Raw genomic sequence first — 360894 nt, forward strand, 5'->3', positions numbered from 1 at the left:
TGCGCAGGCAGAAACTCTTTCCTTCTCCAACTCCGCATTCGCCTTTTCAGGGGAACGCGTTCCCAGCACGACTTGGTGCCCCAAGCGAATAAAATCCTTAGCGAGGGTCCTTCCCACGGACCCTGAACCAATGATGCCTACCTTCATACTCATCACCCTCCTTCTGGTGATAGATTAGGACAGGTACACTGGGGCCAATTAAAGATATGCCAATATGTTTTTCTCAAAAAGAATTAGGTTGGATGGGATTTTTTGATCCTCTTTTCTCGTTTCCAATCACCCATTTGATAAAAAGGCCACTCATAACGGCCTGTTTTTGCATTGGATCGAACTAAGGGTCGTTGCGAAATTGGATCCAGAGGGATCTCGTTGAAAGTGGCGACATACGTGTTGGCTAATTCATTAAACTCTCTGAGCATCCGCGCCTTTTCCCTGCGGTTGAAAAAAGTGGTGTCACTAACGGATGGCCAAAGATTTTTCCATAAAATGCTTAATCTTATTTCTAAAATTTCTCTATTTTTATTCAATATTCCCCCTTCCATTTTTGGGGATGTGGACGGCCGCCTATTCAAAGCCCGGATGTGTGGCGATTCGCGTCGCTCCCGTCGTCGATGCGGATGGGTCATACGGAGTGAAGGAGTTTTGCCAATAAATATGCTCGGTTGGCGTTGGGTCCATCTCCTTGTCCGTGATTTTCAATTCCGCTGTTACCATGTCTACCATATCAGAGGCTTCAGATGATGGACGCAGCCATATACAACCCTAATGCAATGAGGAATAGACCAATGCCCAACCGCATGAGTCCGCGGTTCTCTTTCCGCCAGGCCTCCATCTTCTTGGAGGTGGTGCCAAAATACATCAGGCCGATGATGACGAACAAGGGAAGGACGAAGACGAGGTTATACAAAAGGAGTAAGGGAATTCCCTCCGCTAAATTGCCTGCCGATAACAATCCCAACACCGCCAGATAGGGCGCTCCCGTGCAGGGCAATTCGATGAAAACCACGAATATCCCTAACACGAATGCGAAGGCAATCGCGAGGAAGGGGTGTTTCATCTCCAAGTTTTTGAAAATGGAGGTATAGTGTTTGACCCGTTCCGCCCCCCCGGGAAGGATTTGGAGGGAAAACCCTTTTCCGTACCAAAAGTAATCCTTGATCTCCAACAACCCGGCTAAAATAGCGATGATGGCCGCTAACCAATAGAAACTGATGGATAGGCCGGTGTTCAGGGCCAGGTGAAGGATGCCTAATCCCAAAACGAGGTAGGTGAGGTAGACGGCCACCACATAAATCAGGCCGGCGATGAGCATCCGACGCTTGTCTTTCTTGAAAACGGCCTTCATGTAAGCCAGGAGGAAGATGAGCACCCCGAAGACGCAGGGATTAATGCTGTCCGCAAGCGCCGCCCCAATGACTAATGGGAGGGTGAGTTCTGTGACCATTTGTCCCTAACTCCCTGTCACGCGCCCGTCCCCGGATAGGGACACCCGGTCAATTCTTCCAACTCCTGATAGGTGGCCAACCCTTCAATGCGCCCTAATTCCTGTCCATCCACTTCCCTCACCCACGTGGGGGTTTTGGCGATATTCTTTTCCAGGCATAATTCCACTTGGGGATTTTCCCCATTGGGATGGCATTCTATTTCGATGATTTTTTCGAACGCGGGACCAAACTCCTCCCGCTGCTTCTTGCAGGAGAGGCAGGTGAACGACCCATACATGAGAGTGTCGCTGTCGGTAATACATTGGGCGAAGGCCGTGAACGCCGGGGTTTGCGGATGCGCCGTGCTTCCCCCGACACAGCCTGCTAATACGATGAGGGCAATCATTCCGATGGCTAACATAGTTTTCATGCGCGTTTTCCTCCCGTTCTTCGCCAATGGACAAAGGCCCAAAGGACGATTAAAAGTAATACCGTATGTGAGAATATACACCAGGTGCAGATGGCGTCCAAAACATAGAGCATGAGATAGACGAAATACATCGCTCCCAGGAACATCAGACCGCCCGCGATGGCAATAATCTTTAACGCGGTTTCCTGGGCTAATCGCTTATGCCATCCCCCCCAGGCGATGAGGAAAAAGAAGGCGAATCCTAATATTCCGAATACCGAAACAGGAATGCCAAACATCTCGGAGTACACACTGTTATTCACAAAATCACAATTACCCCCAATAGGGCAGGCCGTGGAGGTGTCCGAGAGTTTGTTATAGAGGAGGATGGAATCAATGCCAATTCCAATGAGCGCCAGAACCAGGATGACCATCCATTTGGTATTATGGGCTTTCTGGGAAGCGTTTTTGGAAGAAGGAGATGACAGGCCGGGTGAGGAAACCTTGGGTTTCCTCTTATTACGAGCGGGAGGCATGCCTGCAACACCCATTTCCCATTTTTAAATGATATAGTTTCACCCCCGTTATCCGTTACGCGCAGGTTTAAGATGCGGAAAACCATTGTGGAGAGGATGCCGGGGGCCCACCTCACCAAAATCATCTCCTGCCTGGACGAAAACCAAAAGGGCTTGCTCAAAGAAAGCCCCCACTCGGTGATTGTTGCCGATATGGAAGGGCATGTGGTGGCCTGCAATGCGGGGGCCGGGGACTTATTTGGGTATACGAAAACAGAGATGATTGGCACCCATGTCAAAGTTTTCCATCCCCCCCAAAATTATGCCCGGATCCTCCCTGAATTGTTTCGCACGGCCCTGCAGAAAGGAATTTATGATCAGATTATTACCCTCCAGAAGAAAGACCACCAACCCTTTCTCGCCCGCATCATCGTTACGCGCATCCTCGGAACGGATGGAAAGCCCATTGCCCTCATGGGGGTTACCTCGCCCGCCCAAAAAGCCCCCTCTATTGGTTTTATCGCCACTTGGATTAGGGCCCTCCGCGCGCCTTTCTTCACGGCAACCCTCATCCCTATTTTTTTAGGAACCGCCATTGCCTTCTCCGCTACGGGAACATTTTCATTCTGGCCATTCTTCTGGACGGTATGGGGCATGCTCTTCATCCACGCGGGAGTAAACTTAGCCAATGATTATTTCGACCATCAAACAGGGAATGATGAATTGAATCCGCACCCCACGCCCTTCAGTGGGGGCAGCCGGGTGATTCAGGAAGGATTGGTGGCTCCGAATACGATAAGGAATGTCGCCCTCCTCTGCCTCGCCGTTGGATCCCTCATCGGATTATATCTCAATTCCCTTGTCCCGGGGAACCTCATCCTGGTTTTAGGGGTTTTGGGAGTGGGTATCGGATTCTTCTATAGCAGCCCACCCCTCGCGGCGAGCTACAAACGATTGGGGGAATTATGTGTCGCTTTAGGATTCGGGCCCCTCATTGTATTAGGCAGCTATGTCGTCCAAACACAATCCTTTTCCATTATCCCCTTGGTGGCCTCCATCCCCATCGCTTTGCTCATCGTTGGGGTCCTATTCCTCAACCAGTTCCCCGATTTTGAGGCTGATGTGAAATCACAGAAGCGAAACCTGTTGAACACTTGGGGCAAACCCACGGGGGTCAAACTCCTCACCTATGGAGTGGCGGCTGTTTTCATATTCACGGGAGCAGGGGTCATATCTGGATTATTTCCCCCGCTCGCGGGACTTACATTACTGGCGCTCCCCTTCGCCTACGCCATGCTCACCACGCTCCGCACCCACTATGATCAGGTGCTCGAATTGCTCCCCGCCAACGCCAATATGATCAAATTGCATTTTACCTATGGATTGCTTTTTACTATTGCTTTCCTGGTGGGATGATATCGCATGCCTGTTCATTTTTCTATGCCATTTGAAAAGAATATAACTCTTGAAATGGATTCAAATTACACCCAAAAAGTGCAGGAAGCCGTGCGCCATGGGAAACACGTCCGACCTTGGCTCATGCGCCGTGTCTGCGAAAAAATGGATCTGGATTACAAACCCCTCGAAGCGGCCGCGATGGGCATCGAAATGATCCATCAAGCCTCCCTTCTGCATGACGATGTCATTGATGGGGACCTGGAACGCCGGGGAACAGAAAATGATGCCGCCCAGAATGGGGTTTCCCATTCTATTCTTTTTGGAGATTTCCTTTTCCTCCAAGGGATGAAACACTTCCATGAATCTCAATACCCCCCTGCCATCCCCCGCGCCGTCGTGGAAACGGTCAGCGGAATGGCCGAGCACCAATTGAAAGAGAGCGAGGGACGGATAACGGATTTGGATGCCTACCTCGCCTACGCGGAAGCCAAAACCGGAGGATTGTTCGCCCTCTGCGCCCGCATTCCTTTGCTGTATTATGAAATGAATCATCCCCCTGCGGAAACATTTTCCCACCACTATGGATTGGCCTATCAGATTGCCGACGACCTGAGTGAAAAACACCCCGAAAAGGACGGAGTGAACATCCTCCACTTCCTCCCCCGCGAAAAAGCTGTTTCCCGATTCCACACCCTGCGCACCCAACTGGGAAAAATGGATTTTATTCCTGTTGAGGAATTGACATTCATTCCGTTCATTGAATGAGTCCCTTTTCCGAATGAGCTGTGGAAAAAAGCCTCATATAATTTCAGTTTTTAATGTCATGGATATCCACCATCCACTATAATCGTTGTTCCATTTACATACCTTGCGTCATCCGATGCGAGAAAAACTACTACACTTGCAATTTCCTTAGGGTCTGCAAATCTCTTGAGAAGAATCTTTTCCATTTCATCTTGGATGTATTTTTTAGGTAAATCTTTGTTAATATCAGTATCCACCCACCCAGGTGCAACGGCGTTAACATTGACATACGGAGCTAGCTCCTGTGCGAGGGAGCGCGTAAAGCTTATGACTCCAACCTTGGCTGCATTATAGTCAACCGAAGTCGGAGGAACGTCTTTTGTACCGCATGTAGAAGAAATATTTACAATTCGGCCACTTTTTTGTTTTAACATGAATTTTGCAACATACTTTGACATCAAGAAAACCCCAATTAGATCAACTTCCAATGTTCTCTTCCATTGTTCAACTGTTCGTTCAAAAAAAGGAACATCAAACACGATTCCAGCATTATTAACTAAGATGTCAATTTTTCCAAATTCATTTATTGCTTGTTCAACCATCTTTTCGACCTGCTTTTCATTAGAAACATCGCACTGAACTGAAATAGCCTCTGCCCCAAGAGTCTTGATTTCATTCAAAACATCCTGCGCTTCGCCTGAAGACTTACTAAAATTGATAACCACTTTGGCTCCTTCTTTGGCAAAAGCCACTGCAATAGCTCTGCCAATCCCACGGCTTGACCCCGTTACAATAGCTACCTTGCCTTTCAAACGCATATGACAAGGATGCCAAAAACACTATTTAAAGGGTCTAGACTGTCACCAATATGAAACTGGAATGGATAAATCATTCCAAAATAGGATATTTTTTCACGAGCTTGGTCTTGCTCCACCATGTGCCCAGGCCGAAAATGCGTCCGGTTTTGTATTCCGCCAGCAGGATGAGAAGGGCGGCGTAAACGATATGCTCATCCAAGAAAGGGTTGTGTTCCTTTGGGAGAACGGCCAAGTACATGAGCAGCATCATGATTGCACCCCCATAGCCTGCGAGACGCATCCCTATGCCTAGGATGAGCGCGACTCCCAACAAGAGAAGGCCGCCCATGAAAAGAATGTCGATGAAAACGTTTCCCGCCATCGACTTGAATAGTTCCGCAAACGGCCCGGTCGTGGCAAAAGACAAGAAACCCATAGTAGGGGAGCCCCCTACAATCCAGGCTTTATCCGGGGCAGTATTGAATCCTAATCCCCATAACTTATCAAAAAACGCCCACAGGAAAATCCAGCCCAAGGATAATCGGGCAACCACCCACATCCATTTGGAAATCCATTCGGTTTTCATCCAAAACCCTCAAACCACGATACCGGATGCCATGTCCCACAATTCGGGGGATTATAAGCATGCCGTTTACCACTATCCAAAAAGAAATCCCTCTCCTTTCCCCATACTCCTCCCTAACCAATTCCCCCCCTTTAATAAACGGCCCATCCTAAAATAGGTCCATATGACCAAACGATATTCAACCATTGCCCACATCGGGGGATTTCTCCTTATTCCCATGCTTTTGCTGGGGGGGATCACTTCATCTGTATGGGCCCAAGACGAAAGCACGATTGACATATCCAAAAATGAATTCACCCGGGAGGAATGGAAGGCGCAAGCCATTCGCATGTTTGAAGAACCTGAAAAATTCAATCCCATTCCTGGGCAATTGCTCGTCTACTTCCAAGAAGGCACCACTCAAGAAGAGGCTTTAGAAGTCCTCAATCGATATGACCTTTCTTTCCTCCAATCCTGCCCGGTTGACCAAGGTGGGGGCAGCGGATCCTCGGATGAGGGGGCTGTCCAAGGAGGGGGTAGTGGCAGCGGCGACCCCGGGGCCCAGACAGGGGCACCCGGTGGATCAGGAAACGGGTCATCCGGTTTCCCTTGCCAAGCCCAAGACGTATGGTATGCAGATTCGTATTCGGGAATTGTCCTCGTGACGCCCGGGGCCGAAGTGGAATGGATAACCACCCTCTTCGATGAAGAAGCGGCCGTGCACCACATCCTCGGAGTGGGAGGGGCCATTAACCGCTCCCCCCAGGGAACGGAGACACGCATCGCTGAAGCCTTCGACCAAGGGAATTTCGTCCAGGGACGGATCATCGTGAGCTTCTTGGAAGAAACTTCTCTCGAACAGGCCCAAGCGATCCTGGGAAAATACGGGCTGTTCATCGAGACGGATGAAATCTGCATCCCCGCGGAGACCACCGAAGGGGGAACGGCGCCAGCATACTGCTACAACGACAAGTGGAATGCCAATCTGAGCATTGCATTTGTCGATGTGCCCGTTGGCCAGGAGAAAGAAATTGCCCTCCACCTCATCGCCAATGAAAACGCCATCGCGTATGTGGAACCCGACTACATTGTGACCATCGCTGGCAATGGGGCGAATACTAATTTGCCAACACCCCAACCAACCCCCCAGGAAGGCAACATCCTGAGCGGCTTTGTTGAAGCCGTGAGCCAATTCTTTGGAGGCATCTTAGGGTTCTTCGGTCTGCGATAACGCCTTTGGGAAGGATAGCCTTCCCCCCTTATTTTTTTCCACCATCTACCCATTCTTTTTTATCAAATTTTTTTTCCCTTTTTTTCTGCTCAGAAGTAGGCTCTGTCGTATCCTTGTCAGCCCTAAGAAGGGTGTCGTAAGCGTCAGTTTTACTTTATTTCAATAAATTTCTTCATTCCAAAAACGAGTAGAACACTTCCATAAACCCATGCACCAAACCATCCTGCAAATGGAAAAGTTTGTTAGAAAAATCAATTTAATCTTTTTTGTTGGTTTTATTAAAATCCATAAATTCAGAATACGAAGTTGAGAACCACCCACTCTTTTTATTATTGAATTCTACATTGATTCCAATATTTTTCAAAGTAGAACCAAATGTCGGAGAACCGTTCAATGAAAAATAAATTTTTTCAAATAAAGTATCTTTGGTATCATGAGTTTGGGGATTTGGTTTAATTCCAAAAATGGATATTTCTATTCCAATTATTTCTTTTCCGTCTGAGCTAAGGATTCTATTTCCATATAAATTTTCATAAAATTTTGGAACTGAATTAATAGCATCCATTATTTTTAACCGATATTTTTTATACGATACATTTTCTTTAAAGTCGAAAACTATTTTATAATTATAATATTTTCTGTGTGGGAACATACTATCCAAATTGCCCAGATAGAAATTTCCGATGGTAAAAAATGAAAAAAATAGGGCGATGAATGCAATCAAGAAATTTTGCGTTAGGAAATAGACAACTCCAAAGAAAATTATTTCTCCAACTACAAGAATTTTGAATTTCTTGTCTTGGTCGCTTCCCATGCTACTCCAGAATACTTTCTCCAATATAACTGAATACTTGGCATTTTTTTGTTTATTCCTGATGCGTCGATAAAACTGACGAATACGACAGCTAACGGCCAACAGACGCTATTGCGACAGAGTCAAGAGGTACACGGTTTATATTCTTCCAATCGTTTTCTTCTCCCATGAAAACACACAAAACCCGGGCTAAAACCCGAAAGAAAGTGAAAATCACCCGCAATACCACGACCACTAAGCGGAGGGGAGTGTCTAAAGGGAAAAAGTTCGAAGACATATTCGCGCTCGCGGAAGAAGACTATTCCCCCACTCTCTGGGGGGAATTGGAAGAGGCTATCCGCCGGTCGATGAAAACGGCGCCAGCGAGGCGACCTAAAAAAATGGTGTCTCGTAAGGTTGTCCGCAAACGAAAAACCACCACGCGGCGAACCGCTCCCAAGCGACGTTAGGACGACGGAAGTGGCGATCGTAAAACGGCTTAGAACTCCCATTCTCGGGTTTTCTCTTCGGCGGCCGGGTGGGGGTTTCCTTGGGTTGAATTAAATGAAAACCCTTTTAGGGTATGCGCCGACAAATCCCTTGTGCCTACCAGCACCCCCTCCAGCCCCTCATCGCCTCCTCAATGGAAAAAAATACGCCCGTTATCTGGATTGATGGCCGCAACCGCATCTCCCATTATGGATTTTCCCAGGAAGAAATAGCCTGGATGAAAACCCATGTCTTCTTCGCCCGCATCGACCGGGCGTATGATATGTTGGATTTAGGACAGCGGCTCTGTTATCATTCTCTCCTTCACCAGCGCCCCATCCTATTGGTCACGGGCATCCCCGCCCTGCTCGCGGGCTTTTCTCCTGACGAAAAAAAACATTGGGAGAGGCAATGGGAGCGATGCCTCGCCCGGCTTCGTGAACGGACGAGTGATATAATCTTGGAGGGGTAAAATCAGTAAGGGGCGAAGCGCCAAATCGCCGGATCTCCTGTCGCGGCGGTCTCCCCCCTCTTTACAAATGATCAAATCATCCGCTTATCTAATCTAAGTATGGGCCACACCCTCATTCCCAAGCGCCAAGTCCTGTATGCGCGCCTTGAGGGCATGGAAACATTCGCGCGGACCCTCCGGAAACCCTACCGGGAGCGTTTCCTATCCCTCCTCACCGGGGCGCGGCACCAGGTTTCCGCGGCCGTGTATGCCAACCTGTTGAATGACGAGGAAGCCGCTCTGTATGCCATGCTCGCCAATTTGATGGGGGTAAACGATACATCCACATCCAAAAAGGTACGCCAGTGCCTGGCCATAATGCTCGCCGGGGACGATTAGATTAACGCGCTGTTCTGATACCAATTCTCATACTGCTTATGATTGCCCACGAATACAATGGTGCGAATATTCCCTTCTTGTTCGAAGCTCTCAGTAAACTCGTTCGATTTATTAAATAGATTTTTCTTTCAGTAATTTTATAATATCAATTATCTGAATTGTTTCATCACATGTTTTATTCAAGTGGAATGACTTTGTTTTTGGAAATGCAACGTTGATAACTTTCTTTCCAAGGGTTTGAACTTCCTCGATAGCTGGAACAAAATCAGCATCGTTGGATACGAGGATGGCCTTATCAAACTTGTTTTCGAATGCGTTTTTCAGTAAATCGACTACCAGCTTGACGTCCACTCCTTTTTCAACTTTGTGATTGTTTTCTCGTTTTTCGAGACGACCGAAGAATATCTTCATTCTTTTTACTTTGGCCAGATTTGCAAGAAATTTTTGCTGGGATTGGTACGCCACAGGATCATCATTTTGATGCACGGGAGCAGTATAGTAGAAGATAGTAATCAAGTCATCCTTTCCAATCAGATGCATGCCAAATTTTTCAAAATCAATTTTAGCCGTGTTAAAGTTCCTTTTGAGGGAATGATAGAGATTGCTTCCATCAATGAAAATCATCACCCTTTCGACCATAAAAAGTATGAAGCCTGCCGTTGCCGCAGCAAAGGCAGGGAGTTAATACTAACCAATCGGTTAATCTTCATTAAAAAACTATGTTTCTTTTTTGAATTTCAGGGACTTGGACTGACTGCCTATTCCACCCATTAGGGGCATTGGGCCATTCGACTCGAACGGCGGCCCCGCCTCCCTTTCCAAAAGGGTAAGTGGAGAGAAACCCCTTTGATTGGTTGATGCATCTCCTCGACGTGTTCATCCATGAACGCACGCTGTATATTTGGACGCAGGACGCGGAAGGAAAAAACACGTTTTACCCGCATGCCTTCCAACCCATCATTTTCTTCCACCCTTATAATGAAACGAAAGCGCGCTGGGTGTTCAACGCGTGCCGCGTGGAAAAGACCACGCGCAATGACTTCGTGAGGAAAACCATTCCAGTACTCAAGATCACCTTCCCTTCCATTGCGCATTTCATGGAAAACATGCCCGCCCTGGAGCATCGTCTTCGGGGACAAGGGATTTTCTACCACGTCGATCTCCCCCTCCCCGAAATGTTCCTCTTCGAACATGGGTTGATGCCCCTGGGAAAAGTGGAGCTGAGCACGGATGAAAAAGGAAGATTGAAAACCATCCGGTGTGCCGAAGACGAGGAAGCGTTGGATTACGCATTACCATGTTGGAAAATACTCGAGCTGGAGGTGGAAATGGAAAATGGTTGCCCCATTGCGGTGCGGGCCAATGGGCAGACTTTTCAAAAGGAAGAAGCCGGGGCATTCGCCTCCTTTTTCGAGGAGGAAAACCCGGATCTGATCCTCCTCCATAGCCCTCCTGGTACGCTCATCCCCCTCCTGGAATGGGTGAGGCATAATCGGCCTTCCTTCACGTTCTCCCGCGTGGGGAAGGATCAGTTTACCCTGCGTGAAAAGAGCTACTTCTCCTATGGTAAAACCTATTTCCGACCCGGCATCCTCTCTTTGAAAGGCCGCCACCTCATCGCAGACTACCCCCATGAAGGGGAGGGGGATGAATTCACCCTCCTATCCTACATCGAGGGGGCACGGGTGTGCCGGCGGACTCTGCAAGCGTTGGTCGCCCATTCGGTGGGGAATGCCAGCAACAACCGGCTCCTCTACGAGGCCTACCGGAGGGGGTATCTCATCCCCTACAAAGTAGGGATATACGAGCGCATCAAGCCCTTCTCCTTCCTCCTCGAGAACGACCGGGGGCCGTTTACGTATGAGCCTCTCATTGGGTTCCATTCGCAAGTGTACGAATTGGATTTCGCGTCGATGTACCCTTCCATTATGGCCGCCTATAATCTTTCCCCCGAAAAATTCCGCTGTGCCTGCTGTCCCCTGGAACCCATTCTCGCCACCGGGTATTCGTTTTGCCGAAAGAAGAAAGGGATTGTTCCCCGGGTGTGCGCCTATCTCATCCGGAGGCGCCAGGCCTACAAGCAGCGCGACGACAGTATTAGCCGGGCCAAAGTAGCCTACCTCAAATGGCTGCTCGTGGTCATCTTCGGGTACCAGGCGTGCACGCACAAGAAGATCGGCACGATTGAAATTCATGAAACCATTAACGCCATCGCCCGCGAGACGATGGTGGACACCATTCATTTGGCGGAAGCCCATGGGTTCCGCGTGCTCCACGCCATTGTGGATGCGCTGTATGTAACCAAGAAGAATGCTCCCATCCAGGATGTGCATGCGCTCATCGTGGACGTGAATGCGAAAACCGGCCTGACCCTGGAGTACAAGCACACCTTTCAACGCATGGCATTCCTTCCCTCCCTGGTGAATACATCGTTTCCCGTGCCGGGACGCTTTTACGGACTCACCACTAGTGGAAAAATCAAGGCGCGCGGGATCGAGGCCCGGCAGAAAAGCCAACCCGCGGTGATCAAGAGCATGCAGCGGGACGTGTTGGCGGCCATGGGCCGGCACCCCCGTTCAACTCCTTATGAGCTATTTCGGGACTTGATACCCATTCTCCGCCGGCATCTGGATATGCTCCCCTACGCGTTGCCCGAACACTTAGCCTTTACTCTTCGCTTGGGCCGGGAAGAGTATCACACCAACCTCCCCCAGAAACAGGTCCTAACCCAGCTCCGCGCACAAGGTATTCATCTCAAACCCGGCCAATCCATCCATTATCTCATCCGGGATGCCGGGAAAAAAATCTATATTCCTCTCTCCTTAGTGAAAGACGGGGTATTCGACCAGGACGCCTACCGCCACCGCCTCAAAAAAGCCTATCTCACCCTCTTTTTACCCATCCACCCCACGATGAAAGACATTGATAACCTGCTCGAAGGAAAACGGCAAACGCGGCTGGGGGAATACGTTGAAGTTGAACTAGGGTTGGCGCAAGCATAGCACGCGGGCGGTGCCGTCTCTCAAACATTCAATCCCTAAGGGCTGAGAGGGGTCGGACAAATTTTTGATGGCTGATTCGATTGGCGCATTCATATCGGGCGTAAAAAAACGAACATCATCAAAATGGCCATTAGTGCCACTTATATGATAATACAATAGGAAGGCCCCCGTGAAATCCCCATAGGAGACATCTACTACGGAAGGCCCAATTGGAGACCCGTTTAAAAGTATCTTCCAATTTCCAGCATCGTCACGATTGGCACCAATGGTATATTCAATCCCCGTTGATAAATTCAAAAAACCAGTTGATAAAATCTGTTGGCTATTTCCATTCGTTACACGATGAAAATCCAAATATGATTGCGACCCATTCTGATATAACCGCAACAAATACCCATCATAAACGGTCGCGGAAGTGTTTGAAATAGCAAGAACTAATTGATCGGTAAAATTACTTGAGATTACCTTCGATTCCATGGATAATGGAATAGAATTTATGTTTATTGGCGTGGACAACTGGTTATTACCTACACTATTTGCTCTAAGTTTTGCTGACCCTCCATTTTGAACAACAGACCAAGAGCCATTCAAAACCGTCCAAGGAGGATTCGATGTATAATCTAAATCTTCAAAATCGTCGTAAACTGAAAAAACAGTGGTTGGTGGGGTTCCTAAAAAGCTGCCTTCACAGTATCCAAAGAATAAGATATCATTTTCATCTTCGCAAAATGCAGTATTTTCATTAGGATTTGAGTTAATTATTTCATACAAATTACTGCGAGAGATCCCAATTGGAATGGTGTTTATTCGTTCATCTAAATCCGACACATTTTCGTCTAATACTTGCAGATGGGCTTGCGTGTCGCCCTTGAAGCCTAAGAAATCCGCGCCCAAGGATGCCAGGTCATTCACCACTTCGTCCAGTCGATCCGAGAGGGTGTCGACGGCGGTGCAAAGAAACTGCAATGCGGGTGAACAGAAGGCCTCTGTTTCGGCGATGGAAACCGCTTGGGCCCCCGCGAATGGGGCCAATAGCACCAGGAGGATTAGGAGAAAGCGCCGCATATCGTCCATTCGCTGCTCTTCATATTTAATGCTTGGGATCTTAGCCCCCCTTACCCATAAAGGGGTATAGGCGCCGATAAGAAAGCCCAAATACCAAGGATCCAAAGAATGATGAATCCCAATAGCCGTATCTTCCCGGAGGGATGGATGTTCCACTTCTTATCCACGAATTCGGTGACGGAAGGCAATCCCACCAATCCGGCGGCGCCGATAGCGAGGGCGGAAAGGATCACGAATGGGTGTGACACGTATGGATTAGTGAATTGCAGAATAGCCACGAAGGACCAGAGGGATATCACTAACGAGATGCCCCCCGCGCATTCCTGAACAACACGAGAGAGGAAAGTTTTCCGGGATAGGGGATCCGTTTTCTTTACAACCATGGGTGGGGGAACCTTTTAGCATTAATAAAAGGTCTGGTTTGGGAGCGAAATGAAAAGTCACTCCGAGGGGGGAATGACATTCAGTTTGATAGTCTTCCCGGGATTGTTCATGAAGCCAATGGGCATTTCGGCAACGAGTTTCCAGGTATATTGATGGTGCTCCCGGTTGCCGGTGAGGGCCCCAATCATCTGCCCGGCTTGGATGACTTTATCAAATCCCCCTCCCGGAAGGGGCAGAGGTTGTTTCCTGGGAAACACATCCTTGGGGATGGTGATCTGAAATGGATAGACGTAGGGGTGGGGGGCGGGAGTGAAGGCCTTTTCCTTTTCAAGCGGCAGGATGAAATGGAACAAAGGAATACGCTGGTACGTGTTGCGCCCAAATGAATAACCCGATACCAAATCTGATCCATCAAGAGTGATGGAAAGGTTTTTGGGGGTCACCGCATCGTTAATCGTCACGAGAACCATTCCTTTTACTGTATCCCCCGGGGAAAATTGATAGGTGTCAATCTGGATATCGACCGAGGCTTTGGGTTTTCCGAGCAAACCCATCTCAATCCCCCGCCTGGCGCAGAGCCACATTTATTACCACGAGCGGCCACCCGCCCTGGGAGAGAAACGTTCGAATGTCGGCATCCGAATACCCTTGCCGGCGATACCTTTGGACATGGGGAATTAATTGCATCACCCGCTCAGCTTGTTCTTCAGGGGATAAGGCCACTGGGGTGGGTTGAGCCACTTTCATGGGAGGGGATTTTGCTGAAGAAAGGGTTGTGGGGTTGGATGTATTACCTTTAGGAAAAGGAGTGGTTTTCCCTGAAACAAAACTCATTCCTCCTGTCTTGGCCGCGCCCCCTTGGAAGGCGAGGTAGTTCATGACGTCCCCGCGGTATTCGTTAGAAATATCCATGGGACGCATGATGGTGATATAGAAGAGGGTGAAATACACATTCTTCACCAGCTCAATGAGACGCGACAAGATGAAACTGACGATGATCATCAATAGCAACATGATAAGGAAAGGCAGAGGATTCCAGGTCATGATTGAGATAATAATGGATACAAATAGACCGAGGAAGAACACCAACGTGAAAGATCCCCGCACCAGATCGCCCACAAAATCAATTCCAAATACGCCCACCAATGCCCCGGGGACATTCTCTTTGATGTGCTTGATGTCCGGGAGCACCTGGCCCAAAGTCTTGTCTTCGATAATGGCCGCGGGTAAAATGTAATGCCCGATGAGATCCCACCCTTCTTCAACAATCCGTCCGATGAGGTGAAGGACGATGTTGATGAGTATGACAAAGATTCCCTGACCCCCCGTCCCGCGTTTCAACTGCTTGGCCATCATGTCCGCCAGAATTTCTAAAATCCCAATGCTCAGGATATCCGACCAATTCTGGCGCGCCCGATTGATACCATCATGGAATGTTGACTTCTGACCGGCGAAGGTTTTGTACACGATCCACGATTGGGCGGCTCTATAGTAGGTGCGGAGAAACACGATGAGAAATCTATTCAACATGATGATGAGGAGGATGCCTAACCAGAAGAAGGTGAGAATAGTTCCCTTCCATTCCCCGCCTACACTCGCGGGATCGCCAAAGAATGCGAGGTACACCCATCCCACCAGGAGAACGATAAAGAGGATATTGATGAGCGCCGCCCACAGGGAAAACATAAGGGTGGGTGCCAGAATCGCCTTGTTCTTCCCCATGAGGAGGAAGGTGTGCTTCAGCAAACCCCACGTGTCGCGGAAATTATCAAAGAAACCCATGCGGGAAGGGATTCACCCCGGGTATATAAAGGAATATATTTGGATTGGGAGGAGAACCCCCATTAGTATAGGGTGGGGAACTCACTTTTTGTTTAGGAAAGGAAAACTCATTCCCCAAACCCTTTCTGCCAGGGGAAAAGTAATTTCCCATCGGGACCCCGTTTGACGAGAGTTTTTCCCGTTTTGGGATCAACTGGAAATTCATTGAATTCGTAGATATATTCCAATGCTTTCCGCATGAAAAGAATCCGATTAAGTTTCAATTCATTTTTGGAAGTTTTAGGATCAGCCTTAGCCCAATCGGCATAAATCACTAGTTGGCGTTGCAATTTAATCTTGTTAGCGCCCCGCTCGTCCGATGCATCGGGCCTTCGAAGATACCGTTTCCGCAATGTCCCAGAAGCTAAACGGGCATCCTTGCGACCTATCGATTTTGGAAAAGGATGGGTTTTGTCAGTTGCAGGCTTTCGCCTCGAGGGGGGCTCAGATGCATTACGGGGCTTCCGCACATTTCCCATAAGGGGAAAGAATGCACGGCAGTATAAAACCCCTCTCTTCAATAATCCATTTCAGGAGTGATTCACCAGCGCAGGATATCCGTAATACCCAGGTCTTTCATGCGGGTGTGCATGGCTTGGGTAATCTCAAGGTCCTTGCGCAAATACTCCTGGATTTTGGCATGCTCTCCTGCCCAATAGCGTTCCGCGACGCGGGAGCCATCGATGTCATCTATGATAGATAAACCCATGAGGGCCCCGTATTCCTTCAGCTTCCCCCGGGTGTGGCCATATTTGAACGCAGATAAGGATTCCCTCACATCCACGACTTCCTTGACCACGAAGGGAAGGATCTTCACCTCCTGGATGAAGCTCCGGGTCACGAGGAATGGAAGATCGAAATCCTTGATGTTGAAACCCACCAATTGGTATGACCCATTCGTTTTTCGGCTTTCCGCGAGGGCCGACCAGAATTGGGTCAAGATACTTTTTTCGTCCTCCCCATAAAAAATCTGGGCCTCATTCTCCTTTCTCTTCATTCCAATTGCCACGATGCGCGAATCAATGGGATTCAATAGCTTCTTCCGCCCCTCCTCGGGCAGGGAAAGATACAGCTCCTTGTCGTTGGGAACGGTCTCGATGTCGAGGTAAAAGAAATCCATGAGGAAGAACTGGCGGCGAGTAATAAAAGGGTTTGGACGGCGGGGCGCCGACTTATCTCATTGAGAAAAAAACAATTGTTTTTCCCAAAACGACATTGAACGCGATCGGATCCTGGCGAGCAAGCGAGACCCACTATTTAATAATCCCAAACGGGATCGCACCTATATGCGTCCCGCCCTCCTCGTTTCCATTGGGATCCTTTTGCTCCTGGTATCCGGGTGCCTGGGTCAACCCGCACTCCCAGCGGAGGACCCGGAGGCCGCGAACAAGGCGATCACAGCCTTCCAAAAGGCCAACTCCAATTTCGACACGCACGCCTACACCGTGACCTATATCGTGAACGAACGCGGAAACGTGAAAGAGGTCACCGAGACCAAACAAGGTGACACCACGATGCACATCATCCAGGCCATGAATAACATCCAGGCAGTCCAGACCCAAGACCAATACCGTTATTCCGGCTACATCGCCAGCTTGTCCTTTGTGCGCGAGGCATCTGCGGACCAACAGGTCGGTAAACTTCAATTCAGGGTCGAAGCCAACACCACACAAAAAACCGTCGCCGGACGCACGTGTGACGAGATATCCTTAATCGTGGAAATAACGCCCGCGGGCGGTTGGCCCATCACGGCATGCATGGACCGCGTCCTCGGCATCCCATTGGAACTCACCGCGGGCTCAGGGGCGGACACATTAACGTTCAGCGCAAAAAGCGTGCGCGAAGAGGCCACCCAACCCGATACCAGCGGGGAAGCCCCCCAGGTCGGCCAATGCACGCGATTGGGAAATTTTACGATAATCGAGGAAGAACATGATGAGTATAATACACAACTCGTGCTCCGCAACGACACCGGTATGAACACTATTTTCAAGAGCGTGCGCGTAAGCGGGAGCCACGCGGGCGGACAAATCTACCCGGAACAGGAGGGGATACTCGATGGCGACCAAACGATTCCCTTCCCGGGAATGGGAACCCTCCGCATATCCTATCCCAATCCGCTTGACAGCGGGGCCTACACCCTCACGTTCATCTTCACGTACGACAGCATGAACGCGTATAACCATTTCAATGATATCATCGCCCAGACCACGTGCGCGGGAAGCGTGTGAGATTCGATAGAGCGCATCGGCATTGGCTCATACGGAAAAAGGATGATGATTCCATCAAATTTGTAGAAAAAGTAAAGGTTGGAAGCATTCGAATGTCGGGATCTGTTTTTCCTCTGTGGAAGGATTTTGGGATTCTTTGGAGTTTTTTCCTGAGGGTTTGCCGAAGACTTAGAATTCACCAAAAAATTATGCCGAATAGGAAAGACGGTCCAGCTTTATCCTCAAATCAAAACTCGGCCCCGTTTGTTTGAGAAAATAGGATTTTGGAACGGGTTGTATTACTATGTAAAAATGCGATTTTTGAGAATGATTGGAGAAATATAGTATGAAATACTATAAATGTGGGATGAGAAAGAGGATCCATCTCCCACATTCTACCTTCGCTATGCTTATTTGATTCCACTCCTCTTGTAAGCGATGCCCAAAAGCGAGATGTATGCACGCTTCAAAAAGGATTGACCGGCTTGGGTACGGCGGTCGTAAATAGGTTTAGAAAAACTATATTTTCTCCAATAAACGGATAAGGGCTTTGTTTTCTCTCATTACTTTATCAATAATGTGCTCCGCTTCTTCGACCGACATGATTCTACCCTTGAATCTCGATTTTGGTCGGGAAATACTTGCCGCACGAGCCATTTTTGATGTCTCCATAGTCATATTCCCTCTTTTTCTTTTTTAACACTGTTGTTTGCATGGATAATTCCTTTAAGAACTGGATATAATTCTAGCGGTGAATCAAAATTTTTCAAACCCACGGTCCCGCTTAACCCAAAAATAATGGCAACCAATTTGTAAGCGGCGGATTGGGTATCTTGACCAAAGGCCAATTTGATGGCAATCAGTGTGTCCTTTCCACTTTCAATGGCCTCATCCAAAATTTTTATTTTTCGTATTTCAGCTTCTTCATTATAATCAAATCGAAAGCCATTCTTGTATAAAAATACTGCCACCGCAATGAAGGCAGTCCGCTTATTTCCATCATTGAAACAATGGCCTTTGGTAAAATGAAAAAGATAATAAGTAGCTACCCAAAATATTTTTTCGGTTCGACTCTTCGGAAATATCCCTGCAAGTTCAGGAAAATCTTCAACGGTGTTAAAAATGAATTCAAAATTCCCTTTCGAGTTGAATCCCTCTGCTTTCAATTTGATGTCGGAACGAAATCTTCCCACAACTTCACGGGACAAATATATACAATCAAAAGACACGACAGCAATGCAAACATTCGAGTTAAAAATCTAGGGAAAGAAAACCGCCGAAGGAATTCTGGCATTAAATAAAAATTTTAGGTTGGAAGCATATACGGGTATTCTTTGCCTTGTGAATAGGCTTGAATAGGCACACGTCATGTTAACTTAGGTTTTTTGTTCACGTCTTAATGGGTTGTGAAAAAGAGGAGAGGATTGCTCCTGCTCCTGCTTTCTCACACACCTGTGCCCGACATTTGCCGGGCATTTTAGGAGGTGATCCGTCCGCAGGTTCCCCTACGGACACCTTGTTACAACTTAGCCCGCCTCGCGATATCCAGAATCGAACCCGGAATGATTTCCGAGGCCTCATCTAGACATTACTCAGCTGGCTTGATGGGCGGTGTGTGCAAAGCTCAGGGACGAATTCACCGCGCGTTAGTGACACGCGATTACTGGGGATTCCAGGCGTTCACGAGGGTGAGTTTCAACCCTCGATCTGAACTGCGGTAGTGGTTAGGGGATTACCTTACCCTTTCGGGCTCGGAACTCATTGTCACTACCATTGTAGGCCGCGTGTGGCCCCGGAGATTCGGACTATACAGACCTACTGTGGCCCTCTCCTTCCTCGGTTTTACAACCGCAGTCGGATTAGAGTGCGCCTCCTCCGTAGAGAAAACTAGCAACTAATCCTGAGGGTCTCGCCCGTTGCCTGAGTTAACAGGACGCTTCACAGTACGAGCTGCAAGTGGCCATACAGTACCTCTCAGCGTGTCAGGTAAGCCCTTCAGACTGACCATCATCCTGCTGTCACCCCGGGTGAGTTGTCCGGCGTTGTATCCAATTAAACCGCAGCCTCCACCCCTTGTAGTGAGCTCCCGCCAATTCCTTTAAGTTTCACCCTTGCGAGTGTACTTCCCAGGCGGTGGACTTAATGCCTTCGCGACGGCACGCGGAGTCCTCGTGGGAAACCGCACACCTAGTCCACATCGTTGAGGGCGGGGACTAACCGGGTATCTAATCCGGGTCGCTCCCCCCGCTTTCGTTCCTCACCGTCAGGATCATCCTGGTCAAGCGCCTTCGCTACTGGTGGTCCTACGGGCATCACAACATTTCACCGTTACCCCCGTAATTCCCTTGACCTCTTATGACCTCGAAGCCCCGCAGTATCCTTAGCCATTGGACGCGTTGGGCGCGCCCTTTTCACCAAGGACTTAGGGAGCCGGCTACGAACGCTTTAGGCCCAATATACGTGGGTACCACTTAGGGAGTACGTATTACCGCGGCGGCTGGCACGTATCTTACCCCCCCTTTATTCGCCAAACTGTTTACATTTGGCAAAAGCCGACAGTGTCGGCACTCGGATGACCCCTATCGCGCTTGCGCGCAGTGTAGAGGTTTCCTAACTGCTGCACCCCTTAGGGCTGGGGACCTTATCTCAGTTCCCCTCTCCGGGCTACCTCTCTCAAGGCCCGTACCGATCGTCGCCTTGGTGGGCCGTTACCCCGCCAACAAGCTAATCGGCCGCCGTCCCATCGACGCGCGATTACACCCAGCATGCGGGTGCATCCTATCATCCCTCCCTCGTTCCAGATGGAAGGGACTGCGGCGTATTACCCCCAGTTTCCCAGGTTTAACGCCTCGCGACGGCAGGTTGACGACGTGTTACTGAGCCGTACGCCAACCGTGGACATAGCTCCACGGATGGACTTGCATGTCTAAGTGGCAATCCGAATGCAGTACCCGCCAGCAGGATCAGCTGGAATGGCACCTTTTTGCAAAAAAGCTGCACCCAAAAGCGTTAGGGGCCCTTTCTTTGGGAAAGGGACCCAGACTCCATTGGTTACAACGGCAAAAAGATTTTCCCAGAGACAAGCTTTCGAAAAATTTGCCGCGAAAACCCGTTTCTGTATCCTCTAGCGTACACCTAATCAACAAGACCTAAAACTCAAAAAAAATTGGTCGTTCCCTTTTTGGAAAAGAAATTTTAATTTGTTTTTTTCCAAAAAAGTTTTGCTTCCAACCTACCTCATCCCAAAGGCTTTCGCTGATTTTGGGACTCATGTTCCCTCCATGACCCAAAACGGGCCACGTGGAAAGGCATTTGAAGAACCCTTTTGGAAAAAAGGTTCGGAGGCGGAAAACGCGTGCGACCGACTCAGCGGCCGTGCGTTGAGGAATCCTACCCAAAAAACAGGCTAGGAACCCATAACACTCCTCCCATGATAAGGCTTTTAAACGTAGTCCAAAGGTCGAAGCAATTTCACTACCCCCCAGAAGGTCATTGGTGTTCATGAAATACCCTGGAAAAAATCCATAGGGGTTACTCTTGCTTATCTATTCTCTTCTTCAGGATTCCCCGGTGGATTTGGGGGGATGGCGTTTGGACGCCCAATCCATGAAGCGTTTGTGGTATTGGTCTTGTTTCTGCAAGTGAAGTGTTTCCCAAAAAATATCCTTGGATTTCCCATCGATATACTTGAACGCGGCGGGGGTTTCTACCAAAACAAGGGCATAGCGGAAAGCCTCGATCCGCACCTTTCTCTCTCGGATCAGGGTGAGGATCTCCGGGGAAGGGGATTCCTTCCCCGTCCGTTGGACCCCTCGATCCTTGTCCACCTCCCCATCCAGCCAGTTCTTCAAGTCATCCCGTAGACTCTTGCGTGTGATCGGGGGGATGATTCGATAGGTGTTCACCCGCCCCCTCCGGGTGGGGTCGTTCATCGTATTGATGAGAAATTTTTCCTGCAGGTGCAGGCGCATTTCCTGCATCACATCGAGGATCAATGACATCGTCACTTGGAATCGTATCTGGGGCGTAAGTTTCGCTAGATGAGGTTGGGAATTGATCTCCAATGCCTTCAATCTCGCCTCCCCGGCCTTGGTAATAGCGATTTTGGGTTTTTTCAAACGAACCCCTCTTGTTCTTTGTGGAGCGGGCTGGATCATCCATATTTCCCGGAGAGACTGGATAATTCGATTTGGTGGCTTGGAGGAAGGTGGTACATGGGGATGAAACAATCGATGAAGTACCCTCGCCTCGGTGGGGGTGATGGCGTATATCACCCGCTTATTGGGCCGGCGCATGCTCCCCAGAAACCATTGATCATTTTAAATCGTGGAGTCAACGCGAAAAGCCCATCACTGCCGGGCGCGCTGGCGCAGATAGCGCTTCTTCCGCTTCTCGCGGCGCATCTTCTTCTTTTTCCATTTCCATCGCTGGCGCGCGCGGGTCTTCTTGAAACGGCTTGTGTCTTTGGCTCGGCTCCCCAATCAAATCACCTAACGGATACCCAAGAACCCAGGAATCGGTTTAAAAAAGAAGGCCTCATGGGCTCAAATCGCTGGCACGGGCACGCGCATAACCGGATAATAACTCTTTATCTCTGGGATATAAAACGGAGTTATTGGAAATATCTTTGAAAAGGCCCTCAAGGGCATTTGGATGGAGGGCGCGCTCGATTCGGTTTGAATAGTAGGTAAACCAGACCTTGCGCGTGCTCTCTTCTCTACTTCGAGGTTTCAGACCCTTTGGAGGTTTCATTAATGGCCGCTGGGCCTTCTTTGATACCGATTGGGTGGGCCATTTGGCATCTGGATTTAGGGCCTGAAAACGAGCTCTTGCCTGCCGAAGTAATCTCGTTTTTGCATTTTTACCCAGGGTATGATTTGATTTAATTTGATGATAAATCGTGAGGAGAGCTTGGGGGGAAATGGCTCGCCCAATAAGGTTGAGTAATCGGCTCTTTACCTGGGCACTTTTATTCCTCGAGACCGGGGGTTTTTTGGATGAGAGGGAGGGGGCATTTTACGATTAAAGTTCCTTCATTTTTAAACATTCTGGGGTTGCATTAGAATCGGCAGACGCCCCGTTCGTCTAGCCCGGTTAAGGATAGTGGCCTTTCAAGCCATTGACGCGGGTTCGAATCCCGCACGGGGCATCCAGGTTTTCGTTAAAAAAAAAAGGTGCGCGCCACTTTGGGTTTTAACAACCCCATCCATGCGAAAAGCGCGCATCACGCCTTGACCGGAATCTTGTACGCGTCATACATGCCATAAATCCAGACAATGGGATAGAGGATGAATCCAATGAGGAGTAGCATGAGGAAGGCAGACAGGATGCCGGCGATGAGGATGAGAATGCCTTTAGTGAACTGCCCCTTCGTGAAATGCCCCAATCCAGGCAGGATGAAGCTGGCGATTACCGCCACGATGTTTCGGGTCTGCTTGTCCATGGAATCACTCCTCTCCGGTTTTGATTGAACTCGGGTATGGATGAGAGGTGAATCTCCGACTATAAAATAGAATGGGCCAGGTGGTTTTTTCAATCCTTTTTCCTTTTTGAGGGTTTTGGATTTTGCTAAAGTCGCAGCCGTCACTCCTTCTCTTTTCCCTTCAACTCTTCCTCTTTTCGCTGGAGCGCCTCTTCCTTTTCTTTTAATGCCCGCTCGCGGGACTCCAACTCCTGCTCTTCGGCTTGCTTCTTCTCTTTCTCGCGTTGTTTTTCCCTATCCTTCAATTCCTTCTCGTGACGCGCCTTCGCTTCCTTCATTTCTTCCAGGCGCTGGGCCACTTCCACCTGCATATCGTCCTCCGGGAGATCCATTTCTTCGTGGACCACCTTCGAGGTCATCTCCACGGGAACATTGCCATATTCCATTTCCATCCGCTTGTAGGCTATCTTGCCTTCTTCCGAGGTGGGGGCGTCCCTCTTATTTCCGTATGAATACGCTGAGTCCGTTTTGTCCCGATCTCCCTTTTTTTTAGGTTTTTTCTCGGAGGCCATGACTAGGATAGGGGGCCCGATAGAATATAGCTATTCTTATCCACCCTCGAAGAAGGCCCTCCGCGTCGGCTTATAAATATTCGCGTCCCTTTCCCTATATAGGAGCAATCACGATGGCCAAATTCCCTGAAGCGATGAATCGAATGTTTCTCAACATGTACATCTGCATGAAATGCAACGCCCGAAACCGGGGGAGCACCAATAAGAAGCCTACCCTCTGCCGCAAATGCGGGAGCACCTCCCTGCGTCTCAAGAAAAAGGGAAAAGTAACGAAGGCCTAATCATGGATGTTTCCGCGTACGTGGAAATCATTCGCCCGATTAATGCGGTCATGGCCATCATTGGAACCTTTTTGGGGCATGCCATTGCCACGCATTCATTTTCTTTACCCTTTCCCCTTTTCCTGGCCATGCTCGCCGTGTTGTGCATCATTTCCGCGGGACAAAGCATCAATGATTTTTTCGATTTGGATGTTGACACCAAAACGGGAAAGAAAAAGCCCCTCGTGCAAGGCAAAATAAAACGCGGGCATGTTTTCTGGTTCGCCATCGCGTTGTTTCTCATAGGAGTATTTATCGCCAGCATGATCAACTTTCTCGCCTTCGCCATCGCCGCGTTCTTCGCGGCCATGCTCTTTTTGTACTCGGCAGTCATGGGTAAAATAAAATTCTTCGGAAACATCATCGTGGCATTGGGAGTGGGATTTACTTTTCTCTTTGGAGCGAGTGTGGCGACGATCACTCCGCTCGTACTCATGATGGCCCTCGTGGCTTTCTTATCCAATTGGGCCAGGGAGATAGTGAAGGATGTCGAGGATGCGGAAGCGGATAAGGGACTCAAACTCACCCTCCCCCATATCCTATCCCCAACCCAAACAAACATCATCATATTTGGCCTGCTCACTTTGGCTATCCTCGCGGCCTATCTCCCTATTCTAACAGGTTTGGGAAACCTCTATTATGGGATTCTCGCTACGATTACAAATCTCATTTTTATTCTCGCGGCCCGACAATTGGTATACCGTGATCCCGCCAAGGCCTCCGCGTTACTCAAGCGCGGGATGCTCATCGGCTTGATTGCCCCTTTGACCCTCGTATAATGCGCCAGACCCTCTTCCAGGAAAGCGTGCACACGCTCTATGACAACGGTTTTAGTCTGGAAACCTTTTTCGATTCCAATGGGAGCTTTGATATTATTGCCCGGAAGGAAGGACTTATTCTCCTCATCAAAGTATTGCACAACATTGATGCCCTTAGACCCGAGCACGCCGAAGATCTGAAGAAATTGGCGCGCGCCTTCACCGCGCACCCGGTGATAATAGGGGAGAGAAGCAAGATATTCCAATTACAGAAAGAAATTTTATATGAACGGTACGCATTACCCGTGTTGTCCATTGACGGTTTCAAATTGTTGCTCGACACCCACCTCCCCGTGGCGCGGGCATTCAAAGGCCAACACGTTGTGGAATTAGACGGAAATAGATTGCGAGCGGAAAGAGAGGCGCGCGCGTTCACATTGAAGACGCTTTCCGAGAAAGCCGCCATCAGTTTAGAAAGTCTGCACCGCTATGAAAAAGGTCACCCCGCCGACTTGGATACGGCCAAGCGATTGGAATCCATTCTTTCAACGAGTCTCATTCGGGGCATTAATGTGTTCGAGGAAACGGATTACACCTCCTCACCTCCTGAAGAGGAGACCCCTGAAAATGAGGCCCTGGCCCAGCTGAGGGAATTAGGTTTGAAGCTCAGCGTTTTCAAACGAGCCCCCCTCACCGCGGCGGGAATAGAAGAGCACCACCTCCTCATCTCCCATGCGGAAACCAAACCAGCGGCCAAGAAAAAAGCATTCTTATTAACGAAGACCCAGCGCATCGTGGATCACCCCGGATTCCTGTTGAGCCCGTTATCCCAGGATGAGGTGGAGGACGTGCCCGTGGTGAATGTGGATGAACTCTCCACCTTCTCAGGGGCGCGGGACATTTTGCACACCATCAACGAACGCCACCATGATCTCCGACGAAAGAAGAATGAATAACCCCTACTCGGAGGCCCGCGCCACTCTTGTAAAAAAGCTCGAGGGAGAGGGAGTATTACTCACTCCCTCCATCCTCCAGGCCTTTCGTCAGGTGCCCCGGGAGCTTTTTATTTCCCCCCCACACCGCCGCCAGGCCTATGAGGACATGGCCCTCCCCCTGGCTCCTCGGCAGACCATCTCCCAACCGTATACGATTGCCGTGATGCTTGAATTCCTCTCCCCCCAACCCGGGGAATCGATATTAGAGATAGGGAGCGGCTCCGGGTACGTGCTCGCCCTCCTGTCCCAGATTGTGGGTTTACAGGGAAAGGTATTTGGGGTGGAATTGAACCCTGAAACCGTGGAAGGGAGTGAGGGGGTTCTAAAAGCACTCAAAATAAATAATGTAGAAGTCAAGGCCGGGGATGGCAAAGAGGGATGGCCTGAAAAGGCCCCTTTCGACCGTATCCTGGTGTCCGCGGCCTGCACGCACCTCTATCCCGCCTGGGAAACGCAATTGGTCCCTCGCGGAACCATCGTCGCCCCCATTGGGGGGGCGGCGGCCCAACACCTTGTGAAGGCGCGAAAGACGAATGGAACGATTCAAGAGGAAGTATGTCCTAAGGGTCTATTTGTCTTTGTCCCCCTGCGCTCCTGACCCTCCTTTTGTCCCCTTTTTTCAACCGCCTAACCCTTAAAACGAGAAACCTCCTAAATGAGTCATGCGCGCTGACATCACCCACAAGATTCCTCAGGGAAAGATGGTGCGCCTCACCTTGGAATACGATACCACCATCCTCCATTCGGCTCAAATATGTGGGGACTTCTTCGTGCACCCAGAAGAGACCATTGCGGCGATGGAGCAGGCCTTGGTGAAGATCCCCGTGGAAAGCACCCGCGAGCGCGTGCAACACATCCTTGATGGCGTTGTAGAACGGCATCACGCCCAACTGATCGGGGTTGACACCCCTACTTTATCCCAATTGATCTGCGAGGCGATCAATCAATGACCCAAGATGACGGGTGGAAAAAATTGGAATGGCGATTCATTCCCATGGAAACCCACACGGCCGCGCAGAACATGGCCCTGGATGAGGCGTGCGCCCATGCGCTGGCGGAAGGAAAGGTAAATCCCACCATACGTTTTTACCGGTGGCAACCCAGCGCGGTGAGCATTGGGTATTTCCAATCGCTCCGACAGGAAGTGGATGTGGAGGCATGCACTGAGCAAGGCATAGACATGGTGAGGCGTCGCACGGGAGGGGGGGCGGTTTACCATGATTACGATGGGGAAATAACCTATTCCGTTATTGCCCCCGAAAAAGCCTTTTCACCTAACATCATTGATTCCTATCGCCAGGTGGGAGAATGGATCATCCATGGATTGGAACAATTGGGAGTGGAAGCCACTTTTGTACCCATCAATGATTTGGTGGTGAAGGGGAAAAAAATTTCGGGCAACGCCCAGACGCGGCGCAATAGCATTTTTCAGATGCATGGCACCATCCTCGTGGACGTAGATGTGGACAAGATGTTTTCCCTGTTGAAGGTGCCCGATGAAAAGGTGCGGGACAAGATCATCTCCACCGTGAAGGAACGCGTGACTTCCCTCCGGGCGAGCGGAGTCAACTCTTACGACAGCGCGTACGAGGCATTGAAGGATAGTTTCCTCGCTGGAAAGAAATGGACGGAAGGGGAATGGTCGGACGAGGAGAAAGAGAAGACCGCGATCCTCGCGGAAACCAAATATGGCCATCCCTCCTGGAATGAGATGCGGTAAAACTTTCTTTCACCCGGTCGGCCATTTCCGGCGCACGTTCTTTTGGGGTATGGCTTTTTTCAGGTTATAGGTTATTTCCACCCGGTAAATGGGCGACCCCGATAAATTCTGCGTTATTGCGGTCTTGCGACGTTTATGCTCAAAAGGCATCTGTTTTTTCTCCCGGATAGAATAACCGAATTCCTGCGCCAGACGGTATATTGTGGCCATGAATTCCTCCGATTCCGTGGTGAAAAAAAGTTTGCCATTGGGGATCAAAACCAAAGGGAAATTTTGGAAAAGATTCCTTATTTCTCTTTCAAAATGATTTCGCCCCACTCTTTTTCCATTCCTAAAATAGGCATTTGGCATATCCAGATTAAGGTGGCGGGTTTTCCATCCGTGGCGTATCATGGTTCGTAAGAAATGGCGTATCGAAACGGGAAAAAAACGAATCGAGCCGGGATGTGTTTGCGTGGGAATATGGGATAGATTCCTGTCCCTCCTGTACCGCATGTCCACCGCCGCATATTTCCGGGATGGAAATCGGGCGGCCTGTTCTAAGGCATAACGAGCGCCCCCGGCACCCAAATCGATAGTCTGAAAATGAGGCGTTGGATCGTGGAAGGGTCGGCGGGAGGGTCGAATGTTTCTTTTGGAAGGATGGGCTGGCATACTCAGGATTTTCCCTTCTTCTGGAGGGGTAGGTGGACGCATTTCCCTAAGGCATCCTCGACCGCCTCCAGAATGGCCTCATTATAAGTAGGGTGCGGGTGGATGGTGCCCGCCAGGTCTTCGAGGCGCGCGCCCATCTCCAGAGCCAAACCTATTTCAGCAATCATGTCGCTGGCATGCGCCCCCACGATGATTCCACCTAATAGTACATGGGAGGAAGGGTCTCCTAACACTTGCACAAAGCCCTCGGGGCGGTTGGCCCCCAGGGAGCGGCCTGAAAAGGCATATGGAAACATTCCTGAAATGAATGCGCGGCCCTGCTGAATCGCCTCGTTCTCCTGCAACCCCACCCACGCAATCTCGGGATCTGAATAGATGACGGCCGGGCATACCTGCGCGTCGAATGCGGAGGGCAATCCCGCACACACTTCTGCGGCGACCTTTCCCATGTACATAGCGCGGTGGGCGAGCTGGGGGTTTCCCGTAATGTCGCCAATGGCCAAGATGGAGGGGTCGGAGGTGTAACATCTTTCATCCACGCCCACGAAACCTTTTTCATCCATTTTCACTTGGGTGTGTTCCAATCCTAAACTTTCTACACTTGGAGAGCGACCAATGGCCACCAGAATTTTTTCGAATGGCACATTTTCTTTTACCCCTTCCTTGGTCTCCAAACCTAACACTACACCCCCCGATTCACGTTCATGAGAATGCACCTCAGTGTTCTTCCAGAAAGTAACTCCAAATGTTTCCAAACGCTTCTGGATAATATTCCCCACGCGAGGATGAATATTATTGAGAATGGTGGGCGAGCGATGGATTAAGGTTACTTTGCTTCCTAATTTCTGGAACGTGTGCGCCATCTCCATGGCAATATAGCCTGATCCCACGATAGCCAATGAGGAAGGGATTTTTTCCAAATCGAGCAACTCGCGCGAGGAGAGAATAGTTTCCCCATCGAATGGGAGAGAGGGAAGGGCATTCTCTTTAGCTCCCGTGGCGATGATAATGCGGTCGGCGGTTAAGGATACCGTGTCGTGGGCCTGCTCAATATGAAGGGAATGCGAATCCAGAAAAGACGCTTTTCCTTCCACGATTTCCACTCCCGCTTTGGCGCAGAGTGTTTCTATTCCCTTCGTCAGATTGGCAATTACTTTTCTCTTGAATGTTTGGGCTTTCGCCATGTCCAAGGTTGCCAGGGAAACATCGATGCCCAATTCTTTGGAATGCGTGCAGTCCCAGAATACATTCGCGGTGTGGATGAGGGACTTTGAAGGAATGCACCCATGATGAAGACACAACCCCCCCACTCCCTGGGGTTCCATCTCGATGAGCGCCACGTTCTTTCCCAACTGCCCTGCCCGGATGGCCGCCACATACCCTCCGGGGCCTGAACCAATGACCGCCACCTCCACGTGCTCGGACATTTCCCCAACGACCATAGCCCTGGAAACGGGAATTGGATTAATAAGGGTTGGCGGATTTGGATTTTTTTGTTCTTCTAAAGGAAAGAAAATCTTATGCGAAATCGAAAACCAACCTCCAAAGTAAAAAAGAAAAAATCCGCGTACTATTCCGGAATGGGTTGGTATCGGGGAGATTATTACCGAAAGGGACAACCTTTCCAAACCTTATTGGCTGACCCATTGACCTGGTCACCATTGGCAACCAAAAGCATGGTCAAACAGGTTATGGATTATTTTCAAATTCACCTTCCCAACCCTAAAAATGCTACCGCATTGGAAATAGGCCCAGGAACCATTCCTATTGCTTCCCTTTTTCCTTTCAAACGAATCGTGTATTTGGATCAAAGCCTGGCCATATTGAAAAAGTTGCCCAAGCGGGTATTACCTCATTTCGAAAGGAAAAAACACGTTTCATTTACCGAATTGGATCAGGGTAGATCACGCCGCGTGGTGGGGGATGTCCGACACCTGCCCATCCAGGGGCATTTCGATTTCGTTATCATGAATGAAGTATTGACCCACGTTCAACCCGCACGAAGACTCAAAACCATCCAAGATCTGGCATCCAAAACCCATTCCTTCCTCATTATTGATCGCTTGCAAAAACCATTGGGTATCATCCGAAATTTTTTCACCACTTCGGATCAATTAACCCACGCCCAACGCCGGCAAGCAAGAAAAATCCAAGCGACTTTTGTTCGGTTCAAACCCATTATGGATTATTTGACCAAAAACGGATGGATTATTCACACGCAAAAAGTGAAACGAGGAACCACCACCTATATTATCATTTCCGCCACGCGCCAAAAATAATTTTATAATAATCGTATGGAAATCACGTGCTGTGGGGCCAATCCCTATGTTTGGATTTATTCGGAACGCGCCATCTCATACTCTGTCACCTTTTTCTGTTTAATAAAGAGGATGGAACCTTATCCAAAAGCTTTTAAAGAATGTAATACATTGTAATACTATGGCTTCAGATGCGGATATTGTTACCATTCGATTCGAAGAGGATGCCCGCCGGCAGATCGAGACATTCGCCCGGGACAAACGGAAAACCAAATCGGACGTCATCCGGAAGGCGACCATGGATCTCATCCGACGCGAAAATGAGCGTGATGAGATCAGGGAAATCATCTCCCAAAAATTCGGCGAGGGAAAAATATCATTTGATGAGATGGTGCGGGTCCTCGGGTATGAGGATGCCAAGGAGGTCGCCTTCTATATTGATATTCTAGAGAAATCGCTCCGGGACGGATTATGAATGACACGATTGGTAGTGGATACATCGGCCCTCATCTCCTTGTCCTATAGCGGGCGTTTGAAGGGGGTCTGCGCCCATTTCGAAATCAATATCCCCTCATCCGTTAAAGACGAATTGAAAGAGATGGCCGTTTACTCCGATCACCTTTCAAAAATGGCTAAAGAAAGCTTGGCATTGATTACCCAGAAGAAAATACGATTGCACGATAAAAAAATCACCACCTATTCCGATAGACACATTACCCCAAAAATTGATCATGGCGAGGCCGCGTGCTTTGAACTGGCATTGGTCCAAAAGATTCCCCACCTGATATTAGATGACATCTCGGCGGCCCATGGATTATCGGTTTCCCCATTCTCCAAGAAAATTGACCTAAAACTCTCCGTTGCCTTGTTAGTAAGTCTCCACACCCAAAAAAAGATTACCAAGTCAGAATTGCAAAAAAGCCTGCGCGCCATGATCCAGAATAGGAAATGGGGAAAATCCGCCATGGAACGGGCGATACAAAAATATTTCGATTAAGATTAAAGGAAAACTGATTGCATCGAATCTCCTTATTTAAGAGGGGATTTCACACCACATCCACCAAGAACAACCCCGGGTCTTCCAGATGCTGGATGATTTCATTGGTGAAGCGTACGGCCTGCGCCCCGTCCACGAGGCGGTGGTCGAAGGTGAGGGAGAGGGACACCAGATGACGGGGGACTATTTTTCCATCTTTCATAACGGGTTTCTCCTGGATCTTCCCTATTCCCAGGATGGCGGCCTCCGGCCAATTGATGACGGGAGTGGAATAGGTGCCCCCGAGCGTGCCGATATTGGTTAGCGTGAAGGTGCTTCCTTTCAAATCTTCGGGGGCGGTTTTGCGTTCCCGGGTGCGGGCGGCCATGTCCTGCATTTCCTTCGCCAATTGGGCAATGGACTTTTTGTCCACGTCCCGGATCACGGGGACAATGAGACCTTCCTCCGTGTCCACGGCGATGCCGATATGGTAATATTTCTTGTACACCACTTCCTGCCGCGCATCATCAATGCTCGCATTCAAAATGGGATGGTTTTGGAGCGCGGCCGCCACGGCCTTGGCGATGAAGGGGAGAAAGGTGAGTTTAATTCCTTTCTTTTCAAGTATTTTTTTCTCCTTATTGCGCAAGGCCACGAGCGCGGTGACATCACATTCATCCATATGGGTTACTTGGACCGCGGTGAACATGCTCTTCACCATCCGATCGGAAATGACTTTTCGCAATCCTTTGATGGGCACCCGCTCTTCCTCCCCTTCTGTTTTCCACGCCGGAATAGTAGCATCCGGGTGGGCGAGGGGGGATATTGCATGCGTACCCTGTTGAGTTTCGATCGTATTTTTCGGATGCACCTGGGATAAACCCTGAGCAGGAGTATCCTCCCCGGGTTGGGGTCGCCGGGACACGGGAATGGCAGCCGTTCCGGTTGCACTTTGTAAGGAGGCGGCATCCTGGACATCGGTGTCCGTTATTCGTCCTTGGGGGCCGGTGCCTTTTACTTTTTGGATATCCACATTCAACGAACGTGCGAGTTGGCGCGTGGCGGGGGTGGCAAGCACCGGGGCATTCGCGGGCGAGGAAAGGGGAGGGGTTTGGGATTTTTCAGGAAGAGGAGGCGGCGTTTTGGGAGGAAGCGGAACGGATGTTTTTTTTCCGGTGGCGGGTGCGGGGGAAACAGGAGAAGAGGGAGCGGTAGACGCGGGGGCAGGGGTTGCGGGGGTAGCAGCAGGGGAGGGAGAACCTGCTTGCTCCCCGGCCTCGCCGATGGTTGCCAACACGCTCCCCACTTTGATGAGCTCGCCGGGTTTCCCGTACAGCTTGAGAATAACTCCTGCTTTGGGCGCGGGTATTTCCACCACGGCCTTGTCGGTTTCTATCTCCGCAATGGCCTGGTCGACCTTAATGGTTTCGCCCTCCTTCACCAGCCACTTGATGAGGGTTCCTTCGGTTGTACCCTCCCCCACATCCGGAAACTTGAAATCGTACGGCATAGGTATCCTCATCCGGACGGCGAATAAAAAGGGTGATGGAACGGCCCGGTGTTTTTATCCGGTCGTTTCGGTCTGGTAGCGTAAATAGGAATAGGCGATTAGGTAGAGGACGATGGCCAGGAGAGGAAGGAAGAAGGTCTGGAATGGATTGTCGGGGAAAAAGGACGTGATCAAGGCGAGGAACCCCAAGAGCATAAACAATTTTCCCCCGCGGGCATGCACGTCCCGCCACACCTTGGTGTTTGCCAAAGTCCAGGGCGTGCGGATCCCGAACAACCAATTGGGAGTAACTCGCTCCAGCATTTTACCCAGGATGAGGAACAGCATTCCAATTCCAACGAATACCCATTGGGAGACCGAGAAGACGTGTCCCAGGTTCCAGGCGATGGTTCCCAATTGAACCAAAATGAGGAAAACGAGAAAAACGAGGATGAACCCATGCAACTCCGGAGGATACAGGGGGAGTGTCCCCACTTTGGACGTTGATTTACGGGTGACCAACCAATAATATCCGGCGGTGAAAATACCCATGATGAAGGGAAGAAGGAAAAGACCCACATCCTTGGGCATGCTCCCGTCCGGTTGCCCCGCGGCATTCCAATGCGTCACCATGGTGTCGGGAACACTGGGATAAAAATAAAGGCTCACCAGAAAAGCCGCGAGAACGAGCGCAGCCCCCGCATACAAGGAAAAGCGCACGGCGGAATGGGCAAGCATTCCCCAAATGGGATGTTCCGGAGAATAAAAGAGGACCTATTCCTTTTTTGGATGGGGGATTAAACCTCCCCCAGATGAACCCATCAAAACCGCATGACATCCTGGATAGCGGCATAGATGCGGTCGGCGTGGGGGATGAAGTGCTCTTCATTCTTGAGCAGGGGCATGATGGTGTCAAATCCGGTGACGCGGCGCACGGGAGCTTCTAATGACAGGAGATCATTCTCAAGAATGCGGGCCATGACCTCGGAGGCCAACCCCAATGTCTGGGGGGCTTCCTGGGCGATGACACAGCGACCGGTTTTCCGTACACTTTTATGGATGATATCCCAGTCAATGGGAGAAAGGGTGCGGAGATCAATGAGTTCAATGGACCATTTCTCATTCTGGGAAATGGTTTCCAATGCTTCCTTACACGCTAGGGTCATGGTGCCCCAGGTGATGAGGGTAATATCTTCCCCAGGTTGACGGATGAATGCTTCCCCGAGGGGAGTGGCATACTGTTCCTCGGGCACCTCTTCCTTGAAAGCTCGGTAGAGACGCAGGGGCTCTAGAAATATCACGGGATCCTTCTCCCGCATGGATGAGGTCAACAAACCTTTAGCATCCGTGGGAGTGGAGGGCATCACCACTTTCAACCCAGGAGTATGGATGTAGTAGGCTTCCGAACTCTCAGAATGGTGCTCGGGCGCTTTCACCCCACCCGAACAGGGGGTGCGCACCACTAATGGGCAGGAAAATCGTCCCCGGGAACGGTTGCGGATGCGAGATGCGTGGGAAATGAGCTGATTCAAACCCGGATACATGAAACCAGAGAACTGCACCTCCGCCACGGGGTGCAAACCATACGCAGCCATCCCAATGCCTAACCCAATGATTCCCGCTTCCGCGAGGGGGGTATCAAATACGCGGTGGGAACCATGCTTGGCCTGCAACCCATCGGTTACCCTAAAAACGCCCCCATCCTTTCCCACGTCCTCCCCATACACCACTAAATCAGGATTAGATTGGAGCTCGAGGTCCATCGCCTGATTGAGGGCTTGGATCATGTTGACCTTCATGGGAATCCCGGTCCTATCGTGTCGGGTTGATTTTCCTTTCCATGAGTTTGTCGGAAACCCACATAGGCGCGTTTCTGTTCCGCCAAATCCTTAGGAGTAATAGCATACATGTGGTCGAAAAGATCCTCTATTTTTTGTGGGGGCATGGTTTCATACGCTTGCACCGCCTTTTCCACTTTCGCAACGGCTTCCTGCTTGATCTGGTCGATGAGGGATGGGGAAAGAATGCCTTTGGCGAGAAGAAATGTTTCAAAACGAGCAATAGGATCCTTGGCCCGCCAAGCCGCTATTTCTTCTTTTGTTCGATACCGCGTGGAATCATCCGCGGTGGTATGGTCACCTATACGGTAAGTTTCAAATTCAAGGAAAGTAGGTCCTTTTCCCGAAATGGCTTTTTCGCGCGCGATCGAGGTGGCCAAATAGCAGGCCAACACATCATTCCCATCCACTTGCAATCCTTCGATGCCATACGCAATCGCTTTCTGCGCGAGGGTCTGCGCGGCCGTCTGGTTTTTTCGCGCCACGGAGATGGCATATTGATTGTTCTGACATATGAGAATGACAGGAGCATTGAACACCCCTGCCGCGTTCATGGCCTCATGAAATTCTCCCTCGCTCGTGCCCCCATCCCCCATATAACCCACGGCGACCGCATCCCTTTTTTTGTATTTCATCCCTAGCGCGCACCCCACCGCGTGCAAGGGCTGGGACCCCACCGGAATGGAAACGGGAAAACAGTTCTGCCCCTCTCCCGGGTCCGAACCCCGTTCGTCGCCTCCCCAATACTGTAATGTCTTCACCATTTCCACGCCCCGGGTGAAAAATACCCCATGTTCTCTAAATGCGGGGAATGTCCAATCCTGGTTTTTTAGGGCGAAGGCACTTCCCACGGTACAGGCCTCTTGACCTAAGCTTGAGGCGTACGTCCCAATACGTCCCTGGCGCTGGAGCTTGAGGGCCTTGTCATCAAAAATGCGGAGCTGGAGCATGTGAATATACAAGGCTATCAGCTGGGGCGGGGTCAAGGGAGGCAACAATTTCTCGTCAGCCTTCCCATTCTCATCCAGGATGGACAATCTGTTCACCCCGAATTGGGCGATTTGGGTCAGGGGCATGGGCAGGAAATGAAACTGGATTATTTAAACCACTCCCAATCGCTTGGCTCTATAGGAAAAGGCTGGGTTTTTCCCCCAACTCACTCTACCTCCCGACGTGGCGTTCGAACGGTTTTATTAAGGGATTTTCCTTCCTGGGGAAAGAATGCACCGACACCTCTTCGAGGGAATGAATGGAATGTCCTGCCATTTTCAGGTAGGGGGGGAGGATTCCCGCTTCCTGGCGCCGGATGCCAAACCCCAGTATGCGGAGGACCGGGGGTTTATTCCCACGCATATCGACCTCTCCCTGAGTGTGGACATAAAGAAGCAGCACGTGCGGGGAGAGGTGAAAACGAAGGTGGAATTATTCCCCCATTCCAAGGAAATGATTTTTCACGCGGTGGAGATGACCATCCATTCCGTAAAAGTAAATGGGAAAAAATCCCCGTACGACTATGATAAGGAAAAAATCACCATCCCCCGGGGAAAACTGGCGGGAAAGGGAGTGGTGGCGATCGCCTTCGAATACACTCATCCTCCCATGGGGATGCACTTCATCCACCCCACCAAAGACCGGCCGGACAAACCCTATCAGGTGTGGACCCATTCCGAAGCCCAGGAGGCGCGGTACTGGTATCCGTGCCAGGATTTGCCTGAAACCAAATGCCCCATCACCCAACGCATCACGGTGGAATCCCCATTTCAGGTGGTGGGAAATGGGAATCTCATCTCAACCAAAAAAGAAAATGGATGGATCACCTACACCTGGGATTTCCCCCACCCCAATCCCTCCTACCTCAATGCCATCATGATTGGGGAATTCGACGTCATTCGGGAAAAATGGAAACACGTGGACATCGCCTACTATTTCAGGAAAGGGAAGGAAAAGGAAGCCCGTAATGGCTTCAAGAACACCCCCCAGTGCCTCGCGTTCTTCTCGGAATACACGGGGTTCGAATACCCTCACAACAAATATGCACAAGTGGGAGTGGCGGATTTTATCTATGGCGGGATGGAGCACACCACCTGCACCACGATGACGGACAACATCCTTCAGGATGATATTATTCATGCGGAATTCGATGCCCGCCCCCAACAACTGATTGCCCACGAGCTCGCGCACCAGTGGTTCGGCGATCTCCTCACGTGCAAGGATTGGTCGCACGGCTGGCTGAACGAGGGATTCGCCACCTTCTTCGAGATGCTGTGGCAGGAACATAGAAACAAGGACGAAGGGCGGTATGCCTTCTACCAGGACATCCAAATCTATCTCCAGGAGGATAAAGACCTTTACCGCCGCCCCATCGTGAGCAAGTTATACCAGAATCCCTCCGACCTGTTCGACGAACATCTGTATGCGAAAGGGGGTATTATTCTCCATTACCTCCGCTACTACCTGGGGGAAAAAGCGTTCCGAGAGGGAATATCGCATTACCTCCATAAGCACGCGCACACCACGGTGCAGACGGAAGACCTGCTCAACGCGTTCCGCGAGAAGACGGGGAAAAACCTAACTTTGTTCTTTGACCAATGGATTTACGCCGCTGGATTTCCCGAGCTGCGCATCTCCATGCATGCCCAAGGTAAAAAAGCGATGGTGCGGGTGGTGCAGGTGCAGAAAGGAAATGATAATCCCTTGTACGATTTCGATGTGGATATCGGAGTATACTACGGAAACCACCAGGTGAAAGTGGAACGCCACCGCATCCACCGGAAGGAACACCGCTTCACCATCCCAGTGGGAGGAAAAATCCATAATATCGTTTGGGACAACGCCTACGCGGTGTTGGAAAACGCTCCCCAGCGGAAATCTCGGGAAATGTGGCGCTACCAAGCTCTCCACGATCTGCATGTCCTTCACCGCATCGACGCGGCGAAAGAATTGGCAATCATGGGGGGACCGGAAGAACTGGGGGTTTTGAAGGAAGTGCTGCATCACGACCCCTTCTGGGGAGTCCGCGCAGAGGCCGCGTTGGCATTAGGCAACATCCCCAATACCCGGGCAGCGGAGATCCTCATCCATGCTTATGACACGGAGAAAAACCACCGCGTCCTCAAGAACATCCTGGGGGGATTGGGAACCCATTCCCTTCCCGAAGCCCGCGAAGTACTTCTGCGAGGAATCCAGAGGGAAGACTCCTACCTCATTCCCATGCAGGCGTATGCTTCCCTGGGAAAACACAAGCACCCGGCCAATTGGGCGGTGCTCATGGAAGGGCTTAAACGGGAATCCTGGATGGACATCGTGCGAACAGGATGTGCGATTGGCATTTCAAATTTCCAGGACGGGCGCGCCCTCAAGATATTGGATGGGCTCATGCACCCCCGTTATTCCAATGAATTGAGGCAGAATGTCATCCGCAGTCTCGAGATAGGAGGAAAAGGGTATGAGAAAACCTATGCAATGGTGGAAAAAGCGCTGAAGGACCCCTACATCAACCTCCAACTGGATGGGCTAACCATTCTCGGCAAGATCGGGGACGAGCGCCATCTCCCCATCCTCCGGGAATTCCAGAAGGGTCACCGGGATTCACGGCTGAAACGGAAAGCCATGGAAAGCATCCGGATGATCGATGGGGGATTGGACCTGCCCACATTCAAACCTGAAAAAGTTCCTTTGGTCAGGGCAGGAAAAGAGACCAAATGATGACTCGTCAGATTCTGGAATAAATTTATTTGTATGAGTCGATTCACTTGAATTAAAATTGAAATGGATCAAAGAGGAACAAATGGTTAAAAAAATAAATGATTTGTACCAGTGCGTGGCATGTGAATTGCTTTACAAAGAAAAAGGAATCGCGGAATCATGTCAATCATGGTGCCAGACCCACCACTCCTGCAATCTCCAAATAATCCAGTTGGCTGTAAAGAAAGAATAACCGACGCGGCTTAAACGCGAGTATGTTCTATTCAGAAATGTAAATCACCCTTATAATGGAAATATGAACCTTTTTCGTCGGCCTTTTTTATGAAAAATGGGGGGCTAAAGCCCCCAAGGCATTAGAGAATGAGGGAAGGGGCCAGTTAGAAATAATTAAATAGGATAGTTTGATTCATCCAAGATGAAAGTAAAATTGTATAATATTACCCCAAAAGGCCTGTCGCTGAGACAGCACCACATTTTTATTGGAATCAGCCTTGGAACGGCCAAGAAGTTGACAAAGGATCAGATTACCAATTGGATTAATTGGGGTAAATTGTATACTAAGGGGCAAATCGTCTTTTTGATTGCTGATGAGATAGCGCGTTTCAATTACCGCGTTTTTAGCGGTTATGGAGAAACTAAATCGATTAATCGTGCCTTTAATGAAGGTTTAAAATATGAGAAACTAATTCGAGACATAACCATGGAAAAAGGCATTATGAGAGTAGGTGTGATTCATTGGAGGGATATTTGGAATAATGAAAAAGAAAAGATTAGATTAGTATTAACAGAGGAATATTGCACAAATGAAAAATTTAGGACTAATATTCTTTTTTTCGTTCGCAAATATGTGAAAAATAGGGGAGTTGACCCGGATGAATCGCAACTAGATTATTTGTCACAGTATATTTTGTATGAACTGCCTACACTAATGGATGGAATTTCCTATAACCGGACGAAATATTCATTACTACTTTATCCAATCTTCGGGCGCAGCAGCGGAATGAGTGAATTTGTTGTTGGTCTCAAAAAGAGTTTTCCAAATCTCAATAAAAAGTTAACCCCTTACATTCAGATTCCTTTAGTCGAAACCAACATCGAATGAACCCTTTTTTACAAGTAAATACGATGCTGTATTATTCCTTACAAAAGAGGATTTACTGCTATCAACTATACGCCTGGAGGACATTATTTTACTCTTGGATTAGTTTCTATATTGAATAAATAGTTCGCCCGCCTTATAGGAACTCCTCACCAGGGGTCCCGCCGCTACGAAAGTGAAACCCATGGCGCGAGCCTCTTTTTCAAGGGTAGCAAATCTTTCTGCGGAAGCATACTCAACGACCGGAAGGTGCCAAAGGGAGGGTTGCAGGTACTGGCCCAGGGTGAGCATGTTCACGCCGTGTGAACGCAAGTCGCGCAGGGTGGAAATCACCTGATCATCGGTTTCCCCATGACCCAATTGGATGGATGTTTTAGTGTAAGCCATTCCTTTCTTCCTTGCATAGGCGAGCACGCGCAAGCTCTGGGCATACGAGGCCCTGGCATCTCTTACTTTTCCCTGAAGGGATTCAACCGTCTCGATGTTGTGCGCGAATACCGTGGGTTTGGATGCGAGAACAATGTCGATCAAGTCTTCCCGACCCTGGAAATCCCCTACTAAAGCTTCGACGGGAAAACCATTCTGTTTCAAAGCCGAGATGCACGCCGCGACGTGATGCGCGCCCTGATCGGGAAGATCATCCCGGTTGACCATGGTGAGAACCACATACTTCAGGCCCATCTGCTTGGCAGCCCGCACCAAATTCCCAGGCTCATTCGCATCCACCCCATCCCCGATCGCCGCCGCCCTTATCTGACAGAATTTACACCCCCGCGTGCAGGTCTTTCCTAAAACCATGAACGTGGCCGTTCCCGCGGACCAGCATTCGCTCTGATTGGGGCAATGGGCTTCCTGGCAAACCGTCGGTAACATCAAATCGGAAGTAATACTTTTCAAACGCTGAAATTGCTCCGAGGAGGGGGGGCGAATGCGGGGCTTTTGAGGTGGGAAAGTCATAGCCAAAAAATCATTTTCCCCAATTTAAACGAATTGGGAAACATTATTGTTTTCAGGAATGGATAGGGTTCATCCGGATCTCAATCCCATCAAAACACGTATATGGAAACACTTTTCGATTGGATTTGCGGACATCGATCATACGCATGCTCCGCAATACCTGCAAATCCCTACTGATCGCCTCCTGTTTTCGGTCTAATTTTCTGGCGATCTCTCCTACCGATTGCTCCTGGCCCTGGTTGTGGGAATCAATTAAAAATTTCAATAAGTCCAATCGGCTCGCGGAAAGTGCTTTGAACAATTGGGAGTAAGATTGGACGTAAAGGATATTATCGGGTTGCCGCATCCCTTTTTTAGGATTATCCAGAAAGGAGTCCAAATCCCCTTTCATGTCGCCTCCTATGAAAATAGTCAATTTTTCATCCTTTTTCCGTTTGCTGAAAGCCATACTTCTATCATCCCCATTAACCGCAAGCACCACTCCACTAATAACACGCTTGTTATATATCCCTTACCCCCATTTCCCCAGGGTGCTCTGTTTCTCATCCTCGGGTTTGCGGGCGATCTTGTTCAAGGCATTCGTGACCCGTGTCGAGTCAAAACCGTGGCGGTCGCAGTAGAAGGAAAGAACTTTTTCCGAATTCATTTCAGCAGAGGGAATAGATTCCAATGGCTGGATATGAGGATGGGTGAAGAGACGCTCCACTTTTTCCCAGGGGTAATCCACCTCCGTTTTGAGGCCTTTCACTACCTCCGGAAACGAATCCTTTCCTTTCACGGCATTCAATGCGGTTTTAGGCCCCACCTTAGGGATTTTTTCATTGAAATCGGTGCCAATGAGCATCCCCACCCAAATGAGTTGTTCCCGGGTGATGGCTAATGAGGATAGGATTTCCTCCAATTCATAGCGTTTTGGTTCGATGGTGACGAAGGCATTACGGTAGGGAAGCTTGCGCTTCCCCGTCACGGCAAGATTGCGCACCACGCGGGTTGAACCAAAGAGAAGCGCGTCATAATCCTGGGTTACCGTGGCATATGCGAGATGATGTTCCACCATCCACGCGGCCTGCGCCTCGCCCTCCTGAGGGGCGACCACGACGGGCAATCCCAGGTATTCCATGGCCAACTTGGCCTCCGCGATCATATCCTGGTCTAAGGAGATGGCGCGCGCGCCCATCATACGCGCCTTTTCCAAATCCCCAGCCTCGATGGCTACTTCCATATCCACTTTAGCCTGTGTCCGGATTTCCCGGCGTTTGGCCAATGTCTCTTTCTTTAGCGGGTGGGGTTGGCCGTCAAAAACAAAAATGGGTCGGATGCCCGCTTCGATGAGATTGGAGGTGCGATACAGTAAACCCGCGAGATGCGAGGTCACATGCCCCTCCGCGTCCATCAAGGGACGTCCTTCCGGGCCGCGGATGGAGGTGAGGAATTGATAAAGAATATTGTGGGCATCCACAGCGACGGAACGGTTTTTCAATTCCGCTAAATCGATGGGATGGCCGAATGCTTTGATGATATCCCCGATCGCAGTGCCCATGCCATATCCCCTTTCATCCCACTTTAGGAGCGGCGTAATAGATTTTTTTGGGAGCATTACTGGCCAACCATTCCCCCACCTGGTCGCGCAATGGTCGAGAGCGGGAAAAGAAGCCCTTGAAAAGATTGGTGTAGGCCTCGATGATGAAAGGGGAATCCATCTTGAGGACGAGGATCTGGTCCTTCACGTAGATAGTGGAGATAACCGTTTGATTGGTTATCACCATATGATTGGCGGCCACATCAGGGATGATGTTGATCTGAATGCGATGCTGTTCCATGTGAGTAAAAATCTTTTCCAATTGCTTTTCGAGGTAAGGGCGGCCATACCGTTCCTGGAGGGCGGATAAGTAATTGTGCAGGGTGTATTCGGATAGTACATGTTGCTCGTCGGGGCACTTGCCTAAGTGTTTCCACATGAGCGCCCGGTTGGAGGTCTTCTCGGGAGTGGGAACATAATTAGGAGTAACGGCCTGGAGAATGCGGAGGGATTCTTCCTCATCCTGATCCAGGAAAATAAGAGGGTACGCGGTGCCCACATCAATATGGTAACAGTAATCCGCCCCTGAAATCCAGGAGACGTATTGGGATTTGTATTGGGCCATGTTGGTGATGATATGCACATACGGCCGTGCTTCGGTTGACAATGCTTCGAGGATGGATTGCTTCCTGTACACCAAGCGCTGATTCTCACGATCTAAAAATTCGGACACGCGCTCGTCCCAGGGCTTACTGGTATACGTGCGGGGGTTGCCGCGATGGACCACCAGGCCTTTCTCCTCCAACTCCTGCAATACCGAATAGATTCGACCCATGGGGACCTTGGAGGCACGGCTCAACCGCTTCACTGAAAAAGAGCCTTCTTTTAGGAGGGCAAGGAGTTTGACCTCATTGTCGGAGAGGCCGAATTGCTTCTGGAGCTCCATCACCACATGCATTACACATATTCATGATAAAGTAGAGTTAAAAAAGGAGATGTTTAAATAGAAGTTTTAGCCCATATAGCCTTCGTGCAACGCGTGTTGCAAATAATGGTGAGCCTATCCCAAATTCTATTCCGACCATGGGGGGAGGTGTTCCCGGGAGCTGTTCCGGAGGGCATCCTCTCTTCACTATTTTTTCCCAGCCCTACGAATGAAAGGCCCTTCCTTTTTCAGCCTATTATTCACTACTCTTTTTTTTGATTATTAACAAATATTGGAAGAAAAAAATCAAAAAAAATTATCGAAAAACTTTTCATTCATTCCAAAGGACGTTTATTGCATTTGGTAGAGCCCCTCCCCGAGGAAATGGTTTCACACCAGCATTTTCTCTCGATTGGGTTTGGCTTCATCCCAATCTGAGCTCTGGCGGGCCAGGAGGATCTTGTTCAAGGCGGATTCAAAATGGGTTTGCTTAATTTTATTCGCATCCTCCCGCAAGGCGACCATCCCCGCTTCCATGCACATCGCCTTGAGGTCCGCGCCCGTAAACCCATCCGTCTGATCCACGATTTTATCGAGAACCACATCCTTGTGAACATTCATCCCTTGGGTGTGGATGGCGACGATGGATTGACGGGCTTTGGCATCCGGTAACGGAATTTCAACAATTCGATCGAAACGCCCGGGGCGCAGGAGCGCGGGGTCGATGACGTCGATGCGGTTAGTGGCCGCAATAATCTTGACATTCTTCTTGTTACGGAACCCATCAATTTCGGCCAATAATTGGATGAGGGTGCGCTGGACCTCCCTATCGCCCCCGGAAGAGTCGCCATCGGTGCGAACGGTGCCGATGGCATCCAGCTCGTCGATAAAAATAATCGCATTCTCTTTCTCTTTGGCTAGGTTGAACACGTCCCGTACCAGTTTGGCGCCCTCCCCAATATACTTGTGAACCAATTCGCTCCCCACGAGGCTGATGAACGCCGCATTACTTTCGCGCGCCACCGCTTTAGCCATGAGGGTCTTTCCCGTGCCGGGGAGACCGTGCAACAACACCCCTGACGGGCTTGGGATACCTAATCGCTCGAATTTTTCGGGATGCGTCATGGGTAAAATGACGGCTTCCTGGAGCATCTGGATCTCATGGTCCAGGCCCCCGACCATGGCGAATGTTTCCTTGGGACGCTCAACGAGTTCCATCGCACGGGCCCGGGCATCCTTGGAATCGGGAAGCACCTCCAATACCGCCAAATTCTTCTGGGACATCGCCACCCGCTTTCCCGCATCATCAGGGGCCAAGGGGAGGTTGAATTCGGTGACCACGAGGAATTCCACGCCATTGGAATTCCGCACCACGCATTTCCCATTGGGGAGAATGTCCTGGATGGTACCCACCATTAATGGCGGGGTTTTGAAACGGTTAAGCTCGTCGCGGAGACGCTGAAGCTCGGTTTGCATCTGGGAGTTCTTCTCTTCGGAATGGACATTTTGCATCTGGAGATGCCTGACCTGCTCCTCGAGGTTGAAGACATAGTCATAGAAATTGGTGACGTTTCGCCGCGGCATGGCGGCACTCCCATTCGGAGAAGACGTTCCGTAGGATTCCATTGGTGAGCCCTATTCCTTTTGAATAGCCACGAGTTTATATATGTTAACGCGTTGCTCCTTTTGTATGCTCGACTTCTGGGGCTGGCTCATCCTCATAGGAATCGTCCTCGTCGCAAGCACCGCAGTGATTAAGAAATATGTGAAGGGCGCCAAATCCTGGGCCATCATTACCATGTTGCGGTTCGAGAAACCCCGGCGGATTTTCGATGCATTCCGGCAGCACCCAAAATGGGTGGATCGTCTCACGGATTTGGGATTGGTCATTGGATTTGGAGCCATTGCGGTGGATTATCTGTGGATGCAGAAAAAACCCATGTGGCATCGCCTCCTGGTTTTTTTGGTGGTCACGGCCGCGCTGGGAATGCTCATCCCCCTCCTTTTTCCTTTGGACAATCCCATTGTCCCTATCCCCCCGCCCGTGATCCAGGTGGGGTTTGGCATATTTGGTCTGTCGGGATTGATATTAGTCAGCCTGTTCTATTCGGGAGTGGATATCCTCAACAAGATGCTCCTGGGAAAGAATGCCTGCGCAGGAGTAGCGCCCGTGATACCCGGGGTTGATCTGCCCAATTCCCCCATTTCAGTCCCCCTGCACGCGTGGTTGAGTTTCGTGATCATCCTTATCGTGCATGAGGCCTCCCATGGATTCGTCATCCGCAAATTAGGGATGAAAATCAAATCCTATGGCCTGCTCCTCCTTGGATTTTTACCTATTGGGGCGTTCGTGGAACCCGACGAGAACGAATTAAAAAAACTTGAAAAAAACCACCCGCGGGAAGCCCTCCGCATGTACGCGGCGGGGCCGGCGAGCAACTTCTATTTCTTTGTCATCGGAACCTTATTAGTATTCCTATTCACCTTTGGAATTGCCGGCCCTATATTGGGCCCCACGCTCACCCAAATACATGGTAACGCGGTTTCGGGAGTCATAGTTCAAGAGGTGCAGGATAGCATTGTTATCTGCGGCACCGAGTTCGAGGCGCCGGCGCATAATGTCCTCTTGCCCGGGGACAAAATAATAGCCGTGGACGGGCAGCCCATCCAAGTGTTGCGGGATTACGTGCTCGCGGTGCAGGGAAAAACCGCTTACACGCTGACGATCGACCGCGATGGGGCCATAATGGATCATTCCTTCAACGCCAATGAATTAGGAAGGATTGGCATCACGGTGCGCGAGGTCGCCAATCCCGATTATACTCCTCCCTCGTGGTATGAACCCTTCCTCCAGGTCGCGGGATTTGTTGCTTCATTCGTGGGATGGTTGCTGCTCTTGAACTTCCTCGTGGCCACCGCCAACTTCATCCCCATTTTACCCTTCGACGGGGGAAAAATGGCCGTGCTCTTATTGGCCCCCTACCTGGGTTTCCTCAAGATGGATGACGCGAGCACCAAGAAAGCCATCCAAAAAGTATTCCTCTGGATCATGCTTGCCCTCATCATTGTGAACGCCGCGCCCTTGGTGATTGTGAATCCGGTGTAACACATTCCTATGTGGTGGGAGGTTGATAACTTGCACACGCCTAAATGGCCATAAAAATAGAAAAAAATGAGAATATAGAGTACTCTATTAAACCAAAAAGGAATTTTCTAACCATGAAATTGACAAAAGAGGACAAAAAATTGATTGCTCGGGCGAAAATTCTTGTCCGGCCAAAAAAAGTGAGTGGAGGCATTATCAAGGAAGTTGGTGCCGCACTCCTTTCTATGAAAGGAAAAATTTTTACGGGAACAAGTTTAGACCTTGGCTGTGGAATTGGATTTTGCGCAGAACATTCCGCCATCGCCAATATGATTTCTCATACTGATGAAACCCAAATTAAGACCATCGTGGCTGTGGGAGGGGAGAAAGTGATATACCCTTGTGGCCGTTGCAGAGAAATAATGAGATTGATAGATAAGAGAAATTATAGGAAAACGAATGTGATAATTTCTGAAAAAAAGAAAGTTAAACTAATTGATCTGTTGCCTGGAGAATGGATGTGAATTTAATTCGCCAATAAATAAATGACCATCAACACAAACGCCGTGCCCCAAAAAAGAGTCCAAAATGTTTGGTACTTCTTTCCCGACCAATTGGGCCAATAATTGATTTTCCGAACCAAAAATATATTTTCCTTCCCGAAAAAATAAACCAGATGGATCGACCAATCGTATAAAATCATGAGTGTTACGAATACTGGGATCCAATAAACCATGAGACTGAAATCAAACATGATATCACCCTTGGTATTAGAATTTTTTAAAACTTCCACTCCTCATTCCTAAACAATCCGACTATATCCACGGCCTCGATCCCGAATTTTTGACAAATAAAGGGGATCCGTACGCGGTCGCCACGCAACCGCTCCTCTGTGACAACTATTTGCTTAATTGAAATCAGTCGGGATTGATCTTTAAGTTCAATAGCCAATGCGACAATCCAAGGATCGGCACAGTAGTCACTCGATTCATCCAGAAGGGAGGGATACTTGTGCAATATTTTTTTCACTATTTCAATCTGTTTTTCTGTTTGTTTTTTGAACATTGATTTACACTTCTTGGCCCAATCCAATAGTTGATCATCTCCTTGATTAATCTCTTCAAGCACCTCCATCGGAGCCACTAATCTTTCTTTATGAGCCAATTTTGCCATTTTCTCCCAAATGCTTGGAAATACATCCATCGGGTTCCGCCGATTCAAGGTTATTAAAGAAGAACTATCAACTATATAGCAGTCTGATTTCATAATTTTGCCTTAGAAAGAACCCTTTCAAAAGATTTCGATTTGATTGACAAATAGTTCAGAGCATCGGAGTAAGTTATATAATCACGATCGAAATTGTTGGCAACCAGTGATACGAACTTGCCGCCCACCTCGGCTAGGCACTTTTTGTCTGATGGCATGCCAGCCATTTTCCTTCCTTTTTTATTCTTGATAAGTGACATTTTTATTTTGAATCTCCCAAAAATTTCATCAAATTGCGTTTTACTAATAAATTTTCCTTTCAGCATCGTTACTAATAGAAGTGCTTTACTCACTTTGAAATGAGATGACAATTTGTTGAGGTATTTCGTTTCGGTCAATGAATCACGATTTTTTTCAAATAGTCCTTTCGAAATAAGATTTGGCAGCAAAAATGAGGCGGCAAATCGATTACACCAGGATTCTATAGAATTGTGATCATTTTGGGTAACATCTGGAAGGTCTATCGCTGATTCCCCTAACAAGATATGTCCAAATTCATGCATGAGTGAAAATAATCGGGCTTCAATTGTATCTTTTGTACTAACCGTAATTACTATAGGGTTTTCATCTAATAGGACAAAACCCCGTGCGTCTTCAACAGGCATTGGAAGCTGCAGGATAAGAATGTTCAAACCTTCCAGGTTTTCGCGCAAATAGCCAAAAAACGCATATGGTGTTTTGAATTTAGTCTGCTTTTCCTCGGATAATGAAAACCTTTCACGATAGTATAGTGCTAGATTTTCTGGACTTAAGGATAAATCGATTCGCTCAATTTTCGATTTGGTCGACCTATCAATATTGGTCAAGAGAATTCGGCCGATCGTTTGAATTTTTCGTGCTTTTCTGATTGCGAAGATAGTTTTTGTGTCAAATACCCCTGCCTTTTCAGGCAACATGCGATAATCTTTAGGCAATGGTTTTTCGATCTTCGGTGACGATAACAAAAAGGATGCCACGGGGCGCTTGTAAGCGACCGCAAGTATTTTTATTTGCCTGAAACTGATTTCCTTTTTTCCGCCTTCAAACTCTTCAACTATTTCAATTGGCAGGCCCAGTTTTTCCGCTATCATCTCCTTTGACCAGCCCGCACTCTCGCGCAACCATTTGAAAACCGATGGTTTTACCGTCGTGGTCAGGGTTCTCATAGGCATGTTAAAACCTTTATATCGCAGTGATTACTTGATTCTAGTCGATAGCAATCCAACTTTAAAAAGGAAAGTAGACGCCAAACCGCCATTAAAAAAAAGGATTACCCAGGGAGCGACCCTGGGAACATATTTTAGGAAAAGTAATCGATATTATTCATAAGTAATCTATTCCAAACTCCCCCGAGCGCGAGCGGGCCTGCTTGTAGTCGTTCCGGTCGTGCCCGCTTCGGATGAAGGGACTCTTCACGCCTGTGAAGATGGTGATGACCTCAATTTTGTTCTCGAAGGTCGGGTCGACCCGGGCCCCCCAGATGACTACTGATTTTTGGTCCAATTGCTCGGTGAGCATAGTGCCAATGGCGTTGGCTTCACCCAATGTGAGCTCGGCGCCCCCGGTGATGTGAATTAAAGCGCCCTTCGCGTCGGCGATATCCACATCGAGGAGTGAATTCTTGAGCGTGTCTTCCACCACTTCATTCACTTTCTCCACGCCCTTGCTCTCTCCCACGGCAATCATGGATAATCCAGTGCCCACCATCACCGAGCGCACGTCGGCATAATCCAAGTTGATCAACGAGGGCTGGGTAATAGTTTCCGTGATTCCGCGCACGGTGCGTGCCACGAGTTCATCGGCCACTTTGAACGCATCCTGGATGGGCAGATTGGGAACTAATTCCACGAGGCGGTTGTTGTCAATAACCACTACCGTGTCGCAGACCTTGCGCAGGGACTCGATACCTTCTTCGGCCTTCAACACGCGTGCCTTCTCGAGGGCAAACGGGTAGGTAACCATGGCGATGACAATGGCCCCTTGCGACTTGGCAATCTCGGCAACGATGGGGGCGCTTCCCGTACCTGTTCCCCCTCCCATACCGGCGGAGATGAAGAGCATGTCCACGCCCGCGAGCACTTCCTCGAGGGCTTGGCGGGAGACTTCCGCGGCCTTGGCGCCTATTTCAGGATAACCCCCAGCTCCCAAACCTCGGGTAACTGACTTTCCAATGAGAATTTTGGTTATTTCATCATTGATGATGGATAAATGTTGCTTATCCGTATTCACGGCCACTAATTGAGCGCCCGCGATCCCCATATTGGCTAAGCGGTTGACCGCATTACACCCGGCACCCCCGGCGCCAATGACCATAATTTTAGGTTGACCGAAATCATCCAACCGCTCCTCTTGCTTGGGTGCGTTGGTGACGGCGTTAGAAACAATCGATTGCATTGAAATCCCCCTTTTTTGCTCCTCCGAATGGAGTGCATCCCCTAAACAACTGGACTTAAAATACCTTTTCCTGATCGAACGGAGTATGATTAACGCTTTCCTGGAAACATAACCCATTCTTTCGGGAATGGACGTTGAATTTATGACGATTTTATTTTTTTGGGGTAAAAAGGGTTAATGCTGGTCCGATTCAGTATGTAGGGAAAAAAAAACGTTATTTGGTGGAGTAGGTGGAGTTGATTTTAAGGATATTGGGCCGTATTTTGCTCGGGCTAGGTGGAGGGGTAGCCGTCCTCCCGTGCGCGAAACCGGCTATAGCGCGGCCGAATCCCGGTCATGAAGGACTGCAACCGTAGACGCCGCCAAGACGGATCGACGACCTTCTGTCCGGGAAGACTGCCCTAATTGTTGAACCCCGCCAGGCCCGGAAGGGAGCAACGGCAGGCCATTAGGATGGTGCTTCTCGGGTCGCGGAAGCGAGAGACGGATTGGCATCCGCGCCTGCGCGACCGGTATCGGTGATCGGGGCCCGCTATTTCCATTTTCTTTGGAGAAGATCGAATCGAATAAAACCTCTTGAGGAATGAAAAAACCATGGACGAAACACACATGAAATTCGACCAAGCCAAACGCATCATCCAGGAATGGGTGGATCAGCAAGGGCATGAGCGATGCTGGTATTACCCTGAATTGTTCAACCAACTCATGGAGGTGTTCGACATACGCTCAACTAAGGAAAAGAAACTCCCGCCATTGGAAGAATTCAAGGAGGGGTGTCGCCGCTACCAGAAAGAGGAATATCATTTGGATGACGATGACTAATTCCCATTCTGCCTTTCTCATACATTCCCGCTCTTCCCGCCAAACAAAATACCCATTTAAAACCCTTATCCGGCGTGGTTCGTCTGTTTCCGGAAGGAAAACAGGTCAGATGCCCCGTTAGCTCAGTGGTAGAGCGCCCGGCTGTTAACCGGTAGGTCGGTGGTTCAAGTCCACCACGGGGCGTGTTTTATTGAGTGTATGAATCGCATTTTTTCAGTGGTAGAAAAATGATTGTAATTGGACGCATATTAGATAGAATTAAAATGGCCCCTTTTTTTAATCGAATAGAAGGGATCCAGTAATGGGACGTCGAAAGCGATACCGATCAAAATCCTTTGATTTTCTTTCTCGCAAATATGATATTATTCTTATTTTAATATTCATGGCAATCGCATCAATTTATTTGTTCGCAGCAGGAATGTATTTACCGGCTTTAATTATTGGGGCCATTCCCGTAATGTATTTGCATATAAAAACTAATTATTTAAATTTATTATTTGCATTTTTATCTGAAATGATAGATGAATTAAAAATTACTTTTGGGATTGATAAAAACCATGATGAAAAAACTATTGAGATAGTAAGGTATTTGAAATCTTTTCGTACCAATAGGATAATTCATAATGAATTCGAAATACAATTGGCACTGGAAGTTTATTTGAAAAACAAATATCAAATTTTTTCAGAATTTAGGACAAAACGCGGGGAATCAATAGATTTTATTATAAATAAAAAATATGCAATTGAAGTTAAAATAGCTAAATCAAACAACACGTTAAGAAATTTAATTTCTCAAATAGAAGAGTACATGATGGAATATCCAAGATTGATTGTTTTCATTTATGATTATGGTGCCCCAGTGGATTTGAATTATTATGCCTCTAGGATAAAAGAAAAAGGGGCCAATGTCATTATTTGCAAGGGTAGATTTACCTCAAACGATTTAGATAGGAGAGAGGATAAATATGGAGTATTATATTCTCGATAGCAAAATGAAGACGGATCAGGGATATTATATTGTTAATTCTTATTTGAGAGGTAATGATTTCATATTTTCTTCCCATTTGCCCCATCCATATATTTTTTGCTCACGAAGAAGCCCACAGCCATGAGGATGAGGAATAGGGCCAGGCCGACGTAGGAGTAGAAGCCGGTTTCAGTGATGCCCGCGCCGATGAGGACGAAAGAGAGGGTGGCGGGCATCATCCCGAAGAAGGTGGCGGTGACGAAGGGAAAATATCTCAGTTTGGTCAATCCCGCGGCATAGGAAACCAGATCAAAAGAAACAGTAGGGATGAGGCGCAGGACAAACACGAACCACGCAGCGTTCTTTTCGAAAAATTGGTAGAAGGAATGCGTCTGCGGGAGAAAGCGGCGGACCACGTCCCGACCGAAGGTGCGTGCAACAATGAACGCGGTGCTCGCCGCGAGCACCCCTCCCACTAATGCCAGGGCGAACCCCGCCACGGGACCATAGATGGCACCGATGGTAATGATAATGAGGGACTGGGGGATGGGGGTTATCACGGTGGCGACGACCAACATTATGATGAGGATGAGTGGGGTGAACACCCCGAAGCTAGTCGCTTCCATCCGGATGAATTCTACGATGGGATTGAAGAACCCCGGGAAGAGGGTGGGGGATATGGTGATTCCCATCACGAAAAGGACGAAGAGGGTAAAGAGGATATTTTCCTTGGTCAGCTTCACCATAAGAGCCATCCCTCGTCAAATAGGAGAGCCGGGACGCATTAATAAAGCCTTGCGGGAAGGAAAAAGCGAATCCAAAAGAGAAAAAGCAGATAAATTTGGGGCGCAGTTCCTAGCTTCCGCGCACCCAAGAGTTTTCAGGCCGGCCCGGTGGTACGACGCAGGCCGGTAATTGTTGTGAGCCAATCACTGATCCCTATGAGTCCTCCTCTCAGGAACACACTCTTGGTGCCCATGAGCCTATCCCATGTATTCAACTATCCATCCGGGAACCTATTTATAGTTTTGGCCAGAAAAAGAGGAAAATTTGCCAAAAAAGACAAGGTTATAAGGAATTCGTTGGAAAATTTCCAATATGGCATTGGATAATCATGACAAGGACATCCTGAACGCGGTTAGGTGGAAGGCCAAAGCCCCCCTTCAGCAGATCGCCAAGAAACTCCACCTCCCCCTCTCCACGGTGCACCATCGCATCAAGCGGTTTGAAGACCAAGCCATTATTACCCGTTATGAGGCGCGGGTGGACTATTCCAAACTGGACCGCCCCATCCAGGCCTTTGTCCTTATTGAAGCCCAAAACACCCTTCCCAGCGGGGAAAAGGTGCTTCAGCAGGATATATTGAAACACGTCAAGGAATTCGCGGCCGTGGAAGAAGCCTTCGTTATTACTGGGGGAGCCGACCTCATGCTGCGGGTGCGCGTGAAGGACCTGGAAGAACTGAACGATCTCATCACTGTCAAACTCCGCAAGCTGGATGGGGTGGGGAGCACGCAAACGATGATGGTGCTCAAGGAAAGCGGCCACCACCCCGGACTCTAACACGGTTATAAACTTCCAAAATGCCGGAATAGCATGGCTATGGGGCGCAAAGTAATGAGAACGGATCCAAAAATTTTTCACTGGAAAAAATCATCCAAGAAAAGATGGACCCTACGTGCCGGATTACTTGCGGCCAATGTTGCTGCGGCGGTCGGGTTATATAAAATGGTGGAAACGCCACGCCCGACAGCCGTTAAACCGAATGTAGTGGCAGAGAAGATGATCGAATCACCCCGCCAAGTGATTCAACGTATTCCATCGTCACCATTGCATTTTTCAGAAATACCGCATGGAAACTGGTGCGCCATGTACGCCCGGTTGGCCGCGGAGCATCTATTCGGATTACGATACGTCCGTGGAGACGCTTGGAAAATAGCGGAGTTAAATCGAACGGTCTGGAAATCATCCCGGGATGGGGATCAAGGGTTCCGATCCCACCTGCGTCCCGGTCAGGTTCTTGGAATTTTTAATCCAGTCTCGAAGTATAATAAGGAAGGTATCCCCTACACACACGTAGCACTATACGTGGGAACAAAAAACGGAGCGCATTATATCATGCATCGAGTCGGGTCCAAAGACATCTTGGAAACACTGGAGTCTTTCTATAACAATCGACGCGGATGGGTCATCCGTGAAGTTATCGAACCTAAAGAGGGGTCATGAAGAATGAGCATCCGGAAGTATGTGGGTAGTAAGGTCCGTCATGCCCGGGTGGTGGGGGGGTTTATCCGGAATTCCCTGGTGTTCAAGCTCAAGCGGCAGGCATTGAGACCCCGGTACTGGTTCCGGAAGGTGAACCTCATTGTCGTGGATATGGATGGGACATTGTTCGAGGACGACGCCGGACGATGGGGATTGAAAGTGGCGTACCCGGACAGAATAGACCATTCGTCGATGGGGGATATATTGCACGATGCCATCCTGCAAAACCTATCCAAGGGCGAATTGAGTGTGGAAGAGGCCATCATCGATGGGAATAGGTTGCTACAATACCGCGGATTCACAAGAGATGATTTTCAAATCGTATTGAAGAAGATGTGGCCATCCCTGAGGAAAGAATTGGTGTATGCCCTCAAGGAATTGCAGAATGAAGGAAAACACATCGTGCTCGCCACCCTCTCCTCCAAGGAATTCGCGGACATGGTGAATGATGAATTGATTGGACGCTATGGGTTCGGCTTCGATGGTATTATCGGAACACAAGTATCGTTCGATGCCAAAGGGAAGATGGATGGGGTGAAGGATATACTGGGATTGCGCAATGGCACCACGCGAGGCGTGAAGGTGCGGACCAAGCTCTCCGCCACTCGGGAGTTGGCCCGGACCAAACGATGGAAATTCGCCCTCAATCACACGGTGCTCATCACCGATTCCTATGGGGATATTGATATGGCCAAGCACGTGAAGACCATTCTCCTTGTTCCACGGAAACCCACCCGCATCCAAGCGGTGAGCGCCGATTTTCGGCTAGCGGACAGGATCATCCCTACTGATCGGTATATGAAAGAGGAAATACTGTTTTCGTTTGGAATAGGAAAAAGGAAATAGAGGGCATTTCATCCAAATAGGTATCTCATGGATTTTATTTCATCGATTTATTTCATGAATATTTTTAATAGGGAAATTATTTCATAGGAAAATAGCCAAAGCGGGAAAGATCGATGTGACCGCGCGCATCCACTTGGATATTTTCACGGCGCAATAATTGTTTCTTCTTCCGCACACCCAAATCATACCCACCCAACCCCCCATCCGCGGCCACGACCCGGTGGCAGGGGACATGGGGAGCGAAGGGATTGCGATTACACGCATTCCCCACCGCCCGAGGGGCAAGGGGGTTTCCCGCCATCCGGGCGAGCGTCTGGTAAGTGACCACTTTGCCTTTGGGGATGCGCAAGAGGGCTATCCACACCCGCTTATGGAAAGGCGGCGCGGGATAGGATTGGATGCGTTGGAGCCAGGAGACCATTACCTAGAAAGGAAAGTCCCCCCTATATTTTTATTGGCGAGAATGGATGGAAAGGAATGCCTGCCACCATTGGTCCTACTGGAATCAAGCGACGCCGGTCCATTGGATTGGTCAGTCTGGTCATCGCAGGAGTGTTGAGCGGGTACCTGGTGGCGTTCTCATTCGATGCCCTGGCCCGCGTGATCGTATTTCCATTTTTCCTGGTTGGATTCATCTCGCTCCTCGAGGCCCAAAAAGGGGTGTGCGTGGTGCAACCCTTTCAAAAGAAGACGGAGATGGATTGAATGGCTTTCAAACGAAGGAAATTTAACTCCTCCTCCAAAAAAATATCGATGGCTCCCAAACCCCGCCATGACCAGGAAGTGGAAAGGATTTCTCATCAAATAATTTGGGTGGGAATCCTCGCTGCAAGTGTGTGTACGCTCATCGTGATGGCAATCTGAAAAAAAAAGATGTGACATCATGAAAAAAATCCAAACACCCATCCTCATCTCCGGCTTAATCGGAAGCGGGAAAAGCACGCTCGCACGAAGATTGGGAAAAAAATATGGGTTGCGTTTCATCTCGGGCTCGCAGGTGCATCGTGACGTGCTCGCGGAACGATTAGGCATTTCAGTGAAGCGGATGAACACCCCCGGATTCTGGGAAACGGAATTAGGAAAGAAAGGAACTCACATGCGGGCTGGCGATTTGAATATGGATAAGGAAGTGGACGCGCGGCTCGTGAAACGATTGAAACAATTCCCTTCATCCATCACGGATTCGAGATTGATGCCCTGGCAGTATAAGGGAAAAGCCATCCGCATCTGGCTCACGGCCCCTGAGAAGGAGCGGGCGGCGCGCGTGGCCCAGAGGGATGGAAGCACGCATCACGCGGCTCTGACAGCCATTCGGGAGAGGGGGAACACTGACCAGAGAATTTACAAAAAGCTCTATGGCATCGCCTTCGGAATGGATCTATCCCCATTCGATTTGGTGCTCACCAACACAGGATTCACCCCGACTGAAACATTCGGGTGTGTAGATAAATACATCCGGGTATGCATGGGTGTTGAAAAATCCCAGGGGAAAAAGAAGCGTTAATAAGCCTGTCGGGCTCTGGATGCGTGATGCGCCCGCTCGTATTGTTGGGATTAGGAATGCTTTTTCTCCTCTTTGCCGGGTGCACGGAAATCGCCTCGCGGAACAATGCCGGGGAGAGCAATCTGTTGGATCGACTATCAACCGAAGAGGGCATCCAACCCGGGGACACGGTGATTCTTTATTATTGGGGACGATTTGAAGACGGCACCCAATTCGATGGAACGATGGCGGGGAGCCCGGCGACATTCGAAGTGGGAAAAGGCATGCTCATCCCGGGGTTCGAGCAGGGATTATACGGATTGAAAGTGGATGACCGCACCTTCATCGACGTGGAGCCCGCCATGGGATACGGGGAATATAACCCCGCCTTGGTTCAGGAATTCGACTCCCAATTACTCATCGATGCCAACATCCCCCTGGAAGTGGGACGGAAGGTGGACACCAGCATCGGCGGAGGGGAAATTGTGGATGTGAACATGGAAACGAATAAGGTGACGGTAAACTTCAACCACCCCCTCGCCGGGAAGAAACTCATATTTGAAGTTGTTATTGTGGAAATACGGCGAAATTTAGGGTGAACCGTTAGAAATAATCAAAAAACCACCGTGAATAAATTTGATGGGGAGAAAAAAAAATTGATCCCAATTCTATTTTGGAAATAATTCTATTTTTGAAAATTTGAACGAGGAAAAAAAGCAAAAAAAATAAATGGATTACCGTGTAGAAACACTCACTTCTTTATCGCCAATCGGATATCCGCGCCGGTGATGGTTTTTCTCCCCGCGTGCTTGGCGAACACTGCGGCCTCGCGGGAGAGGTGCATGCCAGAATCTTCCATGTGCTCGGCCAGGACTTTGGCGGCCTCTTCGGAGACACGGATACCCGTGGCTTTACGGATGATGCGGTCCACGGCAGCCAAGGGGAGTTCGGTCATAGGGGGTCCTAACCCATTATCTCGTGCACCAAAATATAAAGCCATTGCCTTTATTTCGCCGAAGAAACCCGCAAATGCCTTAGAATGACGAAAAAGAGGCATTCCAAGCCATTTTCTCGGCGGCGCGGTGTTAGCGGCTTTAAAATACGCGCCAGCAAAAGATAAACATGACCTCCTATATTTCGCACCCCCTCATCCAAGAGCATACGCTCGAGCGGCGGCTCTATCAGGAAGTGATTGCCGCCCAGGTGATGGAGAAAGGGAATACCCTCGTTGTAGCTCCCACGGCCCTGGGGAAAACGGTGATAGCGGTCCTCGTGGCGGCGCATCTCCTTCAAAAAAACCCTCAAAGAAAGATATTATTTCTCGCCCCCACCAAACCATTAGCGGTCCAGCACGCGGCCCGGATGAAAGCATTCCTCACCCTCGAGGAGGGAAAAATCAATGTGCTCACGGGCGCATTATCCCCTGATAAACGGAAAGCCCTGTGGGATACCTCCATAATTATCACCGCCACTCCCCAAACCATTGAAAACGATGTCCTCACGGGGAGACAGGAACTGGAAGATGTGCAACTACTCATATTTGATGAGGCGCACCGGGGGGTGAAGGATTATGCCTATGTCTATTTGGCCCAGCGCTACATGAAAATCCGCGCCCCAGAAGGAAAAAGGATCATCCTCGCTCTGACAGCGTCCCCGGGATCGGAAGAGGAAACGATACAGGATGTGTGCAAGAACCTCTTCATCCAACACATTGTCGTGAAGACGATGCAGGACCCGGATGTCAAACCGTATGTGAATCCCATCAATGTGGAATGGCGTCGAGTGAAACTGCCGGAGGAATACCGCGAGATAAAAAACCATTTGGAAGAATTCATAAAAGAACAAATCCACTTCTTCAAACGAATGGGGTATGCGCAGAAATTGCATTTCCCCCACTACATCAAGCGGAAGGACATCATGGAATTACAGATACAGCTGCGGGAGGACATGCTGCAATACGGGAACACCAAACCATCGTTATACCATGCGGTGAGTAAAGTGGCGGCCCTCTTGAAGGTGACGCATGCTATTACCTTGTTGGAGAGCCAGGGCGTGCATACCTTACTCATTTATTTTGAAAAACTCTATGCCGAATCCACACGCAGTGGGTCATCCAAAGCCGCCAAATTGGTTTTCGAAAACCCGCATATCCGACAGGCGTATGTGCGGACCAAAGTCCATGCTGAAACTAAAGAATTAGAACACCCCAAGATAGGATTGCTCACGCGCCTGCTCACCTCCCAATTTGAGAAAAACCCAGATTCACGAGTATTGGTATTCAACCACTATAGGGACTCGGTGGCCTATGTGACGGAGGCCCTGAATGATCATCCCCCCATCCGAGCGGCGCGATTCATCGGGCAGGCCACCAAATCAGCCAAAGACAAAGGGTTGAGTCAGAAACAACAGATCAACCTGCTTGAATTATTCAGGGAGGGGACGTATAATACTCTCGTAGCTAGTTCGGTCGCGGAGGAAGGATTGGACCTTCCCTCCGTGGATTTGGTAATATTCTATGAACCGGTGCCCAGTGAAATCCGCTTAATTCAGAGACGAGGAAGGACGGGGCGAAAGGAGGCGGGAAAGGTCATCATCCTCATGGCGGAAAAGACGATGGATGAGGCCATGTATTGGGCGTCCATGCGGAAAGAGAAAAATATGCACGCCACGCTTGATAAACTCTCATCCACCGCCACCCATATCACCGCCCCGTTCAGGGACCAAACAACCCTCGCCCAGCACGCGGAAGAGAAGATCATTGTATTCGCGGACACGCGGGAGCAAGCCTCTTCGGTCATGCGCGAACTCTCATTCTACACGGATGTCAAAGTGCACGTGAAACAGTTGGAAGTAGGGGATTTTATCGTTGGACCGGATGTGGTGGTGGAACGGAAAACCGTGAATGATTTCCTGAGCAGCGTGCTGGATGGACGATTATTAAATCAGCTCATGGACATGAGCCAGGCGTATGCGCGACCGGTGATCCTACTAGAGGGAAAGCCGGAGGAATTATTCACGCTCCGCAACATCCATGAGCACGCCATCATCGGGATGCTATCTACCATTGCCCTGACGTATCGGATTCCCATTCTTTTCACTCGAGATGCCAAAGAGAGCGCCAAATTCCTCCACCAGATGGCCAAGCGGGAACAGGTGGCCAAGGATAGGGAAATACGTTTACGTCTGGGAAGGAAAGGGTTTACCCTGGAGGAACAACAGCAATTCCTCGTGGAAAGCCTCCCCCTTGTGGGGCCTAACCTGGCCCAATCCCTCCTAGGACATTTTGGAAACATCCAGAAATTGACCAATGCCACATTGGAAGAGTTGGAGGAGGTGGAGAAAATAGGCCCAAAAAAAGCCGCGGCCATCCTCAAGGTGCTGCAGGCCCCCTATACCTCCGAGAAGAAAGAGAAGACGACGCGTGTCCTCCCTCCCGAATGGGAAAAGGAAATGGCCGAAATGAAAACGGTTACGGATGTTCCGGATGGGGAGGAGTTGCCATTTGATTGACATCATTCAAGCTATTTTGGGATGAAATTGTTTTGGATTGAAATTGAACGATGAAAAAATAAATCACCCATTCACCGCATACACCCGTGCGTGCTCAGAGGAATGTACCAGGCTCAGCTGCTCGCAGGGGGAAAGATCGAGCAAACCCAATTCCACGGAACGGGAATATAATTCGTCTTGAGGAAGATACAGGTGCGTGGCTCTGAAGGATTGTAGGGCATGGGAAACCGTTTGGCAATTAGAGGAATAGAAAGCCTCCCCCATGATGGCATTGCGCCTATCCAGATCGGGGGCGAATTCAAAATAGCCATCGATCACCACGGGACGTTTAGTATAGTAGGTCATCACGTGGCCCTGGTCCCAAATGGTCAGAATGACGGCATCGGAGGGCGTATTGGTTTGGATGAACGTGAGCGCCGCGTGCTCGGCGGGGTGCACATACGGGTTTTCCGCACTCATGATTTGACCCACGACAACTATTCCTAAGAGTAACATCATCCCCCCCAGAATGGGGAGACCGCGTTTGAGGGAATGAATATGGGAAATGACCCACATCATTCCATACCCCCCCAGGATGGCCAGGAAGGGGGTCAAATAGTTCACTAACCGCATACCGAATGCGGCCGCGATAAAGGCGAGGAAAAACCAGACCAGCACGTATTCGTGGGGTTTTCCTTTGACCAAACCGGCGAGACCCAAAGCCCAAACAAAAGGGAAGAATAGAACGATTCCCAGCACCCAAAAAGGGGTTAATTCGGAGGCGTCCAAGGAGACGGGGGAAATGTAATCCGAAAAGGGCAATCCTATCGAATGAATCCAGAGGAAGAAAGTGAGGAGCATGCCGACTAAAGCAAGGGGAAGAAAAAGAGAAACGTGGTGGCGCCTGAACATAGCGACACCCAACATTCCCATGAGGAGAAACGCGTACACCACCGCGGAGAGGGGGTGGAGGAGAACCAGAGCGACGCTTCCCACCAACGCAGGAATCTCCCGGCGGGACACCCACAAATACAGGAGAAAAGGAATCATGAGTGTGGCCAGGGAATCCGGGCGCAAAAAAGCGGCCGTGCGCCAAGCATAAATAGTGGTCATTCCCGCGAAAAGAGCGGACCACACTGCCATTCCCTGGGATTGTGAGAGATGGTGCGCCAATCGGTATACGGCGAAAACGAATAATCCGCCCACTAGTACGCCGAGGATTTTTAGTACGAGCAAGGAAGAAAGTCCGGTGAGCAAAGCCAGTGTGCCCACGAGCACATGTAACAAGGGGGGATACGAATACACGCGCCCCTGCATGGAAAGGAAATCCCATTCGAGAAGGGACTGGGAGGAAGCGATGTTGTCTGACAGGCGGGCATGGAAATGGGCATCCGGATCCACCAAACCTTCAAACTGGAAAGGGACGCTGCGCACCATCATGGCGAGAAGGGCAATGAGGAGGAGCACCAGCCATGGATGGCGGAGCGCGGACCTAATCATATATCACTCCCTCAACCCGGATAGGGCAGCGCGCTCGATGAAATAATCTTCAGGGGACAAGGGGAAGGAAGGAAGTGAGAGGCCAGCCCCAAAAGAAACCAGGCCTGGAGTGAAATGAATGTCTTTGGAAAAAGATGAGAGGATACTATTCATTCGGGCAGAAGAAGGGAGAAGAAATCCTACAACGCATTCTTTTTCTTTGGACGACCATCCCACGCGGGATTGGGCCTTCTCCAGATGCCTCTCGCCCGCCACCCGGCCCAACCATTCTAATTCAGGCCGGCGGAAGGCCATGGAGTTGGCATTCAGCGCCAAGGCCATCCCGGCCCCGGCAAATCCCACATGCGCCAGCCCTCCTATTTTGGAAGCGGGAAACACCTGAACCACGCATGGGGAAAAAGGACGCGTTTGGGTCCACGTCGATATCTTTTTAAGCGTGTCAATGGCACTCGTGCTATCCAACACGCCCGGCATGATCCCTATTTTCCATGGCTTCCCCAGGAGTGGACGCAAGTCCATTGAAAGGGGGGCGATAGAAGAGGGAGACATGCTAATCCCCCAAACGGGACAGGGCTATAAAACAAGGGGTTTCACGATGACGCAATGGCATGAGAAGAGCAAACGGAAGAGCACCGGGGGCATCCGTACGAGCGTCAACCGCGCCACCAAGCGATTGCACCAGAAAGGAGGGGATTTCTCTGGGACGACATTGGATGCCCAGCGGAATACTGTGAAAGTACTCTCCGGACGCGGAAACACCCACAAATCCAAAGCGATGCATGCCCATACTGTCTCGGTGACGGATCCCAAAACCGGGAAAACGGAAAAGATGACCATTATCTGGGTGCATGAAAATGCCGCCAACCGCCTCTGGGTCCGCCGGAATATCCTGAGCAAAGGAACCCTTATTGAGGTCCAGGATGCCCAAGGAAACAAACACTTCGCTTCCGTAACCAGCCGACCCGGGCAATCCGGGATCGTTAATGCAGTCATGGCCGCGGCCCCTGAAGAAAAGAAAAAGGCCGGCCGAGGCGCCCGTGCGCGCACCGCGCGAAAAGCCCGCGCACCCAAAAGCCCGGTGAAGACCAGCGACGAAACCGCTAAATAATGTAGAAGCCTTTCGCCCGTCGATGACCTATCCGTCTGGGGAATGTTTAATAATCTGGGAATGCTTTTCCAGGTCACCATGACAAGACCCGGACAAAAACCACCCGCTCGAAAAACGCCCATACGGAATGCGGCACGTGCCACCAGAGACGCACTCACAAAATTCGCATTGGCAGGCACCCTGAAATCAAGAATTGGACGGGCGGAGGAGCGAAAGAAATTGATTGAACAAGATATACGCTTTTTTCCTCCGTGGGATCCTGCTAGAACTTTTTACGAAGAACTATACCAACGCCAACAAGAACGGCTAGAAGAACTTCGCAGCAAAGCTGGAAGAAAAGCCGGACGAATAGAAGAGAAAGCGAAAACCAAAGATGAGAGAGCACGTAGATATTCTATCGGAGCCGAAAAATTATGGCAAGATAAAGAAAGGGCGAAGTTGGCTTGGCTTCAAGCCCCCAGAAGTACCGCTAGAGAAAGTTATGAAAGAAATAAACTACACGCGATTTACAAATTTCTTTTAGCTGAATCAAGAAAAACTAATCTTTGGATTCGAGAGTCGGAAATAGCTACTGATAAAGCAGAAAATCTCAGAAGAAAAGCCCGCCGATTCCGAACGTTAGCCGCTGGAAAACCCCCTCGGGAAAGAAAATAGCCCAAATTTTTTCCATTTCGCATGAAACACATGGGCCGCTATTATAAGCGGAAAGTCATTTTATTTATAAAGAAAACTATCTCTTTTATATAGTTCAAGCGCAGCAATGGATTATCGGGTTCTCTTTAGCACAGGCTCTTTTTATGTAGGAGTCTTTGGCGTCAGGGTCCTGGAGAGGAAAGGTGGTACGATCATGGCCGGCTTGGTTTGTCCAGAATGCGGGAGCGATAAGCTCCGCAAAGATACGGAAAAAGGGGAAATAGTCTGCCAGAAATGCGGACTCATCGTTTCCGAAGACGAGATGGACTTTGGAAAAGAATGGCGGAGCTTCGACGGCGACTCTTTCGAGGATAGCGCCCGGACCGGGAGCCCCATGAAATATGTGAAGCTCAACAAGGGACTTGTTACGGTTATCGACCGCCGGGGTGCCGACGCCCGGGGAAATAAATTGTCCAGCAAGAGCAAAGCGCAAATGTACCGACTCATCAAATGGCACAAGCGCGCCAGCATCTCCAGCAGCATGCAGCGAAATCTTTCCATTGCACTGACCGAGTTGCGACGCGTGGCCAGCTACTTGAACATCCCCGAACAACTGGTGGAAGCCGCTGCCCTCCTCTACCGGAAAACTGTCAAGAAAGGACTCATTCGGGGACGGCTCATCGAAGCCGTCGTGGCGGCCGTACTTTACACGGTGTGCCGCACCTACCAGGTGCCCCGCACCCTCAATGAGATGGCCGAAGCCTCTGGATTAACCAAAAAGGAGATCGGGCGGACGTATCGTTTTCTCGTGCGCGAGCTGAAACTGGAAGTGCCCCTCACGAACCCTATCCACTATATCCCCCGCTTCGCGTCGGAATTGAATTTGAGCGGCGAGGTGCAGGAAGAAGGGCGGAAAATTTTGGAAGATGCCATAGGAAAAGGATTAATCTCCGGACGCGGACCCACGGGTGTCGCGGCCGCTGCGGTGTACATCGCCGGTCTCCTCAAAGGTGAACGGCGCACCCAGAAAGAAGTGGCCAACGTCGCGGGGGTTACGGAAGTCACCATCCGCAACCGCTACCGCGAACTCAAGAAACGATTGGATATTGAAGTGTCGGCGTAACGCCGGCATTTCAAACTATTTTTTTTATTAATATTATTTTAAAAAATAAATTATTTTTAATAAAATTTTTTCCTTAGAAAATAATTTGTAGTTTTTATTCCTCCAATGGGGAAAAGAACCCATTTTCTCACAAGTCATTCCGCACATGATGCAATTCCCGCTCGCGGTAGATTTGCTCTTTCAGCTTGACCATGTTGGGGATCGTCATGGGGCGGCCTTTACGGAGGAAGAAATTCACATTCTCCATGAATGATTTGCCCCCGATGATTTCGGTGAGGACCACGTAATCCGCTCCCAGCTTATAGAGCTTCATGGCCTCCTCGTAATAATTGGCTTTCACGAAAATCTTGAGGCGGGGAAAATAGTGTTTCACGTAATCCGTGATGTACATGGCTTCCGGGATGTCGGGAATAACTATAATGAGTAATTTGGCCTTATCCGCATGCACATTCTCCAATATCTCGGTGGAATGGGCATTCCCATAGATCGCGGGCACCTTCTTGGCTCTAAGGTAGGCCACTTCCTGGGGATCGTGGTCGATGACCAACACGTGATTTTTTCGGTGGAGGCCGAACGCCAGGTATTTCCCTACTCGTCCTCCCCCGAGGATAATAATATGGTCATCCAGCCTTTTCTCATCTACATGCTGCATGGCCTCCACTCGGCGAGCGAATATAGGGAAATGGGAAAACACCTTCACGGGAAGAACTTTTTTCAGCCAACCCTGGAAACGGGGACCGAAATCCATGTAGTAGGGCGTCACGGCCATGGAGAAGGCCGCGAGGAAGAGGAGCATCTCAAAGAGATCCCGAGGCACGGCCCCTGAAATAAACCCTTGAGTGAGGAGGATGAGGGAGAACTCTGACATCTGACCCATGCCAAAGGCGACCTTCCCGGCTGTTTGAGAACCATATCCCGCGAGCTGGGTGAGGATATAGAGAATCAGGGGTTTGAGGACGAAGACGAAGAGCACGAGAATGCCAACCAAACCAAGGGTAATCGTGGAAGGGATACCGGTTAATTGAGAACCCAGAGATACAAAGAAAATCATCACGAAGAAATCCCGTAATCCCCGGATGGAGGAGATAGCCTCCAGGTTGTAGGGGAGCTGGGCAATGGCCAATCCCGCGAGGAACGCCCCGATGGCAAGGGAAATATTCAGCAGGTAAGCGATGCCAATGAACCCGAAGCACGTGGCGAGGGCTGTGAGATAGAGCAACTCAGAGGAATTGGCCGCGATGCGATAGAGGCGGGGAAAAATAGCATGCGAGAGCACCCCCACGAGGGCGATGAGGAAAACTCCTTTTAGGAAAAGGAATTGGATTAAATCGAATGTAATGGCCTGGTTGGCAGCGAGAATGGGCAACGCCACGATGACCGCGACATCCTGAACCAGGAGAAAACCTAACATGAGTTGACCATGCAGGGATTGCAACACCTTCCTGTTTTGGAGCACCCGAATCACCACCATGGTGGAGGAGAGTGCCAGGGCTAATCCCACGTATAGAGTGCCGGTGATTCCCAGTTGGGGAAAGATGAAAAAAGCAAGAAGGATAGTGAGGGAAACCTGGGCGATGCCCCCTAGCAGAATAGTTGAACCATTCCGGAGAAATTTCAAGAAATCCGTTTCCGCTCCAATAGTGAAAAGAAGGAAGATAATTCCCAACTCGGAAAGCAAGGCAATCTCTTCCGGGTCCGAGAGCACCCCTAATCCGATGGGACCAATGATGACCCCGGCTAGAAGATAACCCATGAGGGCTGGCTGCTTGAATATCTTGGCAATATAGAGGGAAAAGGCGGCCGCGATGACCATGAAGCCCATGTTGAGCAGCAGGGAGAAATCGGCCATGCCTAACCATCGAGAAGGAGCTTAAAAAGCTCACGAATCGCCCGGAAAAACCATCTGCTCGATATCCGCTTTCCGATGGACATTAAGGGAAACGTGCAACCCGTACCCCGTGGGCTTGGTCAGGATAAGACCTTCTTTTATCAGCCCGTCGAGGGCCATACGGATATCCTTCCACAAGTCTTTGGGAAATCCCCGCGGGATATTATCATACGCCGTGTGTTTCCCTCCCCACCAGGCGTGGCGCACCATTTTGATCAGAATCCTTTTCCGAATCTCAAGGGGTGAAAGTTTCATCATTTGAAACGTTAAGAGATTATTATTTAAACTTAAGGAGAGTAAAGTTCCGTATGCAAACGGGTAAATCAACACCAGGCGCATCCAACGACCCATCCCTTTTCGTGGAATTCTTTGGCGACTACCCCTTCATCCGCGTCCTCGATTTCCTGCTGGAAAACGATGCGTTCGACTACTCCAAGAAGGACATCTGCCGCTATTCGAATGTTTCCTGGAACACCTTGGATACGTTCTGGAACCAATTGGAAAGGGAGCAGATCGTTGCTCCCACGCGGAAGGTGGGCAAAGCCATGCTGTACAAATTGAATTCCCGCAACCCCATTGTGGAACAGCTCCGCGCACTCGATCAGCGGCTCATGCGGGCCAGCTTGCAAAAAGTGGACCCTAAAAAAATAAAGCCTATTGCTGCGGATTCGGATTAATCGAAGGAACTAATTCAAATCCATCCTTCGTATCCGAAACGACATACCCTTCCTTTTCAATCTCTTTTCGCAAGGAATCGGCGCGCTTCCAATCCTTCGTTTCCCGAGCCTCTTGGCGTTTTTTGGCGAGGGCGAGGACATAACCTGGGATAGGAATTTCTTCCTGCTTGAAATCGAATATCCCCAACATCTGATCCGCCTTCTTTAGGAAATCTAGAATTAGGCGCGCGTCGGATTTGCTTATTTCCATTTTTTCCATCCATGTATTGGCCAATCGCTGGAAATCCGACAGGGAAGCCACCGCTTGCGGTGTGTTCAAGTCGTCCGAGAGGAAGGCATCGAAGGTTTCCCAGGTTTCGGAAATGATTTTTTTGATAGGATGAACTGAGATTTTGTTTGCGTATTTCCGTAACCGACGAATGAACCCATTCCATTTTGAGCGCGCGGTTTTTGCGGCCTCCAGCGAATCCCACGTGAAATTGAGCTCGCTTCGATAATGGGTGGTGAGGAGGAGGTAACGGTAGTCCAATGCATCAAACCCTTTCTTCTCAAGATCGGAGATAGTAAAGAAATTCTTTTTGGATTTAGCCATCTTGGATTTGTCAATCTGGATGAAGGCATTATGGAGCCAATAGTGCACGTACTTCTTTCCCGTCGCCGCCTCGCTCTGGGCGATCTCATTGGTATGGTGGATGGGGATATGGTCCATTCCCCCAGTGTGAATATCAAAGGTTTCCCCCAAATACTTCATGCTCATCGCGGAGCATTCAATATGCCAACCCGGATATCCTTTTCCCCAGGGGGAATCCCATTGCATGGCGTGCGAGGGTTGATTCAGCTGCCACAACCTAAAATCAGCCGGATGCTTCTTGTCCGGATCGCGCGTGACGTCCGCTCTTACAGCCTGCAATTCAGATAGGGATTGCCGAGAAAGTTTCCCGTATCCGGGGAATTTCTGGACATTGAAATAGACCGCTTGAGGGGTTGTGTAGGTATAGCCTTTTTTCTCCAGCCTCGTGATGAGGGTTATCATCTCGGGAATATGATCTGTGGCTTTCGGCAGGAAATGAGGGGGAAGGAGACGCAGTTTTTCCATATCCGAGAGAAAAATCTGGGTGTAGAATGCCGCTATGGCGGGGGGGGACTTCTTCTCCCCTCGCGCGGCCTTTTCCATCTTATCCTCCCCCATATCATCATCGCTCACCAAGTGCCCTACATCCGTGATGTTCATCACATGCGTCACCTTGTATTTCTGCCGCTCGAGGACCCGGCGCAATAGGTCCCATGCGATATACGCCCGGAAATTACCAATGTGCATGAAGTGGTATACGGTGGGCCCGCAGGCATACAGCCCCACTTTTCCCACGTGGAGGGGAACAAATTCCTGCTTGGAGCGGGAGAGGGTGTTATACAGCGTGAGAGGGAAATGGGGGGGTGGCATACCTTCCCCACACCCCATGAGCATTTAAAGATGGATTCGATACGTGGGAATATGGCCGGCTCCCATGGAAAACCCGGAAATCGGGGGGGAAAACCCAATCGATCCGAAAAATTTTCCCCGCGCGAGCAACTGCCATTGCCTTTCGCGAATAGGAATCTATTGCGCAGTCAACTGCACTTCCGGGCCGATCCCAACGTGCTAGGGTTAAAACATCGGGGTATTGTGGTGGAATTGGGGAGAAAACCCGTTGCCCGCATCCTCTATTCTATTGAAAGGAAAAAGAATGGTGAACGATTCTGGAAAATAAATGTAGATGTGATGGACTATCGTCGCCATGGGATCGCCACCAAACTGGTGCGACAATTAGTAAACATGGCCCGTATCCACAATCACCTTCTTCCAGAAAAGAAAGTGGCATTTCTGCAGGCCGCTATCGAGGCCGATAATGCCGCTTCGATCTCATTTTTCACTCAAATGGGTTTTATCCAAACCGGAAATATTCGATCGGGGGATTATAGCGAACCCCCTATTCTACTTTTCGAATACCGAATTCCAGAGAAATGACTTCCTCCCCACCCTAAAGGGTGGGGTATCCGACAAATAGAAAACGTCACTTGCTCGCGTGTTCGCTCGCCAAACAATGGGCGACGAATGTCGCCCTGAAGGGCGAGGTATCCACCTTTTTCCCCGAACTTTTTTCTAAAAAGCCCGAATGAATCTGATCACAATCCGCCGTTCAGGATGAAGACAATCACGCTTTGCACCCCAATGAGCACGATCATGGCGAGCACGGATTTGAACACCGTCGTATTCAAATATTTCTGAACCGAGAGGAAGAGGACATATATCATATACAAGAATAGAATCCCGGCCAATAGGAGGAAGGGGATGACTAACCATGGGATTTCAGGGGACGAAAGGGCGTCGAATATGGCCGCATTGAACTCCTGTTCCCCGATGAGGCCCTGGCTGAATTGCTGCGTAGCTGATAGAAGACCGGGCACCGCAATGAGGGGAAGGATGATGCCCAGGATGAGAAAGAGGAAGAAGCCATAGTAGTTGAGCTGGGCGAACATCGTCAAGGCGCGGAGCACCCCATCTTTGGTAACAGGAACCTTCCAGAGCAACCCCAGGAGCACCAAGAGCAGACCGCCGATTATCCATTTCAATAAATCTCCAATTAATGACATCAAAATGAGATCGGGGAACAAGGATCCCGTGAAGAGGAGCGAAGCCAGTATTCCAGCGAGGGTGCCCAGGAGGATGAATCCTATGGAGCGAAGGAGGGAAGGGTGATCATAGGCGAATGAAACGGCCTCCTTGGGACGAAGGAAAAGGTTGGTGTAGTAGGACATAAGCAGGGAAGGAGAATTGGACTATAAAAAGGGCGCCATTGGCTCAACGTGTTACCTTGAGCTGGAGGAACTCTTCCTTGAGCTTAAGGGAATGGGAACTCGTGAGATGGCGACGGGCGGGGGCCAGAATAGCAATAAGGGCCTCGGCCACGCCGTTCTTGAGGTCCATGGGGTGCAGTTTTCCCGAGGCAAAATCCGCTTCCAGGGACGCATAAGCAGGATAGGTGATGTTGCCCCCGAACTTGGCGGGACGCTCGATGGCTAATGCGTCCGTGAAAGGGAAGACGAGATGTTTGGCCCAATCCAGAACGGGGTTATAGCTAATTTCCTTCTCCATGCAGAATGCCTGCGCGAGCTTTTTTCTGATTTCTTCTTCGGAATCATCCAGGAAGATGGCGCTTCCCTGTACGGATTTTGACATCTTAGCTTCGGACTGGACCTCGCGTTTCTTACCTGGAGGAATGGGCCAGACGGGGGGTTTCTGCAATCCCAATACGAGGTGCTGATGCAGGGCAATGGGGGAAAATGTTTCTCCTTGATGGGAAATAGAATGGTATTGGAGCTTGTGCGCTACCTCGCGGGCAATCACATGGGCTTTGCGCTGGTCCATTCCCGCGTGCATGAGGGTTAGCTTCTGAAAATAAATATCCGCCACCTGCATGGCGGGATAGATGAGTTTGGCAAAATCCATCTGCTCGCCCTCCCGGCGGCCCATAATAGTCGTGGAACGCTGCATGCGGGATAGGGTTGTATGTTTGGCCACATCCAGAACCGTCTCCCAATACTCATCCTGGTGATGGTATATTTCGCTCCCCAGGACAAATTTTATTTTGGAAACATCCGTCCGCGTGGCTTTCGCAGCGGCCACAAAGCACTGAGTGAAATAGCCTTTCCCCACTTTGGAAATAGCTTCCTTATCCCCTCCCAATTTGTCATTGATCCAGGCATGCCAATCCGCGAGGAAGATGCGGGTGTTTACCTTGGCCTGGTGGAAATGATTCAGGTGATGCATCGTCGAGAGCGCGGCCCCGATATGGGGTTGGCCGGAGATCTCGAAGCCAATGTAGTGTTCGAGGGGCATTCCATTTTCGACCGCGTGCACGAGATCATCGCGGGTCAACACCTCTTCAAAGTCCCGCGCGATGAGATCGACGCGAGTACGGGTATCCATAGGTGGATGAAGGGGAAAGCGGATTATAAATGATTGGGGAAAAGAGCGGGTATAAAAAAAAGTTACTAAGGATGGGGTAATTAAAACAAGTTATATTTCAAAAAAGAAAAGACGGGTGAAAGAGGCTATTCCTCCCCTTCCCCCTCATCCTCAAACTCAGTGTCCTCATCGTCCTCTTCCCACTCTTCTTCATTTTCCGTCTCCTCGCTCTCGACCTCTTCGTCGTCGGCTCGAACCATTGGGTTTTCGTCGTAAAGCATCTGCATGGTGTTCACGCTCCTCCGCGTAAAAGTACACCACACTCCACCCCAAGTATTTATAAACAAACTGGTGGGCCAGGCGAATGGCGCCAAATTATGAGATATGAGATGGGAGGGGGACCAAAGAAGAGAAGCACCCCCTTGGAAGGAAAACCATTCACCTATGGGAAAAAAGATTTGTTCCAAAGACCAAAGGACTATTCCATGACCATGAGATTCCCGAACTTCCCGGTGGACAACTGGAGCTGACCCTTGTATTCGGAGACCCATCCATTCTCGATGCGGATTTTGTTGCCCTCATTAACCTGGTCGATTTGTTCATTCCAGAGGGACACCTGCACTTCCCCCGTATCATCCTTGGCGGCCACATTGCAGACCTTTCCGGATCCTTTGGCGGAAGCGAATTCTCTGGATTCCCCCTTGGAAACCACTTCCAGCTCGATAAATATATTCCCCATGCGCGGGCGCAATTGGCTCACCTTCATCAACTCAGGCATCTCAAACTCCCTCTTGGTACGGTTGATAATTCCACAGCACCTAATATCCCATTCCCTTAAAAAAGAATGGAGGGGAACGTTCCAAAAAGGGTTTAAATGGAGAAAGGACCCCTCTATGGTATATTCCATTTTTGGATGAGGTGATGCAACATGAGTATAGTGGGACAAAAAGCCCCCGAATTCAAGAGCGAGGCCTATGTGGATGGGCATTTCAAGCCCATCAGCCTATCCGACTACAAGGGAAAATGGGTGGTGCTCTTTTTCTATCCCGAGGACTTCACATTCGTTTGTCCCACCGAAATACGGGGTTTCGCCAAAAAAGAAGAGGAATTCAAGAAATTGAACGCCGTGGTGATCGGGGCGAGCACCGATTCCAAGCACTCCCATAAAGCCTGGGTGGAAAGGGACATGCCAGAAGTCAAATTTCCCCTCCTCGCGGACACCCGACACTCCATCTCACGGGATTTTCGAGTATTGAAAGAGGACCAGGGAATCGCCTACCGGGGATTGTTTCTCATCGACCCGGAGGGGTATGTCCGGTATGAAGTGGTGTCTGATCTGGACGTAGGGAGAAGCGTGAAAGAAACATTACGCGTGCTCCAAGCCTTCCAAACCGGGGGTTTGTGTGAAATAGATTGGGAACCCGGGAAGGAAACACTGGACAAAAAAGCCAAGGCAACTGTCCCCGGGAAGTGAGGGGGTTTTTCCCCTTATTCCTTCCTCATTCTTTTTTATTCTCGAAAAAATTGTCTAGCACCATGCGCTGGTACAAGCCCCTCCTTTTTCCTTTCGCTTCCCGGTTCATCGCGGGGGAAACCCTGCATGAGGCATTGGTATATGGTCAGCGTCGCCGAAAAGAAGGAATTACTCCTTTATTCGATGTCCTGGGGGAAGCCGCCACCCGGAAATCGGAGATCGTTCGGGCGACCAACGATTATATGAATGTCATCGAAGGCATGCACGACGCCAAAATTCAGGGGGGATTGTCTCTCAAACTAACCAGCTTCGGATTGGATGAGGATAAGGAATTATGCTTCCGCGCCGTCCATCGGATTGTGCGCCATGCGCATGCCCACCGCATCCTCGTGTGGGTTGATATGGAGTCGTCCGCCCACACGAAGGCCACGCTCTCCATCTACCGCCGCCTCCTCGAGCATCATGACAATGTGGGGATATGCATCCAGGCGTATCTCAAGCGTTCCAAGCGGGATATCCTCTCCCTCCTCCCCGACAACCCTAAAATCAGGCTGGTGAAAGGAGCGTATACTGAGTCTGCCAGCGTGGCCTATACCCGCCACCCGGAGGTGGTGAATCATTTCAAGGCACTCATCACCTTATGCATCGAGAAAAAGGTCTGGTTGGCCGTGGCCACGCATGATATGACCATCATCAACCACACCCTCTCCCTCGCGGGGAAGACTAAAAACCATTTGGAATTCCAGATGCTCAAAGGCATCAAGGACCGCGAGAAAAAAGTCCTTTCCGAGGCCGGATACAGGGTGGCGGAATACATCCCTTTCGGAAAAGAATGGGATCGCTATTTTTTCCGTCGCCTCCGGGAGGGATGGTACAGTTTATTGTGGATGCTCGTGAGCAGCCTGACTGGTTGACACAAAAAAAAGAAACCCATCACGGGTTCATTGCTTGGAATTCAGTGAGAGAATCCCTCAAGCAACCGGGGGTGGTCCAGGAGAATAATACAATTATTCTCGTGTCCTTGGAGTGCACACCCGAAAGCGTGCGGCCGATCGAACACCCGAAAACATACACACGTCAATGAGCCGTTTCGGCCGCCAAGAGGGTGTAACCCTCCCTCGTCCATCGGGACGCACGATCGAAAGCGCTTCGGAACAAATTCAATCGTTTTTGGCCGCCGGGGGATTGAAGAATCCCCCTCGTCCCTCGGAGCGCACGTTCGGTTTTTTCGCTGTTTCTTCAGGGGTATCAGAGATACCCCGGGTTCGGGGCGGCCGATCGAAAGCGGCCATCGAAATCGTGCCGAGGAAGCGTGCGGTTAGAGATAATCTATCCCCATTCCATCCCGCGCGGGCCCGGCGTAGCGGGGAGTGACGCCGCGGACATGGGTGGGCTGCTTGCTCGCCGAAATGAAAGGGCTCCTCACCCCCGTGAACACCGTGATAACCTCAATCTTGTTCTCGAAGGAAGGATTGATCCGCGCGCCCCAGATAACCGTGGCGTTGTTGTCCAACTGCTCGGTGAGCATCTCCCCTATTTTGTTAGCTTCTCCCAGGGTGAGCTCATACCCCCCCGTAATATGGATGAGTGCGCCTTTGGCACCGGCGATGTCCACATCCAGGAGTGTGTTATTCAGGGTGTCGGCGACCGCCTCTTCCACACGGTTGACGGATTTGCTCTCCCCCACCGCGATCATGGACAACCCGTGTCCCGTCATGATGCTCCGCACATCCGCAAAATCCAGATTGATCAAGGATGGTTGAGTAATGGTTTCGGTGATCCCGGACACGACCCGGGCGATAAGCTCATCCGCCACCCGGAAGGCGTCCTGGATGGGCAGATTGGGCACCAACTCGGCGAGGCGATTGTTATCGATAACGATTACGGTATCGCAAATTCCTGCGAGACGCTGAATCCCTTCTTCCGCCTTAATGGTGCGCGCCCGCTCGAGGGCAAACGGATATGTAACCATGGCAATAACGATGGCCCCCTGCTCCTTGGCAATCTGGGCGATGACAGGGGCGCTCCCCGTTCCCGTGCCCCCACCCATGCCCGCGGAGATAAACAGCATGTCCACCCCCCGCATGACGGATTCCAGATCGGCTTTGCTTACCTCGGCCGCCTTCTCCCCCACTTCAGGATAGCCGCCGGCCCCTAAACCCCGGGTGACGGATTTTCCTATGAGAATCTTGGTTATGTTGTCGTTGATAATGGATAAATGTTGCTTATCCGTATTCACGGCCACCAATTGGGCGCCCGCGATATTCATGCTCGCCAGGCGGTTGACCGCATTACACCCCGCGCCCCCGGCGCCAATAACCATAATTTTGGGTACGGAAAATTCCTCGATCCGGCCCCCATCCGACTCTTGCTGCTTCTGCTTGACGGCTTCATCAATCATTGAACGCATGTTTTTTCACCCCTCGTCCCCATACTTCCCCTTGGTAAATGGAAAGATCTGTGCTCACTATACGGGGACCCGAATTAATAAACATGTGCGGCAATCGTCGCAAGGGGAGCAGACGATCCTCAAAACACATTATGTGGAAATGGGGAAGTGGTGTCAAAAAACGGGCGCTTCCGCTACTCAACCTCCACGCGTGCCATCTTCCCTTTCTGGATGTCGGAAGAGGGCCAATACACGGCAAAAGAAAACGACTCGTCCGCGATGAAGGAAACCTCCCCCACCTGTCCAGGGGAAAGGTTGCCCGTGGTAAAAATGAACGCATCGATGTCCCTCGCTTTCCCGGCGGGCGCCCGAATAACGGCGCCTCCGAAGGAGACGTTGGAGGTGGCCACCGAAATGGTGAATGTCACCGCATCCCCTTTCTGGACCACGAATACTTGTTCTCCAAGGACGCCGGAATCATTCACCGTGAAGAAAAAAGCCTTTACTTCCGGGGAAGGAAGTGGGGGTGGCTCAGCCGCCGCATTGGAGGAATCGCGCTGGATACTCGCCACGAATTCCCCTGTGCAGGTTTCGGTGGTCAAGTCATAGGCATCGAATAACCCTTCGTCGTCCCGCACCAGCACGCACGTGGCGGTTTGCCCGGCATACCGGGAGGTGGAATTATTATCGATGTACAGGCGAACCCGGCAGGTATCCTCCTCCGTTAAATTTAGCACTTCAAAGTTTAGGGGTTCGCCATCCGAAGTATACCAAAATGTGGCCGTGGCTTTCCCGCACGAAGCAAGAACGTTCTCAAAGCATTCTTCATTGGCTTCCAAGTCCTCGGAGATGCAAAACGTAATGGAGGGACCCGGGCCGGGAGAAAACCCTTCATTCAATGGAGGAGGAGGAATAGCTTGAGTCGAATCGGTGGCCGGTGGTGGGGAAGTACACCCCACCAAAAGAATCACGAGACCCAAACCTATTGCCCAGTGAGAGAAATCCATAGGCCAAAGCGGGTATCCAAAGATATAAACCTAATGCCTATTTCCCCATGGTATTAAATTCCCCCCGACCGTGCCATCCATATGGTACTCAGCTGGATCAGAAAATGGATCACTAAAAAGGATTCTAATAAACCTGTTGGGGAAAATGACCTTCCACCCAGTGGTTTGGAAACACCTGAAAAAGAATTTCTGGATGACGAAATAAAAGAAGGGTCATCCGAAATCATGGACTCGCCTGAAATCCCCCCGCTCTCTTTACCCCGGAAGAGTAATGCCTCAAAACTCATCGAGGCCGCGCTGTTCATGTCCGCGAAGGGATTGAATGTGGAGGAGTTAAGCAAGGTCACCGGCCGACCCATCCTCGAGACGCGGGGGCTCATCCCTGGAATCATTGAGGGATTCAATGCGCAGGATACAGCATTGGAGATTGTGGAAGATACCGGGGGTTATCGAATGAAGGTCCGCGCACCCTTTGATGAGAAAGTCACGCATTTAGCGGGGGGAAGTGAATTGAATCCGGGAGAAATGAAAACGCTGGCCTTCATCGCCTACAAACAACCCTTGCTCCAGAGTAAATTAGTTCAGGTTCGGAGCAACACCGCGTATGAACATCTGCAAGTACTGGTTGAAAAAGGATTCGTGTCGCGCGAACCTAAGGGAAGATCCTATGTCTTGCGCACCACCAAAAAATTCTCCGAATACTTCGGCACGCACGCCCTGAAAGTCACGCCCATGAAATCCTTACAGACAGAAGGAAAAATAGACCACTCCCAAGCCGAAGAATTATCGTGATCCCCCCTGAAATTTTTCCCTACCTTTTTCAACTGATCGCATTCCTACCAGCGCATGGTGTCCTACCGAATATTCGAGTTTTCGTGGTTTCAACGCCAATTTTCTTTTCTTCCATTATGGGAGAAGATGCGGGTCGAACGGTTTATTCTCCAAATTGCTAAAAATGGGCCATTCATTGGAAAATCTATCCGGTATCCTTTTTTCCGTGAAAAAAAATTCAATGGAAAACGATTATATTTTTTGGTCTATGAGGAATGGCACGCCATCCTATTAGCAGATATCAGTGACAAGAAAGGACAGCCCGAGACTATCCATCGAATTGTTTTCCAACTTGAAGCGCTGAAGAATTTCGTCGGTAAAAAAATTAACGAGTATCAGGAATAGTGCGGGGTTTCCAAGGATAAATACGCCCTTTTCGGATATCCTCAAATACATGTTGAAAATCGTCTAATAAGGAATCGTCCTTTTCAACGGATTTGGATTTTTCCAACTCGCCTGTTTTCGTATGGGCCATACTTCAAATAGGCCCCTGGAAGATTATAAACCTATCAATAATTTTGAGTATCAAAATAGCTTCTTCTGGAACAACGCATCCACCAGCCGGACATTGGTTCCCCACTTCTGCCGGGCACACGCGGGAAGGGATTGGTGGCGAGCGAGATATTCTTGAAGAAATTTAATCGTGCGGGCATCGTGGGGGTAGCCTGAGCCAATGTCCCCGAAGGAATGGAATTCTTCCTGCAATACTTTGATGGCCGCATCTCGTTCTACCTTCGCTAAAATGGAAGCGGCCGAGACGATGGGATAATTCACATCCGCCTTGTGCTCGGCAATGATTTTAGTGGGATAAGAAAGATAGCTGCGGATGCGCCGAGCAAAATGGGACGCTAAAGGATCGGGTGAATCCACATACACCAAATCGGGTTTGTCAGGGAGGTTATTGAGCAGGTGCCCGGCCTTCATGGCCTCAATCTCATTCAATGAGAGACGATCCATGAGGATATCCATCTCACCCGGGAAAAGGGAAATAGTGGCATGGTGGTGCAATTGTTTTTGGAGCAAGGGGTACAGGCGCTCCCGTTCACTTACGGGAACTTCCTTGGAGTCCTTCGCCCCCATCTCGCGCAATGACTCCTCGTAATCCGCATCGATAAGAGCAATGGCCAAAACCATGGGGCCAATGGCCGGTCCCCGGCCCGCTTCGTCAATGCCGGCAATGAGCATAAAGAGGTGAAGGGCGGATGGGCCTATAAAGATTGCTTTAAAAGACTGTTTCCGAGGTTTTTGGGTATGGATGGCATCATCAAGAACTACCGGCGCGGCCGGGACACCCAACACCCCACCCAATATATCATTGTGGTAGAAGGCCTGGATAAACGGGCGGAAGCGGCCAAGCTGGCGGGAAAGAAAGTGACCTGGAAGAGCGTGGGGAATACCATCATTTCAGGAAAGGTCATGGCCCCCCATGGCACCATCGGAGCGGTGCGGGTGAAGTTTGAGAGAGGACTCCCCGGACAAGCGATTGGGGGAAAGGTCAGTATTGCCCAGTAAAGGGACGCCAACCTATTTCCCTAAACACATTTTATTTTCTCGTCCGATCCATGTATCAGCCCATAATCCTGATCAGATGCCCCACGCGTGGGGGTTCTCATTATACATCGACACGAGCGTCCTGTGCCAACACTTATTCAGTGATGCGTTCAAGCAAGCAAGATATTAATTGATTTAATTTATTGTTATTTCAATCTACATTCATCTCGAACAGCACAATAGGAAAAGGAATACTGAGGCGTTCGAGGATGCGCGGGTGGAGTTCGCCCATGAAACCGGAACGATGGCCCATTGTTACAGTGGCGCTCCGGCCAGGGATGAATGTCGGGTTACCCATGGGAGCGAAAACAGGCTTCTCGCCCAAAACTTGTGCAAGGGCTTCGACCATGCCCTTCATCTCCTCGAATGACGCCGAGGCATGCCCCGAGAGGGTACAGAGCTTGTACACCGTCCGCGTCCCCGTTTCAGTATGGGAATCCGGAACCACCACCTGATCCAATTCGAACAACCGGAATGGTAATCGTTTGGAACGGTTGGCCAATAATGCTCTCATGGTTTCGGGGTAAAGCATATTGCGTACCATCGAGAGACCTTTCTCTTTCACCACGCCCAACGTGATGTGTGGGGACTCCTCCCTATCAAAGGAGGTGAAATGATGCGCATGCGCGGTGAGGATTCCCGTCATAACTTCCTGGAAACCCATTCCAACGAGGGCCAACCGGATATCGGCATTCAATTGGGTTTGGGGAAGAATGCCCCCGCGGGTGGACAATGCCACTTCCATGGGGGAAAGGTTATCGAAACCATAGGCGCGGGCCACATCATCTACTAAATCCAAGGGGTGCAACACATCCACGCGGAAGGAAGGAACTTCCACTACCACCTGCTTAGGATTCATTTTAGGCACGCCATACAACATGCGCCCCAACAATTGGGACACTTGCTCAGAAGTGAAAGACGTTCCTAATGTCCTATTGACCACATCGATTTCCAATGGAACGAGGCGCGTGGCCAGCTCCGGGGTCACGCGAGGCTGTTGTTCATTGAAAAAATGAATCTGAACCTCATGGATGTCGCCTTTCATGTCCGTGAATAGGTGCGCCAAAATATCGAGTATAACGCTTACGGTGGGCCAATAGTGGCCAGACACTTCCACGAACAAATCGCGATCTTCCGGAGTAACCTGCCCCGCGTGCTGGGAATTGATAATGGGGGGCATGGAAAGGATTTTTCCCTTGGCATCCCTGAACACTGGATATACGGGAAAATCCTTCAAGAGGTGCGCATATTTTTTCCCGGTAGGATGATTGACAAGGATGTCAGATCCGCGTTGCGATTTCTCTTCCCCCAAGGGAGCGAAAAGAATATCGTGAGGGGGCAATCCCACGAAAGAAATGGGCCAGGCTATCTTTCTTAATGGATAAATTCCAATAGCCGCCTTCTTGCGCTCGCGGGCAAAGGTGGCATGAATCTTCTCCTGCACCCAAATCAATTCTTCCAACCGTTCGGGGGTCAAAGGGAGGTTCCGCACGACCATGGCAGCGGTAAATGGACGCACGGGGTGCACCGATTTTTCTACTAATACGCGGTAATCAGATGGTTTCTTTTCGATTGGTGGAAGCCCTTTTGTGTACCCCAAATAAGCATTCAGCACGCGCGCGATGCCAGCCGTGGATATCATGTCGGGGCGGTCCGCCGTGATGTCCATCTTCATCCATTTTGGATTGTTTTCAGTGAGTTCGAATCCCAAACGGGACAAGGCTTCCTCTAATTGGTCAAGGGTAATGGGCTTCCGCATGTACGCGTTGATTTGATCCAGGGAAGAATCAACATTAACCATCCATTTTACCTCCCGGGATGGTGTGACGAGTGATAGGATAGTGGCGGATGTAATCCAGATCCACCTCCGGGCCCAATATTTCCTTGAGAGTAGCCTTTTCATGGATGAATAACGCGGCGCGTTCCAGACCAAACCCCCACGAGATAACAGGAACATGGATCCCCAAAGGCGCCAATGTCTCGGGACGGAATATTCCCGAATTGATTAACTCCACCCATATCTTGAGACGGGGGTGAAAGGCTAAGGCCTCCATGCTGGGTTCAGTATAGGGATTGTAGGTGGGGCGAAATTTTATTCGGGTGAGGCCCAACTTGGCATAGAATTCCTTGATAACCCCCATGAGATGACGCAAGGTCAAATTCTCCCCCATGACGAGACCATCAACCTGATAGAATTCCGCCAAATGAGTGGGGTCAATGGCCTCGTTCCTGAAAACGCGTCCGATGGAAAACGTTTTGGAAGGAATGGGAAGGTTTGTTGCCAGCGTACGAAAGGTGGTCGCGCTCCCATGCGTGCGCAGGAGCAGCTGCATGGCGATGCGGGGGTCCCATTCATAGCCGAAGCCGGTGGAACCCGTTTTCCCTCCGTGTTCATGCATAGCCTTCACCCGCTTCACGAGTTGAGCGTCGGGCAACACCGCTCTCCCGGAGGGAAGGTAGAATGTATCCTGTATCTCCCGCGCGGGATGATCCTGGGGGATGAACATGACATCCATATTCCAGAAAGCGCTCTCCACAAGCGGGCTTTCTTGTTCCTGGAAACCCAATTCCACCATGATTTTTTGCACGTCATAAATGACTGAGCGGAGGGGGTGAATGCGGCCTACTTGTTTTTCATCCACCCCGGCCTTGACATCATATGGTTTGAATGACCCTTTTTTCCAATCGCCACTCATTAGGATGGAGGGGGTGAGGGGACCTATTTGTTTGGATGACGAAATTCTTTTTTGGGCCAGCGCCTTTTTCCCATCGGGGGTAAGCCGCGCCAACTCATTGGTGGTGGTTTTAGGGAGGATGAGACCGCGGGCCTGAAGCTCTGCAACAATGGGAGAATCACGCGGAGGAAATTCGTCCCGCGCGAGGGCTTGGAGCATCATCCACACGGGTGAATTGGCGATGGATTTCTTTCCCAAATGGGTTAATGCCACCATGGTCTGTTCCCCATCCCCTTTCACCTCAATCCACTGAGAACGTTTGGCCAGGCCGAAGGCCGCGGTAAACTCTTGAGTGGTCCCATCGAATGTATTTCGCAGGTCATCCAAGGAAAGGGGTTTGGGATCAAGAATAGTGCCTAATCGCTGTTCCGGAAGGCTATTTTTTTCCAAAGCCGCTAAACCAGTGGGAGAAAGTATCCAATGGATGACCTTTTCCCTCGTCACACGCGCTAATCCTTGGGATTCGAGCTCTCCGAGCACACGGCGAATGGCATCCGCGGACATCCCCGTACTCTCAACGAGATGATGGATGTGTACATCCCGATCCAACTCCAACGCGCTGAGCACCCGGTGCAGGGAAAGGTCCATAGGAATGGAAATAGCCCCAAGGCGTTTAAAACTCCCCTCCTCCACCCCGTTTGAGGGAGACTCGTGCGCCCCAAAGTTAACTATAATCAGGACCTTTATTCATGCGGGGAACGATTATTTTTAGCCGCATAAAATCTCCTCCAATGGTACTATTTGGGAAGGGGACCAGATGAATAATCCTATCACCCCAACGCGAGCAACACTACCATGATCCCCACTCCCAGAAGGAAAAATCCCAATTGGACCAGGGAAACATTCCATTTCACTTCTTTATGCAATTCAGGAATCAAATCGCTCCCCGCGATATAGAGAAAGTTTCCTGCGGCAAAGGGCACCAGCCAAACGGATAATCCTTCCGCGATTGCTCCTAATCCAAAAACCAGAAAGACCCCAAACAAGGACGTGAGAGCGGTGAAGAGATTTATCTTCAATGCCTCATTAACCTTGAATCCCCCGTGGAGAAGAATGCCGAAATCCCCGATCTCCTGGGGAATCTCATGCAGGGCCACCGCGATGGTCGTGGCGATGCCAGCGGGAATACTAATCAAATACGCCGCGGCAATGATTATGCCATCAAGGAAATTGTGGAAAGCATCCCCCACTAAATTGACCCACACAAACGGATGCTTATGATCTTCATGGGGGTAGTGGCAATGGCGCCAATGAATCACTTTTTCGATGATGAACATGACCACGATCCCCGCAAGGACGGTCAATGACACCTCAATCCCAAACCCTAATTCTTCCACACTCTCCGGGAGCAGGTGAATAAATACATCCCCAAATAAGGCGCCGGCCGCAAATGCCACGAGAAAAACCAGATGGCTCCGCAGCCGCTTTTGATTCAGGGACAACGTAAAAATTCCAATGAGGGAAATCAAACTCACCGCAATAACAGAAAGAAAAGCATATTCCAATGCCGCCATAAATGCGCCTCCAACCCAGCGATAATCCGTAATACACCTTTATAATAGGAATGAGCCCCCGATGATATAGCAGGCTGCATTGGCGTTTTCTTCCAGGACACCCCTAAGCGGCTTGCTAGGGAAGAATGGTGTTGGCCAGATTTTTTGATCAACCTTTTTTCCCAAAAAAAAGGACGGAAGAGGTTTTTGATCAACCTTTTTCCCAAAAAGGTTGCGGGGTTGGCAGAGTGGTCGGCCAGTTTCGACTGGCCACTGCGAAAAAGGGCACCCATTTTAACAAACGGGTGCCCAGTCCATCCAAAGAAAATAAAGGAAGCGGGGTTGGCAGAGTGGTCTATAGCGGCAGCCTGCTAAGCTGTTCCGGGAAACCGGGCGAGGGTTCGAATCCCTCACCCCGCGTCACTATTTTATTTGAGTCGAGTTCTTTAGTGAATGAGTTTTCCTCACTCCTCCACCATCGAGTTTCTTCGTTACCCTTTTTTTGAAAGAATAATTGGCTAATCGACAACCAGAGGAAAGAGCTCCCTTTCTTTTTGAGAAATTCGTTGAGCAAGATCCTCAAACAATTCTTCCACCAAGGGATGCTGATTAATCTTTCCTCTTTTGGATTCTTTAACCATTTCAAATGTTATCCCGCGCTTCTTCCAGGTGCGGCCATCATCAAGGAAATTGTTAATCGTTGGGAGAATTTTATCCAAAGCATGGACGAAACGGGATTCCTTATCCAGTTTGGATTCATAGGCCGCGATCGTCGCATGCAAATCCCCAAACTCGGGGAATTCCGATTGTAATCGAATCGCGGCCAGGCGCTCATTCTCTTTCTTCATTGATTTATCTTTGGCGAACGTGTCGATGTCACCCGCATACACTTCGACGAGATCATGGACTAAGGCATACCGAATAACCTTATCGAGATCTAAATCCAAATGGTGGGATTGAACTAAGTACCATGCCACGAGAGTCAATTGGTACTGGTGCTCACAATCGTTCTCCAATTGGTCCTCACCTTTAACATATATGGCCCGCTTCACTTGCCGGAGCTGATGGGTCATGCTCACAAAGCGCAGGAGGGGATCCAAATGGGGCATCACCCGGATAGGATAACGGGAATAATAACCATTTGCCCACTTCTTACACTACTATGAGGGCTTCTCCATCCCGGAGGGCTTTGAACAGGATCTTTTTCTCAATCAGGTAGGAGATGGCCTTGTCCGCCAATTCCGTCTCTGGATGGGGAGATTTGTAATGAGGGACGATAGTATAGTCCAGTAGTCCCAATCCCTTCCAGATTATTTTGGATGGCTTGCCATACGGCTTTTGGGATAGGTCGTCCATGATATGAATGCCTTTCAATGAAGGGCCTAAAACACAGATGCCAGCGCTGAATCCGCTGTAAACCACATCCGCTTTTTCCCGGTGCATTTTTTTTACTAATACATCAAACCCGCTTTTGTGCATGGCTTGGCGAAGCACGAAAGCGTTGCCTCCTCGCACCCAAAAAACGCCAAATTCCGAACATTTTTTTTCGAGTTTTTTGGGTTTAGAAAAATAATCACGCAAATCCAGAATTTCCACTTTTAACCCTAATTCAGTGAGTGGAAGGATATCTGATTGAATGCTTTTCTTCCGGCGCGCGAGGTCGGATGAAAAATCCAAGGCGTTTGGAATATAGGCCGTTTTCCTGTTTTTGGGAAATAATCGTTTGAATGCGGCGGTTTCCTTCCCAATCTTGTAGGAGGATAGGTAGAAGCGCATGCATTTAGGGTTGGGTGGGAGAATTTATAGGTTCCTCCCGGATTCAGGAAGGGATGGCAATCAGGGTAACACGAAGGATTGGAAGGCTTCCCCCAATCGCTGAGCAATTTCTTCGGGGGATTTCCCTTCGATTTCGGACCGGGGCATGGTGAACACGCATTTTTTTCTATCCATGAGGAAGATGCTGGGAGAAGACGGAGGGGATGGTGTCACATACTCCCGGAAGCGTTGGGTCGCCTCATTGTCCACCCCGGCGAAAACGGTGGCTCGAACGGAGGGAAATTTTTGGTTTTGAGTGGCTAAAACGATTCCCGGGCGCGCGCTCCCCGCGGCACACCCGCATACCGAATTAACGACAACTAACTTGGTGCCGGGAGTTGCGAGGAAGGAATCCACTTCCTCCTTGGAATGCAACAGGGTGAAACCCGCATCGGCGAGCTCCTGCTGCATGGGCGCGGTCATCTCGGCGGGGTAACGGCTCTGGGCGAGGGGGATCATAAGAAGAATGGGTGACAAAACCTATATTAAATGCCCTGGAAAAAAAAAGTCACCGAGAAAGGGAACTTTTGAGGGCAGAAATGGATTCGCGCACCTCCTTTAGGTTGGAGGCCTTTTTCATGTATTTCTTGGCATATCGCATGATTGGCATGATAGATTCTATTTTCCGTCCAAACTTCTTTTCCATCCACACATACCGGGGAAACAACCACACGTGAAAATGGCTGCTACTCGTATCTTCCTCAAGGATCATGTGGACGAATTCCACCCCCAATGTTTTTCGCATTGCCTTGCGTGTACGGGAAACGAACTCGATAAAATCCATACGCTCGTTTTTCGTCATGTCATCAATCCCATAAAAGTGACGTTTGGATACAATGATCACAAATCCAGGAATGGGATATTCGAAATCCTGCTCCGCCCGGAAATGAACAGAGGAGACTATGGTTCCCCCGATAGGAGTTGCGGAACCTTTTTGGATGGCACATGCGATGCAAGAGATGGAGTGGGTTTTCCCTTGTAAATCTACAATTCTTGCCACCCCAAATCACTCCCGCAAAAGACTTGGGCAGCACCGGCTCAACACTTTCTTCTTTTCCTCGGAGTTGAAATGGGGCCAATTCAATATTTCCTCGAGCGTGCGGCCGCACCCCGTGCAATTGGATTCCTCATCCAGGGTACACACATTGGTGCATGGGGAAGGTATGTCCTGTTCCATAAAATTCGCCCCTACAGACTCCACTTTATTTCAGTGTCATGGTGCAGGAGGAGGTAGACGAAGAATATCCACGTGAGGAGTAATGGAACTAATAGAATAGAGAAAGTCGGCCCAACCAAGGTTAGTTGATTGTCTAACATGATATCTCCGGGAACGAAAAGAGTGGTGGCAGTAGCCGCGTGCGCGGGGGTGGGAATGTTGGCCCAATTCAGGAATTGGACAATGGGAAAAACGGGAGAAAACGTGGTCACGATGACGATTAATGATAACACGAGAATAGACCATGAAAAAGGACTCCGCTTCACATACACGTTTCCCAAGCCCGGGATGACAATGTTGGAGAAGAGAGCGACGAGGAAAGAGATGCGGGGTTTCTTGTTTATGTCTTTTTCTTTTGAAATTGGACGGGGATGAACTACTTTTTCTCCCCGCTGGAGGGGCATGATCTTGGAGCGAATCCCTTTATCCATGGCGTGGATATCGAAACTTTCCGGATCAAATGTTTGGATGGGGGTCTTGCGCCTGGAGACGGAGTTCTTGGGAGGGGGCATGGTACAGAAGGGAATTCCGGGCTATTTAAAACTGGGCATGAAGGGAAAATAAAGCTAGAAAAAAATAGAGTATTGTGACGGTTCGAAAAATGTGAAACGCATAACGCGTCGGGAAAACAACTCCTCGTCCCGCAAAGCGTCGCTCAAACTCCTAAAATTAGGTTACGAGTTCTACTGCATGTTTGCTTTCTGCTCCATATAGCAATCGCGGCAGAACACCGGTCTTCCCTGCCGAGGCTGGAAAGGCACTTGCGTCTCTTTTCCGCATTTGCTACAGGTGGCATCAAACATCTGGCGGGGACCTCGATCGAAGCCACCGCGTTCTTGGAACGCCATCCGTTGTTTTCTCCTTTTTCTCTATATACCGGAATCCCTCATTAATGGGAACCCGATACATCAAATGCCCTCCAAGGCATTATAAACCCGAGTATGGGAGGCCGCCATAAAGCCCAAGCCCATTTTAATGGCCCTGCAGCCTTAAATAGAGCCCTTGATGTATATTTGCCATGAAACCCGCCCTTTTCCTATTGGGAGTCCTGGCCCTCATTCTGCTACTTCCATCAACGTCGGCGAGTGACATCCAATACCCCATTGTTGGGGAATGTGCCGAAGACCAATATCCCATTGTGGGAGAATGCCCGGATGAAACACCACCCAAATTGGGACCCTCGTATTACCTCCAGCCCGAGTTTTATCTCCCATCAAAATTGAGAGAAACATGACATTCTATGTTTTAGGGAATTGAACCCCATTTTGCAGGGTGGACAAAAATCAAGAAAGCCTGGGGGATTCAGAACCAACCTTTTAGGAAAAGGTTGGCGAAAAGGCGTCTGGGGTACTGCAGTGGCAGTACCCCTAAGAGCGGGATCGAGGAACAAGACCTCGATGCACGGGAGAGGATTCGAACCTCTGAAGGCACTAAGCCACCAGATCTTGAGTCTGGCCCCTTTGACCGCTTGGGTACCCGTGCAACTGTATTTTCATGATGGGTCCATGGGGGTTACATACCCTTGGTACCCTTCACCATTCAAGATCGGGGAAGGGTTAAAAAGAATGGTCAGGGGAGGCCCAGGGCATTCCGAGCCAGGAGGAGGGCAAGGGCAAATACGAGGATGGTTCCTAGGGCGAGGTGGATGGTTTGTTGGGGGGTTATCCAGGGACGCATCCAGGGCATGCGAATGGGAAACGAAAGGGGATTATAATCCTCACGGGGAATGGGCATCCAACCAATCCAGGAGATCATCCGCTAACGAGGGGTGGCGGATCAGCATATCCGTGCCATGACCAGATTCCTGGAGCAGGAGGAGTTGTTTGTCGTCGAGGGGGAGAGATGGGAAAATAGTCTGCGCGGATTGGGAGGAATAGGGGTCGTCCTTGCTGGCGACAATTAAAACGGGGACTTGTATTCGGGATATGTTTTCCTGAACATCAATGCCCTTGTAGCTCATTCCGGGAGAGAGGAGGATGATTCCCTGGAACGAGGCATCCCTGGAGGCCGCATTCAACGCGGCGTTGGCCCCAATGCTGGCGCCTATGAGAAAAGCGTTTTCAGTTGGAATTAATTGTTTGGATTCCAAAATGTCCTTTTCAATTTTCTGGAACTCCGAATCAGGAAATTGGATATAGGAAAGAGCTTCCTTGTTTCCGTCCTGGATGCGCGAATCGCCGTGGCCGCGCACGTCGAGTGAAATAATGGAATAACCCCGCGCAAAGGCTTTCTCAGCAAACCCATCAAAGGAGTGGTGGTCTTTCCCGAATTGATGGATGAGTATGAGGGTGGGCTTTTCGAGTGCGGGATGACGCCAGCGCGTCCCCACGATCTCGACCCCATCCTGGGTTTTGTATGAAATACGTTCGCCTGACATTAAAATTCCTCCCGGCACGGGAGAAGGGGCCGTGCACCCACTTAGAATGAATAGTATAATCATCAATCCAATGAAATGGAAACGCATAACAAGCCTTAGTGCAGTAGGGGGATGGGTTGAGGCATGCGGGCATTATATGCCAGCAACCCCCCGCGGAAATTGTAAACCTGTTGATAGCCCCGCTCGCGCAGGAATAGGGTGGCCCGCAGGCTTCGTGCCCCCGAGCGACAGATGAGAATCATCTTCTGAGACTTTGGAAACGCGTCGAACGTGGAGGGAGTAATAGTGGACATGGATATGAGTTGGGCCTGGGGAAGGTGGCCAGAGTCCCATTCCTCTTTTTCGCGCACGTCAATCCAAACCCATTCCTTGTCAGGGACGTAGGAGAGGGCTTCGGCCGCGTCCATCTCAAAGGGGAGTGCCATAGGAAGTATTCCGTATAACATGGTTTTAATGGTTGACCTGGGTGGAGAAGTATATGGCTCCTCTTACGACCGATGCCGTGCTGGGAATGAATGTCCAAAGGAAGGCGCAATGGAAAACAATTTTTCGTATCCTGAGGAAAAATTATCCTAATCTCAAAATAGGATTGACCCAATGGAAGAATCCATTCGAGCTTACCATATCCACCATCCTCTCCGCGCAATGCACGGATGCTCGAGTCAATTTGGTTACTAAATCGCTGTTTAAAAAATACAGGAAGCCCACTGATTATCTCAAGGTGGCCCCCGAAGAATTAGAGTTGGATATCCGATCCACGGGATTCTACAAAAACAAGACTAAAAACATCCGGGGGTTATGCACGCGTCTCATTTCCCATTATGGAGGGAATATACCCGAGCGCATGGAGGAATTGATCACCCTTCCCGGAGTGGGAAGGAAAACGGCCAACATCGTGCTATTTGCGGGGTTCAATAAGAAAGAGGGGATTGCCGTGGACACGCATGTGTTCAGGGTATCCAAACGATTGGGTCTCGCGGAAGGAAAAACCCCGGAGAAAGTGGAGCGTCAGCTCATGGAGATTGTTGATAAAAAGGATTGGGGAAATCTCACCAACTATCTAATTGGACATGGGAGAAAAATCTGCGTGGCGCAGAAACCGCGGTGTAGTATTTGCCCATTGACAAAAATATGCCCCCGGGTGGGAGTAACCAAATGGGCCTAGCATAAAAGAGGTTTGGGACGCAAGAATAATGTATGGAAGGATGGACCCTCATCCCGGATGCGGGGGCAATGGAAGAGAGGCTCGAGGGGTTGGGAGCCACCATTGTCCAAGAATATGCGCGGGAGGACCGGTATCATTTTCTTCCGGGGCACACGAGCCTCGAAAAGGGATATATTCGAATCCGGGGACCTGAAAATGAAGGAGGTTTATTCCTCATCCAGAAAATGGTTCGCATGAAAGGAAAATGGGTGGAAGCCTACCGGAGCCACCACCCCCATTTTGGGGCCGCCAAACGAAAAACCATGGGTCACTGGCAAGCATGCCTATTGGTACGGAGGGGAAAGGCGTTTCTCCTGGGAGAAGCGCATATTCGGGTGGAACACATTGAGGGGTATGGGGATGTGGTCGCCATTAAAGCAGATAATGACCCCGCCTTCCAGGACATCATTTCCCGCCTCGCCCTCCTTGAAATGGCCGATACACGAGACAAGGACATCGCCCTGGATTTCCTGATCCAAAAAAACGCCAAGCCTCTTTAACTCCTAAATCAGACCATCCTCCATGAGTAACAAGGAGATCGCCAACCTTCTCAATGAGATGGCCGACCTCATGGAAATTTTGGGGATTGAATGGAAACCCCAAGCCTACCGAAAGGCCGCGCGCGTTATCGAGGCGGATCCTGAGCCGGTTGAATTCTTGTTCAAGGAAAAGGGGGAGAAAGCCCTCCTTGAATTAGAAGGCGTGGGGAAAGGGATCGCCCACAAGATTGGCCAATTTCTCTCTAAAGGAAAAGTGGACGAATACGAGGACCTCAAGCATCGCATCCCACGGGGGCTGGTGGAACTATTGAATGTCCCCGGGTTGGGTCCCAAGAAAGCGGCGCGATTGTATCACGAACTGAAAATTACCTCTCTCGCCCAACTGGAACAGGCCGCGCGCTCTGGGAAGATACGGAAACTCCCCGGGTTCAAGGAGAAGAGTGAGGAAGATATCCTCATGGGATTGGAATTGATAAAAAAGGGGACTGAACGAAAATTGCTGGGGATTATTCTTCCCCACGCACGCGCCCTTGAGGAAACCATTTCCAAAATGGATGGAGTTGTGGCGGTCGTTATCGCGGGAAGCCTGCGGCGACGCCGGGAAACCGTGAAGGACATCGACTTACTTGTTTTCACCAAAAAGGAGCAAGAGGTAGCCAAAGCATTGGAAGGATTAGAGGCGTTGGACACCATTGAACGCCAAGGAACCAGCTTGGTGAGCGGACGGCTCAAGATAGGATTGAACGTGGACATGCGGATCCTCCCCCCGCACCTGATGGGATCGGGAATGGTGCACTTCACGGGAAGCAAGGCGCATGGGATCGCCCTCCGAAATCGTGCCATCAAGATGGGAATGAAGTTTTCAGAATACGGATTGATGAAGGGGAAAAAAATAGTAGCAAGCCAAAAAGAAGAAGAGGTGTATCGCGCGCTCCAATTGGAGTATATCCCCCCCGAGATGAGAGAGAACGAGGGAGAAATAGACATGGCGGCGCAAGGAAAATTGCCCACTCTCATAGGATATGGGGATCTCAAGGGGGATTTGCATACGCACACAAACTGGAGTGATGGGGTCCATTCCACGGAACAGATGGTGCAACGGGCGATCGCCATAGGCCACGAATACTATGCCATCACCGACCACTCCTACTCGGATACGGTGGCCAATGGGCTGGACGAAAAAAGATTGAAACACCACATCAAAGAAATCCATGCTCTGCAAACAAAATACCCCCAAATCCACCTCCTCACGGGAAGCGAAGTGCATATCGATAATGCCGGAAAACTGGACTACTCCCAAAAAATGCTCAAGGAATTGGACATCGTTATAGCTTCCGTGCACTCGAGCTTCAAGATGGACCCCAAACAGATGACGAAACGATTAATGAATGCCCTAACGAATGAATATGTCACCTTCATCGCCCATCCCACAGGAAGGCTGATCAACCAGCGCAACCCCTATTCCTTCGACCTTGATAGAGTGCTGGAGGCGGCCAAGGAAAATGGAAAGGCGATGGAGATTAATTCCTTCCCCTCGCGATTGGATTTCGACTACACCCATATCAGGGAATGCGTTAAGCGCGGGGTGAAATTGGTGATCAATTCGGACGCGCACTCCGTCCTCCACCTGGATAATCTTGAATATGGAATCGCTCAAGCCCGAAGAGGCTGGGCGGAGAAGAAAGACGTGCTGAATGCGCTGACTTGTAAGAAGTTTGAGAAGGCGATTGGGAGATGAATTTTCTGGAAAAAAAATATTTTTAGCTCGTAAGACAAATTCGCTCGCAAACACCTGAGGTTGAGTAGTTAATAGGACATTGCTCAGAGGAGGTATAAGGAAAGGCCACAGGTGAACAGCCGTTAACCCCAACGTAGAAATCGTTGACACCATCATCTCCAAATTGTCCACCATGATTTGTCGGAATGACCATAAGTGCGTTTATTCCTGTGATGTAGCACTGTACCCCCAAACCAACTGCAGGCCCTGTTGGACAGGGAGGAGGGACATCATTCGGAGGCAATTTATCTCGCCCTTGTTCATCTTGGCATTTTGTATTGTACCAATCTGGTGTTGGGGCTGGATTTTGAGTCCAAGCTGTCTGATATCCAGTCACCCAAGTACACTTTGTCGAATACGTACCCGCTCCACCCCCGCCTTGTCCCGAAAAATCCGTCGAGTCCAAGCCGTCCAACGTGTCGGCATTGATCCCCGAATATTGGTTCGGAAGCGATTCGCTCGCGGCATTCATGGCTTCGACGAAATGCGTGCCGTCCCCTTTGGGATCGAAAGATAAGGCGAACTGTTCCCACATGATCTGTAGAACTTCGTGGGATACGAGGGGGGTTCCGGTATGACTGGCATAAGTAACTCCTACTCCCAGTCCAATGGCAAAAATAAGCGCTACCATGAGAAACGGCTTCTTGGACATGAAACCCTTTACACCCGAATCGGGTTTTCTGTTGGATTTCAATCCCCATTTACCCATCATCATCGCCCAGGGAATTCATTCCACCCTTAAATATCTTTCTCCTTTCCCGCCTGCGCCTTGGGAAACACCCTTCCTTTTGCCCAAGAGAGGGGGATAATCCCGTATTCCTTTGAATCTCTGCTCTCGTTGGGATTGTCCCCTCGGACTAAAATATACCCAGGAGGAATGTTATATCCTTGGTATTTGAGCTGGACCTGCAATGCATGAAATTGGTTCCTTTCCTTTCGATAGATCCGATCGCCTATTCGGAGAGTGTCATCCGAGAATTCCACCATCTCTCCAGGGACCCCCATTACCCTTTTTACCAACTGGATGCGATTCCCAAAAGCGTTCACATACACTAATCCAACCACCTGATCAGGGAGGATGAGATGATTCTCATAGTATCCATCCCAGAGCCATGCTTTATCCCCATCTTGAAAAGCGGGAAACATGGAATCTCCGACAATATTGATTTCGATACAATCCGGATTCGTCTCTTGACATGCGTTTTCCGCGCTGGCGACATAGGAGAATAGGGTGATTAGCACCAGGATAAGGATGAGGATTGAGATGAGGAATGCGGCGTAGAAGATGGGCTTGGCCCAGCGGCGGAGATGATGCATTTTCTTCCCGTGAACATCCACGTCGAAGAACTCCCGCTCGTGCTTAGGACGGATGGGCATGCTGGGTAAAAGACGGGAGAAAATATATGCTTTGCGAGAGGTATTTGGGAGGGCGTCTGGTATAAAAACTGGATTTCTCCCAATAGGTTATTACATCAGATGGGAGGAAGGGACGATGGTGAAAGAGTTGGACACAAATCATTTCGAGACGGAGGTCGTTCAGAGCCCGATCCCGGTATTAGTGGATTTTTGGGCCGCGTGGTGCGGTCCCTGCAAGATGCTTTCCCCTATGCTCGAGGAAATGGAAAAGGATTTCAAGGGACGATTGATTTTTGCCAAACTTAACGTGGACGAAAACCAAGCCCTGGCGCAGGAATATGGAATCATGTCCATCCCCTGCCTCGTGATGATCCAAAAGGGAAAAGAAGTGGGACGCATTGTTGGATTAATGCCCAAGGCCGAAATGAAACGGTTAATCGAAGACGAATTGAAGAAAGCTAAGTGATTTACGCCTCGAGATAGAAACCCTTTTTGGTCCGGCGGAGCTTCACAACCAATTTTTTCTTGGAAATAACCCTGGGGGATATGACCCACACCTTATGGGGGCCTTGCCGCGCTTCGTAGGCACGCCATGCTCCTACCACATACCGTTCGTTCAATGCGTCGGGGGAGAAAAAAAAAGTTTGGTCGGCCGAGAATAGATGTACCGCTTCCCGCAAGTCAAATTTTTTCTTTCCTCGAGCGATTTTCACCCTGGATTCTTGAGCGTGTTTGGCAGCCCACGCACGAATACGGGAGGAAATTCCTTTTTTGGATCGGGAGAATGTGGCATGAATACGCGCGGCCACACGGCGTTTCTTTTTCTTGAGCGAGTGGCGGGCTCGCGATGGGGCGTGGCGGAGGCGGTGGGCGAATAGGGAGGGGAAAGAGAGGATGCCCTCGCACATGGCCTTTAATACGCGTCCCACGGAAGGGATGCGGCGCTCCTGCTGGTAGATGGAGAACAAGGTGGACCCGAAATAAAGAGCAAGGAGCGCGAGAAAAAACCGCACGAGAAAACCTACATCCCCGAAAGGGGACCAGACACCCAGAAAACCGAATGGCATGGGAAAGGAAACGAGGGGGAGAATTAAAGGCTGCCCTCGAAATGCGTCTAGTATGCTATTTCTATGGTTCAAGGAAATTTATATGGTTCTACTTACAGAGGTTTAAGATTGGTTAAGCGGAAGGTGGAATATATGAGCCCAAAAAAGACTACCATCCAAAAAACTGAAAATATCCAATTGAAACGGTTGGAGAAACTCGATTTCGATCTAATCCACCAATTCAAGGATTCACTCAATGATTTGAAGGAAGGGCGATTTAGGCGCCTCGCATGAGGATTATTTTGAGCCAAGCGGTTCAATAGAAATGATAATTACCCATGTGCGCCGAACCAGGCGCCGATGAGATATCCCACGAGGGCGGCGAGGCCGCCGATGAGGGCCAATTCTAATCCCGACCGCCACCAGGGGACTTTGGTGAATTTTCCTTTCCACGCCCCCGCGAGGAATAGAACTAGCAGGGAGAAAAGCAATGATATTGGAACCGCCATTGACACCGGGAAAAAGAAAAAAGGGAATAGGGGGAAGATGGCCCCCACGTGCGCGGCGATCCCCACCAGGATGCCCGAACGCAAGGGGGATTGGCGCTCAGGAAAAATCTTCAATTCCTCCTGCATCATCGTATCGAGCCAGCGGGCGCGGTTGGCGGTGATTTTTGTCACGATGTATTCCAGGTGTTTTCCAGTGAATCCTTTGGCGCGGTAGATGCTGCGGACTTCTGCTTTCTCCTCATCGGGAAAATGGTCTATTTCTTGCATCTCGCGACGGCGTTCCTTGTCATAGTATTCCTGCGCGGCCTTGGAGGAGGTGTAGGCCACGGCCCCCATGGAGATGCCTTCAGCGAACATGGCGGCCAGCCCCGCAATGATGACGAGGCGCGCATCCTGCGTGGCGGTGGCGACACCGAGGATTAAACCTAATGTATTCACTAACCCATCCTGACCCCCCAGGATGGCATCGCGCAACCATTCCCCTTTCACGGAATCGTTATTCTCGATGGGGTGATGCGGTCGGCGACGAGGGAAACGTGAATGGCTCTTTTTCTTCCGGGAAACCCGCATAGATTTTCCAATGCGCGCGACTATTTAATGAATGCCTCCCCGACCTAAAGGAGGGGCATCCTTCATCGAAAAACGCCAAATGCCCTAAGGGCGTTGTATCGGCTTTTTGATCAACTTTTTTTCCAAAAAAAAAGGCCCGTTTTTTGATCGAACTTATTATTAAAAAGTTCGTTTGATGAAACTTTTTTTCTCAAGAGTAGGGTTTTTGATCAAACTTTTTCTCAAAAAGTTTGATGATGAAGCTTTTTCTAAAAAAGTTTGAGGGGAAGAATCACGCGGGCGCGTCTTGGGTTTCGAAGGAAGGGGTTCCATTCTCCCCATCTCCCGGAGTGGCCACCGCCACCATGATTTCTCCGAATAGATCATCCTGCCACGCGTTCACACGCTTTTCATGAAGGAGAAAGAGGAGCGAGAGGAAGAAATCGATTACCTCATGGGAAGAGCGCCCGTGCACGATGGAGTGGAAACGCGCGAACCCTGATTCGTCCGCGTGGCGGGGGATGAGGTCCATGAATTCCTCCATCTTGCCCTCAAGATTCATTTTGGGGATGGGGAGTGAAAATGCCTGATGGGATTTGCCCTCGCGTTCCTTCTGCGCTTTGGCCTTCGTCTTTTCGAGAATGGATTCAATGCTCTCCACGAGCATATCTAACGTGACTTTTCCTTCACGAGAAAAGCGTGGGGGAAGGAGTTCGGGCATCATGCCCCCCAATAATTCTTCCTCGGTGAGGAGTGCGCGAAGCTCAATTCCTTCTTCCTCCAGGGATGAAAGACGCAAGGCGCGTGCCTTGAACTTGAGGAGGATGGCGGATGCCAGGATGGCATTGGCGGGGAGACGCAAGTCTGTGGATTGGAGGGAACGGATTTTCTCCAAATATTTGTGGGCCAACTCCTTCACGTCGATATTCCATGGATCCATCCGCTCGCGTTTCACTAGTGAAATTAGAATGGTCTTCCACGCGGGCTGGTCGATGAGATCCACCATGTCTTCCGTTTTATTTATTTGGGCGGAAGGATTTTCCATCAACTCGACGCCCTCGAAATCGGCATCTGGATCGTCAACCTTCTTTTTTTCAGTCACCCGTTTTCGATGGGACCGCGCAGTCATCCTTCGGGGGAGGGGGATTATCCATATAATCCTGTCTTTTGGGGGAGGGAAATTTTCTTCAATGGTCATTATATGGGGAAAAAAAATGCTATGGAAAACAATGGTTCTTGGGGGAAATCGTTTCAGGAAGGCCTAAACGGGCCCCACGGCTTTTTATTCCCCGAGAGAATGGCTCGGAGTATGAAGCGCATGGCCTCCGGGGTGCCGGGATTTGACGAGCTGGTGGAAGGGGGTTTTCCGGAAGGGGCATCGGTGCTCATCAGCGGTGGACCAGGGGCGGGAAAAACCATTTTCGCGATGCAATACATCTATGAGGGGGCCCGCTCGTACAACGAACCCGGGTTGTATGTCACCCTCGAAACGGGTTTGAAGGACATCACCTGGAACATGCAGAGCTTCCGGTGGGATATCAAATCCCTTCAAGACAAAAACATGATGAAGATTTACCGGCTTAATTTTTCCCCTACTAATTCCACGGAGGAGGTGGAGGACCAAATCTCAAAAGAATTGTCGATTATCACCAAGATGGTTGACTCCATCGACGCCAAACGCCTGGTGATTGATTCCACCACCGCCTTCGGGGTTTGGGTCAAAGACCATGGGGCTCTGCGCCACCTCCTCTTCGAATTCGTGAATGGCCTAAAGGATATTGGATGCACCACCCTCCTCACGAGCGAAGTAGCAGGAGAAGATCGGAACAAGTTTTCCGCTTTTGGGGTGGAAGAGTTTGTGGTTGATGGAGTGGTGGCCCTGTATTTCATCCCTCCTAACCGGAGCATTTTCGTGCGTAAACTCAGGGGAACGGACCATTCTAAAGCCGTTCATGCCTTCGACATTGAAGAAAACGGCATCGTCGTCAGGCCTAAGGATGAAATTCCCTGGGGCGGGTTGCGTTAACACCCATCCAAAAGAAAGAATTTTATTCTCAAGAGGAGTTGGATGGGGCAGGGTTGTACTGGAGGAGTTGGATGAATCGGGTTAAGGTTTGTGGGATTATAGGGTTGGGAATCGTCATCGGTTTGATTTTTATGGGAAGTCTTGTGGTCGCGCGCCAACCGGAAGGCGCCCCCCAACGGGTGTGGGTGACGAACAAACACGACGGCCAGAGTTTTGCTATGTTTTTGCTGGCCACGGGAAGGGTATCCAGGTGCCACGATACGGATGGGGGGATCAACCCTATGATATTCGGCACACTCTATGCCACTAATTGGGAAGGAAGCGGGACGCGGCACCTCACGGAATACTGGACGTCCTCTCGAAGAATAAGGGAGTTCGCGTGCGGGAAAGATATATTTATCAATGGCATTCGGGGAGACCCCCACCTGGCCTATGCCTTCGATTTCTACCGTTTTCCCCACTAAACCAGGGCCAGAACCCATAAAAACTCCAACATCCATCGAGGGACATTACCTCAGGAGGTTTCAGGATGAAACGAAATATGATGATAGGAATAATTCTCCTTGCCCTGCTCGCATTTGGCGGGTTGGCCCTGGCGCGGGATCCCCAGACCATCCCACCCGGGTCGTGGGTGGAGAACCTGGACGATGGTTCAGGGTATTTTGCCGATGTGTTGATGGCAGCCAATGTTGATAATTGTGTCGATTCGGATGAGGGGATGAAGCCCCTTGAGATGGGAAGCATTGATGTCACCATGCCTGGGGCGAACCGAGCGCGACACTTAGGGGAATATAATACTCCCACCGGGAAAATTCGCGAATTCGCCTGCGGAAGTGATATCCTGATTGATGGCCAACCGGGAGATCCCGGGAAAGCGTATGCATTTGATTACACGCCCAGCCCCCCCATCCAGAAAGGGAATCAGACCGCATTCAATATCCAGACAATATAGTGAAGAATGGGGGGCGCGGCCCCTCTCTTTATTTTCTTTTTTAACTTTGCCCTATGAGAAGAAACATTTCAGCATGGTCATTTTTATCATAATGACCCCTCGATCCAAACGCTGGTAATTCCACGATATTATAATTCACTTCACCATGTTCTCGATAAAGGGTTTCACCTGCGCCACCACATCCCGGTGAACGGATTCAATGGTTTGGTTGGCATTGATGAAGACAATATTTTCCTTGGGAAGCTTTTGGGGGAGCTGGGCGAATTCGTTCTTGACCCGTTCCAAGAAAGCGCGCTTCTCGAATTTGGCCAACGGCTTCCCGGCCTTCTCCATGCGGGAAACGCTCTCCTCCACGGGAATGTTGAATATCAGCACCAGATCGGGGATGGGAAAACCCTCATTCTCCTTGATGGCATGGGAAGAGAGAACCCCCTGCGCGGTTTGGTAGGCGATGGTGGCGTATTTGTACCGGTCGCAAATGATGAGAGCTCCTTGCTCCAGCATGGGGGCGATGATATGGTCGACATGATCCTCCCTATCTAAGACAAATAGTTCGAGCATGCGCTCCTTTTGGGTCGACGAGTCATCCGCTGTCTTGAACAGGCGCTCGTGGATCTCTTTCCCAAATTTGGAACCAGTGTATTCCTTGGTTAATACAATGGTGAATACGGGCTTGTAATGGTTGAACACCCATTCAGCCAGCTTTCCCGCCTGCACCGTTTTTCCACTCCCATCAATTCCATCCAGGACGATAAACAATCCCTTTCCCATGCCAACTACCTTCCTTTTTTCTTTTTTGGGCGAGTTCTCCAATTATCCAAGAGCCGCACAACCCGTTTAAATACGGTGGTAGGAGACCCTTTCCCATTGACTTCAAACACGGGATACCGCTCCGCGGCCCAATCGAGTAAGGGAAGGGTTTGCGTCCTATAAACGCGAAAGCGCTCACGGATGACAGCAGGTTTATCATCGTCGCGCCGAATAAGCTTCCCGCCATCCGCATCGCACACTCCTACTTTTTTAGATGGATTCTGTTTTCCATACACGCGACCGCACATGGCGCATTGACGTCTGTTCGCCAGGCGTGCTACTACTTCATTCGTGGAAACTTCAAGAAAAATAAAGGCATCGAAATCCATTCCCAGAGGATTTAAACGGGTTCGGGCTCCCTTTCCCTGGGCGAGGTTCCGGGGAAACCCGTCGAAAAGGACGTTTTTTCCTTCCAATCGGGATAGGTTTTCCTGGAGAACATGATACGTGATGGCATCGGAGGCGAGATGACCTTTCGATAACAAGGTATCGATGCGCGCCGCGAATTTTCCTTTTCGCGCGGCATGATCACGCAAAGCTTGACCCGTGGAAAAGTGAACCCATCCTTTCTTGGTGAGCAACTGCGCAATCGTTCCTTTTCCCGAGCCGGGGGGGCCCATTAAGACGAGGTTCATGCCACTGCCCTCACCCGGTTTTTTTTAGGGGGTTGACGAATGGGCTTATTGGTTTTGGTGATACGTTTTCGAATGAATGACACCGAATGAATTTTTCGACGAGCGGATTTTGTTTGACCCACCTTGATTCCCACGCACACCTGTTGCACACTGGGAGAGAAATCGCTGACCTTCCGGAAGAAGGATATGCGCCAGGAACGAGTGGAATTGGAAAGAGATTCTGTAATGGCCGTGCGCAAAGAAATCTCTCCTCCATCCTTGGGCATGAACGCATACAAATGAATTAACCCCCCCTTGGGGGAAACCCATTCCACGGCCCGCGCGAGATAGGTGATGGCCGTCTCAGGGGCGGGCATGATCACGTGATCAAATTCAGGGATTGGGGAAATCTTGGAAATATCGCCCTGAAGAGGAACGATAATATTTTCCACTTTATTGCGCCTGATATTTTCATTCAGGAAAGGAATTGCTTGAGGATTCCATTCGATGGCCATAACACGAATGGGATGGGCATGTTTGGCAATGGTTATAGCAAAAGGCCCTACGCCCGCGAAGAACACGCATACCTGTTGGCCTTTTTTTATGTCAGCGGCCACCCGTTGGCGCTCGGTGCCCAAGCGGGGATTGAAAAAGGCTTCCCCCACTTCCACTGCGAACACGCACCCCCATTCCTTATGAAGCGTGCGCGTCCCTTTTTGGCCGGCGAGCCAACGCACGTTTTCCAAACGGAATTTCCCCCCATGCTGACCCACTTTTTCATAGACGCGCGTCAGTCTTGGGTTGGCATCTAGCAGGGCATGGGCGATTTTTTTCTTTTTCTTCTGGAGGGGTTGGGGAATCTCGATCAGGGCTAAATCCCCGACCATATCAAAGGCATAGACGGCGTGACGCTTCTCGGCCGGGGTAAGGAGGGCATCCAAACGCTTCCGGAAGGGGGTTACTGGTTCCATCCCCAAAAATTGGGAATAGAACTTAAAAGAACCAAGGGTGAAAGGATGCGTGATGGCCTTCCCAAATGACTTCATCCAGGAATTCTTTATCCGGCCCATCGTGGACTCAAGTGTGCCGGGATATAACCCGGTGAACACCCTCGTGTACGGGTTGATCCTCCTGGGGGTCGCCTTCTATGTCATCTATCCCTATCTCACCAAGCGAGGAGTGGTGTTTAATTGGGATTTCATGCGGATGCTGATTCCCTATATCCTTTTTGGGATTTCTTTGCGCGTGCTGGAGGACCAGGATATTATCCAGCGGTCGGTGAATCCCCTTGACGCGGGGTTCTATGTATTTACTCCCGGCATTTGGATACTTACCTTTGTATTGGTTGTACTGGGAATGGGTTTGGGGAAATTACTGTCTACCCCCCTCCACCGGAACGCCACAACCATTACTTTCGCCTTTGGCTTACTGGTGGCATTGCCGGTGTTCCTATTCAATCTGATGCGGGGAATGGAATGGGGAGCTTTCTTAGGCATCCTCGCGCTCGTCGCCATCGTGAGCGGGATCCTATTCTACATGGCCAAACGGCTAAAATGGGAATTTTTGGATGATAACCTCGCCAAGCTCGCCGTGAGCGGGCAGATTTTGGACGCCGGAGCCACATTCGTGGCATTAGAATTCTTCCAGTGCGCGGAACAGCACGTGCTCCCCCGCCTCCTGTTTGGGGCATTCGGAAATATTTCCTTCTTCTTCATCAAGATACCCCTCATCCTTTTCATCGTGTACTTCCTCCATAAAGAATTCACCAAGGACAACGACCCCAACATGCGGGGATACGTCCTCATCTTCCTCGCCATCTTAGGTTTAGCCACGGGGGGAAGGAATCTCCTGACCATCCTCGCAGGGACGTGTAGCTGACACCCCATTTTTTAGCCCATAGGCCTTAAATGCCCCTCCCGACTTTCCTGGTTCATGTTCTCCCTCATTGGATTGGGATTAAATCCACGGCAACTGACGCTGGAAGCCCTGCATGCCATCCAAGCGAGCGATTCGGCGTGGGTGGAGGGATATACATCCATGTATGCGGAAGGGAACCTGGAGGGGTTGGAAGGAATCGTGCATCGTAAATTATCCCCCATTGGGAGGAGTGACATAGAGGAAGGGATGAAAGGGTTTCTCTCGCGCGCCCAGCAAAACCACATCGCCCTCCTGGTTTATGGGAATCCCCTCACGGCCACGACGCACATAAGTCTTATCCAGGAATGCGTCAGACAGCGCATTCCCTATCAAGTCATTCCGGGGGTGTCGGTGTTCGATTATCGCGGGGTATGTGGATTGGACGAATACAAATTCGGGCGCACAACAACTTTCGTTTTCCCCGAGGAGGGGCATGAGCCTTTATCCCCATTTGACATCATCGTGAAAAACAAGTCCATGGGATTGCACACCCATTGCTTATTCGATCTGCACCCTGAGAAACAGCGAATGATGCGCGTGGACGAAGCCATTTCTTTCATCCTGAAAGCGGGAGAGGCCCGCCGGGTCGTTGTGCACGAATGGGTGGGGGTAGGGTTAGGGGGGATGGGTTCACCAAATCCTGAGATTCGTGCCGCTAGGTTGGGGGAACTGCAGAAACAGAATTGGGAGAAATTCCCCCAATCCCTCATCGTGTGCGGGGACATGAATGCGCATGAAAGAGACGCGCTGCGCGCCCTCGGGGGGTGGGGAGGATGAATGAAAATGAGCAGGAAAAATGGCGGCTCGAGAATGAGAAACTGAGGGGGGATTTGGAGATACGAGTGGAGAAATATAAGAACACCACTCAATCGGCATTGCAAAAAGTGAGCCTCATCCCCAAAAAGGATACGAAAGAATATACCATTGCCATGGATTTTCTGACCATGGCCAACCACTACTTCAACGACGGCCTCCATTTCCAGACGCAGGGGGATCTGCTCCTGGCCCTGGCCTCTTTCTCATACGCTCACGCCTGGCTGGACGCGGGGGTGCGGGCGGGCATCATGGATGGGAAGGACGACGACAAGCTGTTCACCCTCCCCTAAGCAAGCCTAAAAAAGGAGAACGGGGGGAATGGAAGGATGAAGCTCTACCAGAAACAACTCCCGGGATGGGAAATCGTATCGGCTTTGAAGGATGGGAAATGGATTCCTTTGGCGTTGGGAATTGTGCTTTTGGTGCTGATCGGGGCGCTCCTTCTGGATGGGGCCACCCAACCCATCGCGCTATCATTCTCCAAGAATCCAGTATCGTTATCCCAAAACGAATCAACGGTGTTGGAGGTGACCATTTCTAATCCCACGGGCCAACCGACGTATGGGTTGGTTATCCGTCCCACGGTCATCGACCAGGAGCAGGTGAGCATCTCCCCCGAACAACAAACCATTTCCTCATTAGGAGCGCAGGAAAAAAGAAAATTGCAGTTCCTCGTGCTCCCCCTCAACCCCACGTCCCATCCCTTCCTGCCCGGGAGCTACCGCATTGAGGTAAGTGTGGGAATGAATGAGCAATCTTATTCGCAGGCCATATTCTTGAATGTGGAGAAATGACACATCTGATACTCAAATAGGATGCATCTCCACCCAACTTTTTTGTTAGGTCTGAGCGGCCGACGCGGCATGGGCGCGGAGGAAGGCTTTCACTCGCTCCATGAAGATCGCCTCATCCTCAGCCCGAATGATGCCTCCGGCCGCGGGAACATGACCCCCGCCATTGGCCTCAGGCAAACCCCGGGTCGCGGTTTCCAAGAGCACATTGATGGGAACCTTGAAGTCCTGCCGCCGACCAGAGATAAGAATCTTATCCTTAAATTCCTCGAGGAGAAGGATGGTTTGGTTGGGCATCTTCTGAGACAATTTATTGATGAGGATGCTCTTGATGTTGTGCCTGGGTTTGACCTTGCCAATATGGAGCTCGAGCTCGGGGAAATATTCCATCTCATTGGGAAGGCGCTCCAACCAGAAGTTCATCTCTTCCTCCATGATGGCCACCAAAGACATGAAACCGGAATCCAGCATGACCTTGGGAGAATTGGCTTCGATAAGGAGATCAAGCACCTCGGGTAATTGTCGGGAAGACAGGGCGCCCGTGGCATAAATCATCCCCGAAAGTCGGCCAAAGGCATTCTCAAAAGGAACATCCATGACTGGGTAATTTCCTCTCATCAAAGAGGCGTCAACGAAATCTTTCCAGCGAGGATACGCAGCATCGGAAACAATGCCAATGCACGCGATCCAATCCGAATCCGTCACATCCATGAAGTGGGAAAACAACGTGTACGCGAACATCGCGGTGGGAAAAGAACTACTTTCGGTCTCCCAGATGATGTCGGGTTTGGCGATGATCACTCCCTGCATTTGGAGAGGGGTTACGACGCGGTGGTGGTCGATGATCAATGTCTCGCAAGCCTCCCCCAAGCGGAGAAGGAATGGGACCCCCATCTGGTCTACGCTCTTGTCGAGGGTAATGAGCTTAGTCACTCCCAGTTTTTTCAATTGCTCAGGCAGATCATCCGCCACATACCCGCGAGAAAAAGGAAAAGGATGAATGTACTCGGGGCGTTTGCCCCGCCACTTCTTAAGCGCCCGCACCGTCACCGCGGCGGCGGAAATGCCATCCCCATCGGGGTCATAAATAATCGCTACCCGGTCTTCGACTGAAATCTCTTGAAGGAATGAAAGGGCCGCGTCCAGGTTGGATTGATCCTTGATAGGTAGTTTTGCAATCCATTCAGGTGAAGAAAGAGGCATCAAAACCATTCAAACATAAAATCCTTTTAAGGACACTTATTTTAGTTGAGGAATGCGCCCCCTCCCTCCCGAATGGTTTACCCAAAATCGGGTGGACACTGTACTTATCCGCACCAGCGAGGCGATCCAAGACCCCCTGCTCACCGGGTTTACAAATCTCTATCCCACAGATTTCACTTTCTTTTTCATCCAATCCCCCCAACGAAAACATTTTATCTGCGGCCACATGGAGAAAGGGGCCGTCAAAAAGAATTACCGGGGACCCCTCACGGTGATACAGAAAAAGTCTGATTGGGTCCGCGCGCTTAAACCATTCATGAGAGGGAAGAGAGTAGGAATCAACCTGCCCTATTTAACGGCGGCCCAGCTGGCCAATCTCAAAAAGGAATTTCCGCGCACGCGATTCACGGATGTGAGTGGGGCGCTGGAGGAGACGCGGAAAATAAAGGAAAAGGATGAACAGAAAAAGCTGATGGAGGGCGCGCGCATCACTCAAGAGGTGTTGCATGGCATGCATCATGTGGTAAAAACCGGGATGAAAGAAATAGAACTCGCTGCCGAAATTGACCACCAATTCCACAAGAATGGGTGCACCAATTCCTTTTCCACCATCGTGGCGTTCGGGAAGAATTCAAGGAACATCCACCATTATAATTCGAGCGCCAAATTGAGAAAAGGAGATGTAATCCTGATGGACGCGGGAGCGCGATATCAGGGGTATTGCGCGGACCTCTCGCGCACATTCGTTTTTGGGAACGCCACTTCCGAGCAAGAAAAATGGTATGCATTATGCCATCGCGCGCTCCAGGAAGGAATGCGAGCCATTTTCCCTGGCGAAAAAGGGAAAAAAGCGTTCGCGATCGCGGAAAAAACATTGGGGAAAAAAATCCCGCATGCCTTGGGCCATGGTATCGGATTGGAGACCCATGATGTGCCCAGTGGGATTGGTCCCTCTGCAGAATGGGCATTCGAAAAGGATATGTGCTTGGCGGTGGAACCAGGATATTATGGAAAAACATTCGGGATCCGCATCGAGGAGAATGGGATGGTCACGCGCGAGGGATTCAAACCCTGGAGCAAGGCCCCTAAGCGGCTGGTGGTATGGTGAAAAGGGGATATTTGAAAAAAAAAGAATCTTCTTGAGCGTATTGCCCCTCCTGGCTTGAGTGGAATATACGCTTAAAACACAGGGCGCCGTAATGAGAAGGATGAACCTGGAAGCGGCCAAGAGACGGTTGGATAATGCACTCGCGCGGAAAGACCTCGTCATGCTCGTGGGAGAATGCAAGGTAAAATACCAGGGGCGGGCGGCCAGCAACCTGGCTTATGGGAGTAGGTTGTTGCTCATCAAGGGGGATGGGAGTTTTGCCATTCACCAAAACAGGTTGTTGCGTCCCACCAACTATTTGATGTCCTCTCATTGGTCAACTTCCCTGGAAGAAGGAAGATTAATCGTATCGGCCACGAAACGGAATCCCAAGGAGACCCTCATCGTCTCCCTGAAAGATGTGGAGATGCTCCAAGTGCACACCATGGAGGACCGGGATGACGATTTCAAGCTTGTGGGGACAGAGAAAGAGCTGAATGACCAGCTCATGGGGAGCTTGGATGTCCTGGAAAAAGGATTGCGCCCGCTCAAGCAGGAGAGCGTACTAAGGAAGGGGTTGGTGGATATCATGGCGGAGGATACGAATGGAAATCTCTGCGTCATTGAACTGAAACGACGGCAGGCGGACTACAATTCCGTGATGCAATTACAACGATATGTGCACGAGGTGCGCAAGCAGAAGAATGCCAAGGTCCGTGGTCTCCTCGTGGCCCCCACCATCGGACGGCAAGCCCTGGAACTCCTGAAAGGGTATGGATTGGAATACTTCTCATACACATTTGATGTTACTCAACCCCGGGTAACCATTGATGGTATCGACACCAAACAACGCACCATATTCCAGGCGCTCGGGAATAATGGGGCTACTAAAAAAATATAATCGACCGACGAGGAGAAAAATAGGATAACAAGGGAAATATTGATTTGGTTTAACACTTCCATTAAATTATTCGGCCGCCGGGGATTCAAAGAATCCCCTCGTCCATCGGGGCGGCCGATCGAAAGCGGCCCTGGTTGAAAAGTGGACATAGGAATGAAACAAATTGTTACGGCCGCTGGGAGGTCAACGACCTCCCACGTCCCTCGGTGCGGCCGGACGAAAACGGCCCTCAAAATCGTGCAGCCGGAGGAAAGCGGAAATTGTCGTCGTTCGGATTAAGTGTCGTTCCGGCCGCCGGGAGGGTGTAACCCTCCCTCGTCCATCGGGGCGGCCGGACGAAAACGGCCTAGTGCTGCTGCAAAATCCCCCCCATGTAGATTAGGGGGAGGCCGCTCACCAGGGCAAGGGCTATGGATCCATTGTTCGCCAAGGTGGCAGGGGAGAATGTCAAGACGAGGAAGAGGAGCAGGTGCAATCCCCCCACGCCATACCAGAAATGCTTAGTCGTCCATACCAATCCGGTGGCCAGGAATCCGATGGCCGTGACCAATGCCCAGTAGGCCCATGGATCAGGGATGAGCGCGGGAACCAATTGGGAGGCAAACAGCCAATGATACACCATCCCGAGGATGACCACGACCAGCCAGACATGCACCACTTTGTTCTTGGACCAATGGGGAACCCATTTGATCATTCCTCCAATGCCAATGAGGGAGAGCAATGTCCACAATGGCAAGGGGGTTGGGAAGGATGGATTATTCAAATAGAATTGATAAATCCCATATCCGAAGAGGGTGATGAGACCCCACAATAGGATGGATTTGGAAAACCCGCTCATGGCCATACGCTTTCTCCTCCAGTGTTGGATGTTAAAAGAGAAGGCTCAAAGGTTTAAAAGCCTGAAGCGGGTGGGAAGTAATGGTTGATATGGCAAGGAAAATGGGAATCATTGGCCTACTCCTTTTACTGGCTACCAGTGGGTTCGCCCTGGCCGCCGATCCCCCGAGTGGGTTGGATGCCACGCTCGCGTCGATGGTGACGAATGGATATGATGCCATTTATTCCAATCGGGGATGGTCCTCCTTGTATGACTTGCCCCAGACACGATTTTCGTTAGACGAAGCGGATTTTTATGATAATGCCGCCGACTTTGGAGAAACCGGGATGTATGGCCTTGCGCTGCGTCAATTGGCCAACCCGGAGTATGACCCATTCGGTATTTCGGAGGATGTAGAAACGCAAACTAAGAAATTGGGAGCCAATATCCTACCGTGGATTTGGGTTCCCGATACGGAAGATTTTGGGACGGCGGATGGGGCGTTAATGCCCAATGGGGGATTGGCCTATGTTCGGCCGGAGGTGCATGGCATTGTTGTCACGGACAACCAGTGCCGGGATGCCACGCTTCCCTATAATGAATATAGCATTCCTATTGACACGGTTAACAAGATCCCATTCTCCAACCTGCAAGGGATTGCGGGAACAGGGATCGCCTTACTTAATGCCGCCCAGAAGGATGAGACGAATCGAGATTCCTATTTGCGCATTGCCGAGCGCATGGGAACCCTCATTCTGGACAGCATGATTACTCCCGAAGGGGAAACATTTGGATTTCACCCCAATGAGATAATGGACAAATATGATAAAAGTATTCCCATCGGGATGGTGCCGTACCAATTCGCCCTAAAAACCACGGGGGAAGACACCCTTTCCTGTGGGGATGGGGGGACCATCAAACTCAATGAGAACCGGAAGACCTATCTGGCTTTGGCGGGGGTGTTCCTACAACACTTGCATGCCCAAACCGGGGAAGAAAAATTCGAGCGCGGCGCGAACTATATCTCGGAAGCCATCCTCTCCCAATTACAGTGCGACGGGAGCTTTGTGGATTACACCCGTTGGGAGGGGCCGGGGATCTATTCATACGTATGCAAACCCACTGATGGGAGCGCGGAATACGAAGCCTATCCTTCCAATGTGGCCGTGAGCCAGACGCAGGGATGGATAATTGATTCGGCGCTCATCCTCAACCTCTTGCGTCTGAAAGATGACACCATTTATGTGTCGGATAAAGAATACAAGCGGTCGGTGCACTATTTCTTGGAGCTTGAGGAAACCGAAACGGGATCGGGATTCACTCGAAATGGAGACCCCATCAAGTACGCGAGCTATTCATTGGACATCCAAAACAGAGCGTATGGCCAGGTGCTCTTGGCCAATGTTTTCCTCCGCGCCTCCTGCCAGGAAAACGATTCTGGTATTGAATCCCGGCTCCAGACGAAAGCCTATCAATTAATCAACGGGGCCAACACCGTTGTTCCCGCGGAATTGGATTACAAGATCGGCAGTGCCTTCATAGGAGACCCGGGGTTGCATGCGTATGCGCTCTCGGCCGCTGCGGACTCATGGAAAATAATCACGCGGGGATGTGAGGATTGCCGTGATAACGATGGCGACGGATACATTGATGGGGGGTGCGCCGGGGATATTGTGAAATACGATTGCAACGACAACGATGCCTCCATCCACCCAGGGGCAGAGGAGGTATGCGATATGGTGGACAACGATTGCGATGGCGTGGTTGATAATGGATTCGATTTTGATGGGGATGGTTATAGTGTGTGCAGCGAACCGGCGGACTGCAATGATGACGAATCGGATATTTATCCCGGGGCACCCGAAATAATCGACCAGAAGGATAATGATTGTAATCTCATCCCAGATGATACGGGGGTGCAGATCCATGTCACTAATGATTTGAACGCGGGAATAGGGAACGTGGATATTCTCCTCGTGGATTATGGGAACGCCTGCATCAATGCGTTCAGCGATTTGGTGGGGAGTTTCGACCTGATTCGAAATAAGTGCACCATCGTCAAAACCTGCACCACGGATGAAAATGGGAGCTGCCTCATGTCCCTTACTAATAGTGGAAAATTCCAAGCATTGGGGGTGGTGGGGGATAAGGGATTGGAATCCGGACCCATCGAGTTCTCCCCGGGAGGACGGAATGAGGTTTCTCTCCAGGCCAAAGGGTTTGACGATAGCGCCGTGGATCAGAATGATAGTCGGTTGGCCAACAACCCCTCTCTGCTGGAATCAAACCCCTATTTGGGATTGGGACTTCTCGTGGTGGTATTGATCATCCTCGGGCTGGGAGGACTCTATATGCACAAGACCGGGAGACTGGGTGCAAAAGGAAAAGGGAATAGTAGCCCATCGGCCTTGGCCACCCCAAAGAAAGGGTTTTCATTTCCCAAGATTACATTGCCAAAAATCCCCAAAGTAAAAATTTCAGTTGAGCCGGAAAAGAAAGGAAAAGTGTTGGGAAAATCGGATGGGAAGAAGTGAGGAAATATTTTTTATTCGTTAAGGGACAATTTTTTTCTTTTGCAGGAAATAATTTATTTCTTTCCGCCGAATTCGGCCTTTTTACCTAATTCTTCCTCGATGCGGAGGAGGCGGTTGTATTTGCTGGTGCGCTCGCCCCGCATGAGGCCGCCGCACTTGATGTAATTGGATTCCCATCCCACCGCGAGGTCAGCGATGAACGTATCTTCAGTATCTCCCGCGCGATCCGAGATGATGGTGGTCCACTTCGCGGTTTGGGCGAGCATAAATGATTCCAGGGACTCGGAAAGCGTACCCACTTGATTGGGTTTCAAATCTAACCCATTGCAGGCCTTGAGATCCAGAACGCGTTTGATTCGGGTGGGGTTGGAAACTAACAAGTCGTCCCCAACTATGGCATGCTTGTGGCCGAAACGCGTCATGGCCCCCTGGAAACCGGGAATGTCATCCTCGGCAAAAGGGTCAATGAGCAAGGAAATGGGATAGGATTCAAGAAGGTTAGAATAGAAATTGACGAGCTGACGGTGCGTCATGGTCTTCCCAGTCAGGTGATACATCCCTTTTTTCCTGAAATGAGACGCAGCCACATTGATGCCTAAACGGATTTGCTTATCGTATCCCAACTCTTTCACGGACGCGAGGATGAGGTTGAAGGCAACCTCAATATCGGCGGTTGCGAGCGCCATGCCCCCCGAATCCCCTGCATTGAGGGAATGGGAATCGAATTGTTTGGAAGCGGAATCGCGCACGGTATGATAGATCTCTGACCCCATCTGGATGGCATGGGCCATGCTCCGGGCCTTCAGGGGTTCGAGGAGAATCTCCTGAAAGGGCAAAACATTTCCCTTGGCATGGCTCCCTCCCGTGAATAGGGTGAATAATGGCATGGGCAAGGAAAAGGGTTTGGTACTCCCATCCTTTAGGGTGCGCAGATGCTCATAGAGTGGTTTTTCCTGGAGCAAAGCCCCCAACCGGGCGACGGCGAGGGAGGCGGCGATGGTGGCATTCCCCCCCAATTTGGTCTTTTGAGGGGTTCCATCGGCGTCAAGAATGAGCTTATCTACCTCATTTTGAGCGCAGGCATTCGCATCCTTGAGCTCGCGGGCTAATACGGTGTGGATTGATTTCAAGGGGGACTGGACCCCCATTCCGAGAAAGGGTTTTTCGCCATCCCTCAAATCGTGGGCCTCAAACCGACCTTTACTGACTCCAGATGGGGCCATGGCCGTGCCGATCATCCCATTGGAATGGGCCTCAACCTCCACTGTGGGAAACCCCCGGGCATCCAATACCCAGCGCCCCTTCAGTTTTTCGACAGCAAACGGACTTTTCATGCTTGATTCACACGGGGAAAAATACTGCTGTTGTTATGCGTGTAACCCTTTAAGAGCTCATGGGTGGGAGTGAATCGGCCTATGTTTGAGGAATAATTGGAATTTTCATGCATTGATTTGTTTTTTAAAGAGGGGGAAAATTGATTAGAAATCTATTAATTATGTAGCAGTAAGGTGGGCTTATTTATGAAAACAGGATCAGGACACCCCAGATCGTTCACGCTGGCGTTCCAAAACCACCTTCTTGATGAGGGGAAAACCCTTCCCGCCCAACAATTCCTCGGCGATGGTGGTGGTGACGAAGGTATCGAGAAAATTGTAATTGGGAGGAGATTCTTTCCCCTCGAGGAGACGCTGAATGCTATTCCAATCCCGCGACACATACCATAACCCTTCAATTTTTTCAGCGATGGGTTTGTCTCGGGAGGAAAGGGCATCGGTCATGAATGCCATGTCCACTTTTGAGAAGCGCCGGGTGTAAAACCCATCAAACCAATAATCATGCCCGATCAGGAGGGCTTTTTCAGGGGTGGCTCCCTTTTTCTCCAGAATGGCTTGCATCTGGACCTGACGAAAATACTCATCTTTGCAGTATGGGTCTTCCCCGCAGCGTTGATCATAAAGGATTTTATCCTCAGGGGACTTGGACGCGATATAAGCCTCATCCACGGCAAACACCATGGAGGGGTCAAAATAGGAAAAGAGGCTGAAATCTTTCATTTTAGTGTCGAAAACCTCTTTCTGGAGGGTCGAAATGAGAAAAATCCTCAATTCTGGATGGGATTTTCCGAATGTTTTCATGCCATCTAATAATGCCTTCGTCCCCTCTATCTTTAGGTTTGGATTGATCTTCCCGGGGATGAGGATATCCTCCAGGCAGAAAATAAGTATATCCTTAACCAAGGTGGCCATTCCCATAAGGGGGGATGAACCCTTAAAAGGACTCCCGCATGACCCCTTTAAAACATTTTTTCACGTAAAATAGTTAAATATTATGAGGGCACTATCTATGGCAACCCGGGCGATCCAAAAAATGAGTGCGTGCGTGGTATGCGGAAAAAAGGCCACAGTCGAGAATACCTTCAAACTAGCCAGTTGCGGGACGCACGCGGAGCTGGGCACGCAAGCGCCTCCGTGTCCGGACTGCGAAACCAAAATGGTGGTGAAGATGGGCACCTCCCGCGCGTTCTGGAGCTGTCCCAAATATCCTCTTTGCTTCGGCACCCGAAACCTGCTCAATCCATTCGAGGAAGTGGATCAGCTGTAGCTCGCCCTTAAAAAAGTAAAAATGGTCACACGGGAAAACTTATCTAATTGGATTTGACCTATTTTTTCCTGCTAATCGCTCCCATTTTTTATTACCAATTAAAAATATCATTCCTCTATTTTCTCTTTCGACTCCACTTCTTCTTCCACTCGAACATCTCGGGAACGCAAGGGGTTGGGAATTTTCCCCAAAGCTTGGCGCAACCGCTCACGGTTGCTGACGCGACTGGGAACCTCTCCCTTCCAACGGGGAATATCCCCTATATGCGCCAAACGGTGTTCCAAGAGGGTATGCCAATGGTAAAATTTAGTAATATTGGACACATCCACGAAGAATGAACTCGTCTCCATCGCCTGCCCCGGAAACTTTTCCCTGAACAGCTTGATGAAGACCTGGTATTCCCCATAATCAGGGTGCAGGGATTCTAGAAGGAAATGATGATTATTCAATCCCTCTCCTTCCGCGGCGAAGACCACATTCCCCTGCTCATTCCCCCATTGAATAATTTTTTTAAGAATGGCCGGGTGGGCGGCCTTGACGAATGTGAACGCATGAAAATCCAGGCCGAACCTTTCCAGATTAGGGAGGATGAGAAACCGATCCACGAACTTCTCCTCCCACAACCTAGTGCGGATGCGGGTGATCGTGGGTTGGGAGGTCTTCAACCGCGACGCGAGCTCCCTATCCGACAAACGGGCATTACGCGAAAGCTCGAGCAAAACCCTCTTTTCCTTGGATGAAAGGCCATTCTTCATATAAGAAACATGGTTTCTCTCCTTTTAACGCTTCTCGCCCTCATGACAGAAAAACAAGGAATGGCCTCCATTCTCCAAATAATGGGATAGTACATCCTTCAATATGACCATTTTCATACCAAATATGAATTTTTGATACAGAATAACGGAATTATGGTTTTGGCAGGATTAAATATCAGGAGAGATGTAGAATGACACGAGGTGGTTGATGAAAAACGTCGGAAAAAAGATTTCCTAAACCTTGGTTTGGGAGGATAGGCTCACTCGGCTTGAACGAGAACCGACTCCCAACCACCTTTTTTCCTTTTTTCCCCAATGCCCCTCCAATCCTCTCCATAAATTCTCCTCCGGGGCCGGGCTCGCGCCCGGCTCCACCCAAACTTTTTTTGGAAAAAAATTGCCCAATATGCAACTCCTTTTTAGAGAATGGTTTTCCATTACTGACCTCTTTTTTGTAAAAATGGCCAAAATATACATTGTTTTGTTTTGGATAAAAAATGAGTTAGATGAAATACCAAACAGGTAGAGGGTGTCACGGCCCAAATCCCTTCCCCCACTCCGAAAGCGGCGCCGCCCCGCCACCGGCATTTTAACCCTATCCACGCCATTTCTATATCATCCATCCTTTCCCCCTTTATTCCATCGCATGATCACCACCCTCACCCAAAAAGCGTCCGAGAAGGAGGTCTATGCCTCGCTCCATCCCCTATTGGGGGGATATTTCCGTCACCACTTCAAGGGATTCACCGAGCCCCAATTGTATGCCATCGTGAATATCCACCAGCGCCAAAACATTCTCGTCTCGGCCCCCACCGGAACCGGAAAAACCCTTTCAGCATTCGCCGCGGTGCTGAGCGAACTCATGCAGTACGCGGATGCGGGAAACCTGGAGGACAAAGTATACTGCGTCTATGTCTCCCCCCTCCGAGCGCTTTCCAATGACATCGAAAAAAACCTGAATCAACCCCTCGAAGAACTCCAGAAAGCCGCCCAAAAAATGGGAAAAACATACGACATCCGGGTGGGGGTACGCACAGGGGATACGCCGGCCAGCGAGCGCAGCAAGATGCTCCGGAAGCCCCCCCATATCCTCATAACAACTCCCGAAAGCCTGGCCATCATGCTCGTGGCCCCCAAATTCTCCCAATCCTTCACCTCCACCCAATGGATTATTGTGGATGAGATTCATGCCCTGGCCTCCGGAAAAAGAGGGACTCAATTGGCCCTCAACCTTGAGATATTGCAACGGTTCTCCCCCTCCGTGACGCGAGTGGGGTTATCGGCCACGGTGGCGCCCATCGATGAGATGGCCCAATTCCTTGTGGGGAATTGGCACGCCGGCACCCCCCGGGATTGCAAAGTGGTTGATATTGCGCACTTCAAAAAGATGGACATGAAAGTCCTATCCCCATTGCCTGACCTGATCAACACTTCCCAGAAAAAAATGGATGCGGCCGTTTACAAAACCCTGGATGATCTCATCTCGGCGCATCGCACCACCCTTATCTTCACCAACACCCGCGCGGCCACGGAAAGGGTCGTGCACCATCTCAAGGACCGCTTCCCCCACAAATACGAAGGGTTGATCGGGGCGCACCATTCGTCATTATCACGCGAACACCGATTGCAGGTGGAAGACCGACTGAAAAAAGGGGAATTGAAGGTGTGCGTGAGCTCCACTTCCCTTGAATTGGGAATCGACATCGGATATATTGATTTAGTCATCCTCCTGGGCAGCCCCAAAGGGGTGGCGCGTGCCTTACAACGCATTGGACGCGCCGGACACAAGCTCCACGACCAAGTGAAGGGACGCATTGTGGTGTTGGATAGGGATGATTTGGTGGAATGCGGGGTGCTCCTCAAGAACGCCCTCGAGAAAAAGATTGACCGAATCCACATCCCCCAACGCCCATTGGATGTTTTGGCGCAACACCTTATTGGATTAGTTGTCAATGAACCCCGGGGCATCGATGAAGTGTATGAGGAGGTGCGACGGGCCTACCCCTATACTAATCTTTCCCGGACGGAATTCCAGAGCATCCTGGACTACCTCTCCGGGGTGTATGCGGGGTTAGAGGTGCGGCATGTCTACGCCAAGATTTGGATGGACGAGAAAACAGGATTGATGGGCAAGCGGGGAAAGATGGCCCGTATTCTCTATATGACGAATGTGGGGACGATTCCGGATGAAGCCAAGATAACCGTGAAGGTAGGCGAAACCCGTATTGGGACATTCGACGAGGCCTTTCTGGAACGCTTGCAAAAGGGAGATCGATTTGTATTGGGGGGAAATACGTTCGAGTTCCAATTCGCTCGAGGAATGACTGTTCAAGCCAAGGGGGCCATTGGAAAGCTCCCCACCGTCCCCGCATGGATATCCGAGATGCTTCCCCTCTCCTATGATTTGGCCACCGACATCCAGGCCTTCCGCCGGCTCATGGAAGAGAAACTGGCCGCCAAGCGGTCAAAAAAAGAGGTAATGGCATTCATCGATTCGTATTTGTACGTGGATAAGAATGCGGCGGCCGCCATTTATGAATACATGCGCGAGCAGTACCGATTCTCCCACATTCCTCACTCGGGAAAAATAGTGGTGGAACAAGTGAAGGAAGAAGGGATGACCAACCTCGTATTCCATACTCTCTACGGCCGCCGCGTGAACGATGCCCTATCCCGAAGCTATGCGTATGCGCTTGGAAAGCTGATCCACCAGGATGTGGATATTTTATTGGGAGATAATGGGTTTGTGTTACGCCACAACGGGCGGGCGAGCGTGGAGAAGCTCATTGATGTCGTCCATTCATGGGAATTGGAAAAGATCATGCACGTGGCCCTGCGCAACTCCGAAGTATTGCGGCGACGATTCCGCCATTGCGCGACACGCGCCTTCATGATACTGCGTACTTATATGGGGCGAACCAAATCCGTTGGAAGGCAACAGATGAGCTCCCGCCTATTGCTATCCGCCATCCAGCGCATGGACGAGAACTTCCCCATTCTCCAAGAGGCCCGGCGGGAAGTCCTTGAGGATCTTATGGATGTCCATCACGCCCAAAAGGTGTTGCAGGACATCGAACAACACATGATCAAGGTCCAGATTGTTCATCTTCCTACTTTCTCCCCATTCGCCTTCAACCTGGTGGCCCAAGGACACTATGACATCGTCAAGATGGAGGACCGGCTCAGCTTTATCAAGCGCATGCACGAGAAGGTATTGGCTCATGTCGCCCAAACTGCCTGAGAAAAAGCATTTCCTCCCCGTGGAGATCATTCCCGGATTCCATGCTTTAGATTTAGGGTTGTATATTCCTTCCGAGGATTGCCTAATCATTTCGGATTTACAATTAGGTCTCGAAGAACAATACAACCAACAAGGAATATTCATCCCCCGCTTCAATTACAAGGAAGTGAAACAGCACTTGTTGGGCATATTCGAGAAGAAGGAAAACTTCTCCAGAATCATCCTGAATGGGGACATCAAGCACGGATTCGGAAAGGCATCCAACCAGGAGTGGCGGGAAGTCATCGACCTACTTGAAACCATTTCCCCCCACGCGGGAAAAATAACTCTTATCAAGGGCAACCATGACATCGCCCTTGACCCTATTGCCCGATTTGCCAAGCTCCACATCCTGAAAGAAGGATTGTTTCTCCCGCATGCCAACGCTTATGTGTGCCACGGCCACGAAATCCCTAAAGAAGCGGCCTTTCAGAAAGCCCAAACCATCATCATCGGACATGATCACCCTGCCATCCAATTGCAGGATGGGGCCACCCGGCAAAAATACAAATGCTTTCTCTCCGGAACCTGGGAAGGGAAACAGTTGATCGTCCTCCCGGGATTCAACTTCGCCCACATGGGGAGCGACCCCCGAGAAGGCGCCCTATCCCCCTTCCTACAACAGCGATTGGACCACTTCCGTGCGTGGCTGGTGGAAGACCACGTGTACGAATTCGGGATGCTGGGGGATATTTGAGCCAATTGGCCCTATTTTTTCCGCGAGCCTCCCACCTATTTTGAAAATTTATTATTCTATTTTGGTTTCATTTCCATAATAAAATTCCTATCTAACACTGAAAAAAATCAACGTCCTGGTCTCTTACGGGAACCGGGACCCTGATGGGGCTTAGGACCCTGAAGGGGCTTGCGACCTTGGGAGGGCTTGGGTGGCTTTCTATTAATGGAATAATAACGCATGAGTCTTGAGTCGCTTATAACTCTCTTTCTTCGTAAAATCGCTAAATCTCGGGACGTTAAATTCATTTCTATTTCTCTAATAGTAGGAACTTTTCTATCCACTGTATATTTATCGACAATCTTATACGCATCAAAAATCAGAATCCTTAAACCTGTTGTAAGTTTCAAAGCCAATTTTAATTTTCTCCCCTCTAATGTACCAGAAAACCACTCTTCACTGAACATTTTATCAGGCCCTTTATCCGCCATGCACCATCACCTGGTTCCTTCACCAGGTAGACCTATAATAAGCTTTCGGATGGGTGGAAAAGGATCAAGAATCCACGAGCATGTTAGGAATCCCATTATGGATAGGGTATACGGTGGCGCAGGTTTGGCACGTGAGGGTGTGCTTGGTTTCATCGTAATCCAATTTGGAATGATCCTTGGGACAGACAAGAACTTCGCGGAGAAGGGGGGATAGGGATTTGTTTTCGGGGCTGGGAGGAAGGGGTTCCATGCACCCATTGCCCCATTAGGGGTTTTTAATGGCGTTTGGACACGATTCCCGGATGCCCCCTCACTACCTTCGCATAGGCGAAAAAGACATCATCCTCTTGGGGACGGCGCACATCTCCCGGGCGAGCGTGGACCAGGTGCAGCAGCTCATCCTGGATGAAACTCCGGATGTCGTGGGGGTGGAATTGGATGATCTCCGGTTGCGCCAATTGGTTTCCGGACAGAAATGGGAGAATACCAATATTCTTCACCTGGTGCAACGGGGGGAATCCGGGTTAGTACTTCTCAATTTGTTCCTCGCCAACCTCCAGAAACAATTAGGGGAACAGGTGGGGGTGAAGCCCGGGGAAGAGATGCTCGTGGCGGTGCGGATTGCGCAAGAGAAGAAAATTCCCATTTTGCTCATGGATAGAAGCGTGCAGATCACCATGAAACGCGCCCTCAAAGTATTGTCCCTCTGGGAAAAGATGAAACTGGGCGGCAGTCTGGCCATGGGGTTGTTCATGGGCGGGGAAGGATTGGATGCCCAGAAGATTGAGGAACTGAAAGAGGATGATCTGCTGAACAAACTCATGCACCAATTGAGTAAGGAATATCCCAAACTGAAACGCACGCTCGTGGACGAAAGGGATATGCATATCGCCCATGCCCTCATCCATGCTCCCGGAAAGAAAATCGTTGGAATTGTAGGGGCCGGACACGTGGAAGGAATACTCCTCCACCTTCGGGCGCATCAAGAGAAGAAAGAATGGCCCATTCCCATTGAGGAGTTGAACCGGGTTCCCGAGGACCGGCCCAACCTATTACTCACGTGGGGCATCCCTATCCTTTTTTTGGGCATCCTCATGTATCTCCTCCTTCAGGAAGGATTCACATCATCCTTCCAATTCATCGCCTTCTGGGTCATCGGCCATGGAATATTAGCTGGATTAGGGGCGCTCATCGCCGGGGGGCACTGGCAAACCGTTTTGGGAGTAGTGGCCACCGCGTGGTTGGCGGCCCTGCATCCCTTAATCGCCGCGGGCTGGATTGCCGCCGCCCTGGAGACCAAACGCCACAGTCCCACCGTAAAGGACTTCACCCAACTGAATACCCTCAACTCGATCGGGGATTTCCAGAAGAACCGGGTAACCAAAATCCTGCTAATCACCGTCCTCACCAACATCGGCAGCATGCTCGCCACGTTCGCGGTTATTCCGTATTTGATCGGGGTCCTTGGGTAAGGAAAAACAAAAGATATATATTCTATTATTGGTTCCCGTCGGGATGAAGGTATGGGATTTTGTCCGCCCCACTTTTTTGAAGGTAATTTTAGCGATTGTATTGTTTTTCGTTTTTTCCCTCCTGTGGGGGGAGATCAACGTCATGTTCGATGCTACAACATTCGGGTTTCCATTCACTGTCTCTGCCGCGAATGGTTTTTGTGGACCGATTGAATTCGATCCCACCTGCGGACAACCCGTTTACAATTTTAGTGGTATCATTTTGAATGCCGTTTTTTGGTATCTGGTAAGTGCGGGGATCCTTTCATTATGGAATAAAGAGAAATAGGGTAAGTGCGCATTGGTGACGGGGTTCTGTTGCAATTACCTGAGTGGAGCTAACCATGATCCCATCATTGATCAGGAGTGTTCGGGTAAAAGCGGTATTGCGAATGCTTCATATATTCAAAGGACGCCGATCGAAACCGGCCCCATTATATACTATTTCATACCTATTAGATACGAATTCATATCATTTCCTGATGAGAGAATCCTATGCAAACTACCTCCCAAAATCAGTATACTCCTTCCCCTACGCTGGACACCATCCGCATGGTGGAAGAGACGATCCGCCAAGCCCCCACCAGTGTCATCAAATTAGCCGATTTGAAACGGTTGCTCCCTCGCCAGGTTAATCATAATACGCTTAAGGTGATTCTGGAATATCTCGAGGAAAGCGGAAAAATATACGTAGGGATAAAAGGCATTGCCTGGATCGAAAACAACAACCCGAGATTCAGGGAAATGCTGGAAAAGAGTTGGGTATATGAAGGTCCAGGTCATCTTGAGCCCTACCGCAAAAGAGACCTATGATTTTCTGGTGCGTAAAGCTCCCTTCGATAAAAAATCCAAAACCATCCTTCGGGGACTTGAAGCCAAACTCGAATTGATCCGAAATAATCCTAATTATGGAAGGCCAATCGCCAAAAAACGCATTCCTAAACGCTACCTCGATGCCTATGGCATCACCAATTTATTCTGGATTCCTTTGCCAGTCTATTGGCGAATGCTTTATTCGACGGCGAGAGACCCTGATGTGATAATCCTTATCGTCACGGTGATCGAAATCATTGATCATCCTACTTATGATAGGCATTTTGATTACGGGAAAAAATAATCCCCGTTAAACACCCATCACCTAATTTCCGTTCCCGACTTTACCGGACGCTCACTCACGAGCAGGGAAAAATGCCCCTCATCATCTAACGCACCCAATAGCATCCCCTGGCTCAAAACCCCTCCCAATTTCTTGGGCTCGAGATTGGCGACGATGGCAATTATCTTCCCCCGCAAATCATCTTTAGTATACCATTTCTTGATTCCCGCCACCAGGGTACGCGTCTCTTCTCCCAGGAGAATGGTTAATTGATATAGGTTATCTTTTCCCGGAATATCATCTACTTCCACGATTTGGGCGGTGCGCAATTGCACGGTAGACTTGAATTGATCCACAGACAAGGGAGGGAATTTTTGGGGTAAGTTATCGGGGGAATTAGTGGGGGGCATCATGAAATAATGGAGGGTCAAATGGGATTTTAAATCTTCCAAAAGGATGGCGGGTTTTTTCCCTGATGAAACCAATTGGTGCCATGTCTGAACAAAAAAAATGGCACCATGTCTTCAGGGAAAGATACATTGTTTTATCCGGGCCATCGGTTACCTTTCCTTCCCGGATTTCAAATAAGGCAACACGTTCCCTTCTTTTTCGGCCGAGGCGATAAGCCGTTTGGCATAGGTCATACGTTGGAGTGTGCCAATGAATGAGATGATGGCAATAACCCAGAGAGTAATTTCAAGGATATCCATTCCCTGGAAGGACGGATAGAAAATCGTGAGGAGGGTACCCAAAAACAACAGAACGAATTTATCAGCATGTTCACCAACCGCTGGCCAGTCGCGATTATCCGTAACGATAACCAATCCCACGCGGGGTTTGGCATAGCTGCTCCATAAACCGAAACCCAGTGCGGCGATGGCCGCGATAGGATATACAAAAGCCAAGCCAAGGAAGAGGATGATTTCAATGAGCTTATCCACCATGGTCTCGAAATAATTCCCCCAGAGACTCTGCTTTCCCTGCGCCCGCGCCACGGCACCATCGATTCCATCCCAGATGGTGGCAAGAATGAGGAGGATGAGGGCGAGAGAAAAGTTTTGGTTGGCGTAACCCCAAGCGGCAGCCAGGGCAAAAGGGATGCCTAACCAGGTAATCCAAAATGGATTAATTCGTAGGACGATGAAGGGCTGGGCGAGCGCCCTGAAAAAGGGTTTGGTTATTCCACGGAGGAGCGCACCCAGCATACGAAGGAATGGAAGGTGATGTATTTGAACGAGGGGGGTGTGAGGATGAAAAAATATATATTATGTAGTAATATGGCTATATCTTTCACCCTTTTTTGAAACCTATTTACAAAAAAAGTAAAGGGCCAATTGACGAAAAATTAATTCACTTCTAACCGTGAAAGCATTACTTTTTCTCTCCATTTGGTGAAATAAGGGTATTCCAGGCACCCTTTTTCATTCAAGAACCAGAAAGCCGGCCGTAAGGCATATAAAGGAGAAAGTATAGAAAGCGAAACCAGAGGGCACGGGAGGGTTCGGTTTTGCCCACCAGAACCTTAATGAATGCCCGAAACCAGAAAAGAGCGCCCGAAAAGGGCGGAATGGGGTGATAGAAACATGAGTCTCGTAAGCCTAACGTTCGGCGATGGCCGAAATAAAATGAGCGTGGCCTCGCCCATTCGGGTGATCCACCGCCCGGAGGACCGCATCCAGGTCAAGGAGGGAGCAGAACCCAGGCTCCACGTTCAGAAAGTATCGACCTTTTTGGGATTCGATGGGGTATATATCATCGGCAAGGTTACCTCGGGTTGCATCTCCACGGATATGATTGGCATGGCCAATGGCCGCCCCTTTACCATTAGTGAGATTGAGAGCAAATACCCCAATTGCCAGGTCGCTAAGGAAGGAATGACGGTCGGAATTTCCGCGCACGGGGTAAACAAGCACGACATCATGGAAGGGGCGGAACTTCAATTCGATTCGGCTTAACCCCCTCTTCGTCGCCCGCCACCCTTAAATCATCCCATCTCCCAACCTTGACTTATCATGCGTCGGGTCCATTCGACTATCCCCGCTTTCGTCCGGGAAACCCTTCCCGTCCTCTTTTTCGCCGCCACCATCGAGATCTTAGCTGGGATGTGGCTGCAGGCCAATATTACCCTCATTGCCTCCTTCCTGGGAGCATTCATTTTGTTGCCGGCGCTCAACAACATCCGGGGAAGCATCGCCGCGTCGACGGCCTCCCAATTAGCCAGCCACACGCACTTGGGGCTTATTGACTTGCGGCGGAAGAACATTGATTCCAATCCCGATGTGAAAACCATATTCGAGAGCCGACGCATCCTCACATTAGTCTTATGCATCGCCACAGGGGTGGGGGCCTTCCTCCTAATCCCGCAGGCCACTTTTCCCCATCTTCTCCAATTAGTGGGAATATCCGTGGTAACTGGATTAGTGACGGGGGAAATCCTCCACGTGCTGCTCATCCAATTGCTGCTTCTCTCCCATCGACGGGGGTGGGATCCTGACAACACCCTCATCCCTCCGATTATGGCTTTGGGGGATTTGTTCACCATCATTTTCATCATTTTCTTCCTCCAAATTTTAGGGGGCTTGGCTTGATGAATTCCATTCGCCGAGGGTTTCTCGCATGAACCACGCGACGCTATCCATATTGCGGCAGAGCGGCACCGTCCTGTTAATCTTACTTTTCTTCTCCCTCATGGCCGGGGAGGCTATCGAATCCAGCGTCCTCCTTTTCCAGGCATTCCCGGTGCTCCTCATCATCCTCCCCGCGTTCATCAATGCGTGCGGAAGCATCTCCGACAATGTATCCAATCATGTGACTACTGCATTGGGATTGGGCGGATGGAAATCCTCCCGCGTGACCCGGGTTTGGTTCACGAGCGGGGTGGGGGGGTTGCTGACCACCTTCCTCCTTTTCGGCGTATTAGTGGGGGTGCTCCACACCCTCTCCCCTTTCGTGGGATGGAGATCCCCTTCTTTGCCGGCATTCATGCTCGTCGTCATCCTTCCGGGAATACTCACCGTCCTCATTGGAAGCCTCGCGGCCCTGGCCATCGCCTATGCCGCCACCAAGTATGGGTGGGACCCCGATAATGTGGAAACCCCCATCCTGAACACCCTTTCCGATTGGGTCGGGGTCTACCTTTTTATTTGGACAAGCGGGTTATTACTGCAAGGATAAAAAAAGGAATGTTAATGCGTATGGTCGAGAACGAATTCAAATCGGTCCTGGATTACATCCATGAGATGTACAACCGTTCCTCCGTCGCCATCAACCTGGCTTTTTCAGCGATCATCCTGAATGATAAGGAATTGGCGGAGGATGTCATTGCCATTGAACACCAGATGAATGAATTGAAAGTGGAACTGGAAAAACGGGTTATTTCCTCCCGCGTCCCCGCGGAGGAAGTGGAAAGTATGGCCGGCGTCCTCGAAGTGGCCCACGCGACGGAACAGATTACCAATAATGCCCGCACCATCGCGGCCTTTACGGCCTCGGATAGAAAACATCATCCCATTCTCACCAAAGCCCTTTCGCACCCCAACAAACAGGTGTATAAGGTGGCCATCAAGAAAGGAAGCACGGTGGACGGGAAACTGCTGGGGGAAGCGCACATCGAGGATTTGAGCGGGGTGAGCCTCGTAGCGGTCAAGCAGAAAAAACAATGGCTCCGCTCCCACCTGGTGGAAGGAACGTTGAGTGCGGGGGATTTACTCTTGGTCAGCGGCACGGAGGAGCAGTTCAAAAAGCTCGAAAAAATGGTGCACTGACCGCACACAGGGGGAAAAGCATATGTTGGAACAAGGACCCATGTCCGTGGAAAAATGGAAAGAAACCATGCATGCGGGTATACGTCGGTGGAAAGGGGTCACGCAGGAACGGAAGGGGTTGGGGGACATCTTCCATGTGAATGGGAAGGTATTCGCCGAGACGCATGACACCATGCGCCTCATCCAGATGCGCGTGCGCTTACCTAAGACGCATCAAGGACGGGCAATCCAATTAGGGATGGCCGAACCCTCTCGAAATCCCATAGCTGCCAAGGAGGGATGGGTGGAGATCGAAGTGGATTCCGATACCGCCCTCCAGAACGCCCTCACCCTGGCCCGGCAAGGGTACATGGGGGTGGCGCGATAAGCTAACGGTGAAATAAATAATTAGGTTTCAAAACCAAAAATAATATTTCCGAGAAAGAAGAAAACAGTTCCAATGGCTGTCCAACTTTCATTGGCCTCAATCCGGTAGCTCGTATTCCACATAGGGTTGTTCGGACGAATAGATGGATTCCAGCCACGTCGAGGTGAGGGGCCCGATGCCCCGGAAGGTTTGGAAGCATTCCCTCAGGTCGGGAGCTAATACGGGTGATTTTTTGATTTCCTCCTTCGCGTGAGCGATCCAGTTCAAGACCGTTTCATGGTTGTCCCTCAGTTCCGCGCATTTCCTGGCATTGATGAGGACAGAATGAATCTTCCATGGGTTTTTTATCATTCCGGGAGCGCGGAGGAAGGGTTCGAGGTCATTCTCATCCATTTTGGATAATCTATCGATATTGAAATGAAAGAATGCCTTCTCAATCTGCGGCCATTTCGCCTCCACCACTTTGTAGTTGAACCGCACCACGAACACGATGAATGACACCTGATTCAGGAAGTTATCATCGGTCTTCGCTTTGTAGGCGCGCTTTTTCATACGATCATTCCGCCAAAGACCCCTTTTAACTCGAACGAGGGCGCGCCGCCGCGATCCCAAAGGATTTTATATCCGCCCCCCCTTTCCCCAGAATGGCATCTAATCCACCCCCCCGACGCCCAGATTTGGAAAGGTTGAAAGAAGGGTGGAATGCGTTTGTGAAAGCAAACGGTGGAAAAGAGACGAGGAAATTGTTGATCAAATGGTACCAACATTGTGGGTTTTCCAAAGCTGAAGCTGAGGTGGCAGTCAGACTTCATAAAATCGAAATCGCCCGGGCCGAGATGGCTGAACGCATGAGGAAAGAACATGAACGCATCAATCCCCCAAAACCCTCTAAGCCCCCCAAACCCCCCAGGCGTCGCCCGGGTTCCCGTTGAACCTTTTTTCAGGGAAGGCTTTTAATCGGCTTCCCGCCCCATGCAGGACATGACCACACCCTTCTTGGATCCCTGGGGGGATAATCTCATCGCGGATTATTCCAGGGTGGCCACGCATTTCGGTTTGGAACCATTCGACGCCAAACTATTCCCCCAGCCCAACCGACTCATGCGCCGGGGCATCGTTTTCGCCGGGCGGGATCTGAAACGCATCGCCGATGCCATCAAGGGAAAAAAACCCTTCTATGTGCTAACGGGCATCATGCCCACGGCGGAACGCCTGCATTTTGGGAACAAGAGCGTGGTGGAGAATGTGGCCTACTTCCAAAAACAGGGAGGACAAACTTACGTCCTCGTGGCGGATCTGGAGAGCGCGGCCGCCCGCGGGGTAAAAATAAGCGAGGCAAGGGAACGCGCCTTAGAATTCCACATCCCCGCCTACCTGGCATTGGGATTGGACATCAAAAAAACCCATTTTTATTTCCAGAGCGAAAACCGAACCGTTTCTAAATTAGCCTTTGAGGCCGGGCAGCGCATCACCCTCAATGAATTCAAAGGAGTATATGGGAACGCCGAACCCGGACGCATCATGTCGGCCGTAACCCAGATCGGGGACATGATTTATCCTCAGGAAAGAGAAGGCCACCCCCTCCCCGGTATTATTCCGGTGGGGATTGACCAGGAACCCCATATCCGGTTGTGTCGGGATTATTTGCACAAGATAGAATCCCAAAAAAGGTTTACTCCCATCTCCTCCATCTACCACCAATTCCTCCCCTCTCTCGATGGAAAAATAAAGATGTCCAAGTCCAACCCCAAAGGAAACATATCCATCCCGGAAGATCCTTCCATCGCTGAAAAAGCCATCCGCTCCGCGGTCACGGGTGGAAGAAAAACCATTCTGGAACACCGCCAACTGGGGGCCGAAATAGAGAAAGATATGGTTTATGAATTATTGAAACACCACCTGGTGGAGAACGATAACGAGCTGAAGAAAATCCATGATGATTATGCAAGTGGAAAAATGCTATCCGGGGAATTGAAACAGATAGCCGTAGAGAAGATGACTGCGTTCCTCCAAACATTCGAGGCAAATATAAACAAATGCAGAAAAAAGATGGATCGGGTCAATTTCGTGTCGGAATAATTTCTTTACCTTCAACAATACGGATGGGGATGCGAGTGGATTGACTCATATCTTTTACCAGCTGATGGATGGATAATTCCCCTTCCGGGTTATGCACCACTATTTCCCCCACCTGCTTCATCTCTGCTATTTGAGCTATTTTTTCAATGGTGGGACCCCATTCCAGAATATCGTGGCATAACTTCTTCTTCCCTTTCACCTGCTCTTTGATAGAATCCACGACCACGCGCCCTTTCATGATGTCACTGGTCTTGAATCCAAACCCCCCGCGGGAGGAAGAGGAATCGAGAACCAATAACACATACACCACACTCCCCTTCGCCACCGCCTTATCCACGAAATGGGGGGAATGATCCTTCACTGATAGCACGGGCATAAGAATCTTCATGTCAACCCACCCACTGATATAAATCTTTTTTTGGCTCGATGACCAACCCATCCTCTTTGGCGAATTCCATGGCGATCCGCACCAAGACACGTGGACCCTTTACCCCATCCGCCAGGGAGGATAAATCCATTTTTTTATTGGCCCGCATAACGGCCATCACGTTTCTCAGATGCTTCTCCAGGAGAGAGGACTCGATGATATAATAGAAACCGTCGAACGAACGAATACCTTTGATTTCCCCTGATTTGATGCGGGATGCCAAATCATAGGAAGCCATTTTGGCCGCGCCCTCGGAACGCAACACTACAAACCCATCGGTGGGAAGGGAATACTCCTCCGCCTCCCGCTCAGGAATAGGGGGCTGAACCTTAATGGAAGGGGATGCCACTTCTTCTCCTGGCCGGGGTTCGGCATACAGGGCTTTGGAAAATTTCTCAGATGACTTGCGGGTTATGATCTTCCCTTCCCGCCGCAACTCATCAAAAGCTACCTTCTCCTCCTCCGTGAGGAATTTTTGGAAACGCCCCTCGATGAGATCGGGGGCTTTATGCGTGCGCAGGAGCTTCAACACCTTGTGGTGAATGGGCTTCATCTCCCATCCGGGGGGTGGGGGGATGAAGGTTAGGGTGAGTTGGTCTCCATTACGGGATATTTCCCATTCCCCTTCTCGGGGGAGGGATAGAATGTCGCTCTGGGATTCATCCAGGGCACGCCGCAAAGAGGAGGCTTGGATACGGAGGGGGGGCATACCCATCACGTACTGGGAATGAGATAAAAGGGTAGCGCTCAATTACCCATTCCCCATTCAAAAGAAACCCGCCCTCTATTGAGGCACTTTGATAGTCAATCCCTGCTTGGTGAAAAGCATCTCCGCGACCCCATTATAGTGGTCGGTTCCCCGCATCTTCAAAATCTCGATCGTGTGCCTCCGTTTGAAGGATCCTAAATCATCCTCGCTCCGAGAATACGAGAAGGAAACGATTCCATCCGTCAGGAAACCTATTTCCCCCGCCCGCGCATCCACGACTCCCGTGAGCTGCTCCGCGATGATGAGGGAGGTGCACCCCCACTTCACGAGCATCTCGAAAAACAGGAGCAGGGCTTCTCTCTGCTTGTAATCATCCCGGAACAACAACCCATACGCGGTAATGGAATCGATGACCAGACGTTTCGCCCCAATCTCCGCGATGGTATCACGTACCGTCCCCCCGCCTTCCTCCAAGAGTTTGTTTACTTGGTGGGCCTTGTAGTAGAGGTGACGCACCATGTTCTGTTTTTCAAGCGCATAAAAGTCCCATCCGAAACTATTGCAATGGCGGTAGATGGATTCCTTGCTCTCGGCGAAACTCAAATAGACCCCGGGTTCATCCCAGAGAGTGATGCCATTGTAAAGAAACTGCATTGAAAAAGTGGTTTTCCCAGTACCCGCATACCCCGCGAGCAACGTATTGGTGCGCTCCTCAAAACCCCCTTCGATCAATTCATCAAAGCCAGGTATGCCGGTTGGAACCCGATTGGGACGAGTGCTCTTATCGCCCGACTTGGATACGGGAGCCACCTCCCTTACCCCTTGAGGACGGGAAGCGATGAATGCGGGCTCCCTCAATTCGAACGAGGGCGCGGCATCGGGGGGGGCACGCACATCTACCATCCCGAGGGCACGGAATTCTCCTATTTAAACCGCACGAATTCATCGGCGATGGGGTGGGAACAGCGTTATAATCCTGTTTCCCGTGGTTCCTCCCACCATGCTCTCCTCCACCCTTCCTTTCCGGTTTGACACCCCCCGCGAAGGGCAGGAACAACTCATCCGCGACGCCCACACGGCCTTCCGAGAAAGGAAAATATTCCTGGCGCACGCCGAAACCGGGTTGGGAAAAACGGATGCCAGCCTTAGCGCCGCGCTGGAAGTCGCCTTAACCAGCGACCCCCGAAAAACCATTCTCTTCCTCACGCCTAAAAATTCCCAGCATGCCATTGCCGTGGAGGCCTTACGGGGGATCAAGGAAAAATATTCCCTCGATTTACGCGTCATTGACCTCGTGGGAAAGAAACACGTGTGTGTGGAAGAGAGTGTGATGCACAAAGAAGGGAGGGCGTTCTACGAGGCCTGCGCTAAAAAGAAGGAGATGGAGGGTTGCGGGTTCTTTGCGAATGCCCGAGGGTACAACCCCCTACAGCGGGAGAAAGCAGGGCTGTACCGGAAGGCCTTCCAGGAACAAGTCCAAGGGGTGCACGCGGCCATGGCTATCAAGGAAGCGGCCGCCACCTTTTCGGTGAATGGAAACGCGTGCGGATTATGCCCGTATGAGATGTCCATGGACCTGGCCAAACGCGCGGATGTGATCATCGCGGACTATTACCATGTGTTCTCCCCCGGAGTCGCCGAGTTAGTTCTCCCCAAGCTGGGGAAGAAACCTGACAACTGCATCCTCATCGTGGATGAAGCGCACAACCTTCCCGAGCGGGTGAGGAATTTACTCTCCGCCACCCTCACCACGCGCCAGGTGCAAAAAGCCAAGGAGGAAGCCCTCTTCCTGGGGAAGGATGATCTCGCGTCCCGGCTGCAAGCCATCGACGACGCGCTTATGGCCCGCGGGAATGGTATTGAGGCCCCTGAAGCATTAGTGAACGACCAATTTTTTTCATCTATTTTTCCTGGGGAAGACCTGAATATGTTTTCTCTGGAATGCGAAGCGGGAGGCGCGGATTATTTGGAAAAATCGGGACGCGAAAACGCCGCCCTCATCCAAGTGGGGGAATTCATGGAACGCTGGGCCGCCCCATCTGAAGGAAACGCGCGCATCCTCAAGCGGCGGGGAAGCACTGATGTGTCGCTCGCGGTGAAAGCCCTGGATCCCAAACCCCTCACCCAACCGGTGCTCGAGAAGATGCACGCCTGCATGCTCATGTCAGGCACCCTGCACCCACTGGACATGTATGCGGATCTTTTGGGCATTTCACCACAACGATTAGCCACCGGATTCTACCCCTCCCCCTTTCCCAAGGAAAATCGCCTTTCCCTGATCGCCCCCATCGGCACCACCAAATACACGGCCCGCTCCGAGGAGGCGTTCGAGCACATGGCCGCGCGCCTTGGAAGCATCGTGAATGCCATCCCGGGGAACACAGTAGTATTTTTCCCATCATTCAAACTGCTCGAGAACATGGGAAACAAGCTCCGCGATTATACCCCACGCGTATTATTATTCCAGCATGAAAACATGAAGGTGCACCAGACGAATGAATTGGTGAAAAAATTCCGCCAGTATGCCCATGGGTTTGGCGGGGTGCTCCTCGCGTGTGCCAATGGAAGTTTAGCCGAAGGAATGGATTTTCCTGGAAATGAATTATTGGGCGTCGTTATCGTAGGAATCCCCCTCGCGGAGATGAATATGGAGACACGGGCGCTCGTGGACTACTATGAAAAAAAGTTCCACCGGGGTTGGCACTATGGTTACATCTTCCCCGCCATGGGAAAAGCGGTGCAGGCCGCCGGAAGGGTCATCCGCTCCCCCACGGACAAAGGGGTTATCGTCTACCTCGACACGCGCTACCTCCAGGAAAACTACAAAACCTGCCTGCCCCCCACCCAAACCTATGAGGTGACAAAATACCCGGAAGAACGGGTGAAGGGATTCTGGAAGGATTAAATATCTCCTCTCCCTCTCGCGGATATGCCACGCGCCACTAGGAAACCCTATGCCGGAACGAAAATAGGTTTTGATCGAGGCCCTGGTCGATCTGTCACTAAACCCAAGGCCCCCACCCTTGTCCCTGCACTCGGCCGCACACGTCTCTGGATCCGCCGCTGGATGCACCCTTTCAAATCCCAACGTCAAAGGGCGCGTGCCATTTTGGCCACGCAGAAGAATGACCGCCTGAAAGCTAATCCCTATGGAAAAACCGCCATCGCCCGGGCCGAAGGGAAGGTAACTCGTATCAAAGAAAAGAGAGATACGCGAGCGAGTCAATGGTCCATCGCCCACGCACGGAAAAAAACATCCATCTTACTCAAACCCTTCTGGGTCGCGCGGGTGGCCTTTCTGACCCGCCGCCACCGGCGCTTAAGCAAGCTGGCGGAGGCCATGACGGGGTATGCTCGTAATGTGAAGAAACGCTATGATTTGAAAACCAAAATAGCCATGCGCCGGAATACGACGCGCCGGGATAAGGCATTCCACTATTTGGAAACGTTCAAAGAGAAGATCCGATTGGACCTGCTCGGAAAAACAAGAACAGTGATAGCCAACATGGGAACCACTACCAAACAGAAAAAACGAATAACCCAAAATACTCGCGCCGGCACCCAATTGCTCCTGACCTTCAATCAAACGGCCTCCTTGATCGAATACGAGACCATCCTCCTTGCCATGGAACACGCCATTCAAAAAGACGATTTGACGCTCGCTGAAGGACTTTCTACCCTGCTCCTGGATATCCAGGATTGATCCAGGCCCAAAGTATATAAACCCAAAAATGCCTCCTGGGAGGATGCAACCCACCCATTGGGTCATCATCGGAATATTTCTCCTCGCGGGAGCGCTGGTGGCTATTCTCCCGGGAACAGAAGCTCAGGTCCAAACCACTTCCTCCTATTTCGCCCCTATCCCGCCGGAGGTGGAGGGAAAATTCCTTGTCACCCGCCCGGGAACGCCAATTTATGATGTCCTATTGGCTATGACCCAACCCACCTACAAGGGAGCGGGATTCTTAGGCTACACCTCTTCCGGAAAACTGTTTGCGGTTGTGCATAATGGCGAAAAGTTGATTGGCTTGGACGTGTTAACCCCCATTATTCGGCCCACTGCCTATGTTTACGAATATGCTCCCGAATCCAATACGTTCTGGGAACTCGATTGTTCACTTGGAGGAACACATGGACGAATCATACTCGTCACGGAACAAACGAAGCATGCATTTACAGGCCCAGCCACCATCACCCCCGGCATGACATTAGACACCCTCATCCAACAGAAATGCACCGATTCGGCTGGCGCCCTGGACCGGGAAGCCGAATATTCTTTCAATGAGGACCTGTATTATATCGGTGAACAATATTTCAAGGATGCCCTACCCATCGGGAATCGTATTTTCTCAGATCTTATCGCGCAAGGAAAACTTTCCACTACTCATCTCACGTCCGAATCCCTGATCGTAACCAATGCGATCATCACGGATGTCATCAAAGATGTCCCCAAAACCCTCAATTGCCCGACCCCGAAGATAATGGCGGGTGGTCAGGGCGGAATTTGGACCATTACGGCTACTTCCAATGCAGAACATACGCCAGCCAATGCTTTTTGTATTCAAGCCGATGGAAATCCCGCGTATTTGTTGGAAGTGTGGCGGTATGCCCCTTTTGAAACCAACCAGCCGCAAGTTGATTATTTCAAAGTGGGTATGCGATTGTACACCCGCACCGGAGGCCAATGGAGCAATATTTGGAGTGATGCTATTTTCACAGAACGTTATTCAATTATCGGGGGAAACCCTGTACTCGCATCCCTAGACCCCAATGTCATTCAAACGGTGCCGGTAAACCAGCCAGTCCTGGTCCAGCCTGGAAATCGTTTCGTCCGATTCGTAAATCAAGAGAGGGGGGACGTGAATATTTCATATTCCATTAATCCGACGACCGGTATTTCCATTACAAAAATAGACGCATCCGAACGATTGTCGCAAACTACGTCCAATACGGTTTTCCGTTTCAAATTCGAATCTCAAAGTGAAGCCCTAATCAGGGAAATATTGGACCTTCCGACCTATGATATCTATGGGGACCCGGAAAATAAGATGGCGGTGTACCTCCAAAAAACCAGCACCACCCGCGAATCCGAAAAAGACAAGATGATTTCTGCGACGGTTGATGGCGTTCCTCATTTCGTGACCAATAAAGACATTACTATAGGAAAATACACGCTCATCATTCAAGTAACCGGAGCGAAAGAAACCAAGATCACTGAAATAGGGATTGGGGAAAATGATTTATCCCCATTGACAGGGGCCCTAACCAGCGATATCCATATCCTCTCCCTGCTTGAGCCACTGACCCCAGACCCTTGTGGGAAGTGTGACAGTCTATTAGCCTGCTTTGCGTGCGTGAATGCCAAAGTGGTGGAAGAATACGAGTGACCCTAAAATATCCTGAATAGGCGAGGGCCCTAAAAAAAAATTATTTGGATACCCTAACACGATTTTTTTCAAATTTTATTTGTGGACGTAAATTTACCGCTTTCTCTTCTTCCGAACAATCTTTGGCCCTTTTTCTTCCTCTTCTGTGGGCAGTAGGGTTGTGCTGTCGTCGGCTTCCTTTTTTTCTTCAATCTCTTTCATGTCCGGTCCGCCTTCTTCCAGGGGACGGATGTGGTGCTGCTGGATGGTTTTGTCCACTTTCTCGTCGCGCACCCGGATACCAGAAGAAGGGGATCGGTATAGCTTTGCCCTAACAAAATCCCGCACGCGAGAGGAGAAGATGAGCACGAGGAGGATAAGCAGCAATATACCCAAGAATATGGGACCCGGGGTCAAAACGAAAAGTCCTGAAAAGGGATCCCGCTCTTCCCCTTGGAATTCAATGGGAACCCGGTCCACTTCCACGCCATCGTTAAACACCTGAAGGTCGAACGACCCGGATTCCCCTTCGGGGCGGATGACGTCAATGGTGACATTCACTCCGGATTGGAAGGGAATAGAGGTCCGGGTTGGAGATATGCGAACGTCCCATCCTTGCGGAATAGAGGTGGGAATAATGAACACATTCCCCCAGGGTGAATCCGTGGCATTGGATATGAGTATCGTTTGGGTCACGCGTTCTGTTTCTCCCGGAATGATTTTGGTTGGAATAGTTTGCACCGTGAAATGCACTTGCGCATCGAAATCCGGGGACACGATGAATAAGGATTCACTTCTCAGGCCTGGGGAATCGGATCCAAAAATAGTGATAGGAATGCTCAAACTGGATTTGGGAGGAACCCGGATGGAGGGAGACGAGACTTTAATGCGGGGAGAGGAAGTGGTAATCAGCACATCCAATTCATTCCATTCGGTGTTCTCAATGGTGATATAGGATGCCACGGTTCCCTGTTCTTCCACTTCATACAGGAGAGTGGGTAAGGCCACCAAGGCATGGGACACTTTATCCACGCGCACCAAAACAGTGCCCAGGAAAGTCGTATCTTGCGTTACCAGGTTCCGCGCGCGAAGGGAAAGGGAGTAGGTGTCGAAAGGGGTTCGGGTATCCGTGGAAACCTCAATCACGGACTGCACCCTTTCCCCGGGTTGCACGAAGCGATGCACTCCCCCCTGAATGCGGGCTTTAAAATGGACAGGTTGCTCGGTGAATTCAATACGATAATCCGTGGCCGACCCCTGGTTCACGAATGAAACACTAAACAGCTCGGTATCGTTCCGATTTAACTCGATGTCCTGTTCCGAAAACACGATTTGGGTGATGAAAGGGGCTAATGTGGAGTCAGGGGTGGTGCGGAATTCAGTAAAACCGGAAGGCATTACCTTAACCGCATACGTTTGGGGAAACGCATACCGTGCGCCCCCGATAAACGCCTCCACGAATAAGGTAATGGTGTGGTCCCCCGGAGGGGCGTTGGGGGCTGCTTTGATAGTCAGATGCCGGGTGAATGAAAAAGGACTCGTGATGGGGTGCAACTGACCATCCAATTGGAGAAAGGGGTGGGCTTGCGGGGTGAAAGAAAGAGTTACGGCTTCATCCCCCTGAATAACTATGCTCACGTCAATGGGTAACGAGGTGCCGGGCTTCAACTGGAAAGCATGGGAAGACGAGGACACATCCACGAATGCAGTGGCCTGGACTTGGGGGGCCATCATGAGGAGGAGGATTCCCACTCCCACTAATGCCACGCGGAGGGGGTGATATTTTATCCATTTGAAAAAAGATTTCATTCTTTCTCCAACCCAGAAGGAAGAAACTATTTTAGTCCGAAATGAGGAATGCATCCGGTTCCCCCCGCCCCTTCCGCACCCACACGGGTTGCGGCCCTTGGGTACGTTTCCCTAGCCAATAGATTCCCAATAATATCAGGATGAGCCCGCCCAACCAAATCCCCCGCTCTCCTACGAAGGCCACGAGGCCACTCAGGAAGCCCGTAAATCCAGCATCGGTATGGATGCGCAATGGCACCCGTTGGGTCCCGGCCTGGGAATGGAGGGCTAACTGACGCTCAACCACTCCGGTAACTGGGGAATCGGCCTCGCGGAACAAGGTTACCTCCATGGTTTTAGTTTCCAGGGGCTGAATGATGGTGGCGGCACCACGGGGAACCAAGAAGATTCCTTCACGCGCATCCCCGGGAAGGGTGAAGCGCACCTCGGAAACGGCCGTGGAATTAGGGTTATGGACGGAAATGCTGATGGTGCGGGTTTCCCCCTGTTGAAGGGAAACATCAATGGGATAACTCACGACCTGCAAGGGTTCCAACGGGGGTCCTCGGGCGGGTTCCACCATGAAGCTCAGGGGGATGGTGGCCGTCACGGATCCTTGGGCCTGAATAAAAGTGGTAACTTGACGCACGGGGGTGTCGATTTGGGCTTCTACTCCCACCAAAACGAGGAGGCTATTTCCTTTAGTGAGGATGAACTGTTGCGGGACAAACGTAACAGTGATACCAGGAATGGCATCGGCGACCATCATGGAGACGGACTGGTCTATATCCCCATCATTAACCACGAGAAGTTGGAGGAAGGCCTGTTCCCCTTTCCGAATATGGGTAAAGCCTTCTATTTGTTCCATTGTCAATCGCGAGAGGGGCAATACATCCACTTCCAATACCACCGTCTGGGAATACGTGGAAGTCATTCCCGTGATTTCCACGCGCTGGCGACCGGGTTCCACGTGTTTACCCGGGGTTAGGGCCAACTGGAGCGTCGCTTTCTGCCTCGGTCCTATTTGGACTTTCACGTTATCTGCGGCCACCACCGAAATAGGGATGAGCGTGACATCCTGGGGAACATCGGTGAGATTCTCCACCGTAATAGGTACGAAGGTGGTCTCCAATTTTGGAAGCTGTGGAACTCTAGTTGGAAGGGAAATGGAAATGGTTTTGATGACGGGCGCGGGGCAATCGCTCACGTTCACCATGAAGGGACGCTGGACCCAGATGTCATTCGTTTGAACGAATAAACGCCCCTCATAATCTCCTTCCTGGGAGGGCGCCACGTTCAATACAATGGATACGAATTCCCTTTCTCCTCCCGTGAGACGGATCTCCGGAGGGTTCACTTGAGGCATGAGCAAAGGGTGCGAGGCGGAGATATTGGCATCGACGATGCGCCCGGTGCGGTTCTGGATCTCCGCGGAAATCGTTCCCACATAGTCATTGGCGCACACGCTTTTCTCGAACGGATTCACGATCAGGAAAGGATTGCTTCCCACGTAAACGGTAAAAGGGATGCGGGTGATCTGACCTTCCGCGTCCAGGATTATTTCGGCATCATACGTGCCAGAGCGGGCATCCTCGGTGGCAATAAGCTCAACCCCAAAACGGAATTGCTCGTAGGGAGATACATTCACTCGGGTGAAGGCGGGTTTCAACTGGATGAATGGCGAAGACGTGTCCACCCGGATACGCACGTCATGAGAACGAAAATCCACATTGTCGATAACCAAAGGAACGCTCATACGGTCTCCGGAGAGCAAAGAGAAATTAGAGGGACTCTCGATGAATCCACGGAAAGGAAAGGCGTGGGCGGTTCCCGCTATTAGAATGAAGGCGAAAAGCCCAAGGATGATCCATCTAAAAAAATTGTTTGTCATGGGTTCACATCCGGTTCCGCAAGCGGAATATCAATGAAATGCCTAATACGATGACGATGAGTATGAGGAGGGCATCCACTATTTGCGCCCCGTCACCTAACGAAAGAGCAGCCAAACCGGCAAAGGGGGAAATAGGGGTATCCTCTTTGGACGCCTGAATGATGATTTCGCGTGAATCGTCCCCGGCTATTACCCGAATACGGCCGAAGTACGTATCGCCTTCCCGCAAGCCCTCATTGGGGAATAAGGAGAACTGGATGACCTTCAATTCCCTCGGGGCCACGTGGATGGAGGTAGGGTCACCTGCGAAGGCGAGTGAAAAAGGGCCATCGGCGATGAAACTAGGTTGGATGGATTCCGTCCCGGTATTGGTTACGGCAATGGGATAAGGAAAAGGCTCATTTCCCGTGAAAACAACCGTCGAGGGGGCATTGACCTCGAATCCCCGCACAAAAGTAAGGGCGAGAAAGAAGGCTAAGACGATGAGGACCAATTTCAGCTCATTAGGGATGAGGGCTTTTCTCTTGGGCATGGGAGTATTCACTTATTCATGTGAATAACTTAAATAGGTATTCTGTTCCTTATAAATGGGGTAGATTCCTTAAAAAAGCCTATTTTTCCCCTTTTGCCTATGCTCGACCTCTTTATTGCCTCCAATGACATCCTTGCCCAAATCATTCATTTCGATGAAGACGTCTCGCATTCCCACCAAGCGGCCGGGCTGGAAAAAACCTATCCTATCGTGAAGACGATTGTCTGTTATACGGGGGGAAAAGACCCTTTGATCTTGGCTATCCTCGAAGCCACCCAAAAGGTTGATTTCCAAAAAATAAAAGCCCTTCTCGGGGTCTCCGAGGTTCGGCTCGCGACCCCGGAAGAGGTGCTTAACGCGACAGGGTATGAAGTAGGTGGGGTGCCGCCCATCAGCATCTATGGCAGCCCCACTCTAATAGACCCGGGAGTATTGACGCATCCCTGGGTCGCCTGCGGGGGAGGGGACACCCACTCCCTGCTCAAGATCCAGAGCGCGGACATCCTGAAATGGGCATTCGAACCCCGCGTCGAACCTATTGCGAAATGACTTGTCTTCCGCAGAAAAATGTAGAATATCCCCGTATTTTATTGAACATTTTTATTGTACTTATTTTTCTATTAATTTTCACCAACAGATTGAATGAAACGAATTCTTGCCTGCTGGGATGTAGAAAAGCAATCCGTTTCTCAACGTCCATAATATCCATAATACTGAAATGACGGGGTCGTGGTGTGAATGGGAACGGGGGCATATCCTGCCACATAGTGACCCGGATAGGACGCGCCGTACGCATAGGAAGTTCCATACGGGGCATAAGAAGGATACATATTGTACGAGGGATACGCATAGATCCGCCCGCCCCCGAGAGTGGGATAGCCCAGATGATTGTACATCGGGTACACCCAGTTACCATAGGCGGCGGGCCGGGAGTAGGCGCTCACCAGAACCTGGTTGGAATTCCAGGTATCAGTATAATAGAATCCCCAGGCCCACGCCGAGCTGGCTAGGGTGAGGAAGACGAGGACTACTATGGCGATGCGCAGGTGCATGAGTATATTCGTACGCACTAGCATTTAATTATGTAGGAAAAAGATCCATGAAAAACCGTCGATGCGAGTAAAAAAGGATAATTCTGAATGATGGACTGACCAGGAGGGCCCGGCCGCCGGGGGATTCGAAGAATCCCCCTCGTCCATCGGGGCGCACGATCGAAATCGTGCGACTAAAAGTCGAATGGCTTCACCGTCTTCCGCCCGCCCTGCGAGCAGCGTCCAATGGCGCGCTTCAACATCTCCTGAACTTGTTCATTCAACGCATCATAGGCGTCGGATGACATCATCATATCCTTTCCGCGAATAAAATCCGCGACTTTGCTCTTCACAATATAGGTTTCGGCCATATCAACCAATCCTCCCAATATATCGGCCTTGAGGCCGATTTAGGAAAGTCCTCCCCTTCAAACTATATAAAAGCACCCGCCCAGATTCTCAAAAAAGGCCGTTATTCGGCGAATTAAAGGGGTTTATTGGGATTGTCGAACTGGTATCGCCTATCTCAAAACTCAAAAAAAATGCGAGATCACCGTCGGCACGCCCATCACTCATCATGGTTCAGGAATGGGTTTCTCGTCATCCGGTGTGGATGATTTCAATCCCCTGATCGTCTATTAAACGCATTCTTTGGGGGGACGATTTTAGCATAGCCCACGTGTTCCCAATACTGGAGCATCTTCACCAAATACGTGGCGCCGATGAACCCCGCGAACTCGATGATGGCGAAAATGAACCCCATGGCAAGAGAGAGAAATAACCCAATGAACAAGGGCAATCCCATGAAGATGCCCGCGAGCACGGTGCGGATGACCCGCTCGCGCTGCTGCTGCGAAAAGGGTATCACCCCCTGCTGATGGACTTGGCGATACAGATTATCCGATCCTATTCCAGCCAGGGCGCAGAATGCGATGAAGATGGCAAACGCCATGGGCCCGGCGATGGCGATAAGATTGGAGGTAAATAGCACGAGCGCACGAATCCCGCCGAAGATGGCATCCACCACCGTCCGGGGAATGTATAGGGGGGTGCCCACAAGGACAAGGTTGCCTTCCTCATCAAAACGGAACACGCCCGAGAATATTGGTCGCTCGGATGGAGGGGGGGTGGTCACGCTCCCCCCAGGTAGGCTAAATGAAAAGGTGTGCGTGCGCTCATTTCCTAACCCATCCATGGTTTCCACCACTAATTCCCCTCCCGTGGTGGGGGTGGATAAGGGAATGGTGCAGAGAATTGAGGGTTTGTCTCCCCCGCCCTCCACGCAGGAAGACGATAACGCACTCCCCCCCATCCGCACCGTTTGAAGTTGGGGAATGGAAAAATCCGTCAAAGTGAATGAGAGCGACGTCACGGGTGATTCGATAACGCCACTCGGAAAAGGATTCACTATTTCCGGGCCAATATAATCCAGCACCACGTCTTCCAATAATTGCACGGCATTCTCGCGTCCATCCTCGCGCGCCGTAACCACTAAATCATACTTCCCTTCTTTCAGATCGGGGGAAGGGGTAAAGGGGATGGTGCATGAGTAAAGGGACCGCGTGCCCGTGCAACCTGTTTTCACCCCGCGATGATCGGCGACGGGAAAGGATGCCAATTCAAATGGGTGTCCATCTGGTGAAAAAAATGCCACCATCACATCCAATGTTCCAGCAAAGGACGAATCAAATAGGCTCATCCGGAATGAATGGGGATTAGTTCCCCCCCATGACGAATTAGGTAAAGGATCATGAACCTGCAGACTGAGGGCGCTCACATCCAAGCGGATAGGGTTGGCACTCGAATCGATGGATTCCCCACCATCGCTATCTTGTAGGCGCATCACCACATAGTATTCCCCATCCGGGGCCACGGCGCCCGAGGAGGGGGCATACAACGTTACATCCACGCGGCAGGGTTGGGAAATGGAAAAATCTGTTCCCGCACAAATCCCTAATCCCCCGGAATTCTGCCAATGGGATAAAGGGGCGTGTTCGATCAGGGGGTATGTCAGTTCCCCCGGGTTGGGAGAAAGGAAGATGGAGACATACCCCTCCTCGGAGTCCCCATCCTGGGCGAGGAAAGAGACGTTTTCATTGTATGTGGTTGTAATATCCCCGGGTCGCACCCACTGCGCGGGCGATGCGGGATGCGTGACGGTTACCCGGGGTTGAACATTGGTTTCGTCCAGGGCATCACTTGAATACAGGTAGGCAATCCCATCCCGGTGAGCGGTGAAAAAGAATGTTTCATCCCCACTTGAAGCTGTCATCCCATCTGAGAGGCCAGTGAGAATCAGGGCTTGCGCATCCGGCCCGCTGATTGAACGGGGAGAAATGACAGTATTCTGCCCATCCAAGGAAGCGAAAATACTCATGGGATTCCGATCGGAAGGCTTGCCGGTTAACAGGTGCAAGCGCGTCCGTGAATTTGGATGAGTCACCAAACCATGGATAGCTACTTCTTCCAATCCTTCCCCATATGCCTGGGCGACTCCATTCCAAATGGTGCGGGTGCAGTTGGATGCGCATTCCCATCCCACCGCATTATTTCCTTGGCGCGCGCCCATGAACCATACGCCCCCTCCAAAATCCAAAATGGGCTCGACAAAATTCCCGCTAGCTGGGAGAATCGCATGAGGGATTGTCCATTCATTGGCGGCGGGATCAAACTGCGCGAAATACAACATCGTGGACCCCACCCCTCCCGGAACGGGATAATCCACCCACCCCGCGACCAATGCCCCATCCGAGGATAATGCTAGCGTGGGCGAACGCGGATTACCATTACCTCCCCCCACTAGGATATCGGGACCATCCGATGGGGGTATCCAATTCACATGGGTGGCGGTGCAGTCCGCGAACGCGGCGCACGCATAATGAAATATTCCCTGGAGTCGCGTGACCAGGTTGGATTGTGCATCGTCGAACATCACATGCAACGCGTCCCCCCGAACCACCAGTTTAGGTTGCGAAAAGGAATAACGCCATCTCCCATTCTCGGTGGCGACAAGGGGATTTACGATACTAATGGCTTTGGACCAATCAGACCCCGAGGTGCAAGCACGGGAGGAAGGACATTGGCTGTAATAGATGGCTGACTTCCCATTAGTATTATCGACGAGGGAAAACACCAGATGACTATTTCCATTAGGCGTTCGGGCCAGGGCGGGATGACGAGGAGTAACCGAACCTAATTCTAGATTCGCAGGCAACGCATCTTTGGTAATAAGCGTTGACAGGGGAAAGGGCGGGGAGAAAGAAGCCCCTCCATCATCAGTACGACGGAGCATCGCTCCTTGAGTCGTCTCATAGGCCACAAGTAAGCTCCCGCTCCCCAAATGGATTACCTTGGATTGGCGGAAATCCTGATCCGGCAAAACCATGGTGCCCCCACTCACGAGATACTGTTCGAATCCCACCACGCGAGAAGAATTAGGAAGAGGAGCACACGTGCCGGTAGCGAGGTTACAACACGCCCCATACACGGGGGCCCACCCCAAGTGCGCGGGAGTCGCGGGGCCGCTGCAGGAAAGGATGGGGGATAACGATCCTCCCGAGGTGCAAAGCGAGGACGTCGTACGCGAGCAGGGAAGGGAATCACAGACCACTAATGTTTGGAACGCCCCCTCCTCCGGGCAAACGGCTTGGAAAGAAGTAAACCCCCCCATTGGGGAAGGAGAATCGTTAGTAAAGCTACCGGATTGGCCAAATACCCCAGGGGTTAATAGAAGAATAACGATGAGACCAAACCCCCATTTTCCCCAGCCACGCATGTCTTCACGAGGCGCGCCCGATTAAAAAAGGCTCCGGCCCGATCCGTTGGGCCGCTTTCGATCGGTCGCTCCGAACCCGGATTATTTACGATACCCCTGGAGAAATATTTGAATCCCCCTCACGAACTCGAGTAAAGAGATTCTTTTGGATTCCAATTCTCCTTGAGGTCTCAGGTGGGAATCTGAACTCATCCAAATACCTTTATCGGCACAGATCGATTATCCAGTGAATATTAAAAGGCACATCCGTCTTTTTTCTTCATGGAGAAAAAGAAACTTTGGTGGCGGATTCGAGGACTTTCAGAATTGAATGTCCGATTTGATTCTAATATCGAACGTGTTGTCGAATCTCAATTGAAAAAATCAGGTAAAATACGAATTTTAGAAATTGGATTTGGAGAAGGTCGATTGCTCCTGGATTTGCAAACCTTATTTCCTAAAAATTTGGAATTATTTGGAATTAATTTTACAAAAGAACACGGAATGCACCAGCGAAGCGATTTTGCCAAGAATGCCAAAATATTTGGATTAAAACCCATCAAAAAATTACCTAAACCATTTTTTTATGATGCGGGGCAAGGATTACATTTCAAAAATAGATCCATTGATGTTGTTCTAAGCCAGGTTGCCTTTCATTATGTCTCAGATAAAGCCCGCTTGTTAGAAGAAATTTGGAGAGTGCTCACGGTTGGCGGTATCGCTTTTGTCCACATTGAAACAGTCGGAAATGATGATACGTTGCCCGATTTTATGGAAATTTCTCACGAAACGCCCCGTTTTGTAATCTACAAAAAAGGAAAAATAGTTAAATTATCTTCGATCATTAAACAATGCCGGAAAAAAGGGTTTGATATCAAATTTATTCGTCCAAAAGGGCATGAACGAAAACCAAACCTGATAATGAGAAAGAACACCATCAAGCCATTGAAGCTGAATCTCACGTTTGACCCGATTTCAACATTCAATTTGACTAAAATAAGAGGCGAAGACAAGCACAAAACAACCGGGAACGGCTGGTGGGGAACTCGAAGCGTTTACCATACAAAATGAATGGGAATGGTAACAATTGAATGACAATACGAGACTAAATGTTAAGTTGAAAAAAAAGGATCAACCCCATCGTGGGAAGCATTAGGGGGGTGAATAGGAGAAAAAAGACCATCCCCGCTTTCCAGGGGAAAAAAACCGCTCTCTGGAAAAATAGATACTTAGGGGCCCTAATCAATAGGGTACGAAGAGGGAGGGTCTTTTGAAGGGGCACGTTGCCTTTAAAACTGGATTTACCCTATAGAAAGACTATAGACGGGGGTTGGATAATCTTATGGCCGATGACGAGACAATGGAATCAGAAACACCTACTCCTGAAGAGGCACCTTCAACGGTTCTTTCGGAAGAGGAAGGGACGATGGAGGAGAGCAAACTCCCCTTCCCCCGCGCCACCGTTACCAATATGATGCGCCAATACATGGACTCTGGAAAGCAGATCAAGGGACAAGTGAAAGACGAGATGAATATCTGGCTGGGAAAGATGGTGGAACGCATCTCCAAGAAGATGAATGCACACCCCTACACGTATGTCGATTTCGGGATGCTCCGCGAGGCCATCGACCCCTATGAAAGGATCCAGGACGTGGAACTCGAGAAGGAACACATCATCAAGCAATTGGAAGCCGTGAAAAGCCAATGCGATGTGCTCATCCGCGAAGTGGACCGGAAATTCACCCTGTGACAATCAATTTCCGGTTGGTGAGATTACCATTATCATTCAGCGGGCCGGCTCGAGTACCGGAACATTAAATCTCCCCACTTGCGGGAGGACTTTCAATCCAAAACGCGCGAGACCAAAAAACACCCATAAGGACGCGTAGTCCACCAAAAAGTCCCTCACCGAGAACGCGAGGGACGGATGAGATGCGGTCAACCAATACCCGATGTTGTGAAGCACGACCGCGACCAGGAACAAGAGAGCGAGGTTCTTCCACTCTATTTTCCGGATGTGCTTCGCCAGGAGAAAAACCCACACGAAGATGAGGGCATGCATGAGTTGATGAAAAATGTAGTCGAATACGTGGATAGGGTTCCCGAAGACAGGTATGCCGATGAAGGGTAAGTCGAGCCACATGGGTTGGCCGGCATACGAGACGCCATGGCCGAGGAAGATATAGAAGAGGATCACCTTGATGAAAATGAGAACCTGCAACGCCACATAAAAATTCCAGTGCCGCCTGAACAACGAATGATGGCGGTAGCCGACGTGCATGGGTTGCTCTTACAGGCTTGTGCTATAAAAATGGCATCCCCAATCTCTCATTAGAAAAAAGCGAAGTTTCGATCATTCTTTGTCCAAAGAATTGAGGCAGTCGAATTCTCTGCTGCCATACGTTTAATAGGATAAAGAACGAGTCTCGGTCATGGTTAAAGGTAAACCCGGTCAAAAACCAAGGTCGACTGCTACCCGCACCCGCCGCCGGTTCAATAGATTTTCACTCGGGCGAGCAGCGGTGCTCTATAAACGCGGAATGCCACGCCACCTCGTATTAGAACACTACTTCCGCACCTACGCCAAAAAATGGGGCATTCGGGACTACTTCGAAATGTATCGTTATCTTTTTGAAAAGCGCCCTGGTCCAAGTCCCAATCTTGCAGAGCTGTTCGAGGGAAAATCAGAGGACCAGATTAGAGATGCATTTATAGTTTGGCGACAAAGAAGTTTGAAGTTCTCAAATCACGCTTCAAAACAATTGAAGAAATTATATGAAGAAGCAAAAAAAGACCCAGAAAGAGCCAAAAGATTCGGAGACGCATCAAGGGCCAACCTCGAAATAGCGAGAGCAAAACATGAAAGCCTCAGAGAAACAAACCCAGAATACCGCGAAAGCGTCAGAGACAAAGCAAGAGTCACCATCGTAAATGCAAGAGCAAAAGCAAAAAGACTCAGAAAAACAGACCCAAAATACGTAGAAAGAATCAGCGACCGAACGAAAGCGCTATGGAAAGACTCCGAATGGCGTGCCAATCAGACCGAACTCATCCGATCCGGCCTTCAACGTTATTGGTCATTGGTGAGAAAAGGATTACTGACAGAATTCCGGGGACGAGGACTCATCAAATCTACTGATAATCGTGCCGAAAAAGGAGAAAAACTAATCGCTGGAACAACTAAAACCCCTCAATCGGAAGCCATAGAAAGAGAACGAAAAGAGCAAGTGGAAATAGCGATCCAAAGACTCAAACCCGAAGAAGCAGAAGCGATTACATCAACCTTTTTTGAGGGAAACGACCTGTCAACTACCGCCGAAAACATGGGGATAACCCTAACCCAGCTGAACAAAATATTAGATAATGCCTATCGAAAACTCGTCAAGGAACTGCGCAACATTTAATTTTGGAAAAAAAAACCTTGCCGGGAAGATTATACAATCCCCAGACGCTCGCGCACGCGCAATGAGTATTGGGTTTTCCCGCTTAGCAACACATGATGGAGCTTGGACACGTTGTGCGGGCGTTCTTTCCAGACGGCTTTCTCAAAATCGAGGATACACGGGCGGCCATCAGGTCGTATGAGGATGTTATGGAGCTTCCCGCCCAGTTGACCATGGTCCAATCCCATCGTGTCCAACTGATGCGCTTGCGTGAACAGATCCCGCAGAACTGGGTGCCATTCCCATTCAGGAGCGTCTCTGTCTAACCACTCCCCCAATGGAATGCCATCCACCCATTCCATGAGAAGGATACGGGAGGAAGGGTCATGCGCCCGGAGACGAGGTCCTATTCCTTTGGCATTCGCGGCCCGGAGGTTTTCAGCCTCCCGCTCCACCATTCGGGGACGCGTGGATAACGCGTGCTCGGCCTTGGCCGCCAAAAAATGGTTGTCCACCTGAACGCGCCAGATGCCCGCGCTCTTCCCGCGTGCATGAAAAAGGAATTGGGTGCCTCCTTTTTCCGCCAACCAGGCTTCCTGGGCTATGTTGAGCGTGGGCTGGAATATCATACCTTTTTTCCCTCCTATTCAGCCAAAAACCCCACTCTTAATTTAACAGCCATATCCAGCGAAAAAATTCACTTTTTAAACTATTACTGATGGTATTGGGAATAGTATGGCGCCAGGAGACCCATCAAATAGGGTTTTGGCTCCAAAATTCACGATAAAAGACGAAAAATCTTATTTGGAGGGATAGCATAATGGCAGACAATCGACAGATGAACCAACCCATGGTGTTTTTACCCGAGGGCAGCAAACGGGTGTTAGGGAGGGATGCCCAGCGCATCAATATCCTCATCGCCAAAGCCGTGGCGAACGCGGTGAAATCAACATTAGGGCCCAAGGGCATGGATAAAATGCTCGTGGATGATTTAGGGGATGTCACCATCTCCAATGATGGCGCCACCATCCTGGGGGAGATGCAAATAGACCACCCCGCCGGGAAGATGATGGTGGAAGTGGCCAAAACCCAGGACCATGAAGTGGGGGATGGAACGACCACCGCCGTTGTACTGGCTGGGGCGCTCCTGCAGAAAGCCGAAGCCATGCTGGATGATGATATCCACCCGAGCATTATTATCAATGGTTATCGAATGGCCGAGAGGAAAGCCAAAGAGATCGCTGCGAGCATCGCGGATGACATCACATTCGAGGACGCGCGCACGCTCAAGAAAATCGCCATGACATCCATGACAGGAAAGTCGGCGGAATCCGAGGCTAGCCTGTCTGATCTGGTGGTTGAAGCCGTGCGAACGGTCGCGGAGAAAGAGGAAGGAAAATATTCAATTGATTCTTCCTACGTGAAGCTCGAGAAAAAAACCGGTGGAAGTTTACATGAATCCGAATTGATCAAGGGAATCGTTCTGGACAAGGAAGTGGTTCACCCCGGCATGCCCCGGCAGATCGAGAACGCCAAGATCGCTCTCATCGATACGGCCCTCGAGATAAAAGAAACAGAGACCGATGCCAAGATCGAAATTACCTCGCCCGACCAATTGCAGGCCTTCCTGGACCAGGAAGAGGGCATGTTGAGGAAGATGGTGGAAAGCATCCAGAAGACGGGCGCTAATGTCGTGGTCTGCCAGAAGGGCATTGACGATCTAGCCCAACATTTCCTATCCAAGGAAGGTATTTTAGCCGTGCGCCGCGTGAAGCAGAGCGACCTCCAGAAGCTCGCCAAGAGCACCGGGGGAAAAATCGTCTCACGCCTCCATGACATCTCCAAAGAAGATTTAGGACACGCCAAGATCGTGCGCGAGAAAAAGATCTCGGGAGATAATATGGTTTTCGTGGAAGGATGCAAAAACCCGAAGGCCGTTACTATCCTCATCCGAGGGGGTTCCCAACATGTCGTGGACGAAGCCGAACGCGCCGTCAACGATGCATTAGGCTCGGTGAGCACCTCCATCAAAGACGGAAAAATTGTCTCAGGAGGAGGAAGCACGGAAATAGAAATCGCCATGCAGCTCAAGGAATTCGCTAAAGGAGTGGGGGGACGAGAACAGTTGGCCATCCACGCCTTCGCGGAAGCCATGGAAATAATCCCCAAGACGTTGGCGGAGACCGCGGGCATGGACTCCATCGACACACTGGTCGGGTTGCGCGCCCGGCACAAGGGGAAGGAAGGCAAGTATATGGGAGTGAATGTCTACGATGCCAAAATTGATGATATGCGCAAGCTGAATGTCATCGAACCCCTGCGCATCAAAACGCAGGCCATCACCTCCGCCTCGGAAGTGGCCCAAATGATCCTCCGCATCGACGACATCATTGCCGCCACCTCCTCGGGAAGAGGAGCCCCGCCCGGCGGAATGCCGGACATGGGCGGCATGGATATGTAAAGGCCTTTTTAGAAAAAAGGCCTGCGAAAAAAAGGAATAACCTCTTTTTTGGGGGGAGAAATTCCCCCTCAACCTTTCATTTTAAGCGTGAAAAACCCATTCTTATCGATATAATATCCCATCCCAAGGATCCATTTCCGGGTGGTGGGAAAAGGAATCCGGAGCGCGATGGATAAATCCACGACTCGAAGATCCTTTTTCCGTTGCCGTTGCTTCGCCGCCCACGCATGAAGAGACGCTACCAACCCCCCATACGTGGCATGGGCCCATATCAAATCTTCCTTCGAGAGCTTAAGTTCGTCAGCCAACCTCCATTCCGGCCAATCAAAGTGTTGGCTCGCCAGTAACCCATAATCGATCACACGGGAAGCATATTCCTTTCGGGATTTTCGGTTGAGGGGTTGGATCTTCCCGCGCACGAACAAAGCATGTTCCCTAATGCTGTCTTCCAATTCCTTTTTCCGTTGGGCCAACTTTTCTCTTGCTAATTTCATGGCCATTCGAACTTCACTCTTCGTGGCGTTTGGCCCTAGACGGGGGATTCGAACATACCTTCCGTTCTCAATGACATAGTGTTTCAACCGAAATGGCTCGGGTTTGCGAGCAGGCATCCCTGAAAAAGGGCACGTGGCTATAAAACCCATTCCTTCTCCAGCATGGTATACCAATACGGACCCGCAGCTGGCCCGTTTCGGCGGGCCGCAGCGACGGTCTACCGAGGGATTTACAATCCCTCGATAAATCAAATAAAATAACGGACCCGTAGCTCAGCCTGCACGCTTTCGCGCGTGCGGGACGAGGGACTACGTTGGGGGTTTATCAACCCCCAGTAGGCCTGAATTAGATTAGTGATGGACCCGTAGCTCAGCCTGGTAGAGCAGCGTTCTTATACAGCGAAGGTCGGAGGTTCAAATCCTCCCGGGTCCACTGCTGCCATTAAATTATCTATTTTTTACATCCTAGTATGGCCTATCTGCCAAGCAGGAAAAGAAAACGGATGCCCGGAGGTATCAATCGGAAAACGCGAAATCAGATTCGGGAAAATGAATTACATCTCAGAAAAAACCTACGCCAGAAACGGATCGCGACTCTGCTTGAAGGACGAGCAGCCAAATTATATGGCGAATTACCCTTTCACAATTGGAACCACGCCCGTTCCCGTATGAAAAAAGGAATGGCCATTGCCCGGCAATGCGTACGTGAGGGCATTCGCGTAAATTTGGAAGTAGTGAAATGGGCGCTGCTCTTCCATGATGCCGGTTACCACCACGATCACCGCAAAATTGGATATCCTACCAAAGAGGCCCACTCGGCCGCGCTTGCCCGAAAAGAAATGGAACGTCTCAACATGGATCCCATGTTGATTCGAGACGTGGAGAAAGCCATTCTCAGTACGCACCGGGATGCGCCCTTCCAAACGGTAGAAGAGAAAATCGTTCGTGCTGCTGACCTGGCGGGAATGGCTGGCCCCTACTCCGCATTCCTCCGAGATAACCGCCTACTGAAGAAAGAACAAGAGCTGATGCATGGGAATTCCATTTCATGGGAGGAATGGAAAAAACAATCTGAGGAGATAATTGGATTCTACTTGAGCCAGAATATTCAAGTGACGACCCAGTACCGGGACGCGGCTGGGAAATCAGTCTTCCATACCCGCGTTCGAGACAATCTAGCCCGAATGATGAGGGAACAGGGATGAGTGGTTTCCATCAATGGGATATCCCAGTAGCCATTTTCTTCGATCGTCTAAAGCCCTTACGACGAATTGAGTAAAGTATCCTTTTATGGTCGGAAACCCTAGTGCTGGCCTTCGCTCCGGCAATAGGCGGCGAAGGAGGTTGGTCGGAATGAAATTGAGAAGGGCTATCTGCGAAAGGGGTTGTGGCTTCATGGTACAGAGCTACAACGAAAATGAACTCCTAAAGTATGCCTTGACTCATGCCAAAAACGTGCACCACTACAGTGGGGAAAATTATCAAATCGAGCAGGTGATGCAAATCGTCTGAATGGCTACAAGACGCACGCCTGAAATAATCTTCCCCCACGCTCTTTCTCCCAATATGGACGTGGGACTTATTTTATTTCCTCTATCAATTGGTTCACGAAATAAATGGGGCCATCATGGAGGATGAGAACGTCGTATACGCGGGAAAAAGATTCCCTCAAGTCATCCACATGGTCGTTGAGAAATCCCACCTTGATTACCGTGTCGTAATCGAACTCCGCAAGCATCTTCACATCATCGAAATTATCACCTAACAGGATTACATTCCGCCGCCCCCGAATCATCCCCTCATACGGGGTGCCTTTCACCACTGCCTCACTCTTATTGAGGGAATGGATAATTTTCCCTTTATACCCCATCACCCTACCAGAATCGTCGTAGGCTAACTGATTGGCGACCACATGGATGTTGGCCCTCCACAACCCTTCCTTCTTCAACAACCCTTCGATAAAATCGGAGTTTCCTGCCGAGAGGATGAGGAGGGGAATGTTTTTCTGGTTCAGGGTGTCCAAGAATGGGCCCAAACCAGGTCGAGCGTTCAGGGGTTGCTCCCTCACAATTCGTTCCACTATTTCCCTATTTAGGCCATAATGGCTCATGCGTTTAACGTGAGTAGTCCACCACTCCAGCATTTTGGATTTCTTGGTTTGAAGGTCCAATGTCAAATCGATTTCCATCGGATGGTATTTCTCGTACAACCCATAGGCTTCTGAGACGTATTCCGGGGACAAATACTTGTACTTTCGAATAATCTCCACGAGGGAATTCCTTTTCTCCCCATTATGGAAGGCCGTGGTGAGCGTTTTATCGAAATCCGCGACCACGTGGAGTTGCCGCGCGCCTCCATGCATCAACGCTTTTTTCTTCCTCTCGAAATCAGTAGGATTTACAACTAGATCATTTTCCATCTATTATGAAGGGAGAATTCATTATTTAAAATCCATTTTAATCCATCCACGTTTAAATAGAAGGCGACTTGGTAGTAGTCATGAAAGCCCTCCCCCTTTTGTTCAAATTGATGCAGACCACGCGGTTCCAACCCCAGTACGGGTATTCGTTAGCGGAGGCATACAAGTCTGACATCAGCGATCTGGCCCAACATCATTACCTGGTCACATTCACCGCTTGGCGATTGTCACGTCTCTTACATCATGCCAATGTTTCCATCAGTGTCGAACGTGTCCTCGAAATATCGCTTATCCATGACTTGGGTGAATTATTTGGGGGAGACATCAATTTCTATTATCAGCGCGCCAATCCCGAAGCAAAAAAGCACGCGAAGGAATTCGAGGCGGCGAACAATATGTTTCTATCTCGTTTTTTTGGGGATGAGAAAGAGCAGTATCTCGCTCTTATTCAGGAGATGAAAGAGGGAAAAACGGTTGAGGCCCTCGTGGCCAAGATTTCAGACATCATCGAATGCGTGCACTACAAGAAAGTAATCCACCGGTTATCTTCCCTTGATGTGGAAGCGAATTCAGCTTATTTAGGTAAACTCATTGACGCATTACCCGAACCCCGCGCCAAGGAAGTGATGCACCGTTTTCTTGAAGGATGGAAGAAAGAAATCATTGACGATCGGGGGGCGGTGGATATCATCCAAATGCCTCCTTCCCATGATTAGTACCAAATGATTTTTATCATGGGATCCTATAGCTGACTCACCGAATTTGTCTCAAGGCGAAGCGGGAACATATCTCCAACCGGGTTCGAGCGGCCCAATGAATCCGGGGTCGACTTCTTTTGGAGGTTGAGGTGGTATGGGCGGAGCCGGAGGCCCGTATGGGGGTTCAGGTGGTAAAGAAGATGGGGGAGTAATAATCCAAATCATTCGATTCTTATGAAAATGCGGGGGGTGTAAATCGCAACAATCCTGGGCAACCACCAAACCCGTAAACGCCAAAAGGAATATCGAAGTAAAAATAATGAAACCATTTCTCCCTGCTTTCGAGTAAATAGGCCCTTGATAGGAATCATTTCCAACCATATTTAGATTACCCATCATACCCTTAAAAACAGTCTCTAGCCCATTCTAGTGATGTATAGCCCTAAGAATGAGGAGAAGTGGCTGGATTTCTGGGAGGAGGGGAAGATTTTCGAGAAGAGCGTGAAGCAGCGCTCGCCCGAGAAGCCCTACATCTTCTATGATGGCCCCCCTTTCGCCACCGGCTTGCCGCACCATGGGCACATTTTGGGGTTGACCATCAAGGACCTTTATCCGCGATATTTCACCATGAAAGGGTATCGGGTGGAACGCCAGTGGGGGTGGGATTGTCACGGACTCCCCGTCGAGACAAAAGTGGAGGAATTGAAAGGAATCAAAAACAAGAAGCAGATCGAAGAAATGGGGGTGACGGCATTCAATGCCGCGTGCGCGGAGCAAGTGTTGGAATTTGCGCACGAATGGGGGAAAACCGTTAGACGCATGGGAAAATGGATCGATTTCGAGAACGCCTACAAAACAATGGATCCATCCTACATGGAGAGTGTGTGGTGGGTGTTCAAGGAGTTGTATGACAAAGGTCACATTTACGAGGGAAAAAAAATACTCATGTATTGCCCAAGATGCCAAACCCCATTAGCCAAGGCCGAGATCGCCATGGACCATTCCTACAAGAATATCACGGAACCCGCGGCGTATGTGAAGTTTCCCCTGAAAGGGGAGGAAAACATCTATCTCCTGGCGTGGACCACGACCCCCTGGACATTAATAGGAAATGCGGCGCTCGCGGTGAACCCGGAAATGATCTATGTGAAGGTGCAACAAGGAAAAGACACCCTCATTCTTGCCCAGGCGCTCCTGAAAGTACTCACCGGGGACTATACAAAAATGGCCGAATTCAAGGGAAAGGAATTGCTGGGGAAAAAATACAATCCACTATACCATCTCGACTCGGAAAAAGAAGGGCATTATGTGGTGGATGGCGGGGAGAATGTGAGTGCCGAAGAGGGAACAGGAATCGTGCACATCGCCTCCTACGGGGAATTCGATTACGAGCTCATTACTAAATATGACTTACCCCTGTTCACGCATGTACAGGAAAATGGAACCCTTCACGGGGGCCACGCCGATTGGCATGGGCTGTGGTTCAAGAAAGCCGACCCCCTCATCCTGAAGGAATTAACCGAAAGGGGATTGGTGTACAAGCAGGAGCCCCATTCGCATACCTATCCATTCTGCTACCGCTGTGAGACCCCTCTTTTTTACCGACCCATGGACTCCTGGTTTGTCCGCATCCAAGCATCCAAGGAACGCATTCTGGCTCGAGCAGAAACTATCCAATGGCACCCACAAGAAATTGCCAAAACCCGATATTCGTATATCGTAGAAACCATGCCCGACTGGAACATCTCCCGCAATAGGTATTGGGCCACCGCTATTCCCGTATGGAAATGCTCATCCTGCGGGGAGATGAAGGTTATAGGAAGCATCGCTGAACTGGAAAAATATGCCATCGAACCATTACCCAAAGACATTGATCTGCACAAGCATGTAGTGGACACCATCCACCTGTTATGCGTCTGCGGGAAAAACATGAGTCGGATTCCCGAAGTCCTCGACTGCTGGTTCGAATCGGGGGCCATGCCCTATGCCGCGCGGCATTATCCATTCGAGAACAAGGAAAACCTTTCCACCTTTTTCCCCGCGGAATTTGTATCGGAGTACGTGGCCCAAATACGGGCGTGGTTCAATTATATGCACGTGTTGGGGGTACTCCTCCTCGATCACGCGCCCTTCAAACACGCCGTGGTGAGTGGAAACATATTGGCTTCCGACGGAAGCAAGATGTCCAAATCGAAAAAGAATTTCACCGACCCCTTCACCATTTTTGACACCTATGGAGCAGATGCCTTGCGCTTTTACCTGATGCAATCCCCCGTGACGCAAGCGCAAGATATCCATTTCAAGGATGAGGGAGTGCAGGAAGTGTATCGAAAGGTCATCCTGCCCGCGGCCAACACATTGGATTTCTATCGGATGTATGCCGCTCAAAAAACTAAATTGGAAAACCCCCATTCCCCTCACATTTTAGACAAATGGATTATCGCGCGCCTCCACCAGACCCTTTCCCGCGTGACGGAAGGGTTGGATGGATATGATACTATTACTCCCTGCCAGGCCTTATCCAGCTTCATCAGCGATCTTTCCACGTGGTATCTCCGCCGGAGCCGGGAACGCGTCAAAGGAACGAATGACCAGGATAAAATGGACGCCATTCGTACCTTGGCTTATGTCCTCCACCAATTGAGTCACCTGCTCGCCCCAATTACTCCCTTCCTCGCGGAAGAAATTTTCCAAACACTCAAGAAAATGCATCCCGGGATGAAAGAAAGCGTGCACCTCGAAGACTGGCCCCGCGCGGATGAAAAAATGATTGATCCAATCATCCTCCAGAACATGGACGCCTGCCGGGAAGCCGTGCGCCTCGCCCTTGACCAGAGGGAACGCCATAAAATACCGATTCGGCAGCCCTTGTCAAAAGCCACGCTCTATGGGATTACTTTAAACGACGCTATGTCATCCATTTTCAAGGATGAATTACATGTGAAGGAAGTGTCCTTCGCGGAGGCCGGAAAAGACGGGGTGCGGGTGGAACTGGACACCACACTCACTCCCACCCTCCTCGCGGAAGGCGCGGCGCGGGAACTCATGCGGGCCATCCAGGATTTGAGGAAGAAGGCCAATATGCAGCCCCAGGAAGAAGTGGAGGTGTTCCTGGAATCCTCTCCCCAATTCCAAAAAATGATTTCTCCTCATTCGGAGGAGGTGAAAGCCAAGGTGCGGGCCCGCACCATCACTTATAGTAAGGCCACTAATCCATTGCAGGAAACCAATATCATCATCAAAGAGGAACCCCTTACCATACAACTCCAGAAAAGGACGTGAAACCCATCTATGCCCCGAGAGATACTCCCCACCCCCAACCCATCCTTCAAGCGCAAACAGACCCAGAAGAGCATTGATCCTAACAAGCTCCGCGAGATCCGGGGATTTGAATTTTCCCCCCAGATGAGCGTGAAGGAATTCGTGGGCTACTACCAGCATATGGGATTCCAGGCCTCCCACCTCACGCAGGGAATGGAGATCATCAAGGAAGCCCGAGAGGACCACTGCGAGATATTCCTGTCATGCACCTCTAACATGGGAAGCTCCGGCCTGCGAGAACTTATTGCTCAACTCATTCGGGACAAGAAGATTAGCTGCCTCATCACCACCACCGGATTGATTGAGGAGGACGTTATAAAAACATTCAATGCATTCCGTTTAGGGGAATTCGATGTCTCGGATGAAGAGGTGAAGGCCAATAAGCTCAACCGCATCGGCAACATCTACGTGCCGGATGCGCATTACGTGCAGTTCGAATCCTGGCACAACGAATTCATGCAAACCCTGTACAAGGAAAAGAAGATCTGGCCCGCGCACGAATACATTTTACGCATGGGCCAGAAATTAAAGGATGAGCACTCCATATTGTATTGGGCCGCCAAACGGGGCGTCCCAATAATTGTCCCCGGATTCGTGGATGGGGCGATGGGGGACCACTGGTATTTTTTCAATCAAAACAAAAAGCCGGAGGAACGCCTGATCATCGACCAAACGGCCACGCTGAAAGTATTTTACGACCAAATACTCGCAGCCGACAAGACCTGCGGCGTCATCCTGGGGGGAGGGATTGCCAAGCACCACCTCATCGGGGCCGCCATCCTGCGGGACGGATTGGATTATGCGGTGTATATGGGAACCGGCACCCCCTACGATGGATCGCTCAGCGGTGCCCATCCCCAGGAAGCCATCTCATGGAACAAGCTCAAGGAACGCCGCCACAGCGCCCACATCGAATGCGAGGCCACGATCGGGTTTCCCCTGCTCATGACGGGGTTCTACCTCTGAAACTTTTTAGAAAAAAGTTTCATCAAAAGAAACTTTTTAGAAAAAAGTTTCATCAAAAAACGACTTTTTAGGAAAAAGGCCGGCGAAAAAAATGGTGAAAATAGTCTACTAAAAATTTGGTCAACTTTTTGGCAAAAGGCTGAATAGCAGATAGTTCTCTCTTCGAGAAAAAGGAGGTTCATAATCCTTTCTTCTTTTGGAAAAGGAAACCATTAAATATCATAATGATAACATAATGATATATGGAAAAAATACTGATCCGCTTGGATGGGAAACCCGAGAAGGTCCTGCACGATCTCCTGGAGAAAGGCATCTATAAGACCAAGACGGAAGCCATCCGCGCAGGCATTATGCAGCTCCAGTGGAAGGAAAATTTCACTGCCGAGTGGATGAAATTGCAGCAGGCCGCCCAAAAAAATAAGCGTAGTATTAAAGAGATCCAGGACGCCCTGAGTAATCTCGATAAATAATGGTTATCGCGTTCATCGACACCAATCCATTTGTCTATGCCATCCATTTCCCTGAATCGAACTCCAGCAAGATAATGGAACTCATAGGAATGCATGCGATTGAAGCGATTGTTTCTGAATTGGTATTACGCGAGATTGACATCGTGCTCCGGCGAACAGCCAATCCATCTATTGCAACGGAAACGGCCCGCCTCATCCGACGCCATTGTTCGGTTATTCCCCGGTATGCCATTGAGGAAACGATGATCCAGTGGCGTGGCCAGATCAAGGAGAAGGATTTGGAGAATTTGGCCGTTGTGAAACAATATTCGATACCCCGTCTAGTCTCCTGGGACCGGGACTATTTACCCTTCCCAGAATACCGGACACCCAAACAATTTATTCAAGAGATGGGAGGTGTTCCGGCGCCAACTGAATATTAATTTCTTTTCCAAAAAAAAAATTGGACCAAAAGAAACCATTTTATTAACCCCAAAATGACTAATCATAGGATGACTGACAAGCAATCCAGCGATGAAGTCGAGGACACGGAAGACATCTACGACGAGGACCAGATCGCCGAGGAGATGGAAGAGGACGAATTGAAACCGGCTGAAGCGGGATTCATGGAAGGCTATATGAATCCCGACCAAACGGAGCGGGAAATCGAGGCCACGCGGAAATCGAAAAAAACCATGCGCCGGCCCACTTCTGCGGGCGAAAAGGATTTCGGGCGGAAGGAAAAGAAGAAATAATTCAACTCAAGAGTTTGAATCAAAACCCAATCGAAAAAGAATCCTTTTGTTTCGGGGAACAAGATATTTTTTGTTTGAAACAGATTATGGGCGAATGATTTGGAATAGGTTAGGCGAGCCCGTGCAGTACAAGCATGAGGATGATTACCACGATCGCGGCCCCGATAACCATGGGGGGCGTGAGGACGGGACCGCCCTCATCAGTGTCGAAGAAGCGCTGAATTCCAATGCTGGAGGAAGGACCTTGTCCCTGGGGCGCGGTTTGGGTGAACTTGACCATACTAAAGGTGGGACGCATCACCCATATAAATGAGCAGGGGGATTGTGTCCTCGTATGCCTCCCATGCGCCCCATTCTCCGTGACATATATCATGTCGGGGTGGCGCTCGTTCTGGTACTGGTCATCCTGGGTTTAATCACGTGGTCGGGGTTCCTCTCCTGCCGCGACATCCCGGGGTGGTGCGACGTGTATTATGGGATCAAGGGCTCCCCCAAAACGCTCATCGTTTTCGGGGACGATGGATTAGGCAATCCGGATTGGCTGGCCCAGCAACTGCGCGATCCTAATGGGGCGCACGCGAGCAACCTCTCTCGGCAACAATTGGATTTCGTTTCCGCCGGAAACCTGAAAGAATTCGATTTGGTAATTGTCACCCGCGCGCGAACCATGCCCACGGAAAAATTAAAGGCCTTCATGGAATACGCGGACGCGGGAGGAAGGCTCATTTGGACGGGGGACGCGGGAACGGGACTGACGAATGAAGACCAGTTCCTGTACGCTGATGATTTGGATGAGAATGCCGGGCACGAGATTTTAACGCCCTGGGCTAGGAAGGATAGTGAAACCAATACCCCCATCCGATTTGACCAATACATTTCAGCCGCCTACCAGGGGAATTGGTGTGAAGTAAGGGAGTGTGCCATCGAACAACAAGTGGGGTTGCTCGTTCCCGAAACCGGAGCCGACCACCCCCTCATATTTGGGATTGCCAATAACCTGAACCTGTACGGGGATTTTTCGCTCGTGCGGGAACTGGGAATAGGCAGCACCATCGTTTTGAGCGTGGACACGCAAACCCTTGTTCGGGACACCGGAGGAAAGGAATTAGGGCGCGTATTCCCGCTCATCATCACTTCTGGAGTGGGGGAGAAAATAGTCTACTACGCCGTGCCCCCGGAGTACTATGGCGCTCCCCCCATGACCTATAAGCTGCTCCTCGAGAACTTGTACGTGGGGATGCTGCGATGAGCCCCCAAGTGGAACGGTTCAACAATCGGTTAAAACGAAATTCCAAAGTGGTTATCCTTCGACGGCACCTGAACCCTTCATTTAGAATAGAAAATGGAGAAATTAATGAAATTCGCGCGGCACGTGTCTCAGGACCAATTCTTATATCACCCTTTTATGCTGGGGGTGATCCTAAAAATTATCCAGCCAAATTAGCTATATCTATCGCGTTTGTGTTATCTGCTAATCCATTTATAGCACAAATTATCCAACGATTTTATTCCGAACTACCCCTGGATCAACCCATCATCATGCCCCCCTTCGAACGCTTTTATCCGGAAGGATGGATTCAGGCCAGCCGCATCAAGGAAACCCACCCCATCTATTATGTGGATATGAAAGGAAACCTTGTTTTCGTCAAAAATTCGCGAATGGAATATTTCCGCTATCTCTTTCAGAAATCCCTGCTCGGAAGATTGGGATATAATCCCTGGTGGTGGCGGGGATACATCGAGCCTCCTAAAGCACCGGAACCGGTTAAGAAGTGGGCTAAGGAGCAATTACGCAAATTGATGGAAAAAATTCCCAGAAAACCGGTACTAAAACCATCCCTCGTTCCTGTTCATTTTCGTCGTTCTGATCCTAAGTTTCAGGACAATTCTTCATCCAGACGACCCAAAAGGATGCGGCGTGGATCACGAGGGAGATGACCTATTTCCCACCCCCCACCCAATTGTTTATAAAGGAGTTAACGTCTTTACCTGCCAGGACACCCATCTGGGTTATTGGGGAAAATATCTATAGTGAGGAGGAAACACGCATGGCTTACGAGGACGAGGGCGCGGAATTGCCCCCACTGGACGGGGGTTCTTTCAGCTCCAAACTGCATTTCAATCTGGAAGCCTTGATCCCCATCATCCTTATCGTCATCATCGGATTCCTCCTCCTCGCCCGATTGGGAGTGGTTGATTCATCTACTCCCATCCTGGGACCGGTGGTGGGTTTCATTTCCCCTAATGCCACTGCCCGCGTGCTCATTGTAGGCGCCCCATCACCTGAACTGATGGCCGTGCTCAATGCCAATAAAGACTTGGTGGGCAATCCAATTGTTAGAGTGGCGGAAGCCTTCGCGCGGGACCCCAGCAACCAATTGGCGCAATTCGACATCGTGATCATGGATCAATCCGGGCAACTCTCAAAAGAGATTCCCCGACAACTTGGGGATGCGCTCCAAGACTATGTGAAAACCGGAGGAAAACTCATCATCATCCAAAATTCAGGGATTCAGCGCCCGGGGGCATTAGACATCTTAGGTTGGAAGGCCAACTTTGGGAATATCGTGCCGGTGAACTGCGACATCATATTGGATGGACAACCCACCTGCAAACGACCCATCGCCGTGGTGGGGGTTATCTGGCGGCAGGACTTCAAACATCCCATCATGCTGGGCATCGAACGCGTGCCCGCGGAAGCCGAAGCGGGCTACTTGCTCCTGGAAACCTATGACATCGGGGTCACCGGAAACGAGATAGCGTACATTGAAGACGCCCGCACGGGACAGAATTTCCCGGCCATCGTCGAACACGCTCAGCTCGGCGGAGGAAAGGTCATCTATTTCAATTACAATCCCGGCATCACTGCGGGCATACTTGAAAATACGATTAAATACCTGCGTTGATGACCAATAAGGAAAGCTCTTTTGATGGCGCTGGTACTGGTATTATTGACGACGATGGGATGGGCCCAAGAGGTGAATGGGTCAGTGGCCGGATTGGGAGACCATGCTGGTCTCAAAACCCTTCACTCCCAAAATTTCTGAGAACATGTTTGATTTCATCAATCGTCTTTTGCTGATCCTTCTTACCGGACATTCGTACGAATTTGATCAACAAATCATTTAGTTCCTTTGAAGATAGAAATTTCAACCTAAACTGATCAGTGATGAAGTAGAATCTGAAATTTTCGTATTTTATTTCCTTTATAACAATATTTCCAACCGTTCCAAGAGGTTTCCCTTTTTGAGGATTTTCCTCCAGCGTCAACAATAAAGAAAATATTTCCACGGACTTTTTTTGGAAGACTTTGTTGATTTTTTCTTCCAACGCATGTGTAATGATTACTTTTGCCATTTGGCTTTCGCCCTCTCCAATGCATTGGCGACAGAATCCGTGTTTGATTCATCCATCAGAAGCATTTGTAATTGTTTTTCTTTGGCTATCTCAACCAGCCTTCGGAGAATAGCGTCGTAAGTCTCTCCCTTCACGCCGAAGCTCTTTATTTCTTCTTTTACTTCGTCTGAAACGGCCATTGTGCTACCCATCATTTCCCTCCAATACTATTTTTTATAATCGTTATAATCATTACATTGATTACATTATATAAATCGTAAGGCCAATTCAGAAAACTACGATTCCAGCCATTTGGGGCGAGAACGACATCTTTAAAGCCGCCGCAACCCTCTGGGAGACCATGAAACCCCTTAATGTGCAGGAAGCCAGTTTGCCCAAAAAGGGGGTTCAGAATCCAAGGTTTTAACCCCTGATTGTGCCAAGCTTCATTTCCCATAGCCTTTTATAGTCATGATGATGTCATGATGGTTCATGACCAGCCATGACGATCCATTATTCTCGGCCCAGGCCCTGATACAACGGGTTTCTCCCGAGTTCGCCGACTTGACGGCGGATATTAGAGAAGTCGCCCAGGCCTCCAAGGACCCGGCTTTGCTCGCCGTCCTCCTCTTCAAACTTGCCCAAGAGCGCCAGAGGACCAATCAACTGCTCCAAGACATTTATGATAAATACGACCAACTGGCCTTCGCCCAGAAAACAAGTCCCTCCCTATCCCCAACTATCCTCCCATCCCTCGCCTCCCATACTGTTTCCATTCTCCCCGAAGCCGATCAAAAAATCATGGCGCTCGTGGAGGAAAAGAAACACATCGATGCCCAGCTCGTGAAGGACGCATTAGGTTACAAGAACACCAATGCCGCGTCGCAACGCCTGAACGGGCTGGTGAAGAATGGACACTTGAATAAGGTTCAATCCGGAAAGAAGGTGGTGTTCCTGCTGCGAAGCACGTGACACTCAAAACCAATCGGGGCGCGCATTCCCTCCCAACTCCCAACCCAAGATGGACATTCGCGCTCCGATTCCCCCTTTCCAGAACGACCAACCCTTTGCCTACCAACCAACCCGGGGGGCGGGAAACCGCCCCCCACCCATGCTTCTCTTCGTTTCTAATTTGGCCAAACTAAAATAGTTATTTTCAAACATGGAACAAGTTTGTTATATTAAAAAAATGGATTTTTTTACCCAATAATCATTCGTTGAGATCGCCCAACTCATGAATCTGGTTGCGCAAATCGTCCACGCGCTTCTTGGACACTTGCATCATGGCCATGGCGGCATCGGCCTCAGGGTCCTTAACCTCCAATTCGATGGCCCCTTTCTTGGTGCGTTTGAAGGAAACCTCTTTCCCGAAATGGTTTTGCAGATGATCCAACAAATCCTCCTCCTGAAGAATGCGCTTTAGTTTCATTGAAATGAGATTCTTGAGCTTGTTCAATTCAAGGATATGGGATTCCACTTCCTGCAACGCGTCTTCGGTTTTGGCCGCTGAAAATTTCACGGGAATGGGTTCAAGACCCGCATCCATCACCGTATCCAGCAATTTCTCGTGCTTGGCATGCAATTTCTCCGCGACGCGGGTGAATGAATCAATGTCCTGGTCGATCTTCTTGAGGAGGGATTTCAACACCTCCTCCCTCTGTTTCAAGGGCTTGTCGGATGGCATGAGAAAAATATGAATCCCCCCAATAAAAAGGATCCGTTTTCCCCTAAAACGTGTGCTTGATCCACATCCCAATGGCCACGCCGAATAGGATAAGGGAAATCCCTAAAACCAAACTTTCAAAGAGCATGCCGGTGGAGAACCATTCCATCCCTAACTGGGAAACATTCCGGGCTACCTCGGGGGCCGCTGGCATCAGGGTGTCATTAGCGGTGGTGGCCATTGACGAAAAACCCTCGTTGGCTCCCGGGCCGTTGACCCAAGGTAAAAAGCGCTGAGACAACAAATAGGCTGCCCCCATCACCCCAACAATAGAGGAGCCCAACAACACAAGAATACGCTTATCCGCCGGTTGGAGAAGGGCCTTCCCTTTCACGGTTAATTCAATATACTTCCATTTGTGCCCATCATCCATTTCTCGTACCAACCCCGCGCGCGCGAGGATATCCACGTGCTCCTTAATCGTCGGGGCGGCCACCCCTATTTCTTTGGCCAATTCACTCTGGGTCTTCCGGCGCAGGAGTAAGGCTTTCAATACAGAAATACGCGTGTCCCCCGCGAGGGCCTTGAAGACATCCTTATCCAATGTGATCTCGGAGGTACTCATACAATAAACGTGGACCGACGCCTTAAAATGCCGCTCGAAAACCCAGGGAAAAACCTGACCACGCCCGGTTTTAAATAGCGCAACCTGGAAAGGAAACCATGCCCACCCCCACCTTCGAAACCGCCTTCGCCGGGAAAGACACCATTATCGGCCGCTCGGACGCCGATGTGAAACTATATGGCGAGGATGGAACGGCCTACATCGGCAAGATGGTCATGTCCTCCGGGGAAAACCCCGTGTTGGGGAGAAAGGTATTAATGGATGTGGCCAAACCCCATGTGGTGCTGATCTGCGGCAAGAGGGGCGAGGGAAAATCCTATTCTTTAGCCGTCCTCCTTGAAGAATTCTCCCGCTTGACTCCTTCTATTCGCCAGCGCACCGCGGTGATCGCCGTGGACATGGTGGGAATATTCTGGACCCTCAAAATTCCTAATCACCCGGAAGCCAAGGAGTTGAAAGAGTGGGGATTGTCGCCCGACGCTATCCCCGTACGCGTACTGGTGCCCAAAGGAAAACTCCCTTTCTACCGCGAAAAAGATATTCCAGTGGATGACGCCTTCACCCTGCGCGTAAGCGAATTGGACATCACGGAATGGATGGCCATGTTCAAATATTCGTGGCGCGATCCTGAAGCCATCCTATTAGGACGCGTGCTCGATACCTTGAAAGAAAAACTGGGCACGCGCTTCGGGATGGAGGATATCTTCCACGCCATCGAAATAGATTCTGACACTGAAAACTTAACCAAACACGCCCTGAAAAACCGGCTCGGGATGACCAAAGAGTGGGGGTTGCTTGAAAAAGAAGGCACGCGCCTCGCTGACATCGCCCAACCCGGAACCATCACCATCATCGATGTCTCCGCGTACCGCCAAGCCATCGGGATGGAGGGGACAAAGGATATTATCGTCGCGCTTCTGGGAAAAAAGCTCTTCGAAGAACGCATGCTCTACCGCAAGGAAGAAGAAATCCGACTCATGAAGGGGATGGGCCGGCAGAGCGCGATGCCCATCGTCTGGCTGATGATCGATGAAGCACACATGTTCATGCCCAAGGATGAAGATAACATCGCCACGAATGTGTTATTAGAATGGGTGCGCGTGGGACGCCAGCCCGGATTAAGTTTGGTTTTAGCCACGCAACGTCCCAACAAACTCCACCCCGATGCCATCTCGCAATGCGACCTATTCATCTCCCACCGCATGACCTCACAAGAAGATATCCTCGCAGTGTCGCAACTGAGACCATCCTACATGCACGGGGATTTCGATAAATTGTATGGCACCATGCCCCGAGGAAGGGGATTCGCCCTCATCCTCGACGACAACGCTGAAACCATCTACACCGTGAAGATCCGCCCCCGCCTGACCTGGGATGGGGGAACGACGGCGAGCGCATTCACGAAATGACTTCCCCCCGACCTAAAGGCCAGGGTATCCATGGTGCGCATGAACATCATCCGGCTCGCGTGATCGCTCGCCCAACACGGGCGACGCATGTCGCCCTAAATGGCGAGGTATCAACCTTTTTCGCCGGCCTTTTTTCTAAAAAGGCCGAATGAAACTGAACCCTTTCAATTCCCGTCCCAATAGGCCTTAAAAAAGCCCTGGGGGTGGAGTGGAGTATATGCCCCCATCCCGCCTCCAGAAATGGATAGGTCATTCCCTCTTCCCTTTTTTCTATTTGGGCGGCCTCCTCCTCCTGGGGTTGTTGACCTTTTTTGGTCCGCTTCAGTGGATATTGGTTGGGTTCAATATTCTCCTCCTTTACATTGCGTGCTTCTTCCTTCTCAGTTATTTCGAGTGGGAGACCCAACCGGTGCCAACGTTAGTCAAATGGCCCATGCTGAGCATCCTCATCCCCGCCTACAACCGGGGAGAAAGTCTCCGCACCTGCCTCCAACACGTGCTCGCAATGGAGTACCCGGGAAAGAAAGAGATCATCGTGCTCAATGATGCCTCCACCGATCAAACACGGGAAATACTGAAAACGTTTGAAGGAAAAATTCAAATCATCCATTTCAAGAAGAACCAAGGGAAAGCCCGCATTCTCAACCATGGGTTAACGCTCGTGAAAGGGACATTCGTCGCGGTCATTGATGGAGACTCTTATCCAAGAAAAGACGCCTTCCTGTATGCCATCCCCCATTTGGTCACCCAGGAAAAAATAGGGGCCGTCACCACCATCGTGCGCGTGCACAACAACCATGGATGGTTGCCCCGCATCCAGGAGATGGAATATTTCCTATCCTTTGGTCTGCACAACAACATGCTTTCTTCTCATGATGGGGTGTATGTAACCCCGGGACCATTCACCGTATACCGAAAAAAAGCCCTGGACGAGATGGGGGGCTATGATATCCACAACATCACGGAAGACATGGAGATTACCTTCCACCTGCACGCCATTGGATACCAAGTACTCGTGGAGCCCCGCGCGCAAGTATATACTGATGTACCTGATACTCTTCCCAAGCTCTGGCGGCAGCGCAACCGCTGGAGCTATGGCAGCTGGCAGACCATGTTCAAATACCGAAAAGAACTCTTCTCTCCCACCAAATCATTCTTCTATTTCTTCTTCCCCCAGCGCCTCATCATGGAGGGGAGTTCGGTCATATTTCTCTTCATGCTTATCCGAATGGGGGCTGATGCCTTCAACCAAATCACTCAAACCTATTTCTCATGGGCCTCCATAGGATTTGAACAGATTGCCGTACCATCATTCTATGTGACGGGAACCCTTTTCCTGTATTGGACCCTCATCCTCATGTGGGTGGTGCTGCTGGCCCTCGGCATTCACATCGCCCGGGCCTCCTTCGATTGGCGATCCCTTCCCAGCCTCATCATATTTGTCACGGCCTATGGCCTATTTATCATCACTGTGCAGGCCTACAGCCTCGCCCGCGTGGTAATGGGGGGAAAACAGGCATGGTGAATATTTATGCCCGCGCGCTCCTCCTCACTATCCTAATTGTGGGGGCATGGGTGGTATTCTCGTATTCCTTCGAGGGCCAACGCAATGCCGATTTGCTCTCCCAAATCGATTCAGTCATAACCCAAGAGGCAGCTACAAGATCCTATCTGGATTACCTCGAGAGCAGAGGAGAGGAGGAACGCTATTGCCAAGTATTTCAGACCCACATCCAACAGCAGAATGAGAAACTCTTCCCCTTGCTCGCGTCCCTCGAGGAGGCCAGCCACAATGCCCTCGCCAATGATTACATCAAGGTTCGCCAGCGATTCCAATCCGCCAATGCCCAATTATTCTTTTCTCTCAAACTATACCAAATCAAATGCCCGTCATCCGAGGCGCTGCAGCGACCCATCCTCTATTTTTTCCCCGATAACGCCCCGTGCTCGGATTGCCTTTTACAATCCCAAATACTGGATGACGTGCGCGATACCTGCAAAACACCAATCCAAATTTTTGCCTTTCCTGTGAAGGGGGGCATTGAGACGGTGGATCTTTTGGTCACCGATTACCAGATTACCCATACTCCTTCCCTGGTCATCGATGACGTGGTTTACCCGGGCGTCCAAACCCGTACCGCTATCCAGGAATTATTGGCGTGCTGAAGGGGATGGTTTATTTAGGAGCCTTTCTTCCCCTCGGAATGGTTTTCCTGGAATCCGGGGAAGTGATGCTATTATTCATCGCGGCGTTAGGATATATCCCTGTTGTCTGGACATATCGCCACAACCCGGAAACCAAACTCTTCACGTGGGGGTATTCCCTGCTCCTTTTGGGATTAGTATCGGCCATCCTGGGAACATTTCTCTGGCCAACCATTTTTGAGATCCTCGAACATGGAATGGGTATTCTCCTGCCCGCCATCCTCTTTTTCCTCTACGCGCAACGAAATTACCACAAGAGCGTCTTCCTCCGAAAGAAGATGGAAGAGCTGGATGACGGGAGCTGAAACGAATGATCGACCTCATCCTCGCTACCGACATCCTGGCGGTGCCCCTGTTCCTGGGTGCCTTCATCTACGCCTGGAAGAGTGTGCCCCACATGGAGGAAAAGATTGCCTATTGGGTCATATTCGCATTCGGGATGCTCACCATGTTCGGGTGGAACCTCGCGCTCGTGCTTGAAACGCTTGGCTACGCCGCTCCCATCGTGGCGGCCTGGAAAATCCCCATCATCGCCAACGCCATCACCAACCTCATCATCTGCTCCATCCTCGCCTTCATCGACTATGCCCGGCCATTCGATTAAAAATCTAAAATAATTCAGGACCAGAAAGACCCAAGCAGAATTGAACATGGTCCAGTTTCGATTGGACCAACCGAAGACTACCATCGAGGATTCTTCGAATCCTCAGTAGGCCCGGGCAGAGTTGAACTGCCGTCTCGACCGTGTGAAGGTCGCGTGATAGCCGTTACACTACGGGCCTATATTTTACTCAAAAGGAGAAAGGCGACATTTATTCCCCCTCCCATATGAAAACCCAACAAATAAGGCTTATAAAAGGGCGCGGCGTACTGGCCTCCATGCGGAAAGGCATCCTCATCCTCGCGTTGCTCGTGTTTAGTGGAATGGTCTGGGCCCAAGAACTCACCTTAATTGGCCCCACTCACGTCCCCACCCTCATCCCCTTCACCTTTTTCACCGATCTTCCCCCCACGGACCAATTCAGCGAAGCTACGGTATACCTGGACGAACAACCCGCCGCCACCGCCTACCCAAGCGGTCATTGCGCAATCCTTCCTGAATGGGTGGGAAACGTTCTCTCGTGCACTATTTTCGACCGCGACCCCTCTTCCACGGGGGGATTGACTATGGTTTTCGTCCACTCCGGGTTCGCCAAGGGAGACCACCGCATCCGCGTATCCACAACCGGGAACACGAGCGCCACCCAGGAATTATCAATCATCTCCGAGGATGTCCTGGGGGGAACCACCCTGGATAGTTTGAAAGCCAGCATGGTGGATGTGGAGAACCGCCTGCTACAAATAACCAATTCCTTAGATGAGTATACGATTACCATTCAAAACCTGCAACTGGAATTGAACACCAATCAGCAGATAGGGGAATCCCAAAGAAATAATCTGCAGCAATCATTGGATGACGCTCGCATACAATTGGAATCCCAGCAAGGAACCATTGATGGTTTGAATGCTCAATTGCGCGCGGTCGAAAAAGAGGTCGCCAAATCATTCAAGAATCCTTTCGCAGGAGAGGAAGAAATTAACGCCCAATCGACAACCCCCCCACCCATTGTTCCAGACGATGATGAAAACAACCCTCCCGCCACGGGATTCGTTGTTGGTAACAATGCCCCCCTCATTGGACTCGGAATCCTTATTGTGGCGGGCGCATTGGTCCTATTCCATTTCCGCGGACGCCTCCCTTCAATCGGAAAAAAGAGTGGGCCCTTCTTCGAAGGAAGCATGGATGCCCTATTCAAAGGCGTTCCATCTCGCGAGGATTCTTCTCTCACCCCGCGCCGGTTCGCCAGCATATCCAGAGAGGAAGCCCGGCTGAGGAATGACGTGGAAACCAACCCTCCCGAAAAAGTCAATTTCTCCGAATTGATCCGAAAAGAACGGGACTAATTTTCCACAAAACCCCCCTCCTCGTTTTAATTCCTTCCAACCCATTCCATGATACGCAGGGGTACCGAAGTGGACAAACGGAACGCGTTTAGGCCGCGTTGGCTTAGTGCCTTCGGAGGTTCGAATCCTCCCTCCTGCATGCCCAAATTCCATTTGGGCGTTCGGAATTAGGGAGGTTTCACAGAAACCTCCCGGCTAACTAGTTTTCGCCAACCTTTTCCCAAAAGGTTGGTTCTGAATCCTCCCTCCTGCATCGAGGGTCTTGTTCCTCGATCCCGCTCACGTGTTATGTTTTCTGAGGACAGAAAAGTGTGTGTTTAACCTAATCTTTTAATATCATGCCAAATGGCATTCAATTACAGACATTCATCCTTTATCAGAAAAGGTCCTTTAGTCGTATACTCGCGGCCGCTTGTCTATTTTAGTCACCAAAACTATTTTCTCTGGATGTTTAACTTTGTAAAGAGCGCGATAGCCCCCAATCCTGAAGCGATGAACGGGTTCGCCGTTATCCCTGGTAATAAATTTTGAATCTGAAGGAAATGGATCTTCAGATAGACGTTTTAGCCTTTCAATAATACGTTCTCGAAGATGTTTGTCTAACTTATCAAGAAACTTTTCCGCATGCTGCGACAAATGAACAGCATAGATACTATATCAGCCTCTTTGTCTTTCCTACTTTCAAATCTTTTTCAGCTTCCTTAATAGACTCTACATCATCATCAGTTAATACCAGATCAAAATCTACCAAGCGTCCTTTAATGAAGTCTAAGTCGCTACGAATATTTTTGAGTTCTTTCAAAATCGCCTTCGTTTCCGTTTCCATAATAATTATCTCATACTTTTGACTTAAAAAACTATACACCAAAAAGACCTTTTCAGACTGATTTTATTAGGTTGTTTTGAAGCTTTATCTCACCATTTTTTCATTATTGTAAAATAACCCCCCTGACGATGGAAGTAATTAAATTCCTGAAATACTTCTGATGTCCATGGCCGCTGATCAAACCAATGCTGCGAATCAATTCATAACTAAAAATATGAAAACGATCGAAATGGCCGCTTTTTATGTTCGAAAACAATTATCTTCATTCAGGTTAACCAAAGAAGACCTAATCAGCATGATTACATTGAAGATTATTCGAAATTTCACTTTTGTTGCCGATAGAGGCACACCAAAGGCTTACATTTTTATTATTGCCAGACATCTCATAGTCGATACTTTACGTAAGAAAAGAATACGCATTAAACCAACATCATTCTCAAATATCGCAACCGATATTAGCTTGGAAGACCAATTCGAAACAAAAAAAGAAAGCGGATTGGATCCGGAAACACGAGATTGGTTGATTCAAAATATTATGCAACTACCATATCCACATCGCACCGTATTATTATTGAAATACGAAGGGATGACTAATGTGGCTATCGCCCGCCACCTTGGCATCCGGGTGAATCCAATAGCCAAGGGATACCATCTTGTGAAAAAAGCACATCAAATATTGCGTGATCATTTAGAGAAAAAAAAAGATCCCTTTTTCCTGGACCAACAGAAGCCCCGTAAAAGAAAACCTGGCCCAAAACGATTAGGAAGACCGCGCAAACCTACAAGATAGTATTCTTAAATCGTCCCCTTCCCAGTTGAGATGGAATTATGTTGCCCGTGTGGTGTAGTCTGGATAGCATAAAGGCTTCCGGAGCCTTTGACCTGGGTTCAAATCCCAGCACGGGTGTTTTTAGGGATTTGGAGAAAGGTGTCGCCAATATTGTTCCCTGGGCAATAGAGAGTTTATTCCAACCCCTCACGAGTATTCTTTTAATCGTTCGAATATCCCAATAGGGTATGCGTCTGGAAGACCTTTCATTCCAAACCGGAGAAAACGTATACGCCCCCCGGGAAGACTCCTGGCTGCTAGCTCACGCGATATTGAAAAACAAAAAGATCGTGCGCGGGAAGAAATGCCTCGATATGGGCTGCGGGAGCGGCATCCAGACCGCCGCAATGCTCCTGGTGGGAGGAAAAGAGGAAACCTATTCGGATATCGCCCCGGAAGCCTTGCACGCAACTGCTTCCTTGGTGGAACGATATTTCCCCAGCGCCAAAACCAAACCCGTGCAGGGCGATCTATTCCAGCACGTGAAAGGAACATTTGATGTCATCGCCTTCAACCCCCCCTATGTCCCCTCCACCACCATCCGCTGGCGCGACACAGATGGAGGAAAAAAAGGACGTGAAATCATCGATGCGTTTTTGGAAAAACTTGCCGACCACCTGAAACCGGGCGGGCATTGTTTTCTCCTCCAATCCAGCCTCAACATTCCCGAGATGACCGAACAGAAAATGAAAAAATTGGGAATGACTGGGAAAATCATTGCCACCCAAAAACTCTTCATGGAAGAACTCCAGGTGTGGCACCTCCAGATCTGATCCTGTTAGAAACGTCAGGGGGTTCCAATGTCTACACAGCAGCCCATAATGCAGACTGGGTGGCCTTGACCAGAACCTCCGAAACCGCAATCCTGATTGGTGGTGCAGCCGGGAGGACATCTGCTTCGGCAAGGCTCCGGGTTGGGGACGCACTGGCACCCCGCGCACACATATCCCGAAGAAACCGTCGTCCCATCTGGACAAACGACTCCAAACGTCCCGGAACCCGCGCAATCGCTATCCGCCTCGCACACCTCGTTGTTCCCCGGATCCAAAACCCCATTCCCGCAGAAGCCCATACCCTGATAGATGGAGATATCCGATACCCCATCACAAGGAGCGGTGGGAAAGCATTTCAGACCCGCATCCCCTACTAGATTACCATTAGGTCCGGAAGGGCCGCCATTCCTCGAACAATCGGGATTGCATGTACCATCCTGGCATAAAATAGTTCCGGGAGAGCATGATCCTGTATCACAATACTGGCAGAAAGAGATATCGAACCCCGTGCACGCGTTATTGCAACCCAATTCCCCATTGCACAATTGGATCCCTCCCTCGGTGTAGAAATCCGTGCAATCCAACCAATCCCCAAGATTCGTCAAATCGCAGGCTTCTGTGATGCCCCCGCTCGCGGAACCATCCTCGATTCGATAATCGCCACAATATTGGTAGGTGAAGGTGGTGTATCCTCCTGTACGGGCACATACGACCTCAGCGATAACAAATTCATTGGGGTCATTTTCCAATCTCCCATTGAAGCAGCTCCATCCCCGAAGGTCAGGGAGGACCCCGGAGAGATTGTATTGGTAGCCACTATCATTAGGAAAATCCACCTCAGTGCTGCATGAACCGCTGATCGCGTAAAAATCCGTGGGACACACCGCTTCGCAAAACTTATACCGTGCACCCGAGGATCCATCACATGCCTGGGTGATGGTAATAATATCGTCTTCTATTTCCTCGGCTGAATGACCGAAAAAAATAGCTTGACCCGCGGCCAGAGCCAAGGTTACCAAAAATAGGATAACGATTCCCGACATGGGCCATTTGAAAATTTGAAACCAATATTTCATGGACTCACCTTCAAACAGATTACCTGCGCCCTCAAGAAGCTACTCGGGCCATGGGAGCCATCCGAACACTCCCAAAATTTTTGATTCGTGGACGCATCAGTAAGACCAAAGGCCTGGTACGCATAGCCAGTGAAAGAAATACAATTGCCACCGACCGCGACTTCGTCCGGCAGGATACAAGTAGCACGGCAGGGATTCCCGGCACCCGATGCATACCCTTGGAAATTGGTGCAATCCGTATCATATACAACGGTTTTCAATGCGATTTCATCTGGAGAATGCCCGAAGATCCGGGGGATATTAGTGCCATAAGCGGCAATCACCACTGCCAAAGCCACAACCAATACCCCCACTAAATGCCAACGCATGGCCGCGGGCGAATAAACCATTTAATTGACCTCCATGCACTTTACTTCCGCGATGAATTTCCCGTTAAGATATCCAACGGTCGGCCAAGACAAATCCGTGCATTCCCACCGATAATAAGAAGAAATCCCCATCTTCCAATAAACCCACCCCGCCCCATTGATGCAATTTCCACCCACGGCAACCTCATTTCCCAATTGGCAATCCGCATAGCACTGCGGGAAATTACTTCCAGAGCAATCCACCTGGTATGAATTGAACGTATATTCTATTTCATTTGAGGGGTGACCCATTTTAGCGGGATCGCTGTTTCCGCAAAAAGGGTTATTGGGGTCTGGACAATACCCCTGCACTAATACCATTATTCCGACCATCCCCAATCCAATCAAGATGATGGATGGGAGTATTGGGGATTTCAAAAAGAAGGGAATTTCCATCATACCGGGGACACGAATCCCCAATTAAAAACCGCTGCCTGTAAACGTTATCAAACCCTTTAAATGCCCTCTGGGATCCTATTCCGACAGACCTACTATGGGATCAAAGGAAGAGATTCCAATTGTCACCTCAAAATAACACCTCATGATGCGATTGAAGCACGGATACCCAAGCGGTCTAAGGGGCCAGGTTCAGAACCTGGTGGCTTAGTGCCTTCGGAGGTTCGAATCCTCCTCCGTGCATGGCCCGTTCCGTCGGGCCGCTGCGGAGTTAGGGCTCCCTAGCAGGAGCCCAGACAAAAAGAATCGAAATGGCCTAATTGGCCACTCTCTCGGGGTATTTTTGTATTCGAATAAAAAAAATAATTGAAGCAGGTTTCCAAACCTGCTTCAAGAGAAATCGAAAACAGTATCTTTTACGGCCATATACGTTTTCCCATCATATATAAAATCGATTTCTAGATAAACCGTGCTATCTGGTACGAATCCCTCATCGAATTCCAACCTTATTTCTTTTCCGAGAAATCCGTAATCCGAATCGATAACGATGTTATTCCATTCTTTGATAAGATCCGTTTTTACTGTTTTGAATTTCGAGTCATAATCTGAATCATAAACCCTGGCATTCAATAGTCCCTCGGCTCGGACTAATTTCCCTTCTTTATTTTCAGGTTGAATAGTAACCTTGATTCCATCCACCTCTGGATCGGCATCCCAGTTATCCATAGACGCGGACCAGATTGATAATGTCGAGACTTCAGGTTTAGATTCCTGCTTAGACGGTGCAGAGGCTTGAGACACCGTATCGTTTTCTCCACTTGAAGCCGTATTTTCAGTGTCAGAATAGGTTGGTTTACTTGTGCACCCGGCAAGGAATAACATCGCGACCAATAATACCCCAACATAAATTTTGAATTGACTCATTTTTTCTCCTCCTTTTTTCCACCCCATCACAGGCTCATTAGATTTTATTTTCATTTTTCATCCTTCACCTTATTCTTTTTTTTAAATTCAATATTTCCTTTTTCAGATAGGACTTCTTTACGTTCTTCGTATTCCTCTTTGGTTATTTCCCCATCTGCATATTTTCGTTTCAATACGATCAGCGGTGATTCAATGCTTGTAGTAGCAGGCGTGTTGTTGACAACAGTGACCTGCTGGATCTGTTGGGTTACCCCCGCCACGATTTTTGCTGGATCTTCAGCTAATGTAGCAATTTTCCATGTTTTACCAAACATCCACAAACCAACCGGAAGTCCAATAATGGTTAGGCAGGCTATCAAGGCTAATATGACCCAAAGCAAGGCCACCCACCATCCAATTAAAATAAACCAAATAACCCGGACTACCGTACTTGCCATTCCCTGGACACCTCGTAAGCCCAGAATACCTCAATAGTATATAATCCTACGCTCATTCTAACGCCGCTATTTAACTCCATAAAAAGCCGTTCCCAGAATGTGGGACCTGGTTTCATTTGTACGGCGGGGGAGGCTACGGATGCAGATTTTGGAGTCCCTCATTCGGCCAAATAACCCCACGGATCTGGCCAAGCGCCTCCACTCACATCGCCCCACCGTTTCGATGGTGATCCAAGACCTCCAGGCCAAACACCTGGTGAAGCGCCTCAATCCTGAAGAGAAGAACGTAAGCATCTACACGATAACCCCAGAAGGGGCGCGGGTGCTCAAGGCAGTGCAATCCATGCGCTATGCCGCGGATGAAGATAAATAGACTTGTCCAATTCTTTTCGAACTCATACCTGGGTTACCCCATCTGGCCCATTGGATCTTGAACAGGAAAGTCATCCTCCCTCGAGGACATTTCATTTAACCAAGAAAACGATGGAAAAAAAATGTTCAATATTGCGGTAAAATCAACTATCTTCCAATCTAATAGTTAGTGCCGCCAATACCTTACAACCGCATACACCAATGCCACGATGATAAGCAATACCACCAACACGTCAACAAGGGCTTGGTGCTGAGCAACGATGAAATAGTTTTCCTGCAGGGCATAACCGAATGACGCCAGGAAGAGATTCCACATCCCCGCGCCCGCGATGGTCATGGCCGCAAACTTCCCGGGAGGCATGTTGCTCATCCCGGCCGGAATGGAAATGAGATGTCTTACCACGGGAACAAAACGGCCAATGAATACCGTGGCATGCCCCCGCTTGGCAAACCAATCCTCGACCATACGCAAATGTTTCCGTTTCAACCCGAAAATTTCCCCGTGGCTCACGATGAAGTCCCTTCCGAAATATTTTCCGGTGTAATAGGAAACGAAGGAGCCGGCCAGACTCCCCAACGTTGCAAACCCAACAACTAGAACGAAATCAAGATTCCCTTTGGCCGCCGCCCACCCTGCAAAAGGCATCACCAATTCGCTGGGAATGGGAATGATCATGGATTCCCAAGTCATCAGGATGAATATTCCAAAATACCCCGTGGTCGCAATGAGGACGGCGAAGGATTCGGCAAGGACCTCGAACACCATGCTTTCCCCACCCTTTTGGGATTGAAAAAGGGAGAGGGTGAGAAGGCTTTTAGGGGGATATTAGCCCACTATATAGGCGTGATGATGACGTAAACCCCAGCTGACACCAGATGATGAATTAACTCACGTCTGAACGCCAATCTTTTTAAAAAAAAGATTGATCAAAAGAAACTTTTTAGAAAAAAGTTTCATCAAAAAACGACCTTTTTGAAAAAAACGAATTTGGAAAAAAAACTAAACCAGGAAGTCATGTTTTGGCTTTAAAAAAAATCTCCCGAAAAGGGAACTGACATCCTGGCCCCCCATTCTTAATCCTTAAATAGGGGGAATCATTTTCATTTGCCATGACCCTCACCCTCTCCTTCGAGAAGAAGGATATCCCCCTTTTGGTGAATGGACTATCACATTATCCTTCGCTCCCCACCCCCTCCCCCTATGAGAAGGCGCGGCACACCGTGGGGGTGTGCCAAGTCACATTATACACGAGCGGGAAAATAGTTATTCAAGGGAAAAATTCCCTCATCGAAAAAGAGGTGCGACAAACCATCCAGGAATGGGTGGGGGAGGATGGGGAACTGATATTCGGGCTCGATGAGACGGGGAGGGGAGAACTCAATGGTCCATTAGTGGTAGCGGGAGTGCTTGGAAAACGAAATGCCCTGCGCGGAATCCGGGATTCCAAGAAAACAAAGGATGTTCCTGCGCGTTACACCGAAACCACCGGAAATAGTTGGCTACAAGCGAGCGTGAGCGTGAACGCGACGGCTGTGGATATCCTGCGGGAGAAGGGATTTACTATGAATGAGGTGGAGGCTATCATCGCCGAACACCTGCACGCGCTCACCCAGAAACTCTTTCCAGAAAGCCAAACCATCATGGATGGCGCACCCTTGAAACGCGGGTTGCGTGGCATTGTTTTCCGAGAAAAAGCGGACGACATCGAACCCAGTGTGAGCGCGGCGAGCATCATCGCCAAACACTTGAGAAACGAAAGTGGGGATACGGATGAAAGGAAGACGTGGAAGCGGAAGACCCAATAATCGGGGCGGGAAATCTCCCCGTAAAGGAAAAAATGGGAAGAAAAACCTCTTTCCTCTACGGAAGGTAGGAGAAGGGGAGGGTATATTTGAAAGGAGGGAAAAAAGGTCAACCTATCTGCGAAAATTATTCGATTCATATCGGAAAAAACCTCCAAATTGGCATACCGAGAATTTGGACCTCCAGAATCGGAAGAGAATACTATTTGAGCGACATGAACTCCAATTGACTTATGCCATTTTTGAATCTGTTAATTCTCTATTCTTAAATAAAAAAGATCTAAGGGATTTAGCTAAAAGGAGATTGGAGACCATTGTCGATTTGTGCCGGATAGAACAGAAGATCTATCTGTCCTTATTATTTAGGAATCAGATTAGAAGTAAAGAAGACATCACCAAGTACCGACAAATTGTAAGGGAGTTGTATTTCAAGGAAATAGCTTTTACAGAGCGCTTGCATAACCGCATATTATTCGAAAGGCACGTGCGCGATCTAATTGAGGATTATAAGGTTAAACCAAAGTGATTCCCCGCCCGAGTTCGGCTATCTCTTTCTCAGTCAATTTCCATTTTTTTACGCGTTCTCCCAAGATAGCACTCCCCCCATCCGGGTCCAGCACGCGCACGGTGAAAGGGGTTTTCCCCTCTCTGAATTGTGTTACAATCTCCCGCACCGCACGGGCATTGTTTTTTTCTTCCGCGTTCCCATTCCGGATGAATGAATCCAAAACCATTTCCACCCGCTCGAGCAACCCCTCTATGTTTGTATAGAAACCCTCCGAGACCATCCCGGGTTCCATGCGGAAACCAATTTGGGGAATTTCAACCGTTCCGGAAGAATTTCGAATGAGTTTGGCGGAAAGCCCTTTCTCGTCCTTGATTATTATTTCAAAACCCATGGGTTGGTTGAATTCAAGGCTCATTACATCAGAAAATCGAAATCCACAATGCTCGCATATTACTGTTTGGATCATCATCTTCCCAAAATGGGGAACTTTTTCCACGAGCTGAACGATTTTAGCTCCCTTCCCACACTGAGGGCAGGGGGTTGTCACGAGGGAGGAAGACTCATGAGGATGGCCGCGAGGCATACTCACGCCTTCTTCTTCCGTTTCTTGGTCCGGACTGTGATTCTCTCCTCGATTGGAAATTCCGGGTTGGAAAGGGGTTCGGGGGGCATGATCCGCACGCTCTCGGCAGGAGGTTGAATGTATTGGGCGAGCCGCGCAATGGCCCGCTCGAGATCGTTCAGACGCGAATGAATTTGGGTGAATTTGATGGTGGTGGATTGTACATGCGCGTCCAACTTGGCTGATAGGTTAGGAGAAACAATATCCCCACCCTCCGTATAATGAGCGGCTGGAGGAATGAACGCCACATTCACGTGGCGACGCTTCTTTGGCAGAGTGGAGATGAACCAATTGGCCACCCCCAGCATGAGGATGGAGAGGATGAGTCCGATGGTAAAGGGCTCCATGTATATCCCTATCCATGAGCAGCGTTTAAAGGCCTTAGGGAAAAAACCGTCTGAACAACCCCATTTGGGCTGCCTGCACCTCGGCGAGGGATACTCTTTTTAGGGCGGCCACGCGCGCCCCCACCTCCACGATTAAAGCGGGGGTTCCTGGTTTTCCCGAAAAGGGAATGGGGGCATCCGTCTCCAGGCCAATGGATGCCAATGGCATCTCTCGGATAAAGGCATCGATATGGGGGGACGAAAGAATGGTGGGACCCACGGTGCACACCCAATTCTTCTCGATGAGTATTTTGGCTTGGGAGGAAGAACCATTGAACCAGTGCAAGAGCACGTGTTTCGCTTCCTCTTCCACGAGAATGTCTATTACTCGCTGCTTAGCATGCCGGGAATGCACCTCAAGCAATTTTCCCGTTTGATTGGACCAATGAATAAACCGGCGGAATACTTTTTCCTGAACCGCCTGCTGATCGACCGTTTTACCATACAGGAAATCCAACCCCGTTTCACCCAGGAAAGGGGCATCAGGTATCATCTTTTCAAGGGTTTCCAATGTGGCATCCACCTGGGACACAGGGACTTGGATGACGTGCTCGGGGTGCCAACCCACCCCCACGAGGGCCTCCGGATAAGGGGTGGCGCGGGCCTTATTTTGCACCCAATTTTGGACATCCACGCTGTTCACCAACCATAATCCCACACCCTCCCGGCGGGCGGCCAATGCATCCTCAGGAAGCGTGGGGGAATCCAATACGTGCGTGTGAAAATCGATCCACGTCACAGGGCTTTCAGGAGTAGTCATATGACTCCTTGGGAAAACGGCGTATTTTAAAGCCGTTCCCCGGCCAAAATGGGGTATGGCCGCATCCCACCCCCAGCAGGAGCGCATCGAGGAAAACCCATCTTCCACTCCACCCAAATCCTCTCCGCTCCAAACTTATTCTCCCTCCCCCACCCCATCAACCACCTCTCCACCCTCCCCGACTCAACCCATTAACCCTCCACCCGACCCAAATCCTTCAGTCCCCCCACTCCCCCATTCTCCGCATCGGGCGCTCATCATCGGGGGAATTCTCATCCTTCTCATTCTCATTGTGGGGGTGTTAGTGTACACCAAGTTTGTGTCCCCTCCAACTAATGGAGTGCCGGATGACCTAACCATGGTCCAGGTCCGGGTGGTGGTGGATGACGCCTGCGATTTTTGCCTGCAGACGAATACTATTCTCGCCAAGCTGGATGAATCCAATATCCGCTACACCACCGAAACCATTAGCCTGCACAGCCCGGAAGGAAAACAGTTGGTCGCTGATTTCGACATCCCCTACGCCCCCACGGCCCTCATCAGTGTCGCGGGTCTGGATCAGAACATCCAGATTCAGGCCGCCCTCCAGGGACGTTTTATTCGGAACCCCTTTCGCATTGTGAATGGGTTTGTGGTGGCGCCCGAACAATATCTCACCAACCAAGCTTTCCCAGTTACGTATACTAGCCCCCCCACCGCCTGCTCCTCATCTCCAGGAAAAATTCCCTTACGCGCCTATCTGGACTTCGGGGAATGCACTCCTTGTGTAGAGGCCTACTTGGTTACCCAGCGGTTGGAAACCAAATACCCTGCATTGGATGTTGAAATAACGCCCATCATGTTTGGTTTCCCCCGCACCCCCGCGCAAGCGGCCGCGGCCTTCGTGAGCAACAAGGGAGCGGTTTGCACCCAAGAAATGGGATTCTTCGAGGATTACCAGGAATGCCATTTCTTTGACTCCCAATTCTATGGAAGCTTGGACCTCAACCGCATGCTCGCCTGTCTGAGTGACGCAGGAGGAAAAAGCCAGGAGACCAAATCCCAATTCCAAACCTGCGTAGGAGATGCGGATGGAAAAGCGGAACAACGACTCGTGGTCCAGACGAAAGAATCCCAGGCCTGGAACCCATCCCCCTGGGTGACGCCCTGGTTTGTATTGGACTGCACCTACGCGTTCACGGGTCACAATGCCATAGAAGCTTACCTCTGTTCTACCCACCCCGAACTGGAAGGATGCACAGCCATTCTAGATGCCCTCTCCATGGATGTCAATGCGGCCAATGACCTGAGTGAACCGGACACCAACAAAAGCCAGCCCCTCGCGGAATGAGGAAAACAGTTCCCTCGTTGATCCCCCAGAAAAATACCCATAATAACCCAATTTTTGAACCCCCAACCCACTTTTCCATATTCCCTTTAATTGGATATTCCACCCCACCCAAGTAGAATGACTACTAACGTCTCCATTGCCTACGCCAATGCCCTCGCCAAATACGAGAATGCCAAAACCCCCTCGGAAAAACTGGCCGCATTAGAAGAGATGCGTTCGCACGCCCCCGCCCACAAAGGGGGGGAAAAGATGCGGGGGGAAATCAACCGCAAGATATCCCAATTGCGCGCCGACCTCGAGAAAGAAAAGAAACAGGCCGCCAAACGGGGAGGGGGGGCCACGCTCGCGGTAAAAAAAGAAGGAGCCGGGCAAGTAGTACTCGTGGGATTGCCTAACGCTGGAAAAAGCACGTTCTTCAACGCCCTCACGGGTTTGACCACGCCAGTGGAAGACTACGAATTTACCACTTCCACTCCCGAGATAGGAATGGTGGACTTCAAGGGCGCCAAAATACAACTCGTGGATTTGCCCCCCATCCTGGAAGGGAGCAGCGAAGGAAAGGCGAATGGGAAGGAAATATTGGCCATTGTCCGAAATGCGGATGCCATCGCCATGATGCTGAACGTGGCCACGCAGGATGAGGATTACCGCATCCTTTCCCACGAACTAAACCAAAGCGGCATCCTCCTCAATCGAAAACGCCCCAACATCCGCATTACTCCCACCCCATTCCCAGGTATTTCCATCACGGGGAAAGAATACCTTCGTATTCCTCAGGAGAAATTCGTTGAATTTCTCAAAGGAAGAGGGATGCACAATGTAGAGGTCATTCTCCAGGAGCCCACGACGCTCGAGAATGCCATCGAATCGCTGGATGAAACATTGGTGTACAAGCGCACCATGCTCGTGTACACGAAAGGAAGCCCCACCCGGCGCGTGGAAACCGGGGAAACCGCTCTCCACATCGCGTGGGACCCCCAAAATCCCCGACCAAATGAAATAGCTGAAAAGATGTTCGAGGTCATCGAAAAAGTCTATGTCTACACCAAAAAAGCAGGAGAAGACGCCTCCAAAATCCCCCTCGTAGCCCCCAAAGGGGCCACGGTGCTTGACATCGCGGAACAAGTGCACAAGGATATCGTGCGCACATTCAAATACGCCAAAGTATGGGGTAGCTCCAAATTCGAAGGCCAGCGGGTCGCCAAAGACTATCCCGTGCAAAACGGGGATGTCATCGAATTCAACTGGTAGTGGCCGTTTTCGTCCGGCCGCACCGAGGGACGAGGGAGGGTTACACCCTCCCGGCGGCCGAAACGACTGGTTCACCGACAACCTACTATCGAGCATGCCACCCGAGGGATTACGGGATTCTTCGATCCCCCGGCGGCCGAAATGACTCAATTATCGGAACCATGATGAATGCATTCGAAAGGTCGACACAAATCCGCGCTTCGACCCTTGCTCACCCTTTTTATTCAGGTTAGATGGAATCCCTTCATGGAGAGCCGAGAGATCATTGCATCCATTCACCAAATTTTTGACCGATTTACCATTATCCCCAACATGCGCGAACACATGTTTCGAGCCGGGGCCGCGACGGCATACATTTGCGACCATTGGAAAGGGCCCCCGTTGAACAAGGATAACATGGTGGCGACCAGCCTCATTCACGATTTGGGGAATTTGGCGAAGATGGATTTCGTGAACCCCAAACCAATTGCCATGTATGGAGATGAACCGCTCGACTATTGGAAAAAAGTTCAAGCGGACACCATCCAAAAATATGGTTCGGCCGACGATCATGTGGTCACCCGAAAAATGATTCACGAATTGGGGGTGAACGCGCGGGTCACATTCCTCATCGAAAACAAGGAGTTCATCAACAATGATTTTGTACTGGCTTCGGATGATTGGGAGCTCAAGATTTGCACGTATGCCGATCAGAGAATAGGACCATACGGAGTGATGTCCCTCGAAGATAGGTTTAAGGAAGTCAAGGAAAGGTACGCCCACCGGAAAAATACGAGTATGACCCATCCTAAAGTGGACCTATTCATTGCATGCTCATTCAAGATTGAAGCGCAGATTGCACCATTACTAGACGTTCCTGTCTCGGCCATCACCGATGCAGCTATCCAACCATATATCGAAATGTATCGAGGTTCGAAATAATATTACCTTCCCACGCGCCCTTTCAAATATTTCCAGCCGAACCGGATGAGCAAAAGGAGGGCGATCCCTCCTAAGAGGTAGGCGAGGCCGGTGATGATATTCTGGGATAAGACGTCATTCTCCGCATCCGGGTTGAATACGCCAGCTACGTGTATTTTTTTTACCAGGGCTTTGGCGGCGGGAACATTTGAATTAACTCCTGCATATTGGCGCTGGTCAAATTGGTTTTGAATCAGGGCCCAGGATTTGTCTAACGCGGCCACGCTGGTTTGATCAACCCAATAGGGTTTGACATCCTCACGCAGGATGAAGGTGGCCGCTTCCTGGAGGGAAATGAACCCAGTGGTGTTCTGGAGGGATGTGTCTTCTCCGTGGATGGAAGTATAAGCCTCTTTCCTAAACAGACGGGTCTCGAGTTCGGCATCGAACGCCGCCACGCGCGTGGGAATGGCTATAGTTTCTGCTCCAAAACGCTGGGCATTGTCAGCGGCGATGGCCGCATAGGGAGAAATAGCTGACCCCAATGTCTGGTTGGCTGAAAGAGGGGATATGAGGGCAATGAACTGGGATTTCTCATCCACGCTTAATCCTTCAGCAGTGGCAATCGCATTCTTGACCTGGGATACCTCCCCATCATACGTCCCCGCCGCATCCTTGAGGGCGTTCAAGCGGGAAAACACATTCCCATATTCATCCGGCAATCGTAACACTTCCTGGGTGTCAATGGTCACTCCCAAAAAAACAGCTTCCTTTCCCGAGAGTAAACGGATATCTTGGGCCCCCTGCCTCAATTCATTTGACAGATCATCCAGTTTGGGCCGGAGCGCGGCCACTTTGGGTTTCAGGGAATTATCATCAATGGAATCCCGCACCACCTCCACGTCGAAACGCTCATTCTCCACCGCGTTGGCCAACTCCTCCAGCTTGGAGGCCGTGGTTAGGGAAATAGTCCACTGCGAGGAACTCTTTAGGAAATCAATCCGTTGCACCCACCATTGAGCGGATAAGAGGTCGGAGCGGAGATTACTTTGAGGAACAATCTCCCCATCTTTGTCGCCTATGGGAATGAGGGTGCGTATTCCGTCATTCTCATACACCCCCACCACCCAATACTTGGCGCTCCCATTCGTCTGGGAAAGCGCCTTGAACACCGCGGCCCGCTCACCGGGTTCAAGATAATGGCCATTCACCACTATGTTTTCAGCATCCAAGGCCTGCAACCCCCACGCTCCAGAAGCCGAAATGATGAACACGGCCATGAGAATGGCATGGAATGCGGTAGCCCCCCCTTTCATAAGCGGAAAACCCCATTATAGGTTATAATTCCTCCCATCCCTTTGTTTTTTCTACGCGGGTTTGTTGAGTTCCAATATCTCTGATAAACCGCCAAAAAAAGGGGTTGTCGTGTATCCGGCCAAAAACCTCCGGCCGCATGGAAGGTAGGGTACCCACTTAAAGGTTGGCACCCATACCTCTCACGGTAACTCCAAACAAAAAAAGGGGTTGTAGTGTAACCTGGTAGCACGGCAGGCTCCAGACCTGCAAATCGGGGTTCAAATCCCTGCGACCCCATTTCCAAATTCTATTGGGGGGATCGGGAGGGAGGGACGACATACTCTTCTCCGGCTTTCTTTTGACCGGGCGCGACTTTTCTTTGAAAAAGAAAAGGGGTGCGTTCCGAATCCCTGCGACCCCATTTCCAAAACATAAAAAAAAGGTTCATCCGGTGCGCGGATTCTCAAATTAAAAGAGGGGAATCATCGCACCCTTCCTGCTCGTTTTTATTTTCGGATAGTAAGAAATAGAGTATGCCCATCCGCGAAGCCACCATAAAAGAAGCGCCCACCGTGCTCGCTTTCATCCAAGAATTCTTCCCATACAAACACATGGATCTCCCCACCCTGGAGCAGAGGATGCAGGATCTGAACATCGCCATCCTCGTGTATGAGGAAGGGAAAACCATCCATGGTTTCGTGGACATCGAGATCATTACTCCCTCCGCGGGAGAGGTGCGGCTGAATGGCGTCGCGGTGAGGAAAGAATCCCAATACCATGGTATTGGGGGACAATTAGTAAAGGCGGCCATCGCCTGGAGCGAAGAAAGGGGAATGACGCGAATGGTTTTGCTAGTGGAACCTACCAATGCGCCCGCCAAACAATTGTACACCATTTTAGGATTTGTATTCGAAAAAGAAGCGCCTCCCATCGAGGGAAAGCCCGTGGAGCAATGGGCCAAAAAACTCCACCCCCCTAAACCGGAATACGTGCACTGATACTGGATTAATACGGTTTGATTACAAAAGACTTGGTTGTGGTTTGTTCACTTAGTATGTTTTAGAAAACAAGGTGTACCATTCCGCAGTCTGGCCGCAATGCCCACACACCCCTTTCTCTGGTTGCTCATCCAATGGGATGCATCGCGAGGTCGCGGTGGTCTTTTCTTTTAGGGCTTTCTCGCACTCGGGACGCCCGCAGAACTTCATTCGAATGATCTTGCGCTGCTGCAAAGCCTCCTCGAAGGCTTTCATGGTGTCTACGGTGATTAGGCTTCCATGGAGGAAGGATTCAGCCTTGGAAAATAGGGCATGATGCATGGCCTCCAATTCGGATTCCACGGCTTGGGTTATCTGGGAAAGGGAAACCGTTTTTTTCTCCCCCGTATCGCGCCGAACAAGGATGCATTGGTCCTGCGCCACGTCCCGCGGGCCCAATTCGATTCGGAGGGGAATGCCCTTCAATTCCCATTCGTTGAATTTCCATCCCGGAGAATACCCGTCGCGGTCATCCACGAACGCTCCAAAAGAAGAGAGGGTGGTCTCCAGACCCCGCGCGGCCTTCAACACCCCCTCCCGGGTATCGGTGAAGAGAATTGGAACAATGGCCACTTTTTGGCGCGCCAGACGGGGAGGGAGAACCAATCCCTTATCATCCCCATGCACCATGACCAAAGCGCCCAACAGACGCGTGGAAATGCCCCAGGAATTCTGGTAGGGAAGATGGGCTTTCTCATCCTCGCCCGAGAACACCGTGCCAAAGGCTTTGGCAAACCGCTGACCCAAATCATGAGAGGTGCCCATCTGCAATGCTTTCCCATCCGGCATGAGGGCTTCGATGGTATAGGTTTCATCCGCCCCCGCAAAGCGTTCCATTTCCGTCTTTCTTCCCGCGATCACAGGTACGGCCAGCAATTCGTGGGACAATTTTTGGTATTCCATGAGGAAACGCAGGGCCTCATCCTTGGCTTCTTCATGCGTGGCATAGGCGCAATGCCCTTCCTGCCAGAGGAATTCCCTCCCCCGGAGGAAGAACTTAGTCATCTTAATTTCCCAGCGCACGATGTTACACCACTGGTTGATGCGCAATGGCAGATCGCGGTGGGATTGAATCCATTTGGCGAACATGTCATTGATGATGGTTTCACTCGTGGGACGAATGGCTAAACGCTCGGCCCCCGCTTCCTCCTTTTCCTGGGCAATCCATGCCACTTCGGGAGCGAAGCCTTCCGCGTGGGATTTTTCCTTATTGAAAAAGGATTCGGGTATGAGGAGGGGGAAATAAGCGTTCTCCACGTCCAACACCTTCAAACGGGAATTGAAATACGCTTGGATATCTTCCCAGAGCCGCATCGAGCCGGGACGATAAACCATGAAACCGTGCACGGGAGAATAATCCGCGAGCCCCGCCTTCAAGACAACCTGGGTGTACCACTCAGATAAATCATCGGCTTTCTTCACGGTGACCCCCACCAGGGTTGGGGTGTTAGGCTTGGGCATACCACCATCCTACTCCCAAAATTCACTTAAATAGGGGCCGGTTTCTCGCGGGCAATGGTACCTGGTTTTTAACTTTTTTTACCCAGGGTTACAATCTGACTTGGGGAAAAAAACGAGGCCATTCCAACTCGGTTATGTGAATTACGCGGATGCATGAATAGAAAAATCTCCTTTTTCATCCCACTCAAACCTATATTCCCCCTCACTAATTTACATCTTCATCCATTTGGAAATGATTAGCCGCCCATTCACCCAATCCTTTTTAATCAATCCTCCACCTCTTCCTGGGAGAGGGGGAGTAGTATAGCCTGGTAGTATGCCACCATGGGGTGGTGGTGACCCCGGTTCAAATCCGGGCTTCCCCATACCCACATTCCAATTAGGGCGTTCGAAATTAGGGAAGGTTCACCGAGGCCTCCCGGCTGACTGGTATCCGTCACCCTTTGAGTCAAGGGCTAATATTTTACTGTTTTCACACGAATGCATCTTCAAATGTGTTAATTTGAAAGTCTGCTTTTGTCAATGGGTCAGAACCGTGGTTTCCAATTAGAACTCCCACGGTTAGTATACCTGCGGATTTGGCTGATTCAACTCCTCGACGTGTATCTTCAAACGCAATACAGTCTGATGCCGATAATTTTATTTTTTCTAAACTATGAGTATATGATTCAGGGTTTGGTTTATCCTCCAGATAATCCTCGCGTGCAACAATAAAGTCAAAAGAAGAACGAATTCCGACGTTTTTCAATACCCGCTCAACAATTAGACGTGTACTCCCTGAGCAGATGTTGCAGCTAACCTTTTTTGATTTATAATAATCCAAAATATCTAAAACACCAGGAAGAGGAGTGTTGATTCGTTGAATAAGCTGGTAATAAAGGTTTTTGTGTTCTTTTAGCACCATATTTGCATCAACCTGTATTCCTCTGGATTTGAAAATATCTCCATAAAAACGCAAATCAGGAATTTGGAAATAATCCATTTTTTCTTCAGGGGTCAAACTAATGGCATACTTTGCCAGGATAGTTTTACTTGCATCAAGGCCTACTTGCTCGGTGTCTACTAAAATACCGTCGAAATCAAAAATGGCGGCTTTTATCTTTTCAGGAAATCGCTTATCCAAAGCCATATTTAGACCTTTTTAGATTGTTTGCTCTTAAGGTAAGATTTGATTATGGATGTTTTACTTTCGTTAATAATATACATGCAATGACGCTCTTCACGCCAGATTTTTATTGAGCTAAAATCTACATCTTGAGTGGCAGGATTCACACCCAGGGGAATTTTTAGGGTGCCAATATCTTCAAAACCAATTGAAAAATACAACCTTTTTGCGCGCTCATTCCAATGAGCAAATGTCAATTCGATTGCATCCGCTTTGGAGTCTTGTGCATATCCCATAAGAAACTGCATACCTAAACGACCTATACCTTTCCCTTGGAAAGCATCTGCGATACATATTCCAAGAATGGGTATTTGTAAGCTTTTACCATTGAAGGAATATTTTTGTGTGATCCTCCATAGGGCCAAATGACCAATCGGGGTGCCAGAAGGAGAGAATATCAAATAGGACGAATCCTTTCCTGCTTCGTGGCCTGCAATGGCCATTCGGTAATCTTCTATTTGTTTATCGGTATCCCACCGGTAAGGGGCAAATAGTTCTTTGGAATTTGCGCTAAGAGTATCCGCAAATGCTTTAAGATATTTTTCGTCACCTCGCTCAAGAGGTCGAACTTCCAGCGATCCAATACAGGAGGGTAAAGTAGACCTCATAGATAGAACTAAACTGCCCCATCACCATCTAAATACTTATCTAGAATGTGATTAATTGACCAAATTTTTCCTATTGGAAAGGTTTACCTCATCCCCGGCCTATAAAGTCCGAACGATCAGGGCACCCTGATCGTGTAGATGCGCATTTCCTGCTCGATGACGGTTTTCCCGTCTTTGGTGTGCTGACGCAGGAATTCCATTATCTCTTTCTGTTTAGCTACGGCCTCCTCGCGCCGCATGAAGGTATTGGAAAATACTTCCAATGCCCATTCTGGGGATTTGAATTGAAAGGGAAGCACGAGTTTGCGCACGGAGACCTTCCACCCCTGTTCCTCGCAGAACGCGGGAAACGTTTGATCGAACGCTTTGGTTTTCAACACATTATCCGGCTTGGTGAACCCTTCCAAATGGGGCAAGTCCCTCTCACCTGATGTAAACCCTATCACGATGGGACATCCTTTTTTGGTTATGCGCACCAACTCCTTGACTATTTTTTCCCATCGAGATTTGGCATAATGAATCACCCACACGCAATACGTGGCATCCGACACTTCATCGTCCAATGGCAATCCCACGGAAGGGGATTTAACAACCTGCACTTTATCGCGTAAACCATGCTCACGGACCAATTTTTGGATGGCCGTCACCGACCAATCGCTCTCCCGAACACAGGTGATAGAGGCCGCTAGTTTAGAAAAAGGCACAACCAACCGACCCGGGTCATAGCCCGCATCGATCACATGCTTTCCAACGATATTGGCCTCTTCAAGGATGGCGGGCAATTCATGTGTGTCGCGCCGAATGCTGGCCTTCACCATCTCGTGCCAGTAGTCCCAGTAAACGGGATCTTTAGGGGTGTTGGGAGGGAATGATGCCATACCTACTACTAGTCAAACCTCCTTAAAAAAAGGTCCAGGAAAAACCACTTGACTTGCGATTTCTAATGATGTGACTTGCCACCCGCTTCACCATAGGTAACATCCCATCCGCTCCTATGTTTCACCCGCCCTATTTTTCACTTACTCCAATATTTTGTCCATTCCTCTGGGGGATTTGAAACCTCCACCTGAAAGGAAAAAAACGACCTTAAGGAATTCATTTAAAAAGACCAAAATTTTATGCCCCTCATGGCCCAAAGGAAAATGTCCAAACAAGAGAAAGAAGCCCTGGTCGCCCGGTTGCAAGCCGGACGTGTGGCAAAGCAGGCTAAAAAAAGGAAACGGAACGCGACCCCTGTTCCAACTGCAACATCACGCGCGCTCACCCGTCGGCGGTTGAAAGCACGACCCAAACCCAGACCTAAACGTTTACGAAAATCATTGCGCGCGACGCGCGTTTCCCCACGAAACACGCGTGTGACGTCGCGCACCCTTTCTGACATCCTGCGTGAATCGGATGCGCGTGATAACCTGCAGCGCGCCAAACGGGCGTTACGGGGTCTACATCGGGCCGTCTGGTTCCCCAAAGCGGTGGTGCACTCTAACCAGGTTCACCCGCGTGAACACCATACGATCGAAGAAGAGATTCCCGAGCAGGCGCTCATCGAACATTGGGAGGCCATCGGGGAACTCAAACGCAAAGGCATCGATATCCGCCACGCGGATTGGCCGGTGCGCATCCCCACGCGATTGAAGGAAATCGAACTGGAAACCCCAGTGTCCATGCACGCCCGACGATTTGCCTCCCGTCATGGATTAGTGGTGCGCGAAAGGCTCCCGACCCCCCGCCGGATAGTAGCACGGGTGTTGGGGCATTAAGGACGACCCCCTCTTCTAATAAATCAGGGGTTTCGTGAATAGGTATGGCCTTTGTCGACGTCGCCGCTTCCCTGGAGAAGATTGAACAGACGAGTAAACGTCTTGAGATGACGGAACAGCTGGCCGAGCTGTTCGCCCGAACCCCTGCCGAAGAGATGCGGGAAGTCATCTACTTATTGCAAGGGCGATTGGCCCCCGCGTATGAGAATATCGAAACAGGGTTAGGGGAGAAATTAGTGGAGCAGGCCATTGCCCATGCAACGGGGTATTCTAAGGAAGAGGTGGCCAAGCGCTTCAAGAAAACAGGGGATCTGGGGACCACGGCGGAAGAGCTGCTGCAGAAAAAGACCCAGCAGAGCCTGGTGAAACAAACCCTTACCGTGAAGAAGGTGCACGCTAACTTCATGAAGCTGGCGACCACTGCGGGGACGGGCACCCAAGATACCAAAATCAGATTGCTCGCGGAACTTTTGCACGCCGCCTCCCCCCTGGAAGCACGGTACATCATTCGGTTCGCCCTGGGAGCTCTTCGATTGGGGGCCGGCGACCCCACCCTAATGGATGCCCTGGCCAAAGTCCATTTGGATGAATTCAAGCGGAAGAACCCCGCGCTCATTGAAGAGATAGATGGGAAGACGGATGAGGAAAAGGATAAACGCATCCAATTGAGGCTGCGCGAGACCATTGAAGCCAAATATAACATCCATGCTGATTTGGGTCATATCGCCGAAAAAATAACCCATAAAGGATTGATAGGGTTAGAGGAAATCGACCTCGAGCCCGGCGTACCTATTCGGCCGACACTCGCGGAAAGACTGCCCTTGTCCAAGGATATCATCGCCAAGTTAGGAAAGTGTGCCGTGGAATCCAAATACGATGGATTTAGAGTTCAGGTGCACAAAAAGGGAAAATCCATCTGGATTTTTTCCCGCAACCTGGAAAAAATGACGGATATGTTTCCCGAAATAGTTGAGGGGGCTCAAAAGCAGCTCGACGCACAGGATTGTATCGTGGAAGGGGAGGCCTTGGCGGTGAATGAAGAGACGAATGAATTTTTTCCCTTTCAAGTGACGATCCAGCGCAAACGGAAATATGAGATTGAGGAGAAGGCCAAAGAGCTGCCACTCAAACTATTCCTCTTCGATGCCATGGCCATCAATGGGAAAAATATTATGTCCCTCCCCTTCGGGGAACGGAGGAAGCAATTGCAGCGCCTCATCGGAAAAGGGAACACCATCGCTCCGACTCATTCCATCATTACGGACCAGGCTGGGGAGATTGACAAATTCTTCAATGAGAACGTGGCCCAAGGACTGGAAGGCATCATGTGCAAGGATCTGAACGCTCCCTACATCGCGGGGGCGCGCAAGTTTGCATGGATCAAGCTCAAGCGATCCTACAAGGGAGAATTACAGGACACAGTGGACCTGGTCATACTTGGTTTTTACAAAGGGAAAGGAAAACGCACCACCTTCGGTTTAGGGGGGTTATTGGCCGGGGTGTATGAGGAAAAGGAAGACCTGTTCAAATCCGTCACACGCATAGGAACGGGGTTCAGCGAGCAGATGCTGCAGGAACTGCATGACCTATTATCCAAACATACATCGGAAAGGAAACCCGCCCGCGTGGACTCGGATATTGTACCCGATGTGTGGGTAAAACCCCAATTTGTCGTGGAGGTGCGCGCGGATGAAATTACGCAAAGTCCGATGCATACCGCCGGCCGAAAGGGAGGGAAAACAGGATACGCGTTGCGCTTTCCCCGCATCCTCCGATTGCGTAGGGATAAGGATCCTGAGCAGGCCACGTCGGTGAAGGAAATCATCGACATGTATAAAACCCAGAAACGGGTCTCCCTGAAGGAATCCAGATGAAACACAAATTCAAACGAATGCTGACCTGGATCTGGCGATGGGGATTATTCGTCCTCGCCTTTCTCATCGTGGTTTTCGCGGTCGTATCCCTGGACACATTCGTCATCGAGCAGCGCCTCTACTTCCTCCGCGCGGGGGCTTGGGAAGAACTGCTCCTCATCACGGCGTTAGGGTTGCTCATCGCGTATGTCCTGAAACGCCTGCTCGTCCTCCAATGGAAATGGGGAGTGGGCAAATGAACGTGTTCAAGTTGCTGGTCATGGCCGTGGGAGCGGTGGCCCTGCTGTACATTATTCTCCTCCTCTTTGCCCCTTTGTTTTCAACCCCTCCCAATATTGCACATGCGGCGGAAGGTCTGTTGCTCACCGCCCAAACGGATTTGGGAAAAAGCTATTCCACTACTCTTGATGTGCGGGCGGAGCAATCATTGGATGCCCGATCCCTCGATGAACCCTCCCGGAGTGTGGCTTTTGCTTGCTCGGGCATAGACTGTTGCGATGATCCCCGGGACTGCCCCCTCCCCCTTACAGTTAATGCCCAACGCATCCTCTTCCACCAGGATATCCGCACCACCTTTTCGGCGCGTTGTGAGGAAACAGCTGGCATCCACGCGTGCACGGTGTACGTGGGAAAAAGGCCCGCGCAACTGGAGTGGCGCGACTTAGTGTTGCCGGAAGTTAATAATGGGGATGATCTCCCTTACGTGGCGCAGGCCACTATCTTTAACACGGGAGAAATAATTTTGAGAGATGTCACCGTATTATTGCGCGTGTATGAATCCCAAGTATTCGCTGGAAACGAGGAAAAGATCATCATCCACACGCAGGAACAAATTATCCCAGCACTCGATCCTTCTTCGGGATATCCACTGGCGTTTACGGAAACTATTCTCCCAGGGAATTATACGATCGACCTATTTGCCTCCGCCCAGGAAGGGGGATTCGATCGCGTGCGGAAGGACGTGCACATCACGGGAGAGACTATTTCCCTTTGCCAACCTATTCTTGAAAACCGGGGCCTTGGTACTTGGGATGGGTTTACCGAACTCTGCCGGGCCCAGAGGGATTGCACGGGGTGTACGTTTGCCTTCGAATGTCGGGAGGCCTGGGAGCGCACCGCGCCACTGTCAGGGGGTGGGTCTTATGATGCGTCCCGGGGGGAGCCAGGGTTCACTTACGCCCTGTACGAGCCGGTAGAGGGGAGTTGTTAATGGCCCAATCCATGAAATCGCGAATAATATAGGGGTGGCCCACTTCCGGGTGGAAGGATAGCCCTAAAATGCGTTTTTGGGGATGCACGAAGCCCGAAATGGGGCAGGAGGGGCTGGAAAAGCATAGGAATGCCCCTTTGAATAAAATTGATGAGGATGGGGGAGAAGAAGAGGCGGACAGTGGGATAAAGGGGGCTGGGGAGGTGGATGAGACGCTGGGGAGGGTGACTTCCTTGGCATGCAGGGAATACACCCGAATGGAAGAAGGCACGTTTTCAAGGAAAGGAAAATTGCCCTTTTTACGAATGAGATTCATTCCTATCAAAGGGACTTTTCGTGCTTTCACGCGGGCCCCAAAAAGGCGGGCGAGGAACTGCTGTCCGGCACAGATACCCACCATGGGGATGTCCACATTCCGTAGCCAGGCTAATCGTTTGACGTGCGCCTCATACGTGAAATCCTGCACTGGGCAACCGGAGAAGATGATGGCCCGCGCCGGCCGCACATGCTTCTTTCCTAATTTGGAAATGGGAACGACCGTTGAAGGAAACTGGAGCGCCCGCTGGAGGGGCCAAGCAAATTCTCTCATGGTGAGGAGGGAAGACATTCCAGAATTGACGACGAGGATATGATCCATGCTCATGTGGATTTTCTCCTTTTTCCATTTTTCATTTTTCCTTTTTTATTTTTTCTATTTTTGTTTTTGGGAAAGGGGATAATCGGTTTGTGAATCGCTTGCAATTCCCGGATGTGCCGGGTGCCCTGCAGCCCTATCCATTCATCCTCGAAGCGCCGCACGCGGAGACGCTCATGGAAGAATGGCGCATCGAGGACGAAGCTCTCGAATTCCCCCCCTTCGCCTATGGGGGAAACACCATGGGAGGATTCCAATGAAAATAATACGGGAGAATGATTCTCATCAATGGTTTTCCCCAACCATTCTTTCTCCAGTCCCCGCGCGGCCACCGCGACTAACATGATTTCAAAGCCCCGCGTATGCAACTCATGCCAATGCGCCCGAGGAGATGATTGCCAGAGGGGATTGAAACACCATAACCCCATATCCCAACAGATACGCTGGATGCGGGAGGCCTGGTAAGTCGAATACACCGCACCCGTAACCACTCCTTCAATTCCACAAGTCTCTTTCAATGCCCCGAGCACGCGTTTCAGATCCACATACTCCCGCGTTTTCTTACCGGAGGTGGGCACAAAAACTAAAGGGAGTCGCATGCTCGCCGCCTGAGTCTTCGTCCACGTGATATTAGGCACATGAAAGAGGAATGATTCCTTGTTCTCGGGCGCCATGGCCACCAAGCAAACTATCTCATGCCCCGCCTGCTTTGCAATATGCAGGGCGAGCGTGGAATCCTTCCCCCCCGAGAACAAAGAAGCGAGGCGCATGGTCATTCCTTCCTGCTTCGGTTCAAGGCGATTTGGACGACTTTTCCCCGTCGGCGTCGTTTCTGTTTCTGCATGCGGCGATCGAGTTCGTCAAATAGATCATCGTAATCGACCTTCTTGTCGTAGGAAGAAGTCCCGATAACGGCGGCAGTAAACGATATTGGTTTCCACCGGCGCTGGGCCAATAACCCTTTGACAAACTCGAGTCCCATATTTTTACTCAATTTTTTCCACCAGTGTTGGTCTTGTTTTCCCTTCCTCCAACGTTTACTCAATTCCATGACTTCATCCCGAAATTCTGGGGAGTCAGTATCCCGAAGGTAATTTTCCTGCAACATTTTTATCAATGTGAATGCCGTCGCGGGATCTTTACGGAAAAATAGATAATATTCATCTCCACCCATCCTACCAGCATAACCATTTCCTATTGCCGCCACCTGGGATAACATTTCAGTGAATCGGGATAATGTAACGTTTCCCACTTTTTGTCCGAAACGCTTGTTGATCCTTCCGAAACGATCGAGGTCGATGACGATTGCTGAAAAAGGCTGGTGATTAGGCTCGCGAAGCGCCTCATACACCCTCGCTTTGAACATGGAATCATTCACGACGAGTGGGGTTTGGTGGTGATGAGTCAGTGATTTGGCAGTAATCTCCCGCATCACTCGCGCTAGCCGTCGGATCCCACGGTAGGTTCCAATTACCCGATTTCTCTCCTCGGGAGAAAGGGTTTTCAAATGGCGCGTGAATCTGGGGTCATGGAAAAGGGAGGAGGTCCTTCGCTCAAATTGGGTGACCAGATTCAGGGAAGAGACGAGTTTTTGGGGATCCGCAATGAGCTCCCTCCCCTGTCTCGCTTGTTGATGATATTCATAGTAAAGCCCCAGGCTGCGGAATGCGTCCGTCCTGATTCGACTGGATGGTGTCAGTATATTAATTAGCCAATCCACCTTACGCTCCTTCTTTCGACGGGGGCGGAAAGGGAGAACGGGCATACCCAGGGAAGATAGACCTCCTATTTAACCCTCGGGGAAAGAACTACTGTCAATCCTTCTATTGACATTCCTCCCAGTATTCAAAGCAGCTAATCACGATTTTTTCACCCATTTGGGAGAACGGGGCATAAATCGAGGACGAGAGCACCCTATATAAATCAGGAGTCATTTTTCTGGCCATGCAACCACATATAGTAGGGTTGGGGGGAAATGCCCTCATTCGAATGCACCAATTAGGGGATTTCACGCAGCAATTGAAAAACGTGCAACGCACGTGCCGCGCGCTCGCCACCTATGCGGGGAAAGGAAACCCATTGGTTATTACTCATGGGAATGGGCCACAAGTGGGAAATCTGGAACTCCAGATGCGCGCCGCTTCCCCAAACGTTCCTCAGATGCCATTGGACGTGGAAGGGGCGATGACGCAAGGGCAGATTGGGCACCTCCTCTTCCTGGGGTTGAAAAAATGGAAACCCACATTGGAAATAAGCATGATCCTGACTCACGTGGAAGTGGATCCCAAGGATTATGCATTCAAAATCCCCACCAAACCCATCGGACCCTGGTATTCCCATTCCACCCATCTCACGCGCCACCGGATTCCCTTTCTCCACGATCCCAAAAAAGGGTTCAGACGGTTAGTGGCCTCTCCCAACCCTCAAAAAATAATTGAATTGGACGCCATCCGCACATTGTTGAAACAAGGCCACGTGGTCATTGCCGGGGGAGGCGGGGGCATCCCCGTGTTTAGAAACAAAATGGGTTACCGGGGCGCGGAAGGCGTCATCGATAAGGATCTGGCATCCTCCCTGCTCGCCACCCGACTGAAGGCGCATCAGCTCACTATTCTTACGGATGAATCCCACGTATACACCCAATTCGCCACTCGCCATCCACGCCCCATTCTCCATATGAATAGACGCGAGGCCCGCGCCCATCTGAGGAAAGGGGAATTCGGGGAAGGGAGCATGCGACCTAAAATAGAGGCCGGACTCCGATTCCTTCAAAAAGGGGGAAGGGTTGTGCACATCGGGCATACCGACGACGCGAAACAGGTGATGATGGGTGAAAAAGGGACGCGCATCTATCCATGAGATAGATTCCATTCTAAGCTCCAGGCCCTTCCGCCAATTGAAAGGAAAGGATTTCCTGAACACACATGATATTACCTCCCATCAAATGGACGACATCCATTCCCTCGCGGGCCTCCTCAAAAGAATGCACCAGCACCACGAGGGATTACCTCCCCTACTCCACCAGAAAGCCGTGGCCTTGCTCTTCGAGAAGCCCTCCACCCGCACGCGCACGTCGTTCGATGTGGGCATCCATCTGCTGGGTGGACACAGTTTTTTTATCGACAAAACCACCACCCAAATGTCCCGGGGAGAAGACTGGAAGGATACCACTCTCACGTTAACCCAATACACGGATGCCCTAATGGCCCGGGTGTTCGAACATACGACGCTGGAACAGATGGCCCGCTTCTCTTCCAAACCCGTGATCAACGGTCTCACGAATGAAAACCACCCCTGCCAAATCCTTTCGGATTTATTCACGATGCGGGAACATTACGGGACGCTCGACGGGTTAACAGTCATGTATGCTGGGGTCTCCGATAATGTTACGGATTCCCTCCTCGTGGGATGCGCGATGATGGGAATGGACATCATCGTGGCCTCCCCACCCCCTTTCAAGGTGTCGCCGAAATACCTCGCGATCGCCAGGAAATTATCCAAGAAGACCGGAAGCGCCATTACCGTATTTCCCCGCATTCCTGAATTAAAAATATTGAAACAAGTGAACGTGGTCTACACCGATGAATGGGAAAGCATGCACATGCACCTCGACAAGAAGAAGATGCTACCCCTTCTGCGCCCCTTCCAGGTGAATGAAAAATTGATGGGAAAATGCGCCCGGGGCGCCAAGATGATGCACTGCCTCCCCGCCATCAAAGGGGAGGAAGTATCCCCAACTATCATGTATGGGAAATATTCTCTCGTGTGGGAACAGGCCCAAAACAGGATGTGGGCGCAAATGGCTTTGTTGAGTGGGTTGCTGCGTGATTAGATGGGCCGTTCTACGCTTATCCAACGCGGGCTCGAAGGCAACCTCTGGAAACTGCTCGCGTATACTATCTCCCAGCGCCGAAACTTTTTCCCTATCTTGTCCATCTATTTCCTCACCCTCCCGGGAGCAGATGCCCAGCAGATAGGGTTGTACTCTGCCATCGGATTCCTGGTTTCCTTCCTGATTGAAATACCTTCTGGATACATGGCCGATCATATTGGGCACCGGAAAACACTCATCCTGAGCAAAGTGTTCATGGTGCTCTCTACCCTATCCTTCCTCACCGCGAACAGTCTGCCAGGATTCATACTCGGGGCATCTTTTTTATCCCTTTCATTCGCTTTCCAATCGGGCACCCTCACGGCCTTCCTCTATGACACCCTCCAATCCCTGAAGCGGGAGAAGGAGTATGCCCGCCAACATAGTCGGATTGCGGCCAATGGCTCACTTGTGAGCATGGTGCTTATGTTCAGCCTGCCATTCCTGGTTCCCATTGACATCCGCCTGCCATTCCTCATCGTGTTGGCCTTCGACCTCGTGGGAATGGCCATCGTGTTCGCGCTGAAAGATCCTCCCGTGGAAAAAGAGCACCGCGCCCAACCCTATCAATCCATAACAAAACTCATCCATGACGCCAAGGAATCAGGAATGCTTCCCTTCGTGATGTTCACAGGATTAATCGGGGGATTCATGATAGGCATCTCGGCCTTCCGAGAACCCTATCTCCTATCCTTGGGGATGCCAATTGCCCTTATTGGATTGGTCATGGGAGGATCGCGGCTTATCTGGTATGTCGTGGGAACCCACATCCAGCACCTGGAAAAATTCCCTTTCCGGCGACTTATCCAGGCCGAACTGTTCCTCTTCCCGGGGATGTTCATCCTCGCCTCGGTGATTCAGGAAGTTTTCCTCACCGCGCTCATTTTCATGCTTACGTTGGGGTACCTCTGGGGCCGCTCCCACCTCATGGAGGATTACTTCATCCGCACCTACATCCGCCAGCCCAAATACAAAGCCACCCTCCTCTCCATCCATTCCCAAGTCTCCCTCATCATCCAAGCCCTCGTGGCTGGGGGCGCCGGTTATCTCATGGCCCAATCCTATTCCTTAGGTTTCCTGGTGTCAGGGATCTCCCTTTTCCTTTTACTTGGAATGGTCTACTTGTTTCTGCAACCCCAACTCAGGCGGGGCGTGGGAATAGCCGACCATTGAATGGGTGGAATAGGTACATTTTTACCATAGGGAAATTTTCCCCCATGAGGAAAAATTGTAGCCCACTAGAAATGGGTGGTATTGCTTTTCAGAAAGCAGGTAACCCTATATAGAACTGAGGGCCAACTCCATATGCAAGCCCACATTTTCAGGAGGCCACCCGCATGATTGGATACACCACTAATATCGAAAAGGAAACACTTGACAACACCGCTTACCGGCGCGTACTGTTCACCGGTAAAAAGATGCAATTAGTGGTGATGACGCTCAGGCCGCAGGAAGACATCCCCCTGGAGACGCACCCGGACACGGACCAATTTATTCGCGTGGAAAAAGGAGAGGCCTTGGTGAAAATAGGAAGTGAAGAGAACAAAGTGTCTGAAGACGAAATGATCATTATTCCGGCGGGGAATGCGCATTACGTGAAGAACACCTCCACGGAGGAAGATTTGAAGATCTACACCCTATATTCGCCCCCCGAACACCCGGAAGGAACGGTTCAACAAACTAAAGCGGAAGCGGATGCGGCGGAAAAGGATCATTGATCAAACATCCATTTGAAAAAAGGTGCACGAAAAAACAAAAAAAAAATGGGGCGGGAGAGATTCGGAACGCACCTTTTGAAAAAAGGTGCACGAAAAAACAAAAAAAAATGGGGCGGGAGAGATTTGAACTCTCGTCGACACCTCCCGAAGGTGCCATCCTACCAGGCTAGACGACCGCCCCAAAGGGTAGCTAGGATGAAATGGTTTGATTGGGTACCCATATAATGGGCACGCATCCTTCTTCCCCTCCGGGTGTAAATAGGGCACAGACGATTTTACCTGGCCTAACCAGAGGGAGGTGCCGGTTAGGGGATTTCTATTAAATCCTCTTAATGGCTGGCTGAGGCATGGAACCCTACACGCGCATCACCCTCGTGTTCGCGGTCTTCTCTATGGCCGTGGTGCTCGTGGACCCTATTTTTGCGTTGTACTTGACCCAAGAGGGATATGGAACTATTGAGATAACGGTTCTCCTCTCTGCCTTCGCCCTCGCGGGGATGGTGGCAGCCCCCTTATTGGGTGGAATGTCAGACCATTGGGGAAGGAGACCCATTATTTTGGCTGGAATATTGTTTGCCATGATCGCCTACTCCTTATATGCCTTCATCAACAATCCCATTGTCATTTTTCTCGCGCGAATACTCGAGGGTATCGCGTACGTGGCCGTGATACTTGCGGCCATCGCGAAGATGGAAGACATTGTCGTGAATGAAAAAACAAAAAAGGCCAGCACGCGCGTCGGAATGAGTTTGTCCATTGGAAAAATAGGGCATGTTGTGGGACCCCTCCTGGGGGGAATTATCGCGACGTATTATGGAATTATTTCTCCCTTTCTCGCGGCCGTCATCGTACTGGGAATCATTGGAATATGGTATTTTTTCCAAAAACACAACACGCACCCGATTCCAAAACTGAGAGAATTAACATTCAACCCCATTCCACTTGTTCAGGAGTTCTGGAAAAACAAACCCCTACGCGGATTGAGCGCGCTGGTAATAACGCACCAATTCAGCATCTCGGTGCTATTCGTTTTTCTCCCCCTTTTCATGGTGAAAGATTTGGGTTATTCCATTGAACTCGTTGGAATTGCCCTCTTCGTGAAAGAAGTGCCTCAGCTCATTCAGTTCCTCGCGGGAAAACTCACAGACTCCTGGGGAAGCAAGCACGTGGTGATCCTCGGAACTACGCTCTGCGGGGTGTCGATGGTGGCGCTCTCTTTCTTCCACACTTTCGATTGGATACTGGTGGCGCTCTTCGTGTATGGAATGGGAGGAAGCCTCATGGGGATTAGTACGATTGCACTCCTCTCTGGGTTTGCCGAACAAACCAAGCAAGAAGGATCTTTCCTCGGGAGCCACGTGGCCATTTCCAGAATAGGCGCCTTCCTCGGATTCATTATCTCGGGAATCGTGGTTCAACTCACGAGCATCCCCACCCTCTTTGCGGTGGCGGGAACGCTCATTCTCGTGGGAATCGTAATAGGAGAAGAGTACTTGGCCTCGCATACCTTCTATTTACCCAAACCCAAGCACCTTCTTTCGGCCCTCTTTCACCACCGGTAAATGGGCGCATGAATCGGGTTTTAAACTTCAAAGAATCCAAGGAATGCATGCCGGCCCCCGGAACGTTACCCACCTCTTCCACGCATCCCGTGACGTGCGGGCTGGAAGTCCACCAGCAATTGGACACGCATAAACTCTTTTCTCGTTGCCCCAGCACCCTGCGCGAGGACGCTCCAGATTTCACCTTTTTCAGGAAGTTGCACGCGGTTGCTTCCGAGCTGGGAGAGTATGATTTGGCCGCGCTTGAAGCGGCGCGGAAGAGACAGACCTATACCTATCAAGGGCACCACGAGAACACCAGTTTGGTGGAAACGGATGAAGAACCCCCCGCCCCCATGAATGCGGAAGCCCTATGTATTGCCCTGGAGGTGGCGCTCCTCTGCCAAGCGAAGACCGTGGACAAAATAACGGTGATGAGGAAAACCGTATTGGACGGGAGCAACACTTCGGGATTCCAACGCACCGCCCTGGTATCCATGGGGGGACAACTCACGCTCACGAATGATATGCCCATCCGGGTCATGGGAATTGCCCTGGAAGAGGATTCCGCCCGCCCCATCGGACAGAAAGGGGAAGACGGGGTGTACCGCCTGGATCGGCTCGGGTTTCCCCTTATTGAACTCGCGACGTATCCGGATATCCATTCTCCCGAACAAGCCAAGGAAACCGCTCTCAAGATTGGGGAGGTGCTCCGCATCACTGGAAAGATGAAACGAGGCCTGGGAACCATTCGGCAGGATTTGAACATCTCCATCCCTGGAGGAGCGCGGGTGGAAATCAAGGGGGTGCAGGAGGTGGGGATGATCGACGAATACGTGCGGCGGGAGATGCAACGACAACAGACCCTGCTCGCCCTGAAGGACACATTAACAAAGGAAGGATTGACCAAAGATAAGGTGAACAGCCAGGGCGCCACCGACCTTACTCTTATTTTTTCGAACACCTCCAGCCCGCTCGTGCGGAAAGCCCTGGAGAAACAGCATCATCTATGGGGGGTGCGGTTGCCCCAAATGAAGGGAAAAATGGGATTGGAAATACAACCTGGCCGACGAGTGGGAGGCGAAGTTTCATCCTATATGAAGAATAAAACCGGGTTGCAGGGCATCCTTCATGGGGATGAGTTGCCAGCGCATGGCGTCACGGAGGAAGAAGTGAAGCAGGTTAGGGAGGCATTGCATGTTCAGGAAAAGGATAGCTTTGCTTTGGTGATGGGCCCTGAAACCAAGGCGCGATTCGCCATCGACACCATCAAGCACCGGGTGTCATTCCTCCTGGAAGGCATTCCTGAGGAAACACGGAACGCCCTGGAGGGAGGTAACTCGGAATATTCCCGCCCCCTTCCTGGAGCGGCACGCATGTACCCGGAGACGGACGCGCAGGATATTTTCATCACCCCTTCCCTCATTGGGGATTTGAAAAACACCTTACCCGCATGGGGAGAGGATAGAAAAAAACAGTATATGCAAATGGGATTGAGCGAAAAGCACGCGGAAGAGATGAAACTGGACAACAAGGCCCGCTTTTTCGAACGCATGGTTGGAAAAGGGTATGCTCCCACCCTCACGGCCACGCTATTATTGGACACTTTCAACACCATCCGCCGAGAAAATCCCCAAGTATCCCGACTCACGGAAGAGCAACTGGAATCCCTATTGGAAGCGGAAAAGGGAAAACAGGTGCTGCGGGACAACTTCCCCTCTATCCTACGTGAATGGGCGATTAATCCTTCCGCCCCGCTGTCCGCTGTAATTGGGCGCCTGGGGAATGAGACAATGAAAGAGGATGAGGTAACGAAAGTCGTGAAACAGATCGTGGACAAGCACGCGCACTTGGTGCTCGCCAAAGGCATGCAAGCCCAGAAGCCCCTGATGGGGTTGTGCATGCAAGCCTTACGGGGTAAAGCCCAAGGATACTTCATCGCTCAAGCATTGGAAAAAGAATTGCGCCAGCGAACAGGGAAATAGGATTTTTTCATGGCTCCAGGAAAACATTATCTCTCCAGAAAAACCTTCATGGGCTTCCAATAGAAGGCATTCCATCCCTCCGCGATACTCGCGGCGTGAGACGAGGGTATGTTTTCGTGCGTGAACACCAATTTGGTTCCATTCCTGCTTTTTTCCAATTCAAACCGGACAATGGAAAATGGTTCCCCTTTTTCCCAATCCGACGCACGCCAGGATTGAACAATTCTTTTCCCCGGAATCAGTTCTAGGTTCTTTCCAGTAATGTAGTCATCGTACGCTGAAATGGACCCCCCCACGCGGCGAGAAATGGAAGCCTTGGATTGGGTGAAAAAAGAATGTTTTTTGGAATCCATCAGCGCCTCATACACTTTTTCAGGGGGAACGGAAAACGTGATCGTTTGCCGGATGGTTTTTCCTCTTTCAGCTTTTTTGGATGGTGCTTTTGGTTTCAGTTGTTTTCGCTTTGGTGCCATAAGGTTTCAAACTCCTGCGCGAACCGCGCATTCAATGCTGTGGAATGAATAACCAACACATTTTCATTATTTTCTCCCACCCCGTTACGCGACCAATTCATGGAGCCGGTGAGGACTACTGTTTGGTCGATCACCGCGAATTTGTGATGCATGTAGGAGGGGTTGGCGTCAATACGCACGGAAAGGCCAGCATCCCGAAGATTTTGGAGCTGGGAAAAAGAACCCCCTGCCTGCTGGCGCTCAAGGAGAACCCGCACCACCACGCCTCGCTCATGGGCATCCATAAGGGCTTGGGCGAGCTGGGGATGGGTAAAGGAATACATGGCCACGTCTATTTTGGATTGCGACGCATGAATGGCAGACAGGGGCAACGATTCGCAGATAGGGGAGGGGCAGAAAGCGGATTGGATGGAATCATATTCCAAGGAGGAAGGAGTTTGAGTTGTGGGCTGGATGACTAACCCCGTGGGGGAAAAATGCGCCACGCCTACCCCCAATCCCACTCCGAAAACCAAGAGAAGAATCCCTAAAAAAACCTTGGGAGAGAGGTGCATGCACCCACTCCCGCAGGGGGCTCTTAAAAGGCTATTTTACAAAAAGTCATCATCCGAGGCAACCCGAATGGAGTCGTCCGCGAATAATCCATTGGAAGGAAGTTGCTATTGGGAAACGGCGAGCCCCGTCGTCTAGTGGTCAAGGATGTCAGGCTTTGGACCTGAAGACCGGAGTTCGAATCTCCGCGGGGCTATGTTGGGGTTCCTGCACCGCGGGAAACCGCACGCTTTTTCGCCGGCCTTTTTTCTAAAAAGGCCGGTTCCTGAATCTTCGCGGGGCTATAATCACCAAAAGCAATTTCTCACTCGGACATGATTTGTGTATTCTTTCTTTCTCCGTGATAAATGACTTTTTGTAGTTTCAATTTGAGCCCATATCTTTTGATTAGCTTATGGATTATTTGATTTAACTGTTCTCTATAGTTCTCGCTTTTTGAGGTATAGAATTCGGTGATTATTTTTTCACCGAGCTCTTTTGCGTCTTCTTTTAATCGTTTGAAAATATAGGGACTTAGATTGATATGTTCGACAAATATTTCTTTATTTCCGGTTTCTGCGATAGCCTTGAATAACTTATCTAGTACTATTTCTTTTGAAACAAAATGAGGCAATAAGGGCCCAATGAATGCATAGGTTTTCACCCCTTCTTCATTCAGTTTCTTGAGTGTTTCTAATCGTTTCGATGCAGGTGGGGCATATTTCTCAAAATAGCGTGAAATCGAATCGTCAGTAGTTGTTATGGTCAAACCAACTTCCGTATGTTTTAGCTTTTTAATTAAGTCTAAGTCACGCAAGATTAGATCTGATTTTGTTAGAAAACTAACCTCTCCTTCAAAGTGGTTTTCAATTAACACTTCTAAACACTTTCGTGTTAATTGGTACTTTACTTCTAATCCTTGATAAGGATCTGTAACTGAACTAAACAACACGACCTTTCCTTTTCCTTTATTTTTCAGCGACAAAATTTCTTTTCTTAATAATTCCGCTGCATTCATTTTAGGATAAACATATTCTCCCCAATCAGCAACGGATTTATCCGCAAATCGACCCATGAAACTAGCATAACAATATGAGCAAGCAAAACGACAACCCAAATAGGGGTTAACCACGTAATCCGCTGCTGGAAGTTTAGATGGGGTCAAAATAGATTTTGACTGGATTTCTTTAATCTCCATATTAGCAAATGGTCTTCCCATACATTAAATTGACATCCATCCCGACCTAAAAAGGCGTATCTGAATCTCCGCGGGGCTAATTTACTTTTCTTTCGGCCGGGTGGTTTATATTTCCCCACCGCGCCAACTCTTCCATGAAATATTCCATGATCGGATATGGTTCCCTGCTCTCCCATCAATCCCTCAGTCGTACTATCCCAGACAAACCTTTTACTCCTATCCTGGTGAGGGGATACAAACGCCTGTTCAACCTGGCCGTTAGCAAAGGCAGAAACCCGGATGTGTTGAATGTTCAGAAGGCGCGGGGAAAAACATTCAATGGAGTTTTATTCCATGTGGATGAGCAGGAGTTGCGCCGCATCATGGAGCGGGAGGAGGATTACAATCTCGAGGAGACCCATGCCTATGATTTCAGAACGAAAAGAATGGTAGGAAAAGGATTCGTTTGCGCGGATTATGTGGTGGGTATCGACCGATTGAAACGACTGCCGGAAAAGAAGTATTTTATTCTCTGCCGGGAGGCCGCCTATCATATCAGCTTGCCCTTCGGAGAATATTGGGATCAAACAACTTATTTGGCGGACGGGAATACGGTAACCCAATGGATTGGAACCCACCCTGCCTATGATACGATTGACGTTAGCCCACCGAGCCGGGTTTCTCCCAACTATCGGCGCCTGAAATAATAAAAAAATTCTGAAAGATGGATTAAATGGTTAATTCTGGGGTGGGGATGTTACTACGCGCCACGGCATTTTTAGGTCATTCGTGAGCGGAAAAAAAGTAACCATAAGAAGGAAAGCCCCACGCAGGATTGGGGAGGTGATTGCATGAAATCTTTGAAATGCCCCGACTGCCATTATGTGGCCAAAGGAAAGAGTGAGACGACTGCCCAACTGGTTCTGGACGAACACCGCACCCAAGAACACCCTGGATTGCCCCCGCGAGCTACCTTGGAAGAGCGGGCCTAATCCCTATTTTTTATCCTCCCACCCAGGTTGAAGGAAAAAAAAGTGGGGGGGATTTATTTTTAGAGCCAGGGATAAATTTTTGAAAAAGAGGAATTTTGGGAAAAGAATAAGGAGGACAACCTCCCCCGTTAAAAAACCTATTGGGCACCCGATATAACATGATTCCGGGCTGGAAATACATCCGCGCGCACCGGAAGACCCTGGCACTCGCCCTGGGCCTCGCGACCATCAACCAGGTCTTTTCCCTCCTGGATCCGCTCATTTTCCGATTCATCATCGATGATTACGCCACCAACATCGAAACTATTCCCCCTGATGCATTTCTGTCGGGGGTGCTATTGCTATTAGCCGCTTCGGTAGGCGTGGCATTCGTCTCCCGCACGGCCAAAACATTCCAGGAATATTACGTGAGCCTCATCACTCAAAAAGTGGGCACCACTATGTACGCCCACTCAGTGAGTCATACATTCTCCCTCCCCTATGGGGTTTTTGAGGACCGGCGATCGGGGGAGATTTTGCAGAAGCTCCAGAAGGCGCGCACCGACACGCAAGGGGCTATCGAGAGCTTCATCGGGGTGCTCTTCCTGTCCGCGGTGGGAATTATTTTCGTTTTAGGTTACGCCTTCACCGTTCACTGGATGGTGGGCGCCGCATTCGTGACCATGATTCCTCTTCTGGGGGGATTTACTTTCATCATGTCGCAACGCATCAAGCAGGCGCAGAAGGGTATTGTCACGGAATCTGCTGAACTGGCCGGGAGCACCACCGAAACCCTGCGCAATGTCGAATTGGTGAAGAGCATGGGATTAGAGCACCAAGAAATCACGCGCCTCAATGAGGTGAATGAACGTATTTTGGGATTGGAACTCACCAAAGTGAAGCTCGTGCGCACCCTGGCCTTTATTCAGGGAACAACGATCAACCTATTGCGCACGGGACTACTATTCCTCATGCTCTGGTTGGTTTTCCAGGGGGAAATTACGCTCGGAGCGCTCTTCTCCTTACTCTTCTACTCCTTTTTCATATTCGGCCCCCTCTCGGATTTAGGACGCGTGGCCCAGGCCTACCAAGAGGCGAAAGCAAGCAATGAGGCCCTGGATGAAGTGTTATCCATCCCCCCTGAGGCCAAACCCGCACGACCCATCCTCATTCCCCATATCCAAACCATCGAATTCCAGGATGTGTCATTCAAGTACGCATCCTCAACCATCCCTTCGGTAAATGGAGCCTCGTTCAAGCTGAATGCGGGGGATGTGGTGGCATTCGCGGGCGCCTCCGGGAGTGGGAAGACCACGCTCGCCAAACTCATGGTGGGGTTATACACCCCTTCCCGGGGAAAAATACTCTTCAATGGAAAGGATTCCGCGCGCGTGGATTTTGATTCTTTACGGAAGCGAGTGGGATTGGTATCGCAGGAGACCCAATTGTTTGCCGGGACGATACGGGAAAACCTGTTGTTCGTCAACCCCCAGGCCACGGATGAGGATTGCCTGCGGGTGTTGGAACAAGCTAATATCATGGGGATCGTGCATCGTGGGGACAAGGGGCTAGACACCAAAATAGGGGAAGGAGGCATCAAGATTTCTGGAGGGGAACGGCAACGCCTGGCGATCGCCCGCGCCCTCCTGCGCGACCCCGATCTCATCATATTCGACGAGGCCACCTCCTCATTGGATTCCATTTCAGAGCGGGCCATCACGCACACGATTCAAGAAATAAAAAAGAAGCGCCCTCACCTCATCTGCGTGCTCATCGCCCACCGATTATCCACCATTACCCATGCGGACACCATATTCGTGCTCGAGCGCGGCGGCATTGAAGAGGTTGGCAACCACTCCCAATTGGTGAGGAAGAAAGGATTGTATTTTGCGTTCTGGCGCCAGCAGAGCGGGGAAATTACCTCGCCCGTCGCCGAGGCGGAGACCCTCTAGGGGTACGCCGCGGGGCAGTATTTCCCGCGCGCTTACGCCATACTGAGGGGGGTAGGGGGCGCTTGCTATTCCCCGTTGAAACTTTTCGCTGTTGACGTCGGCGGCCTAATCCAAAAAAGGTGAAATTGATTCCGGCCGACAACTCCCACTTATTGGTCTTATCATCATATACCGGCGTAATAAACAGGAAATGCCTTCCATCTTTGCCTAAACCATATGAAAATTGGTTAATGTAATCCTGCAGCCCAACATGATAGGCCACATCCCACGTCACGCGCCCCCGTTCCAAGGATGAACCTACCCGCCAATTATCATTCCCGTCCCAACCGCGTTCAACGTATCCAATCACTGTTGTTCCGGCAAATTCTCCAAAAGAGTGTTCCAGATTGAGGATACCGGTTTTCAATGGCTTGGTTGGGTCCATTGATAAGGTGAATTGAGTGTTTTTGTTTACTTTTAACCTACCCGCCAATTCCTTGGATAGCGCATCCCTCACGAAAGTGGTGCCTCCACCCACTGTTACTTTTCCACCTGCGAATTCGCGAGCCACCCCAGCTAAAAACTGGGTCATCTCAGGTTCCCGATTGTCAGGGATCGCCCCAATATGCCAACCATAATTACCATTTCCCAAGCGGCCCCAGGTGCCTAAAAATGGATTCAATTGAATGCTATGGTCCTGCTTTCGGGTGGCCCCCAGAATGAGGAAGCTGGTTGGGTTGAATTCTTCAGGAGGAATAAACGTGTGAACTCCTGCGGTAAAATCCTTCATTGGAGGAAATCGCCAGATGGGTTTCTTATCCCCTTGTTTTGGAGATAACGCGGTGCACGCGCTTAATACCAAAACTCCAAGCAACTGGATTTTCGGTAAAAATTGATTTTTGCTAGGTAAGGGTTTGCGCGCCATGCCACGAGTACTCCCCCCCCCCCTTTTAAATTTGTTCGCAATGGCGGTGATACATGCCCCCCGAAACCCTCCCCACATGGGATTTGAAAACCCTTTTTTTGAATGACACTAAACTTGAGGAAGCCATCTCGGAACTTAGGAAAGAAGGCCGGGAATTCCAGAAATACCGAAATATGCTCCCGAAGGCAACCCCCGCGCTGATAGAGGAGATCCTCCGGAGGAAAGAACGGATGTCCACTATTGGCAGCCGTATTGGGGGGTACAGCAATATGCTGTTTTCGACCAACACGACAGATGAAAAGGTCAAGGCCCTCGAATCCCGTTTATCCCTCATGGGGGCGGAAGTTGGAAATCAGACCATGTTCTTCGGGTTGTGGTGGATGGGATTGCCTAAAGAAAAGGCCCAGGCGCTGTTGCCCAAAAATCCCGAATACCGTCACACCCTCCTGGAGATGCGCAAGTTCTCCCCACACATGCTTAGCGAGAAGGAAGAACAACTGGCCAACCTCAAAGATACCACGGGAGAAGAAGCATTAGTGAAGCTCTATGACATCATCACCAATGAATTCACGTTTCCTTGGGAAAAGGAAGGGAAAACCGTGATGGTTCCTGAAGAGGAAATCCGCGCTTACATCAAACACCCTAATCCAAAATATCGGGTGAGGGCCTATCAGCGGCTGTGGGAAACCTATGGCGCTCATAACCCGGTGCTGGGAGAAATTTATAGAAACCTCGTCCTGGATGTATGGAATGAGAATGTGGGGTTGAGGAAATACGAACGCCCCATCAGCGCCCGCAACCTGGGAAACAACCTCACGGACAAGATGGTGGATACCTTCCTGGGGGTGTGCCGGAAAAATACTAAAATATTCCAGGATTATTTCCAATGGAAAACAAAAGAATTAGGAGTAGACTACTCCCGTTATCATATTTATGCGCCCCTCCCCCAACCGGAGAAAAAATGGGGATTCGAGGAGGGCTATAAACACGTCATGGCGGCCTACCGCGGTTTCTCTCCCCGCATGGAAAAAGAAGCGCACCGCGTTCTAACCCAAAATCGAATGGATGTCCCCATCCGAAAGGGAAAACGGGGAGGCGCGTATTGCGCCGGCATTACTCCAGAGGAAACCAGTTTTGTCCTCCTGAATTGGGCAGGGAATTATACCGATGTCTCCACCCTCGCCCACGAATTGGGTCACGCAGTGCACAATCACCTTTCCTCCTCCCACAGTATTCTCAACCATCATGCCCCCCTTCCATTGGCAGAAACCGCCTCCACCTTTGGAGAAATGCTTTTGGCGGATAGGATGATGGAACAGAATAAGGAGGAAGGATTCACTCGCTATATGCTCGCGCACCAGGTGGACGACGCCTATGCTTCCATCCCCCGACAGGCCTTTTTCAGCCTATTCGAGATGGAAGCCTTTGACTTGATACGGGAGGGGAAGACCATCCCGGATATTCATGACGCCTATAAGAAAAACCTGCAGGAACAATTGGGAAGCATGCACCTCCCTGAAAACGTGTCGAATGAATGGACGATGATCCAGCATTTCTTTCATTACCCTTTCTATGTGTACGCGTACGCCTTCGGACAATTGCTCGTGTACGCGCTCTGGGAAATGTACCAGGAGGAAGGAAAATCCTTCGTCCCGCGATATGAAACATTCCTATCCTATGGCGGGAGCGAGGACCCGGAAAAAATGCTCCTCGAAATAGGATTCGACCCCAACAAAAAGGCGAGCTGGCAGAAAGGATTCGACCTATTGGAAGCCAAAGTGAAAAAGCTGAAGGCGCTCTAACTCCAAACCAAACTTTTTTAGAAAAAAAGTTTGATCAAAAGAAACTTTTTAAAAAAAAGTTTCATCAAAAAACGAACCTTTTTTAGGAAAAAAAGTTTCATCAAAAGAAACTTTTTAGAAAAAAGTTTCATCAAAAAAACAAATATATAGGTTTTTGCTTGGCCTTTTAGGGAAGGAAACCTTTTTCACCCCGGGCGCTTGCGAAAGAGATAATTGAGGTACACTTTCCCATCAGGGACGACCGCGGTTTTCCCTTCGAGTACGTCAAATCGTTGGTTGAAAAGGGAACGGGCTTCCGCATCCGTGAAGAAGCTGTACCAGCGCTTCACTCCCGGCATAAGAGGGACCTCGATGAATTTTTCGCCGTACCCACCGAAGAAGGCCACCCCTAACAAACCGCCGCCTTTCAACATATCACTAATATTTCGGATGACCTGGGGGATGTTTTCTTTCTGAATATGGAGAAGGGAGGTGTAGGCCCAAACCCCATCCACTGTATTGGGAGGCATTCGGAATTCCTCGATGTCGGCCAATTGAGTACGCACCCCCTTGGCCGCACACCGCTTGAGCATCTCGGGAGAATAATCTACGCACATCACATCCAAACCTTTATGGTAAAAGTATTCCGCATGCGTCCCCGGCCCCGATCCCAAATCGATGATGGTGCGCCCCCTAAGGTGAGATATGAAGGCATCGGCCAATGGGCGAACGAAATTTCTGAAATGGATTTCCGACTTCTTTTCATAAATCTCCGGATACAACTCATAGGCCTGTTTTGTCTCTTCCTTATAGGGTTCCATCCTCATTTAGACAAGGATACCCTTATTTAAGCCAAAATGGCCATTAATGCCTTCAAATGCCATCCGCCGAAAATAGGGAGATCAAGCACATCCTTTATCAATTGTCCTGCCTCCAGGGGATCACCCGATATTTCGTGCTGACTCCTGAGGATTGCGCCTACGTCCGGGAGCACGAGGACGCCACCAATTTAGGGGTGTTAGAGGCCGTTGGAAGGAAATACTGCGTTTGTGTCATCCATGATTCCACGTGGCGGGAGCCGACGCAAAAGATTGTGCACCAGGGGAATGGAGAAATTATCTTCCCTCCCGTGGTTTTCCCCGAGGTCCCGGCCAAAAATGTGGTGTCGTCATCGCCGGGGTTGGGAGTGCATGACTATTTATGCCAGCACATTAAGGTCATTGGCGACGAAGCCACATTGCTCATCGGATTCGACATCTAAAAAGTTCCACGATCGTGGAACTATGGGTGATTATTTTATTTGGATTGGCCTTTTGGAGGGGAAAAATTCTCAACCTTTAAAACGATTGACCCTCTTACCTGGCATAGATCCCATATTGGAGGAAATCATCATGACAGGAGAAAAATTCAAGTGTACGGTCTGCGGATTCATTTCGGAGACTCCTGGCGAGCATTGCGGGAAACCCCTGGAGGCAGTCACGGAAACCCCGGCACCGGCCCCCGAAGCGCCCGCGAGCAATCAGCCACCCTCGGATGAAAATCCTCCGATGCCTAATCTCGGCCAATGATCAGCTCCATTTAGAGGGAGGGGGTCATTCCCCCTTCTTCTCTTTTTTTCAAAGCATTAATCATACTCATGTCCCAAAATTCTCTATAGATGTAAAAAAATCCTCAAATCGCGGCCAGTGTCATCTCTTGGACGTGCGACAAATCCTTTCCCGCCATGACCCTCATACGATGGGATTTAATATGCGGAAGGCCGGAGAGCATGCCAGAAACCTGGGCCTTGATGTCAATTAAATCCGTATTAGGGTGCGCCTGGCAAAGTTGGAAATAGCGCGCCAACAATTCCCGTTTGGAGGGAATGGGATTGCCAACGATTTCCCTGAACAATTCAGGGCGGTTCCACGCCGACCGACCGAGCATGACGAGATCGCAATAGCCGTTATCCAGTTTCTCCCGCACCCCCTGCGCGGTGCGCACATCCCCATTTCCGATGAGGGGAATGGAAACTAGGGATTTGATGCGCTTAATATATTCCCAATCCGCAGCTCCAGAATAACCCTGCTGGGCGGTACGCGCATGAAGGGCAATGCCCTGCACTCCCACCTCCTCAATCTTTTTAACAAAGGAATGCAATACTGGCTTATCCCACCCCATGCGCATCTTGCAGGTGACCGGTTTTTTAGAAACGGAAACCGCCGCTTTAATGAGCGAAATCAGTTTGTCAGGATCTTTCAACAAATATGCCCCACACCCACCCCCCGTAATTTTGGGGGAAGGACAACCAAAATTGATATCCACCAAATCGAAATCCTTTTCGACAAAATCGATGGCCGTGCACAAATCCTTTTCCTCGGGGGCGAACAATTGCACCCCTACTGGGTGTTCCTCCCTCACGGTGCGAATCCGATTAAACACTTTGTTGTTGGAGGCCGTGCCATTCATGTTTCGTGTAATAGCCATGGCGGACGCAAACTCCGTGTAAGTTAATCCCGCCCCCAGCTCTTTGCAAAGCAGGCGGAAAGGAAGAGTGGAAACCCCCGACATGGGGGCCAACACGGCCGGACTTTCAAGGGAGAGGCCGGCGTAGGAAGTGGAGGGCATACGATTTGCCCCCGCGGAAGAGCCTTTAAAAGCATTCTTTATGGCAGATTAGAAAGCGAGATAAGTGTGCGAAGATATGGGTTCCTAGAAAGGAAACCTAACGCTTTTTCGCCATCCTTTTCCGCAAAAAGGTTGCACCGGTAGCTTAGCCTGGTAGAGCACCCGACTGATAATCGGGAGGTCGGAGGTTCAAATCCTCCCCGGTGCATACACCGTTCCATCGGTGTGGTGCGGTATAGAAAGATTGTTTCAACACCCCTCAGCTGGCCATTTTCTTTGACTGGGCGCTACTTTCTTTTCTTAAAAGAAAGGAGTGCGTTCCCGAATCCTCCCCGGTGCATAAACAGTTTCGGCTGCTTGGTGCGAGAGACTGCACCGAGGGGGTTAGGAGAACCCCCACAGACCCTACTTTTTTTTCTTCTTCCTCTCTGCATCTTTTTTACGATTAATAGACCGCAAATCACTTACACTTTGTCTCATGTCATTTGAACTAAAAATGCGTTTAATAGAAGAAGAATCGACATTGTATAACAGACTTAAACCCCTATTTGCACCGACAAGATCTACAAACTCTTGGGCTTTCTCCCAACCAACAATTTTGATAAACCTCCAGGCAACTTCATGACCACCAACAATATTGCTTCCGCTAGAAAATTTGCCATAATCTATTGCTCGCTCAGTATACTCACGTGTTTCACTCCGTATCTTTGCGCTCACTTGTTCACGTCTGGCATCCGCTTAAGGCCTTTCCCTACCCAAGTGATCCCCTGTACTTCCGGTGTAACCGCTTGTTTCCCGCGAACTGGGGCTGGATCGAAATCGGTGCCTCTTTCCCACCACGTCTGAGAAATCCAATTATGTTTTTTTAAGATTACCTAGAACCCTCGGTGGACTAACAGATAACGAGTTCGAGTCCCCTAAACCCGTAGAAACTTCACCATTAAGTATCACCCTCTTCAGTATTTTTGGATTTGAGTAACAACGGAACTACTATTATCACCACACCCCTAAAGAGAAAAAGTGGTGATAACTCGCCCCTGTAGCGGACCCACCTCACAAGTTATCACCACATTTTATAAAGTGTTTTGTGGTGATAACATTTATGGGCTCGATTATTTCCAGGAAAGTAAAAGGAAAGGAATATTTCTACATTGAACAAACCATCCGCATTGGGAAAAAATACCAGAAAATATCTGTTTATCTCGGAAACCAGAAACCCCTCACGAGCGAGCTGCCAATATTTAAAAAGAAGCTTCAAAAACGAGTCAACGCGTTTTACTCGAATGAATTATTGAAGCCTGAAACGAGCTATGTTAATATAGCTGCTGCCAAAAAGCTGGAAACGATCAAACAAGAAACTAACACATTTATAGAAAATTTAAACAGCATTCAAAAAAAACATTGGATTGAAAGGGAGCGAGAAAGGTTCATCACCAATACAAATGCAATTGAAGGAAGCACACTCACGCTTAACGAAACACATCGCATACTTAAGTTAGATGAAAAAATAGGAACGGAGAGAGAACGTTTGGAAGTTTTGAATATGGAGAAATGCCTCCAACGTTATGACCAATACTTGAAAATCAACCAGGAATTAAACGAAAAAATGGTTCTGCAACTCCACTATATCTTATTGGATAAAATTCCTCATTACGATCAATACAAGGGGATCTGGAGACCGGTTGATGTTGAAATTCGAACAAGCCAATTTGAATTCCCCCATTTTCAATATGTTCCGGGAGAAATGAGGAAATTATTTGAGTGGTATTATGAAAAGAAAGATCGAATACACCCGCTGGAGTTGGCTGCCGTCTTTCATTGCCAATTTACAACCATTCACCCATTTGCAGATGGAAATGGCAGAATCTCACGGCTACTTATGAACTACATCCTTCAATATGCACAGTTTCCTTTCACTAACATCCCTTATTCCAAACAAAAGGAATACTTTGAAACCCAAGAAAAAGGACATCACTCCCAATACCAACTATTCACTCAATTTCTTATTAAACAATTACAACAAAATTACCGAGAAATCAAAAAGTAGATAAAACACGCGAGACGGATTTGAACTGGTTTCCTGAGGGCCTTCGGCGGGCTTTGGGCCGAGCTTTTTCGCAAAAAGGGCAGTATCGACTCATCCCCGGTGCACTTTCACTTTTAGAAATGACTTCCCCCGGCCTAAAGACTGATAGGGCCATGAAGAAAAATGTCAATTGGCTCGCGCAATTGTTCACCAAACAAGATGAGATGAACAGTCGCCCTATTTGAGGGGGTTATCTACCTTTTTGATCGAACTTTTTTCTAAAAAGTTCGATGAACCCTAATAAAGCCTTCTGGCCCAGTAGTATCGTTCATGCCAATCATTTCTTTCAAGCATGTCTCCAAATCATTCCGTATACCGGAACCATCCCAAGGATTTTGGAAAAGCCTCGCGCGCAAAGAGAAGTTGGTCCACGCCCTGAACGATGTTACCTTCGAAGTGAAGGAAGGAGAGATATTGGGGTACATTGGACCCAATGGGGCCGGGAAAAGCACCACTATCAAAATTTTGACGGGAATATTGGTTCCTGACAAGGGCGAGGTGGGCGTAAATGATTTCACCCCATGGAAGGAGAGGGAACGATACACCTTTGATATCGGGGTTGTTTTCGGACACAAATCATTATTGTGGTGGGATATTGCCCCCTTGTATAGTTTCAGATTATACAAGAGCATCTATGAAATGACTGAGACAGAATACCAGGATCGATTGAAGTATTTGGTCGATTTGTTCGATGTACAAGAATTCATGCACATTCCCACGCGCAAATTATCTCTTGGACAGCGTATGCGATGCGAATTGGTGGCGTCTCTCATCCATAAACCAAAGATATTGTTCCTGGATGAGCCCACGATTGGGTTGGATGTAGTGGCCAAACAACGCATGAGGGAGGCGATACTTGCGATCAACCAGAAAGAGAAAACAACGGTGATTCTTACCACGCATGATATGGGTGATATCGAGCAGTTGGCCCACCGCATTATTGTATTAGACAAGGGAAAAATCATCCATGAAGGGGATGTGCACTCGCTCAGGAAAACCCTCTTGATTGAAAATGAAATCCAATTCGAGATAGAAAAAATAATAAATGAAAAGGAATTCCAGAGACTCTGCCGCCTGTATGGGGTTGAATTGAAGGAACGATCATACATCCTGAAATTTGACGCCAACCATTCTGCCAAACTCATATTGGATTCATTTTACTCATGCGCACGCATCTCCACCTTTGAAGTGCGACATCCATCCTTGGAGGTGGTTATTCGTGACTTTTATTCGAGAAAAAATACTAAAAAACGTTGAATTGGCAGGACAATTTTTTCGAATGCATATGATGGTCATCGCCGAGTATCGCATCAATTATTTTTTGGAATTGCTCGTCCTATTGGCCCAGTTCGTTGTATTTTACATCTTTTGGAAATCCCTTCTTGGAAACCAAGCCATAATCCCAGGGTGGAATCTGGGAGAATTGGTAGTTCTTTTCTCCGTCCAGAATTTCTTTCTGGGGATACTCACTATCTTTGGCCCAGCTGGATTGAATTTGTGGAAGAAAATTGGCCAGGGGGAGCTCGATAAATATTTGTGTCGCCCCACCACGGCATGGTTCATGCTTGTGGGTGAAGGCCTGCGCATTTCATTAGTGGGATTTGGTCTCGGGATAGCCGGGTTGCTGGCCGCCACCATTGTATTGGGGGTGGCGATTCGATTGGAGGTTATCGGGTTGCTAGTCATCATTCTCCTTCTAGCGGCCCTCATCACCCTATTCTTTTTCCTTTCCTTGAGCATGCTGGTCTTTTGGATTGAAAAAGTGGAGTTTGCCAACCGGATATGGGAGGGGCTGTTCGAATTCCAATGGTATCCGCAAACATTATTCCCGGGATGGATCCAATTAATTACATCATTCACCGTTCCCTTTCTATTTGGTCACACCATTCCGGCGATGGCATTACTGGGGAAGATTTCCATGAAAAGTTTGTTTTTTCTTCTCGGAGCCGAAATCGGTATCCTCATCATCAATTTTGTATTGTTTCAAATCCTTTGGCGAAGGGGAGTGACACGCTATGTCTCGTATGGCGGGTAAAGAGAAATATTGGGAATCCTTCCTCCTGCAACTTACAAGCCTCCTGCATTACCGATGGGATTTCATCGTGAAGTGGACCATTCTCCCTTTCATGGCCGTTATTTACTATGTTTTATGGCAAGCGGTGTTTGCCAGCAATCCGGCTTTTGGTGGCTACACATTTGAGTTCATTTATTCATATCTATTTCTCGCCTTGCTGTTTCGCCGGGCGGGAAGCTTTTTCGAGGAAGCATGGGGGGTCGAGCAGGCCATCCAAAAAGGGGATATTCTGGTTCAGATTGTGCGGCCGATCAATTACCTCTTCTACCGATTATCCTTACGCACCGCCTACTTCGTCACATTAGGATTGTTCTTCACTCCCTTCGTCTTTCTCATCCCTTATTTGTTTCTCGGACACCTACCGACATTACTAAATGGGGTAATGGTCCTAATCTTGGTTACCCTAGGATATATTGCCTTATTTTTTCTCTATCACTGCATCGGGATGTTCTCGTTTTGGTTAGGGGAAATATCAGGAGTCTACACCGGGATCTATTTCCTGTCGTGGCTCTTATCCGGGGCTGTCATTCCTATCTCGTTGCTCCCCTCTTCTGTGGAATCACTCGCCTTCGCCCTCCCATTCTATCATCAATCGGCCGCCCCTGCATTATTGTACCTAAATCAATTGCAACCGGGGGATTTTGCCCAATCCTTCAGCATCCTTTCCCTGTGGATCATCGGATTATACTTCGCCCGGCAATACTTATGGCACCACGGCCTTCGGCACCATGACGGAAAGGGATAATTTACTTTTCCCCATCTTTAATCAACGTACTTTTCACCAATATATCGTTGGCCCAATAGGTGCCTGAAGACCCGGAGGGTAGGATATCGTAGGTGAATGACCCCCCATAAGGGACTCGTTCTGCGCTACGAATGCGTGTATGCTCAATTATTTCGCCCGCTCGAATTTCCCCAATCAAGCGATTGTCTGACAAGGGATGGCCAGGGGAGGCATATAAAACCTGCCCATCCTCCATTTCCAAGCGGACCATCTGGTGTCCCAAGGGAACCCTGGTTTGGCTCACTCGCAGGATAGGAACTTCCACCCGGTACCCTTTGTCATCCAATGTCCATACGGCCATCCCGGGTTGTAATGCTTTGATATTCATGGCCCCGCCCGGGGTGTCGATGACGGTCTCCCCAGAAAGGCAGATTGGACAGGGATATTGATCCATGTCCCGCGTTGTAACACTAAATTCAGCGGAATCCGCATTTATTTTTTCGAGCGTGAGAAAAATGGTGCACCCATTGGAAGCCATTTCCCCCACTCGCAAGGTGATGGGCAACCCTTCCTCGAATGAAACGGGATAATCTGGAAAATTCAACCCTTCCACGCGATCAGGAAAAATACGCTGTACCAATAAGGGGCCGTGCCTTTCGCCCGCACGTAATTCAATCGTTTCGGGAGGAGAAATGGGGGATTCTGTTTGCGACACATACCACGCCCCCACCACCACCGCGAGGATGAGAATGAACCCGATAACATACTCTTTTTTGAATGCCATGAATAACCAGCTATTTTTTGGATTATAAATGTGGGCTTTTTAGAAGGCGGACCTCTTCTCCCTCTACAAAGTGAGGATTTCGCCGTATAGCGTTTGGCTCGCGTACTGGCACGCCCATAAAAAAGTAAGCCATAATTAATTCAAAAAAATAGCGTCGCTTTCAACCTATTCTAAAAAACTGTGGTTTACGCTCCGACATATTAAGTATGTTAAACCATCTTTAAGCGAGGTTCTATAAACTCGGAATTCAGGCTAAAATCCAGCCCAGGGTAGAAACATAATAAAATAAGACATACCTGAAAATTATGGTTCTGATGAATCCCATTTACACACGAGACTCAATCATTCAGAGGAGAGGATATTCAGTTGCTATTTCTGGGGACGCCTTCTCGTTGTACATTTCAAATTATCCAGTTACTGCTGAATATTTGCAATACAGGCTTGGAGATCGAACCAAGATTCTGGTTGAACTTTGTTGTGGAATTGGGGTTACTCTAGCACACGTCGCAAAAGGGTTTAGACACGTAATTGGAGTGGATAACGACAGCGCAGTACTGACTAATTGTAAAAAAAATTTAGATCTTGCTGGCGTATTAGACAAGACTACCCTTATTCATGGCGATATTACAAATGATGAAATCTTAACAAATATCCAAGCAGATATTGCAATTTATGATATTCCATTATGGTCGTCACATTGGAGTGAAAGCGATCTTACACAAAAGAATCCACCATTGAAAGAAACTATTGATCGAATAAAGAGATTCATCACTCCTAACATCCTGGTTGTAGCTCCCCCACATCTGAAATACGATACAGTCAAAGGTTTTTCCGATTCATGCGAATTTCAAAAAGTATTCATAAATGAAAAACATGATCGAACTCACGTTTACTTCGGCGCACTTAAATTAAATGAGGGAGGTAGTGAATTGAGGCTAACCGTTTTACATTGAAATTTGGATTTTTCTATTTCCAAGTACATCAGAATTACGCATCTTTTTTTATTTTAGCGTATCCCCTTTTTCCGTTTCAACTTGCGCGTGGCCCATATATCCTGGAGGCTGTCCTTGAATTCTTTTCCGGGATTGGGGGAGAGGATGCCTTTGGCAATGAGGGAATCCGCATATTCTGTTAATCCTTTGACGTGTAACTTATTTTGCTGTTGGAGCACGCGGAATTCGGACTCACCCATGATGCCTAAGTGCTTCTTGAATAAGTCCAGGATGCGGGCGCTGGTGAGGCTGGATCCGGAGAAGAGTAGGGGAATAGGTTTGAAGGAGAGGGGGGGAAGATAGGGGAGGGTGAAGGAGAAGGTGCTTCCTTTCCCTTTTTTTGAATCCAGCCAAATAGTGCCCCCCTGGGCCTCCACGATGCCTTTGCAAATAGCCAAACCTAATCCCACCCCCGGGTGTTCGCGGTTGATCGTTTGCTCCGCCTGGAAAAAGGGGGTGAACAAATTCCGCTGTTCCTCCACCGTGAGCCCGATTCCCTTGTCATGAATGGAGAAGAGCACATCCTTGGTCCGCTTGCGCACCTCCACCTTAATTTCTGAGTGAGGCGGGGAAAATTTGATGGCATTATTGAGGAGATTCCGCAAGACCTGCGCCAAGCGATCTGGATCCGCATCCACGGGGGGGATTGAATCCATATTAGTGAGGATGACGATATGTTTGGATGGTAAATAATTGTGCATCTCCTCGGCGACATCACGAACCAAGGAGGGAATATCCACCTTCCTGTAATTGAATTTCAATCGCGCAGCCTCGATGCGGGAAATTTCAAGTAAATCGGAAATGATTTTATCCAATCGGTCCACATTGCGCAGAGCCATGCGGATGCTGGTTTTCTGCTTGGGAGACAGATGTCCAAGGAATCCGCTCTCGAGCAGTTGCAATTGCCCCCGGATGGGGGTTATGGGACTCCGGAGCTCATGGGAGGTGATGGAGAGGAACTCCGTCTTGGACTTGTCGATCTGACGGCGCTGGGACTCCGCTTCCGCCAAATCCTTCGCTGTTCGGTTAAAGGCATTCGCGAGCTCATCAAACTCGTCCCCGGTATGGAAATCAAGCTTCACATCATAATGACCTTTCTGAACCTGACGCGTGGCATGGGTGAATTGGTGCAGGGGCTCCGTGATGGTAAAATGGGCGAGGACCAGGATGAAGAGGGTAAGAATTCCCACGCCCCCCAGGGCGATAAAAGAGATAAGCATGATATTGGCCTCAGGATCCAATATCCGGATGGCCACCAATCCTAGAATGGCGAGGGCCAAGCAACCGGAGAAAAACCCTGATACCAGGCGTGAACGGAGATTCACCTCCTGCCCCCCTTACCCGGACCAATGGCCCATATCGACGACCCGGTCCATGAACATGTAGGATTCCTGAATCAGCTCCTGGTGCTTATCAATTTGCAGGGTGAAAAAGACCGCTTTCGTGGAATGCTCACGGATGCGGCGCACTAAAGAGGAGAGGAATTGCACCGTGGAAGGGATGTCACGGTAGACCAGGACATTGGTTACGGAATCAAAAATCAAGAAGTCGAATTTCTGCGGCAAGGTCATATCCAGCACTTTATTCAAGCTGTCAAAGTTTCCGGGGGAATCCGCGTAGGCAATGAGGGGAGAAGATGGGGGGTTATTGGTGAAGGTCTTGCTGATGGCATCCACGAAGAAGATGTTTTCCAAATTAACCTGATTGTGTTTGAGGGACTCAGCGAGGGAGGCTGCCGTCTTGTTCAGAGTGACGTAGCACACCCGCTTCGTCGAGAGTTGACGGCTGATATCTTGGGTCAACGACACGTACTCCGGGGCAGGAATGAGGATCTCCAACACCGGGTCTTTCTCAAGATGGGGAAGGATATCCATCTCAATCCCCCATCAAATGATTTACTTGCGCAATCAACTCCCCTATATCAAAGGGCTTCTGGATGAACCCCACGACATTGGAATTGGTGAACAACTGCTCCTTCTCTGCTTCCGTGGTCCGAACCACGGTGAGATAGGCGATTTTCACTCCTTTCACCTGTGACACTAAATCCCGCACCGGGAGGCCAGGCATCATGATGTCCAAGAGGATGAGATCCGGGGTCACGCCTTTCAATCGATGCAGAGCGTCATCCCCATCGACGGCCGTAACGACCTTGAAGCCATGCTTCTCAAGTACAGTTTTCACGGTATCCCGGACATCGGGTTCGTCATCCACGACTAAAATGGTTTTCATGGCATCACCTGGTTTATCCTTTACATTGAAACGGATGATATAAACTTACTTCCTTATTTAACATGGGGGAATTTAATAATGGGATTGGAAAAGAGTCATCTCTTCCGGGAGAGGAGCTTTTCCCCTTCCGAAGGGATTTGGCGCATAGCCAGTTTAAGACTCACCATCGTCCGATCGAAGGAGCGGGCGAGATCCCCCACCTCGTCATCCAATTTCTTGAGGCGGGGATCCACTTCCACATCCAAAACACCATGGGAGATGTCATTGGCGATCCGTGTCAAGCGTGTGATGGGAGACGCGATGGATTCAGCCACGACCAACACAATCATCACAATCAGTACCAGTGCAATGCCATCCGCCAGAATAATGAGGTTGCGGAGATCCTCTATCGGGCGCTGGGCCTCCGCCACATCCATCTTAGTAATGAGGCCCCAATTCACTCCTTCAAGGAAACGCGTGGTCGCCAGGACCTGCACGCCCCGATAATCCTCCTCGGACTCGAACACTGTTACGTGTCCTTTGGTTGCGGCTATGATTAAAGGGCTGGCATCCACAGCGGCCATGCGCCCGAACTCCACGCGTTGCGAAGGAAACCGAGGGGGAGTTATGAACACAATATCCCCATCCTCCTCAGCTTGCACGATCATATTTTCCCCGGTCTCTCCCAATCCCACCGTTTCATGAGCGATGGACACCAATAGGTCCGCGGGCTGGCGGGCGAGAACCAAACCACTGGTGTCTTCGTTGCTCGACTGGATAGGGGTGAATACATAGAGGAAGGGAGAGCGGTTTTCATCCAGGAATACCGGGGAAATCCCGGGGGCCCGCAAGGCCTCCTCGAAAGAAAAAGATAACGGGCGGGAGAAAAATGCTCCTGATTCAATGGTGGAAGTCGAGAAGAGAATAACCCCATTGGAATCCAAGAGGTGGATTTCTTTGAAATCGGGATATATAATTTGGATCTCCTTGAGGGTCTCGGTACCAAGAATAATGGCGGCATTGCGGTCGAGGGAATAAACTTGCAATGCATCCTTGAGGCGCGCACTCGCTTGCAACAAGGAGATGCGTTCCACGCTCTGTGCCACCGCCTCCTTGATCCGCTCTTGCTGAAGGGATGCGATGGCACCCATGTGCCCGATGTGGGAGGCGGCCAATGCCTCCGAGGACTGGATGATGGTCAACGACCCCACCAGGAACATCGTAACGGAAGTCAGTATGATGGACAAGAGGATTAGTTTAGTCCGGATATGCATAATGGTAAAAGGACCCCCACCCCCCTTATATGCGTGTCTGCGAATGGAAAAATGCCCCCTTCCTGTAATGAGGAAGCACCCCATTAATCAGCGCTATCTATCCACGTAGGTGAAAATAGGGGGGTTCATTCCAGGTCCATGAGGAAACGGAGGAGGGGATCATAGCCCCGTAGACGAATGGCATTATAGCCCATCAGTTGCGCTGGCACCACGTTCAACCACACATCATCCACGAAAACGATGTGGTCGCGCCGCGCACGCGTGTGTTTCTGCATGAGTTCCATGGTTTCAGGAAAGGGTTTCATCTGACCCAGTTCACAGGATAATAGCACAAGATCGAAATCCTTGAATGTTTTCTGCTCGCGGTGCAACCTGGCTTGGAGCTCGTGCATGTTAGAAAGCACGCCTATCTTCCATCCCTTGGAATGCAAGCGTTTGAGTTCCTGGAGCACCTGGGGGAAAATGATGAATTTCTCCCGATAGGGTTTCACAATCCACTCATTGAATGCCTGTTCGGAAAGCGGGCGGCCGATGACCTTTTCATAATACGTTTTGGAATCCATCTTCCCCAATTGGGAGGGGATATGAAAGTAGGCCCAGCGGAGGAGGATATACCAATAAGGCAATGTTGAATGACGCGCCAACCCACGAAGGATTAGACGCTCGGAACTAGGGATAAGCACCCCATGGGCATCCAGGATAAGCCAATACGAAGGATGCGCGAACCGTTTACCCTTTCCCTTTCTCTTTTTGGCCATGTTCGGAAGAGGGGAGATTGGGGATTAAATGGGTTTGGGTGGCGCGGGCGGAGGCGATGATGTGGCCATCGAATGAGACGGCGACGAAGCCCGGGGATAATAGGTTTAATGTCATTCCATTCGTCAAGGGAATGGGCTGGCGAGCGAAAAAAAGAGACAGATGGTTTTCTTCCAGGATCACGCGATTCTGGGTAATATATTTTCCAATGGCCGTAATGAGATTGGTCGTGGGAGTGAATGATTTTCCATCTGTGAATGCCAAAAGACCAGCGGCATAGAGATTATATGTTTCATCCGGGATGGAAGGGGGGGTGACAATGTACACCTTGCTGCCGAACGCATACCATTGCCACCCCCTCATTATTGAAAACGGAATGCCATAGCGTTGAGTGAGATGATGGGTGTAGCGGAGCGTTTCCTTGGGTGGGAGGAAGGTAAGTTTCATGCGGAATCTCCTTTTCCATCCTTGGTCTTCCGAAGCTTGGCTATGAAAAAGGATTGGGTGTTATTGTCTTGAGGATACAGGCGCCGGGTGTGGGTTATTCCTTTAGCGAATGTACGTGAACGGAAAAGTTCCAGACCCGGACGCATGGTCAAACCCAAATCGGGAAAAGGGATTATTTCCATTGACGGGCGCTCATGGAGGAGTGTAGTAACCACCCCCTCACATTCCTCAGGAGAGAGGGTGCAGACGCTGTAGACTAATTCCCCTCCCGGTTTCAAGAGATCGGCCGCATGTAGCATGAGCTTGGTTTGAAGTCTGGCCTTATGGTACACATATTTCTCGGACCAAGCCCTCAGGGCTAATGGATTTTTTCGCAGCAACCCCTCCCCCGAACACGGGGCATCGAGGAGGATTTTATCAAACCGCCCTGATAACGGGAGGGTTAACGCATCCTGAAGAGCAATGCGCGTGTTGAGCACCCCCCCTTTTCCAAGGACGAAACGCAGGGAATGGGCCCGCGTTTTCATGGGTTCGCACGCCAAAAGGGTGCCCTGATTGCCCATCATCTCCGCCAATTGCATGGTTTTGTTCCCCGGGGCCGCGGCCATATCCAAAACGGTTTCCCCGGGACGCGGATTTAGTATTCGTGGGGGGATTTGAGAGGCCAACTCTTGAGCATGAAGGAAGCCCAACTGGACCTCCCACCACCCCCCTAAAAAGCCAGGGAGGGTGTCCAGGCGTAGGGCATCGGGGAAGGGAGTGGGGGAAAAAGTAGCTCCCCGCGCGGTAAGACGGCGCTTGGCCCAATCCGGATTAGTTTTGAGGGTGTTGATCCGGAGGTAACGCGGCCATTTGGTTTTGGAAATGGCGAGGAAGGCGTTGAAGTCGTCCCGGGGGAGCAGCTCCCAGTAACGGGAAACGAGGCGTGGGGGGAGCCGCTCCTTATAGCGGGAAACGTGGCGCGGAGGGAGGGGCATACGGAATGTCTCCCCACTGTCGCCTTAAAATTCGACCCTATTCATTGGGGGGAATTAAACCATTGAACCCTTGATCCTTTTTCAAGGGGCCCATATCAAATCCTCCTGAGAGCCCCCCATACGAGACGAGGGGTCGGCGGTCCGGGGAGGGCTGGACAAAGATTATGGGACCCGGGAGACCCTCATCTATTCCAATAGGGGAATGGAAGAAATGAAAGCGGATGATAGGGAGACCGATTATATGGAGACGGCTGAAACCATATTGAAAATCGCAGGATCCATCGTGGCCCTCATCATCGCCCTCGCCCTGATCGAGGCCGCGCGCCTGGTGGCGGGGTAAGGGAAATTCATGGGAGATTCAGGGAATGGAGGGGGGCGAGAGCATGATTAAAAATGCAAGAGACGATATACCCATTCCCCCAATCCGTAGCCAGTCCCCATTAACCAAACACCAGGTGGTATTCCCATGGAAGGTACGCAATCCCAGACACTTATTCCAAGCATCAAGAAAAGGAGCGGCGCGGTCGTCGCCTTCAACCAGGACAAGATTACACTCGCCCTCACCAAAGCATTCCACACCACGGGCAAGGAAAACGAATCCCTCGCCCTCAAAATATCAGACAAGGTGTTTGAACGCCTCCTCCAGGAACGACAGGAGCACCCGGAAGACAGCATCCCCACAGTGGAACACATCCAAGATCTCGTGGAAGAGGAGCTGATGCGCGCGGGAGAAACCAAAACAGCCAAATCCTACATCCTCTACCGCCAGAAACATGCGGAAGAACGCGACATGAAGCGAACGATGCTGGGGATGCCGGTGGACACGAAAGTGGGAATCAACCAGTTGCGGGTGCTCAAGGAACGCTACCTCCTTCGTGACGAGATTGGGAAAATAAAAGAGACCCCGGAACAACTCTGGCGGCGCGTCGCGGATAACATCGCGCAGGCCGAACTGAATAGTCCTACTAATTATGGAAACGATACCACGGTAGTAAAAGAATGGTCGGACAAATTCTACACCCTCATGGAAAAAATGGCCTTCATGCCCAATTCCCCCACATTGATGAATGCGGGGACGCCTATGCAACAATTATCCGCCTGCTTCGTCCTGCCCGTGGAGGATTCTTTAGAAGGAATCTATGAAACCATGAAGAACCAAGCGTTAATCCATCAATCCGGAGGGGGAACCGGCTTCTCATTCTCCCGACTGCGGCCCAAAGGGAGTCTGGTGAAAAGCACAAAAGGTGTGGCCACGGGGCCTGTGGGGTTTATGAGCGTCTACAATGCGTCCACGGAGGTCATCAAGCAGGGAGGAAAACGCCGGGGAGCCAACATGGGTATTTTAAGAGTGGATCACCCAGACATCCGGGAATTCATCCACTGCAAGGACGACATCACCAAGATCAACAATTTCAACATTTCCGTGGCCATCACTGAAGCTTTTATGGAGGCCGTGGAGAAGGATGAGGATTTCGACCTTATTGATCCCCATTCCAAAAAAGTGGTGGCGCGCGAAAATGCCCGCGCATTATACGACGACCTCGTGGCCTCCGCGTGGAAGAGCGGGGATCCAGGCATCATCTTCATCGACCGCATCAACCGCGACAATCCCGTTCCCCACGTGCACGAGATTGAAGCTACTAACCCGTGTGTAGCTGGAGATACGCGCGTGAGCACTGAGAAAGGTTTAATGCGAATGGACGATTTAGCAGCCCGGCATCCCGAAGGAGGGCTTCGTATCGGAACGGATTGTCGCATCCCCATAACGTATATGGATGAGCGTGGGATGATCATGTTCATGGACCAAGATCAAGGTAATCTGAATCTTCGATACATTTCACACGCATTTTCGAGTGGAGTAAAACCCGTCTACAAACTTACTACCCACTCCGGGTATGAAATGGAGGCCACGGCCGACCATAAAATATTTACCATTCAAGGAAAGAAAAAACTGGGCGAATTGATTCCCAAAAAGGATGAAGTGCTCATCCAATGCCAAGAAGGGGCCTACCATTCCAATTTCAAGTTACCCTTTGATATTGTCAATACCGTTCTAGGAAAAAATAGACGAACCTATAGGCTTAATCTTCCCACTCATTGGTCGAAGGAACTCGGCCAAACGCTGGGATGGCTGACGGGAGATGGATGGCTACGCACGGGCGATAAAAATGTCCGGGTAGGATTTACATTTTCACAGGAGGACTATGTATTATTGCCTTATTTCAAACCCATCATTAACTCTTTTTATGGAAGGGATATCAAGGAAGTTCTACGGGAAAACGGAGTTTATCACTTATCCTACCATTCCAAATTCTTCGTCAGCTTCTTTTTAGATTTGGGGGTTCCGCCGGTTGACTGCGAATACAAAACCGTTCCAACGGCTCTTTTTACCGCTCCGAGAGAGGCCGTAATCGGGTATTTGCAAGGGCTGTTCAGTGCTGATGGAACGGTACGCAATAGCAAAAAGAGCGGAAGCGATTGGATTGCCCTAACCTCTAAGAGCATTCAATTGCTCAAAGAAGTTCAACTGCTTTTGTTAAATCTCGGAATCAAATCCCAATTATTTAATCGCCATCGCGAGCCGCGCGACAAGTTATTCCGATATGTAAACAAGAAAGGCGAAACAAAATATTATGGGAGTGATGGCGTGTGTTACGAAATAGGAATATTCGGTGGACACATTGAACAATTCAAGGAAAAAATTGGATTCATTCACCCACAAAAACAAAAAGCGTTAATGAATTTGCGCTACAGCAAACGCTATGCCACTCAATTTTACGAACCAGTAAAATCAATAAAGTATATGGGCGAAAAAGAAGTCTATGATTTAACGGAGCCTGCTACCCATTCTATGATTTGCAATGGAATTGTTGCTACCCAATGCGGCGAACAACCTTTAGGGCCGTATGACTCGTGCAACTTGGGAAGCGTGAACCTGGCCAAGTATGTGAATGACGAGGGAAAGGTGGATTGGAATGGATTGCGGGAAACCATCCGCACCGCGGTGCGCTTCCTGGATAATACCATTGACATGAATCAGTATATCATCCCCCAAATTGAACAGATGAACAAGGGCAACCGCCGCATCGGATTGGGAGTCATGGGATGGGCAGACATGCTATTCAGAACAGGGATACCTTACAACTCGGAAGAAGGATGCCAGTTCGCCGAGAAGATGGCTAAATTCATCCGTGAGGAAGCGGATGCGATGTCGCAAGAACTGGGAAAAGAAAAAGGGGTTTTTCCCCATCACAAAGGAAGTATTTATGACCGCCCTGATGGGCCCACGTTTAGAAATTGCGCGCGCATCACCATCGCTCCCACGGGGACAATATCCATGATCGCCGACTGCTCTTCGGGCGTGGAACCCCTGTTCGCCATCTCATTCGTGAAACGCGTGATGGACGGACAGGAACTCCTGTACGTGAATGAGATATTCAAGGATGTGGCCATCAAGCGAGGATTTTATTCAGAAGAGTTGATGGAGAAAATAGCGTCAGAAGGAACCGCGCAACACTGCGAAAATATTCCGGAAGACATACGCAAAACATTCGTGTGCGCGCATGATATCACTCCCTATTGGCATATCCGGATGCAGGCCGCGTGGCAAAAGTACACCGACAATGCCATCTCCAAGACGGTGAACTTCTCACACGACGCCACCGTGAACGATGTGGGAGAGGTATACATGCTCGCCTACAAACTGGGATGCAAGGGCGTCACCATCTATCGCGACGGGAGCAAGGGATTCGATCAGCAGGTACTGAACCTCAATGTGAAAGGGAAAAGCAGCAAGCAAGTGGAAGAGGACTACAAGAGCAAGATCCTCGGTAACAGCATTACCACCCATGACAGCAAAACCTGCTCCAAGTGCGGAGGGAATAAGCTCCACATGCAGGAGGGCTGCGCCACCTGCATGGATTGCGGGTATAGTTACTGCGCCGTGTAGTCCAAAACAAACCGTTTCGGCCGCCGGGAGGGTGTAACCCTCCCTCGTCCATCGGTGCGGCCGGACGAAAACGGCCCATTACACTTGTGGAGGGGGTGCAGGATCGGGTTCACCGACTAATCGGGAAGTCCGGTCCTGCATCCCGCCACCGATTATTTATCTTTGAATAAAAGCAGGGTCGGCAGAAGCCATTGATCCGCATTCGGAATGAAAAAGGACGGGTTTTTCTTTAACCCATCCAACAATTCCTTTTTTGAAAACCAGCGAAGCGCCTCTACTTCCTTACCGGGATGAAACTCGCCTATATCTTGATCGAGAGATACTAAAAAAAGCTGGCAAAAATACTGATGATTCCCCCGGATGCGATTCTTTGGGCCTTTCTGAAACAAAACCCCCCGCAACCCAATCTCTTCCTCCGCTTCCTTATAGATATTCTCTTCATAGGTCTCGCCTTTTTCAACCGTCCCGGCCACCGCCGGGCCCCATTTCCCAGGATCCCTTTTCTTGCTCAAGGCACGCTGGGCGAACAAGAGATGCCCTTTGGAATTGGATACCCATAACGAGGACACCCTGTAGATGTCATTGGGTTTAAGGAGCGAATGTTCTTTGTATTCGAGAATGGAATCATTTTCATCCACGATGGGGATTTTCATAAAAATTGATATAGGGACCACCCCCTATTAACCTATATGAAAAAAATCTACCAAAAACTCCTCCTTACCTACGGCCCCCAGGGGTGGTGGCCCATCTGGCACGCGGACGCCAGTAAACGCTATCGAATGGGGTCATATGACCATCCGCGCAACGAGAAAGAACTGCTCGAGATTTGTGTGGGGGCGCTCCTCGCCCAGAATACCAGTTGGAAGAATGCGGAGAAGGCCGTGGAACAATTGTCCAAAAAGGGCTATTTTGATTCGGTGAAAAAACTATCCACCACCAAAAAAGAAATAGTGATTCCCCTTATCCGGAGCGCGGGCTACTACAACCAGAAAGCGGACCGGATCATTCGCTTCGCTCAACATGTGAAAGAAAACCATGGAACGATGACAACGATGCTGAAACAACCCGCGGAAACTCTGCGCGCCGAATTATTGGGAATAAATGGGGTTGGTGAAGAGACGGCGGACTCCATCCTCGTGTACGCGGCGCATCAACCCTATTTCATCGCCGATGCGTATGCTCGCCGAATTCTCACACGTGTCCATGGATGGGGGAAAGAACCCACCTATGGGAAGATGGTGTCGTTTGTGCATGAGAAAATGCCCCCAAAACCAAAAAACTATGTCGCTTACAATGAATTCCATTCCCTGCTCGTTGAACATGCTAAACGGTATTGCACTAAAACAGACCCGAAATGCATGCATTGCCCGCTCCGGGCGGGTTGCCGATCCGCACTAGTGCAAAAATAGGGTATTGTGTTTTTTCAGGTGAACGTCCTTGCTCACAATCTTGAGATTGCGCGTCTCGCTGAACACGACGAGCAGGGCATCGGTATAGCTGATGCGATGCTCCTCTTTCTTTAGCACCGCATGACGAATACCCGCATTGGCAAAATCATCGATATTCCCTTCCAGAAAGACGCATTTCGATTTGACGAATTCGATTGGAGGCCTACACTCAAGGCCATTACGCAAAAGCGTGCTGGCCACCTCACTAATAACCGGCCCACACGTATAACATGGATCTCCACTATTCAAAACTTGCTGAACTTTTTCTCCCGAGGGGGTACCCAAGAAATATTCTATCCAGGTCGAGGTATCCAGCAGATATTTAATCCCGGTCATGCCACCGATCATCCTCAGTAAGGACTATTTTTTTCCCATGAAACACACCGAACATGTCTTTTGGCAAGTGTTTTAATTCTGCCGAGACCACATCGCCGGCATTCACATTCAAGCGTTTGGCCTCTTCCGAAGGAATAGCCGCCATCAACGACCCGCCGACCCGCCTAATCTTCAATAGGACCCGCATATTAAATCACCCATATAATATGTTATATGCAATGTTATATAACTATAGGTTTGAGACCCTTCGCCATCCTTTGAAACGAAAAAAGGACCTCTCCTTATCTCCCGTAGCCTTATAACACGAATTTCCCCTTTTCCAACCATGATACGCACGCATACTTGCGGCGAACTCCGGGGCGCCGATGCCGGGAAGGATGTTATCCTGGAGGGGTGGGTGGATACCTTCAGGGAAACGGGAAAAATTTCGTTCATCCTCCTCCGCGACCGCACGGGCATCACGCAGGTGTTTGTCAACAAAACCCTCACAGAAGCGCACGCGTCCACCCTCAAACCTGAAACAGTCATCCGTATCCGCGGAAAGGTAAACCAACGTCCCGACAACCAAATCCGTGCCGAGGAAAAGACGGGGGCGATTGAAGTGGAGGCAACGGCCATCGAGATCCTTAATCCGAGCGACGCACCATTGCCCATTGAAATGCGTGCCGATTCTACGACTCACTTGGACAAGCGCCTGGATTACCGCTTTCTTGATCTGCGACGGAAGAATGTCCAGGCTATTTTTCGCATCCGGAGTCAGGTTTCGGCAGTGACGCACACTTTTTTCATCGAGGAAGGATTCCTAAACATCCAGACGCCCAAATTGACGGCCTCAGGAGTAGAATCGGGAGCGGAAGAGTTCAAGCTGGATTATTTCGGAAAAACCGCTTCCCTGGCCCAGAGCCCTCAGATTTACAAACAAATGTTCGTGGTTTCTGGATTGGAAAAGGTGTATGCCATCGAACCCATTTTCCGGGCGGAGAAATCCCACACCACGCGCCACCTCACCGAATTCACGGGCATTGACTTCGAGATGGGATTCGTCTCAGAATTGGAGGATGTGATGAAAGTTGTTGAGAAATATCTCCAAACCCTCCTCACGCGTATTCAAAATGAGTGCGCGGAAGAATTGGAAACTTTGGGAGTGATGATAGATATTCCCCCAAAAATCCCCCGCCTTTCCTTACAGGATGCCCGCCAAATACTATCAGAAAAAGGAAAAACCATTCCCGAAGACGATGATCTGGATGCGGAAGGGGAGCGGTTGATAGGGGAATACGTGAAAGAAACATGGGGAAATGATTTCGTTTTCATGCTCGATTACCCGTGGAAAAAAAGGCCCTTCTACCATATGCGCCCCCCGGATGATCCAAAAAGAACACTTTCTTTTGATGTCATTTACAAAGGCGTTGAAATAGGCACCGGGGCCCTGAGGGAACACCGCCTCCCCATTCTGGATGCCCAAGCCAAGGAGAAAGGCATTCCCCTGGACCAAATGACCTTCTACCGCGACCTATTCAAATATGGCGCCCCGCCCCATGGGGGAATAGGGTTAGGGTTGGATCGCATCATCAAGCAAATGCTCAACCTTACTAACGTGAAAGAAGCCATCCTCCTTCCCAGGGACCCCGAACGGCTGACTCCCTGATTCGTAAGGAAACCTTCATCCTCCAAGCTCCACAGCACAAAATCTCTAAAAAAGATTAGTTGGACTTAATTGTAAACGTTTTCGCGCTTTCCTATTTTAATCACCAATATTTCAACTCTCTGCTTGCTAATATCCGCAATCACCCGATAATCGCCTACGCGCATTCGATAAAAATCCCTTCCTGTCAATTTGAAAAAAAATTGAAAAGGATTGACACGCGACCGTTCAAGGGCGGCCAAAATCCTTTCACGCGTTGGACGCTCCAATTTCTCAAGCTGCTTCAGACTCGTCGGAGAAAATTCAATGGCGTAAATCATCTAAGATTCAGCCTTTTTTTTACTTCATCGTGAGGAATACCTTTTCCCTCTCGGAATTCCTTGCGGGATTGTTCGATTTCTTTGAGGGTTTCTTCGTTGACCATTTTATGATCTTCCACCAAATCCCAAATGACCCCTTCGTACGTGTCGCGATCATATATCTTGTATTTGTCAAGCTCATTCTTCAATTCCATACTTACTTGGATAGATGTTTTAGCTGCCATAGTACACTATAGAGCATTATAGTTTAAATACCTTTTTGTAAAAGCGATTCCGTGGAGATTCCTTTTTAACAAGAAAAGACTCTACATCTGCATATGCGCACCTTAATCGAATTCAGACAATCGGGTTTCCCGTCAGTCTTAGGTGTACGCATCACCTCCAATCGCCGCTGATTCTCCCCTCTCTCGGGCACCTGGATGTCCGCCGGAGGCCAACATTATAAGTCCCATTGACCCAAAACCGCGCATGGAGTGAACCCACATGAAACGAACCCTCATCAAGGATGTATTGGAAAAAGACTTGTCCGAAGCCCACCTCTGGGGCTGGATCAAACGCAAACGCGACTTCAAAGGCACCCTCATCTGGGTGATACGCGACGGAAGCGGGGAGATGCAATGCGTGCTCTCCTCAGGTGATATTACTGACAAAAAAGCGTATGCCAGCGCGCGCAAGGCCCTCATGGAGAGCTCGGTGAAAGTGTATGGAATAGTAAAAAAAGAACCCCGTGCCCCCGGAGGAAAAGAGGTGCACGTGACGAAAGTGGAAGTATTGCACGCAGGAGAGGAATTTCCCATTGGAAAGGATTTATCCGAGGAATTCCTTTTGGACGTGCGCCATCTCTGGCTGCGCTCCACCAAGATGCAGCAGGGGATGAAGGCCTCCGCCCTGGTGTTTGAAGCCTTCCACGATTTCTGCAAGAAAGATGGTTACTTGGAGGTGCAATGCCCCATGTTCGTTTCCGGAGCCGTGGAAGGGGGCTCGGAATTATTCGAAGTGGACTACTTTGGGAAAAAAGCCTACCTCACCCAATCCTCGCAGTTCTATCTGGAAGTCTATGCGCACGCCCTGGAAAAAGTGTATACTGTCGCCCCTTCCTTCCGCGCCGAACCCTCACGTACCAGAAGGCACCTCACGGAATTCTGGCACGCCGAATGGGAAACCGCCTTTTCGGATCTGGAAGACCTCATGGCCTGGGAAGAGCGCATGATCAAACACGTGGCCAAGTACGTATTGGAAAAGGGCCAGGAACAACTCGCTTACTTCGGAAGGGACCCTAAAACGTTGGAAAAGGTGATCAAAAGCAAATTCAAACACTTCACATATGATGAAGTCTTTGCCGTGGCGCAGAAAAAGTTCCCCGACCTCAAGTGGGGGGATGATTTGCAGGAGATGCACGAGCGGGAGATCACCAAGGATTTTGACATACCCATATTCGTGCACCACTATCCCACGGTACTCAAGCCCTTCTACCACCGCCCCGACCCCAAACGAGGGGAAACCGTGCTATGCTGCGATGTCCTGGCCCCCGAAGGATACGGGGAAATCATCGGGTCGGGCGAACGATGTTGGAAATATGATGAACTGGTGGGACGCATGAAAGCCGCCGGGCTCAAAGAAAAAGACTACCAATGGTACGTTGATCTTCGGAAATACGGAAGCGTCCCCCACACGGGTGGAGGGTTAGGACTATCCCGCTTCACCATGTGGCTGTTCAAAATAGACCACATCCGGGATACCGTGGGGTTTCCGCGGACGATGAGTCGGATTGCGCCGTGAGAAAAAATTAATTTGCTTTTATCAACATCATTAGATATTGACTACTATCGGCCCACTGAAAGCACATCCATTTGAATTGCAAGCTTTGATGAAAACTGAAAAATTGGCTCCAGCATTGCTATTATCCGGAGAAGTTCCTGAACTACTTGCGTTTGTAATGTCATGGGTCCAGAAAAGTGGATGTCCAGCGTAAGTATCAAAATTATTGCTAGTAACTGGCACGCTTCCTCCTCGCCAAATCTTTACCTGGTTTGTCCAAGCCCCAGTAGCAAAACCATTAATCGACCAATCAAAATTAATTGCTGCTGGATCAGACCCATTATTGCTAGCGGAAAAAGTGGCAATAGTGGGCGCACTCCCACCGCCCCCGCCACCCGAATTTAATCCCACGTGCTGGGTGTAATCATCCAGGTTGTGCTGAACAATATCATTGGTGGAGCCGGAGGTCGTGATGATGATGAGCAGGACAATAGTGGCGATGAGCACCGCTCCCCCGATGAGGAGGAGGTATTCTAAGGCCCCCTGGCCTTTCCTGCGGGGCTTGGATTGGGGTTGGGGATGGGTTGGCATGCTCTTTCCACCTTCTGCTCCTTTATAAGCGTTATGGGGTTTGGTGGCGGATAATCAAAACGGGTGGCTGTGCCCCACTCGAATAGGAATACCAGACCCGGTTCCCGGCCTCGCCAGAGGATGATAAACTGTTATTCGGGTCGAAATCCTCTCCCACCATGGTGAAATTAAGGGCATTCTCCCCGGGCAATACAAAGGAGGGTCCGCTCGCCAGGTGAAAAAGTTCCAATCCAGGATTCAGGCTGGCAGGCGTGATATTCACATATGTTTTCCCGGACAATTGAGTGTTTAGCGGATCACTGAGAGGAAGCTCTTGAATTTCATCAATGGTCGTGCAAATAGTTATTGGAGCTGATGGAGGATCCTTGATGAAATAGATTGGGTCGCTGTTAGTTCCTTGGCGGTTTTGGGTCACCACGGGACTAGTTTGCTGGATGAGAAAATCTACTTCAAAGAGGGTTGCATTGGGGGGGATCCTATCGAAATCGAATCGGGTGGAATAACCATAATCAAAAAGATATCCGCTGTTTGAACCATCGTCATTATACGCATCCGTCACAGTGGAAAACGTGACCGCGTTGGAAGTGGTTCCGAATCCGCACACCGATGCATTCTGTTCAGTCAAAAGAAGAGTATGCAATGTTCCGGAGCGGGCGATGGGCGTGTTGGGATTAGTTTGAGTGTACAAAAATTCGATATACATCGTCTGATGCCTATGCGTGGGGTTGCATTGGAAATTGCGGCAATACGCATACAATTTCAAATTCACCGTTTGGCCCAATTTGGAAACCACATCCGTGTTGAAGCCAATCGTACCTTTGATCGACCCGTTGCTTGGTATTGTGATCGGGGAAAACGAGATAATATCTCCTGAATCGGCTGGAGTGCTTGAAAAATCGACCACCTGCCCTCCCAAAGTCAATTTCTCAACCCTGAAATCATCATCCGTGAAGGCAAAATCCACCAGGTCGAAATGGATTCGGACGGCATCGAATTTTACATCTTGGGTGGGATGGGGATTGGTAATGGTAAAGCCCCCCACTGAATTAGCGCGTTGAAATTGAACCGGGTTAAGAGATGGCATCGTACTCCAATCCACCACCAGAGAGCCAAATCCGGTTCCCCCGCCCCCTCCGCCGCCTCCAAAGTTGCCCTGGGGGAAATCGGAGAGGTTGTTCTGGAGAATATTCCCGGCGGCTGGAACATACGTCAGGATGAGGAGTAGCAGGATGGTCGCCGCCACCAAAATGGCGCCGGCGATGAGGAGGAGGTATTCCAGGGAACCCTGTCCCTTAGGAAGGGGAGAACGCATGCACCCGGAAAAGCCCTTTTACTTTAAAAAGACCCGGTGAACACACCGTCACTTTCCAAATACCTAAGGAGGGATGGGGATCTTCCCAAATCGACTTTATAGAATATGGGTGGACCCACCCAAACCTAACGGATATAGTATAGGGTGGTGATGGACTCGATTAAACTTTGTAACCGGTCCTCGGATATAGGGGCCGGGTAAAAATCCGCATCCATCCAGCGGGAAGCGAGGTCGTTGAAATGCGCGTTGCTGGGATCCTCGGAGTTGCCCAAGGGCAATAAACTCCTGGAATTGTCCGGCTGGGATAAATCGACGAAAAGGGAGTAGGATTGGGTCAACTGCCCCCCTAACGTGCCGATATCGGGATTTTTCCATCCCGTGTACGTTTCGTCCTTCGAGGGGTCCAAGCTTCCAAAACCGAAGAAAACAGTATTGAAATATTCCACGGAATAGTTGGTCTGGTTGTTCATGATTTGAGAAGACCATTGGGATGGAGTATCCCCATACCCTTGTGGGGGCGGGAGAACGGTATTGTTCCAGGCATCGGATAGTTTTTTCTCCAAAAAAGCAATCTCCTCATTCTCGAAATCCTCCCCTTTTGTCATCACCAGTTTGGCGTGACGCAACCATGCGCGCATGCCGGGTTCCCCTCCTCCGTAAATATCTGTGATCCACTGCGAATCGGGAGGACGTAGGCGGCTCCTGAAATTGGAAACGAGGGCGAAATAGGGGTGAAATATAGAAGAATGGGCTCCCTCATTGTACCATTCTTCCAAATGAGTAAGGGCACTCATTGCTTCTGGGGAAAATTGGATGGCCCCCGGACGTTCACGGATATAGAGAGCAATTTCGATGAGGTCGCGTCGGAAAATACTCACGTCGTCGAAGTGGATGTCTAATACTTCAGAAGGAGTGAATTTAGCGGGGTGATTCTCTAAGAGAAGCTCGCGGAGGCGGTAGGAACGGGCCGTATCGCCTCCCCCGCCCCAGCCGGGGTTGTAGAAAATAGGATACCAGGCTCCAGCTGAAAGGTTGTTGGCGGAGAATAGAATGCCGCTGCTAGGGTTAATGACATGTGGGCGCAATGTATGAGGAATGAAACCCTGCCACAAGTACTGGGAATTACTCCCATCCTGCGCCACCATCCCCGCAAGAGGAGACAACGAGGAACGCGTGGGCACCGCGGCCAAATGCCAATAGCCAATATTACCCTGCGAATCCCCGAAAATAATATGCACCGCGGGACTCCGATATTTAGCCAACGCATCTCTAAATTGAAAAACGTCATCGGCGCGCATCATGGCAATGAGGGATTGAATCGTGTGAATATCTGAATCCACGAGGGGAACAGCCTGCAAAACATACTCCTCCCCCAAGGAAGCACTCACCATATCCGTCACCACCGGACCCAAAATAGTTTTCTTTACCGTGACGGTTTGGGGATTCCCATTCTTCACCAAAATAGTCTCGGTACGGGACTCAATCGTATACGTTTGACCATCATATTCATACTGGTCCCCCCCCACCATCTTTAGTTTGAAAACATCACTCAAATCCCCACCCGCCGCAGTAACACCCCACGCCACGCGAGGATTAAACCCCACATAAATACCCGGCGCCCCCGGAATAGCCACTCCGCGAACATCAAAAGTAGCCCCCTTCACATGAATCTCATGAAATGGGGAGGGGGAGGTGACATCTAATTGGGGGGAAGACACCAGAATGGCGGCCCCGGTCGTGGAACGACTGCCCCCCACCACCCAAGCGTGGCTCATCTTGGGAACCTCAATAAGATTCGTAGAATAACCCCCGAAGGGAGGGTGTTGATTGGCATACGACCGCATCGCCTGAAGCGTGGACGAAGGAACATCACTCTGCTGCACCACCGCCCCATCACTATCCACATACGCCGTCGGCTCCATATCCGCTGCCGCCGCATCAACCGAACCCAATTCAACAACCTTCTGCTCAAACGTATGAAGATTAGTCACCTCCGACGCATCCACCCCCACCCGAACAACCGAATCCCAAACCAACAACGAATCAACAGGAGTCCAAGGCTCAGGAACACTATTAAAAAGTTTGTGTAAGCTCGTTTTATGGGTCTCTATATACCAATTCACCCCATCCGCATACGCCTGAAGAAAATCCCTGGTCTCTACATCCAAATTAGGATAACGCGCCGCCGCATAATCCGCAAACTGGAGGCGACGCATTTCCTTGTCCAAATTGATCGTAGCACCCTCATTCATATTCCCGTTCAACTCGGCCAACCGCCCCTTCATAACCATACGCGTCCGATGCATCTGATACAGACGATCCTCCGCAGCCGCATAACCCATCCCATAAAACGCCGAATAATCAGTAGCAGCAAACACATGCGGAACCCCGAATTGGTCGCGAATAATTTTCAATTCGGTTCCGACAGGCCCCCCTAGGGGAAGGCCCAGAGGATCGTCCTGAATGGTGTCACCGGCCCGGGGGATGTAAATAAGTCCGACCGGGTCAATATGGCCGGACATGAGAAAGAGCATAATGGTCGCCGCCACTAATATGGCCCCGGCGATGAGGAGCAGGTATTCCAGGGAACCCTTTCCCCAGGAAGGAGGGGCATTCATGCGTTGTGGACCCCTTTTTTCTTTATAAATGCCCAGCGGCACCCTTTCACCCCCGTACCAGAATGGCTTTATTAATGGAAAATGGAATCTGTGTGTATTCAAGATTTGGGATAAATAGGCTCTCCTCACACCCGGCGCCCCCATAGGGGCGTCGGGACGCCTTTTCTTTTTATTCTGCACCCCCCATCTATCTTTCATAATCAGGAGGGGCACCCATGAAGACAGCCGCCATACTCATTATCCTTGCCGGGGCCATTTTGCTCTTGCTATCCGCCTTCCACCCAGGAGTCATCGTGGGATGGTTTACTGAACCCTTGCGATTGCTCACCAATTCCGCGCAATCCTTCGATTACATCACGCGCCTCATCGTGTTACTATTCGCCCTCGCCGTGGCCATTATCGGCACCCTCGCTTATCAGCGCCAACCCCAATCCCGAATTGGGTTGGTGGCGCTGGCCTTCGGATTGCTCGCTTTCAAATGGTTGCTCAAGGTCATGGACCTCTTCGTGAGCGACGGACAGTTTTTCCCCGATCACGCGGAAAACGTCATTGAACTGGTGAGTTTGGCGCTCATCGCCTACGCCCTCTTCGGGAGACACTCCTCCAAAAAGGGATGATGCCCCCACATGGCCGACGACGCGACATTCCATAAAGCGCTGCAGCTGGAGGTGCGGAATAGGATCTACACCATCATCGATTCATCCCCCGGCCTGCATTTCAGAGAGATCCAGCGCCGCGCCAACCTGGCGGTGGGAAGCCTCCAATACCACTTGGATTATCTCCAAAAATACCACATCATCCGGACGCAAAAGGAAGGAAAGTTCGTCCGCTACTACGCGGTACGCAACACCGGCATGGGAGAAGGGGACGCGGGGAAGAAGACCATGGCTTTTCTCCGCCACGCCTCGACGCGGAAGATATTGCTGTTTCTGTTGCAAGAAAAACGCGCCAACAATGAAACGATTGCGACGCACATCGCTTTATCTCCGTCCACTACATCCTGGCACCTCGACAAATTGGTCAAGGAAAACGTTCTTTCCCGCGTCCGGGATGGAAGAAAAACCTTTTTCGCTATTGTGGACCCAATATTGGCCCAACGACTCGTGGTTGATTACCAAAAAAGTTTCCTGGATGACGCGGTAGACAACTTCGTGGAGATGATTGTCACCCTCTCCCCTCCTGATGACACGCCTAGCCCGACGTCAACGGAACACCCGATAGAATAAGCGTATCCCCAATCCTCATCCCCGCTTCCTCTGCCGCCCCAGCATTGACCTCGAGCACATACAATGCCTTACCCCGGGGGGTATACACTGTACATGGGTATCGCTCGCAGGGAATAGCGGTTTGAATATCCATGATGATTCCATCCCGGGAGATCCAAATCATGTCCAAAGGAATGAGAGTGTTTTTCATCCAGAAGGTATACCTTTCTTCCAGGGGAAAAATAAAGAGCATCCCCTTATCAGCTCCTAAATGGGTGCGGAACATCAAACCCTGCTCGCGCAACTCGGGGGTGTCGACAATAGCCACGGAAAAACACCGCGTTTCCGTGCACACTGAGGGAATGGGGGAGGGATTGGGGGAAAGGACATCCACGCATCCCACGAGGAACAGGATTGTAACCAATGCAAACACTATTTTGAATCGACCCATCTCACCGCCCCGCCACGATTTCAATTACATCCCGATTACTAAGGAGGTGGTCCTTGCCTAACAACATTTTGGTCTTCACATCGATGGCCTTAATGAAGTTTTTCCCGAAATCCGTGTGGAGACGGAATGCGAAATCCAGGGTGGTTGAATGGGGGGGCATGAGGAAGCAATCCGGGATGATATTCCCATCCTTGTCCGCCAACCCCTTGGTTCCACCCGGGAAAATGGCCATATAGCCTAACGCAGAAAAAACGGTTTCATCCAGGACGCGCTGGACTCCCGTGCCATTCAAGGGAATTAATACTTTTTCGTGGATATACTGCAAGGCCTGCTCCTGCGCGGGATTCAACTCCTTGTTTTTTAGGAAATCAGGTGAACCGGGAATATAGGAGATGAGATTGTTTTTGTCGGCCTTCCTCAATGTAAGATCCGCCTCAGCTGAGCAGGGGATAATGAGGAGGTGCGGGAAGGTTTTTTTCAGACGTTCAACGTTTCCCGCAGTATAAGGAAGATCCATCTTGTTGGCGGCGATGACGATGGGCTTGGAAATGAGCCGAGACTCATTCACAAACCTTCGCTTGTCCTCCTCATTCCACTCGCTGAGCTTTTTTTCGCCCAGCTTTGTCTTGTTTAGTGCTACATCCACGTGATGATTTGTGACACCCAACCCCGACAAACCTTTGGCCACCGCATCAATGACTTGTTGTTTAGTAGTAAGAGGTTGGCGGGCAAACTTAGCCCAATTTTTCTCCAAAATGCCCATCATCCAGAGCTCAATCTCCTCCTCCAAAAATAATATGTCCTGGCACGGATCATGCGAACCAGGTTCCACCGCCTCGCCTTTTTCATTCGTGCTCCCGCTCGCGTCCACCACATGAATGAGCACATCCGCTTGTCGCAAATCATCCAGGAACTTATTTCCCAAACCTTTTCCCTCATGCGCCCCCGGGACCAAACCAGCTACATCCAACAATTCCACGGGGATGAAGCGGATGTGGTTGATGCAAAAACCGGTGCGGGGATTACATTGGGTATTGAAATCCACATCCACGCATGCCACGCGTACAAATCCCATGCCCCTATTTGGATTAATAGTGGTGAATGGATATGCGGCCCGCGCTACGTCAACTAAAGTGGCGGCCGCGAAATACGTGCTCTTTCCCGATGAGGGTTTTCCCACAATTCCTATGAGCATCCGCTAGTCCTCTCAATAAATCGTAACTCACACCAAACGCACGCGGTTGAATTCCTTCACCATCTCATCCGTGTGCGTGGGGGAGAGGCATTGCTCCAATATTTCCGGTTTCACCGTGACATGGCAGCCCAGGGCAAACGCCCGCGCCACGTCCTTGGGAGTGCGCAGGGAGGAGGCCAGGACATGGGAATCCAGTTCGTGCGCCATGAAGGCATCCTGCATATCCTCAATTTCGGACCAAGGATCCAATTCCACATCCTGCATCCGACCCACATAGGGGGCGACATAGTGGCCGCCCGCGAAGGCCGCGAGAATCCCTTGCGCGGCTGAAAAGACGGCGGTGAAACATATCTCCACTTTGTCATGGTTGAGCGTGGGGGCAATGGAGAAACCGCTCTTGTCGGCTGGGATGTTGATGACCGCCTTAGGAAGCATTTCGTGAATGGTGCGCACATCTTCCAGCAATTCATCCGGGGTCTCCCCTGATGCTTGGACCATGAGGAGCTGCCCTTTTCCAAGCAATATATAGAGGGATTTGAGGTGATCGAACCTATTTTTGGGTTTGACTTTGGCCATGAGGAAAGGGTTGGTGGTTATTCCCTTCACGAAGGGTTGCTTCACCCATTTCTCCACCTCATTGATGTTAGCCGAATCCACGAAGATGGTCATACCAGGAAAGGGGAGGGCAGATCTTTAAAATGGGGCTGGCCGTCTTACTATATGCGGATTGGGGTGGATATCGATGGGGTACTGGCCGAATTCTATGGGCCACTCCTTGAATATTATAATGCCCACCACCGCACGGCTTATAGGGAAGCCGATGTGAATCATTTCGAGCTTTCTCGGTTGTGGGGCTGTTCAACGGAAGAAGCGGTGGCGGAATTCAATGCGTTCTTCCAAACCGAGCATTTTCGGCGCCTCCCACCCGTAAAAGGAGCCATCACCGCCCTATCCACTTTAGCCCGGGACAACGACCTCTACATCATCACCGCGCGCCCATCCCATGTGAAAACAGTGACGGAAGATTGGCTCGCCCATCATTTTGGGGACATCATGAGCGATTGTGTTTTCACCAACCACTTTGATCCCGCGCGCCGATTGTCAAAGATGCATATTTGCAGGGAAAAGGGAATCCACTGGATGATCGAGGACAGTCTCGATTTCGCCATCGAATGTGCGGAAAACAGAATCGATGTGCTACTCCTCAACCGGCCTTGGAACCAAACCAAGACCCTCCATCCCCGCATCCACCGCGTCCACGGGTGGGAAGAAATTCTCACGCGCCTGGTTCCCGCTCCCCCGCTACGCTAAAACTCAATACCCTTACGAGCGCCGATTTCGATCGGCGGAAACGAAATAGGGGGAATTGCTCCGCAACCCCCCCAGCAACAATCAAAACTCAATACCCTTGCGGGCATATATTTTTTTCATGTAGGGATGGCGATGCAATTCCATGCGGGTCACATAATCCGCCACCCCGATTACTTCAGCGGGGGCGTTGCGTCCCGTGAGTACAATTTCGGTGTGGGGGGGTTTGGCCGCGAGCATCTCCAATACGGTACTCACGGACAACAATTTCATGTTGAGGGCCACATTCAATTCATCGAAAATCACCAAATCATATTTCCCCGAGTCCACGGCTTCCTTTCCTTTGAGAAACGCCTTCTCGGCCATGGGAGCATCATATTGAGTAGGGACGAAGCAATCCCGGCAATATCCAGAGAAAACCCCGGCCGCGATATCCGCATCATGGGAGGCCTGGTTCTTGCAGGTCACATTGAAACTCTCGAGCGACATGGGCAACCCAAACCGGCGCAGGGCCAAAGCTTCTCCCGTGTAACCAATTTTGAGGAATTGGACCATGTAGACTTTCATGCCATAGCCCATGGCCCGGAAAGCCAACCCAAGGGACGCCGTGGTTTTGCCCTTTCCGTCGCCGGTATACACATGCACCATCCCGCGTTCCAAAAAAGGCTTATCTGCACCCATATTACAACCGACCGCCAGAATACCGAGGGAAGAATCCTATTTAACGCCCACGGGTGCCATTCCGCCGAATAGGAATAGAGGCCTTCTATTCATGGGGAATGCGGACAGGCCGGTCGATGAAGAAATAGGGGTTGGCGATAACGTGGGGAATTAGGGGAGAATGGAAATTAGAGGGAATGGAGGAGAAAATGGAAGTCCAACCAAAATCCAAAAGGGAGAGGTCTTACTCACGGCTGAAGGTTGGGAATCCCCACCCAGTACCGCTCCCCATCATTAGCACAGTAATCGGGGGAGGAGGGGCATTTCACACTCGTGGGGGCGCCGCAATTGGTGGGAGAATATCTATATTGGACGCTCCGGTCGAGCGGGTCACCCGTATTGGGGGTTGTTTGCGTGGGGGGAAGATGAATCTGCGTTCCCACGGGATAAGGAATACCTAATTGCAAATAGGCCCCCACTTGGGGAGAATTTGAATATAGGGGGCACAATCCCAAAACATTCTGTGAATTGGGAATATTTCCGGCGCGCTCTTGTAAGGTATAGGTGCCCCCGCGCCCCAGGGGGTTGCCGGTGGCTACACAGGCATTTCCAACGAGCGTGGATGAATTGGTGCCCATTCCATAGGCCGCGTGCTCCTCTTTCACCAAATCGATGAGTTTGTCGCGGTTCCAGAAAATGGTGGTTGAATCCCCCTCAGATGAGATACATGTCCAATCCTGCGCGAGCAGGGCAAGCATGCCCTGGAAGCTCTGGGCCTTGGCCCATTCGGACTCCAATACTGCGTCCCCGGCATCCAACGCCCCGGTGGATTGGCCCTGATTCTGGAGAACAGTATTCATGGTGAGGATGCTCCCAATCTCGCGGGAGGGATTATCATTCAACCCCAGCACAATGGAATAATCCTTCCCGGCGGGCCGATAAAAAGCGCCCGCGAGGAAGGACTCATTGGAGATTCCTGAAGGCGAGGTGAAACCAAATAATTGAGTGGCGTTCAAGGGGGCGCGATATCCTGTAACGGTGGATGGAGGATTATAATCCCCCACAATGGAGGAAGCAAACGGATTTCCACCCCCATCCACGCACAATGCGCACGCGGAGGACGAACACCCATACGCCGGCTGCTTGATCAGGGACGCGATGGGCTTCCAGGCGGACAACGGATTTGTCCCTTGATTGGGATGAGAAATATAGGCCGATGTTCCCGTTGAAAAATCAGTCTCCTGGATCCCATAAAACACACTTCCTTGACCGAAGGGATTGGAGCCCCAGTCCAGGATGACGGGGGCGGGAAGGGTGGGCGCCAGGTAAAGGGTATTGGTTGTATTATCGATGCGCGCCAATTCCCCCGGCGCAGTGGCATTGGTGGCCACGAAATCAGTGGCCACGCGCACCTCGAATGTTTTCAATGCGGTTGTTCCGGGCGATGAGGGATAGGTGCGAAGGGGGTAAGAGGAGGTGCCCACTAAATCGACGACGCCCCCTGAAAAGGTGGTACCATACCCCTCGCGGTGAAACAGCTGCGTGGACTCATCCCACCCGATTAATCCATCAAGGGGCATGGCATACAAGGGCGAATCCACGCTCATCCCGGAGGAGGCGGCTAATAGGTCCAGATAAATGGTAATGCGGGCCGCGGGAGTATTAGCGATGAAAAAAGTGCCCACATCCGAATCCCATTGGATATCCATACGAACGCGGTACAACCCAGAGGTGGGAAGAACATTCACGTTAGGATCACCATTTACCACGATGGCCATCCTGTCATTGGAGGGATTCACATAGTCCTTCCACGCCCCCGCTCCTAGCAAGGCATTCTTGAACCACGAGGGGGCGTCCGCGAAACTGCTGTTGGCATAGTAGTCGACGAAATCCTGACGAAGATCCGAAGGAAAGGCATCCTCCATAAGATAAGCATCGAAATTCATCCAGAAAGGGATCTGCGCCACCTGCTGGGAGTTCGCGGTGGGGGCATACGCATTTTCCACCTCATGGAGTTTCTTCACGGCGGACAAAAGGAACTGCGATCCGTCGCAGAAAATACCATTGGATGTTGACACATCAGATGCCCGGTCGCACGCGCGGATATCCACATCATTCCAATCCCAATCCAACAGGATGCGGGGCAACGCCCTCACTCCCGAATCGCCAACCACATCATTTTCCCCAATGCACGCATTGGGGGGGAGGGATGAGAGCTTGACCGCGATGCGCTGGGAGGACCTATCGAAGGCATGCTGGAGCAGGCGCTTGGCAATCTTGTTATAGGAGGCCTGCTCCCACGCATGAACATTATTTGACGTGTCAACCCTCTCAGAGAAATCAAAGGCCTCCACAAAACCCTGGGTGCTCGCCGCGAAATAATCCATGAGGGCAATGGCATCACTCCGGTTAGGGTCGCCGGTGTCCAACCCATGGGGATTGGACTCGAGGGGGGTCATGTACCACACCACTCCTTTCACTCCATTAGCATTCAAGCGCGCGGCCGCGGCATTCACCAATGGTAACTCCCGAGTGGAATCCCACTCCGAGGGGCGTTGATTATTGGAAAGGCCGGAGGGTTTGTTGTCCGTGATAATCAGGAGAAGTTTGGATTGCTGGGATTGGGTGAAAAAGGAATCCTGGGCCGCATGTTCAGCGGCTAGGGCCCAACTCTCGGTGGGATCACCTGAAACAGGTGGGGAAAATGAAAGAATGCGCGTGGCATTTGGGGGAAGGATTCCCTCACACGGAATGGACGCCCCGCTGGAAGCCCCGGTGAACGAGGAGGGGGCATTCATGAGGAAGACTTGTAAATCAACGGTTTTTCCGGAGTAATAGCGCATCCCTTTCTGCAGATTAGCGATGGCCCGGCAGATCCCATCCACTCCATTGGGAGAATGCGCGGCGACTTTAGCCAATACGGAAGGAGATGCATCCACCACCACGCCCAGACGCACATTGGTTTGAGGGGAGGACAGCCCCGCATAATCCGTGAGGGTGAGGATTCCATATTTTTCTCCCTGCATCCCCAAATTTTCAACTATGACATTTTGTTCAGCCGCCGGATCATCAAATCCAACGTATTGAGCAAACACATCCCCGTCCTTCACGAACGCTCGCACCCCCGGATGATCCGTTGACACCCGCAAACCAGAGTGCTTGAGGTGTTCCACTCCCCCCTTATTAGCGAGGATATCCCGGAAGGAATTAGGGAGAGAGGCGATGTAGACTGGTTGAGTGGTGGATGACGCGGGGGTCAATGTAGCGGGCAATGGCCCCAAAACCTGCGTCCCATTCGTATTGTTTCCAGCCGACCAAACATTCCCGTATTCGGGAGAGAGATAGAAACCATTCCCCTGGTCATCCGAAAACGCGCGGAAATTGCTCCCGTCAAACCAGAGGGCGCGGATCTGATAATCATCCGCATCATTATCATACACAAAATATTCAATGGTGTGAGGGCCCGCGGAAAGGGTATGATTGGTAAGGGCACAATTGGGATTCATAAAGCGATCCTGCACCAGCACCCCGTCGATTCGCACATTTACAGAGGGAACACCTGACGTGAGGAAGCAGAGGCGGGGGAATGTGAAGGCGCGCTCGAGGAAAAGAGTTGTTTGGAACAGCAAGGCTTTGCGTCCCCGCGAGGCATGCGGAAAAACGGTTTGATTCTGGGTTTCCAAATAACTCACATTGGAAATACGCACCTCATCCGATACTAATAACGGGGCGCTCCCCGAAAAACCATCCTTGGAATCAAGGAACGCGGGGGCACCCGCCACTTCAAAACGATTCCAATTGCCATCCGGAATGGTCTGCGATGGAAAATCGTCCAGAACCCAATCCCCATTGATTATGGGTTGATAGTCCAGAGCGAGGGTCCAATTGAAAGAAATAGGGGCATTGGGGGAACGCATCTCGGGAGTCAACACGGGGGGAATGGCATGGGCATAGATTCCATTCATGGATAGATTCACTTGTGGAAACAAGGGATCGTGCACGTGGGGGTTGCACTGGTTGACTACTTTGGCCGAATCGCTCCCCCGACTCACGTCAAACGAATATTTTTCCAAATTAAGGCATTGCGTGTTAGGTGAAATGGGATCCACGCGCACGTCCACATTGCGCACAAAGGCATACGCGGACGAGGGCTCACTCTGGCGCTTGGCGAACACATACACCGGATACATCCCAATATGCGGCGCGGGGCCCACGGTGAGGACTTTGGTGTCATTGATGCCCATGAGTATGGGAGATGAGCTATTCACGGGATTGGCGCCCTGCCTTACAGGGAGTTGGATGATCTGGCTGCCTTCCACAAACCCCCCCGTATACACCTGCAGGGGCTCGCGGCAATTGATGGTTTGCAGGGTGAGGGAACCGAAGCCCCCTAACGGGAATGACAGCAGGGAAGGAGAAATAGACAGGCACGCATGATCCTGGGACAAATTAATTCCCCCATCGGAAGAAACGGGAATCAATTGGGTTCCCGAAATATACCCGGGGGCATCGGCCTGGAGGTGCAGGGCATCCCCATCCTGGGCGGCGGGGATGGAGGCGAAGAATACTCCACTGGAGGAAGACGTGAAGGGAATGAGATTTCCAATGGCGCCCCCCGAGCTATCCAAAAGCTGTCCAGTCATCTGAATTCCGCTCGTGGCGGGAAGAAGGGGCTTTTGCTGTTGGTCCAAGGCCACCGCTTGAATGGTTTGAGCAGTACCGGGAAGCAAGGAGGAGGGAGCGACCTGCAGGAAAATCTGGCGTTGGGGAATGGTATAGAATCGGAGTTGCTGGGTGCGGGGCTGTTCATTACTCCCCACTCCATTCAATGTGATAGTGAGGGTGGAACAGTAAGACACATTCCCCTGGCAAAGTTGGGTCGAGGAAAGGGACACACTTCCCCCTTGGGAGGAATTATTAGAAAAATTAGGCAACGTTTTTTGAGTGGGCGATACAGTAAACGTCCCGGGATTGGCCGAGAATGACAGCGATGCGGATGGATAATCCCGGCCGGACTGGTTGAGAATGGCATAGGACAATGAATAATCCTTCCCCACTTCAATAGGAATGGGAGCGGCTCCATTCACTTGCACCAATTGATTGGTTCCCGTTTCGGCGAGGAAAAAAGTGTACACGTAATCCCCCGCATCGGGGAGGGGGGCGCCCAGGGTGAAGGACTCCTGGTATAAGGGGGAGATTTCAGTGGTTGATTTGGACTGATATATGAAAGACAACGCATCCTGGTTGGGGATGGATTGGGGGTTTATTTCTACGCGGGAAATGAAAGCGAAGGCCCCCGCCGAGGACGCATCCCCGAGCGTGTTGAGAATCACCTTCGCCGGCTGCCCTGCCGAAACGGGATTAGAAGGGGCAAACTCATCCTGGGAGGAGGCCGTTGAGTATAGGGCGACGCTCCCTTTGGCCGCCTGGCCATCCTTGACGGTTCCCACATCGGTTGTCTGTTGGAATAATGGAGAAAGGCTATTCACGCGTTTCACGGCCTGCCACGCCTGTTGAACGGTGGGGGAGCGCACGGAATAATGGAACGCATAGGATTGGCCCGGCACCAATGTTTGGGCAATGACGGGCGCGCCGCTCTGGTTCAATTGGTAGATGGCATCCAAATGAATATCCACCTGCTGCGTGGCACTGCTCAAGGAAACATCAATCCGGAGCACATGGGTGTTGTCTTTCAATAGCGTGAAAGGGGTGCTCGAGAAAGGGAGAAACAAATCCTTGGACACGAAAACGAAGGCGGTGTGGTTGGTGTCCACCGCGAGCTGGGCAACGCCCTGGGCATCCGTGATTGCGGCTCCCAAAACGAGGCCCGATGATGCATCAATAACCTGCACATTGGCATCGGCCACGCGCTGGTTGAATTCATCCGTCACCGTCACTTGCACTAAGGCGGTGCCCGTTTGGAGTTTCACCTCCAGGGGCAATGTCCGACCAACAACCCCCACTCCTTTAGGGGAAAGGCCATCCGCCGTGGGGGTTGAGCCGGTCGCTTGGTAGGTGCCTGCGGGAAGATTAGGGAAAAAGGCGGCTCCAGACATGTCCGTTTTCTTCATCCCTAAAGGAATACCATTGGCATCCGGGGAAAATAATATTGCATCGGCCCCCCGCACCCCCAAACCGAAAGCATCGCGCACGCGCACGTCCACGAGAACAGCATTCGTGGCATTGCCATCAGTCCCTAATTCCAAGGGGTCTAATAGAATAGGTATGGGAGACAGGGCATCCTCATTCACCAAACCTTGGTTTTGAAGAATACGCGTGACATAGTGGGGATGGGCCGCCACGAGACTGGTGCTGCCATTGAAATCCGTGAGGGTTTGGTCTACTATTCCATTCGTGTCGCTGGTATAGGTGCCATACTCCACATAGCTCCCGCTCACTGTCTGGATGAACAACCCGATTTGAGCCCCTTCCACGGGAAGCTGGTTGGCGCTGCTCAGCACTTTCACCAATAACTTTTTGGTGGTGGAAGCCGCGGGAAGCATCAGCGTCGATTCGAGAATATCCCCCGCACTCACCACAATTTCGCCACTCTCCACCTGTTTGAAACCCGGTTTTCCAGCGGTGAGGATGTAGGTTCCCGGGGCCAAACGCTCAACTAATGCAAACCCCCCATTATCAGTGATCTTTTGAGTTACCAAGATCTTGGAACCGGACACGGGAACCTTATGCACCTTCACGTCCGCGGCAAAGATGGGGGCTCCTGTTTCATCCACCACATAGGCTTCGATACTCCCAGTCGTAGGATTATTCCCCCCACCGCTGTCTTCGCGCTGGAGAATAATTTCAGTGGTGTCCCCGAGCAGGGGTTGAGTGGAAGGAATGTAACCCGGCACGCGCACATTCACGGAAAGGTTGACGCAATTGGAAGGCTGCAACACCTGCACGTTTCCAAACGACACCACTTGCGCGGCCGGGGCTAAACCGGTTTGGCACGAAAACGAGAGAGAAATATCATTCGTGGAGAAAGATAAGATGTTCTGCGACGCATCCTTGATGAGCAACACCCTCGCTTTAGGGGGAATGATCTTTTCCAATAGGGTGAAGCGACTGGTTATACTATTCGCGATCTCAATGACCTGAGATAAAGGATCATACCCCTCCTTCTGAGCCTCAATAGTATACGTCCCAGCGGCCAATTGGAAGGCAACTGTTCCGGAAGAGGAAGTAATTTCGGTGATGGCCTGCCCTTGGGCATTCACCATGTCCACGAATACATCGGCCAGGGGAACATTGGACTCATCCACAAACGATACACTAAAGGTATGCGTGGCGCCCCCACCCAACCCCCCCAAAACCGAGGCGCCCACCCCGATGATGAGGAAGATTAGTATTCCCAGAACGAGAAGGAAGCTGGGGAAAACCTTATCCAGGGGATCAATGACTTTGTAAACAGGAATGCGTGCCTGGATCTTGTCCAGAAAACCATAATAGGCATCCTCGAGAGCAAAATAAAACCCCCGCATCCCATCCATGAGTCCCATGGCCCCAGCACCCCAAGAGCGTTTAAAAAGATGGGGGGGCGTGAAAGAGCAAAAAGCTCTACTTATTTTTGAATTGCGGAACCCGCTCGTACGCCATCAGCGCCTGCTGGGGGGCTTCTTTTAACGACTTGGCGGGGATGCCCAACTCGCGCGTGATGGATCGGGCGAGCTCGTCTTCGAAACCATGATGAGTGTACACCTGCTTGGGCTCGGCCTCTTTCACATAGCGCAGGAGTTGCGCATAATCCGCATGATCGGATAAGGGGAAATTGCGCTCAAACCCATTTTTCCACTGCCACCCCGTGGCCTTGGCGGCCCGGATATTTCGCTTGGCGGAGATGGCAATGGCATGCAACACGTGCGGGGTGCATAAGGAAGGGGGGAGAATCAATAATTGGGCGTCAGGGAGATTATGATCTATCTTTTCATAGGCTCCCAACCGTGCTTCATGGGACTCATACACTTGGTTCTTCTCAAACACTGATTCATGGACGAATGGAATGGTATTCGTGTACTCGTTCACCATTTTGGTCAATTCCTGGGCCTTACCTGTTGCATAGCCTGCGAGCACGGGCAACCCCCCCTGTTGCTGCACCTCGCGGATCCAAGCGCCCATCTCCTCGTACACTTGTTCACGGGGCGGGAAGGAAAACTCCTTCATCCCGAAGGTGGATTCAATGACTAAGGTATCGCAGGGCACAATTTCAGCCCCTTCTTGAATAATGGAATCCTGGAGCTTGAAATCGGTGGTAGCGCAAATGGTTTGCTCGCCTTCGATTACGATCTGCGCGCTCCCCAAAATGTGGCCCGCGCTCACGAAGGAAACATTTTCGTTGGCATGGGATTGTTTCTTCCGAAGGGAAAGGGTTTTGGCTGTGGCCTTTAGGGGAATCTTTTTTCGGATGAGCGAATGTGTGGGAGGCGTCATAAAGTATGGAGACGTGCCGGCCGCACCAATGTAGACATGGTCAGAATGGGCGTGCGAGACAAACACCTGGTCGGCCTGCACCTTTTTCCGAGCGGGATCGATGAGATATTTTGATTCCCCGGCCGATACCAGGATACCCCCCCATGCCTCGCTCACGAACATGGATGCCATATGGGAATGGCGAATAAAAAGCAACCCTATAATCGGGATAGGCGAGTGAAAACTGGGGGGTTCAAGCACATGGGATACAATGCGTCCACAAATTTTTGGGTATGCGGGGCATCGCGGTGGGCCTTTTCAGCAGGGGAGTCTTTGAATACCATTAGATGAACATATTGGAATGAATTTGGAAAGCGAAAGGCCTCATACACCTGCGTTCTCCCCTTTTCCTTGGAACGAATAGCCCGTAAAAAGGAACGGATGGCCCGATCTCCCTTGGCACGGGCCCCCTTCTTGAGAGCATACGTGACCATCTGGGCTGGCATTCAGGATGAGCGATAAGGGGCTTTTTGAGGGTTTCCCTCCACGCCGGGAAAACGCATATATAGCCCGTTTCCATTCTCCCCGCATGGGCGAATCGGTGCTCCTCCTGGAACAGCTGCATGACGAGCTGTCCGCCTTCAAGGAACTCCCTCAGATTCCTTGGCACCAGACCAATCGTGCCGCCCTGATCGAACGCCTGAAGGCCTGGCACACGCATACTAAACGAACGCGGGAAATCATTTCATTATTACAACGGGAACAACTCATGAACCCTATGTTGAAAGGGATGGATTTGCATGAGCTTGAACGCGAGCTATCCAAGAACATGGATGTGCTCCACCGCAACATCCGTTTCGAAGAAGACAAACACGCCCGGAAAATAGACCTCACCCAAAAAATAACTACCCCTGAATTGGGGATGGAACTGGATGCGCGGATGCATCGGCAATGGTTGAAACTCCTGCGGACGCAGGAACATGTGCAGATTGCCCTGCGGAATGGGATGGAATCCCCCCTCACCGCACAAGCCATGGAGGGGGAAATATTTTCACTCATCAAGACGAAAGACCAGGAATTGCAATCCATCACCAAGGAACGCGACCAATTGAAGCGCGAAAAATACTTCGGGCCACATGAAAAATATTCCCTCACCGAGATGGAGAATGATCTCCAGGAATTATTACAAACATTCGCCATCCAGAAGCATGCCCTCAAGGACCATTTGGATCAAGGGAAAAAGAAGCTGGATGAGTACGCGGTACAACATGAGCACCTGCACCACAAGACGATGAAGCTGGAACACCTGGTGACGGAACTCACCAAGCGTCATATTGGAATATTGTCGGTGCTCAAGAAAGAAAGGGATTTCGCCCGGAAGTTGGCATTGGAGATGGAGAGCGAGACCGCGCACCTGCGGGCGCTCTATTCCAAGGAACTGCTCTCCATGGAAGAGAAGAAGCATGCCCTCAAACAGGAGGCATTCGAAAAACACGCGTCGCACATCGCGGAACTGGAACGAAAGCTCAAAAGCCAATCGCAATTGAACAAGGAACTGGATGCCCTGCTCCGGGAGAAGGAACGGCACATCCAACGAACGGCGGAAACCACCCTCCCGACTCAAAAACAAACCAATCGCCGGAAAGAGAACACGCGCATGGTGAGTTGAATTCTAATAGAATGGTCTGCGCGTTAGCGAAACCACCCCAAAAGCTCCAATGGTTTCCTTTTGGTGTCCCCATCCCCATAATCAGGATTCACCACCACTTGGACCCAATTATCGGGTTCGAGAGTAAACTGAATGGGATATTCCAATGGGATCACGCGGGTCTCATCCACATTCAGGGATAGGGATTGGTTTCCCAGAAAACGGTCATTGGAAGTGATGACTAATGAATAAGAGGCGGATGACTGGGAATGGTTGCGCAGGTCAATGGCCAAGCGGAGGATGTTCTCATCATCATGGAAAGTGGGATACGCGGCGAATGAGAGAGTTGAATAGGTCGTGTCTGCCGTGTAGGGAAAGAAAATATAATAGCCCACGGCCACGAGAAGCAACCCCAGGGCCACCATGCCCGCCAGGGAGATCGCGCGTTCTTCCATATCGTTCTTGAGTGGCATGCCATAATCCTTCCATCGGGCGTCCTTCAATTAGGCGTATTCCCATTACTCACCCAGGAGCAATCTTTAAGAGTGATACCCCCTTCCTAGCGGCATGTATCCGGATGAAAACCAGGGAGAGGAAGAATTTGCTGCTCCTCCAATGGGAGAAGATCCCCCCTATTCGTCTTTTGAAGGAGCTCCTCCCGCCCCGGCACCTGGGCCCATTGATACGTTACGAAATATATGGGCGGCGCATGGGAAAACGTTTCTCAAGATAGGCCTACTCCTCGTGGTAGGATTCTTCGTCTATGATTTTTTTATTGGGTCCCTGGTCCCCACCACGATTGAAGCGCGTGACACGGAAAACATGCTCCTCAGTGGCGTGCAAGGACAATTATATTCGGGGAACGACCCCAACCCTATCCAGACATTCTCGGGAACCATTACCATTGATTTGCGCCCGGGCGATTACCGGGTGGAATGGGAAACCGGGGGAACTGCCTATAGGAATCGGGGAGTGGACTATTTCACCATCGACGCGGGAAGCAAGGAAAGCGGCCACGTTGAACGCGGGGTGTTCGAGCAATCTATTGGGGTGGAATTGTTATCCCTCGAATTTCCCTCCGTGATGGTCGCCGGTCAACAGGATGGCCGGGCGCAAGTGGTGCTCACCAATACCACCAATCAAGCCCAAACGATTGAACTGGTTTTTGAGGAGGCCCTCGCGCTATTCGTTATTACCACCCAATCCTCCCCCATCACCATCGGACCCAACACGAGTGAATCGGTGACCCTCCTCATGAATGTCCCATCCACGGTGCCCATCAAGGACACCCGCTCCGGGGACGCCAAGAAGGCCCGCGTGCGGGTAAAATACACCAAGAGTGCCAAAACCGCGGATTTTACTTTATTCAAGAGCTTCGATTTCTCGGTGAGCCCAAGCACCAATGTGGCGTTCACCGCGCGCGCCAATGAACTGGTGGCCAAACGCTATGCTATTCGCAACCGGGGCAACGCGGATGCGGGGGAAAAAATTCAGACATTAATCACCATCAAAGGAAGCCCCGCTAATGACTCAGGGGATATCACGTCATGGTTTTCCTGGAGCATTGATCCCCCATTTGGCCCGCTGGCCAAAGGGGAAACGTTTTCAGTGGACCTGCGCTTTAATGCTCCCTTGACCGCGTTGAATGATACGATTGAAGGAGAAGTGACATTCTCCACCAGCTTCTGGGAGCAGATCGTGCCATTTACCATATCCCTTTCCGCGAGCAAGGTAGAGGTCGTGGCAACCGTTGATGGCTCCACGAATAAAACATTCAACCTGACCCAAAATTCGGCCACCGGGCAATGGGACAGCCGAACGGCCACATTGAAAGTGGAGAACAAAGGGGAACTGCCCATCGAAACCATATTGTACACCCTCGATGGGTGCACGGAGCAACATATCAGTCTCGTCGATTCCTCTTTCTTCCCCATCCAGAACCTCAATGAATCCGGGAAGACGGGAAGCAGCAAGAGCACCACCCTCCTTGTCTCCGCGCCCGCGACACAACTCCCGGACACGGAAACTTTTTGCCAGATTCGCTTGACTTTTTTAGACCCTAAGACGGGGGATATAAGCACCGTGGACCCGGTGCTTGTGCGCATCGCGACGTGAAAAAATTTTACCTAAATATTCCTCGTTAACCATGAGACACGGCCCCGGAGGGATTTGAACCCTCGACCTTCGCCTTAGGAGTGCGCTGCTCTATCCGGGCTGAGCTACGGGGCCTTATTACCATTATTGATTTATCGAGGGATTGAAAATCCCTCGGTAGACCCTCGCTGCGGCCCGCCAAAACGGGCCAGCTAAGAGGCCGTTACTTTAGTGATCTATCATGGGTTTGAAAAACCCATGGTCAATCCAAAACATCCTTTGGAAAGAATCCAATTGTTCCGGCCGCTGGGAGGGTGTAACCCTCCCACGTCCCTCGGGGCGCACGATCGAAAGCGTGCCGCCAAAACGGGCCAGTTACGGGGCCATTACTTAAGTGATCTATCATGGGTTTGAAAAACCCACGGGGTAGCCCCTCGATTTAACCGGTTACACGACGGTCTGAAGGGCAAAAGCGGTCACTAGGGGGATGGTAAGGGCATCGTTGAGGGGAAAGAGTTCCACGGCGGTGGCGATGAGGGCCACCTGGAATGCGATGGGCAATGGGAACAATGGAAGGAGGGCCATGAGGCACACCAGGAAACCGGCCACCGATCCCTCGATGGATTTGTTAAAGATTATTTTCCGGTTGCCAAAACGCATCCCCACTAATGTGGAAGCGGAATCCTGGAAGGTCAAGGCGATGATGCCCCCCGCGATTATGAAAGGATTGGAAAAGACCCATGCGGTTATCCCAATTCCCAAAACGAAATAGAACGCCCCCTCCCCCGGAACCTTTTCATTGGCGCGGGAGACTTCTTTCAATATGTCATTCACGACCCAGGCCATCCGGTTATAGGCCAGGGATGACAGGAAGAAGCCGAAAAGGAGCAAAATGAGGGTGAGGCCGCGGAGGGCATCCAAGGAAACCAGGAACAGAACGGCCAGAAAAATAAGACCCAATCCCAAGTGGAACAATTGCCGCTTGAACTCGCGGATCCATTCCTTACGCCAGCGGGTAACCATATTTTTCACCAGAGGTACTCACGCGGGCTTCCTGGAATGGATGAGGAAATGATCCTTCTCGAACCGACCCAAAGGAATGGTTTGAATAATCGTCAACTCCTCCTGCAGGCGAATGCGTTCCCCTTCAAAAACCTTTGCGGGGTCCGCCGCGAAATCGATGGAGCGGGCTTTGATGACCAATGCTCCTTCCGTTCCTTTCGTTCCGAATAGACGCATATTGCGGAGGAATATCTCTCCCTGATTGCGCTGGGAGATATCCTGCACCACTATTTGGAAAGAGAGACCATCGAGGTCGGGGGCATAGGACGAAGGATTTGCTGCGTCCCCGAGCAAGGGAAGGATGTTGGTCCGCGTCTCCGCGAGCGCGGTGAACTTTACCATGGCTTGGGGGGAGATGTCCACGCCCACGACTAATCCATTTTTCCCCACGATGTCTGAAACATGCGATACGGTAGTGCCCTCGGCGCAACCCAGGTAGAGGACATGGTGCCCCTCTCTAATGGGAAAACTTGTCCACCCGGATGCCAATGCGGCCGCGAGCTTGGATCGGAAGGGATTCCACTCCCGCCATTCTATATTTCCCTCCTTGAGGATCCGTTCGCCATAGATACGTTGTCCGGGAACGAGAGAGCGGGTGAACCAGTGGTGGTTTATTTGTTTGAGGGTGTTGGAATATCCCTCGGGCATTCCATCATTTACTTTTGCGACCATGGAATACCCCCCTTTTCACCGCTTTTCCCGGAAGCGGGGACGAAAACCCCGGCGTTCAAGGCGGGGGATGGGAGAGGGATTAGGATGGGGGGACGTAGTTGATGTGCGCGCATGAGGTTTGGGTTTTGGTTTGGACTGGGCGAGCACCTTGGATTGGGCCAAGAGTTTCTCGTGATAGTCTTTCCATACCGCGCTTTTCCCGAACCGATCCACGCGCACGCAGATGGCGAGCTTCCCGGCAAGGGCACGGGCCATTTTCCCCCGAGCATGCTTGGGAAGCGTCTTGAGTAAGGGATGGTTGAAGATGAACCCATGTTTGGGAGGACGCGTACGGGCACGCAGATGGGAGAATAACGCTTCCTCAGCCCCTAACACTTGCAACGTGGAACCGGGCATCTCGGACAACCGTTTGAATGAACCGGCTTTGCTGAGCAGCTGGGCGGCAATGACAGGAGTGGCCAACTGGGTGAAATTGGGAGCCAATTCAAGCATCTCTTTGCGAACAAACTCATTCAAACGAGCATATTCCTCGCGCACGCGGATGGCGGTTCTAGCAGTTTCCTGAAGGGTTTGCAAAACAGATTGTTCCATACTGCCCCCGGCACTCGTCTCCGCGGCCTCATGGATGCGTATTCGGGTCGTTTCATCCGTGAAAAAGGATTGGAGCGACTCATCCGTATAAGCGGGACGAAGACCTAATCGAATAATCATTTGGAGCTGGGTGTCGGGATCCTTAACCTTGCCGCGCAGCTCGGGAAAGTGCAGGCCATACCATTCCAACGTTTGTTCATAGAGGAGATTGAACACGGATTCCATGCTCTTGCTGAGCTGGGCCGCGCGAATGATATGGCGATCGGGACCGGATAATCCTTCTTCCACTCCTCGCTTGGCCTGCTCCACCAATCGTCGGCGGAGGGCCTTAATCCGATGATCATGGGGGGTGGGGGACATAGGAAAGCCTTGCCTCCATCCCTTTAAAAGAGCGCTTCCATCCTAACTTTAGTATGCACGCCGACATCATGAATTTGGCCGCCAGGAGAGGATTGTTTTTCCCAGCGGCGAGCATCTACCCCGATGCCCCGGCCGGATTTTTTGACTATGCCAATGAAGGATTGCGCATCCGGAGGCAGATCATCCAAGCCTGGAGGGAGGAAATGGTGGAGAAAGAGGGCTATCTCGAATTGGATGGGAGCACTATTCTTCCAGAAAAAGTATTCCAGGCTTCAGGGCATCTAATCCATTTCAATGACCCCATGGTCGTATGCCCCTCCTGCCAAACCGCCTACCGCGCCGACAACCTGATTACTGACAAATCGGGGGAGGTGATTCCCGAAGGAGCGGCGCTCGACTTTTTCGACCAGAAAATTAAGGATTTGGGCATCGCCTGCCCGAAAGACAACAACCCATTCGGGAACACGAAGCGGTTCAACATGATGATGAAAGTAGAATTAGGCGTCACGCAGGACCAAACGGCGTATTTGCGCCCGGAAGCCTGTCAAAACATCTTCCTGGATTTCCCCCGCATCTGGAAACTGGGAAAAATCAAACTGCCGATAGGCTTAGCCCAAGTCGGACGGGCCTACCGCAATGAGATTGCTCCCCGGCAAGGGTTGTTGCGGACGAGGGAGCTTGAACACATGGACGTGGAGGTGTTCTTCAATCCCCAGAAAATCAATGAGGTGTCCCGATGGGAGGAAGTAAAGGGATACTTATTGCGATTGAAATTGGTGAGAAAGGATGCCATTGAATCTATATCCTGCGAAGACGCGGTGAACCAAGGTATAGTCTCAGGAAAAGTGGTTGCTTATCATCTGGCCCGCTGCCAGCAGTTCTTCGAAACACTCGGAATGGGCGTTGAACGAATGCGCTTCCGGGAATTGGAAAAGGAATCACGGGCCTTCTATGCCTCGGAGACCTGGGATTTCGAAGTGAAACTGGAGGAAGGATGGGTGGAGTTAGTCGCCTGCAACTATCGAACCGATTATGATCTTCAATCCCATGGGAAAGAGAGCAAGCAGGATTTGGGGGTGAAGGAAGAGGGAAGCGACGAGAAATTTATTCCCCATGTCTTCGAATTATCCATGGGAGTCGGACGCACTGTTTTCTGCACCCTTGCTCTTGCCTACCGCCATGAATTCAAAGGGCCTGACGAACGAATGTACCTGGACCTCCCTCCCCGCCTCGCCCCCAATATGGCGGGGGTGTTTCCGCTCATGAAGAAAGACGGTTTAGGAGAAAAAGCGAGAGAGATATTCACGCATCTCCAGGCGATGAAAACGCGCGTTTTTTATGACGATGCGGGAAGCGTGGGAAAACGGTATGCCCGCGCGGATGAGGTGGGGGTGCCATTCGCCATCACCATCGATCACCAAACCTTGGAGGATCAAACCGTCACCCTGCGGGAAAGAAATACCATGAAACAGAAACGCATCCCCGTCGACGCATTGGAAGAAATATTATGGAAATTCTCCACCCATCAAAAAGGGTTTGAAGACTTGGCGGAATAATATGACATCCTCCCCCCTAAAGGCCCCGGTATATCACCATTTTTGATCGAACTTCACCGTAAACGGTGTTTACGATGCCCGCAAAACATAGTTTTGCTTGGTTTTTTAAAAAGTTCGGATTATTTGAATGGATTAATAGCCACAATTCCATCCATTTTTTGGAAATCCTTGGTATTTTCAGTGTAAATATGGACGATTCCATTTTCTTTCATCGTTTGGGCGATTAAAGCATCCCAGGGTGAGTTCGACTGCCCATTTATGAATGCCTTTTCAACCGTATGAGTGGTATAATTTATTTTTTTACAGGAAGGCAGGCGATTGATTTGAGAAATAATTCTTTGGACCAATTCAGGAGGGAAAGGATGTTCCAATTTATATCGCACCACCCGGTTAAACTCGGCCAGGATTTGATTACTCACTACAAGATGACGTCTTCCTTCTATACAATCGTTCATTAATGTTTTGGCTATTTCATGCCTTTCCCCATCTTTTGTATTATAGGCATATACTAATATGTTGGTATCAAGGAAAAAAGGATCAGTCGCGGTCATACAATTCGTCTCGGGATTTGTACAGTATCTTACCCCCGTTAAATCCCTTGTTAAGCGTTTCGATGGCATTCCGCCGAACTTCCTCTGACTCCTTCTTCTTCACCCACAAATCCATAGCTTCAGAAATAGCCTTGCCTAAAACACCTTTACTTTCACCCAAAAATTTCTTTACCGTCTTACGAAAACGCTGCTCGCTTTTCGTCGAAACGTTGGCCGTAATGGTAGCTGTGTCAGACATGCTATACATTTAGATTATTGGATTATTTAAATGGATGTGGGGTGGGCTAAAATCATTCTTCCACGTCGTTTTAAAGCATTCCCAGGCCCACATTATCTTAATCCGGAACCAATGGCGTTCTGGGGTTCCGGCATGTAAAAATGGGCGAGTTTCCCCATAAGCCCACGTAGCTCAGTCTGGAAGAGCACCAGTTTCGTAAACTGGGGGCCGAGGGTTCAAATCCCTCCGTGGGCTTGTCTATGGAAAAACGTGTTTTCGTAGGTAATCGGCTGGATTCGATAGCTTTCTTCAATGATGTGAAAAATGGCGGAAATTTTCATAGCTTTAAAGAATTGTGCACCATTCTAAGAATCCCGCATGGTAGATTCTGGTTTTTGCAAACAGGAAGACGAAGCCTTACTATCACTCAATTCAAAAAATTATTTTCATATTTACCCCCAGAATTACAAAAGAGATACTATAAAATAATCGATATCCGCCCACGGAATTGGGGTCAAATAATTGGCGGAAAAATCGCTTATGAGAAAATAAAAGATGCATTTGAAAAGGGACGGACAAAGGCCTGTGAAGCCAGGTCAAGAAAAGCGGAGTCAAAATTTAATATTTTGCAAACGTTGAACAGCGATATATGCGAATATTTAGGTGCCTTCGCAGGAGATGGTTTCACTAACGACAACAATTCAAATTATACGATCGGATTTTCTGGAGATAGTCGTTATGATTTTGATTATTATCTGAACACAATAATTCCGATATCTGAAAAGTACTTCAATTTAACCCATCACCATACTCGTATTGATAAAAATTCCATGTGGATCAGTTTCTATTCAAAGGCATTATTCAAAATGCTAACCGAAAGATTTGATATGCCAAAAGGAGAAAAATGGGACAAAGTCCTTGTTCCGAAAGAAATTATGAGGAGTAATATTGAACATAAAACAGCTTTTTTACGTGGTACTTTTGATAGTGATGGATGTGTTTCATTCGATAGAAGACCCATATACAAAGAGCCCTATATGCGAGTGGATATCACTATGGTAAATACGCCTATCCTAAAACAACTTAATCAAATACTAACAGAATTAGGTATTAATTCCAGTGTACTCGGGAACGGAAAACATCTTCAAATTTGTTCAAAAGAGAATGTCCGAAAATTCTTTGAAATTGTTGGAACCTCTAATAAGCGCCATCGTACTAAGGTTCGACAAAAATACAAAAATTTCGAGGAATGGAATCCCGCTAGGTTTTCATACCCAGTTTCGTAAACTGGGGGTCGAGGGTTCAAATCCCTCCGAAGGCTTACTTCTTCCAGAAAAGGAGGACTGTTATTCCCAGCAGTGTTATTCCTGAAATGAATATTGCAGTGGGCAATCCGACCATATCTGAAATTAGGACCCATGCTATGACAAGCACAGCTGAAAACACATACACGGCCATGCTGTCAATCGAAAGAATAGTTGCCCTCTTGTCAGAGGGAGAATGACGATTGATGTATCCGCTTACTAATGGCAAATATGCACCGGCCACAAAAAAAAGAAGAAAAAGGGAAAGAAGCCCATACACGGAAGGGAAAATCCCCATGAGTAGATAGGATAGCGCAAACAAAATAGGCAAGAGGAAAAGCATGCGCCAACCCCCCAGCATTTTTTCAAACCTTACTGAAAACTTAGACCCCACTGCGGCAGAAAAACGGAAAAGCGCAAAAAATATGCCAAAAAGAAGGATGTCCACACCCACACTTTGTATGTAAGGTTGAATCAAGTTTCTAAAAAAGATAAAATAAAAAGAAATAATCAAGGAATTATAGACCACAATCCAGCGAACCGCAGGGGTTTTCCAGACAAAAGAAAGAGAATCCAGGAAGTGCGCGACAAACGAGGTATTTTTCTTTTTGATGGGAGGCTCCTCAAATAGAACGGAAGCAACAAGTGCGATGCAAAAACCAAAAAAGGCAAGAACGAAAGGATAGCGAATATTGAGCGTGTAAACGTATGCCCCCACCAACGCAGTCAGACCCAAGGAGACCTGCGCAAAAAAAAGGGCGTTGCCTTGAATTTTCTTGAACTCATTTTCTCGCTTCAAGGCTTTAAGGGAATCATACAACAGCGCGGAGGAGGCCCCCGAATCAAAGGCACCCCAAAGACCTGTCAAAAAGCTTGCGACGACGAGCGCTTCAAATGAAGGAGCCCAAATAATTAGGAGGCCACCGACCACCAAAAAAGTGGACCCAATCACCATCGACTTCTTTCTCCCAAATTTATCAGCAAAAATTCCGGTTGGGATTTCAAAAACAACCCATGTCAAATAAAACACAGTTGACGAGATAAAGACCGTCTCCAAAAGCGTGTACCCCAAATCAAAATAGAAGAGCGTGAATATGGGGGCCACAAAGAGAGAGAAACGAAAGACAAAGTAAATGTAATACTTCGAGATATTGGATTCGAGTGACATGAAGGGAGCTTCACTACCAAGTATTTAATCCCTCTTCAAGTCCAGAGCGCACGAGTTGATACAATATCGCTTTCCCGTTTGGGTGGGGCCGTCGGTGAAGAGATGACCCAGGTGGCCACCACATTTTTTGCAGCGGACTTCCACGCGCTTCATGAAAAGGGAATTATCTTCAACCAATTCAATATTCTTCGTGTTCGCCGGCTCATCAAAACTCGGCCACCCGGTCCCCGAATCAAACTTGGCTTGGGATGAGAATAGTTCAGCCCCGCAGGCGGCGCACCCATACATTCCCTTGTCTTTGGTGTGAACAAACTTCCCCTTGAAGGGGGCTTCCGTTCCTTTCTCACGGAGGACATGAAATTGTTCCGCGGTCAACCGTTTCTTCCACCCGGTTTGGGATGTGGGAAGGGGACGGCGGGGAGATGACGACATACGAGTAAAAAGGTTTCAAGGTTTATAGGGATTGTTCCAAAACCAAAGGGAAAGGGCGTGGGAATACGCAGGCCATTTAAAGGTCCACCTGGTTTTTTCAAACATGCCCAAACCCAAAACCAAGGCCGTCGCGGGAAGATCCAAAAAATCAATCCCTGTTTCCCGGAGGAAACCTCTGAATTTGATCCCCATTCTCATGGGGGTGTTCATTCTCTTTCTCCTCCTCATTGTGGGAGCGGTGCTCGTGCTTATGCCCATTCAACGCACCGTTACCCCAATTATCTCCGATTATGATTCGTGTGTGGCGGCCGGCTACCCATCCACGGATGGAATACCCAGCACCTGCGCCACTCCCGATGGACGAACCTTTGTCCAAAACCTCCCGGGAATCCAATCGTTCGAGGAGTGTGCTTTGTATTATCCGGTGATGGAATCCTTCCCCGAGCAGTGCCGCACGCCCGATGGCAGGCTGTTCGTTAAATCCTACCCCACTCCCTGACTTTTCAAATAGATGGGGACCACGCGGTTAAAAAAGAGGCAATGGCTCCCTAGCGCATGGCCCGAAAAAAGAATGGATTGGAACAAAAACTGAGGCCCCTCTCCCGGGTTGAATTGATTGCCCGCATTCCCAAAGTCACCATCATCCTCATCTTCCTCATCGCCATCATCATCGCATCCTTATGGATTATTCCCTATTTCGAACATCAAGGACTGACTATCCGCTCCTACAATGAATGTGTGACCTCCGGATTCGAGAAGCTGGACACCTTTCCCCCGCAATGCCGCACGCCCGATGGGAGGTTGTTCGCCCAACCCCATGAACCCGTGGTGTGCCTCATTGACGATGTCTGCGGGAAGGGCTATTTCTGCAAACTCGGGCTGTGCGCCCCCTTTGTCCCAGAAACATTTTGCCGGAATGACGCGGACTGCCGCCTCATCAACCGGGAACTTTATTTTTCTTGTTGCTATGCCGGAACGTGTGACCCCCTCGATTATGGAAACCAAAAATGGGTGGCGGCCAACACGCAATGGTTCTTCAAGAACCGCCAGATTGTTTGCCCTTTCCCGGAGAAATGCGGGGACGCACCAGTGTGTAATGTGAAGAGCCTCGACACCGGGTACCAGGCCAAATGCATCCAGAACGCCTGCCAAAAAGTGCCCATCACTCCACCGAATAGCGGCATTTGACGTTTGTTTAAATAGTCGTTTGCCGAAAGAGTGGCATGGACCAGCTTAAAGTCACCATCGCCGGGGAAATAACCCTCTCAAAAGACCCGGGGGGCAGCATGAAGAAATGGAGGGAAATATTTGGAATATCCCAAACGGAGTTAGCTGAATTCCTGCATGTTTCTTCCTCAACTATATCCGATTACGAAGGGGGACGGCGTAAAAGTCCAGGGATCGCGGTGATTAACCGGTTAGTGGAGGCCCTCATTGAAGTGGATAAGAATCGAGGGGGAAAGATCTCGCAACAATTGACTAGGGATGATGGGCCCAAGGAGAAGGTGTTTGATGTCCATGAATTCGCCTCCGCGATAAATGGTAAGGAATTTGTGGAGAAAGTGGAAGGGGAATGCGTGGCTAATCATTTACGATTGAAAGAATTGAACCTGTATGGGTATACGGTCATCGATTCACTTAAGGTCATCCTTGACGTGCCCGTGCACGAATACCTGCAGATGTATGGGAAAACCCCCGAAAGGGCATTGGTGTTCACGCACGTGGAGAATGGAAGGAGCCCCCTCATCGCCGTGAAAGTAGGACGATTCGCCACCGAGATGCGACCATCCGTCGTAGTACTGCACGGCTGCCTGAAAGTGGATCCGGTGGCCAAACGCATTGCCGAGAATGAGAAGATCCCCTTGATTGTTACCCACATGCCCATCGAACGCATCCGCGAGGTATTCCGCGGGGCCGAATCCTGAGCATGCCCAAGCCACGCATTCTTATTGGCACTCCAACTTATGATGGAAAAGAATATTGTTTTGATTATTGGGCTCAAAACCTCAAAAAAATAGTAAAAAATGCACGCAAAAAATTTCACGTGGATGTTTTGATCGTAGACAACAGCCAAGGTATGCGTTACAAAAAACTCATTCAAAAAAAGGGGTTTAATGTGATAAAAATTAGGCGCGTAAAAGACCCTCTTGAATCGCTTGCTAATGCTAGGAAAAAAATCTTCAATGCATGCGTAAACGGAAAATATGATTATTTATTTTCTCTTGAGCAAGACATTGTTCCACCCCCCACTATTTTGCGCCAATTGTATGCATTACGCCAAAAAATAAAGAAAGAAAAAGCAATAATTGGAGCACCATATATTTTACATGACGCCGTTGAAATCAGATCCCATTCCCCGATTCGAAAAGATTATGTGACTTCGATTTCATCCCATCGATTTTGGCGCAAAGAATTCAAGTATTACGTTCAAAGTCTGGTTTTTGCATCCAAACTTCCTAAAAAAAGGAGTATGAAATGTTTTTCCGTTTGCCTAGGTTGTACATTAATCGATTCAAAAATAATTGAATCTATTAAAGTAAAATTTGTCCCCGGAATTCGCAAGCCTGATGATTCATATTTCTTTATTGAATGCCAAAATAAAAAAATACCCGTATATTCGGCAAATCTATTGCTTCCATTTATCCGCCACTATAAAGGATCCACTTACCACCAAGAAAGCTGGTTAAAACACTTATACAATGGACAACAAGAAGCGAGATAAATAATGACTTCCTCCCCACCCTAAAGGGTGGGGTATCCAACAAATAGAAAACGTCACTTGCTCGCGTGATCGCTCGCCAAACAATGGGCGACGAATGTCGTTCTAAAGGACGAGACATAAACCTTTTTGATGAAACTTTTTTCTAAAAAGTTTCAGTCACTATTCCAAGCGCACCAAGAATGTCTTGCGATGGCGCTCTTTCCCCGTTCGGGACAAACCGATGAGCTTGGAGGTCACGGTCATCTCCACGTTATGCCGGCGTGCCAGAGAAACGGCGGCGGCCTTGGCGGCCTTTTTTGAAACGATCCACGCGTCAAAACCAAATTTTTGAGTGATCCAATTCACCACCACGGCCTTGGAATCCGTAGCATGCAGGGGCACTAACGCACTCTCGATAACCGTTTGCGTTTGCCTAATCTTGTCGATAGAGGGCTCAGTGAATCGAACCTGGAGAATGCCCTCATAATAATCACTTGAAACGAGCATGTCATCATTGCAGATGCTGCCTTTCAATTTCAGGTTGACCGGGAATTGGAAATCAACGGGGTGATCCAGGAGGGAGCCAGAAACTTGAATGAGAAGAGGGATGTGCTTTTCCTGGCGTTCGCCATATTCGATGGCGATATCCATTTTGGATAGTTCCCTGGACTTAATGTGAGACGCCACCCATTTGGAAATGGGCTTTTCCTCCCAGGGAATCCAATTCCCATGCACGCGTACTTTCTCACAGCGCTTGCAGCGCTCCAGCTCCAGGATAGGGGGCACCTTCACTACATCCGGATGGTCGAGGAGAAAACAGGTGCGGCAGAAGAGGCCGATGAAGGGCCCTTCCGTTGTTCCACACTTGGGGCAGAAGGGTTGCATGGAAAGAAATGGCCGGGTCTTCGTTATAAGACCACGGTTTCCCCGACACCGGGGTTGCTGACCTTGAAGCCCTGATCTCTCAATTCTTGGCCGAATTGACCTGAGATCTTTTCATCCCCATGGATGAGAACAATGTGTTCGGGGGCGAGGGTGGTGATGGTTTTCAACAAATCATCCTTCCCTGAATGGGCGGAAAAGTCGTAGCGCTGAATCTCCATTTTGGGTTCAACCACGCCGCTTTCCAGTTCGATCTTTCCCGTTTCAAGGAGCTTCCTTCCTTTGGTGCCATGGACTTGGTAGCCCGTAATGAGGAGACTTGAACGCGTGTCCTGGTGGAGGCGGTTGAGGTAATACAACACCGGTCCCCCTTCCAGCATGCCCGCGGTCGTGACGATGACAGAGGGTTCCTTCAACGCCTGCTTGCGGATACCGGGATGAACGACGATATTCAACTGATCGAGCATCCGGCGAACCACTTTGGGCTTTTTGTTGTACTGGGGAAACTGGTTATAAATTTCAGTGGCCTTGCGGGACATCCCATCCAGGAACACCGGGGCATCCACCCCATGCTCGAAAAGGATATCCAATATTTCCTGCGTCCGACCGATAGCAAACGCCGCCACTACGCATGTGCCTCCCCGATCAATGGTTTCACGGATCTTGGCCACGAATTCCTTAACGGTTTTTTCGCGATCCGGGTGAACCCGGTTACCATAGGTGGATTCCATCATGAGGTAATCCACTTTCCCCAATCCTTTGAGGTGGGCCCCATCATGAAGACGGATGGGGGGCACCATATAATCGCCCGTGTAGACGAATGTTTTGTCCCGATTAGTTAGTTTCACCATCGCACTCCCCAGGATGTGGCCTGCGTCCACGAATTCCAATTGAGTGTTGGGTGTAATATCCACGGGTTTATTGAAATGGAGCGTGGTGGTATGCTTGTCCACATTGGAAATATCGTGCTTGGAGAACGGGGGGATTTTCCCTTCCGAATCCGCAATCTTCAATGCGTCATGCCAAAGCATCCGGCTCAATTCGAGCGTGGGCTTGGTCATGAATGTTCTCACGGGAGCGTCCTTGAACAAATGAGGGACGAATCCGGAGTGGTCGAAGTGGGCGTGGGAGAGGACGAAGGCATCCAGCTTCTGCTTGATGGGAAGGGGATACGAGGTCTCCTCGGGAGACAATTTCACCCCATAATCCAGGAGGATATTCTCTTTTCCATCGCTGAAAATGAATGAGGAGCGGCCAATTTCCTTGCCGGCTCCGTGAACTTCGATAGAGTATTGTGTAGTCATGTTTTGTTTCACTTTTTTCCTTGCCTAGGTTGCTTTCAGGCCAATCGCCCGGACTCATGAATGAATCCGTGTTCAAACAGCGGCCTCGATGAGGCGCTTTTGAGGCGCATTCGGCCCCACAAAAAAGGCATTTTTGAGTTAATTCTACATACAACGGGCCCCTAAGTCCTTATAAACCCCCTCCTGAATGGGGCGCAAAACATACCATCCCTGGCATTATCGGCGATGTCTCTTTGGGGGAGGGATAGATTTAGGGACGCCATCCCTGAATGGTGGATTTCGATGTCGGGTTCGCTCGGCGGCTAACCGCTCTAGGACCATACGGGTGTGGGGTTGGATCGGGGGAGTTGATGGATGAAATAGGGTGGCCCTCAATAATGCCGGGAGACCACGATGAACGGCGGCTGCACGCAATTCGGAGTGGACGCCTTTATTTATTTTTTTGGTGATATCCTTGAGCGTGGGGAGGGAAACTTCGACCCAAAAAAAATGGGCTTTGTAATTGTGGGAGTCTGGAATCTTCCTTCCTGTTGAAGGGCTTTTGTCTGGTAATTTAAAATCGCGACCTGACTCCACCATCATAAGATGGGGAGTGACGGATAAAATATCCTTTCTCTCTAACTTTATTTCTTCAGACAGACCCCTGAATAGGGTGGGTACATATCGCCCCGCGTCTTTTGGCTCACGGGTTTCGGCAGGTCCCAGCATGAGCGCGTTGGCCCATTTTCCACGGGAATCCCGCTTGAGAGTCAAATAAAAAAAATGATTTCCGGACCGAGCCACCATGATGGCCACGGCCGCATTCCGCGGTGCCATATCAACCCACTCTTACAAGGGTTCCCATATTTAATGATGGATGCTCGAGGATGCGCCGTAAAGCCCCTTTTTTCTTAAGGGAAAAAATGCGTACCGGAGCACCGCTTCCCAGGTTCACGATCTCTTCCAGCTTCCCTTTCATGCCACGCGTCACATCAACCGCCATGGATTCCCCTACCAATGCACCCACTTTTTTCAGATTGGCATTGGTGATTCTGGAAATGCGTTTGGCCCGCTTATCCTTTTTGGGGTCCGAGGTGAAAACCCCATCCACATCGGTTCCTAGTAGCACATAGTCTGGTGAAAAATGTTTAGACAACCGCGCGATGATCCGATCCCCACTCATCACGCTCCACCCCAAGGTTGAATCGGGGACCATTGATCCGGTGGAAACGGGAATAATGCCTTTGTCCAAGAGGGTTTCATATGCCTCCAGATTCCATGTCACTAGTTTCTTATCGCGTTGTTCAAAAAAAGTAGATGGGTCGACGAATTTAGCCGGCATACCATGGGATTTGAGCAGCCTGACGATGGTGAAACCGATTCGTTTGGTGGCACGCAAGCAAATCTGAACCCCCTTTTTTTGGTGTGGGGTGCGGACACCATCATTAATCCCCCACTTCACCACGATCCCATGTCCAATGGATCCCACCCCGCTAATAAGGATTAAGCGAAAGGGTTTGATCGCTCGCGCCTGGGCAATCTGACGAATCAACCCTTTCAGGAACAACTGATCAATATGAGGGATTTGCTCTCCTTTTTTAGTGACAATACTTCCCCCGAGCTTCAGCACATAGAAGCGCTCCATTCCATTCGAAAGAAGGGGTTCTATATAATCCAACCCGAACGCACGATTAAAAAGACGAAAAGGTAGGTCCCGGGATGAAGACCACGCGCCTTATGCAACAGGATTTTTTGGAATCCGTAACACTCGCCCGGCGCGCCGGCATCCCATTCGTCCCCACGCAGGGGCTATGGAGAAAGGATGACATCCAAAAAACCGTTAGGAAAATCCCCTTCCCCTGGGCCATGAAGGCCGCGGGAAAAAAGCTATTGCACAAAACGGATGCGGGGGGCGTGGCACTGGATATCCAAAATGAAAGGGATGCTCAAAAAATATTCCAGAGGATGAAACGAATACGGAATTGCGAATACGTGGTGGTGCAACCCATGCGGAAGGGAATCGAATTGATTGTCGGGGGAAAGATTGATCCGCAGTTTGGCCCATTAGTATTAGTGGGGAGCGGGGGCATCTATACCGAGGTGCTGAAGGACGTGCGCATGCGCATTAGTCCAATAGGGACGAAGGATGCGGAAGCCATGATCAAGGGTTTGGCCATCTATCCTATTTTGAAAGGCGTGCGGGGGCAGAAGGGAGTGAGGATGTCGGAATTGATAAAAATCATACTTGGAGCGGATAAACTTATGCGCTCGGGTAAGATCGCGGAATTGGACCTCAACCCTGTTCTCGCCACTCCCCAAAAGGTAGAAGGGGTGGATGTGCGGATTATTCCGGAATCATTATGAATGCTACCCCCCCTTATTCCGTGTGCTAAGGGAGATTGCTCATGAACGAAAAAATTCAATGCCCACAATGCGGCAAAATGATGGGAAATGCAGAAGCCTTGGGCATGCACACCCGGACCAAGCACCCAGAAACCCTCCCGGCAAAAAATGAATCCAATCTTTTTTGGAGGAAATGGAAAATCTCCATCATGGGAGCAGTGCTTCTATTGGGAATCGTCCTCGTTTTAGGTAGTGGCCTATTTTCATCCGGATCCCCCGACCCCGATGGGAGCGGGATCACTTTTCCGACGCCCAATGTGCATTGGCATGCGAGCGTCAATGCATCCGTCTGCGGGGAGACATTCATCATGCCATTGGCCCCCATCCGCGACCATTTGTTGCATACGCACGAAGACCGCTTGATTCATGTAGAAGGAATCGCCAGCTCTCCCGATCAAATCACCTTGGGGAGGTTTTTCCAATTAGTCGGGGTCACCTTCACCTCGCAAACATTCAATGGAACCAGTGTCGAAGATATTTGTCCCAACGGGGAAGCGGCCGAAATGGTGTTTTTAGTCAATGGCCAACCCAGTGACGAATACGAAAACCGCGTCGTTCGGGATGAAGACGTCTACACCATTCACCTTGAGTAACAAAGAACCCTCCCCCATTTTGGGTTTTTGCTGCAGAAGGCCCCCCCTCCTCCCACTTGTAAAGCGGTCAAGAAAACGCACCTATTTTTAATTCAACCAAATCCATCCTCCCAATATGAACACGTATGCACACATTTTTGGGGAAAAGAGGCTCATCATATTCGACATCGATGGGACGATGATGGACACCGTGGCCATTCACATGGACGTGCTTCTTGAAGCTTACCAACGCAACCCCGCGACCCCGCACCCGGATCCAAAGATCCTCCAACGCCACCTGGGAAAAACATCCACTGCCTACGCGCGAGACGTCTTCCGGGACCATGGGCATGCCAACCCCACCTTGAACGACATCCAATCCATCATTGAATACCATCGCCAGAAAGCCACTCATCCGTCGTTCCTCGAGGGAAAGGAATCGTTATTCCCCGGGGTCCGCGAATTATTGGAACGATTGCGCCAGGATGGAAAAGAGCTAGCGGTCATCTCCGGGAACATCCGGGAAACGGGGGAAGTATTGTTGCAAGCGACGGGAATCATCTCCTATTTCAAATACCGGGTGTATGCCTCGGACACTTACTTGGGAAAGCCTATTCGGGAAAGGCACGAGATGCTTCGAAAGGTACTGGAGCAGGTTCAGAAAGAAAATAGGGGGCTTTCCCCTCGTGATACCCTGGTGATCGGGGACACCATGTATGATATCGAGGCGGCCCATCAAGTGGGAATGGAGGCACTCGCCGTGGGAACAGGCAATACTCCGTTAGACGAATTGAAAACCCATCACCCTCTCTTTGCCGCGGCAACTTTGCGGGAATGCCTTAAATAGACGAACCGAATATCCCGCTCATGCCCTATTCCAGACGCATCCCTAAAACAAGGTGGGGACATATCCTCTCCGAACGCGTGGCGAACTTACCTGAGTCGGAATTCGAATCCATCATGGGCATCGCCAAGGAACGCCCGGACATCATTTCATTAGGGCCGGGGGAACCTGATTTTAGTTCTCCTACGCCGGTTATCCGCGCCACGCAAGAGGCGCTCCAAAAAGGGCAGACGCATTATTCGGCCATCCCGGGGTTGAAAGAATTGCGGGAGGCCATCTCGCGCAAACTGAAAAAGGAGAACCATATTTTCCTGGAAGACCCCGAGAACGAAGTATGCGTCACCGCCGGAAGCACGGAAGGATTGCTCTTGGGATTGATGAGTATCGTGGATGTGGGAGAAGAAGTTTTAGTGCCCGACCCGGGGTTCTTAGCGTACACCCCCATGGTGGATCTGGTGACGGGAAACGCCCTCCCCTACCGCTTGAAGGATGAGGATGGGTTTCAAATCCACCCTGAAGAATTGGAAGCCCAGATTACCAACAAGACCCGCACCATCATCCTGAATTCCCCCTCCAATCCAACGGGGACGGTGCTCAAGCGAAAGGTTTTGGAGGAGATCGCTGACATCGCGGTGGAGCATGAACTGATCATATTTTCGGATGAGGCCTATGAGAAGCTGGTCTTTGGTAAAGGAAAACATGTGAGCATGGCCGCGCTGGAAGGCATGCACGATCACGTGCTGACATTTCAATCATTCTCCAAGAGCTTCGCCATGCCTGGATTTCGTATTGGCTACGTGGCCGGCCACCATGAGTTGGTGCGGAAAATAGGGCAGATTCACGTGTACACGAGCCTCACTGCGAGCACGGCCAATCAATATGGGGCGCTGAAGGCATTATCCTTGGGAAAAAAATATGTGGAGCGGATGCGCACGAGCTATGACCAGCGGAGGAAACTGGTTTTGAAGCATGTGAATGAGATGAAAACATTACACGTGGAAGTGGAACCGGAAGGGGCCTTTTATGTGTTCCCCCGAATAACGACAAAACAAAAATCCCGCGACTACGCCCACGCACTGGTGAAAAAAGCCAAGGTCCTCATGGTCCCGGGAAACGAGTTCGGGCGAGGGGGGGAAGGATTCATGCGCATCTCCTACGCGACGAGCACCCAACAGATTAACGAAGCATTTGAACGGATGAAGAAGGCGGGGTTCTGACCACCCTACGGCGACCCGGTCACCATACACTTAAATAGCACATACACATACATACACAGTATGGGTACGAAGACCATCTCTATCACGGATGAGGCGTATGATCGTCTCTTTCGCAGAAAGAAAGGGAATGAGAGCTTCAGCGAGGTCATTTGCCGGCTTACCAACAAAAGCAGCATTCTTGCATTCGCGGGAATCCTTTCTGATTCGGAGGGAGAAAAACTCGAACGTGCCATCAAAGAGGGAAGAAAAACCTCTCGCCAGAGGAAAATTGAGGCGATTTGATGATACTCGACACGAACGTGCTCATTGACCTCCTGAAAGGAAGAAAGGAAGCTATCGCCAAACTTTCAGAACTGGAAGAAAAAGGAGTCGTGTTGTCCACTACTACCATTTCCGTCTTTGAACTATACCGGGGACTCCGAGAAATAAGCAATCATGAAAAAATCACCCAAATATCCAAATTATTGGAATCACTCGATGTGTACCTTTTCGATAAAGAGTCCGCCCGGGATGGGGGAATGATGCTCGCCAAACTGGAACGCGAAGGAAAAGGAATCGACACTGAGGACACCATGATTGCAGGCATCGCCAAAACCCACCAAAAAAAAATCCTCACGCGAGATACCAACCATTTCGCACGCATTCCTGACATTGCCATTGAAACATATTAACCCCCTTTTTTCAGTCCAAAAAAAAAGAGGCCAGCGCAGCAAAAAAGAAAAGATAAAGGGGGCAATCGAATGATTAAATAAAACGGATTTTGAAGAAATAATACATTTTATGACTAGTATAACCGTCACAAATACACGTTTTATCGACTACTATAATAGTCATAAATAAAGAAATTAAACTGAGAAGGAAGCCTTCGAACGGATGAAGGAAAAAGGGTTCTGAACCATAAAACAATCGGGTAAATTTTTATAGATCCAAGAAGGATGGTTAATTACTAAAAAATGACTAGACTATGGGAATTGGTATAGGTCGATTGAAGATGAGTATTCCGAATATCCATTTCCAACGTAGCTGGGTATATGAGCAAAAATGGTGGGAATTCCGGCTAACCAAACCGCCTCGCATAAGCGAGGAAGCGGCCAACCAGTTGTTTAAGCAAATCAAAGAACGAAAACCCCTGTTCGAGCACCTCCTTGGTGAAATTACCCGCACGCTCCAAATTACCTGGAAACGGAAAGAAATTGAGGTCACCATGATCGCCTTATTCATTGGATCTTTCTCTAAACCCCTTACCATATCTTTGAGCGACGCCCATGGACACCCTAATGACATCGAGGACTTAATCGATATAATCATTCATGAACTCATCCACAATGCCCTCAATGAACATCCACAAATAAATGCTGCCCTCACAAAAATCCGCACAGACTACCCTGACGAACCATTCCTCACCCACATCCATATCCTCGTACATGCCCTACACATGACCTTGTATGAACAGCATCGCGGAATGGATCGGGCTCAGCGCGATATTGACAAAAGCGCTTTACACCCCTCATATGCCAAAGCGTGGCAAATCGTCACCAAAGAGGGGGCTGAAAATATACTCAACAAATATTTGTCCGATTAATCTTCAATTATTTGATTTCGTTTTTCTGTTTTCGAGTTTCCGGATGACAAAAGTGGTGTCGAAATAACCTTTTCCAATATAGTCGATTTTGTAGCCAGATTTCTTTATGATATCTACCATTTCCGCTCTTGAAAAAATACCCCTAACTGTCTTTTCGGCGATAATTTTAGACTTCCTGTTTTCGAGGATGAAATATACCATCTTCGTATACCACTTTCTATCCTTGGCATGAGCGTGCATAGAACGTGAAATAGAGACGTTTCCGGAAAAATATTCTTTTGTGCCGAAAACATCTTCCTTCATTTGATCTGTGAGAACTAAATCGAAAATCAAAATGCCATTTTCAGTCAATAGATTCCGCAAATTCTTCAATGTCCGGATAAATGTTTTAGAATCCTGGCAATAGGCGAAGGAATTGAAAAAGCTGATGATAATGGGAAATGTGGTCGGAAATGAAATTTCCTGATAGGGCTTCCTCTTCAAATGGGCATGCTTCAATTTCTTCCGTGCGATCCGCAAGAATGCCGGGCTGATATCCGATCCATATGCATCGTACCCTTCTATCTCAAATATTGCCAATAATTGCCCCGTTCCGCATGCCACATCCAGTATTTTTTTTGGTAAATTATTTTTCTGGCGATACGAATCAATAAAAGCGAATCCCTTTCGATAAAAGGGTTCACTGGAATACATTATATCCCAATAGGGCGCAATTGAATCGTAATAGCTTAAACGCATTTTACCCATCATTTTCACCAGTAATTTTTCTCGACCAATAAACCACTCTTTATAATCAGGTTTTTTACCCAATTGTTTATATATCAGTTGATATACAATTGACTTATGCCTACCCAGATCCCCATAAACAGGACCATCTTCAAGCATCCTATCGACCGGTACCCCCGCCTGGACACGGTGTTGATGATTGAGGAGGTGCTTCGAGATGCAGGTGGAGACTTTTCGGTCAGGGAAATCTGGAAGAGATTGCCCAAGCAGGTGATGTGGCAAACGTATCTGACAGTCCTGGATTACCTGGAATATTCGAACAAAATACTCATTGATCCTCGGGATAACCATCCGATATGGATTTGGGATCCTGAAGGGGTGGCCGAGGCCAAACGGAAAGGGGTCATTGTTCATTAATACCCAAACCGGCGCTCATAGTCCTTATGACTCAACCATTCTAAGATAATGGCTAAAACTTCTAAGTCGTTTCCCCTGAGGAAATAGAGTAGCCGCCATCCATTCGGTAAATCGTATTTGAAAAGATTCGTAATTCTGTATTTGACCACATATTCTTTTGGCCACAATTTTTTGGGCACCTTGATCCCACCAATCGGGTTTTCTTTCAAATCGATAAAAGCCTTATCAATATAATCGGCCAAACGACGATCTTCGAAGGGCCCTTTTCGCAGCCGATCAAGGTGATATTCCAACTGGCTATCGACCATTACTATTCGATAAATAGGAGGGACCCTAGCCATCTCGATCGAACCGTTTCTCCAAAGCGATCACGCGGGGCACCACCACTTCGAAAGCGGCCTCATAGTCCCAAATGCTTTGATGGTCATCGGATTCGCAACAAGCCACGAGGCGGCCGAGCATTTCTTCTTCATCCACGAGGTTAACCCCCTCACGGGTGTATTCCACGAGCTGCAATCCCACCAAATCCTGAAGGATGCCGCGCACGTGGTATTGGAATAATCCCGTTTGGCGGGCGATTTCCCTCAAGGAAAGGGGGGTGGGGAGGAGTACTTGTAACACGCGGGCGTGCCATTCCATGAAACCAATGCTCTCAAACCGGGAAACGGCCTTCACTAATGTCAAATCCTTAAGATTCATGCGCGAGGCGGGGTGGGGGTATTTGGAAAAAGGGGATAGGCTCACATCCCCCGACCCAACCTCCAGCGACATATAGGCTTTCAGAATGGCTATGTAATATAGGTGCGGTTGAAGGAAAATCAACCGGATGGTTGAGGCCAGGGTTTCACCGATGGGTTAAAAGCCTGCATTCCTACCAATCCGGGCATGAGACCGGCTGTGATCTCTTTGCGGAAACTTCCTATCAAAAAAGGGGTTCGCTTTTACTTCACAATCAAGATCGTTGGTTTTAGCGAGCCATCGAACGAATAATTTTTCGGAGGATGGAAAATGACACATATTTCGTTTATTTAAAAAAAACATATCTGGACTACTAAAACTGGCTGAAAAAATGACTTCCTCCCCCACCTAAAGGTGAGAGTATCCAACGATTAGAATCTTGTCACCTGCTCGCGCTGTTGCGCTCGCCACTCAAACGAACAGTCGGCCTAAAGACCGAGGTATAAAACCACAAGACGAGGAATTATTCTGTCTGCCGTTACATTTATTAATAAAAAAAAATTAATGTCATTATAATGGACTTTTCAAAAGAGGAATTAAGTAAAATAAAGAAGGATAAAATTTTCATTAAACAAATCAATAATTCTAAATATTGGATAAAACCTCTTTTTGAGCATAAAACATATCTCTTAGGAAATGTTAAATCGCATAAAAAATATTTTCAAGCACTAAAGAAATATTTAAGAAAACACATTCCTGAAACAAAATTCATTAAGTTTGATAAGAGAATAACTTTAATTGTCCAAAAAGATATTACAGGAAAAAAGCTAACAAAATTAAAGGAAATTAAAGAATTAATGAATTTGAAACAAAATAAGAGTTTCAGGAATGGACTTAAAAAATTGCTTGAAAATAAAAAATGGGTTATTGATTTGTATATCTATAAAGAAAATTTTATTTCTACAAAAAACAAAGAATTATTTTATATCGATGGAAGAATGCCAATATTTCCAGAGCCAAAAGAAGATAGATATCAAATAAGTAAAAAAAGGACATTATGGCTTCTAAGGCAGACAGAATAATTAGACATAACACCTATTAAGCGTAATAATATTACGAACAAACCCTCAAATGAAACGAGTTACTAAACAAAGTGTTAAGTCAATGTATAGAAAGAAGCGCATTCTGGAAGAAGTATATACCATTAAGGAAGGAAAAAAGGAATTTTCCTTCTCTTCCAATGATATTTCATATTGGCACTCTCTTGAGGATTTGAAGCGATATGCCAGCCCATATTTCAAATTAGTTCGAACATATGGAGATTATACTGGTGCTGAATTTAATTCCAATTTTTCGAGGCGAATGATTACGGCATGGGAAAAGGCATAGATAAATCAACCAAGGGGTTGATGATTCTATTTTTCCTATTCTCCAAAAAATTATCTATATCTTTTTATCCACTTAGCCTTGATACTAAAAAATGAAATTTTTGTATGCCTATCACGCGGAATCCCAACTCCAAGAACGAAAAATCGATCGTGCGGTTGTGGAAGATGCGATAAAAAATCCAGATAGAATCATCCCATCCCGTGATAATACAATTATTGCGCAAAAAGAGGGAGACGGGCGTTTACTACGCGTGGTCTATAAAAAGGAAGAAGATACCCACATCATCATCACCGCCTATTACACAAACCCCCATCGTTACACGGAGAAGAAACCATGAAAATCACGTATGATCCCGAAGCCGATGCCATGAGCATCCGATTCCAAAAAGGAAAATACTACATCAGCAAAGAAACCGCTGAAGGAATCATCATTGATTACACCAAAGAAGGAAAAATCATCGCTATCGAAATATTAAACGTGGCCAAGCGAATGCCCATCAAAAACATTCAAAACGTATCCGTTGATTTTCTCAAACAAACAGCTTTATGATGAAACTTTTTTTTTAAAAAGTTCGAACCAGCAAAAATTCGACAAATGATTAAAAATGCATCGAGAATAGACACTGGAATGCCTATCCTCCCTTTGATCATGGCGGGTCGACTGTCCGAACGATGGGAAAGGAAACGTAAAATCCCCTCTACGTGAACGCCATGCATCCGCCCCTTTCTCGCATCGCCCTGTTCCAGCCCAACCTGTGGAAATTCTACCTGTTCAAATTCTTCATGGGATTGCATTTCTTCGGCGCCATCCTCATCCCATTCTTCACCGAATGGGGCGGTCTGAATTTCACGCAGATATTCTTCCTGCAGGCCTGGTTCATGTTCTGGATATTCGCCCTGGAGGTGCCTACCGGAACACTCGCGGACCGGTTCGGACGGAAAACATCCATCGTGGCAGGAGTATTCATCAATATCATCGCGGTGCTGCTGTACATCTACCAACCCACCTTCGAGGTATTTTTGGTAGCGGAGTTCATGTGGGCGATGGCCTCTTCTTTGATATCCGGTGCCGACGAAGCCTTGCTGTATGATACGCTCAAGACTATTGGGAAGGAAAAAACCTCCAAGAAAACGTTTTCACGGGTGGAAAGCATGGGGTTGTTAGGTATAGGGATCGCCAGCCCGGTGGGCAGCCTATTAGTGGCCCAATTCGGATTCCCATCCGTCTACTACGCCACCGCGGGAGCATTGGGTATCGCGGCCCTGATCGCCCTCACGTATCGCGAGCCCCCGGCATTCGAAAAGGTCATCCAGAAGGACTACTTCGCCCTCCTGAAGGGTGGATTGAGGTATCTTCGGGATCATCGGATTCTCCGGATCCTGGCCTGGGACGCCATCTCTATTGGAACAATTGCCTATTTTATGATATGGCTGTTTCAACCACTCCTCCAACAAGTGGGGGTGGGCATCGCCTATTTCGGATTCGTGCATGCCGCCTTGATTGGAGTGGAAATCCTGGCGCTCCAGGCCTATCCCCATGTTGATAAGCTGTTGGGAAACAAACGCCAGCTCCTCTTTCTCACGAGCATCGCCACGGGAATAGGATTCCTCATCGCGGGAGTGGCCAATGACCCTGTCATCGCCATATTCGCCATCCTCCTGGCCGGTGGAATTGGGTTATCTCGGAAGCCCATCCTATCCAGCTACATGCAGAAATATATCCCCTCCGACCAACGCGCCACGGTGGGGAGTGCCATCAACATGTTCCGCACCCTCGCCATCACCATCGCCAACCTCATCGTGGGGACATTAGCTGACTGGAGCATCAGCAACACCCTCCTCATCCTTGGAGTAACAGCGATAGGGTTGGCTTACGTATCTAAAGTGGAAGAAGAGCATTTGATCGACTGAGGAACCTGTATGCTTAATCCCACCCCAAACCTCAAAATCCTGGTGGATACGGTGAGGGACCCGGCCGATATGGCTGAACTGACCCATCTGGCTCTCGCCGCCAATATCCACATTTACATATCTGGAAATTCGATACGGCATGATCATCCCAAAGTCCAAAGAAAAATGAATTCGTGGAACCCTGATTTCCCGGCCTCCACCATAAACGGGCTCATTCAGTATTCTTCTGATTTCTACCAATTAGTCGGACAATTCCATGAGAAAGGATATCGCATCACGGGAACATCACCTGATGCACCCCAATCCCTTTTTTCGGTCGATCTTTCAAAAGGGAACCAATTAGTGGTATTCGGAACTGAAATGGGAGGATTAAGCCACGCCAAACGCCAATGGATGGATCGCATGGTCAGTATCCCGATGCACAACCATACGCGATTTTACACAATCCGCACCATCGTCCCAATCATCGCATATGAAGGACTTAGGCAACAGGGTTATTTGAGATGAAATCCTTCCCGGCCTAAAGGCCGAGGTATAAAACCACAAGACGGGGAGTCGAAAAATCACTATAACCATCGCTTTGACATCCTAAAAGGAAGTCAACAGAGCTGTCCATTGACTCCACTTTATAAAGGTGAAAACCTAATGTCAGTCGACACTTCAACACGCGCACTGATGAAAGATATTTTAGAATGGGTGATTTTTGATGCGATCAAAGCCCGTAATTAGGACCATTCAAAAGAAGGATATCAATCGCGTTTATTCGATCGGCAAGCAATTCTTTTTCGGGCCCGACAAATGGGATTGGGGATGGACGATTGAGTATGTCACTTTCCTGTCCGAGTATCACACCGATACCTTTTTCGTCGCTGAAATGAATGGATCCATTATCGGTTTCATCGTTTCAAAAGCACCTATCAGTTCGGATAAACCCACCGTCGGGTGGTTGGAATCCATGGCAGTCCTTCCTGAAAACCAGAAAAAGGGGGTTGGAACCGCCCTCATGGACCAAGCTATCAAAGTATTGAAGAAAAAGGGGATGCATTCGGTCCGATTAACCAATTGGCAATCCAAAAAGCACCTGAACTCCCTGTATGAAAAGTACGGGTTTTCCGCGAAAGACCACTTGATCATGCGCGAAAAGATGCTCGAATGAAATCCTATTCAACATTAACTAATGAAGGCTACAGCCCCTGGTGTCCTTTAGAATGAAAGAAAGCAAAGATAATGCAAAACAAACGAATGGATCTCACCTACCAACTAAAAGCAGGCGGAGGGTTCTCCTGAAACCACCATAAAGTTTTTCACTAACGATATCAGCCGATCCATCTTGACTATTAAATTAGAAATTGGGCGCTTTACCAAAAGAACCTTGTTGTCACTAACAATCTTACCAATTACCACATTAATTTTTTTGTCTACCATAACCTACATGCAATCAATAATAGTATAAGACTTGGCAATATTCTCTCAAGTAATTATTCCAATATCTTCTTCAATTCCAGAAAATTTCTGATAACGTAATCAGGCTTTGAATCCCATGCAGAAGAAAATTCATTGTTTTTTGGATTATACCAACAAGTCTGGAATCCTGCTTTCCGTGCGTTCATATCCCGTGGCGAATCTCCCACCATTAGAATATTTTGAGCTTTTATATGTGGAAATTCTTTCCGAATATTCTTTAGAAACAATCGAAAAATATGAACCCTGGATTTATCAGCGTTTACCTCACATGAAATGATTATGCGATGATCCGCAATTCCTAACTCATGTTTCTTAACCCAACGTCGACCCCAATTTACGAGGGAATCAGAAATAACTCCAGTAACAATCTCTTTACGCGCCAAAAAACGCATTAAATTCTTTACCCTAGGAGAAATCCGTCGAGGACTATGATCATTCTCCCGATGCGAATAGTGTGCATCCCGCATCATAGTGAAAACGGAACGAGAAGGAGGAATACCCAATAACTCCAGAACCTTCTCATCGTACCAAAAGAATCCTTTCTTGGCCCAAGATTTCTTGTGTTCAGTCCGAACCTTCTCCATCGCCGCATCAAAACGGGGTATTGAAACATCATAACCCAACGACCGAAGGACACGGACCTTTGCGGACCGCGCCCGGCGCTTGGACGCTTTCGTTTCGTGATACAAGGTTCCGTGAATATCAAAAGCGATACACTTTATAGGTGGTTTTTCCGCCATGAAAACCTATTTACCCGCATTCGAATAAATGACTTCCCCCCTACTAAAAGGCCGAGGAACTCAAGTTGGAAAAATATTCCATATTCTAATAAATCCTCCCTTCGTTTCATGTAGCATGCAATCAGGAACCAAAATCCAAAATAAAAGAAAAAAAGCTGAAAAAAATATTCCCACATCGATTGTTCTAGTCTTCGATCCGGATTTTAAACACATTTTAATGGTGAAGCGCGTAAAAAATTACTTTGGATTTGATTGGGGATATATAGCTGGAAAATCGGATAAGGGAGAAACGGCTCATGAAACGGCATCACGAGAAATGTGGGAAGAAATAGGCATCCGCCAATACCCCCAACATATCCATTCCTTAAGTGAATATGGAATAAAATCACCACCAGACCCATTTACGATATTTATTACATCCATCCCCAAAGAAATACCTCTAACTATCAAAGTAGATGAAATAAAAGAAGCCAAATGGTTCCCCATTCATAATCTTCCCGAAAGTCGACCAATGAGTGAGGATGCCGTTATCCAATCCATTATTTCAGTAGTAAAGTCCATCTTATTGCTACCCTATCGACAAAATGTCCAATTTTGGTGCTACCGCAAAGATGGAAAAATTCTCTTGCTGGATGAAAGCACCACGGATGAGGTATATTGGAAATTCCCCCAAGGAGGGATTGAATCCAATGAAACCCATGAAAAAGCCATTACACGTGAGTTGGAAGAAGAACTCAATATCAAAACATTTCAGATATTGTCCAAAGCGAAATACATCAACCGATACAATTGGCCACCTACCCTGCTAGTGAAAGGATTCCGCGGCCAAGAACAACACATTTATCTAGTATATTTACCCCATCCAAAGGAAGTCAAACCCAATAAAAAAGAAGGAATCAGACAAGCCAAATGGATGACTTTCCACGAAGCAATAAGCCACTTTCTCATTCCCAATCAAAAACTAGCCGCGGATAGAATATGGAAAGAATTCGAGCCAATCATCAAGAGGGTTGCGAAGCCTTTGCTTTAACACAATATTTTTGTCGCCCACTTTAGCTGTGTAGACTATAGAATACATCCCTGTTTTATTTTCCTTTATTTCGGAAATAGTACGTATTGGAACATGCAGAATACTGGCTATTCTCTTTTTCACGTTTCTTCTGTTCATGTCAATTAGTTACATTTCAAGTATATAATTACTTATTATATTTTCGAAGCCTTTTTCCCGCACAATTTTCCACGCTTCCTGAGTACTTTTATGATTTTTCCTTTTTTCAATTTCGTTTTCACAAAGATACTCTTTGTTTATTTTTCTAAATAATTTATTTTGTATTGCATACACTAGGATATGCGAGTAGCTATCATTTTCAAGAGTTGGAAAGTCTTTTTTTAACTCTGTTATCCCTTTTCTTACTTTTATTTCTTCCAGTGCATTATGAATAAGCTCATGAGTTATCAGATAAATTAAATTTTCATTATCCATTCGTTTCCCGTTTGAAGTGCAAAGTGATATTGTCAAGGGATCTGAAAAAGTAGTATTATGCGCACGGAATGGTAAAACATAAATTCTAATTTCCTTTCTTCTCCAAATTACTTTAATAAAATCAGATATCATTTTCAAATTATTTTCAAGTTCAGGAATTCTTGTTTTTAATTCGCTAATAGACAACTTAAAATCATCATCACTTAATTCCGCAATCGGAATATCATTCATCATCCCCAAAATCTTTTGAGAATAAATTCGACTATTCTTTATCAGTATCTCAGGATACATGATATATCGTAGAAAGTTCTTGTTAAATATCTATGTAGCTTTCTTAACAAGCACATCATTACTCAACTGAAAAAAGGTATTTTGGACCATTATAAGAATTGCAAAGCGAGGGAAAAAAGCACATCACATATTTGCATTTATATATTCCACCCCTTATTATGTATCATATGGAGGGATTTTCCTGATACCTGAAACAGGTTCATTAGAGCTCTTGACGAGCCAGCCGAAGAATGCCAAGGGAGCGATTATTCAGAAGCTGGCTAAGCAATGGCCATTGACAGCCAAGGAGCTATCCAATATTCTCCAACGAGAATTTGCCCTACAAGTTACCTATCAGCGGTTCATAAAGCCCTTCAAGAGCTCGAAAGGGATCACGTAGTGGAAAAGAATGAGCATGGATACCAATTTCACGAGAATTGGATCCAAAACGTCCTCAAAATATCCAACGCCATCGCCCAAAACTATTCCCGAAATGAGCCCTTGGATTTTGATAAAGACGTTATCCAGCTCCACTTTACCTCATGGTTGAATGCCGGCCGGTTTGGAAGTTTCACGTTTAAGAATGAATTTCCTAATCCGGAGCATAAACCCATCCTGTCCTGCTGGATGCATGTATGGCCCGTCAGCACGGTATCCGCGGAAGAAAGCAGGATACTATTAGAGCAATCCAAACGGGAAAAAGGGCTATTCTGCGTATGCCCTAACAATACGCCTCTCGATCAACTGTTTGCCGACTGGATTGGGAAACTCGGACGGAAGCATATTTTAGGAGTTGATATGAAATTAGACCATGACTATGTCATCAAAGGAGATCACATCGCCCAGTTTTATTATCCCAAAAGCTTCTTGGAAAAGGTGGATTTATTCTACCGAGATAACACCGACATCAAAAATATCGATTATCAAAAACTACAAGAACTCGCCACTGAAAAGACAAATATTCATACAATTGTCATTCGAAATAAGGAACTAGCGGAAGCCAAAAGAAATGAATTGCTGGAACTGTTTCAAAACCAGTAGAAAGGGTTAGATATGGAACGATACACCCAACTCCTAAAAAAGCCGCAAACCGCCAAAACCGCCATTATTCAATATTTGGCCAGCGACTTTCCACACCCCATTAAAAAAATCCATCATATTTTACAACGGGAATATGGAATGGATATATCCTATCAAGCCGTGCACAAAGCCATACAAGAACTAGAAGAAGAATCCATCCTCACTAAAAAAGATGGGCAATGGCAACTCAACCCCACCTGGTTGGATTCCCAGGAACGATTCATCCATCAAACAAAACAAAAATATCAAGGAAACAAAAACAAATACAACATCAACCTGAACTACGATGGGCCACAGGTATTTGAATTTGATAATTTTACGGACTTTTCAGTGGAGACGGCAAATCTAGTTGCTAAGCAGGTCTTGTATCAGAATGGAGAAAAAGCATACTACATTCTTGAGTATGGATACTGGCCACTAAAATTCAAATTTGATCACTTGCATGTTATATACAATCTCGTAAAAAAGTCCCCTAATTCTATTTACATTATTCGAAAAGTAACTACGTATGGTAAATGGGTACAAAAACAATACTTGAGAGTTGGAGGAATTGGGATTATTGGATCAAAAATACCTATCGAAGACGACTTCTGGATTCAAGGAGAATGGATGGGACAGGTACATTTCCCTGCCGAATCCAAAAAAATTATTGAACAATATTGGAATAAATGGAAAAATCTAGAGGATAGCTTCAAAGAACTCGGACTGAAAAAAGAGCCGAAAATGGTCATACTTGCTACCGTTACCAAAAACCCATCCATGGCAAGATTTTTGAGTAAGGAGATAGAGAAATACCTAGCAGCTGGGTAGACTCATGCAAATTGAAGAAAGCTTGAACTTACTGAACCAAAAGCCGAGAAATGTAAAGAACGCAATCGTACAGAAATTATCTATGAAATGACCGGTTTCGCTCAAACAGCTCGATCACGCACTGAAACGAGAATTCGGAATGGACGTAACATATCATGCGGTGCACAAGACGGTTTCGCAATGACTTCCTCTGCGGCCTGAAGGCCGCGGTATCCATGTAGAGCAAGAACGACAAACGGCTCGCGTAAACGCTCGCCAAACGTGGGGCGACGAATGTCGCCCTGAAGGGCGAGGTATCAACTTTTTTCCACAGGCTTTTTTCTAAAAAGCCGGAATGACAGAATTTCCCGCCTCGACGAACTAAAAAGAAGTTTGATTTCTCTCAAAAATTGTGATTAAAATTTATCAATTGTTTCTCGGATTTTTGCCATTTTTGTGTGCGTATCAACTTTGAATCCATCTTCATTTTGTTTTGAAACCTCGATATTTTCTGTTAAAATATCAAGGGTGTTTTGATGGCCTTCCTTAATTGCTTTTCCCAAATTTTTTTTAAGTGCGATTGCAAATGTATTTGCTTTTTTTTCATCAAGAAAGTGTGCGATAATACTTGTTGGTGCTTGATTCATGACTTCCAAAAATCCTTGCTTTGCAAATTGAAATCGATAAAAAAATTTCTCGCCGATAACATCTTGCCCCATATAATAAATTTTCTCTGATAAATCCTTGCTTAGAAAATCGATAAATTCAAACAAAGCATTCTGTGCCTTTTCCTGCTCACTCATTTGATCCCTGAAATTTAACTTCTCATTAATAGCCACAGAAAAATTTAATGACTCAGGTAAATCTACAAGAGAAACCCAAACATGTTTTGTTTCCATAAGGTAAAAAACCCATCTTAATATTTAAACTCAAACCACAGTTATGTTTAATTATCAACTAATGGTGAATCTGCGGTCGCGTTAATTGATGCAAATAATCATTCCCTTCATGAAACATTATGTCTAATTCTGTTGAATGTTTCATACGTTTGATATGATGAGCATGCAAATATTCTTTCAAAACTTCTGATTCGTCTTCTGTGTAAACAACGGTAACAAGACGATGGTTTTTTCCAGCAGACATATTTAGCTCGTTCACAGCACTGGAATAATTTTCGGATTGTTTGACAGTGAGTAAATAGCAGGAAAATTCAGTCGATAAAAATTCAGAAAAAATATCATTTGTTTTAAATAAAAGCGGTGAGGATTGAGATTCACTTAAAAAGTCACCCGAAAACTTTTGCAATTGATTTAAGCTTGATAATTCATTGCAACGTTTTCCTACCATGGATAAAATTTCTGGGTTTACATTTCCTACCTTTGTTTTCTTATTCATTGGGTCACCAACCCATTTTCCATAACTTTCAAATTTTTCTATTAATAATGGCATTAATTCTGAATTCTTTCCCGAAGCATCAAATATCGATTTCAATGCATTACAACCAATTGGCCAAGTTAAAGAAGATTCAACAGCAAGGTCGACTGTTTTTCTAATATCGGCAGAGCTTGCACAAATTGAAGCTGTACGTCCTGTTGTATGCTTCAATACAATTTTATCTGAAAAATGATCAACTTTGTGATCGCCATTAATTTCCCACCGGAGTAAATTTTCAACTACCCCATTATCCCCAAAAGCCCAAATTGCAGACGATGAATCTACAAGGTCAAAGTGTATTTTTCCTTTGCTTTGGTTGTTCGTGTCCCAATTTACAACATGTAAAGCTTCTTTAGGATACCCACATTGAATTAGTGTCTGTATTGTTTTGGAGGCAATTGGAAAATCTGTTTTTGAAGGTTTAAAAATCCCTGGCAATCCCAATGAAATTAACCATGCAGCAACAAAACTTGTTACTCGGGGGTCATTTCCAGGAGTTACAACATAAACATACCCGGAAATGGGATGCATGTACTTAAACATGGGATGGCCTTCAATCGGATTTCGTCCGATTTTACCGTTATTGATACCAATTCGTTTCCGGATGAGATCTGGTATGATTTTGAATATTTTCTCAACCTCATTCAACTGATCTTTGACGGCGGTTATTGGCATTCCTGATAATTTAACCCATGATTCAATTTCATCGTCTGTAAATTTTATTTTTCGACTAGCTTCATACAAAATATTTGAACGCTCCTCAAATGGCATTTGCGCCAAAGTAGCAGTAGACGAGCGTGCTTTTGAAATTGCAGTTTTGGCATCAAGTACTCCCGCGTTTGGTACCTCGATTACAAAACCAGGATCATAAAAAGATTGGATTGGAAAATAAGCTTTAGTTAGGCTGATGCTACTTCCACCAATTAAATTTTCAAATTTTAGACGCATATAACCACAATCTCAACTATCTTCATTTAAAAGGCCATAAAAAATGGAAGATTGTTTCAAAAAATCACTTAAAATATTGGAATACTTTCGTCTTATGACGAAAATAGCGTTGCCAAAATACTCAAAATGAATTTAGCTATAAATAAATCACACATAAAAAAATCACATGAACCAAGCAATCAAAAGGATGAGTCGCAGTCCAATGATGGATTTTTTTGGAAAAGTTCCCAAAAATTGTATTAATTTATCAGTAGGCGAGCCATTATTTGATACTCCTAAAAGAATCACAGATTTTGAAATTGATTCTTTAATCCAAGGAGCAAATAGATATACACCAGTAAAAGGCTTTTTGGAGTTGCGTGAAAAACTTGCTTCTAAATTAGCAAAAGATAATCATATAATAACCCAACCAAAAGATATTGTTGTAACATGCGGAAGTTCTGAAGCAATTGGACTCACAATACAATCAACACTTAATTTAGGTGACAACGCAATAATTATTGATCCACATTTTCCCATCGTAGCTCCGCAAATAGAATTTACCGGGGGCATTGTAAAAAGACTGTCTTTAATGGAAAAGGATCATTTTCAACCAGACATAGACTTGCTCAATAAAATGATTGACAAAAAGACAAAATTAATTTACATGAACACTCCCCACAATCCAACTGGAAGCGTATTTTCAAAAAATAGTATTTTAGAAATAATTGATATTGCCATCAAAAATGATATTTATTTGATTTCAGATGAAGTATATGAAAAAATTATATATTCTGATAAACATCACTCGCCTGCAAGTCTTTCTAACTATCCTAAAATAATAACTGTAAATTCTTTTTCTAAATCTTACTCTATGTGCGGCCATCGTGTTGGTTATGTGGTTACAAACAGCGACTTGATTGATAACATTGAAAAACTTAAATTTTCGTTGTCAGTGTCAACGCCAAACAGTTCCCAAAAAGCAGCCATTTGTGCATTAGATTCAGATAAAGAGTCCAACGAAATGGCAAAATTATACAAGAAACGTAGAGATATTATAGCAAATACAATTGGTAAACTTGGGCTTGACTTTGTCCTTCCAAAAGGGGCGTTCTACTTTTTTATCAATGTTAAAAGATTTGGTGGGGGGCAAAAGGTTTACGAAATGTTGCTAAAAAACAATATTGTTGTCTTACCTGGAATTATATTTGGTAAGGCGTACTCAGACTATATTCGAATTAGCTATGTCCTGAATGAAGCAGGTCTAGAAAAAGCTATGCAAAAGTTTACAGAAATTATTAGCCAATACAACAGCCATTCTGAATTATTTCGTTAGGAACATCGATTCGGTCGATATCTGTTATAATGGGGCTTTTTCTTCCGCAAGAACATTCCATATCACCTAAAAATTTTACGGAATCTCCAGGGGCGTAACGAATATATCTTGTCCCTTCTCTTGCAAGTGTTGTGTAAATCAGAATTCCCCTTTCATTTTTCTTTACTGGAACCATTGTCCCGCTTTCATACTTTACTATCTCAACAAAATGAGGGCCGTAGTTTAAATGCATGTTATTGTATTTACAAAACCTGGAATCTCCCCCAATAGTACTAGATGCTTGTGGTATTGCCTCGCTGGAGCCCAACGTTGTTGCCAATTTCTTATTATACGCTTCAGACCAATTAATTACTTCATCGATTAATTTATACCCTGTGATAAAGTAAGTATTCACAGTACTCTCTAAAATATCTTGCCCCTCATCTACCAATGCAACAAAATCCACACCACCGCCTTTCTTTGTATTATCTCCATCAGGAGACAATGGACCTTGTACAGTCGCCAACACATTTACAGAATAATCCCTTATTGTATTAATTATATCCGAAGCGGTGTCAGTTGTCCGCCTTGGAATAAACTGCATTTGCAAAATTGTTGACGCCTCCTTAATTATTTCACCACCTTTGTGTGTTGGATTGTAGGTTGAAAGGATCGTATCCCCTTTTTTCATGCCCATGGCAGAGAAACAACGAGCTAAACCATACGATTCTACTTTTCTATCATTTTGAGTAATAAAGGTTGGAGTTGCAACACCCTTCGTCCCTCCACTTTTGTAAATAAATGAATGTGGTAACCCATGTGGTGCCATGGATAATGGATTTTTGGCAACTTTATTGCGAAATCCGATAGTGTCAACGGAAGTATCTTTTACCAGTATTGGCAAACGATAAAAGTCATCGATAGAATTCAACTTCAAATTGGGAGAATATCCACCATAAATTTCTGGCATTAATTCTCTTGCTTCATTTACCGTGGTTATTAATAGGCTAAAAAATAAATTAGCCGCTTTTTTTGTTGATAGTTTATCCCACTCTGGAAGAAACCATGCGCTTATTGGAATACTATTGGCAGAGGTTATTCGCCCTGATTCAACCTCGGAGACGATTTCCTTAAAGGAGTTTAACCCAGACATTATTACCACTACTTAGAAATCTCATGAAGCATTTTTGAATATAGCACAAAGATGTCGGCATTTAAGTGATGAAAGCCAGTACCCCCACCTGGTTTTGATCCTATTTCACCAAAAGAAGAAAAGCCAATAATTGGCGCCCTGAATTTCTTTTTTAAAGATTTAAGATCTTCTACCACATTTTCCTTCAAGACAACCCGACAGGATGCACATAAAATTGCCAAACAAAATGCCGCGGGACCTGTTTCAGAAGTATATTCCATTATATCTTTTGCAACTTCTGCAGGAGCTGAAACTACGTTTTTAGGATCTGCATCCATTATGTACACGGGCCACCCTTCGATGAAGGGCGCTGTAAATGCCATAAAGTCCCCATTTGGTACTCCTCCTGCACGGATTACATAGTTACCATAAAGATCTGGAACACCTAATGGTTTAAGCTGTGTTAATTCTAAATAGTTTTTAACAAACTTTTCCTTTGAAATGCCGAGCTGTTCTGCATACCAATCAACGGGTTTTTTTCCTGAAATACTGGTGACAACATAACCACCTTTATCAACTCCAGAAATATAACCAAATTTATTTAGCCGTTTAGCACCATGCGCCATGGACAAACCATACAAATGACTACATACGTTAACCGTTATTATTAAGCCATCCTTTAGTACTTTTCCAGAGTGAAGAGAATAGATATCATAAGGCTTGCCAGTAAAAAGCTTCTCAAGTTCTACACCAAAACTTCCACCGTAAATGGGTACATCGAGGCCGACTTCATCTGAAATTCCATTAATAATTTTCATTTCTTCCCCCATTTGTGGCAGCTTCATTCCACGAGAGAACGCAAAGACAAAAAATGAAGGAATTTTAACCATCCATTTTACATGAGCATTCTTCATTCGAGTAAATTGTAGATATGGATCTACAAACTTGTCTATGGAAAGTTTTTCCAACGCTTTTGAAACTGCTTCACGGGCTGCTTCACGGGGACTTTTCGAAACATTATCAATCGATGCAACTCCAACATGAAGATAATCACTTTGAATTGAGGCGACAACAATTCCTTTCCTAAACATTTTTTCTTCAAAATAAACAGCGTCTGCACTTCCTCCAACAAACTCTGTACCACCTAAAACCGACATAAGACCTTCGTTAAGTTTATTTGGATCGTAATCTCCTGCAAAGAATACATATGTTATTGTTGGCGCTTTCCCTTTTAGTGGTGCTATAGCAGACATAGCAGCTTCTTTGGCGGCTTTTACTGGATCACTAGAGATGCTATAACCTGTTCCAACAGTTAACGCACTTTCTTTTTCCTTCATAATATTTTTGCCAGCTGTTCGCATTTTTTCACCACCAGAAATGTCCACGTTGATTAGGCTGACTAACCGCGAGCTGGTATTTAAACAAGTCACTATTCTTATCGAAAGTCTCCCTTTTTTTAATCAAAAATGAACACTCTTTATCTCCCGAAGCTAAACATTGGTGTTCCAAGGCTTCAATATTTGGTTCATTGAATAGTAAAGAAAATGCCCCAGCCAGCATGCCCCTCGCGACGTGATCGACCGGGTGTTTTGTCTTTCCGTAATTTGAGGCGACAGCCGAACCATCCAAACTAACAATAGCTTGCATTTTTGCAAAATCGATTGAATCAATATTGTATATTCCATCTCCATGAGAATTCAGTAAATTAAATATCAGGCCCATATATTCTGTTCGATTCATTGAAACTCCCGCCTTTAATGTATTTGAGAAATTTTTAAATCCTACATCTTTACTTACATTGTAAATTTGTTGTGGAAGCTGATTATCTACCTGCTGTTGTAAGTTAGATATCAAACTGGAAGGCATCATTACAAATCGATCATTAAAAAATGATATATTTCCCTTTTCAAGTTTCAATTGTTTGACAAGCATCATTTTAGAAATAAAGTCGTATGTCATAACCATCAAAGCTTGTTAACTAAGTCGGTGCTTTCTTGCAACTCAATTCCCTTACTAGTTATAATATAGTCAAGTGTGTGAAAGCCATGATCAGTGTACCTCATTTTCCTTACCTTTAATGTCCGAAATTTTGTTCCTTCCAGAAAATGCAGTGTCACCACACCATCAACTATAAATTCACTCACTCCATCAGTGGAAAAACCTACATCTCCTTCATGTAATTCGGAAGTGAATATTACAGTTGTTCCAAATTCTTTGAACTTGTTTAGTACATTATAAAGAATAATTTTGGTTACAATTTGTTCAGTACGTTGTATAGGAGATACAGTGTCTACAATGTTTATCATTGAAAATGCTTTATCCTTTTGTAATTCACCTAGCATCAACGAATCTGTAAGAGTAGTCATTGAGTCAATGACAATTCTTTTAGGTTGAAATGTTTTAACTAATTCTTCAATTTTTGTCAGAAAGTGATCTTCTTCCAAGACTTTAAAGAAGATAATTCTGAGTAAATTCCGATTTTCTAGATCTACCAGATTCCATCCAAATTGAGACGCTGATTTCTGCAATTCTTCTTCGGACTGCTCAGTCGAGATATATAATCCTTTTTCCCCATATAGGGTGGCCCCATTAACAAGATACTGTAAGGAGATAGTAGATTTCCCAGTCCCAGCCCCCCCAGAAAGTAGTACGAGGTTCCCTTCGGGAAATCCCCCATTGAGGGCTTTGTCCAACCCCTGGATGCCAGTCTTGCTGCGTTGCATGGGCTAGGTATATTTTAGCGGTATAAAAAGGGATTGCCCGGATAGCTAAACGTGGATTTAAAACCTCTTAAAAGTTGGTTATGTTTATGGATACATCGGGTGGGATACCTTTTGGAGGTAGCGGGCAGCGCGTTCGCGACCAGGTTTTAGTAATCTTAAGTGAGGAATTTCCTCTGACGGTAAAAGAATTGTTTAATCGCATATCGCGCCAAGGACATGAAATTACATATCAGGCTGTTCACAAAGTTGTCAATCAACTGATGGATGAAGGAATAACGGAGAAAAAAGGAAAAGGTGTTCAATTAAGTCAAAGTTGGATTCACAAGGTAAAAGAATATGCGTTTAATGTCGATACTATATATACCAAAGGAAAACAATACAAACTACCCCGCTTCTTCGAGAAACCATACACGATTGTGTTCGACGACTTTTCAACGTATGTTGTTTGGATCGCAGAAAATCTTCGCGACGGAAAATTCTCACAGGGAAAGACGGGCATAGTATATGGAATGTTTTATCACGCCCCATGGCCTTTGCGCTTTAATTTTTCTGATTTTGAATTGTTAAGGCAAATGGCCACCAAATGCCATGCAATTGGAATTTCGGCATGTGATATGCCTTTTGATCGGTGGGTTGCTACTCACTTTAAGCTTGGTGGAGTAAAACAATTCAAAACAGGAATGAAAACCAAAATAAAAGAAGATTATTACGTGACTGAGGATGTTGTGGTTCGTGTGAAGTTTTCTCCTGAAACGATTGCATTTCTCGACAAGATCTATTCTAAAATTCATGATTTAAAGGATCTTTTTCACTTTTACCTAGTTGAATTAGAACGAAAAGCCCCAATTCATATTGAATTAACAGCTGAGCGAAATCCCATGTTGGCAAAAATGATTGAAAACCAAATCAAACAATACCTAAACGAAACGGAGAAAGGAAAATGAGCACGCAAAAATTAACTTCGATTCCCTTTATCGGTGGCCAAGGTTCTACGCGCGATGAAATCTTAGCCATTTTGAGCGAAGAGTTTCCCTTTTCCGCCAAGGAAATTTATGCCCGTGTCAAACGACAGGGAAGAAATGTTTCCTATCAAGCGGTTCATAAAACGCTCCAATCCTTGATCGAACAGCGTGTGCTGGAAAAACAAAATTCCACATATCTCATCCAGAAAGAATGGATTACCAACATCCGGGATCATTTGACTATATTGGAACATCAATATCAGGAAAAACCTTCGGCCAAAAAAGTGTTAGAGGAAGCCAAAAAAACCACCGTCAAACTTCACTTTTCGAGTTTAACGACAATGAGTGTTTTTACTGCCGAATTGTTGGGTTTGTATCGTGAACAAACTAAAAGACCAGTTCCCCATTTCGCATTTTTGCGTCATGCATGGTGGCCATTGAAATTCGAACCATCCCAATATTTTTTATTCAAGCGAATGGACGATAATAATCCTAATAATCGAGTCGTCGTCATCAAAAACGATCCCTTCGATAAGTGGATCGTTCGATACTACATGCTTGTGAATAGTTCGAATAGGTTGCGATTCGAAGAAAAAGCAAAATGGGAGGAAGACTTGATTGTAAAAGGGGACTTGGTTTTGCAAACACGATATTCCAAAGAAACGTTAAAACGCATGGATGACATCTACCAAAAAATATCCGGACTGACTGAATTATTCGACACATATTTTGTGAACATAGGAAAAGACGAAGGATTTGATATAGACATTACCATATCACACAATCCGACTATGGCAAAACTCATTACGGAGAAAATTAAAGGCTATTTTGGCGAATAAATAGCTTATTACATCCCCGGCCCAAAAAGCCTTGGCATTAGATTGTGAATCTGGTATGACCCCTTCCCCGGTCTAAAAGCTGAGGTATAAAACCCAAGACTGCAGCGCTAACGCGCTGCCATTAAATTCGGCTCAGTTCAGCCCAATATTTTGATCAAGGGTATAGTAGGGGGAGTAATAGCCACTCCCCAGGGGATCGATGGCGCGGCAGCGCAGGCCAACGTTGGGTTGGGTGCCAAGGCCTGAAATGTCCCATGCGAAAGAGAGGCTGGCGTCGTGCACCCCTATTTCCTGCCAATTGGAGGGGTTGGTGTTGGTTTGGGGCGTGCCGAAGGCGAGGGCCGTATCATAGGCATGACCGGGAGCGTTCCCCGTGTAGATGTTGTCCGACTCAGAAGCATTCCCGCCGTGATTCCCCACGGAGAGATAGGGGTACCAGTGATTGGCGCCTTCCCATCCGTTCACCTTTACGAAAGCAGAAGCGTTGGCGTCCATGATGAAGGCCCCCATCCACCCGGTGCGGGAAATCAACACTTCCGTGCGATCCCCAACCATCACTTGGGGATTGGAATTGCTGGTGTTCTGCGTCCCATTGGATTGGTCCACTTCAACACGGGCATACAGGTATCCATTGGGACACGCGTTGTCCACATTCATCCCGAAATATTCGTCTAAATAGGTCGGAGCCGTATGGTCGGTGTCGCGCGTGAGGGCTATTTCGGTATTCATGCACGCCGAAGTGGGTCGGGGTTGCGCGCGGAGGTAGAAACTGCTCCCCTGCTGGACCCAATCCTTCGTGATTTGATCCTCGGAAGAAGAGCCTCCCGTGCGCTGCAAGATACCCCCGCTTTCCTGCCAGGAACCTGAGCGGATGGTCCAACCATCCAGGCTGCCGTTCTCAAAATCATCCACCAGGTGTTGGGCTCCAGTGAGGAAGAAATCAGAGGGAGTGGTCTTCCCTACATACGTCGCGGAGGGGTTCCCCCAGTACATGTCGATGGTGTTCGCTCCGGCATGGGCGTCCAATTCGATCCAGAAGGAGGCGAATGCCCCGGGGCCGTGGAGCATGAGATAATGTTTGAGAAGAACCCCCTCATGGACAAAACGGATGTCCTGGAAATCCTCCTGGACATTGTCCCAGAAAGCGGGATCTGGGAGGATGGTCTGATTGAGGTCAATGGAAGTGCGGAAGCCCGTTTGGGGCCCGGACATGGTTAAGGAGATGGGAACACGGTGGCTCCAATTGGAATCCCACCAGTTCCCTCCCCCAGTCTCGAGGGAAGCCTCCAAATGATACCTCAGGGCATCATTTTCTGGGTCCATGGACCCCGAGCAGGCCAAATCAAGGGTATTCACATAGGTCCCAGCGCAGGGAAGGTCGTCACAGGTAATACTAATGGGGGCGGAGGGAGGCAGATTAGGCAAAACGGCGAGCCAGGCCATGGCCTGCTGAACCAAATCCCGTTTTTGGGCAGGGTCCTGCACCATGCCCAGGGCGAAACCAAAGAATAGCCTCCTTGAGAAATTCTCTAAGGCCGTAATAGCGGCATTCCCATCCACCCAAGTGGCGGCCGTGAAAGCCTCCGGGAAAGGGAGTACGGCATCCGGGTATCCGCTATTATCCCCATTTAGATCCAATGGCGCGAGCGTGGGAAAGACTGAAGTGGATTGAGGGGTAATCGCGGCGGCGCCGATAGGGAGGAGGATATCCTTCACGTGCCTCACCCCCACATAGTCATGGAGAAACGCGTCATTGTGGTCGAAGGCGATGTCATTCCCTTCGAAGAGGATATTTCCCGTGTAAAGTTCGATGGCGGCCACGTCATTGGCGTCGACGCTCTGGCTCCAGTAATTCCCCGCCGACCATACGATTAGAGGAAATTGATTCAGGAAGGAAGGGGAAGGGTTCCCTTGCGTCGATTCGTCCCAGCGGGTGACGCAATATCCGGTTTCCTTCAATTCTTTCTCCCATAGGAAAGCAGTGGAGGCATTCTCATCCACGAATGGGGAGGCATCGTCGTCGTTCACGAGCAACACATTCTCCTCTGTGCAGAAGAATAACCGATCATCATACGTGTTGTCCGTCTCATCCGCCTCCGTCACCAGATTAGCGGGATCAACCACGATCGACACATCATAATTTCCTTTTGGGAGCAAGCGAATATGCGACACCGAAGCGACGGTGCCGGGTTCAATGTTCGTAATTGTATGAGTGGCGGTAATGCCATTGATGGAGAAGCGCACCTTGAGGCTGGGGATGAGAGTACCCCCGAAATTGGCGACGAATGCTTTAACCTTGAGGGAGCCATTGGCATCATTATAGGTCCCCTCCACCCATACGGGAATAGCATTGGGCAACACAGGCGCCACGAAGATGGGGGTTTCCTTCCAATTGTTTAATGAATTAGGTTCGATAATCCCAAAATCCCGGTTGGCATGGATGGTGAGGGTATGCGTACCGGCCGGAAGGAAAATGGCGGGAGTTAATCGTTTGGATTGGTTGACATCCAGCGTGCCAGTATCAGTATGGATGGGTTGCCCGTCCAAGAGCAGGTCAATGGTTACATTTGGAGCGGGTTGATGGCCCTTGTTCCGCACGATATAGGGGAGGGGGTTGATCCCTTCGATTAGGTATTGGGAAAAGAGTGTCAGATGTGGGGGATCGACATTGATTAAATCAATGGCCTCCTGCGGATGGAAGAATGTCTGAACGCTCGGAATGACTATGTCGGGACCTGACGTGGTGAACATCCAGGAGAAGATGTTCTGGAGGAGGGTTTGGTGGTGAATAAAGGGTAAATGAGTAGCTGGAGAAAATCCAAGGAATAAACCCTTGGAATCATTATCCTGAAACGCCACGATCCCACTCTCACTATTTTCCCAATTGGCCAAGGCCACGCCGCCATTGATGGGGGTGACGGCATCTGGAAATATAGTTTGATTTAAATCCATAGGAATAGGGGATGGGATGTTCTGGAGGATGTAATGTCCCAATGCGATGTTCAGGGCGACTGGATTGTTTGGATTTAATGATATTTCTTCCAAAAAAGTGGCGTGAGCGCGATTGACCATGAGTTCGTCCGAATTGTGGCGGTATCCTATTTCATCCCCGGCTAAGACCAAATTTCCCGGGTAATCGAGCAATATGGAAACCGCATGCTCGTTAATGGCGTCGGAAAAAGAGGATTTAGCATCCCAATACACGAGAGGAAACTGATCCACAAATGATTGGGAGAGGGGGTGCCGGGTATCTTCCCAGTAGCCGATGCAGTAGGCATTTTCCAGAAACGTGAATGCCGATCTATCCGCCGCCACAATGAGCGCTTTTGGCAAGGAACAATCCACCACCTCAAAAGAAAAAGGGCCGATCATGTCGCAATTTGAGGGAGTGGCGCTATCGCAATACGCGATGGAATAGGAATGGGATCCCCATTCAGAAGGAGGGAGATACGCCTCAAAGGTATGGTTGGTATCCATTTGGTTCAATCGGATCATATTAACGTCGAAACTGGTCTGGGGACCAACTACGTGGACAACAGCCGTCACATCGGAGATATCCCCCACCTGGAGTTTCAATGAAACCGGTTGAACGATTGATGTGGAAGGAGAGGAAAGGGAATGCCCATGTAATACGGGCGGATCAGCATCCAGAACCTCCACATTCTGATCCACCTCCAATGCGGTGTCATCAAAGATGGCGACCAGCTTGATTGTTTTGGTCCCTGGTGAAGCGGAGGGATTCCAATTCACGGGGATGGAAATAGTAGAACCCGTGGGAACAAGTAGGGGCGAGCTGAAATAGATGCGTTCAAAAAAATCTTCCTTCCATTCCTGCAACTCGACTAAGACGTGAGTGTCGTATAACCCCGTGTTCTCGAAATCGAGGGATGCTTGAATGGGTTGCCCCCAATTGACTTGGGAGGGGAGCGTAAAACCTTGGATGGCCCCCGTGGTGGAAGGGGCGCGGGTGATAAACGTTTTAGAAAGAGAAATAGGCGTGCCAGATAGATCGATGATATCCATTTCCACCACATAATGTCCTTGCTGGGTCGTGTCGGAAAAAACGCCGGTCCACACGAGCCCATTGCGGGAGAGAGGAATGGTCTGCTCATCCTGATTGGGGAGGATGACGGTGGCTTCTAACGAATGAATGTCATCTGCGACGGAAGTGAATGTGATGGATTGGGATGCGCCGGTGGTAATAATATTCGATGCCACGGCCACTTGGTATTTGAGCAATGTCAATACTGAAGAAGGAAGGAGTTGGGAGGCATCCAATAGCCCGGAACCATAACGGACATCCTTCCCGGGATCGCCTCCATCTATTGCGCTATTTTCGAGGACCGATTTCACTTCAGCAGGGGTCAGGGAAGGGTTGGACTGGAGGAGAAGGGCCACAATTCCTGATACATGGGGGGCGGCCATGGATGTACCGGAAAGGGAAATCAATCCCCCAAAAGAACTGGAGGAAGAAATATCGACCCCGGGTGCCACGAGATCGGGCTTAATCTCATTTCCTATGATAGCCCCGGAGGAGAAGCAGGCCCACTGCGATTGACTATCCACGGCCCCCACGGTAATCGCATGGGGCGCGTCCCCGGGTGATGTTACGCCGATGAACCCCTGACATTCGGCGCTCGGGCAACCGGAACCGCAATTCCCGGCTGAGACGACGACCATAACCCCTAAGTCGATCGCCTCCTGGATTTTAACCAACAAAGGGGAATTGGGACTGGTGTAGGGTCCTCCAAAACTCAGATTGAGGATGTCGGCGCCATCAAGGGTTGTGGGATTACTATCCGGGTCCAGAGCGAACTCAATCCCGGCGAGAATATCGGACTCATACCCGATGCCTGTATCTCCCAACACCTTCACGTCCCAAAGAAAGGCATCCGGTGCCACGCCATCATAGGTGTTTAATCCATTCCGTTTCCCCGCGATAATGCCGGCGACATGAGTCCCGTGGCCGGCGGCGTCGCCATTGGGATCATTGGTTAGATTGATCGTGCGGACCACTTTGTTCACTAACATGGGGTGCTGGCCGGCGATTCCAGTATCTAAAACAGCGACCTCAATTCCTAACCCGGTGTATCCTTCGGCCCACATGACGGGGGCATTGATCTGGTCCACGCTCGAATCCAGATTCACTTTGAAAAGACGATCCGGCCAGATTGAAACCACCTCCGGAGAATGGGCCAATTCAAGAATACGGTCGCCCGACAAGGTGGCCGTGATTATTTTTGCCCTGGGGTGTGTCTTCTCGACCACGCCTCCCAATAAACCTATTTGGGTTTCGACGGATGATACGGAGGATGGAAGGGTGATGATGTTCACCCTCATCTGAACGCCTGGATCACGCTGGATGGATTGGAGAAGGGAATCCTTCAATTTTTCATCGCTGGGAAAAAAAAGGAAGCTATCGTCATCTATAACCGAGTGCACTTCTCCCGAAGGAAGGGGAAAAAACAGATCCGTCGTGGTTATGGCGAGGGAACGGATTCCTCCTTGGATGAAAGAAAAGGCTTCTTCCATTACATTCTCCATGGGCAGGAACCGGTTGATATCCTGGATCCTGCTATCCAGAAGTTCCTGGATGTCCGGTCGGAACGCTTCAGGGGATCGCGCGGTTTGCCCATGGACGCTAAGCGAGAACGCCAATAGAATCAGGAAAAAAATAGCAATTGGGCTCCATCGCATAGAGGACATGCATGCGGGGGTTAGGCTTAAATATCTAGGGAAAATTTTTCAGCCGAAGGGCTTTAATACCACGAATAAAAGGACAAATGCAAATTCAATGATTATCGCGGCCAACAACAAGATCAAAAGACTCAAAATGAGATCAATGACGATGAAGGCGATTACATTGCCTCGTGACATTTCCTGCAGGGAACGAAACGCACGAAAAGAGATATAGATTCCATAAAGCCAGAACAATGACCCTATCACCGGAATCCAGCTTAATGAAAAAAGGACAATATAGGGATAAAAGAGCGCTTTTACGGTGTTTTCCCACCCATGTTTGGCTCCCAATTTCACCGCAATAAAATGAGAAAAAGGAATGAGAATGAGACTGGCTACAAAGTGAAAAACTAACGACAGCACCATAAACACTACGTCAAACCACGCTGAATCACGCGGAGCAAACGAAAAACCAAAAGGATTGGAATAATCGTATCCCAAAAAAATAAAAATACCATAAAAAACAAGATATACTATTGCTGATACAGCTGCCCAAATCACCGCGCGATTGGGATTCTTATCCTGCTTAACATAATCGAAAAACTTGGACGGAGAGAAAAACAACCGTTTCAATTCACCAAAAATGGATGCGCTTTTCATAATAATCCTTGCTCCTTGAAAAACTTTGAAAAATAATTAGAAACAGGTTGACTAGTATCCGGAAGTTTTTCTCCAAAAATCGCTCCGATAGGGGCAGGTCCGTTGATAATCATCACAAAATCATCAAACTCTTTAATTTTCCATGCCGGAATATTGTCGGTAGAAAATAAATTGCCTTTATCAAACATTGATTTTCTTAAAACAAAACTCCAAAATGGGAACGATAGAATTGTTGCATCACTAACCGTAACCACATTTTCTTTTTTCATTTTGGGAGAGTCCCAAAAATTACTGAAATCCCAAGAGGAACCACCCGCCGCAATAAATAAATTATCGCCAAAAGAAACTGCAATATCTTTTACAATATTGAGTAAATTCTTCCAGTTATTTAAGACTGTCTCATTATCGGTAGTGTTTTCATGAAAGAAAAAATGGATATTTGATAAATCTAATTGGACTAGATTAAAGTGAACGTTTTCACCTCGTAAATTTCGAGATAAAACAATATCAACATCAAAGACCACATCATCTAATTTAATGGTAATACTTCCACCCTTTATTTTATCAAATAAATTCAATATTTTTTCCTCATTCTTTGATACTTGTTCAAAGTCATTCATTGGTCCCAATTTGTATTTAGCATTGCGTCCAGAAAGGACGCCCAGAATAAGTGGAAGGGCGTCTAAAGCGTTAAATTCTATTACAGGATAAAACTTGTAATAAAATTGTTTATTCTCACTCATATCAAAACCTATCCATACCCTACAATTGTTATCATATTAATATTTATCCCTGGTGCTGCTTTCACTATTTCAGCCATAATATCATTTTTTACTTCGTTATTAATTGGCTTGGTAAAGCGTATGTTAATTTTGGCTGAAGGTGCGTGCGTTGACCAGTCATTCACTTTTTTTCCTATATCCTCTATTTTTTCAATATAATTTGCGTAAGTTGTTGTCAACATGTTTGTAGTCTTCACCTCTACAAGATCACCATTCAATAACTTCCATTCCACTGGACTTACTGCACCTGGAGGTCGATATTGAAATTCAGCTAATTGCGAAACAAACTCCGGTTTTGCTCCTACTTCGATTTCCCCAAGAATTCCTTTGATATTGCCGAAATTTCCTCCTTTTACATCGTGTGCTAATTTCTTTTCTACTTTTGCCAACTCGATTCCTGGCAATCCCCCTTGTTTTATTTTCCCAAGGCCATTAAACGTATCTTCCATATATTCTTTGGTAATTGTAAAATCTCCATCGGTTCGATTAATCAAGCTTTTTAGTGCGTTTTCTCCTCCTGGGCCGTGTTTCTGAACAACTCTTTCTGCGGATAAAATTCCTTCATCCGTGAGATTGGCAATCTTGACTCCAACAGCGGGACCCCGTTTTATTGTTTGGGCGCTGGCATCCACGATCTCACCGCGAATCAGTTTTCCATTGGAAAGCTGGTATTCGATGAAATCCACCCCTTTTTGCAATACTTTGCTTCCCTCGGCCAATCGATCCAAAATCTTGAAATCGGGGACTTTGTTCAGCAGGAATAGGCCGGCATGCCCGATCAACCCTACTGGAATGAGCGGGCTCGCAACATCTCCAGCCAGGAAAATGCTTTCAGCCCAGCATTTTCCGTTATTTATTTCATCGCCCCATTTGGTCAACCCGTTTTCGCACGTCCGGATGTCTTGACAGGTGGGGGTAACGAAATCGGCCATGCACTGCCCTAATTCATTGAGGGTGTAATCATAATCGAGGATGCATGTGCACAAATCCTGCGTGCTCCATGCCACCGAAATGGCATCGATGGCGGCCAATGCGAAAGGGGCCACTATGACTACCGCGGCCGGGATGAATAAGACATTTCCCGTGTAGGCTTGCCCTCCAAATCCAGGATCAGATGGTTTCAGGATGGATAGCGTCAAGACGACTTCCGATTGATTGACATCGGCAAGTGAATAGATTTGGTAGGCCCCTGTTCCGACTTCATTAGTGATTTTGTAGATGGCCCGCACCTCTCGGGATCCAAAATCCAGGTCCTTGATATAGAGCTGTCCAAACCCATTGGTATACCCTATTTCGTCCCCGTCTATTTCGACTACGACATTGGCGACCGGGTACCCATTTACGTTTTCGGCGCGTATGAGCAAATCCCCTTTCTCTTGAACCGGACAATTATCCAGATCAAAGTATCCATAGGCGTGATTTCCGCCCAGAAAAATAGGTTTGGTGGTGGGGGAGGACCCATCCGGGCAGGCGGCGGTTAACGTATAAGAACCATGTTTCTTGTTGATATCATGCTTTCCTTTCCCATCGGTCTTGCCGGATAGACTATTGTTTAGATAAATAGGGGCATTCCGAATGGGGGAATTGGAGTCCATCACAATCGCGTGGATTGTGCCTGTCCCAACGAGGTTGCATTGGGGGGCGCCTTCCGAGCAACCCGCTTCGCAATATTGGATGCTACAGGTACAGCCATTTTCAGGGTCGAAGGAACAACTGTTCAAGCGGTAATCGCCGAGGTAACAGGAGTTGTTGTAGAGGCTGCAGTCGTTCACCAATTCCATTTCCCCTAGATCCAGTTCGCCATAGAACAAGAAACACGCATTGTTCTGCGTGTCCGTGAGGGAGATGCGGGCATCGTTGAGAGTGACATTTAAACGGTAGCGATCGGAGGGGGATTGTAGCAGGAAATCGCCGAAGGAATTGGAAGTGGTATTAGTGATGAGGGTATTGTCGGTGCAGGCCCCCAAATCAAAAGGGAGGCCTGGAGATGGATTTCCTTGAGGGGTAATGGCTTTCCCTTGCACGACCGTGGTTTCGTGGAACTGCCAGATATTTCCTCCCAAAAAACCCGTCCCGAAGGGAGAGCAATCATTGGGGCCGGTGTCAAACAGCATCTCGCCCCAGGGTACCACCAGCTTCATTTTGTAATTGCTGGCACCGGCGGCGAATACGAATTTTCCATCCGCATCGGTTACGGCTGAGGTGACGAGTGAATCAGAACAGGTGGTGAGATTGATGGTGTAATTGGACAAGGGATTGGATAATTCATCTATCAGAAAGGCCTCATAGATGAAACCGTCCTGGCAAATATTTCCTTGGCACGCGTTGTAGAGACAATTGCTGTTTTGGGTACAGCTGCCCCCTGGATTGGTTTTACATGCTGATGGAATGCTTCCCCCGGGGGTGGAAATGTATTGCTCGTCGGCCAGGATGCTGCAAGATGTTCCAGATTGGCAGGATATGGGACCGTTCACGGTTTTGATGTCCGAATAGTTGGGACCAAAAGCCCCCAAAACCCAATACTCGCGCTCCGGTTGGGTCTGGGATTCACAATAATTGAATTTGGGGTTGACCACCCAGTAATCATCCCTTGGTTCATTGGGGGGACTATTAAGGATGGTGTGTTCAGCCCGTAAACCATCCGAATTATCGCAATCGTAATAGGCCTTCACGCGTGCCTCCCGATGGGATGGGAAGGCCGTATCGACCACGCATCCGGCGCCCGTGCAGATCTGATCGGGGACATCGACGCCGGTTAAGCATCCAAAATAATCATCCAGGATGCATGAATACTTTTTTCCGGCGGACACTGAATTGGGGATACTGAATGAGTTGCAGGAGGTGGAAGCGCATCCCGATCCGCCGCAACCGAGCGGGTCATAATAGCAGGCATCAAACACCCCGTCGTTGTTGTAGTCATAGCAGAGCATATCGGTGGATTCGCGCAAATTATAGGTAACGGGCCGGACTTTCGTGGAGGTGAAGGCAACTTGATCCAAGTTCGTGCTTGTACCATTACTGGTAGCGGCGTCCCAGGTATCATAATTTAGAATGAAAGGGGAGTAGGAGGCGGGGGCCATACAGTGAGATTGGGTGGGGGTATCGTAGACGCAATAGCGGGATTGACACTGGGAATCCAGCGCACACAAACTTCCATTGGGAAGGCCGGTGGAACATTGATTGTTGATGCAGGTGTTGGAATTGCACTGGGCATTTTCCGTGCAATAACTCCCATCCGTCCCATAGGTACAAATTTTGTTGCCGGATGTCCCTTTGCAGTCCACCCCCCCATTGTCGTTCCAACAATCGGGATTGGTTGTGCAGGCATTGTAAAGATTGTTCTTGCAGATGAGGGAGGTGGTGAACGAGGAGGAAGTGTAGGCGAGGTCGGCGTCGCAAACCTTTCCGGCTGAGCAGGCTTGGGAAACCCCATCATAATTGGTATGCGAATAGGTCCCCGCGCCCCCGCAGGTGTTCGCATAGATGATCTCATCCCCATAAGCGGTGGGGGATTGGTCCTGGTTGCAATGGATATAATAATCTGTCCGAGCGCCCCCGCAGACTCCGGATTGACACTGGCTACTATTGCTGCAGAGCGCGCCATCTGGGAGGAGCGATTCGCCGAAAACTTTGACGTCATCGACGTAGTATCCCGTGTAGGAATGGATAGAATTATCGGTTTCCATAACCAGATTCAAATATATCCTGCCTGAAGTGGAAGTAAACGGATATGATTTCTTTTGCCAATCCGAGTAGGTGTTATCGATGGTATCAATGGTTACCCAGGAGGTTCCATCGGCTGATAAATTTACACTGAGAAAATCATAGCCTGGCTCTACGTTCCCTTTCAGCCAGAATTCAAAAACAGTATTGGAATAGCCGCTTAGGTTGATTGGACCGTAAATCATATACGAATATTGATCATCATCGTAATTGTTCACGATGGTGTTTGCCACTTCCCGTTCCAATTTGACATTATCGACATATGCCCCTTCATATGTTATCGTGGAATCGCTCACGAAGTGGAATCCGTATTTGAATTGGGATGTCAACAAATTGCTTGGAATGGAACAGGATTTGGTAGTCCAACCAGGGCTACTACCAGAATATTCACATAAAACATACCATGAATTGCCATTATCCGGGGAAGCAATCACAAGAAGTTTGTCATAGCCGCTTTCCGTTTGATACCAGGTAGAAAAAGAGACGCGTGCGTTCAACCAGGAGGAAGCGTTGTAGGTCGTGTTCTTCGTGAAGAAAGCGGCCATGTCATTATCATACCTAAAAAGATATCCCGTGCTGCTATTCCCTGCCGAATAGGCGGATCCGGGGCTGGAGGAATACTTGTTGGTCGAATAACCCCAAAAGTCGTACCCACTATTGGGGTTGGCGTCCCAGGTGGACCAACCCGATATGGAACCGTTAAATAAATCGGTGATAACCGTATTCCATTGGATTCCGATGTCAGATGCCCATGCGCTCCATGAACCAAAATGCGATTGGGTGGATGTATCGTCCCAGTAATCCAATCCATTCCCCGAATCAGCATCTCCTACCAACCAGTTTCCGGGGAAGGCGCCTTCGAACGTTTCGTAGAAAATGGTGGTTGAGCTGAATAGAGCGGTGAGAAGATTAGGAGCGTAAAGGGGTAAAGTTGAGGAAGGAGGGAGGAGGCCCCCCTCTTCATCGCCAGCCGTCTTGGCAGGATCCGAAGAAGGGTTCGCTCCAGTATTCTGTTTGGGAATTATTTGGCCGTCTATCTCGACTATTTTATCCGGATGATCGATGGGAGGACCTGTTTGCGGTCCGATGTGGGGGGTTCCGGTGTCGAAGTCGCCAAGATCTTCACTCGTTTTTGGTTTTATCCTATCCAAAAAGGCGGAGATCAACCGGCGTAATTCAGGAATATCTTCCGGCCGCACTTCAAATTCTTCCGTGAACGTGGCGATGAAAAAATAATCGCACAAGCCCGTTTGGGGCAACCCGACTACGGAAGGATCAAAACAGACCTCGGCGGCCAACCCCATCATAGGTTCGGTGGGGGTGCCATTGCCTGAAGGAATCTCATTTTGTATTAATTCATCCTCCTTGGATGAACCAATTCCCATATCGGGGGGCGGATCGATTGAAATCGGGCGACCGCCGTGGAATTCTTCCGGAATCACCCCCAGAACTGTTTTGGAAGGATCGATGCGCCCGTCTTCCTTGTATGCGGTGACTAATTCATATTTCATCCCATCCAAGAAATCGAGGTGCAATAGTTTTTTTTCAACCCAATTGTCCGGAGAACCAATGGGATTGGCGTAGGTATTGAGGCCGAAGAGGGTGGACAAAAAATGCCCATCGACCCCGACGAACTCAGCCGGAACTTTTACTGCTTCATCTTCCCTTTTTGGAATTGACACGTTATAGAATGTGAATGACTTGTTCTCACCGGATGCATTCGTAAATATTCCTGAATACCCATCCAGGAGAACGAAATCATCCGCTTGGACCTTATCGATCGAGGGCGAGGCGAGAAAAACGCCCAGAAAGGCAATACCCAGGATGAGAAGAATCCCTATGGAATATTTCCATTTCATTAAGCCAACCAGGTTGCCCAAAGGGTTAAATACCTAGGGAAAATTTTTCATCAGAACCACGCGGCTTTTTTCCATTTCTCCCACAACCAGGTCGATGAGGCGGTTGCCAGATAGGTTTTCGAGCTGTTTCTCATACGTGAGGGGTTCGCTCACTAATAAGAGTCCTCTGGGGGAAATGAATTTTTGAATATCCAGGTCAGGAAAGCAGTGCCAGGCATCGAAGCATACGACTAAGTCGAAGCGTTCGGGAGTGTCGAAGGAGGAGGAGAGGATATAGTCAATGCCGTCCTGGCGGGGGGAAATGGCTGACTCGGAAATATCGACCCCGACGATTCGGGAAAAGGAATGGCCTTTTTCTAGGAAGAAGGATTCCAGCCAGGCTGGGCCGATGCCCAGGTCCAGGAGAGAAGAAGGAGCATGGGCAGTGAGTTGAGGATGTAAAAAAGGCCAGAAGGCCTCGTATTTGGCCCATTGAATGGGGCGGAAGTGGGATTGGTAATAGGTAGGGGTGAGGAATGGGGGCATGGCTGAAGGATGGGGAAAAGGGTTTTTTAGGAATTCAAAATGAAAGGTACCCTTTTAACGGGATCCGGGGTGGGTTTCAGGTATCGACGAATGGGTGTACGACAAAAGAGGTGTGGGGATGGAACTGGAAGAAAGGATTGACATCATGGCCTATCTCAAGGCCCGCTCGGAGGCCATAGACAGGGAGATGGAGAAGATCATTCCTCATCAGGCTACTTCGGAGTGGGCGGAAAGAATATTTGGAAAAGCCAGGTATGCGTATGATGTGGAAAGCCTCCAGGGAGCGTTGAACACCCCTATCTGGGATTTACTGGATCGGGGAGGAAAGCGATGGCGGCCTATTTTATTTCTGCTTTCTCTCGAAGCCGTGGGAGGAGACTCCCAAAAAAATCATCATTTTTCTGCCATATTTGAAATGGTTCACAACGGAACATTGATGATAGATGATATCCAAGACGATTCCCAACTCCGCCGTGGTAAACCGTGCACGTACAAAATCTTTGGGGTAGATGTGGCCATTAACGCCGGAAACGCAATGTATTATCTTCCCTATGTCCTTATCCGCGACGCAAAAGATTTTTCTCCTGAAAAAAAGAATCAACTCTTGGACATTTACATGCAAGAAATGCTTAATATCCATATCGGGCAAGGTATGGATATTATTTGGCATAAAGGACAAAAATATTCCATTTCAGAAAATGAATACCTACAGATGTGCGCGTACAAAACTGGCACACTAGCCCGTATGGCGGCCAGGATTGGAGCGGCTCTGGGAAATGGAACCGAGGAACAACAGCACGCGCTCGGAAAATTCTCTGAAACCATTGGGGTAGCCTTCCAAATCCAGGACGACATTTTGAGTTTGGTCGGAGAAGAGTTTGCTAAAGGAAAGGGAGTAGGGGAAGATATTCATGAAGGAAAAAGGACTTTAATGGTGTTGCACACGTTGAAAAATGGGAGTGAGGATGATAAAAAAAGACTCCTTGAAATACTGAACGCGCATCCTGAAGACGAAAAAACCATTCGAGAAGCCATATCCATTATCCAGAAATATGGGAGTATCGAATATGCACGGGAGAAAGCCAAAAGCCTCATGGAGCAATCCTGGAGGGACGTGGAAGCCGTTCTCCCGGAGAGCAATGCTAAAAAACACCTGCGGGCATTCGCTGCATTCTTAATAAACCGGAAGGTGTGACGGGAGCATGGACCTCCACACCGTTATTACCACTCATCGCACCCATATCGATTCGGCTCTGCAGGGATATTTCGAGAAAAAACATTTCGATTTGCGCGAAGCGGGAAGCGAGATTGCGGAAGAAAATTACATGGCGATGCGGAATTACATCCTGGGGAAAGGCAAACGGTTGAGGAGCGTGATGGCGCTGGTGGGGTATGGGGCCTGCGGGGGAAAGGAGGAGGAGAAGATGCTCCTCCCCGCGTTGAGCGTGGAATTCTTCCATAATGCCTCCCTCATCCTGGATGACGTGATGGATGAAGACAAAGCGCGGAGAGAGATTCCCGCGGCCCACCAGGTCACCGCTAACTGGTTCCGAAAGCGGTTCAAACGTAAAACATATCGCGGGTACCTGTTTGCCAATGAGGAATCGCGATTTGCCGTAAGTATGAGTACGATCGGGGCCAATATGCTGTTCTCGCTGGGGGCGCAGACGATATTGGATTCATCATTCGAAATGGAGAAGAAAGTGAAAGCCTTGCAAGTATATGAGAAAACTTACCGCCTCGTGAATTTAGGGCAGATGCTGGATATGTATTATGAGCACCAGAAGAAGGTATCGGCGAAGCAGTATTTGCGCATGGCTTACTTGAAGACCGGGGCCCTATTGGGAGGCGCCCTGAAAATGGGGGGAGTATTAGGAGGAGGAAGCGACAAGCAGTTGCGCGCGCTCGAGGATTATGCGTTGTACGCGGCGACCACTTTTCAGATTCAGGATGACATATTGGATGTGACCAAAGGAGCCAAAAAGGGACGGGTGCTGGGAAGCGACCTCCGCAAGGGAAAGACAACTATTTTGGTGCTTGAAGCCAAAGAAATGCTGGATAATGGGGATTGGGGAAAAGTGGAAAAAGTATTGGGGAATGAAAAAGCCACCAAAGCTCAAGTGAACGCCGCGATAAAAATCCTGCACGAGAAAGGAATCGTTGAGAGTGCCCGGAAGCTGGCCAAACAGAACGCCGAAAGGGGAAAAATAGCCCTCCGCCGCGCCCGACCCACTTTCACCAAGGAATACGTGCACATCCTCGAGCAATTCGCGGACTACCTAATGGAACGAAAGGCGTGAATTGGATTCTGAATTAGCCTAAAGGAATTATTATTCTGAACAGATGTCTCACACGCTTTCAAGCGACAGCTGCCTTTGTGTCACTTCTTTGGTGAAGTCGAATTCTTTTAAGGGTTTGAGGAGGAAGGTGCAGTCTCCGGGGTGAAGGGCGCGGCAGTCGGATTCGACGCATTCTACGTTCGAACCGAAGTATTCGGAGAAGGCCGCGGCGAGGATGGCGCGGTAGTAGTGGTCCACAGGGTTCTTCACGCGCCCCTGAAGATGCTTGGCGAGAGGGGAATGGGATACCACGACCACGGCGCGGTGGTTGGTTTCATCCACCTGGATATTGGTAGGTAATCCCCACCCGGAGGCGGCGAAAAACGTCTCCACGAGATCGAGGAATTTGGTTTTGGTGGCGCCCACTTTGAACTTGGGAAAAAGGTTCTTCTGGGAGGACTTTTTGAAAGCGTAATAGATGGCCTTGTTGATCGTGGGATCATCGAACTCGGAGAAACCGATTAACACTTCGGTGGGGACGATGACGAAGGGAATGTCCAGGACGGTGAAATTGTAGTCCTTGAATTTGAGTTGGGAGGTGAAGATGAACTTGTCGAAGAAATTATTGAGGATCATCCGGGTTCCCTATCCCGGGGATTTAACATCCCCTGCATGACACGCAGGGCTTCCACTTCAAGCGGCCAGACGATGAGCGCGTGGCCCACGCGTTTGGACATGAGTCGTTTTTTGTGGACGAGTTTCTTGATATGGTAAGTAATACGGGAGGAGAAGAGCCGCTTATCCTCCCGGGTGCGGATGGAATGACCTAAATATTCGGCCACTTCGAGGGAGGAAGTGGGCCAGCGGGCATGGACGATGGTCAAAATTTGATTTTCGATTGGAGAATAAGGAGAAATCGTCACGGGCGCCAACAGGATATCGGGCATGCCCGAAACATAACTGGCTAGTGATTTGGATTCCATCTGGGAATGTAAAAATGGGGGAGTATATTACCCTTTCCTTTGGCATGCCCAAAATTGGCCTATTTGGGAGGAATGGGGGATTGGGAAAAAACGTTCCACTGGTTTGAAAACATTGTAGAAGAATATGAAAATTTCGAAAAAAAAGAAGACTACAGGGGTTGCGGTGCAACCCCCACTGTAGCCCTTTGGCCCGGCCGCTCGCTAGCGGCCAATTCAAGCGGGCGATTAAATATTCGACTCTGAACTTTCCTCTACGGCGGTATCGAGTTCATCCAGATCACGCTGGAGATCTTCGAGTTCCTGGGTGGAGATATCATTGGCTCCTGTTCCCGTGCCGCTCGTGAAGGAATTCACAACCGTGTTAGGATCACTGGTTGTCAACCCCCCCGTGGGAGGCGTCACCGAATATTCGGGCTGAGCGCATCCTGCAAGGAGCAAGCTTCCCACAAGGAAGAGGCCCAATATTCCGATAGTCGTTGGTTTCATTATTGGTCACCTCCTGCGACGATGGTCTCGCCTGGTTCGCCGGTGGAATCGTTACCCGGGGACCCGGGTTCGATCACTCCTGCATTCACGGCGACTTCCACGTCCGTGAGGACCGCGGCGTCGTTGACCAGGATCTCATCCTGGACCTCGGCTTCGACCTCAACCTCCGCTTCCGTGTCATCCGGGATGGTGGCTTCGGCTTCAACGATCAATTCATCCTCATCCCCCACTTGCTTCCAGTGGTTCCAGATGAAGACCACGCGCTGCGTGGCGTGCACAGAAACTTTGGCCCATGCCCGCGTACTCAGGAAGGAGGCTCGGAGCTTCCCCGCATTTTCAGGGGTGGGATTGGCAATGAAAGTATCCCGCTTTTCCTGCAAGTCCGCGATGTGGGCATCCAATTTGTTGTTCAACCGGGTCAGCTTGGCCGTGAGGAATTGGATCTTTACAGACAACTGATTATCCTCGGATTGTTCGCCCAATAGTTGTAAGCGGGCGAGGAAGGAATCCAGTTTGGTCGACACGGATTCAGCATAGGTTAAGATGCGACCGGAGACCTCAATGAGATGGGCCTGGCGGAGGTCCCAAATGGCATTCTCGGCGTCCGCATCGACCTCATTGGAGGGCGCATCGGTGCAAGCCTCAAGTCGGCCCAGCAAGGATTCCAGGCGCGCGGCCAAGACAGTCTGTTCCTGGTCCTGGGCCACATTCATGGCCAAGCGCACACGCTCTTCCATCCACGCGCACGTGTCAGAGTCGCGCAGCTCATGAATGACCCATTTCTCTTCGAGCCTTTCGGCAGCACGGATTCGGATTTTTTCTCGAATTTCGACGCGATCATCCTTCAAACGGAATTCCGTTCGCAGGCGCTGCTCGATCCCAGCTTGGGCCAGCTCGGGCAGGCGGGTCGCACTCAAAATCTTGAATGTGGCATCGGCCGAGTCTTTGGAAGTATCGGTCGATTTGACATCGGAAATCTTCTCATGGTAGCGGATTTCCCATTCCTGCTTGTAGCGCATCTTTTCTGCTTCGCTTAGGTTCTCCCATTTCATCACGGTCTGGGCATCGATTTCCTGGAGCGCGAATAGGCCATCTCGCCCTTCGCCTCGCTCTGCCAATACCAGGCTCCCCAGGAATAGGGAGACCAGGAGGACCGCGAGCACGGGAATGATTTTCAAACGCATTATGTGTTCACCTCACTCGTGTATCACCGCATGGATGCGGAAACAGAGGTATTGGGGGCCTTTTCCCATATAAAGGTTTCAATGGGAAAACGAGTGGAATAAAAGCAATATGACCCAGAAACGGAAAATGGAGGCATTTTCTCAAGAGAAGGGATTGGCATCAAAAAGGGAGAGGAAGAAATATTGGGGGTATGCATTATGCCATTCGACCGGATACGCCCATCGCCGGGTTGCCTCATGACCTGCATGCCATCCATTTAGTACGGGCTATCTCCGCGCGAAAGATGGAAGCCGTGCTAAAGCACTGCCCGCATCTCGAAGAGATACGTGTATCCCCTTCCGTGCGGAAGCGGTTGTCCCCTCGAGTGAATACATTGCTTACAAAACACGCCATTAGGATTGGGGGTGGAGCTAAAGCGGGCCGAGCGCTGGGGATCAACCTCGCGACCGTGCAAGCCATCGCCGATCTGAAGAAGGATTTCCTCTCGGTGCGCGCCATCAGCGCCAAAGTGGGGGTGCCCAAGAGCACGGTGCATTATCTCCTGAAAAAAGCCAAACGCGAGAAGATAAGGAATGGGCGGCATGTAATCCACGTGGCGTGAATGATGATCATTGGAAGAGAACCAAAAAAAATTATTTTCCGGAATTTAATATCAATCGTTTCTTGACTCAAGCACCCCATCTTTTGGAAAACCTAATTTCCAAAACTGGGTTCGTTTTTTTGATCAAACTTTTTTATCTAGAGGAGGTTTTTTGATCAAACTTTTTTTCCAAAAAAGTTTGTTTTGATGAAACTTTTTATCAAATATGTTCGTTTTTTGATCAAACTTTTTCTTAAAAAGTTTGTTTTGATGAAACTTTTTCTTAAAAAAAGATTCGTTTTTTTGATCAAACTTTTTTTCCAAAAAAGTTTGTTTTAGTGCAAGCGGATGTGGGCGTGTTTGCCTTGCGCGCGGATGCGCATGAGGAGTTGTTTGGTGAAGAGGTCGATGAGCGTCTCTTCCGTCATGTAGGCAGGGATGTTGAGCTGCGCCGCGCGTGCATGCCCCCCCGCGTCACCATCGTGCTGTTGGGCGAAAGGGAGGATGATGTCGAGGATGTCAAGATCCAGGTCGTGGTGGAGTTTTTCGGAGACGCGGATGGAGCAGAGGATGTGGTGTGGGTCTCGCGCGTAGCCCACGGCGAGATCGGCGCCTAATTGGATGAAGGAGGAGGCAGCGAAAGCGGTGTGATAGGGGGCATGAATGAAAGCGAGGAGGTAGTCGCCCACTGTAAAAATCTTGGCGGCGCGAGCGGCCTTGAACAAGGCCAATCGATTGCCAGTAGGAGGTGGGGGGAATGCAAGGAGGAGGAGCTCTTCATATGTTTTCGGGCTCTTTTGCAGGAGGAAATCAAAGGTTTCAAAAGTATGCGGGTTGGCCACGGCGAAGCGCGCGGAATCCGCTAGGATGGCGGTGGCGAGGAGGGTGGCGAGAGTGGAGGGAAAGGACGCTTTCATGGCGCGGCCGATGCGCGTGACCATCTGGGCGGTGGCGATGGAATGCGGTCGGATAATGGGAATGGTTTTACGGGAGAACGAATGGAGAGCGGTGGAATGGTGGTCGATGAGGATAAGGGTTTTGGGATAGGTTGAGAGCGCGTGGGAAAGAGACCCTCCTTGTTGGGGGGAGCGGAAGTCCACGCACACAACGGCATCATAGGAGGCGAGGGAGGAGATGGTTTTGGGTTTGATTTGGAATGGTTGGAGGAGCGCGCTCACGGTGTTCAGAGGATCGGGAATGCCAAATGTGGTTTTGGAATAGGGAGCAAAAAAGAGGGAGAGAGCGTAAGCGGACGCGAGAGTGTCTAAATCAGGACGCGTGTGGGCGAGGAAGAGGACCTTCTTTCCCGTGAGCAGGGTTTTGAGGCGCTTGGCATCCGCGGCGCGGGGAACTCCCATATCAGGGTTTGTTGGCGTCCGAGGATTTAACGGTTTGGTCATTTGACCTTATTTGGGCCGCGCCCTGAGCGGCGTCGCTTTCAATTTGGGAGCGGAGGGTATTGAGCTTCTGGACGAGGGATTCCTCCTGCTTCTCCACCGACTTCAAACGGATGGATGAGGTTTCCTTCTGGTCGGCAAGCTCCTTCTTCACTTCCCCTTTTTCGCGCAAAACGAGGATGTTGCCCGCGGCCTTGTATACATTCGTTTCCTTGGTGCGCTCTATTTCTTCCAAGGATTTCTCGAGACCATTCACCAAGGCTTGCAGTTGCTGCTTCTGCATCGTTACGTTGATCAACGCCTGCCGCTGTTTCTCGAATTCCATTATTTTTTCTCGGATATCCTGTGCCATGTTCCATCTCTCCTGTCTGTATGAATCGCTTAAGAATAAATAATCATCAAAGGGTCGACAACCCCTTCAAGAAATCCGCTAACCCCGTGTAGGTGGCGGTGGAGGCTGTCAATGCGGGCGAGTGCACGGCTTCGATGTGGATGAGAAGGCGGTTTTTTTCACTTGTGATGTGGGTGCGGGCATTCCGTTCGTGGGATTTCCCGGTTTCCAATGAAAGGGCGGCCTGGGCCGCCGCCGCCTCGCGGGGGGAAGAAAACATTTTTTTTAGTGTGCGTGCGGGCATGGGGATCAACGGGCCTGCACTTTTTTCTCGACGGGGGCGCGGACCTTGTAGAAAATCTTGTTCCCGCAATTGGCACACCGGACTAAACCAATGGGGAGCTGATCGAACTGATGAAGGCATTTGCTGCATTTGTACATGGTTAATCATCTCCTTCCGCGGACTTGGGCTCGGGCATTGTTTGGGTTTTGGTTTTGGTTTTTGGAGAAGGGGAAAGGGCATTAGAGGGTTGGGGATCCATGGGCGCAGGAGATTCGTCGGGGAAAGGGGTTATTTCCTTTGAGGGCTTGGCGGGCGGCTCGTACACGGCCGCGAGCTCCTCGAGGAGGGAGGCGGAGAAGGCTTTCTGGGCGACCATCTTGGCCACAATGCTCCCGGAAAGGGTTTGGGGATAGTAGGCGCCGCCGGCATACTTGGAGTGGCACTTGGTGCAGGAAAAGATACCCGTGGACACCCTTTTCACACGGGAAAACCCACATTTGGGGCAGATATGCTTGATTCGTTGCTTGGCTTCCACGAGATCGAAGCGCCGGCGCACCGCGACCCCGTAGCGGGATCCAAATTTGGAGGAATAGCGGGTGCGTTTTTGTTTGACCATGGGTGTGCTCCTGAATGAAACCCCCCGAAAAACCTTTTTAAACCTTCAAGCGTTTCCGGAGGGTTTTGGCATTCGCGAGGCCCATGTCGAGAGTTTGTTCCAATTCGCTGGGGGAAAAGGATCCCGAACCCCCTTTCTGGAAGGCACAAAGAATTCCTTTTTCAGTGCTCCCGAAAGAGAAGCGGGCACTCTGGGCGTGCTCTTCCGTGCGGCGCGGGTCGGCTAAAATGAGACCAGCCGCTTTGGAATGGGTGGTTAATAGGGGTTGGTTGGCCAATTTGAGATTGCCCGCATATTCGTAATCAACAATTTTTCCATCCTCCACTTTAGGAAGCCGGGTTTGGTTCAGGGACAGAAGCGCCGCCATGGAAGCGGCATCGAACATGTTGCCATCGTCATTGAGGGCGTACATGTCGATGAACATCATGAGCACCTGCTCCCCGGGGATCAAGCATAAGGAGGCGGTGTCGATGGCGTGGCTTTCTCTAATACAGCGGTCAACCACCCGGGCTAATTCAACCTCTTTGGGTTGGGGAGGACCGACTTCATACTGGGGAGAAGCGAGGGGCGTCAATTCCAATCCCACGGCGATGGCCCCCTCATTAGGGGTGTCGGGGTAAGGGGTTCCAATCCCGAATTTCACGCCGGCGATGACATCCGTTTTTCCTAATTGGACGCGCGCGGAACCATTCGCATTCTGACTCACACCTGTCTGGAATGAAATATCCCTATATTCGTCCAAGGCCCGGCCGTCCTCGCGCTTGCCACCGCGCAAAGAAACCAAGGTTTTGGCGCTCTGGAGTTCTACCAATACATCAATCTGCGTCATATGAGGTCACCTTCACTCCTTTTCCCCGAAAGATTCATTCTCTTCGGGTTGTTCGTCCTGGATATAATCAGCGGCCCCAAACGAGAAGGGGTCCTTCTCGGGGGGATGCTCATGCGTTCCTTGGGCGGATGGGTCGATGGGAGGAAGATCCTCATACCCCTCCACGGGAGCGGGGGCGGCGCGGGAAAAGGATTCCTTGAGGGCTTCCTTCTGCAACGCATAAATGGATTCGATGTTGCTCTGAGCGAGGTCCATCAATTTTGAAAATTCCTCGCGGGTCATCTCCCCATCCATCTGGAGCAAAGTCACTTCTTTGGAATTGGGGAGGAAAGACACCGCCATGTCAATGGCGTCGGGGGCGTCTTCCTCGTGCTTGTTGAGGTCCACGAGGAGATGGCCATCGGCCCTTCCCACGGTTATCCCGGTCACGAGATCCCGCATGGGAATGCCCGCATCCGCTACCGCCACCGCGGCCGCTGTCAAGCAGGCGATGCGCGTGCCCGCATTGGAATCCAGCACCTCCACGAAGATGTCGATGGCGGTATTGGGAAATCTTTCAAGGAAGATGGCGCGCTCGAGGGCCTCTCCCGATACTTTTGAAATTTCGATCTCGCGCCGACCGGGGCGAGGATTTTTTCTCTCGGATACCGAGAAGGAGGCCATGCGGTAGGTATAGCGCACGATGGCGCGGTAGGGGTTGGAATGGTGTTTGGGAAGACATTCCCGGGGACCATTCACGGCGACCATTACTTTGTTTTGGCCCCATTCGAGGTAGCAGGAGCCATCGGCATTGGGAAGGATTCCTGCCTTTATTTTAATGGCGCGCACATCATGCACGCCGCGGCCATCCATGCGCTTGCCGCTCTTATCCACCCAAACGGATTTGGGGTCATTGTCCCCTTTGGGACTTTTTTTGGTTTTCGGAGTTGCCATATCGTTTTCACCTATGAATCGTTTTGTAAGATTGAATGATGTTATTCGAATGTGGGATCCTCATCCCCGCGAACGCGGTCGTCCCGGGGAAACCTTTTCCGGGGAGGGAAACGATTGCTATCCCGAGGAGGAAAAGAATTTTCTCGGCGTGAATCCGGGCTTTGAGAATACCCTTCCCCGAACGAACGGCGAGGACGAAAGTTGTTGGAGGGAGGGCGGCGATCATTCCCTCGGTAATTGGAGGGCGTTGAGCGTGGGCGGAAGGAGGAAGAACCAAAACTCCGGCGATCCCCTCGAGGGGGGCCGCGGTGGTCGCCCCCACGAAAACCGCCTCGTTGGGGGGGACGGGAATAGCCATGGACATCGAAGGACGCTTCATTCAGCGGGCCTTGCGTCCCGGGGAGACCCGTGCCTGTTTTGGCGGCGAGAAACTGTTGAATATTCTGTGTCAAGTGGTCGACGTGCGCATAGGTTTCCACGCGCAGAAGGGCTTCCTTGGCGAGAGCAATATCTCCTCCCTGAAGGAAGATGAACCCATTTCTTCCCACCATAATGTGAGCGCCGGTGCCATTCCGGATGACATTGAGCATGGACGCATTCTTCCCTATGATCCGGGGAACCTTCACGGGAGTCACGCTCACGACATCCCCTTCAGGAGAGAGGGATTTGACCATGCCTATTTCGGCCTCGTTGACTTCATTTACTTTAACGACTTTAGCTGAAATAACCCCCCCTATTTTGAGAGGGTCGCGGAGATCCTGCTTGGAGACGAAGGTGGGGTAGAAGGAGTTGATGTCGACATCATACCCCGCGAACCGCTCGCTCCGGACGATGCCTATGACCACGTCTTCAGACATGGGGAGGTAGCGCCCGCGCAGGGGAACGACGGAAATGCGATCTTCGGTTTCATTCTTGATGCCTAAGACATCCGAATAAATGCGATCATGAAAGGCATATACATGGGTTCCCATCTGCTTGAGGTGTTCGCTCACCATCTCGCCGGGCACCACAATCTCTTTGCTCATAACGGTCTCACTCCTCTGGGGTTATCTGGATTAAGGTTCATTTTTGGATTAGTTTGGTTACGACCTCACCTTTCGTGGCGTGGTTGAGGCGGTCGAAGAGTTCCTGCTTCATTCCACCCGGGATCTCGACGAGGGCCACTAAACTCCCATCGGATTGCCATTCCTGTTGCTTCAACCCATAGGAATGGAGTACATTCAGGGCGGCCCCCGCATACTGGGGGGGGACTTTGACCCCCACGGTGATCTTCTCCATTGAAATGGGGAGGATCTGCCTGAGCTTGGGGATAATATCATTCACCTGGGAGGTTACATCTTTAAACTCATCCACATGAACCTTGGCCTCCTCCAAGGCATGCTCGATGCGGAGGGGCGGGTGAGGGGTGTTGGTTTGGGGGTTGAAGGCGTTTTGGGCGATGAAGGCAATGATCTGGCGGCGCTTCTCCTCGCGAAGATGCTTCCGCTGCTCGGTAGTTAACTGGACCTCGCCATCCTTAACAATCTTGAGGGCAATCTCCCGCGCATCCTTGGTTCCAAAGGCGTGTTGAAGGTCGCTTTCGGTGGCCTCATCCCCGGCCCTGGCATCCACGAATATCTTTTCCACAGCGAGAAGGTCATGGTTGCTCACGGTTTGCCCGCGGCGCACCTGGAGAGCGAGATCCGGGTCGACGAGGACCTCGAAACGGGTTCCGCTCTTGGAGAGGCGGGCGATCACAGCATCTTCGAGTTGGACCATAATGGGTGCTTCATTTGGCATATCCATTCCGGGAAAATAATTCCTCGGAATGGTTTCCAATGGGGGATGGGTGAATGGGTATATCGTTAATATCTTTTTGATTCGTTATATCTTTTTGAGAGGAGAGGGGATCACTCCGCCGATTCCCCTTTTGAACCCAGGATGGATTTCAATTCGCTCTTGGCAAAACGCTGGAATGGCTTTCCCGCTTCGATGTAACCAAAATCCACGCGGTCGAGGCTCAATTTGGTGCCTTTGGGCATACTGGATTCAAGAGCGTTATACACCAGCCTCGCCGCCGGATCACGAGCGGTGTGGGGGGAATAGTTTTTCTCGAAGAAATCCATGACTTCTTTACGACCGGAGCCCACGGCGACCGCCATGTATTCGGCCAGCGCCCCCGAGGGTTCCGTTTCGAACAACCGCGGCCCGGACTCATCCACGCCCCCGATGATGAAAGCCACCCCAAAAGGGCGCATCCCCGCGTATTGGGTGAAGGCCTGCTTCACGGAAGAGATGTCTTTGGCTAACGTCTCCACGTGGATGGGATCATCGTAGAACATGATGTTTTCCTGGGCCCGCTGGCGCGCTCCCTGAATGAGACGCCGGGCATCCCCCACTAACCCCGCTGAGACCGCGGCGATGTGGTCATCGATCTTGAATAATTTTTCGATGGAATCCGGAAGGATAAGTTTGCTCGTGACATTCTTATCGGTACCAAAAACAACGCCCCCTTTGTATACGCAGGCCGCTCCCGTGGTGCCCTGCTGGACGATTTTGGAAGCATACTCCACTTGGTACAACCGGCCATCCGGACTGAACATGGTGGCCGAACGGTCATAAGCAGCTGATTTGGCGGAACCGGGATACATGAACGCTTTCTCCTGGGGGTATGTGGGAAGTGACGCCGGATTAGTTTAAAAAGTCCCCTTTCACGTGCCTGAATCCAAGCGCGGCCGGAGGGATTTGATAGTACCACTCGTCTGGAGGGTCCGGAGAACGGCTTTTTTTCCGGCGAAAGAGGAAACGAGCACGAGGGCCGCGATGAGGGCCTCCTTGGAAGAATGGGCACAGCGGAGAATCCCCATTCCCGAATGAGGATTAAATGAAATGAGCTTCACGCGGTGGGGGGGAAGGCCTAACGTGCCGAAGCATTGAAGGAGATGCTGGTGCAATGTTTTGGCCAAATCATCCCGGGAGATTTTTTCTATATTTTCCACGCGCACGCGAAACAGGATGTATCTCTTTTTTCCCCGCCGGGACAAAGGGATGGTGGACACTTTTTTCTTCTGGATGCGGGCCATGAGGACACAATCTCACGTGGAGGATTTAATGACGGGGGATAGGCGCTTTTTCGTTCCCAGGAAATGGGAGAAAAGCGCCTGTTCTTCGGGAGCGGTTATCCGCTCATGGGGTTCCAAAGCGAAACTGGCGATGCGCGCGGGAACCCTGGATTTGTGAAGGAGGCGCGCCAGCTTCTGGAATTCCAACAGCGCCGCCGTATCTTTTTGGGATATGGCGCGTTGAATATCCCGCACCGAAAAAACAACCCCCATCCCTTTGACTCTGGCCGCATTCATCCACCCCGCGTCCAGGATGGGTTTTGAAGAAATGGAAACGTAAACGGAATGAATACCCTTGAGCTTCAATGCGTCAAAAGCCGACTGGAGGGAATGCACCTGCCAAATGATGGGAATCTTTTTGGAAAACGCGCGCTGAAGCTGCGCGTGATCCCCTTGCGTGAGGAAAAGAAATTTAGGGTGAGACACATACTGGTGAGTTTGAGCCTCCTCCACGGAATGAAACAGAATCCCCTGCGGGCGCGTGGCATCGTGCAAGGCGGAAGGGTAGATGAGGTCTTCGAATGGCATTAATAAAAAAGCGTCGGGAAGTTTAAGGGATTACGCCCTACTTGGCCTTTCGGTTGTGAGCGCGCTGGGAGGGGCGGACCTTTTCAGTGCCGCGTCTTCCCGCTGGCTTTCGGAGGCCGCGACTTTTTCGGGCCGCGCTGGTCTTGCCGCGAAACACTCTTTTGGTGTGCTGGGGCATGGCGATCCAATTCAAATCCTTGTCGGCGCGAATGGACGGGTTATGCGGGTCCACGAGGATGACTTCGAAGAATTTATGGCGACCATCCTGGGCAACCCAGTAGGAGTTGAGCACTTCCATATTGGGATGACCGCGGGCGGCGCGCTCCTCGGCCATGGCCTGGATGTTCTTGCGCCGGGTGATCTTATTGACCCCCATCCGCTTGGGTTTGCGGCCGCGATTAGGACGGAGAACCAGACCGCCGCCTCGGCGGATACGCATGCGAACGACAATGATGCCGGGTTTGGCTTTGTAGCCTAATGCCCGGGCGCGGAAGATATTGGTGGGCTTATCGAGCGTCACGGAACTCGTGAGGGCGCGGCGGTAGGACATGAGACGAGAGCGATAGAGTTGTCCATAGTCCGTGTCAGAGGCCGAATCATATTGTCGCGCGGATTGCTGACGCAAGGCGTTTTGAACATGGGCACGGAGGGACATGATGGAGGAAGTCGCCTTGGAAACGCTTATAAACGCCTCTCTCAGGACACCGAACGTCTCTCTCAAGACGCCGAAACCGTGAAATTCTTATCCGGCGAAATACCTACATTCCCCACCGTGTCAATCGCCAACACTTTATAGGTATGCGCCCCTACGGGAAAGGTGGAAACATAATTGCACTGGGAAATCTTCACCCTCTGGTTGCAGGATTTCTTGAGAGCTTCATCCACGTAAATTTCCACTTGCGTCAAGCCCGAACGATCCTCCACTAAAGCGGAGAGGGTGACATTCTGGTTCACCTTGGGATTGGCCGGGTCATGGAATACCGAGATACTGGGGGGAAGGGTGTCATTGGTCTGGAAGGCCGTCTGGATGTCGAGGATAAAGTAGTCCCGCTCGGGTTCGTAACCTACACTCCCATCCCGGAATGTGGCTTTAGCATAGTAATTCAGTGTCCCCACTTCCACCTGTTCCCATTTGGCGGTGCAAGGGTCATTTGTACACGGGGTGGTGACCCATCCCCCGTGCTGGCGGATCCAAATCTCCATGCGCTCCACTTGCGCGGGAAGAGTAGTGGAGGCCGTGAACGTAACGGTGTCCCCCGCGAGTGGTTGAGAAGGTTCATAGGTGATGGACACCTTTGGGGTAAATGGAAGGATGGGGGGATTCGTATTGGGAGGCTCGATGGGAGGCTGATTGGTGGGGGGAAGGATAGGGGTTTGCTGGTCCCCGGGATTGGAGACGCAGCCCAGGAAGAAAATGGCGATGAGGGGAAGCAAGAGGAGCTTATTCATACCCAGCGAAAGGGAGTGGAGTATAAATGAGTTTCCTCGAGGGCCGGGTTGAGGAAAAATAAGGAATACCGTGCGGGGCATGTAAGGGAGGACGAATGGGATTAAATGGATTCACCCACCCCCAATCATAGCATGGAAGGCCATGGCTGATTCCGGGATCGCTAGGCGAAAACGGGATTATCCACCAGTGTAATGGCCAACCCAAACCGGCCGGCCCCGTAGTCTATCGGCTAGGATGCCACCTTGACATGGTGGAGGGGGCAGTTCGATTCTGCCCGGGGCCATTATTAGGATACCGTGACTGAAAAAAATAACCATTCTCTCAAAATTTTCAATGTCATGCCCATAAACCGAGGGAAATCCCTTCCCATTTCCATGGGATAAAAACCCGAAGGGGACGTAACCCTTTTCAGTAAAGCTTTAGGAAAGGTTCCCGAAAATTTTCATAAAAAGCAAAGGGGAGACAAGGCTTTACGAATGACTACCCGATCTGAAAAAGGCCGGGTGGGGGTGTTCCAAATGAGAAAGATGGACAATAACATAAGAAAAAAGGATGATACTATCATGGGCCTCCTCGCCCTCGGGATGCTCGCGCTCCTCATGGGAGGGAGTGCTGCGGCCGCTGGAATTGAAGTGTTTTCTTCAGCCCCAGCCATCAGCGAAACTGGATTGGTCACATTACCTTATGAGAAAAAAATAGATAGCCACAATGAGACGGACGCGGAAGCCAATGTGAAATGGCAGACCGATGACGATGTGGAAAAAACTATCAGCATCCGCGCGGAATCCGATAATGAGTGGAATCCAAATACCCGCCTCGCGAGCGACGTGACAGCGGATATCCGAACGAATGGATTCACCGTGAGCAGCGAACGCATCACGCATGAAGTAGGGGTTTATTCCAAGGCGCACACTGGAGTCGCCGTAGCCTCCCGCGTGGAAGCACGAGAACGTCTCCTCGGGGATGTGGATAATGCCCCCGCAAAAGAAAAACAGGAATTCAAGATCGCCGCCAGGGCATTGCGGAGCAACATCCGGCAATTCGTGGAAAATGACATTACCTTGGGAGGATCCTACAATGGGTTCTTCGGGGGGGACATCTTTCCCACGGTCATGGCAACCCCCTTCACTATCACCCAGAAACTGGAACTCTTGCAGGGGCTGTTCATGGGGATGGAGAATGAAAACTATTCCCGACACACCTTCATGGCCTGGTCCATCAACCAGGATTTCATCGCCATGGGAAAGATGGGGGGTACTATTGAGAATGGAATCTTCAGCGGACTCGGGTATGGTTGGCACAATGGAAACTCCCAAGTGATGAAACTCTTCCTCGGGAATGGGTTCATAGCCGGCCTGCAGGGCACCAATGTGTTTTGGGGAACCTATGACGCCGAAGGGAATTTCACGCTGGTTAACTTGGGTGGAAATGCCCAGCAAACCATCACGGGGACATTCACATTGTACTGAATGCTCCTTGAGAAATGTGAAGAATGCGGGTGGCGCGCACCCCCTTAATCCCCCCTCCTCCCCTATCTCCGGGGGGCGCGCCCCTATTTAATTTTTGAGAAAACTCATTTCCGAGCATGGGGGAAATGATGGTGTTTCTTGTGATCCTCTTCAGATTCTGACCCATCCACGGACGAAGAATGGTTGTTCTCTTCTTTTGGAGAAGCCGAAGAATCTTTCTTTTCGGGGGCGGGAATGGTGGGAAGTGGAGTTGAGGCGTTCCCGGATGATTTGGAATGGATCAACTGGTTGATGAGAGCGGATAGTTGAGCCGCCGCGTCATCCATTTGCTTCACCCGCTTGTCCATTTCCACCAGTTTTTGGTCCACACGGGATTCGAGGGAACTGGTGGATTTCTTGAACGCCGTTAACGTATCCTCGCGCTCCATATTGGCCTTGCGGAGAGAAGCGATGAACTGCTTCTGGAACATGTCCAGAGATTGCATGCGGGTGTCGGCCTCCATGAGCTTCTGACCTAATTCCTTCTTGGAGGCATTGAATTCATCCATTTGGGTCTTTACATGGACATCAAAATCAGCTGTCTTCTGGTGAATGAGGGTGTCCATTTTGGTATTCACGATCTTGTCAATACCATTGATCTTCTCATCCACGTCTTCTAAACGCGTAGCGAGTTCATCGTCGAAATGGGCCTTGGCGGCATCCAATTGATGGGTTAAATCGGCGAACTCCTTAAGCACCTCCTGGACATCACGCGAGGCCAAGTCGGCACCCAATTTCTTGAGTTGAATAATCTCATCCTGCATGTCATCCCGCAAGTCCTTCACGCGCGCTTCTAGTATTTGGTTGGCCTGTTGCTGGAGCTGGTCCGCGAGGCCGGAGGTTATTTTCTGCTCCAATTCTAAAGTATGCGTGGCGCGTGTTTCGACATCGCGGAGTTTTTCTTCGGTGGAGGAAACCAAATCATTGACCCTGGACTCGATGTCGTCCAGTTTGGTGTTGACATCATCCAAAATGGATCGGCGCAGGGAATCCAACCCCTCCACTTTTGTGGAGAAATCCGCCACCAAATCCTGCAAAATCATCCGCTGACCCTTGATGCGCTGTAAGTCTTCTTGCGTGGCGAGATTTAAGGTCTTGATCTCCTCGATCTTCTGGGTGAGCATCCCATCCATGTCGCGGGATTTGGCGTTGAGTTGGCCCTCGATGCGCATGCTCATGAGATCACGCTGGCTTTCAAAGAGGGTTTCCATTTTCTTCTCGAGGGCTTTTACATGCTGTTGAATGCGGGCCTCCATGGCATCATCGATGGACTTTTCCAATTGCTCCATTTTGACGAGCTTGGAATTCACCGTGTCGAGGATTCCTTTCTCCCAGAGATCGACGTTGGACTTGAAGGAAGGCGGGGTGGGAAGGGTAAGCGTGGAAGTATGGGCGGAAGGCGCACGCATCGTGCCTCGATGGGGAGGTGATGAAGGTTGGGATGACGCATGAGGTGAGGAATGGGCGGGGAGAGATGCATCCGATGAAATGGGTTTTTCCTTGGATTCATGCGAGTGGGCTGCTGTTTCCATTTGCTCCCGGTGGGCGTCGCGGTATACTTCTTCCGCCTGGTGGTGGGTTAGGCCCATGGCCTGGAGCTCCTTCACTAATTCATCCCGCTCCAAACCCATGCGGACGAGCTTCCGGACCGATTCGAGGATAGCGGGGCTGTAGGGCATGCTTGGAAAAGGGTTTTTGCCGAATAAAAAGTAGTCCTTTCCCAGGGAGGGGATGGGGCGTTTTATAAAACGATGGCGGGAGGATTTTGATATCGGAAAAGTCCCTTTCAACCGAATCGGCTTTTTTGATCAAACTTTTTTTCTAAAAAAGTTTGGGCGCTTGGCGCAATGGTAGCGCGCTTCCATGGCATGGAAGAGGTTGGGGGTTCAAGTCCCCCAGCGTCCATCGCGGTTTTCGACTACGATACCCATTTGAAGGGAAAAAGGGCCAACGGTTAATAAGTTGGGGTAAATGGACTCATTATGGCAACATTGACCAACAGTTTTTTTGACATCAACAAGCTGCCAGCCGAAGAAGGCATTTTAGTTTTCCCCATTTCAATGAGTCGAATTTCCAACATACAAGACGCAAAACATTGTTGGGATTATTTATTGATATTCAGTCCAGAAAAAATAATCAAACCATTGGTAGGATTAAATTTTTTCTATTGCGACTACCTCTATTTTTCATCCGATGAAAAGGCATCAACACTAAAAAAGAAATTTAGTCAATTGATTGTAAATCACAAAAATGAATTTCTCAATATTATTCGCAAAAATCCATTTTATATTGAAAAGGCTGTCTCTTTTACGACTTGGAATCAGATATATCTGGACTGCAAAGATTTTACCAGATTTTTTGGAGAGCTCAAAAGGTTATATCAGTCGGACGAGAAGTTGAGGGGATACATGAAAGAAGATGCGGCACGGGCGAAGAAAAAGTTGACTCTAAATCAAATTGACTTCTTCCTGGAGGAGATTTTATTTTCTTATCTGGTGACGAAAGGGGAGGTTACACTCCACAATGAATTTATTCAGAATCACCACAAGTGGATTTTATATTGTTATCCAGGTAAACCATTGAAAGCTCAGATTTATATTTTTCAGAAAAACCCATTCAAACGGTATAATCCCAACAATAAGTTTGATGATGCATACTATGATTTGGCCGACAAAAAACTATACAACCTTGCAAAAATTGACCTCAAAACATTTGATCTATAACCCGACTATACCATATTTTTAGAATGCTTCAATGTGAATCATAATCGATACATATTTAAATCATTTATGGGGTTATTGGTTTAGGTGACTGTATGAATGTGATTTTGAGGGGAAAAACGAAACAAATCGCGGAAGCCATGGTGGAAGAAGGCTATGCCAATTCCCAATCGGAAGCCATACGGTTAGCATTGGTTGATTTTGGGCAACACCATTTCGGGGAAGTAGAGTTAGTTAATCGGAAACTAGATCGCATTGACGAGGAAATCAAATCTGGGAAACGAAAGCTGCTGAACGCGGATGAGGCATTGGGAAACTATTCCAAAAATGCCAAGTGATGCTCCAATCCCCTCATCCCGTTTCTATAAGTTTACTATAAATTACTATAACTTATAGTAACTTATAGTTCATTTGGTTTCAATAATGAGAGTATAGTAGGCCCCTCGATATTTGCCGTTTTTTCTTATTTTTCCTTGCTTGATAAGCTCATTAAGATCGGCGGTTGCCGTCGGTTGTGATACCCCCGTCATTTTTCGATAGTCGGCCGTCTTAAGAATAGGGTTCTTTTGGAGGTATTGCAGGGCCTGTTTTTGTCTTTTGTTTAATCCATCCACTTCTTTTCGTGGTTTTTTGCTGGAGTGATTATAGAAAATAACTTGGAATTGATTTCCGATTTCGTAGAATTCTGGATCTGGTAAGCGGGCTTGGCGAAACTGCTTGCGGATGAGGCGAACCCCCAATCCAAGACCTTCTCCTAATTTTAGTTCATGCAAAAGCCGGTAAACAATCGGGTTACGATGAACTGGGGTTCGATCAAAATTGTTAATATTTTGTCCCGGCATGAGCCCGCCTGGATTCGTAATCTGTAATCGGTCTTCGTAAATCTCGATTAGAGCTTCTTTGGTTTCGAAATAATCACGATGGCCGATTGCGTTGGTAATGACTTCGCGAAGAGATTGCTCTGGATAATCCAATATTTCCTCTCTCTTAGCTCCCACAAGCGTTAAGTGTTTCCCAACATTTTCTTTCACGATTCGATAGGTTTGTTCGATAAGCTCGGGAATCGTTCCCTGAACTTTTTTATCGTGAACAATAGAACTGAGATCAGATTCCATTCCCATATATTTGACAATTCGTACTTCTAAATTTGAAAAGAACCGATTGGGATCCTTGGCGAAAAACAGCAGTGCAGCATTCTTAAGAAAAAATTCCCCATTATAGTTGGCTACATTTATTCCAGCTAAGACTGGCTTTAGCTCGTCTTCCTTTTTTGGATTGATCTTTACCCCTCTAATCTTCAATAGTTTTCCAACTTTTTCCAGATCCAGACTGTCCATATTCGCCTTGCTTCGGGATTCTTCAAAGTTCATTAGCGCACGCTTTTTGAGAAAGTCCATCAACTCTTCCCCCGCAAGCGAAAGATTGGTGGTTCCCTGCCGGACGTAACATATCTTCTTGAAAAAACAGGGATTATGGGAGAGTGGAAAAGCCTCTATTTTTAGCACGATAAACGTTTTTCCCTCATGGCGAACAAACTCTTGCTCAGGCCGAGGATCCGGACGACATTGTTCCAACGTGGCACGAATGATTTGAGACGAAACATCGGGGTTATTGACTCCAACAGGTGTTTTTTCCTTCGGATCGACGCCGATAACGATTAGCCCACCGAAAGAATTCGCAAATGCTGCAACGGTCTTCCCCAGACTAACTTCGGACGCATTGGACTTAAATTCTAATGCGGGACTTTCCCAATCTTCAATCCAACGAAGAAGGTCACTGTACGAGTAGGACATGTAGGGAGACCATATGTTCAAAAATTAAAAGCCTATGCAAAAATTACGAGCTCATTTTATCAGATTCACGAGGCATAGCTGCGGCATGAAGCCTGTGAGTAGGGTAAATCAGAATAAACCCCCCGGCGTCCAATTTACTCGAAAATAAGTATGTATAGCGATACAATAAATAAAAATAATCCGCCAAAAAAAGTGAATACTTCAAAGGGTCTATGAAATGAGTAAAGTAAAAGGGCAACGCTTAAAGAAATAATCCCAGCCAAAACAAATTCTTGATGAAGCTCTAAATCAGGAACCCCCCGAATTCTTTTCACAGCTCCGATAAATACTATCAGAATAATCTGAACAATTGAGGACAATAAAATGCTAATCAAAATGATAATTTCAGTCGAATATTGGGCAAAAAAAGTACTAATACTATAACCCGCATTCGCATATAAAATGAACAGACCTATACCAAGAATGTTCCAGATATAGAAAGGAACCGCTTCAACTTTTTTTGAAACGGCCTCTAACACAGTTGATGCATCAGACATCATTATCTCACGGCGAAATCAATAGAATGTTATCCCCGCGCAGGACGACCTTTCCGTATTTTGTTTTTGGGTTTCCGTTCTCCAGGCTCTCGGCGTTCTCGAGCACAATATTCATGTGGACGTCGAAGGCTTTTAGGACACCACGGAATTGAAGATTGCCCTTGAGCTCAACTAACACGTTTTTACCGATGCTCTCGTTCAGCAGGTCGAAGGGTCTGGATGGGGTTTGATTGGCCATGGTACTATTCCTCCAAGAAAAGAATGGTTGATAGGAGACTGGATGACCAAAACTACTTAAATAAACACCCATGGGGGGGATTTTCACCACTATTTCAATGACTTCCTCCCCACCCTAAAGGGTGGGGTATCCAACAAATAGAAAACGCCACCTGCGCGCGAGATCGCTCGCCAAACAATGGGCGACGAATGGCGCCCTAAAGGGCGAGGAATCCATCTTTTTCCCCGGGCTTTTTTCTAAAAAGCCCGATTGAAAAAAAGCCTATACTTTCATCTCTTCCACGCCACTGCCCTTCTTTCCCCCGAAGAGACGGGAGAAGAAAGAGGCGATGGATGCCAGAATCCCTTGGCGTGGGGTAGGATGGGAGTCCCCGTGAATGGGTAAACCCGCGAGTCGGGCAGCGAGCTTCTGAACTTCAATGCATGATTTGGCCTGGGGGTTGCGGAGGATGACGGGCACCACTTTATCCTTGATGAAGGAGTGACGCATCTCCACATCATACGGGATGACCGCGTAAACCGGGAGCTCGAGCATGCGAGAGACTTCATCTTTGGAAATTTCCCCCTTCTCGAAATGCACCATGTTGAGGACAATGCCAAGGGGCTTGCTGCCCAGGCGCTGGGCGACAATCTTGGTTTTCAAAACGTCCGCGATGGATGGGGAATCGGGAGTCGCGATGAGCAAACATTCATCCGTGGCCGCGATGGACGCCAGAACGGATTTCTCGATGCCAGCGGGGCCGTCGAGGATAACAAAATCGTATTTATGCTGGATGGACTTGATGATGGAGGAAAGCCTGTCCGCGTCGACGCGGCGATAGTTCTCAAGAGATAATCCAGAAGGAATAAGTTTCAGGCCGGCCGGACCATCGTACAACGCATCCTGCACCCCCGCTTCCCCGAGGAGGACATCATGCAGAGTGATGGGAGAGGACTGCATCCCCAGCAACAAGGAAAGGTTGGCCATGGCGATATCCGCGTCAACCAAACAAACGGAGACTCCGCGCTGGGCGAGCGCGATGCCCAAGTTGGCGGCGATGGAGGTATTGGAACATAGGATTCCCGTGGCATGGGCGAAATGCCCGCCATAATCCGTTATCTGGAAATCATACACATAGGGATGATCGTAGGGAATTCGTTTTACCTCTTCCACGCGGCGAAATTCAACATTATCATTCAGCATTTGCTCCAGCCAGGACAGGAGGGGGTGCTGAACCATCAAACGACGATACACTTCCAAATACCGTCGGACAGCCCCTTTGGAAAGGGCATAATATTCCCACTCGTATTCGTACACCATCTGCTTGGTGCAACCCAATTCCTTTCCGATCTGTAGACCCGTGTACCCGGCATCCATGCGAATTTGCTTTAGGAGTTTTCCCACAGGGTACACATCAATATTCGTGTTCTCAACCGCTGGACTCTGAAGCTGATCAAGGAGGCGGAATGCTTTCCTTTTTCCCGTGAATCCAATGTAATCCGAATATCGTTGGGCATTAGCCCCTGTAATGTAAATACGCCAATAGGGTTGTTTGGAGGCCATTCTCCCATTGGTGGCCATTTTATAGGTCAATTTTATCTGGGAAGAGATTCCGAAACGCGTGCGCAAAATCGAGGCCACCTGGAATGCCAATTTCTTCGATTTGGTATCCAGTTCGATTTCCCGTCGATTGATGTTCACCGTCCCATCCGTATCAAAAAGACCCCTTAGGAAGGCGGCAATGGATGGGTTTTGGGAATGGAATAGAGCGGTTGGCACCTCCTTCTCCCCGGCCAAGGCTATTTTTACCCCATACTTCATGAAAAGATCGCGAATGGTTTTCTTTTTGTACTGGCTGAAAACATGCAGCCCACGATCCATATTTTCATGGATTTCCCCAAAAACATCTTTGTATGCGTTCCGAATGTTATCCGCCAAGTCTCCGGGCTCGGCACAGATGGAAATACGGTTCGCCTCCATATGCCCATCCCCGATAACGTATCCCAACCACGTAGCAATAGGGATAGGAACACCCTCAGCATTCTCCTGATCATAAACGCCCTTGTGCAACACCAAATAATCTTTCGCTGGGATAATCGCGTCGGCCCGGATTTTCTGCAAACGACCAGACCGCATCACAATGAAATGGTGTTCGGGCGTGACGGAAACACTCCCTGCCGCACAGGAAACGGTGAGCAACTCCTTGGGAGCTGGCTTACGCATCAAATGAACGGGTTTATCCTGGAAATGCACGACCTTCTGGTTCTCCTCCGAAAACAAAAAAGCGTGAAGCTGCAAATCGCCTGGCGAATCGAGGACCTCAAACACTTCTTCCAAACCATCAACAGTTTTCACGATGGCTTTCTTCACGGCTAATGGGTTCTGGGCGATGAGGGAATCGATGTACGGGCCGATTTGAATGATATCCCCATTCGCCAATGAGATGAACTCATCCTTATGAAGGCTCTTCCCCACGCCGCCCTTCCCCGAAACAATAGTGATACTGCGACCCATGGATGCTCACTCAATAGGATGTAGAAAGGGTTTAGGCATTTAAAGGAACGCGTGGGTCCCCGCTAAAATAAGAACGCAGGGGTGGATTGGGGAAATAAAAGCCCTCGCTAATAGAAAGGCCTTTTGGCAAATAACCCTTTTTCTTTGATGAATTTGGACAGGGACATAGCCCTTGCCTGCCGCTCGAGAGCAAACAAGTCATCCGCTGCTTCGAATGGATCTTTCTTCTGGGTTTTGGGATTTAGCATACCACAAACTAGAACGGCCAGCATTTTTTCAGGTGTGAGGTGAAGGGGATATCGGTATACTGTTTCACCAAGGGTGCCGCTGTAATAGGATATTCGATGGATGCATTTGTTTATCTGTCCCCGCAAATCGGGCGAAGTGGTGCGACGGGTGTAGAGGTATAACAATTGGCGCGCCGATTCGGGGGTGCCAATCTTTCCTAAAGTGTGAAGAACTTGGAAACGAGAACGTGGGAAAAGATGAAGACACCGGAACAAGGTGGCACGCGTTGTTTCATCGGAGAATCGTTCCAGTCGCTCAATCGCCAATTCCCTATTCGCCAGAGTGGGGTCGTGCAGTGACACGAACCGGAGCAGATCGCGGGTGAGGGGATGATCTATCATGCTGACGCGCATGAGCGCCCGATACCGGATGGAATGAATAGGATCTCGGAGGGCCGCATAGGCTAAATATGGAAACGATTTGCTTGGATGAGGCACTCCTTTCAAGAATAGCCAGCTCCCGAAAAGGTCCGTTGATCGTGGGGCACTTTCCATTTCCTCCCGACCCATCTCAACAATTGCCTCTATGCGGAGACCACGTTTTTCTTGGGAATCCAGACTGCGCACAAATTGTTCGATAAAACGAAGATCTCTCCCGGGAGGGAGCTGGGCCTTGCCAGCATAGGCCGGGACATTCATGAACATCCGCCGCCAGAGCCGGTCGTACCACTGTATCAACAACCGACGGCGCTCAGGAGGAGTGGAATCCGGTAATCTGGATTTGAGAGCTCGAGCACGGGAACGCAATGTTTTCCGCCCGCGTGGATGAGAAGCCGGCATGGAGAGAAGATCGGCTCCTCCCATAAAAGGATTGCTCAATCCCCATGCGCCTTGAGAAAGGATTCGATTTCCCTGGCGAGGACCCTGAGCTCGACGGTGGTCAGATCGGAGGTGGCGCGGACGATGTAGACCTTTTCCTGGTGGGGGAAAACCATGAACCAGCGGTCTTTCTCTTTCACGAGGATGGTTTCAGATTCGGGGAGCTCGGATTTGACATAGTTGAACATGGATGAACCGATGATGGCCTCTGAGAAATCATTTTCATCCGTGGAGATGACGATGCTCCCATTGGGAGAACAGATGCAAATGGAATCCACCAAATGTTTTTTCTTCATGGACTGCATGAGTTCCTGGAGGGAGGAGGTATTCAATTCATAGCGGTGGCGGGAAAGAAAATTCTTGAGGAGATGCATCTGGTCACGCGGTACTTTGTGGTCATCCACATCCAAAACCTTGCGGGTGATGTTGTCCAACAATCCCCTCATTTTGCCAAACATACAGGAAGAGGGACCGCTATCAATACAAAAACCTATCTTCCTATACCCGCCAGCCCGAATTTCTTGAAAAGAGACTCCTTGGACTGGGATTCCTCGGGGCGGGTCCCCTGGAGCACGGTTCGGATGAGCTGAGGGTCAAATGGCTTGATGAAAGGAGAAAACTGGCCCTTGGATAAGGGTTTGGATAACGCGAGCTTGCCATTGAAAGCCATGACTAAGTCAACCTGCTGCAAGGATAAGGAAACGATGTCGATGACGGTGTGTTCGGCGGCCATGGCGTTGAAGACATGAGGAAGGGATTCTGACCCATAAAGAATTTTGGAGACACCATGGTATTCAAACACCCCCCCCATGCCCTGGCCGACGCGGAAGAGGAGGGCTCCTTCGTCTACGCCTATTTCGGATAGGGTGGAGAGGATAAGGTAGCCGGAAAAGGTGTCACGTGCCAGGATATCCAACTCCTTTTTGGCATCGAACTGGCGGGATGACTGGCCCTGGGCCTTGAAAACACCCGTGGGGAGGTTCATGGAAGCAAAATGGGTGGGGAGTTATTAAGGGTGGGGGAATGGTGCCATGTCGTGGGAGCGGCGGTACCATCGCGCTTTAAAAAAAGACCCTCATCGTGATTGGGAAGAGGAAAGGAAATGAGCGAAATCAAATTCACCCCTGTTGGTCAACTCCGGGAAGGGGGCTACGTGCTGATCGACGGGAACGTGTGCCAGATTAAGTCCATGGAGAAGAGCAAGCCGGGAAAGCACGGATCGGCGAAAGCGCGGATATCCGCGATGGGATTATTCGACAACCAGAAAAGGAATCTCATGGCCCCCGTGCATGCGGATGCGGAAGTGCCAATAGTTGAGCGTGGAAATGCCCAGGTTATTGCGGTGGTGGGAGGACAATTGCAGATCATGGATATGGAATCGTATGAGATGACCAATGTTCCCAAATCCACTGAACTGAAAGACCTCAAAGCCGGGGATGAAGTGGAATACTTGAAATACGACAAGAACTTCAAGATCCTTCGCAAGCGGGGCGAGACGCAAGGATAAAGAAAACATCCGCCCGAAAAAAATTCTATCTTTTCTCCAAGGGATTGGCCAGGAGCCCTCCAGAAGCCTTGAACCTATATAAAGAGGCAGTCCTTTCTCGGGGAGTATGCGCACCGCATGGAAAGCTGGGCTGATTCTCTTATTCGCCGTCGCGATGATGCAAACGGCACATGCGGATTTGGTTTGTGGAACGAACGTTTTGCCAAATTCGGTGATTGTCCTAAAGTTATCCAGCAGCACAAACGCCCATGCCGAGCTGCCCACTCAAAACAATTATTCGGTAAACATCTATTGCCATGAAACAAGCGGCGTGACTTTATTTAATGACGGTTCAAACAACCCGGTCACGCTGTTGAAATTATCATCCAACACCAATGCCCATGGGGAGGAGCCGGACCTCACGAATTATCCTTTTTCTGTACAATTAGGGCACAATGGACCAGCGGGGTCTACTATTGTAGTTAATGTGGCGGATGCCACCCAAGGACAGAGCTGTGCATCTATACCAGGTGGACTTATCTACACAGAAGTGGTTAGACTATCACGATCAACCAATGCCCATTTACAAGCACCAAATTTTGTGGGTTCGAGTCCTTATGATATTATCATTTGTGCGGCTTATAATTCTGGAGGATCCTTCGTAGCAGGGGACATAATAGAAACCACCATCCCCTCCTCTACTATATTTCCAACTGGCCTCGAGGTAAATCAAACAGGGGATGTAACGATCCGAACCGATAACTTGGTCGATAACATATCAGAATATACCCGAGTGGCGACGCTTCAGATTGTGGCAATCTGTGATTTGACCGATTCAAAATGTCAGAATCTAAATAACGGACGTGCCGATTATAGTTTAACTAAAACTGAAATTGAAAATTTATTTAGTGGAAATTCATCTTCGATTATTGGCAATAGCATCCACCTAATCGAGTATTCAGAACCATCTGGTAGTTTAACCTATGACCCAATCTATACCGCCTATTCAACCTTTTTATCCAATAATTACCCTTTAGCGAGTTATGAAAAATTGAATCAGCTTGATGGCACTCCGGCAGTATCTTGGAATTATACGGTCGATCCAAGACCAACAGCATTGAATTTAGTGGTTGGTCAATCGTATCGAGTAATCGCATTCAATTATTTGGCTGAATATGACCACACATCCCCACTCTTTAATGAAATTGAGGGTTGGCGATACCGGATCGATAATGCGTTCACATTCGATTTTGATGTCGTCCCCCCCAGCGGAGGCGGCAGTGTGGTCGGAAGCGGGGGCGACATTTACATCCTGAAGGATATTGCGTTCCCGAACCTGTTTAGGGGGAATAATATTGATATTGAAATCACGGCGGAAAACCTGAAGTTTGGGGATCCCAATTATCCAAGTGTTGAAAACGCCGAGGTCCAGATATATATCCGTGACTCGAAAGGGGCGGGAATCCAATCGTACCAGCCGCTAACGCAATCTATCACATTCGATAACCAGGTTGAAACGTTTACGTTCACACTAGAACAAGTGAGTGTACCGCCTGCACCGGTTTTCGCATTGGGAGAAACGCACACGGCGTACGTGGCTATAACACCTTATCAGGATAGGGATCCTACTCCCCCGGATTACAGTGAGACCCTTCACTTGAACAACACGGGGTTCAGGACGTTCGCGGTGGTGCAGGCCCCGCAGGCGGTGAGTGTGCCGGACGCCCCATGGTGGATTAATATGGTGGTGTTGGGGATGGTGTTGGGATTCTTGTTTTTGGGAATGCGGAAGAGGAAATAGGTATCTAGGTGGCCGGGAGCTCTTTCTTGGCGAACATGACGGGTCCTTTGATTATGGGTTTGTTTTTCAGGTCGAGGGGGGTTTGAAGGGAGGAAAAGGAGGGTGGGGGAAAACCAAATTGGGTGGAGATGGCGGAAGAGGATAGGGGAAGGATGGGAGTAATCAGGATGGCGATGCGGCGCAGCAACTCCACTTCCGTGGCGAGGAGGGATTCCACCTCAGAACGCTTTCCCTCTTTCATCTTTTTCCAGGGTTCCTGCGTGGCGATGGATTGGTTGCCCAATGTCACGAGTTTCCAGGTGTGAACGAGGGCCGATTGAAGATCATGGGCGAGGTAGGATTGGTAGGCGGCGGCCGAATGAGTGGTGGATTCCGCGAGAATAGAGGGGTCCAAGGGGGCAGGAGGAATAGTACTATGGCAATATTTCTCGAGCATGGATAGGACGCGATAAACGAGATTTCCCAGGCCGTCAGCCAGGTCGCTATTGGCGCGGGCGAGGAGGTTTTTCTCCGAAAAAGACAGGTCATTTCCAATGGGAGTTTCGCGGAGGAAATAATAGCGGATGGCCTCGATGCCATACCGGGAAATAAGAAGTTGGGGGTCGATAAAATTACCAATGGATTTGGACAGCTTTTGACCCTTTTCATCATTTATGAAGCCGTGGACCAATATTTGCTTGGGTAAAGGAAGCCCTGCGGAGAGGAGCATGGCCGGCCATAAGAGGGAGTGGAAACGGTTGACATCCATGCCAATCACATGAATGTCAGCCGGCCAGAATGCTTCATATTCATCATTGGGGTAGCCGGTGACGGTGAGATAATTCACGAGGGCATCGGACCAAACATATATGGTGTGAGACTCGTCGAAGGGGAGGGGAATCCCCCATTCCACGGATTTGCGGGAGAAGGAAATATCTTTCAACCCTTGTTTCATGAATTGATCCATCTCGTGTTTGCGGAAGGAGGGAATGATGTTTGAAGGGAATTGGGCATACCACTCCTGGAGGGCTTGTTGATAGGCGCTCCAGCGGAAGAAATAGGATTCTTCCTTCACTTTTTTAACCGGTTTTCCGCAATGGGGATTGGGACAAACAGTGACACCGTCTATTTTGAGCAGATCCTTTTCAGTCCAAAAAGTCTCGTCGGAGACACAGTACCAGCCCTCATAATCGCCCTTGTAGAGGTCACCTTTATCATAAAGGATTTGAATGAAATGCTGGGCCGCGTGGATGTGGTTTTCATCCGTGGTGCGGATAAATGTATCGTAGGAAATGAGAGCGGCGTCCAGAATGGATTTGAAACGGGTGGCCATCTCGTCCACGAATTGGTTGGGGGGTTTCCCCGCGGCGCGGGCATATTCTAAAATTTTCTCTCCATGATCATCGGTGCCCACCGAGAACAACACCTTTTCCCCATTCAACCGATGCACGCGCGCAAGAACATCCGCGAGGGTCTTTTCATAGAGATGGCCCAGGTGGAGATTGGCATTGGGATAATCGATGGCGCAGGAGATGAAGAAACCCTTGGGCATATGAAGGAAGGAAGGGAAAAAAGGAGTTAAAAGGGTATTACGAAGAGATGAGGGGGAGGATGGGAGTGCGGGATTGAAGACCTATTCACGTCTACTTTCTGCCCTTGGGCTTGGACTTTTTGGAAAGAAGCCCCAGCTCCTGCTGCATGTCCTCCACCGAATACTGGGATTTATAGCCGTGGCGGACCAGGTATTGCTCCATCTCCCAAATGGAAATATGGGCGTCCATGGCGGCCTGGCTCATGGTCAGCTTCCCCGCCTTATACCATTCGGCGGCCTTTCGGCGCAAATAGGCCTTGTACCCTTCTTCCAAAAGCATCCGAATGGCGGTCGACCGATCCACTTTTTCTGTTTTCCCCATATCATCTATTTTGGCAAGCATGTCCTTTTCGACACGGATACCAATGGCCTGACTTCCGTTCATGCGTTTACCTCCCGGATGTTTTTATCCAATACATGGGATTTGAAGGTTTTTAACCCCAATTAAGAGGTTTAATTTCTTATTTCCGAGACATGGTCTGGTTCTTCTGAATAGTTTCGCGTCGAGCATGTGAAGGGTTTGGCAGGAGGAAGGGGAAGGGAAAGAGGAGGGAAAAGCGGAGATAGGTTTGGATTTTATCACGGGGGCAGCGGGAGGGGGTTTGCAATCAGAACTGGGTTGGGTTAAGTAGGTGGGTGGTGTGGAAGGGTAACTCCTTCTACGTGCTCCCTATGCTACGGCGGTGCACCGGACAAAGCACTATATTACTGGTACGGCTAATTAGGATTGTGAGCGCCAATGGAAAGAGAATCCTTCAAAGAGGGCCAGCGGGATGGCTATTCCAAGCCGGATGAGGAGATGGGAGTCGCCCCCTATGTGGGAAAGGGAGAGGCCAATCCTTTCATCCCCAAGCTCGAGGAATTCTTTTCCACCCACTACAAGAAGCAAATCGAGGATCTGGTGAGGGAATACCCCCAAAAACGGTCGCTGGTGATTGATTTCAAGGATTTGGAGGAATTCGACTTCCAGCTGGCGGACGAACTCATCGACCACCCGGATTTGGTGCTGGAAGCCGCGCGTCTGGCCGCCCAAAAGATAGATGTGCCCGCGCTGGAAATAGAGGTTTTCGCTCCCAATGTGCGCGTGCGGAGCCTGCCCCGGGATAGGATGCCCTTGGTGAAGGATATTTCGGCGCGCCATTTGGGAAAACTCATCACCCTGGAAGGGGTCATCCGGCAGCTCACGGATGTGCTGCCCAAATTGAAGACCGCGACCTGGAGTTGTAAGCGATGCTCTAATACGTATGTCATCGAGCAGGATGGGCACCAGTTGAGAAAACCTAATTTGTGCACGTGCAAGCACCGGGATTTCGAATTGGTGCCCGACCAGAGCACGTTTGTGGATTATCAAAAGATTCAGATCCAGGAACCATTAGAGTTGCTCAAGGGGAGCGAGCAAGCGGTGAATCTGGATGTGTATATCCAAGATGATTTCGTGAACAAGGTGGCCCCGGGAGACCGCACGCAAATCACGGGGATTTTACGTTTATATCCCCCCAACAAGGAGAAGAAAGCGGTGTATGGGAGGTATTTGGAAGCCATCCACCTCGAGGAAACCGAGAAGGAGTTCGAGGAAGTGAATGTCGCGGACGAGGATGTGGAGGCCATCAAGGCGCTGGCGCAAAACCCGCGAATATATGGGCTGCTATCGGAAAGCATTGCCCCCACCATCTATGGGCATGAGATCGTGAAGGAATCCATATCCTTGCAATTGTTCGGGGGAGTGAAAAAACTGTTGCCGGGAGAGATGACCATTCGGGGAAATATTCATGTATTATTGGTGGGAGACCCGGGCACGGGGAAATCCCAACTCCTGCAGGCCACGGATAGAATAGCCCCCAAATCGGTGTATGTGAGTGGGAAAACAAGCTCGGGCGTAGGCCTTACCGCGTCAGCTGTTAAAGATGATTTTGGGGAAGGGGGATGGACGCTCAAGGCGGGAGCGCTCGTACTGGCCTCCGGGGGCATGGTAATGGTGGACGAATTTGATAAGATGGAGTGCCTAACCGGAGACACGCTTGTTTGCACCCAGAATGGAGAATTGAAACCCATTCAAACGATTTTTGAAGAGGCCAAAAAGGAAGGAAGAATCGAAAAAAATGAAAACGGAACAAGCATACGCGATATTCAGAATCGATATGTACTATCAATGGATGAAAACCTGAAAATAGTCAAACGAAAAATGCTCGCGGCCCATGAATACCCCCATCAGGGAAGAATTTTGGAAATACGACTCCAAAGTGGAGAAAAAATAAAAACCACCCCCAATCACCCTTTTTTTAGTACGACTGAAAAGGAGGTTAAAACCATTAAAGCCGGAAAATTGAAAGAAGGAGATTTTATCCTCGTTCCTGCCCGCTTGCCTAATGAAGAAGCAAGAGAATTCAATGAAAAACAATCACGCCTGTATGGGTATTTGGCTGGAGACGGAAATGTAACGTATAATCCGCCAGAAAATTATATGGTTCGATTCACCAACAAGGATGCAGAATTGCTGGATGACTTTAGTGTTTGTTGCGAAAGTATATTCGAGAAACCCACTATTTATCCCAGCGAAATTCGAGAGGGAGGTCTAATGTGCACACGGGCAAACGGACAAGCGTATGTTGATTTCATTGCAAAACATGCTCCCGGGCTCATGGAAAAATTTGACCAAAAATACACTCCATCGAATATTTACCACTCCACCCAAAACACCGCCCATTACCTTCGGGGAATATTCGATTCAGAAGGGAATGTGGATACCCGCCACCAACAGGTTGGCTTTGCTTCCACCAGTGAGCGACTAACAATGGAAGTCAAGGCATTGCTGTTAAAACACGGAATAGTATCCCAAATACAGCACAAAGCATCCAAAGAAAAAAGAAGAGCTTCGTACGTTCTTCGAATCACCGATCATGACTCGCTTACACTTTTTTCCCAAAAAATTGGGTTTACCAGCAATAAAAAACAAAAAAAACTCAACACATTCATTCAACCAAAAAAAGAAAGAAGCGTTATCAATGTTATTCCAAACGCAGGAAGCCTACTCAAGGATATTCGAATGGATTTAGGATTACTGCAAAAAGAATGCGGGATAAACAAGGTCACCTACAACAATTTTGAAAATGAAACCTCAAACATTAGCATCAAAAAAGCCCAAAAAATACTAGAAACATTCACGAGTTTAGCATTCAACAAGAACATTTCCAAGGAAACAAGGAAAAAAATAGAATACTTTGAAAAACTGGTTCATGGGGATGTCCGATGGAGAAAGATCCGAAAAATAAAAGAGGTTACACCCATCACGCCTAACCACCTAAGCTACCAACGCACGCACCAATTAAACCAATATCTAGCCGAAATCGGAATGAAAAAAATCGTTCAAAAAAGAATGAAAGAAGCCATCCCGGCACTCATTCGAGAACTCGAAAAGAAAAAAGAAAATATCCGAGAAATGGTGAAAAATGATATCCAAACGTGGAACGAAGCGAAAAAAGCCATTGAAAATAAAGCGATTGTCCAAAAAAATATGGCAAACGAATTGGGAGTAAACCAATCGACCCTGACACGATGGTTAAATCAGACCACCACCGCCCCCCCTCACGCGCTCCAGAAAACAACCGAAAAAATAAAAAGAAAACTATTGGAAAAAAAGGAAAAAATAGCACAAATAGAACAACTTTTAAACGAAACGATAGCCGAACCCACCACTCACATATACGATCTCACCATAGAGGGAAGCCATAATTTCATTGCAAATAATATCATTGTGCACAACTCAGAAGATCGGAGCTCCATGCACGAAGCGATGGAACAGGGACGGATTAGTGTGGCCAAAGCCGGGCTGGTGACCCGGTTTAAGACGGACACAAGCGTGCTCGCGGCCGCCAATCCCAAGCTGTCTCGGTTCGATCCATTCAAACCTTTCTTCGAACAAATCGACTTGCCCTCCTCCCTCATCTCACGATTCGACCTGTTCTTTATGATTAGGGATACATTGAACAAGGAACGCGACGCTGCGATTACCCAACACATCTTATCCACCCATCAGGCGGGAGAACAAATGATGCAGATGCAGCGGAGTGGGAAGAAGATGGATGTGGAATGGCAAAAAGCACTCGAGAAGAAAGTGACGCCTATCATCGATACTGAGATGCTGAGAAAATACATCTCGTACGCCCGACAGAATGTGTTCCCGGTGCTCAGCCCGGAAGCCGTGCTGGTAATCCAGGATTTCTATGTTGGATTGAGGGACCAAGGAAGGCAGCAAGGAAGCTATTCGGCGACGGCACGGCAGTTGGAAGGACTGGTGCGGTTAGCTGAAGCAAGCGCCCGCGTCCGATTGAGTGACGTGGTGGAGAAAGAGGACGCGGATAGGAGCACCCGGTTGGTGCGGGCGTCATTGGAGGATGTGGTGCGAGATCCCGAGACGGGACGGATTGACATTGATATCGTGACGAGTGGGCAGACACAGAGCTCACGTGACCACATGAGAACGATCCTTGACATTATCCGGAGCAAGGGGAAGGAGATGGAGAAGGTGCCCATCCAGGATGTTATTGCGGAATCCATCGAAAGGGGTATTGATGAAGAGAAGGTGCGGGAACTCATCACCAAGCTCAAGCGGAGCGGAGAAATTTACGAACCCTCCCATGGGTATCTCAAGGGCGCGTGAGAACGCATAAAAAGAATGACTGGGTGAAGGGAACCTATGTCCCCTCCCCCGAGACAATGGAGAAAAGCCACTAATAGGGAAAAAGCCTCTCCTAAGAAGCGATTGATGGGAGAATATGCAGTCGCCAAATGGTTGGCGAAATCCCTGAACTTCCATTTTGGTCAAAGGCGGGGGGATTTTTTGCGCGAGAGGATGGGGGAAACGAGGAGATATCTGGCGGAACTCAACCGCGAGCGGAAGGCGGCCGGGAAAAATCCCCTCACGATTGAGGAATTGATTCACATCATCCGGGAGAGCCAATAGAATGCCCATCCGATCATTTTTTCACGTAGTGAAGAAGGCGATGCAGGCCCGGCGCGTGCGGAAGAAGGCCATGAGCCCAATATCTGATAAACGGTTGTACCGGTTGATGATGCGCGAATTCGGGAATATGCATCAAGCGATAAAAAAGAACCGAAGAGGGAATGAGCATCCCATCCAGACGTATGCGCGCATCCAGGCGATGAAACAGCACTGGGCGCTCCGAAGAGCATACGCGGCCGCACACGTATATGGGTATGAGACGCGGAAAGCCCTCCTTGGGGGGGATGGGAAACCACGTGGAATCAAGGATTTGATTCCCATTATTGGAGAAAGACGGGCCGAGGCATTCACGCAGACGTTCAGGGAAAGCATGGCCATCGGCGGGGGAATGGAAGAGCGGGCGTTTGTTGAGGACGCGGAGAATCAGGCCCGGAATGAGGAAATATTGCCGGGCTCTTCCCCATTCAGGCGGAAACGCGCGGCATAGATTTATGAGCGGTTCCGGGGATAGTGGAGAGAGCATGGATAAACCGCTATTGGCCCAGTTGGCGATATATTTCATAGTCGTACAGGCTTTGGGGCTGTATGTGGGTTATTCCCTTATTCAGGCGGACCTGGAACCGGTTATTTTCTCTCCGGACCCAGATGACCCTGTGAATTCGGTGGGGCTACTGGCCTACATCCTGGTGGGAACCCTATTCATCCTGCTGGCCATCAAATTTCTTCCAGATAGACTGTTATATTGGGTGTTCAAGGGGATAGAGAGCCTCGCGCTATTCTTCACCGGATTCATTGTTCTGCAGGCCTTTATTCCTGAAGAGGCCGCGCTACTCGGAGCGGTTGGATTGATTATGATACGGGTGTTTCTTCCCCACATCCTGGTATGGCGAAACATCTCATCCATGGTGGCCACCATTGGAGCGGGGGCCGTGATTGGCATATCCATCGGGGTGTGGCCGGTGATCATTTTTCTCATCGCATTGGGAATATATGATTACATCGCCGTGTTCAAGACCAAGCACATGGTGACGATGGCCAAGGCGGTGGCCAAGAAGAATCTGAGCTTTACTATTGCCATGCCCACGAAAGACCATCAATTCGAATTGGGAACGGGGGATTTTGTGATGCCCCTCATCTTTGGAGTGAGCGTGCTGGGGGATAGCCTTTCCAAAGGGATTCCCTGGCCGGGCGCGGCCATACCCTCCATCGCCATCCTCCTCGCCTCTTTAGCGGGGTTGGCCATCACCCTGGATTATGGAAGTGGACGCATCGGGAAAGCCCTGCCCGCATTACCATTGCAAGTGGCGCTCATGGTAATCATGTACGGCCTGCTCGTGGCGGGCGGGGTGGTGTGACATCGTATGCGACGGAATGGGGTGCGATTCGGATTGTCACCCGTGACATGGCCCGCAACCCCATTGGAAGGGGAATGGGTGTTCATGCATGGGGATATTATAGAATGCCGCGAGGGGAATGGGGAGGTTCGTGTGCGTGCGAAGGATGAGAAGGGGGAGTGGGAGGGCTATTGCCCCGCGGATAGGGGAATGAATGTTCCCAGGGAAAAAGGGAAATACGTACGCACCTATGGAAAAATAGTGGCGCAACCGGATGGGGGAATGAAAGTGGCCAGCCAGTGGATCAAGGAAATTGAGGAAAGGGAATGGGGGTATTGCGTGGAAGAGAGCCAAAAGGAATGGATACGGCTCCTGGAAAAACACCCGGAATTGGATACAATAAGGCCGTTCGTGTTGGAAAGGGTCGCACCCAAAATGGGGATGGAAAAGAAATCCCCTATCAAAGAGGAAGACGCTGAATTCGTGGCCGCGAGCGAATTCACCGTGGAACGGCATTTTGTGTGAAGGGTTGGCGCGGAAAACGGGCTGGCATTTTAAAAGGGTTTTTCGGGGGAATGGGGTATGGACCCTTATGGAAAACTATTAGACCGCATGTACGCCAATCTCCCCAAACGGGACGCGGGGACGGAGCGGTTCGAATTCCCACGGGTGGAGAGTTTTATCCAGGGACCTAAAACGTACGTGAAGAATTTTCTCCAGCTACTTAAAATCATGCGACGCGAGGACCCGCGGGACATATTGAAATTCCTCACCAAAGAGAGCGCCTCGCCCGCTCAGGTGGAGGGGGATCGGTTGGTGTTCTCCGGAAAATTCGGGGAGAAACAGATTAATGGGTGGTTCAAGCGGTTTCTGGATGAATTTGTTTTGTGCAAAGTGTGTGGGAAACCCGACACGCACTATGTTGAACATAATGGCGTGCGCCAATTGAAATGTGAAGCATGTGGGGCCATCTCACCCATTCGACGGGGATGATGGAGTGGGAAGAAAAGAATTCGCCATGAAGGAACATGTGTCCCCGGAGGGAAGCGTGCTCGGAGTGGCGGATATCGAGCTTGTTGGAAAAGTATTCACGGAAGGAAAATTCCGCCTCCATGTGAGTGAACGGTTTTATTTTGGAGAAAAAGTGGATAAACACGAATTGGTGGAAAAAGTGAACGCATTCTCAAACATCAACCTCGTGGGGGATCGATGCTTGCGGGTGGTGAAAGAATTAGGATGGGTGGGGGAAAAGGGTATTTTGCGCATCGCGGGAGTACCCCATGCACATGTCTATAAACTGTAAGTCAGAGAATATGAAGGAAAGGAGAACCAACCCATGAGACCACGGCCAGCCAATACGACCCCTGAAGGGGAAGTCCGTTTGAGGTTGCCGTATCGAGAACACGGGGAAATGTTTGCCATCGTCATGAAACTTCACGGGGGCGACCAGATCATGGCATCCTGCGAGGATGGAAAAGATAGGATGTGCCGCATCCCGGGAAAACTCAAGAAAAAGGTCTGGATGCGGGAAGGGGATGTCATCATCATCCGGCTCTGGGACTTCCAACCCATCAAGGCGGATGTCGTCTGGCGGTTTTTACCCATCCAGACCGAAAAGCTCCGGCGCCTGGGGCATCTTGAGAAGCTTCCGGTGTGAGGAAAAAAGGTTTAAGGGGCGACCATCACCATTGGATGATATGATGGATAAGCATCGCCGGAAAGCGTTCCATATCTTCAAATTATTCTCGGAAGAGCGCCTGGAAAAGACATTCGCCAAGGTGTTTGATCAGAACACCATCCACGTGCTGCACACCCTCGCCTCTCAAGGGCATATCGATCATGTCGAGTTCACCATTTCCACGGGAAAAGAAGCCCACGTATTCCGAGCTGTAGATAAAGGGGGGAATTACCGGGCGGTCAAGATATACAAGATTGAAACCAGCGACTTCAATAATATGCAGGATTATTTACGATTCGATAAACGATTCGCCAACGTGAAGAATGAGAAGCGGAGCATCGTGTTTGCATGGACGCAAAAGGAGTTCTCGTCCCTACGAAAGTTGCGTGAGGCCGGGGTGAATGTCCCCATGCCCCTGGTGGCTAAGGATAATGTGCTAGTGATGGAATTCATAGGGACAGATGGGGGAGCGAGCCCGATGCTAAAGGATGCACGCATAAGGGACCTGGAAAAATTTTACAAAGGACTGGTGGGGAACATCGCCAAGATGCTCGCGGCAAAAATGATTCACGGGGACTTGAGCGACTACAATATTCTCGTGAAAGACGACATACCCATCATTATTGATTGTGGCCAAACCTTCCCAACCACCCACCCGAACGCCAAACACTTTTATGAACGGGACCTCAAGAACCTACTGAAAGTAATCCATCGGTTGGGAAAGAAGGATTTGACGTATGACGAATTCTATGGGGATGTGAAACGGGAGAAGGAAAAACTTTCAGGGTGGGGGAAGGGGTAAGTGAATGGGCAATTATGTATAAATATACTACGTACGCTCCGTGACTTTGTAAAGATCCAACCGGAAAAAAACCGCTCATTTGACTTATTATTTTGCTGGTCCCGGACACAATGCTTATAGCCATTTAGCCCTTATTCTTCCTATAGCGCCCGGAAAAGACGCTCTGATCCCCCCCTCCCATGCTCGATGAATTCATGATCCCCAAGGAACGGATCGCCGTCCTTATCGGCCCTAATGGGCAAACCAAGAAAGAAATCGAGCAGCGCACCCACTGCCGAATGGGAATAGACAGCAAATCCGGGGACATTTCAATCGAAGGGGAGGACGCCTCCCACGTCCTCACCGCGGGAAACGTGGTCAAGGCTATTGGACGCGGTTTTTCCCCCCCGCATGCCTTCCGCCTATTCGAGGAAGACCATTACTTCGAGATCATCTACCTTCCTGATTTGCTAGGGAAAGACTGGAAAACCCTCCAATCCAAAAAGGGCCGCATCATTGGGAAAGAAGGGATCATCCGAAAGAAGATCGAACAGGACACCCACACCCTCATCTCGGTGTATGGGAAGACCATTTCCATCATCGGGAAACCCGATGCCCTAGCCCGAGCCGTGCAGGCTGTTACGATGCTGGTCAAAGGAGCGGAGCACGCCACTGTATTAAATTACTTACGCCAATCACTCACAGCGCCCGAGGAGTTCGAATTCAGGTGAAACCCAAAATTATGCCCGACGAAAAAACACTGACCCGAATCGCCAATCCCACCGCGGATGACCTGGCGAAGGAATTCCGCGAGCATTCCGTGGCGGAATTCTTCAAGAAGAACAAGCAAATGCTCGGGTTAAGTGGCAAGACGAAAGCACTCACCACCATCATTCATGAATACATCACCAACTCCCTGGACGCGTGCGAGAATGCCAACATCCTGCCTGAAATCGAGGTTCATATCAAGGAGCTGGAGGCCGAACACTATGAGGTTACGGTGGCCGACAACGGCCCTGGGTTGACACGCGAAACAGTGGGAAAAGCATTCGGCCAATTGCTCGCAGGAACCAAATTCCATCGCCTCATGCAGATGCGTGGACAACAAGGGATAGGCGCCAGCGGCGCCACCATGCTCTCCCAGATGACGACAGGAAAAGAGATCCATGTCATCACCGGAAATGATAAGGAAGTTATTTCCTGCGACCTGTCCATCGACGCCAAATACAACCAACCCAAAGTCCACAACATCAAGATTCTTACTCGAAAATTCCGCGGCACCATCGTGAAGGCGGAATTCAAGGAAATGAAATACGTAAACAACGAACAAGGCCCCCTCGAATACGTGCGACGCACCGCCATTGCCAACCCCCACGCCAAACTAACCTTTACCGACCCATCCGGACAAACCATCGCATTCGAACGCACCGCCAAAACCATTCCTGACAAACCAGAGGAAGTCAAGCCCCACCCTCGCGGGGTGACAGTGGACGAACTGCTCAACCTCGCCAAATACACCCAAGCCAGACGCACCAATAGCTTTCTCAAAATCGAATTAGATAGAATGGGGGATACCGCAGTCAAAGAAGTGGGGGAAAAGGTATCTTTCGACCTGAACAAGGACCCCCACGCCCTTTCATGGAGGGAGATCGAGGAAATGGTGAAAGCATTCAAAGACATTACCTTCATCGCCCCCCGCACCGATGCCTTACGCCCTATCGGGGAAGAGCAGATCAAGAGAAGCCTCCAAACGATTGTGGAGCCTGAATTTTTGTCCGTGGTGACACGGAAACCCCAAGTGTCAGAGGGCGGATATCCTTTCCAGGTGGAAGTTTCAGTCTGTTATGGGGGTAAGGCCGGCCGCCGGGTGGGGGATGAGATGCGCATCGAGATCATGCGCTTTGCCAACCGCGCCCCGCTCCTGTTCGACACGGGGGGTTGTGGCATCACGGAGGCGGTGAAAACCGTGGAGTGGAAACGCTATGGCATCAGAGACTCGGAAACCGCTCCCCTAACGGTATTCGTGAACCTCATTTCCGTCCACATCCCCTACACGGGAGCGGGGAAGCAAGCCATTTCCAACGACGAAGAGATCGTGGAAGAAATCCGATTGGCCCTCATGGAATCGGGACGGAAGACTGCCCGCTATATCATCAGCAAAGAACACGAACGCCTCAAACAAGAGAAGAAACGCATCTACATGAAATACGCCATCGAAGTGGCCATCGGATTAGGAGAACTCATAGAAAAAGATCCCAAACCCATCGAGCACAAACTATTGGAAACCGTCGCCAAACGCCTGAAACTGGATGAACAACAAGAAAAGAAGATGGAAGCCCAGACCGATGAGGATTTAGAAAAGGAACTGGAACGCTTGAACAAAGAAGATAAGAAAAAAGGCAAGGCGAAGAAGCCGGCCGAAAATGAGGAAGGCGGTGAGGAATAATGGTCGACACCAAGACAAAAGACAAGGAAGTCATCAAGAAACTCGAGGGATTGGGTGAACAAGTCTATAAGCAGATCAACCAAGGCGCCAATCCCACGGTGGCACTGCCCGTGCGCTCCCTCGGAAATATTTTCTTCGACCAGAAATCCCGCACCATCAAATTGGGAGACAAGATGTCCGAACGCCAATTCCTCAACATCGCCCACACCCGGAAATTCATGCAGACCATGCTCGTGGCGAACGAAATCAAGAAAGTCATCCATGAAAACGCGACTGTTTCCATCCGTGACCTCTATTACGCGCTCAAGCACACCATCGAAGGAACTAATGAAAATACTTTCGAGAATCAGGATGAGAGCGATCCTCTGATCGAGGACCTGGAAGCCTCGCTCAACCTGCTCCGCGAAGAGTTGCATCTTGCGGCCTCCGCCAAGGGCATCATCTCCGGGCCCATGGTCGTGAAGGATGGTAACGATACAATAGACCTCACGCGAATGGGGAGTGGAGGATGGAGCGTCCCATCTAATGTGGAGGAGGACCGCATTGAGATCAAGAAGATGGAGGCGGATTATGTCCTGTTCATTGAAAAGGACGCCGTGTGGCGGCGCTTCAACGAAGATAAGTTCTGGAAGAAAAACAACTGCATCATCATCACCGGAAGAGGGCAAGCGGCTCGGGGGGAAAGAAGACTCGTCCAGCGCCTCAACAAGGAACACAAACTCCCCATCTACGCGCTCATGGATGCCGACCCGTGGGGGATGTACATCTATTCTGTGATAAAACAGGGAAGCATCTCCCTCTCCTACTCGGAAGAAAAGCTCGCCACCCCAGATACCAAATACATCGGCCTGACGGTGGGGGATGTGGAGACATTCAAAATCCCAAAAGAAGTCACTATCAAGCTGAACCAATTGGACATTAAGCGGTTGAATGAATTACAATCGTATGAATGGTTCAAGCACAAGAAATGGCAGGCCGAATTCGACTTGATGAAGCAGAAAAACATCAAGATGGAACTCGAGGCCCTCTCCAAGAAAGGCATCCGCTTCATCACCGAAACGTATTTGCCTCAGAAAATCAAGGAAGAAGACTTTTTGCCGTGATCCGCCGTGGAAAATGGTTCTGATTTCCAGATCTCTTTGGACGAAAAGCCTAGGTTACAAGGGACAAGGACTGAAAGCCATTTTTGAATTATATTCCCAAAAAAAAATCTTTTGGTCCAACCACTTCTAAAATGTTCAAATAACAACCTTTTTAATCGCGGATTTCTTGCAAAATGCATGCCCCCTGCACTGGAATCCGCTTTTTCCGCCAGACGCATCGCGGTCATTGGCGCTTCCCGGAACCCGGGTAAAATAGGGTATGTGGTGCTCGAGAATTTTGTTAAGGGCGGATTCTCTGGGAAGATTTTCCCCGTTAATCCCCACGCGGAGAAAATCCTGGACCTGAAAACCTATTCCTCTATATTGAAGGTCCCTGGACGCGTGGATTTGGCGATCATTACCGTCCCCGCCGCACTCGTACCAAAAGTATTAGAAGAATGCGGCCGGAAGAAAGCGGGGAGTATTGTCATCATTTCTGCCGGTTTTTCTGAAATAGGAAATATGGAACTGACCACGCAGGTAGAAAAGGTGATGGAAAAGTACCCCCGCATGCCGGTCATCGGACCCAACTGCTTGGGGATTTTGGATACGCGCTCACACGTGGACACGCTGTTCCTCCCCCGCTACCGATTAGGAAGACCTAAACCCGGGGTCATCTCATTCATCTCCCAATCCGGGGCACTGGGAAGCGCCGTGCTGGATTGGGCGGGAAACAAGGAGTATGGCATCAACAAATTCGTTTCCTATGGAAACGCCATGGACGTGGATGAGGCGGAGCTCATCGAATATTTGGCGCAGGACGACACTACGAAAGTCATATGCGTCTATTTGGAAGGCGTCCGAAATGGGAAGAAATTCTTCCATACGGCCCAAAAACTTTCAAAGAAAAAACCTGTGATCGTCATCAAAGGAGGGATGAGCGTGGCGGGAGGAAAAGCCACGGCGTCGCACACCGGGAGCCTTGCAGGGAGTGGAAAAGTATTTGAGGCCGTGGTGGACCAGACAGGGTTGATTCCCGCACGGACGATGCAGGAAGTGTTTGATTTTGCCCGCACGATTGCCAGTGAACCTCTTCCCAAGGGGAACCGGGTCCAAATAATTACCAATGGGGGTGGGTATGGGGTGTTGGCCACGGATGCCCTGGAAGACACTGGACTGGCCCTCGCAACCATGCGGGAAAAGAATCGAAAACCCATCATCGCCGTGTCTCCCTCCTACGCGGTAATACGGAATCCCATGGACCTGACGGGAGACGCGGACAACCACCGCTTTCTTGTTGCGGTGGAGAACACGCTCAACGATCCTAATGTGGACAGCCTCATCCTCATCATGCTCTTCCAGGTCCCCACCCTCGATTCGGACATCATCGAGGGGTTGAGTGAACTATTGACCAAGCGTAAAAAACCGGTGCTCCTGCTCAGCGCGGGAGGAGAATTTGCCCAGATGCATATGAAACTATTGGAAAAAGAAGGCGTGAACACATTTGATGATCCCCATCAGGCGGCCCGGGCCCTGCAAGCGCTGACCAGATATGCCGAGAAAAAATAAGCTGTTCAGGATAACCGCTGTTGCGGCTCCACTATTTTTGAAGGAAGAATAGGAGCGTTTCCTGGATCTGGCGCCTGGATAAGTTCCCCTTGTTCCAATTGCGCGACAATCCGCTCGAGGTTCTGCTTGTCCTCCAGGAGTTCGAACAACGTCTTCACGTCCATTCTGTCCTTGGCATTGGTCTGGTTCACGTTCTGCTCCAACAGTCCTAATCCCATTTGAGCGATGCTGCGCTTGGACGCATGCAAAGCGCGCAACTCCTCCACCTTGAAAACGAAAGGGGAGCCATTAAACCGCTTCGCGGGGGAGAAAAGGGCTTTCCCGGAGAATTCGAGCAGCACCTTCCCCAGATCCACATCTGCCTGGGAATAGCCTTTAGCCAGGGTGCCCTTCAATTTGATTCTGTATAAGGGCAACAACCCCACGTGGGACGTCAGGTCTTTGGAAATTATCTCCCGGCAACGCTTTAGGATATTCTCGGGCCGGGCATCCTTGAACTTAAGGCAATGATAATAGAGTTTTCGCTGTTCGGGGAGGCGATGAAAAACCAATTCCCGGGTGCGGGTGTCATAGAGGTACCATCCCTTCTCCTTCTGCCCCTCCAACCGTTTCATTTGAGTAAACACCGTGGATCCTGGAATGATCAAGCGTTTCCCCCCCCATTCCGTGAGGGAGGTCCAATGCAAATGCCCGTTAACGAGAAGATCGAAGCCCGAGGGAAGATCTTCCAATCCGATGGTGGCGACCATATCATCCTTGGAAGGAAGGAATTCCTTGATGGACTGGTGGAGGACGAGGAGATTGGGCATGCCCGCTTTTGGTTGGGGGTTATATAGTTTCAGGGCTTCAAGGGCGCGCTTCTCGGGAATACCTGGCATACCATGAATGGCCACTTTTTCTGTTTCCCCACCAGGACCTTTTTTTTCCACCTCCACATGGGACGCGTGCAAACACACAAGGAAATTTCCGGTGTGCAACACATGCAACGCATTCGTGAGTCCCTTGGCACGGTATTCGTGCGTGCCCGCGATGGCGATGACGGGAATTCCCTGGAAAGAAAAAGCATTGGCATCCCCCTCCCGGGGAAAATGGGTGATGGAAATATTTTCAGGGGAAGGGGCCCGCTGGAGAATTCTGAAAAGGGTGAAACACTCATCCCATACCTCCTGCTCGGGAATCTTGTGGTCGAAAAGGTCCCCGGGGTGAAGGATCACATCCGGCTTCTCTTGGATGATGCCCTCCACGGCCTGCCTGAAACCCGCGAACGCATCCTCCCCCCGGGAGGTTCCGCGGGCATACCCCAAATGGGTGTCGGAAACGATGGCGATGCGCATGGAAAGAATAGGACTCAAAACCATTTAAGAGTTGACCTAGGAGATTGGCTATATGGGGATTTAAGTGTGAAATAGGATACGCCAGAATCTTAACTTGCCAATACTGGCAGACGCACCCCTCCTGCGAAAGACGAGCAGACTACTTCTTTCCTCGGATGAAACAAAACGTAAGAGTAGATTCAATTTCATTTTGATCCGAATGAAATGTCATTTTGTATTTCTCGCGATACCATTCAGGTAGATTCATGCAAATGGAAATAATCTCGTCTTTTTGTTTTGCGGATGCCTGTTTTGATTCACAAAAACCGCTCAGCCATTTTTTGTGCAGCTTTCCGACACGCTGCTCGGTAACAATTATTCCGAATTGCTCGAATAAAGCACGTATCAGTTCATGGGACGGGAAAAGAGGATGGTGAGGCTCAGTCACACGAACGATACTAGCAACAAATTCACGCTCGTTTTCGAATACAGCCCCCTCGATTACAAGCATTTTTCCACCAGTTTTCAATACGCGATGCATCTCACGAAAAGCCTTATCGGGATTGACAAAATTTTGTAAAAGATTTCGACAGAGTACAAGATCAAATGATTTATCTAAAAATGGAAGATTTTCCCCATCTCCAACAACCAATTTGAACGATGGATGTGTCCTTTTGCATTCTGCTATCATTTCCTTTGAAATATCAACCCCCGTTAAATTTTTTATTTTAAGAAAATTCTCAAAATCTCCCTTTCCGATTCCAACGTCCAATGCAACTTCGTCTCCTGAAATATTTGCAAACTCAATAAGTTCAGTGTTGAATTCAATGTTTTTAACCCAAACTTTGCTATCCCACGTCTTCGCAATTCGATCATAGGTGCGCTGAGTTTCCTCTTTTATCATAAACAATAAATGGCTAAATGCTATAAAAAAGATCAGGATAGATGGTTAGTACCCTTTCCCGTGGGCGCGAGTAATATACCGGTTTTCGACCAGCCAGGGGGGAAGGTCTTTTACACTGGGAATGAGATGCTGAGGGTTCAAGCCGTGTTTGGTGAACATGGCTTTCGAATGGAAACCGGAGAGCACCCCGCAGAAATCGATGTTGTTTCCCCGCGCCGCGAAATAATCCACCGTGAGATCCCCCACATATAGTACTTCGTGCTTCCGAATCCTCTCTTTCTTCAATTCGAACAGCACCTCATCGAAAACCCGCGCGTCGGGCTTCTTGAAGCGCGTGCTCTGCTCGCCGAAAACGAAGAGGAAATTTTTGGGGTTCAACGCGGTATGAGAAATGCGTTCCCACAATTGGTCCGTGGGCTTGTTGGAAAGAATGGCCGTTTCAATGTGGTGCTCGCGGAGAAAATTAAGCGTATCCAAGGCGCCCGGGATGAGGGGATAACGGGTTCCCTTCCTAATCTCATGGTATTTGGCAATGAAGGCGTTCACGTCGTAATGGGGAAATAATGCCACCACCATCGTGTGCCAGGGCTTTCCCCAATACCGGAGGAACATGTTGAAAGAGGGCTTGGGCAGCCCTAACGCACGGGCGGTGCGGCAGTGGTTCTGGAAGGATACCATCCCGCTTTTTACCAGCGTATCGTCGAAATCGAATATGACCGCCTTGAGCATGCTCCAGGCAGGTACAAGGGCATTAAAACCCTTTTCGGGATAAATTCCCTTGAAATAGGCCTACCGCGGGATTGACGAAAGGAAATCCATCAAGGTGGGCCGTCGCCCTCAAGGGGCGAAACCCTTGCGGGGGTGGCAGAACGGTTATGCGCCGGCCTGCAGAGCCGGAAAACCGAGTTCAACTCTCGGCCCCCGCTTAGGGTTCCACGTTAAAACGCGGTGAAAATAGTCGAAAACCGCGCTTCAACTGGGAATCAGAATAACGGTCCCCGCTTCGAGTTACGAGTTAAAGTGCGGTAAAATAAAGTAAGAACACCGCACTTCAACACGGAATTCAAATAGCGGCTCCCGCTTGGGTCTTCGCGTTGAAGCGCGCACCAACTGGATTTAAAGAACTTGGAAAAGCCAAGGTGCGTGATCCACATGGAAGACCATTTGTACAAGCGTCCACATAGTTTCGAGCTGCTTCGATCTCGAATTTGGCCAGATGAATTCCCATACAATGGGGCCAGTTACCGAGAACGACGTGTATATACTTTGACACCCGCGAATCGGCTACTCCTTCGCCGCTATCTTGTCAATCTGGAAAACCAGAACTATGGACTTAACCGCAAGTACCGTCTCATCGAGATTATGGCAGTTTTAGGAGAAATGTTTTGTAGAGACTTCGAGTCCGCAACGAAAGATGACATACAAGGCCAAGAAGGGTTAGTGTCCAAGATTATGCACAAATGGACCAATGACACTACAAAAGAGATGTATATCCAAGGCCTAAAACAATTTTACAAATGGTTCGGACAAACCACGGAGTACCCTGAAGTAGTGAAAGGAATTAAATTTCAAAAAAAGAAAGGAAAGAAGTTGCTCGATATTCCAACCGAGGAAAAAATAGCCGAATTAATTCAAGCTGCTGGAAATCCGATGCACAAGGCAATGATTTCAACTATCTATAGTTCAGCTGGAAGAATAGGTGAAATCGCACGGCTGCAAGTCAAGGATGTAATATTCCAGGATGATGAAGCAGTGATCCATATTCTGCATAGTAAAACAGAGGAGCGGCAGGTTCTGCTCGTAGACTCAACCGTTCAACTTCTTCGCGAAGCATTACTCTATCATCCCCATCGGGACAAAGAAGACTTTCAAGATAGACTACTTTTTGTAAGCGTGGCACCATCTTCATATGGTAAGCCGTTTGGATATGCGGCTATTGTAAAAATACTTAAGCAATGTGCTGAGAAAGTCCGCATCAAAGGATTGCATCCTCATTTGTTACGCCATGCGAGAGCCACCCATTTAATTCAACGAGGACTAAATGAAATGCAGCTGAAGGTAGTTCTGGGCCATTCTTATTCCAGTCGCGCAACGGCAGTTTATCTCCACCTTAGTGGAAAAGATACCTATGATGCAATTCGAACAGTAAATGGAAAAAAGAGAATCACAGAAGAAAAACAAAATCCATTACTTGGAAAAAAATGCGATATCTGTGCAACCAACAATACCTTCGAAGACAAAGTGTGTCGAAAATGTCAGCGGCCTCTTGGCGTCCTGGAGAGAATGGAATACAAAGATCAAATGAAAACATTGCAGGAACATATTTTGCAAATGGAGCAGCTAAATAATGAAAGAATGAGCAAGATGGAGAAAGCATACGATATGTTGCTTCAGGCCATTCTAAAACAAAGGGAGGCAACGATCCATCAGGTGTAATCGCTATAGCAACGGTATGAAGAATTACATCCTTTGAGGATGGTACAACTGTATTCATCCCCATTCTTGCATGCAATATCACAGGCCGGAATTATCTTTCGGTCTTCGCAAAAGAAAACACATTCATTTACATCGTTTTTTTCCACACAATTATTGTACTTTCTTTCAACATATCCACCGCTCCAGACAGCTAAAATAATGAAAAGTAGAACCACCCCAATCGCAGCCCACCACATCCATGAAAGCGAGTGGAGTTTCTTTTTCTGCAGGTCTTTTTTATCTTGAGCCATAATCTCAACCTATAGATTGAGAATTAACCGTCAATCCGTTAAAACCTTTACGGCGGACTGACCTCCCTCCTCCTAAAGCTTCTTTATTACAAGTAGTATCAGGTATCGCTTTGGTCAGGTTAACCTCGGGGGTTGGTATGAAGTGCGCACTATCGCCAGCGGTACAGGAGTGGATCAGGACTGCAATAGAAATGGGATGGGCTGATCCACATGACTCAATCAGCGATCCATATTCAAATGACTCTATAATTTCACGCCGGGATAAGAATTATCGGGAAGTTTATTCGTTAAGTTTGGTCCGCCAAAAACAACAGATGAAAGAATTTCATTGATAGAGGATAAGTTTTGAATTTCCCTTTCGATTTTTTTTACGACATCTTCGAGTTTTGTTTTCCCTTCAGCTGCTTGAACTCGAAATGATTCACGCAAAGTTTGGCGTGTTTTGTAATTCATTATAAGGTTGGTCGAGAATGACAAAAATGCGCGTTCCAAATTTTCAACTCGAAGTTTTGGTAGTTGTTTTTCAATGTACCAATCAAATTCGTTTGTAAAAGATTTGTTGGACAAAAATTGATCCTTATCTTTTTCTTTAAGTGGCCGATTAGCATCAACCCATTTTAAGTAAAAGCTCAAAATTCCCCTCATATTTGGTGTGTATTTTTTTATTCGTTTATCTTCTTCTCGGGACTCAATGACAATAAGATCTTCGTCTCCGAGTATTTTTACATAGACCCAAACATTTTGTTCTTTTTCTGAAATAGCCTCCGTAATCTGCGCAACGCTGTCTTTTCCTTCGATAATTTTTTGGAGTGTGCGAAAAATAACTGTCGAAGTTAGTGGATAGTATGTTTGATTGGATTCACTTGGCATCGATAGCAATGAATAAGTCAAGGCTTTAAACTACCTATTGTTTTTCCCGCGAAAAAATGAATTATGTTCGTTGAAATATCGACGACGGCGGAATGGCCCCCCTCTCTGAACGCCCATTTAAACTCAAATACATTATGCTCTGCATAAGGTGATTTGTGTGTATACTTACCCAGTGCATACCAAAGCAACAGCAGAGAGGGAGGAAGATCAGTGAGTGTTATTCTCTCTCCAGAGGTCGCTGAGAGCCTATTGCTCGCATACGAAGCGGGCGGGTGGAGACCAAAGACCCCTGAGGAAGAATCGCTTCTTGACCAAGCCAAAAGACAATCGGAGGCAAATCGCGTGCAAATAAAAATGTGACCAAAGGGGAAAGCCCTTCCCCTTCAGCCGATTTGAGTCGCTCGTTCCAAAACAATACAACCCAAGGTGAAATCGATGAAGGATTCAACCAATAAAAAACCCATTCACGAGATAACCGTCCTTTCCTGGAAAAACAGACAATCTACAAGATTGCCAATACCAACCCGATTTTTACGAAAAAATTTCCCAGAGCTCGGGCGCCAATCTCAGAAAGGAATTCTCATTGCTTCTCGAACTTCTGATGGGAAGCCTGAAATTCGTTTTGTTTGCACGGAGGCGACTGTCTGCCAATAGCAGGTCGAAAATGATTCCTCATGCGACGAATATTCCGAAAAAATCCGCTCATGGACTTAATGGCAAAACAAGATCCAGAAGGATTCAGGGAAGCAGTTCAAAAAGCCGCCGCTGAAGTCGCGAAAGAATTCCAAGAACATAATGCAAAACTGAAAGCAAAAGCCGAAGAACAGCGAGAAGGGGGTGTATGAAGTGACCAACCCTAAAGATATTCAATACTATTCAGCAATGGAAAAAGAGCTGCGACACTCCCAAGTTGAGAAAGCATACAAACTACTTGAGCATGACTGCATCGAATACGATCATGTTCGAAAACGATTCATCTGCAAACCAATTAGGGGATACAATTCCACCACTTACATTTTCGAACGTATTCCAAAAAAGATTCCTATCGGGGAAAGCTCGATTTCTCACGAGTGTAACTGTCAAGGGTATCAAACCAAAAAACGGAAAGGAGAAACGCCGTTTTGCAGCCATCTCTTAGCGCTTCATTACTGGTTTAACCAGCGAAACAAATCGAAAGGCTGGGGGAAGTACCGCCAATGAACCCAGGCATTACATGCTACGATTGCAACGGGACTGGAATGAACCCCTTCTCTACTCGTCCAGAGAATTGCCCAACGTGCAAGGGAACGGGACTACTATGAATGACCCCCGCCATTCCGGAAGAAACTTCTTAGATTGTGGAGAAGGAAAAAGAATAGAGGACACACTATTCACGAAGCAGAAACTTCTTACATTATCCAATGAAGTGAATAGTGAAGGCGACTCCCACAATGGAAGAAGAAACTTACTGAATTGTAGCGAAGTAGATATTCAAACATTGGAAAAGCTCTTACAGTATCCCCGAAAAAAAGCTGCACAACTCCGCAAAATCAGGGAGTTATGTCTGGCTAACGAACGATTGTTTCTCAACGTACTGCAAAAGGAATTGGATATTCCATCGAAAAATTGGATATGTGGACTCATGCGTGAAGCAGCTCACGTGTTTGGCTTTCACTATTATCCAGGAAATAAAAGCTTCCAAACCAACATCATGCGCATCGCGCCCCAAGATAGAGTAGGACATTCGGTCGTAGAAGTCTACGAGTCCTTTTCCTATCACGGAGCAGGGGATACGCGCACGCTTCAATCCGTAAAAAATCAATTCCAATTATCGGACGAAGAGTTAGTCTCATTCGTTCAGCGAATCCAAAACGTTTCAGTTGGAGGATATCATCTTCGTCTGACCGGAAAATTGAACCAAAAATTGACTGAAAGGAGACTCTACAAAGCATGATGTACCCATTCCGATGCACCAGCAAAAGTTGCAATATCATTGTCTTCATATCATCCTTGACCCCGCTCATACCAATGTGCCCATCCTGCCAAATGCACCCCATTGAATCAATATACTTAGTCGAGTGTGCCAAAACGGAAGAAATGAAAACAGAAATTTCTCCAGACAGATCTGTGACTCAACCAATGGAGGCTATCACTCCATGAAAACCAAAACACAAATAATCACCAAAACAGGAGGGACAATCAATTGGACAAACGAGGAGACATTAGAAATATCCTATGAAAAAGTTGAAACGATTCTCTCAGCGGCGATAAATCACTCCACTAAAATGGTGGTCATTCCCGCTCCTGGAAAAAAAGTCTGGATCCCCCTCGAACACATTGCCAGCATTTGGGTAGAGGAGACAAACGATGCGTAACACTCTCAAAGAAATACCCGGCGGAACCATACGGGGCGAAACAAGCATGGCATACGCCGCCTTCCAAAAATACCGCGATATGGAAGAGAGGTCACTCCGCCAACTGGCACAAACCCTATCAGAAAAGGAAGGGGGCAATACCGGGGCAAAACAGGGGCAGTTAGAGGTATGGAGCACACGATACAAATGGGTTAAACGCTGCCAAGAATGGGATGAATACCAAGACGCCATCCTCCGTCAAACCCACCTCAAGGAAATAGCACAGATGTCTAAACGCCAGGCCGAAGCGGCAAAGAGACTCCAAGAAAAGGGCTTACAAAAGATTGAGAAAACAAAGCCAGCAAAAATGAGCTTCGGAGATGCAACCCGCGCAGTGGTAGAGGGGGCAAAACTGGAACGATTGGCTCGCGGAGAATCCCAGTCCATTCAAGATAATCGAGTGGAGGTCGTTTTTACTATTGAAGAAGAGGGAGGTAAAACAGATGCTCACGACGACCCGTCCGAAAAAGATAACGATTAACTATCGACCCCTCCCAAAGCAAAAAGCATTTCATCAAGCACAAAACAAATTTACTGGATACATTGGCGGTTTGGGGTCTGGCAAAACCTATGCGGGAGCCATGAAAGCTATCAGCTTCATGCTGTCTCACCAGGGTTCACAAGGTATGATTGCAGCCCCCAATTATCCTATGCTGCGAAAGTCGACCATGCCAACCTTTTTCGAAATTCTGCCCCCAGAGCTCATCAAGAACTATCACAAAACATACCATGAATTAGAACTCATCAATGGTGCCAAAACCTTTTTTGTCTCCACGGAAAAACCTGACCACTTGCGCGGACCAAATCTTTCCTGGTGGTGGTACGACGAAGCATCAAGTGGATCACGAACATCATTCGATGTCTTAGTCGGCCGACTTCGTGTGGGGAAAGCAAAGGCATGGGTAACGGGGACTCCAAAAGGATTCAACTGGGTCTACGAACGTTTTGCCGATCCAATAAAAAAACTCCAAGACACTTTTCTTATTGCAAGCTCTTCCAGAGAAAACACCTACTTGCCTTCTGATTACGTTCCAATGTTGGAAAGAACCTACACCGGAGCGTTTGCAAAACAAGAAATTGAAGGAGAGTTCGTGGGATTTGAAGGATTAGTATATCCCGACTTCTCCTACGAGGCCCATTGCCGCCCGGAATTTCCAATCGAAAAACGAGGACTGCCCGCCTACGTGGGAGTGGATTTTGGATACACCAATCCCAGCGCCCTAATCCTCGTTACTGTCGACTCGGACGACCGCATATGGATCTGGGAAGAATTTTATCAATCGGGAGTATTTGTCGAAGAGTTGATTAAGCAGATTAAAACGTGGCAGTCTCAAGGATTCAATATTCATTCATGCTTTTGTGA

Annotated in this window: 395 protein-coding genes, 19 tRNA genes, 1 rRNA gene, 1 other RNA gene and 2 pseudogenes (1 of these 418 cut by a window edge); 206 read left to right on the forward strand and 212 right to left on the reverse strand. The window is 49.4% G+C overall.

The annotated features are described in order from the left end of the window. From Q8P05_00750 to Q8P05_00770, 5 genes are all read right to left on the reverse strand, one after another. Positions 1 to 153, reverse strand: partial view of an NAD(P)-binding domain-containing protein gene (locus Q8P05_00750; GenBank protein MDP2666015.1) — the 5' portion only. Its footprint begins 495 nt before the window's first position; the window shows 153 of its 648 coding nt (coding positions 1-153); the start codon lies at positions 151 to 153; the stop codon falls past the left edge of the window. 80 nt (positions 154 to 233) lie between these two features. Further along, positions 234 to 542, reverse strand: coding sequence for a hypothetical protein (locus tag Q8P05_00755; GenBank protein ID MDP2666016.1), 309 nt, complete (start codon positions 540 to 542; stop codon positions 234 to 236). Between the two features lie 191 nt (positions 543 to 733). Further along, the gene (locus tag Q8P05_00760) at positions 734 to 1444 is read right to left on the reverse strand and encodes a hypothetical protein (GenBank protein ID MDP2666017.1); all 711 of its coding nucleotides are present in this window, start codon (positions 1442 to 1444) and stop codon (positions 734 to 736) included. Positions 1445 to 1461: 17 nt separating this feature from the next. Beyond that, entirely contained in the window at positions 1462 to 1854 is a 393-nt protein-coding gene (locus Q8P05_00765) for a hypothetical protein (protein ID MDP2666018.1), read from the reverse strand. Continuing rightward, positions 1851 to 2369 (reverse strand): vitamin K epoxide reductase family protein, encoded by a 519-nt coding sequence (locus Q8P05_00770; protein MDP2666019.1) that lies wholly within the window; start codon positions 2367 to 2369, stop codon positions 1851 to 1853. Before Q8P05_00770 ends, Q8P05_00765 begins: the two co-directional genes overlap by 4 nt. A 96-nt stretch (positions 2370 to 2465) precedes the next feature. Between Q8P05_00770 and Q8P05_00775 the strand changes: the two genes are divergently transcribed. Both Q8P05_00775 and Q8P05_00780 read left to right on the forward strand, forming a co-directional pair. Continuing rightward, entirely contained in the window at positions 2466 to 3764 is a 1299-nt protein-coding gene (locus Q8P05_00775; protein ID MDP2666020.1) for a UbiA family prenyltransferase, read from the forward strand. A 6-nt stretch (positions 3765 to 3770) separates the two neighbouring features. Further along, a complete protein-coding gene (locus tag Q8P05_00780; protein MDP2666021.1) occupies positions 3771 to 4511 on the forward strand; it encodes a polyprenyl synthetase family protein in 741 nt (246 codons plus the stop codon). A gap of 56 nt (positions 4512 to 4567) precedes the next feature. Here the strand turns inward: Q8P05_00780 and Q8P05_00785 are convergent, their stop codons facing one another. Both Q8P05_00785 and Q8P05_00790 read right to left on the reverse strand, forming a co-directional pair. Beyond that, positions 4568 to 5308, reverse strand: a complete 741-nt coding sequence (locus tag Q8P05_00785; protein ID MDP2666022.1) for a 3-oxoacyl-ACP reductase family protein — start codon at positions 5306 to 5308, stop codon at positions 4568 to 4570. A gap of 70 nt (positions 5309 to 5378) precedes the next feature. Further along, a complete protein-coding gene (locus tag Q8P05_00790) occupies positions 5379 to 5873 on the reverse strand; it encodes a hypothetical protein (GenBank protein MDP2666023.1) in 495 nt (164 codons plus the stop codon). 163 nt (positions 5874 to 6036) lie between these two features. On the opposite strand from Q8P05_00790, the gene Q8P05_00795 reads away from it, so the two are divergent. Then, positions 6037 to 7083 (forward strand): hypothetical protein, encoded by a 1047-nt coding sequence (locus Q8P05_00795; GenBank protein MDP2666024.1) that lies wholly within the window; start codon positions 6037 to 6039, stop codon positions 7081 to 7083. A 256-nt stretch (positions 7084 to 7339) separates the two neighbouring features. Here Q8P05_00795 and Q8P05_00800 read toward each other — a convergent pair whose 3' ends face one another. Beyond that, a complete protein-coding gene (locus Q8P05_00800) occupies positions 7340 to 7897 on the reverse strand; it encodes a hypothetical protein (GenBank protein ID MDP2666025.1) in 558 nt (185 codons plus the stop codon). 167 nt (positions 7898 to 8064) lie between these two features. Between Q8P05_00800 and Q8P05_00805 the strand changes: the two genes are divergently transcribed. The 3 genes from Q8P05_00805 (at position 8065) to Q8P05_00815 (ending at position 9215) form a co-directional block, all read left to right on the forward strand. Beyond that, positions 8065 to 8346: a hypothetical protein gene (locus tag Q8P05_00805; GenBank protein ID MDP2666026.1), complete on the forward strand. Its 282-nt coding sequence runs from the start codon at positions 8065 to 8067 to the stop codon at positions 8344 to 8346. A gap of 113 nt (positions 8347 to 8459) precedes the next feature. After that, positions 8460 to 8837, forward strand: coding sequence for a hypothetical protein (locus Q8P05_00810; protein ID MDP2666027.1), 378 nt, complete (start codon positions 8460 to 8462; stop codon positions 8835 to 8837). 99 nt (positions 8838 to 8936) lie between these two features. Next, entirely contained in the window at positions 8937 to 9215 is a 279-nt protein-coding gene (locus tag Q8P05_00815) for a hypothetical protein (GenBank protein ID MDP2666028.1), read from the forward strand. A 111-nt stretch (positions 9216 to 9326) separates the two neighbouring features. On the opposite strand, the gene Q8P05_00820 is transcribed toward Q8P05_00815, so the two are convergent. Continuing rightward, entirely contained in the window at positions 9327 to 9839 is a 513-nt protein-coding gene (locus Q8P05_00820) for an NYN domain-containing protein (GenBank protein ID MDP2666029.1), read from the reverse strand. Between the two features lie 233 nt (positions 9840 to 10072). On the opposite strand from Q8P05_00820, the gene Q8P05_00825 reads away from it, so the two are divergent. After that, a complete protein-coding gene (locus Q8P05_00825) occupies positions 10073 to 12217 on the forward strand; it encodes a DNA polymerase domain-containing protein (protein ID MDP2666030.1) in 2145 nt (714 codons plus the stop codon). Here the strand turns inward: Q8P05_00825 and Q8P05_00830 are convergent. From Q8P05_00830 to Q8P05_00855, 6 genes are all read right to left on the reverse strand, one after another. Then, positions 12197 to 13129: a hypothetical protein gene (locus tag Q8P05_00830; protein MDP2666031.1), complete on the reverse strand. Its 933-nt coding sequence runs from the start codon at positions 13127 to 13129 to the stop codon at positions 12197 to 12199. The two genes, Q8P05_00825 and Q8P05_00830, sit on opposite strands and share 21 nt — an antisense overlap. Positions 13130 to 13332: 203 nt before the next feature. Continuing rightward, positions 13333 to 13665 (reverse strand): hypothetical protein, encoded by a 333-nt coding sequence (locus Q8P05_00835; protein MDP2666032.1) that lies wholly within the window; start codon positions 13663 to 13665, stop codon positions 13333 to 13335. A 57-nt stretch (positions 13666 to 13722) separates the two neighbouring features. Then, positions 13723 to 14220 carry a hypothetical protein gene (locus Q8P05_00840; protein MDP2666033.1) on the reverse strand — a complete coding sequence of 166 codons (498 nt, stop codon included), beginning with the start codon at positions 14218 to 14220 and terminating at the stop codon, positions 13723 to 13725. A 1-nt stretch (position 14221) separates the two neighbouring features. Continuing rightward, positions 14222 to 15448: a hypothetical protein gene (locus tag Q8P05_00845; GenBank protein ID MDP2666034.1), complete on the reverse strand. Its 1227-nt coding sequence runs from the start codon at positions 15446 to 15448 to the stop codon at positions 14222 to 14224. Between the two features lie 107 nt (positions 15449 to 15555). Beyond that, positions 15556 to 15966, reverse strand: a complete 411-nt coding sequence (locus Q8P05_00850; GenBank protein ID MDP2666035.1) for a hypothetical protein — start codon at positions 15964 to 15966, stop codon at positions 15556 to 15558. 62 nt (positions 15967 to 16028) lie between these two features. Further along, on the reverse strand, positions 16029 to 16607 hold the full coding sequence (locus tag Q8P05_00855; GenBank protein ID MDP2666036.1) for a ribonuclease H-like domain-containing protein: 579 nt from the start codon (positions 16605 to 16607) through the stop codon (positions 16029 to 16031). Positions 16608 to 16773: 166 nt separating this feature from the next. Here Q8P05_00855 and Q8P05_00860 point away from each other — a divergent pair, with 166 nt between their 5' ends. After that, a complete protein-coding gene (locus Q8P05_00860) occupies positions 16774 to 17718 on the forward strand; it encodes a hypothetical protein (GenBank protein MDP2666037.1) in 945 nt (314 codons plus the stop codon). A gap of 498 nt (positions 17719 to 18216) precedes the next feature. On the opposite strand, the gene Q8P05_00865 is transcribed toward Q8P05_00860, so the two are convergent. From Q8P05_00865 to Q8P05_00885, 5 genes are all read right to left on the reverse strand, one after another. Further along, a complete protein-coding gene (locus tag Q8P05_00865; protein ID MDP2666038.1) occupies positions 18217 to 18369 on the reverse strand; it encodes a hypothetical protein in 153 nt (50 codons plus the stop codon). Between the two features lie 2 nt (positions 18370 to 18371). Further along, complete coding sequence (locus Q8P05_00870) at positions 18372 to 18890, reverse strand: type II toxin-antitoxin system death-on-curing family toxin (protein ID MDP2666039.1); 519 nt, start codon at positions 18888 to 18890, stop codon at positions 18372 to 18374. A gap of 286 nt (positions 18891 to 19176) precedes the next feature. After that, a 16S ribosomal RNA gene (locus tag Q8P05_00875) occupies positions 19177 to 20671 on the reverse strand. 583 nt (positions 20672 to 21254) lie between these two features. After that, positions 21255 to 21992, reverse strand: a complete 738-nt coding sequence (locus Q8P05_00880; protein MDP2666040.1) for a hypothetical protein — start codon at positions 21990 to 21992, stop codon at positions 21255 to 21257. 54 nt (positions 21993 to 22046) lie between these two features. Then, entirely contained in the window at positions 22047 to 22178 is a 132-nt protein-coding gene (locus Q8P05_00885) for a hypothetical protein (GenBank protein ID MDP2666041.1), read from the reverse strand. A gap of 593 nt (positions 22179 to 22771) precedes the next feature. Between Q8P05_00885 and Q8P05_00890 the strand changes: the two genes are divergently transcribed. Continuing rightward, a tRNA-Glu gene (locus tag Q8P05_00890) sits at positions 22772 to 22846 on the forward strand. Positions 22847 to 22921: 75 nt separating this feature from the next. Here the strand turns inward: Q8P05_00890 and Q8P05_00895 are convergent. Both Q8P05_00895 and Q8P05_00900 read right to left on the reverse strand, forming a co-directional pair. Then, positions 22922 to 23140, reverse strand: coding sequence for a hypothetical protein (locus Q8P05_00895; GenBank protein MDP2666042.1), 219 nt, complete (start codon positions 23138 to 23140; stop codon positions 22922 to 22924). 140 nt (positions 23141 to 23280) lie between these two features. Next, positions 23281 to 23691 (reverse strand): hypothetical protein, encoded by a 411-nt coding sequence (locus Q8P05_00900; protein ID MDP2666043.1) that lies wholly within the window; start codon positions 23689 to 23691, stop codon positions 23281 to 23283. A 113-nt stretch (positions 23692 to 23804) separates the two neighbouring features. Here Q8P05_00900 and Q8P05_00905 point away from each other — a divergent pair, with 113 nt between their 5' ends. From Q8P05_00905 to Q8P05_00930, 6 genes are all read left to right on the forward strand, one after another. Then, the gene (locus Q8P05_00905) at positions 23805 to 23972 is read left to right on the forward strand and encodes a 50S ribosomal protein L40e (GenBank protein ID MDP2666044.1); all 168 of its coding nucleotides are present in this window, start codon (positions 23805 to 23807) and stop codon (positions 23970 to 23972) included. 2 nt (positions 23973 to 23974) lie between these two features. Beyond that, positions 23975 to 24790 carry a UbiA family prenyltransferase gene (locus tag Q8P05_00910; GenBank protein MDP2666045.1) on the forward strand — a complete coding sequence of 272 codons (816 nt, stop codon included), beginning with the start codon at positions 23975 to 23977 and terminating at the stop codon, positions 24788 to 24790. Further along, positions 24790 to 25725 (forward strand): hypothetical protein, encoded by a 936-nt coding sequence (locus tag Q8P05_00915; protein MDP2666046.1) that lies wholly within the window; start codon positions 24790 to 24792, stop codon positions 25723 to 25725. Before Q8P05_00910 ends, Q8P05_00915 begins: the two co-directional genes overlap by 1 nt. Next, entirely contained in the window at positions 25718 to 26362 is a 645-nt protein-coding gene (locus Q8P05_00920) for a protein-L-isoaspartate(D-aspartate) O-methyltransferase (protein MDP2666047.1), read from the forward strand. Before Q8P05_00915 ends, Q8P05_00920 begins: the two co-directional genes overlap by 8 nt. 64 nt (positions 26363 to 26426) lie before the next feature. After that, on the forward strand, positions 26427 to 26714 hold the full coding sequence (locus Q8P05_00925; protein ID MDP2666048.1) for a hypothetical protein: 288 nt from the start codon (positions 26427 to 26429) through the stop codon (positions 26712 to 26714). Continuing rightward, positions 26711 to 27484 carry a lipoate--protein ligase family protein gene (locus Q8P05_00930; GenBank protein MDP2666049.1) on the forward strand — a complete coding sequence of 258 codons (774 nt, stop codon included), beginning with the start codon at positions 26711 to 26713 and terminating at the stop codon, positions 27482 to 27484. Before Q8P05_00925 ends, Q8P05_00930 begins: the two co-directional genes overlap by 4 nt. Before the next feature lie 9 nt (positions 27485 to 27493). Here the strand turns inward: Q8P05_00930 and Q8P05_00935 are convergent, their stop codons facing one another. Together Q8P05_00935 and lpdA are read right to left on the reverse strand one after the other, a co-directional pair. Next, entirely contained in the window at positions 27494 to 28138 is a 645-nt protein-coding gene (locus Q8P05_00935) for a hypothetical protein (GenBank protein MDP2666050.1), read from the reverse strand. Positions 28139 to 28140: 2 nt separating this feature from the next. Next, a complete protein-coding gene (lpdA, locus tag Q8P05_00940; GenBank protein ID MDP2666051.1) occupies positions 28141 to 29580 on the reverse strand; it encodes a dihydrolipoyl dehydrogenase in 1440 nt (479 codons plus the stop codon). 78 nt (positions 29581 to 29658) lie between these two features. Between lpdA and Q8P05_00945 the strand changes: the two genes are divergently transcribed. From Q8P05_00945 to Q8P05_00955, 3 genes are all read left to right on the forward strand, one after another. After that, entirely contained in the window at positions 29659 to 30417 is a 759-nt protein-coding gene (locus Q8P05_00945) for a class I SAM-dependent methyltransferase (protein MDP2666052.1), read from the forward strand. Between the two features lie 160 nt (positions 30418 to 30577). Then, a complete protein-coding gene (locus Q8P05_00950) occupies positions 30578 to 30871 on the forward strand; it encodes a hypothetical protein (protein MDP2666053.1) in 294 nt (97 codons plus the stop codon). Further along, positions 30872 to 31393 carry a hypothetical protein gene (locus Q8P05_00955; protein MDP2666054.1) on the forward strand — a complete coding sequence of 174 codons (522 nt, stop codon included), beginning with the start codon at positions 30872 to 30874 and terminating at the stop codon, positions 31391 to 31393. A gap of 49 nt (positions 31394 to 31442) precedes the next feature. On the opposite strand, the gene Q8P05_00960 is transcribed toward Q8P05_00955, so the two are convergent. The 4 genes from Q8P05_00960 to pdhA all read right to left on the reverse strand — a co-directional run bounded on the left by Q8P05_00960 (position 31443) and on the right by pdhA (position 35775). After that, positions 31443 to 32882, reverse strand: coding sequence for a dihydrolipoamide acetyltransferase family protein (locus tag Q8P05_00960; protein ID MDP2666055.1), 1440 nt, complete (start codon positions 32880 to 32882; stop codon positions 31443 to 31445). A gap of 54 nt (positions 32883 to 32936) precedes the next feature. Then, positions 32937 to 33599, reverse strand: a complete 663-nt coding sequence (locus Q8P05_00965) for a DUF1648 domain-containing protein (protein ID MDP2666056.1) — start codon at positions 33597 to 33599, stop codon at positions 32937 to 32939. A gap of 83 nt (positions 33600 to 33682) precedes the next feature. After that, positions 33683 to 34660 (reverse strand): alpha-ketoacid dehydrogenase subunit beta, encoded by a 978-nt coding sequence (locus Q8P05_00970; GenBank protein ID MDP2666057.1) that lies wholly within the window; start codon positions 34658 to 34660, stop codon positions 33683 to 33685. Further along, on the reverse strand, positions 34657 to 35775 hold the full coding sequence (gene pdhA / locus Q8P05_00975) for a pyruvate dehydrogenase (acetyl-transferring) E1 component subunit alpha (protein MDP2666058.1): 1119 nt from the start codon (positions 35773 to 35775) through the stop codon (positions 34657 to 34659). Before pdhA ends, Q8P05_00970 begins: the two co-directional genes overlap by 4 nt. A gap of 145 nt (positions 35776 to 35920) precedes the next feature. Between pdhA and Q8P05_00980 the strand changes: the two genes are divergently transcribed. The 3 genes from Q8P05_00980 to Q8P05_00990 all read left to right on the forward strand — a co-directional run bounded on the left by Q8P05_00980 (position 35921) and on the right by Q8P05_00990 (position 39506). Beyond that, positions 35921 to 38404, forward strand: coding sequence for a M1 family aminopeptidase (locus tag Q8P05_00980; GenBank protein MDP2666059.1), 2484 nt, complete (start codon positions 35921 to 35923; stop codon positions 38402 to 38404). A gap of 82 nt (positions 38405 to 38486) precedes the next feature. Then, positions 38487 to 38636 carry a hypothetical protein gene (locus Q8P05_00985; protein ID MDP2666060.1) on the forward strand — a complete coding sequence of 50 codons (150 nt, stop codon included), beginning with the start codon at positions 38487 to 38489 and terminating at the stop codon, positions 38634 to 38636. A 183-nt stretch (positions 38637 to 38819) separates the two neighbouring features. Continuing rightward, positions 38820 to 39506, forward strand: a complete 687-nt coding sequence (locus Q8P05_00990) for a tRNA-dependent cyclodipeptide synthase (protein ID MDP2666061.1) — start codon at positions 38820 to 38822, stop codon at positions 39504 to 39506. Between the two features lie 99 nt (positions 39507 to 39605). On the opposite strand, the gene lipA is transcribed toward Q8P05_00990, so the two are convergent. The 5 genes from lipA to Q8P05_01015 all read right to left on the reverse strand — a co-directional run bounded on the left by lipA (position 39606) and on the right by Q8P05_01015 (position 44530). Next, positions 39606 to 40460 (reverse strand): lipoyl synthase, encoded by an 855-nt coding sequence (lipA, locus tag Q8P05_00995; GenBank protein ID MDP2666062.1) that lies wholly within the window; start codon positions 40458 to 40460, stop codon positions 39606 to 39608. A gap of 52 nt (positions 40461 to 40512) precedes the next feature. Then, a complete protein-coding gene (locus tag Q8P05_01000) occupies positions 40513 to 40908 on the reverse strand; it encodes a helix-turn-helix domain-containing protein (protein MDP2666063.1) in 396 nt (131 codons plus the stop codon). A gap of 63 nt (positions 40909 to 40971) precedes the next feature. Next, entirely contained in the window at positions 40972 to 42000 is a 1029-nt protein-coding gene (gene fen, locus Q8P05_01005; GenBank protein MDP2666064.1) for a flap endonuclease-1, read from the reverse strand. A 13-nt stretch (positions 42001 to 42013) separates the two neighbouring features. Then, the gene (locus Q8P05_01010; protein MDP2666065.1) at positions 42014 to 42937 is read right to left on the reverse strand and encodes a helix-turn-helix domain-containing protein; all 924 of its coding nucleotides are present in this window, start codon (positions 42935 to 42937) and stop codon (positions 42014 to 42016) included. 357 nt (positions 42938 to 43294) lie between these two features. Further along, entirely contained in the window at positions 43295 to 44530 is a 1236-nt protein-coding gene (locus Q8P05_01015; GenBank protein ID MDP2666066.1) for a proteasome-activating nucleotidase, read from the reverse strand. 64 nt (positions 44531 to 44594) lie between these two features. Here Q8P05_01015 and Q8P05_01020 point away from each other — a divergent pair, with 64 nt between their 5' ends. Both Q8P05_01020 and Q8P05_01025 read left to right on the forward strand, forming a co-directional pair. After that, positions 44595 to 46010 carry a M50 family metallopeptidase gene (locus tag Q8P05_01020; GenBank protein MDP2666067.1) on the forward strand — a complete coding sequence of 472 codons (1416 nt, stop codon included), beginning with the start codon at positions 44595 to 44597 and terminating at the stop codon, positions 46008 to 46010. Positions 46011 to 46123: 113 nt separating this feature from the next. Beyond that, entirely contained in the window at positions 46124 to 46513 is a 390-nt protein-coding gene (locus Q8P05_01025; GenBank protein ID MDP2666068.1) for a cytidine deaminase, read from the forward strand. A 256-nt stretch (positions 46514 to 46769) separates the two neighbouring features. On the opposite strand, the gene Q8P05_01030 is transcribed toward Q8P05_01025, so the two are convergent. The 3 genes from Q8P05_01030 to ftsZ (Q8P05_01040) form a co-directional block, all read right to left on the reverse strand. After that, positions 46770 to 47255 (reverse strand): DUF4411 family protein, encoded by a 486-nt coding sequence (locus tag Q8P05_01030; protein MDP2666069.1) that lies wholly within the window; start codon positions 47253 to 47255, stop codon positions 46770 to 46772. Further along, entirely contained in the window at positions 47252 to 48406 is a 1155-nt protein-coding gene (locus Q8P05_01035) for an XRE family transcriptional regulator (protein ID MDP2666070.1), read from the reverse strand. Before Q8P05_01035 ends, Q8P05_01030 begins: the two co-directional genes overlap by 4 nt. Positions 48407 to 48557: 151 nt before the next feature. Then, positions 48558 to 49628, reverse strand: coding sequence for a cell division protein FtsZ (gene ftsZ / locus Q8P05_01040; protein MDP2666071.1), 1071 nt, complete (start codon positions 49626 to 49628; stop codon positions 48558 to 48560). Between the two features lie 264 nt (positions 49629 to 49892). On the opposite strand from ftsZ (Q8P05_01040), the gene ffs reads away from it, so the two are divergent. From ffs to Q8P05_01060, 4 genes are all read left to right on the forward strand, one after another. Further along, positions 49893 to 50163: signal recognition particle sRNA (ffs, locus tag Q8P05_01045), an RNA gene on the forward strand. Between the two features lie 59 nt (positions 50164 to 50222). Further along, entirely contained in the window at positions 50223 to 50450 is a 228-nt protein-coding gene (locus Q8P05_01050) for a hypothetical protein (GenBank protein ID MDP2666072.1), read from the forward strand. A gap of 111 nt (positions 50451 to 50561) precedes the next feature. Then, positions 50562 to 50633, forward strand: a tRNA-Asn gene (locus Q8P05_01055). A gap of 199 nt (positions 50634 to 50832) precedes the next feature. After that, positions 50833 to 51438 (forward strand): hypothetical protein, encoded by a 606-nt coding sequence (locus Q8P05_01060; protein ID MDP2666073.1) that lies wholly within the window; start codon positions 50833 to 50835, stop codon positions 51436 to 51438. 59 nt (positions 51439 to 51497) lie between these two features. Here the strand turns inward: Q8P05_01060 and Q8P05_01065 are convergent, their stop codons facing one another. Then, positions 51498 to 52163 (reverse strand): TVP38/TMEM64 family protein, encoded by a 666-nt coding sequence (locus Q8P05_01065; GenBank protein MDP2666074.1) that lies wholly within the window; start codon positions 52161 to 52163, stop codon positions 51498 to 51500. Positions 52164 to 52515: 352 nt separating this feature from the next. On the opposite strand from Q8P05_01065, the gene Q8P05_01070 reads away from it, so the two are divergent. The 3 genes from Q8P05_01070 to Q8P05_01080 are packed head-to-tail and all read left to right on the forward strand — an operon-like array spanning position 52516 to position 54528. Then, positions 52516 to 52980: an Lrp/AsnC family transcriptional regulator gene (locus Q8P05_01070; GenBank protein MDP2666075.1), complete on the forward strand. Its 465-nt coding sequence runs from the start codon at positions 52516 to 52518 to the stop codon at positions 52978 to 52980. Between the two features lie 33 nt (positions 52981 to 53013). Then, positions 53014 to 53643 (forward strand): hypothetical protein, encoded by a 630-nt coding sequence (locus tag Q8P05_01075; protein MDP2666076.1) that lies wholly within the window; start codon positions 53014 to 53016, stop codon positions 53641 to 53643. 3 nt (positions 53644 to 53646) lie between these two features. Then, positions 53647 to 54528 carry an HAD family hydrolase gene (locus Q8P05_01080; protein MDP2666077.1) on the forward strand — a complete coding sequence of 294 codons (882 nt, stop codon included), beginning with the start codon at positions 53647 to 53649 and terminating at the stop codon, positions 54526 to 54528. Between the two features lie 76 nt (positions 54529 to 54604). Here the strand turns inward: Q8P05_01080 and Q8P05_01085 are convergent, their stop codons facing one another. Then, the gene (locus tag Q8P05_01085; GenBank protein MDP2666078.1) at positions 54605 to 54949 is read right to left on the reverse strand and encodes an MGMT family protein; all 345 of its coding nucleotides are present in this window, start codon (positions 54947 to 54949) and stop codon (positions 54605 to 54607) included. Positions 54950 to 55005: 56 nt separating this feature from the next. On the opposite strand from Q8P05_01085, the gene Q8P05_01090 reads away from it, so the two are divergent. The 3 genes from Q8P05_01090 to Q8P05_01100 all read left to right on the forward strand — a co-directional run bounded on the left by Q8P05_01090 (position 55006) and on the right by Q8P05_01100 (position 56610). Next, entirely contained in the window at positions 55006 to 55233 is a 228-nt protein-coding gene (locus Q8P05_01090) for a hypothetical protein (GenBank protein ID MDP2666079.1), read from the forward strand. 178 nt (positions 55234 to 55411) lie between these two features. Then, a complete protein-coding gene (locus tag Q8P05_01095; GenBank protein ID MDP2666080.1) occupies positions 55412 to 56032 on the forward strand; it encodes a cytidylate kinase family protein in 621 nt (206 codons plus the stop codon). Between the two features lie 26 nt (positions 56033 to 56058). Then, a complete protein-coding gene (locus Q8P05_01100) occupies positions 56059 to 56610 on the forward strand; it encodes an FKBP-type peptidyl-prolyl cis-trans isomerase (GenBank protein ID MDP2666081.1) in 552 nt (183 codons plus the stop codon). A 152-nt stretch (positions 56611 to 56762) separates the two neighbouring features. On the opposite strand, the gene Q8P05_01105 is transcribed toward Q8P05_01100, so the two are convergent. After that, positions 56763 to 56966, reverse strand: a complete 204-nt coding sequence (locus Q8P05_01105) for an NFYB/HAP3 family transcription factor subunit (protein MDP2666082.1) — start codon at positions 56964 to 56966, stop codon at positions 56763 to 56765. A gap of 167 nt (positions 56967 to 57133) precedes the next feature. On the opposite strand from Q8P05_01105, the gene Q8P05_01110 reads away from it, so the two are divergent. Further along, positions 57134 to 59521, forward strand: coding sequence for a DEAD/DEAH box helicase (locus Q8P05_01110; GenBank protein MDP2666083.1), 2388 nt, complete (start codon positions 57134 to 57136; stop codon positions 59519 to 59521). 63 nt (positions 59522 to 59584) lie between these two features. Here Q8P05_01110 and Q8P05_01115 read toward each other — a convergent pair whose 3' ends face one another. Then, positions 59585 to 61000 (reverse strand): hypothetical protein, encoded by a 1416-nt coding sequence (locus tag Q8P05_01115; GenBank protein MDP2666084.1) that lies wholly within the window; start codon positions 60998 to 61000, stop codon positions 59585 to 59587. 3 nt (positions 61001 to 61003) lie between these two features. Next, a complete protein-coding gene (locus tag Q8P05_01120) occupies positions 61004 to 61549 on the reverse strand; it encodes a hypothetical protein (GenBank protein ID MDP2666085.1) in 546 nt (181 codons plus the stop codon). Here Q8P05_01120 and Q8P05_01125 point away from each other — a divergent pair. The 3 genes from Q8P05_01125 (at position 61548) to Q8P05_01135 (ending at position 63864) form a co-directional block, all read left to right on the forward strand. After that, positions 61548 to 62108 (forward strand): hypothetical protein, encoded by a 561-nt coding sequence (locus Q8P05_01125; GenBank protein ID MDP2666086.1) that lies wholly within the window; start codon positions 61548 to 61550, stop codon positions 62106 to 62108. The genes Q8P05_01120 and Q8P05_01125 overlap by 2 nt on opposite strands. Before the next feature lie 78 nt (positions 62109 to 62186). Beyond that, positions 62187 to 62762: a hypothetical protein gene (locus Q8P05_01130; protein ID MDP2666087.1), complete on the forward strand. Its 576-nt coding sequence runs from the start codon at positions 62187 to 62189 to the stop codon at positions 62760 to 62762. Positions 62763 to 62955: 193 nt separating this feature from the next. Then, entirely contained in the window at positions 62956 to 63864 is a 909-nt protein-coding gene (locus Q8P05_01135; protein MDP2666088.1) for a transcription initiation factor IIB, read from the forward strand. A gap of 127 nt (positions 63865 to 63991) precedes the next feature. Here the strand turns inward: Q8P05_01135 and Q8P05_01140 are convergent, their stop codons facing one another. Beyond that, positions 63992 to 65713, reverse strand: a complete 1722-nt coding sequence (locus Q8P05_01140) for a cation:proton antiporter (protein MDP2666089.1) — start codon at positions 65711 to 65713, stop codon at positions 63992 to 63994. A gap of 30 nt (positions 65714 to 65743) precedes the next feature. Next, positions 65744 to 66007 (reverse strand): hypothetical protein, encoded by a 264-nt coding sequence (locus tag Q8P05_01145; GenBank protein ID MDP2666090.1) that lies wholly within the window; start codon positions 66005 to 66007, stop codon positions 65744 to 65746. A 53-nt stretch (positions 66008 to 66060) separates the two neighbouring features. Between Q8P05_01145 and Q8P05_01150 the strand changes: the two genes are divergently transcribed. Further along, a complete protein-coding gene (locus Q8P05_01150) occupies positions 66061 to 66429 on the forward strand; it encodes a hypothetical protein (GenBank protein MDP2666091.1) in 369 nt (122 codons plus the stop codon). On the opposite strand, the gene cysS is transcribed toward Q8P05_01150, so the two are convergent. Beyond that, positions 66407 to 67870, reverse strand: coding sequence for a cysteine--tRNA ligase (gene cysS, locus Q8P05_01155; protein MDP2666092.1), 1464 nt, complete (start codon positions 67868 to 67870; stop codon positions 66407 to 66409). The genes Q8P05_01150 and cysS overlap by 23 nt on opposite strands. A 51-nt stretch (positions 67871 to 67921) precedes the next feature. Here cysS and Q8P05_01160 point away from each other — a divergent pair, with 51 nt between their 5' ends. After that, positions 67922 to 68434 (forward strand): GNAT family N-acetyltransferase, encoded by a 513-nt coding sequence (locus Q8P05_01160; protein ID MDP2666093.1) that lies wholly within the window; start codon positions 67922 to 67924, stop codon positions 68432 to 68434. A gap of 158 nt (positions 68435 to 68592) precedes the next feature. Here the strand turns inward: Q8P05_01160 and Q8P05_01165 are convergent, their stop codons facing one another. The 4 genes from Q8P05_01165 to Q8P05_01180 form a co-directional block, all read right to left on the reverse strand. Further along, positions 68593 to 69225: a hypothetical protein gene (locus Q8P05_01165; protein ID MDP2666094.1), complete on the reverse strand. Its 633-nt coding sequence runs from the start codon at positions 69223 to 69225 to the stop codon at positions 68593 to 68595. Positions 69226 to 69268: 43 nt separating this feature from the next. Continuing rightward, positions 69269 to 70396: a tyrosine--tRNA ligase gene (locus Q8P05_01170; GenBank protein ID MDP2666095.1), complete on the reverse strand. Its 1128-nt coding sequence runs from the start codon at positions 70394 to 70396 to the stop codon at positions 69269 to 69271. 125 nt (positions 70397 to 70521) lie between these two features. Beyond that, positions 70522 to 70662 carry a hypothetical protein gene (locus tag Q8P05_01175; protein ID MDP2666096.1) on the reverse strand — a complete coding sequence of 47 codons (141 nt, stop codon included), beginning with the start codon at positions 70660 to 70662 and terminating at the stop codon, positions 70522 to 70524. Positions 70663 to 70853: 191 nt separating this feature from the next. After that, the gene (locus tag Q8P05_01180; GenBank protein MDP2666097.1) at positions 70854 to 71153 is read right to left on the reverse strand and encodes an OB-fold nucleic acid binding domain-containing protein; all 300 of its coding nucleotides are present in this window, start codon (positions 71151 to 71153) and stop codon (positions 70854 to 70856) included. 150 nt (positions 71154 to 71303) lie between these two features. Here Q8P05_01180 and Q8P05_01185 point away from each other — a divergent pair, with 150 nt between their 5' ends. Together Q8P05_01185 and Q8P05_01190 are read left to right on the forward strand one after the other, a co-directional pair. Then, positions 71304 to 71849 (forward strand): peroxiredoxin, encoded by a 546-nt coding sequence (locus Q8P05_01185; GenBank protein ID MDP2666098.1) that lies wholly within the window; start codon positions 71304 to 71306, stop codon positions 71847 to 71849. A gap of 62 nt (positions 71850 to 71911) precedes the next feature. Further along, positions 71912 to 72763: a proline dehydrogenase family protein gene (locus Q8P05_01190; protein ID MDP2666099.1), complete on the forward strand. Its 852-nt coding sequence runs from the start codon at positions 71912 to 71914 to the stop codon at positions 72761 to 72763. Positions 72764 to 73167: 404 nt separating this feature from the next. Here the strand turns inward: Q8P05_01190 and ftsZ (Q8P05_01195) are convergent, their stop codons facing one another. Both ftsZ (Q8P05_01195) and Q8P05_01200 read right to left on the reverse strand, forming a co-directional pair. After that, positions 73168 to 74259 (reverse strand): cell division protein FtsZ, encoded by a 1092-nt coding sequence (gene ftsZ, locus Q8P05_01195; GenBank protein MDP2666100.1) that lies wholly within the window; start codon positions 74257 to 74259, stop codon positions 73168 to 73170. A 173-nt stretch (positions 74260 to 74432) separates the two neighbouring features. Further along, positions 74433 to 75245, reverse strand: a complete 813-nt coding sequence (locus tag Q8P05_01200) for a hypothetical protein (protein ID MDP2666101.1) — start codon at positions 75243 to 75245, stop codon at positions 74433 to 74435. A gap of 81 nt (positions 75246 to 75326) precedes the next feature. Between Q8P05_01200 and scpB the strand changes: the two genes are divergently transcribed. Further along, a complete protein-coding gene (gene scpB / locus Q8P05_01205; GenBank protein ID MDP2666102.1) occupies positions 75327 to 76037 on the forward strand; it encodes an SMC-Scp complex subunit ScpB in 711 nt (236 codons plus the stop codon). Positions 76038 to 76091: 54 nt separating this feature from the next. Beyond that, entirely contained in the window at positions 76092 to 76421 is a 330-nt protein-coding gene (locus Q8P05_01210) for a hypothetical protein (GenBank protein ID MDP2666103.1), read from the forward strand. 180 nt (positions 76422 to 76601) lie between these two features. Here the strand turns inward: Q8P05_01210 and rnhB are convergent, their stop codons facing one another. Further along, positions 76602 to 77261, reverse strand: a complete 660-nt coding sequence (rnhB, locus tag Q8P05_01215; GenBank protein ID MDP2666104.1) for a ribonuclease HII — start codon at positions 77259 to 77261, stop codon at positions 76602 to 76604. Positions 77262 to 77327: 66 nt separating this feature from the next. Between rnhB and Q8P05_01220 the strand changes: the two genes are divergently transcribed. Next, positions 77328 to 77588, forward strand: a complete 261-nt coding sequence (locus Q8P05_01220; protein MDP2666105.1) for a 50S ribosomal protein L35ae — start codon at positions 77328 to 77330, stop codon at positions 77586 to 77588. Positions 77589 to 77778: 190 nt separating this feature from the next. Here Q8P05_01220 and pheT read toward each other — a convergent pair whose 3' ends face one another. The 3 genes from pheT to Q8P05_01235 form a co-directional block, all read right to left on the reverse strand. Next, complete coding sequence (pheT, locus tag Q8P05_01225; protein MDP2666106.1) at positions 77779 to 79428, reverse strand: phenylalanine--tRNA ligase subunit beta; 1650 nt, start codon at positions 79426 to 79428, stop codon at positions 77779 to 77781. Then, positions 79421 to 80950, reverse strand: a complete 1530-nt coding sequence (locus tag Q8P05_01230) for a phenylalanine--tRNA ligase subunit alpha (GenBank protein MDP2666107.1) — start codon at positions 80948 to 80950, stop codon at positions 79421 to 79423. Before Q8P05_01230 ends, pheT begins: the two co-directional genes overlap by 8 nt. Before the next feature lie 182 nt (positions 80951 to 81132). Beyond that, a complete protein-coding gene (locus tag Q8P05_01235; GenBank protein MDP2666108.1) occupies positions 81133 to 81876 on the reverse strand; it encodes a ZIP family metal transporter in 744 nt (247 codons plus the stop codon). 315 nt (positions 81877 to 82191) lie between these two features. Between Q8P05_01235 and Q8P05_01240 the strand changes: the two genes are divergently transcribed. Further along, positions 82192 to 82275, forward strand: a tRNA-Ser gene (locus Q8P05_01240). Positions 82276 to 82373: 98 nt separating this feature from the next. Here Q8P05_01240 and Q8P05_01245 read toward each other — a convergent pair. The 7 genes from Q8P05_01245 to Q8P05_01275 all read right to left on the reverse strand — a co-directional run bounded on the left by Q8P05_01245 (position 82374) and on the right by Q8P05_01275 (position 85689). Further along, on the reverse strand, positions 82374 to 82964 hold the full coding sequence (locus Q8P05_01245) for an HD domain-containing protein (GenBank protein MDP2666109.1): 591 nt from the start codon (positions 82962 to 82964) through the stop codon (positions 82374 to 82376). 43 nt (positions 82965 to 83007) lie between these two features. Next, positions 83008 to 83631 (reverse strand): Type 1 glutamine amidotransferase-like domain-containing protein, encoded by a 624-nt coding sequence (locus Q8P05_01250; protein MDP2666110.1) that lies wholly within the window; start codon positions 83629 to 83631, stop codon positions 83008 to 83010. A 60-nt stretch (positions 83632 to 83691) separates the two neighbouring features. Beyond that, a complete protein-coding gene (locus tag Q8P05_01255; protein MDP2666111.1) occupies positions 83692 to 84129 on the reverse strand; it encodes a BrxA/BrxB family bacilliredoxin in 438 nt (145 codons plus the stop codon). Between the two features lie 49 nt (positions 84130 to 84178). After that, positions 84179 to 84670: a diadenosine tetraphosphate hydrolase gene (locus Q8P05_01260; protein MDP2666112.1), complete on the reverse strand. Its 492-nt coding sequence runs from the start codon at positions 84668 to 84670 to the stop codon at positions 84179 to 84181. Between the two features lie 6 nt (positions 84671 to 84676). Continuing rightward, positions 84677 to 84847: a DUF1289 domain-containing protein gene (locus Q8P05_01265; GenBank protein ID MDP2666113.1), complete on the reverse strand. Its 171-nt coding sequence runs from the start codon at positions 84845 to 84847 to the stop codon at positions 84677 to 84679. A gap of 11 nt (positions 84848 to 84858) precedes the next feature. Next, entirely contained in the window at positions 84859 to 85398 is a 540-nt protein-coding gene (locus Q8P05_01270) for a hypothetical protein (GenBank protein MDP2666114.1), read from the reverse strand. A 171-nt stretch (positions 85399 to 85569) separates the two neighbouring features. After that, the gene (locus Q8P05_01275) at positions 85570 to 85689 is read right to left on the reverse strand and encodes a hypothetical protein (protein ID MDP2666115.1); all 120 of its coding nucleotides are present in this window, start codon (positions 85687 to 85689) and stop codon (positions 85570 to 85572) included. 215 nt (positions 85690 to 85904) lie between these two features. Here Q8P05_01275 and Q8P05_01280 point away from each other — a divergent pair, with 215 nt between their 5' ends. Continuing rightward, positions 85905 to 86120, forward strand: a complete 216-nt coding sequence (locus tag Q8P05_01280; protein ID MDP2666116.1) for a hypothetical protein — start codon at positions 85905 to 85907, stop codon at positions 86118 to 86120. Between the two features lie 164 nt (positions 86121 to 86284). Here Q8P05_01280 and Q8P05_01285 read toward each other — a convergent pair. The 3 genes from Q8P05_01285 to Q8P05_01295 all read right to left on the reverse strand — a co-directional run bounded on the left by Q8P05_01285 (position 86285) and on the right by Q8P05_01295 (position 87688). Further along, a tRNA-Leu gene (locus tag Q8P05_01285) sits at positions 86285 to 86368 on the reverse strand. Between the two features lie 235 nt (positions 86369 to 86603). Beyond that, entirely contained in the window at positions 86604 to 87326 is a 723-nt protein-coding gene (locus Q8P05_01290) for an alpha/beta fold hydrolase (GenBank protein ID MDP2666117.1), read from the reverse strand. Positions 87327 to 87358: 32 nt separating this feature from the next. Next, positions 87359 to 87688 carry a rhodanese-like domain-containing protein gene (locus tag Q8P05_01295; protein ID MDP2666118.1) on the reverse strand — a complete coding sequence of 110 codons (330 nt, stop codon included), beginning with the start codon at positions 87686 to 87688 and terminating at the stop codon, positions 87359 to 87361. A gap of 86 nt (positions 87689 to 87774) precedes the next feature. Here Q8P05_01295 and nth point away from each other — a divergent pair, with 86 nt between their 5' ends. Genes nth through polX form a run of 3 tightly spaced genes read left to right on the forward strand, consistent with a single transcriptional unit; the run spans position 87775 to position 90705 of the window. Further along, the gene (gene nth / locus Q8P05_01300; protein ID MDP2666119.1) at positions 87775 to 88428 is read left to right on the forward strand and encodes an endonuclease III; all 654 of its coding nucleotides are present in this window, start codon (positions 87775 to 87777) and stop codon (positions 88426 to 88428) included. A gap of 32 nt (positions 88429 to 88460) precedes the next feature. Then, complete coding sequence (locus tag Q8P05_01305) at positions 88461 to 88967, forward strand: hypothetical protein (GenBank protein MDP2666120.1); 507 nt, start codon at positions 88461 to 88463, stop codon at positions 88965 to 88967. A 22-nt stretch (positions 88968 to 88989) separates the two neighbouring features. Further along, positions 88990 to 90705 carry a DNA polymerase/3'-5' exonuclease PolX gene (gene polX / locus Q8P05_01310; GenBank protein MDP2666121.1) on the forward strand — a complete coding sequence of 572 codons (1716 nt, stop codon included), beginning with the start codon at positions 88990 to 88992 and terminating at the stop codon, positions 90703 to 90705. 22 nt (positions 90706 to 90727) lie between these two features. Here polX and Q8P05_01315 read toward each other — a convergent pair whose 3' ends face one another. Together Q8P05_01315 and lepB are read right to left on the reverse strand one after the other, a co-directional pair. Continuing rightward, positions 90728 to 91459, reverse strand: a complete 732-nt coding sequence (locus Q8P05_01315) for a hypothetical protein (GenBank protein ID MDP2666122.1) — start codon at positions 91457 to 91459, stop codon at positions 90728 to 90730. A 23-nt stretch (positions 91460 to 91482) separates the two neighbouring features. After that, entirely contained in the window at positions 91483 to 92121 is a 639-nt protein-coding gene (gene lepB, locus Q8P05_01320) for a signal peptidase I (GenBank protein MDP2666123.1), read from the reverse strand. Between the two features lie 115 nt (positions 92122 to 92236). On the opposite strand from lepB, the gene trxA reads away from it, so the two are divergent. Then, positions 92237 to 92566, forward strand: a complete 330-nt coding sequence (trxA, locus tag Q8P05_01325; GenBank protein MDP2666124.1) for a thioredoxin — start codon at positions 92237 to 92239, stop codon at positions 92564 to 92566. 1 nt (position 92567) lies between these two features. Here the strand turns inward: trxA and Q8P05_01330 are convergent, their stop codons facing one another. Beyond that, positions 92568 to 93167, reverse strand: a complete 600-nt coding sequence (locus Q8P05_01330; protein MDP2666125.1) for a hypothetical protein — start codon at positions 93165 to 93167, stop codon at positions 92568 to 92570. Positions 93168 to 93299: 132 nt separating this feature from the next. Between Q8P05_01330 and Q8P05_01335 the strand changes: the two genes are divergently transcribed. After that, positions 93300 to 93440 carry a hypothetical protein gene (locus Q8P05_01335; protein ID MDP2666126.1) on the forward strand — a complete coding sequence of 47 codons (141 nt, stop codon included), beginning with the start codon at positions 93300 to 93302 and terminating at the stop codon, positions 93438 to 93440. Positions 93441 to 93478: 38 nt separating this feature from the next. Here the strand turns inward: Q8P05_01335 and Q8P05_01340 are convergent, their stop codons facing one another. Together Q8P05_01340 and Q8P05_01345 are read right to left on the reverse strand one after the other, a co-directional pair. Further along, a complete protein-coding gene (locus Q8P05_01340; protein MDP2666127.1) occupies positions 93479 to 94225 on the reverse strand; it encodes a VIT1/CCC1 transporter family protein in 747 nt (248 codons plus the stop codon). Positions 94226 to 94496: 271 nt separating this feature from the next. Continuing rightward, positions 94497 to 95333, reverse strand: coding sequence for a segregation/condensation protein A (locus Q8P05_01345; protein ID MDP2666128.1), 837 nt, complete (start codon positions 95331 to 95333; stop codon positions 94497 to 94499). Positions 95334 to 95513: 180 nt separating this feature from the next. Between Q8P05_01345 and Q8P05_01350 the strand changes: the two genes are divergently transcribed. The 3 genes from Q8P05_01350 to Q8P05_01360 all read left to right on the forward strand — a co-directional run bounded on the left by Q8P05_01350 (position 95514) and on the right by Q8P05_01360 (position 97182). After that, complete coding sequence (locus Q8P05_01350) at positions 95514 to 96230, forward strand: ATPase domain-containing protein (protein MDP2666129.1); 717 nt, start codon at positions 95514 to 95516, stop codon at positions 96228 to 96230. Between the two features lie 71 nt (positions 96231 to 96301). Next, on the forward strand, positions 96302 to 96694 hold the full coding sequence (locus tag Q8P05_01355; protein ID MDP2666130.1) for a hypothetical protein: 393 nt from the start codon (positions 96302 to 96304) through the stop codon (positions 96692 to 96694). 65 nt (positions 96695 to 96759) lie between these two features. Continuing rightward, positions 96760 to 97182, forward strand: a complete 423-nt coding sequence (locus Q8P05_01360; protein ID MDP2666131.1) for a hypothetical protein — start codon at positions 96760 to 96762, stop codon at positions 97180 to 97182. Positions 97183 to 97317: 135 nt separating this feature from the next. Here Q8P05_01360 and tmk read toward each other — a convergent pair whose 3' ends face one another. The 3 genes from tmk to Q8P05_01375 are packed head-to-tail and all read right to left on the reverse strand — an operon-like array spanning position 97318 to position 99577. Then, a complete protein-coding gene (gene tmk, locus Q8P05_01365; GenBank protein ID MDP2666132.1) occupies positions 97318 to 97953 on the reverse strand; it encodes a dTMP kinase in 636 nt (211 codons plus the stop codon). Between the two features lie 5 nt (positions 97954 to 97958). Next, positions 97959 to 98627: a nucleoside monophosphate kinase gene (locus Q8P05_01370; GenBank protein MDP2666133.1), complete on the reverse strand. Its 669-nt coding sequence runs from the start codon at positions 98625 to 98627 to the stop codon at positions 97959 to 97961. Then, the gene (locus tag Q8P05_01375) at positions 98624 to 99577 is read right to left on the reverse strand and encodes a methyltransferase (protein ID MDP2666134.1); all 954 of its coding nucleotides are present in this window, start codon (positions 99575 to 99577) and stop codon (positions 98624 to 98626) included. Before Q8P05_01375 ends, Q8P05_01370 begins: the two co-directional genes overlap by 4 nt. Before the next feature lie 52 nt (positions 99578 to 99629). On the opposite strand from Q8P05_01375, the gene Q8P05_01380 reads away from it, so the two are divergent. The 4 genes from Q8P05_01380 to Q8P05_01395 are packed head-to-tail and all read left to right on the forward strand — an operon-like array spanning position 99630 to position 102133. After that, positions 99630 to 100484, forward strand: coding sequence for a DUF63 family protein (locus Q8P05_01380; protein MDP2666135.1), 855 nt, complete (start codon positions 99630 to 99632; stop codon positions 100482 to 100484). Positions 100485 to 100538: 54 nt separating this feature from the next. Then, a complete protein-coding gene (dph5, locus tag Q8P05_01385) occupies positions 100539 to 101300 on the forward strand; it encodes a diphthine synthase (GenBank protein ID MDP2666136.1) in 762 nt (253 codons plus the stop codon). Then, positions 101297 to 101629, forward strand: coding sequence for a DUF357 domain-containing protein (locus Q8P05_01390; GenBank protein MDP2666137.1), 333 nt, complete (start codon positions 101297 to 101299; stop codon positions 101627 to 101629). Before dph5 ends, Q8P05_01390 begins: the two co-directional genes overlap by 4 nt. A gap of 36 nt (positions 101630 to 101665) precedes the next feature. Beyond that, complete coding sequence (locus Q8P05_01395; protein MDP2666138.1) at positions 101666 to 102133, forward strand: hypothetical protein; 468 nt, start codon at positions 101666 to 101668, stop codon at positions 102131 to 102133. Between the two features lie 45 nt (positions 102134 to 102178). On the opposite strand, the gene Q8P05_01400 is transcribed toward Q8P05_01395, so the two are convergent. Continuing rightward, a complete protein-coding gene (locus Q8P05_01400) occupies positions 102179 to 103333 on the reverse strand; it encodes a DHH family phosphoesterase (GenBank protein MDP2666139.1) in 1155 nt (384 codons plus the stop codon). A 52-nt stretch (positions 103334 to 103385) separates the two neighbouring features. Between Q8P05_01400 and Q8P05_01405 the strand changes: the two genes are divergently transcribed. Then, complete coding sequence (locus Q8P05_01405) at positions 103386 to 104441, forward strand: Xaa-Pro peptidase family protein (protein ID MDP2666140.1); 1056 nt, start codon at positions 103386 to 103388, stop codon at positions 104439 to 104441. A 100-nt stretch (positions 104442 to 104541) separates the two neighbouring features. Beyond that, positions 104542 to 105321 (forward strand): endonuclease NucS, encoded by a 780-nt coding sequence (gene nucS, locus Q8P05_01410; protein ID MDP2666141.1) that lies wholly within the window; start codon positions 104542 to 104544, stop codon positions 105319 to 105321. Between the two features lie 346 nt (positions 105322 to 105667). Here the strand turns inward: nucS and Q8P05_01415 are convergent, their stop codons facing one another. Next, complete coding sequence (locus tag Q8P05_01415) at positions 105668 to 106165, reverse strand: hypothetical protein (protein ID MDP2666142.1); 498 nt, start codon at positions 106163 to 106165, stop codon at positions 105668 to 105670. A 74-nt stretch (positions 106166 to 106239) separates the two neighbouring features. Between Q8P05_01415 and Q8P05_01420 the strand changes: the two genes are divergently transcribed. Beyond that, entirely contained in the window at positions 106240 to 108672 is a 2433-nt protein-coding gene (locus Q8P05_01420; GenBank protein MDP2666143.1) for a putative metal-binding motif-containing protein, read from the forward strand. Positions 108673 to 108725: 53 nt separating this feature from the next. On the opposite strand, the gene eno is transcribed toward Q8P05_01420, so the two are convergent. Beyond that, a complete protein-coding gene (gene eno / locus Q8P05_01425; GenBank protein ID MDP2666144.1) occupies positions 108726 to 110006 on the reverse strand; it encodes a phosphopyruvate hydratase in 1281 nt (426 codons plus the stop codon). Positions 110007 to 110204: 198 nt separating this feature from the next. Further along, positions 110205 to 110918, reverse strand: coding sequence for a hypothetical protein (locus Q8P05_01430; protein ID MDP2666145.1), 714 nt, complete (start codon positions 110916 to 110918; stop codon positions 110205 to 110207). Positions 110919 to 111015: 97 nt separating this feature from the next. On the opposite strand from Q8P05_01430, the gene Q8P05_01435 reads away from it, so the two are divergent. Then, positions 111016 to 111273 (forward strand): hypothetical protein, encoded by a 258-nt coding sequence (locus tag Q8P05_01435; protein MDP2666146.1) that lies wholly within the window; start codon positions 111016 to 111018, stop codon positions 111271 to 111273. A gap of 107 nt (positions 111274 to 111380) precedes the next feature. Here the strand turns inward: Q8P05_01435 and Q8P05_01440 are convergent, their stop codons facing one another. Then, positions 111381 to 112028, reverse strand: a complete 648-nt coding sequence (locus Q8P05_01440) for an Lrp/AsnC family transcriptional regulator (GenBank protein MDP2666147.1) — start codon at positions 112026 to 112028, stop codon at positions 111381 to 111383. Between the two features lie 646 nt (positions 112029 to 112674). On the opposite strand from Q8P05_01440, the gene Q8P05_01445 reads away from it, so the two are divergent. Both Q8P05_01445 and Q8P05_01450 read left to right on the forward strand, forming a co-directional pair. Continuing rightward, complete coding sequence (locus Q8P05_01445) at positions 112675 to 115269, forward strand: ATP-dependent helicase (protein MDP2666148.1); 2595 nt, start codon at positions 112675 to 112677, stop codon at positions 115267 to 115269. Then, a complete protein-coding gene (locus tag Q8P05_01450; protein ID MDP2666149.1) occupies positions 115250 to 116005 on the forward strand; it encodes a metallophosphoesterase in 756 nt (251 codons plus the stop codon). The genes Q8P05_01445 and Q8P05_01450 overlap by 20 nt, the downstream gene beginning before the upstream one ends. Positions 116006 to 116112: 107 nt before the next feature. On the opposite strand, the gene Q8P05_01455 is transcribed toward Q8P05_01450, so the two are convergent. Both Q8P05_01455 and Q8P05_01460 read right to left on the reverse strand, forming a co-directional pair. After that, complete coding sequence (locus Q8P05_01455) at positions 116113 to 116475, reverse strand: hypothetical protein (protein MDP2666150.1); 363 nt, start codon at positions 116473 to 116475, stop codon at positions 116113 to 116115. Positions 116476 to 116539: 64 nt separating this feature from the next. Then, positions 116540 to 116725, reverse strand: a complete 186-nt coding sequence (locus tag Q8P05_01460; protein ID MDP2666151.1) for a Trm112 family protein — start codon at positions 116723 to 116725, stop codon at positions 116540 to 116542. Positions 116726 to 116777: 52 nt separating this feature from the next. Between Q8P05_01460 and Q8P05_01465 the strand changes: the two genes are divergently transcribed. The 3 genes from Q8P05_01465 (at position 116778) to Q8P05_01475 (ending at position 119103) form a co-directional block, all read left to right on the forward strand. After that, entirely contained in the window at positions 116778 to 117947 is a 1170-nt protein-coding gene (locus Q8P05_01465) for a TraB/GumN family protein (protein MDP2666152.1), read from the forward strand. A gap of 534 nt (positions 117948 to 118481) precedes the next feature. Further along, a complete protein-coding gene (locus Q8P05_01470) occupies positions 118482 to 118799 on the forward strand; it encodes a hypothetical protein (protein ID MDP2666153.1) in 318 nt (105 codons plus the stop codon). A 7-nt stretch (positions 118800 to 118806) separates the two neighbouring features. Beyond that, positions 118807 to 119103 (forward strand): hypothetical protein, encoded by a 297-nt coding sequence (locus tag Q8P05_01475; GenBank protein MDP2666154.1) that lies wholly within the window; start codon positions 118807 to 118809, stop codon positions 119101 to 119103. Between the two features lie 17 nt (positions 119104 to 119120). On the opposite strand, the gene Q8P05_01480 is transcribed toward Q8P05_01475, so the two are convergent. Continuing rightward, positions 119121 to 119495 carry a hypothetical protein gene (locus tag Q8P05_01480; protein MDP2666155.1) on the reverse strand — a complete coding sequence of 125 codons (375 nt, stop codon included), beginning with the start codon at positions 119493 to 119495 and terminating at the stop codon, positions 119121 to 119123. 147 nt (positions 119496 to 119642) lie between these two features. Then, positions 119643 to 120287 carry a CDP-alcohol phosphatidyltransferase family protein gene (locus tag Q8P05_01485; GenBank protein MDP2666156.1) on the reverse strand — a complete coding sequence of 215 codons (645 nt, stop codon included), beginning with the start codon at positions 120285 to 120287 and terminating at the stop codon, positions 119643 to 119645. A gap of 378 nt (positions 120288 to 120665) precedes the next feature. Here Q8P05_01485 and Q8P05_01490 point away from each other — a divergent pair, with 378 nt between their 5' ends. The 5 genes from Q8P05_01490 to Q8P05_01510 are packed head-to-tail and all read left to right on the forward strand — an operon-like array spanning position 120666 to position 123213. Continuing rightward, positions 120666 to 121037 (forward strand): hypothetical protein, encoded by a 372-nt coding sequence (locus tag Q8P05_01490; protein MDP2666157.1) that lies wholly within the window; start codon positions 120666 to 120668, stop codon positions 121035 to 121037. 57 nt (positions 121038 to 121094) lie between these two features. Continuing rightward, positions 121095 to 121670 carry a magnesium transporter gene (locus Q8P05_01495; GenBank protein MDP2666158.1) on the forward strand — a complete coding sequence of 192 codons (576 nt, stop codon included), beginning with the start codon at positions 121095 to 121097 and terminating at the stop codon, positions 121668 to 121670. 28 nt (positions 121671 to 121698) lie between these two features. Continuing rightward, positions 121699 to 122256 carry a magnesium transporter gene (locus tag Q8P05_01500; GenBank protein ID MDP2666159.1) on the forward strand — a complete coding sequence of 186 codons (558 nt, stop codon included), beginning with the start codon at positions 121699 to 121701 and terminating at the stop codon, positions 122254 to 122256. A 14-nt stretch (positions 122257 to 122270) separates the two neighbouring features. Then, on the forward strand, positions 122271 to 122846 hold the full coding sequence (locus tag Q8P05_01505) for a TrkA C-terminal domain-containing protein (GenBank protein ID MDP2666160.1): 576 nt from the start codon (positions 122271 to 122273) through the stop codon (positions 122844 to 122846). Positions 122847 to 122868: 22 nt separating this feature from the next. Further along, positions 122869 to 123213 carry a DUF5519 family protein gene (locus tag Q8P05_01510; protein MDP2666161.1) on the forward strand — a complete coding sequence of 115 codons (345 nt, stop codon included), beginning with the start codon at positions 122869 to 122871 and terminating at the stop codon, positions 123211 to 123213. A gap of 96 nt (positions 123214 to 123309) precedes the next feature. Here the strand turns inward: Q8P05_01510 and Q8P05_01515 are convergent, their stop codons facing one another. Continuing rightward, the gene (locus Q8P05_01515) at positions 123310 to 123765 is read right to left on the reverse strand and encodes a DNA-3-methyladenine glycosylase I (GenBank protein MDP2666162.1); all 456 of its coding nucleotides are present in this window, start codon (positions 123763 to 123765) and stop codon (positions 123310 to 123312) included. A 92-nt stretch (positions 123766 to 123857) separates the two neighbouring features. Between Q8P05_01515 and Q8P05_01520 the strand changes: the two genes are divergently transcribed. Together Q8P05_01520 and trpS are read left to right on the forward strand one after the other, a co-directional pair. Then, the gene (locus Q8P05_01520) at positions 123858 to 124145 is read left to right on the forward strand and encodes a hypothetical protein (protein MDP2666163.1); all 288 of its coding nucleotides are present in this window, start codon (positions 123858 to 123860) and stop codon (positions 124143 to 124145) included. Positions 124146 to 124194: 49 nt separating this feature from the next. Continuing rightward, positions 124195 to 125292 carry a tryptophan--tRNA ligase gene (gene trpS / locus Q8P05_01525; protein ID MDP2666164.1) on the forward strand — a complete coding sequence of 366 codons (1098 nt, stop codon included), beginning with the start codon at positions 124195 to 124197 and terminating at the stop codon, positions 125290 to 125292. Here trpS and Q8P05_01530 read toward each other — a convergent pair. The 3 genes from Q8P05_01530 to Q8P05_01540 all read right to left on the reverse strand — a co-directional run bounded on the left by Q8P05_01530 (position 125273) and on the right by Q8P05_01540 (position 127331). After that, on the reverse strand, positions 125273 to 125680 hold the full coding sequence (locus tag Q8P05_01530) for a hypothetical protein (GenBank protein MDP2666165.1): 408 nt from the start codon (positions 125678 to 125680) through the stop codon (positions 125273 to 125275). The genes trpS and Q8P05_01530 overlap by 20 nt on opposite strands. A gap of 1 nt (position 125681) precedes the next feature. Further along, positions 125682 to 126428 carry a hypothetical protein gene (locus Q8P05_01535; GenBank protein ID MDP2666166.1) on the reverse strand — a complete coding sequence of 249 codons (747 nt, stop codon included), beginning with the start codon at positions 126426 to 126428 and terminating at the stop codon, positions 125682 to 125684. A 75-nt stretch (positions 126429 to 126503) separates the two neighbouring features. Then, complete coding sequence (locus Q8P05_01540) at positions 126504 to 127331, reverse strand: ATPase domain-containing protein (protein ID MDP2666167.1); 828 nt, start codon at positions 127329 to 127331, stop codon at positions 126504 to 126506. Between the two features lie 82 nt (positions 127332 to 127413). Between Q8P05_01540 and Q8P05_01545 the strand changes: the two genes are divergently transcribed. From Q8P05_01545 to Q8P05_01555, 3 genes are read left to right on the forward strand one after another with little or no spacing between them, the layout of a single operon-like run. Next, entirely contained in the window at positions 127414 to 129333 is a 1920-nt protein-coding gene (locus tag Q8P05_01545; protein MDP2666168.1) for an ATP-dependent DNA helicase, read from the forward strand. A 24-nt stretch (positions 129334 to 129357) separates the two neighbouring features. Beyond that, entirely contained in the window at positions 129358 to 130131 is a 774-nt protein-coding gene (locus Q8P05_01550; GenBank protein MDP2666169.1) for a hypothetical protein, read from the forward strand. A gap of 43 nt (positions 130132 to 130174) precedes the next feature. Continuing rightward, positions 130175 to 131815, forward strand: coding sequence for a hypothetical protein (locus tag Q8P05_01555; protein ID MDP2666170.1), 1641 nt, complete (start codon positions 130175 to 130177; stop codon positions 131813 to 131815). A gap of 93 nt (positions 131816 to 131908) precedes the next feature. On the opposite strand, the gene Q8P05_01560 is transcribed toward Q8P05_01555, so the two are convergent. From Q8P05_01560 to Q8P05_01570, 3 genes are read right to left on the reverse strand one after another with little or no spacing between them, the layout of a single operon-like run. Beyond that, positions 131909 to 133657 carry a hypothetical protein gene (locus Q8P05_01560; protein MDP2666171.1) on the reverse strand — a complete coding sequence of 583 codons (1749 nt, stop codon included), beginning with the start codon at positions 133655 to 133657 and terminating at the stop codon, positions 131909 to 131911. Continuing rightward, positions 133635 to 135473 (reverse strand): hypothetical protein, encoded by a 1839-nt coding sequence (locus tag Q8P05_01565; GenBank protein ID MDP2666172.1) that lies wholly within the window; start codon positions 135471 to 135473, stop codon positions 133635 to 133637. Before Q8P05_01565 ends, Q8P05_01560 begins: the two co-directional genes overlap by 23 nt. A gap of 4 nt (positions 135474 to 135477) precedes the next feature. Continuing rightward, entirely contained in the window at positions 135478 to 136005 is a 528-nt protein-coding gene (locus Q8P05_01570; protein MDP2666173.1) for a hypothetical protein, read from the reverse strand. A gap of 99 nt (positions 136006 to 136104) precedes the next feature. Between Q8P05_01570 and Q8P05_01575 the strand changes: the two genes are divergently transcribed. Further along, positions 136105 to 136554 carry a YbaK/EbsC family protein gene (locus tag Q8P05_01575; GenBank protein ID MDP2666174.1) on the forward strand — a complete coding sequence of 150 codons (450 nt, stop codon included), beginning with the start codon at positions 136105 to 136107 and terminating at the stop codon, positions 136552 to 136554. A 140-nt stretch (positions 136555 to 136694) separates the two neighbouring features. On the opposite strand, the gene Q8P05_01580 is transcribed toward Q8P05_01575, so the two are convergent. The 3 genes from Q8P05_01580 to Q8P05_01590 all read right to left on the reverse strand — a co-directional run bounded on the left by Q8P05_01580 (position 136695) and on the right by Q8P05_01590 (position 140811). Further along, the gene (locus Q8P05_01580; GenBank protein ID MDP2666175.1) at positions 136695 to 137057 is read right to left on the reverse strand and encodes a hypothetical protein; all 363 of its coding nucleotides are present in this window, start codon (positions 137055 to 137057) and stop codon (positions 136695 to 136697) included. A 173-nt stretch (positions 137058 to 137230) separates the two neighbouring features. Further along, positions 137231 to 137407, reverse strand: coding sequence for a hypothetical protein (locus Q8P05_01585; protein MDP2666176.1), 177 nt, complete (start codon positions 137405 to 137407; stop codon positions 137231 to 137233). A 248-nt stretch (positions 137408 to 137655) separates the two neighbouring features. Further along, positions 137656 to 140811, reverse strand: a complete 3156-nt coding sequence (locus Q8P05_01590) for a hypothetical protein (GenBank protein MDP2666177.1) — start codon at positions 140809 to 140811, stop codon at positions 137656 to 137658. 261 nt (positions 140812 to 141072) lie between these two features. On the opposite strand from Q8P05_01590, the gene Q8P05_01595 reads away from it, so the two are divergent. Together Q8P05_01595 and Q8P05_01600 are read left to right on the forward strand one after the other, a co-directional pair. Further along, on the forward strand, positions 141073 to 141861 hold the full coding sequence (locus Q8P05_01595; GenBank protein ID MDP2666178.1) for a class I SAM-dependent methyltransferase: 789 nt from the start codon (positions 141073 to 141075) through the stop codon (positions 141859 to 141861). A 271-nt stretch (positions 141862 to 142132) separates the two neighbouring features. Next, complete coding sequence (locus tag Q8P05_01600; GenBank protein MDP2666179.1) at positions 142133 to 142540, forward strand: hypothetical protein; 408 nt, start codon at positions 142133 to 142135, stop codon at positions 142538 to 142540. 36 nt (positions 142541 to 142576) lie between these two features. Here the strand turns inward: Q8P05_01600 and Q8P05_01605 are convergent, their stop codons facing one another. Then, positions 142577 to 143071, reverse strand: coding sequence for a hypothetical protein (locus tag Q8P05_01605; protein MDP2666180.1), 495 nt, complete (start codon positions 143069 to 143071; stop codon positions 142577 to 142579). A 151-nt stretch (positions 143072 to 143222) separates the two neighbouring features. Here Q8P05_01605 and Q8P05_01610 point away from each other — a divergent pair, with 151 nt between their 5' ends. Beyond that, positions 143223 to 144194, forward strand: coding sequence for a hypothetical protein (locus tag Q8P05_01610; GenBank protein MDP2666181.1), 972 nt, complete (start codon positions 143223 to 143225; stop codon positions 144192 to 144194). 29 nt (positions 144195 to 144223) lie between these two features. Here the strand turns inward: Q8P05_01610 and Q8P05_01615 are convergent, their stop codons facing one another. Next, on the reverse strand, positions 144224 to 144802 hold the full coding sequence (locus Q8P05_01615; protein MDP2666182.1) for an RIO1 family regulatory kinase/ATPase: 579 nt from the start codon (positions 144800 to 144802) through the stop codon (positions 144224 to 144226). A 191-nt stretch (positions 144803 to 144993) separates the two neighbouring features. Between Q8P05_01615 and thsA the strand changes: the two genes are divergently transcribed. Continuing rightward, complete coding sequence (gene thsA / locus Q8P05_01620; GenBank protein MDP2666183.1) at positions 144994 to 146634, forward strand: thermosome subunit alpha; 1641 nt, start codon at positions 144994 to 144996, stop codon at positions 146632 to 146634. A 68-nt stretch (positions 146635 to 146702) separates the two neighbouring features. On the opposite strand, the gene Q8P05_01625 is transcribed toward thsA, so the two are convergent. Further along, the gene (locus tag Q8P05_01625; protein MDP2666184.1) at positions 146703 to 147134 is read right to left on the reverse strand and encodes a hypothetical protein; all 432 of its coding nucleotides are present in this window, start codon (positions 147132 to 147134) and stop codon (positions 146703 to 146705) included. 353 nt (positions 147135 to 147487) lie between these two features. On the opposite strand from Q8P05_01625, the gene Q8P05_01630 reads away from it, so the two are divergent. The 3 genes from Q8P05_01630 (at position 147488) to Q8P05_01640 (ending at position 148640) form a co-directional block, all read left to right on the forward strand. Then, positions 147488 to 147561, forward strand: a tRNA-OTHER gene (locus tag Q8P05_01630). Positions 147562 to 147598: 37 nt separating this feature from the next. Next, positions 147599 to 148333 carry an HD domain-containing protein gene (locus Q8P05_01635; GenBank protein MDP2666185.1) on the forward strand — a complete coding sequence of 245 codons (735 nt, stop codon included), beginning with the start codon at positions 147599 to 147601 and terminating at the stop codon, positions 148331 to 148333. 190 nt (positions 148334 to 148523) lie between these two features. Further along, positions 148524 to 148640: a hypothetical protein gene (locus Q8P05_01640; protein MDP2666186.1), complete on the forward strand. Its 117-nt coding sequence runs from the start codon at positions 148524 to 148526 to the stop codon at positions 148638 to 148640. Positions 148641 to 148707: 67 nt separating this feature from the next. On the opposite strand, the gene Q8P05_01645 is transcribed toward Q8P05_01640, so the two are convergent. Beyond that, on the reverse strand, positions 148708 to 149547 hold the full coding sequence (locus Q8P05_01645) for a haloacid dehalogenase-like hydrolase (GenBank protein MDP2666187.1): 840 nt from the start codon (positions 149545 to 149547) through the stop codon (positions 148708 to 148710). An 80-nt stretch (positions 149548 to 149627) separates the two neighbouring features. Here Q8P05_01645 and Q8P05_01650 point away from each other — a divergent pair, with 80 nt between their 5' ends. The 6 genes from Q8P05_01650 (at position 149628) to Q8P05_01675 (ending at position 155736) form a co-directional block, all read left to right on the forward strand. After that, positions 149628 to 150263 (forward strand): HD domain-containing protein, encoded by a 636-nt coding sequence (locus Q8P05_01650; GenBank protein ID MDP2666188.1) that lies wholly within the window; start codon positions 149628 to 149630, stop codon positions 150261 to 150263. 414 nt (positions 150264 to 150677) lie between these two features. Continuing rightward, positions 150678 to 153527 (forward strand): isoleucine--tRNA ligase, encoded by a 2850-nt coding sequence (ileS, locus tag Q8P05_01655; protein MDP2666189.1) that lies wholly within the window; start codon positions 150678 to 150680, stop codon positions 153525 to 153527. 9 nt (positions 153528 to 153536) lie between these two features. After that, on the forward strand, positions 153537 to 154532 hold the full coding sequence (locus Q8P05_01660) for a deoxyhypusine synthase family protein (protein ID MDP2666190.1): 996 nt from the start codon (positions 153537 to 153539) through the stop codon (positions 154530 to 154532). 242 nt (positions 154533 to 154774) lie between these two features. After that, positions 154775 to 155002, forward strand: coding sequence for a hypothetical protein (locus Q8P05_01665; GenBank protein MDP2666191.1), 228 nt, complete (start codon positions 154775 to 154777; stop codon positions 155000 to 155002). Continuing rightward, positions 155002 to 155424 carry a type II toxin-antitoxin system VapC family toxin gene (locus Q8P05_01670; protein MDP2666192.1) on the forward strand — a complete coding sequence of 141 codons (423 nt, stop codon included), beginning with the start codon at positions 155002 to 155004 and terminating at the stop codon, positions 155422 to 155424. Before Q8P05_01665 ends, Q8P05_01670 begins: the two co-directional genes overlap by 1 nt. A gap of 69 nt (positions 155425 to 155493) precedes the next feature. Next, the gene (locus Q8P05_01675) at positions 155494 to 155736 is read left to right on the forward strand and encodes a hypothetical protein (GenBank protein ID MDP2666193.1); all 243 of its coding nucleotides are present in this window, start codon (positions 155494 to 155496) and stop codon (positions 155734 to 155736) included. A 109-nt stretch (positions 155737 to 155845) separates the two neighbouring features. On the opposite strand, the gene Q8P05_01680 is transcribed toward Q8P05_01675, so the two are convergent. After that, complete coding sequence (locus Q8P05_01680; protein ID MDP2666194.1) at positions 155846 to 156016, reverse strand: preprotein translocase subunit Sec61beta; 171 nt, start codon at positions 156014 to 156016, stop codon at positions 155846 to 155848. A 54-nt stretch (positions 156017 to 156070) separates the two neighbouring features. On the opposite strand from Q8P05_01680, the gene Q8P05_01685 reads away from it, so the two are divergent. The 3 genes from Q8P05_01685 to Q8P05_01695 all read left to right on the forward strand — a co-directional run bounded on the left by Q8P05_01685 (position 156071) and on the right by Q8P05_01695 (position 158642). Beyond that, positions 156071 to 156985 (forward strand): hypothetical protein, encoded by a 915-nt coding sequence (locus Q8P05_01685; protein ID MDP2666195.1) that lies wholly within the window; start codon positions 156071 to 156073, stop codon positions 156983 to 156985. After that, the gene (locus Q8P05_01690; protein ID MDP2666196.1) at positions 156982 to 157674 is read left to right on the forward strand and encodes a hypothetical protein; all 693 of its coding nucleotides are present in this window, start codon (positions 156982 to 156984) and stop codon (positions 157672 to 157674) included. Before Q8P05_01685 ends, Q8P05_01690 begins: the two co-directional genes overlap by 4 nt. A 110-nt stretch (positions 157675 to 157784) precedes the next feature. Further along, a complete protein-coding gene (locus tag Q8P05_01695) occupies positions 157785 to 158642 on the forward strand; it encodes a hypothetical protein (protein MDP2666197.1) in 858 nt (285 codons plus the stop codon). A 112-nt stretch (positions 158643 to 158754) separates the two neighbouring features. On the opposite strand, the gene Q8P05_01700 is transcribed toward Q8P05_01695, so the two are convergent. From Q8P05_01700 to Q8P05_01710, 3 genes are read right to left on the reverse strand one after another with little or no spacing between them, the layout of a single operon-like run. Beyond that, the gene (locus tag Q8P05_01700; protein MDP2666198.1) at positions 158755 to 159093 is read right to left on the reverse strand and encodes a hypothetical protein; all 339 of its coding nucleotides are present in this window, start codon (positions 159091 to 159093) and stop codon (positions 158755 to 158757) included. After that, on the reverse strand, positions 159081 to 159284 hold the full coding sequence (locus Q8P05_01705) for a hypothetical protein (GenBank protein MDP2666199.1): 204 nt from the start codon (positions 159282 to 159284) through the stop codon (positions 159081 to 159083). The genes Q8P05_01700 and Q8P05_01705 overlap by 13 nt, the downstream gene beginning before the upstream one ends. Next, positions 159284 to 159529 (reverse strand): hypothetical protein, encoded by a 246-nt coding sequence (locus tag Q8P05_01710; GenBank protein ID MDP2666200.1) that lies wholly within the window; start codon positions 159527 to 159529, stop codon positions 159284 to 159286. Before Q8P05_01710 ends, Q8P05_01705 begins: the two co-directional genes overlap by 1 nt. Before the next feature lie 35 nt (positions 159530 to 159564). Here Q8P05_01710 and Q8P05_01715 point away from each other — a divergent pair, with 35 nt between their 5' ends. Next, entirely contained in the window at positions 159565 to 160044 is a 480-nt protein-coding gene (locus tag Q8P05_01715; GenBank protein MDP2666201.1) for a hypothetical protein, read from the forward strand. A 238-nt stretch (positions 160045 to 160282) separates the two neighbouring features. Here Q8P05_01715 and Q8P05_01720 read toward each other — a convergent pair whose 3' ends face one another. After that, on the reverse strand, positions 160283 to 160756 hold the full coding sequence (locus Q8P05_01720) for a hypothetical protein (GenBank protein MDP2666202.1): 474 nt from the start codon (positions 160754 to 160756) through the stop codon (positions 160283 to 160285). Positions 160757 to 160799: 43 nt separating this feature from the next. Beyond that, positions 160800 to 161360, reverse strand: a complete 561-nt coding sequence (locus tag Q8P05_01725) for a winged helix-turn-helix domain-containing protein (protein MDP2666203.1) — start codon at positions 161358 to 161360, stop codon at positions 160800 to 160802. 98 nt (positions 161361 to 161458) lie between these two features. Between Q8P05_01725 and Q8P05_01730 the strand changes: the two genes are divergently transcribed. The 5 genes from Q8P05_01730 to Q8P05_01750 all read left to right on the forward strand — a co-directional run bounded on the left by Q8P05_01730 (position 161459) and on the right by Q8P05_01750 (position 165578). Further along, complete coding sequence (locus Q8P05_01730; GenBank protein MDP2666204.1) at positions 161459 to 162769, forward strand: ATP-binding protein; 1311 nt, start codon at positions 161459 to 161461, stop codon at positions 162767 to 162769. A gap of 217 nt (positions 162770 to 162986) precedes the next feature. Continuing rightward, positions 162987 to 164294 (forward strand): glycosyltransferase family 2 protein, encoded by a 1308-nt coding sequence (locus Q8P05_01735; GenBank protein ID MDP2666205.1) that lies wholly within the window; start codon positions 162987 to 162989, stop codon positions 164292 to 164294. Next, entirely contained in the window at positions 164288 to 164935 is a 648-nt protein-coding gene (locus tag Q8P05_01740; GenBank protein ID MDP2666206.1) for a hypothetical protein, read from the forward strand. The genes Q8P05_01735 and Q8P05_01740 overlap by 7 nt, the downstream gene beginning before the upstream one ends. Positions 164936 to 164973: 38 nt before the next feature. Beyond that, on the forward strand, positions 164974 to 165279 hold the full coding sequence (locus tag Q8P05_01745) for a hypothetical protein (protein MDP2666207.1): 306 nt from the start codon (positions 164974 to 164976) through the stop codon (positions 165277 to 165279). Positions 165280 to 165284: 5 nt separating this feature from the next. Beyond that, the gene (locus Q8P05_01750) at positions 165285 to 165578 is read left to right on the forward strand and encodes a hypothetical protein (GenBank protein ID MDP2666208.1); all 294 of its coding nucleotides are present in this window, start codon (positions 165285 to 165287) and stop codon (positions 165576 to 165578) included. A gap of 106 nt (positions 165579 to 165684) precedes the next feature. Here the strand turns inward: Q8P05_01750 and Q8P05_01755 are convergent. Continuing rightward, a tRNA-Val gene (locus Q8P05_01755) sits at positions 165685 to 165756 on the reverse strand. Positions 165757 to 165853: 97 nt separating this feature from the next. Here Q8P05_01755 and Q8P05_01760 point away from each other — a divergent pair. Both Q8P05_01760 and Q8P05_01765 read left to right on the forward strand, forming a co-directional pair. Then, positions 165854 to 166918 carry a hypothetical protein gene (locus tag Q8P05_01760; GenBank protein MDP2666209.1) on the forward strand — a complete coding sequence of 355 codons (1065 nt, stop codon included), beginning with the start codon at positions 165854 to 165856 and terminating at the stop codon, positions 166916 to 166918. A 55-nt stretch (positions 166919 to 166973) separates the two neighbouring features. After that, positions 166974 to 167057: transfer RNA gene (locus Q8P05_01765), tRNA-Leu, on the forward strand. A 513-nt stretch (positions 167058 to 167570) separates the two neighbouring features. On the opposite strand, the gene Q8P05_01770 is transcribed toward Q8P05_01765, so the two are convergent. Beyond that, entirely contained in the window at positions 167571 to 167744 is a 174-nt protein-coding gene (locus Q8P05_01770) for a hypothetical protein (GenBank protein ID MDP2666210.1), read from the reverse strand. Between the two features lie 166 nt (positions 167745 to 167910). On the opposite strand from Q8P05_01770, the gene Q8P05_01775 reads away from it, so the two are divergent. From Q8P05_01775 to Q8P05_01785, 3 genes are all read left to right on the forward strand, one after another. Next, positions 167911 to 168534: a sigma-70 family RNA polymerase sigma factor gene (locus Q8P05_01775; GenBank protein ID MDP2666211.1), complete on the forward strand. Its 624-nt coding sequence runs from the start codon at positions 167911 to 167913 to the stop codon at positions 168532 to 168534. Between the two features lie 43 nt (positions 168535 to 168577). Next, a tRNA-Arg gene (locus Q8P05_01780) sits at positions 168578 to 168651 on the forward strand. Positions 168652 to 168761: 110 nt separating this feature from the next. Continuing rightward, a complete protein-coding gene (locus Q8P05_01785; protein ID MDP2666212.1) occupies positions 168762 to 169346 on the forward strand; it encodes a methyltransferase in 585 nt (194 codons plus the stop codon). A 14-nt stretch (positions 169347 to 169360) separates the two neighbouring features. Here the strand turns inward: Q8P05_01785 and Q8P05_01790 are convergent, their stop codons facing one another. From Q8P05_01790 to Q8P05_01800, 3 genes are read right to left on the reverse strand one after another with little or no spacing between them, the layout of a single operon-like run. After that, complete coding sequence (locus Q8P05_01790) at positions 169361 to 170422, reverse strand: hypothetical protein (GenBank protein ID MDP2666213.1); 1062 nt, start codon at positions 170420 to 170422, stop codon at positions 169361 to 169363. Then, positions 170419 to 170811: a hypothetical protein gene (locus tag Q8P05_01795; GenBank protein ID MDP2666214.1), complete on the reverse strand. Its 393-nt coding sequence runs from the start codon at positions 170809 to 170811 to the stop codon at positions 170419 to 170421. Before Q8P05_01795 ends, Q8P05_01790 begins: the two co-directional genes overlap by 4 nt. After that, a complete protein-coding gene (locus tag Q8P05_01800; GenBank protein MDP2666215.1) occupies positions 170812 to 171228 on the reverse strand; it encodes a hypothetical protein in 417 nt (138 codons plus the stop codon). 156 nt (positions 171229 to 171384) lie between these two features. Between Q8P05_01800 and Q8P05_01805 the strand changes: the two genes are divergently transcribed. Beyond that, positions 171385 to 171468: transfer RNA gene (locus Q8P05_01805), tRNA-Leu, on the forward strand. Positions 171469 to 171615: 147 nt separating this feature from the next. Here the strand turns inward: Q8P05_01805 and Q8P05_01810 are convergent. Both Q8P05_01810 and Q8P05_01815 read right to left on the reverse strand, forming a co-directional pair. Continuing rightward, positions 171616 to 172203 (reverse strand): hypothetical protein, encoded by a 588-nt coding sequence (locus Q8P05_01810; GenBank protein ID MDP2666216.1) that lies wholly within the window; start codon positions 172201 to 172203, stop codon positions 171616 to 171618. Continuing rightward, positions 172200 to 172586, reverse strand: coding sequence for an SHOCT domain-containing protein (locus Q8P05_01815; protein ID MDP2666217.1), 387 nt, complete (start codon positions 172584 to 172586; stop codon positions 172200 to 172202). The genes Q8P05_01810 and Q8P05_01815 overlap by 4 nt, the downstream gene beginning before the upstream one ends. Before the next feature lie 139 nt (positions 172587 to 172725). Here Q8P05_01815 and Q8P05_01820 point away from each other — a divergent pair, with 139 nt between their 5' ends. Then, positions 172726 to 172959, forward strand: coding sequence for a MarR family winged helix-turn-helix transcriptional regulator (locus Q8P05_01820; protein MDP2666218.1), 234 nt, complete (start codon positions 172726 to 172728; stop codon positions 172957 to 172959). A 165-nt stretch (positions 172960 to 173124) separates the two neighbouring features. Here Q8P05_01820 and Q8P05_01825 read toward each other — a convergent pair whose 3' ends face one another. Next, positions 173125 to 173724, reverse strand: coding sequence for a DedA family protein (locus tag Q8P05_01825; protein ID MDP2666219.1), 600 nt, complete (start codon positions 173722 to 173724; stop codon positions 173125 to 173127). Positions 173725 to 174068: 344 nt separating this feature from the next. Here Q8P05_01825 and Q8P05_01830 point away from each other — a divergent pair, with 344 nt between their 5' ends. Beyond that, positions 174069 to 174764 carry a hypothetical protein gene (locus tag Q8P05_01830; protein ID MDP2666220.1) on the forward strand — a complete coding sequence of 232 codons (696 nt, stop codon included), beginning with the start codon at positions 174069 to 174071 and terminating at the stop codon, positions 174762 to 174764. Between the two features lie 509 nt (positions 174765 to 175273). Here Q8P05_01830 and Q8P05_01835 read toward each other — a convergent pair. The 3 genes from Q8P05_01835 to Q8P05_01845 are packed head-to-tail and all read right to left on the reverse strand — an operon-like array spanning position 175274 to position 177037. Next, positions 175274 to 175852, reverse strand: a complete 579-nt coding sequence (locus Q8P05_01835) for a ZPR1 zinc finger domain-containing protein (protein MDP2666221.1) — start codon at positions 175850 to 175852, stop codon at positions 175274 to 175276. Positions 175853 to 175854: 2 nt separating this feature from the next. Then, on the reverse strand, positions 175855 to 176238 hold the full coding sequence (locus tag Q8P05_01840; GenBank protein MDP2666222.1) for a hypothetical protein: 384 nt from the start codon (positions 176236 to 176238) through the stop codon (positions 175855 to 175857). 34 nt (positions 176239 to 176272) lie between these two features. After that, positions 176273 to 177037, reverse strand: coding sequence for a TatD family hydrolase (locus Q8P05_01845; protein ID MDP2666223.1), 765 nt, complete (start codon positions 177035 to 177037; stop codon positions 176273 to 176275). A 55-nt stretch (positions 177038 to 177092) separates the two neighbouring features. On the opposite strand from Q8P05_01845, the gene Q8P05_01850 reads away from it, so the two are divergent. From Q8P05_01850 to Q8P05_01860, 3 genes are all read left to right on the forward strand, one after another. After that, positions 177093 to 178367: a hypothetical protein gene (locus Q8P05_01850; protein ID MDP2666224.1), complete on the forward strand. Its 1275-nt coding sequence runs from the start codon at positions 177093 to 177095 to the stop codon at positions 178365 to 178367. A 117-nt stretch (positions 178368 to 178484) separates the two neighbouring features. Then, on the forward strand, positions 178485 to 179618 hold the full coding sequence (locus Q8P05_01855; protein MDP2666225.1) for a GTPase: 1134 nt from the start codon (positions 178485 to 178487) through the stop codon (positions 179616 to 179618). 246 nt (positions 179619 to 179864) lie between these two features. Next, positions 179865 to 180539: a hypothetical protein gene (locus Q8P05_01860; GenBank protein MDP2666226.1), complete on the forward strand. Its 675-nt coding sequence runs from the start codon at positions 179865 to 179867 to the stop codon at positions 180537 to 180539. Positions 180540 to 180541: 2 nt separating this feature from the next. Here Q8P05_01860 and Q8P05_01865 read toward each other — a convergent pair whose 3' ends face one another. Then, positions 180542 to 181834, reverse strand: coding sequence for a hypothetical protein (locus Q8P05_01865; GenBank protein MDP2666227.1), 1293 nt, complete (start codon positions 181832 to 181834; stop codon positions 180542 to 180544). Between the two features lie 204 nt (positions 181835 to 182038). Between Q8P05_01865 and Q8P05_01870 the strand changes: the two genes are divergently transcribed. Both Q8P05_01870 and Q8P05_01875 read left to right on the forward strand, forming a co-directional pair. Beyond that, positions 182039 to 182111 (forward strand) — tRNA-Trp (locus Q8P05_01870). A gap of 236 nt (positions 182112 to 182347) precedes the next feature. Then, the gene (locus tag Q8P05_01875; GenBank protein MDP2666228.1) at positions 182348 to 182812 is read left to right on the forward strand and encodes a GNAT family N-acetyltransferase; all 465 of its coding nucleotides are present in this window, start codon (positions 182348 to 182350) and stop codon (positions 182810 to 182812) included. 51 nt (positions 182813 to 182863) lie between these two features. On the opposite strand, the gene proS is transcribed toward Q8P05_01875, so the two are convergent. After that, positions 182864 to 184312 (reverse strand): proline--tRNA ligase, encoded by a 1449-nt coding sequence (gene proS, locus Q8P05_01880; GenBank protein ID MDP2666229.1) that lies wholly within the window; start codon positions 184310 to 184312, stop codon positions 182864 to 182866. A gap of 292 nt (positions 184313 to 184604) precedes the next feature. Between proS and Q8P05_01885 the strand changes: the two genes are divergently transcribed. Continuing rightward, positions 184605 to 184677 (forward strand) — tRNA-Pro (locus tag Q8P05_01885). Between the two features lie 107 nt (positions 184678 to 184784). On the opposite strand, the gene Q8P05_01890 is transcribed toward Q8P05_01885, so the two are convergent. The 3 genes from Q8P05_01890 to Q8P05_01900 form a co-directional block, all read right to left on the reverse strand. Next, a complete protein-coding gene (locus Q8P05_01890) occupies positions 184785 to 185441 on the reverse strand; it encodes an HAD family phosphatase (protein MDP2666230.1) in 657 nt (218 codons plus the stop codon). A gap of 2 nt (positions 185442 to 185443) precedes the next feature. Then, positions 185444 to 186085 (reverse strand): GNAT family N-acetyltransferase, encoded by a 642-nt coding sequence (locus Q8P05_01895; protein MDP2666231.1) that lies wholly within the window; start codon positions 186083 to 186085, stop codon positions 185444 to 185446. A 116-nt stretch (positions 186086 to 186201) separates the two neighbouring features. Further along, positions 186202 to 186963 carry a methyltransferase domain-containing protein gene (locus tag Q8P05_01900; GenBank protein ID MDP2666232.1) on the reverse strand — a complete coding sequence of 254 codons (762 nt, stop codon included), beginning with the start codon at positions 186961 to 186963 and terminating at the stop codon, positions 186202 to 186204. 249 nt (positions 186964 to 187212) lie between these two features. Here Q8P05_01900 and Q8P05_01905 point away from each other — a divergent pair, with 249 nt between their 5' ends. From Q8P05_01905 to Q8P05_01920, 4 genes are read left to right on the forward strand one after another with little or no spacing between them, the layout of a single operon-like run. Beyond that, complete coding sequence (locus tag Q8P05_01905; protein ID MDP2666233.1) at positions 187213 to 187842, forward strand: hypothetical protein; 630 nt, start codon at positions 187213 to 187215, stop codon at positions 187840 to 187842. 44 nt (positions 187843 to 187886) lie between these two features. Then, a complete protein-coding gene (locus Q8P05_01910; GenBank protein MDP2666234.1) occupies positions 187887 to 189716 on the forward strand; it encodes an ATP-dependent DNA ligase in 1830 nt (609 codons plus the stop codon). Further along, complete coding sequence (locus tag Q8P05_01915; protein ID MDP2666235.1) at positions 189713 to 189955, forward strand: hypothetical protein; 243 nt, start codon at positions 189713 to 189715, stop codon at positions 189953 to 189955. The genes Q8P05_01910 and Q8P05_01915 overlap by 4 nt, the downstream gene beginning before the upstream one ends. Beyond that, positions 189952 to 190926 carry a hypothetical protein gene (locus Q8P05_01920; protein ID MDP2666236.1) on the forward strand — a complete coding sequence of 325 codons (975 nt, stop codon included), beginning with the start codon at positions 189952 to 189954 and terminating at the stop codon, positions 190924 to 190926. Before Q8P05_01915 ends, Q8P05_01920 begins: the two co-directional genes overlap by 4 nt. On the opposite strand, the gene Q8P05_01925 is transcribed toward Q8P05_01920, so the two are convergent. The 3 genes from Q8P05_01925 to Q8P05_01935 are packed head-to-tail and all read right to left on the reverse strand — an operon-like array spanning position 190886 to position 193325. Then, positions 190886 to 191569 (reverse strand): hypothetical protein, encoded by a 684-nt coding sequence (locus Q8P05_01925; GenBank protein ID MDP2666237.1) that lies wholly within the window; start codon positions 191567 to 191569, stop codon positions 190886 to 190888. The two genes, Q8P05_01920 and Q8P05_01925, sit on opposite strands and share 41 nt — an antisense overlap. Beyond that, positions 191566 to 192330 carry a diphthine--ammonia ligase gene (locus Q8P05_01930; GenBank protein ID MDP2666238.1) on the reverse strand — a complete coding sequence of 255 codons (765 nt, stop codon included), beginning with the start codon at positions 192328 to 192330 and terminating at the stop codon, positions 191566 to 191568. Before Q8P05_01930 ends, Q8P05_01925 begins: the two co-directional genes overlap by 4 nt. A 2-nt stretch (positions 192331 to 192332) precedes the next feature. Continuing rightward, positions 192333 to 193325 (reverse strand): diguanylate cyclase, encoded by a 993-nt coding sequence (locus tag Q8P05_01935; protein MDP2666239.1) that lies wholly within the window; start codon positions 193323 to 193325, stop codon positions 192333 to 192335. 179 nt (positions 193326 to 193504) lie between these two features. Between Q8P05_01935 and Q8P05_01940 the strand changes: the two genes are divergently transcribed. From Q8P05_01940 to Q8P05_01955, 4 genes are all read left to right on the forward strand, one after another. After that, positions 193505 to 194419, forward strand: coding sequence for a carbamate kinase (locus Q8P05_01940; GenBank protein MDP2666240.1), 915 nt, complete (start codon positions 193505 to 193507; stop codon positions 194417 to 194419). Continuing rightward, positions 194391 to 195392, forward strand: a complete 1002-nt coding sequence (gene argF / locus Q8P05_01945) for an ornithine carbamoyltransferase (protein MDP2666241.1) — start codon at positions 194391 to 194393, stop codon at positions 195390 to 195392. Before Q8P05_01940 ends, argF begins: the two co-directional genes overlap by 29 nt. Beyond that, positions 195393 to 196604 (forward strand): MFS transporter, encoded by a 1212-nt coding sequence (locus Q8P05_01950; GenBank protein ID MDP2666242.1) that lies wholly within the window; start codon positions 195393 to 195395, stop codon positions 196602 to 196604. A gap of 164 nt (positions 196605 to 196768) precedes the next feature. Beyond that, positions 196769 to 197149 (forward strand): cupin domain-containing protein, encoded by a 381-nt coding sequence (locus Q8P05_01955; protein MDP2666243.1) that lies wholly within the window; start codon positions 196769 to 196771, stop codon positions 197147 to 197149. A gap of 108 nt (positions 197150 to 197257) precedes the next feature. Here the strand turns inward: Q8P05_01955 and Q8P05_01960 are convergent. Beyond that, positions 197258 to 197330 (reverse strand) — tRNA-Pro (locus tag Q8P05_01960). Positions 197331 to 197496: 166 nt separating this feature from the next. On the opposite strand from Q8P05_01960, the gene Q8P05_01965 reads away from it, so the two are divergent. Both Q8P05_01965 and gatE read left to right on the forward strand, forming a co-directional pair. Next, on the forward strand, positions 197497 to 198711 hold the full coding sequence (locus tag Q8P05_01965; protein ID MDP2666244.1) for an MFS transporter: 1215 nt from the start codon (positions 197497 to 197499) through the stop codon (positions 198709 to 198711). A gap of 47 nt (positions 198712 to 198758) precedes the next feature. Next, positions 198759 to 200675, forward strand: coding sequence for a Glu-tRNA(Gln) amidotransferase subunit GatE (gene gatE, locus Q8P05_01970; protein ID MDP2666245.1), 1917 nt, complete (start codon positions 198759 to 198761; stop codon positions 200673 to 200675). Between the two features lie 26 nt (positions 200676 to 200701). Here gatE and Q8P05_01975 read toward each other — a convergent pair whose 3' ends face one another. Together Q8P05_01975 and Q8P05_01980 are read right to left on the reverse strand one after the other, a co-directional pair. Then, a complete protein-coding gene (locus tag Q8P05_01975) occupies positions 200702 to 201148 on the reverse strand; it encodes an SRPBCC family protein (GenBank protein ID MDP2666246.1) in 447 nt (148 codons plus the stop codon). Further along, entirely contained in the window at positions 201124 to 201702 is a 579-nt protein-coding gene (locus tag Q8P05_01980) for a phospholipase D family protein (protein MDP2666247.1), read from the reverse strand. Before Q8P05_01980 ends, Q8P05_01975 begins: the two co-directional genes overlap by 25 nt. A gap of 121 nt (positions 201703 to 201823) precedes the next feature. Here Q8P05_01980 and Q8P05_01985 point away from each other — a divergent pair. Continuing rightward, a tRNA-Gln gene (locus Q8P05_01985) sits at positions 201824 to 201896 on the forward strand. 108 nt (positions 201897 to 202004) lie between these two features. Here Q8P05_01985 and Q8P05_01990 read toward each other — a convergent pair. Further along, on the reverse strand, positions 202005 to 202898 hold the full coding sequence (locus Q8P05_01990) for a radical SAM protein (protein ID MDP2666248.1): 894 nt from the start codon (positions 202896 to 202898) through the stop codon (positions 202005 to 202007). 113 nt (positions 202899 to 203011) lie between these two features. Here Q8P05_01990 and Q8P05_01995 point away from each other — a divergent pair, with 113 nt between their 5' ends. The 3 genes from Q8P05_01995 to Q8P05_02005 all read left to right on the forward strand — a co-directional run bounded on the left by Q8P05_01995 (position 203012) and on the right by Q8P05_02005 (position 205779). Then, positions 203012 to 203563, forward strand: coding sequence for a gamma-glutamylcyclotransferase family protein (locus tag Q8P05_01995; GenBank protein ID MDP2666249.1), 552 nt, complete (start codon positions 203012 to 203014; stop codon positions 203561 to 203563). 144 nt (positions 203564 to 203707) lie between these two features. Continuing rightward, entirely contained in the window at positions 203708 to 203848 is a 141-nt protein-coding gene (locus Q8P05_02000) for a hypothetical protein (GenBank protein ID MDP2666250.1), read from the forward strand. A gap of 158 nt (positions 203849 to 204006) precedes the next feature. Next, positions 204007 to 205779, forward strand: a complete 1773-nt coding sequence (locus tag Q8P05_02005) for an ABC transporter ATP-binding protein (protein MDP2666251.1) — start codon at positions 204007 to 204009, stop codon at positions 205777 to 205779. Here Q8P05_02005 and Q8P05_02010 read toward each other — a convergent pair. After that, positions 205745 to 206683 (reverse strand): hypothetical protein, encoded by a 939-nt coding sequence (locus tag Q8P05_02010; protein ID MDP2666252.1) that lies wholly within the window; start codon positions 206681 to 206683, stop codon positions 205745 to 205747. The genes Q8P05_02005 and Q8P05_02010 overlap by 35 nt on opposite strands. Before the next feature lie 53 nt (positions 206684 to 206736). On the opposite strand from Q8P05_02010, the gene Q8P05_02015 reads away from it, so the two are divergent. Beyond that, the gene (locus Q8P05_02015; protein MDP2666253.1) at positions 206737 to 208485 is read left to right on the forward strand and encodes a M3 family oligoendopeptidase; all 1749 of its coding nucleotides are present in this window, start codon (positions 206737 to 206739) and stop codon (positions 208483 to 208485) included. A 185-nt stretch (positions 208486 to 208670) separates the two neighbouring features. Here the strand turns inward: Q8P05_02015 and Q8P05_02020 are convergent, their stop codons facing one another. Continuing rightward, entirely contained in the window at positions 208671 to 209285 is a 615-nt protein-coding gene (locus tag Q8P05_02020; GenBank protein MDP2666254.1) for a class I SAM-dependent methyltransferase, read from the reverse strand. Positions 209286 to 209341: 56 nt separating this feature from the next. Here Q8P05_02020 and Q8P05_02025 point away from each other — a divergent pair, with 56 nt between their 5' ends. Then, entirely contained in the window at positions 209342 to 209725 is a 384-nt protein-coding gene (locus tag Q8P05_02025) for a hypothetical protein (protein MDP2666255.1), read from the forward strand. Between the two features lie 130 nt (positions 209726 to 209855). Continuing rightward, complete coding sequence (locus Q8P05_02030) at positions 209856 to 210032, forward strand: hypothetical protein (GenBank protein MDP2666256.1); 177 nt, start codon at positions 209856 to 209858, stop codon at positions 210030 to 210032. A 103-nt stretch (positions 210033 to 210135) separates the two neighbouring features. Here the strand turns inward: Q8P05_02030 and Q8P05_02035 are convergent, their stop codons facing one another. Then, on the reverse strand, positions 210136 to 211071 hold the full coding sequence (locus Q8P05_02035; protein MDP2666257.1) for a tRNA-dihydrouridine synthase family protein: 936 nt from the start codon (positions 211069 to 211071) through the stop codon (positions 210136 to 210138). 134 nt (positions 211072 to 211205) lie between these two features. On the opposite strand from Q8P05_02035, the gene Q8P05_02040 reads away from it, so the two are divergent. Continuing rightward, positions 211206 to 211279, forward strand: a tRNA-Ile gene (locus tag Q8P05_02040). A gap of 197 nt (positions 211280 to 211476) precedes the next feature. On the opposite strand, the gene Q8P05_02045 is transcribed toward Q8P05_02040, so the two are convergent. Then, the gene (locus tag Q8P05_02045) at positions 211477 to 211788 is read right to left on the reverse strand and encodes a hypothetical protein (GenBank protein MDP2666258.1); all 312 of its coding nucleotides are present in this window, start codon (positions 211786 to 211788) and stop codon (positions 211477 to 211479) included. 385 nt (positions 211789 to 212173) lie between these two features. Between Q8P05_02045 and Q8P05_02050 the strand changes: the two genes are divergently transcribed. From Q8P05_02050 to Q8P05_02065, 4 genes are all read left to right on the forward strand, one after another. Next, on the forward strand, positions 212174 to 213118 hold the full coding sequence (locus Q8P05_02050) for a Fic family protein (GenBank protein ID MDP2666259.1): 945 nt from the start codon (positions 212174 to 212176) through the stop codon (positions 213116 to 213118). A 309-nt stretch (positions 213119 to 213427) separates the two neighbouring features. Beyond that, positions 213428 to 214414, forward strand: coding sequence for an ATP-binding cassette domain-containing protein (locus tag Q8P05_02055; protein MDP2666260.1), 987 nt, complete (start codon positions 213428 to 213430; stop codon positions 214412 to 214414). 28 nt (positions 214415 to 214442) lie between these two features. Then, complete coding sequence (locus Q8P05_02060; protein MDP2666261.1) at positions 214443 to 215192, forward strand: ABC-2 family transporter protein; 750 nt, start codon at positions 214443 to 214445, stop codon at positions 215190 to 215192. Next, the gene (locus Q8P05_02065) at positions 215173 to 215976 is read left to right on the forward strand and encodes an ABC-2 family transporter protein (GenBank protein MDP2666262.1); all 804 of its coding nucleotides are present in this window, start codon (positions 215173 to 215175) and stop codon (positions 215974 to 215976) included. Before Q8P05_02060 ends, Q8P05_02065 begins: the two co-directional genes overlap by 20 nt. Before the next feature lies 1 nt (position 215977). Here Q8P05_02065 and Q8P05_02070 read toward each other — a convergent pair whose 3' ends face one another. Further along, the gene (locus Q8P05_02070; protein MDP2666263.1) at positions 215978 to 216739 is read right to left on the reverse strand and encodes a hypothetical protein; all 762 of its coding nucleotides are present in this window, start codon (positions 216737 to 216739) and stop codon (positions 215978 to 215980) included. 314 nt (positions 216740 to 217053) lie between these two features. Between Q8P05_02070 and Q8P05_02075 the strand changes: the two genes are divergently transcribed. Then, positions 217054 to 217692 carry a class I SAM-dependent methyltransferase gene (locus tag Q8P05_02075; protein ID MDP2666264.1) on the forward strand — a complete coding sequence of 213 codons (639 nt, stop codon included), beginning with the start codon at positions 217054 to 217056 and terminating at the stop codon, positions 217690 to 217692. A gap of 53 nt (positions 217693 to 217745) precedes the next feature. Here the strand turns inward: Q8P05_02075 and Q8P05_02080 are convergent, their stop codons facing one another. From Q8P05_02080 to Q8P05_02110, 7 genes are all read right to left on the reverse strand, one after another. Next, a complete protein-coding gene (locus Q8P05_02080; GenBank protein ID MDP2666265.1) occupies positions 217746 to 219056 on the reverse strand; it encodes a HAMP domain-containing sensor histidine kinase in 1311 nt (436 codons plus the stop codon). Positions 219057 to 219068: 12 nt separating this feature from the next. Beyond that, the gene (locus tag Q8P05_02085) at positions 219069 to 219605 is read right to left on the reverse strand and encodes a hypothetical protein (protein MDP2666266.1); all 537 of its coding nucleotides are present in this window, start codon (positions 219603 to 219605) and stop codon (positions 219069 to 219071) included. 1 nt (position 219606) lies between these two features. Next, complete coding sequence (locus Q8P05_02090; GenBank protein ID MDP2666267.1) at positions 219607 to 219960, reverse strand: response regulator; 354 nt, start codon at positions 219958 to 219960, stop codon at positions 219607 to 219609. 95 nt (positions 219961 to 220055) lie between these two features. Next, positions 220056 to 221213, reverse strand: a complete 1158-nt coding sequence (locus Q8P05_02095) for a HAMP domain-containing protein (GenBank protein MDP2666268.1) — start codon at positions 221211 to 221213, stop codon at positions 220056 to 220058. 125 nt (positions 221214 to 221338) lie between these two features. Next, positions 221339 to 221971, reverse strand: coding sequence for an HAD hydrolase-like protein (locus Q8P05_02100; protein ID MDP2666269.1), 633 nt, complete (start codon positions 221969 to 221971; stop codon positions 221339 to 221341). Continuing rightward, complete coding sequence (locus Q8P05_02105) at positions 221943 to 222416, reverse strand: hypothetical protein (GenBank protein ID MDP2666270.1); 474 nt, start codon at positions 222414 to 222416, stop codon at positions 221943 to 221945. The genes Q8P05_02100 and Q8P05_02105 overlap by 29 nt, the downstream gene beginning before the upstream one ends. Continuing rightward, positions 222413 to 223393, reverse strand: coding sequence for an RsmB/NOP family class I SAM-dependent RNA methyltransferase (locus tag Q8P05_02110; GenBank protein ID MDP2666271.1), 981 nt, complete (start codon positions 223391 to 223393; stop codon positions 222413 to 222415). Before Q8P05_02110 ends, Q8P05_02105 begins: the two co-directional genes overlap by 4 nt. 211 nt (positions 223394 to 223604) lie before the next feature. On the opposite strand from Q8P05_02110, the gene Q8P05_02115 reads away from it, so the two are divergent. Beyond that, positions 223605 to 223733 carry a hypothetical protein gene (locus Q8P05_02115; GenBank protein ID MDP2666272.1) on the forward strand — a complete coding sequence of 43 codons (129 nt, stop codon included), beginning with the start codon at positions 223605 to 223607 and terminating at the stop codon, positions 223731 to 223733. A 126-nt stretch (positions 223734 to 223859) separates the two neighbouring features. Continuing rightward, positions 223860 to 227342 (forward strand): ribonucleotide reductase N-terminal alpha domain-containing protein, encoded by a 3483-nt coding sequence (locus tag Q8P05_02120; protein ID MDP2666273.1) that lies wholly within the window; start codon positions 223860 to 223862, stop codon positions 227340 to 227342. Positions 227343 to 227494: 152 nt separating this feature from the next. On the opposite strand, the gene Q8P05_02125 is transcribed toward Q8P05_02120, so the two are convergent. After that, complete coding sequence (locus Q8P05_02125) at positions 227495 to 227995, reverse strand: NUDIX hydrolase (GenBank protein ID MDP2666274.1); 501 nt, start codon at positions 227993 to 227995, stop codon at positions 227495 to 227497. Between the two features lie 36 nt (positions 227996 to 228031). Here Q8P05_02125 and Q8P05_02130 point away from each other — a divergent pair, with 36 nt between their 5' ends. Continuing rightward, the gene (locus Q8P05_02130) at positions 228032 to 228751 is read left to right on the forward strand and encodes a hypothetical protein (GenBank protein ID MDP2666275.1); all 720 of its coding nucleotides are present in this window, start codon (positions 228032 to 228034) and stop codon (positions 228749 to 228751) included. Here Q8P05_02130 and Q8P05_02135 read toward each other — a convergent pair. Both Q8P05_02135 and Q8P05_02140 read right to left on the reverse strand, forming a co-directional pair. Next, the gene (locus Q8P05_02135; GenBank protein MDP2666276.1) at positions 228737 to 229126 is read right to left on the reverse strand and encodes a PIN domain-containing protein; all 390 of its coding nucleotides are present in this window, start codon (positions 229124 to 229126) and stop codon (positions 228737 to 228739) included. The genes Q8P05_02130 and Q8P05_02135 overlap by 15 nt on opposite strands. After that, entirely contained in the window at positions 229113 to 229313 is a 201-nt protein-coding gene (locus Q8P05_02140) for a hypothetical protein (GenBank protein MDP2666277.1), read from the reverse strand. The genes Q8P05_02135 and Q8P05_02140 overlap by 14 nt, the downstream gene beginning before the upstream one ends. Positions 229314 to 229451: 138 nt before the next feature. On the opposite strand from Q8P05_02140, the gene aspS reads away from it, so the two are divergent. Further along, a complete protein-coding gene (gene aspS, locus Q8P05_02145; GenBank protein ID MDP2666278.1) occupies positions 229452 to 230774 on the forward strand; it encodes an aspartate--tRNA(Asn) ligase in 1323 nt (440 codons plus the stop codon). 65 nt (positions 230775 to 230839) lie between these two features. Here aspS and Q8P05_02150 read toward each other — a convergent pair whose 3' ends face one another. Then, positions 230840 to 231091 carry a type II toxin-antitoxin system RelE/ParE family toxin gene (locus Q8P05_02150; GenBank protein ID MDP2666279.1) on the reverse strand — a complete coding sequence of 84 codons (252 nt, stop codon included), beginning with the start codon at positions 231089 to 231091 and terminating at the stop codon, positions 230840 to 230842. Next, entirely contained in the window at positions 231088 to 231315 is a 228-nt protein-coding gene (locus Q8P05_02155; protein ID MDP2666280.1) for a hypothetical protein, read from the reverse strand. Before Q8P05_02155 ends, Q8P05_02150 begins: the two co-directional genes overlap by 4 nt. Positions 231316 to 231574: 259 nt before the next feature. Between Q8P05_02155 and asnS the strand changes: the two genes are divergently transcribed. Then, positions 231575 to 232870, forward strand: coding sequence for an asparagine--tRNA ligase (asnS, locus tag Q8P05_02160; GenBank protein ID MDP2666281.1), 1296 nt, complete (start codon positions 231575 to 231577; stop codon positions 232868 to 232870). A gap of 30 nt (positions 232871 to 232900) precedes the next feature. Here asnS and Q8P05_02165 read toward each other — a convergent pair whose 3' ends face one another. The 3 genes from Q8P05_02165 to Q8P05_02175 form a co-directional block, all read right to left on the reverse strand. Beyond that, positions 232901 to 233440 carry a class III signal peptide-containing protein gene (locus Q8P05_02165; GenBank protein ID MDP2666282.1) on the reverse strand — a complete coding sequence of 180 codons (540 nt, stop codon included), beginning with the start codon at positions 233438 to 233440 and terminating at the stop codon, positions 232901 to 232903. 31 nt (positions 233441 to 233471) lie between these two features. After that, a complete protein-coding gene (locus Q8P05_02170; protein MDP2666283.1) occupies positions 233472 to 234752 on the reverse strand; it encodes a hypothetical protein in 1281 nt (426 codons plus the stop codon). Between the two features lie 125 nt (positions 234753 to 234877). Continuing rightward, positions 234878 to 237370 (reverse strand): penicillin acylase family protein, encoded by a 2493-nt coding sequence (locus Q8P05_02175; protein ID MDP2666284.1) that lies wholly within the window; start codon positions 237368 to 237370, stop codon positions 234878 to 234880. Between the two features lie 215 nt (positions 237371 to 237585). On the opposite strand from Q8P05_02175, the gene Q8P05_02180 reads away from it, so the two are divergent. Both Q8P05_02180 and Q8P05_02185 read left to right on the forward strand, forming a co-directional pair. Beyond that, positions 237586 to 237987, forward strand: coding sequence for a hypothetical protein (locus Q8P05_02180; GenBank protein MDP2666285.1), 402 nt, complete (start codon positions 237586 to 237588; stop codon positions 237985 to 237987). A 9-nt stretch (positions 237988 to 237996) separates the two neighbouring features. Then, on the forward strand, positions 237997 to 238596 hold the full coding sequence (locus Q8P05_02185; protein ID MDP2666286.1) for a winged helix-turn-helix transcriptional regulator: 600 nt from the start codon (positions 237997 to 237999) through the stop codon (positions 238594 to 238596). Here Q8P05_02185 and Q8P05_02190 read toward each other — a convergent pair. The 3 genes from Q8P05_02190 to Q8P05_02200 are packed head-to-tail and all read right to left on the reverse strand — an operon-like array spanning position 238562 to position 240890. Further along, positions 238562 to 239026, reverse strand: a complete 465-nt coding sequence (locus Q8P05_02190; protein ID MDP2666287.1) for a DUF192 domain-containing protein — start codon at positions 239024 to 239026, stop codon at positions 238562 to 238564. The genes Q8P05_02185 and Q8P05_02190 overlap by 35 nt on opposite strands. Before the next feature lies 1 nt (position 239027). Then, a complete protein-coding gene (locus tag Q8P05_02195) occupies positions 239028 to 240221 on the reverse strand; it encodes a redox-regulated ATPase YchF (protein MDP2666288.1) in 1194 nt (397 codons plus the stop codon). Between the two features lie 27 nt (positions 240222 to 240248). Continuing rightward, positions 240249 to 240890, reverse strand: coding sequence for a transaldolase family protein (locus Q8P05_02200; protein MDP2666289.1), 642 nt, complete (start codon positions 240888 to 240890; stop codon positions 240249 to 240251). A gap of 51 nt (positions 240891 to 240941) precedes the next feature. On the opposite strand from Q8P05_02200, the gene Q8P05_02205 reads away from it, so the two are divergent. Beyond that, positions 240942 to 241532, forward strand: coding sequence for a hypothetical protein (locus Q8P05_02205; GenBank protein MDP2666290.1), 591 nt, complete (start codon positions 240942 to 240944; stop codon positions 241530 to 241532). Between the two features lie 81 nt (positions 241533 to 241613). On the opposite strand, the gene Q8P05_02210 is transcribed toward Q8P05_02205, so the two are convergent. The 4 genes from Q8P05_02210 to Q8P05_02225 all read right to left on the reverse strand — a co-directional run bounded on the left by Q8P05_02210 (position 241614) and on the right by Q8P05_02225 (position 251104). Further along, on the reverse strand, positions 241614 to 242210 hold the full coding sequence (locus Q8P05_02210) for a cob(I)yrinic acid a,c-diamide adenosyltransferase (protein ID MDP2666291.1): 597 nt from the start codon (positions 242208 to 242210) through the stop codon (positions 241614 to 241616). A 227-nt stretch (positions 242211 to 242437) separates the two neighbouring features. Beyond that, positions 242438 to 249691: a carboxypeptidase-like regulatory domain-containing protein gene (locus tag Q8P05_02215; GenBank protein MDP2666292.1), complete on the reverse strand. Its 7254-nt coding sequence runs from the start codon at positions 249689 to 249691 to the stop codon at positions 242438 to 242440. 58 nt (positions 249692 to 249749) lie between these two features. Further along, positions 249750 to 250790, reverse strand: a complete 1041-nt coding sequence (locus Q8P05_02220) for an MBL fold metallo-hydrolase (GenBank protein ID MDP2666293.1) — start codon at positions 250788 to 250790, stop codon at positions 249750 to 249752. A 26-nt stretch (positions 250791 to 250816) separates the two neighbouring features. After that, positions 250817 to 251104 (reverse strand): hypothetical protein, encoded by a 288-nt coding sequence (locus Q8P05_02225; GenBank protein MDP2666294.1) that lies wholly within the window; start codon positions 251102 to 251104, stop codon positions 250817 to 250819. Between the two features lie 83 nt (positions 251105 to 251187). Between Q8P05_02225 and Q8P05_02230 the strand changes: the two genes are divergently transcribed. Then, positions 251188 to 252267: a hypothetical protein gene (locus tag Q8P05_02230; protein ID MDP2666295.1), complete on the forward strand. Its 1080-nt coding sequence runs from the start codon at positions 251188 to 251190 to the stop codon at positions 252265 to 252267. A 23-nt stretch (positions 252268 to 252290) separates the two neighbouring features. On the opposite strand, the gene Q8P05_02235 is transcribed toward Q8P05_02230, so the two are convergent. After that, positions 252291 to 252719, reverse strand: coding sequence for a hypothetical protein (locus Q8P05_02235; protein ID MDP2666296.1), 429 nt, complete (start codon positions 252717 to 252719; stop codon positions 252291 to 252293). A gap of 94 nt (positions 252720 to 252813) precedes the next feature. On the opposite strand from Q8P05_02235, the gene Q8P05_02240 reads away from it, so the two are divergent. Next, a complete protein-coding gene (locus Q8P05_02240) occupies positions 252814 to 254361 on the forward strand; it encodes a hypothetical protein (GenBank protein ID MDP2666297.1) in 1548 nt (515 codons plus the stop codon). Positions 254362 to 254400: 39 nt separating this feature from the next. Here Q8P05_02240 and Q8P05_02245 read toward each other — a convergent pair. The 4 genes from Q8P05_02245 to Q8P05_02260 form a co-directional block, all read right to left on the reverse strand. Further along, a tRNA-Arg gene (locus Q8P05_02245) sits at positions 254401 to 254475 on the reverse strand. 312 nt (positions 254476 to 254787) lie between these two features. After that, a complete protein-coding gene (locus Q8P05_02250; protein MDP2666298.1) occupies positions 254788 to 255363 on the reverse strand; it encodes a hypothetical protein in 576 nt (191 codons plus the stop codon). A gap of 18 nt (positions 255364 to 255381) precedes the next feature. After that, a complete protein-coding gene (locus Q8P05_02255) occupies positions 255382 to 256074 on the reverse strand; it encodes a fibrillarin-like rRNA/tRNA 2'-O-methyltransferase (protein ID MDP2666299.1) in 693 nt (230 codons plus the stop codon). A gap of 15 nt (positions 256075 to 256089) precedes the next feature. Further along, a complete protein-coding gene (locus tag Q8P05_02260) occupies positions 256090 to 257025 on the reverse strand; it encodes an NOP5/NOP56 family protein (GenBank protein MDP2666300.1) in 936 nt (311 codons plus the stop codon). A gap of 53 nt (positions 257026 to 257078) precedes the next feature. Between Q8P05_02260 and Q8P05_02265 the strand changes: the two genes are divergently transcribed. After that, positions 257079 to 258581: a glycine--tRNA ligase gene (locus Q8P05_02265; protein ID MDP2666301.1), complete on the forward strand. Its 1503-nt coding sequence runs from the start codon at positions 257079 to 257081 to the stop codon at positions 258579 to 258581. Positions 258582 to 258700: 119 nt separating this feature from the next. Here Q8P05_02265 and Q8P05_02270 read toward each other — a convergent pair whose 3' ends face one another. Continuing rightward, positions 258701 to 259132 (reverse strand): PIN domain-containing protein, encoded by a 432-nt coding sequence (locus Q8P05_02270; GenBank protein MDP2666302.1) that lies wholly within the window; start codon positions 259130 to 259132, stop codon positions 258701 to 258703. Beyond that, the gene (locus Q8P05_02275; GenBank protein MDP2666303.1) at positions 259119 to 259370 is read right to left on the reverse strand and encodes a hypothetical protein; all 252 of its coding nucleotides are present in this window, start codon (positions 259368 to 259370) and stop codon (positions 259119 to 259121) included. The genes Q8P05_02270 and Q8P05_02275 overlap by 14 nt, the downstream gene beginning before the upstream one ends. A 160-nt stretch (positions 259371 to 259530) precedes the next feature. Between Q8P05_02275 and Q8P05_02280 the strand changes: the two genes are divergently transcribed. Together Q8P05_02280 and Q8P05_02285 are read left to right on the forward strand one after the other, a co-directional pair. Next, positions 259531 to 259604: transfer RNA gene (locus Q8P05_02280), tRNA-Thr, on the forward strand. Between the two features lie 5 nt (positions 259605 to 259609). Next, entirely contained in the window at positions 259610 to 260635 is a 1026-nt protein-coding gene (locus Q8P05_02285; protein MDP2666304.1) for an LAGLIDADG family homing endonuclease, read from the forward strand. A gap of 34 nt (positions 260636 to 260669) precedes the next feature. Here the strand turns inward: Q8P05_02285 and Q8P05_02290 are convergent, their stop codons facing one another. Then, positions 260670 to 261821, reverse strand: a complete 1152-nt coding sequence (locus tag Q8P05_02290; protein MDP2666305.1) for an MFS transporter — start codon at positions 261819 to 261821, stop codon at positions 260670 to 260672. 24 nt (positions 261822 to 261845) lie between these two features. After that, entirely contained in the window at positions 261846 to 262253 is a 408-nt protein-coding gene (msrB, locus tag Q8P05_02295) for a peptide-methionine (R)-S-oxide reductase MsrB (protein ID MDP2666306.1), read from the reverse strand. Positions 262254 to 262356: 103 nt separating this feature from the next. Here msrB and Q8P05_02300 point away from each other — a divergent pair, with 103 nt between their 5' ends. Genes Q8P05_02300 through Q8P05_02315 form a run of 4 tightly spaced genes read left to right on the forward strand, consistent with a single transcriptional unit; the run spans position 262357 to position 264975 of the window. Continuing rightward, entirely contained in the window at positions 262357 to 262752 is a 396-nt protein-coding gene (locus Q8P05_02300; protein MDP2666307.1) for a hypothetical protein, read from the forward strand. Positions 262753 to 262808: 56 nt separating this feature from the next. Continuing rightward, positions 262809 to 263441: a hypothetical protein gene (locus Q8P05_02305; protein MDP2666308.1), complete on the forward strand. Its 633-nt coding sequence runs from the start codon at positions 262809 to 262811 to the stop codon at positions 263439 to 263441. Positions 263442 to 263476: 35 nt separating this feature from the next. Further along, positions 263477 to 264178, forward strand: coding sequence for a helix-turn-helix domain-containing protein (locus Q8P05_02310; GenBank protein ID MDP2666309.1), 702 nt, complete (start codon positions 263477 to 263479; stop codon positions 264176 to 264178). A gap of 2 nt (positions 264179 to 264180) precedes the next feature. Further along, the gene (locus tag Q8P05_02315; GenBank protein MDP2666310.1) at positions 264181 to 264975 is read left to right on the forward strand and encodes a hypothetical protein; all 795 of its coding nucleotides are present in this window, start codon (positions 264181 to 264183) and stop codon (positions 264973 to 264975) included. 159 nt (positions 264976 to 265134) lie between these two features. Here the strand turns inward: Q8P05_02315 and Q8P05_02320 are convergent, their stop codons facing one another. From Q8P05_02320 to Q8P05_02330, 3 genes are all read right to left on the reverse strand, one after another. Next, positions 265135 to 265839: an NMD3-related protein gene (locus Q8P05_02320; GenBank protein MDP2666311.1), complete on the reverse strand. Its 705-nt coding sequence runs from the start codon at positions 265837 to 265839 to the stop codon at positions 265135 to 265137. Between the two features lie 23 nt (positions 265840 to 265862). Then, positions 265863 to 267140, reverse strand: a complete 1278-nt coding sequence (locus tag Q8P05_02325; GenBank protein MDP2666312.1) for an MBL fold metallo-hydrolase — start codon at positions 267138 to 267140, stop codon at positions 265863 to 265865. A gap of 817 nt (positions 267141 to 267957) precedes the next feature. Then, positions 267958 to 268764 (reverse strand): isopentenyl phosphate kinase, encoded by an 807-nt coding sequence (locus Q8P05_02330; GenBank protein ID MDP2666313.1) that lies wholly within the window; start codon positions 268762 to 268764, stop codon positions 267958 to 267960. A gap of 74 nt (positions 268765 to 268838) precedes the next feature. Between Q8P05_02330 and Q8P05_02335 the strand changes: the two genes are divergently transcribed. The 7 genes from Q8P05_02335 (at position 268839) to Q8P05_02365 (ending at position 273737) form a co-directional block, all read left to right on the forward strand. Continuing rightward, complete coding sequence (locus Q8P05_02335; GenBank protein MDP2666314.1) at positions 268839 to 269483, forward strand: acetate--CoA ligase family protein; 645 nt, start codon at positions 268839 to 268841, stop codon at positions 269481 to 269483. 41 nt (positions 269484 to 269524) lie between these two features. Next, positions 269525 to 270115 carry a hypothetical protein gene (locus Q8P05_02340; protein ID MDP2666315.1) on the forward strand — a complete coding sequence of 197 codons (591 nt, stop codon included), beginning with the start codon at positions 269525 to 269527 and terminating at the stop codon, positions 270113 to 270115. Between the two features lie 115 nt (positions 270116 to 270230). After that, entirely contained in the window at positions 270231 to 270941 is a 711-nt protein-coding gene (locus Q8P05_02345; GenBank protein MDP2666316.1) for an HAD family hydrolase, read from the forward strand. Positions 270942 to 270961: 20 nt separating this feature from the next. Continuing rightward, the gene (locus Q8P05_02350) at positions 270962 to 272155 is read left to right on the forward strand and encodes a pyridoxal phosphate-dependent aminotransferase (GenBank protein ID MDP2666317.1); all 1194 of its coding nucleotides are present in this window, start codon (positions 270962 to 270964) and stop codon (positions 272153 to 272155) included. Positions 272156 to 272215: 60 nt separating this feature from the next. Next, complete coding sequence (locus Q8P05_02355; GenBank protein MDP2666318.1) at positions 272216 to 272437, forward strand: antitoxin VapB family protein; 222 nt, start codon at positions 272216 to 272218, stop codon at positions 272435 to 272437. Then, positions 272437 to 272826, forward strand: a complete 390-nt coding sequence (locus Q8P05_02360; protein ID MDP2666319.1) for a PIN domain-containing protein — start codon at positions 272437 to 272439, stop codon at positions 272824 to 272826. Before Q8P05_02355 ends, Q8P05_02360 begins: the two co-directional genes overlap by 1 nt. 293 nt (positions 272827 to 273119) lie before the next feature. Then, on the forward strand, positions 273120 to 273737 hold the full coding sequence (locus tag Q8P05_02365) for a hypothetical protein (GenBank protein ID MDP2666320.1): 618 nt from the start codon (positions 273120 to 273122) through the stop codon (positions 273735 to 273737). 3 nt (positions 273738 to 273740) lie between these two features. On the opposite strand, the gene Q8P05_02370 is transcribed toward Q8P05_02365, so the two are convergent. Continuing rightward, positions 273741 to 274484: a class I SAM-dependent methyltransferase gene (locus tag Q8P05_02370; protein ID MDP2666321.1), complete on the reverse strand. Its 744-nt coding sequence runs from the start codon at positions 274482 to 274484 to the stop codon at positions 273741 to 273743. A gap of 96 nt (positions 274485 to 274580) precedes the next feature. Between Q8P05_02370 and Q8P05_02375 the strand changes: the two genes are divergently transcribed. Beyond that, positions 274581 to 274880: a hypothetical protein gene (locus tag Q8P05_02375; protein ID MDP2666322.1), complete on the forward strand. Its 300-nt coding sequence runs from the start codon at positions 274581 to 274583 to the stop codon at positions 274878 to 274880. On the opposite strand, the gene Q8P05_02380 is transcribed toward Q8P05_02375, so the two are convergent. Together Q8P05_02380 and Q8P05_02385 are read right to left on the reverse strand one after the other, a co-directional pair. Next, a complete protein-coding gene (locus tag Q8P05_02380) occupies positions 274877 to 275188 on the reverse strand; it encodes a type II toxin-antitoxin system RelE/ParE family toxin (protein MDP2666323.1) in 312 nt (103 codons plus the stop codon). The two genes, Q8P05_02375 and Q8P05_02380, sit on opposite strands and share 4 nt — an antisense overlap. Positions 275189 to 275213: 25 nt before the next feature. Beyond that, complete coding sequence (locus Q8P05_02385) at positions 275214 to 275651, reverse strand: hypothetical protein (GenBank protein MDP2666324.1); 438 nt, start codon at positions 275649 to 275651, stop codon at positions 275214 to 275216. A 482-nt stretch (positions 275652 to 276133) separates the two neighbouring features. Here Q8P05_02385 and Q8P05_02390 point away from each other — a divergent pair, with 482 nt between their 5' ends. The 6 genes from Q8P05_02390 (at position 276134) to Q8P05_02415 (ending at position 280013) form a co-directional block, all read left to right on the forward strand. After that, positions 276134 to 276640 (forward strand): hypothetical protein, encoded by a 507-nt coding sequence (locus Q8P05_02390; protein MDP2666325.1) that lies wholly within the window; start codon positions 276134 to 276136, stop codon positions 276638 to 276640. A gap of 398 nt (positions 276641 to 277038) precedes the next feature. Then, positions 277039 to 277284 (forward strand): DUF4258 domain-containing protein, encoded by a 246-nt coding sequence (locus Q8P05_02395; GenBank protein ID MDP2666326.1) that lies wholly within the window; start codon positions 277039 to 277041, stop codon positions 277282 to 277284. Next, positions 277281 to 277496, forward strand: a complete 216-nt coding sequence (locus tag Q8P05_02400) for a DUF2283 domain-containing protein (protein ID MDP2666327.1) — start codon at positions 277281 to 277283, stop codon at positions 277494 to 277496. The genes Q8P05_02395 and Q8P05_02400 overlap by 4 nt, the downstream gene beginning before the upstream one ends. Before the next feature lie 161 nt (positions 277497 to 277657). Further along, on the forward strand, positions 277658 to 278857 hold the full coding sequence (locus tag Q8P05_02405; GenBank protein ID MDP2666328.1) for an MFS transporter: 1200 nt from the start codon (positions 277658 to 277660) through the stop codon (positions 278855 to 278857). Between the two features lie 9 nt (positions 278858 to 278866). Further along, on the forward strand, positions 278867 to 279364 hold the full coding sequence (locus tag Q8P05_02410) for a TrmH family RNA methyltransferase (GenBank protein ID MDP2666329.1): 498 nt from the start codon (positions 278867 to 278869) through the stop codon (positions 279362 to 279364). A gap of 199 nt (positions 279365 to 279563) precedes the next feature. After that, entirely contained in the window at positions 279564 to 280013 is a 450-nt protein-coding gene (locus Q8P05_02415) for a GNAT family N-acetyltransferase (protein MDP2666330.1), read from the forward strand. Positions 280014 to 280335: 322 nt separating this feature from the next. Here the strand turns inward: Q8P05_02415 and Q8P05_02420 are convergent, their stop codons facing one another. After that, positions 280336 to 281061 carry an HAD family hydrolase gene (locus Q8P05_02420; GenBank protein MDP2666331.1) on the reverse strand — a complete coding sequence of 242 codons (726 nt, stop codon included), beginning with the start codon at positions 281059 to 281061 and terminating at the stop codon, positions 280336 to 280338. 115 nt (positions 281062 to 281176) lie between these two features. Here Q8P05_02420 and Q8P05_02425 point away from each other — a divergent pair, with 115 nt between their 5' ends. Then, the gene (locus Q8P05_02425) at positions 281177 to 282091 is read left to right on the forward strand and encodes an NUDIX hydrolase (GenBank protein MDP2666332.1); all 915 of its coding nucleotides are present in this window, start codon (positions 281177 to 281179) and stop codon (positions 282089 to 282091) included. A 147-nt stretch (positions 282092 to 282238) separates the two neighbouring features. Here the strand turns inward: Q8P05_02425 and Q8P05_02430 are convergent, their stop codons facing one another. Continuing rightward, positions 282239 to 282835 (reverse strand): hypothetical protein, encoded by a 597-nt coding sequence (locus Q8P05_02430; protein MDP2666333.1) that lies wholly within the window; start codon positions 282833 to 282835, stop codon positions 282239 to 282241. Positions 282836 to 283213: 378 nt separating this feature from the next. Here Q8P05_02430 and Q8P05_02435 point away from each other — a divergent pair, with 378 nt between their 5' ends. Then, positions 283214 to 283855 (forward strand): hypothetical protein, encoded by a 642-nt coding sequence (locus Q8P05_02435; protein ID MDP2666334.1) that lies wholly within the window; start codon positions 283214 to 283216, stop codon positions 283853 to 283855. Positions 283856 to 283867: 12 nt separating this feature from the next. Continuing rightward, positions 283868 to 284704: a hypothetical protein gene (locus Q8P05_02440; GenBank protein MDP2666335.1), complete on the forward strand. Its 837-nt coding sequence runs from the start codon at positions 283868 to 283870 to the stop codon at positions 284702 to 284704. 395 nt (positions 284705 to 285099) lie between these two features. Here the strand turns inward: Q8P05_02440 and Q8P05_02445 are convergent, their stop codons facing one another. After that, complete coding sequence (locus Q8P05_02445; protein ID MDP2666336.1) at positions 285100 to 285582, reverse strand: hypothetical protein; 483 nt, start codon at positions 285580 to 285582, stop codon at positions 285100 to 285102. 58 nt (positions 285583 to 285640) lie between these two features. After that, positions 285641 to 287065 (reverse strand): aldehyde dehydrogenase family protein, encoded by a 1425-nt coding sequence (locus tag Q8P05_02450; protein MDP2666337.1) that lies wholly within the window; start codon positions 287063 to 287065, stop codon positions 285641 to 285643. A 166-nt stretch (positions 287066 to 287231) separates the two neighbouring features. Here Q8P05_02450 and Q8P05_02455 point away from each other — a divergent pair, with 166 nt between their 5' ends. Beyond that, complete coding sequence (locus tag Q8P05_02455; protein MDP2666338.1) at positions 287232 to 288380, forward strand: pyridoxal phosphate-dependent aminotransferase; 1149 nt, start codon at positions 287232 to 287234, stop codon at positions 288378 to 288380. Here the strand turns inward: Q8P05_02455 and Q8P05_02460 are convergent. The 4 genes from Q8P05_02460 to Q8P05_02475 are packed head-to-tail and all read right to left on the reverse strand — an operon-like array spanning position 288343 to position 292214. Continuing rightward, entirely contained in the window at positions 288343 to 289512 is a 1170-nt protein-coding gene (locus Q8P05_02460; protein ID MDP2666339.1) for a hypothetical protein, read from the reverse strand. The genes Q8P05_02455 and Q8P05_02460 overlap by 38 nt on opposite strands. An 8-nt stretch (positions 289513 to 289520) precedes the next feature. After that, positions 289521 to 290852, reverse strand: a complete 1332-nt coding sequence (locus tag Q8P05_02465; GenBank protein ID MDP2666340.1) for an FIST C-terminal domain-containing protein — start codon at positions 290850 to 290852, stop codon at positions 289521 to 289523. Positions 290853 to 290856: 4 nt separating this feature from the next. Beyond that, positions 290857 to 291456, reverse strand: a complete 600-nt coding sequence (locus tag Q8P05_02470) for a 4-vinyl reductase (protein MDP2666341.1) — start codon at positions 291454 to 291456, stop codon at positions 290857 to 290859. Then, positions 291456 to 292214 (reverse strand): ATPase domain-containing protein, encoded by a 759-nt coding sequence (locus tag Q8P05_02475; GenBank protein MDP2666342.1) that lies wholly within the window; start codon positions 292212 to 292214, stop codon positions 291456 to 291458. The genes Q8P05_02470 and Q8P05_02475 overlap by 1 nt, the downstream gene beginning before the upstream one ends. Before the next feature lie 86 nt (positions 292215 to 292300). Between Q8P05_02475 and Q8P05_02480 the strand changes: the two genes are divergently transcribed. After that, a complete protein-coding gene (locus tag Q8P05_02480; GenBank protein ID MDP2666343.1) occupies positions 292301 to 293158 on the forward strand; it encodes a hypothetical protein in 858 nt (285 codons plus the stop codon). Then, on the forward strand, positions 293155 to 294015 hold the full coding sequence (locus Q8P05_02485) for a transcriptional repressor (protein ID MDP2666344.1): 861 nt from the start codon (positions 293155 to 293157) through the stop codon (positions 294013 to 294015). The genes Q8P05_02480 and Q8P05_02485 overlap by 4 nt, the downstream gene beginning before the upstream one ends. A gap of 132 nt (positions 294016 to 294147) precedes the next feature. On the opposite strand, the gene Q8P05_02490 is transcribed toward Q8P05_02485, so the two are convergent. From Q8P05_02490 to Q8P05_02510, 5 genes are read right to left on the reverse strand one after another with little or no spacing between them, the layout of a single operon-like run. Next, positions 294148 to 299712, reverse strand: a complete 5565-nt coding sequence (locus Q8P05_02490) for a DUF2341 domain-containing protein (protein MDP2666345.1) — start codon at positions 299710 to 299712, stop codon at positions 294148 to 294150. A gap of 48 nt (positions 299713 to 299760) precedes the next feature. After that, the gene (locus Q8P05_02495) at positions 299761 to 300354 is read right to left on the reverse strand and encodes a YIP1 family protein (GenBank protein ID MDP2666346.1); all 594 of its coding nucleotides are present in this window, start codon (positions 300352 to 300354) and stop codon (positions 299761 to 299763) included. Further along, positions 300351 to 301097: a hypothetical protein gene (locus Q8P05_02500; GenBank protein MDP2666347.1), complete on the reverse strand. Its 747-nt coding sequence runs from the start codon at positions 301095 to 301097 to the stop codon at positions 300351 to 300353. Before Q8P05_02500 ends, Q8P05_02495 begins: the two co-directional genes overlap by 4 nt. Positions 301098 to 301105: 8 nt before the next feature. Further along, entirely contained in the window at positions 301106 to 306718 is a 5613-nt protein-coding gene (locus tag Q8P05_02505) for a hypothetical protein (GenBank protein MDP2666348.1), read from the reverse strand. 33 nt (positions 306719 to 306751) lie between these two features. After that, positions 306752 to 307243, reverse strand: coding sequence for a class I SAM-dependent methyltransferase (locus Q8P05_02510; GenBank protein ID MDP2666349.1), 492 nt, complete (start codon positions 307241 to 307243; stop codon positions 306752 to 306754). Positions 307244 to 307361: 118 nt separating this feature from the next. Here Q8P05_02510 and Q8P05_02515 point away from each other — a divergent pair, with 118 nt between their 5' ends. Together Q8P05_02515 and Q8P05_02520 are read left to right on the forward strand one after the other, a co-directional pair. Then, positions 307362 to 308438, forward strand: coding sequence for a polyprenyl synthetase family protein (locus Q8P05_02515; GenBank protein ID MDP2666350.1), 1077 nt, complete (start codon positions 307362 to 307364; stop codon positions 308436 to 308438). A 7-nt stretch (positions 308439 to 308445) separates the two neighbouring features. Continuing rightward, positions 308446 to 309543 (forward strand): polyprenyl synthetase family protein, encoded by a 1098-nt coding sequence (locus Q8P05_02520; protein ID MDP2666351.1) that lies wholly within the window; start codon positions 308446 to 308448, stop codon positions 309541 to 309543. A gap of 48 nt (positions 309544 to 309591) precedes the next feature. Here the strand turns inward: Q8P05_02520 and Q8P05_02525 are convergent, their stop codons facing one another. From Q8P05_02525 to Q8P05_02540, 4 genes are all read right to left on the reverse strand, one after another. Further along, the gene (locus tag Q8P05_02525; GenBank protein MDP2666352.1) at positions 309592 to 310158 is read right to left on the reverse strand and encodes a 4-vinyl reductase; all 567 of its coding nucleotides are present in this window, start codon (positions 310156 to 310158) and stop codon (positions 309592 to 309594) included. After that, positions 310155 to 310505 (reverse strand): hypothetical protein, encoded by a 351-nt coding sequence (locus Q8P05_02530; protein MDP2666353.1) that lies wholly within the window; start codon positions 310503 to 310505, stop codon positions 310155 to 310157. Before Q8P05_02530 ends, Q8P05_02525 begins: the two co-directional genes overlap by 4 nt. Before the next feature lie 225 nt (positions 310506 to 310730). After that, complete coding sequence (locus Q8P05_02535; GenBank protein MDP2666354.1) at positions 310731 to 310991, reverse strand: hypothetical protein; 261 nt, start codon at positions 310989 to 310991, stop codon at positions 310731 to 310733. Beyond that, positions 310991 to 312175 (reverse strand): hypothetical protein, encoded by a 1185-nt coding sequence (locus Q8P05_02540; protein MDP2666355.1) that lies wholly within the window; start codon positions 312173 to 312175, stop codon positions 310991 to 310993. The genes Q8P05_02535 and Q8P05_02540 overlap by 1 nt, the downstream gene beginning before the upstream one ends. A 191-nt stretch (positions 312176 to 312366) precedes the next feature. Between Q8P05_02540 and Q8P05_02545 the strand changes: the two genes are divergently transcribed. After that, the gene (locus tag Q8P05_02545; protein MDP2666356.1) at positions 312367 to 312777 is read left to right on the forward strand and encodes a hypothetical protein; all 411 of its coding nucleotides are present in this window, start codon (positions 312367 to 312369) and stop codon (positions 312775 to 312777) included. A gap of 314 nt (positions 312778 to 313091) precedes the next feature. On the opposite strand, the gene Q8P05_02550 is transcribed toward Q8P05_02545, so the two are convergent. The 14 genes and pseudogenes from Q8P05_02550 to Q8P05_02615 all read right to left on the reverse strand — a co-directional run bounded on the left by Q8P05_02550 (position 313092) and on the right by Q8P05_02615 (position 322223). Further along, entirely contained in the window at positions 313092 to 314114 is a 1023-nt protein-coding gene (locus Q8P05_02550; GenBank protein MDP2666357.1) for a DHH family phosphoesterase, read from the reverse strand. Between the two features lies 1 nt (position 314115). Beyond that, positions 314116 to 314505, reverse strand: a complete 390-nt coding sequence (locus tag Q8P05_02555) for a prefoldin subunit beta (protein MDP2666358.1) — start codon at positions 314503 to 314505, stop codon at positions 314116 to 314118. 46 nt (positions 314506 to 314551) lie between these two features. Continuing rightward, entirely contained in the window at positions 314552 to 314788 is a 237-nt protein-coding gene (locus Q8P05_02560; protein ID MDP2666359.1) for a KEOPS complex subunit Pcc1, read from the reverse strand. 5 nt (positions 314789 to 314793) lie between these two features. Further along, a complete protein-coding gene (gene rpoP / locus Q8P05_02565) occupies positions 314794 to 314925 on the reverse strand; it encodes a DNA-directed RNA polymerase subunit P (protein ID MDP2666360.1) in 132 nt (43 codons plus the stop codon). Positions 314926 to 315140: 215 nt separating this feature from the next. After that, positions 315141 to 315383: pseudogene (locus Q8P05_02570) on the reverse strand (50S ribosomal protein L37ae). A 37-nt stretch (positions 315384 to 315420) separates the two neighbouring features. Further along, positions 315421 to 316212: an exosome complex protein Rrp42 gene (locus Q8P05_02575; protein MDP2666361.1), complete on the reverse strand. Its 792-nt coding sequence runs from the start codon at positions 316210 to 316212 to the stop codon at positions 315421 to 315423. Positions 316213 to 316362: 150 nt separating this feature from the next. Continuing rightward, positions 316363 to 317145: pseudogene (locus tag Q8P05_02580) on the reverse strand (exosome complex exonuclease Rrp41). Positions 317146 to 317186: 41 nt separating this feature from the next. Next, on the reverse strand, positions 317187 to 318170 hold the full coding sequence (locus tag Q8P05_02585; GenBank protein ID MDP2666362.1) for a hypothetical protein: 984 nt from the start codon (positions 318168 to 318170) through the stop codon (positions 317187 to 317189). Between the two features lie 37 nt (positions 318171 to 318207). Beyond that, complete coding sequence (locus tag Q8P05_02590; protein MDP2666363.1) at positions 318208 to 318924, reverse strand: ribosome assembly factor SBDS; 717 nt, start codon at positions 318922 to 318924, stop codon at positions 318208 to 318210. 110 nt (positions 318925 to 319034) lie between these two features. After that, positions 319035 to 319775, reverse strand: a complete 741-nt coding sequence (locus tag Q8P05_02595) for an archaeal proteasome endopeptidase complex subunit alpha (protein MDP2666364.1) — start codon at positions 319773 to 319775, stop codon at positions 319035 to 319037. 60 nt (positions 319776 to 319835) lie between these two features. Continuing rightward, on the reverse strand, positions 319836 to 320207 hold the full coding sequence (locus tag Q8P05_02600; protein MDP2666365.1) for an Rpp14/Pop5 family protein: 372 nt from the start codon (positions 320205 to 320207) through the stop codon (positions 319836 to 319838). Positions 320208 to 320219: 12 nt separating this feature from the next. Further along, positions 320220 to 320774, reverse strand: a complete 555-nt coding sequence (locus tag Q8P05_02605) for a hypothetical protein (GenBank protein ID MDP2666366.1) — start codon at positions 320772 to 320774, stop codon at positions 320220 to 320222. A 37-nt stretch (positions 320775 to 320811) separates the two neighbouring features. Then, complete coding sequence (locus tag Q8P05_02610) at positions 320812 to 321429, reverse strand: 50S ribosomal protein L15e (GenBank protein MDP2666367.1); 618 nt, start codon at positions 321427 to 321429, stop codon at positions 320812 to 320814. A gap of 62 nt (positions 321430 to 321491) precedes the next feature. Next, the gene (locus tag Q8P05_02615; protein ID MDP2666368.1) at positions 321492 to 322223 is read right to left on the reverse strand and encodes a hypothetical protein; all 732 of its coding nucleotides are present in this window, start codon (positions 322221 to 322223) and stop codon (positions 321492 to 321494) included. Positions 322224 to 322435: 212 nt separating this feature from the next. On the opposite strand from Q8P05_02615, the gene Q8P05_02620 reads away from it, so the two are divergent. Both Q8P05_02620 and Q8P05_02625 read left to right on the forward strand, forming a co-directional pair. Further along, positions 322436 to 322507 (forward strand) — tRNA-Val (locus tag Q8P05_02620). Between the two features lie 193 nt (positions 322508 to 322700). Further along, positions 322701 to 323693, forward strand: coding sequence for a hypothetical protein (locus Q8P05_02625; GenBank protein ID MDP2666369.1), 993 nt, complete (start codon positions 322701 to 322703; stop codon positions 323691 to 323693). Between the two features lie 104 nt (positions 323694 to 323797). Here the strand turns inward: Q8P05_02625 and Q8P05_02630 are convergent, their stop codons facing one another. Further along, a complete protein-coding gene (locus Q8P05_02630; GenBank protein ID MDP2666370.1) occupies positions 323798 to 325411 on the reverse strand; it encodes a hypothetical protein in 1614 nt (537 codons plus the stop codon). Positions 325412 to 325565: 154 nt separating this feature from the next. Here Q8P05_02630 and Q8P05_02635 point away from each other — a divergent pair. The 3 genes from Q8P05_02635 (at position 325566) to Q8P05_02645 (ending at position 326790) form a co-directional block, all read left to right on the forward strand. Next, positions 325566 to 325637, forward strand: a tRNA-Ala gene (locus tag Q8P05_02635). Positions 325638 to 325714: 77 nt separating this feature from the next. Beyond that, positions 325715 to 326455 carry a hypothetical protein gene (locus Q8P05_02640; GenBank protein ID MDP2666371.1) on the forward strand — a complete coding sequence of 247 codons (741 nt, stop codon included), beginning with the start codon at positions 325715 to 325717 and terminating at the stop codon, positions 326453 to 326455. A 92-nt stretch (positions 326456 to 326547) separates the two neighbouring features. Continuing rightward, on the forward strand, positions 326548 to 326790 hold the full coding sequence (locus Q8P05_02645) for a hypothetical protein (GenBank protein ID MDP2666372.1): 243 nt from the start codon (positions 326548 to 326550) through the stop codon (positions 326788 to 326790). Between the two features lie 69 nt (positions 326791 to 326859). Here Q8P05_02645 and Q8P05_02650 read toward each other — a convergent pair whose 3' ends face one another. From Q8P05_02650 to Q8P05_02680, 7 genes are all read right to left on the reverse strand, one after another. Continuing rightward, the gene (locus Q8P05_02650; GenBank protein ID MDP2666373.1) at positions 326860 to 328245 is read right to left on the reverse strand and encodes an ATP-binding protein; all 1386 of its coding nucleotides are present in this window, start codon (positions 328243 to 328245) and stop codon (positions 326860 to 326862) included. A gap of 134 nt (positions 328246 to 328379) precedes the next feature. Next, on the reverse strand, positions 328380 to 328784 hold the full coding sequence (locus tag Q8P05_02655) for a hypothetical protein (protein ID MDP2666374.1): 405 nt from the start codon (positions 328782 to 328784) through the stop codon (positions 328380 to 328382). Positions 328785 to 328788: 4 nt separating this feature from the next. After that, positions 328789 to 329019, reverse strand: a complete 231-nt coding sequence (locus Q8P05_02660) for an LSm family protein (protein MDP2666375.1) — start codon at positions 329017 to 329019, stop codon at positions 328789 to 328791. Positions 329020 to 329280: 261 nt separating this feature from the next. Then, a complete protein-coding gene (minD, locus tag Q8P05_02665; GenBank protein ID MDP2666376.1) occupies positions 329281 to 331512 on the reverse strand; it encodes a cell division ATPase MinD in 2232 nt (743 codons plus the stop codon). Positions 331513 to 331619: 107 nt separating this feature from the next. Next, positions 331620 to 332579: a HEAT repeat domain-containing protein gene (locus Q8P05_02670; protein MDP2666377.1), complete on the reverse strand. Its 960-nt coding sequence runs from the start codon at positions 332577 to 332579 to the stop codon at positions 331620 to 331622. Positions 332580 to 332614: 35 nt separating this feature from the next. After that, entirely contained in the window at positions 332615 to 333076 is a 462-nt protein-coding gene (locus Q8P05_02675) for a hypothetical protein (GenBank protein ID MDP2666378.1), read from the reverse strand. 32 nt (positions 333077 to 333108) lie between these two features. Next, positions 333109 to 333603, reverse strand: coding sequence for a hypothetical protein (locus tag Q8P05_02680; protein ID MDP2666379.1), 495 nt, complete (start codon positions 333601 to 333603; stop codon positions 333109 to 333111). A gap of 117 nt (positions 333604 to 333720) precedes the next feature. Between Q8P05_02680 and Q8P05_02685 the strand changes: the two genes are divergently transcribed. Both Q8P05_02685 and Q8P05_02690 read left to right on the forward strand, forming a co-directional pair. Continuing rightward, positions 333721 to 334125, forward strand: a complete 405-nt coding sequence (locus tag Q8P05_02685; GenBank protein MDP2666380.1) for a translation initiation factor IF-5A — start codon at positions 333721 to 333723, stop codon at positions 334123 to 334125. Positions 334126 to 334231: 106 nt separating this feature from the next. Then, positions 334232 to 335905, forward strand: a complete 1674-nt coding sequence (locus Q8P05_02690; protein ID MDP2666381.1) for a hypothetical protein — start codon at positions 334232 to 334234, stop codon at positions 335903 to 335905. Between the two features lie 4 nt (positions 335906 to 335909). Here the strand turns inward: Q8P05_02690 and metG are convergent, their stop codons facing one another. Beyond that, positions 335910 to 337436 carry a methionine--tRNA ligase gene (gene metG, locus Q8P05_02695; GenBank protein ID MDP2666382.1) on the reverse strand — a complete coding sequence of 509 codons (1527 nt, stop codon included), beginning with the start codon at positions 337434 to 337436 and terminating at the stop codon, positions 335910 to 335912. Positions 337437 to 337527: 91 nt separating this feature from the next. Beyond that, the gene (locus Q8P05_02700) at positions 337528 to 337860 is read right to left on the reverse strand and encodes a UPF0175 family protein (GenBank protein MDP2666383.1); all 333 of its coding nucleotides are present in this window, start codon (positions 337858 to 337860) and stop codon (positions 337528 to 337530) included. 354 nt (positions 337861 to 338214) lie between these two features. Between Q8P05_02700 and Q8P05_02705 the strand changes: the two genes are divergently transcribed. From Q8P05_02705 to Q8P05_02765, 13 genes are all read left to right on the forward strand, one after another. Beyond that, positions 338215 to 342132: an LAGLIDADG family homing endonuclease gene (locus Q8P05_02705; GenBank protein ID MDP2666384.1), complete on the forward strand. Its 3918-nt coding sequence runs from the start codon at positions 338215 to 338217 to the stop codon at positions 342130 to 342132. 36 nt (positions 342133 to 342168) lie between these two features. Beyond that, positions 342169 to 342435: a hypothetical protein gene (locus tag Q8P05_02710; protein MDP2666385.1), complete on the forward strand. Its 267-nt coding sequence runs from the start codon at positions 342169 to 342171 to the stop codon at positions 342433 to 342435. Between the two features lies 1 nt (position 342436). Next, entirely contained in the window at positions 342437 to 342922 is a 486-nt protein-coding gene (locus tag Q8P05_02715; protein MDP2666386.1) for a hypothetical protein, read from the forward strand. Positions 342923 to 342956: 34 nt separating this feature from the next. After that, entirely contained in the window at positions 342957 to 343790 is an 834-nt protein-coding gene (locus tag Q8P05_02720) for a presenilin family intramembrane aspartyl protease (protein MDP2666387.1), read from the forward strand. 6 nt (positions 343791 to 343796) lie between these two features. Beyond that, complete coding sequence (locus Q8P05_02725; GenBank protein MDP2666388.1) at positions 343797 to 344294, forward strand: hypothetical protein; 498 nt, start codon at positions 343797 to 343799, stop codon at positions 344292 to 344294. A gap of 57 nt (positions 344295 to 344351) precedes the next feature. Beyond that, the gene (locus tag Q8P05_02730; GenBank protein ID MDP2666389.1) at positions 344352 to 344762 is read left to right on the forward strand and encodes a translation initiation factor IF-2 subunit beta; all 411 of its coding nucleotides are present in this window, start codon (positions 344352 to 344354) and stop codon (positions 344760 to 344762) included. Positions 344763 to 344766: 4 nt separating this feature from the next. Continuing rightward, the gene (locus Q8P05_02735) at positions 344767 to 345072 is read left to right on the forward strand and encodes a DUF424 family protein (GenBank protein ID MDP2666390.1); all 306 of its coding nucleotides are present in this window, start codon (positions 344767 to 344769) and stop codon (positions 345070 to 345072) included. Positions 345073 to 345105: 33 nt separating this feature from the next. Next, on the forward strand, positions 345106 to 345426 hold the full coding sequence (eif1A, locus tag Q8P05_02740) for a translation initiation factor eIF-1A (protein MDP2666391.1): 321 nt from the start codon (positions 345106 to 345108) through the stop codon (positions 345424 to 345426). A gap of 43 nt (positions 345427 to 345469) precedes the next feature. Beyond that, positions 345470 to 346249, forward strand: a complete 780-nt coding sequence (locus Q8P05_02745) for a serine protein kinase RIO (GenBank protein MDP2666392.1) — start codon at positions 345470 to 345472, stop codon at positions 346247 to 346249. Between the two features lie 179 nt (positions 346250 to 346428). After that, positions 346429 to 346959: a KH domain-containing protein gene (locus Q8P05_02750; GenBank protein MDP2666393.1), complete on the forward strand. Its 531-nt coding sequence runs from the start codon at positions 346429 to 346431 to the stop codon at positions 346957 to 346959. A gap of 11 nt (positions 346960 to 346970) precedes the next feature. Further along, complete coding sequence (gene top6B, locus Q8P05_02755) at positions 346971 to 348674, forward strand: DNA topoisomerase VI subunit B (GenBank protein ID MDP2666394.1); 1704 nt, start codon at positions 346971 to 346973, stop codon at positions 348672 to 348674. Beyond that, on the forward strand, positions 348674 to 349777 hold the full coding sequence (locus tag Q8P05_02760) for a DNA topoisomerase IV subunit A (GenBank protein ID MDP2666395.1): 1104 nt from the start codon (positions 348674 to 348676) through the stop codon (positions 349775 to 349777). The genes top6B and Q8P05_02760 overlap by 1 nt, the downstream gene beginning before the upstream one ends. A 177-nt stretch (positions 349778 to 349954) precedes the next feature. Then, positions 349955 to 351325, forward strand: a complete 1371-nt coding sequence (locus Q8P05_02765) for a CoA-binding protein (GenBank protein ID MDP2666396.1) — start codon at positions 349955 to 349957, stop codon at positions 351323 to 351325. A 5-nt stretch (positions 351326 to 351330) separates the two neighbouring features. Here Q8P05_02765 and Q8P05_02770 read toward each other — a convergent pair whose 3' ends face one another. The 3 genes from Q8P05_02770 to Q8P05_02780 form a co-directional block, all read right to left on the reverse strand. Beyond that, positions 351331 to 352659 (reverse strand): DNA repair exonuclease, encoded by a 1329-nt coding sequence (locus tag Q8P05_02770; GenBank protein ID MDP2666397.1) that lies wholly within the window; start codon positions 352657 to 352659, stop codon positions 351331 to 351333. A 139-nt stretch (positions 352660 to 352798) separates the two neighbouring features. Further along, entirely contained in the window at positions 352799 to 353542 is a 744-nt protein-coding gene (locus tag Q8P05_02775) for a methyltransferase domain-containing protein (GenBank protein ID MDP2666398.1), read from the reverse strand. 45 nt (positions 353543 to 353587) lie between these two features. Next, positions 353588 to 354271: an HAD family hydrolase gene (locus tag Q8P05_02780; protein MDP2666399.1), complete on the reverse strand. Its 684-nt coding sequence runs from the start codon at positions 354269 to 354271 to the stop codon at positions 353588 to 353590. Between the two features lie 126 nt (positions 354272 to 354397). Between Q8P05_02780 and Q8P05_02785 the strand changes: the two genes are divergently transcribed. Together Q8P05_02785 and Q8P05_02790 are read left to right on the forward strand one after the other, a co-directional pair. Next, a tRNA-Cys gene (locus Q8P05_02785) sits at positions 354398 to 354468 on the forward strand. Positions 354469 to 354694: 226 nt separating this feature from the next. Continuing rightward, on the forward strand, positions 354695 to 355978 hold the full coding sequence (locus Q8P05_02790) for a tyrosine-type recombinase/integrase (GenBank protein ID MDP2666400.1): 1284 nt from the start codon (positions 354695 to 354697) through the stop codon (positions 355976 to 355978). On the opposite strand, the gene Q8P05_02795 is transcribed toward Q8P05_02790, so the two are convergent. Together Q8P05_02795 and Q8P05_02800 are read right to left on the reverse strand one after the other, a co-directional pair. Further along, on the reverse strand, positions 355969 to 356268 hold the full coding sequence (locus tag Q8P05_02795) for a hypothetical protein (GenBank protein MDP2666401.1): 300 nt from the start codon (positions 356266 to 356268) through the stop codon (positions 355969 to 355971). The genes Q8P05_02790 and Q8P05_02795 overlap by 10 nt on opposite strands. A gap of 243 nt (positions 356269 to 356511) precedes the next feature. Beyond that, positions 356512 to 357138: a hypothetical protein gene (locus tag Q8P05_02800; GenBank protein ID MDP2666402.1), complete on the reverse strand. Its 627-nt coding sequence runs from the start codon at positions 357136 to 357138 to the stop codon at positions 356512 to 356514. A 210-nt stretch (positions 357139 to 357348) separates the two neighbouring features. Here Q8P05_02800 and Q8P05_02805 point away from each other — a divergent pair, with 210 nt between their 5' ends. From Q8P05_02805 to Q8P05_02835, 7 genes are all read left to right on the forward strand, one after another. Then, positions 357349 to 357498, forward strand: a complete 150-nt coding sequence (locus tag Q8P05_02805; protein MDP2666403.1) for a hypothetical protein — start codon at positions 357349 to 357351, stop codon at positions 357496 to 357498. A gap of 314 nt (positions 357499 to 357812) precedes the next feature. Beyond that, positions 357813 to 357983, forward strand: coding sequence for a hypothetical protein (locus Q8P05_02810; GenBank protein MDP2666404.1), 171 nt, complete (start codon positions 357813 to 357815; stop codon positions 357981 to 357983). A gap of 1 nt (position 357984) precedes the next feature. Beyond that, positions 357985 to 358338, forward strand: a complete 354-nt coding sequence (locus Q8P05_02815; protein MDP2666405.1) for a hypothetical protein — start codon at positions 357985 to 357987, stop codon at positions 358336 to 358338. A 97-nt stretch (positions 358339 to 358435) separates the two neighbouring features. Further along, positions 358436 to 359071 (forward strand): hypothetical protein, encoded by a 636-nt coding sequence (locus Q8P05_02820; protein ID MDP2666406.1) that lies wholly within the window; start codon positions 358436 to 358438, stop codon positions 359069 to 359071. A 202-nt stretch (positions 359072 to 359273) separates the two neighbouring features. After that, positions 359274 to 359492 carry a hypothetical protein gene (locus Q8P05_02825; GenBank protein ID MDP2666407.1) on the forward strand — a complete coding sequence of 73 codons (219 nt, stop codon included), beginning with the start codon at positions 359274 to 359276 and terminating at the stop codon, positions 359490 to 359492. Next, complete coding sequence (locus Q8P05_02830; protein ID MDP2666408.1) at positions 359485 to 360012, forward strand: hypothetical protein; 528 nt, start codon at positions 359485 to 359487, stop codon at positions 360010 to 360012. The genes Q8P05_02825 and Q8P05_02830 overlap by 8 nt, the downstream gene beginning before the upstream one ends. Next, on the forward strand, positions 359975 to 360894 hold a 920-nt coding region (locus Q8P05_02835), incomplete at its 3' end, for a phage terminase large subunit (protein ID MDP2666409.1). The genes Q8P05_02830 and Q8P05_02835, both read left to right, overlap by 38 nt.

Source organism: Candidatus Diapherotrites archaeon (assembly GCA_030688545.1).
GTDB lineage: Archaea > Iainarchaeota > Iainarchaeia > Iainarchaeales > VGJJ01 > VGJJ01.

What these genes read in the sequence shown, in the direction of transcription:
- Q8P05_00755 (MDP2666016.1), bottom strand. Translation starts at nt 542, where the DNA reads ATGGAAGGGGGAATATTGAATAAAAATAGAGAAATTTTAGAAATAAGA.
- Q8P05_00760 (MDP2666017.1), bottom strand. Translation starts at nt 1,444, where the DNA reads ATGGTCACAGAACTCACCCTCCCATTAGTCATTGGGGCGGCGCTTGCG.
- Q8P05_00765 (MDP2666018.1), bottom strand. Translation starts at nt 1,854, where the DNA reads ATGAAAACTATGTTAGCCATCGGAATGATTGCCCTCATCGTATTAGCA.
- Q8P05_00770 (MDP2666019.1), bottom strand. Translation starts at nt 2,369, where the DNA reads ATGCCTCCCGCTCGTAATAAGAGGAAACCCAAGGTTTCCTCACCCGGC.
- Q8P05_00775 (MDP2666020.1), top strand. Translation starts at nt 2,466, where the DNA reads ATGCCGGGGGCCCACCTCACCAAAATCATCTCCTGCCTGGACGAAAAC.
- Q8P05_00780 (MDP2666021.1), top strand. Translation starts at nt 3,771, where the DNA reads ATGCCTGTTCATTTTTCTATGCCATTTGAAAAGAATATAACTCTTGAA.
- Q8P05_00785 (MDP2666022.1), bottom strand. Translation starts at nt 5,308, where the DNA reads ATGCGTTTGAAAGGCAAGGTAGCTATTGTAACGGGGTCAAGCCGTGGG.
- Q8P05_00790 (MDP2666023.1), bottom strand. Translation starts at nt 5,873, where the DNA reads ATGAAAACCGAATGGATTTCCAAATGGATGTGGGTGGTTGCCCGATTA.
- Q8P05_00795 (MDP2666024.1), top strand. Translation starts at nt 6,037, where the DNA reads ATGACCAAACGATATTCAACCATTGCCCACATCGGGGGATTTCTCCTT.
- Q8P05_00800 (MDP2666025.1), bottom strand. Translation starts at nt 7,897, where the DNA reads ATGGGAAGCGACCAAGACAAGAAATTCAAAATTCTTGTAGTTGGAGAA.
- Q8P05_00805 (MDP2666026.1), top strand. Translation starts at nt 8,065, where the DNA reads ATGAAAACACACAAAACCCGGGCTAAAACCCGAAAGAAAGTGAAAATC.
- Q8P05_00810 (MDP2666027.1), top strand. Translation starts at nt 8,460, where the DNA reads ATGCGCCGACAAATCCCTTGTGCCTACCAGCACCCCCTCCAGCCCCTC.
- Q8P05_00815 (MDP2666028.1), top strand. Translation starts at nt 8,937, where the DNA reads ATGGGCCACACCCTCATTCCCAAGCGCCAAGTCCTGTATGCGCGCCTT.
- Q8P05_00820 (MDP2666029.1), bottom strand. Translation starts at nt 9,839, where the DNA reads ATGATTTTCATTGATGGAAGCAATCTCTATCATTCCCTCAAAAGGAAC.
- Q8P05_00825 (MDP2666030.1), top strand. Translation starts at nt 10,073, where the DNA reads ATGCATCTCCTCGACGTGTTCATCCATGAACGCACGCTGTATATTTGG.
- Q8P05_00835 (MDP2666032.1), bottom strand. Translation starts at nt 13,665, where the DNA reads ATGGTTGTAAAGAAAACGGATCCCCTATCCCGGAAAACTTTCCTCTCT.
- Q8P05_00840 (MDP2666033.1), bottom strand. Translation starts at nt 14,220, where the DNA reads ATGGGTTTGCTCGGAAAACCCAAAGCCTCGGTCGATATCCAGATTGAC.
- Q8P05_00845 (MDP2666034.1), bottom strand. Translation starts at nt 15,448, where the DNA reads ATGGGTTTCTTTGATAATTTCCGCGACACGTGGGGTTTGCTGAAGCAC.
- Q8P05_00850 (MDP2666035.1), bottom strand. Translation starts at nt 15,966, where the DNA reads ATGGGAAATGTGCGGAAGCCCCGTAATGCATCTGAGCCCCCCTCGAGG.
- Q8P05_00855 (MDP2666036.1), bottom strand. Translation starts at nt 16,607, where the DNA reads ATGGATTTCTTTTACCTCGACATCGAGACCGTTCCCAACGACAAGGAG.
- Q8P05_00860 (MDP2666037.1), top strand. Translation starts at nt 16,774, where the DNA reads ATGCGTCCCGCCCTCCTCGTTTCCATTGGGATCCTTTTGCTCCTGGTA.
- Q8P05_00865 (MDP2666038.1), bottom strand. Translation starts at nt 18,369, where the DNA reads ATGGAGACATCAAAAATGGCTCGTGCGGCAAGTATTTCCCGACCAAAA.
- Q8P05_00880 (MDP2666040.1), bottom strand. Translation starts at nt 21,992, where the DNA reads ATGCGCCGGCCCAATAAGCGGGTGATATACGCCATCACCCCCACCGAG.
- Q8P05_00895 (MDP2666042.1), bottom strand. Translation starts at nt 23,140, where the DNA reads ATGGACAAGCAGACCCGAAACATCGTGGCGGTAATCGCCAGCTTCATC.
- Q8P05_00900 (MDP2666043.1), bottom strand. Translation starts at nt 23,691, where the DNA reads ATGGCCTCCGAGAAAAAACCTAAAAAAAAGGGAGATCGGGACAAAACG.
- Q8P05_00905 (MDP2666044.1), top strand. Translation starts at nt 23,805, where the DNA reads ATGGCCAAATTCCCTGAAGCGATGAATCGAATGTTTCTCAACATGTAC.
- Q8P05_00910 (MDP2666045.1), top strand. Translation starts at nt 23,975, where the DNA reads ATGGATGTTTCCGCGTACGTGGAAATCATTCGCCCGATTAATGCGGTC.
- Q8P05_00915 (MDP2666046.1), top strand. Translation starts at nt 24,790, where the DNA reads ATGCGCCAGACCCTCTTCCAGGAAAGCGTGCACACGCTCTATGACAAC.
- Q8P05_00920 (MDP2666047.1), top strand. Translation starts at nt 25,718, where the DNA reads ATGAATAACCCCTACTCGGAGGCCCGCGCCACTCTTGTAAAAAAGCTC.
- Q8P05_00925 (MDP2666048.1), top strand. Translation starts at nt 26,427, where the DNA reads ATGCGCGCTGACATCACCCACAAGATTCCTCAGGGAAAGATGGTGCGC.
- Q8P05_00930 (MDP2666049.1), top strand. Translation starts at nt 26,711, where the DNA reads ATGACCCAAGATGACGGGTGGAAAAAATTGGAATGGCGATTCATTCCC.
- Q8P05_00935 (MDP2666050.1), bottom strand. Translation starts at nt 28,138, where the DNA reads ATGCCAGCCCATCCTTCCAAAAGAAACATTCGACCCTCCCGCCGACCC.
- lpdA (MDP2666051.1), bottom strand. Translation starts at nt 29,580, where the DNA reads ATGGTCGTTGGGGAAATGTCCGAGCACGTGGAGGTGGCGGTCATTGGT.
- Q8P05_00945 (MDP2666052.1), top strand. Translation starts at nt 29,659, where the DNA reads ATGCGAAATCGAAAACCAACCTCCAAAGTAAAAAAGAAAAAATCCGCG.
- Q8P05_00950 (MDP2666053.1), top strand. Translation starts at nt 30,578, where the DNA reads ATGGCTTCAGATGCGGATATTGTTACCATTCGATTCGAAGAGGATGCC.
- Q8P05_00955 (MDP2666054.1), top strand. Translation starts at nt 30,872, where the DNA reads ATGACACGATTGGTAGTGGATACATCGGCCCTCATCTCCTTGTCCTAT.
- Q8P05_00960 (MDP2666055.1), bottom strand. Translation starts at nt 32,882, where the DNA reads ATGCCGTACGATTTCAAGTTTCCGGATGTGGGGGAGGGTACAACCGAA.
- Q8P05_00965 (MDP2666056.1), bottom strand. Translation starts at nt 33,599, where the DNA reads ATGCTTGCCCATTCCGCCGTGCGCTTTTCCTTGTATGCGGGGGCTGCG.
- Q8P05_00970 (MDP2666057.1), bottom strand. Translation starts at nt 34,660, where the DNA reads ATGAAGGTCAACATGATCCAAGCCCTCAATCAGGCGATGGACCTCGAG.
- pdhA (MDP2666058.1), bottom strand. Translation starts at nt 35,775, where the DNA reads ATGCCCCTGACCCAAATCGCCCAATTCGGGGTGAACAGATTGTCCATC.
- Q8P05_00980 (MDP2666059.1), top strand. Translation starts at nt 35,921, where the DNA reads ATGCACCGACACCTCTTCGAGGGAATGAATGGAATGTCCTGCCATTTT.
- Q8P05_00985 (MDP2666060.1), top strand. Translation starts at nt 38,487, where the DNA reads ATGGTTAAAAAAATAAATGATTTGTACCAGTGCGTGGCATGTGAATTG.
- Q8P05_00990 (MDP2666061.1), top strand. Translation starts at nt 38,820, where the DNA reads ATGAAAGTAAAATTGTATAATATTACCCCAAAAGGCCTGTCGCTGAGA.
- lipA (MDP2666062.1), bottom strand. Translation starts at nt 40,460, where the DNA reads ATGACTTTCCCACCTCAAAAGCCCCGCATTCGCCCCCCCTCCTCGGAG.
- Q8P05_01000 (MDP2666063.1), bottom strand. Translation starts at nt 40,908, where the DNA reads ATGGCTTTCAGCAAACGGAAAAAGGATGAAAAATTGACTATTTTCATA.
- fen (MDP2666064.1), bottom strand. Translation starts at nt 42,000, where the DNA reads ATGGGCACTGCGATCGGGGATATCATCAAAGCATTCGGCCATCCCATC.
- Q8P05_01010 (MDP2666065.1), bottom strand. Translation starts at nt 42,937, where the DNA reads ATGCATGTGGTGATGGAGCTCCAGAAGCAATTCGGCCTCTCCGACAAT.
- Q8P05_01015 (MDP2666066.1), bottom strand. Translation starts at nt 44,530, where the DNA reads ATGGAATCCTACGGAACGTCTTCTCCGAATGGGAGTGCCGCCATGCCG.
- Q8P05_01020 (MDP2666067.1), top strand. Translation starts at nt 44,595, where the DNA reads ATGCTCGACTTCTGGGGCTGGCTCATCCTCATAGGAATCGTCCTCGTC.
- Q8P05_01025 (MDP2666068.1), top strand. Translation starts at nt 46,124, where the DNA reads ATGAAATTGACAAAAGAGGACAAAAAATTGATTGCTCGGGCGAAAATT.
- Q8P05_01030 (MDP2666069.1), bottom strand. Translation starts at nt 47,255, where the DNA reads ATGAAATCAGACTGCTATATAGTTGATAGTTCTTCTTTAATAACCTTG.
- Q8P05_01035 (MDP2666070.1), bottom strand. Translation starts at nt 48,406, where the DNA reads ATGCCTATGAGAACCCTGACCACGACGGTAAAACCATCGGTTTTCAAA.
- ftsZ (MDP2666071.1), bottom strand. Translation starts at nt 49,628, where the DNA reads ATGCAATCGATTGTTTCTAACGCCGTCACCAACGCACCCAAGCAAGAG.
- Q8P05_01050 (MDP2666072.1), top strand. Translation starts at nt 50,223, where the DNA reads ATGGACGAAACACACATGAAATTCGACCAAGCCAAACGCATCATCCAG.
- Q8P05_01060 (MDP2666073.1), top strand. Translation starts at nt 50,833, where the DNA reads ATGGCAATCGCATCAATTTATTTGTTCGCAGCAGGAATGTATTTACCG.
- Q8P05_01065 (MDP2666074.1), bottom strand. Translation starts at nt 52,163, where the DNA reads ATGGTGAAGCTGACCAAGGAAAATATCCTCTTTACCCTCTTCGTCCTT.
- Q8P05_01070 (MDP2666075.1), top strand. Translation starts at nt 52,516, where the DNA reads ATGGCATTGGATAATCATGACAAGGACATCCTGAACGCGGTTAGGTGG.
- Q8P05_01075 (MDP2666076.1), top strand. Translation starts at nt 53,014, where the DNA reads ATGGCTATGGGGCGCAAAGTAATGAGAACGGATCCAAAAATTTTTCAC.
- Q8P05_01080 (MDP2666077.1), top strand. Translation starts at nt 53,647, where the DNA reads ATGAGCATCCGGAAGTATGTGGGTAGTAAGGTCCGTCATGCCCGGGTG.
- Q8P05_01085 (MDP2666078.1), bottom strand. Translation starts at nt 54,949, where the DNA reads ATGGTCTCCTGGCTCCAACGCATCCAATCCTATCCCGCGCCGCCTTTC.
- Q8P05_01090 (MDP2666079.1), top strand. Translation starts at nt 55,006, where the DNA reads ATGCCTGCCACCATTGGTCCTACTGGAATCAAGCGACGCCGGTCCATT.
- Q8P05_01095 (MDP2666080.1), top strand. Translation starts at nt 55,412, where the DNA reads ATGAAAAAAATCCAAACACCCATCCTCATCTCCGGCTTAATCGGAAGC.
- Q8P05_01100 (MDP2666081.1), top strand. Translation starts at nt 56,059, where the DNA reads ATGCGCCCGCTCGTATTGTTGGGATTAGGAATGCTTTTTCTCCTCTTT.
- Q8P05_01105 (MDP2666082.1), bottom strand. Translation starts at nt 56,966, where the DNA reads ATGACCGAACTCCCCTTGGCTGCCGTGGACCGCATCATCCGTAAAGCC.
- Q8P05_01110 (MDP2666083.1), top strand. Translation starts at nt 57,134, where the DNA reads ATGACCTCCTATATTTCGCACCCCCTCATCCAAGAGCATACGCTCGAG.
- Q8P05_01115 (MDP2666084.1), bottom strand. Translation starts at nt 61,000, where the DNA reads ATGATTAGGTCCGCGCTCCGCCATCCATGGCTGGTGCTCCTCCTCATT.
- Q8P05_01125 (MDP2666086.1), top strand. Translation starts at nt 61,548, where the DNA reads ATGCTAATCCCCCAAACGGGACAGGGCTATAAAACAAGGGGTTTCACG.
- Q8P05_01120 (MDP2666085.1), bottom strand. Translation starts at nt 61,549, where the DNA reads ATGTCTCCCTCTTCTATCGCCCCCCTTTCAATGGACTTGCGTCCACTC.
- Q8P05_01130 (MDP2666087.1), top strand. Translation starts at nt 62,187, where the DNA reads ATGACAAGACCCGGACAAAAACCACCCGCTCGAAAAACGCCCATACGG.
- Q8P05_01135 (MDP2666088.1), top strand. Translation starts at nt 62,956, where the DNA reads ATGGCCGGCTTGGTTTGTCCAGAATGCGGGAGCGATAAGCTCCGCAAA.
- Q8P05_01140 (MDP2666089.1), bottom strand. Translation starts at nt 65,713, where the DNA reads ATGGCCGATTTCTCCCTGCTGCTCAACATGGGCTTCATGGTCATCGCG.
- Q8P05_01145 (MDP2666090.1), bottom strand. Translation starts at nt 66,007, where the DNA reads ATGAAACTTTCACCCCTTGAGATTCGGAAAAGGATTCTGATCAAAATG.
- Q8P05_01150 (MDP2666091.1), top strand. Translation starts at nt 66,061, where the DNA reads ATGCAAACGGGTAAATCAACACCAGGCGCATCCAACGACCCATCCCTT.
- cysS (MDP2666092.1), bottom strand. Translation starts at nt 67,870, where the DNA reads ATGCCACCCCCCCATTTCCCTCTCACGCTGTATAACACCCTCTCCCGC.
- Q8P05_01160 (MDP2666093.1), top strand. Translation starts at nt 67,922, where the DNA reads ATGGCCGGCTCCCATGGAAAACCCGGAAATCGGGGGGGAAAACCCAAT.
- Q8P05_01165 (MDP2666094.1), bottom strand. Translation starts at nt 69,225, where the DNA reads ATGTCCTACTACACCAACCTTTTCCTTCGTCCCAAGGAGGCCGTTTCA.
- Q8P05_01170 (MDP2666095.1), bottom strand. Translation starts at nt 70,396, where the DNA reads ATGGATACCCGTACTCGCGTCGATCTCATCGCGCGGGACTTTGAAGAG.
- Q8P05_01175 (MDP2666096.1), bottom strand. Translation starts at nt 70,662, where the DNA reads ATGCAGATGCTTTACGACGAAAACCCAATGGTTCGAGCCGACGACGAA.
- Q8P05_01180 (MDP2666097.1), bottom strand. Translation starts at nt 71,153, where the DNA reads ATGCCTGAGTTGATGAAGGTGAGCCAATTGCGCCCGCGCATGGGGAAT.
- Q8P05_01185 (MDP2666098.1), top strand. Translation starts at nt 71,304, where the DNA reads ATGAGTATAGTGGGACAAAAAGCCCCCGAATTCAAGAGCGAGGCCTAT.
- Q8P05_01190 (MDP2666099.1), top strand. Translation starts at nt 71,912, where the DNA reads ATGCGCTGGTACAAGCCCCTCCTTTTTCCTTTCGCTTCCCGGTTCATC.
- ftsZ (MDP2666100.1), bottom strand. Translation starts at nt 74,259, where the DNA reads ATGCGTTCAATGATTGATGAAGCCGTCAAGCAGAAGCAGCAAGAGTCG.
- Q8P05_01200 (MDP2666101.1), bottom strand. Translation starts at nt 75,245, where the DNA reads ATGGATTTCTCTCACTGGGCAATAGGTTTGGGTCTCGTGATTCTTTTG.
- scpB (MDP2666102.1), top strand. Translation starts at nt 75,327, where the DNA reads ATGGTACTCAGCTGGATCAGAAAATGGATCACTAAAAAGGATTCTAAT.
- Q8P05_01210 (MDP2666103.1), top strand. Translation starts at nt 76,092, where the DNA reads ATGGTGTCCTACCGAATATTCGAGTTTTCGTGGTTTCAACGCCAATTT.
- rnhB (MDP2666104.1), bottom strand. Translation starts at nt 77,261, where the DNA reads ATGCTCATTGCCGGCATTGACGAAGCGGGCCGGGGACCGGCCATTGGC.
- Q8P05_01220 (MDP2666105.1), top strand. Translation starts at nt 77,328, where the DNA reads ATGGATGGCATCATCAAGAACTACCGGCGCGGCCGGGACACCCAACAC.
- pheT (MDP2666106.1), bottom strand. Translation starts at nt 79,428, where the DNA reads ATGGTTAATGTTGATTCTTCCCTGGATCAAATCAACGCGTACATGCGG.
- Q8P05_01230 (MDP2666107.1), bottom strand. Translation starts at nt 80,950, where the DNA reads ATGGACCTTTCCCTGCACCGGGTGCTCAGCGCGTTGGAGTTGGATCGG.
- Q8P05_01235 (MDP2666108.1), bottom strand. Translation starts at nt 81,876, where the DNA reads ATGGCGGCATTGGAATATGCTTTTCTTTCTGTTATTGCGGTGAGTTTG.
- Q8P05_01245 (MDP2666109.1), bottom strand. Translation starts at nt 82,964, where the DNA reads ATGCCCCATTTGGATCCCCTCCTGCGCTTTGTGAGCATGACCCATCAG.
- Q8P05_01250 (MDP2666110.1), bottom strand. Translation starts at nt 83,631, where the DNA reads ATGCGCTTCTACCTATCCTCCTACAAGATTGGGAAGGAAACCGCCGCA.
- Q8P05_01255 (MDP2666111.1), bottom strand. Translation starts at nt 84,129, where the DNA reads ATGATCCCCCTCGCCCAGAGCCGTTACCCCGCCGAGATGACCGCGCCC.
- Q8P05_01265 (MDP2666113.1), bottom strand. Translation starts at nt 84,847, where the DNA reads ATGGAACAGGACATACCTTCCCCATGCACCAATGTGTGTACCCTGGAT.
- Q8P05_01270 (MDP2666114.1), bottom strand. Translation starts at nt 85,398, where the DNA reads ATGCCCCCTCCCAAGAACTCCGTCTCCAGGCGCAAGACCCCCATCCAA.
- Q8P05_01275 (MDP2666115.1), bottom strand. Translation starts at nt 85,689, where the DNA reads ATGTTTGATGCCACCTGTAGCAAATGCGGAAAAGAGACGCAAGTGCCT.
- Q8P05_01280 (MDP2666116.1), top strand. Translation starts at nt 85,905, where the DNA reads ATGAAACCCGCCCTTTTCCTATTGGGAGTCCTGGCCCTCATTCTGCTA.
- Q8P05_01290 (MDP2666117.1), bottom strand. Translation starts at nt 87,326, where the DNA reads ATGATTATACTATTCATTCTAAGTGGGTGCACGGCCCCTTCTCCCGTG.
- Q8P05_01295 (MDP2666118.1), bottom strand. Translation starts at nt 87,688, where the DNA reads ATGGCACTCCCCTTTGAGATGGACGCGGCCGAAGCCCTCTCCTACGTC.
- nth (MDP2666119.1), top strand. Translation starts at nt 87,775, where the DNA reads ATGAATGTCCAAAGGAAGGCGCAATGGAAAACAATTTTTCGTATCCTG.
- Q8P05_01305 (MDP2666120.1), top strand. Translation starts at nt 88,461, where the DNA reads ATGGAAGGATGGACCCTCATCCCGGATGCGGGGGCAATGGAAGAGAGG.
- polX (MDP2666121.1), top strand. Translation starts at nt 88,990, where the DNA reads ATGAGTAACAAGGAGATCGCCAACCTTCTCAATGAGATGGCCGACCTC.
- Q8P05_01315 (MDP2666122.1), bottom strand. Translation starts at nt 91,459, where the DNA reads ATGATGATGGGTAAATGGGGATTGAAATCCAACAGAAAACCCGATTCG.
- lepB (MDP2666123.1), bottom strand. Translation starts at nt 92,121, where the DNA reads ATGCCCATCCGTCCTAAGCACGAGCGGGAGTTCTTCGACGTGGATGTT.
- trxA (MDP2666124.1), top strand. Translation starts at nt 92,237, where the DNA reads ATGGTGAAAGAGTTGGACACAAATCATTTCGAGACGGAGGTCGTTCAG.
- Q8P05_01330 (MDP2666125.1), bottom strand. Translation starts at nt 93,167, where the DNA reads ATGCCATTCGGTTTTCTGGGTGTCTGGTCCCCTTTCGGGGATGTAGGT.
- Q8P05_01335 (MDP2666126.1), top strand. Translation starts at nt 93,300, where the DNA reads ATGAGCCCAAAAAAGACTACCATCCAAAAAACTGAAAATATCCAATTG.
- Q8P05_01340 (MDP2666127.1), bottom strand. Translation starts at nt 94,225, where the DNA reads ATGCGGGTTTCCCGGAAGAAAAAGAGCCATTCACGTTTCCCTCGTCGC.
- Q8P05_01345 (MDP2666128.1), bottom strand. Translation starts at nt 95,333, where the DNA reads ATGACTGCGCGGTCCCATCGAAAACGGGTGACTGAAAAAAAGAAGGTT.
- Q8P05_01350 (MDP2666129.1), top strand. Translation starts at nt 95,514, where the DNA reads ATGAAGCGCATGGCCTCCGGGGTGCCGGGATTTGACGAGCTGGTGGAA.
- Q8P05_01355 (MDP2666130.1), top strand. Translation starts at nt 96,302, where the DNA reads ATGAATCGGGTTAAGGTTTGTGGGATTATAGGGTTGGGAATCGTCATC.
- Q8P05_01360 (MDP2666131.1), top strand. Translation starts at nt 96,760, where the DNA reads ATGAAACGAAATATGATGATAGGAATAATTCTCCTTGCCCTGCTCGCA.
- tmk (MDP2666132.1), bottom strand. Translation starts at nt 97,953, where the DNA reads ATGGGAAAGGGATTGTTTATCGTCCTGGATGGAATTGATGGGAGTGGA.
- Q8P05_01370 (MDP2666133.1), bottom strand. Translation starts at nt 98,627, where the DNA reads ATGAACCTCGTCTTAATGGGCCCCCCCGGCTCGGGAAAAGGAACGATT.
- Q8P05_01375 (MDP2666134.1), bottom strand. Translation starts at nt 99,577, where the DNA reads ATGGAACCAGTAACCCCCTTCCGGAAGCGTTTGGATGCCCTCCTTACC.
- Q8P05_01380 (MDP2666135.1), top strand. Translation starts at nt 99,630, where the DNA reads ATGGCCTTCCCAAATGACTTCATCCAGGAATTCTTTATCCGGCCCATC.
- dph5 (MDP2666136.1), top strand. Translation starts at nt 100,539, where the DNA reads ATGTTCTCCCTCATTGGATTGGGATTAAATCCACGGCAACTGACGCTG.
- Q8P05_01390 (MDP2666137.1), top strand. Translation starts at nt 101,297, where the DNA reads ATGAATGAAAATGAGCAGGAAAAATGGCGGCTCGAGAATGAGAAACTG.
- Q8P05_01395 (MDP2666138.1), top strand. Translation starts at nt 101,666, where the DNA reads ATGAAGCTCTACCAGAAACAACTCCCGGGATGGGAAATCGTATCGGCT.
- Q8P05_01400 (MDP2666139.1), bottom strand. Translation starts at nt 103,333, where the DNA reads ATGCCTCTTTCTTCACCTGAATGGATTGCAAAACTACCTATCAAGGAT.
- Q8P05_01405 (MDP2666140.1), top strand. Translation starts at nt 103,386, where the DNA reads ATGCGCCCCCTCCCTCCCGAATGGTTTACCCAAAATCGGGTGGACACT.
- nucS (MDP2666141.1), top strand. Translation starts at nt 104,542, where the DNA reads ATGAACCTGGAAGCGGCCAAGAGACGGTTGGATAATGCACTCGCGCGG.
- Q8P05_01415 (MDP2666142.1), bottom strand. Translation starts at nt 106,165, where the DNA reads ATGGCCATGAGCGGGTTTTCCAAATCCATCCTATTGTGGGGTCTCATC.
- Q8P05_01420 (MDP2666143.1), top strand. Translation starts at nt 106,240, where the DNA reads ATGGTTGATATGGCAAGGAAAATGGGAATCATTGGCCTACTCCTTTTA.
- eno (MDP2666144.1), bottom strand. Translation starts at nt 110,006, where the DNA reads ATGAAAAGTCCGTTTGCTGTCGAAAAACTGAAGGGGCGCTGGGTATTG.
- Q8P05_01430 (MDP2666145.1), bottom strand. Translation starts at nt 110,918, where the DNA reads ATGGCCACCTTGGTTAAGGATATACTTATTTTCTGCCTGGAGGATATC.
- Q8P05_01435 (MDP2666146.1), top strand. Translation starts at nt 111,016, where the DNA reads ATGGCAACCCGGGCGATCCAAAAAATGAGTGCGTGCGTGGTATGCGGA.
- Q8P05_01440 (MDP2666147.1), bottom strand. Translation starts at nt 112,028, where the DNA reads ATGAAGAATGGCCTTTCATCCAAGGAAAAGAGGGTTTTGCTCGAGCTT.
- Q8P05_01445 (MDP2666148.1), top strand. Translation starts at nt 112,675, where the DNA reads ATGATCACCACCCTCACCCAAAAAGCGTCCGAGAAGGAGGTCTATGCC.
- Q8P05_01450 (MDP2666149.1), top strand. Translation starts at nt 115,250, where the DNA reads ATGTCGCCCAAACTGCCTGAGAAAAAGCATTTCCTCCCCGTGGAGATC.
- Q8P05_01455 (MDP2666150.1), bottom strand. Translation starts at nt 116,475, where the DNA reads ATGGCGGATAAAGGGCCTGATAAAATGTTCAGTGAAGAGTGGTTTTCT.
- Q8P05_01460 (MDP2666151.1), bottom strand. Translation starts at nt 116,725, where the DNA reads ATGGAACCCCTTCCTCCCAGCCCCGAAAACAAATCCCTATCCCCCCTT.
- Q8P05_01465 (MDP2666152.1), top strand. Translation starts at nt 116,778, where the DNA reads ATGCCCCCTCACTACCTTCGCATAGGCGAAAAAGACATCATCCTCTTG.
- Q8P05_01470 (MDP2666153.1), top strand. Translation starts at nt 118,482, where the DNA reads ATGCAAACTACCTCCCAAAATCAGTATACTCCTTCCCCTACGCTGGAC.
- Q8P05_01480 (MDP2666155.1), bottom strand. Translation starts at nt 119,495, where the DNA reads ATGATGCCCCCCACTAATTCCCCCGATAACTTACCCCAAAAATTCCCT.
- Q8P05_01485 (MDP2666156.1), bottom strand. Translation starts at nt 120,287, where the DNA reads ATGCTGGGTGCGCTCCTCCGTGGAATAACCAAACCCTTTTTCAGGGCG.
- Q8P05_01490 (MDP2666157.1), top strand. Translation starts at nt 120,666, where the DNA reads ATGAGTCTCGTAAGCCTAACGTTCGGCGATGGCCGAAATAAAATGAGC.
- Q8P05_01495 (MDP2666158.1), top strand. Translation starts at nt 121,095, where the DNA reads ATGCGTCGGGTCCATTCGACTATCCCCGCTTTCGTCCGGGAAACCCTT.
- Q8P05_01500 (MDP2666159.1), top strand. Translation starts at nt 121,699, where the DNA reads ATGAACCACGCGACGCTATCCATATTGCGGCAGAGCGGCACCGTCCTG.
- Q8P05_01505 (MDP2666160.1), top strand. Translation starts at nt 122,271, where the DNA reads ATGCGTATGGTCGAGAACGAATTCAAATCGGTCCTGGATTACATCCAT.
- Q8P05_01510 (MDP2666161.1), top strand. Translation starts at nt 122,869, where the DNA reads ATGTTGGAACAAGGACCCATGTCCGTGGAAAAATGGAAAGAAACCATG.
- Q8P05_01515 (MDP2666162.1), bottom strand. Translation starts at nt 123,765, where the DNA reads ATGAAAAAGCGCGCCTACAAAGCGAAGACCGATGATAACTTCCTGAAT.
- Q8P05_01520 (MDP2666163.1), top strand. Translation starts at nt 123,858, where the DNA reads ATGGCATCTAATCCACCCCCCCGACGCCCAGATTTGGAAAGGTTGAAA.
- trpS (MDP2666164.1), top strand. Translation starts at nt 124,195, where the DNA reads ATGACCACACCCTTCTTGGATCCCTGGGGGGATAATCTCATCGCGGAT.
- Q8P05_01530 (MDP2666165.1), bottom strand. Translation starts at nt 125,680, where the DNA reads ATGAAGATTCTTATGCCCGTGCTATCAGTGAAGGATCATTCCCCCCAT.
- Q8P05_01535 (MDP2666166.1), bottom strand. Translation starts at nt 126,428, where the DNA reads ATGCCCCCCCTCCGTATCCAAGCCTCCTCTTTGCGGCGTGCCCTGGAT.
- Q8P05_01540 (MDP2666167.1), bottom strand. Translation starts at nt 127,331, where the DNA reads ATGGTAGATGTGCGTGCCCCCCCCGATGCCGCGCCCTCGTTCGAATTG.
- Q8P05_01550 (MDP2666169.1), top strand. Translation starts at nt 129,358, where the DNA reads ATGCCACGCGCCACTAGGAAACCCTATGCCGGAACGAAAATAGGTTTT.
- Q8P05_01555 (MDP2666170.1), top strand. Translation starts at nt 130,175, where the DNA reads ATGCAACCCACCCATTGGGTCATCATCGGAATATTTCTCCTCGCGGGA.
- Q8P05_01560 (MDP2666171.1), bottom strand. Translation starts at nt 133,657, where the DNA reads ATGCATTCCTCATTTCGGACTAAAATAGTTTCTTCCTTCTGGGTTGGA.
- Q8P05_01565 (MDP2666172.1), bottom strand. Translation starts at nt 135,473, where the DNA reads ATGACAAACAATTTTTTTAGATGGATCATCCTTGGGCTTTTCGCCTTC.
- Q8P05_01570 (MDP2666173.1), bottom strand. Translation starts at nt 136,005, where the DNA reads ATGCCCAAGAGAAAAGCCCTCATCCCTAATGAGCTGAAATTGGTCCTC.
- Q8P05_01575 (MDP2666174.1), top strand. Translation starts at nt 136,105, where the DNA reads ATGCTCGACCTCTTTATTGCCTCCAATGACATCCTTGCCCAAATCATT.
- Q8P05_01580 (MDP2666175.1), bottom strand. Translation starts at nt 137,057, where the DNA reads ATGCACCTGCGCATCGCCATAGTAGTCCTCGTCTTCCTCACCCTAGCC.
- Q8P05_01585 (MDP2666176.1), bottom strand. Translation starts at nt 137,407, where the DNA reads ATGGCCGAAACCTATATTGTGAAGAGCAAAGTCGCGGATTTTATTCGC.
- Q8P05_01590 (MDP2666177.1), bottom strand. Translation starts at nt 140,811, where the DNA reads ATGCGTGGCTGGGGAAAATGGGGGTTTGGTCTCATCGTTATTCTTCTA.
- Q8P05_01595 (MDP2666178.1), top strand. Translation starts at nt 141,073, where the DNA reads ATGGAGAAAAAGAAACTTTGGTGGCGGATTCGAGGACTTTCAGAATTG.
- Q8P05_01600 (MDP2666179.1), top strand. Translation starts at nt 142,133, where the DNA reads ATGGCCGATGACGAGACAATGGAATCAGAAACACCTACTCCTGAAGAG.
- Q8P05_01605 (MDP2666180.1), bottom strand. Translation starts at nt 143,071, where the DNA reads ATGCACGTCGGCTACCGCCATCATTCGTTGTTCAGGCGGCACTGGAAT.
- Q8P05_01610 (MDP2666181.1), top strand. Translation starts at nt 143,223, where the DNA reads ATGGTTAAAGGTAAACCCGGTCAAAAACCAAGGTCGACTGCTACCCGC.
- Q8P05_01615 (MDP2666182.1), bottom strand. Translation starts at nt 144,802, where the DNA reads ATGATATTCCAGCCCACGCTCAACATAGCCCAGGAAGCCTGGTTGGCG.
- thsA (MDP2666183.1), top strand. Translation starts at nt 144,994, where the DNA reads ATGGCAGACAATCGACAGATGAACCAACCCATGGTGTTTTTACCCGAG.
- Q8P05_01625 (MDP2666184.1), bottom strand. Translation starts at nt 147,134, where the DNA reads ATGGCCATGAAATTAGCAAGAGAAAAGTTGGCCCAACGGAAAAAGGAA.
- Q8P05_01635 (MDP2666185.1), top strand. Translation starts at nt 147,599, where the DNA reads ATGGCCTATCTGCCAAGCAGGAAAAGAAAACGGATGCCCGGAGGTATC.
- Q8P05_01640 (MDP2666186.1), top strand. Translation starts at nt 148,524, where the DNA reads ATGGTACAGAGCTACAACGAAAATGAACTCCTAAAGTATGCCTTGACT.
- Q8P05_01645 (MDP2666187.1), bottom strand. Translation starts at nt 149,547, where the DNA reads ATGGAAAATGATCTAGTTGTAAATCCTACTGATTTCGAGAGGAAGAAA.
- Q8P05_01650 (MDP2666188.1), top strand. Translation starts at nt 149,628, where the DNA reads ATGAAAGCCCTCCCCCTTTTGTTCAAATTGATGCAGACCACGCGGTTC.
- ileS (MDP2666189.1), top strand. Translation starts at nt 150,678, where the DNA reads ATGTATAGCCCTAAGAATGAGGAGAAGTGGCTGGATTTCTGGGAGGAG.
- Q8P05_01660 (MDP2666190.1), top strand. Translation starts at nt 153,537, where the DNA reads ATGCCCCGAGAGATACTCCCCACCCCCAACCCATCCTTCAAGCGCAAA.
- Q8P05_01665 (MDP2666191.1), top strand. Translation starts at nt 154,775, where the DNA reads ATGGAAAAAATACTGATCCGCTTGGATGGGAAACCCGAGAAGGTCCTG.
- Q8P05_01670 (MDP2666192.1), top strand. Translation starts at nt 155,002, where the DNA reads ATGGTTATCGCGTTCATCGACACCAATCCATTTGTCTATGCCATCCAT.
- Q8P05_01675 (MDP2666193.1), top strand. Translation starts at nt 155,494, where the DNA reads ATGACTGACAAGCAATCCAGCGATGAAGTCGAGGACACGGAAGACATC.
- Q8P05_01680 (MDP2666194.1), bottom strand. Translation starts at nt 156,016, where the DNA reads ATGGTCAAGTTCACCCAAACCGCGCCCCAGGGACAAGGTCCTTCCTCC.
- Q8P05_01685 (MDP2666195.1), top strand. Translation starts at nt 156,071, where the DNA reads ATGCCTCCCATGCGCCCCATTCTCCGTGACATATATCATGTCGGGGTG.
- Q8P05_01690 (MDP2666196.1), top strand. Translation starts at nt 156,982, where the DNA reads ATGAGCCCCCAAGTGGAACGGTTCAACAATCGGTTAAAACGAAATTCC.
- Q8P05_01695 (MDP2666197.1), top strand. Translation starts at nt 157,785, where the DNA reads ATGGCTTACGAGGACGAGGGCGCGGAATTGCCCCCACTGGACGGGGGT.
- Q8P05_01700 (MDP2666198.1), bottom strand. Translation starts at nt 159,093, where the DNA reads ATGGCAAAAGTAATCATTACACATGCGTTGGAAGAAAAAATCAACAAA.
- Q8P05_01705 (MDP2666199.1), bottom strand. Translation starts at nt 159,284, where the DNA reads ATGGGTAGCACAATGGCCGTTTCAGACGAAGTAAAAGAAGAAATAAAG.
- Q8P05_01710 (MDP2666200.1), bottom strand. Translation starts at nt 159,529, where the DNA reads ATGGGAAATGAAGCTTGGCACAATCAGGGGTTAAAACCTTGGATTCTG.
- Q8P05_01715 (MDP2666201.1), top strand. Translation starts at nt 159,565, where the DNA reads ATGACCAGCCATGACGATCCATTATTCTCGGCCCAGGCCCTGATACAA.
- Q8P05_01720 (MDP2666202.1), bottom strand. Translation starts at nt 160,756, where the DNA reads ATGCCATCCGACAAGCCCTTGAAACAGAGGGAGGAGGTGTTGAAATCC.
- Q8P05_01725 (MDP2666203.1), bottom strand. Translation starts at nt 161,360, where the DNA reads ATGAGTACCTCCGAGATCACATTGGATAAGGATGTCTTCAAGGCCCTC.
- Q8P05_01730 (MDP2666204.1), top strand. Translation starts at nt 161,459, where the DNA reads ATGCCCACCCCCACCTTCGAAACCGCCTTCGCCGGGAAAGACACCATT.
- Q8P05_01735 (MDP2666205.1), top strand. Translation starts at nt 162,987, where the DNA reads ATGCCCCCATCCCGCCTCCAGAAATGGATAGGTCATTCCCTCTTCCCT.
- Q8P05_01740 (MDP2666206.1), top strand. Translation starts at nt 164,288, where the DNA reads ATGGTGAATATTTATGCCCGCGCGCTCCTCCTCACTATCCTAATTGTG.
- Q8P05_01745 (MDP2666207.1), top strand. Translation starts at nt 164,974, where the DNA reads ATGGTTTTCCTGGAATCCGGGGAAGTGATGCTATTATTCATCGCGGCG.
- Q8P05_01750 (MDP2666208.1), top strand. Translation starts at nt 165,285, where the DNA reads ATGATCGACCTCATCCTCGCTACCGACATCCTGGCGGTGCCCCTGTTC.
- Q8P05_01760 (MDP2666209.1), top strand. Translation starts at nt 165,854, where the DNA reads ATGCGGAAAGGCATCCTCATCCTCGCGTTGCTCGTGTTTAGTGGAATG.
- Q8P05_01770 (MDP2666210.1), bottom strand. Translation starts at nt 167,744, where the DNA reads ATGGAAACGGAAACGAAGGCGATTTTGAAAGAACTCAAAAATATTCGT.
- Q8P05_01775 (MDP2666211.1), top strand. Translation starts at nt 167,911, where the DNA reads ATGGCCGCTGATCAAACCAATGCTGCGAATCAATTCATAACTAAAAAT.
- Q8P05_01785 (MDP2666212.1), top strand. Translation starts at nt 168,762, where the DNA reads ATGCGTCTGGAAGACCTTTCATTCCAAACCGGAGAAAACGTATACGCC.
- Q8P05_01790 (MDP2666213.1), bottom strand. Translation starts at nt 170,422, where the DNA reads ATGAAATATTGGTTTCAAATTTTCAAATGGCCCATGTCGGGAATCGTT.
- Q8P05_01795 (MDP2666214.1), bottom strand. Translation starts at nt 170,811, where the DNA reads ATGGTTTATTCGCCCGCGGCCATGCGTTGGCATTTAGTGGGGGTATTG.
- Q8P05_01800 (MDP2666215.1), bottom strand. Translation starts at nt 171,228, where the DNA reads ATGATGGAAATTCCCTTCTTTTTGAAATCCCCAATACTCCCATCCATC.
- Q8P05_01810 (MDP2666216.1), bottom strand. Translation starts at nt 172,203, where the DNA reads ATGAAAATAAAATCTAATGAGCCTGTGATGGGGTGGAAAAAAGGAGGA.
- Q8P05_01815 (MDP2666217.1), bottom strand. Translation starts at nt 172,586, where the DNA reads ATGGCAAGTACGGTAGTCCGGGTTATTTGGTTTATTTTAATTGGATGG.
- Q8P05_01820 (MDP2666218.1), top strand. Translation starts at nt 172,726, where the DNA reads ATGCAGATTTTGGAGTCCCTCATTCGGCCAAATAACCCCACGGATCTG.
- Q8P05_01825 (MDP2666219.1), bottom strand. Translation starts at nt 173,724, where the DNA reads ATGGTGTTCGAGGTCCTTGCCGAATCCTTCGCCGTCCTCATTGCGACC.
- Q8P05_01830 (MDP2666220.1), top strand. Translation starts at nt 174,069, where the DNA reads ATGACCCTCACCCTCTCCTTCGAGAAGAAGGATATCCCCCTTTTGGTG.
- Q8P05_01835 (MDP2666221.1), bottom strand. Translation starts at nt 175,852, where the DNA reads ATGCCTCGCGGCCATCCTCATGAGTCTTCCTCCCTCGTGACAACCCCC.
- Q8P05_01840 (MDP2666222.1), bottom strand. Translation starts at nt 176,238, where the DNA reads ATGGAGCCCTTTACCATCGGACTCATCCTCTCCATCCTCATGCTGGGG.
- Q8P05_01845 (MDP2666223.1), bottom strand. Translation starts at nt 177,037, where the DNA reads ATGACTACTCCTGAAAGCCCTGTGACGTGGATCGATTTTCACACGCAC.
- Q8P05_01850 (MDP2666224.1), top strand. Translation starts at nt 177,093, where the DNA reads ATGGCCGCATCCCACCCCCAGCAGGAGCGCATCGAGGAAAACCCATCT.
- Q8P05_01855 (MDP2666225.1), top strand. Translation starts at nt 178,485, where the DNA reads ATGACTACTAACGTCTCCATTGCCTACGCCAATGCCCTCGCCAAATAC.
- Q8P05_01860 (MDP2666226.1), top strand. Translation starts at nt 179,865, where the DNA reads ATGGAGAGCCGAGAGATCATTGCATCCATTCACCAAATTTTTGACCGA.
- Q8P05_01865 (MDP2666227.1), bottom strand. Translation starts at nt 181,834, where the DNA reads ATGAAAGGGGGGGCTACCGCATTCCATGCCATTCTCATGGCCGTGTTC.
- Q8P05_01875 (MDP2666228.1), top strand. Translation starts at nt 182,348, where the DNA reads ATGCCCATCCGCGAAGCCACCATAAAAGAAGCGCCCACCGTGCTCGCT.
- proS (MDP2666229.1), bottom strand. Translation starts at nt 184,312, where the DNA reads ATGCCCAAGCCTAACACCCCAACCCTGGTGGGGGTCACCGTGAAGAAA.
- Q8P05_01890 (MDP2666230.1), bottom strand. Translation starts at nt 185,441, where the DNA reads ATGGCTTTGGATAAGCGATTTCCTGAAAAGATAAAAGCCGCCATTTTT.
- Q8P05_01895 (MDP2666231.1), bottom strand. Translation starts at nt 186,085, where the DNA reads ATGAGGTCTACTTTACCCTCCTGTATTGGATCGCTGGAAGTTCGACCT.
- Q8P05_01900 (MDP2666232.1), bottom strand. Translation starts at nt 186,963, where the DNA reads ATGGCATCATTCCCTCCCAACACCCCTAAAGATCCCGTTTACTGGGAC.
- Q8P05_01905 (MDP2666233.1), top strand. Translation starts at nt 187,213, where the DNA reads ATGGCCCAAAGGAAAATGTCCAAACAAGAGAAAGAAGCCCTGGTCGCC.
- Q8P05_01910 (MDP2666234.1), top strand. Translation starts at nt 187,887, where the DNA reads ATGGCCTTTGTCGACGTCGCCGCTTCCCTGGAGAAGATTGAACAGACG.
- Q8P05_01915 (MDP2666235.1), top strand. Translation starts at nt 189,713, where the DNA reads ATGAAACACAAATTCAAACGAATGCTGACCTGGATCTGGCGATGGGGA.
- Q8P05_01920 (MDP2666236.1), top strand. Translation starts at nt 189,952, where the DNA reads ATGAACGTGTTCAAGTTGCTGGTCATGGCCGTGGGAGCGGTGGCCCTG.
- Q8P05_01925 (MDP2666237.1), bottom strand. Translation starts at nt 191,569, where the DNA reads ATGAGCATGGATCATATCCTCGTCGTCAATTCTGGAATGTCTTCCCTC.
- Q8P05_01930 (MDP2666238.1), bottom strand. Translation starts at nt 192,330, where the DNA reads ATGCGCCTCGCTTCTTTGTTCTCGGGGGGGAAGGATTCCACGCTCGCC.
- Q8P05_01935 (MDP2666239.1), bottom strand. Translation starts at nt 193,325, where the DNA reads ATGCCCGTTCTCCCTTTCCGCCCCCGTCGAAAGAAGGAGCGTAAGGTG.
- Q8P05_01940 (MDP2666240.1), top strand. Translation starts at nt 193,505, where the DNA reads ATGCAACCACATATAGTAGGGTTGGGGGGAAATGCCCTCATTCGAATG.
- Q8P05_01950 (MDP2666242.1), top strand. Translation starts at nt 195,393, where the DNA reads ATGGGCCGTTCTACGCTTATCCAACGCGGGCTCGAAGGCAACCTCTGG.
- Q8P05_01955 (MDP2666243.1), top strand. Translation starts at nt 196,769, where the DNA reads ATGATTGGATACACCACTAATATCGAAAAGGAAACACTTGACAACACC.
- Q8P05_01965 (MDP2666244.1), top strand. Translation starts at nt 197,497, where the DNA reads ATGGAACCCTACACGCGCATCACCCTCGTGTTCGCGGTCTTCTCTATG.
- gatE (MDP2666245.1), top strand. Translation starts at nt 198,759, where the DNA reads ATGCCGGCCCCCGGAACGTTACCCACCTCTTCCACGCATCCCGTGACG.
- Q8P05_01975 (MDP2666246.1), bottom strand. Translation starts at nt 201,148, where the DNA reads ATGGCACCAAAGCGAAAACAACTGAAACCAAAAGCACCATCCAAAAAA.
- Q8P05_01980 (MDP2666247.1), bottom strand. Translation starts at nt 201,702, where the DNA reads ATGCACCTCTCTCCCAAGGTTTTTTTAGGGATTCTTCTCTTGGTTTTC.
- Q8P05_01990 (MDP2666248.1), bottom strand. Translation starts at nt 202,898, where the DNA reads ATGGGAAGACCATTTGCTAATATGGAGATTAAAGAAATCCAGTCAAAA.
- Q8P05_01995 (MDP2666249.1), top strand. Translation starts at nt 203,012, where the DNA reads ATGAAATATTCCATGATCGGATATGGTTCCCTGCTCTCCCATCAATCC.
- Q8P05_02000 (MDP2666250.1), top strand. Translation starts at nt 203,708, where the DNA reads ATGAAATCTTTGAAATGCCCCGACTGCCATTATGTGGCCAAAGGAAAG.
- Q8P05_02005 (MDP2666251.1), top strand. Translation starts at nt 204,007, where the DNA reads ATGATTCCGGGCTGGAAATACATCCGCGCGCACCGGAAGACCCTGGCA.
- Q8P05_02010 (MDP2666252.1), bottom strand. Translation starts at nt 206,683, where the DNA reads ATGGCGCGCAAACCCTTACCTAGCAAAAATCAATTTTTACCGAAAATC.
- Q8P05_02015 (MDP2666253.1), top strand. Translation starts at nt 206,737, where the DNA reads ATGCCCCCCGAAACCCTCCCCACATGGGATTTGAAAACCCTTTTTTTG.
- Q8P05_02020 (MDP2666254.1), bottom strand. Translation starts at nt 209,285, where the DNA reads ATGGAACCCTATAAGGAAGAGACAAAACAGGCCTATGAGTTGTATCCG.
- Q8P05_02025 (MDP2666255.1), top strand. Translation starts at nt 209,342, where the DNA reads ATGCCATCCGCCGAAAATAGGGAGATCAAGCACATCCTTTATCAATTG.
- Q8P05_02030 (MDP2666256.1), top strand. Translation starts at nt 209,856, where the DNA reads ATGACAGGAGAAAAATTCAAGTGTACGGTCTGCGGATTCATTTCGGAG.
- Q8P05_02035 (MDP2666257.1), bottom strand. Translation starts at nt 211,071, where the DNA reads ATGCCCTCCACTTCCTACGCCGGCCTCTCCCTTGAAAGTCCGGCCGTG.
- Q8P05_02050 (MDP2666259.1), top strand. Translation starts at nt 212,174, where the DNA reads ATGGGCTCGATTATTTCCAGGAAAGTAAAAGGAAAGGAATATTTCTAC.
- Q8P05_02055 (MDP2666260.1), top strand. Translation starts at nt 213,428, where the DNA reads ATGCCAATCATTTCTTTCAAGCATGTCTCCAAATCATTCCGTATACCG.
- Q8P05_02060 (MDP2666261.1), top strand. Translation starts at nt 214,443, where the DNA reads ATGATGGTCATCGCCGAGTATCGCATCAATTATTTTTTGGAATTGCTC.
- Q8P05_02065 (MDP2666262.1), top strand. Translation starts at nt 215,173, where the DNA reads ATGTCTCGTATGGCGGGTAAAGAGAAATATTGGGAATCCTTCCTCCTG.
- Q8P05_02070 (MDP2666263.1), bottom strand. Translation starts at nt 216,739, where the DNA reads ATGGCATTCAAAAAAGAGTATGTTATCGGGTTCATTCTCATCCTCGCG.
- Q8P05_02075 (MDP2666264.1), top strand. Translation starts at nt 217,054, where the DNA reads ATGAATCCCATTTACACACGAGACTCAATCATTCAGAGGAGAGGATAT.
- Q8P05_02085 (MDP2666266.1), bottom strand. Translation starts at nt 219,605, where the DNA reads ATGGATATCCTTCCCCATCTTGAGAAAGACCCGGTGTTGGAGATCCTC.
- Q8P05_02090 (MDP2666267.1), bottom strand. Translation starts at nt 219,960, where the DNA reads ATGAAAACCATTTTAGTCGTGGATGACGAACCCGATGTCCGGGATACC.
- Q8P05_02095 (MDP2666268.1), bottom strand. Translation starts at nt 221,213, where the DNA reads ATGCATATCCGGACTAAACTAATCCTCTTGTCCATCATACTGACTTCC.
- Q8P05_02100 (MDP2666269.1), bottom strand. Translation starts at nt 221,971, where the DNA reads ATGGCCAAAAAGAGAAAGGGAAAGGGTAAACGGTTCGCGCATCCTTCG.
- Q8P05_02105 (MDP2666270.1), bottom strand. Translation starts at nt 222,416, where the DNA reads ATGAAACTTACCTTCCTCCCACCCAAGGAAACGCTCCGCTACACCCAT.
- Q8P05_02110 (MDP2666271.1), bottom strand. Translation starts at nt 223,393, where the DNA reads ATGCCCCTCCCTCCGCGCCACGTTTCCCGCTATAAGGAGCGGCTCCCC.
- Q8P05_02115 (MDP2666272.1), top strand. Translation starts at nt 223,605, where the DNA reads ATGAAAGCGGATGATAGGGAGACCGATTATATGGAGACGGCTGAAACC.
- Q8P05_02120 (MDP2666273.1), top strand. Translation starts at nt 223,860, where the DNA reads ATGGAAGGTACGCAATCCCAGACACTTATTCCAAGCATCAAGAAAAGG.
- Q8P05_02125 (MDP2666274.1), bottom strand. Translation starts at nt 227,995, where the DNA reads ATGAAAATCCCCATCGTGGATGAAAATGATTCCATTCTCGAATACAAA.
- Q8P05_02130 (MDP2666275.1), top strand. Translation starts at nt 228,032, where the DNA reads ATGAAAAAAATCTACCAAAAACTCCTCCTTACCTACGGCCCCCAGGGG.
- Q8P05_02135 (MDP2666276.1), bottom strand. Translation starts at nt 229,126, where the DNA reads ATGACCGGGATTAAATATCTGCTGGATACCTCGACCTGGATAGAATAT.
- Q8P05_02140 (MDP2666277.1), bottom strand. Translation starts at nt 229,313, where the DNA reads ATGCGGGTCCTATTGAAGATTAGGCGGGTCGGCGGGTCGTTGATGGCG.
- aspS (MDP2666278.1), top strand. Translation starts at nt 229,452, where the DNA reads ATGATACGCACGCATACTTGCGGCGAACTCCGGGGCGCCGATGCCGGG.
- Q8P05_02150 (MDP2666279.1), bottom strand. Translation starts at nt 231,091, where the DNA reads ATGATTTACGCCATTGAATTTTCTCCGACGAGTCTGAAGCAGCTTGAG.
- Q8P05_02155 (MDP2666280.1), bottom strand. Translation starts at nt 231,315, where the DNA reads ATGGCAGCTAAAACATCTATCCAAGTAAGTATGGAATTGAAGAATGAG.
- asnS (MDP2666281.1), top strand. Translation starts at nt 231,575, where the DNA reads ATGAAACGAACCCTCATCAAGGATGTATTGGAAAAAGACTTGTCCGAA.
- Q8P05_02165 (MDP2666282.1), bottom strand. Translation starts at nt 233,440, where the DNA reads ATGCCAACCCATCCCCAACCCCAATCCAAGCCCCGCAGGAAAGGCCAG.
- Q8P05_02170 (MDP2666283.1), bottom strand. Translation starts at nt 234,752, where the DNA reads ATGCGTTCTCCCCTTCCTAAGGGACAGGGTTCCCTGGAATACCTCCTC.
- Q8P05_02175 (MDP2666284.1), bottom strand. Translation starts at nt 237,370, where the DNA reads ATGAATGCCCCTCCTTCCTGGGGAAAGGGTTCCCTGGAATACCTGCTC.
- Q8P05_02180 (MDP2666285.1), top strand. Translation starts at nt 237,586, where the DNA reads ATGAAGACAGCCGCCATACTCATTATCCTTGCCGGGGCCATTTTGCTC.
- Q8P05_02185 (MDP2666286.1), top strand. Translation starts at nt 237,997, where the DNA reads ATGGCCGACGACGCGACATTCCATAAAGCGCTGCAGCTGGAGGTGCGG.
- Q8P05_02190 (MDP2666287.1), bottom strand. Translation starts at nt 239,026, where the DNA reads ATGGGTCGATTCAAAATAGTGTTTGCATTGGTTACAATCCTGTTCCTC.
- Q8P05_02195 (MDP2666288.1), bottom strand. Translation starts at nt 240,221, where the DNA reads ATGCTCATAGGAATTGTGGGAAAACCCTCATCGGGAAAGAGCACGTAT.
- Q8P05_02200 (MDP2666289.1), bottom strand. Translation starts at nt 240,890, where the DNA reads ATGACCATCTTCGTGGATTCGGCTAACATCAATGAGGTGGAGAAATGG.
- Q8P05_02205 (MDP2666290.1), top strand. Translation starts at nt 240,942, where the DNA reads ATGCGGATTGGGGTGGATATCGATGGGGTACTGGCCGAATTCTATGGG.
- Q8P05_02210 (MDP2666291.1), bottom strand. Translation starts at nt 242,210, where the DNA reads ATGGGTGCAGATAAGCCTTTTTTGGAACGCGGGATGGTGCATGTGTAT.
- Q8P05_02215 (MDP2666292.1), bottom strand. Translation starts at nt 249,691, where the DNA reads ATGGGACTCATGGATGGGATGCGGGGGTTTTATTTTGCTCTCGAGGAT.
- Q8P05_02220 (MDP2666293.1), bottom strand. Translation starts at nt 250,790, where the DNA reads ATGGCATCCATGTTCGTGAGCGAGGCATGGGGGGGTATCCTGGTATCG.
- Q8P05_02225 (MDP2666294.1), bottom strand. Translation starts at nt 251,104, where the DNA reads ATGCCAGCCCAGATGGTCACGTATGCTCTCAAGAAGGGGGCCCGTGCC.
- Q8P05_02230 (MDP2666295.1), top strand. Translation starts at nt 251,188, where the DNA reads ATGGGCGAATCGGTGCTCCTCCTGGAACAGCTGCATGACGAGCTGTCC.
- Q8P05_02235 (MDP2666296.1), bottom strand. Translation starts at nt 252,719, where the DNA reads ATGCCACTCAAGAACGATATGGAAGAACGCGCGATCTCCCTGGCGGGC.
- Q8P05_02240 (MDP2666297.1), top strand. Translation starts at nt 252,814, where the DNA reads ATGTATCCGGATGAAAACCAGGGAGAGGAAGAATTTGCTGCTCCTCCA.
- Q8P05_02250 (MDP2666298.1), bottom strand. Translation starts at nt 255,363, where the DNA reads ATGGTTACCCGCTGGCGTAAGGAATGGATCCGCGAGTTCAAGCGGCAA.
- Q8P05_02255 (MDP2666299.1), bottom strand. Translation starts at nt 256,074, where the DNA reads ATGGTCGCAAAAGTAAATGATGGAATGCCCGAGGGATATTCCAACACC.
- Q8P05_02260 (MDP2666300.1), bottom strand. Translation starts at nt 257,025, where the DNA reads ATGTCCCCCACCCCCCATGATCATCGGATTAAGGCCCTCCGCCGACGA.
- Q8P05_02265 (MDP2666301.1), top strand. Translation starts at nt 257,079, where the DNA reads ATGCACGCCGACATCATGAATTTGGCCGCCAGGAGAGGATTGTTTTTC.
- Q8P05_02270 (MDP2666302.1), bottom strand. Translation starts at nt 259,132, where the DNA reads ATGACCGCGACTGATCCTTTTTTCCTTGATACCAACATATTAGTATAT.
- Q8P05_02275 (MDP2666303.1), bottom strand. Translation starts at nt 259,370, where the DNA reads ATGTCTGACACAGCTACCATTACGGCCAACGTTTCGACGAAAAGCGAG.
- Q8P05_02285 (MDP2666304.1), top strand. Translation starts at nt 259,610, where the DNA reads ATGGAAAAACGTGTTTTCGTAGGTAATCGGCTGGATTCGATAGCTTTC.
- Q8P05_02290 (MDP2666305.1), bottom strand. Translation starts at nt 261,821, where the DNA reads ATGTCACTCGAATCCAATATCTCGAAGTATTACATTTACTTTGTCTTT.
- msrB (MDP2666306.1), bottom strand. Translation starts at nt 262,253, where the DNA reads ATGTCGTCATCTCCCCGCCGTCCCCTTCCCACATCCCAAACCGGGTGG.
- Q8P05_02300 (MDP2666307.1), top strand. Translation starts at nt 262,357, where the DNA reads ATGCCCAAACCCAAAACCAAGGCCGTCGCGGGAAGATCCAAAAAATCA.
- Q8P05_02305 (MDP2666308.1), top strand. Translation starts at nt 262,809, where the DNA reads ATGGCCCGAAAAAAGAATGGATTGGAACAAAAACTGAGGCCCCTCTCC.
- Q8P05_02310 (MDP2666309.1), top strand. Translation starts at nt 263,477, where the DNA reads ATGGACCAGCTTAAAGTCACCATCGCCGGGGAAATAACCCTCTCAAAA.
- Q8P05_02315 (MDP2666310.1), top strand. Translation starts at nt 264,181, where the DNA reads ATGCCCAAGCCACGCATTCTTATTGGCACTCCAACTTATGATGGAAAA.
- Q8P05_02320 (MDP2666311.1), bottom strand. Translation starts at nt 265,839, where the DNA reads ATGCAACCCTTCTGCCCCAAGTGTGGAACAACGGAAGGGCCCTTCATC.
- Q8P05_02325 (MDP2666312.1), bottom strand. Translation starts at nt 267,140, where the DNA reads ATGACTACACAATACTCTATCGAAGTTCACGGAGCCGGCAAGGAAATT.
- Q8P05_02330 (MDP2666313.1), bottom strand. Translation starts at nt 268,764, where the DNA reads ATGGAGCGCTTCTATGTGCTGAAGCTCGGGGGAAGTATTGTCACTAAA.
- Q8P05_02335 (MDP2666314.1), top strand. Translation starts at nt 268,839, where the DNA reads ATGAAGACCACGCGCCTTATGCAACAGGATTTTTTGGAATCCGTAACA.
- Q8P05_02340 (MDP2666315.1), top strand. Translation starts at nt 269,525, where the DNA reads ATGAACGAAAAAATTCAATGCCCACAATGCGGCAAAATGATGGGAAAT.
- Q8P05_02345 (MDP2666316.1), top strand. Translation starts at nt 270,231, where the DNA reads ATGAACACGTATGCACACATTTTTGGGGAAAAGAGGCTCATCATATTC.
- Q8P05_02350 (MDP2666317.1), top strand. Translation starts at nt 270,962, where the DNA reads ATGCCCTATTCCAGACGCATCCCTAAAACAAGGTGGGGACATATCCTC.
- Q8P05_02355 (MDP2666318.1), top strand. Translation starts at nt 272,216, where the DNA reads ATGGGTACGAAGACCATCTCTATCACGGATGAGGCGTATGATCGTCTC.
- Q8P05_02360 (MDP2666319.1), top strand. Translation starts at nt 272,437, where the DNA reads ATGATACTCGACACGAACGTGCTCATTGACCTCCTGAAAGGAAGAAAG.
- Q8P05_02365 (MDP2666320.1), top strand. Translation starts at nt 273,120, where the DNA reads ATGGGAATTGGTATAGGTCGATTGAAGATGAGTATTCCGAATATCCAT.
- Q8P05_02370 (MDP2666321.1), bottom strand. Translation starts at nt 274,484, where the DNA reads ATGGGTAAAATGCGTTTAAGCTATTACGATTCAATTGCGCCCTATTGG.
- Q8P05_02375 (MDP2666322.1), top strand. Translation starts at nt 274,581, where the DNA reads ATGCCTACCCAGATCCCCATAAACAGGACCATCTTCAAGCATCCTATC.
- Q8P05_02380 (MDP2666323.1), bottom strand. Translation starts at nt 275,188, where the DNA reads ATGGTCGATAGCCAGTTGGAATATCACCTTGATCGGCTGCGAAAAGGG.
- Q8P05_02385 (MDP2666324.1), bottom strand. Translation starts at nt 275,651, where the DNA reads ATGTCGCTGGAGGTTGGGTCGGGGGATGTGAGCCTATCCCCTTTTTCC.
- Q8P05_02390 (MDP2666325.1), top strand. Translation starts at nt 276,134, where the DNA reads ATGGACTTTTCAAAAGAGGAATTAAGTAAAATAAAGAAGGATAAAATT.
- Q8P05_02395 (MDP2666326.1), top strand. Translation starts at nt 277,039, where the DNA reads ATGAAATTTTTGTATGCCTATCACGCGGAATCCCAACTCCAAGAACGA.
- Q8P05_02400 (MDP2666327.1), top strand. Translation starts at nt 277,281, where the DNA reads ATGAAAATCACGTATGATCCCGAAGCCGATGCCATGAGCATCCGATTC.
- Q8P05_02405 (MDP2666328.1), top strand. Translation starts at nt 277,658, where the DNA reads ATGCATCCGCCCCTTTCTCGCATCGCCCTGTTCCAGCCCAACCTGTGG.
- Q8P05_02410 (MDP2666329.1), top strand. Translation starts at nt 278,867, where the DNA reads ATGCTTAATCCCACCCCAAACCTCAAAATCCTGGTGGATACGGTGAGG.
- Q8P05_02415 (MDP2666330.1), top strand. Translation starts at nt 279,564, where the DNA reads ATGCGATCAAAGCCCGTAATTAGGACCATTCAAAAGAAGGATATCAAT.
- Q8P05_02420 (MDP2666331.1), bottom strand. Translation starts at nt 281,061, where the DNA reads ATGGCGGAAAAACCACCTATAAAGTGTATCGCTTTTGATATTCACGGA.
- Q8P05_02425 (MDP2666332.1), top strand. Translation starts at nt 281,177, where the DNA reads ATGCAATCAGGAACCAAAATCCAAAATAAAAGAAAAAAAGCTGAAAAA.
- Q8P05_02430 (MDP2666333.1), bottom strand. Translation starts at nt 282,835, where the DNA reads ATGTATCCTGAGATACTGATAAAGAATAGTCGAATTTATTCTCAAAAG.
- Q8P05_02440 (MDP2666335.1), top strand. Translation starts at nt 283,868, where the DNA reads ATGGAACGATACACCCAACTCCTAAAAAAGCCGCAAACCGCCAAAACC.
- Q8P05_02445 (MDP2666336.1), bottom strand. Translation starts at nt 285,582, where the DNA reads ATGGAAACAAAACATGTTTGGGTTTCTCTTGTAGATTTACCTGAGTCA.
- Q8P05_02450 (MDP2666337.1), bottom strand. Translation starts at nt 287,065, where the DNA reads ATGCGTCTAAAATTTGAAAATTTAATTGGTGGAAGTAGCATCAGCCTA.
- Q8P05_02455 (MDP2666338.1), top strand. Translation starts at nt 287,232, where the DNA reads ATGAACCAAGCAATCAAAAGGATGAGTCGCAGTCCAATGATGGATTTT.
- Q8P05_02460 (MDP2666339.1), bottom strand. Translation starts at nt 289,512, where the DNA reads ATGTCTGGGTTAAACTCCTTTAAGGAAATCGTCTCCGAGGTTGAATCA.
- Q8P05_02465 (MDP2666340.1), bottom strand. Translation starts at nt 290,852, where the DNA reads ATGCGAACAGCTGGCAAAAATATTATGAAGGAAAAAGAAAGTGCGTTA.
- Q8P05_02470 (MDP2666341.1), bottom strand. Translation starts at nt 291,456, where the DNA reads ATGGTTATGACATACGACTTTATTTCTAAAATGATGCTTGTCAAACAA.
- Q8P05_02475 (MDP2666342.1), bottom strand. Translation starts at nt 292,214, where the DNA reads ATGCAACGCAGCAAGACTGGCATCCAGGGGTTGGACAAAGCCCTCAAT.
- Q8P05_02480 (MDP2666343.1), top strand. Translation starts at nt 292,301, where the DNA reads ATGGATACATCGGGTGGGATACCTTTTGGAGGTAGCGGGCAGCGCGTT.
- Q8P05_02485 (MDP2666344.1), top strand. Translation starts at nt 293,155, where the DNA reads ATGAGCACGCAAAAATTAACTTCGATTCCCTTTATCGGTGGCCAAGGT.
- Q8P05_02490 (MDP2666345.1), bottom strand. Translation starts at nt 299,712, where the DNA reads ATGCGATGGAGCCCAATTGCTATTTTTTTCCTGATTCTATTGGCGTTC.
- Q8P05_02495 (MDP2666346.1), bottom strand. Translation starts at nt 300,354, where the DNA reads ATGAAAAGCGCATCCATTTTTGGTGAATTGAAACGGTTGTTTTTCTCT.
- Q8P05_02500 (MDP2666347.1), bottom strand. Translation starts at nt 301,097, where the DNA reads ATGAGTGAGAATAAACAATTTTATTACAAGTTTTATCCTGTAATAGAA.
- Q8P05_02505 (MDP2666348.1), bottom strand. Translation starts at nt 306,718, where the DNA reads ATGAAATGGAAATATTCCATAGGGATTCTTCTCATCCTGGGTATTGCC.
- Q8P05_02510 (MDP2666349.1), bottom strand. Translation starts at nt 307,243, where the DNA reads ATGCCCCCATTCCTCACCCCTACCTATTACCAATCCCACTTCCGCCCC.
- Q8P05_02515 (MDP2666350.1), top strand. Translation starts at nt 307,362, where the DNA reads ATGGAACTGGAAGAAAGGATTGACATCATGGCCTATCTCAAGGCCCGC.
- Q8P05_02520 (MDP2666351.1), top strand. Translation starts at nt 308,446, where the DNA reads ATGGACCTCCACACCGTTATTACCACTCATCGCACCCATATCGATTCG.
- Q8P05_02525 (MDP2666352.1), bottom strand. Translation starts at nt 310,158, where the DNA reads ATGATCCTCAATAATTTCTTCGACAAGTTCATCTTCACCTCCCAACTC.
- Q8P05_02530 (MDP2666353.1), bottom strand. Translation starts at nt 310,505, where the DNA reads ATGGAATCCAAATCACTAGCCAGTTATGTTTCGGGCATGCCCGATATC.
- Q8P05_02535 (MDP2666354.1), bottom strand. Translation starts at nt 310,991, where the DNA reads ATGAAACCAACGACTATCGGAATATTGGGCCTCTTCCTTGTGGGAAGC.
- Q8P05_02540 (MDP2666355.1), bottom strand. Translation starts at nt 312,175, where the DNA reads ATGCGTTTGAAAATCATTCCCGTGCTCGCGGTCCTCCTGGTCTCCCTA.
- Q8P05_02545 (MDP2666356.1), top strand. Translation starts at nt 312,367, where the DNA reads ATGCATTATGCCATTCGACCGGATACGCCCATCGCCGGGTTGCCTCAT.
- Q8P05_02550 (MDP2666357.1), bottom strand. Translation starts at nt 314,114, where the DNA reads ATGGGAGTTCCCCGCGCCGCGGATGCCAAGCGCCTCAAAACCCTGCTC.
- Q8P05_02555 (MDP2666358.1), bottom strand. Translation starts at nt 314,505, where the DNA reads ATGGCACAGGATATCCGAGAAAAAATAATGGAATTCGAGAAACAGCGG.
- Q8P05_02560 (MDP2666359.1), bottom strand. Translation starts at nt 314,788, where the DNA reads ATGCCCGCACGCACACTAAAAAAAATGTTTTCTTCCCCCCGCGAGGCG.
- rpoP (MDP2666360.1), bottom strand. Translation starts at nt 314,925, where the DNA reads ATGTACAAATGCAGCAAATGCCTTCATCAGTTCGATCAGCTCCCCATT.
- Q8P05_02575 (MDP2666361.1), bottom strand. Translation starts at nt 316,212, where the DNA reads ATGACGCAGATTGATGTATTGGTAGAACTCCAGAGCGCCAAAACCTTG.
- Q8P05_02585 (MDP2666362.1), bottom strand. Translation starts at nt 318,170, where the DNA reads ATGAGCAAAGAGATTGTGGTGCCCGGCGAGATGGTGAGCGAACACCTC.
- Q8P05_02590 (MDP2666363.1), bottom strand. Translation starts at nt 318,924, where the DNA reads ATGCCAAATGAAGCACCCATTATGGTCCAACTCGAAGATGCTGTGATC.
- Q8P05_02595 (MDP2666364.1), bottom strand. Translation starts at nt 319,775, where the DNA reads ATGTATCCCGGTTCCGCCAAATCAGCTGCTTATGACCGTTCGGCCACC.
- Q8P05_02600 (MDP2666365.1), bottom strand. Translation starts at nt 320,207, where the DNA reads ATGGCCCGCATCCAGAAGAAAAAAGTGTCCACCATCCCTTTGTCCCGG.
- Q8P05_02605 (MDP2666366.1), bottom strand. Translation starts at nt 320,774, where the DNA reads ATGCCATTCGAAGACCTCATCTACCCTTCCGCCTTGCACGATGCCACG.
- Q8P05_02610 (MDP2666367.1), bottom strand. Translation starts at nt 321,429, where the DNA reads ATGTCCCTCCGTGCCCATGTTCAAAACGCCTTGCGTCAGCAATCCGCG.
- Q8P05_02615 (MDP2666368.1), bottom strand. Translation starts at nt 322,223, where the DNA reads ATGAATAAGCTCCTCTTGCTTCCCCTCATCGCCATTTTCTTCCTGGGC.
- Q8P05_02625 (MDP2666369.1), top strand. Translation starts at nt 322,701, where the DNA reads ATGACTACCCGATCTGAAAAAGGCCGGGTGGGGGTGTTCCAAATGAGA.
- Q8P05_02630 (MDP2666370.1), bottom strand. Translation starts at nt 325,411, where the DNA reads ATGCCCTACAGCCCCGCTATCCTCGAATCGGTCCGGAAGCTCGTCCGC.
- Q8P05_02640 (MDP2666371.1), top strand. Translation starts at nt 325,715, where the DNA reads ATGGCAACATTGACCAACAGTTTTTTTGACATCAACAAGCTGCCAGCC.
- Q8P05_02645 (MDP2666372.1), top strand. Translation starts at nt 326,548, where the DNA reads ATGAATGTGATTTTGAGGGGAAAAACGAAACAAATCGCGGAAGCCATG.
- Q8P05_02650 (MDP2666373.1), bottom strand. Translation starts at nt 328,245, where the DNA reads ATGTCCTACTCGTACAGTGACCTTCTTCGTTGGATTGAAGATTGGGAA.
- Q8P05_02655 (MDP2666374.1), bottom strand. Translation starts at nt 328,784, where the DNA reads ATGATGTCTGATGCATCAACTGTGTTAGAGGCCGTTTCAAAAAAAGTT.
- Q8P05_02660 (MDP2666375.1), bottom strand. Translation starts at nt 329,019, where the DNA reads ATGGCCAATCAAACCCCATCCAGACCCTTCGACCTGCTGAACGAGAGC.
- minD (MDP2666376.1), bottom strand. Translation starts at nt 331,512, where the DNA reads ATGGGTCGCAGTATCACTATTGTTTCGGGGAAGGGCGGCGTGGGGAAG.
- Q8P05_02670 (MDP2666377.1), bottom strand. Translation starts at nt 332,579, where the DNA reads ATGCCGGCTTCTCATCCACGCGGGCGGAAAACATTGCGTTCCCGTGCT.
- Q8P05_02675 (MDP2666378.1), bottom strand. Translation starts at nt 333,076, where the DNA reads ATGTTTGGCAAAATGAGGGGATTGTTGGACAACATCACCCGCAAGGTT.
- Q8P05_02680 (MDP2666379.1), bottom strand. Translation starts at nt 333,603, where the DNA reads ATGAACCTCCCCACGGGTGTTTTCAAGGCCCAGGGCCAGTCATCCCGC.
- Q8P05_02685 (MDP2666380.1), top strand. Translation starts at nt 333,721, where the DNA reads ATGAGCGAAATCAAATTCACCCCTGTTGGTCAACTCCGGGAAGGGGGC.
- Q8P05_02690 (MDP2666381.1), top strand. Translation starts at nt 334,232, where the DNA reads ATGCGCACCGCATGGAAAGCTGGGCTGATTCTCTTATTCGCCGTCGCG.
- metG (MDP2666382.1), bottom strand. Translation starts at nt 337,436, where the DNA reads ATGCCCAAGGGTTTCTTCATCTCCTGCGCCATCGATTATCCCAATGCC.
- Q8P05_02700 (MDP2666383.1), bottom strand. Translation starts at nt 337,860, where the DNA reads ATGAACGGAAGTCAGGCCATTGGTATCCGTGTCGAAAAGGACATGCTT.
- Q8P05_02705 (MDP2666384.1), top strand. Translation starts at nt 338,215, where the DNA reads ATGGAAAGAGAATCCTTCAAAGAGGGCCAGCGGGATGGCTATTCCAAG.
- Q8P05_02710 (MDP2666385.1), top strand. Translation starts at nt 342,169, where the DNA reads ATGTCCCCTCCCCCGAGACAATGGAGAAAAGCCACTAATAGGGAAAAA.
- Q8P05_02715 (MDP2666386.1), top strand. Translation starts at nt 342,437, where the DNA reads ATGCCCATCCGATCATTTTTTCACGTAGTGAAGAAGGCGATGCAGGCC.
- Q8P05_02720 (MDP2666387.1), top strand. Translation starts at nt 342,957, where the DNA reads ATGGATAAACCGCTATTGGCCCAGTTGGCGATATATTTCATAGTCGTA.
- Q8P05_02725 (MDP2666388.1), top strand. Translation starts at nt 343,797, where the DNA reads ATGCGACGGAATGGGGTGCGATTCGGATTGTCACCCGTGACATGGCCC.
- Q8P05_02730 (MDP2666389.1), top strand. Translation starts at nt 344,352, where the DNA reads ATGGACCCTTATGGAAAACTATTAGACCGCATGTACGCCAATCTCCCC.
- eif1A (MDP2666391.1), top strand. Translation starts at nt 345,106, where the DNA reads ATGAGACCACGGCCAGCCAATACGACCCCTGAAGGGGAAGTCCGTTTG.
- Q8P05_02745 (MDP2666392.1), top strand. Translation starts at nt 345,470, where the DNA reads ATGGATAAGCATCGCCGGAAAGCGTTCCATATCTTCAAATTATTCTCG.
- Q8P05_02750 (MDP2666393.1), top strand. Translation starts at nt 346,429, where the DNA reads ATGCTCGATGAATTCATGATCCCCAAGGAACGGATCGCCGTCCTTATC.
- top6B (MDP2666394.1), top strand. Translation starts at nt 346,971, where the DNA reads ATGCCCGACGAAAAAACACTGACCCGAATCGCCAATCCCACCGCGGAT.
- Q8P05_02760 (MDP2666395.1), top strand. Translation starts at nt 348,674, where the DNA reads ATGGTCGACACCAAGACAAAAGACAAGGAAGTCATCAAGAAACTCGAG.
- Q8P05_02765 (MDP2666396.1), top strand. Translation starts at nt 349,955, where the DNA reads ATGCCCCCTGCACTGGAATCCGCTTTTTCCGCCAGACGCATCGCGGTC.
- Q8P05_02770 (MDP2666397.1), bottom strand. Translation starts at nt 352,659, where the DNA reads ATGCGCATCGCCATCGTTTCCGACACCCATTTGGGGTATGCCCGCGGA.
- Q8P05_02775 (MDP2666398.1), bottom strand. Translation starts at nt 353,542, where the DNA reads ATGATAAAAGAGGAAACTCAGCGCACCTATGATCGAATTGCGAAGACG.
- Q8P05_02780 (MDP2666399.1), bottom strand. Translation starts at nt 354,271, where the DNA reads ATGCTCAAGGCGGTCATATTCGATTTCGACGATACGCTGGTAAAAAGC.
- Q8P05_02790 (MDP2666400.1), top strand. Translation starts at nt 354,695, where the DNA reads ATGGAAGACCATTTGTACAAGCGTCCACATAGTTTCGAGCTGCTTCGA.
- Q8P05_02795 (MDP2666401.1), bottom strand. Translation starts at nt 356,268, where the DNA reads ATGGCTCAAGATAAAAAAGACCTGCAGAAAAAGAAACTCCACTCGCTT.
- Q8P05_02800 (MDP2666402.1), bottom strand. Translation starts at nt 357,138, where the DNA reads ATGCCAAGTGAATCCAATCAAACATACTATCCACTAACTTCGACAGTT.
- Q8P05_02810 (MDP2666404.1), top strand. Translation starts at nt 357,813, where the DNA reads ATGCGACGAATATTCCGAAAAAATCCGCTCATGGACTTAATGGCAAAA.
- Q8P05_02820 (MDP2666406.1), top strand. Translation starts at nt 358,436, where the DNA reads ATGAATGACCCCCGCCATTCCGGAAGAAACTTCTTAGATTGTGGAGAA.
- Q8P05_02825 (MDP2666407.1), top strand. Translation starts at nt 359,274, where the DNA reads ATGAAAACCAAAACACAAATAATCACCAAAACAGGAGGGACAATCAAT.
- Q8P05_02830 (MDP2666408.1), top strand. Translation starts at nt 359,485, where the DNA reads ATGCGTAACACTCTCAAAGAAATACCCGGCGGAACCATACGGGGCGAA.